446 protein-coding genes, 1 tRNA gene, 1 pseudogene and 1 riboswitch (2 of these 449 running past the window's edge) are annotated in these 454552 nt (G+C 71.9%); of the genes and pseudogenes, 163 read left to right on the forward strand and 285 right to left on the reverse strand.

What is annotated here, in order from left to right:
- Positions 1-201 carry the 3' portion of a hypothetical protein gene (locus ABD875_RS03930; RefSeq protein WP_345171413.1) on the forward strand. The gene continues 867 nt to the left of window position 1, outside the view, so the window shows 201 of its 1068 coding nt (coding positions 868-1068); the start codon falls outside the window, past its left edge; the stop codon is at positions 199-201.
- Between the two features lie 50 nt (positions 202-251).
- Entirely contained in the window at positions 252-932 is a 681-nt protein-coding gene (locus tag ABD875_RS03935; RefSeq protein ID WP_345171415.1) for a TetR/AcrR family transcriptional regulator, read from the forward strand.
- 1 nt (position 933) lies between these two features.
- Here ABD875_RS03935 and gdhA read toward each other — a convergent pair whose 3' ends face one another.
- Both gdhA and ABD875_RS03945 read right to left on the reverse strand, forming a co-directional pair.
- Positions 934-2280 carry an NADP-specific glutamate dehydrogenase gene (gene gdhA, locus ABD875_RS03940; RefSeq protein WP_345171417.1) on the reverse strand — a complete coding sequence of 449 codons (1347 nt, stop codon included), beginning with the start codon at positions 2278-2280 and terminating at the stop codon, positions 934-936.
- 4 nt (positions 2281-2284) lie between these two features.
- A complete protein-coding gene (locus tag ABD875_RS03945; RefSeq protein WP_345171419.1) occupies positions 2285-3565 on the reverse strand; it encodes an acetyl-CoA C-acetyltransferase in 1281 nt (426 codons plus the stop codon).
- 97 nt (positions 3566-3662) lie between these two features.
- On the opposite strand from ABD875_RS03945, the gene ABD875_RS03950 reads away from it, so the two are divergent.
- Entirely contained in the window at positions 3663-4997 is a 1335-nt protein-coding gene (locus ABD875_RS03950; RefSeq protein WP_345171421.1) for a 3-oxoacyl-ACP reductase, read from the forward strand.
- A complete protein-coding gene (locus ABD875_RS03955; protein ID WP_345171423.1) occupies positions 4997-5806 on the forward strand; it encodes a MaoC family dehydratase in 810 nt (269 codons plus the stop codon). The genes ABD875_RS03950 and ABD875_RS03955 overlap by 1 nt, the downstream gene beginning before the upstream one ends.
- Before the next feature lie 114 nt (positions 5807-5920).
- Here ABD875_RS03955 and ABD875_RS03960 read toward each other — a convergent pair whose 3' ends face one another.
- Genes ABD875_RS03960 through ABD875_RS03970 form a run of 3 tightly spaced genes read right to left on the reverse strand, consistent with a single transcriptional unit; the run spans position 5921 to position 8573 of the window.
- A complete protein-coding gene (locus tag ABD875_RS03960) occupies positions 5921-6799 on the reverse strand; it encodes an acyl-CoA thioesterase (RefSeq protein ID WP_345171425.1) in 879 nt (292 codons plus the stop codon).
- Complete coding sequence (locus ABD875_RS03965) at positions 6796-7626, reverse strand: acyl-CoA thioesterase (RefSeq protein WP_345171428.1); 831 nt, start codon at positions 7624-7626, stop codon at positions 6796-6798. The genes ABD875_RS03960 and ABD875_RS03965 overlap by 4 nt, the downstream gene beginning before the upstream one ends.
- Positions 7626-8573 (reverse strand): proteasome assembly chaperone family protein, encoded by a 948-nt coding sequence (locus tag ABD875_RS03970; protein WP_345171430.1) that lies wholly within the window; start codon positions 8571-8573, stop codon positions 7626-7628. The genes ABD875_RS03965 and ABD875_RS03970 overlap by 1 nt, the downstream gene beginning before the upstream one ends.
- 113 nt (positions 8574-8686) lie before the next feature.
- On the opposite strand from ABD875_RS03970, the gene ABD875_RS03975 reads away from it, so the two are divergent.
- The 3 genes from ABD875_RS03975 to ABD875_RS03985 all read left to right on the forward strand — a co-directional run bounded on the left by ABD875_RS03975 (position 8687) and on the right by ABD875_RS03985 (position 12353).
- Positions 8687-9883 (forward strand): thiolase family protein, encoded by a 1197-nt coding sequence (locus ABD875_RS03975; protein WP_345171432.1) that lies wholly within the window; start codon positions 8687-8689, stop codon positions 9881-9883.
- Positions 9883-11949, forward strand: a complete 2067-nt coding sequence (locus ABD875_RS03980; RefSeq protein ID WP_345171434.1) for a 3-hydroxyacyl-CoA dehydrogenase NAD-binding domain-containing protein — start codon at positions 9883-9885, stop codon at positions 11947-11949. Before ABD875_RS03975 ends, ABD875_RS03980 begins: the two co-directional genes overlap by 1 nt.
- A 143-nt stretch (positions 11950-12092) precedes the next feature.
- On the forward strand, positions 12093-12353 hold the full coding sequence (locus ABD875_RS03985; protein WP_345171436.1) for a hypothetical protein: 261 nt from the start codon (positions 12093-12095) through the stop codon (positions 12351-12353).
- 11 nt (positions 12354-12364) lie between these two features.
- On the opposite strand, the gene ABD875_RS03990 is transcribed toward ABD875_RS03985, so the two are convergent.
- On the reverse strand, positions 12365-12781 hold the full coding sequence (locus tag ABD875_RS03990) for a BLUF domain-containing protein (RefSeq protein WP_345171438.1): 417 nt from the start codon (positions 12779-12781) through the stop codon (positions 12365-12367).
- 82 nt (positions 12782-12863) lie between these two features.
- Here ABD875_RS03990 and ABD875_RS03995 point away from each other — a divergent pair, with 82 nt between their 5' ends.
- Complete coding sequence (locus ABD875_RS03995; RefSeq protein WP_345171440.1) at positions 12864-13547, forward strand: L,D-transpeptidase family protein; 684 nt, start codon at positions 12864-12866, stop codon at positions 13545-13547.
- Positions 13548-13664: 117 nt separating this feature from the next.
- Here the strand turns inward: ABD875_RS03995 and ABD875_RS04000 are convergent, their stop codons facing one another.
- From ABD875_RS04000 to ABD875_RS04015, 4 genes are all read right to left on the reverse strand, one after another.
- Positions 13665-13880, reverse strand: coding sequence for an amphi-Trp domain-containing protein (locus ABD875_RS04000; protein WP_243057395.1), 216 nt, complete (start codon positions 13878-13880; stop codon positions 13665-13667).
- 9 nt (positions 13881-13889) lie between these two features.
- Positions 13890-14798: a homocysteine S-methyltransferase family protein gene (locus ABD875_RS04005; protein WP_345171445.1), complete on the reverse strand. Its 909-nt coding sequence runs from the start codon at positions 14796-14798 to the stop codon at positions 13890-13892.
- Between the two features lie 117 nt (positions 14799-14915).
- Positions 14916-15566, reverse strand: coding sequence for a response regulator (locus ABD875_RS04010; RefSeq protein ID WP_345171447.1), 651 nt, complete (start codon positions 15564-15566; stop codon positions 14916-14918).
- A complete protein-coding gene (locus tag ABD875_RS04015; RefSeq protein WP_345171449.1) occupies positions 15566-17617 on the reverse strand; it encodes a sensor histidine kinase in 2052 nt (683 codons plus the stop codon). The genes ABD875_RS04010 and ABD875_RS04015 overlap by 1 nt, the downstream gene beginning before the upstream one ends.
- 170 nt (positions 17618-17787) lie before the next feature.
- On the opposite strand from ABD875_RS04015, the gene ABD875_RS04020 reads away from it, so the two are divergent.
- A complete protein-coding gene (locus ABD875_RS04020; protein ID WP_345171451.1) occupies positions 17788-18411 on the forward strand; it encodes a hypothetical protein in 624 nt (207 codons plus the stop codon).
- Between the two features lie 28 nt (positions 18412-18439).
- On the opposite strand, the gene ABD875_RS04025 is transcribed toward ABD875_RS04020, so the two are convergent.
- Genes ABD875_RS04025 through ABD875_RS04045 form a run of 5 tightly spaced genes read right to left on the reverse strand, consistent with a single transcriptional unit; the run spans position 18440 to position 24432 of the window.
- Positions 18440-19930 carry an amino acid permease gene (locus ABD875_RS04025; RefSeq protein ID WP_345171453.1) on the reverse strand — a complete coding sequence of 497 codons (1491 nt, stop codon included), beginning with the start codon at positions 19928-19930 and terminating at the stop codon, positions 18440-18442.
- A gap of 40 nt (positions 19931-19970) precedes the next feature.
- On the reverse strand, positions 19971-21179 hold the full coding sequence (locus ABD875_RS04030; protein ID WP_345171455.1) for a hypothetical protein: 1209 nt from the start codon (positions 21177-21179) through the stop codon (positions 19971-19973).
- Positions 21160-23082: a 1-deoxy-D-xylulose-5-phosphate synthase gene (gene dxs, locus ABD875_RS04035; RefSeq protein WP_345171457.1), complete on the reverse strand. Its 1923-nt coding sequence runs from the start codon at positions 23080-23082 to the stop codon at positions 21160-21162. The genes ABD875_RS04030 and dxs overlap by 20 nt, the downstream gene beginning before the upstream one ends.
- A 19-nt stretch (positions 23083-23101) precedes the next feature.
- The gene (locus ABD875_RS04040; protein ID WP_345171459.1) at positions 23102-24016 is read right to left on the reverse strand and encodes an SMP-30/gluconolactonase/LRE family protein; all 915 of its coding nucleotides are present in this window, start codon (positions 24014-24016) and stop codon (positions 23102-23104) included.
- A gap of 8 nt (positions 24017-24024) precedes the next feature.
- A complete protein-coding gene (locus ABD875_RS04045; RefSeq protein ID WP_345171461.1) occupies positions 24025-24432 on the reverse strand; it encodes an NUDIX domain-containing protein in 408 nt (135 codons plus the stop codon).
- An 18-nt stretch (positions 24433-24450) separates the two neighbouring features.
- On the opposite strand from ABD875_RS04045, the gene ABD875_RS04050 reads away from it, so the two are divergent.
- Positions 24451-25431, forward strand: coding sequence for a glycosyl hydrolase family 18 protein (locus ABD875_RS04050; protein WP_345171463.1), 981 nt, complete (start codon positions 24451-24453; stop codon positions 25429-25431).
- 19 nt (positions 25432-25450) lie between these two features.
- Positions 25451-28840 (forward strand): ATP-binding protein, encoded by a 3390-nt coding sequence (locus ABD875_RS04055; protein WP_345171465.1) that lies wholly within the window; start codon positions 25451-25453, stop codon positions 28838-28840.
- On the opposite strand, the gene ABD875_RS04060 is transcribed toward ABD875_RS04055, so the two are convergent.
- Positions 28837-29550, reverse strand: a complete 714-nt coding sequence (locus tag ABD875_RS04060) for a hemerythrin domain-containing protein (protein WP_345171467.1) — start codon at positions 29548-29550, stop codon at positions 28837-28839. The two genes, ABD875_RS04055 and ABD875_RS04060, sit on opposite strands and share 4 nt — an antisense overlap.
- Positions 29547-31697 carry an MMPL family transporter gene (locus tag ABD875_RS04065; RefSeq protein ID WP_345171469.1) on the reverse strand — a complete coding sequence of 717 codons (2151 nt, stop codon included), beginning with the start codon at positions 31695-31697 and terminating at the stop codon, positions 29547-29549. Before ABD875_RS04065 ends, ABD875_RS04060 begins: the two co-directional genes overlap by 4 nt.
- A 129-nt stretch (positions 31698-31826) precedes the next feature.
- Here ABD875_RS04065 and ABD875_RS04070 point away from each other — a divergent pair, with 129 nt between their 5' ends.
- Positions 31827-32843, forward strand: a complete 1017-nt coding sequence (locus ABD875_RS04070; protein WP_345171471.1) for an LLM class flavin-dependent oxidoreductase — start codon at positions 31827-31829, stop codon at positions 32841-32843.
- 26 nt (positions 32844-32869) lie between these two features.
- On the opposite strand, the gene ABD875_RS22590 is transcribed toward ABD875_RS04070, so the two are convergent.
- Genes ABD875_RS22590 through ABD875_RS04080 form a run of 3 tightly spaced genes read right to left on the reverse strand, consistent with a single transcriptional unit; the run spans position 32870 to position 33632 of the window.
- On the reverse strand, positions 32870-33043 hold the full coding sequence (locus tag ABD875_RS22590; protein ID WP_379187445.1) for a DUF5956 family protein: 174 nt from the start codon (positions 33041-33043) through the stop codon (positions 32870-32872).
- Positions 33006-33440 (reverse strand): hypothetical protein, encoded by a 435-nt coding sequence (locus ABD875_RS04075; protein ID WP_345171473.1) that lies wholly within the window; start codon positions 33438-33440, stop codon positions 33006-33008. The genes ABD875_RS22590 and ABD875_RS04075 overlap by 38 nt, the downstream gene beginning before the upstream one ends.
- Positions 33441-33500: 60 nt before the next feature.
- Positions 33501-33632, reverse strand: a complete 132-nt coding sequence (locus tag ABD875_RS04080) for a hypothetical protein (RefSeq protein WP_345171475.1) — start codon at positions 33630-33632, stop codon at positions 33501-33503.
- 164 nt (positions 33633-33796) lie between these two features.
- On the opposite strand from ABD875_RS04080, the gene ABD875_RS04085 reads away from it, so the two are divergent.
- On the forward strand, positions 33797-34447 hold the full coding sequence (locus ABD875_RS04085; protein WP_345171477.1) for a DUF2238 domain-containing protein: 651 nt from the start codon (positions 33797-33799) through the stop codon (positions 34445-34447).
- A gap of 31 nt (positions 34448-34478) precedes the next feature.
- Positions 34479-36833 carry an ATP-binding cassette domain-containing protein gene (locus ABD875_RS04090; RefSeq protein WP_345171479.1) on the forward strand — a complete coding sequence of 785 codons (2355 nt, stop codon included), beginning with the start codon at positions 34479-34481 and terminating at the stop codon, positions 36831-36833.
- 62 nt (positions 36834-36895) lie between these two features.
- Here ABD875_RS04090 and ABD875_RS04095 read toward each other — a convergent pair whose 3' ends face one another.
- Positions 36896-37273 carry a hypothetical protein gene (locus ABD875_RS04095; protein WP_345171481.1) on the reverse strand — a complete coding sequence of 126 codons (378 nt, stop codon included), beginning with the start codon at positions 37271-37273 and terminating at the stop codon, positions 36896-36898.
- A gap of 218 nt (positions 37274-37491) precedes the next feature.
- Between ABD875_RS04095 and ABD875_RS04100 the strand changes: the two genes are divergently transcribed.
- Both ABD875_RS04100 and ABD875_RS04105 read left to right on the forward strand, forming a co-directional pair.
- Positions 37492-38826, forward strand: coding sequence for a hypothetical protein (locus ABD875_RS04100; protein WP_345171483.1), 1335 nt, complete (start codon positions 37492-37494; stop codon positions 38824-38826).
- Complete coding sequence (locus ABD875_RS04105) at positions 38823-39566, forward strand: response regulator (RefSeq protein ID WP_345171485.1); 744 nt, start codon at positions 38823-38825, stop codon at positions 39564-39566. The genes ABD875_RS04100 and ABD875_RS04105 overlap by 4 nt, the downstream gene beginning before the upstream one ends.
- 3 nt (positions 39567-39569) lie before the next feature.
- On the opposite strand, the gene ABD875_RS04110 is transcribed toward ABD875_RS04105, so the two are convergent.
- Genes ABD875_RS04110 through ABD875_RS04125 form a run of 4 tightly spaced genes read right to left on the reverse strand, consistent with a single transcriptional unit; the run spans position 39570 to position 44703 of the window.
- The gene (locus ABD875_RS04110) at positions 39570-40043 is read right to left on the reverse strand and encodes a DUF427 domain-containing protein (protein ID WP_345171487.1); all 474 of its coding nucleotides are present in this window, start codon (positions 40041-40043) and stop codon (positions 39570-39572) included.
- A 13-nt stretch (positions 40044-40056) separates the two neighbouring features.
- On the reverse strand, positions 40057-40716 hold the full coding sequence (locus ABD875_RS04115; protein WP_345171489.1) for an ABC transporter ATP-binding protein: 660 nt from the start codon (positions 40714-40716) through the stop codon (positions 40057-40059).
- Positions 40709-41599 carry an ABC transporter ATP-binding protein gene (locus tag ABD875_RS04120; RefSeq protein WP_345171491.1) on the reverse strand — a complete coding sequence of 297 codons (891 nt, stop codon included), beginning with the start codon at positions 41597-41599 and terminating at the stop codon, positions 40709-40711. Before ABD875_RS04120 ends, ABD875_RS04115 begins: the two co-directional genes overlap by 8 nt.
- Positions 41596-44703 (reverse strand): FtsX-like permease family protein, encoded by a 3108-nt coding sequence (locus ABD875_RS04125; protein WP_345171493.1) that lies wholly within the window; start codon positions 44701-44703, stop codon positions 41596-41598. Before ABD875_RS04125 ends, ABD875_RS04120 begins: the two co-directional genes overlap by 4 nt.
- Before the next feature lie 81 nt (positions 44704-44784).
- Here ABD875_RS04125 and ABD875_RS04130 point away from each other — a divergent pair, with 81 nt between their 5' ends.
- Positions 44785-45537, forward strand: a complete 753-nt coding sequence (locus ABD875_RS04130; protein WP_345171495.1) for an alpha/beta hydrolase family protein — start codon at positions 44785-44787, stop codon at positions 45535-45537.
- Entirely contained in the window at positions 45534-46025 is a 492-nt protein-coding gene (locus ABD875_RS04135) for a cupin domain-containing protein (RefSeq protein ID WP_345171497.1), read from the forward strand. The genes ABD875_RS04130 and ABD875_RS04135 overlap by 4 nt, the downstream gene beginning before the upstream one ends.
- A gap of 13 nt (positions 46026-46038) precedes the next feature.
- Here ABD875_RS04135 and ABD875_RS04140 read toward each other — a convergent pair whose 3' ends face one another.
- The 11 genes from ABD875_RS04140 to ABD875_RS04190 form a co-directional block, all read right to left on the reverse strand.
- Positions 46039-46611: a GNAT family N-acetyltransferase gene (locus ABD875_RS04140; protein WP_345171500.1), complete on the reverse strand. Its 573-nt coding sequence runs from the start codon at positions 46609-46611 to the stop codon at positions 46039-46041.
- A gap of 9 nt (positions 46612-46620) precedes the next feature.
- Positions 46621-47286, reverse strand: coding sequence for an organomercurial lyase (gene merB / locus ABD875_RS04145; protein WP_345171502.1), 666 nt, complete (start codon positions 47284-47286; stop codon positions 46621-46623).
- Positions 47287-47347: 61 nt separating this feature from the next.
- Positions 47348-48085 carry an inositol monophosphatase family protein gene (locus ABD875_RS04150; RefSeq protein ID WP_345171504.1) on the reverse strand — a complete coding sequence of 246 codons (738 nt, stop codon included), beginning with the start codon at positions 48083-48085 and terminating at the stop codon, positions 47348-47350.
- A complete protein-coding gene (locus tag ABD875_RS04155; protein ID WP_345171506.1) occupies positions 48082-48489 on the reverse strand; it encodes a YjbQ family protein in 408 nt (135 codons plus the stop codon). Before ABD875_RS04155 ends, ABD875_RS04150 begins: the two co-directional genes overlap by 4 nt.
- A 91-nt stretch (positions 48490-48580) precedes the next feature.
- The gene (locus ABD875_RS04160; RefSeq protein WP_345171508.1) at positions 48581-49261 is read right to left on the reverse strand and encodes a thioredoxin-like domain-containing protein; all 681 of its coding nucleotides are present in this window, start codon (positions 49259-49261) and stop codon (positions 48581-48583) included.
- Positions 49261-49560 carry an MTH1187 family thiamine-binding protein gene (locus tag ABD875_RS04165; RefSeq protein ID WP_345171510.1) on the reverse strand — a complete coding sequence of 100 codons (300 nt, stop codon included), beginning with the start codon at positions 49558-49560 and terminating at the stop codon, positions 49261-49263. Before ABD875_RS04165 ends, ABD875_RS04160 begins: the two co-directional genes overlap by 1 nt.
- Entirely contained in the window at positions 49557-50033 is a 477-nt protein-coding gene (locus ABD875_RS04170; protein WP_345171512.1) for a SigE family RNA polymerase sigma factor, read from the reverse strand. Before ABD875_RS04170 ends, ABD875_RS04165 begins: the two co-directional genes overlap by 4 nt.
- A complete protein-coding gene (locus tag ABD875_RS04175; RefSeq protein WP_345171514.1) occupies positions 50020-51312 on the reverse strand; it encodes a WD40 repeat domain-containing protein in 1293 nt (430 codons plus the stop codon). The genes ABD875_RS04170 and ABD875_RS04175 overlap by 14 nt, the downstream gene beginning before the upstream one ends.
- A 101-nt stretch (positions 51313-51413) precedes the next feature.
- Positions 51414-54236: an aconitate hydratase gene (locus ABD875_RS04180; RefSeq protein WP_345171516.1), complete on the reverse strand. Its 2823-nt coding sequence runs from the start codon at positions 54234-54236 to the stop codon at positions 51414-51416.
- A gap of 134 nt (positions 54237-54370) precedes the next feature.
- Positions 54371-55471 carry a class I SAM-dependent RNA methyltransferase gene (locus ABD875_RS04185; RefSeq protein WP_345171518.1) on the reverse strand — a complete coding sequence of 367 codons (1101 nt, stop codon included), beginning with the start codon at positions 55469-55471 and terminating at the stop codon, positions 54371-54373.
- Positions 55468-57522: an APC family permease gene (locus tag ABD875_RS04190; protein WP_345171520.1), complete on the reverse strand. Its 2055-nt coding sequence runs from the start codon at positions 57520-57522 to the stop codon at positions 55468-55470. Before ABD875_RS04190 ends, ABD875_RS04185 begins: the two co-directional genes overlap by 4 nt.
- A 47-nt stretch (positions 57523-57569) precedes the next feature.
- Between ABD875_RS04190 and ABD875_RS04195 the strand changes: the two genes are divergently transcribed.
- Both ABD875_RS04195 and ABD875_RS04200 read left to right on the forward strand, forming a co-directional pair.
- Entirely contained in the window at positions 57570-58232 is a 663-nt protein-coding gene (locus tag ABD875_RS04195; RefSeq protein WP_345171522.1) for a potassium channel family protein, read from the forward strand.
- Positions 58233-58240: 8 nt separating this feature from the next.
- Positions 58241-58912 (forward strand): potassium channel family protein, encoded by a 672-nt coding sequence (locus ABD875_RS04200; protein WP_243060931.1) that lies wholly within the window; start codon positions 58241-58243, stop codon positions 58910-58912.
- Here ABD875_RS04200 and ABD875_RS04205 read toward each other — a convergent pair.
- The 4 genes from ABD875_RS04205 to dut are packed head-to-tail and all read right to left on the reverse strand — an operon-like array spanning position 58909 to position 61128.
- The gene (locus ABD875_RS04205; RefSeq protein WP_345171526.1) at positions 58909-59619 is read right to left on the reverse strand and encodes a DUF3159 domain-containing protein; all 711 of its coding nucleotides are present in this window, start codon (positions 59617-59619) and stop codon (positions 58909-58911) included. The two genes, ABD875_RS04200 and ABD875_RS04205, sit on opposite strands and share 4 nt — an antisense overlap.
- Entirely contained in the window at positions 59616-59978 is a 363-nt protein-coding gene (locus ABD875_RS04210; protein ID WP_345171528.1) for an OB-fold nucleic acid binding domain-containing protein, read from the reverse strand. Before ABD875_RS04210 ends, ABD875_RS04205 begins: the two co-directional genes overlap by 4 nt.
- Positions 59979-59983: 5 nt before the next feature.
- The gene (locus ABD875_RS04215) at positions 59984-60613 is read right to left on the reverse strand and encodes a DUF3710 domain-containing protein (protein WP_345171530.1); all 630 of its coding nucleotides are present in this window, start codon (positions 60611-60613) and stop codon (positions 59984-59986) included.
- Positions 60614-60666: 53 nt separating this feature from the next.
- Positions 60667-61128 (reverse strand): dUTP diphosphatase, encoded by a 462-nt coding sequence (gene dut / locus ABD875_RS04220; RefSeq protein ID WP_425576186.1) that lies wholly within the window; start codon positions 61126-61128, stop codon positions 60667-60669.
- Positions 61129-61194: 66 nt separating this feature from the next.
- On the opposite strand from dut, the gene ABD875_RS04225 reads away from it, so the two are divergent.
- Positions 61195-61656 (forward strand): DUF3093 domain-containing protein, encoded by a 462-nt coding sequence (locus ABD875_RS04225; protein ID WP_345171534.1) that lies wholly within the window; start codon positions 61195-61197, stop codon positions 61654-61656.
- 22 nt (positions 61657-61678) lie between these two features.
- Positions 61679-61966 carry a DUF4235 domain-containing protein gene (locus ABD875_RS04230; RefSeq protein WP_345171536.1) on the forward strand — a complete coding sequence of 96 codons (288 nt, stop codon included), beginning with the start codon at positions 61679-61681 and terminating at the stop codon, positions 61964-61966.
- Positions 61967-62029: 63 nt separating this feature from the next.
- Here the strand turns inward: ABD875_RS04230 and ABD875_RS04235 are convergent, their stop codons facing one another.
- From ABD875_RS04235 to ABD875_RS04245, 3 genes are all read right to left on the reverse strand, one after another.
- Positions 62030-62320, reverse strand: a complete 291-nt coding sequence (locus ABD875_RS04235; protein WP_011756350.1) for a DUF4193 domain-containing protein — start codon at positions 62318-62320, stop codon at positions 62030-62032.
- Between the two features lie 126 nt (positions 62321-62446).
- On the reverse strand, positions 62447-63262 hold the full coding sequence (locus ABD875_RS04240; protein ID WP_345171543.1) for an inositol monophosphatase family protein: 816 nt from the start codon (positions 63260-63262) through the stop codon (positions 62447-62449).
- A complete protein-coding gene (locus ABD875_RS04245) occupies positions 63259-64347 on the reverse strand; it encodes a ferrochelatase (RefSeq protein ID WP_345171545.1) in 1089 nt (362 codons plus the stop codon). The genes ABD875_RS04240 and ABD875_RS04245 overlap by 4 nt, the downstream gene beginning before the upstream one ends.
- A gap of 68 nt (positions 64348-64415) precedes the next feature.
- Between ABD875_RS04245 and ABD875_RS04250 the strand changes: the two genes are divergently transcribed.
- A complete protein-coding gene (locus ABD875_RS04250) occupies positions 64416-65633 on the forward strand; it encodes an MFS transporter (protein ID WP_345171547.1) in 1218 nt (405 codons plus the stop codon).
- Positions 65630-66934 (forward strand): D-arabinono-1,4-lactone oxidase, encoded by a 1305-nt coding sequence (locus ABD875_RS04255; RefSeq protein ID WP_345171549.1) that lies wholly within the window; start codon positions 65630-65632, stop codon positions 66932-66934. The genes ABD875_RS04250 and ABD875_RS04255 overlap by 4 nt, the downstream gene beginning before the upstream one ends.
- 1 nt (position 66935) lies before the next feature.
- On the opposite strand, the gene ABD875_RS04260 is transcribed toward ABD875_RS04255, so the two are convergent.
- The 3 genes from ABD875_RS04260 to ABD875_RS04270 form a co-directional block, all read right to left on the reverse strand.
- Positions 66936-67781: an ABC transporter permease gene (locus ABD875_RS04260; RefSeq protein WP_345171551.1), complete on the reverse strand. Its 846-nt coding sequence runs from the start codon at positions 67779-67781 to the stop codon at positions 66936-66938.
- Entirely contained in the window at positions 67778-68746 is a 969-nt protein-coding gene (locus tag ABD875_RS04265; protein WP_345171553.1) for an ATP-binding cassette domain-containing protein, read from the reverse strand. Before ABD875_RS04265 ends, ABD875_RS04260 begins: the two co-directional genes overlap by 4 nt.
- A 105-nt stretch (positions 68747-68851) precedes the next feature.
- Positions 68852-69487: a trimeric intracellular cation channel family protein gene (locus ABD875_RS04270; RefSeq protein WP_345171555.1), complete on the reverse strand. Its 636-nt coding sequence runs from the start codon at positions 69485-69487 to the stop codon at positions 68852-68854.
- 111 nt (positions 69488-69598) lie between these two features.
- On the opposite strand from ABD875_RS04270, the gene sepH reads away from it, so the two are divergent.
- The 5 genes from sepH to ABD875_RS04295 all read left to right on the forward strand — a co-directional run bounded on the left by sepH (position 69599) and on the right by ABD875_RS04295 (position 74036).
- Positions 69599-70501 (forward strand): septation protein SepH, encoded by a 903-nt coding sequence (gene sepH, locus ABD875_RS04275; protein WP_345171557.1) that lies wholly within the window; start codon positions 69599-69601, stop codon positions 70499-70501.
- Positions 70502-70584: 83 nt separating this feature from the next.
- Positions 70585-71277, forward strand: coding sequence for a response regulator transcription factor (locus ABD875_RS04280; protein ID WP_425576183.1), 693 nt, complete (start codon positions 70585-70587; stop codon positions 71275-71277).
- A complete protein-coding gene (locus ABD875_RS04285) occupies positions 71270-72613 on the forward strand; it encodes a sensor histidine kinase (protein ID WP_345171559.1) in 1344 nt (447 codons plus the stop codon). The genes ABD875_RS04280 and ABD875_RS04285 overlap by 8 nt, the downstream gene beginning before the upstream one ends.
- A gap of 87 nt (positions 72614-72700) precedes the next feature.
- Positions 72701-73246: a PepSY domain-containing protein gene (locus tag ABD875_RS04290; protein WP_345171561.1), complete on the forward strand. Its 546-nt coding sequence runs from the start codon at positions 72701-72703 to the stop codon at positions 73244-73246.
- Positions 73247-73295: 49 nt separating this feature from the next.
- The gene (locus tag ABD875_RS04295) at positions 73296-74036 is read left to right on the forward strand and encodes a DinB family protein (protein ID WP_345171563.1); all 741 of its coding nucleotides are present in this window, start codon (positions 73296-73298) and stop codon (positions 74034-74036) included.
- Here ABD875_RS04295 and ABD875_RS04300 read toward each other — a convergent pair.
- The gene (locus ABD875_RS04300; protein WP_345171565.1) at positions 74033-74842 is read right to left on the reverse strand and encodes a sulfurtransferase; all 810 of its coding nucleotides are present in this window, start codon (positions 74840-74842) and stop codon (positions 74033-74035) included. The genes ABD875_RS04295 and ABD875_RS04300 overlap by 4 nt on opposite strands.
- Before the next feature lie 16 nt (positions 74843-74858).
- On the opposite strand from ABD875_RS04300, the gene ABD875_RS04305 reads away from it, so the two are divergent.
- On the forward strand, positions 74859-75512 hold the full coding sequence (locus tag ABD875_RS04305; protein ID WP_345171567.1) for a thymidine kinase: 654 nt from the start codon (positions 74859-74861) through the stop codon (positions 75510-75512).
- A 46-nt stretch (positions 75513-75558) separates the two neighbouring features.
- Entirely contained in the window at positions 75559-76770 is a 1212-nt protein-coding gene (locus tag ABD875_RS04310; RefSeq protein ID WP_345171569.1) for an SGNH/GDSL hydrolase family protein, read from the forward strand.
- Between the two features lie 195 nt (positions 76771-76965).
- Here the strand turns inward: ABD875_RS04310 and ABD875_RS04315 are convergent, their stop codons facing one another.
- From ABD875_RS04315 to ABD875_RS04325, 3 genes are read right to left on the reverse strand one after another with little or no spacing between them, the layout of a single operon-like run.
- The gene (locus ABD875_RS04315; RefSeq protein ID WP_345171571.1) at positions 76966-78084 is read right to left on the reverse strand and encodes an alkaline phosphatase family protein; all 1119 of its coding nucleotides are present in this window, start codon (positions 78082-78084) and stop codon (positions 76966-76968) included.
- Between the two features lie 7 nt (positions 78085-78091).
- Entirely contained in the window at positions 78092-78679 is a 588-nt protein-coding gene (locus ABD875_RS04320; RefSeq protein WP_345171573.1) for a DUF5998 family protein, read from the reverse strand.
- 43 nt (positions 78680-78722) lie between these two features.
- Positions 78723-81431, reverse strand: a complete 2709-nt coding sequence (locus tag ABD875_RS04325) for a bifunctional acetate--CoA ligase family protein/GNAT family N-acetyltransferase (protein ID WP_345171575.1) — start codon at positions 81429-81431, stop codon at positions 78723-78725.
- Between the two features lie 78 nt (positions 81432-81509).
- On the opposite strand from ABD875_RS04325, the gene ABD875_RS04330 reads away from it, so the two are divergent.
- The 6 genes from ABD875_RS04330 to ABD875_RS04355 all read left to right on the forward strand — a co-directional run bounded on the left by ABD875_RS04330 (position 81510) and on the right by ABD875_RS04355 (position 88172).
- Complete coding sequence (locus tag ABD875_RS04330; RefSeq protein WP_345171577.1) at positions 81510-83996, forward strand: DNA gyrase/topoisomerase IV subunit A; 2487 nt, start codon at positions 81510-81512, stop codon at positions 83994-83996.
- Between the two features lie 5 nt (positions 83997-84001).
- The gene (locus ABD875_RS04335) at positions 84002-84697 is read left to right on the forward strand and encodes an LppX_LprAFG lipoprotein (protein WP_345171579.1); all 696 of its coding nucleotides are present in this window, start codon (positions 84002-84004) and stop codon (positions 84695-84697) included.
- Complete coding sequence (locus ABD875_RS04340) at positions 84694-86442, forward strand: MFS transporter (protein WP_345171581.1); 1749 nt, start codon at positions 84694-84696, stop codon at positions 86440-86442. Before ABD875_RS04335 ends, ABD875_RS04340 begins: the two co-directional genes overlap by 4 nt.
- Positions 86443-86462: 20 nt before the next feature.
- Entirely contained in the window at positions 86463-86957 is a 495-nt protein-coding gene (locus ABD875_RS04345; protein WP_345171583.1) for a beta-class carbonic anhydrase, read from the forward strand.
- Positions 86958-86978: 21 nt separating this feature from the next.
- Entirely contained in the window at positions 86979-87842 is an 864-nt protein-coding gene (locus ABD875_RS04350) for a sulfotransferase (protein ID WP_345171585.1), read from the forward strand.
- Positions 87843-87941: 99 nt separating this feature from the next.
- Entirely contained in the window at positions 87942-88172 is a 231-nt protein-coding gene (locus ABD875_RS04355; RefSeq protein ID WP_345171587.1) for a hypothetical protein, read from the forward strand.
- A 2-nt stretch (positions 88173-88174) separates the two neighbouring features.
- On the opposite strand, the gene ABD875_RS04360 is transcribed toward ABD875_RS04355, so the two are convergent.
- Positions 88175-88363: a DUF6019 family protein gene (locus tag ABD875_RS04360; RefSeq protein WP_345171589.1), complete on the reverse strand. Its 189-nt coding sequence runs from the start codon at positions 88361-88363 to the stop codon at positions 88175-88177.
- Positions 88364-88382: 19 nt separating this feature from the next.
- Complete coding sequence (locus tag ABD875_RS04365; RefSeq protein WP_345172674.1) at positions 88383-90443, reverse strand: DNA gyrase/topoisomerase IV subunit B; 2061 nt, start codon at positions 90441-90443, stop codon at positions 88383-88385.
- A gap of 409 nt (positions 90444-90852) precedes the next feature.
- Between ABD875_RS04365 and ABD875_RS04370 the strand changes: the two genes are divergently transcribed.
- The 6 genes from ABD875_RS04370 to ABD875_RS04395 all read left to right on the forward strand — a co-directional run bounded on the left by ABD875_RS04370 (position 90853) and on the right by ABD875_RS04395 (position 96917).
- Positions 90853-91086 (forward strand): DUF7455 domain-containing protein, encoded by a 234-nt coding sequence (locus ABD875_RS04370; protein ID WP_345171591.1) that lies wholly within the window; start codon positions 90853-90855, stop codon positions 91084-91086.
- A gap of 65 nt (positions 91087-91151) precedes the next feature.
- The gene (locus ABD875_RS04375) at positions 91152-91628 is read left to right on the forward strand and encodes a DUF456 domain-containing protein (RefSeq protein ID WP_345171592.1); all 477 of its coding nucleotides are present in this window, start codon (positions 91152-91154) and stop codon (positions 91626-91628) included.
- 52 nt (positions 91629-91680) lie between these two features.
- Positions 91681-92514, forward strand: a complete 834-nt coding sequence (locus tag ABD875_RS04380) for an EamA family transporter (protein ID WP_345171594.1) — start codon at positions 91681-91683, stop codon at positions 92512-92514.
- 22 nt (positions 92515-92536) lie between these two features.
- A complete protein-coding gene (locus ABD875_RS04385) occupies positions 92537-93727 on the forward strand; it encodes a PucR family transcriptional regulator (RefSeq protein ID WP_345171596.1) in 1191 nt (396 codons plus the stop codon).
- An 89-nt stretch (positions 93728-93816) separates the two neighbouring features.
- Positions 93817-95520 (forward strand): DUF3556 domain-containing protein, encoded by a 1704-nt coding sequence (locus ABD875_RS04390; protein ID WP_345171598.1) that lies wholly within the window; start codon positions 93817-93819, stop codon positions 95518-95520.
- A complete protein-coding gene (locus tag ABD875_RS04395; RefSeq protein WP_345171600.1) occupies positions 95517-96917 on the forward strand; it encodes a phytoene desaturase family protein in 1401 nt (466 codons plus the stop codon). Before ABD875_RS04390 ends, ABD875_RS04395 begins: the two co-directional genes overlap by 4 nt.
- On the opposite strand, the gene ABD875_RS04400 is transcribed toward ABD875_RS04395, so the two are convergent.
- The 3 genes from ABD875_RS04400 to ABD875_RS04410 form a co-directional block, all read right to left on the reverse strand.
- Positions 96905-98371 carry an RNA polymerase sigma factor gene (locus ABD875_RS04400; protein ID WP_379187466.1) on the reverse strand — a complete coding sequence of 489 codons (1467 nt, stop codon included), beginning with the start codon at positions 98369-98371 and terminating at the stop codon, positions 96905-96907. The genes ABD875_RS04395 and ABD875_RS04400 overlap by 13 nt on opposite strands.
- A 418-nt stretch (positions 98372-98789) precedes the next feature.
- On the reverse strand, positions 98790-99362 hold the full coding sequence (locus ABD875_RS04405) for an HhH-GPD-type base excision DNA repair protein (protein ID WP_345171604.1): 573 nt from the start codon (positions 99360-99362) through the stop codon (positions 98790-98792).
- A 112-nt stretch (positions 99363-99474) separates the two neighbouring features.
- Positions 99475-99876 carry a universal stress protein gene (locus ABD875_RS04410; protein WP_345171606.1) on the reverse strand — a complete coding sequence of 134 codons (402 nt, stop codon included), beginning with the start codon at positions 99874-99876 and terminating at the stop codon, positions 99475-99477.
- A 63-nt stretch (positions 99877-99939) separates the two neighbouring features.
- Between ABD875_RS04410 and ABD875_RS04415 the strand changes: the two genes are divergently transcribed.
- Positions 99940-100362: a hypothetical protein gene (locus tag ABD875_RS04415; protein ID WP_345171608.1), complete on the forward strand. Its 423-nt coding sequence runs from the start codon at positions 99940-99942 to the stop codon at positions 100360-100362.
- On the opposite strand, the gene ABD875_RS04420 is transcribed toward ABD875_RS04415, so the two are convergent.
- From ABD875_RS04420 to ABD875_RS04430, 3 genes are read right to left on the reverse strand one after another with little or no spacing between them, the layout of a single operon-like run.
- Positions 100359-101822, reverse strand: a complete 1464-nt coding sequence (locus ABD875_RS04420; protein WP_345171609.1) for a glutamate-cysteine ligase family protein — start codon at positions 101820-101822, stop codon at positions 100359-100361. The genes ABD875_RS04415 and ABD875_RS04420 overlap by 4 nt on opposite strands.
- Positions 101815-103029 carry a carboxylate-amine ligase gene (locus tag ABD875_RS04425; RefSeq protein WP_345171611.1) on the reverse strand — a complete coding sequence of 405 codons (1215 nt, stop codon included), beginning with the start codon at positions 103027-103029 and terminating at the stop codon, positions 101815-101817. Before ABD875_RS04425 ends, ABD875_RS04420 begins: the two co-directional genes overlap by 8 nt.
- 45 nt (positions 103030-103074) lie before the next feature.
- Positions 103075-103995, reverse strand: coding sequence for a DUF4192 domain-containing protein (locus tag ABD875_RS04430; protein WP_345171613.1), 921 nt, complete (start codon positions 103993-103995; stop codon positions 103075-103077).
- Between the two features lie 126 nt (positions 103996-104121).
- Here ABD875_RS04430 and ABD875_RS04435 point away from each other — a divergent pair, with 126 nt between their 5' ends.
- Positions 104122-105459 carry a DNA polymerase IV gene (locus ABD875_RS04435; protein ID WP_345171615.1) on the forward strand — a complete coding sequence of 446 codons (1338 nt, stop codon included), beginning with the start codon at positions 104122-104124 and terminating at the stop codon, positions 105457-105459.
- Here the strand turns inward: ABD875_RS04435 and ABD875_RS04440 are convergent.
- The 4 genes from ABD875_RS04440 to ABD875_RS04455 form a co-directional block, all read right to left on the reverse strand.
- Positions 105401-106216, reverse strand: coding sequence for a 5-oxoprolinase subunit C family protein (locus ABD875_RS04440; protein WP_345171617.1), 816 nt, complete (start codon positions 106214-106216; stop codon positions 105401-105403). The two genes, ABD875_RS04435 and ABD875_RS04440, sit on opposite strands and share 59 nt — an antisense overlap.
- On the reverse strand, positions 106213-106791 hold the full coding sequence (locus ABD875_RS04445) for a 5-oxoprolinase subunit B family protein (protein WP_345171620.1): 579 nt from the start codon (positions 106789-106791) through the stop codon (positions 106213-106215). Before ABD875_RS04445 ends, ABD875_RS04440 begins: the two co-directional genes overlap by 4 nt.
- Positions 106792-107148: 357 nt before the next feature.
- The gene (locus tag ABD875_RS04450) at positions 107149-107673 is read right to left on the reverse strand and encodes a DUF4333 domain-containing protein (RefSeq protein WP_345171622.1); all 525 of its coding nucleotides are present in this window, start codon (positions 107671-107673) and stop codon (positions 107149-107151) included.
- Positions 107674-107720: 47 nt separating this feature from the next.
- Positions 107721-108404 (reverse strand): LamB/YcsF family protein, encoded by a 684-nt coding sequence (locus ABD875_RS04455; protein WP_345171624.1) that lies wholly within the window; start codon positions 108402-108404, stop codon positions 107721-107723.
- Between the two features lie 18 nt (positions 108405-108422).
- Here ABD875_RS04455 and ABD875_RS04460 point away from each other — a divergent pair, with 18 nt between their 5' ends.
- A complete protein-coding gene (locus ABD875_RS04460) occupies positions 108423-110567 on the forward strand; it encodes a S9 family peptidase (RefSeq protein WP_345171626.1) in 2145 nt (714 codons plus the stop codon).
- Positions 110568-110733: 166 nt separating this feature from the next.
- Positions 110734-111687, forward strand: coding sequence for a sigma-70 family RNA polymerase sigma factor (locus ABD875_RS04465; protein ID WP_345171628.1), 954 nt, complete (start codon positions 110734-110736; stop codon positions 111685-111687).
- 3 nt (positions 111688-111690) lie between these two features.
- Here ABD875_RS04465 and coaE read toward each other — a convergent pair whose 3' ends face one another.
- Positions 111691-112275, reverse strand: a complete 585-nt coding sequence (gene coaE / locus ABD875_RS04470; RefSeq protein WP_345171630.1) for a dephospho-CoA kinase — start codon at positions 112273-112275, stop codon at positions 111691-111693.
- A gap of 36 nt (positions 112276-112311) precedes the next feature.
- Between coaE and ABD875_RS04475 the strand changes: the two genes are divergently transcribed.
- From ABD875_RS04475 to ABD875_RS04485, 3 genes are all read left to right on the forward strand, one after another.
- On the forward strand, positions 112312-113136 hold the full coding sequence (locus ABD875_RS04475; RefSeq protein ID WP_345171632.1) for a methyltransferase domain-containing protein: 825 nt from the start codon (positions 112312-112314) through the stop codon (positions 113134-113136).
- Positions 113137-113199: 63 nt separating this feature from the next.
- Positions 113200-113868, forward strand: coding sequence for a Type 1 glutamine amidotransferase-like domain-containing protein (locus ABD875_RS04480; protein ID WP_345171634.1), 669 nt, complete (start codon positions 113200-113202; stop codon positions 113866-113868).
- A 91-nt stretch (positions 113869-113959) separates the two neighbouring features.
- Entirely contained in the window at positions 113960-114790 is an 831-nt protein-coding gene (locus ABD875_RS04485) for a DMT family transporter (protein WP_345171636.1), read from the forward strand.
- Between the two features lie 309 nt (positions 114791-115099).
- On the opposite strand, the gene ABD875_RS04490 is transcribed toward ABD875_RS04485, so the two are convergent.
- Together ABD875_RS04490 and ABD875_RS04495 are read right to left on the reverse strand one after the other, a co-directional pair.
- Positions 115100-115321: a DUF2188 domain-containing protein gene (locus ABD875_RS04490; RefSeq protein WP_345171638.1), complete on the reverse strand. Its 222-nt coding sequence runs from the start codon at positions 115319-115321 to the stop codon at positions 115100-115102.
- 124 nt (positions 115322-115445) lie between these two features.
- Positions 115446-116399, reverse strand: coding sequence for an NAD-dependent epimerase/dehydratase family protein (locus ABD875_RS04495; RefSeq protein WP_345171640.1), 954 nt, complete (start codon positions 116397-116399; stop codon positions 115446-115448).
- Between the two features lie 110 nt (positions 116400-116509).
- Between ABD875_RS04495 and ABD875_RS04500 the strand changes: the two genes are divergently transcribed.
- Positions 116510-117190, forward strand: a complete 681-nt coding sequence (locus ABD875_RS04500) for a TetR/AcrR family transcriptional regulator (RefSeq protein WP_345171642.1) — start codon at positions 116510-116512, stop codon at positions 117188-117190.
- Here ABD875_RS04500 and ABD875_RS04505 read toward each other — a convergent pair.
- From ABD875_RS04505 to ABD875_RS04515, 3 genes are read right to left on the reverse strand one after another with little or no spacing between them, the layout of a single operon-like run.
- Complete coding sequence (locus tag ABD875_RS04505; protein ID WP_345171644.1) at positions 117187-117978, reverse strand: hypothetical protein; 792 nt, start codon at positions 117976-117978, stop codon at positions 117187-117189. The genes ABD875_RS04500 and ABD875_RS04505 overlap by 4 nt on opposite strands.
- Entirely contained in the window at positions 117971-118528 is a 558-nt protein-coding gene (locus tag ABD875_RS04510) for an RNA polymerase sigma factor (RefSeq protein WP_345171646.1), read from the reverse strand. Before ABD875_RS04510 ends, ABD875_RS04505 begins: the two co-directional genes overlap by 8 nt.
- A gap of 54 nt (positions 118529-118582) precedes the next feature.
- On the reverse strand, positions 118583-119527 hold the full coding sequence (locus ABD875_RS04515; protein ID WP_345171648.1) for a GlxA family transcriptional regulator: 945 nt from the start codon (positions 119525-119527) through the stop codon (positions 118583-118585).
- Between the two features lie 93 nt (positions 119528-119620).
- Between ABD875_RS04515 and ABD875_RS04520 the strand changes: the two genes are divergently transcribed.
- Positions 119621-119767 (forward strand): hypothetical protein, encoded by a 147-nt coding sequence (locus ABD875_RS04520; protein WP_345171649.1) that lies wholly within the window; start codon positions 119621-119623, stop codon positions 119765-119767.
- A 29-nt stretch (positions 119768-119796) separates the two neighbouring features.
- Here the strand turns inward: ABD875_RS04520 and ABD875_RS04525 are convergent, their stop codons facing one another.
- Together ABD875_RS04525 and rpsA are read right to left on the reverse strand one after the other, a co-directional pair.
- The gene (locus ABD875_RS04525; RefSeq protein WP_345171651.1) at positions 119797-121428 is read right to left on the reverse strand and encodes a sulfatase family protein; all 1632 of its coding nucleotides are present in this window, start codon (positions 121426-121428) and stop codon (positions 119797-119799) included.
- Positions 121429-121521: 93 nt separating this feature from the next.
- The gene (rpsA, locus tag ABD875_RS04530) at positions 121522-122997 is read right to left on the reverse strand and encodes a 30S ribosomal protein S1 (protein ID WP_345171653.1); all 1476 of its coding nucleotides are present in this window, start codon (positions 122995-122997) and stop codon (positions 121522-121524) included.
- Positions 122998-123369: 372 nt separating this feature from the next.
- Here rpsA and ABD875_RS04535 point away from each other — a divergent pair, with 372 nt between their 5' ends.
- Together ABD875_RS04535 and ABD875_RS04540 are read left to right on the forward strand one after the other, a co-directional pair.
- A complete protein-coding gene (locus tag ABD875_RS04535; protein WP_345171655.1) occupies positions 123370-125367 on the forward strand; it encodes a hypothetical protein in 1998 nt (665 codons plus the stop codon).
- A 21-nt stretch (positions 125368-125388) separates the two neighbouring features.
- Positions 125389-126213: a class I SAM-dependent methyltransferase gene (locus tag ABD875_RS04540; protein ID WP_345171657.1), complete on the forward strand. Its 825-nt coding sequence runs from the start codon at positions 125389-125391 to the stop codon at positions 126211-126213.
- Here the strand turns inward: ABD875_RS04540 and ABD875_RS04545 are convergent.
- The 3 genes from ABD875_RS04545 to ABD875_RS04555 are packed head-to-tail and all read right to left on the reverse strand — an operon-like array spanning position 126210 to position 129215.
- On the reverse strand, positions 126210-127250 hold the full coding sequence (locus ABD875_RS04545; protein ID WP_345171659.1) for an NAD-dependent epimerase/dehydratase family protein: 1041 nt from the start codon (positions 127248-127250) through the stop codon (positions 126210-126212). The two genes, ABD875_RS04540 and ABD875_RS04545, sit on opposite strands and share 4 nt — an antisense overlap.
- Positions 127243-128019 (reverse strand): glycosyltransferase family 2 protein, encoded by a 777-nt coding sequence (locus tag ABD875_RS04550; RefSeq protein ID WP_345171662.1) that lies wholly within the window; start codon positions 128017-128019, stop codon positions 127243-127245. The genes ABD875_RS04545 and ABD875_RS04550 overlap by 8 nt, the downstream gene beginning before the upstream one ends.
- Positions 128016-129215, reverse strand: a complete 1200-nt coding sequence (locus ABD875_RS04555; protein ID WP_345171664.1) for a nucleotide sugar dehydrogenase — start codon at positions 129213-129215, stop codon at positions 128016-128018. Before ABD875_RS04555 ends, ABD875_RS04550 begins: the two co-directional genes overlap by 4 nt.
- 89 nt (positions 129216-129304) lie before the next feature.
- Between ABD875_RS04555 and ABD875_RS04560 the strand changes: the two genes are divergently transcribed.
- Both ABD875_RS04560 and ABD875_RS04565 read left to right on the forward strand, forming a co-directional pair.
- Positions 129305-131140: a hypothetical protein gene (locus ABD875_RS04560; RefSeq protein WP_345171666.1), complete on the forward strand. Its 1836-nt coding sequence runs from the start codon at positions 129305-129307 to the stop codon at positions 131138-131140.
- Positions 131137-132369, forward strand: coding sequence for an acyltransferase family protein (locus tag ABD875_RS04565; RefSeq protein ID WP_345171668.1), 1233 nt, complete (start codon positions 131137-131139; stop codon positions 132367-132369). The genes ABD875_RS04560 and ABD875_RS04565 overlap by 4 nt, the downstream gene beginning before the upstream one ends.
- Here ABD875_RS04565 and ABD875_RS04570 read toward each other — a convergent pair.
- Positions 132252-136376: an alpha-(1->3)-arabinofuranosyltransferase domain-containing protein gene (locus ABD875_RS04570; RefSeq protein WP_345171670.1), complete on the reverse strand. Its 4125-nt coding sequence runs from the start codon at positions 136374-136376 to the stop codon at positions 132252-132254. The genes ABD875_RS04565 and ABD875_RS04570 overlap by 118 nt on opposite strands.
- Positions 136373-137119 carry a class I SAM-dependent methyltransferase gene (locus tag ABD875_RS04575; protein ID WP_345171672.1) on the reverse strand — a complete coding sequence of 249 codons (747 nt, stop codon included), beginning with the start codon at positions 137117-137119 and terminating at the stop codon, positions 136373-136375. The genes ABD875_RS04570 and ABD875_RS04575 overlap by 4 nt, the downstream gene beginning before the upstream one ends.
- Positions 137120-137160: 41 nt before the next feature.
- Here ABD875_RS04575 and ABD875_RS04580 point away from each other — a divergent pair, with 41 nt between their 5' ends.
- On the forward strand, positions 137161-138348 hold the full coding sequence (locus tag ABD875_RS04580; protein ID WP_345171674.1) for a glycosyltransferase family 4 protein: 1188 nt from the start codon (positions 137161-137163) through the stop codon (positions 138346-138348).
- A gap of 3 nt (positions 138349-138351) precedes the next feature.
- On the opposite strand, the gene ABD875_RS04585 is transcribed toward ABD875_RS04580, so the two are convergent.
- Both ABD875_RS04585 and ABD875_RS04590 read right to left on the reverse strand, forming a co-directional pair.
- Positions 138352-138510 carry a hypothetical protein gene (locus ABD875_RS04585; RefSeq protein WP_345171676.1) on the reverse strand — a complete coding sequence of 53 codons (159 nt, stop codon included), beginning with the start codon at positions 138508-138510 and terminating at the stop codon, positions 138352-138354.
- Positions 138511-138573: 63 nt separating this feature from the next.
- The gene (locus ABD875_RS04590; RefSeq protein WP_345171678.1) at positions 138574-140298 is read right to left on the reverse strand and encodes an MmpA family trehalose lipid delivery protein; all 1725 of its coding nucleotides are present in this window, start codon (positions 140296-140298) and stop codon (positions 138574-138576) included.
- Positions 140299-140340: 42 nt separating this feature from the next.
- On the opposite strand from ABD875_RS04590, the gene ABD875_RS04595 reads away from it, so the two are divergent.
- Positions 140341-141597: a lipopolysaccharide biosynthesis protein gene (locus ABD875_RS04595; protein ID WP_345171680.1), complete on the forward strand. Its 1257-nt coding sequence runs from the start codon at positions 140341-140343 to the stop codon at positions 141595-141597.
- On the opposite strand, the gene polA is transcribed toward ABD875_RS04595, so the two are convergent.
- A complete protein-coding gene (gene polA, locus ABD875_RS04600) occupies positions 141556-144225 on the reverse strand; it encodes a DNA polymerase I (RefSeq protein ID WP_345171682.1) in 2670 nt (889 codons plus the stop codon). The genes ABD875_RS04595 and polA overlap by 42 nt on opposite strands.
- A gap of 42 nt (positions 144226-144267) precedes the next feature.
- Between polA and ABD875_RS04605 the strand changes: the two genes are divergently transcribed.
- Positions 144268-144699, forward strand: coding sequence for a PaaI family thioesterase (locus ABD875_RS04605; RefSeq protein ID WP_345171684.1), 432 nt, complete (start codon positions 144268-144270; stop codon positions 144697-144699).
- A 131-nt stretch (positions 144700-144830) separates the two neighbouring features.
- Here the strand turns inward: ABD875_RS04605 and ABD875_RS04610 are convergent, their stop codons facing one another.
- The gene (locus ABD875_RS04610) at positions 144831-145394 is read right to left on the reverse strand and encodes a GNAT family N-acetyltransferase (RefSeq protein WP_345171685.1); all 564 of its coding nucleotides are present in this window, start codon (positions 145392-145394) and stop codon (positions 144831-144833) included.
- Positions 145395-145519: 125 nt separating this feature from the next.
- On the opposite strand from ABD875_RS04610, the gene ABD875_RS04615 reads away from it, so the two are divergent.
- Positions 145520-146266 carry a DUF554 domain-containing protein gene (locus ABD875_RS04615; protein WP_345171687.1) on the forward strand — a complete coding sequence of 249 codons (747 nt, stop codon included), beginning with the start codon at positions 145520-145522 and terminating at the stop codon, positions 146264-146266.
- Between the two features lie 133 nt (positions 146267-146399).
- Positions 146400-147758, forward strand: coding sequence for an ABC transporter substrate-binding protein (locus ABD875_RS04620; RefSeq protein ID WP_345171689.1), 1359 nt, complete (start codon positions 146400-146402; stop codon positions 147756-147758).
- A 155-nt stretch (positions 147759-147913) separates the two neighbouring features.
- On the opposite strand, the gene ABD875_RS04625 is transcribed toward ABD875_RS04620, so the two are convergent.
- From ABD875_RS04625 to ABD875_RS04650, 6 genes are all read right to left on the reverse strand, one after another.
- Entirely contained in the window at positions 147914-148702 is a 789-nt protein-coding gene (locus ABD875_RS04625; protein ID WP_345171691.1) for an ABC transporter ATP-binding protein, read from the reverse strand.
- Complete coding sequence (locus ABD875_RS04630; protein WP_345171693.1) at positions 148699-149685, reverse strand: ABC transporter ATP-binding protein; 987 nt, start codon at positions 149683-149685, stop codon at positions 148699-148701. Before ABD875_RS04630 ends, ABD875_RS04625 begins: the two co-directional genes overlap by 4 nt.
- Complete coding sequence (locus tag ABD875_RS04635) at positions 149678-150853, reverse strand: branched-chain amino acid ABC transporter permease (protein ID WP_345171695.1); 1176 nt, start codon at positions 150851-150853, stop codon at positions 149678-149680. The genes ABD875_RS04630 and ABD875_RS04635 overlap by 8 nt, the downstream gene beginning before the upstream one ends.
- Positions 150854-150867: 14 nt before the next feature.
- A complete protein-coding gene (locus tag ABD875_RS04640) occupies positions 150868-152142 on the reverse strand; it encodes an ABC transporter permease subunit (RefSeq protein ID WP_345171697.1) in 1275 nt (424 codons plus the stop codon).
- Positions 152143-152376: 234 nt separating this feature from the next.
- Positions 152377-152976 (reverse strand): ANTAR domain-containing response regulator, encoded by a 600-nt coding sequence (locus ABD875_RS04645; protein ID WP_345171699.1) that lies wholly within the window; start codon positions 152974-152976, stop codon positions 152377-152379.
- Between the two features lie 46 nt (positions 152977-153022).
- Positions 153023-153199 (reverse strand): hypothetical protein, encoded by a 177-nt coding sequence (locus ABD875_RS04650; RefSeq protein ID WP_345171701.1) that lies wholly within the window; start codon positions 153197-153199, stop codon positions 153023-153025.
- A 108-nt stretch (positions 153200-153307) separates the two neighbouring features.
- On the opposite strand from ABD875_RS04650, the gene ABD875_RS04655 reads away from it, so the two are divergent.
- The 4 genes from ABD875_RS04655 (at position 153308) to ABD875_RS04670 (ending at position 154755) form a co-directional block, all read left to right on the forward strand.
- Positions 153308-153383: transfer RNA gene (locus ABD875_RS04655), tRNA-Leu, on the forward strand.
- Positions 153384-153471: 88 nt separating this feature from the next.
- The gene (locus ABD875_RS04660) at positions 153472-153954 is read left to right on the forward strand and encodes an SRPBCC domain-containing protein (RefSeq protein WP_345171703.1); all 483 of its coding nucleotides are present in this window, start codon (positions 153472-153474) and stop codon (positions 153952-153954) included.
- On the forward strand, positions 153951-154319 hold the full coding sequence (locus ABD875_RS04665) for an ArsR/SmtB family transcription factor (RefSeq protein ID WP_345171705.1): 369 nt from the start codon (positions 153951-153953) through the stop codon (positions 154317-154319). The genes ABD875_RS04660 and ABD875_RS04665 overlap by 4 nt, the downstream gene beginning before the upstream one ends.
- Positions 154312-154755, forward strand: coding sequence for an SRPBCC family protein (locus ABD875_RS04670; RefSeq protein ID WP_345171707.1), 444 nt, complete (start codon positions 154312-154314; stop codon positions 154753-154755). The genes ABD875_RS04665 and ABD875_RS04670 overlap by 8 nt, the downstream gene beginning before the upstream one ends.
- Before the next feature lie 3 nt (positions 154756-154758).
- Here ABD875_RS04670 and pyk read toward each other — a convergent pair whose 3' ends face one another.
- The 8 genes from pyk to trpC all read right to left on the reverse strand — a co-directional run bounded on the left by pyk (position 154759) and on the right by trpC (position 166732).
- Positions 154759-156219, reverse strand: coding sequence for a pyruvate kinase (pyk, locus tag ABD875_RS04675; RefSeq protein ID WP_345171709.1), 1461 nt, complete (start codon positions 156217-156219; stop codon positions 154759-154761).
- A 62-nt stretch (positions 156220-156281) separates the two neighbouring features.
- On the reverse strand, positions 156282-157748 hold the full coding sequence (locus tag ABD875_RS04680; RefSeq protein ID WP_345171711.1) for a glutamate synthase subunit beta: 1467 nt from the start codon (positions 157746-157748) through the stop codon (positions 156282-156284).
- A complete protein-coding gene (gene gltB / locus ABD875_RS04685) occupies positions 157741-162300 on the reverse strand; it encodes a glutamate synthase large subunit (RefSeq protein ID WP_345171713.1) in 4560 nt (1519 codons plus the stop codon). The genes ABD875_RS04680 and gltB overlap by 8 nt, the downstream gene beginning before the upstream one ends.
- 133 nt (positions 162301-162433) lie before the next feature.
- Positions 162434-163336, reverse strand: a complete 903-nt coding sequence (gene lgt, locus ABD875_RS04690; RefSeq protein ID WP_345172677.1) for a prolipoprotein diacylglyceryl transferase — start codon at positions 163334-163336, stop codon at positions 162434-162436.
- A gap of 19 nt (positions 163337-163355) precedes the next feature.
- On the reverse strand, positions 163356-163964 hold the full coding sequence (locus ABD875_RS04695) for an SCO family protein (RefSeq protein ID WP_345171715.1): 609 nt from the start codon (positions 163962-163964) through the stop codon (positions 163356-163358).
- Positions 163948-164727, reverse strand: coding sequence for a tryptophan synthase subunit alpha (trpA, locus tag ABD875_RS04700; RefSeq protein WP_345171717.1), 780 nt, complete (start codon positions 164725-164727; stop codon positions 163948-163950). The genes ABD875_RS04695 and trpA overlap by 17 nt, the downstream gene beginning before the upstream one ends.
- On the reverse strand, positions 164724-165953 hold the full coding sequence (gene trpB / locus ABD875_RS04705; protein WP_345171719.1) for a tryptophan synthase subunit beta: 1230 nt from the start codon (positions 165951-165953) through the stop codon (positions 164724-164726). Before trpB ends, trpA begins: the two co-directional genes overlap by 4 nt.
- Positions 165950-166732, reverse strand: a complete 783-nt coding sequence (trpC, locus tag ABD875_RS04710; protein ID WP_345171721.1) for an indole-3-glycerol phosphate synthase TrpC — start codon at positions 166730-166732, stop codon at positions 165950-165952. The genes trpB and trpC overlap by 4 nt, the downstream gene beginning before the upstream one ends.
- Positions 166733-166805: 73 nt before the next feature.
- Here trpC and ABD875_RS04715 point away from each other — a divergent pair, with 73 nt between their 5' ends.
- The gene (locus ABD875_RS04715) at positions 166806-167114 is read left to right on the forward strand and encodes a DUF4190 domain-containing protein (RefSeq protein ID WP_345171723.1); all 309 of its coding nucleotides are present in this window, start codon (positions 166806-166808) and stop codon (positions 167112-167114) included.
- An 18-nt stretch (positions 167115-167132) separates the two neighbouring features.
- On the opposite strand, the gene ABD875_RS04720 is transcribed toward ABD875_RS04715, so the two are convergent.
- Genes ABD875_RS04720 through ABD875_RS04750 form a run of 7 tightly spaced genes read right to left on the reverse strand, consistent with a single transcriptional unit; the run spans position 167133 to position 172853 of the window.
- Positions 167133-167579: a DUF2752 domain-containing protein gene (locus ABD875_RS04720; RefSeq protein ID WP_345171725.1), complete on the reverse strand. Its 447-nt coding sequence runs from the start codon at positions 167577-167579 to the stop codon at positions 167133-167135.
- 10 nt (positions 167580-167589) lie between these two features.
- Complete coding sequence (locus ABD875_RS04725; RefSeq protein ID WP_345171727.1) at positions 167590-167793, reverse strand: HGxxPAAW family protein; 204 nt, start codon at positions 167791-167793, stop codon at positions 167590-167592.
- 45 nt (positions 167794-167838) lie between these two features.
- Entirely contained in the window at positions 167839-168420 is a 582-nt protein-coding gene (locus ABD875_RS04730; protein WP_345171729.1) for a Trp biosynthesis-associated membrane protein, read from the reverse strand.
- Entirely contained in the window at positions 168413-168760 is a 348-nt protein-coding gene (hisI, locus tag ABD875_RS04735) for a phosphoribosyl-AMP cyclohydrolase (RefSeq protein WP_345171731.1), read from the reverse strand. Before hisI ends, ABD875_RS04730 begins: the two co-directional genes overlap by 8 nt.
- A 30-nt stretch (positions 168761-168790) precedes the next feature.
- Positions 168791-169261: a GAF domain-containing protein gene (locus ABD875_RS04740; protein WP_345171733.1), complete on the reverse strand. Its 471-nt coding sequence runs from the start codon at positions 169259-169261 to the stop codon at positions 168791-168793.
- A gap of 38 nt (positions 169262-169299) precedes the next feature.
- Positions 169300-171093 carry an ABC transporter ATP-binding protein gene (locus tag ABD875_RS04745; protein ID WP_345171735.1) on the reverse strand — a complete coding sequence of 598 codons (1794 nt, stop codon included), beginning with the start codon at positions 171091-171093 and terminating at the stop codon, positions 169300-169302.
- Complete coding sequence (locus ABD875_RS04750) at positions 171090-172853, reverse strand: ABC transporter ATP-binding protein (RefSeq protein WP_417614417.1); 1764 nt, start codon at positions 172851-172853, stop codon at positions 171090-171092. The genes ABD875_RS04745 and ABD875_RS04750 overlap by 4 nt, the downstream gene beginning before the upstream one ends.
- 107 nt (positions 172854-172960) lie before the next feature.
- Between ABD875_RS04750 and ABD875_RS04755 the strand changes: the two genes are divergently transcribed.
- Both ABD875_RS04755 and ABD875_RS04760 read left to right on the forward strand, forming a co-directional pair.
- Positions 172961-173605 (forward strand): TIGR03085 family metal-binding protein, encoded by a 645-nt coding sequence (locus ABD875_RS04755; protein ID WP_345171737.1) that lies wholly within the window; start codon positions 172961-172963, stop codon positions 173603-173605.
- A 40-nt stretch (positions 173606-173645) separates the two neighbouring features.
- Positions 173646-174575, forward strand: coding sequence for a Vgb family protein (locus tag ABD875_RS04760; RefSeq protein ID WP_345171739.1), 930 nt, complete (start codon positions 173646-173648; stop codon positions 174573-174575).
- Positions 174576-174600: 25 nt separating this feature from the next.
- On the opposite strand, the gene hisF is transcribed toward ABD875_RS04760, so the two are convergent.
- The 7 genes from hisF to hisD are packed head-to-tail and all read right to left on the reverse strand — an operon-like array spanning position 174601 to position 180041.
- A complete protein-coding gene (hisF, locus tag ABD875_RS04765; RefSeq protein ID WP_345171741.1) occupies positions 174601-175362 on the reverse strand; it encodes an imidazole glycerol phosphate synthase subunit HisF in 762 nt (253 codons plus the stop codon).
- A complete protein-coding gene (gene priA / locus ABD875_RS04770; protein WP_345171743.1) occupies positions 175359-176093 on the reverse strand; it encodes a bifunctional 1-(5-phosphoribosyl)-5-((5-phosphoribosylamino)methylideneamino)imidazole-4-carboxamide isomerase/phosphoribosylanthranilate isomerase PriA in 735 nt (244 codons plus the stop codon). The genes hisF and priA overlap by 4 nt, the downstream gene beginning before the upstream one ends.
- Before the next feature lie 10 nt (positions 176094-176103).
- Complete coding sequence (locus ABD875_RS04775) at positions 176104-176430, reverse strand: hypothetical protein (RefSeq protein ID WP_345171745.1); 327 nt, start codon at positions 176428-176430, stop codon at positions 176104-176106.
- A complete protein-coding gene (gene hisH / locus ABD875_RS04780) occupies positions 176427-177062 on the reverse strand; it encodes an imidazole glycerol phosphate synthase subunit HisH (protein WP_345171747.1) in 636 nt (211 codons plus the stop codon). Before hisH ends, ABD875_RS04775 begins: the two co-directional genes overlap by 4 nt.
- Positions 177059-177658, reverse strand: coding sequence for an imidazoleglycerol-phosphate dehydratase HisB (gene hisB, locus ABD875_RS04785; protein ID WP_345171749.1), 600 nt, complete (start codon positions 177656-177658; stop codon positions 177059-177061). Before hisB ends, hisH begins: the two co-directional genes overlap by 4 nt.
- The gene (locus ABD875_RS04790; protein ID WP_345171751.1) at positions 177655-178743 is read right to left on the reverse strand and encodes a histidinol-phosphate transaminase; all 1089 of its coding nucleotides are present in this window, start codon (positions 178741-178743) and stop codon (positions 177655-177657) included. The genes hisB and ABD875_RS04790 overlap by 4 nt, the downstream gene beginning before the upstream one ends.
- Positions 178740-180041: a histidinol dehydrogenase gene (gene hisD / locus ABD875_RS04795; RefSeq protein WP_345171753.1), complete on the reverse strand. Its 1302-nt coding sequence runs from the start codon at positions 180039-180041 to the stop codon at positions 178740-178742. The genes ABD875_RS04790 and hisD overlap by 4 nt, the downstream gene beginning before the upstream one ends.
- 67 nt (positions 180042-180108) lie before the next feature.
- Here hisD and ABD875_RS04800 point away from each other — a divergent pair, with 67 nt between their 5' ends.
- Together ABD875_RS04800 and ybaK are read left to right on the forward strand one after the other, a co-directional pair.
- A complete protein-coding gene (locus ABD875_RS04800) occupies positions 180109-180774 on the forward strand; it encodes an LON peptidase substrate-binding domain-containing protein (protein WP_345171755.1) in 666 nt (221 codons plus the stop codon).
- Positions 180759-181265, forward strand: coding sequence for a Cys-tRNA(Pro) deacylase (gene ybaK / locus ABD875_RS04805; RefSeq protein ID WP_345171756.1), 507 nt, complete (start codon positions 180759-180761; stop codon positions 181263-181265). The genes ABD875_RS04800 and ybaK overlap by 16 nt, the downstream gene beginning before the upstream one ends.
- Here the strand turns inward: ybaK and ABD875_RS04810 are convergent, their stop codons facing one another.
- The 25 genes from ABD875_RS04810 to mraZ all read right to left on the reverse strand — a co-directional run bounded on the left by ABD875_RS04810 (position 181266) and on the right by mraZ (position 207726).
- A complete protein-coding gene (locus tag ABD875_RS04810) occupies positions 181266-182837 on the reverse strand; it encodes a DUF3352 domain-containing protein (RefSeq protein ID WP_345171758.1) in 1572 nt (523 codons plus the stop codon).
- A 9-nt stretch (positions 182838-182846) separates the two neighbouring features.
- Positions 182847-183332: a hypothetical protein gene (locus ABD875_RS04815; protein ID WP_345171759.1), complete on the reverse strand. Its 486-nt coding sequence runs from the start codon at positions 183330-183332 to the stop codon at positions 182847-182849.
- A 56-nt stretch (positions 183333-183388) separates the two neighbouring features.
- A complete protein-coding gene (gene dnaE / locus ABD875_RS04820) occupies positions 183389-186937 on the reverse strand; it encodes a DNA polymerase III subunit alpha (protein ID WP_345171761.1) in 3549 nt (1182 codons plus the stop codon).
- Between the two features lie 172 nt (positions 186938-187109).
- Positions 187110-187808 (reverse strand): GNAT family N-acetyltransferase, encoded by a 699-nt coding sequence (locus ABD875_RS04825; RefSeq protein ID WP_345171762.1) that lies wholly within the window; start codon positions 187806-187808, stop codon positions 187110-187112.
- Positions 187798-188733: an RluA family pseudouridine synthase gene (locus ABD875_RS04830; protein WP_345171764.1), complete on the reverse strand. Its 936-nt coding sequence runs from the start codon at positions 188731-188733 to the stop codon at positions 187798-187800. Before ABD875_RS04830 ends, ABD875_RS04825 begins: the two co-directional genes overlap by 11 nt.
- Positions 188730-189305, reverse strand: coding sequence for a signal peptidase II (lspA, locus tag ABD875_RS04835; protein ID WP_345171766.1), 576 nt, complete (start codon positions 189303-189305; stop codon positions 188730-188732). Before lspA ends, ABD875_RS04830 begins: the two co-directional genes overlap by 4 nt.
- Positions 189278-190246, reverse strand: a complete 969-nt coding sequence (locus ABD875_RS04840; protein ID WP_345171767.1) for a TraR/DksA family transcriptional regulator — start codon at positions 190244-190246, stop codon at positions 189278-189280. Before ABD875_RS04840 ends, lspA begins: the two co-directional genes overlap by 28 nt.
- 162 nt (positions 190247-190408) lie before the next feature.
- Entirely contained in the window at positions 190409-191173 is a 765-nt protein-coding gene (locus tag ABD875_RS04845; protein ID WP_345171769.1) for a DivIVA domain-containing protein, read from the reverse strand.
- A 119-nt stretch (positions 191174-191292) separates the two neighbouring features.
- Positions 191293-191586, reverse strand: coding sequence for a YggT family protein (locus tag ABD875_RS04850; RefSeq protein WP_345171771.1), 294 nt, complete (start codon positions 191584-191586; stop codon positions 191293-191295).
- Positions 191587-191599: 13 nt separating this feature from the next.
- Positions 191600-192100, reverse strand: a complete 501-nt coding sequence (locus ABD875_RS04855) for a cell division protein SepF (protein WP_345171772.1) — start codon at positions 192098-192100, stop codon at positions 191600-191602.
- A 37-nt stretch (positions 192101-192137) separates the two neighbouring features.
- On the reverse strand, positions 192138-192824 hold the full coding sequence (locus ABD875_RS04860) for a YggS family pyridoxal phosphate-dependent enzyme (RefSeq protein WP_345171774.1): 687 nt from the start codon (positions 192822-192824) through the stop codon (positions 192138-192140).
- Positions 192821-193504 carry a purine nucleoside phosphorylase YfiH/LACC1 family protein gene (locus tag ABD875_RS04865; RefSeq protein WP_345171775.1) on the reverse strand — a complete coding sequence of 228 codons (684 nt, stop codon included), beginning with the start codon at positions 193502-193504 and terminating at the stop codon, positions 192821-192823. Before ABD875_RS04865 ends, ABD875_RS04860 begins: the two co-directional genes overlap by 4 nt.
- Positions 193501-194670, reverse strand: a complete 1170-nt coding sequence (ftsZ, locus tag ABD875_RS04870) for a cell division protein FtsZ (protein ID WP_345171777.1) — start codon at positions 194668-194670, stop codon at positions 193501-193503. Before ftsZ ends, ABD875_RS04865 begins: the two co-directional genes overlap by 4 nt.
- 365 nt (positions 194671-195035) lie before the next feature.
- Entirely contained in the window at positions 195036-195782 is a 747-nt protein-coding gene (locus tag ABD875_RS04875; RefSeq protein ID WP_345171778.1) for a cell division protein FtsQ/DivIB, read from the reverse strand.
- Positions 195779-197116, reverse strand: coding sequence for a UDP-N-acetylmuramate--L-alanine ligase (locus ABD875_RS04880; protein WP_345171780.1), 1338 nt, complete (start codon positions 197114-197116; stop codon positions 195779-195781). The genes ABD875_RS04875 and ABD875_RS04880 overlap by 4 nt, the downstream gene beginning before the upstream one ends.
- Complete coding sequence (gene murG, locus ABD875_RS04885; protein ID WP_345171781.1) at positions 197113-198183, reverse strand: undecaprenyldiphospho-muramoylpentapeptide beta-N-acetylglucosaminyltransferase; 1071 nt, start codon at positions 198181-198183, stop codon at positions 197113-197115. Before murG ends, ABD875_RS04880 begins: the two co-directional genes overlap by 4 nt.
- An 11-nt stretch (positions 198184-198194) precedes the next feature.
- A complete protein-coding gene (gene ftsW, locus ABD875_RS04890) occupies positions 198195-199439 on the reverse strand; it encodes a putative lipid II flippase FtsW (protein ID WP_345171783.1) in 1245 nt (414 codons plus the stop codon).
- A 19-nt stretch (positions 199440-199458) separates the two neighbouring features.
- On the reverse strand, positions 199459-200925 hold the full coding sequence (gene murD, locus ABD875_RS04895) for a UDP-N-acetylmuramoyl-L-alanine--D-glutamate ligase (protein WP_345171784.1): 1467 nt from the start codon (positions 200923-200925) through the stop codon (positions 199459-199461).
- Positions 200907-201977: a phospho-N-acetylmuramoyl-pentapeptide-transferase gene (gene mraY, locus ABD875_RS04900; RefSeq protein WP_345171786.1), complete on the reverse strand. Its 1071-nt coding sequence runs from the start codon at positions 201975-201977 to the stop codon at positions 200907-200909. The genes murD and mraY overlap by 19 nt, the downstream gene beginning before the upstream one ends.
- Positions 201978-202080: 103 nt before the next feature.
- Complete coding sequence (locus ABD875_RS04905; protein WP_465263181.1) at positions 202081-203580, reverse strand: UDP-N-acetylmuramoyl-L-alanyl-D-glutamate--2,6-diaminopimelate ligase; 1500 nt, start codon at positions 203578-203580, stop codon at positions 202081-202083.
- A 26-nt stretch (positions 203581-203606) separates the two neighbouring features.
- The gene (locus ABD875_RS04910; RefSeq protein ID WP_345171788.1) at positions 203607-205367 is read right to left on the reverse strand and encodes a peptidoglycan D,D-transpeptidase FtsI family protein; all 1761 of its coding nucleotides are present in this window, start codon (positions 205365-205367) and stop codon (positions 203607-203609) included.
- Positions 205368-205383: 16 nt separating this feature from the next.
- A complete protein-coding gene (ftsL, locus tag ABD875_RS04915; protein ID WP_345171789.1) occupies positions 205384-205983 on the reverse strand; it encodes a cell division protein FtsL in 600 nt (199 codons plus the stop codon).
- Positions 205980-206933, reverse strand: a complete 954-nt coding sequence (rsmH, locus tag ABD875_RS04920; protein WP_345171791.1) for a 16S rRNA (cytosine(1402)-N(4))-methyltransferase RsmH — start codon at positions 206931-206933, stop codon at positions 205980-205982. The genes ftsL and rsmH overlap by 4 nt, the downstream gene beginning before the upstream one ends.
- Positions 206934-206937: 4 nt before the next feature.
- The gene (locus tag ABD875_RS04925; protein WP_345171793.1) at positions 206938-207105 is read right to left on the reverse strand and encodes a hypothetical protein; all 168 of its coding nucleotides are present in this window, start codon (positions 207103-207105) and stop codon (positions 206938-206940) included.
- 183 nt (positions 207106-207288) lie between these two features.
- Positions 207289-207726: a division/cell wall cluster transcriptional repressor MraZ gene (gene mraZ, locus ABD875_RS04930; protein ID WP_345171795.1), complete on the reverse strand. Its 438-nt coding sequence runs from the start codon at positions 207724-207726 to the stop codon at positions 207289-207291.
- 410 nt (positions 207727-208136) lie between these two features.
- Between mraZ and ABD875_RS04935 the strand changes: the two genes are divergently transcribed.
- From ABD875_RS04935 to ABD875_RS04945, 3 genes are read left to right on the forward strand one after another with little or no spacing between them, the layout of a single operon-like run.
- Positions 208137-209111: an AAA family ATPase gene (locus tag ABD875_RS04935; RefSeq protein WP_345171797.1), complete on the forward strand. Its 975-nt coding sequence runs from the start codon at positions 208137-208139 to the stop codon at positions 209109-209111.
- 12 nt (positions 209112-209123) lie between these two features.
- Complete coding sequence (locus tag ABD875_RS04940) at positions 209124-210392, forward strand: DUF58 domain-containing protein (protein WP_345171799.1); 1269 nt, start codon at positions 209124-209126, stop codon at positions 210390-210392.
- Positions 210389-212773 carry a transglutaminase TgpA family protein gene (locus tag ABD875_RS04945; RefSeq protein WP_345171801.1) on the forward strand — a complete coding sequence of 795 codons (2385 nt, stop codon included), beginning with the start codon at positions 210389-210391 and terminating at the stop codon, positions 212771-212773. Before ABD875_RS04940 ends, ABD875_RS04945 begins: the two co-directional genes overlap by 4 nt.
- Before the next feature lie 93 nt (positions 212774-212866).
- On the opposite strand, the gene ABD875_RS04950 is transcribed toward ABD875_RS04945, so the two are convergent.
- From ABD875_RS04950 to ABD875_RS04965, 4 genes are all read right to left on the reverse strand, one after another.
- On the reverse strand, positions 212867-213313 hold the full coding sequence (locus ABD875_RS04950; protein WP_345171803.1) for a DUF3040 domain-containing protein: 447 nt from the start codon (positions 213311-213313) through the stop codon (positions 212867-212869).
- Between the two features lie 115 nt (positions 213314-213428).
- A complete protein-coding gene (locus tag ABD875_RS04955; protein ID WP_345171805.1) occupies positions 213429-214139 on the reverse strand; it encodes a methyltransferase domain-containing protein in 711 nt (236 codons plus the stop codon).
- A gap of 28 nt (positions 214140-214167) precedes the next feature.
- A complete protein-coding gene (locus tag ABD875_RS04960; protein ID WP_345171807.1) occupies positions 214168-214599 on the reverse strand; it encodes an SAV_6107 family HEPN domain-containing protein in 432 nt (143 codons plus the stop codon).
- A 143-nt stretch (positions 214600-214742) separates the two neighbouring features.
- Positions 214743-215180: a hypothetical protein gene (locus tag ABD875_RS04965; RefSeq protein WP_345171809.1), complete on the reverse strand. Its 438-nt coding sequence runs from the start codon at positions 215178-215180 to the stop codon at positions 214743-214745.
- Positions 215181-215234: 54 nt separating this feature from the next.
- Between ABD875_RS04965 and ABD875_RS04970 the strand changes: the two genes are divergently transcribed.
- Both ABD875_RS04970 and ABD875_RS04975 read left to right on the forward strand, forming a co-directional pair.
- Entirely contained in the window at positions 215235-215708 is a 474-nt protein-coding gene (locus tag ABD875_RS04970) for a YbaK/EbsC family protein (protein ID WP_345171811.1), read from the forward strand.
- A 14-nt stretch (positions 215709-215722) separates the two neighbouring features.
- Positions 215723-216994, forward strand: coding sequence for a phytoene desaturase family protein (locus ABD875_RS04975; protein ID WP_345171813.1), 1272 nt, complete (start codon positions 215723-215725; stop codon positions 216992-216994).
- Here ABD875_RS04975 and metF read toward each other — a convergent pair.
- Entirely contained in the window at positions 216991-217881 is an 891-nt protein-coding gene (gene metF, locus ABD875_RS04980) for a methylenetetrahydrofolate reductase [NAD(P)H] (RefSeq protein ID WP_345171815.1), read from the reverse strand. The genes ABD875_RS04975 and metF overlap by 4 nt on opposite strands.
- Positions 217882-217945: 64 nt before the next feature.
- Between metF and ABD875_RS04985 the strand changes: the two genes are divergently transcribed.
- Positions 217946-219013, forward strand: a complete 1068-nt coding sequence (locus ABD875_RS04985) for a polyprenyl synthetase family protein (protein ID WP_345171817.1) — start codon at positions 217946-217948, stop codon at positions 219011-219013.
- Positions 219014-219021: 8 nt separating this feature from the next.
- Here ABD875_RS04985 and ABD875_RS04990 read toward each other — a convergent pair whose 3' ends face one another.
- On the reverse strand, positions 219022-219393 hold the full coding sequence (locus ABD875_RS04990) for an Rv2175c family DNA-binding protein (RefSeq protein WP_345171818.1): 372 nt from the start codon (positions 219391-219393) through the stop codon (positions 219022-219024).
- A gap of 192 nt (positions 219394-219585) precedes the next feature.
- Here ABD875_RS04990 and pknB point away from each other — a divergent pair.
- The 6 genes and pseudogenes from pknB to ABD875_RS05015 form a co-directional block, all read left to right on the forward strand.
- Positions 219586-221289 (forward strand): annotated as a pseudogene (gene pknB, locus ABD875_RS04995) (Stk1 family PASTA domain-containing Ser/Thr kinase); the annotation flags it as partial.
- Positions 221290-221319: 30 nt separating this feature from the next.
- On the forward strand, positions 221320-221499 hold the full coding sequence (locus ABD875_RS22595; RefSeq protein ID WP_417614420.1) for a PASTA domain-containing protein: 180 nt from the start codon (positions 221320-221322) through the stop codon (positions 221497-221499).
- Between the two features lie 26 nt (positions 221500-221525).
- Entirely contained in the window at positions 221526-222380 is an 855-nt protein-coding gene (locus ABD875_RS05000; RefSeq protein ID WP_345171821.1) for a deoxyribonuclease IV, read from the forward strand.
- Positions 222373-223263, forward strand: a complete 891-nt coding sequence (locus ABD875_RS05005) for a DMT family transporter (RefSeq protein ID WP_345171823.1) — start codon at positions 222373-222375, stop codon at positions 223261-223263. The genes ABD875_RS05000 and ABD875_RS05005 overlap by 8 nt, the downstream gene beginning before the upstream one ends.
- A gap of 230 nt (positions 223264-223493) precedes the next feature.
- Complete coding sequence (locus ABD875_RS05010; protein WP_345171824.1) at positions 223494-224339, forward strand: NADase-type glycan-binding domain-containing protein; 846 nt, start codon at positions 223494-223496, stop codon at positions 224337-224339.
- Positions 224339-225007, forward strand: coding sequence for an esterase/lipase family protein (locus ABD875_RS05015; protein WP_345171826.1), 669 nt, complete (start codon positions 224339-224341; stop codon positions 225005-225007). Before ABD875_RS05010 ends, ABD875_RS05015 begins: the two co-directional genes overlap by 1 nt.
- Here ABD875_RS05015 and ABD875_RS05020 read toward each other — a convergent pair.
- The 10 genes from ABD875_RS05020 to ABD875_RS05065 form a co-directional block, all read right to left on the reverse strand.
- Positions 225004-225996 (reverse strand): threonine aldolase family protein, encoded by a 993-nt coding sequence (locus tag ABD875_RS05020; RefSeq protein WP_345171828.1) that lies wholly within the window; start codon positions 225994-225996, stop codon positions 225004-225006. The two genes, ABD875_RS05015 and ABD875_RS05020, sit on opposite strands and share 4 nt — an antisense overlap.
- Before the next feature lie 79 nt (positions 225997-226075).
- Positions 226076-227416: a class II 3-deoxy-7-phosphoheptulonate synthase gene (locus ABD875_RS05025; protein WP_345171830.1), complete on the reverse strand. Its 1341-nt coding sequence runs from the start codon at positions 227414-227416 to the stop codon at positions 226076-226078.
- 73 nt (positions 227417-227489) lie between these two features.
- Positions 227490-228941, reverse strand: a complete 1452-nt coding sequence (locus tag ABD875_RS05030) for an APC family permease (protein ID WP_345171832.1) — start codon at positions 228939-228941, stop codon at positions 227490-227492.
- 40 nt (positions 228942-228981) lie between these two features.
- Positions 228982-230043 carry a DNA glycosylase AlkZ-like family protein gene (locus ABD875_RS05035; protein WP_345171834.1) on the reverse strand — a complete coding sequence of 354 codons (1062 nt, stop codon included), beginning with the start codon at positions 230041-230043 and terminating at the stop codon, positions 228982-228984.
- Positions 230044-230053: 10 nt separating this feature from the next.
- Positions 230054-230380 (reverse strand): hypothetical protein, encoded by a 327-nt coding sequence (locus ABD875_RS05040; RefSeq protein ID WP_345171836.1) that lies wholly within the window; start codon positions 230378-230380, stop codon positions 230054-230056.
- Between the two features lie 9 nt (positions 230381-230389).
- Positions 230390-230860, reverse strand: a complete 471-nt coding sequence (locus tag ABD875_RS05045) for a tRNA (cytidine(34)-2'-O)-methyltransferase (RefSeq protein WP_345171838.1) — start codon at positions 230858-230860, stop codon at positions 230390-230392.
- 32 nt (positions 230861-230892) lie between these two features.
- Complete coding sequence (locus ABD875_RS05050) at positions 230893-232449, reverse strand: phospholipase D-like domain-containing protein (RefSeq protein WP_345171839.1); 1557 nt, start codon at positions 232447-232449, stop codon at positions 230893-230895.
- Positions 232450-232454: 5 nt separating this feature from the next.
- A complete protein-coding gene (locus ABD875_RS05055) occupies positions 232455-233483 on the reverse strand; it encodes a 6-phosphofructokinase (protein ID WP_345171840.1) in 1029 nt (342 codons plus the stop codon).
- A 17-nt stretch (positions 233484-233500) separates the two neighbouring features.
- Positions 233501-234727, reverse strand: a complete 1227-nt coding sequence (locus ABD875_RS05060; RefSeq protein WP_345171841.1) for a pyrophosphate--fructose-6-phosphate 1-phosphotransferase — start codon at positions 234725-234727, stop codon at positions 233501-233503.
- A gap of 62 nt (positions 234728-234789) precedes the next feature.
- Positions 234790-236040, reverse strand: a complete 1251-nt coding sequence (locus ABD875_RS05065) for an MFS transporter (RefSeq protein ID WP_345171842.1) — start codon at positions 236038-236040, stop codon at positions 234790-234792.
- A gap of 60 nt (positions 236041-236100) precedes the next feature.
- Here ABD875_RS05065 and ABD875_RS05070 point away from each other — a divergent pair, with 60 nt between their 5' ends.
- Together ABD875_RS05070 and glpK are read left to right on the forward strand one after the other, a co-directional pair.
- Complete coding sequence (locus tag ABD875_RS05070; protein ID WP_345171843.1) at positions 236101-236922, forward strand: DUF1028 domain-containing protein; 822 nt, start codon at positions 236101-236103, stop codon at positions 236920-236922.
- Positions 236919-238385 carry a glycerol kinase GlpK gene (gene glpK / locus ABD875_RS05075; protein WP_345171844.1) on the forward strand — a complete coding sequence of 489 codons (1467 nt, stop codon included), beginning with the start codon at positions 236919-236921 and terminating at the stop codon, positions 238383-238385. The genes ABD875_RS05070 and glpK overlap by 4 nt, the downstream gene beginning before the upstream one ends.
- 60 nt (positions 238386-238445) lie before the next feature.
- Here the strand turns inward: glpK and ABD875_RS05080 are convergent, their stop codons facing one another.
- The 5 genes from ABD875_RS05080 to ABD875_RS05100 form a co-directional block, all read right to left on the reverse strand.
- Positions 238446-239615: an HNH endonuclease signature motif containing protein gene (locus tag ABD875_RS05080; protein ID WP_345171846.1), complete on the reverse strand. Its 1170-nt coding sequence runs from the start codon at positions 239613-239615 to the stop codon at positions 238446-238448.
- A gap of 811 nt (positions 239616-240426) precedes the next feature.
- Entirely contained in the window at positions 240427-241314 is an 888-nt protein-coding gene (locus tag ABD875_RS05085; protein WP_345171848.1) for a hypothetical protein, read from the reverse strand.
- Positions 241307-242155: an arylamine N-acetyltransferase family protein gene (locus tag ABD875_RS05090; RefSeq protein ID WP_345171852.1), complete on the reverse strand. Its 849-nt coding sequence runs from the start codon at positions 242153-242155 to the stop codon at positions 241307-241309. The genes ABD875_RS05085 and ABD875_RS05090 overlap by 8 nt, the downstream gene beginning before the upstream one ends.
- Positions 242152-242643, reverse strand: coding sequence for a flavin reductase family protein (locus ABD875_RS05095; RefSeq protein ID WP_345171854.1), 492 nt, complete (start codon positions 242641-242643; stop codon positions 242152-242154). The genes ABD875_RS05090 and ABD875_RS05095 overlap by 4 nt, the downstream gene beginning before the upstream one ends.
- Positions 242640-243365 carry a lysophospholipid acyltransferase family protein gene (locus ABD875_RS05100; protein WP_345171856.1) on the reverse strand — a complete coding sequence of 242 codons (726 nt, stop codon included), beginning with the start codon at positions 243363-243365 and terminating at the stop codon, positions 242640-242642. Before ABD875_RS05100 ends, ABD875_RS05095 begins: the two co-directional genes overlap by 4 nt.
- A 35-nt stretch (positions 243366-243400) precedes the next feature.
- Between ABD875_RS05100 and ABD875_RS05105 the strand changes: the two genes are divergently transcribed.
- Genes ABD875_RS05105 through ABD875_RS05115 form a run of 3 tightly spaced genes read left to right on the forward strand, consistent with a single transcriptional unit; the run spans position 243401 to position 245940 of the window.
- Entirely contained in the window at positions 243401-244174 is a 774-nt protein-coding gene (locus ABD875_RS05105; protein ID WP_345171858.1) for an alpha/beta hydrolase, read from the forward strand.
- Positions 244175-244208: 34 nt separating this feature from the next.
- On the forward strand, positions 244209-244682 hold the full coding sequence (locus ABD875_RS05110; RefSeq protein ID WP_345171860.1) for a hypothetical protein: 474 nt from the start codon (positions 244209-244211) through the stop codon (positions 244680-244682).
- A gap of 13 nt (positions 244683-244695) precedes the next feature.
- The gene (locus ABD875_RS05115) at positions 244696-245940 is read left to right on the forward strand and encodes an ornithine cyclodeaminase, nickel-pincer nucleotide-dependent (RefSeq protein ID WP_345171862.1); all 1245 of its coding nucleotides are present in this window, start codon (positions 244696-244698) and stop codon (positions 245938-245940) included.
- Here the strand turns inward: ABD875_RS05115 and ABD875_RS05120 are convergent.
- Genes ABD875_RS05120 through ABD875_RS05140 form a run of 5 tightly spaced genes read right to left on the reverse strand, consistent with a single transcriptional unit; the run spans position 245873 to position 249796 of the window.
- A complete protein-coding gene (locus ABD875_RS05120) occupies positions 245873-246841 on the reverse strand; it encodes an ROK family protein (protein WP_345171864.1) in 969 nt (322 codons plus the stop codon). The two genes, ABD875_RS05115 and ABD875_RS05120, sit on opposite strands and share 68 nt — an antisense overlap.
- A gap of 7 nt (positions 246842-246848) precedes the next feature.
- Positions 246849-247790: an ROK family glucokinase gene (locus ABD875_RS05125; protein WP_345171866.1), complete on the reverse strand. Its 942-nt coding sequence runs from the start codon at positions 247788-247790 to the stop codon at positions 246849-246851.
- Positions 247787-248125 (reverse strand): hypothetical protein, encoded by a 339-nt coding sequence (locus ABD875_RS05130; protein WP_345171868.1) that lies wholly within the window; start codon positions 248123-248125, stop codon positions 247787-247789. The genes ABD875_RS05125 and ABD875_RS05130 overlap by 4 nt, the downstream gene beginning before the upstream one ends.
- Before the next feature lie 43 nt (positions 248126-248168).
- Positions 248169-249362 (reverse strand): ArsA family ATPase, encoded by a 1194-nt coding sequence (locus tag ABD875_RS05135; RefSeq protein ID WP_345172681.1) that lies wholly within the window; start codon positions 249360-249362, stop codon positions 248169-248171.
- Positions 249359-249796: an SRPBCC family protein gene (locus ABD875_RS05140; RefSeq protein ID WP_345171871.1), complete on the reverse strand. Its 438-nt coding sequence runs from the start codon at positions 249794-249796 to the stop codon at positions 249359-249361. The genes ABD875_RS05135 and ABD875_RS05140 overlap by 4 nt, the downstream gene beginning before the upstream one ends.
- 95 nt (positions 249797-249891) lie before the next feature.
- On the opposite strand from ABD875_RS05140, the gene ABD875_RS05145 reads away from it, so the two are divergent.
- Positions 249892-251682: an AMP-dependent synthetase/ligase gene (locus ABD875_RS05145; RefSeq protein ID WP_345171874.1), complete on the forward strand. Its 1791-nt coding sequence runs from the start codon at positions 249892-249894 to the stop codon at positions 251680-251682.
- A 12-nt stretch (positions 251683-251694) separates the two neighbouring features.
- On the opposite strand, the gene ABD875_RS05150 is transcribed toward ABD875_RS05145, so the two are convergent.
- The 6 genes from ABD875_RS05150 to ABD875_RS05175 form a co-directional block, all read right to left on the reverse strand.
- Positions 251695-252933, reverse strand: a complete 1239-nt coding sequence (locus tag ABD875_RS05150; protein ID WP_345171876.1) for a M48 family metallopeptidase — start codon at positions 252931-252933, stop codon at positions 251695-251697.
- A complete protein-coding gene (locus ABD875_RS05155) occupies positions 252930-254132 on the reverse strand; it encodes a hypothetical protein (RefSeq protein ID WP_345171878.1) in 1203 nt (400 codons plus the stop codon). The genes ABD875_RS05150 and ABD875_RS05155 overlap by 4 nt, the downstream gene beginning before the upstream one ends.
- A gap of 47 nt (positions 254133-254179) precedes the next feature.
- A complete protein-coding gene (locus ABD875_RS05160; protein WP_345171880.1) occupies positions 254180-255115 on the reverse strand; it encodes a C40 family peptidase in 936 nt (311 codons plus the stop codon).
- Between the two features lie 60 nt (positions 255116-255175).
- A riboswitch (cyclic di-AMP (ydaO/yuaA leader) is annotated at positions 255176-255342 on the reverse strand.
- 176 nt (positions 255343-255518) lie between these two features.
- Entirely contained in the window at positions 255519-255725 is a 207-nt protein-coding gene (locus ABD875_RS05165) for a hypothetical protein (protein ID WP_345171882.1), read from the reverse strand.
- A gap of 61 nt (positions 255726-255786) precedes the next feature.
- On the reverse strand, positions 255787-257025 hold the full coding sequence (locus ABD875_RS05170) for an NYN domain-containing protein (RefSeq protein WP_345171884.1): 1239 nt from the start codon (positions 257023-257025) through the stop codon (positions 255787-255789).
- Entirely contained in the window at positions 257022-257273 is a 252-nt protein-coding gene (locus ABD875_RS05175; RefSeq protein ID WP_345171886.1) for a hypothetical protein, read from the reverse strand. The genes ABD875_RS05170 and ABD875_RS05175 overlap by 4 nt, the downstream gene beginning before the upstream one ends.
- 105 nt (positions 257274-257378) lie before the next feature.
- Here ABD875_RS05175 and ABD875_RS05180 point away from each other — a divergent pair, with 105 nt between their 5' ends.
- The 3 genes from ABD875_RS05180 to ABD875_RS05190 are packed head-to-tail and all read left to right on the forward strand — an operon-like array spanning position 257379 to position 260088.
- A complete protein-coding gene (locus ABD875_RS05180) occupies positions 257379-259175 on the forward strand; it encodes a DEDD exonuclease domain-containing protein (RefSeq protein ID WP_345171888.1) in 1797 nt (598 codons plus the stop codon).
- Between the two features lie 10 nt (positions 259176-259185).
- Positions 259186-259464, forward strand: coding sequence for an Lrp/AsnC family transcriptional regulator (locus ABD875_RS05185; RefSeq protein ID WP_345171890.1), 279 nt, complete (start codon positions 259186-259188; stop codon positions 259462-259464).
- Between the two features lie 9 nt (positions 259465-259473).
- Entirely contained in the window at positions 259474-260088 is a 615-nt protein-coding gene (locus tag ABD875_RS05190) for a hypothetical protein (RefSeq protein WP_345171892.1), read from the forward strand.
- Here the strand turns inward: ABD875_RS05190 and trpD are convergent.
- The 3 genes from trpD to ABD875_RS05205 are packed head-to-tail and all read right to left on the reverse strand — an operon-like array spanning position 260085 to position 262466.
- Positions 260085-261110, reverse strand: coding sequence for an anthranilate phosphoribosyltransferase (trpD, locus tag ABD875_RS05195; RefSeq protein ID WP_345171894.1), 1026 nt, complete (start codon positions 261108-261110; stop codon positions 260085-260087). The genes ABD875_RS05190 and trpD overlap by 4 nt on opposite strands.
- Entirely contained in the window at positions 261107-261526 is a 420-nt protein-coding gene (locus tag ABD875_RS05200) for an Rv3143 family two-component system response regulator (protein WP_345171897.1), read from the reverse strand. The genes trpD and ABD875_RS05200 overlap by 4 nt, the downstream gene beginning before the upstream one ends.
- 10 nt (positions 261527-261536) lie before the next feature.
- Entirely contained in the window at positions 261537-262466 is a 930-nt protein-coding gene (locus ABD875_RS05205) for a cytochrome c oxidase assembly protein (protein ID WP_345171899.1), read from the reverse strand.
- An 80-nt stretch (positions 262467-262546) separates the two neighbouring features.
- On the opposite strand from ABD875_RS05205, the gene ctaE reads away from it, so the two are divergent.
- Genes ctaE through qcrB form a run of 4 tightly spaced genes read left to right on the forward strand, consistent with a single transcriptional unit; the run spans position 262547 to position 266963 of the window.
- Positions 262547-263194 (forward strand): aa3-type cytochrome oxidase subunit III, encoded by a 648-nt coding sequence (ctaE, locus tag ABD875_RS05210; RefSeq protein ID WP_345171901.1) that lies wholly within the window; start codon positions 262547-262549, stop codon positions 263192-263194.
- 33 nt (positions 263195-263227) lie between these two features.
- Positions 263228-264100, forward strand: a complete 873-nt coding sequence (gene qcrC / locus ABD875_RS05215) for a cytochrome bc1 complex diheme cytochrome c subunit (protein ID WP_379187521.1) — start codon at positions 263228-263230, stop codon at positions 264098-264100.
- A gap of 44 nt (positions 264101-264144) precedes the next feature.
- A complete protein-coding gene (gene qcrA / locus ABD875_RS05220; protein ID WP_379187652.1) occupies positions 264145-265209 on the forward strand; it encodes a cytochrome bc1 complex Rieske iron-sulfur subunit in 1065 nt (354 codons plus the stop codon).
- Positions 265209-266963: a cytochrome bc1 complex cytochrome b subunit gene (gene qcrB / locus ABD875_RS05225; protein ID WP_417614422.1), complete on the forward strand. Its 1755-nt coding sequence runs from the start codon at positions 265209-265211 to the stop codon at positions 266961-266963. The genes qcrA and qcrB overlap by 1 nt, the downstream gene beginning before the upstream one ends.
- Before the next feature lie 102 nt (positions 266964-267065).
- Here the strand turns inward: qcrB and ABD875_RS05230 are convergent, their stop codons facing one another.
- The 4 genes from ABD875_RS05230 to ctaC all read right to left on the reverse strand — a co-directional run bounded on the left by ABD875_RS05230 (position 267066) and on the right by ctaC (position 271429).
- Entirely contained in the window at positions 267066-268262 is a 1197-nt protein-coding gene (locus ABD875_RS05230; RefSeq protein WP_345171907.1) for a L,D-transpeptidase, read from the reverse strand.
- 100 nt (positions 268263-268362) lie between these two features.
- The gene (locus ABD875_RS05235) at positions 268363-268761 is read right to left on the reverse strand and encodes a cytochrome c oxidase subunit 4 (protein WP_345171909.1); all 399 of its coding nucleotides are present in this window, start codon (positions 268759-268761) and stop codon (positions 268363-268365) included.
- Positions 268761-270512: an aa3-type cytochrome oxidase subunit I gene (ctaD, locus tag ABD875_RS05240; protein WP_345171911.1), complete on the reverse strand. Its 1752-nt coding sequence runs from the start codon at positions 270510-270512 to the stop codon at positions 268761-268763. Before ctaD ends, ABD875_RS05235 begins: the two co-directional genes overlap by 1 nt.
- The gene (ctaC, locus tag ABD875_RS05245) at positions 270509-271429 is read right to left on the reverse strand and encodes an aa3-type cytochrome oxidase subunit II (RefSeq protein WP_345171913.1); all 921 of its coding nucleotides are present in this window, start codon (positions 271427-271429) and stop codon (positions 270509-270511) included. The genes ctaD and ctaC overlap by 4 nt, the downstream gene beginning before the upstream one ends.
- A gap of 94 nt (positions 271430-271523) precedes the next feature.
- On the opposite strand from ctaC, the gene ABD875_RS05250 reads away from it, so the two are divergent.
- Together ABD875_RS05250 and ABD875_RS05255 are read left to right on the forward strand one after the other, a co-directional pair.
- Positions 271524-272603 carry a cysteine desulfurase family protein gene (locus ABD875_RS05250; protein WP_345171915.1) on the forward strand — a complete coding sequence of 360 codons (1080 nt, stop codon included), beginning with the start codon at positions 271524-271526 and terminating at the stop codon, positions 272601-272603.
- A complete protein-coding gene (locus ABD875_RS05255) occupies positions 272603-272812 on the forward strand; it encodes a sulfurtransferase TusA family protein (RefSeq protein ID WP_345171917.1) in 210 nt (69 codons plus the stop codon). Before ABD875_RS05250 ends, ABD875_RS05255 begins: the two co-directional genes overlap by 1 nt.
- On the opposite strand, the gene ABD875_RS05260 is transcribed toward ABD875_RS05255, so the two are convergent.
- The gene (locus tag ABD875_RS05260) at positions 272805-273788 is read right to left on the reverse strand and encodes a carbohydrate kinase family protein (RefSeq protein ID WP_345171920.1); all 984 of its coding nucleotides are present in this window, start codon (positions 273786-273788) and stop codon (positions 272805-272807) included. The genes ABD875_RS05255 and ABD875_RS05260 overlap by 8 nt on opposite strands.
- 63 nt (positions 273789-273851) lie before the next feature.
- On the opposite strand from ABD875_RS05260, the gene ABD875_RS05265 reads away from it, so the two are divergent.
- Positions 273852-274058 (forward strand): hypothetical protein, encoded by a 207-nt coding sequence (locus ABD875_RS05265; RefSeq protein WP_345171922.1) that lies wholly within the window; start codon positions 273852-273854, stop codon positions 274056-274058.
- A gap of 61 nt (positions 274059-274119) precedes the next feature.
- Here the strand turns inward: ABD875_RS05265 and ABD875_RS05270 are convergent, their stop codons facing one another.
- Together ABD875_RS05270 and ABD875_RS05275 are read right to left on the reverse strand one after the other, a co-directional pair.
- On the reverse strand, positions 274120-274482 hold the full coding sequence (locus tag ABD875_RS05270) for a HesB/IscA family protein (protein WP_345171924.1): 363 nt from the start codon (positions 274480-274482) through the stop codon (positions 274120-274122).
- A gap of 64 nt (positions 274483-274546) precedes the next feature.
- Positions 274547-275620, reverse strand: a complete 1074-nt coding sequence (locus ABD875_RS05275) for a glycerate kinase family protein (protein ID WP_345171926.1) — start codon at positions 275618-275620, stop codon at positions 274547-274549.
- A 17-nt stretch (positions 275621-275637) separates the two neighbouring features.
- Here ABD875_RS05275 and ABD875_RS05280 point away from each other — a divergent pair, with 17 nt between their 5' ends.
- Together ABD875_RS05280 and nadA are read left to right on the forward strand one after the other, a co-directional pair.
- Positions 275638-276513, forward strand: coding sequence for a GNAT family N-acetyltransferase (locus ABD875_RS05280; protein ID WP_345171928.1), 876 nt, complete (start codon positions 275638-275640; stop codon positions 276511-276513).
- 29 nt (positions 276514-276542) lie between these two features.
- Positions 276543-277727, forward strand: a complete 1185-nt coding sequence (gene nadA / locus ABD875_RS05285; RefSeq protein ID WP_345171930.1) for a quinolinate synthase NadA — start codon at positions 276543-276545, stop codon at positions 277725-277727.
- 6 nt (positions 277728-277733) lie between these two features.
- On the opposite strand, the gene ABD875_RS05290 is transcribed toward nadA, so the two are convergent.
- The 9 genes from ABD875_RS05290 to ABD875_RS05330 form a co-directional block, all read right to left on the reverse strand.
- On the reverse strand, positions 277734-278894 hold the full coding sequence (locus tag ABD875_RS05290) for a sensor histidine kinase (RefSeq protein ID WP_345171932.1): 1161 nt from the start codon (positions 278892-278894) through the stop codon (positions 277734-277736).
- 15 nt (positions 278895-278909) lie between these two features.
- A complete protein-coding gene (locus tag ABD875_RS05295; RefSeq protein WP_345171934.1) occupies positions 278910-280388 on the reverse strand; it encodes a permuted SH3 domain-containing protein in 1479 nt (492 codons plus the stop codon).
- Positions 280385-281071 carry a hypothetical protein gene (locus ABD875_RS05300; RefSeq protein WP_345171936.1) on the reverse strand — a complete coding sequence of 229 codons (687 nt, stop codon included), beginning with the start codon at positions 281069-281071 and terminating at the stop codon, positions 280385-280387. Before ABD875_RS05300 ends, ABD875_RS05295 begins: the two co-directional genes overlap by 4 nt.
- A gap of 35 nt (positions 281072-281106) precedes the next feature.
- Entirely contained in the window at positions 281107-282333 is a 1227-nt protein-coding gene (locus ABD875_RS05305) for an ABC transporter permease (RefSeq protein ID WP_345171939.1), read from the reverse strand.
- Positions 282330-282947, reverse strand: a complete 618-nt coding sequence (locus ABD875_RS05310) for an ABC transporter ATP-binding protein (RefSeq protein WP_345172687.1) — start codon at positions 282945-282947, stop codon at positions 282330-282332. The genes ABD875_RS05305 and ABD875_RS05310 overlap by 4 nt, the downstream gene beginning before the upstream one ends.
- Before the next feature lie 44 nt (positions 282948-282991).
- Complete coding sequence (locus ABD875_RS05315; protein ID WP_345171941.1) at positions 282992-284152, reverse strand: efflux RND transporter periplasmic adaptor subunit; 1161 nt, start codon at positions 284150-284152, stop codon at positions 282992-282994.
- Positions 284153-284213: 61 nt separating this feature from the next.
- Positions 284214-284792, reverse strand: coding sequence for a PspA-associated protein PspAB (gene pspAB / locus ABD875_RS05320; RefSeq protein ID WP_345171943.1), 579 nt, complete (start codon positions 284790-284792; stop codon positions 284214-284216).
- A complete protein-coding gene (htpX, locus tag ABD875_RS05325) occupies positions 284792-285700 on the reverse strand; it encodes a zinc metalloprotease HtpX (RefSeq protein ID WP_345171945.1) in 909 nt (302 codons plus the stop codon). The genes pspAB and htpX overlap by 1 nt, the downstream gene beginning before the upstream one ends.
- A gap of 27 nt (positions 285701-285727) precedes the next feature.
- The gene (locus ABD875_RS05330; protein ID WP_345171947.1) at positions 285728-286474 is read right to left on the reverse strand and encodes a PspA/IM30 family protein; all 747 of its coding nucleotides are present in this window, start codon (positions 286472-286474) and stop codon (positions 285728-285730) included.
- 89 nt (positions 286475-286563) lie between these two features.
- Here ABD875_RS05330 and ABD875_RS05335 point away from each other — a divergent pair, with 89 nt between their 5' ends.
- Positions 286564-287145: a DUF3043 domain-containing protein gene (locus ABD875_RS05335; RefSeq protein WP_345171949.1), complete on the forward strand. Its 582-nt coding sequence runs from the start codon at positions 286564-286566 to the stop codon at positions 287143-287145.
- Positions 287146-287148: 3 nt separating this feature from the next.
- Here the strand turns inward: ABD875_RS05335 and ABD875_RS05340 are convergent, their stop codons facing one another.
- Positions 287149-288159 (reverse strand): aldo/keto reductase family protein, encoded by a 1011-nt coding sequence (locus ABD875_RS05340; protein WP_345171951.1) that lies wholly within the window; start codon positions 288157-288159, stop codon positions 287149-287151.
- A gap of 244 nt (positions 288160-288403) precedes the next feature.
- On the opposite strand from ABD875_RS05340, the gene ABD875_RS05345 reads away from it, so the two are divergent.
- The gene (locus ABD875_RS05345) at positions 288404-288946 is read left to right on the forward strand and encodes a GrpB family protein (RefSeq protein WP_345171953.1); all 543 of its coding nucleotides are present in this window, start codon (positions 288404-288406) and stop codon (positions 288944-288946) included.
- A gap of 278 nt (positions 288947-289224) precedes the next feature.
- Here ABD875_RS05345 and paaE read toward each other — a convergent pair whose 3' ends face one another.
- Genes paaE through paaA form a run of 5 tightly spaced genes read right to left on the reverse strand, consistent with a single transcriptional unit; the run spans position 289225 to position 292643 of the window.
- Positions 289225-290286 (reverse strand): 1,2-phenylacetyl-CoA epoxidase subunit PaaE, encoded by a 1062-nt coding sequence (gene paaE, locus ABD875_RS05350; RefSeq protein WP_345171955.1) that lies wholly within the window; start codon positions 290284-290286, stop codon positions 289225-289227.
- Between the two features lie 2 nt (positions 290287-290288).
- Positions 290289-290744 (reverse strand): 1,2-phenylacetyl-CoA epoxidase subunit PaaD, encoded by a 456-nt coding sequence (paaD, locus tag ABD875_RS05355; RefSeq protein WP_345171957.1) that lies wholly within the window; start codon positions 290742-290744, stop codon positions 290289-290291.
- Positions 290741-291436 carry a 1,2-phenylacetyl-CoA epoxidase subunit PaaC gene (gene paaC, locus ABD875_RS05360; RefSeq protein ID WP_345171959.1) on the reverse strand — a complete coding sequence of 232 codons (696 nt, stop codon included), beginning with the start codon at positions 291434-291436 and terminating at the stop codon, positions 290741-290743. Before paaC ends, paaD begins: the two co-directional genes overlap by 4 nt.
- A complete protein-coding gene (paaB, locus tag ABD875_RS05365) occupies positions 291433-291714 on the reverse strand; it encodes a 1,2-phenylacetyl-CoA epoxidase subunit PaaB (RefSeq protein ID WP_345171961.1) in 282 nt (93 codons plus the stop codon). Before paaB ends, paaC begins: the two co-directional genes overlap by 4 nt.
- On the reverse strand, positions 291711-292643 hold the full coding sequence (paaA, locus tag ABD875_RS05370; protein WP_345171963.1) for a 1,2-phenylacetyl-CoA epoxidase subunit PaaA: 933 nt from the start codon (positions 292641-292643) through the stop codon (positions 291711-291713). Before paaA ends, paaB begins: the two co-directional genes overlap by 4 nt.
- Positions 292644-292719: 76 nt before the next feature.
- On the opposite strand from paaA, the gene ABD875_RS05375 reads away from it, so the two are divergent.
- The 4 genes from ABD875_RS05375 to ABD875_RS05390 are packed head-to-tail and all read left to right on the forward strand — an operon-like array spanning position 292720 to position 294527.
- Positions 292720-293265 (forward strand): GNAT family N-acetyltransferase, encoded by a 546-nt coding sequence (locus tag ABD875_RS05375; RefSeq protein WP_345171965.1) that lies wholly within the window; start codon positions 292720-292722, stop codon positions 293263-293265.
- A gap of 45 nt (positions 293266-293310) precedes the next feature.
- Positions 293311-293529, forward strand: coding sequence for a hypothetical protein (locus ABD875_RS05380; protein ID WP_345171968.1), 219 nt, complete (start codon positions 293311-293313; stop codon positions 293527-293529).
- A 9-nt stretch (positions 293530-293538) separates the two neighbouring features.
- On the forward strand, positions 293539-294228 hold the full coding sequence (locus ABD875_RS05385; protein WP_345171971.1) for an AzlC family ABC transporter permease: 690 nt from the start codon (positions 293539-293541) through the stop codon (positions 294226-294228).
- A complete protein-coding gene (locus tag ABD875_RS05390; RefSeq protein ID WP_345171973.1) occupies positions 294225-294527 on the forward strand; it encodes an AzlD domain-containing protein in 303 nt (100 codons plus the stop codon). Before ABD875_RS05385 ends, ABD875_RS05390 begins: the two co-directional genes overlap by 4 nt.
- On the opposite strand, the gene ABD875_RS05395 is transcribed toward ABD875_RS05390, so the two are convergent.
- Both ABD875_RS05395 and dapB read right to left on the reverse strand, forming a co-directional pair.
- Positions 294524-296041, reverse strand: coding sequence for a M4 family metallopeptidase (locus ABD875_RS05395; RefSeq protein ID WP_345171975.1), 1518 nt, complete (start codon positions 296039-296041; stop codon positions 294524-294526). The genes ABD875_RS05390 and ABD875_RS05395 overlap by 4 nt on opposite strands.
- 134 nt (positions 296042-296175) lie before the next feature.
- Positions 296176-296919: a 4-hydroxy-tetrahydrodipicolinate reductase gene (dapB, locus tag ABD875_RS05400; protein ID WP_345172689.1), complete on the reverse strand. Its 744-nt coding sequence runs from the start codon at positions 296917-296919 to the stop codon at positions 296176-296178.
- Positions 296920-296958: 39 nt separating this feature from the next.
- On the opposite strand from dapB, the gene ABD875_RS05405 reads away from it, so the two are divergent.
- The 4 genes from ABD875_RS05405 to ABD875_RS05420 all read left to right on the forward strand — a co-directional run bounded on the left by ABD875_RS05405 (position 296959) and on the right by ABD875_RS05420 (position 300020).
- Positions 296959-297474 (forward strand): class I SAM-dependent methyltransferase, encoded by a 516-nt coding sequence (locus ABD875_RS05405; RefSeq protein WP_345171978.1) that lies wholly within the window; start codon positions 296959-296961, stop codon positions 297472-297474.
- Positions 297475-297541: 67 nt separating this feature from the next.
- Positions 297542-298150, forward strand: a complete 609-nt coding sequence (locus ABD875_RS05410) for a transposase (RefSeq protein WP_345171981.1) — start codon at positions 297542-297544, stop codon at positions 298148-298150.
- Entirely contained in the window at positions 298147-298680 is a 534-nt protein-coding gene (locus tag ABD875_RS05415) for a hypothetical protein (RefSeq protein ID WP_345171983.1), read from the forward strand. The genes ABD875_RS05410 and ABD875_RS05415 overlap by 4 nt, the downstream gene beginning before the upstream one ends.
- Positions 298680-300020 (forward strand): hypothetical protein, encoded by a 1341-nt coding sequence (locus ABD875_RS05420; protein WP_345171985.1) that lies wholly within the window; start codon positions 298680-298682, stop codon positions 300018-300020. Before ABD875_RS05415 ends, ABD875_RS05420 begins: the two co-directional genes overlap by 1 nt.
- Here ABD875_RS05420 and ABD875_RS05425 read toward each other — a convergent pair.
- Positions 299986-300372 carry a hypothetical protein gene (locus ABD875_RS05425; RefSeq protein WP_345171987.1) on the reverse strand — a complete coding sequence of 129 codons (387 nt, stop codon included), beginning with the start codon at positions 300370-300372 and terminating at the stop codon, positions 299986-299988. The two genes, ABD875_RS05420 and ABD875_RS05425, sit on opposite strands and share 35 nt — an antisense overlap.
- A 90-nt stretch (positions 300373-300462) precedes the next feature.
- Between ABD875_RS05425 and ABD875_RS05430 the strand changes: the two genes are divergently transcribed.
- Genes ABD875_RS05430 through ABD875_RS05440 form a run of 3 tightly spaced genes read left to right on the forward strand, consistent with a single transcriptional unit; the run spans position 300463 to position 301748 of the window.
- A complete protein-coding gene (locus ABD875_RS05430; protein WP_345171989.1) occupies positions 300463-300807 on the forward strand; it encodes an HNH endonuclease in 345 nt (114 codons plus the stop codon).
- Positions 300808-300811: 4 nt separating this feature from the next.
- The gene (locus ABD875_RS05435) at positions 300812-301165 is read left to right on the forward strand and encodes an MmcQ/YjbR family DNA-binding protein (RefSeq protein WP_345171991.1); all 354 of its coding nucleotides are present in this window, start codon (positions 300812-300814) and stop codon (positions 301163-301165) included.
- 46 nt (positions 301166-301211) lie between these two features.
- A complete protein-coding gene (locus ABD875_RS05440; RefSeq protein WP_345171993.1) occupies positions 301212-301748 on the forward strand; it encodes a hypothetical protein in 537 nt (178 codons plus the stop codon).
- Positions 301749-301755: 7 nt separating this feature from the next.
- Here ABD875_RS05440 and ABD875_RS05445 read toward each other — a convergent pair whose 3' ends face one another.
- From ABD875_RS05445 to rpsO, 3 genes are all read right to left on the reverse strand, one after another.
- Positions 301756-303030 (reverse strand): M16 family metallopeptidase, encoded by a 1275-nt coding sequence (locus ABD875_RS05445; RefSeq protein WP_345171995.1) that lies wholly within the window; start codon positions 303028-303030, stop codon positions 301756-301758.
- A 74-nt stretch (positions 303031-303104) separates the two neighbouring features.
- Positions 303105-305330 carry a polyribonucleotide nucleotidyltransferase gene (locus ABD875_RS05450; protein ID WP_345171997.1) on the reverse strand — a complete coding sequence of 742 codons (2226 nt, stop codon included), beginning with the start codon at positions 305328-305330 and terminating at the stop codon, positions 303105-303107.
- 259 nt (positions 305331-305589) lie between these two features.
- Complete coding sequence (gene rpsO / locus ABD875_RS05455; protein WP_345171999.1) at positions 305590-305865, reverse strand: 30S ribosomal protein S15; 276 nt, start codon at positions 305863-305865, stop codon at positions 305590-305592.
- Between the two features lie 173 nt (positions 305866-306038).
- On the opposite strand from rpsO, the gene ABD875_RS05460 reads away from it, so the two are divergent.
- Positions 306039-306728: a L,D-transpeptidase family protein gene (locus tag ABD875_RS05460; RefSeq protein WP_345172002.1), complete on the forward strand. Its 690-nt coding sequence runs from the start codon at positions 306039-306041 to the stop codon at positions 306726-306728.
- 24 nt (positions 306729-306752) lie between these two features.
- On the opposite strand, the gene ABD875_RS05465 is transcribed toward ABD875_RS05460, so the two are convergent.
- A complete protein-coding gene (locus ABD875_RS05465; RefSeq protein ID WP_345172005.1) occupies positions 306753-307940 on the reverse strand; it encodes a sulfite oxidase in 1188 nt (395 codons plus the stop codon).
- 69 nt (positions 307941-308009) lie between these two features.
- Between ABD875_RS05465 and ABD875_RS05470 the strand changes: the two genes are divergently transcribed.
- Positions 308010-310148, forward strand: a complete 2139-nt coding sequence (locus tag ABD875_RS05470; protein ID WP_345172007.1) for a molybdopterin-dependent oxidoreductase — start codon at positions 308010-308012, stop codon at positions 310146-310148.
- On the opposite strand, the gene ABD875_RS05475 is transcribed toward ABD875_RS05470, so the two are convergent.
- Positions 310111-312252, reverse strand: coding sequence for an MMPL family transporter (locus tag ABD875_RS05475; RefSeq protein WP_345172009.1), 2142 nt, complete (start codon positions 312250-312252; stop codon positions 310111-310113). The genes ABD875_RS05470 and ABD875_RS05475 overlap by 38 nt on opposite strands.
- Positions 312253-312418: 166 nt before the next feature.
- Here ABD875_RS05475 and ABD875_RS05480 point away from each other — a divergent pair, with 166 nt between their 5' ends.
- Entirely contained in the window at positions 312419-313594 is a 1176-nt protein-coding gene (locus ABD875_RS05480) for a sensor histidine kinase (protein WP_345172011.1), read from the forward strand.
- Positions 313534-314187, forward strand: a complete 654-nt coding sequence (locus tag ABD875_RS05485) for a LuxR C-terminal-related transcriptional regulator (protein WP_345172013.1) — start codon at positions 313534-313536, stop codon at positions 314185-314187. Before ABD875_RS05480 ends, ABD875_RS05485 begins: the two co-directional genes overlap by 61 nt.
- Positions 314188-314203: 16 nt before the next feature.
- Here the strand turns inward: ABD875_RS05485 and ABD875_RS05490 are convergent, their stop codons facing one another.
- Complete coding sequence (locus ABD875_RS05490) at positions 314204-314764, reverse strand: ATP-binding protein (RefSeq protein ID WP_345172691.1); 561 nt, start codon at positions 314762-314764, stop codon at positions 314204-314206.
- A gap of 298 nt (positions 314765-315062) precedes the next feature.
- Between ABD875_RS05490 and ABD875_RS05495 the strand changes: the two genes are divergently transcribed.
- From ABD875_RS05495 to ABD875_RS05530, 8 genes are read left to right on the forward strand one after another with little or no spacing between them, the layout of a single operon-like run.
- Positions 315063-316343 (forward strand): hypothetical protein, encoded by a 1281-nt coding sequence (locus ABD875_RS05495; RefSeq protein ID WP_345172015.1) that lies wholly within the window; start codon positions 315063-315065, stop codon positions 316341-316343.
- A 26-nt stretch (positions 316344-316369) separates the two neighbouring features.
- Positions 316370-317314, forward strand: coding sequence for a hypothetical protein (locus tag ABD875_RS05500; RefSeq protein ID WP_345172017.1), 945 nt, complete (start codon positions 316370-316372; stop codon positions 317312-317314).
- Positions 317298-318653, forward strand: coding sequence for a hypothetical protein (locus ABD875_RS05505; protein ID WP_345172019.1), 1356 nt, complete (start codon positions 317298-317300; stop codon positions 318651-318653). Before ABD875_RS05500 ends, ABD875_RS05505 begins: the two co-directional genes overlap by 17 nt.
- 3 nt (positions 318654-318656) lie before the next feature.
- Positions 318657-319205, forward strand: coding sequence for a hypothetical protein (locus ABD875_RS05510; RefSeq protein WP_345172021.1), 549 nt, complete (start codon positions 318657-318659; stop codon positions 319203-319205).
- Positions 319202-321439 carry a hypothetical protein gene (locus tag ABD875_RS05515; protein ID WP_345172023.1) on the forward strand — a complete coding sequence of 746 codons (2238 nt, stop codon included), beginning with the start codon at positions 319202-319204 and terminating at the stop codon, positions 321437-321439. Before ABD875_RS05510 ends, ABD875_RS05515 begins: the two co-directional genes overlap by 4 nt.
- A 1-nt stretch (position 321440) precedes the next feature.
- Complete coding sequence (locus tag ABD875_RS05520; RefSeq protein ID WP_345172025.1) at positions 321441-322682, forward strand: hypothetical protein; 1242 nt, start codon at positions 321441-321443, stop codon at positions 322680-322682.
- Between the two features lie 14 nt (positions 322683-322696).
- On the forward strand, positions 322697-324082 hold the full coding sequence (locus ABD875_RS05525; protein ID WP_345172027.1) for a M20/M25/M40 family metallo-hydrolase: 1386 nt from the start codon (positions 322697-322699) through the stop codon (positions 324080-324082).
- Positions 324079-324504 (forward strand): helix-turn-helix domain-containing protein, encoded by a 426-nt coding sequence (locus ABD875_RS05530; RefSeq protein WP_345172029.1) that lies wholly within the window; start codon positions 324079-324081, stop codon positions 324502-324504. Before ABD875_RS05525 ends, ABD875_RS05530 begins: the two co-directional genes overlap by 4 nt.
- Here ABD875_RS05530 and ptsP read toward each other — a convergent pair.
- Positions 324501-326180 carry a phosphoenolpyruvate--protein phosphotransferase gene (ptsP, locus tag ABD875_RS05535; protein ID WP_345172031.1) on the reverse strand — a complete coding sequence of 560 codons (1680 nt, stop codon included), beginning with the start codon at positions 326178-326180 and terminating at the stop codon, positions 324501-324503. The genes ABD875_RS05530 and ptsP overlap by 4 nt on opposite strands.
- A gap of 97 nt (positions 326181-326277) precedes the next feature.
- On the opposite strand from ptsP, the gene ABD875_RS05540 reads away from it, so the two are divergent.
- The 4 genes from ABD875_RS05540 to ABD875_RS05555 are packed head-to-tail and all read left to right on the forward strand — an operon-like array spanning position 326278 to position 330386.
- Entirely contained in the window at positions 326278-327045 is a 768-nt protein-coding gene (locus ABD875_RS05540) for a DeoR/GlpR family DNA-binding transcription regulator (protein ID WP_345172033.1), read from the forward strand.
- The gene (locus tag ABD875_RS05545) at positions 327042-328007 is read left to right on the forward strand and encodes a 1-phosphofructokinase family hexose kinase (protein WP_345172035.1); all 966 of its coding nucleotides are present in this window, start codon (positions 327042-327044) and stop codon (positions 328005-328007) included. The genes ABD875_RS05540 and ABD875_RS05545 overlap by 4 nt, the downstream gene beginning before the upstream one ends.
- A 1-nt stretch (position 328008) precedes the next feature.
- Positions 328009-330114, forward strand: a complete 2106-nt coding sequence (locus ABD875_RS05550) for a PTS fructose transporter subunit IIABC (RefSeq protein WP_345172037.1) — start codon at positions 328009-328011, stop codon at positions 330112-330114.
- Between the two features lie 14 nt (positions 330115-330128).
- Entirely contained in the window at positions 330129-330386 is a 258-nt protein-coding gene (locus tag ABD875_RS05555) for an HPr family phosphocarrier protein (protein ID WP_345172039.1), read from the forward strand.
- Here ABD875_RS05555 and ABD875_RS05560 read toward each other — a convergent pair.
- The 6 genes from ABD875_RS05560 to ABD875_RS05585 all read right to left on the reverse strand — a co-directional run bounded on the left by ABD875_RS05560 (position 330383) and on the right by ABD875_RS05585 (position 336956).
- Positions 330383-331345, reverse strand: coding sequence for a hypothetical protein (locus ABD875_RS05560; RefSeq protein WP_345172041.1), 963 nt, complete (start codon positions 331343-331345; stop codon positions 330383-330385). The two genes, ABD875_RS05555 and ABD875_RS05560, sit on opposite strands and share 4 nt — an antisense overlap.
- Entirely contained in the window at positions 331342-332274 is a 933-nt protein-coding gene (locus tag ABD875_RS05565; RefSeq protein ID WP_345172043.1) for a bifunctional riboflavin kinase/FAD synthetase, read from the reverse strand. The genes ABD875_RS05560 and ABD875_RS05565 overlap by 4 nt, the downstream gene beginning before the upstream one ends.
- A gap of 20 nt (positions 332275-332294) precedes the next feature.
- Complete coding sequence (gene truB, locus ABD875_RS05570) at positions 332295-333146, reverse strand: tRNA pseudouridine(55) synthase TruB (RefSeq protein WP_345172045.1); 852 nt, start codon at positions 333144-333146, stop codon at positions 332295-332297.
- On the reverse strand, positions 333143-333601 hold the full coding sequence (gene rbfA, locus ABD875_RS05575) for a 30S ribosome-binding factor RbfA (protein WP_345172047.1): 459 nt from the start codon (positions 333599-333601) through the stop codon (positions 333143-333145). Before rbfA ends, truB begins: the two co-directional genes overlap by 4 nt.
- 72 nt (positions 333602-333673) lie before the next feature.
- The gene (infB, locus tag ABD875_RS05580; RefSeq protein WP_345172049.1) at positions 333674-336478 is read right to left on the reverse strand and encodes a translation initiation factor IF-2; all 2805 of its coding nucleotides are present in this window, start codon (positions 336476-336478) and stop codon (positions 333674-333676) included.
- A 136-nt stretch (positions 336479-336614) separates the two neighbouring features.
- Complete coding sequence (locus ABD875_RS05585; protein ID WP_345172051.1) at positions 336615-336956, reverse strand: YlxR family protein; 342 nt, start codon at positions 336954-336956, stop codon at positions 336615-336617.
- 34 nt (positions 336957-336990) lie between these two features.
- Between ABD875_RS05585 and ABD875_RS05590 the strand changes: the two genes are divergently transcribed.
- Entirely contained in the window at positions 336991-337731 is a 741-nt protein-coding gene (locus tag ABD875_RS05590; protein WP_345172053.1) for a glycoside hydrolase family 16 protein, read from the forward strand.
- 34 nt (positions 337732-337765) lie between these two features.
- Here ABD875_RS05590 and nusA read toward each other — a convergent pair whose 3' ends face one another.
- Together nusA and rimP are read right to left on the reverse strand one after the other, a co-directional pair.
- Entirely contained in the window at positions 337766-338743 is a 978-nt protein-coding gene (gene nusA / locus ABD875_RS05595) for a transcription termination factor NusA (RefSeq protein WP_345172055.1), read from the reverse strand.
- Entirely contained in the window at positions 338743-339258 is a 516-nt protein-coding gene (gene rimP / locus ABD875_RS05600; protein WP_345172057.1) for a ribosome maturation factor RimP, read from the reverse strand. Before rimP ends, nusA begins: the two co-directional genes overlap by 1 nt.
- 63 nt (positions 339259-339321) lie before the next feature.
- Between rimP and ABD875_RS05605 the strand changes: the two genes are divergently transcribed.
- Together ABD875_RS05605 and ABD875_RS05610 are read left to right on the forward strand one after the other, a co-directional pair.
- Positions 339322-339744, forward strand: coding sequence for a hypothetical protein (locus ABD875_RS05605; RefSeq protein ID WP_345172059.1), 423 nt, complete (start codon positions 339322-339324; stop codon positions 339742-339744).
- Complete coding sequence (locus tag ABD875_RS05610; protein WP_345172061.1) at positions 339741-340172, forward strand: DUF4439 domain-containing protein; 432 nt, start codon at positions 339741-339743, stop codon at positions 340170-340172. The genes ABD875_RS05605 and ABD875_RS05610 overlap by 4 nt, the downstream gene beginning before the upstream one ends.
- A gap of 155 nt (positions 340173-340327) precedes the next feature.
- Here ABD875_RS05610 and ABD875_RS05615 read toward each other — a convergent pair whose 3' ends face one another.
- Positions 340328-341038 carry an HAD family hydrolase gene (locus ABD875_RS05615; protein ID WP_345172063.1) on the reverse strand — a complete coding sequence of 237 codons (711 nt, stop codon included), beginning with the start codon at positions 341036-341038 and terminating at the stop codon, positions 340328-340330.
- Positions 341031-342797: a proline--tRNA ligase gene (locus tag ABD875_RS05620; protein WP_345172065.1), complete on the reverse strand. Its 1767-nt coding sequence runs from the start codon at positions 342795-342797 to the stop codon at positions 341031-341033. Before ABD875_RS05620 ends, ABD875_RS05615 begins: the two co-directional genes overlap by 8 nt.
- Positions 342798-342857: 60 nt before the next feature.
- Between ABD875_RS05620 and ABD875_RS05625 the strand changes: the two genes are divergently transcribed.
- Together ABD875_RS05625 and ABD875_RS05630 are read left to right on the forward strand one after the other, a co-directional pair.
- On the forward strand, positions 342858-343769 hold the full coding sequence (locus ABD875_RS05625; protein WP_345172067.1) for a hypothetical protein: 912 nt from the start codon (positions 342858-342860) through the stop codon (positions 343767-343769).
- Positions 343770-344652: 883 nt separating this feature from the next.
- A complete protein-coding gene (locus ABD875_RS05630) occupies positions 344653-345822 on the forward strand; it encodes an HNH endonuclease signature motif containing protein (protein WP_345172069.1) in 1170 nt (389 codons plus the stop codon).
- 42 nt (positions 345823-345864) lie between these two features.
- Here the strand turns inward: ABD875_RS05630 and ABD875_RS05635 are convergent, their stop codons facing one another.
- Genes ABD875_RS05635 through dxr form a run of 7 tightly spaced genes read right to left on the reverse strand, consistent with a single transcriptional unit; the run spans position 345865 to position 352043 of the window.
- A complete protein-coding gene (locus ABD875_RS05635) occupies positions 345865-346599 on the reverse strand; it encodes a hypothetical protein (protein ID WP_345172071.1) in 735 nt (244 codons plus the stop codon).
- Positions 346596-347132, reverse strand: coding sequence for a DUF6318 family protein (locus ABD875_RS05640; protein ID WP_345172073.1), 537 nt, complete (start codon positions 347130-347132; stop codon positions 346596-346598). The genes ABD875_RS05635 and ABD875_RS05640 overlap by 4 nt, the downstream gene beginning before the upstream one ends.
- A 51-nt stretch (positions 347133-347183) precedes the next feature.
- Positions 347184-347540 carry a DoxX family protein gene (locus ABD875_RS05645; RefSeq protein WP_345172075.1) on the reverse strand — a complete coding sequence of 119 codons (357 nt, stop codon included), beginning with the start codon at positions 347538-347540 and terminating at the stop codon, positions 347184-347186.
- Positions 347540-348385 (reverse strand): GNAT family N-acetyltransferase, encoded by an 846-nt coding sequence (locus ABD875_RS05650; protein WP_345172077.1) that lies wholly within the window; start codon positions 348383-348385, stop codon positions 347540-347542. The genes ABD875_RS05645 and ABD875_RS05650 overlap by 1 nt, the downstream gene beginning before the upstream one ends.
- 19 nt (positions 348386-348404) lie before the next feature.
- Positions 348405-349556: a flavodoxin-dependent (E)-4-hydroxy-3-methylbut-2-enyl-diphosphate synthase gene (gene ispG / locus ABD875_RS05655; protein ID WP_345172079.1), complete on the reverse strand. Its 1152-nt coding sequence runs from the start codon at positions 349554-349556 to the stop codon at positions 348405-348407.
- Between the two features lie 10 nt (positions 349557-349566).
- On the reverse strand, positions 349567-350928 hold the full coding sequence (locus ABD875_RS05660; protein ID WP_345172081.1) for a M50 family metallopeptidase: 1362 nt from the start codon (positions 350926-350928) through the stop codon (positions 349567-349569).
- Positions 350925-352043 (reverse strand): 1-deoxy-D-xylulose-5-phosphate reductoisomerase, encoded by a 1119-nt coding sequence (dxr, locus tag ABD875_RS05665; protein WP_345172083.1) that lies wholly within the window; start codon positions 352041-352043, stop codon positions 350925-350927. The genes ABD875_RS05660 and dxr overlap by 4 nt, the downstream gene beginning before the upstream one ends.
- Before the next feature lie 31 nt (positions 352044-352074).
- On the opposite strand from dxr, the gene gabT reads away from it, so the two are divergent.
- The 4 genes from gabT to ABD875_RS05685 all read left to right on the forward strand — a co-directional run bounded on the left by gabT (position 352075) and on the right by ABD875_RS05685 (position 356845).
- Positions 352075-353397 carry a 4-aminobutyrate--2-oxoglutarate transaminase gene (gabT, locus tag ABD875_RS05670; RefSeq protein WP_345172085.1) on the forward strand — a complete coding sequence of 441 codons (1323 nt, stop codon included), beginning with the start codon at positions 352075-352077 and terminating at the stop codon, positions 353395-353397.
- A gap of 63 nt (positions 353398-353460) precedes the next feature.
- On the forward strand, positions 353461-355233 hold the full coding sequence (locus ABD875_RS05675) for an N-acyl-D-amino-acid deacylase family protein (RefSeq protein WP_345172087.1): 1773 nt from the start codon (positions 353461-353463) through the stop codon (positions 355231-355233).
- Entirely contained in the window at positions 355230-355682 is a 453-nt protein-coding gene (locus tag ABD875_RS05680) for a nuclear transport factor 2 family protein (RefSeq protein WP_345172090.1), read from the forward strand. Before ABD875_RS05675 ends, ABD875_RS05680 begins: the two co-directional genes overlap by 4 nt.
- Positions 355683-355702: 20 nt before the next feature.
- Complete coding sequence (locus tag ABD875_RS05685; protein ID WP_345172092.1) at positions 355703-356845, forward strand: heparan-alpha-glucosaminide N-acetyltransferase domain-containing protein; 1143 nt, start codon at positions 355703-355705, stop codon at positions 356843-356845.
- On the opposite strand, the gene ABD875_RS05690 is transcribed toward ABD875_RS05685, so the two are convergent.
- On the reverse strand, positions 356793-360302 hold the full coding sequence (locus ABD875_RS05690; protein ID WP_345172094.1) for an ATP-binding cassette domain-containing protein: 3510 nt from the start codon (positions 360300-360302) through the stop codon (positions 356793-356795). The genes ABD875_RS05685 and ABD875_RS05690 overlap by 53 nt on opposite strands.
- 101 nt (positions 360303-360403) lie before the next feature.
- Here ABD875_RS05690 and ABD875_RS05695 point away from each other — a divergent pair, with 101 nt between their 5' ends.
- Positions 360404-361666, forward strand: a complete 1263-nt coding sequence (locus ABD875_RS05695; protein WP_345172096.1) for a polysaccharide deacetylase family protein — start codon at positions 360404-360406, stop codon at positions 361664-361666.
- Here the strand turns inward: ABD875_RS05695 and ABD875_RS05700 are convergent.
- The 5 genes from ABD875_RS05700 to speB form a co-directional block, all read right to left on the reverse strand.
- Positions 361629-363380 carry an ATP-binding protein gene (locus ABD875_RS05700; protein WP_345172099.1) on the reverse strand — a complete coding sequence of 584 codons (1752 nt, stop codon included), beginning with the start codon at positions 363378-363380 and terminating at the stop codon, positions 361629-361631. The genes ABD875_RS05695 and ABD875_RS05700 overlap by 38 nt on opposite strands.
- A gap of 35 nt (positions 363381-363415) precedes the next feature.
- Entirely contained in the window at positions 363416-364624 is a 1209-nt protein-coding gene (locus tag ABD875_RS05705; RefSeq protein WP_345172101.1) for a saccharopine dehydrogenase family protein, read from the reverse strand.
- Positions 364625-364751: 127 nt separating this feature from the next.
- Positions 364752-366185, reverse strand: coding sequence for a gamma-aminobutyraldehyde dehydrogenase (locus ABD875_RS05710; protein ID WP_345172103.1), 1434 nt, complete (start codon positions 366183-366185; stop codon positions 364752-364754).
- Positions 366186-366255: 70 nt separating this feature from the next.
- On the reverse strand, positions 366256-367818 hold the full coding sequence (locus ABD875_RS05715) for an amidohydrolase (RefSeq protein WP_345172105.1): 1563 nt from the start codon (positions 367816-367818) through the stop codon (positions 366256-366258).
- Positions 367815-368816 (reverse strand): agmatinase, encoded by a 1002-nt coding sequence (gene speB, locus ABD875_RS05720; RefSeq protein ID WP_345172107.1) that lies wholly within the window; start codon positions 368814-368816, stop codon positions 367815-367817. Before speB ends, ABD875_RS05715 begins: the two co-directional genes overlap by 4 nt.
- A 105-nt stretch (positions 368817-368921) precedes the next feature.
- Here speB and ABD875_RS05725 point away from each other — a divergent pair, with 105 nt between their 5' ends.
- Positions 368922-370292, forward strand: coding sequence for an aspartate aminotransferase family protein (locus ABD875_RS05725; RefSeq protein WP_345172109.1), 1371 nt, complete (start codon positions 368922-368924; stop codon positions 370290-370292).
- Between the two features lie 97 nt (positions 370293-370389).
- Here ABD875_RS05725 and ABD875_RS05730 read toward each other — a convergent pair whose 3' ends face one another.
- Genes ABD875_RS05730 through ABD875_RS05745 form a run of 4 tightly spaced genes read right to left on the reverse strand, consistent with a single transcriptional unit; the run spans position 370390 to position 374384 of the window.
- On the reverse strand, positions 370390-371187 hold the full coding sequence (locus tag ABD875_RS05730; protein ID WP_345172111.1) for an ABC transporter permease: 798 nt from the start codon (positions 371185-371187) through the stop codon (positions 370390-370392).
- Positions 371187-372038, reverse strand: a complete 852-nt coding sequence (locus ABD875_RS05735) for an ABC transporter permease (RefSeq protein ID WP_345172113.1) — start codon at positions 372036-372038, stop codon at positions 371187-371189. The genes ABD875_RS05730 and ABD875_RS05735 overlap by 1 nt, the downstream gene beginning before the upstream one ends.
- Positions 372035-373207, reverse strand: a complete 1173-nt coding sequence (locus ABD875_RS05740) for an ABC transporter ATP-binding protein (protein ID WP_345172116.1) — start codon at positions 373205-373207, stop codon at positions 372035-372037. The genes ABD875_RS05735 and ABD875_RS05740 overlap by 4 nt, the downstream gene beginning before the upstream one ends.
- Complete coding sequence (locus ABD875_RS05745) at positions 373191-374384, reverse strand: ABC transporter substrate-binding protein (RefSeq protein ID WP_345172118.1); 1194 nt, start codon at positions 374382-374384, stop codon at positions 373191-373193. The genes ABD875_RS05740 and ABD875_RS05745 overlap by 17 nt, the downstream gene beginning before the upstream one ends.
- Before the next feature lie 123 nt (positions 374385-374507).
- Here ABD875_RS05745 and ABD875_RS05750 point away from each other — a divergent pair, with 123 nt between their 5' ends.
- Together ABD875_RS05750 and ABD875_RS05755 are read left to right on the forward strand one after the other, a co-directional pair.
- The gene (locus ABD875_RS05750; protein ID WP_345172120.1) at positions 374508-374981 is read left to right on the forward strand and encodes an Lrp/AsnC family transcriptional regulator; all 474 of its coding nucleotides are present in this window, start codon (positions 374508-374510) and stop codon (positions 374979-374981) included.
- On the forward strand, positions 374966-376366 hold the full coding sequence (locus ABD875_RS05755) for an NAD(P)/FAD-dependent oxidoreductase (RefSeq protein ID WP_345172122.1): 1401 nt from the start codon (positions 374966-374968) through the stop codon (positions 376364-376366). Before ABD875_RS05750 ends, ABD875_RS05755 begins: the two co-directional genes overlap by 16 nt.
- A gap of 2 nt (positions 376367-376368) precedes the next feature.
- Here the strand turns inward: ABD875_RS05755 and ABD875_RS05760 are convergent, their stop codons facing one another.
- Positions 376369-376929, reverse strand: a complete 561-nt coding sequence (locus ABD875_RS05760; RefSeq protein ID WP_345172125.1) for a hypothetical protein — start codon at positions 376927-376929, stop codon at positions 376369-376371.
- A 98-nt stretch (positions 376930-377027) separates the two neighbouring features.
- Positions 377028-378455: a M1 family metallopeptidase gene (locus ABD875_RS05765; RefSeq protein ID WP_345172127.1), complete on the reverse strand. Its 1428-nt coding sequence runs from the start codon at positions 378453-378455 to the stop codon at positions 377028-377030.
- Between the two features lie 80 nt (positions 378456-378535).
- On the opposite strand from ABD875_RS05765, the gene ABD875_RS05770 reads away from it, so the two are divergent.
- The 7 genes from ABD875_RS05770 to ABD875_RS05800 all read left to right on the forward strand — a co-directional run bounded on the left by ABD875_RS05770 (position 378536) and on the right by ABD875_RS05800 (position 388211).
- Positions 378536-379921 (forward strand): rhodanese-like domain-containing protein, encoded by a 1386-nt coding sequence (locus ABD875_RS05770; protein ID WP_345172129.1) that lies wholly within the window; start codon positions 378536-378538, stop codon positions 379919-379921.
- Between the two features lie 90 nt (positions 379922-380011).
- Positions 380012-381964, forward strand: coding sequence for a hypothetical protein (locus ABD875_RS05775; RefSeq protein WP_345172131.1), 1953 nt, complete (start codon positions 380012-380014; stop codon positions 381962-381964).
- Between the two features lie 10 nt (positions 381965-381974).
- On the forward strand, positions 381975-383135 hold the full coding sequence (locus ABD875_RS05780) for a type 1 periplasmic-binding domain-containing protein (RefSeq protein ID WP_345172133.1): 1161 nt from the start codon (positions 381975-381977) through the stop codon (positions 383133-383135).
- Between the two features lie 18 nt (positions 383136-383153).
- Entirely contained in the window at positions 383154-384395 is a 1242-nt protein-coding gene (locus tag ABD875_RS05785) for a YeeE/YedE family protein (protein WP_345172135.1), read from the forward strand.
- A gap of 210 nt (positions 384396-384605) precedes the next feature.
- Complete coding sequence (locus ABD875_RS05790; RefSeq protein ID WP_345172137.1) at positions 384606-385484, forward strand: serine protein kinase RIO; 879 nt, start codon at positions 384606-384608, stop codon at positions 385482-385484.
- Positions 385485-385511: 27 nt separating this feature from the next.
- Positions 385512-386594, forward strand: coding sequence for an LOG family protein (locus tag ABD875_RS05795; RefSeq protein WP_345172139.1), 1083 nt, complete (start codon positions 385512-385514; stop codon positions 386592-386594).
- Positions 386595-386621: 27 nt separating this feature from the next.
- On the forward strand, positions 386622-388211 hold the full coding sequence (locus ABD875_RS05800; protein ID WP_345172141.1) for a TIGR03767 family metallophosphoesterase: 1590 nt from the start codon (positions 386622-386624) through the stop codon (positions 388209-388211).
- A gap of 10 nt (positions 388212-388221) precedes the next feature.
- Here the strand turns inward: ABD875_RS05800 and ABD875_RS05805 are convergent, their stop codons facing one another.
- The 8 genes from ABD875_RS05805 to rpsB form a co-directional block, all read right to left on the reverse strand.
- Entirely contained in the window at positions 388222-389355 is a 1134-nt protein-coding gene (locus ABD875_RS05805; protein WP_345172143.1) for a glycosyltransferase family 4 protein, read from the reverse strand.
- A 70-nt stretch (positions 389356-389425) separates the two neighbouring features.
- Positions 389426-390553 (reverse strand): dual-specificity RNA methyltransferase RlmN, encoded by a 1128-nt coding sequence (rlmN, locus tag ABD875_RS05810; protein ID WP_345172145.1) that lies wholly within the window; start codon positions 390551-390553, stop codon positions 389426-389428.
- A 36-nt stretch (positions 390554-390589) separates the two neighbouring features.
- Entirely contained in the window at positions 390590-390955 is a 366-nt protein-coding gene (locus tag ABD875_RS05815; RefSeq protein ID WP_345172147.1) for a hypothetical protein, read from the reverse strand.
- 45 nt (positions 390956-391000) lie between these two features.
- On the reverse strand, positions 391001-391882 hold the full coding sequence (locus tag ABD875_RS05820) for a phosphatidate cytidylyltransferase (protein WP_345172149.1): 882 nt from the start codon (positions 391880-391882) through the stop codon (positions 391001-391003).
- Between the two features lie 15 nt (positions 391883-391897).
- A complete protein-coding gene (gene frr, locus ABD875_RS05825; protein ID WP_345172693.1) occupies positions 391898-392452 on the reverse strand; it encodes a ribosome recycling factor in 555 nt (184 codons plus the stop codon).
- A gap of 45 nt (positions 392453-392497) precedes the next feature.
- Positions 392498-393211, reverse strand: a complete 714-nt coding sequence (gene pyrH, locus ABD875_RS05830) for a UMP kinase (protein ID WP_345172152.1) — start codon at positions 393209-393211, stop codon at positions 392498-392500.
- A gap of 130 nt (positions 393212-393341) precedes the next feature.
- Positions 393342-394151, reverse strand: coding sequence for a translation elongation factor Ts (gene tsf, locus ABD875_RS05835; RefSeq protein WP_345172154.1), 810 nt, complete (start codon positions 394149-394151; stop codon positions 393342-393344).
- Positions 394152-394189: 38 nt separating this feature from the next.
- Positions 394190-395098 carry a 30S ribosomal protein S2 gene (rpsB, locus tag ABD875_RS05840; protein ID WP_345172156.1) on the reverse strand — a complete coding sequence of 303 codons (909 nt, stop codon included), beginning with the start codon at positions 395096-395098 and terminating at the stop codon, positions 394190-394192.
- Between the two features lie 376 nt (positions 395099-395474).
- On the opposite strand from rpsB, the gene ABD875_RS05845 reads away from it, so the two are divergent.
- Positions 395475-396167 carry a M23 family metallopeptidase gene (locus ABD875_RS05845; protein ID WP_345172158.1) on the forward strand — a complete coding sequence of 231 codons (693 nt, stop codon included), beginning with the start codon at positions 395475-395477 and terminating at the stop codon, positions 396165-396167.
- Here the strand turns inward: ABD875_RS05845 and ABD875_RS05850 are convergent.
- The 14 genes from ABD875_RS05850 to rpsP form a co-directional block, all read right to left on the reverse strand.
- A complete protein-coding gene (locus ABD875_RS05850; protein WP_345172160.1) occupies positions 396051-396485 on the reverse strand; it encodes a GNAT family N-acetyltransferase in 435 nt (144 codons plus the stop codon). The two genes, ABD875_RS05845 and ABD875_RS05850, sit on opposite strands and share 117 nt — an antisense overlap.
- The gene (locus ABD875_RS05855) at positions 396478-397377 is read right to left on the reverse strand and encodes a tyrosine recombinase XerC (RefSeq protein WP_345172695.1); all 900 of its coding nucleotides are present in this window, start codon (positions 397375-397377) and stop codon (positions 396478-396480) included. Before ABD875_RS05855 ends, ABD875_RS05850 begins: the two co-directional genes overlap by 8 nt.
- Before the next feature lie 58 nt (positions 397378-397435).
- Positions 397436-398575 carry a DNA-processing protein DprA gene (gene dprA / locus ABD875_RS05860; protein ID WP_345172162.1) on the reverse strand — a complete coding sequence of 380 codons (1140 nt, stop codon included), beginning with the start codon at positions 398573-398575 and terminating at the stop codon, positions 397436-397438.
- Positions 398572-400158 carry a YifB family Mg chelatase-like AAA ATPase gene (locus tag ABD875_RS05865; RefSeq protein WP_345172164.1) on the reverse strand — a complete coding sequence of 529 codons (1587 nt, stop codon included), beginning with the start codon at positions 400156-400158 and terminating at the stop codon, positions 398572-398574. The genes dprA and ABD875_RS05865 overlap by 4 nt, the downstream gene beginning before the upstream one ends.
- A complete protein-coding gene (locus tag ABD875_RS05870; RefSeq protein WP_345172166.1) occupies positions 400158-400532 on the reverse strand; it encodes a YraN family protein in 375 nt (124 codons plus the stop codon). Before ABD875_RS05870 ends, ABD875_RS05865 begins: the two co-directional genes overlap by 1 nt.
- A 98-nt stretch (positions 400533-400630) precedes the next feature.
- On the reverse strand, positions 400631-400939 hold the full coding sequence (locus ABD875_RS05875; protein ID WP_243057278.1) for a DUF2469 domain-containing protein: 309 nt from the start codon (positions 400937-400939) through the stop codon (positions 400631-400633).
- 23 nt (positions 400940-400962) lie between these two features.
- Positions 400963-401688 carry a signal peptidase I gene (gene lepB / locus ABD875_RS05880; protein WP_345172169.1) on the reverse strand — a complete coding sequence of 242 codons (726 nt, stop codon included), beginning with the start codon at positions 401686-401688 and terminating at the stop codon, positions 400963-400965.
- A gap of 9 nt (positions 401689-401697) precedes the next feature.
- Positions 401698-402390 carry a ribonuclease HII gene (locus ABD875_RS05885; protein ID WP_345172171.1) on the reverse strand — a complete coding sequence of 231 codons (693 nt, stop codon included), beginning with the start codon at positions 402388-402390 and terminating at the stop codon, positions 401698-401700.
- Positions 402391-402398: 8 nt separating this feature from the next.
- A complete protein-coding gene (gene lepB, locus ABD875_RS05890; RefSeq protein WP_345172173.1) occupies positions 402399-403220 on the reverse strand; it encodes a signal peptidase I in 822 nt (273 codons plus the stop codon).
- 36 nt (positions 403221-403256) lie between these two features.
- On the reverse strand, positions 403257-403607 hold the full coding sequence (gene rplS, locus ABD875_RS05895) for a 50S ribosomal protein L19 (RefSeq protein ID WP_345172175.1): 351 nt from the start codon (positions 403605-403607) through the stop codon (positions 403257-403259).
- Positions 403608-403798: 191 nt separating this feature from the next.
- The gene (gene trmD, locus ABD875_RS05900; protein ID WP_345172177.1) at positions 403799-404947 is read right to left on the reverse strand and encodes a tRNA (guanosine(37)-N1)-methyltransferase TrmD; all 1149 of its coding nucleotides are present in this window, start codon (positions 404945-404947) and stop codon (positions 403799-403801) included.
- A 2-nt stretch (positions 404948-404949) separates the two neighbouring features.
- Positions 404950-405495, reverse strand: a complete 546-nt coding sequence (gene rimM / locus ABD875_RS05905) for a ribosome maturation factor RimM (protein ID WP_345172179.1) — start codon at positions 405493-405495, stop codon at positions 404950-404952.
- A gap of 70 nt (positions 405496-405565) precedes the next feature.
- Entirely contained in the window at positions 405566-405808 is a 243-nt protein-coding gene (locus tag ABD875_RS05910; RefSeq protein ID WP_243057271.1) for an RNA-binding protein, read from the reverse strand.
- 5 nt (positions 405809-405813) lie between these two features.
- Entirely contained in the window at positions 405814-406368 is a 555-nt protein-coding gene (gene rpsP / locus ABD875_RS05915) for a 30S ribosomal protein S16 (protein WP_345172182.1), read from the reverse strand.
- A 184-nt stretch (positions 406369-406552) separates the two neighbouring features.
- Between rpsP and ABD875_RS05920 the strand changes: the two genes are divergently transcribed.
- Both ABD875_RS05920 and ABD875_RS05925 read left to right on the forward strand, forming a co-directional pair.
- On the forward strand, positions 406553-407155 hold the full coding sequence (locus ABD875_RS05920; RefSeq protein WP_345172184.1) for a hypothetical protein: 603 nt from the start codon (positions 406553-406555) through the stop codon (positions 407153-407155).
- A 62-nt stretch (positions 407156-407217) separates the two neighbouring features.
- Positions 407218-408114, forward strand: coding sequence for a response regulator transcription factor (locus tag ABD875_RS05925; protein WP_345172186.1), 897 nt, complete (start codon positions 407218-407220; stop codon positions 408112-408114).
- Here the strand turns inward: ABD875_RS05925 and ABD875_RS05930 are convergent, their stop codons facing one another.
- Positions 408115-409188: an amidohydrolase family protein gene (locus ABD875_RS05930; RefSeq protein ID WP_345172188.1), complete on the reverse strand. Its 1074-nt coding sequence runs from the start codon at positions 409186-409188 to the stop codon at positions 408115-408117.
- 11 nt (positions 409189-409199) lie between these two features.
- Positions 409200-411149: a glycoside hydrolase family 3 protein gene (locus tag ABD875_RS05935; RefSeq protein WP_345172190.1), complete on the reverse strand. Its 1950-nt coding sequence runs from the start codon at positions 411147-411149 to the stop codon at positions 409200-409202.
- Between the two features lie 133 nt (positions 411150-411282).
- Between ABD875_RS05935 and ABD875_RS05940 the strand changes: the two genes are divergently transcribed.
- On the forward strand, positions 411283-412437 hold the full coding sequence (locus ABD875_RS05940; protein WP_345172192.1) for an ROK family transcriptional regulator: 1155 nt from the start codon (positions 411283-411285) through the stop codon (positions 412435-412437).
- Here ABD875_RS05940 and ABD875_RS05945 read toward each other — a convergent pair whose 3' ends face one another.
- The 21 genes from ABD875_RS05945 to ABD875_RS06045 all read right to left on the reverse strand — a co-directional run bounded on the left by ABD875_RS05945 (position 412438) and on the right by ABD875_RS06045 (position 435094).
- Complete coding sequence (locus ABD875_RS05945; RefSeq protein ID WP_345172194.1) at positions 412438-413664, reverse strand: MFS transporter; 1227 nt, start codon at positions 413662-413664, stop codon at positions 412438-412440. It abuts the gene before it with no gap.
- A gap of 193 nt (positions 413665-413857) precedes the next feature.
- Positions 413858-414220: an NYN domain-containing protein gene (locus tag ABD875_RS05950; RefSeq protein ID WP_345172196.1), complete on the reverse strand. Its 363-nt coding sequence runs from the start codon at positions 414218-414220 to the stop codon at positions 413858-413860.
- 105 nt (positions 414221-414325) lie between these two features.
- Complete coding sequence (ffh, locus tag ABD875_RS05955) at positions 414326-415900, reverse strand: signal recognition particle protein (RefSeq protein ID WP_345172198.1); 1575 nt, start codon at positions 415898-415900, stop codon at positions 414326-414328.
- A 61-nt stretch (positions 415901-415961) separates the two neighbouring features.
- Positions 415962-418187, reverse strand: coding sequence for a [protein-PII] uridylyltransferase (locus tag ABD875_RS05960; protein ID WP_345172200.1), 2226 nt, complete (start codon positions 418185-418187; stop codon positions 415962-415964).
- 78 nt (positions 418188-418265) lie between these two features.
- Positions 418266-418604, reverse strand: a complete 339-nt coding sequence (locus tag ABD875_RS05965; RefSeq protein ID WP_345172202.1) for a P-II family nitrogen regulator — start codon at positions 418602-418604, stop codon at positions 418266-418268.
- On the reverse strand, positions 418601-419917 hold the full coding sequence (locus ABD875_RS05970) for an ammonium transporter (protein ID WP_345172204.1): 1317 nt from the start codon (positions 419915-419917) through the stop codon (positions 418601-418603). Before ABD875_RS05970 ends, ABD875_RS05965 begins: the two co-directional genes overlap by 4 nt.
- A 187-nt stretch (positions 419918-420104) precedes the next feature.
- Positions 420105-420479 (reverse strand): nuclear transport factor 2 family protein, encoded by a 375-nt coding sequence (locus ABD875_RS05975; RefSeq protein WP_345172206.1) that lies wholly within the window; start codon positions 420477-420479, stop codon positions 420105-420107.
- A 15-nt stretch (positions 420480-420494) separates the two neighbouring features.
- A complete protein-coding gene (gene ftsY / locus ABD875_RS05980; RefSeq protein WP_345172208.1) occupies positions 420495-421619 on the reverse strand; it encodes a signal recognition particle-docking protein FtsY in 1125 nt (374 codons plus the stop codon).
- Between the two features lie 25 nt (positions 421620-421644).
- Entirely contained in the window at positions 421645-421833 is a 189-nt protein-coding gene (locus ABD875_RS05985) for a hypothetical protein (RefSeq protein ID WP_345172209.1), read from the reverse strand.
- A 79-nt stretch (positions 421834-421912) separates the two neighbouring features.
- Positions 421913-422350, reverse strand: a complete 438-nt coding sequence (locus ABD875_RS05990) for an acyl-CoA thioesterase (protein WP_345172212.1) — start codon at positions 422348-422350, stop codon at positions 421913-421915.
- The gene (smc, locus tag ABD875_RS05995; protein ID WP_345172214.1) at positions 422350-425904 is read right to left on the reverse strand and encodes a chromosome segregation protein SMC; all 3555 of its coding nucleotides are present in this window, start codon (positions 425902-425904) and stop codon (positions 422350-422352) included. Before smc ends, ABD875_RS05990 begins: the two co-directional genes overlap by 1 nt.
- A gap of 115 nt (positions 425905-426019) precedes the next feature.
- Positions 426020-427267, reverse strand: coding sequence for an MFS transporter (locus ABD875_RS06000; RefSeq protein WP_345172218.1), 1248 nt, complete (start codon positions 427265-427267; stop codon positions 426020-426022).
- A gap of 51 nt (positions 427268-427318) precedes the next feature.
- Entirely contained in the window at positions 427319-427522 is a 204-nt protein-coding gene (locus ABD875_RS06005; protein ID WP_345172220.1) for a hypothetical protein, read from the reverse strand.
- Positions 427523-427605: 83 nt separating this feature from the next.
- Entirely contained in the window at positions 427606-428496 is an 891-nt protein-coding gene (gene mutM, locus ABD875_RS06010) for a bifunctional DNA-formamidopyrimidine glycosylase/DNA-(apurinic or apyrimidinic site) lyase (protein WP_345172222.1), read from the reverse strand.
- Positions 428496-429305 carry a ribonuclease III gene (rnc, locus tag ABD875_RS06015; protein ID WP_425576184.1) on the reverse strand — a complete coding sequence of 270 codons (810 nt, stop codon included), beginning with the start codon at positions 429303-429305 and terminating at the stop codon, positions 428496-428498. Before rnc ends, mutM begins: the two co-directional genes overlap by 1 nt.
- Positions 429247-429432, reverse strand: coding sequence for a 50S ribosomal protein L32 (gene rpmF, locus ABD875_RS06020; protein ID WP_243057252.1), 186 nt, complete (start codon positions 429430-429432; stop codon positions 429247-429249). The genes rnc and rpmF overlap by 59 nt, the downstream gene beginning before the upstream one ends.
- A gap of 45 nt (positions 429433-429477) precedes the next feature.
- Positions 429478-430011, reverse strand: a complete 534-nt coding sequence (locus tag ABD875_RS06025) for a YceD family protein (protein WP_345172224.1) — start codon at positions 430009-430011, stop codon at positions 429478-429480.
- 107 nt (positions 430012-430118) lie between these two features.
- Positions 430119-430601, reverse strand: coding sequence for a pantetheine-phosphate adenylyltransferase (gene coaD / locus ABD875_RS06030; RefSeq protein WP_345172226.1), 483 nt, complete (start codon positions 430599-430601; stop codon positions 430119-430121).
- A 2-nt stretch (positions 430602-430603) separates the two neighbouring features.
- The gene (rsmD, locus tag ABD875_RS06035; RefSeq protein ID WP_345172228.1) at positions 430604-431191 is read right to left on the reverse strand and encodes a 16S rRNA (guanine(966)-N(2))-methyltransferase RsmD; all 588 of its coding nucleotides are present in this window, start codon (positions 431189-431191) and stop codon (positions 430604-430606) included.
- Positions 431192-431193: 2 nt separating this feature from the next.
- Positions 431194-433428 carry an ATP-dependent DNA helicase RecG gene (locus ABD875_RS06040; protein WP_345172230.1) on the reverse strand — a complete coding sequence of 745 codons (2235 nt, stop codon included), beginning with the start codon at positions 433426-433428 and terminating at the stop codon, positions 431194-431196.
- A 10-nt stretch (positions 433429-433438) separates the two neighbouring features.
- On the reverse strand, positions 433439-435094 hold the full coding sequence (locus ABD875_RS06045) for a DAK2 domain-containing protein (RefSeq protein ID WP_345172232.1): 1656 nt from the start codon (positions 435092-435094) through the stop codon (positions 433439-433441).
- Positions 435095-435278: 184 nt separating this feature from the next.
- Here ABD875_RS06045 and rpmB point away from each other — a divergent pair, with 184 nt between their 5' ends.
- Positions 435279-435464 carry a 50S ribosomal protein L28 gene (rpmB, locus tag ABD875_RS06050; RefSeq protein ID WP_181644901.1) on the forward strand — a complete coding sequence of 62 codons (186 nt, stop codon included), beginning with the start codon at positions 435279-435281 and terminating at the stop codon, positions 435462-435464.
- 84 nt (positions 435465-435548) lie between these two features.
- Here rpmB and ABD875_RS06055 read toward each other — a convergent pair whose 3' ends face one another.
- Complete coding sequence (locus ABD875_RS06055) at positions 435549-436499, reverse strand: thiamine-phosphate kinase (RefSeq protein WP_345172236.1); 951 nt, start codon at positions 436497-436499, stop codon at positions 435549-435551.
- An 89-nt stretch (positions 436500-436588) separates the two neighbouring features.
- On the opposite strand from ABD875_RS06055, the gene ABD875_RS06060 reads away from it, so the two are divergent.
- Together ABD875_RS06060 and ABD875_RS06065 are read left to right on the forward strand one after the other, a co-directional pair.
- Entirely contained in the window at positions 436589-436825 is a 237-nt protein-coding gene (locus tag ABD875_RS06060; protein ID WP_345172238.1) for an Lrp/AsnC family transcriptional regulator, read from the forward strand.
- 32 nt (positions 436826-436857) lie between these two features.
- Positions 436858-437355, forward strand: coding sequence for a DUF3515 domain-containing protein (locus tag ABD875_RS06065; RefSeq protein WP_345172240.1), 498 nt, complete (start codon positions 436858-436860; stop codon positions 437353-437355).
- 4 nt (positions 437356-437359) lie between these two features.
- On the opposite strand, the gene ABD875_RS06070 is transcribed toward ABD875_RS06065, so the two are convergent.
- Together ABD875_RS06070 and ABD875_RS06075 are read right to left on the reverse strand one after the other, a co-directional pair.
- Positions 437360-438427, reverse strand: a complete 1068-nt coding sequence (locus tag ABD875_RS06070) for a D-alanine--D-alanine ligase family protein (RefSeq protein ID WP_345172242.1) — start codon at positions 438425-438427, stop codon at positions 437360-437362.
- An 11-nt stretch (positions 438428-438438) separates the two neighbouring features.
- Positions 438439-439782: a UDP-N-acetylmuramoyl-tripeptide--D-alanyl-D-alanine ligase gene (locus ABD875_RS06075; protein WP_345172700.1), complete on the reverse strand. Its 1344-nt coding sequence runs from the start codon at positions 439780-439782 to the stop codon at positions 438439-438441.
- Positions 439783-439814: 32 nt separating this feature from the next.
- Here ABD875_RS06075 and ABD875_RS06080 point away from each other — a divergent pair, with 32 nt between their 5' ends.
- Complete coding sequence (locus ABD875_RS06080) at positions 439815-440876, forward strand: trans-sulfuration enzyme family protein (RefSeq protein ID WP_345172244.1); 1062 nt, start codon at positions 439815-439817, stop codon at positions 440874-440876.
- Here the strand turns inward: ABD875_RS06080 and ABD875_RS06085 are convergent.
- Genes ABD875_RS06085 through ABD875_RS06095 form a run of 3 tightly spaced genes read right to left on the reverse strand, consistent with a single transcriptional unit; the run spans position 440873 to position 443363 of the window.
- Positions 440873-441595 carry a dienelactone hydrolase family protein gene (locus ABD875_RS06085; protein ID WP_345172246.1) on the reverse strand — a complete coding sequence of 241 codons (723 nt, stop codon included), beginning with the start codon at positions 441593-441595 and terminating at the stop codon, positions 440873-440875. The genes ABD875_RS06080 and ABD875_RS06085 overlap by 4 nt on opposite strands.
- The gene (locus tag ABD875_RS06090) at positions 441592-442593 is read right to left on the reverse strand and encodes an NAD(P)H-dependent glycerol-3-phosphate dehydrogenase (protein ID WP_345172248.1); all 1002 of its coding nucleotides are present in this window, start codon (positions 442591-442593) and stop codon (positions 441592-441594) included. Before ABD875_RS06090 ends, ABD875_RS06085 begins: the two co-directional genes overlap by 4 nt.
- Complete coding sequence (locus tag ABD875_RS06095; protein WP_345172250.1) at positions 442590-443363, reverse strand: lysophospholipid acyltransferase family protein; 774 nt, start codon at positions 443361-443363, stop codon at positions 442590-442592. The genes ABD875_RS06090 and ABD875_RS06095 overlap by 4 nt, the downstream gene beginning before the upstream one ends.
- Positions 443364-443423: 60 nt before the next feature.
- Between ABD875_RS06095 and cofC the strand changes: the two genes are divergently transcribed.
- Entirely contained in the window at positions 443424-444050 is a 627-nt protein-coding gene (gene cofC / locus ABD875_RS06100) for a 2-phospho-L-lactate guanylyltransferase (protein ID WP_345172251.1), read from the forward strand.
- A gap of 55 nt (positions 444051-444105) precedes the next feature.
- Here cofC and ABD875_RS06105 read toward each other — a convergent pair whose 3' ends face one another.
- The 3 genes from ABD875_RS06105 to leuC all read right to left on the reverse strand — a co-directional run bounded on the left by ABD875_RS06105 (position 444106) and on the right by leuC (position 446989).
- Complete coding sequence (locus ABD875_RS06105) at positions 444106-444744, reverse strand: HU family DNA-binding protein (protein ID WP_345172253.1); 639 nt, start codon at positions 444742-444744, stop codon at positions 444106-444108.
- A gap of 222 nt (positions 444745-444966) precedes the next feature.
- The gene (gene leuD / locus ABD875_RS06110; RefSeq protein WP_345172255.1) at positions 444967-445572 is read right to left on the reverse strand and encodes a 3-isopropylmalate dehydratase small subunit; all 606 of its coding nucleotides are present in this window, start codon (positions 445570-445572) and stop codon (positions 444967-444969) included.
- 1 nt (position 445573) lies between these two features.
- Entirely contained in the window at positions 445574-446989 is a 1416-nt protein-coding gene (gene leuC, locus ABD875_RS06115) for a 3-isopropylmalate dehydratase large subunit (RefSeq protein WP_345172257.1), read from the reverse strand.
- 92 nt (positions 446990-447081) lie between these two features.
- On the opposite strand from leuC, the gene ABD875_RS06120 reads away from it, so the two are divergent.
- Positions 447082-447804: an IclR family transcriptional regulator gene (locus ABD875_RS06120; protein ID WP_345172259.1), complete on the forward strand. Its 723-nt coding sequence runs from the start codon at positions 447082-447084 to the stop codon at positions 447802-447804.
- A gap of 59 nt (positions 447805-447863) precedes the next feature.
- Here the strand turns inward: ABD875_RS06120 and ABD875_RS06125 are convergent, their stop codons facing one another.
- From ABD875_RS06125 to ABD875_RS06135, 3 genes are read right to left on the reverse strand one after another with little or no spacing between them, the layout of a single operon-like run.
- The gene (locus tag ABD875_RS06125; RefSeq protein ID WP_345172261.1) at positions 447864-448388 is read right to left on the reverse strand and encodes a hypothetical protein; all 525 of its coding nucleotides are present in this window, start codon (positions 448386-448388) and stop codon (positions 447864-447866) included.
- A gap of 6 nt (positions 448389-448394) precedes the next feature.
- Entirely contained in the window at positions 448395-448874 is a 480-nt protein-coding gene (locus ABD875_RS06130) for a methylated-DNA--[protein]-cysteine S-methyltransferase (protein ID WP_345172263.1), read from the reverse strand.
- Position 448875: 1 nt separating this feature from the next.
- On the reverse strand, positions 448876-450357 hold the full coding sequence (locus ABD875_RS06135; protein WP_345172265.1) for a DNA-3-methyladenine glycosylase 2 family protein: 1482 nt from the start codon (positions 450355-450357) through the stop codon (positions 448876-448878).
- A gap of 178 nt (positions 450358-450535) precedes the next feature.
- Between ABD875_RS06135 and ABD875_RS06140 the strand changes: the two genes are divergently transcribed.
- From ABD875_RS06140 to ABD875_RS06155, 4 genes are all read left to right on the forward strand, one after another.
- The gene (locus tag ABD875_RS06140) at positions 450536-451567 is read left to right on the forward strand and encodes an LCP family protein (protein WP_345172268.1); all 1032 of its coding nucleotides are present in this window, start codon (positions 450536-450538) and stop codon (positions 451565-451567) included.
- 125 nt (positions 451568-451692) lie between these two features.
- Positions 451693-452250: a TetR/AcrR family transcriptional regulator gene (locus ABD875_RS06145; protein WP_345172270.1), complete on the forward strand. Its 558-nt coding sequence runs from the start codon at positions 451693-451695 to the stop codon at positions 452248-452250.
- Positions 452247-453392 (forward strand): hypothetical protein, encoded by a 1146-nt coding sequence (locus ABD875_RS06150; protein WP_345172272.1) that lies wholly within the window; start codon positions 452247-452249, stop codon positions 453390-453392. The genes ABD875_RS06145 and ABD875_RS06150 overlap by 4 nt, the downstream gene beginning before the upstream one ends.
- 44 nt (positions 453393-453436) lie before the next feature.
- Positions 453437-454552, forward strand: partial view of an amidohydrolase family protein gene (locus ABD875_RS06155; protein WP_345172274.1) — the 5' portion only. Its footprint extends 363 nt past the window's final position; the window shows 1116 of its 1479 coding nt (coding positions 1-1116); it begins with the start codon at positions 453437-453439; its stop codon lies beyond the right edge, outside the window.

The raw sequence follows: 454552 nt of genomic DNA on the forward strand, positions 1-454552 counted from the left end.
GACCCCTACGCCTCGAACACGCCGGAGGCCCCCTGGCCCGACGCGGTCCTGCGGCTCGTCGACCCGCGCACCGGCGAGGTGACGCGCACCCTCGGCCAGGTGCGGTCGGGCACCCTCGTGGGCTTCGCCGGCGACATCGCGATCTTCGAGCACGCCGGCGCCACGGGTCTCAGCGCGGCCGGCTACCGCGTCACCGTCTGACATTCGTCACACCTGTGCAACTGCGTGTTGCGCCTCTCTACGATGACGCCATGACCGCCACACCCCAGACCGACGGCAGGCGCACCGCGGCCGCCGCCCGGCGCCGGGCCCGCGAGCAGGAGATCCTCGACGCCACCCGGGCGCTGTTCGACCAGCGCGGGGTGCGCGACGCGCAGATCGAGGACATCGCGAAGGCGGTCGGCATCAACCGGGCGATCGTCTACCGGCACTTCACCGGCAAGGAGGAGCTCTTCGCGCTCACCCTCGTCGGCTACCTCGACGAGCTCCGCGAGGCGCTGACCGACGCGGCCGGCACGAAGCGGAAGCCGCAGGACCGGCTCACTGCGCTGGTCGGCGCGTTCGTCGAGTACGGCGTGGCGCACCCGGCGTTCGTCGACTGCGCGCAGACCCTGATGCGGCGTACCGGCCCCGAGCTGCTCGACGAGATGTCCGAGGGCGCGGTCTTCCGGCTCGGCCGGGCGATCTCGTCCTGCCTCGCGGTGCTGGTCGAGGTGCTCGAGGACGGGATCGAGCAGGGTGCGTTCTCGGTCGACGACCCGGTGCTGCTGGCGAACACGCTCTACGCCAGCGGCCTGGGCGCGCTCCAGCTCGCCCGGGTCGGCATCCTGGTCAAGGAGGCGGCGCCGGGCATCCCGACCGTCGGCAGCATCTCCGCCGAGCAGGTGCGCGACTACCTCGTCGCGTCCGCGCTGGCGCTCGCGGCCCGCTGAGTCAGATCACACCCAGCGCGATCATCGCGTCGGCCACCTTGATGAAGCCCGCGATGTTGGCGCCCGCGACGTAGTTGCCCGGCACGTCGTAGTCGTCGGCGGTGGTCAGGCAGCGGTGGTGGATGCCGCGCATGATCTCGGCCAGCCGCTCCTCGGTGTGCTCGAAGCTCCACGCGTCGCGTGAGGCGTTCTGCTGCATCTCCAGCGCGCTGGTCGCGACACCACCCGCGTTGGCCGCCTTGCCCGGCGCGAAGACCACGCCGGCGTCGGCGAACGTGCGCACCGCGACCGGCGTGCACGGCATGTTCGCGCCCTCGGCGACGATCTTCGCGCCACCCTTCACCAGCGCGATCGCCTCGGGCTCGTCGATCTCGTTCTGGGTCGCGCACGGGAGCGCGATGTCGCACGGCACGTCCCACACGCTGCCGCCCTCGACGTACCGCGCGCCCGGCCGAGCGTCGGCGTACTCGGAGATCCGCGCGCGGCGCACCTCCTTCACGTCCTTCAGCAGCTCGAGGTCGATGCCGTCCTCGTCGACGACGTAGCCGGCCGAGTCGGAGCACGCGACCACGGCGCCGCCGAGCTGGTGCACCTTCTCGACCGCGTAGATCGCGACGTTGCCGGAGCCCGAGACGACGACCTTCTTGCCGTCGAAGGAGTCGCCCGAGGTCTTGAGGATCTCGTCGACGAAGAAGACCGTGCCGTAGCCCGTGGCCTCGGTGCGCACCAGCGACCCACCCCAGCTCAGGCCCTTGCCAGTCAGTACGCCGGACTCGTAGCGGTTGGTGATCCGCTTGTACTGCCCGAACAGGTAGCCGATCTCGCGGCCGCCCACGCCGATGTCGCCGGCCGGCACGTCGGTGTACTCGCCGATGTGGCGGTGCAGCTCGGTCATGAACGACTGGCAGAACCGCATCACCTCGGCGTCGGAGCGGCCCTTCGGGTCGAAGTCCGAGCCGCCCTTGCCGCCACCGATGGGCATGCCGGTCAGGGAGTTCTTGAAGACCTGCTCGAAGCCGAGGAACTTCACGATGCCGAGGTAGACCGACGGGTGGAACCGCAGTCCGCCCTTGTACGGGCCGAGCGCGGAGTTGAACTCCACCCGGAATCCCCGGTTCAGCTGCACCGCGCCGGCGTCGTCGGTCCACGGCACCCGGAAGATGATCTGCCGCTCCGGCTCGCAGATCCGGCGGATGACCGCGGCGTCGACGTACTCCGGGTGCTTGCTGACGACCGGCCCGAGACTCTCGAGCACCTCGCGCACGGCCTGGTGGAACTCCTGCTCGCCGGCGTTGCGGCCGAGCACCTCGTCGTAGACGTCCTGGAGCTTGCTGTCGAGTGTGGTCACCTCGTCATCGTTCCAGCATGGCCACCACGCCCTGACCACCGGCCGCGCACACCGAGATCAGCGCCCGCCCGGAGCCCTTCTCGGCGAGCAGCTTCGCGGCGACGTTCAGGATCCGCCCGCCGGTGGCGGCGAAGGGGTGGCCCGCCGCCAGCGACGACCCGTTGACGTTGAGCTTCGCGCGGTCGATCGCGCCGAGCGGAGCGTCCAGGCCGAGCCGCTCCTTGCAGAAGATCGGGTCCTCCCAGGCCTTCAGCGTCGCGAGCACCTGCGAGGCGAACGCCTCGTGGATCTCGTAGAAGTCGAAGTCCTGGAGCGTGAGCCCCTGGCGGGCGAGCATCCGGGGCACGGCGTACGCCGGCGCCATGAGCAGGCCCTCGCCGCCGTGGACGTAGTCGACCGCCGCGGTCTCGCTGTCCACGAGGTAGGCCAACGGCTCCAGCCCGTGCTCGTCGGCCCACTCCTCCGACGACAGCAGCACGACGGACGCCCCGTCGGTCAGCGGCGTCGAGTTGCCGGCGGTCATCGTCGCCGCCTCGCCGCGGCCGAACACCGGCTTGAGCTTGGCGAGCTTCTCCACCGTCGAGTCGGCGCGCAGGTTCTGGTCGCGCTCCACGCCGCGGAACGGCGTGATCTGGTCGTCGAGGAAGCCGCGCTCGTACGCCGCCGCGAGGTGCTGGTGCGAGGCGGCGGCCAGTGCGTCCTGCTCCTCGCGGCCGATCTGCCACTCCAGCGCGGTGAGCGCGGCGTGCTCGCCCATCGACAGCCGGGTCCGCGGCTCGCTGTTGCGCGGGATCTCCAGCCCGATGTCGCCCGGGCGGATCGCGCCGAGCGCCTTGACCTTTCCAGCCGTGTCGCGTGCGGCGTTGACCTTCATCAGCTTCTTGCGCAGCTTGTCGCTGATCGCGACCGGCGCGTCCGACGTGGTGTCGGTGCCGCCCGCGATGCCGGCGTCGTAGGCACCGAGCGCGATCTTGTTGCCGACCTCGATCGCGGCCTGGAGCCCCGTGCCGCACGCCTGCTGGATGTCGATGGCCGGCGTCTCCGGCGCGAGCTTCGAGCCCAGCACCGCCTCGCGGGCGAGGTTGAAGTCACGGGCGTGCTTGAGGACCGCGCCGGCAACCACCTCGCCGAGGCGCTCGCCCTGCAGCCCGAAGCGGTCCGCCAGCCCGTCGATCGCGGCGGTGAGCATCTCCTGGTTGGACGCGTCGGCATAGACGGTGTTCGAGCGGGCAAAAGGAATGCGGTTGCCGCCGATCACGGCGACGCGGCGGGTAGTCGTCTCCATGGCGCCATCCTTGCCCGAGCAGGCCGCCGGAGAAACGCTATGAGGGCCACATCACGAAATGTGGACACTCAGTTACACGAGGAGTTACAACATCGCCATGAACGACCTCTACCAGGGCTTCACGTCCTCCGCGCTCGGCAAGCAGGTCGCCTCGATGCTCGGCCTCCCCCAGCCCGCCCGGCTCGAGCGGTACACCGAGGGCGCGCCACTCGTCGACGGCACCGTCGCGGTCGGTGGGCGCGGCCGGCTCGCCGACTCGCTGGTCGGCGTCCTCGGCACGCTCGGCATCGCCGCGGTCGCGTCCACCGATGCGGATGCGACGTACAAGGGGCTGGTGTTCGACGCCACCGGGCTGACGTCGTCGGACCAGCTCGTCGAGCTGCGCGACTTCTTCACGCCGCTGCTGCGCAGCCTGGACCGCTGCCCGCGCGTCGTGGTCCTCGGCACCCCGCCCGAGCAGGTCGCCGGTGGTGAGCGGGTCGCGCAGCGCGCGCTCGAGGGCTTCACCCGCAGCCTCGGCAAGGAGATCGGCCGCGGCGGCACCGTCCAGCTCATGTACGTCGCCGAGGGGTCGGAGGGCTCGGTCGCGAGCACGCTGGCGTTCCTGCTCTCCCCCAAGTCGGCGTACGTCTCCGGCCAGGTCGTGCGGATCGGCGCGCACGGCGCCGCGAAGCCGGGCAAGGTCGCGGACTGGACGCGGCCCCTGGAGGGCAAGGTCGCGCTGGTCACCGGCGCGAGCCGCGGCATCGGCGAGCAGATCGCCCGGGTGCTGCACCGCGACGGCGCCACGGTCGTGGGCGTCGACGTCGCCCAGGCGGCGAGCGAGCTGCAGGCCGTCATGCGTGAGCTCGAGGGCGACCATCTCGTCCTCGACATCACCGCCAAGGACGCGCCGCAGCGCGTCGCGCACCACCTGAAGACCAACCACGGCGGCGTGGACGTCGTCGTGCACAACGCCGGCATCACGCGCGACAAGCGGCTGATGAACATGGCCGAGGACCGCTGGGACTCGGTCATCGCCGTGAACCTCACCGCCCCCGAGCGGATCACCCGCGAGCTCCTCGACCAGGGCGTGGTCAACCAGGGCGGCTCGATCATCGGCGTCGCCTCGATCGCGGGCATCGCCGGCAACGTCGGCCAGACCAACTACGCCGCCTCGAAGGCAGGTGTCATCGGCCTGGTCGACTCGCTCGCCGACGAGCTGACGGACGGCATCACGATCAACGCGGTCGCACCCGGCTTCATCATCACGCAGATGACCGCGGCGGTGCCGTTCGCGACCCGCGAGGTCGGCCAGCGGCTCAACGCCATGGCGCAGGGCGGGCTGCCCGTCGACGTCGCGGAGGCGATCGCGTGGTTCGCCAGCCCGGGCTCGACCGCGGTGAACGGCAACGTGGTCCGGGTCTGCGGCCAGATGATGCTGGGGGCCTGATGATCCCGCTGCTCGTCAAGGCCGCGCTCCCGAAGCTCAACGCGGGCTCGGAGCTGCCCGACGTCTCGAAGGTGCGCCACGACGCACCGATCGACCCACGGCACGTGGCGTCGTACGCCGCGCTGTGCGGGTTCCCCCGCAAGGACGTGCTGCCGCTGCCGTACCCGCATCTGCTGGCGTTCGGGCTGCACCTCGAGATCATGGCCGACGGGTCGTTCCCGTTCCCCGCGATCGGCACGGTGCACCTGGAGAACTCCATCACCCAGTACCGGCCGATCGGCCTCGACGAGCGGCTGCAGGTCACCGCGCGCCCGGCTGACCTGCGCCCCCACGCGAAGGGGCAGGTCTTCGACATGGTCACGACCGTGCACTCGCGCGCCGAGCTGGTCTGGGAGGAGACGTCGACGTTCCTGCGCCGCGGGTCCGGCGACGGTCCGGGCACCGGCACGTCGTTCCCCGATGCGCCCGACCACGGGATCGACTGGAAGCTGCCCGGCGACCTCGGCCGCCGGTACGCCGGTGTCTCCGGCGACCGCAACCCGATCCATCTCTACCCGCTGACCGCGAAGGCCTTCGGCTTCCCCCGCCAGATCGCGCACGGCATGTGGTCGCTGGCCCGCTGCGTCGGCGCGATCGAGAACAGGCTGCCCGACGCCGCCACGGTCGCGGTCGCATTCAAGAAGCCGATCCTGCTCCCCGGCACCGTCTCCTTCGGCACCACCCGGACCGACGACGGCTGGGCGTTCGCGCTCACCAACCCCAAGTCCGGCGCCCCCCACCTCGCCGGCGCGACCTCGACCCCACGTTGAATCGGGACTTTCGGTCGCTTCAATCGGGAGTTTCGGTCACCGCACCGCGACCGCCCGAGCCCTCGTTGACCGAAAGTCCCGATTCAACGGACCGGAACTCCCGATTCAACGTCGCTACTCCTGGACGCCGGGGCCCTCGGTGCCGTCGTTGCGCTGGCGGATGAGGCCCTCCTGGGCGACGGTGGCGACGAGGGTGCCGTCCTGGGTGAAGATCCGGCCGAAGGCGAGGCCGCGGGCGCCCTGGGCCGACGGTGACCACTGGTCGTAGAGCCACCACTCGTCGGCACGGAACGGCTTGTGGAACCAGATCGTGTGGTCGAGCGACGCCATCTGGGTCTTGGCCGGGTTGCCGCCGTGCACGGCGAGCGTGGAGCCCAGCAGGCTCACGTCGGAGGCGTAGGTGAACGCCGCGGTGTGCAGCAGCGGGTCGTCGCCGAGCCCCTCGCGCAGCCGCACCCACATCCGCGCCTGCGAGACGTGGCCCTCGTCGGGCTCGAGGCCGTACTTGGTGTTGCCGAGCCAGCGTACGTCGAGCGCGCCCCACTCCTTGCCGAGCGCGTCGGCCTCGGCGTTGCCGCCCCTGCGCATCACCTCGACCAGGTCGAAGCCGGACTCGGGCGCACCGACGGCCGGCATCACGTCCTGGTGCTCCCAGCCCTCCTCGGCCGTCTGGAAGTTCAGCGTCTGGTAGTAGATCGGCCGGCCGTGCTGGCGAGCGACCACGCGCCGGGTCACGAACGACCGGCCGTCGCGCGGGCGCTCGACGTCGTACACGATCGGGACGCTGTAGTCGCCGCCACGCAGGAAGTACGAGTGCAGCGAGTGCAGCGAGAACTCCTCCGGCACGGTGCGTACGGCGGCGACCAGCGCCTGCGCGGCGACCTGGCCGCCGTAGACGCGAGCCCGCGCGCTCTCGGGCTGGCGCCCGCGGAAGAGGTCCTTGTCGAGCTCTTCGAGGTCGAGCAGGCCGACGAGCTCCTCGGTCGGGTTCACGAGCGGACCTTTCGCATCACGGCCTCCTGCGCCACCGACGCCACCAGCTCACCGGAGCGGCTGAACACGCGCGCGAGCACCAGCCCGCGGCCACCCGAGGCGGCCGGCGAGTGCTGGTCGTAGAGCCACCAGTCGTCGGCCTTGAACGGGCGGTGGAACCACACGGTGTGGTCGAGCGAGGCGAGGAAGACCTCGCCGGACGCGAAGCTCTGGTCGTGGGCCGAGAGGGCCGCACCCATCAGCGTCATGTCCGAGAGGTAGGTGAACGCGGCGGTGTGCCAGAACGGGTCGTCCGGCAGCGCCGAGGAGACCCGCAGCCAGACCCGCTGCCGGGCGGGGTGCGCCGGGTCGTCCTCCAGCGTGTCGATCGCCCGGATCTCGGCGACGTCCCACTGGTCGGCGTGCTCCTCGTCGATCGAGCCGCGGTTGACCGGGCGCGCGTCCTCCGGAGCCGGTACGTCGGGCATCGACTCCTGGTGCTCGAGGCCGGTCTCGTGGACGTGGAAGTTCAGCGTCTGCGCGTAGATCGGCCGACCGTGCTGCTGCGCGATCACGCGGCGCGTGAGGAACGACCGGCCGTCGCGCAGGTTCTCGACGTCGTAGATCGTCGGCACCGTCGGGTCGCCGGGCTGCAGGAAGTACGAGTGCAGGGAGTGTACGGCGAACTCCGCCGGCACGGTGCGCGACGCGGCCACCAGCGCCTGCGCCGCGACCTGCCCACCGAACACGATCGGCCGGGTCGTGGGCATCTGCTGGCCGCGGAACAGGTCGTCGTCGATGGTCTCCAGGTCCAGCAGGGCGACCAGCTCGTCGGCGTCGCGGGGCATCAGGCGTCCCCCTCGTTCGGGTCGGTCGGGCCGTCCAGGCCGGCGAGGAACTGCTCGAACTGCTGCCCGATCTCCTCGCCGGTGGGCAGCGGCTGGTCGGCGGCCAGGAGGCTGGAGCCCTCCTCCTCGGCGCGCTCGAAGGCGTCGTACTGCCGCTCCAGCGCGGCCACCACGTCGGCGACCTCCTCGTTCGAGGCGAGGTAGCGGGTGATCTCGGCCTCGCGGTCCTCGGCCTCGGCGCGCAGCCCCGAGAGGTCGACCATCAGGCGGCCGGCGATCTCGACCTGCTCGAGCAGGGCGGCCGACGCCTTCGGGTAGTCCATCTGCGCGAGGTAGTGCGGGATGTGGGCGACGAACCCCATCGCCGGGTGGCCCCACTCGCCGAGCCGCACCTCCAGCAGCGCCTGCGCGCTGCTGGGCACCCGCAGCTCGCCGCGCCACGGGCTCTCGCCGGTCAGCAGGTCGGCGCGGTTGGCGTGGTGGGTGATCGCGATCGGCCGGGTGTGCGGCACCGCCATCGGCACGGCGCCCATCCCGACGACCCGCGTGACGCCGAACCGCTCGACGACCTCCAGCACCGCCCGGCAGAACGCCTCCCACCGGTTGTCGGGCTCGGGGCCCAGGAGCAGCAGGTACGGCGTGTCCGCGGCGTCGCGCAGCAGCCGGACCACCAGCCGCGGGGCGTCGTACGCCTCGTAGTGGTCGCGCACGAACGACATCGGTGGCCGCCGGGCGCGGTAGTCGTGGAACTGGTCGACGTCGAACGTCGCCACCACGGAGCCGTCGGAGGCGTCCACGAGGTGCTGGGCGGCGCGGGCCGCGGCGTTGCCGGCGTCCAGGAAGCCGTCGAGGACCACGACCATGGTGAGCTCGTCACCGGCCTCCCGCACGGCGTCGAGCTCGGGGACGTCGTCGACGATGTGGACCAGCCGGGGCTCAGATGTCACGGGCACACGATAGAGGTCGGGCCCGCGTGACCGGGCGCACACCCGGTGGCGTCGCCGCTTTTGTTACTGCGGGGTAACCTTGGCCCGACCATCACCACCCGCTAGGAGACCCCGTGCCCCGACAGTCGCGAGAAGTCGTCTTCGTCGACGGCGTGCGCACCCCCTTCGGCAAGGCCAAGGGACAGTACGCCGAGACCCGCGCCGACGACCTCGTCATCAAGTGCATCCGCGAGCTGATGCGACGCAACCCGTCGCTGCCGCCCGAGCGGGTCGACGAGGTGGCCGTCGCCGCCACCACCCAGATCGGCGACCAGGGCCTCACCATCGGCCGCACCGCGGCCCTGCTCTCGGGCCTGCCCCAGAGCGTCCCCGGCTACGCGATCGACCGGATGTGCGCCGGCGCCATGACCGCCGTCACCACGACCGCCTCCGGCATCGCCTTCGGCGCCTACGACGTCGCCATCGCCGGCGGCGTCGAGCACATGGGCCGGCACCCGATGGGCGAGGGCGTCGACCCGAACCCGCGCATCCTGTCCGAGCGGCTCGTCGACCCCGACGCGCTCGTGATGGGCAAGACCGCCGAGAACCTGCACGACCGCTACCCGACGATCACCAAGGAGCGCGTCGACGCGTACGCCGTGCGCTCCCAGGAGAAGACCGCCGCGGCGTACGACGCCGGCAAGATCCAGCCCGACCTGGTCCCCGTCGCCACCCGCTCCGCCGAGGAGGGCTGGGGACTCGCGACCACCGACGAGCCGATGCGCCCGGGCACGACCCTGGAGTCGCTGGCCGCGCTGAAGACGCCGTTCCGCGCACACGGCAAGGTGACCGCGGGCAACGCCGCCGGCATCAACGACGGCGCGACCGCGGCGCTGCTCGCCGACGAGGAGACCGCCCGCGAGCTCGGCCTGCCGATCAAGATGCGGCTGGTGTCGTACTCCTTCGTCGGCGTCGAGCCCGAGGTGATGGGCGCCGGCCCGATCCCGGCGACCGAGAAGGCGCTCAAGCAGGCCGGCCTGACCATCGACGACATCGGCGCGTTCGAGGTCAACGAGGCGTTCGCCGTCCAGGTGCTGGCCTTCCTCGAGCACTTCGGCATCGCCGACGACGACGCCCGGGTGAACCCGTACGGCGGCGCCATCGCGATGGGCCACCCGCTGGCCAGCTCCGGCGTGCGGCTGATGACGCAGCTCGCGCGCGCGTTCGAGGAGCACCCGGAGGTCCGCTACGGCCTGACCACCATGTGCATCGGCATCGGCATGGGCGGCACCGTGATCTGGGAGAACCCGAACTGGAAGGCGGCCGCCTGATGAGCGACCTGACGACCCTGCTGACCCGCGCGCAGGAGATCTCCTCCGACGCCGAGCGCGTCACCCAAGCCCACCTGCGCAAGGTCACCCTGCCGGGCGGCGCCGGCGTGATGGGCCTGATCACCCTCGACAACGGCGAGGACCACACCAAGCCGAACACGTTCGGACCGCGCTCGCTGCTGGCTCTCAACGAGGCGATCGACACCGCGCTCGCCGACGACGAGATCGGCTCGATCGGCGTGACCGGCAAGCCGTTCATCCTCGCGGCCGGCGCCGACCTGACGTCGATCTCCGGCGGTGGCCCGGACGCCGTGCGCGTGGTGGCCGAGCTCGGGCACGCGGTCTTCCGCAAGCTCGGCGAGGGCAAGCCGTCGTTCGGCTTCGTCAACGGCCTCGCCCTCGGCGGCGGCCTCGAGGTCGCGCTGCACTGCAGCTACCGCACGGTCATGGACAGCGCGCCCGCGCTCGGCCTGCCCGAGGTCATGCTCGGCCTGGTCCCCGGCTGGGGCGGCGCCTATCTGGTGCCGAACCTGCTCGGCGCCGACAAGGCCGTGACGGTGATCCTCGAGAACCCGCTCAACAACGGCAAGACGCTGAACGGCGCCGCGGCGTACGAGCTCGGCCTCGCCGACGCGGTCTTCTCCGGCGCCGACTACCTCGAGCAGTCGCTGCTGTGGGCGTCCGCGGTGCTGCGGGGCGAGATCGTCGTCGAGCGGCCGCAGGTCGACCGGGGCGAGGCGTGGGACGCGGCGATCGCCCGGGCCGAGGCGCTGGTGCAGGCCAAGACCGGCACCGCGAGCCCGGCGGCCCGCAAGGCCGTCGAGCTGATCGCGCTGGCGAAGACCGCCACCCGCGACGAGGGCTTCGCCGCCGAGGACGACGCGCTCGACGCGATGTCCCGCACGCCGGAGCTGATCGCCTCGCTGTACGCCTTCGACCTGGTGCAGAAGCGTGCCAAGCGTCCCGCCGGTGCGCCCGACCGGTCGCTGGCCCGCCCGGTGACCAAGGTGGGCATCGTCGGCGCCGGCTTGATGGCCTCGCAGATGGCGCTGCTGTTCGTGCGCCGCCTCGAGGTGCCGGTCGTCCTCACCGACCTCGACCAGGAGCGCGTCGACAAGGGCGTGGCCTACGTGCACGCCGAGATCGACAAGCTGCTCGCGAAGGGCCGGATCAGCAACGACAAGGCCAACCGTCACAAGGCCCTGGTGAGCGGCGCCGTCGACAAGGCCGAGGGCTTCGCCGGTGCGGACTTCGTGATCGAGGCCGTGTTCGAGGAGATGTCGGTCAAGAAGTCGGTGTTCGCCGACGTCGAGAAGGCCGTCTCGCCCGAGTGCGTCCTCGCGACGAACACCTCCTCGCTGTCGATCACCGAGATGGCTGCCGACCTCGAGCACCCCGAGCGGGTCGTCGGCTTCCACTTCTTCAACCCGGTCGCGGTGATGCCGCTGCTGGAGATCGTGAAGGGCGAGCAGACCGACGACGCCACGCTGGCCACGGCGTTCGCGACCGGCAAGGCGCTGAAGAAGACCACGATCCTGGTCAAGGACAGCCCGTCGTTCATCGTGAACCGGCTGCTCGGCCGGTTCATGGGCGAGGTCGGCAGGATCGTCGACGAGGGCACTCCGGTGACCGTGGTCGACGGCGCCTTCGCCGGTGTCGCCCCGATGCCGCCGTTCGTGCTGCTCTCGCTCGTCGGGCCGGCGATCGCGCTGCACAACAACGAGACCCTGCACCGTGCGTTCCCCGACCGCTTCTACGTCTCCCCCGCGCTGGAGCGCGTGGTGGCGGCGCGGAAGGCGTCGTACTACGGCCCCGACGGCTCGCTCGACCCCGAGGTCGTGGCCATGCTGGAGCAGCCGGAGAACCCCGTCGTCCTCGAGCCCGCCGAGGTGCGCACCCGCGTGCTCACGGGCCTGGCCGACGAGGCGCGCCGGATGCTCGACGAGGGTGTCGTGGTGGCGGCGGAGGACCTCGACCTGGCGATGATCACCGGCGCCGGGTTCTCGTTCTGGAACGGCGGTCTCACGATGCTGCTCGAGCGCGAGGGCCTCGGCTCGTTCCACTGACCCACCGCCACTGCCGAGCCTGACGAGGCGGGCCACCGTTCGCCGGTGGCCCGCTCGTTGCTCGTGGCGAGTAGGATGGGTGTCGCCCAGCCAAGGTTCCGCGCACCCTGCGTCGACCTGGCGAGAGCAGGTCGGAGAGCGCGATGCTCGAACAACGGCTCCACTCAGGCCCCGTCGAACGCGAACAGGTCGTCTTCTGCCTGCGCGAGCTCCGCGCCGCCCGGGCCCACGTCCAGAAGGCGCGCTACGACACCAGCCTGCGCTGGAAGCGGGACTCCCTGCGCGCCGAGCTGCTCACGGCCCTGGAGGGGTACGCCGCGGCCATCAACCAGCTCGGTGCACCGGTGCCGCACCGGCTGCGGATGGAGATCGACCTCTACCGCGGGCTGCAGAAGCGCGCCTGAGCGACCGTCGCTCAGCGCATCGAGTCGCCGAACGTCCGCAGCAGCTGGTACGCCGCCGGCCCCTGCTCGGCCAGCCCTTCGGCGGCAGGGGCGTGCAGGAAGTCGTTGTAGCCCTCGATGGCCGCCGGGTCGAGGTCGCCCAGGTCGCGGAAGCCCATCGACCAGTCGGGGAACGCCCGCTCCTCGATCGGCTCGCGCAACAGCACGAGGAGCCCGCGGTGGCGCGGGTCCCGCTCGATCTCGGCGAACGTCGACTCGACCGCGTCGGCCGGCCCCTCCAAGACCTGGATGATGTTGCCGCGGCTGTAGAGCAGCAGGCCGGTCAGGTCACGCTCCTCGTTGCGCGGACGCACCTGCACGAGCAGGTCGGCGAGCTGCTTCGGCTCGAGGAGGTCGGTGGCGGAGCTGACGTAGGTCAGGGACAGCATGCGGACATTCTTCACGACGACCGTCGTCCCCGTGACCTCGCGGCCCGCGTCAGTGACGTGCGGAGATGGCATGCTGGGCCGGGTGAGACGCCTCCTCGTGCTCCTCGCCGCCCTCGCCCTGACGCTGACCGTCGCGCCACCCGCCGACGCCGCGGTGTGGGTCACCAAGGCGCAGAAGCGCCTCAACCACCTGGGCTGCAACGCCGGGCCGGCCGACGGCGACCTCGGGCAGTGGACCCGCTCAGCGGTCGTCCGGTTCCAGTCCCGTGAGGGCATCGAGCAGAACGGTCGCCTCGACCAGCCCACCCGCAAGCGCCTGTACGCCGCGGACGCCCCGCGCTGCAACGTGCGCCCGGTCCCGGCCGGCTCCGGGAAGGGCCGGCGGATCGTGATCTCCCAGCGGCAGAACTGGGTCTGGCTCGTGGGCCGCAACGGCAAGGTCGTGTCCCAGGCCGGCATGGTCGACAACACCGGTGTGCTCGGGCGCGGGTCGTACCACGTCGGGTCGTACTGCGGCCGCACCGCGCGGATCAAGGCGAACAGGTCATCCGGCGGGCTGCTGCTGGACAACTTCGTGCGGTTCGCGCCGTGCGGAATCGGGTTCCACCGGATCCCGCGCTACCCGGACAGTGGCAACCAGATCCACGCGGACTGGATCCTGGGCACGAACATGTCGCAGTCGCACGGCTGCATCCGGCTCTCGGCCCGGATGTCACAACGCGTCTGGGACTTCACCGCACGCTCCACACCGGTCCGCGTGGTCTGAACCGGCCAGGCGGACGTCCTGACCACAGCGGCCGTCACTCCCCCATGGAAGCGACGGCCGCCAGGCATGGCTGTTCCGTCGTTCCCATCGGCAGGGACGGGCAGATCGTGAACCGAGCTACCAGCTGATCTCGATCTCCAGCTCGTTGTCCTCGCCCACCTCGAGCTCCACGCTGAGCTCGACCTCGTCGGGCACGGCGACCGTGATCCGGCGGCCGTTCTTCTCCAGCTCGATCTGGTTGTTGCGGGCCAGGACGTCGGCGATCTCGTGCAGCCGCTTGGCGGCGTCCTCGCGCGACATCTTCTGCTCGGACTCGGTCTCGAAGAGCTCCATGAGGTGAGGCTAGACCCTCCAGAGCGCGGCGACGTGCCGCGCGTCGGTGCCGCAGCAGCCGCCGACGATCGACAGGTGCGGGAGCTGGGGCCGCAGCGCGTCGTACGACGAGGCGAGCAGGCCGAGGTCGCCCGCGTCCAGGTCCTCCGCGGCGTCGAGCTCGGCGTGGCTCAGCGTCGAGGCGTTGGGGTTGACCTGGACGATCCGCGACAGCCAGTCCCCGCCGTCGAGCGCCGGCGCGATGTGGGTCGGGTGCGCGCAGTTGACGATGAAGCCGTCCGGCGGGTCCGTGGCGTCGACCCGCTCGACGGCGCCCCGCAGCGAGGTGCCGTCGGGCAGCCGCCCGTCGGTCTCGACGGTGAACCCGATCAGCACCGGGACGCCCGCGCCGCGTGCCGCCCGCACGATGCCGATGCCCTCCTCCGGCCCGGTCAGCGTGTACGCCGCCACCGCGTCCGCGCCCGCCGCGGCGAACGCCTCGACCTGCGCGCGGTGGTAGTCGGCGGCCTCGGCCGGGTCGGCCCGCTCCCCCGCGACGTACCCGTCGCCGCGCGGGCCGACCGCCCCGAGGAGCCGCACGTCGACGAGGTCGGAGTACGCGTCGCGCAGGGACGCCAGGAACTCGATCGCGTCGCGGTTCACCCGGGCGAGCGCGGGAGCGTCGTACCCGACCCGCGCGCCCCAGTCCGGGTTGGCCCGCCACGTGGGCGACTCCAGCGTCAGCCCGACCCCCGCGCGGCGGGCGACGTCGGCGTACCCGTCGAAGTAGCGGCGCAGCAGGTCGCGCCCGCCGTCGTCCTCGACCAGCGGGAACGACGCGAACTCCGGGAGGTCGACGCCGTGGTTGAAGATCAGGTCGGTCTCGAGGCCGCCGTCGCTGACGTACCCGGCGGCGGGGAGGAAGCTGAGGGCACCCATCCCGCCAGTCGACCAGACCCAGGGCACCGCTGGCGACGGGTTTTGGCCCGATTCAGGTGACGCCCCGCCGGGGTGCGGTTGCTGGACCGGACCATGGCGCGTGGCCGGCGTCGACCACTAGCCACCTCCGAGGCCCGCGTCGCGGGCCCGGATGATCACCTCGGCGCGGTCCGTGGCGTGGAGCTTGGCGAGGATGTTCGAGACGTTGTTGCGCACGGTCTTCGGCGCGAGGAACAGCGCCTGCGCGATCTGCGCGTTGTTCTTGCCGGCCGCAATCAGGTCGAGGATCTCCACCTCCCGCTCGGTCAGCTCGGGGAAGGCCGACCGGTCCGGCGCCACCGACCCCGAGAGCAGCTCCGCGATCCGCAGCGCCAGCGAGGCGCCGAACACCAGCCCACCGGCGTGCACGGTCGAGATCGCCCGGGTGACCTCGTCCTGGCTGGCGCCCTTGACGAGGTAGCCCCGGGCGCCGGCCCGCATCGCGGCCAGCACCGTGCCGTCCTCCTCACCCATCGTGAACACCAGCACGCGGGCGTCGGGCAGCTCCTCGACGATCCGCCGGGTCGCGTCGATGCCGTTCAGCACCGGCATCTGGAGGTCCATCACCACCACGTCGGGCCGGAACTCGGTGGCCAGCCCGACCGCCTCGGCGCCGTCGCCGGCGGTCGCCACCACGACGATGTCCGGCTGGGTCTCGAGCAGCGACGCGAGCCCGTCGCGGAAGATCGGGTGATCGTCGGCGATCAGGACCCGTACGGGTTGGGTCATCAGCTCTCCTCTGCGATGGTGGACATCGGCAGCCAGGCCCGCACCCGGGTGCCTCCGGCGGGCGGGCAGACGATCTCGGTGCGGCCGCCGAGCTCCTCGGCGCGCTCCCGGATCGACCGTAGCCCCACCCCGGCCACGACGTCGGGAGCGATGCCGGCGCCGTCGTCGGACACCTCGACGAGCAGGGCGTGCGCGCCACCGTGCAGGCGTACGGCGGCGGTGCTCGCCGCGGCGTGCCGGGCGGTGTTGGTGAGCGCCTCCGACGCGATCCGGTACGCCGCCACCTCGACCGCAGCCGGCAGGGCCGGCACGTCCTCGGCCGCCACGGTCACCGCGAGATCCGACGAGCTCATCCGCTCGGCCTGCTGATCGAGCGCGGCAAGCAGACCGAGGTCGTCGAGCGCGGGCGGACGCAGCCCGTGCACGAGCCGACGCACGTCGGCCAGGGCGTCGGTGATGTCCTGCCGCGACTGGGCGACCAGCCGGCGGGTGGTCTCGGGGTCGCGGTCCAAGGCATTCCCGGCCGCGTCGAGGCGCATCGCCACGCCGCCCAGCACCGGGCCGAGCCCGTCGTGCAGGTCGCGGCGGATCCGGCGGCGGTCGTCCTCGCGGGCCAGCACCAGCTGCTCGCGCGACTGCTGGAGGTCGGCGGCCAGGCGCGCGCTGCGCACCGCCATCGCGGCCTGGCGGACCACGTCGAACAGCAGCGCCTGGTCGCGCTTGGACAGCATCGACCGGACCCCGCGGGCGGGCAGCTCCAGCAGGCCGATCTCCTCGTCGCCGTACCGGATCGGGACCTCGCGGACCTCCGCCGGCCGGTCGCCGTGGGTCGCCGCGACCGTCCCCCCGGCGTGGCCGAGCACCTCGACCCGCACGTAGTCGAGCTTGAACGCGGTGGCCACCTCGACGGCCAGCGCGGGCAGCTGGTCGCGGACGTCGGTGGCCTCCTCGAGCCGGGCGGCCAGGTCGGCGACGACGGCGTACCGGTCGCCCCGCCGGCCGACCAGCGCCCGGCGTACGAGCGCGGAGATCCAGCTGCGCACCGGCGCGTAGATCGTCACCGCGACCAGCAGCAGGATCAGCGTGACGTCGCGCTCGCTGAGGGTGTCGCCGAGCACGGCGTCGAGGAGGGCGACGAGCGCGACGTCGAGCGCGATGACCGCGCCCGCCACGACCGCCCAGACGACGGTGCCGCCCATCAGCGCGTCCACGTCCCCGAGCTCGGGATCCAGGATGCCGATCGCGATCGAGACGCCCGTGACCGCGAGCGCGAGCACCAGCGCGACCGAGACGACCACGCCGTTCTGGAGCACGACGCCGAGGCCGGCCATCACTACGCAGACCACGGCCGCCCAGAGCAGCCACCGGATCTGCAGCCGCTCCCGGCCGGTCGCGCGCCGCTGCCGGGCGAACAGCACGGCCACCGCGAGCGGCAGGGCGAGCAGCGTGACGACGCGCGCGACGCCGAGCAGCCCGAAGAACATGTCCTCCGACAGCGGGATCTCCGGCATGCCGGTGTCCATCGGCAGCGGCTCCTCGTCGCCGACGATCGACATCGGCGCGAACAGCAGCAGCGCGGGCAGCGCGCACGCCATCACGATGGCCGCGACCCCGACCTTCCCCCAGCGGCCCGGCATTGGGCGCCCGGTCGGGTACAGCACCAGCACGGTCGGGAGCCCGACCAGGAGGAACGCGCCCAGCTGCGCAACGACCCACAGGGCGAACCCGGTCAGCGGGAGGTACGGCGTGTGCGCCATCCCGAACGCCGTGTACGACTCGCACAGCCCGTCGAACGACCACAGCAGCCCGGTGGCCGCGAGCACCCAGGCGACGGGGTGGCGCGGGTAGCGCCACAGGACCGAGGCCGCCGTGACGACGGTGAGCAGGCCGACGAAGCCGGAGAGCGTGCCCCAGCCCATCGACGCCCGGGCCCGGTCTGCCGGGTCGTTGACGACGTCGAGCCAGAGGCAGCCGAGGAGCATGGCGATCGCCAGGGCCGAGACGGCGATCGCGGGCCCGCGCCCTGGAGCCCCCTGGTCGGCTGAGTTCACCCGAGAAGTATCGGTGCGCCGACGTCCCGTCGTCCCGGGATCGGCGTCCCGCGCGGCCGGGACGCTCTCGGGGGACGGAGCGCGGGACGCCGACCCCTGCTGCCCGGGCCGCGTCCCGCACGAGGGTTCTCGGCATCGAACCTCGATCCGACCACCCGAAGGAATCCACCATGTCCGTCCAGCACACCCCCGCACCCGCCCGCTCCGACGTACGCCGCCCGGCCGGCGTCGGCCGCTCCGCCCCGGCCCGGCCGTTCTTCAAGCGCGGCATGCTGCTCACCGTGGGCGCCGTCGCGTGGGGCGTCGACTCCCTGATCTTCGGCACCGACCCCGACGGTCAGCTCGAGGAGGCGCTCTCCTCGATCACGGGAGGCATGTTCCAGATCGGCCTCATGGGCCTGCTCACCGTGCTGTACGCGACCAAGGCTCTCGGCGAGGGCGGGCTCGCCCGCTTCTTCCTGCGTCTCGAAGGCGTCATCCTGGTCTTCGCCATGGGCTCCACGCTCGCGGACGGGATCGGGGTCTCCGACTTCGACAAGCTCGGGTGGGTCCTGCTGGACATCTGCTGGCCGCTGTCGATGCTCGGCATGTTCTTCATCGGCATCCGAGTCGCGATCGCCGGTCGCTGGACCGGCAAGGACCGCTACTGGCCGCTGATCGCCGAGTCGTGGGGCCCGATCTGCGTGCCGACGTTCGCGATCTTCGGCAGCACGGTCGCCGGCGTCGTCTCGTTCGTCCACCTCTGCGTCGGCTACGGCGTGCTCGGTCAGCTGGTGGCGCGCAAGCAGCGCTGACCCACCCGGTCGGGGCCTGAGCCGTGGCTCAGGCCTCGACCTGCTTCTCCGGCTGGTTCTGGAGCCGGCTGTGCCGGCGGCCGTAGACGAAGTAGACCACCAGGCCGAGGGCCATCCAGATGACGAACCGCTCCCAGGTCTCCCCGGTCAGGTTGAGCATCAGGTAGACGCACATGATCACGGCGAGCGTGGAGACCACGGGCAGGAACGGCGTGCGGAAGGCGCGCGGCAGGTCGGGGCGACGGCGCCGCAGGACGACCACCCCGACGCTGACCAGGATGAACGCGAACAGGGTGCCGATGTTGACCAGGCTCACCAGCGTGGACAGGTCGACGAGTCCGGCCAGGGCGGCGACCACCACGCCGGTGATGGCCGTGATCCGGTACGGCGTGCCGTACGTCGGGTGCACCTTGGCGATCCAGCGCGGGAAGAGCCCGTCGCGACCCATCGCGAACCCCACCCGCGTCTGGCCGAGCATCAGGATCATCACGACCACCACGAGCCCGATGCAGGCCCCGACCGAGATCAGGTCTCCCATCCACTCGACGCCGGCGTAGTCGAACGCGGTCGCGAGCGGGGCGGCGTCCTCGGGATCGATCTCCGAGTAGGGCTGGATGCCGGTGACGACCAGGCTCACGCCGGCGTACAGGACCGTCACGATCAGCAGCGAGCCGAGGATGCCGATCGGGACGTCCCGGCGCGGGTTCTTCGCCTCCTCGGCGGTGGTGGCGACGATGTCGAAGCCGATGAACGCGAAGAACACGATCGCCGCACCGGAGACCACGCCGGCCAGCCCGTAGACGGCCGGGTCGATGCCGAACAGCGACGTGATCAGGGGCAGCTCGGAGAACCCGCCCTCGCCCTCGGGCACCGGCTGCGACTCGGGGATGAACGGCACCCAGTTCGACGGGTCGACGTACACGATGCCGACAACGATCACGGTCGCGACGACGGCGAGCTTGATCGCGACCACGACCTGGTTGACCCGGCTCGAGAACTTCGTGCCCCGGATCAGCATCGCCATGACCACCAGCGCGATCACGATGGCGGGCAGGTCGACGACGCCGTCGGAAGCCGAGGAGATCGAGGTCGGCACCTCGAGCGCGGTGCCGTCGAGCAGCGACTGGAGATAGCCGGAGAAGCCGACCGCCAGCGCGGCCGACCCGATGGTGAACTCCAGGATCAGGTCCCAGCCGATGATCCAGGCGACCAGCTCGCCGAGCGTGGCGTAGCTGAAGGTGTACGCGCTGCCGGCGACCGGCACGGTCGACGCGAACTCGGCGTAGCACAGGCCGGCCAGGGCACAGGCGATGCCGGCGATCAGGAAGCTGAGGGCCAGCGCGGGCCCGGAGTTGGACGCCGCCACCGTGCCGGTGAGGACGAAGATGCCCGCTCCGATGATGACGCCGACGCCGAAGACGACGAGGTCCGTCGCGGAGAGGTCCTTGCGCAGCTTGGTGTCGGGGTCGTCGGTGTCGGCGATGGACTGTTCGATCGACTTCATCCGGAACAGGCTCATGAAGACACAGTCTCCACGGGTCGATCGCGGGAAACCACCGTCAGGGCATGCCCGCCGACGGGTCGTAGAGCGCGAGGATCATGCGGTCAGCCTGGTCGGCGAGCTCAGCGGCGGTCAGGCCGAGCTGCTCGCGCAGCACGACGTCGGGGTCGGCACCCGGCACGGCCATCGCGTCGAGCAGCTGCCACGGGGCGCTCTCGCCGAAGGCGTCGGCGACGTACTCGACGGCCCACCAGGAGAGCCCGTAGTGCACCTCGGAGTCGTCGCCGTTGAAGGAGTCGTTGTCGGGGAGGTCGGTGACGCCCTCCTCGGCGGCCCGCAGCGCGACCTCGGGGATCCGGCGGTCCTCGGGCGCCAGCGGCCGTACCGCGACGTACTCGGCGAGGCCCTCGGACAGCCAGACGGGCGCCGCGTCGTCATGGACGCCGACGGCGACGTGGGTGAGCTCGTGGCGGACCAGGCGGTCCCGCTCGCGGCCGGCCTGGCCGAGCATCCGCGGGTTGAGCGCGACGCGGGTGCTGTCCCCCACCGGGAACGCGACCGCGTCGAGGTCGCCCGGGTCGTCACCGGGGACGTCGTCGAGCCCGAGCAGGAACTCCGGGTCGCTCAGCGCGTAGACGACGACCGACCCGCTCCAGTCGTACGGCACGGTCGCGGTCACGCTGGCGATCCCCGACTCCACCGAGTCGAGCAGTGCCGGCGAGGCGTCGACGCTGCCGGCGTCGAAGACCCCGAGCACCCCGGCGCCCTCCCGCACCTCGACCGGCCCCAGGTCCCAGGGCTGCGGGCTGGCCGGGAGGATCGACGTCAGCAGGAAGCGGGCGGGCTGCTTCGGCGCCGGGCGGAACCGGAGCCGGGTCGGGGTGACGACGGGAGCGGGGTCGTACCCCTCGAGCTGGAGGACGAGGTCGGCGGTCACCGAGTAGGCGTCGCCGTCGCGGACCAGGCTCCCCCGGTCGAGCTCGTAGCGGAGCCGCCGGACCGGGAGCTGCGTGACGTTCGTGAACCAGGTCTCCTGGGCGTCTCGGAACCGCCCGCCGCCGCCGACGAGGCGCGCGAACGCCTCCGGGTCGGCCTGTCGGACCGCCTGGGCCCGGGCGTCGAGCGCGCGGGTGATCGCCCGGACGGCGTCGGGAGGTGCCGGGGTCGGCGTGGCCCCGGGGTCGTCGCCGCCGGAGCAGCCGGCCAGCGCCGCCGCCAGCAGGACCAGGGCGGCGGCCGCGCGCGGGCTACGGCGTGTGGTCGACATCAACAGGAGAACGACCGTCCGCGAGCGCGGTCATGTCCTCCACGATGCCCATCTCCTCGACGATGGACAGGGCGATGGCCTGTGGGGTCAGCCCGATCCGCTCGAGGATCGCCGGTCGCTTGGCGTGGTCGAGGAAGTCCTGCGGGATCCCGTGCAGGCGGAACGGCGTGTGCACGCCGGCCTTGTTCAGCGTCTGCAGCAGCACGGCGCCGCAGCCACCGGTCTCGCCGTTGTCCTCGATGCTGACCACGAGCCGGTGCTCGCGCGCGAGCTCGACGATCGCGGGGTCGACCGGCTTGACCCAGCGCGGGTCGACGACGGTGACGCCGATGCCCTGCGCGACCAGGCGCTCGGCCACGCCGACGCCGACCTCGGCCATCGAGCCGACGGCGACCACCAGGACGTCCTTGGTGCCGTTGCGGACCAGCACGTCGGCGCCGCCGGCCTTGCCGACCGCGTCGATGTCCGCCGGCGGCGGACCCTTCGGGAAGCGCACGACGGTCGGGGCGTCGTCGACCTCGACTGCCTCGTTGACGAGCTCGTGCAGCCGCGTCGCGTCGCGGGGTGCGGCGAGCCGGAGCCCGGGCACCACCTGGAGGATCGACATGTCCCACATGCCGTTGTGGCTGGCGCCGTCGTCGCCGGTGACGCCGGAGCGGTCGAGCACGAACGTGACGCCGCACTTGTGCAGCGCGACGTCCATCAGCACCTGGTCGAAGGCCCGGTTCAGGAACGTGGCGTAGACCGCGAACACCGGGTGCAGCCCGCCGAGGGCGAGGCCGGCGGCCGAGGTGGTGGCGTGCTGCTCGGCGATGCCCACGTCGAAGGTGCGGTCCGGGAACCGCGCCTGGAACGCGTCGAGTCCCACCGGGTGCATCATCGCCGCGGTGATCGCGACGACGTCCTGCCGGCGCTGGCCGAGGTCGACCATCGTCTCGGAGAAGTAGTCGGTCCAGATCTTGCCCTTGGGCTTCTCCGCGCCGGTCTGCACGTCGAACGGCCCGGGCGCGTGGAACTGGTCGGCCTCGTGCCGCTCGGCCGGGTCGTAGCCGTAGCCCTTGCGGGTGATCGCGTGGACGATCACGGGGCCGTTGAACTTCTTCGCCTGCACGAGGAGCTGCTCGACGGCCGCGCGGTCGTGGCCGTCGACGGGGCCGACGTACTTCAGCCCGAGGTCCTCGAAGAGGCCCTGGGGGGCGAGCGCGTCCTTCACACCCTTCTTCATGGCGTGCAGCGCGTCGTACGCCGCCGGGCCGACGCCCGGCACGGCGTTGAGGCGCCGCTTGACCATGTCGAGGACGTTCTCGTAGCGCGGGTTCGTGCGCAGGCGGGTCAGCGCGGTCGCCAGGCCGCCGATGGTCGGGGTGTAGGAGCGGCCGTTGTCGTTGACGACGATGACGAGCTTGCTGCGGTCCGCGATCGCGATGTTGTTGAGCGCCTCCCAGGCCATGCCGCCGGTCAGCGCGCCGTCGCCGATGACCGCCACGACGTGCCGGTCCTCCCCCCGGATGGTGTACGCCTTGGCGAGACCGTCTGCGTAGCTCAGCGCGGTCGAGGCGTGGGAGTTCTCGACGATGTCGTGGTCCGACTCGGCCTGGCTCGGGTAGCCGCTGAGGCCGCCCTCGCGGCGCAGCGTGCCGAACGTCGCGGCGCGGCCCGTGACGAGCTTGTGCACGTACGACTGGTGACCGGTGTCGAAGACGACCCGGTCACGCGGGGAGTCGAAGACGCGGTGGATCGCCAGCGTCAGCTCGACGACGCCGAGGTTCGGCCCGAGGTGGCCGGTGTTGGTCGCCACCGTGCGGATCAGCAGGTCGCGGATCTCGGCCCCGAGGGTCTCCAGCTGGGCGTCGTTGAGGTCGCGCAGGTCCCGCGGGGACGTGATCGAGTCGAGGAGGCCCATGACCGGCGAGTCTACGTGTTCAGAGGTCGACGACCGCGATCGCGGGCTCGTGCAGGCTGCCCAACCAGAGCCGGCCGTCGTGCTCCCGGACCCCCGTGACCATGTGGTACGTCGCATCGGGCAGGTCGACGTCGTGGACGAGCGTGCCGGCGTCGTCGTACGCCTGCGCGCGGATGGTGCGCTTCGGCTTGGGCTGCAGCCGCTCCGGGATCTTCGTCACGCTGCGGCGCAGCGGCCCGGGCGACTTCTGCAGCAGCTCGACGACCGGGTCCTTGGGGCTGGCGATCGAGATCCAGATGAGGCCGTCGCTCCCCCGCGCGATGTTGTCGGGATAGCCGGGCAGGTCGGTGACCAGGAAGTCACGGGTGCCGGCCTTCGGCCCGGTGAGCCACCAGCGCACGACCGTCCGGGCGCCGGTCTCGGCGACCGCGACGTACGACTCGTCCGCGGCCAGCGCGACGCCGTTGGCGAAGGCCAGGCCGTCGATGACGACCTCCGGGACCAGGTCCGAGCCGAGCCGGGCGAGCCGGCCGGTGCGGGTGTTCTGGACGAAGTCGTCCTTCCACTGCTCGATGCCGAACTTCGTGGAGGAGTCGGAGAACCACACCGTCCCGTCAGACCCGATCGCGGCGTTGTTGCAGAACCGCATGGTCGCGCCGTCGAGCGAGTCGACGACCTCCTCGACCCCGCCGGTGCGCGGATCGACGCGCAGCAGGCCGCGGTGCGCGTCGCAGACCAGGAGCCGCCCGTCCAGGTCCACCTCGAGCCCGAGCGGCCGACCGCCGGTCTGAGCGACGCGCTCGACGTCGCGACCGTCGTGGGAGACCCGGAACACCGAGCCGTCCTCGGTGCCGGTGTAGACGGTGCCGTCAGCGGCGACGACGACGTCCTCCGCCCCGGGACCGGGGACCGCGATGACCTCGAGGGTGCTCATGGGGGCCATCAGAGCAGATCGCGGTACCGCGCGGAACCGAGGAGGTCCGTGAGCTGCGGGCGCACGACGTCGGCCAGGTCGAGGTCGAACACGACATCGGGGTCGACGAACACGATCTGCCGGCCCTCACCGAGGACGACGTCGGCGTCGGTGAGGTCGACGCGCGCGGTCCAGATCCAGTACGTCCCGCGGTCGAGCCGGTCCTCGCGCCACAGGGTCAGCGCGCCGGGCGGCAGCGCGATCCCGGTCTCCTCCTCGAGCTCGCGGTAGGCCGCGGACTCGGGGTCCTCCCCGTCCTCGACGTGACCACCGACCAGCGCCCACTTCTCCGGGTCGTAGACGGGGTGCTCGTCGCGCTCCTGCAGCAGCAGCCAGCCCCGGCTGTCGACGAGGACGATGCAGGCGAAGCGGGGCATGGATGTCACGCTAGCGACATGCGTCTCGTGGCCCTGCTGCTGTCCCTCGCCGTGCTCGCTCCCACCGCTCCGGCGGCGGCCCAGGAGCCCGACGGGCTCGAGGTCACCGGGTGGATCCTGCAGAGCGCGCCGGACCGGACCGTCACGCGCAACGCGGACGGGATCAGCACCCTCAGCGTCGCCGGCGTGAGCATCGGTCCGGGCGGCGACCGGGTCGCCGCGCCGACCGACGACGCCCGCCGGCTGCTCCGGACCGCGCACCGCAACGGCCTGGACGCCGAGCTCCTGGTCAGCAACTACAGCAACCGGCTCGAGGCGTTCGACCCCCGCGCGGCGCACCGGCTGCTCGACAGCGACCGGAACGTCGCGGCCGTGGCCGAGCGGCTCGGCCGGTTCGCCCGCCAGGGCTGGGACGGCATCAACGTCGACCTCGAGGTGGTCCGCCGCAGCGACGCGGACGGGCTGGTCGCCTTCGTCCGGGCGATCCAGGACGCGATGCCCGCGGCCAAGACCGTGACGATCGACGTCAGCGCCACCGGCTCCCTCGACGGCTACCGGGACCGCGGGTACCGGATGCGCGCGCTCGGCGAGGCCGCCGACACCATCAAGCTGATGACGTACGACGAGCACGGGCCGACCTGGACGGGCCCGGGGCCGGTGGGCTCGCTCGACTGGCAGCGCCGCTCGCTCGAGGCCGCGCTGGACGCCGTACCCCCGGCGAAGCTGGACCTCGGCGTGGCCGGCTACGGCTACAGCTGGCCGAAGCACCGCACCGGCCGCAGCTACACGATCCCGACGATCCGCCGGATGGTCGAGCGCGACGGCGCCCGCCCGCGGTGGAGCGCCGAGGACGGCGAGTGGACGACCACCCTGTCGAACGGCACCGTGCTGTGGTGGTCGGACGCGCGGTCGTACGCCCGCCGGGTCGACCTGGCCCAGGAGCACGGCTTGCACGGTCTGGCGCTCTGGCGTCTGGGATCGGCGGACACCCTGCGCTGAGCGCCCCTATCCTGCCGCCATGCGTATCGGCGTCCTGGGCACGACGAGTGCCTCCGACGACGCCGGACCCGTCAACCTGGGCGGGCTGAAGCAGCGCGCGCTGCTCGCGGTGCTCGCCCTGCACCGCGGCCGCGCGGTTCCCGCCGACACGATCGCGGACCTGATCTGGGACGGCAGTCCCCCGCCGGGCGTCTCCGGGACGCTGCAGGGGTACGTCGCCGGCCTGCGCCGGGCCCTCGAGCCCGACCGCAAGACCCGGGGCGGCGGGAACCTGCTGGTGACCGAGTCGCCCGGGTACGCGCTGCGCCTGGCCGACCAGGACCTCGACACCGCGGCGTTCGAGTCGGCCGTGTCGAACGCCCACACCCAGGTGGTGCCGCTCGCCGACGCGCTGTGCCGGGGCCGCGCGCTGCCGGCGGGGTCGCCCGACGCCACGGGGCTCACCGCGCTGCACCAGACGATCGACGAGGCGCTGGCGCTGTGGCGCGGCGTGCCGTTCGCGGACCTCGGCGATGCTCCGGCGGCGGAGGCGGAGCGGGCCCGGCTCGAGGAGCTGCGGGTGCTGGCCGTCGAGGACCGCGCCGCGCTCGGCATCCTGCTCGGGCTGCACGCGACCGTCGCCGCCGAGCTCGACGCGCTCACCCGGCAGCACCCGCTGCGGGAGCGGGCCTGGTCGCTGCGCGCGCTGGCGCTGGCCCGCTCCGGCCGGCAGGCCGACGCGCTCGCCGTGCTCCGGCAGGTGCGCGACGTGCTCGACGAGGAGCTCGGCCTCGAGCCCGGGCCGGAGCTGCGCGCGGTGCAGGCCGCCGTCCTCCGCCAGGAGACGGCCGCCACCGCCGAGCCGGCTCCGGCTCCCCCGGCGGCGCCCGGACGTGCGCCGGCCGACCCCGACGAGCACGCGCCCCTGCCGTTCCCGACGCTGTGGGGCTGGTCGCTGGCCGGACGCGACGACGAGCTCGCCGCACTGAGGGGCCTGGTGGACAGCGTCGTGGCCACGGGCGGGTCTCCCGCGTTCGCCGCGCTGACCGGCGATCCCGGCATCGGCAAGAGCCGGCTGACCATCGAGACCGCGGCGTACGCCGCCGAGCAGGGCATGACGATCGCGTGGGGCCGGTGCTCCCAGGACGACGGCGCCCCGGCGCTCTGGCCGTGGGCGACCGTCCTCGAGCGGCTCGGCTCCGAGCTCCCGAGCAGCGGGGACAGCGACGACAGCGGCGCGGCCTTCCGGGCCTGGGAGATCGTCGTCCAGCGCGTCCTCGCCGCGGCGACCGAGCAGCCGCTGATGCTGGTGATCGACGACCTGCACTGGGCCGACACCTCCAGCCTGCGGGTGCTGCGGCTGCTCACCGAGGCCGCGGTCTCCGAGGGCGGCGTCCGGCTGCTCGTGGTGACCACCTGGCGCGAGCACCCGCCGCCGCAGGGAGCGCTGGCCGAGGTCGCGGAGGCGCTGGGCCGCAAGCACGCCCTGCGGCTGCAGCTGCGCGGGATCTCCGCCGACGCGACCGCCCAGGTGTTCCAGCAGGTCTCCGAGACCGCGCCGACCGAGGCCGAGATCGAGGCGCTGCGCCGGCGTACCGAGGGCAACCCGTTCTTCCTCGTCGAGTACGCCCGGCTGGCCCGCGAGCGCGGCGACCTCGCCGCGCTGATGGCCGAGGCGCAGCCGCCCGCCGCCGTCCACGAGGTGCTGTCGCGGCGCCTCGCGCAGCTCGGGGACGACACCCGCGACGTGCTGCGCTCCGCGAGCGTGATCGGCCGGATCTTCGAGCTCGGCACCCTCGCCGGGACGGTCGGCTCCGACGAGGACGCTGTGCTCGACGCGCTCGACCCCGCGCTCGCCGCCGGCCTCGTCGACGAGGACGGCGTCGACCGGTTCCGCTTCACCCACGCGCTGGTGCGCGACACCGTGCTGAACTCGCTGCCGGAGTCCCGCCGCGCCCGCGTGCACGCCCGCGCCGCCACCGCGCTGACCGACCGGTCGGGACACGAGGCCGAGATCGCCCGGCACTGGCTGGCCGCCGGGCCACGCCACGCCCGCGACGCCTGGCGCGCCGCGCAGGCCGCGGCGCAGTCCGCGACCGCGGTCTACGCCTACGTCGAGGCGCTCGAGATGCTCGAGCACGCGCTGCGGACCCAGGAGGAGGACCTCATCTCCACCGAGCACGAGCGCTTCGAGATCCTCGCCGACCTCGCCGACGTGCTCCGCCGGGCCGGGCGGTGGATCGAGCTGCGCGGCGTCACCCACGAGGCGATCGAGGTCGCCGACGAGGCCGGTGACGTCGACCTGCTGGTCCGCGCCGGCGAGATGACCAGCATCGGCTCGCTGTGGACCCCGGCCGGCGGGGAGGTCGACGACCTCGTCGTCGATGCCCTGCGCCGCGCGCTCGACGGCCTGCCCGAGGGCGACGACCCGCGCCGGTGCCGGGTGATGCTCGCCCTGGCCGGCGAGATCTACTACGGCGCGACCGCCCAGGAGCGCGAGGCCCTGGCCGAGGAGGCCGTGGCGATGGCCCGGCGGCTCGGCGACAAGGAGCTCCTCATCGACGCGGCGCTCAAGGCGTCCATCGCGATCTGGAACCCGCACACCGCCGACCTGCGGCTGGAGCTGGCGGGCGAGGCGGCCACGCTCGCGCGCGAGCTCGGCGACCACGTGTGGCTGACGTCGGCGCTGACGCTGCAGGCGGTGGCCGCCGGCGAGCTCGGCGACATCGCCGTGCTGGACGAGTGCCTCGCGGCCGGTCGCGCGGAGGCCGACCGGGTCCGGCACGTCTACGCGCACCTGCTCCTCGACTCGATCGAGACCGCGTGGGCGGCGATGCGCGGGCAGTTCGACGAGGCCGCCAAGCACATCGAGCACCTGGCGGGGCTGGGCGAGCTGGTCTCGATCGTCGGGTACGACGAGTCGGTCGCGGGCGCCCTCCTGATGCAGGCCCTGTGGTCCGGCGAGCTGGAGGCCGTCGCCGACGGCGTCATCGCGCTGACCGAGAACGGCACGTTCCTGCCGCTCGCGACCTCCCGGCTGACCATGCTCTGCCGGGTCGGACGGATCGACGAGGCGCGCGCCTGGTACGCCGAGCACCGTGCCGAGGTCGAGAGCACCATCGACATCAACACCTGGTTCCTCACCATGGCGCTGTCGATGGGCGCGGAGGCCGCCTGCTACCTCGAGGACCGAGAGCTCGCGGCGACGACGTACGAGCGCCTGTCCGGCCTGGCCGGACGGCCGGCGTGCGCCGGGTCGGGGACCGTCGTCGGCCCGGTCGACATCTTCCTGGCGATGGCGGCGCACGCGACCGGCGAGGCCGAGCTGGCCGCCCGGCACGCCGACCGCGCGGTCGAGCTGTGCGAGACGTGGGACGTCCCGCTCGCGACCGACTGGGTCCGCCGCGAGCGGGAGCGGTGGGGGTTCTAGGCGTACCGGAACGCGCGGGCCTCGCGGCGGGCGAAGCGCCGGCGGGTCAGCAGCCAGATCATCCGGAAGCCCGTGTCGAGGTCCTCGAAGACCCGGTCGAGGACCTCCCGCGGGATGCAGTGCGCCACCCACGGGACCGCGCGAGCCGCGAACCGCAGCGAGGTGTCCTTGCCGATCTCACGCTCGATCTCGGCCCACTCCTCCGGGGTCACCAGGCGCTGGAGGATCGCGATCGCCGAGGTCTCCTCGTGCGCCAGGTGGCGGCGCAGCAGCTCGCGCGCCGCCGCGATGCGTACGGCGAGGGCCGCGCGGGCGTCCTCGTCGGCCTTGCGGGCGAGCCGCTGGAAGCCGGCCGCGCAGGCGGCGAGCCGCGGGTCGATCTCCTCGTGCTCGGCCTCCATGGCCTCCAGCACCACCACGTCCTCGGACGAGCCACGGCTCATCAGCGCCGGCCAGATCTGGTCGTCCTCCGCCGTGTGGTGCTTGTGCAGCACCTCGGTGAAGAGCTCCCAGCGCTGGGCCAGCAGGCGCCAGGTCCTGCGGTCGTCGACCGGCGTGTTGCGCACGGCCTCGGCGAACGCGTCGAGGTCGCGGCGGAACGCGTGGTGCATGAGGTACATCGTCTGCATGTCGAGCGGTCCCTCGGGGGCCGCCGCCTGGCCGGGCAGCCGGAGCTGCCGCGGCCAGGTGACGTCGTGACGCGTGCTCATCGAGAACCCGCCTCGACGGACTCGGTGCTGTCGAACTCGTCCCACACCCGGTCCGACTCGGTGTCGTGCTTCTCGGCCTCGATGGTGGGCAGGACCCGGTCGAGCCAGGCCGGAACCCACCAGTTCCACTTGCCGAGCAGCGTCATGGTGGCGGGGACCAGCACCATCCGGACGACGGTCGCGTCGAGGACGATCGCGACGGCCATGCCGAAGCCGAGCTGCTTGACCACGGTGTCGGCCTCCGTCGAGAAGCCGAGGAACACCACGACCATGATCGCGGCCGCCGACGAGATCACCCGGCCGGTCGCGGCCAGGCCGCGCTCGACGCTGGCGGTGGAGTCACCGGTCTTCAGCCAGAACTCCCGGATCCGGGAGAGGAGGAAGACCTCGTAGTCCATCGACAGGCCGAACAGGATCGCGAACATCAGGATCGGCAGCCAGCTCGACACCGGCACCGCGTGGTCGACACCCAGGAGGCTGCCGCCCCACCCGTTCTGGAAGACCAGCACGAGCACGCCGTACGCCGCGGTGATCGACAGCAGGTTCATCACCGCCGCCTTGATCGGCACGACGACCGAGCGGAACATCATCGCCAGCAGGATCACCGAGACGCCCACCACGAAGGTGACGACGACCCAGAGCCGGGCGTCGAGCAGGTCGACGATGTCGGAGAAGAACGGCGTCTGGCCGGTGACCTCGACCCCGTCGGGCACGGCGGCGCGGACGTCGGCCACCAGGCCGGGGATCTGCTCGTCCGCGGGGCCGTACGCCGGCTCGGCGGTGAACACGGCGAGCTCACCGTCGGGAGTGGTGACGGGCTCGGTGACCCGGACGATGCCCCGCACGTCGGCGACGGTCTCGGCCGCCGCGGCCGGGTCGGCCACCGAGGTCTCGACGACGACGGTGAACGGTCCGTTCGCGCCGGCGCCGAACTCGGCGTCGATCAGGTCGTAGGCCTGGCGCTGGGAGGTCGCCTCGCCGGCGCTGCTGCCGTCCTGCGGCCAGGTGCGCATGCCGAGGACGGGCGCGGCGAGCGCCAGCAGGAACAGCAGCGCGGCGAGTCCGAAGGCGACCGGTCGCTTGACCACACGCGAGGCCCAGCGGGCGGTGAGCGGGGTCTTCTCGATGCGGGTGGTCTTGTTCTTGCGGACCTTGCGCGGCTTCAGCTTGTTGCCGGCCAGGCCGCACAGGGCCGGGACGAGGGTGAGCGCCGCGGCGAGCACCGAGACGACGGCGATCGCGGTGGCGTAGCCGAACGTCGCGTAGACCGGGAGACCGCCGAGGTTGAGGCCCATCAGCGAGATCAGCACGGTGACCGAGGCGTACACGACCGAGCGGCCGGCGGTGGCCAGCGCCCGGCCGGCGGCCTCGTGCTTGTGCAGGCCCTGGCCGAGGAACTCGACGTGCCGGTTCACCAGCAGCAGGGCGTAGTCGATGCCGACCCCGAGGCCGACCATGGTGGCGATGGTCGGGGCGATCGTGCTCACGTCGGTGATGCCGGCGAGGAGGGTGACGCCCGCGGAGCCGACGGCGAGGCCGAGCAGGGCGACGGCGACGGGGAGGCCCGCCGCGACGACCGAGCCGAACGCGATCACCAGGATCACCAGTGCCGCGATCACGCCGGCCAGCTCGCCGGTGCCCTTCATGGTGGACTCGGTCTGGCTCGGCAGCTCGCCGCCGAGCTCGGCCTGGAGGCCGGCGTCGCGCAGCGGCTCGATGGCCGCCTCCATGGGGTCGTAGCCGTCCGCGCCGACGAGGTCCTCGTCGGTGGACGGGACGTCGTACTCCCATTCCACGAGGGCGGTGTCGCCGTCCTCGGAGATCCGGGGCACGCTCACGTAGGAGACGTGGTCGATGCGGGCGATGCGCTCGGTGAGCGCGGTCAGGTCGGCGGCGTCGAGCGCGGCGCCGCTCTCGTCGTGGACGACGGCCTGCGCAGTGGCGCCACCGCCGCCCGGGACGTGGGCGCGGAGCTGCTCGATGCCGGTCTGGGCACGCGCGCCGTCGACGTTGTAGTCGTCGTGGAAGGTGCCGCCGAGCGCCCCCGCCGCGACGAACGCGACGACGACCGCGGCGATCCAGGCGGAGATCGTCCGCCACGGGTGCGCCGCGGTGCTGCGACCGAGGCGGTAGAGGATGCGGTTCACGGTTGTGCTCCCTGTGAGGTCAGTTCGGGTCTGTGGGAGCAGACTGGCCGGGGGTACTTGAGCCCGACTGGGAAGCGACTTGGAGGCCGGATCCGGGAAGATTGAGCGTTCAATCGTCGTTGACCGGGCATGAAGAAGATCGGGTTCCTCTCGTTCGGGCACTGGACGCCGTCCCCGCAGTCGCAGACGCGGACCGCGGCGGACGCGCTGCTGCAGTCCATCGACCTGGCCGTCGCCGCCGAGGAGCTCGGCGTGGACGGCGCGTACTTCCGCGTGCACCACTTCGCGCGGCAGCTCGCCTCGCCGTTCCCGCTCCTCGCCGCGGTGGGCGCCCGCACCAGCCGGATCGAGATCGGCACCGGCGTGATCGACATGCGCTACGAGAACCCGCTGTACATGGCCGAGGACGCCGGCGCGGCCGACCTCATCTCCGGCGGGCGGCTCCAGCTCGGCGTGAGCCGCGGGTCACCGGAGCAGGTGATCGACGGCTTCCGGTACTTCGGCTACCAGCCCGCCGAGGGCACCGACCACGCCGACATGGCGCGCGAGCACACGCGCGTCTTCCTCGAGGTCACCCAGGGCAAGGGGTTCGCCGAGCCGAACCCGCGCCCGATGTTCCCCAACCCGCCGGGCCTGCTGCCGCTCGAGCCGCACTCCCCCGGTCTGCGCGACCGGATCTGGTGGGGCGCCGGCAGCCGCGCCACCGCCGAGTGGACCGCGGAGCAGGGCATGAACCTGATGAGCTCGACGCTGCTCACCGAGGACACCGGCGTCCCGTTCCACCAGCTCCAAGCCGAGCAGATCCAGCGGTTCCGTGATGCGTGGAAGGCGGCCGGCCACGAGCGGGAGCCGCGCGTCTCGGTCAGCCGCAGCATCTTCCCGGTCGTCAGCGACATGGATCGCGCCTACTTCGGCCACGAGTCGCGCAGCCAGGACCAGGTCGGCCACATCGACGGCGGCATCGCCCGCTTCGGCAAGACCTACGCCGGCGAGCCCGACCAGCTCGTGCAGGAGCTCGCCGAGGACGAGGCGATCGCCGCCGCCGACACCCTGCTGCTCACCGTCCCGAACCAGCTGGGCGTCGACTACAACGCCCACGTGCTGGAGAACGTGCTGAAGGTGGCCGTCGAGCTCGGCTGGCGCTAGCCGTAGCGCCTCTCCGCAACGGCTACCTAAACGAGGTCGCGGCGCGGTGTTGGCACGCCGGCCTCCGCCAGGAGCTCATCGGTCGTGTCATCGATGTAGGTCTGGTCTTCGTGAGTTAGCGCCGTGGTGAGCCTCAGGGTCCTGCCCGCGACGTGTTGAGCTCTACGCCCACGGCGGCTGGTGCCGACGCACGTAGTCACGTGCTCGCTGCATGGGGTCGCGCCAATAGTCGTGCGGCATGCGGTGGTGATGCTGGTCGCAGAAGTCGTCGAGAGTGACCGCTATTGCAACGCGTTCGAGTGGGTGGCCCTCGAACTCGGTATTGACCGTGAGCAGCTGTGGCTCTGGATTCCAGCCCGAGTGGTCGAAGGTCCAACCGTCCCAGGTCGCAAAGGTGTGGAAGACGTGCTGTTCGCCCTCGAAACGCACCGCTTCGATGCCGATGGACCGGGCGGGGTAGGTGTCGCGGCATGCCCACGCGAGCAGGTGGCAGGCTCCGGCAGCAAAGAACGCTTGGTCCGAGCGTTCCCATGCGACGCGTTGATCGGTTCGCTCGATCTCCGTCCTCCGGAACACTCCCGCGGCTTGAGCAGTCACGAGCAGGACGCTAGCCGGTGAGTCAGACAGGTCGGCATCAGCCGCAATCCGTGCGTACGGTCAACCGATGTGCGGCTGGGGTCGCAGTCCTTGAAGGAGTGCCTGCAACGCGATCGTCAGTCCGACCAATGCGAAGAACCCGAGCAGTAGGACGCCGGTGAACGACAGCGCACGCTCCAGATCCTTGCTCATTCACATGCGCGCGACTCTTCCGCGCTCGACGTCCTATCTCGGCGCACGCTGGTGAGGTCGAGGATCTGGTCCTCCGACATCTCCGGCGTCGTGATCTCAGGCATGTGACCAGGCGAACAGGCAGGACCGACCTCGAGGTCCGGTCCCCGGCATAGGGTCGGCAAGTGACAGAAGCAGTGGCGACCAGGGGTGATGCGCCCGGGTTCGCGCGCCCGCTCGACATCCTCGCGAAGGCCGGGCTGGTGCTGCTGCTCTGGGTCGCGATCGCCTACCCGGAGCTCGGCCACCTGCGCGGCAAGGGCGCGATGGCGCGCGCGATCGGCTACCCGGTCGTCGCCTTCCTCCTCCCCCTCACCTGGTGGCTGTTCTGGCGCGGCCGCGCCCCCTTCCCGTGGGTCGCGGACCTGCTGATCACCTCGACCTGCTTCAGCGACGTGCTCGGCAACCGGATGGACCTCTACGACACCGTCCGTTCGTTCGACGACTGGATGCACCTGATCAACCCGGGCCTGCTGACCGCTGCCGTCTTGATGATCAGCCTGCCGCGCAGCGCCACTCTGGGCGCCACGATCGAGCGGGCGCTCGCGTTCGGGATGACTGCGGCGGTTGCCTGGGAGCTCGCGGAGTACGTCGCGTTCCTCCGGATCTCCGGCGCCCGCCTGGACGCCTACGCCGACACCCTCGGCGACCTCGCTCTCGGTGGGGTCGGGGCGCTGATCTCCGCGGTGGTGGTCTGGCAGCTCAGCCGCACCGGCCGGCTCGTCGAACCACCTCTCCCCAGGGTCGACCGAGCGGGTCATCGTCTCGCCGCGTGAGCCGCATCCCTCCGCGGGTACCGGGGTGACCGTGACCACCACCCAGATCGACCACTTCGTCCGCGTTCGCGGGGCCAGCGAGCACAACCTCCGCCACGTCGACGTCGACATCCCCCGCGACGCGATGGTCGTGTTCACCGGGGTGTCGGGGTCGGGCAAGTCCTCGCTCGCCTTCGGCACGCTGTACGCCGAGGCGCAGCGCCGGTATTTCGAGTCGGTCGCGCCCTACGCCCGCCGGCTGCTGCAGCAGGTCGGCGCTCCGCACGTGCAGGAGATCACCGGCCTGCCGCCGGCGGTCGCGCTGCAGCAGCGCCGGGGCGCGCCGACGGCCCGGTCGTCCGTCGGCACCATCACGACGCTGTCCAACCTGCTGCGGATGCTCTACTCGCGCGCCGGCGAGTACCCGGAGGGCGCCGAGCGCCTGGCGGCCGAGGCGTTCTCCCCCAACACCGTGGCCGGCGCCTGCCCGCGCTGCCACGGCCTCGGGGTGGTGCACGACGTCACCGAGGAGCTGCTGGTCCCGGACCGTTCGCTCAGCATCCGCGAGGGCGCGATCGCGGCGTGGCCGGGCGCCTGGCAGGGCGCCAACCTGCGCAGCATCGTCATGGGCCTCGGCATCGACATCGACAAGCCGTGGAGCCGGCTGCGCAAGAAGGACCGCGACTGGCTGCTGTTCACCGACGAGCAGCCGTCGGTGCTCATCGAGCCTGAGCGCGACCGCGTCGATCACGGCTACTACGGGAAGTTCTGGAGCGCTCGCAAGCACGTCATGCACGTGCTCGCCGACTCCAAGAGCGAGCGGATGCGCGAGCGCGCGCTGCGGTTCGTCGTGGACGCCCCCTGCCCCGACTGCCACGGCAGCGGGCTGCGGCCCGAGGCTCTCGCGGTGACGTATGCCGGCCTCTCGATCGCCGACGTCAACGCGCTGCCCCTCACCGAGGTCGCCGACGTGTTGCGGAAGCCCGACGAGGACGACGAGGTCGCGGTCCGCATCTCAGCCGACCTCGTCGCCCGCATCGAGGTGCTGCTCGACCTCGGCCTCGGCTACCTCAGCCTCGGCCGGCCGTCGACGACGCTCTCCCCGGGTGAGGCGCAGCGGCTTCGGATCGCCACCCAGCTGCGCTCCGGGCTGTTCGGCGTCGTCTACGTCCTGGACGAGCCGTCCGCCGGCCTGCATCCCGCCGACGCCGAGCCCCTGCTCGACGTGCTCGACCACCTGAAGGCGTCCGGCAACTCCCTGTTCGTCGTCGAGCACGACCTGTCCGTCGTACGCCGCGCCGACTGGGTGGTCGACATCGGCCCGGGCGCGGGCGCAGCCGGTGGCCGGGTTCTCTACAGCGGCCCCGTCGCGGGCCTCGAGGACGTCGCCGAGTCGGCCACCGGCGCCCACCTGTTCGGCCGCGCCGAGCGGCTCGAGCACGACGTGCGCGACCCGCAGGGATGGCTGCGGCTGTCCGGCGTCACCCGCCACAACCTGCAGGACCTGTCGGTCGACATCCCGCTCTGCGTGCTGACCGCGGTCACCGGCGTCTCCGGGTCGGGCAAGTCCACGTTGGTCAGCCAGGTGCTCGCCGAGGACCCGACCGCGCTCGACTCCTTCGACCGTCTCGTCGTGGTCGACCAGCGGCCGATCGGCCGCACGCCGCGGTCGAACCTCGCGACGTACACCGGCATGTTCGACGCCGTACGCCGCCTCTACGCCGGCACCGACGAGGCGCAGGCCCGCGGGTACGACGCGGGCCGCTTCTCGTTCAACGTCGCCGGCGGGCGCTGCGAGACCTGCCAGGGCGAGGGGTTCGTCGCGGTGGAGCTGCTGTTCCTCCCGGGCACCTACGCGCCGTGCCCGACGTGTCACGGGGCGCGGTACAACGACGAGACGCTCGAGATCACCTACCGGGACGCGACGATCGCCGAGGTGCTCGCACTGTCCGTGGACGACGCGGCGGTGTTCCTGTCCGACGTACCGGCCGCCGCCCGGAGCCTCGAGACCCTGCGCGACGTCGGGCTCGGCTACCTCCACCTCGGTCACCCGGCCACCGAGCTGAGCGGTGGCGAGGCACAGCGCATCAAGCTGGCCACCGAGCTCCAGCGCGCGCGTCGCGGCCATGCGTTGTACCTGCTCGACGAGCCCACGTCCGGGCTGCACCCCGCGGACACCGCCCTGCTGCTGCGCCAGCTCCACCGGCTCGTCGACGCCGGCAACACCGTCGTCCTGGTCGAGCACGACCTGGACGCGATCGCCACCGCCGACTGGGTGGTCGACCTCGGCCCCGGCGGCGGGGACGCGGGTGGCCGGGTCGTCGCGACCGGTACGCCGGCCGAGATCGCGCGGGCCGACGGGAGCGCCACCGCGCCGTACCTGGCTCGCCGGCTGGCGGGCGCGTGACCGGACGCGAACATCCCCGGGGCCGACGGTCGTCCCCGGGGATGCTGCTCGACAGAGCGCGCCTACCAGGCGCCCCTGCAGATGCTGTTCGCCGCCCAGCCCTGGCCCAGCCGCTTCAGCTCCTTGCAGATCGCGGTCTTCTGGGTCAACCACGCGCGGTAGAACATGCCGCCGACCGCGATCACTCGCGGCCCCCACGTGATGATGGCGACCGCGACGACGGCGACGACCGCCGGCCAGGCCTTGAGCTTGACGTCGCCGTCGGCGACCGACGACTCCACGGCGCCCTGGAGACTGACCGACTCCACAGCTGCGACGTCCACCGCCTCCTGGGACATCGCCCTGCCTCCCACACCCACGACGACGACCAACGCCATCGCGAGCGCCAGGAGCTTGGTGGTCCGCACGACCAGCTGGGCCGTGCCTGCGTACTTCGACATGACTTCTCCTCTCCCCGATCGTGCGGCCGGAGGTCCGGACCGGCCGACTGACTCATCCCTCGTCTTGATCGTGGAGGCCCCGGCCGGCGAACGACGTCCCAAATGGGACGCGCTTGCGCGGCGGCCTGTGTTGCGGTTGGCGGGTGAACAACCCGCGCCCAGCAGGCGATGAGGCAGTACGCCGGACAGGTCGCGCAGCAACGGCCACAATGCTGCGCGTGCTCGAGTCCTCAGTGGGGTCCCAGCGAAGCGAGTTCGCCTACAACACGGCGATCGAGCGCGTCGGCGACCTGGGGCTGCGAGCCGCGCTGTTCCGGCACACCCTCCTCATCGTGATCGCCGCCTGCCTCGTCGTCGCCGCCGACGGGGGCAGCGGGCCGCTCCCCTGGCTGCCGTGGGTGTTCGTCGCGATCGCGGCGCTGGGTGCCTACGTCTCGATGACCACCAACTGGTTCCAGATGACCGAGGTCGAGCCGACGAACCGGGTGGCGCGGCTCGCGCTCGAGGTCACCCGCAGCGGACGCGGGGAGATGCTTCCCGCGGACATCGCCGGCTGGATCGAGTTCGCCTCCTACTGGACCCTCGCCGTGATCGGCCCGTACCTGCTCGTCGACGCAGCTCCGGCGGTCCGGCTCGTCGTCCTCGGCAGCGCCATGGCGTACGTCGCCAGCTGCCTGGTCGCCATCCTGACCGACCCCGCGTTCTACAACCCTCACTCCGGCTGGAGCTCACCGGCAGCACATCGCGCGGTCGTGCTGGCCGACTCCGGCCGCGCGATCGGTGGACCGGTCGCCGCGCTGATCGCCTACCTGGTCTGCGTCCCGTTCGCGTCCTGGCCGGGTGACACAGAGCTGATCGCCACCGTGCTGTGCGCCGGGTTGGCCGGCATCCAGCTCCGGATCCGCGAGGTGGACCGCATCTACTCCTTCGGCTCCGTCGCCGCACGCTTCGCCGCGCTCGACTCCCGCAAGGAGTACGGCGGCGCTGCCCATCGCCTGATCGGTGACCCCGTCCGAGAGCTCGAGGTCGCGCTCAAGAACGCCGGCGACGGCGTGCCCGACGAGGTCCACGAGTCGTTCGCGTACCTCTCCGGAGGCTTCTCCGACTACATGGCGCTCGAGTCGCGCCCCGACAAGGACTTCGCGTGGCCCGGCCTCCTCGAGGCATACCTGGAGAGGCTGGCCGGTCGGACCAAGTTCCATCCCGAGCTGGTGCTGAACACCGAGCTGTCCGCGGTCGACCAACGCATCGCGCACGACGTCCTGCACAACCTCGCGTCGAACGCCGTGGCGAGCGGACCCACCACCGGCACCATGACCGTCGAGCGCGACGGCGCCTTCGTCGTGGTGACGAGCACCGACGACGGTGCGCCCGTCCACGAACGTTCGTGGATGCGGGCCGACGGTGGCCTGCAGCGTCTCGACCGGACGCTCCGCCGGACCCTCCCGAGACGGAACACCCCGTGCGGCGTCCGGGTCGTCGGTACCGGTGAGCACGGTCCGAAGGTCATCGAGGCACGCTGGCGCGCCACCGAGCAGCAGGGCACGTCATGATCGCGGGCCCACGTGTGCTCGTGGTCGAGGACCACGCCCGCCTCCGGCACGGCTTCCAGCACGCCTTCGCGGACTCGTGTGACTTCGTCACGAGCTACGGCGCGCTCGTCAATGCCGACCCACCGGAGGGCGGCTGGGACTACGCGTTCGTCGACTTCAACCTCGGCCCCGGCAGCCGCTTCAGCGGGCTGTCGGTGCTGCGTCACCTGCAGCTCGCCTCCCCGAGGACCCGCACCATCGTGTACACGCAGATGGAGGAACCGGGGCGCGAGATGTTCGCAGTCGCCGCCCGCCTCTGGTTCGACGCGTGGGGGATCGTCGCCAAGGGTGACGACAGCGACGAGGTCCTCGCCAGGATCAAGATCGGCGAGAACCCCACCCCTGCGCTCTGGATCGAGGCGTGGAAGACCGGTGCCCGAACGCTCGACCCGCTGTTCCCCGACGCCACGTGGACCGCGTACTGGCAGGCCGCCTGCGAGTACCACGGGCAAGCCGCGATGATGGCGGACCGGCTCGGCCTGAGGTACAAGCGCGACCTGGACCGGACCTACACGGCGCGGGCGAAGATCGTCGGCAACGACTTCGCGAGCCAGTTCCAGGCCCGTCGCAACCCCTTCGACTTCGACAACCGCAGCAACGCCGTCCAGATCGGCGCCTTCGCCCACCTGAACGCGCCGTTCTTCCTGGCCCCCGACCTCCCCGACATCGTGGCCCACGTCATGCCGTGGAGACGCGGCTGACTCCTACCAGCCGCGGGTGCCTGGAGCTCCCTTGAACGGCCCGGTCACCCTGCTGGTGATCCAGCCGCCGTAGAAGCCGCCCTCCTGAGCGACGACCGTCTCGCCGTCGACCGAGCACCGCTCCATCCGGTCGGGGTAGAACGCGACGTGGCCGACGAGCGCCTCGAAGCCCGCCGCGGGTCGCGGGTAGTGCCATGCCGAGCGCGGGAGCAGCCGGCCGCCCGGACCGACCACGTCGAAGTACGACGCGGTGCCCTTGAACTCGCACCACGTCGTGCCCGGGACGGCCCGGAGCAGTCCGGCCGCGACGGCGTCCTGGGGGACGTAGTACACCGGCGGGTGGCTGGTCTCCAGCACGCGGAGCGAGCGCCGGGTGTCCACCACGACCTCCCCGTCGAGCTCGATGACCACGTGCTCCTCCGACGGGACCACGACCGGCGGCCGGGGGTAGTCCCACACGGACTCGGTGTCGCTCATGGGTCCAGTGTGGTCACCCGGTCAACGGCCGGCGCCACTGCGCGACACCGGCGTCGAGGTGCAGCTCGGCGTCGGTCTGCTCGGCGGCCTCGGGGTCGTGGGTCGCCATCACCACGATCGCGCCGCGGATCGCCTCGACGCGCAGCGCGGCCACCGCCTTCTCGCGGTTGGCCGCGTCGAGGTCGCTGGTCGGCTCGTCGGCGAGCAGGACGTCGGCCCGCGCGGCCAGCGCCCGCGCGATCGCGACCCGCTGCTGCTGACCGCCGGAGAGCTCCTCGATCAGGTGGTTGCCGGACTCCTCGAGCCCGACCGCGGCCAACGCCTCCTCGGTGCGCCGGTGCGCCTCCTCGGCGTCGACACCCTGGCTGAGCAGTGGCACGACGATGTTCTCGGCCGCGGTGAGCGAGGACGCCAGCCCGTTGCCCTGCGGCACCACGACCACCCCGAGGCCGGCCGCCTGCTCCCGGTCGACGAGCGCGGTGCCACCGAGGTGGACCGAGCCGCCGGTCGGACGCAGAGCACCGGCGAGCGCCCAGAGCAGCGTGGACTTCCCGGCACCGGACGGGCCGGTGACCGAGACCAGCTGACCGGGCCGGACGGTGAGGTCCAGCGGCTGCAGCGCGACCAGGTCGTCGTACGTCACCGCCAGCGCCTCGGCGCGGAGGTCATTCATCGACGTTCTCCTCGGCTATCAGGACGTAGCTGCCCTCGGCGTCGTCCTCGGTGCGGTGGAAGCGGACCAGCGTGCCGGGCAGCAGGTCCTCGCGCACGTGCAGCGGCAGTGGCAGGAACCCGTCGGGGGTGACCACGGCGTACTCCTCGCCGCTGCGGCCCTCTCCCCCGACCCGGCCGTCGCGGATCGTCACGGTGCGCGGCAGGAAGGCCGCCACGTCGGGGTCGTGGGTCACGATGACGACGGTGGTGCCGAGCTCGCGGTTGGCGTCGGCGATCGACGCGAGCACGCGGTCGCGCGCGGCGTGGTCGAGCTGGCTGGTGGGCTCGTCGGCGAGCAGCAGACCAGGCCGCGACGCCATCGCGACCGCGAGCGCGGCGAGCTGGCGGTGACCGGGCGTCAGCGTCGCCAGCGGCGTGTGCGCGTCTACGTCGAGACCGACGCCGGCGAGCACCTCCTCGGGCTCGGGCAGGTCCTTGCCGGCCTTGCGCGCGGCGCCCTGGGCGAAGCGAACGTTCTCGTACGGCGTGTAGTACGGCAGCAGGTTGCGGCTCGCGCCCTGCAGCATCAGCGCGACGTCCTTCGCGCGCATCTCGTCGAGCTGGCGCGGCGTGGCTGCCGACAGCTCGATCCCGCCGACGTGCACCTTGCCGGCGCTGGGCTTGAACACGCCCGCGAGCAGGCTGAGCAGCGTCGACTTGCCGGCTCCGGAGGGACCGAGCAGGCCGATCATCTCGCCCGGCGCGACGTCGAGGTCGACGCCGGAGAGCGCCGCGACCTCGTGGCCCTCGGAGCGGTAGATGTGCACCAGCCGGCGGGTGCTGACGCGGGTGCCGTGCGTGCTCGCCTGCCTGCTCGCCTGCCTGCTCGCCTGCGTGGTCATAGCGTCTCCCGGAGCCGTCGGATGTCGGAGCGTCTGGCGAGCGCGCGGCCGATCAGCACGCTGCCGAGGCCGAGCACGACGAGCGCGCCGACCGTGGCGACGACGACGCCCACCCACGCGGTGCCGAGGTCGAGCGTCGACACCTCGGGAGCCTCGGCGAACAGCGGCACGATCGGCAGCGCGAGGTGGGCGCCGACCAGGCCGGCGACCGCTCCGGCGACCACGCCGACCACCACCGCCGGCAGCTGCGCGGCGACCGCCATCGCCCCGATCGACCGGGACGGGACGCCGCTCATCCGCAGTGCCGCCAGGTCGCGGGTGCGGAACCGCCAGCTGCTGGCCGCACTGACCACCAGCACCAGCAGCGCGATCACGAGCGCGGCGGCGCCGATCAGGGCGGCGAGCTGCAGGCTCCACGCGGCCGTCGACTCGTCGTACTCCTGACGCACGCCGGCCAGCGTCGTGGTCCCGGAGACGTCGACGCCCTGTCGGTCGAGCGCCTCGGTGACCTCGGCGAGCAGTGCCTCGTCGTCCTCGGCGAACCACAGCTCGATCACCGCCGACGAGGTGATCGCGCTGCCCCGCTCGACCAGGTCGAGGTTCACGACCGCGGTGTCGGGTGGCGAGGCCGGCACCCGCTCGAGCGTCGCGACCCGGGCCGCGTCGCTCACCTCGCCGTCGATGTTGACGAGCGAGAACCCGTTGTCGTCGCTGCCCGGCGGCAGCTCGCCCGCGACCAGCGCGGGCACGGTGCCGGGCAGCCACACCTGCGACATCGTCAGCTGGGAGGCGCCCTCGCCGTGCACCTCGATCGTCAGCTGCTCGGGGTCCTCCGACGACGGGCTCACGGTGCCGTCGACCGGGTCGTCCAGCCCCGCCCAGAGGTACGCCGGCCCGAGCGCGACCGGCTCGGTCCCGGTGTCGGACAGACCCACGAGGTTGCGGAACGTCGCACTGCCGTCGATGGTCGCGCCGGGCAGCGTGCGCAGCCAGACGCCGGTGACGTAGCAGCCCTCGCGGCACCCGACCGGGACCTCGACGTGGGTGTGGTCGGCCGGACCGTCGAGCTCGCCGAGCAGCACCTGCAGCGTCTCCCCACGCTCGTTGACCACCTCGAGGCCGAGCTGCACGGGATGCGGCTCGCCGTCGAGGCGCTCGGAGCGCAAGGTCGCGTCGTCGATGTCGACGGCGAGGCTGCTGCCGGTGAGCTCGATCGGCTGGGCGTCAGGGACCGCGATCCGCTCCCACAGGGCCGGGTCCGGCGCCCCGCCGGGGAACAGCGCAACGTGCTGGAACTGGCTCGGGACGACCGCCAGCGTGCCGGACGCGTCCTTGCCGGGCGGGACCAGGCGGACCACCGGGGTGACCCGCTCACCGTCGGGGTCGACCTCGGTGAGCGCGGTACGCACGGCGGCGAGGTCCGGACCGACCACGTCGACGACCAGCGCGGCGCCCGCGCCCTGCTCGGAGGCGGAGGCGCGGTTGCGGTCACCGACCAGCAGCGCGTCCGCGGAGAACACCGCGAGCGCCGAGGCCAGCGTGACGATCGCGACGATCCGCCGGGTGGCCGGGCTGCGGGCGGCGTCCAGGAAGCTCACGCCCGCACGGACCTTCCCGTTGCGGAGCATCCGCCGGCCCGCGATCGCCGCTGTCGGGGTCGTCAGGTGCGCCAGCACCATGCCCACCACGATCGCGAGCAGCCCGGGCGCGGCCAGCGCGATCGGACCGTCCAGACCGCCGGTCGCGAACAGCACCACGACCGAGCCGGCGCCGGCGATGACCAGCGCCTCGGCGACCCCGAGGGCGAAGCCGGCCGGGCGCGGCGGCACCCGCCGCAGCAGCGTCTCGACCGGCTCGCGGGAGACCCGCAGCACGGCCAGCACCGTGACCGCGGTGAGCACCGCGGCCGCGAGCCCGACCGCGGCGAGGAGCGGGACGCCGAGCTCGAACGGCGCCTCGCCCGGCAGCACCGACGTACGGGCCAGGGCGACGCCGCCGACGGCGAGCAGCACACCGGGCACGACACCGGCGAGCGTGACGGGCAGCAGCTCGCCGAGCAGCAATCGGCGTGCGCCCTGTCGCCCGCGGCCGCGCAGGCGGGCCAGGGCGACCTCGGGGCGCCGCTGCTCGGTGACCGCGAGCAGCACCAGCCAGAGCACGACCACGGCGAGCAGGCCGAGCTGGGCCATCAGCAGCGGCACGGTGACCCGGGACTGCTCGGTCTGCTCGCGGATCTCGTCGGCGATGTCGGGCAGGCCGGAGTAGACCTCGACCGAGACGCCGTTGGCGGGGTCGCGCCGGGCGTCGTCCTTGAGGTGCTCGATCTCGGAACCGAGGGCGAGCACGTCGTCGACACCGACCGCGGCGGGGTCCAGGGGGTAGCCGACCGTGGACGCCTGGCTCGGCAGGGGCGGCACCTCGGAGGAGTCGAACGTGCCGCGCTCGGTGAGCCAGATGTCGTGCTGGACGTGCGGCGGCGGCGTCGAGTCGACCGCACCGGACAGGCCGGTCAGGTTGAGGCCGAACCAGTAGTCGTCGCGCTGCTGCTCGTAGATCCCGGTGACCACCAGCGGCACGCTCGGCACCACGGTCCGCCGGGCCAGGTCGCGCGGGATGCCGGCGACGCGGACCGTGTCGCCCACGCCCAGCCCGAAGTTCTCGACGTCGGCCTCGCTGATCGCGATCTCGCCGGTCGCGTCGGGACACGAGCCCTCGACCATCGTGACGTGCTCGCACTGGCCCGCACGCCAGATCAGCTGGCCGCGCGGGTCGGAGGACCGGCCGGGTTCGGAGATCACGAGCGCGGAGTAGCCGAGGACCGGATCGGCGTACGCGTCGCGCAGGTCCTCGGGGAGCTTGGCGGCGACGACCTCGGGAGTGGGCGGGTCGGTGTCGTTGTGGGTGGCGAAGGTGAAGCCGCCCAGCTGCGTCGTACCCGTCATCTGCAGGCCGGCGACGGACGCCGGCGTCCGGGCGATCGAGATGTCGGTCAGCGCCTGGCGCATGGCCCGGTCGTACAAGGGTGCGAACGCCGCGCACGCGGTGATCAGCGCCGCCAGCGTGGCGATCGCCACGGCCTGGAACGGCCGGTACCTCAGCCTCATCCCACCCTCTCCCGGTCACACAACCGCGCCACTCTCTCATCCGTACGCTGTGACCCCGCCGTTGGTTGCAGGATCGTGACCGTGAGTGATCCGGAGAGGAACCAGATGCCGCAGACCGTCGTGGTCGAGGAGGCCACGCTCGACGACCAACCACCCGCCCTGCTGGTCCGCCCCGCGGCGCCGGGAGAGGGTCCTGTGCCGGCCGTGCTGTGGCTGCACTGGCTCGGCCACAACCGCAGCGACCGCACCCAGTTCCTCCCCGAGGCGCACCGGCTGGCCCAGCAGGGCGTGGTGTCGCTGCTGCCGCAGGGCGTCTTCCCGTGGCTCGAGGACCCGGCCGGCGACGGGACCGACCGCGACGCGGTCGCGCGACAGGCCCGGCGTACGCGTGCGGCGTACGACCACCTGGCCGGGCTGCCCGGGGTCGACCGGATCGCCGTGGCCGCCCACGACTACGGCGCGATGTTCGGGCTCACGCTGCGTGACGTGCCCGTCCACGCGATGGTCGTCGCCGCGCCGGACGCGACGTGGGACCACTGGTTCCGGAAGTACTGGCACGGCGACGCGGATCTCGGCGCGGCCTACGCCGAGCAGTTCGCGGAGTTCGACCCGCTGGCGGGCGCGGCCCTGCGGCAGGACGTGCTGCTGCTGCAGTGGGCCGAGAAGGACGAGTACGTCGAGCCGAGCGTGCGCGACCTCTACGCGGCCGCGGCACCGCGGGCGGCGTCGACCGTGCACGAGCGCTACGACCACCAGCTCGGCGACCGCGTCATCGCCGAGCGGCTCGCGTTCCTCGAGCGAGCGCTGCTCGGTCCGGGTACGGTGACGGCGTGAGCTATCCCCCGCCGACGTACCACGCCGACGGCGGCGAGCCGACCGCGTGGCTGCGGCGATCGGACCACCCCGCCGAGCTCGACCTCCGGCACGGTGGCGCCGCCCACTTCCTCGCGACCGGCGCGTCCACGAGCGGGCGTTTCGGGCTCTACCGCTGGGACATGGGCCCGCGCGCCGGCGGACCCGACCCGCACTTCCACCGCACCATGAGCGAGTCGTTCTTCATCCTGTCCGGCACCGTCATGCTCCACGACGGGACCGACTGGAGAGCCACCGGCGCGGGCGACTTCGCGCACGTCCCGGAGGGCGGGATCCACGGGTTCCGCAACGAGTCCGACGAGCCCGCGTCGATGCTGATCCTGTTCGCGCCCGGCGCGCCCCGCGAGGCCTACTTCACCGGCCTGGTCGAGCTCGGCGAGGGCCGCTGGAAGCCGACCGAGCAGGAGCTCGCGGACTTCTTCGTCGAGCACGACAACCACTTCATCTGAGCTCGGCTGCGGGTCAGCCGCCGAGCTGGGCGAGCAGTGGGTCGCGCAGGCCCACGCAGTCGAGGGACCAGAACGGCTCGCAGTAGACCAGCGCCCCGGTCATCCACTCCTCGTGGCCGGGGAGCAGCACCACCTGGAACGCCGGCGCCGGGATCCGCGCCGACGGAGCGGTGAAGCCCAGCCCTCCGGCCGCGGACCACCCGCGGGCGCTGTAGAACCCGGGGCCGCCCTCGAGGAACACCGCCGGAGCGCCGAGCCGCGCTGCCTCGTCGACCGCGGCCCGGAGCAGCGCGCTGCCGATCCCCCGGCCGTGGTGGGCGGGCGCGACCGACAGCGGGCTGAGGACCAGCACCTCGACGAGCGCCCGGCGGGCGTCGACCCACGACCGGCTCAGCTGGACGTGGCCGACGACCTCGCCGCCGGCCTCGGCGACCAGGCTGGCCCGGGTGCTCCCGGTCTCGTCCAGCACGGAGACGAGCCGGGCCACCGTCGGCCCCTCGTCCGGCCCGAACGCGTCGGCCACCAGGCGCTGGACGGCGGCGGAGTCGGCGGGCTCGGCAGGTCGGATGCTCGGGTTCGCGTTCACGCCGCGACTCTAGAGCCCCCAGAACTCCCCGCTCAGGCCCTTCGCCGCGAAGTACTTCGTGGCCAGGACCGGGTCACGCCTCCTGTACGGCGTGTCCAGCCGCCCGTCGTACCAGTGCTCGGCGAGGCGCCAGAGCGTGGCGATGTCGGTGGTGGCGCCGAGCTCGTGGCCGGTCCGCGCGAGCCAGTCGTCGAGGCACCGGTCCGAGCAGAAGATCCGCTGGTTCTCGCAGGTGAAGATGACGTCGTCCCAGAGCTTCGCCATCGGCACCAGGAAGTGCACGACCTGGTCGCCGGCCGGGGGCCCGGTGCGGTCGACCAGCCAGGAGTGCGCGGCACCGCACGCCGGACAGGTCGTCGCGACCACGGCCCACGGCTCCTTGTCCACGATGTGCGGGATCGAGAAGGAGTCGATCGCGCAGCTGCCCCACCACAGCGTGCGCTCGCCCATGACCGAGAAGCCGAAGCTGCGGGTCGCGAACGGGAACGCCAGCACGATCGTGCCGTTGGCGTCGATCACCAGGTGGCGATCGGCGGCGAGGTTGTCGAGGCCGTCCCACACCCACTCCTCGGGCACCCCCAGCGTGTCCGCGGCGTCCGCGACCGACGGCAGCCGACCGGTGTTCGCGATCTCGCGGTAGAAGAACAGCCGGATCCCCTCGTACAGCTCAACCATGGCCGATCCGCCTTTCCCCACCCAGGTCGTCCCACCCGACTTCTACCCTGTGTGGAAGCGGTCACACAACCGGTCGAAGGTCACCAATCAGCCCCAGCAGCACCCGGTGGGTCACGGCGTCGCCTGCCGCGAGCACGCCGCGGCCGGCGCCCACGTCCGTGCCGTCCAGGGCGCTGACGTGACATCCCGCGGCGCGGCACAGCGCGATGCCGGCGCTGAAGTGCTCGTTGTCGCGCATGTCGCCATCGGCGACGTACGCCGCGCGGCGGCCGACCGCGACCCAGGCGAGGGCGAGCGACGTCGACGTCACCCGCGCACCGAACCGGGCGCGGAAGTCCGGGCTGCTGAGCAGCGGGCCGAAGTCGCGGTGGTCGAGGTCCACGTCGACCAGGCCGGACGCCGTGCTCGGCGCGAGGACGTCGTCGGTCGCGAACACCTCGCCGGCGACGGGGTCGGCGACCGCGGCAGCGACGATCCCGTCGGGCGTCCGCAGCGCGACGTTGACGGCCATCAGCGGCGTCGCCGCCGCGAAGTTCTTCGTGCCGCAGAGCGGGTCGACCAGCCACGCACGACCGGTGTCCACGCCGGTCAGGCCGGTCTCCTCGCCGAGAACGGCGTCCTCGGGTCGAGCCGAGCGGAGTACGTCGAGGATCGCCCGCTCCGCGTCGAGGTCGGCCCGCGTTGCGAAGTCCGTCGTCGACTTCGCGAACCGCTCGACGGGCCGGCCGTACAGCTCGCGGATCACGGCGGCGCCCGCCTCGGCGGCCGCCCGCGCCACCGCGACGTCGGAGGCACTCATGCGCCGCGCAGGAACGAGAACCGCACGTCGCGGTCGTGGTTGTCGACGTTCAGGTCGACCAGGCACACGCTCTGCCAGGTCCCGAGCGCGAGCCGTCCACCGAGCACGGGCACGGTCGCGTAGGGCGGGATCAGCGCCGGCATCACGTGCGAGCGGCCGTGGCCGCGGCTGCCGTGGGCGTGCCGCCACCGGTCGTCGGCGGGGAGCAGGTCCGCGAGCGCGGCGAGCAGGTCGTCGTCACTGCCCGCACCGGTCTCGAGGATGGCGATGCCTGCGGTCGCATGGGGCACGAAGAGGTGCAGCAGCCCGTCCCCGAACCCGGAGACGTACTCCCGGCAGTCGTCGGTCAGGTCGAGCACGACCTCGCGGTCGCCGGTGCGATAGTGCCGGATCTCGGAGTCCACGGGCCGATCGTGCCACGGCCCCATGGACTCCCGCCCTCAGCCCGCGGTGGTGACCTGCGGCCGACGAAGCTCTTGCGGCCGCCCGTTCGGGTTAGACGTTGCTGCCCGGCTGCTCGCCGGCGGGGTCCCGTACCCCACCCGCACAGGACGCGAACGGCTCCGGAGCCGTGACCCCGTCGCCGAACTCCTCGATGAACAGGCCGAGCCGCGGGTCGTCGGCCCCGGTCAGCTCGAGCTGCCGGCCCCAGACCGTGACCACGACAGGGGCCGGCAGGCCGTCGTACGGCGAGAGGATGCCGTTCTGCGGCAGCGCGGCGGCCAGCTCGTCGACCTCGTCGTCACCGAGGTCCGGGTCGTAGGTGATCCAGACCGTGCCGTGCTCGAGGTCGTGCACCGCGTTCTCGTCGCGGACCGGCTCGTCGTACACCCCACAGTCCAGCCACGCGGGCGCGTGCGGTCCGCCGACCGGCGGGGTCTGCGGGTACTCGATGTCGTCCTCGCTGTGCTGGTTGCCGAGGTCGGCGTAGGACACCACCGCGCTCAGGTCGCGGCTGACCGGCTCCTCGGTCGCGAGCATCGTCGCCGCGGTCACCACGCCGGCGATGATCAGCACCCCGATCACCGCGAGCGCGACCACCAGGCCGCGCGACTGCGGCGGCGGGCTCGCGACGAGCTCCTCGGGCGGCGGGGGCGGCGGGTACGACGGCGGCGGGTACGACGGCGGCGGGTACGACGGCGGCGGGTACGACGGCGGCGGGGGGATCTCGCTCATCAGTCGGCCAGCAGCCGCTCGACGCGCTCGACCTTCGCGGTGAGCTGGCCGTCGAAGCCCGGGCGGATGTCCGCCTTCAGCACGAGCCCGACCCGCGGCGACACCTCGGCGACGACGTCGACGGCCTTCTTCACGACCGCCATCACCTCGTCCCACTCCCCCTCGACGTTGGTGAACATCGAGTTCAGCTCGTACGGGAGACCCGACTCCTTCACGACCCGGACGGCGGCCGCGACCGCCTCGGAGACGCTGCCGGTCTCGTCACCGGTGGTCGGGGAGATGCTGAACGCCACGATCATGGAGAAACCGTAGCGAGTCCGTCCGTACGCAACCGGGCCAGGGCGTCGCGGGCCTGCGACTTCACGGTGCCGACCGAGATGCCGAGCGCGCGGGCGGTCTCCACCTCGGTGAGGTCCTCGTAGTAGCGCAGCACGATCACCGCGCGCTGCCGCGGGGGCAGCGCGGCCAGCGCCTGCCGCAGCGCGAGCCGGTCGTCGGCCGGCTCCTCCACCGGCGTCTCCGGCACCCGGTCGGTGTGCACCTCGCGCCACCGCCGGGTCCGCCAGCGGCTGACCGCCTCGCGGGTCAGGATCTTGCGGACGTACGGCTCGGGATGGTCGGCGATCCGCTTCCAGTGGGGCACCGCCTTCACCAGCGCCACCTGCACCAGGTCCTCGGCGTCCTGGTGCGAGCCGGTGAGGAGGTACGCCGTGCGCAGCAGGGCACCCCGGCGCGCTGCGACGTACTGCTCGAACGCGTCACGCTCGGACACGGCGCCTCCACCAGACCAGCGCGCCCGCGACCACGAGGACACCGGCTCCCAGCGCGACGCCCCAGGGGTTGAACCGCGGGTCGTGGGCGTCCGGGGGCTCGACCCCGTCGACGAGCTCGTTGGCCCACAGGTCCGCGGCGTACACCGGCGTCAGGAACACCCGCTCCCCGTTCTCGGGCAGCTCGAGTCGCTCCGATGCCGTCACCTCCCCGGTCGTGACGTCGACGAAGCGCACCTCCCGGTACGGCAGCTGTGCCACCACGACGGTCGACTCGTCGCGCCAGCCCAACAGGTCGTCGGCCTGGATGCCGGCGTCGAGCACGCGTCCGTCCCCGGCACGCAGCTGCCACGGGTCCCGGTCACGGTCGCCGAACGAGATGTAGGCCGAGGACCGGAGCATGGGCCCGTCGCTCCACTCCACGACGCGCTGGGGAACCTCCACGCTCGACCGCGTCATGTCGGCCGGGTGGAAGGTGAACGTGCGACCGCCACGGGACCAGACGACGCCCTGCGGCCCTGAGCCGAGGTTCGGCAGCCAGTAGTAGCCGGTGCCCTCCGCCGGGATCTGCGCGCCCGTCTCGACGTCCCACACCACCAGCCGGTCGTCGCGCGAGCCGTCCGACCCGGTCGGCGAGAAGTTCGTCTGCAGGTAGCGGGAGTCGCCGCTGAAGGCGATCTCGAAGGCGTCGACACCGCGGAGCACCTGCTGTCGCTCGTCACGGAGCCTGAGCGTCTCCCCCGTCGTGGTGTCGTACACGTTCCATCCCGACAGGCGTCGGCCGTCGTAGACGCTGTAGCCCACCTTGGTGCCGTCGGGCGACAGGGTGAGCGTGCCGAGACCGAGCATGTCGGGCTCGACATCGGGCAGGTCGAGCCACACCGCCGAGCCGTCGACCGCGGACACCCCGAAGGGCTCGGTGCCCTGCCGGACCCCGGTCCACCCGTCGGGGCTGCTGCGGGTCGCGAGGGAGACGACCGCGAGCCGGCCCGGAGCGCCGAGCTCGTCGGTCCCGTCGGCCCACTCGCTCGGCGCCCACACCGAGCGCGGCAGGTGCAGCTGCTCGAACGGCACATCCGCCGGCGGCACCGAACGCTCGGCGCCGCCCGGCAGGCCGAGCACCACCCCGACCGTGATCGCCACCAGGGCCGCGGCCGCGCCGACCAGGATCGCCCGGCGGCGGCGGTGCCGTCGGACGCCGGTCGACCACAGCTCCGGCAGCGGACCGCCAGGTGGCGCCTCGTCCGCCAGCTCAGCGAGTCGGTCGTGCAGCGTGGTCATGGGTCCTCCCGAAGTGGTGTCACCTCTACCCACGAGACGACCGCACCAAAAAGAGGGGTGGCCCGCCCGAGAATCTCGGACGGGCCACCCTCGAGCGCGGATCAGGCCGACTTGGCCCGCAGGTTGCGCAGCACGTACTGCATGATGCCGCCGTTGCGGTAGTAGTTGGCCTCGCCGGGGGTGTCGATGCGGACGACCGCGTCGAACTCCTTGTCCCCCGCCTTGACCTTGACGGTCTTCGGCGTGCGGCCCTCGTTGAGCTCGGCGATGCCGGTGATGGAGAACTCCTCCTCACCGGTCAGCCCCAGCGACTCGGCGTTCTCGCCGGCCGGGAACTGCAGCGGAATGACGCCCATGCCGATGAGGTTCGAGCGGTGGATGCGCTCGTAGGACTCGGCGATGACGGCCTTGACGCCCAGCAGCGAGGTGCCCTTGGCCGCCCAGTCGCGCGACGAGCCCGAGCCGTACTCCTTGCCCGCGAGGACGACCAGCGGGATGCCGGCCTCCTGGTAGTTCACCGAGGCGTCGTAGACGGTGGACACCGGCGCGTCGGACTGGGTGAAGTCACGCGTGAAACCACCCTCGGTGCCGGGAGCGATCTGGTTGCGCAGCCGGATGTTCGCGAACGTGCCGCGGATCATCACCTCGTGGTTGCCGCGGCGCGAGCCGTAGGAGTTGAAGTCGCGCTGCTCGACGCCGTGCTCGGCGAGGTACTTGCCCGCGGGCGAGTCCTTCTTGATCGCACCGGCCGGGCTGATGTGGTCGGTCGTGACCGAGTCACCCAGCTTGAGCAGCACCCGCGCACCGTCGATGTCGGTGACCGGGGTCGGCTCGTCGGGCATGCCGTCGAAGTACGGAGGCCGACGCACGTAGGTCGACTCCGGGTCCCACTCGAACGTCTTGCCCTCCGGGGTCGGGAGCGAGCGCCACTGCTCGTCGCCGGCGAAGACGTCCTGGTAGCTCTCACCGAACATCTCGGAGTTGATCGCCTGCGCGATGGTCTCCTCGACCTCGGTCGGCGACGGCCACACGTCCTTGAGGAAGACGTCGTTGCCGTCCTGGTCCTGGCCGAGCGGGTCGGTGAACAGGTCGACGTCCATCGAGCCGGCCAGCGCGTAGGCGACGACCAGCGGCGGGGACGCGAGGTAGTTCATCTTCACGTCGGGGTTGATCCGGCCCTCGAAGTTGCGGTTGCCCGAGAGCACGGAGACGACCGAGAGGTCCTTCTCGTTGACCGCGGCCGAGACCTCGGGGATCAGCGGGCCGGAGTTGCCGATGCAGGTCGTGCAGCCGTAGCCGACGAGGTTGAAGCCGAGCTTGTCGAGGTACGGCGTGAGGCCGGAGCGCTCGTAGTAGTCCGAGACCACCTTCGAGCCGGGAGCCAGGGTCGTCTTCACCCACGGCTTGCGGGTCAGGCCCTTCTCGACCGCCTTCTTCGCCAGCAGGGCGGCACCGATCATCACCGAGGGGTTCGAGGTGTTGGTGCACGAGGTGATCGCGGCGATCGTGACGGCGCCGTGGTCGAGGGTGAACTTCGTGCCGTCCTCGAGGGTGACCTCGACCGGGCTGCTCGGGCGACCGCCGTCGCGCGGAGCCGCCGACAGGTGGTCGCTCGGCGGCGCCGACTCGCCGTGGCCGTTGGAGGTCGCCGGGTCGGAGGCCGGGAAGGTCTCGGCGACCGACTCGTCGTAGCCGTTCTCCTCCTCGCCCGCGACGTAGTCCTTGAGCGAGCTGCGGAACGACGCCTTGGCGTCGGTGACCTGGATCCGGTCCTGGGGGCGCTTCGGGCCGGCGATCGACGGGACGACGGTCGCGAGGTCGAGCTCGAGCTTCTCGCTGTAGCGCGGCTCGGCGGCCGGGTCGTGCCAGAGGCCCTGCTCCTTGGCGTAGGCCTCGACGAGCGCGAGCTGCTCGGCCGGGCGGCCGGTGAGCTCGAGGTACTTCACGGTCTCCTCGTCGATCGGGAAGACCGCGATGGTCGACCCGAACTCCGGGCTCATGTTGCCGATCGTGGCACGGTTGGCCAGCGGCAGCGCCGAGACGCCGGGGCCGTAGAACTCGACGAACTTGCCGACGACGCCGTCTTTGCGCAGCATCTCGGTGATCGTGAGCACCAGGTCGGTGGCGGTCGAGCCCTCGGGCAGGTCGCCCGACAGCTTGAAGCCGACGACGCGCGGGATCAGCATCGAGACCGGCTGGCCGAGCATTGCAGCCTCGGCCTCGATACCACCGACGCCCCAGCCGACCACGCCGATGCCGTTGACCATCGTGGTGTGGGAGTCGGTGCCGACGCAGGTGTCGGGGTAGGCCAGCAGCTCGCCGTCGACCTCGCGGGTGAAGACCGTGCGGGCCAGGTGCTCGATGTTGACCTGGTGGACGATGCCGGTGCCCGGCGGGACGACCTTGAAGTCGTCGAAGGCGCCCTGGCCCCAGCGCAGGAACTGGTAGCGCTCGCGGTTGCGCTCGTACTCGATCTCGACGTTGCGCTCGAAGGCCTCGGGCGTGCCGAAGACGTCGGCGATCACGGAGTGGTCGATGACCATCTCGGCGGGCGCGAGCGGGTTGATCTTGGAGGGGTCGCCGCCGAGGTCGGCCATCGCCTCGCGCATGGTGGCGAGGTCGACGACGCACGGGACGCCGGTGAAGTCCTGCATGATCACGCGCGCCGGCGTGAACTGGATCTCCTTGTCGGGCTCGGCGTTCGCGTCCCAGCCGGCGAGCGCCTTGATGTCGTCGGCGGTGATGTCCGCGCCGTCCTCGGTGCGGAGCAGGTTCTCCAGCAGCACCTTGAGGCTGAACGGCAGCGACGCGACGTCGAGGCCCTCACCGGTGACCGCGTCGAGGCGGAAGATCTCGTAGGACTTGCCGTCCACGTCCAGGGTGCTCTTGGCACCGAAGCTGTCCTGACTGGCCACAGCGGTCATCTCCTGAAGTCTCGTCGTCTCGACTGCCCTCCCCATCCTGCCGCCGCGCCGGAGGCGAGCAAAAGGAAGGCTGCCCTAACTCGTGCATCTGACTATCTCTTGATATCAAGATACATGATGTCGAGCAGAAATGCTCACCGGGTCAGCAGCGCCACGCACTCCACGTGGTGGGTCATCGGGAACAGGTCGAACGCCCGGATCTCGGCCACCCGGTACCCACTCTCGGCGAAGATCGCGACGTCGCGCGCCAGGGCCGCCGGGTCGCACGCGACGTAGGCGACCGCCCGCGGCGCGCGGTCGACGACCTGCTCGACGACGGCACGCTTGGCTCCCTCGCGCGGCGGGTCGAGGACGACGAGGTCGAACGGCTCGTCGAAGGCGGAGGCGAGGACCTTGCCGACGTCGCCGGCCTGCACGACGACGCCCGGTGCGTTGCGGGCCGAGAGCCTCGACGCCGCCGCGTCGCCCTCGACGGCGACCACCCGGCCGGACTCCCCCACCGCCTCGCGGAGGAAGGCGGCGAACAGCCCGACCCCGGCGTACAGGTCCAGGCAGCGCTCGCCCGGCTGCGGCCGGAGCATCTCCAGCACCGTGGTCACCAGCACGTCGGGAGCGCCGGGGTGCACCTGCCAGAAGCCGTCGGCCGCGACCTCGAACCGCCGGCCGAGGGCCTGGTGGTCCGACGGCTCGGGCGACTCGATCAGGCAGTCGTCGATCGCGACGAGGTCGTTGGACCGGTGCTTGCGCATCGCCCGGCCACCACCGGAGAGCGTGACGTAGCGCTGCCGGGTCCGCCAGCGCAGCCCGTCCTGGTCACCGGGCACCGGCTCGACCTCGACGTCGCTGTCGATCCTGGCCAGCCGGGAGAGCTGCTCGCGCACGACCGCGGTCTTCAGCTCCCGCTGGCGTGGCAGCGCGACGTGCTGGAAGTCGCAGCCCCCGCACTTCCCGGGGCCGGCGTACGGGCACGGCGCCTCGACCCGGTCGGGCGAGGCCTCGAGCACCTCGACGGCGTCCCCGCGCCAGAAGCGGTCACCCTCGGTGCCCTCGGTGATCTCGAGGACCACCCGCTCCCCCGGGATCGCGTGCCGGACGAAGACCACGCGCGCCTCGGGCGGCTCGAGCCGGACCACGCAGTGGCCGCCGTGCGCCACGGGGCCGACGACCGCCTCGAACCGCTCACCGACCCGCGAGGCCCCCCGGGCCTGGCGCTGGCGGGTGGGCCGTCTGGTCATTCGTTGTCTCGCGAGATCTGCCGGTCGGGCGTGCGCTCGTCCACGTTGCCCATCCGCAGCCCGGGGCGCACCCAGGCGCCCTCGCGCTCCTCCCGCTCGCGCACGATCTGCGACGAGCGGAGCTGGTACGGCACCGAGGTGACCATCACGCCGGGGGCGAACAGCAGCCGCCCCTTGAGCCGCAGCGCGGTCTGGTTGTGCAGCAGCTGCTCCCACCAGCGGCCGACGACGTACTCAGGGATGTAGACCGCGACGACGCCGCGCGGGTTCGCCTTCTTGATCTCCATCGCGTAGTCGACGATCGGGCGGACCAGCTCGCGGTACGGCGAGTGCAGCACCTTGAGCGGCACGCCCAGGTTGCGGTCGTCCCACTCCTCCAGCAGCCGGTTGGTCGCGGCGTCGTCGACGGAGACATAGACGGCCTCGAGGACGTTCGGCCGGGTGGCCTTGGCGAACGCCAGCGCCCGCAGCGTGGGCTTGTGCAGCTTGCCGACCAGCACGATGGCGTGGACCCGGGTCGGGAGGATCTTGTCCTCCTCGTCCGCGGCCAGCTCGGCGTTGACGTTGTCGTAGTGGCGGCGGATGCCGATCATGATCAGGAAGAACACGATCATCGCGAGGATCGTGATCCACGCGCCCGCCAGGAACTTCGTGACGAGCACGATCACCAGCACGATCGCGGTGAGGCACAGGCCGAAGGTGTTGATCGCCCGGGACCGCTGCATCCGTCGCCGCTCGCCCGGGTCCCGCTCGGTGGCCAGGTGCCGGGTCCAGTGCCGGATCATGCCGAGCTGGCTGACGTTGAACGACACGAAGACGCCCACGATGTAGAGCTGGATCAGCTTCGTCGTCTCCGCGTCGAACGCGATGATCAGCGCGATCGCCATCACCGCGAGGAAGAGGATGCCGTTGCTGTAGGCGAGCCGGTCGCCGCGCGAGCCCAGCGCCCGCGGCGCGAAGCCGTCCTGGGCGAGGATCGACCCGAGCACCGGGAAGCCGTTGAACGCCGTGTTGGCCGCCAGCACCAGGATGATGCCGGTGACCGTGATCACGAAGTAGAACCCGGGCGGGAACTGGTCGAAGACGCCGGCGGCGATCTGCGAGATGACCGGGTGCTGCTCGTAGTCGCCGACGACCGACTCGCCTGCGGCGTTGCGCAGCCGGTCGAGGTCGTGCGGATCGACCATCCGGACGCTCATCTGCTGGGCGAGCACGATGACGCTCATCATCATGGTGATCGCGATGAGCCCGAGCATCAGCAGCGTGGTGGCAGCGTTCTTGCTCTTCGGCCGGCGGAACGCCGGCACGCCGTTCGAGATGGCCTCCACGCCGGTGAGCGCGGCACAGCCGGAGGAGAACGCCCGCGCGAGCAGGAAGACCATCGCGACCTGCGTCAGCGGGGCCTCCCACCCCTCGTCCGGGGCGATCGTGAGGTCGGCGCTCTCGGCCTCCGGGAGGCTGCCGGAGATCAGCTGGAGCAGGCCGAAGGCGCACATGCCGAGGATCGCGACCATGAAGAGGTACGTCGGGACTGCGAAGAACGTGCCGGACTCGCGCACGCCGCGCAGGTTGATCGCCGCCAGCAGGATCACGGCGGCGCTGGCGACGGTCACCTCGTGGCCGATCAGCGACGGCACGGCGCTGGCGGCGTACTGCGCGGCGTTCGAGATCGACACCGCGACCGTGAGCACGTAGTCGACCAGCAGCGCGCTGGCCACGGTGACGCCCGCGTTGCGCCCCAGGTTGACGGTGGCGACCTCGTAGTCACCGCCACCGCTCGGGTAGGCGTGGACGGTCTGGCGGTACGACGCGACGACCGTGAGCATCACGAGGGCGACGGCGAGCCCGATCTTCCAGGACCAGGTGTACGCGGACACGCCGGCGATGCCGAGCATGATGAAGATCTCGTCCGGGGCGTACGCCACCGAGGAGAGCGCGTCGCTGGCGAAGACCGGCAGCGCCACCCGCTTCGGGAGCAGGGTCTCTCCCAACTGGGAGCTGCGCAGCTTGCGCCCCAGCAGGATCCGTTTGGATACGTCGCCGACTCCCACGTCGGGAAAGGCTAGACCCTCGGTGCCGCTGTTGTAGCGTTCGACCCGTGCACGTCGTGATCATGGGTTGCGGACGCGTCGGCTCGACGCTGGCGCGCAGTCTCGAGGACCGCAACCACACCGTGTCGGTGATCGACAGCGAGCCCGACGCGTTCCGGAGGCTCGGCCCGGGCTTCAACGGGGACAAGATCACCGGGTACGGCTTCGACCAGGGCGTGCTGGAGAAGGCCGGCATCCGTCGCGCCGACGCGTTCGCCGCGGTGTCCAGCGGCGACAACTCCAACATCATCGCCGCCCGCGTGGCTCGCGAGACGTTCGGCATCCAGCAGGTCGTCGCCCGCATCTACGACCCCGGCCGCGCCGAGGTCTACCAGCGGCTCGGCATCACGACGGTCGCCACCGTCAAGTGGACCGCCGACCAGGTGCTGCGTCGGCTGCTGCCGGCCGGCGCCGAGCCGGACTTCCGCGACCCCTCCGGAACGATCCGGTTGGACCAGGTCCCGGTGAGCGAGCCGTGGATCGGGCGTCGCACCGTGGACTTCCAGATGCAGTCGAAGAGCCGGATCGCCTGGATCGACCGGCTCGGCGAGGGCATGCTGCCCACGCGCGACACCGTGATCCAGGAGGGCGACCTGCTGCACCTGGTGATGCGCGAGGAGAACGCCGCGCACGCCTACAAGGTCATCGACGCAGGCCCGGACGAGAGCTAGGAACAGTCATGCGCGTCGCCATCGCCGGAGCTGGAGCCGTCGGCCGCTCGATCGCCCGGGAGCTGATCGGGAACGGCCACCAGGTCCTGCTCATCGACAAGAACCCCGGCTCGATCAAGCCCGAGCGGGTCCCCGACGCCGAGTGGCTGCTCGCGGACTCCTGCGAAATGTCCTCGCTCGAGGAGGCCCGGCTCGACCGGTGCGACGTGGTGATCGCCGCGACCGGTGACGACAAGGCCAACCTGGTGACGTCGCTGCTCGCGAAGACCGAGTTCGGCGTCCCCCGGACCGTCGGCCGGGTCAACCACCCCAACAACGAGTGGCTGTTCACCGAGGCCTGGGGCGTCGACGTCAACGTCTCCACCCCGCGGATCATGTCCGCGCTGGTGGAGGAGGCGGTCACCGTCGGCGACCTGGTGCGGCTGTTCACGTTCCGTCAGGGCAACGCCAACCTCGTCGAGATGACGCTGCCGGCGGACTCGCCGTACGTCGGGAAGCCCGCGGGGCTGATCCCGTTCCCGGAGAACTGCGCGCTGGTCACGATCCTGCGCGACGGCCAGGTCTACGTGCCCGACGCCGAGCAGCCGATCGAGGCGGGCGACGAGCTGCTGTTCGTGGTGCCGGCCGACATCGAGGACAACCTCGAGCGGCTGCTGGCGCCGTCAGCCCACGGCGGCTAGGCCGGCGACGGGTCCACGGGCGTCTTGTTGCGCCCGAGGATCCACACCATCGCGCCGAGGGCGGCCAGCTGCAGCGGCCAGCCCATCGCGATCTTGAGCACGCCGAGCAGCGCGACCGCGCGGTCGGCGTCCATCGCGTCGGAGTGCGCCGCGAGCCAGATCGGCGCCTGCACGACCACCCGGATCAGGCAGGGTACGGCGAGCAGCCAGGTCAGCGTCGTGCACAGCTTCACGATCTGCTTGTCCTGGTGCCACGCCGTCGCGTCGCCGGTGACGCTGCCGACCATGAAGCCGACCAACGGCCAGCCGATCAGGCAGGTCAGGGCGAGCACCACGGTGTACCCGGTGTTGTAGATGATCCCGGGCAGGAAGTAGGCCAGCGCCTGGTCGTCCTCGCTGCCGCCCTGGCGCGCGGAGATCGTGACGAACAGCCAGCCGATGCCGATGCCGACCAGCGCGTTGACGACGAACTGCACCGTCGAGCGCTGCACCAGCCGGAGCACGAGCAGCACCAGCGCGATCGCGATGCTCGCGGTCAGCGCGTAGCGCAGCTCCTTGGTCGTCAGCCAGATGACGGTGAAGACGATCGTCGGGACCGCGGCCTCGATCATCCCGCGCCGGCCGCCCAGCGCCCGCGAGATCTGGGCGCGCACGACCGCCTCGACCGTGTCGACGGTGGCGGTGGCGGCAGGGTGCTGCTCGCTCACGGCATCAGCTCGTAGCGCGGGTTGTACATGATGCGCTGGCCGTCGTGCTGGCCGATCCGGCCCTGGATCTCCAGCGACCGGCCCGGCGCGATGCCGGAGATCCGGCGGCGACCGAGCCACACGACGGTGATGGCACCGGTGCCGTCGTCGAGCTCGGCCTCGAGGGCCGGGACGCCGCCGCGCGGGCGCAGGGTGACGGTCCGCAGCGTGCCCCGCAGCCGGACCCGCTCCCGGTCGGGCGCCTCGCCGATCCGGTTCAACCCGTCGTCGGCGTAGGTCTTGCGCAGGTCACGGGCGTGCTGGTCGGTGCTGCTCGCCCAGCGGCTGATGCTGCGCCGCAGCCGGTTCCTCTCGGTCAACGCGCTCAGCCGTTGCTCGGGACCCGCAGCGGCAGCTCGCTGCCGGGAGGCATCGGCTGGTCGCCGCGGCGTACGACGACCTGCTCGACGATCTGCGCCCAGTCGGCCGCAGCGGCGTCGTCGACGGCGGGCCGGCCGAGCAGGGTGACCCGCAGCATCCAGCGGTCGCCGTTGACGCCGACGATGCGCGAGGCCTGGGTGCCGGTCCGGCCGTCCTCGGTCTGGACGGTCAGCTGCCCGACCAGCTCGGTGCCGAAGTGGCCCTCGCGCTCGGTGGCGGTGCCGCCGCGCTGGGCGAAGTCGGCCGCGATCCGCGGGCGCACCTCGGACCACAGGTCGCCGTTGCGGGCGGCCGCGAACGCGCGCAGCTCGATCGCCCCGTCCTCCTTGGTCAGCAGCGCCGAGCGGACCTCCTCGGTCTGCTCGTCGATCTGGAGGCGGAGCTCGAAGCCCTCCGCGCCCGGGATCAGCAGCGAGCCGATGTCGAGCCGCGGGACGTCGTCGGCGGGGACCTCGCTGATGTCGTAGGGACCGCCGGCACGGGACTCGGTCTGGGTCTCGTCATCGGCCGCGGTCTCTGCCGACGACTGAGCGTCCGACTCGACGGGGTCGGCGGCCTTGCGGCGGAACTTCACGAAAACTCCTCGGTCGAACGCGGAACGGAAGGCGTGCAGGACGGTCAGGACGGTCAGGACGGACCGAAGCCTCCAGTAGAACCGTAGCCCCCGTCACCACGGACCGACTCGGGGAGTTCCCCCACCTCGCTGAACACGGCCCGCTCGACGCGCTGGACGACCAGCTGGGCGATCCGGTCGCCACGGCGCAGCTCGATCGGCTCACGCGGGTCGAGGTTGATCAGCATCACCTTGATCTCGCCGCGGTAGCCGGCATCGACGGTGCCCGGGGTGTTCACGATCGACAGACCGTGCTTGGCCGCGAGGCCCGACCGCGGGTGCACCAGGGCGACGTACCCCTCCGGCAGCGCGATCGCGAGCCCGGTCGGGACCATCGCCCGCTCCCCCGGTGCCAGGCTGACGTCGACGGTGGTCAGCAGGTCGGCCCCGGCGTCGCCGGGGTGCGCGTACGACGGCAGCGGCAGGTCCGCGTCCAGCCGGCGCACCAGGATCTCGACGTCGGGAGTGGGCGACACGTGGGGGGACACGTCGCCGGACCCTACCGGCAGCCGCAGGGAGGGCCAATGGAAGGATTGCCGCCCGTGAGCCTCACTCCTGCCTACACCGAGCGACTCGGCGTCCCGCTGCGCTGGTGGGTGCAGGGCACGATGCTGGTGGCCGCGCTCTGGCTGGCGGTCGCGGTCGCGACGCCCACCCCCGTCGCCTGGCTGGTGACCGCGGTCGCGCTGGCCCTGCTGGTCTTCTGCCTGTGGGCGTTCGGCAACGCCCGGATCGTCGTGGCCGACGCAGAGCTGCGCGCCGGCCGCGCGCACATCGAGGCCCGCCACCTCGGTACGGCGACCGCGCTGGACGAGGAGCAGGCGCGACGCGCCGCCGGGGTCGACGCGGACGCGCGCGCCTACCTGCTGCTGCGGCCCTACCTCAAGCGCGCGGTGAAGGTCGAGATCACCGACCCCGCGGACCCCGCGCCGTACTGGCTGCTGAGCACGCGGCGTCCCGAGGAGCTGGCCCGGGCGCTGAACGCCCTGGACGTTCCTGGCTGACGTGGCTGGGTAGGGTTCCCCCATGGCATCTGACTCGAAGGCGTGGAGCGCGTTCTCGATCGTGGCCACGCTGGCCGCCGTGGCGGCGGCCAAGAAGGTGACCGACGTCGCCTGGCGGGCCGCGACCGGGAAGAACCCACCGATCAACCCGGCGGATCCTGACGTCGACACGACCGAGGCCGTCCTGTGGGCCGCCTTCAGCGGCACCGCCGTGGGCCTGGTGCGGATGACCGTGCAGCGCAAGGCCGCGCTGTACTACCAGCGCTCGACCGGCCACCTGCCCGGCCAGCTGCAGGCCGACGGCAAGTAGCCCCACGAACGAGAGAAGGGCCGCGACCCCGGTGGGGTCGCGGCCCTTCTCGCTGTTCGTCTCTCACGCGCAGTCGCGGCAGATCATCTTCTTCGGGTCCGCCAGCTGGCTGCGGTGGTGCACCAGGAAGCAGCTCATGCAGGTGAACTCGTCATCCTGCTTCGGCTTCACCTCAACCGCGAGCTCCTCGTGCGAGAGGTCCGCGCCCGGCAGCTCGAACGACTCAGCGGCCTCGGCCTCGTCCTCGTCGACCTTGCCCGAGTTCTTGTCGTGGCGGCGGGCCTTCAGCTCCTCGATGCTCTCCTCGGACTGCTCGTCCTCGTTCTTCCGCGGTGCGTCGTAGTCAGTCGCCATCCTTGTTTCCAACTCCCTGAAGCCATCACTGTGTTGCGCCGTTCGAGCGCCAGATCATGCACCATCCAGCACGGTTTTCGCACTTCGCATCCACGGCGCGGAGCGTGAACATCGGGTGAACGCGGACTATTCCCCCATTTCGGGTGAGAACCCCGCATTTCGGACGGCCGTGAGCAGTTCCTCGAAGCCGTCCTCCGGTCCGCAGACGACCAGGTCTGTACCCCCGATCCCGCGAATCATCTCCAGGCGCGCTCCGGCCAGCCGCGCGATCAGGCCGCCAGCCGCGTGGTCCCAGATGTTCACGCCCTCCTCGAAGTACCCGTCCACCGCGCCCTCGGCGACGTGGCAGAGGTCCAGGGCGCACGAGCCGAGCCGGCGCACGTCGCGGACCTTGCCGATCAGCCGGGCGAGGGCCGCGGCCTGGAGCTCGCGGATCGAGGTGTCGTAGTTGAAGCCCGTCACGAGCAGCCGCAGCGACAGCGGCACCGTCTCGCGGACCGCGATCGGCACGCCGTCGCGCGTCACGGACGCCGCGCCGTGCTCGTCGGCCAGGTGGCCGACGTACTCGGCGCCCGAGGCGACGTTGAGCACGACACCGGCGACCACGACGCCGTCCCGCTCGGCCGCGATCGAGACGGCGTACTGGGGCAGGCCGTAGAGGAAGTTCACGGTCCCGTCGATCGGGTCGACCAGCCAGCGCACGCCCGAGCGGCCGATGAGGTCGTCGCCCTCCTCGCCGAGGATGCCGTCGTCGGGGCGCGCGGCGGTGATCAGGTCACGGATCAGCACCTCGCTGGCGCGGTCGGCCTCGGTGACGATGTCGACGGCGCTGGACTTGGTCGCCGCGACCGTGACCTCGCCGGCGCGGCGCTCGCGCACCAGGTCGGCGGCACGGCGAGCGACGTCGAGGGCGAGGGCCGCCAGGTCGGCGTTCGAGGTCACGAGTCGGCACCCGCGAGCGCCGGGCGCTCGGCGCGCGGGTTGGGGCAGCAGCCGACCGGGCAGCGGTCCCAGCACGGCCCCCAGGAGCCGACGGCCGCGCGGGCGACCTCCTCGCCGCGCTCGACGGCCGCGCGCTCCAGCAGCAGGTCGCGCACCGTGGCGACGAAGCGCGGGTCCAGCCCCGCGGTTGCGGCACGAGTCACCGGCAGCCCGAGCTCCTTCGCGGTCGCCAGCGCCTCGGTGTCGAGGTCGTAGATGACCTCCATGTGGTCGGAGACGAAGCCGATCGGCACCATCACGACCCCGGTGGCGCCGGCCCCGTGCAGCTCCTCGAGGTGGTCGTTGATGTCGGGCTCCAGCCACGGCGTCTGCGGCGAGCCGGACCGCGAGCAGAACACCAGCCGGTGGTCGTGGCGGCGCCCGGTCTCCTGGCGCACCCGGTCGACCACGGCCTCGGCGACGCTCAGGTGCTGCTCGACGTACGCGTTGCCCTCGGGGCCGCTGCCGTCGTTCATCGAGTCCGGGATCGAGTGCGTGACGAACGCGAGGTGCGCGGTGTCGCGGACCTCGGCGGGCAGCTCGGCCAGCGCGGCCAGCGTCGCGTCCACCATCGGCTCCACGAAGCCGGGGTGGTTGAAGTAGTTGCGGAGCTTGTCGAGCACCGGGGCGTTCTCGACGCCGGCGACGGCGTCGAACAGGTTCTCGCGGTACTGCCGGCACGACGAGTACGACGAGTACGCGCTGGTGACGAAGCACGCGGCCCGGCGTACGCCGTCGGCGGCCATCTGCGCGATCGTGTCGGTGAGGTACGGGTCCCAGTTCCGGTTGCCCCAGTAGACCGGCAGGTCGAGGCCGGCGCCGGCCAGGTCCTCGCGGAGGGCGGCGAGGAACGCGCGGTTCTGGTCGTTGATGGGCGAGCGGCCACCGAAGAGGAAGTAGTGCTCGCCGACCTCCTCCAGGCGCTCGCGCGGGATGCCGCGCCCTCGGGTGACGTTCTCCAGGAACGGCACGACGTCATCGGGCTTCTCCGGGCCGCCGAACGACACGAGCAGGACGGCGTCGTACGGCGCGGGATCGGGGGTCATACCAGCCATCCTAGGAACGGGTGGTTATCGATTCGCCGCCGGTCGGCGGCCACCGATAGCGTCGGCAGGTGTTCACGTCGTACCGCCGGATCCTGACCTACCCCGGCACCCTGCGTTTCTCGATGATCGGACTGGTCGCGCGGCTGCCGATCTCGATGGTCGGCCTCGGCATCGTGCTGCTGGTCTCGGCCGCGCGGGACTCCTACGGCGTGGCCGGCGCCGTGTCCGCGGCCTTCATGGTCGCCAACGCCGGCTTCGCGATCCTGCAGGGCCGGCTGCTCGACCGGCTCGGCCAGGCGACGGTGCTCGCGGCCGCGAGCGTCGGCTTCGGGATCGGGACCTCGCTGCTGGTCGCGTCGGTCCAGGCCGACTGGCCGATCGCGACGTCGTACGTCTTCGCCGCGGTGTCCGGCGCGTTCCTCCCCCAGATCGGGTCGAGCGTCCGGGCCCGCTGGTCGCACGTCCTCGACCAGCCCTCCGAGCTCCAGACCGCCTTCGCCCTCGAGGCCGTCCTCGACGAGGCCGTGTTCATCGTCGGGCCGATCGTGGTGACGCTGCTGGCCACCACCTGGCACCCGGTCGCCGGGCTGGCCGTCGCGATCGTGGCCTGCGTGAGCGGCACGCTCGCGTTCTCCGCACAGCGCTCGACCGAGCCGCCCGCCCACGCGCGCAGCAGTACGTCGGGTCCGCGCCCGGCGATGCCGTGGGCCACGGTCGTCCCGCTCGCCGTCGTCTCCGCGGCCCTGGGCGTGCTGTTCGGCGCCGCCGAGGTCACCACGGTCGCGTTCGCCGACGAGCAGGGGCACAAGGCGTGGTCCGGCGGCCTCCTGGCGCTGTGGGCGCTCGGCAGCCTGACCGCCGGCGTCATCACCGGCGCGGTGCACTGGCGCCGTGGCCCCGCGACCCGGGTGCGCTGGGGCGCGGTGGCGATGGCGTGCGCGATGTCCCCCCTGTACTTCGTCGACTCCCTGCCGCTGATGGGCTGCACATTGTTCGTCGCCGGCTTCGCGATCGCGCCCACGATGATCGCGACGATGTCGCTGACCGAGGAGGCCGTGCCGTCCGGCCGGCTCACCGAGGGCATGGCGATCATGCAGACCGGACTGGTCGCGGGCGTCGCCCCGGGGGCCACGCTCAGCGGCCTGGTCGTCGACCACCAGGGCGCGTCGGCGGCGTACCTCGTCTCGGTCGGCGCGGGCCTCGTGGCCGCGCTCGCCGCACAGCTCTTGCCGCGCTCCGGCCCCGGTGTGAGCCAGGTTACTGACGGGTCTACTATCGCCGCGTGAACGAGTGGGTGAACTGGTCCAAGCTGGAGACGGCGCGTCCCACGCGCGTGGAGGAGCCGACGGACACCGCCGCGATCGTGGCCGCCGTCGAGCGGGCCCGCACCGAGCGCACCACGCTGAAGATGGTGGGCACCGGGCACAGCTTCACCGCGATCTCCGCCCCCGAGCACACCATGCTCCGCCCGACCAGGCTCGGCGGCATCCTCGACGTCGACCGGGACGCGCTGACCGTGACCGCGCTCGCCGGCACCCAGCTCAAGGTGCTGAACGCCGAGCTCGAGGCGCTCGGGCTGAGCCTGCACAACATGGGCGACATCGCCGAGCAGACGCTGGCCGGCGCCACCTCCACCGGCACCCACGGCACCGGCGGCATCGCCGCCTCGCTGGCCGCGCAGATCTGCGGGCTGCAGCTGGTCACCGGCACCGGCGAGGTCGTCACCGCGACCGAGACGGAGAACCCGGAGGTTCTCGAGTTCGCCCGCGTCGGCCTCGGAGCGCTCGGCGTGCTGACCACGCTGACGTTCCGCGTCGAGCCGCTGTTCGTGCTCGAGGCCAACGAGACCCCGATGAGCTGGGACGAGGCGCTCGACGGCTTCGACGAGCGGGCGGCGAACCACCACCACGTCGACAGCTACTGGTTCCCGCACACCGACCGGATGCTGACCAAGACCAACGACCGTCTCGACATCGAGGTCTCCGAGGCCGAGCCGCTGTCGCGGTGGCGCTACTGGTGGGACGACGAGTTCCTGTCGAACACGCTCTTCGGCGGCCTCAACAAGGTCACCAACCGCTTCCCGGGCACGATCCGCAGGTTCAACCAGGTCTCCAGCCGGATGCTGTCGTCACGCTCCTACAGTGACGCCGCGCACAAGGTGTTCACCGCCCCGCGGAACGTGCGCTTCCGAGAGATGGAGTACGCGCTGCCCCGTGAGGCCGGCCTCACCGCGCTCCGCGAGGCGCGCGCCGCGATCGAGGCCTCGGACCTGAACATCACGTTCCCGGTCGAGATCCGCACCACCCCGGCCGACGACATCCCGCTCTCGACCTCGACCGGGCGCGACTCGCTCTACCTGGCGTTCCACACCCACGTCGACGCCGACCACCTCGCGTACTTCGCGCTGCTCGAGCCGATCATGCGCGCGCACGACGGCCGCCCGCACTGGGGCAAGGTGCACACCCGCACGGCCGCAGACCTCGCGCCGGCGTACCCGCGCTTCGGCGAGTTCCTCGCGATGCGCGACAAGCTCGACCCCGAGCGGGTCTTCGCCAACCCCTACCTGCGGCGCGTGCTCGGCGACTGACCTACGACTTGCGGTTGTAGAGCCGCAGCGCGATCGGGGCGAAGACCGCGGTCACGACCGCCGACAGCACCAGCACGATCGTGATGTCGCCGCCGTCGGGTGTGCCGTCCATCAGCCCGCGCGCGGCCTCGCAGAGCAGCGTGACCGGGTTGATGTCGACGAACTTCTGCAGCCAGCTCGGCATCGTCTCCGGCGGCGCGAAGACCGAGCTGATGAACGTGAGCGGGAACAGCACCATCATCGACACGCCCATGACCGCGTTGGGGGTGCGCGCCTTGAGGCCGACGATCAGCCACAGCCAGCTCAGCGAGAAGCAGAAGACGAGCAGCAGGAGCACGGCCAGCAGCACGCCGCTGACGCCACCGGGAGCGCGGTAGCCGATCAGGACGCCGACCGTCAGCACCATGATCGAGGCCAGGCAGTAGCGCAGGGTGTCGCCGAGCAGGGCCCCGACCAGCAGCGACGCCCGCCAGACGGGCAGCGACCGGAAGCGGTCGAAGACGCCCTTCTCGATGTCGGTGTTGATGGTCAGGCCGGTGTACATCGTGATGAACACGACCGTCTGGGTGAGGATGCCGGGCAGGGCGTACTGGAGGTAGTCCTGCGTCGAGCCCGCGATCGCTCCGCCGAAGACGTAGGTGAACATCAGGGTGAAGAGGATCGGGAACATCGTCACGTCGAAGAGCTGCTCGGGGACGTGCTTGATCTTCAGCAGGGCCCGCCAGCCGAACGTCAGCGACGACCGCACGGCGTTCGCGGGCGCTGGTCGCTCGCCGGCGCCGAGTGCGGCGATCACGCTGGCGTCGAGCGCCGGGGCGTCCTGGGGTCGGGTCGCCTGGGTCGTCATGCTGCGTCCTCCTCGTCGGTGCCGTCGGACTCGGCTGGCCGGCCGGTCAGGGCGAGGAACACCTCGTCGAGACTGGGCTGGCCGAGGCTGTACTCGGTGATGGCCAGGCCGCGTTCGCCGACCCGGTAGAGCGCGGCCGCGACGCCGGAGGGGTCGTCGACGCGCATGCTGATGGCCGCGCGGTCGGACTCGAGCACCGGCTCGGCCCCGAGCGACTCGGACAGCAGCCGGGCCACCTCGTCGCGCGTGGCGGGGTCGGCCACCCGGACGTGGACCGCACCCGACCCGACCGACGCCTTGAGCTCGCCGGTCGTGCCCTCGGCGATCACCCTGCCGTGGTCGATGACCGCGATCCGGTCGGCGAGCTGGTCGGCCTCCTCGAGGTACTGGGTGGTCAGGAGCACCGTGGTGCCGGCGCCGACCAGGCCGCGGACGATCTCCCAGACCTGGTTGCGGCTGCGCGGGTCGAGCCCGGTGGTGGGCTCGTCGAGGAACATCAGGTCGGGCCGGACCACGATCGACCCGGCGATGTCGATGCGGCGCCGCATGCCGCCGGAGTAGGCCTTCACCTGCTTCTTGACGGCGTCGCCCAACCCGAACGCCTCGAGCAGCTCCATCGCCCGCGCCTTCGCCGCCGGCCGCGAGTAGCCGTAGAGCCGGGCCAGCAGGACGAGGTTCTCCAGGCCCGTGAGGTCCTCGTCGAGGGAGGCGAACTGGCCGGTCATCGCCACCCGGGCCCGGACCTTCGCCGGCTCCCGCGCGACGTCGTGCCCGAGAACCGTGGCCGTGCCCCCGTCGGGCACCAGCAACGTGGCGAGCATCTTGATGGTCGTGGTCTTGCCGGCGCCGTTGGGGCCGAGCACGCCGTACACGCCGCCGGCGGGGATCGCCAGGTCGACGCCGTCGACGGCGCGCTGCTCGCCGAACACCTTCACCAGGTCGTGGGTCTCGATCGCCAGGTCCATGCCCCTCATCGTGGCACCGCCCACCGACAAGTGACTTCTCCGTGGTTGCTCATGCCGGTCTCGACCCGTCGGCGGGCCGGAATTCATCGGTGCCCGACGAGAACGTCACACGCTGGCCGGGCCGGTCGGCACCGGCGCCTGCCAGTGCCGCCAGATGGCCAGCAGCCGCCACACGATGCACAGCCCGCCGCCGGTGAATGCGACGATCGCGAACGGCAGGTCGGTGTAGCTGCCGACCACCACCACGATCGCGCCGGCCAGCGCCGGGGTCGCGTACAGCTCGCCGCGGAACACGGCCGGGACACGTCCGGCGAGCACGTCGCGCATGATGCCGCCGCCGATGCCGGTCACCATGCCGAGCAGCGCGGCCGGCGCCGGGCCGAGACCGGCGTCGAGCGCCTTCTGGGCGCCGGTGACGCAGAACAGGCCGAGGCCGAACGCGTCGAGCACGTTGATCGACGGCTCCATCTTCCCGAGGGCGGGGTGGTAGACGAACGCGAGCAGTCCGGCGACCAGCGGCACCGCCAGGTAGCGCCAGTCGACCAGTGCCGCCGGCGGGGTCCGGTCGATCAGCACGTCGCGCAGCACGCCGCCGCCGAGACCGGTGATCCCGGCCAGCACGAGCACCCCGAACACGTCGAGCTCCTTGCGCACCGCGACGAGCGCGCCCGCGATCGCGAACACGAAGATCCCCAGCAGGTCGAGGACGACCAGCGGGGTGGAAGGCTCGGTGGATAGCACACCGGGAAGCGTAGGGCGCGCGGGACACGCTCCCCGCCACCACGCCTCGGCTGGCGTAGGCTCGGCGCACCGAAGACTCGGACGAACGATGGGACAGGAGCACGACCACCGATGGCGCACCTCACGCTCGCCGGAGTGAGCGACGACGGGTCGCGCCTGCTCCTGGTCGACGACGAGGGTGCCGAGTACTCCGTCGAGATCGACCAGCGTCTCCGCGCCGCCCTGGGCGGCGACTCCCGCCGATTGGAGAACAAGATGGACAGTGCCCTCCGTCCCCGTGACATCCAGACCCGGATCCGGGCCGGCGAGACGCCGGAGGCGGTGGCGCAGGCAGCAGCCACGTCCGTCGACAAGATCATGGCGTTCGCGGCGCCCGTGCTCGCCGAGCGGCAGCACGTCGCGCAGCGCGCCCAGCGCTCGTCGGTACGCCGGCCCGAGGGCACCGGCGGCGCCCGCGCGCTCGGCGACGCCGTCGGCGCCCACCTGCGCGCGCTCAACGTGGACCCCGACTCCGTCGAGTGGGACGCCTGGCGCCGCGAGGACGGCCGCTGGCCGCTGACCGCGACGTACACGCTCGAGGGCCGCAGCGGTCGCGCCGAGTTCCTCTTCGACGCTCCCGGCAACTACGTGACGATCGAGAACGACGACGCCCGCTGGCTGGTGGGCGAGGCGGTCGCCGAGGCCGAGCCGGTCGCGGACGACCTGCGCCAGGCCCGGCAGCGCCGGCTGAGCGCGGTCGGCGAGCTCGACGACCAGCTGCCGCTCGGCGACGACGCGATCGACCTGGTCAGCGAGCAGCCGGTGGAGGCGTTCCTCGACACCGAGGAGCCGACCGACCCCGGGGTCGCCGCCGAGGAGGCCGAGCTCCGCGAGGAGGCCGCCGACGCCGCGGCCGAGGACGAGCACCACGAGGCCCCGCCCCGCCGCGAGGTGAAGAAGACCCGCGGCCGGGCGTCGGTCCCGAGCTGGGACGAGATCATGTTCGGAGGTCCGGGCGGGTCGGACCGCGCGTAGCGCGGGCGCGACGGTGTGAAGTCCGAGGAGCCGCTCCCGAGCAGCACCGGGGCCGCCGTTCAGCGGAGGTTCAGGGTCGATGCGTGAGACTGGCGTCCATGCGCGTGCTCGTGGTCGACGACGAGGTCCGGCTCGCGCGCTCGCTGCAGGTGGGGCTCGAGGCCGAGGGCTTCGCGGTCGACGTGGCGCACGACGGCACCGACGGGCTGTGGCTCGCGCGCGAGAACACCTACGACGCGATCGTGCTCGACCTGATGCTGCCCGGGATCAACGGCTACCGGGTCTGTGCTGCGCTGCGTGAGGAGAAGGACTGGACGCCGATCCTGATGCTCACGGCCAAGGACGGTGAGTGGGACCAGGTCGAGGGGCTCGACACCGGCGCCGACGACTACCTGACCAAGCCATTCTCGTTCCCGGTGCTCGTGGCTCGCCTGCGCGCGATCGCCCGCCGCGGCGCCCGGGAGCGCCCGACCCTGCTGGAGCTGGGCGACCTCCGGGTGGACCCCGCCGCCCGCCGGGTGTGGCGGGGCGACACCGAGGTCGAGCTGACCGCCCGGGAGTTCTCGCTGCTGGCCTTCCTCGCCCGCCACCCGGGCGACGTCCTGTCGAAGCGACAGATCCTCGACGCCGTCTGGGACGTCGACTTCGACGGCGACCCCAACATCGTCGAGGTCTACGTCCGCCACCTGCGCAACAAGATCGACCGGCCGTTCGAGCGTGCCGCGATCCAGACGCTCCGCGGCGCCGGCTACCGGTTGGCGAGCGACGGTGGCTGAGCGGCGCTGGAGCCGCGCGTCGGTGCGGGTGCGGACGACGGCCGCGGCCGTGCTGGTCGTGACCGTCGCGCTGCTCCTCGGCGGCGCCGCCCTCGTGGTGCTGGTCCGCGACTCGATGCGCGACGGCCTCGAGAGCACCGCCGAGCAGCAGGCCACGGACCTCGCCGCGCAGATCGAGTCATCGGGACTTCCGGCCCCGGCTCCGCTCGACGACGACGACGCGGACGAGCCCGAGGAGCTGGTCTGGCAGGTCACCGACGCCGCCGGCGAGGTGGTGCGCGCTTCACAGCCGCTCGCCCGGCCGCTGCCCACCGAGGACGCCGACCGGCTGGAGGTGGCCGGCGCCGACCACGCCTACCTCGTGGTCACCGAGGACGCCACCAGCGGCGGACAGCCGTACGTCGTGTCCGTCGCGGTGTCGCTCGAGGACGTGGACGAGTCGACGACCGCCCTGCTGCTTCCGCTGGCCGTCGGGCTCCCCGTGCTGGTCCTGCTCGTCGGTGCCACGACCTGGGTCGCGACCACGCGGGCCCTGGCACCTGTCGAGCGCATCCGGCGGGAGGCCGAGCAGATCACCGGCGACCGGCTCGACCGACGGGTCTCCGAACCCCCGGCGCGCGACGAGATCCACCGCCTGGCGCGCACCGTGAACCAGATGCTCGGCCGGCTCCAGGACTCGCGCGACCGGCAGCGCCAGTTCGTGAGCGACGCCTCGCACGAGCTGCGGTCACCCCTGGCGAGCATCCGGCAGACGGCCGAGGTGGCCCGGGCGCACCCCGGGGCACTGCCCGAGGACGAGCTCGCCGACGCCGTGCTGGAGGAGTCCGTGCGGATGCAGCGGCTCGTCGAGCAGCTGCTGCTGCTCGCGCGAGCCGACGAGGGCGCGGTCGCCCGCACCGACCAGGACGTGGACCTCGACGACCTGGCGCTGACGGTGGCCCGGGCAGCTCGCCGGCCGGACCTGCGCGTCGACTCCTCGGCGATCGGGCCGGGCCGCGTCCGCGGCGACCGGGTGAGCCTGGCCCAGCTGGTGCAGAACCTCGTCGACAACGCCGTCCGGCACGCGGACGAGGTGGTCGCCGTGACCGTCCGTCAGGACGGCGGCACCGTGGAGCTGGTCGTGGAGGACGACGGTCCCGGCATCGCGGCGGAGGATCGTGGGCGGGTCTTCGACCGCTTCGTCCGGCTCGACGAGGCCCGGGCCCGGGACGCGGGTGGCAGCGGCCTCGGGCTGGCGATCGTGCGAGAGGTCGTCACCGCCCACGGCGGGACGGTCGACGTCGCCACCAGCCCGCTCGGCGGCGCACGGTTCGTCGTTCGCCTGCCGGCGACCTGAACGTCCTTTCAGACGCGTTCAGGTGAGGTTCAGCGACGTCCGTGCACGCTGACGGCGACCACTGAACCAGCCACGAAAGGCATCGCCGTGAACCTCCGCACCCTCCGCAGGAAGAGCATCCTCATCCCGACCGTCGCCACCCTGGCCGTGATCGGCGCCGGCGCGACCGTGTGGTCGGCCACGGCCGACGACAGCGTCGGTGGCAGCGAGCGCGAGCGGGTCGCGGCTGCCGCGGTCGAGGTCGCCGGTGGCGGCACCGCCGAGGAGGTCGAGACCAGCGACGACCCGGGCGTGGCCTACGAGGTCGAGGTCCGCGCGGACGACGGCACCGAGGTCGACGTCGCGCTGGACGACGACCTCAACGAGGTCAGCGCCGCGTCCGACGACGACTCCGACGACGACTCCGACGGGGCCGAGGAGACCGACGACCGGGCGCTCAGCCCCGAGGAGCGGACCGCGGCCGAGCAGGCGGCGCTCGAGGCGGTCGGCAGCGGCAGCACCGTCCTCCAGGTCGAGGCCAGCGACGACCCGGGCGTGGCCTACGAGGTCGAGGTCCGCGCGGAGGACGGCACCGGCTGGGACGTCACCCTCGACGCCGACCACGCGGTCGTGAGCAAGACCGCCGACGACTGAGCCGACCGGGCCGGGAGCGGCTGTCCCCCGTTGCGGCCATGATGGGGCCATGACGACCTACTCCGGCACCGACGAGTTCGAGGGCGGCAGCTTCCTCCGGGCGAGCTTCAAGGGCGCGACGTTCCGCTACTCCGACCTCAGCGGCGTGACGATGCGCAGCGTCGACGTGGGCGGGCTCGACATCGACAGCCACGACCTGGCGTTCGGCACCCTCCTCGTGAACGGCGTCGACGTCGTGCCGCTCGTGGAGGCCGAGCTCAACCGGCAGTTCCCGGGGCGTGAGCTGCAGAACGCGGAGACGCCCGACGGCCTGCGCGAGGGCTGGCTCGCGGTGCAGGCGGCGTGGCAGACCACGGTGGCCGGCACGCCCCCGGAGCTGGTCGACGCGCACGTCGAGGACGAGTGGTCGCTCGCGCAGACCCTGCGGCACCTGGTGCTGGCGACCGACGCCTGGCTGCGTGGGGCGATCCAGGGCGTCGAGCAGCCGTTCCACGAGATCGGCCAGATCTTCACCGGCGCGGAGCGGATGGGCTTCGACATGTCGATCTTCCGCACCGACGAGCCGACGTACGACGAGATCCTCGCGGTGCGCGCCGAGCGCCAGCAGCTGGTGACCGACTTCCTGGCCGCGGCCACGCCCGAGCTGCTCGCCGAGGAGCGCGGCAACCCGTGGGGTGGTCCCGACGACGACTGGCACCCGACGGTCGGCGACTGCGTCCGGGTGATCCTGGAGGAGGAGTGGGCACACCTGCGCTACATCCGGCGCGACCTCGCCCTGCTGCGTTCCTAACCGGTCGCGACCGGACGGCTCGGATCGGTGATCCAGCCCGACCAGCTGCCCGGGTAGAGCGCGGCCGGGATCCCGGCGACCTCGAGCGCGAGGATGTCGTGGACCGCGGTGACGCCGGAGCCGCAGTAGACCGCGACGTCCTCCTCACCGGTGACACCGGCCGCGGCGTACAGCGCGCGCAGCTGGGCGGCGGGGCGGAACCGCCCGTCCGGGCCGAGGTTCGTCGTCGTCGGCACGTTGACCGCGCCGGGGATGCGCCCGGCCACCGGGTCGATCGGCTCGGTCTCCCCGCGGAACCGCTCGGGTGCGCGGGCGTCGACGAGGACGGCGACACCGAGCACGTCGTCGGCCTCGACCACGGGCAGCGCCCCGGGGCGCGCGGTGAAGTCCCCCGGCTCCGGGGCGACCGCGACGGCCTGCACGGCTCCCCCGGCCTCGCGCCAGGCCGGCCACGCCCCGTCGAGCACCCGCACGTCCGGGTGTCCGTGGTAGCGCAGCAGCCACCAGGCCCGGCCGGCGGCCAGGCCGGACCAGTCGTCGTACACGACCACCGGACGGTCGTTGCGGACCCCGGCGGCGCGCATCGCCGCCTCGAAGACCGCGACGTCCGGCAGCGGGTGGCGGCCCCCGTCACCCGGCGCGGCCGCGAGCGCGGTGTCCAGGTCGACGTACACCGCTCCCGGCACGTGGCCGGCGTCGAACTCGGCCGGACCAGCGGCGCCACCGGTGCGGTAGCGGACGTCGAGGACGGTCACGTCCCCCAGCGATTCGCGCAGGTCGGTGGCGGAGATCAGCGGCGAGCCCATGAGAGGATTCTGCCCCGTGGCTGAACTGCACTTCTTCACCGGCACCATGGACTCCGGCAAGAGCACCCTGGCGCTCCAGACGAACCACAACCACGCCGCGCGTGGGCGGATCGGCCGCATCTTCACCACCCGCGACCGCGCCGGCGCGTCGATCCTCTCCAGCCGTCTCGGGCTGACCCACGACGCCATCGAGGTCGGCGAGGACTTCGACTTCTGGCGCTACGTCGTCGACTCGCTCACCCAGGGCGGCCGGATCGACTACCTGATCTGCGACGAGGCCCAGTTCTACCGGACCGCGCAGATCGACCAGCTCGCGAAGATCGTCGACGAGCTCCAGATCGACGTGTTCGCGTTCGGGATCCTAACCGACTTCCGCACCCAGCTCTTCGAGGGCAGCAGCCGGCTCGTCGAGCTCGCCGACCGGATGAACGTCCTCCAGGTCGAGGCGCTGTGCTGGTGCGGCAAGCGCGCCACCCACAACGCCCGCACCGAGAACGGCGTGATGGTCGTCGAGGGCGAGGTCATCGTGGTCGGCGACGTCGACCAGGTCGACGAGGCCCCCGCCGACGTCGCCTACGAGGTCCTCTGCCGCCAGCACCACCGCCGCCGCCTCACCGCCGCCCGCGCCAAGGCGGTCTCGCTGGCCCCGGAGCCGCTGCCGTTCGGCTAGGGATTTCCCTCTTCCCGGCCCGGCCCCGGACCCCTAGGTTGTGACGGTGATCACGCCTCGGGTTGCCGCCGTCCTGACCACCATCGCCGCCGCCGTCGCGCTGCTGACGACGACCGCGCCACCGGCCCAGGCCGACGGGCCAGGCGTGGGGACGCCGTGGGTGGTGACGCTGGGCGACTCCTACATCTCCGGCGAGGCCGGCCGCTGGGCCGGCAGCAGCAACGCCTCATCGGCGCGCGCCGACGCACTCGGGCCCTCGGCGTACTACGACAACGCGAGCGGCACCGGCGAGACCATCAACCGCTGCCACCGCAGCAAGTCGTCGGAGGCGTACATCGGCGGCGGCGTGAACGGGCTCAACCTGGCCTGCTCCGGGGCGAGGACCACCACCAGCAACGGCGACAACTTCAAGCCCGGGCTGGACTTCGCAGACTTCGGCGCCGGCAAGCAGGGCCAGGCGAAGATGCTCCAGGGCTTCGCCACCACCCACCGGGTCGGCATGGTCGTGGTCAGCATCGGCGGCAACGACTTCAACTTCGCCGACGTCGTGCAGCAGTGCGTGATCGACTTCCTCGCCTCCCCCAGCTGGTGGAAGGACTACTGCTACGACGACAGCTCGGTGAAGGCGAACTTCACCGCGGCGAACGTCGCCGCCGTCCGGGCGCGCATCCGGACCGCGCTGCTGAACGTCGCGACGGCGATGCGCAACGCCGGGTACGCCGACTCGCAGTGGACGCTGCTCGTGCAGAACTACCCGAGCCCGATCGCCCGCGGCTCCGGGTTCCGCTACTCCGAGAGCGGCTACACGCGGCAGAGCACCGGCGGCTGCGGCTTCTGGAACAGGGACGCCGACTGGGCCAACGACTCGGCGCTGCCCACGATCAACGGCGCGGTGTTCGGCGCGGTCGCCGACACCGGCCTGACCAACGCCCGCACGCTGGACCTGTCCTCGGCGTTCAACGGGCGCCGGCTGTGCGAGAACACCGTCGGGCTCTACGAGGAGCGCGGGATCGCGAGCTGGACGAGTCCCGGCGCCGTCGACCAGACCGAGTGGATCAACCAGATCCGGACCGTCTCGACGTGCTGCTCGAGCAGCCCGTACTACATCCAGGAGTCGCTGCACCCGAACTACTGGGCCCAGCTCGCCACGCGGTCCTGCGTCCGGCAGGCCTGGAACGCCGGCGCCCCGCGCAGCGGGAAGTGCACGATCGCGGGCACCGGCCTGGTGAACGGTGAGCCGCGGATGGCGCTCAACTGAGAGCGGAGCGCCATCCGCCGGCGGTCAGATGCCTCGGCCCCCGCGAACCCGCCCGAGGATGAAGAGCACCAGGGCGACGATGGCGAGAATGATGAGAATGGTCCACAGCATGTTTTGAGCATCCCTCCAGAGAAACGGCGGCCGGTGGGCCGCACCCCTAGAGCGTGTCCATTCGGACCTCGCGACAAACCGTTCTCAGCTGACCAGCAGCGGGATCAACATCTCATCGGGCGTGAGCGAGCCGTGCAGGCCGACCAGCGAGGCTTCGTACGGGAAGTCCGCGGTCGACAGGATCGCGGTGTCCCCGTGGCACGCGACGACGACGTCGCCCAGCCGGGGCAGCACCGACGGCGTGACCGCGCCGAACCAGCCGCGGCCGACCGCCTCCTCGCGCGTGAGCACGTCCGCGCGCGGCCCGAGCAGCTCGCGCCAGGTCGCGACGACGTCGGCGACCGCGCCGCCCTGGCAGTACAGGTGGCGGAACCGCGCCTCGCCGCCGAGCAGGGCGACCCCCGCCCGCAGGTCGAGGTGCTCGTCGACGTCGACCCGGCTCTCGGCCGGCGAGTCGACCATGCCGTGGTCGGCCACCACCAGGAGCCGCACCTGCGGGGGCAGCGCCTCACGCAGCTGCTCGGCCTCGGCGTCGACCATCGACAGCTGCTGGAGCCACTGGCTCGACGCGACGCCGTACCGGTGGCCGGTCCAGTCGAGGTCGCCGTCGTAGAGGTAGGTCAGCGACTGCCGCTCGGCCGACGTCGTCAGCGCGGCCGCGATCCGCTCGCCGACCTTGTCCGCGCCGACGTACTCCGCGCCCCGGTGCGCGGCGACCGTGAGGCCGCTGCCGCGGAACTCGCGCTTGTTGACGACGGTCGCGGTGCCGCCCAGGTCGTGCAGGCGGGTGAACGCGGTGGGGTTGGGCTGCCACTCCAGCGGGTCGACGTCCTTGTCCCAGAGCAGCGCGTTGAGCAGCTTGCCGGTGCCCGGCACGCGAGACGTGAACCCGACCAGTCCGTGCGCGCCCGGCGGCAGGCCGGTGCCCAGCGAAGTCAGGCTGGTCGCGGTGGTGGACGGTACGCCGGCCGTCCCGGGCTGCTGGTCGGCCATGAGCGAGGCCAGGAAGGGCGCGGCGTGCGCGTAGCGCTCGAGCAGCCGCGCGCCGAGACCGTCGACGAGGAACACGACGTACGCCGGCGCGTCCGGCAGCAGGAGGTCGGTGGGCCGGCCGGCGACGTCGAGGCCGAGCGCCGCGGCGACCGCCGGCACGACATCACCCAGTGACCGGTCGCCATAGGCCGGCTGCAGGAACGCGCCCACCCCGGCCTCAGTCGCTGTGGGTCCGCGCGGACAGGGACTCCGCGAACGCGAGCAGGCCGGCGACCGCGTCGGCCCCGTCGGCCGCGGCGGACACCCGCAGCGAGAAGTCGTCGGAGGCGAGGACGCCGGTGTAGCCGTGGTCGGCGTCGCAGTTCGGGTCGTTGCAGCCGGCGGGCTCGAGGTCCACCCGGCTCACCCCGCCCCACCCGATCGTCATCACGGCCTCGGCCGGCTGGCTCGGGCCGGAGGTCGGGTTCGCGATCATCCGGGTGACGACGACGGACTTCACGGCGTTGAGGCGGATCGCCTCGGTCGAGGTCGAGGTGTACGGCTCGGGCAGCAGGTCGTCGCCCTCGTGCTCGTCGGTGTGGGCGAGGATCAGCCGGGTCGGCGTGAGCACCACGACGGACAGGTGGCGGCGCACCTCGTCGCGGTCGAACGTCGGCTCGTGGTGCACGAAGAACCCGACGACCCGCTCACCGGCGACCGCGCCGGCGACACCGTCGGCCACGACCTCCGGGTAGTAGCCCGTGCGGTCGATGGCCTCTCGGAGCTCGACGCCCCGGTCGTGGTCCTCGCTGATCCTGCTGCGCATGCGTGCAGTCTGACACGCACCGCCGACCGGACCCGGTGCGGGCTCAGTTCGGGAGGGTGTCGCCGATCGGCGTCGGCATCCGGCGCACGAACCAGTCCGAGCGCGGGTCGGCGACCGGGTCGACGCGCGCGGCGGCCGTCAGGACCGTGGCGCCCTCGGCCCCGGCGAGGACGAGCCCCAGCTCCAGCGAGCTGATCTGCGGCAGGTCGTTCTGCAGCTGGGCGACGCGGTTGATCAGCCGCTCGATCTCGGCGACGTCGACCACCTCGCTCCCGCGGTAGCCGAACAGCATGGGCGACGACTTGATCTCGCGGACCATCGCGGCGGCGTCGCGCTCCCCCAGCGGCGGGATCCGGTAGGCCCGGTCGGCGAGCAGCTCGGTCAGCGGACCGGCGATCCCGAAGGACACCACCGGCCCGAAGAGCGGGTCCTCGATGCTCCGGATCGCGATCGGAACGCCCGGCCGGGCGTTCTTCTGCACGACGAACCCGGCACGCTCCGGCTCGGAGATCACGCCGTTGAGCGAGGTCCAGGCCTGGCGCAGGTCCGCCGCGGAGTACAGGTTGCGGCGCACGTGGGCGAGGTCGGGCCGCTCGCGCAGGTGCTCGGCGGTCGCCTTGAGCACGACGTCCCAGCCCAGCGCCTCGCCGGCCTCGATCGCCTCCTCGACGGTGCCGACCTTCCTGGTCTGCCACAGCTCGATCTCGTACGCCGCGAGCAGCGCGGTGAGCGACTCCAGGTCGACCTCGGCGCCGTCGGGGTTCTTCTTCAGCAGCTCGTTGACGATGCGCTTCGCGCCCGCGGCGTCGGCCTGGGCGGGGTTCGCGGGGCTGCCGCCGGGCGTGCGCAGCCACACGGCGTACTCCACGACGCGGGCGAGCGCGCGGACCGCCGCCTCCACACCGGGGTACGACGGCACCGAGCCGCGGCCGGCCGTGGCGCCCGCGACGTCGGGCACACGGAGCAGCTCGGGCACACCCTCGGCGCCCAGGAACGAGGAGACCAGCGGCTTGTCGGACTGCTCCCCGACGGCGGCCAGGACGTTCGCGACGTCCTCGCCGGAAACGTTGATCGGCGGCACGTACACCGCGACCACCGAGTCGATCTCCGGGTCGTCGATCGCGGCGTCGAGCGCGTCCTCGAAGTCGTCGGCGCTGGCGTCCGCGCCGAGTGCGATCGCCTTGTTCACGACCAGGCCGACGGCCGCTGCGGCGTCGGCCGCGAGCAGCCCGAGCGCGTCGGAGTTGCCCACGATCGCGACCCGGCGCCCGCGCGGCAGCGGCTGGTGGGCCAGCAGCTGGGCGACGTCGAACATCTCGTCGAGGGTGTCGACCTGGATCACGCCCGCCTGGCGGAACATCGCGTCGACCGCCGCCGGGGGCGCCACGATCTTGCGCACGGCGTGGCCCATCGGCACGCCCTGGGTGGTGCGGCCGGAGCGGACCGCGATGATCGGCTTGCGCTGGGAGACCCGGCGCGCGATCCGGGAGAACTTGCGGGGGTTACCGATCGACTCGAGGTAGAGCAGCACGACCTCGGTGGAGTCGTCCTCCTCCCAGTACTGCAGCAGGTCGTTGCCGGAGACGTCGGCGCGGTTGCCGGCGCTGACGAACGTCGAGAGGCCGAGCCCGCGGTTGTAGACCTTCTCCAGGATCGCGGTACCCAGCGCACCCGACTGGCAGAAGAACCCGGCGCGGCCGCGCGGCGGCATCAGCGGCGACAACGACGCGTTCAGCGAGACGGGACCGGCGGTGTTGATGATGCCCAGCGCGTTCGGCCCGATCAGCCGCAGTCCGTACGACCGCGACAGCCCGACGAGCTTGCGCTGCCGGACCCGGCCCTCCTCACCGGTCTCCGCGAAGCCCGAGGAGATCACGACCAGGCCGTGCACGCCCTTCGCGGCGCAGTCGAGCACGACGTCCTGCACGGCGTCCGCCGGCACGGCCACGATCGCGACGTCGACGTCGTCGGGGATGTCCGCGACGGTCTTGTACGTCGGCAGCCCGGACACCGCATGTGAGGTCGGGTTGACGGCGTACACCCGGCCGGTGAAGTCGCCGGTCACCAGGTTGCGCACGAGCGCCTGGCCGATGGTCTCCTGGCGGCGGCTCGCGCCGATGACCGCGACCGAGCGCGGGTTGAAGAACTTCTCGATCGAGGCGGCCTCCGCCTTGTGCTCGCGGTTCATCATCACGCCGATCGCGGTGTCGGTCGGGTCGATGGAGAACTCGAGCTGGAGCACCCCCTCCTCGTACTCGCTCACCACGCGGTAGCCGGCGTCGCGGAACGTCTGGATCATCCGGGAGTTGTCGGGCAGGACCTCGGCGACGAAGCGCTCCACGCCGCGCTCGCGGCCGGCCTGCGCGAGGTGCTCGAGCAGCAGCTGCCCGATGCCGCGGCCCTGGTGCTGGTCCTCGACGAGGAACGCGACCTCGGCCTCGCCGGGCCGGACCACGTCGTACCGCCCGACCGCGATGATCCGCTGCTGCAGCGTGAGCACGAACGCGACCCGCTCGACGTGGTCGACGTTGAGGAACCGGGCGAGGTCCCGCTCCGACAGCCGCGGCATCGGCGAGAAGAAGCGGTAGTACTTCGACTGGTCGGACACCCGGGCGTAGAACTCGACGAACACGTCGTGGTCGTCGGGGCGGATCGGCCGGATGTGGGCCGTGCGGCCGTCGCGGAGCAGGACGTCGGCCTCCCAGTGCTGCGGGGGTGCCTGCACCGTCGGCGCGTCCTGGGGGTCGGTCACCGGGGAAATCTATCGCGCTTCGGTCGCAGCGGCGTGGCCGCGGGCAAACCGTCGGAGGCGGTTGAGAGAATCCTCGGCATGGCACGCGGCAAGACGAAGCAGGACCTCCCCGACGACTTCGAGGAGCACATCCTCGACACCGACATCAAGCAGGAGATGGAGTCGTCGTTCCTCGAGTACGCCTACTCCGTCATCTACTCCCGCGCGCTGCCGGACGCCCGGGACGGGCTGAAGCCGGTGCAGCGCCGGATCCTCTACACGATGAACGACATGCGGCTGTTCCCCGACCGCGGCCACGTCAAGAGCGCCCGCGTCGTCGGTGAGGTCATGGGCCGGCTGCACCCCCACGGCGACGGCGCGATCTACGACGCGATGGTCCGGATGGCGCAGCCGTGGTCGATGCGGCTGCCGTTCATCGACGGCCACGGCAACTTCGGCTCGCCCGACGACTCCCCCGCCGCGATGCGGTACACCGAGGCCCGGATGGCCCCGGCCGCGGTCGCGATGACCGCCTCGATCGACGAGGACACCGTCGACTTCAAGCCCAACTACGACAGCCGCGAGCTCGAGCCGTCGGTGCTGCCCGCCGCGATCCCCAACCTCGTCGTCAACGGCACCACCGGCATCGCGGTCGGCATGGCGACCAACTGCGCCCCGCACAACCTGGTCGAGGTCGTCCAGGCGCTGCGGCACCTGATCACGCACCCGAAGGCCGGCCTCGACGACCTGATGCGGTTCATCCCCGGCCCGGACCTCCCGACCGGCGGCAAGATCGTCGGGCTCGAGGGCATCCGCGACGCCTACGAGACCGGCCGCGGCACGTTCCGGATGCGCGCGACCGCCCGGGTCGAGAGCATCAACAACCGCCGCAAGGGCATCGTCGTCACCGAGCTGCCGTACGGCGTCGGCACCGAGAAGGTCATCGAGCGGATCAAGACCCTGGTCCAGGGCAAGAAGCTCCAGGGCATCTCCGACATCAAGGACCTCACCGACCGCGAGAACGGTCTCCGCCTGGTGATCGAGGTCAAGAACGGCTTCGTCCCCGAGGCGCTCCTCGAGCAGCTCTACAAGCTGACCCCGATGGAGGACACGTTCGGCATCAACGCGGTCGCGCTGGTCGACGGCCAGCCGCGCACGCTCAGCCTCAAGGAGATGCTCGAGGTCTTCCTCGGCCACCGCTTCGACGTCGTACGCCGCCGCTCGGTCCATCGCCGCACCAAGGCCGCCGACCGGCTGCACCTCGTCGACGGCCTCCTCATCGCGATCCTCGACATCGACGAGGTCATCCAGGTGATCCGGTCGAGCGACAACGCCGCGGCCGCCAAGGAGCGCCTGACCGAGATCTTCGAGCTCACCGAGATCCAGGCCGAGTACATCCTCGACATGGCCCTGCGCCGGCTCACGAAGTTCTCCCGGATCGAGCTCGAGAAGGAGAAGACCGAGCTCGAGCGGATCATCGAGGAGCTCGACGCGATCCTGTCCGACGAGAAGCTGCTCCGGAAGGTCGTCTCCGACGAGCTCGCCGAGGTCGCCAAGACGTTCGGCACGCCCCGTCGCACGGTGCTGCTCGAGTCCGCGGGCACCGCGGTCACCTCGGCCGCCGTACCCCTCGAGGTCGCCGACGACCCGTGCTACGCCTACCTCTCCTCCAGCGGCCTGCTGGCCCGCACGGCCACCGCCGAGCGTCCGGGGCAGGGCGGGGGCCGCGCCAACCACGACGTCGTCGTGTCCGCGGTGCGCGCCACCGCGCGCGGCGAGGTCGGCGGGCTCACCAGCACCGGCCGGCTGGTCAAGATCGGCGTGCTGGAGCTCCCGCAGCTGCCCGACACCGCCAACGACCCGCACCTCGCGGGCGGGCTCCCGGTCAGCGAGATCCTCGCGCTCGAGCCGGGCGAGCGGCTGCTCGCGCTCTGCACGCTGGCCACCGACGGTCCCGGCCTCGCGCTCGGCACCCGCCAGGGCACGGTCAAGCGGGTCAACCCGGAGGTCCTGGGCAGGGACGAGTGGGAGGTGATCCGGCTCGCGGACGGCGACGAGGTGGTCGGCGCCATCGAGCTCACCACCGGCTCCGAGAGCCTGTGCTTCCTCACCTCCGACGCCCAGCTGCTCCATTTCGGCGCCGACGCCGTCCGCCCCCAGGGACGTTCGGGCGGCGGCATCGCGGGCATCCGCGTCGCCGCCGGCGAGCGGGTCGTGTGGTTCGGCGCGATCGACCCGGCCGCGCCCGAGGGCTCGGTCGTGGTCACCGCGTCCGGCTCGTCGACCGCGCTGCCCGGCACCGAACCGGGGGCCGTGAAGGTGACGCCGTTCTCGGAGTACCCCGCCAAGGGCCGCGCGACCGGCGGGGTCCGCTGCCACCGGTTCCTCAAGGGCGAGGACGCCCTGGTCTTCGCCTGGGCCGGCACCGCGCCCGCCCGGGCCGCCGCGGCCAGCGGCGCCCCGGTCGAGCTGCCCGAGGCGAACGGCCGGCGCGACGGCTCCGGCGTGCCCGGGAGCCAGCCGATCGCGGCCTGCGCCGGCCCGGTCGCGCTGCGCCTGGGCCTGGGCACCGGTGTGGAAGGCTGACGCCCGTGCGCACTCGGAACGCCCTCGCGGCGGCGGCCCTCGTCGTCCTGCCCCTGACCGCCTGCAGCGACGACTCCGCAGGCGCGGGCGGTGACCAGGACCCGACCGCCGTGCTCGCCGAGGCCAAGCAGAACCTCGACGACACCAGCGGCGTCCACCTCACCCTCTCGACCGACGACCTGCCCGACGGCGTGACCGGCGTGACCGGCGCGGACGGCATCGGCACCCACGCCCCGGCGTTCGACGGCACGATCACGGTCGCGCTCTCGGGCCAGCCGTTCGACGTGCCGGTGATCGCGGTCGACGGCACGGTCTATGCCCAGCTCCCGCTGACGACCGGCTGGCAGGACATCGACCCGGCGGAGTACGGCGCTCCCGACCCGGCCTGCCTGATGAGCCCCGACGCCGGCTTCTCGACGCTGCTGTCGGAGACGACCGACGTCGAGGCTGGCGAGAGCGTCCGCGGCGGCGAGAACAACGCCGAGGTGCTGACCGAGTACACCGGCACCGTCGCCGGCGACGTGGTCGCGAACATCATCCCCACGGCGTCCGGCGACTTCGACGCGTCGTACACGATCACCGACGACGGCGAGCTGCGCGAGGTGGACCTGACCGGCGTCTTCTACGAGGACTCCGAGTCGATGACGTACACCGTGACGTTCGACGACTACGGCACCGAGAAGGACATCACCGCGCCATGAGTGCGTCGCCGCGGGTGCTGCTGGGTCTCGCGGCAGTCGCCGTGGCGTTCGCGGCGGCGGACACCTACGTCGTCGTGCTGGCGCTGCCGGACATGATGGCCAGCTCCGGCATCCCCGTCGACCAGCTCCAGCGCGCCGCTCCCATCGTCTCCGGCTTCCTGCTCGGGTACGTCGCGATGCTGCCGCTGATCGGGCGGATCGCGGACCTGCGCGGCCGCGTGCCGGTCCTGGTCGCGGCGCTGGTCGTGTTCGCGATCGGGTCGCTGGTGACGGCGCTGGCCTACGACATGACCACGATGGTGGTCGGCCGGTTCCTCCAGGGCGTCGGCGGCGGCGGGCTGGTGCCGGCGACGCTCGCCCTGGTGGCCGACCTCTACCCCGCCCAGCGCCGCGGCGTCCCGCTCGGCGTCGTCTCGGCCGTCCAGGAGATCGGCAGCGTCCTCGGCCCGCTGTTCGGCGCGCTCGTGCTGTCGGTCGCGGACTGGCGGGTGATCTTCCTGGTCAATCTCGTGGTCGGCATCGTCCTCGCCCTCGCTCTGAATCGGCTGTCGGTGGTTGAGGTGCGAGCGAAGCGAGCCTCGAAACCACCATGGGACTGGATCGGGCTTGCGCTTGCCTTGGTCACCTTCGTCGCCTACGCCGTGGTCTGCATCGAGCCGAGCGGGATGATGCGCGACCTCACCTGGGGCCGGCTGTTCATCCCGGTCACCGGTGACAGCCGCTGGCTGACCCCGCTGGGCCTCACCGCGATCGGCGCGGCCGCGCTGCTCGTGGTCCGCTGCTGCACCGCGCAGCGGCCGCTGCTCGACGTCCGGGCCTGGATCGGGACGCTGCGCGAGGCCGACGTGCTCGGCGCGCTGCTGCTCGCCCTGGCGCTGTCCGGCGTGATCTTGGCGTTCGCGACCGCGGACCCCAAGGTGCAGGTGTTCTCCGACCAGGGGCTCTGGTACCTCCTCGGCGGGGCGCTGGCGGCCGTCGCGTTCGCGCTGCACCTGCGCCGGTCCCCCGCGCCGCTCGTCCCGGCCGGCGCGCTGCGCCGTACGCCCGCCTGGGGCGCCATGCTGGTGAGCTTCTTCATCGGGGCCGCGCTGATCGCGGCGCTGATCGACATCCCGCTGTTCGCCCGCACCACCGTCTACCCCGGCTCGCAGCTGATGGCGGCGCTGGTGCTGGTGCGCTTCCTGGTCGCGCTGCCGGTCGGCGCGGTGCTCGGCGGCTACCTCACCCGCACGCTGCCGGCCGGCGTCGTCACGGCCATCGGGATGGCGGCCGCGGCCGTCGGGTTCCTCTGGATGGCGACCTGGGGCCTGGAGTCCCTCGAGAGCCCCGTGGCGACGCTGCCGCTGGTGCTCTGCGGCTTCGGCTTCGGCCTGGCGCTGGCCCCGGTCAACGCGGCGGTGCTCGCCACCACCGGCGACGACGTGCACGGCCTGGCCAGTGCCTTCGTGGTCGTGTCCCGGATGGTGGGGATGCTGGTCGGGATCTCCGCGCTCACCACGATCGGGCTGCGCCGCTACTACGCCGAGCAGGCCGACCTGCCCCCGGCCCGCGAGGTCTGCGGCGGCGAGTCGCGCTGCGCGGAGTTCACCGAGCTGCTCAAGGTCGCCGGCATCGCCCAGGAGCACACCGTGTTCACCGGGGCGGCGGTCTGCGCGGTGGTCGCCGGCGTGCTCGCCCTGGTCCTGTTCCGAGGCGCCGGAACGCGCGCCGTGTCGACGGGTGAACTGCTGCGAATGGGCGGGTGAGGGCTGGGTAACCTCGGCTCGTGGCTGACTTCGACGACCTGCTGAAGGCGAACCACGAGTTCGCCGCGTCCTTCGACCTCTCCGGATTCGACGGCGTCGCGCACGCCGGCGTCGCGATCGTGACGTGCATGGACTCCCGGATCGACCCGCTCGGCATGCTCGGGCTCAAGCCCGGGGACGCCAAGATCTTCCGCAACCCCGGTGGCCGGGTCACCCCGCAGGCGCTCGAGGCGCTGGTGCTGGGTGCGCACCTGCTGAACGTCGACCGCATCCTCGTGGTCCCGCACACCCGCTGCGCGGTGGCCTCCAACACCGAGGCCGAGCTGCGGGAGCGGGTCGCCGCCTCGGCCGGCCGGGACGCCTCGTGGCAGCCGTTCCACGTGGTCGCCGACCAGGCCGCCGCCCTGACCGAGGACGTCCAGAAGGTCCGCTCGCACCCGCTGATCCCCGACACCGTGCTGGTCGGCGGCTTCATCTACGACGTCGACACCGGCCTGCTCGAGCAGATCGTCTGACCCAGGGCTACCCTTCGGCTCGTGCGGAAGACGTTCCTGCTCGGTGCCGGGTGCCAGAAGGGCGGCACGACCTGGCTGTACCAGTACCTCGCGGGATCGCCCCAGTTCGCCCACGGGTACCGCAAGGAGTACCACGTCCTCGACTCCCTGGACCTGCCCTCCGAGGAGCCCGCTCGGCGCCGCCTGGTCGCCGCCGCCGCGGAGCACGCCGCCGCCGACCCGCAGCCCGGGGACCGCAAGGCCGCCACGGCCGCGCACCGGCTCAGCATGTTCTTGGACCAGCAGTTCTACTTCGACTACTTCACGGGGCTGCTGCACCGCACGCCGGACACCCGGCTCGTCGCCGACGTGACGCCGGCGTACGGCATGCTCCCCGCGGCGCGCTTCGCCGCGGTACGCGACGGCTTCGCCGCACGGGGCATCAGCACGCTGCCGGTGTTCCTCATGCGTGACCCCGTCGAGCGGATCTGGTCGCAGGTGCGGATGCACGCCCGCCTCTACCAGCACCACGCGGCCGCGAAGGCCGAGTCGGCCGACTTCGTCCGCGGCCAGTTCGCGCGACCGGCGTACGCCGCGCGCACGGCGTACGACGAGACGATCCGGACGCTCGACAGCGTCTTCGGCACCGACGGCGTCTACTACAGCTTCTACGAGCAGCTGTTCAGCGAGGCGGAGGTCGGCCGGCTGTGCGAGATGGCCGGGATCGACTACGTCGTGCCCGGCTTCGACCAGCGGGTGCACTTCTCGCCGAAGACCTCCGACCTCCCGGAGAGCACCGTGCGCACCGTCGCCGAGCACTACCGCGGCGTGTACGTCGCGGTGGCCGAGCGGTTCCCCGAGGTCCCCCTGGCCGAGATCTGGCCGAGCAGCCGCTTCGTGCTCTGATTTCGATTCAGGTCCGGTTCAGGTCCGGCTCAGGTCGGGCGACGGCCTGCCGATGGTGCCCTCGGAACTCTCTGGCCCCGGCAGGAAGAGCAGGAACGAATGGCCGACTACAACGTGCTGACCCACTCCGACATGGTCAGCGCCGGGCGCGCGGTCTACCGCGGTCACTCGGGGCGTCCGCTGGAGCACCACCTCATCGAGGCCACGATGATCGACCTCACCACGAACCAGAGCTACGACTTCGCCGGCATCGTCCCGGCCTGGGGCGACCGCGAGCCGCTCTACATCTTCACCTCGAACCTGGTGCTGCGGAACAAGGACCGCGACTGAGCTCAGGGGCGCGAGTTCGGGCTCCGCTCACGCCCCAGCCTGAGGTCGGCGCGGACCCGGTCGGCGTCGATCTTGTTCTGCGCGTCGATCGTGCCGTCGCGCACCGCGAACCTGATCACGTAGTAGACGACAGTGAGCGCCACCACGGTCATGACCATGCCGACGAGGACCCCGAGAACCGTGAACGTCATGCGGTGAGGCTAACCCCGCTCAGGCGTCGAGCGCCTCGACGTCGACCTCGTACGCGCCCTGGACGATGAACTCCTTGCGCGGCGCGACGTCGGAGCCCATGAGGAGCTCGAAGACGTTGGCCGCGGCGTCGGCGTCGTCGACGGTGATCCGGCGCAGCGTGCGGTGGCGCGGGTCCATCGTGGTCTCGGCCAGCTGGTCGGCGTCCATCTCACCGAGTCCCTTGTAGCGCTGGACCGGGTCCTTCCAGCGCACGTTCTTCTTCTTGAGCTCGGCGAGCTTGCGCTGGAGCTCGTCGTCGGAGTACGTGTAGACGTACTTCTCCTGGCCCTTCTTCGGGTTGGAGATCTCGATGCGGTGCAGCGGGGGCACGGCGGAGTAGACCCGGCCCTCCTGCAGCAGCTCGGGCATGTACTTGTAGAACAACGTCGCGAGCAGGCAGCGGATGTGCGCGCCGTCGGAGTCGGCGTCGGCCATGAAGATGATCCGGCCGTAGCGGCGGGCCTCGAGGTCGAACGTCCGCCCGGAGCCGGCGCCCACGACCTGGATGATCGAGGCGCACTCGGCGTTCTTCAGCATGTCGCCGACCGACGCCTTCTGGACGTTGAGGATCTTGCCGCGGATCGGCAGCAGCGCCTGGAACTCGGAGTTGCGGGCGAGCTTGGCCGTGCCGAGCGCCGAGTCACCCTCGACGATGAACAGCTCGGTGCGCTCGTTGTCGTTGGCGCGGCAGTCGGCGAGCTTCGACGGCAGCGCCGAGGACTCCAGCGCGTTCTTGCGCCGCTGGGTCTCCTTGTGGGTCCGCGCCGCGATCCGGGTCTTGGCCGCTCCCGCGACCTTCTCCATGACCAGCTTGGCCTGCGCCTTCTCGGTGCGCTTGGTCGAGGTCAGGAACTTCTTCAGCTCCGCCGACACCACCTTGCGCACGACGGTGCGCGCGGCCGGCGTCCCGAGGATCTCCTTGGTCTGGCCCTCGAACTGCGGCTCCGCGAGCCGGACGGTGACCACCCCGGTGAGGCCCTCGAGCACGTCGTCCTTGATGACGTCGTCGTCGTTGACCTTGAGCACCTTCGCGGCCTTCATGGCGTCGTTGAAGGTGCGGGTCATCGCCTGCTCGAAGCCGCTGACGTGGGTGCCGCCCTTGGGGGTGGCGATCACGTTCACGAACGAGCGGGTCGTGGTGTCGTACCCGGTGCCCCAGCGCACGGCCACGTCGACGAACAGCTCGCGCACGACCTCCTGGGGGGTCATGTGCCCCTTGTCGTCGAGCAGCGGCACGGTCTCGGTGAACGTGTCGCTGCCCTGCAGCCGGAGGATGTCGGTGACCGCCTCGTCGGGCGCCAGGAAGTCGGTGAACTCGGCGATGCCGCCGTCGTGGCGGAACTTCTCCTCGACCGGGACGTCGCCGCGCAGGTCGCGGATCACCAGCTCCAGGCCGGGGACGATGAACGACGTCTGCCGGGCGCGGCCGATCAGCCCGTCGAACTCGAACTGCGCGTCCTTGGTGAAGATCCGCCGGTCCGGCCAGAACCGGACGCGGGTCCCCGACTTCCCCTTGGCGACGCGGCCGCCCTTGCGGGTGAGGCCGGACCTCGGCTCGAACGACGCGTCCGGGCCCTCGCCGTCGAAGACGCCGGGGGTGCCGTGGCGGAACGAGATGCCCTGCCGGGCCGGGGAGCGCTCGACGTCGATGTCCATCCGGGCCGAGAGCGCGTTCACGACCGACAGGCCGACGCCGTGCAGACCGCCGGTGGCGACGTACGAGCCGCCGCCGAACTTGCCGCCGGCGTGCAGCTTGGTCGCCACCACCTCGACGCCCGGGAGCCCGGTCTTGGGCTCCTTGTCGGTCGGGATGCCGCGACCGTCGTCGTGCACCTCGGCGGAGCCGTCGGCGTGCAGCGTGACCTCGACCCGGTGCGCCGACCCGGCCAGCGCCTCGTCGACGCCGTTGTCGATGATCTCCCACAGGCAGTGCATGAGCCCGCGCGTGTCCGTGGACCCGATGTACATCCCGGGACGCTTGCGCACCGCCTCCAGTCCCTCGAGGACGAGGAGGTGCGCTGCGTTGTACGTGTTGTCGATCGTGGGGCTCCTGCATCAAATCCGTCGGGGGTCTCGGTGACGAATCTACCTGCGACACGCCGGAGGCCCATGAAGGCACGCCTGCCGGGAGCGGGGCTACCGTGGTCAGCACTTCCCCGAGCAGCACCCGCGCAGCGCCAAGTACGAGCACCTTGGGTGGCACGTCACGATGTGGACACGATCGTTCCTCGGGTCGACGGATTCGCAACGCGACTCACCACCACCGCGTCACACTCATCAGGGACCGTGTTTCTCCACACAGCAGCTCTTGAAAAGCATGGATACCTGCCGATGAGGGAATGCAGTACATGATTGGATGACGTGGTCCGGACCACGTGACGTCGGGAATCTTGGAGCCCCTCGCTACGTTGAGCCAGACACCGAACGCTGAAGAAGAATTGAGGCCGATGTGACCACTGCAGTTGCCCCCAGCACCGCCGCGCTGAGCGCCGCGGACCGCTGCGACCGTTGCGGAGCCCAGGCCTACCTTCGCGTGGAGCTCCAGTCCGGTGGTGAGCTGCTCTTCTGCGCCCACCACGCCCGGGAGCACGGCGACAAGCTCAAGGAGATCGCCGCCCACGTGATCGACGAGACCCACAAGCTCTCCAACACGCCCGCCACCGCTCCCGACACGGAGCAGTGACCCGAGACCACCCCAGAACGGCCCCGGACACCTGTCCGGGGCCGTTCTGCATCTAGGGTGCGTCCGTGACCGCCACGGAAGTCCTCGTCGCCCTGGTGATCGCGGTCGGGCTGGTCGGCATCCTGGTCCCGGTCCTCCCCGGCTCGATCCTCGTGGTCGCGGGCGTCCTGGTCTGGTCCATCTCCATCGGCGGCCCCACCGCCTGGACCGTGTTCGCCGTGGCGACCGTGCTGGTCGCCGGCGGCGCGGTCGTCAAGTACGTCGTTCCCGGCCGCCGCCTGCAGGTCGCCGGGATCCCCGCCACCACCCAGGGCCTCGGGGTGCTGCTCGGGGTGGTCGGCTTCTTCGTCGTCCCGGTGATCGGGCTGCCGATCGGCTTCGTGCTCGGCATCTACCTCGCCGAGCTGGCCCGCGTCGGGTCGAGGGACGCCTGGCCCTCGACGGTGCACTCCCTGAAGGCCGTCGGGCTGTCCATCGTGATCGAGCTGGTGGCCGCGATCGCGGCCACCTGGGTCTGGATCTACGGGGTGCTCGCCACGTGATCACCCCACCGAGCCGCTCGCTGCGCTCGCGCCTGCAGGAGGACCCCGAAGGATGACCCTGCTGCTCTCACTCCTCGCGGCGGCGTCGTACGGGCTGGGTGACTTCAACGGCGGCATCTTCTCCCGGCGCGGGGGCGCCTGGGCGGTCTCCCTGGTCGCCCAGCTCGGGGGCACCGTGCTGGTGCTGCTGGTCGCGCTCGTCGACGGAGGCTCCCCCACGGCGGTCGACTTCGGCTGGGCGGTCGTCGCCGGGGTCGGGAACGGCTTCGGTACGGCGTTCCTCTACCGCGGGCTCTCGTCGGGGCGGATGGGCGTGGTCGCGCCGGTGTCCGGTGTCGGCGCCGTGGTGGTGCCGGTCCTGGTCGGCCTGGGTGCCGGCGAGCGGCCCAGCGCGCTGGTCTGGGTCGGGGTGGTCCTGGCCCTGCCCGCGATCTGGCTGGTGTCGCGGGAGCCGGTCGACACCCCGGCCGCGGGCTCCGGCTCCGGGCTGACCGACGGCGTCCTCGCCGGGCTCGGGTTCGGCACGCTGTTCGCGGCGCTGGCCCAGATCGACGAGAGCGCCGGGTTCCTCCCTCTCGCACTCAACCAGGCGATCGCCGGGGTGGCGATCATCGCGGTCGCGATGACGCTGCGCGAGAGCTGGGTGCCGCGCAACCGCTACGCCCTCGGCGGGCTGGTCAGTGGTGCGCTCGGCGCGCTGGCGACCGGGTTGTTCCAGGTCGCGACCCAGCACGGCTACCTGTCGGTCGCGGCGGTGGTCACGTCGCTGTACCCGGCGTTCACGGTGCTGCTCGCCGCCCTCGTGCTGCGCGAGCACGTGCACCGCACCCAGGCGTACGGGCTGGCGCTGTGCGCCGGCGCGGTCGTTCTGGTCGCTGCCGGCTGATCGCGGCAGTAGGGTCCGGCGCGTGGACGACCTCGTCTCGCGGACCGCGGCGGCCCTGACCGGGGAGCTGACCGGTCTCACCGACCACCTGGTCGAGCGGATGCTGCACGAGATCCCCGAGCTCGACGGCGACCCGGAGCTGGCCGACCTCCTCCGGGTCAGCGTGGCGGAGAACCTCCGCCTCGGGATGGCACGCTTCTCCGCCGGCGAGCGACGTGGGGAGCCGCCCGAGGCGGCGCTCGACTACGCCCGCCGGCTCGCCCAGCGCGGCATCCCGGTCAGCCACCTGCTGCGCGCCTACCGCCTCGGCCAGGCCGAGTGCCAGCAGCTGATGATCGAGGCGTTCGCCCGCGGCACCGACGACCCGGCGGCGATCGTCGCGGCCACCGTCGAGTTCTCGGCCGCGACGTTCGCCTACATCGACGGGCTGTCCGAGCAGGTCGTCCAGGCGCACGCCGAGGAGCGCCGGCGGTGGCTCCAGAGCCGCGCCGCCGCCCGGGCGGCCGAGGTCGCCACGGTGCTGGCCGGCGACGCGCTGGAGGTCGGCCAGGCAGAGCGGATGCTCGGCTACGAGCTCGGGCGTGCGCACCTGGGCCTGGTGGGCTGGGGCGACCCGGAGGTGCTCGAGCGGGAGGTACGCCGGATCGCCACCGACCTCGGTTGCGTGCGCGAGCCGCTCGTGGTGCCCTCCGACGCGGGCGGCGTCTGGGCCTGGCTCCCGCTGCCTCGCGACGGCGCCGACCCGCGGTCTGTCAGAACCTCGGCGGCGGGGATCCGGCTCGCGGTGGGGAGCCCCGGCGTCGGGCTCGCCGGCTTCCGCGCGACCCACCGCCAGGCGCTGGCCGCCCGAGCCGTGGCGTTCGCGGCCGACGACGACGCCCGCACCCAGGTCACGACGTACGCCGACGCGGGGCTGGTCGCGCTGCTCCGCACCGACCTCGGCGAGCTGGCCGGCTGGGTCCGCGAGGTGCTCGGCGACCTCGCCCTCGACGACGAGCCCCACGAGCGGCTCCGGGAGAGCGTGCGGGTGCTGCTCGCCCACGGCGGCAGCCACACGGCGGCGGCCGCCGAGCTGTTGGTGCACCGCAACACGGTGCTCTACCGGGTGCGCCGGGCCGAGGAGGCCCGCGGGCGCCCGCTCGAGGACGGCCGGCTCGACGTGGAGGTCGCACTCCTCGCCTGCCACCTGCTCGGCCGCCGGGTGCTCGGCTGACCTCCTTGTGCTGCCAGCACAACGGCCCCTCCGAACCTCGTGCTGCCCGCCGGATGCCGGGTGACCGTCGCCACTCCTAGCGTGCCGACATGGGATTCCTGCAGCCGAACCTCCCCGACCTCGACCTCGAGGCCTGGCGCACCGGCACCCGCGCCGAGCGGATGCGGCCGATGGCGCGGCACGTCGCCGAGGTCGGGTTCGGCACGCCCGACGTCGTCTTCCTGATGTACGTCCTCAAGATCGGGCTGTACGCCGGCGGCGGGCTGCTGTTCGCGCTGTCGACGTCCGGGGTCGACGGCATCACCGACATCGGGGCGTTCCAGAAGGTCGTGCTCTGGACCCTGCTGTTCGAGGTCCTCGGCCTGGGGTGCGGCTTCGGCCCGCTGAACCTGCGGATGACCCCTCCGCTCGGCTCGTTCCTCTACTGGCTGCGTCCGAACACCGTCCGGCTCCCCCCGTGGCCGGGCCGGGTCCCGTTGACGCGCGGCACCCGCCGGACGCCGGTGGACGTGCTGCTCTACGCGGCGCTGCTGCTCACCACCCTCTGGGCGCTGCTCTCCCCCGGGCCCGTCGTCGAGCGCGAGCGGGTCGCCGCGATGCTCGTCGCCCTGGCGCTGGTCGGGCTGCGGGACAAGACGATCTTCCTCGCCGCCCGGGCCGAGGTGTACGGCACCCTGTCCGTGACCTTCCTGCTCACCGGCGCGGACGTCGTCGTCGCCGCGCAGCTGGTGATGCTCGCGATCTGGTGGGGCGCCGCCACGTCGAAGCTCAACCGGCACTTCCCGTACGTCGTGCAGGTGATGATGAGCAACAGCCCGGTCCTGCGCTCGCGCCGGATCAAGCGGGGGTGGCACCGCTCGTTTCCCGACGACCTGCGGCCCTCCTGGCGCGCGTACACCCTCGCCCACCTCGGCACGGCGGTGGAGTACGCCGTTCCGCTCGTGCTGTTCCTGTCGCACGGCGGCTGGGTCACGACCGTGGCCGCGGTCGTGATGATCGCGTTCCACCTGCAGATCCTCACCAGCTTCCCGATGGGCGTCCCGCTGGAGTGGAACGTCTTCATGATCTACGGGATCCTCGCGCTCTTCGTCGAGCACGCGGACTACGGGCTCGGCGACGTCACCACCTGGTGGCCGATCGCGCTCCTGATGGGCGTCGTCGTGGGCACCGTCGTCGTCGGCAACCTCTCCCCGGCGCGGGTGTCGTTCCTCCCGGGCATGCGCTACTACGCCGGCAACTGGGACACGTCGTACTGGTGCTTCACCGAGGACGCCCTCGCGAAGCTCGACGCTGGCACCGTGAAGTCGTCGCTGCTCCCCCACCAGCAGCTCGAGAAGATCTACGGACCCGAGCAGGCCGAGCTCCCGCAGTACATCGGCTACGCGTTCCGCTCCATGCACAGCCACGGGCGGGCGCTGTTCACGCTGATCCCGCGGGTGCTGAGCGACCGGGACGAGGACGACTACCGCGTGATCGAGGGCGAGCTGGTGGCCGGGGCGGTCCTCGGCTGGAACTTCGGCGACGGGCACTTCCACAACGAGCAGCTGATCGCGGCCCTGCAGGAGCGGTGCGGCTTCGAGGAGGGCGAGGTGCGCGTCGTGCTCCTGGAGGCGCAGCCGATCCACCGGCAGACGCAGCGGTACCGGCTGGTCGACGCAGCCGAAGGCGAGCTCGAGCGCGGGTACGTCGCGGTCGCGGACATGTGCGCACGCCAGCCGTGCGACACGGACGTGCCCGTGACGGTCACCGGCGACCGCCGTACGCGCCCCCATAGGGCAGAGTCGGGCACATGACAGCCGACGCGGTGGTGGTGGGCTCCGGGCCGAACGGGCTCGCGGCCGCGATCACCCTCGCCCAGCGCGGCCTGCGGGTCGCGGTGCTCGAGAGGCACGACGAGATCGGGGGCGGCACCCGCACCGCGGAGCTCACCGTGCCCGGAGTCCTCCACGACGTGTGCTCGGCGATCCACCCGTTCGGGATCGGCTCGCCGTTCCTGCGCTCCCTGCCGCTGGCCGACCACGGGCTGGTGTGGAAGTTCCCCGAGGTCGACCTGGCGCACCCCCTCGACGACGGCACGGCCGGCGTCCTGGTGCGCGACCTGGACGCCACCGCTGCCGGGCTCGGCGCGGACGGCGAGCGCTGGCGGTCGATCTTCGGCCCCGTCGCGGCGCGGTACGACGACCTGGCGCCGGAGGTGCTCGGCCCGGTCCTGCACCTCCCCCGGCACCCGCTGCTGATGGCGCGCTTCGGCCTGACGGCCGGCCTGCCCGCCAGCCTGCTCGCGCGCCGGTTCCGCACCGAGGCCGCGCGGGCGCTGTTCGGCGGGATCGCCGCACACATCTGCCGGCCGCTGAACCGGCCCGCGAGCGCGGGCATCGGGGTGTTCATGGGCGCGGCCGGGCACCGGCACGGCTGGCCGGTCGCCGCGGGCGGCTCCCGGGCGATCACCGACGCGATGGCGAGCCTGCTGCGCTCGCTGGGCGGCGAGATCCGGACCGGCGCCGACGTACGCTCCCTGGCCGACCTGCCCGACGCGCGGATCCGGCTCTTCGACACGACCCCCACCGCGTTCGCCGAGATCGCCGGCCGCCGCCGGCCGCGCTGGCGGTACGGCATGGGCGCCTACAAGCTCGACCTCGCGGTCCGCGGCGGCGTCCCGTGGACCGCCGAGGCGTGCCGTCGCGCCGGCACCGTGCACGTCGGCGGCTCGTTCGCGGACATCGCCGACGCCGAGGCCCGCACCGCGCGCGGTGAGCTGGCGCCGCGCCCGTTCGTGCTGGTCGGGCAGCAGTACCTCGCCGACCCGTCCCGCTCGGCCGGTGACGTGCACCCCGTCTGGGCCTACGCGCACGTGCCGCTCGGGTACGCCGGCGACGCGACCGACGTGGTGCTCGACCAGATCGAGCGGTTCGCGCCCGGGCTGCGCGAGCGCATCGTCGGGATGCACGTGACCACGCCGGCTGAGTTCGAGGCGTACAACCCGAACTACGTCGGCGGTGACATCGCCGCCGGCATGGTCTCGGTGCCGCAGCTGGTCAGGCGGGCGCCGTACCGCACCGGCGTCGCCGGGACCTACCTGTGCTCGTCCGCGACCGCGCCCGGTCCGGGCGTGCACGGCATGTGCGGCCACCTGGCCGCGCGTCAGGCCCTGGCCGACGTCGTCGACCGGGGCCGCGCTCAGTCGAGGTAGTCGCGCAGGACCTGCGAGCGCGACGGGTGCCGCAGCTTCGACATCGTCTTCGACTCGATCTGGCGGATCCGCTCGCGGGTCACGCCGTACACCTTGCCGATCTCGTCCAGGGTCTTCGGCTGACCGTCGGTCAGGCCGAAGCGCATGCTGACGACGCCCGCCTCGCGCTCGGAGAGCGTGTCGAGGACGGCGTGCAGCTGCTCCTGGAGGAGGGTGAACGACACGGCGTCGGCCGGGACGATCGCCTCGGAGTCCTCGATGAGGTCACCGAACTCGGAGTCGCCGTCCTCGCCGAGCGGGGTGTGCAGCGAGATCGGCTCGCGACCGTACTTCTGGACCTCGATGACCTTCTCCGGGGTCATGTCGAGCTCCTTGGCCAGCTCCTCCGGGGTGGGCTCGCGGCCCAGGTCCTGGAGCATCTGGCGCTGCACGCGGGCGAGCTTGTTGATGACCTCGACCATGTGCACCGGGATGCGGATGGTGCGGGCCTGGTCGGCCATCGCGCGGGTGATCGCCTGACGGATCCACCAGGTGGCGTACGTCGAGAACTTGTAGCCCTTGGTGTAGTCGAACTTCTCGACCGCGCGGATCAGACCGAGGTTGCCCTCCTGGATCAGGTCCAGGAACAGCATGCCGCGGCCGGTGTAGCGCTTGGCCAGCGAGACGACGAGACGCAGGTTGGCCTCGAGCAGGTGGTTCTTCGCCCGGCGGCCGTCCTCGGCGATCCACTCGAGCTCCTCGACGATCTTCGGCGAGAGCTTGCCGCCCTTGGCGAGCTTCTCCTCGGAGAACAGGCCGGCCTCGATGCGCTTGGCGAGCTCGACTTCCATCTCGGCGTTGAGGAGCGGGACCTTGCCGATCTGCTTGAGGTAGTCCTTGACCGGGTCGGCGGTCGCGCCGGCGACCATGACCTGCTGCTCGGGCTCGTCGGTGTCGTCGGCGGCCGAGACGACGAACGAGGCCGACTTCTCGTCCTCCTCGATGGAGGGATCGGCGACGACGTCCTTCTCGAACTGCTCGTCGGAGATGTCCGGGAGGACCTTCTTGCCGTCGGGACCGATCACGACCTCGACCTCGGTCGCCTCGGCGGCGCCCTCGGCGGACGCGGCCTTCTTGGCGGCGGCGGTCTTCGCCGGCGCGGCCTTCTTGGCCGGCGCGGCGGCCTTCTTCGCGGGCGCCTTCTTCGCGGTCGCCGCGGTGGTGGTCTTGCGGGCCGACGTCGCGGCCACGGCCCGGGTCGTGGCCGGGATCTGCACCGAGATGCCCAGGGCGCTCAGGTGCGCCAGCAGGGCCTTGAGGTGGCGCGGCTCGACGGCAGCGTCCTCACTGGCCTGGCGGACCTCCTCGGGGGTGATGCTGCCCGTAGGCGTGCCCCGATCGATCAGGGCCACGACGGCAGGGTGCGTGAGCACATCGGCAGGGAGCATCTTGCGCGCGTTCGAGGACACGAACACCTCTCGTGAAACGACAGTCGAACCAGATCTAGGGCGCGGCCCGTCCCGGTGTCGTCAAGAGCCGCGGTTGTCATTCTGCCATGCGCACCCTGAGATCTCGCCAGTCCCCCCTCGAACGGGCGGACAAGCTGAAAGACCCCGTCGACGAAGGCCGACGGGGCTCAGCAGTTTCGCCCGAGCGACTGGTCCTTGGGAGGGGAACACGACGCGCTCCGGGGCCCACCGCGCACGACGCTAGTCGGCAACGGCTTGTGACCGGTGAGTAGGCCACGATGCGGTCCGGACTGGTCTGGCCCACTTCGTGACGGGCACGTGAACTGCGCCCGGTTCCGGGAGCCGGAAATGGAACAACCCCGCCGGAGTCTCGGGTCACCAGCGGGGTTGTTGCCACCAGCATGGCAGGTGTTTGACCGTTCAGTCAGCCGTTCTGCAGCTTTGCTGCCGCCTTTTTCTCCTTCTTGAAGTCGCGCACCTTCTGCAGGGAGGCGGCGTCGACCACGTCGGCGACCGAGCGGTAGCCGTCCAGGGCGTAGTCCCCGACCGCCTTCTCCCAGCCGGCGGGCCGCACGTCGAGCTGCTTGGCCACCAGCGCCACGAAGATCTGGGCCTTCTGCTTGCCGAAGCCCGGGAGCGCCTGCATCCGCTTCATCAGGTCGCGGCCGTCGGCGGCCTCGGTCCAGATCCGCTCGGCGTGGCCGTCGTACTCGTCCTCCACGATGCGGGCCAGCTCCTGCAGACGGGCGGCCATCGACCCCGGGAACCGGTGGATCGCCGGCGGGGTCGAGCAGAGCGCGGCGAACTCCTCGGGGTCCGCGGCCGCGATCCGGGCCGGCTCGAGGGTGCCGAAGCGCTCCAGCACCTTCGCGGGTCCACGGAACGCGTGCTCCATCGGGTACTGCTGGTCGAGCATCATCCCGACCAGCAGGGCGAACGGGTCGTCGGTCAGGACCTGGTCGGCGTGCTCGTCACCGGTGATGTGGATCGTGGCCATGGGTGGATCCTCTCAGGAGCCGGCGCACGGGAATGCCCGCGCACCAAGGAGACCGGCGAGCACCTCGTGAGTCATCGGGCGCCGGCAGTCAGACCACCGGGTCTTCGGTCGGTCAGTCGGCCTTGACGGCGAGGACCGGGCAGTGGGCGTCGAGCAGCACCCGCTGGGCGTTGCTGCCGAGGATGAGCTTGCCGACCGGCGAGCGGCGGCGCAGGCCGATGACGACCAGCTCGGCGGCGCTGGCCTCGGCGATGCTCAGCAGGTCCTCGGCGGGCTCGAAGCCGCGCACCAGCTGCCGGATGTCGAAGTCCACGCCGGCGCTCTCGAGGGTCTTGCGCACCGCGTTCATGTCGCGCTCGGCCTGGGTCGAGGCGTCGGCGTCGAAGTCGGTGCCGCCGCGGTGGGAGTTCACGACCACCAGCTTCGCCCGGCGCAGCTTCGCCTCGTCGATGGCCTTCTGCAAGGCCGCTTCGCCTTCCGGCTTGGGCACGTATCCCACGACGACGGTTCCCATGACCGGCACGTTACCTGTGGAGGACGAATTCACGCACCGGCCGGGCCGGGAAGGCTCCGGGTCGTGGAAGGGATCGCGGAGCCCGTCGACCCCGCGCTGGCCGCCGTGCTGCGGCGCGCGGTGCTGGAGCACGCCCGCACCGAGCGGCGGCGGGCGTTCCCGGCCCTCGTGCACGTCGGAGCGCCCGGCGGGCGCGAGGAGGTCTTCGCCGTCGTACCGGGCGAGCCACTGGACCACGGGCTGCGCGCCGACGTGGTCGCGGCGCTGCTGCAGCGGTCTCGACGCGGCCAGGCGGTGCCGCTGGTGTGGTTGACCCGGCCCGGCCCGCTGGTGCTGGAGGACCTCGACGCGCAGTGGCTGAGCGCCGCCCGCTCGGCCGCGGCGGAGGCGGGGGTGGTGCTCACGCTCGTGGTGGTGACGCGCAGCGGGTGGTTCGACCCGCGCAGTGGCGCGCGACGGGTCTGGAAGCGGGTCCGGGACCGCTAGAGCCAGGTGTGCACGGGCTCGTTGCTGTGCATCCCGGCGGTGTACTCCAGCAGCGTGCTGCGCAGCGCGTCGTACCGGTCGCCGTCGGCATGGCCGTGCATCTGGTTGGCGAACCACTCCGCGCCGTTGCTGGCGAGCAGGCAGCGCTGCTCGATGATCCCGAGCAGCCGGTCGATCTCCTCCGACGAAGCGCCCCAGGCGTCCAGACCCTGGTGCGCCAGCGGCAGGAGCCGGCGCAGCACCAGCTCGGTCGCGCGGATCTGGCCGATCCCCGGCCAGTAGATGTGCGCGTCGATCCCCTGCCGGGCCGCGACGTGGAAGTTCTCCTCGGCCGCGCTGAACGACATCTGCGACCACAGCGGCCGCTCGCTCTCGGCCAGCGCGCGGACCAGCCCGAAGTAGAACGCGGCGTTGGCGACGGTGTCGGCGACCGTCGGCCCGGCGGCGAGCAGGCGGTTCTCGACCCGGAGGTGAGGGACGCCGTCCGCGACGTCGTAGATCGGCCGGTTCCAGCGGTAGATCGTGCCGTTGTGCAGGCGCAGCTCGGCCAGCTTGGGGGCCTCGCCGCTCTCGAGGGTCTCGAGCGGGTCCTCGTCGTCGGTGATCGGGAGCAGCGCCGGGAAGTAGCGCACGTTCTCCTCGAACAGGTCGAACACCGAGGTGATCCAGCGCTCCCCGAACCACACCCGCGGCCGCACTCCCTGCGCCTTGAGCTCCTCGCTGCGGGTGTCGGTGGCCTGCTCGAACAGCGGGATCCGGGTCTCGCGCCACAGCTCCTTGCCGAGGAGGTACGGCGAGTTCGCGGCGACCGCGACCTGGACCGCGGCGATCGCCTGGGAGGCGTTCCAGTACGCCGCGAACTGGTCCGGCGAGGTCTGCACGTGGAACTGGGTGCTCGTGCACGCCGCCTCGGGGACGATCGAGTCCGCGGTCGTGCGCAGTCGCTCCCGGCCGTCGATCGCGATCGTGATGTCCTCGCCGCGGGCGTTGAGGATCTGCTCGCTGAGCAGCTTGTAGCGCGGGTTGGCGCTGAGGCTGTCGACGCTGAAGTGGCCCTCGGCCAGCGTCGGGAGGATCCCGATCATCACCATGTGCGCGCCGACCTCGGCCGACTTCTGCTCCGCGGAGTTGAGGCTGCGGCGCAGGCTGTCCTCGAACGTGGTCAGCCCGCCCTCGCGCAGCTTGGCCGGCGGCACGTTGATCTCGATGTTGAACTGGCCCAGCTCGGTCTGGAAGTCGGGGTCCTCGATCGCGGCGAGGGCGGTGGCGTTCTTCAGCGCCGGGTCGCCGTTCTCGTCGACGAGGTTGAGCTCGACCTCCATCCCCGTCATCGGGTCGTCGGTGTCGAAGCGCGCCTCGCGCAGCATCCGGGCGAACACGTCGAGATTGCGGCGCACCTTCTCGCGGTGCCGCGTGCGATCGGCCCGGGAGAAGTCCTGAGCCTCGACCTCCTCACCCATGCGTCGACCCTAGGCCCTCGTCGGGCGCCGTGTCGTGGCCCGTGTCGTGCCCCGTGTCGTGGCCCGGCGGGGCCGACTGCCAGGACTGCTCGGTCCGCTCGATCAGGTCGTCGACGACCGCCACGACACCTCCTCCTCGTTCCCAGGCCGAGCGCTGCCGCACGGCCCCGTTCTGACTGACCGACTGCGCGAGCATGGTCTCGGCGAGGTCGGTGTCCCCGGCGTCACGCAGCGCGGGCTCGATGGTCTCGATCAGGGCGCCGAGCACCTCGCGCGCCGGGCGCAGCTGACGCTCCACCGGGTGGACCAGCGAGTCCGACATCGCGAACCGCGCCGCCCGCCACTGCGCGGCGCGCAGCGCCTCGGCCCGCCAGCGCGGGACCGGTCGGCCCTCGCGCCAGCTCCGGGCCGCGGTCTCCACGAGCCCGCGGGCCAGGGCGGCGATGCCCACCGCAAGCTGCGGGTCGGTGCAGACGTCGCAGACGCGGACCTCGAGGGTGGGCAGGGCGACGGAGAGCCGGGCGTCGAAGTAGAGCATCCCGGTGTCGCGGGCGGCACCGGAGTCGAGCAGGATCTGGCACACCTCGCGGTAGCCCTCGACCGAGCCGAACGCCTCGGTCGGCCCAGCGCTCGGCCACCGGCTCCAGACCTGGGCCCGCCACGAGGCGTAACCGGAGTCGCGTCCGTCGACGAACGGGGAGTTGGCGCTCACGGCGAGCAGCACCGGCAACCAGGGTGCGATCCGGTCGAGGACGGCGACGCCCTCCTCCTCGGACTCGATGTCGACGTGCACGTGCATGCCGCAGGTGCCGCCGGTGCGGGCCACCTCGCCGAAGCGGTCCACCATGTCGCGGTAGCGGTCGTTGGGCGTGACCACCGACTTCTCGCTGGGCAGCGGCACGATCCCGCACGCGCCCGCGGCCAGGCCGGCGGCACGCGCCGCCTCGCCGGCGGTACGGCGCGCCGCGATCAGCTGGTCGAGTGCGTCGCCGGCGTCCCGGGTGGGGTCGGTCCGGGTCTCCAGCTGGTGGCGGAACAGCTCCTGGTCGAGCTCGTCGGTGGCCGCGCGGGCGCGGCGGCGGCCGTGCCCGTGCTCGCGGAACTCCTTGAGCACCCGCTGGGCCGCCGGTGCGACGGCGCGGGTCTCGGGGTCGAAGAGCAGCAGCTCCTCCTCGATCCCGATCTTGCGCACCGGCGTCCCCGTCATGGAGCACGCGTACCCGAAGCCGGGGGCACGCACGCGCGACGACCCTCACACCTGCTCCCACGCGTCCGGCGGGACCGCCCGCTGGAGCGCCTCGGCGACCAGCCGGGCGAGCGGGTAGTCCTCGTCGGCCTCGGCGCACCGGTCGAGCGCGCACCACGCGAGCGCACCGTGCCCGGCCTGCCAGGCGGCGAACGCCAGCAGGGCGGCCGGTGCCGCGAGCAGCGGCGTCGGCCCGCGGCGCACCACGTCGGACCAGAACCGCACGTGGTCGTGCGCGCTCTCCCGGGTGATCGCGCCCCAGGCGGCGTCGCGCACCGAGGTGTCGAGCACGGCGCGCAGCAGCCGGGCGACCTCGTCGGCGCCGGGCGAGGTGGCGTCGTGGACGTGGTGCTCGACGAGCTCCCGGACCCAGAGCGCGTCCACAGGAGACCCGTGGACGTCGGCCAGCGCTCCGACCACCCGTGCGACCGCGTCGGGGTCGGCGGCGAGCGTCGCCCGCAGGTCCTCGCGCGAGGAGTAGGTGACCCGACCGTCGACGACGGCACGGGCGAGGAACGGGTGTGCCGAGACGTCGTAGGCAACACCCCACGGTGGGACGCCGGGGCGGGTGCCGACGGCGGGGTACCACCGCTCGCCGTCGGCGCGCAGCGCGTCGACCACGTCGATCCCGGCGCCGGTGAACGCACGCACCAGGGCCGTGGCGGTCCGTCGGCACAGCCGCGCGTCCGCGCCGTACAGCACGAGCAGGACCCGGCGCACCCGGTGGGAGCGCGCCGGGTCGAGCAGCGAGGTGACGACCTCCGGGATCTCTCCGGCGCGAGCCGGCAGGTCGACCCGGGCGTGGAACGCCTGGGCGGCGCCGAAGGTCAGCATCGCGACCGATTCGGTCGGCACGAAGCCGAGGACGACGGGGACCATCGCGAGGACATCCTCGGGCGTGCGGGCGGTGAAGGTGGTGGCAGTCATGGTGAGGACGCTCCCCGGCGGCGCGGACAGTTCCGGCCGGGCCGGACGCGGGCTGGGGAGAGCACTGCGACAGGGCGCGTTGTGGAGGGAACGTGGGCTGTCGGGGGCGCTGGGTAGGGTGCGCCTGTGCGAGGGGAAGCGTCGGTGCTCCACCTCGATCTCGACGCGTTCTTCGCCGCGGTCGAGCAGCGCGACAAGCCGTCGCTGCGCGGCAAGCCGGTGGTCGTGGGCGGGGTCGGCGGCCGGGGCGTGGTGTCGACGGCGTCGTACGAGGCCCGGGTGTACGGCGTCCGCTCGGCGATGTCGACGCGCGAGGCGCGCGCCCGCTGCCCGCACGCGGCGTTCCTCAGCGGCCGCTTCCACGCCTACCGCGACACCAGCGAGAGGGTGATGCGGCTGCTGCGCGACGTGTCACCGCTGGTGGAGCCGCTCTCGCTGGACGAGGCGTTCGTGGACCTGGCGCGCTCCGACCTCGACGACCTGTCGGTGCCGAGCGTGACGGCCTTCGCCGAGCGGCTGCGGGAGCGCGTGGTCGAGGCGACCGGCGGGCTGACCGCGTCGGTCGGCGTCGGCACCTCCAAGTTCATCGCGAAGGTCGCCAGCGACCTCGACAAGCCCGACGGCCTGGTCGTCGTGGCGCCAGGCACCGAGCAGGACCTGCTGCGGCCGATGCCTGTGCGGGTCATCCCCGGCGTGGGGCCCGCGACCGCCGAGCGGCTGCGCCGCGTCGGCGTCCACACCGTCGCCGACCTCGAGCAGATCAGCGAGGAGGAGATGGTGCGGCTCCTCGGCAAGGCCAGCGGGCACTGGCTCTACAGCCTCGCGCGCGCCCGGGACGACCGGCCGGTGGTCGCCGAGCGGGAGGCCAAGTCCGTGAGCGTCGAGGGCACCTACGACACCGACCTCACCGACCGGAGGCTGATGGAGAGCCTGCTGACCCGCCAGGCCGGCGAGGTGTCCGGCCGGCTGCGCAAGCACGGCCTGTCCGGGCGGACCGTCACGATCAAGGTCCGGCTGCACGACTTCACCACGCTCAACCGCTCGACCACGCTCGGCTCCCCCACCGACAGCCCCGCGACCATCGCCCGGCTGGCGCGCTCCCTGCTCGCCGACCTGGACACGTCCGGCGGGGTGCGGCTGCTGGGCGTCGGCGTCTCCGGGCTGGCCGACTGGGTGCAGGAGGACCTGTTCGGCGAGACCGCCGAGGAGGAGGTGGAGGAGCTCCCCGAGGTCGAGGTCCCCCACCACTCGCGGCGTACCTGGGCTCCCGGCATGGACGTCGTGCACACCGAGATGGGCCGCGGCTGGGTGTGGGGCTCGGGACGCGGGGTGGTGACGGTGCGGTTCGAGACCGCCGAGACGCCGGCCGGCCCGGTGCGCAGCTACGCGATGGACGACCCGGAGCTCAGCCCCTGGCGGCCTCCGGAGTCGACCGACGAAACCGGATCTCCTCCCCCGGCCTGACCTGCGCGCACTGCCAGAGGTCGTCGGGGTGCACGACGCCGATCACCGGGTAGCCGCCGGTCGGCGGGTGGTCGGCGAGGAACACCACGGGCCGCCCGGACGGCGGCACCTGCACCGCCCCGAGCACCATGCCCTCGCTGGGCAGCTCACCCTCGCGGCGCCGCGGGAGAGCCGGCCCGTCGAGGCGCAACCCGACGCGGTTGGAGTCGGCCTCGACGACATACGGCGAGCCGCACAGCACCTCGAACGCGTCGTGGGTGAACCAGTCGTCGCGCGGACCGGGCACGACGCGCAGCGGTCCCGGACGCGGCGGCCGCGGGACGTCGAACGCCGGCGGCTCACGGCGCGGCTCCCCCACCGGCAGCCGGGTGCCGGGCTCGACGCGGGGCGGGCCGACCCACGCGAGGGTGTCGGTGGACCGGGACCCGAGCACCGGCTCCACGGCGATGCCGCCGGCGACCGCGACGTACGACCGCAGCCCGGCCGCCGGCGGCTCGACCCGCAGCCGCTCGCCGGCGGGCAGCCAGACCGCCCGGCCGTCCACGGCGAGCCAGCGGGCCACCGTGCTGCGCAGCACCAGCCCGCCGAGCAGCACCTCCAGGACGGCGTCGTCCGGGTCGTTGCCGACGACGCGGTTGGCCAGCGCGGCCGCGGGCGCGTCGAGCGCCCCGGCGCGCGGGACGCCGAGGTGGGCGAACCCGACGCGGCCCCGGTCCTGGACCGTCACCAATGGACCCGTCTCGAGCACCTCGATCATCGCGCCACGAACCTCACGCGCGTGCCCGGCGGCAGCAGCGCCGGCTCGGCGCGCGCCTGGTCCCACAGCACGGCGTCGGTGCGGCCCAGCAGCCGCCACCCGCCGGGAGACGCGGTCGGGTACACCCCGCACCACGTCCCCGCGAGCCCCACCGACCCGGGCGGTACGGCGGGCCGCGGCGACTCCAGCCGGGGTACGGCGAGGTCGCCCGGCAGCCCGGCCAGGTAGGAGAAGCCCGGAGCGAACCCGCAGAACTCGGCGACGTACTCCACCGCGGTGTGACGCTCCACGACACCGGCGACGTCGGTGCCCCACTGCTCGGCGACGAAGTCCAGGTCCGGACCGTCGTACACGACCGGCACCTCGACCAGCTCACCCGCCGGCGCGTCCGCGCCCGGCGACCAGTCCGCCAGCGCCGCCAGGTCCGTGACGCCGTCGAAGAGCACGGTCGTCGCGGCCGGGACGATCTCGTCGGCGTGGACGCGCGGGCGCGCCCAGGTGGCGAGCGCGAGCGCGGCAGCGGCGTCCTCGACCTCGACGAGCACCGCTCGCGGACCGACCGGGCGCAGCTGCATGGGTCCAGTCTGGCGGAAATGGGTGAAGGGCCCCCGGCGGTATGAGCGCCAGGGGCCCTTCGGCTCGACCGGTTGCGTGACGCCCGGTCCACCGAACCGGATCTCCGACCCCGCCGCCCCCGTCACCGGGCCGACGCCGCGAGTTGCCTCGTGGTGTGGATCGTTGCTCCTGTCCGATCTCCAGCTCGCCTTGCGGTGAGCTGGTAGGGAGAGTTCTACGAGACCCAGGTCACACGACGCAAGACGTCCGGAGAACTCACAGGCCGCTCCACAGGTTCGGGCAGGTCATCCACAACAGGAGTGCACACTCCACAGGCAGTGGTCCAGACCTGTGCAGAGAGGCCCCGCAAGAGAGGCTCAGTACTCGATGCTGACGTTGCCGTCGGCGTCGTCGATCGTCACGGTCCCCTCGACGGTCGCGCCGTCGGCGGTCAGGTCGCAGGTGAAGGTCGAGCCGACCTCCTGCACGACGACGCCGGCCTCGCCGCAGTCGACCTCGACGCCGGAGAAGCCCTGCTCCTCGATGCTGGTCTGGAACGTCTCGACCACCGTGGCCACCAGCACGATCGGCAGCACCGGCTCGACCTCGAAGTTCACGCCGTCGTCGGTCACCTCGGTGAAGGTCACCGTGTACGCCGCCTCGACGCCGTCGATCTCGACCGTGCACTCGGTCGTGTCGCCCTCCTCGGGCTCGGACTCGTCCGGGCAGCTCGCGTCGGTCACGTCCAGGTCGGGCGTGACGTCCTCCTGGGCCTCCTGCACCTGCTTCGCGACGTCGTCGGGGTCGTAGCCACCCGTCGACACGCTGGCGCTGCAGGCGCCGAGGACGGTGAGGGCGGGGACGAGAAGGGCAGCGGCGAGGACACGCTGTGCGGTGGTCACCAGCGGAGCATGGCGGCTCGGGCGCCGCACCGTGGCTGAACAGCCGATCAGAAGCTGTGAACTAGGTAACCAGCCGCCTCCAGCGCCCGCCGCACCGCGACCGCGTGCCGGACCGCGCCGGGGCTGTCGCCGTGCAGGCACACCGAGTCGACCCGGGAGGCCAGCTCGAGCGCCTGGGCGACGATCGCGTCCTCGTCCTCGACCAGCGCGCCGGTCTCGGACCGGGGCAGCAGCCGGCCGTCGGCGCCGTCCCCGCGGTCCGGGAAGCCCTCGTGGAACACCGCACGGCCGACCGCGCGGGCCTGGGCCAGCAAGGCGCCCTCCATCCCGAGCACCGGCAGCGAGCCGGACCCGGACAGCACGGCCGCCGCCTGCCGCTCGTCGTCGATCACCCGGTGGTAGAGCGCGCCGTGCGGCTTCAGGTAGCGCACCGACGTCCCCGCCGCCGCGGCGATCTCCGACAGGACCCCGACCTGGTCCGCGACCTGCTCACGCAGCACGTCGTGGTCGACGTCGCGCGCGACCCGGCCGAAGTTCTCCCGGTCGGCGTACGACACCTGGGCGCCGATCGCGACGCCGCGGCGCACCGCCTCCTCGCAGACCGCGCGCATGATCGCCGGCGTCCCGGCGTGGTAGCCGCACGCGACGTTCGCGCTGGTGACCACCGCGAGCAGCGCCGCGTCGTCGGTCACCTCCTCGCCGAGGTCCGCGTTCAGGTCGATGTTCACCACGGCGCTATCGTCGCGCGCATGCAGCCCCCCGCAGCCGAACGGCGCGCCACCACCCGCGAGATCCACGGCACCACCCGCACGGACGACTACGAGTGGCTGCGGGCCAAGGAGTCGCCCGAGGTGACGGCGTACCTCGAGGCGGAGAACGCCTACACCCAGGAGCGCACCGCCCACCTCGCCGACCTGCGCCAGTCGATCTTCGACGAGATCAAGGCCCGCACCCGCGAGACCGACCTCTCGGTCCCGACCCGCAACCGCGGCTACTGGTACTACGGGCGCTCGTTCGAGGGCAAGGAGTACGGCGCCAGCTGCCGCGTGCCGGTCGCCGACCCCGACGACTGGACGCCCCCGAAGCCCGCCGAGGACACCGCACCCGACCAGCCGGCGCTGCCCGGCGAGCAGGTGCTGCTCGACCTGGACGCGCTCGCCGAGGGCCACGAGTTCTTCTCGCTGGGCGGCTCGGCCGTCTCCCCCGCCGGCAACCTGCTGGCGTACTCCACCGACGTGGTGGGCGACGAGCGCTACACGGTGCGGGTGAAGGACCTCGACACCGGGGAGCTGCTGCCCGACGAGATCACCGGCGCACTCGGCGGCGCCACCTGGGACCGCGACGGGCAGGCGTTCTACTACACGACCGTCGACGAGAGCTGGCGCGCCGACAAGGTCTGGCGGCACCGGCTCGGCACCGCGCAGTCCGCCGACGAGCTGGTCCACCACGAGACCGACGGCCGCTTCTGGGTCGGCGTCGGCCGCACCCGCAGCGACCGGTTCATCGTGGTCGCGAGCGGCTCCAAGATCACCTCGGAGTACCGGTTCTTCGACGCCGACGCCCCCGAGCTCGGCTTCCGCACGTTCGCCGAGCGCCGGGAGGGGCTGGAGTACTCCCTCGACCACGCGGTGCTCGCCGGCGCGGACACGTTCCTCGTCATGCACAACCACACCGGCGCCGACTTCGAGCTCGCGACCGCGCCGATCGCCCCCACGCCCGCCGAGGACTGGGTGCCCCTGGTGCCGCACGACCCCGCCGTGCGCCTCGAGGACGTCGACGCCTTCGCCGGCCACCTCGTCGTCCACCAGCGCAGCGACGGGCTCACCCAGCTGCGGATCCTCGAGCTCGGCGACTCCGGCGTCACCGACGACTACCTCGTCGAGTTCGACCACGAGGTCTACACGGTCGGCTCGTCCGGCAACCCCGGCTTCCACCAGCCGGTGGTCCGGCTCGGCTACACGACGATGGCGGTGCCGTCGTCGGTCTACGACTACGACGTCCGCACCCGCGAGCTCACGCTGCTGCGCCGCGCTCCCGTGCTCGGCGGCTACGACCCCGACGACTACGAGGAGCACCGGCTCTGGGCCACCGCCGAGGACGGCGAGCGGGTGCCGATCTCGATCGTGGCCAAGCGCGGCGCCCGCGAGGGCGTCGGCGGCGGCACCGGCCCCGTGCCGACGCTGCTCTACGGGTACGGCGCCTACGAGGCGTCGATGGACCCGTACTTCTCCATCGCGCGCCTCTCGCTGCTCGACCGCGGCGCCGCGTTCGCGATCGCGCACGTGCGCGGCGGCGGCGAGATGGGCCGGCGCTGGTACGACGGCGGGAAGCTGTTCCACAAGCAGAACTCGTTCTCGGACTTCATCGCCTGCGCGCGCCACCTGGTCGACACCGGGTGGACCACGCCCGACGTGCTGGTCGCCGAGGGCGCCAGCGCCGGCGGGCTGCTGATGGGCGCGGTGGTCAACCAGGCACCCGAGCTGTTCGCGGGCGTCGTCGCGGGCGTGCCGTTCGTCGACGCGCTGACCACGATGCTCGACTCGACGCTGCCGCTGACCGTGACCGAGTACGACGAGTGGGGCAACCCGGAGGCCGATCCGGAGGTGTACGAGTACATGGCGTCGTACGCGCCGTACGACAACGTCGCCGCCGTCGACTACCCGCCGATCCTCGCCGAGACCTCGCTCAACGACACCCGGGTGCTGTACGTCGAGCCCGCGAAGTGGATCGCCCGGCTGCGGGCGACCGCCACCGGTCGCCGCGACTTCCTGCTGCGCACCGAGATGGCCGCCGGGCACGGCGGCGTCTCGGGCCGGTACAAGTCCTGGCACGACCGCGCGTTCGCCCTCGCGTGGATGCTCGACCGCTTCGGTCTCGCGGAGACGAAACCCTGAGAAGTCCCTGAGAGTACGTCCCGGACGCAACTCCGGACGCCCCTCGCACGTCATTGCAGACAACAGGTTCAACGTTTGACCAGGGAATCCTTCGGACACCGTGGACGTTGAACAGCACGTGTGGGGGGCGCAAGGGCGCCAGCCACCGACGAGAGGAGGGCGTCCCATGGCAACACGTACTGCAACCGGCACGCGCGAGATCGAGGGCCGCGACAGCGTCGGCCTGTACCTCGACGAGATCGCCCGCAATCCGCTTCTCGACGCCGCCTCCGAAGTCGAGCTGTCCAAGACCATCGAAGCCGGCCTGATGGCCGAGCACCTGCTCGCCGAGGGCCGGGTCGGCCGCAAGAAGGGCGGCGCCCCGATGTCGGCCACCCAGGAAGAGCTGGAGTGGCTGGCCGAGGAGGGCCGCAAGGCCACCACGACGTTCATCAACGCCAACCTGCGCCTGGTCGTCTCGATCGCGCGCAAGTACGGCCGCGCCCAGATGCCGATGCTCGACCTGATCCAGGAGGGCAACACCGGCCTGATCCGGGCGGTCGAGAAGTTCGACTACACCAAGGGCTACAAGTTCTCGACGTACGCGACCTGGTGGGTCCGGCAGGCCATCACCCGCGGGATCGCCCAGCAGGCGCGCGTCGTCCGCCTGCCCGTGCACGTGGTCGAGGAGCTCAACCAGGTCGGCGGCGCGCGCCGCACGCTCGAGCGCCAGCTCGGCCGTGAGCCCGACGCCGCGGAGATCGCCGCCGAGCTCGGGATGGACCTCGACCGGGTCCTCGACCTGATGGCGTGGGGCCGCGAGCACGTCTCGCTGGACTCCCCCGTCGACGAGGACGGCGGCACCTCGCTGGGCGACCTGATGGCCCAGGAGACCGCTCCGGGACCTGATCTCACCGTGCTCGACGTGGAGTCGCGCGACCGGCTCAACGACCTGGTCGGGCAGCTGGACGAGCGGGCCGCGGACATCATCCGCTCCCGCTACGGGCTCGTCGACGGCCGGCAGCACAAGCTCGCCGACATCGGCGCCAAGCACGGCATCTCCGCCGAGCGGGTCCGCCAGCTCGAGCGCGAGGCGCTGCAGAAGCTGCGTCGTCTGGGTGACCCGGACCTCGCCGCGTAGCCGCTACGCAGTCAACCGCTCGAAGACCTCCGTCACACGCTGACGGAGGTCTTCGCGCGTTCCGGTGTTGTCGATGACGTACGTCGCGATCGCGCGCCGCTGCTCGCGCGTCGCCTGCGCCGCGATCCGCGCCTCGGCGTCCTCGCGCGACATGCCCCGGTCGCGGGCGAGCCGCTCGACCTGAACCTCGGCGGGCACGTCGACGACCACCACGGCGTCGAACGTGTCGGCGCGGCCGGACTCCGCCAGCAGCGGGATGTCGTGGATGACCACGCCGTCCTTCGGGGCGCTCGCCTCGAGCTCGGCGTACCGCTCGAACACCAGCGGGTGCACGATCCCCTCGAGCACCTTCCGCCTCGCCTCGTCGTTGAAGACGATCTCCCCGACCTTGGCGCGGTCCATGTCGCCCTCGGGCGTGAGGATCTCGGGCCCGAACGCCGCGACGACCTGCTCCAGCCCCGGGGTGCCCTTCGCGACCACCTCGCGCGCCAGCCGGTCGGCGTCGATCACGACCGCGCCGAGCTCGGCGAGGATCGCCGCCACCGTGCTCTTGCCCGACCCGATGCCGCCCGTCAGCCCCACTCGCATGGCGGACATCCTGCCGGATGCGGTATCAAACGGCGTGTGACGACCTACTCCCTCGGCTCCGACGACGCCGAGCTCACCCGGCTCGAGCAGCAGTCCGCACGGATCGCGGAACCGACGCGCATCCTGTTCCGCGCCGCCGGGATCGGCCCGGGCATGCGGGTGCTCGACCTCGGCACCGGGATCGGCGACTCCGCCGTCATCCTCGCCGAGCTGGTCGGCCCGTCCGGCGAGGTGGTCGGCCTCGACAACGACCCGCGGATGGTCGAGACGGCGCGGGCGCGGTGCGACGGGCTGGCCAACGTCTCCTTCGTGGAGGGCGACGTCACCCGGGCGCCCGGCGACGGCGAGTACGACGCGGTCGTGAGCCGGCTGCTGGTGCTGCACCTCGCCGACCCGGCGGCCGTGCTGCGCCACTACCTCGGGTCCGTGCGGCCCGGCGGCCTGGTGGTCACGCTCGACTACGACACCCGCGCGGCCGGCGCCGAGCCCGCCGTACCCCTGGTGTCGGAGATGTTCGGGCTCGTGGCGGCGACGCTGCGCTCGGCCGGCGCGGATCCGACGATCGGGTCGCGGCTCCAGGCGATCCACGCCGACGTCGGCCTGGAGGACATCGGCGCGCTCGCGATCACGCAGTACCTCCCGCCCGACTCGCCGGTCGGGCCCGGACTGCTCGCCGGCGTCGTCCGGTCGCTGGCGACGCGGATGGTCTCGCTCGGGCTCGTCACCGCTGACCAGCTCGACGTCGACACCCTCCACGACCGGCTCGCTGCCGCGCTGCGGGAGGCGGGCGCGTTCTTCGTGCCGCCGACGCTCGCGGCGTCGTGGGGGCGGCGTCCCGGACCCGTGCCGCACGAGCGATGATTTCGGCGCCGGCCACCGGTCAGCACGCCACACCCTGAGACCGCACCCGACCCGGAGGCACTGTTGAAGCTCCTTCTCACGTCCGGAGGTGTCACGAACGCCAGCATCCGGCAGGCGCTGGTCGACCTGCTGGGCAAGCCGATCGCCGAGGCCACCGCCCTGTGCATCCCCACGGCGGCGTACGGCCACCCCTGGGTCGGGCCCGGCGTCCGGGCCTGGCAGTTCATCAGCGGGACGTCGGAGAACCCGATGGTCGGGCTGGGGTGGAAGTCCGTCGGGGTGCTCGAGCTGACCGCGCTGCCGAGCCTCGACGAGGAGCGGTGGGTGCCCTTGGTGAAGGAGACCGACGTCCTGCTGGCCGGCGGCGGCGACGTGCTCTACCTGAGCCACTGGATGCGGGAGTCCGGGCTGGCGGCGCTGCTGCCGACGCTGTCCGAGACGGTCTGGGTGGGCCTGAGCGCAGGCAGCATGGTGCTGACCCCGGAGGTCGGGGAGGACTTCATCCAGTGGCGCCCACCGTCCGGTGACGACAGCACCCTGGGCCTGGTCGACTTCTCGATCTGCCCGCACCTGGCCCCCGACGGCATGCCGGGCAACTCGATGGCCGAGGCGGAGCAGTGGGCGGCCGGCATCGCAGGACCCGGCTACGCGATCGACGACCAGACGGCCATCCAGGTCGTCGACGGCGCCGTCGAGGTCATCTCCGAAGGGCAGTGGAAGCTCGTGTCCTGACCCTGGTCGGCAGCGGCACGGACCGCATGACCTACGGTGGGACCGCCGGTCTGCATCCGGCCTCCCACCCGCCGGACCAGGAGGGGCTCGCGTGAGCTGGCTGGCAGGAGCGGTCGCGCTCGCCTCGGCGGTGGCCGCGGGCTGGTCCACGGCCCTGATGCACTACGGAGCGTCCGGCGCCGGCCAGGGCGCACGCGCCAGCGAGCTGGCACGGCACGTCCTGTCGGAGTGGCGGTGGTACCTCGGGGTGGTCGCCTCGCTGGTCGGTCTCGCCCTGCACGCCACCGCACTGCACCTGGGCACCCTGACCCTCGTCCAGCCCCTGGCCGTCACGGCGCTGTTCTTCTCGATGGTGTTCCGCGACCTCCTCGAGCGCCACGCGCCACCGCGTCGCACCGTCATCTGGGGCGCGGTCACCGCCGTCGGTCTCGGCCTGTTCCTGGTCGGCGCAGGGCCGACCGGCGGGACCGACCTGCCGGACGGGCGAGCCGCCGCCGTGCTGATCGGCGTCGGGGCGGTGGGGGTGCTGCTGGCGCTGCGCGCCTCGCTGCGGTTCCTGGCGCATCGGGGCCTGCTGCTCGGGACGGCCGGGGGCATCGTGTTCGGCCTGATGGCGGGCGCGATCAAGTCCACCACCAGTGTCTGGAGCGATGGCGCGCTGCTCACGTCCTGGCCGGTCTACACGATGGTCACCGTCGGCCTCACCGGGTTCCTGCTGAACCAGCACATCTACAACCGCACCCGGCTGCCCGAGTCGTTGCCGATGCTGAACCTGGTGAATCCGCTGACGGCCCTGACCTTCGGCATCGTGGTCTTCGCCGAGCGTCCGAGCGGCTCGCCGGCGGCCATGGTTCTGGAGGTCGTGGGGCTCGGCATCGTGCTGGCCGGCATCTTCGTGCTCGGCCGCACCCGTCAGGAGTAGCGGTGGCTCTTCGCCGCGTGGCCGTGCTCCCGGGTGCACGTGCGACCGTTCATCGAGCGGTGTCCACACAGAGCGTCGGTGGGAGCCGCTGGAGACACCGGGCCGGTCTCCTGGGTCCTGGCCGGTCTCGTAGCCCGTCTCGGGGCCGGAGTCGCGGCGGGCGCTGACCTGGTCGAGCTCTCGAGGTAGCGGGCCTCCCGCATCGCCCGCACCGCTGCTTCCTTGCTCATCGTGGCTTCACGAGACGAACTCTAGGCGTGCGCACCGACAGACCCCGTCAGGCGCGACGGCGGCCGTGGAGCGCAACGGTCAGCCCGGCAGCTCCTCGGACCGGCGAGGGTAGCGGCGGCGTTCGACGGCCTTGCCCTCGAGGTCGCGGACGATGTGCAGCACCCCGCGCACCCGCGCCTCGTCCCGGCCCGCCTCCAAGGCCGCCTCCCTGGTCCCGAACTCACCGGTCACCGGCCCGTGGAGCCCGACCGAGTTCCGCCACCGGCCTTCTTCGCAGTACGTCTCGATGGGTTCTCCCACCACGTCATCCCTCCCCAGGTTGATCGGGCCGAGTTCGTGCGCCAGCTCCCACTGGCCCTGCCCGACGTCGACGGCGGAACTCTTCCTGCCGTCGACACCTACCTGTGTCCGCGAGCCGGGTTCGTTACACGGAGGCCGCCGGAGACGTCGTCCGAGCGAGCGCGGCCTCGGCGGTCGCGCGGCACACCTCCTCCCACGGCGTCGGCTCCAGGCCGAGCTCCCGCTCGATCCCGCTCGAGTCGACGACGTACGGCGCGAGGAACTGGTACTCGGTCTCACGCATCTCTCTCAGCAGCGGCACCACGGCACCGCCGAGGCCGAGCAGCGCCTTCGGCCACGCCCTGACCGGCACCGGCTCGCGGCCCGCGGCGCGGCAGACGTCGGCGACCGCCTGGGTCTGGGTCACCGCCGGGTTGGTCGGCGCGTGCCACACCCGCCCCCACGTGCCGGGCGCCTGCGCGACGGCGGCCAGCGCCCGGCCCATGTCGCGCACGTCGGTGAACGCGTGCGGCTGGTCGGCACGACCGAAGACGCGCACGCCCTTGCCCTTCAGCGCGCGCGGGGCCACCTGCGGGATGTGGGCGTTGGTGCTGAGCGGGCCCATGTAGTCGGAGCCGCGCACCTCGACCGCGCGGATCCGGCCGGCGTCGTGGCGCTGCTTCGCCTCGGCCCACATCGCGGCCCGCAGCCGACCCTTGGCGCCGGTCGCGGCATCCGGCAGGTCCTCGGTCATCGGGCCCGCGACGGCGCCGTACGCGTAGAGCGGCGCTGCGGTCACCAGCACGGCCCCGGTCCGCTCGGCGGCCTCGAGGAACGCCGCGGCCACCGGCGGCCAGTAGGCCTGCCACACGTCGTACGACGGCGGGTTGATGCAGTTGTAGAGCGCGACCGCGCCGGCGGCGAGCTCGGTGAGCCGGTCCGGGTCCGCGGCGTCGGCGGCCACCCGCCGCGCGCCGGCGACCTCGGCGCCGGTCCCCGAGCGGCTGACCAGCAGCACCTCGTGGCCCTGGGCGGTCGGCTCGGTGGCGGTTGCGAGCCCGACGGGCCCGGCTCCGACGACGACGTGCAGATCGGTCATGACTTCCTCCTGAGGTCCATATCGAGAGCACTGCTCTCGGTTTGGCAACAGTGACACACCCGGACCCCGAAAACAAGAGCAGTGCTCTCGAAATGTGCCAGGATGCCTGCATGGCCCCGAAGTCCCGCGTCGAGAACCGCGCCGAGCAGACCCGCGCGATCCAGGAGACCGCCCGCCGCCACCTCGCCGAGGTCGGCCCCGCGGCCCTGTCGCTGCGCGCGATCGCCCGCGAGGTCGGCCTGGTCTCGTCGGCGGTCTACCGCTACTTTCCGAGTCGCGACGACCTGCTCACCGAGCTCATCGTCGAGGCGTACGACGAGCTCGGCGACGCGGTCGAGCGCGCCCAGGACGCGGCCGGCGACGACCTCGGTGCGCGGTTCCGCGCGCTGTGCCGGGCGATCCACGACTGGGCTCGCGCGAACCCACACGAGTACGCGCTCGTCTACGGCTCCCCCGTCCCCGGGTACGCCGCTCCGGACACCACCGTGACCCCCGCGGGACGGGTCACCGGCGCGTTCCTGGCGCTGGCCCTGGCCTCCGAGCGAGCCGGGCACACCCTCGCCGCGACGGCTCCCCTGTCACCCGCCGAGAGCGCCGCGCTGGCACCGGTGTTCGACGCGGTCGGCGCGCCGATCGGCGAGGAGCGGCTGGTGCGCTGGCTGATGGCGTGGAAGACCGTGTTCGGCCACGTCTCGCTGGAGCTGTTCGGCCACATGCACCGCGGCGTGCTCGACTACGACGCGCACTTCGAGCAGGTGACCGCGCAGCTGGCCGCCGACCTCGGCCTCTAGCAGCCGTGGTTGACCTGGGCACAGGTGTCGGTCGCCCAGTCGAGCACGTAGCGCTCCTGCACCCCTGAGTACGACACGGTCACCTCGATCGGCGGCTGCTTCATCTCGTTCCCGGAGCTCTCGTAGCTGTGCACCACCCGCCACCACGTGCGGCCGCCGCCCTCGGTGGTCTCCGCCCGCACGGTCTGCCCGTCGGGGAAGGTGTACGCGACGTCGTACGCCAGGGCGCCGTCGGGGACCACGCCTCCGGCGACGCGGGTGACCTTCCCCGAGTCCGTGAAGATCGTGCTGACGGCGTAGGTGCCGATCTCCTCGACCGGTGCCAGCGGCCGCGGTCCGTGGACGGTCGTGCGGTCCCGGATGTCGCACAGGGCGAACCGGTCCCCCTTCACCCAGAGGCTGGTGTGCTCGTCGAACGCCGCCGCCTGCTCCGCGCCGGGGAACGGGTTGCGCAGCTCCTGGGCGCACGGCCCGTGGCCGGCCCAGTGGTCGCCGGGGTCGTCGGGGTCGGACGGCCCGGTCGCGGTCGGGTCCGGAGGGGTCGGCTCGGGCACGGGCGCGGAGGTGGTCGGCGCGACCGCCGGGGCGCCGGACTCGTCGTCCGGCCCCAGCTGCACCGCCCAGGCGGTCAGCGCGGAGACCAGGACGACGGCGGCGGCGACGACCGCCGGGACCAGCCAGCGGCGTCCCCGAGGCGGCTGCTGCGCCGCCTCGAGCAGCTCGGCGCGGATCCGGGCGCGAGACTGGTCGGGCAGCGGCTCGTCGGGCGGCGGGGTCAGGTCACGCATCGCGGTCTCCTCCAGAGGTCAGGTCGGTGAGTCGGGACCGGGCCCGGGAGAGCCGGGACCGCACGGTGCCGACGGGCACGTCGAGCGCGGCGGCGGCCTGCTCGTAGGAGAGGCCGGACCAGGCGACCAGGCCGAGCACCTCGCGCTCGTGGGCCGGCAGCGCCTCGACGGCATCCAGCACGGCCTGCATCCGCGCGGTCGACCCGAGCCGGTCGGTCACCCGGTCGGCGTGGTCCGGCTCGGCGGCCGGCCGCGGGAGCGCCGCCACGGCCCGCAGCCGCCGCCGCCGGGAGCGGGTCAGGTTGCGGCAGACGTTGGTGGCGACGCCGTACAGCCATGGCAGCACGCTGTCGTCGTGCAGTAGCACCCGGCGCCGGTGCCGCCACACCTCGAGGAAGACCGTGGAGGTCGCGTCCTCGGCCTCGGCCCAGTCGCCGGTGGCGCGGAAGCAGTGGTTGTAGATCCGGTCGCCGTAGCTGTCGAAGAGCGCGGCGAGGGCGTCCGGGTCACCGTCGCGCAGCCGCTCCACGAGATCGTGCTCGGCGGCCACCGCTCCTCCTCGCTGCATACCCGGACATGTCCGCAGCCGGGCCAGGGTTCCCGGCTAGCCGGCGAAGCGGCGGCGGTACTGCTGCGGGCTCAGCCCGCGCACCCGGCCGAAGTGGTGGCGCAGGGTCGCGGCGTTGCCGAACCCGACCTCGTCGGCGATCCAGTCGATCGAGTGGTCGGTGCGCTCGAGCAGCTCCTCGGCGGCCTGCACCCGCTGCTTGGTCACCCACGAGTGCGGCGTCGTCCCGGTCTCGGCGCGGAAGCGGCGCGCGAACGTGCGCGCCGACATGTGGCTGCGGCGGGCCAGCGTCTCGACGCCGAGGTCCTCGGACAGGTTCTGCACGATCCACTCGAGCAGCGGACCGAGGGTCTCGGCCTCGCAGTCGGGCACGGCGTTGGCGATGAACTGCGCCTGTCCGCCGTCGCGGTGCGGGGGCACGACGATGCGGCGGGCGGTCGCGGTCGCGACCTTGGCGCCGAACTGCTCGCGCATCAGGTGCAGCGAGGCGTCGATGCCCGCAGCCGAGCCGGCGCCGGTGAGCACGTTGCCGTCGCGGCAGTAGAGGACGTCGGGGCACACCTTCGCCTCGGGGTACATCCGCGCGAGCAGGTCGCCGTAGCGCCAGTGCGTCGTGCAGTCGCGCCCGTCCAGCAGCCCGGCCGCACCGAGCTCGAAGACGCCGGAGCAGTGCGCGTAGATGATCGCCCCGCGGTCGTACGCCGCCCGCACGACCTCGAGCACCGCCGGGTCGTGCTCGAGGAACCCGTGCTTGGGACTCAGGCAGACCAGGTCGGCGTCGAGCGTGGCGTCGAGCCCGCGCTCGACGAAGAGGTCGTAGTCGGAGCGGCCCCGGACCCGGCCAGGACGCGGCGTGCACACCTGGAAGTCAAAGACCGGCGTGCCGTCCTCGGGGTGCTCCGGCTCGCCCCACACCTCGACGAGCGAGCCCAGCCCGAACGGCTCGGCGCCGTCCTGCACGATCACGGCCACCTTCTGCATGGGGACAGCCTGCCTCAGGAGTGGCAGGAAATCAACGAGAAGTGACTTTTCTGCCACTCGTGGCAGGAAAGCATCAGGCGCAGGATTACTGCCATGACCTTCCTGATGATCCTCCTCGTCATCGCAGCCGCCATGGCCGCTGCGTCCATCCGCTCCATCGCCCGCGACGGCCGCGGCCCGCTGCGTCCGCCCTCCTCGCACGCCGAGGACCCGCGTTTCCGTGCCCCGCTGGCCCACTGACGGCCCACCGACGCCGGCCACACCGCCTGTCAGTGCAGCGGCAGCGGCCTCAGGGTGGTGCGCTCGATCTGGTCGAGCCGCCGCTTGAGCCGCTTGAACTGAGCCCGCTGCTCCCGCGTCATCTTGCGCGGGTCGTGGGCGAGGTTGCGGCGCTCGAGCGGGTCCCGCTTGAGGTCGTACATCTCCCACTCGGTGGGCTCGACGTCGTTCGGGTCGAAGTACTTCGCGAGCTTCCACCGCTTCTCGCGGATCGACCGGATGTGGTTCGGCTGCCGCACGTACGGCCCGGTCTTCTGCCCGGCCTGGAAGTCGTCGTAGGTGAACACGACCCGGTCCTGCGTCTCGCCGGACGCCGTGCCGAGCACGTGGCCGGAGTAGTCGACGCCGCGCCACTGCGGGTTGCGGGCCTCGTCCGGCGCCTCCACCAGCGACGCGAGCGTCGGCAGGATGTCGACGTGCGAAACCAGCTGGCGTGAGGTCCGCGCCGTGGGGAACAGCTCCGGGTTCGAGTAGATGAGCGGGACCTTCAGCGTCTCCTCGTAGAAGTTGAAGTTCTTCTGCTGCATCTGGTGCGCCAGGCCCTGCTCGCCGTGGTCGGACGTCCGCATCACGATCGTGTCCGCCAGCTGGCCGTTGGTCTCCAGCAGGTCCAGGATCTCGACCAGGTAGCCGTCGACGAGCTTCATCAGGTTGCCGTAGAAGTTCAGGTAGTTCTGCTTCTCCTCGACCGTCCGCGGCCGGCCGAACGCGTTCAGCAGCCGGACGTAGCTCTGCTGGGCCGAGGGCTTGGTCGACAGGTCCTCGTCGTGCGTGAGCGGGATGCCGATGTCGCCCTCGTACCAGGACGGGTCGCCGTACCCGGCCTGCACCCACTTCGGCGGGTCCATGTTCGGCGGCCCGGGGTAGAACAGCACGTCGTGCGGGTTGATCAGCGACACGATCAGGCACCACGGCTGCTCGGCGCCGACCCGGGCGTTGAGGAACGCGTGGACGCCCTCCTTGCCCTCCTCGTTGGGACCGTCCTCCGAGAGGTAGCGCCAGTCGTTGTCGGCGACCCCGCCGCCGCCCTCGATGATGTCCTGGTTGCCGCCCGCGTCCGGCGGGTTCCAGCGGGTGAAGCCGTAGCGCTCGAGGTCGGCCTGGGTCCAGTTGCCCGCGAAGCTGCCGTCCTCGCGCTCCACCACCCCGTCCAGCGGCTTGGTCAGGTGGAACTTGCCCTTGAAGACGACCTCGTAGCCGGCCGCCGACATCACCGACGCGATGTTCGTCAGGTCGGGTGACAGCTCGGTCTGCGGGAAGTACTCGGCCGGCATGTCCAGCTCGAGCGTGTTCTTCACGCCGTGCTGGGCCGGGTAGAGCCCGGTGAACAGCGTGGCCCGCGACGGGCTGCACATGCATGCGTTGCAGAAGGCGTTCTCGAACGACACGCCGTTCGCCTTCAGCCGGGTCAGGCCGGGCAGGTTCTCCTGCTCCCAGCCGGCCGGGAAGTGCTGGATGTTGCGCTCCTGGTCGGTGATGAAGATCAGGATGTTCTTCCCCGCGGCGGCGGAGTCGGCGGCGACCGAGGGGTCGGCGTACGCCGCTGCCTCGGCGGCGGTGAGGGCGATGGCCGGCGGCGCCGCGGCGGCCGACGTGAGCAGGCTACGACGGGAGATCGACATGGACCGACACTAGGGCGGAGCCAGCTCGTCCCGGGCGAAAATGCCCGAAGGCCCGCCCTGGTGGTCCAGGGCGGGCCTTCGTGGTCTAGCGGATCAGTTGCCTCCGCCGGTGAGCTTCTCGCGGAGAGCCTGCAGGGCCTCGTCCGAGGCGAGCGAGCCGCCCTCGGTCTCGGCGGCCTCGTCGCTGCCGCCGCTGGAGTACGACGTCGCCTCGCCGGCCTCGGCCTCGGCGACCTTGGCCTCGGCCTGCTGCTTGACGTGGGCCTCCCAGCGAGCGTGCGCCTTGGCGTACTGCTCCTCCCAGACGGCACGCTGCTCGTCGAAGCCCTCGAGCCACTCGCCGGTCTCCGGGTCGAAGCCCTCGGGGTAGACGTAGTTGCCCTGCTCGTCGTACGTCGCGGCCATGCCGTACAGCGTCGGGTCGAACTCCTCGACGTCCGCCGCGGTCGCGGTCTCGTTGGCCTGCTTGAGCGACAGCGAGATCCGGCGACGCTCGAGGTCGATGTCGATGATCTTGACCATGACGTCGTCGTTGACCTGGACGACCTGCTCCGGGATCTCGACGTGGCGCTCGGCCAGCTCGGAGATGTGGACCAGGCCCTCGATGCCCTCCTCGACGCGGACGAACGCGCCGAAGGGGACGAGCTTGGTGACCTTGCCCGGGACGATCTGACCGATCTGGTGGGTCCGGGCGAAGTGCTGCCACGGGTCCTCCTGGGTCGCCTTCAGCGACAGGGAGACGCGCTCGCGGTCCATGTCCACGTCGAGGACCTCGACGGTGACCTCGTCGCCCACGGCGACGACCTCGGACGGGTGGTCGATGTGCTTCCACGACAGCTCGGAGACGTGGACGAGACCGTCGACGCCGCCGAGGTCCACGAACGCACCGAAGTTGACGATCGAGGAGACGACACCCTTGCGGATCTGGCCCTTCTGGAGCTGGGTCAGGAAGCCGTGGCGAACCTCGGACTGGGTCTGCTCGAGCCAGGCGCGGCGCGACAGGACCACGTTGTTGCGGTTCTTGTCGAGCTCGATGATCTTCGCCTCGAGCGTCTGACCGACGTAGGGCTGGAGGTCGCGGACGCGACGCATCTCGACGAGCGAGGCGGGCAGGAAGCCGCGCAGGCCGATGTCCAGGATGAGACCACCCTTGACGACCTCGATGACGGTGCCCTCGACGACGCCGTCCTCCTCCTTGACCTGCTCGATGGTGCCCCAGGCGCGCTCGTACTGGGCGCGCTTCTTGGACAGGATCAGGCGGCCTTCCTTGTCCTCCTTCTGGAGGACAAGGGCCTCGACCTTGTCGCCGACCTGGACGACCTCGTTGGGGTCCACGTCGTGCTTGATCGACAGCTCGCGCGAGGGGATGACGCCCTCGGTCTTGTAGCCGATGTCGAGCAGGACCTCGTCCCGGTCGACCTTGACGATGGTGCCATCCACGATGTCACCGTCGTTGAAGTACTTGATGGTCGCGTCGATCGCGGCGAGGAAGTCCTCTTCAGAACCGATGTCGTTGACCGCAACCTGCGGCGCGTCGTAATCGGGAAGAGTGGAGATGGTGCTCGTCATAAGGGAGGTAGTTCCTTGGATGGATGGAGTCGTGCGGGCACGTCGATAGGGCTTTTCGTCGGCTCGAGGTGAGCCGCCGAGCGAGAATCCACTCCGTCTGGGACCAGGCAGACCTTCGGCGCACCCTCAAGACTACGCGGGGGGCGTGACGTACGTCCAACCGCGGGGCGGCCGCGGGCCGACCGGCACCACCCCTCGGGGTGACATGCCACCGACGGGCGTGGGTACGAGCGGGGCGAGTGGCGCTCGCCCTCGCGGCCGGGTGCCACGCCGGAGTTTCTCGGACTCCGTCGAGTGCCCGTGCTCCGGGCGCGATCGAGGCGATGTTCTGAGGCATGGGACTCCGGTCCGCTCTCGGTCCTTGGAGGCCCGATGAGAACTCGTCCCACCCTCGCCATCGGCGCAGGGCTCAGCACGATCGCGCTCTACTCGCTCACGGCCGTCGGCGCCCCGTCGTCCGCGGCCGGCGCGGCTCCACCGACGGACGTGCGAGCCGCGACCTCGGCCGAGATCCTGCACCTGACCGGACTCGACGTTCCCGGAGCCGCCACGCTCGCCGACGCCGGGGTGGCGGTCGCCACCGGCAGCGTCGACGGGGACGGCAGCCCGCAGTCGAACGCCGCCGCCACCAACCTGTCCGCCGCCCTCGCCGACCAGGCGCTGCCGGACCTGCTCACGAGCGTGGAGCAGCACGCGCTGCCCGACCACCTCCGACCGGACACCGGCCAGACCGCGGGCGGCACCGTGCCAGGCCTGCTCGAGCTGGGCGTGTCGACCGCGAGCGCCCAGGCCCGCTGGGCCGGCGACGCCCGCTGCCCCGCGCCGGGCGTACCCCTCACCCGGTCCTCGGTGTCGACGGCCGACGTCGGCACCGAGAGCCTGCCCGGCGCGGGCGAGCTGCTCAGCCTGGACGGCACCGCGTCGGTCCGCCAGGCGACCACCCTCGCGGGGAGCGGGACCCGCTCCGTCGTCTCGACCGCCCGCGGCAGCGCCGCCGACGTGCGGCTGCTGGGCGGCCAGGTGCGGGTCGCGGTGACGGACCCACCGGTGCTCACGTCGACCGCCACCGGTGACGCCGACGGCGCCGAGGTCCGCTGGAGCGCACCGGCGGTGACCGTCGAGCTCGGCGGCCAGGAGCGCACGCTGCCGGCCGACGGGAGCCCGGTCGACGTCACATCGCCCGACAACCCGCTCCTGAAGGTCGAGCTGAGCGTCGGCCAGCCGACGAACGTCGTCGAGAGCGACGACGGCACCCGCGCGTCCGCGAGCGCCTCGGTCCTGCACGTGAAGATCGGGCTCAGCGAGGCGACCGTGCTCGAGGCCGACCTGTTCCCGCTGCGCGCGGTCGCGGCGGCGCCGGCGGGCGGCGTGACCTGCAGCGTCGGCTCCGCGGACGCCGACGGCGACGGGCTCACCGATGACGAGGAGACGTCCGGCTCGGCCAACGAGGGCTTCGGCCGCGAGCCGACCGACCCGGGCGACGCCGACTCCGACGACGACGGGATCGACGACGGCGCCGAGGTCGCCGCCGGCACCGACCCCAACGACGCGGGCGACCCCGGCGAGGGCGACTCCGGGTCCGAGGGCCCGGGCACCCCGACGCCCGACGACCTCGACGGTGACGGCCTGGGCAACGACGCCGAGACCGACGCCGGCACCAACCCGGTCGTCGCGGACTCCGACGGGGACGGCCTGACCGACGGTGCCGAGGTCAAGGAGACCAGCACCGACCCGACCGACCCCGACACCGACGCCGACGGCCTGACCGACGGCCGCGAGGTCGACGACACCGCGACCGACCCCGGCGACCGGGACAGCGACGACGACGGCCTGGCCGACGGCCGCGAGGTCGACGACACGCAGACCGACCCCAATGACCCCGACACGGACGGCGACAGCCTCCGCGACGGCCGTGAGGTCGCCGTGACGAGCACCGACCCGACCGTCCGGGACACCGATGGGGACGGGCTGTCCGACGGTCGCGAGGTCCGCAAGACCGGCACGCGTCCGACGCGGCCCGACACCGACCGCGACGGGCTGAGCGACGGCCGGGAGGTCATCCGGACGCACACGCGGCCGCTGCGCAAGGACACCGACCGCGACGGCCTGAGCGACGGTCGCGAGGTGAAGCGGCACGCGCCCGGTTACCGCAGCTGCTTCTCGAACCCGAGGCGTGCGGACACCGACCGCGACCGGCTCGGCGACGGCCGGGAGGTGCGCCGCATCCACACCAACCCGTGCGACTGGGACACCGACAACGGCGGCAAGAGCGACGGCGAGGAGGTACGCCGGGGCAGCGACCCGCTGGACATCCGCAGCAGCCCGAGCAACCCGCGCGTGGCCCACACCAGCACGACCACGTGGTGGTGATCGCCGGTTACGCTCCGCACCGTGGAGAACCATCCCCCGGTGCGGGTCGAGCGCCGCGCGGTGTCGGAGGACGAGTCCCGGCGGGCCAACGGCCCCGACTGGGACCGCTACGCCGACGAGTACCAGGCCACGCACGGCGAGTTCCTCGGTGACTCCGGCTTCGTGTGGGGCCCGGAGGGCCTGACCGAGGCCGAGGCCCACGTCCTCGGGGACGTCGCGGACCGCGACGTCCTCGAGGTCGGCTCGGGCGCGGGGCAGTGCTCACGGTGGGTGCGCTCGCGCGGCGGCCGCTCCTACGGCCTCGACCTGAGCATGCGCCAGCTGCAGCACTCCCGGCGGATCGACCAGGAGACCGGCGTACCGGTGCCGTCGGTGCTCGGCACCGCCACCGCGCTGCCCTTCGCCGACGACTCCTTCGACATCGTGTTCTCGTCGTTCGGGGCGCTGCAGTTCGTCAGCGACATCGACGTCGCGGTGGCCGAGACCGCGCGGGTCCTGCGTCCGGGCGGGCGCTACGCGTTCTCGATCACGCACCCGACCCGCTGGATGTTCCCCGACGACCCCGGCGAGGAGGGGTTGGTCGCGAGCCAGTCCTACTGGGACCGGACGCCGTACGTCGAGGTCGACGACGCGACCGGCCGGGTGTCGTACGTCGAGCACCACCGCACGCTCGGCGACTGGGTCGCGCTGCTGGCCGGCGCCGGTTTCGTCATCACCGACCTGCGGGAGCCGGAGTGGCCGCCGGACCACGACCGGGTCTGGGGCGGCTGGTCGGGCGTCCGCGGTCAGTTCACGCCGGGCACCGCGATCTTCGGCGCCCGGCTCGGGAGCGACCGCAGCGCCTAGATCAGCCCCTCGGCCATCGCCTGGGTGACCCACGGGATCACGACGTCCAGCATCTCGTCGAGGCTGGTCGTCGCGGTGAACCCGAGGACCTCGGCGGCCTTGGCGACGTCCGGGACCCGGCGCTGCACGTCGTGCTCGAAGGGGTCGTCGCTGGTCACCGCGAACGGCTTGTCCGGTCCGTGCACCTTGCGCCAGATCAGCTCGGCCAGCTCGAGCACCGTGGTCGACTGGGCGGTCGACAGGTTGAAGTCGTCGTTGAGCGCCTGCTCCGACTCCATCGCCTCGACGATGCCGCGGGCCAGGTCGACGCCGTAGGTGTAGTGCCGCACCTGGGAGCCGTCGCCGAGGATGTGGACGGGGTCCTGGCCCTTGACGATCTTCTGGATCAGGTCCGGCACGACGTGGCTCATGGCGAGCTTGATGTTGCCGCTGGGGATCTCGACGTCACCGAGGGCCCGGCCCTCGCCGACGCCGACGCAGTTGAAGGGGCGCACGATCGTGTACGGCACGTGGTACTGGTCCCAGGCCGCCCGGGCGAAGTACTCGACGGCGAGCTTCTGGAACCCGTACGACGACAGCGGCGGCGGGATCCGGCGCTCGTCGCCCTCCTTCGAGGGCCAGTGGTCGGTGGACTCGAACACCATCGACGAGCTGACGTAGGTGACCTTCCTCAACCGGCCCGCGGGGAGCACCCGGATCGCGGCGTCGCACGTCGAGGCGATGATCCGCTCGTTGGTCGCGAGCAGGTCGTAGGGGTAGGTGTGGAAGTACGAGATGCCGCCGATCAGCGCGGCGCCGGCGATCATGTGGTCGCAGTCCGCGAGCAGCCCGGTCATCAGGTCGAGGTCGCGGACGTCGCCCTCGACGAAGGTGTAGGCCGGGTGGTCGTCGTACGACTTGGTCACCGGCCCGTACTTCGAGTAGTTGTCGATGCCGGTCACGGCGTAGCCGCGGCTCAGCAGCTCCTCGACGACGTAGCCGCCGATGAAGCCCGCCGAGCCGGTCACCAGCACTCGCTGGCCCACTCCCTCAGACACGTCCGCCGCCCTTTCCCTCGTTGCGCGCCGCAATCCTCGCACCCTCGGCCCGGACCTGCTCGACGGTGAGCTCGGGACCGAACGCGAAGAAGTACCAGCGCAGGTACTTCGGCACCCACCCCTTCAGGTCGAAGTGGGACTCCCCCAGCGTGCGGTCCAGCCAGATCGTGGGGAGCTCGGCCACCGGACGTCGCAGCCGGCGGGCCTTGGCCGTGAGCTCGAGGCCGATCTCGAAACCGCTGCGGCTGTCGATGCCGACCTCGCGGACGAACTCCGTGGAGTACGCCTTGAAGCTGTTGGTCGCATCGTCGGTGCCGACCCGGCCGAACGTCCCCAGGGTGCGGCCGGCGGTGCGCGAGAGCAGCCCCTTGAACGCCGGTCCCCCGACCTGCTGGCCGCCCGGGGAGTAGCGCGACGCGGCCGCGACCACCACGCCCCGCTCGACCAGGCGCGCGAGCGGGTCGATCATCCGCGGGTCGTCGCTCCCGTCCGCCATCGTGACGACCACGACCGGGTGCCGGGCGGCGTCGATGCCGTAGCGGATCGCGTTCGCCGGGCCGCGGCCGTAGGTGTTGACCAGCGTCCGCACCCGCGGCTCGTCGGGCACGTGCTCGTGCACCGCGGCGACCGTCGGGTCGTCCGGGTCGTCGACCACGATGACGATCTCGAACTCCAGCGAGATGCCGTCGATGAGCCGGTCCAGCACCCGGCCGATGCCCTCGGCCTCGTGGTAGGCCGGGACGATCACCGACACCGCTGTGGGCGTCACAGCAGCGACCCCTCTCCGAGCAGGTTCCACACGTCCACCACCGGTACGTCGACCACGAGGTCACGGTAGGCGGCGTGCGGAGCGCCGACGACGAGGAGGTCGGCCTCGGCGAGCACCTGCTCGAGCGGCAGGAGCTCCGGGTCGTCCGCGACATAGGGGTCGGTCGTGAGCACGCGGCCGGCGCGGAACGCGAGCACCCGCTTCAGCCGGTACGACAGGCTCGAGCGGCGGTCGTCACTCTCGGCCTTGAAGGCCATGCCGAGGATGCCCACGGTCAGCGAGGGCAGGTCGTGCTCCTGCTCCATCCGGCGCACCAGGTAGTCGGGCAGGCCCTCGTTGACGAGCATCGCGGAGTGACCGAGGGCGAACGAGCCGCCGGTGACCGACGCGAGCTGCATGGTGTCCTTGAAGAGGCACGGCCCGGCGGCGAAGCCGGCGCCCGGCAGGTCGGCCGAGCGCGGGTAGTCGCGCGTCATCGCGTCGCGGATCCGGGCGAAGTCCAGGCCCAGGTCGTTCGCGATCATGTAGTACTGGTTCGCGGCGGCGAACTTGATGTAGCGCCAGGAGTTCGTGAACAGCTTGGCGAGCTCGGCCTCCTCGGGCTCGAGCTCGATGACCACGTCCGTGAGCCTCGCGAACAGCGCCCCGGCCCGCTTCCGGGCCTGCTCGGAGCGGGCCGCCACCAGCTGGGGCAGCGTGAACAGCTCCGTCATCGCACGGCCCTCGGCGATCCGCTCCGGGCAGAAGGCCAGGTCGACGTCGGGGTGGTCCGGCGCCAGCAGCTTCTCGACCCTCCTGGTCACCCCGGGGAACACGGTGCTGCGCAGCACCACGAGCTGTCCCGGCACGAGCAGGTCGCTCAGCTCGCCGACCACCCGGGGCACCGCCTCCGGGTCGGGGCTGAGGTACTGGTCGACCGGGGTGCCGACCACGATCACGACGTTCTCGGACACGCTGACCTGCGCCCGGTCCGTGGTGGCCACCAGCCGGCCCGACGCGAGCGCGTCCTGCAGCGGCTCCGCGACGCCCGGCTCGAGGAACGGCGCCCGGCCGAGGTTGATGGTCTCCACGACGGCCGCGTTGATGTCGTAGATGCACACCCGCAGCCCGCGCGAGGCGAAGGCCACCGCCAGCGGGAATCCGACGTGCCCGCCACCACCGACGACACAGATGTCAAAGTCGAACTGCCGAGCCACGCGCCTGTCCGTCCCATCGCTTGAGGTCGTCGACAACCTACCGTTGGGACCGGTGGTTCTGTGGCATAGTCCCCGCCTGAGGAGGGCCGGTGCGAGAAGTGAGACCCGGGCTGTCGCGCCGCGCGGCGCTCAGCGCGCTCCTCACCGACCGTGAGCACGACCTCACCCTCGGCGCGGCGGCGACGTTGGTCCTCGCCCAGGTCGGCCTGACCGCGTGGGCCCTGTTCACGAACTGGTTCTACTACGACGACCTCAGCCTCCTGCTGGACGCGCAGGAGGCGGGGTTCGGCGCCGACTACCTGCTCGAGCCGTGGAACGTGCACCTGATGCCGTTCGGCCGGGCGCTCGTCTGGGTGGTGGCCGCGACCGGGCCGCTGAACTGGACGGCCGCGGCGTCGGCGACGCTGGTCGTCCAGCTGCTCGCGAACCTCGCCGCGGTCTGGATGCTGGTCACGCTCTTCGGCCGGCGCTGGGGCATCCTCGTCCCCCTCACGCTCTACCTGAGCACGTCGATGACCGTGCCGGCGCTGATGTGGTGGACCGCGAGCCTCAACCAGCTCACCATGCAGCTCGGGTTCTTCGCGGCCGTGGCCGCCGCGGTCCGCTACTTCCGTGGCGACGGCCTGCGCTGGGCGGTCGCGGCGTACGCCGGGGTCGCCGTCGGGCTCGTCTCCGACGTCAAGGCCCTGCTGATCGTCCCGGTCGTCGCGTTCCTCGCGGTCGCGTACTTCAGCTCGGGAGGGATCGTCCGCCGCCTGGTCGGGACGGTCCGGCGCTACTGGCCCGCCGTCGTGATGGGCGCCGTCCCGGGCCTGGGCTACGCCGCCTACTACGCCAGCCACACCAGTGGGCAGACCGAGCTTCCCTCGGTCGTCGACGCGCTGGAGGCCGTCGACAACATGCTCGGCACCGCGTTCCCCGCGGCGGTCGCCGGCGGCCCGTGGCGCTGGACGCAGAAGGTGGGTGTCGCCGCTCCCCCGGACTGGGCGGTCCACCTGTCGTGGATCCTCATCGTCCTGGTGATCGTCTACAGCGTGCTGCGCCGCCGGCGGGCCGGCCGGGCCTGGGCACTGCTGGCGGGCTACCTCGCGGTCCTGGCGGGGCTCGTGGTCACGAACCGGGTGGCGGCGTTCGGCGCCGACATCGGTCTCGAGTACCGCTACCTCACCGACGCGGCGTGCGTGGTCGCGCTGACGCTCGGCCTGGCGTTCCTGCCCGTCGAGGGCGCTCTGGAGAGCAGCGAGCCACGCGACCCGCCGCTCCTCACCCGCGCCGTCCCGGCCACGGCCGTCGTGGTGGTCACGGCCCTGGTCGCCGTCTCGGGCACGGTCAGCACGGTCCGCTACGTCAACTGGTGGCGCGACCACAACGTCGGCGCGTCCTTCATGGAGACGCTGGCGTCCGAGCTGGAGCACCACGGCGTCGTCGACGCCGCCGACACCCCGGTCCCCGACCCGGTGATGTCGGGGCTGCTGGATCCCGACAACCGGGTCTCGCGGCTCTCCCGGCTCCTGCCCGGAGAGCTGTCGTTCCCGGAGTGGTCCCCCGCGCTGGCCGTCGTCGCCGAGGACGGGACCCTGCGCGAGGTCGAGATCGACGGCGGCACCGCGGCCGCGCCCGGACCGATCGAGGGCTGCGGCTGGCAGGTCGACGAGGACGGGCTCACGATCCCGCTCACCAACCAGACGCTCGACTGGACCTGGTGGGTGCGGATCGGCTACCTGGCCAACGCGGACTCGCCGGTCACCGTCGAGGCCGGGACCAGCACCGTCGACGCGGAGGTCATGGCCGGGCTGCACGACCTGTATGTGAAGATCAGCGGGAGCTTCGACAGCCTGCGGATCGACGGCCTGGACCCCGGCGTCGTGATGTGCGTGGACGCCGTCGAGGTGGGTGACCCGAAGCCCGGAGGAGAGCTGCCGTGAGCACCGACACGACCTCGTCGCGGCTGGAGGTCAACCCCCAGTTCGCGGTCCTCGACTCACTGCGCGCCATCGGGGCCCTGGCGGTCCTCACCACGCACGTCGCGTTCCAGTCCGGCGCCTACGTGCGCGACGGGACGTGGGGCGCGATCCTGTCTCGCCTCGACGTCGGTGTCGCGATCTTCTTCGTGCTGTCCGGCTTCCTGCTCAGCCGGCCGTACTTCGCCCGCCGCGCGGCGACCCTGCCCCACCCCGGGACCGGCCGCTACTACTGGAAGCGGCTGCTGCGGATCTACCCGGTGTACATCGTGACCGTCGTGCTGGCGCTCACGCTCATCCCGGAGAACGACGGCCTCAGCGTGACCGCGTGGGTGCACACGCTGACGATGACCAACATCTACTCGACCACCCTGCTCCCCCAGGGCCTGACCCAGATGTGGAGCCTCGCGGTCGAGGTCTCGTTCTACGCGGTGCTGCCGCTGCTGATGTTCCTCGCCCTCGGCCGCCGGGGCGCACTGCGGCCCGTGCGGGTCACGGTGCTGCTCGCGGCGATGGTCGCGCTCAGCTGCTGGTGGCACCTCGGCCTCGCCGCCACCGTGGACCAGCACACCGACGGCACCCCCGCGCAGTGGCTGCCGGCGTACCTGAGCTGGTTCGCGGTCGGGATCGGCCTGGCGCTGGCGCACGTGCTCGACCAGACCCGCGAGCGGCCGCCGGCGGTCTGCCGCACGCTCGACCACCTGGCCGGCTCGCCGGGCGTCTGTTGGACCGCCGTGGCCGGCCTGATGCTCGTGGCGTCGACCCCGCTGGCGGGGCCGACGCTGCTGTACGCCGCGACCGACGCCGAGTCGCTCACCAAGCACGCGCTGTACGCCGTCATCGGTGGGCTGGTCGTGCTGACCGGGATCCGGGCCGTGCCCGACTCCCGGTACGCGCACCTGATGTCGGCGCCGCTGCCGCGCCACATCGGGCACATCTCCTACAGCGTGTTCTGCATCCACCTGCCGATCCTCTACCTGGTGATGCAGGTGACCGACTACCCGCTCTTCGGCGGCCACACCTGGCAGATCTGGTGCCTCACCGTCGTGCTCAGCCTGGCGGCGTCCGAGGTGCTCTACCGGGTGGTCGAGCTGCCGGCGATGCGCCTCAAGAACCTGCGGCTGCGGCGTTCGCCGAGGACCCCGCCGACCACCCCGCCGACCACCAAGCACAGGGCGACCAACACCGCGTAGTGCGGCCAGGCGAGGTCGCCCGCCCAGCCGTTCGTGGATCCCCACGGCCGCGCCAGGTAGGCGGCGGCCGCCGGGACCAGCGTCACGACCACGAGCGCCGCGAGGACCGTCGGTGCCCGCGACGCGGCCACGGCGCCGACGACGACCGCGACGACGGCCAGCGCGAACCCGGTCCATCCGGCCAGCAGTCCTGCCCCCAGCACGCCGAGCACGGCGAGCACCGGCGCGGGACAGCGGGCCGGGCGCAGCTGCGGTGCAGCGGTGTCGCGCCACGGGCGCCAGCGCACGAGGGTGAGGACCAGGAGTGCGAGCACCGCCACGGCGCCCCCGAGGAGACCGGCGCGGTAGGCCCGGTCCGGCGTGAACTCGGCGCGCACCGGCGTTCCGTCCTGCAGCTCCCAGCCCTGCTGCCACCCGTCGACGAGGACGGGCTCGAGCTCCTGTCCGTCCTGGGTCGCGGTCCAGCCGTCGTTGGCGTTCTGTCGCAGGGCCAGCAGCTGTCCCGCCGGGGCCGGCTCGACCGTCAGGTCCGCCGCCGAGCCCGGGTCCACCGCGGTCGAGGTCGCACCCGCGGACCAGGTGGTGTCGTCGGCCAGCACGAGCGACACCGGCGTGAACAGCCGCGACGTGCTGACGTCGACGACGCTGGTGCCGGCCGGCACCTCGACCTGCGGGTCGCCGCAGATCGTGGCCTTCACCGTGGCGCCGACGAACAGCTGGCGCTCGGTGGCCTCCACCGCGGTCGGGAACGTCTGGTCCGCGATCGACACCGCAGGGCCCGAACCGCACGGCGTCTCGACCACGGTGTCGCCGACCGCGCGCGGGATCGCGGGCACCCCGAGCACGCGCAGCTCCGTGATGCCCACGGGGACGTCCGACGGGGTCCTGTCGAAGTCGATGGTGACCGCCGGGTCCGCCTCCTCGACGGCCAGCGTCAGCGTGTCGGTCCGGATCGCCGGCAGCTCCACGTTGCCCCGGGAGTCGACGTCGACGGTCCGGCTGCCGCCGGGCCACGTCACGACGAGCCGGTTCGGCAGCCGCGCGTCCGCCTCGGCCAGCAGCCGCAGCTGCAGGCCGGTCACCCGCCGCGGCCCGAACCACGTCAGCCGCAGCTCGGGGTGCACGTCGGAGAGGGACGCGGTCCAGGTGGTCCCCGGGTCGCCGTCGATCGCGGCCAGCGCCGAGGAGCGCAGGTCCGGGTTGCTGCGCGAGGTCGCCGTCGCCGTGGCGAACTTGTCGCGATCGAGCAGCGCCTCGAGGTCCGCGCCGACGCGTCCGCGCACGCGCAGCTCGATGTCGTCGTACTGCCCGGCCTCCGGCAGCGTCACGAGCCGGCGGAAGCCCAGCGGCTCCTCGGGCGCGACCTCACGCCCCGGCACGCAGCGCACGCTGGTGGCCACCTCGACGCACCCGGTGCGGGCGTCGGAGACCGCGCGCAGCACGATCCGGGCCGGCGCTCCCCACTCCTCGGGGACCGGCGGGAGGACCAGCGACCGGGTGGCGGTGAGACCTGGGATGCGCACCTCGGCGAGGGCCATCTGCCGCCCGGCGCGGCCGGACGCGTCCTCGACGCGCACCGAGTCGACGGCTGCACCGTCGAGCCGGATGGACCGCGTCGAGCCGGCCGAGATCGTGACCGGCTCCGACACCCGGTCGCCGGCGCGGACCCGGACGATCTCCTGCTCGTGGGGACCGGCGGTCACCTGGATTTCCGCGACCGGCGTCGGCGCCTCGAGCTGCACCTCCCACCAGCCGTCGGCGGTGAACTGGGAGGCCTGCCAGTAGGTCTGCGGGGACCGGTCGAGGGCGGCGAACGGGAGCTGACCGCGCTGGACGACGCCGAGGCTGTTGGCGTCGGAGCGGGACGACGAGGCGGTGACCCCGGCGATGCCGTCGTAGCGCGCCCAGGTCACCCACGGGTCGGCACCCTCCGGCAGGTAGTCACGCGTGGGGTTGGCGAGCCGGCGGGGGTCGCTCGGCGCGAGCGTCGCCGACTGTCCGTTGTGGAGCCTGCCGAAGTGCCGCTCGACGGCCCGCAGCCCGTCGGTCAGGATGACCGGGGCTCCCGGAGCCTCGTCCGTGGGCACGTCGACGGCCAGCCGTGTCGGCTCGACGCCGAGGACGCCGGACTCCGAGAGCGGCAGGAGGTCCTCCGAGCCGCCGACGACGACCGGCGCGACCTCGCTGGTCACGGCGCGCTCGCGGTCGCCGACGGCGTACACCTCGATCGCGGGGACCTCGGACTGCCAGCCGCCGTTGATGATGATCCGTGAGCCGTCCTCGGACTCCAGCGACGCGTCGCCGCCGATCTCGGGACCGAACGTCGCGACCCGGACGATCCCGGGCGACTGGTTGAGCGCCTGGTGCACCAGGACCGGGTCGGGGATGTCGGAGGAGCGGGTGACGTCGTTGCGCACCACGAGGTGGGTGACGCCGGCCCGGTGCAGGTACGTCGCGAGCGCGGCCGAGCCGTCGCCCTGGGTCAGCCGCTCCTCGATCGCGTCGAGCATGCGGATGTTCCCGGGCGGGGTGAGCGGGACCGCGTTGCGCACCGCCCACGGGCTCTGGCCGAGGGGCTGGATCGGCTCGTCCTGCGGGAAGCCCCAGATGTAGTCGCCGAACGACGACCCCGGCAGGATCAGCGCGGTCGCGTCGCGGTCGTGCAGCCAGTCGCTGGTCTCGGACCAGTAGTCGGGGATCGCGCCGAACCCTCCGGTCGGCGTGATCCGACCGGTCGCGGCCGGGATCGCGGCACCGGCGACGGCGAGGACGGCCGTGGCCAGGACCGCGGTCGTGGTGACCCGCTGCAGGGCGGCGTTCAGCCGGTCGGTGCTCCCCTGCCGGTCGCGGCGCAGGTGGGAGACCAGCCGGTCGACGGTCCACGCGAGGCCGAGCACCATCGGGAGCCGGATCACCGGGTCGAACTTGTGGACGTTGCGCAGTGGCGCGAGCACGCCGTCGAGCGCCGTGTTCATCTCGTCGGCGAACCAGCCCTGGACCGAGCCGGTGTGGCCCATGGTGACCATCAGCATCCCGAGCAGGAGGCTGAGGAGGAGGAACAGCCGCTCGGGGTTGCGGCGGTGCACGACGCCGAGCAGCCCGAGCACCATCACGACCGCGCTGTTGAGGATCAGCACGGGCTCGCGGAGCAGGTCGTTGCCGGCCCGCGAGGTGTCACCGAGGTAGACCACCCAGTTGGAGGTGCCGCGCAACGAGTCGTAGAGCGTGGTCGGGAACGTCGTGTTCGCCGCTGACTCGATGAAGTCGAGGAACGGCGGGCTGTAGGTCCCGAGCAGGAACAGCGGCACCAGCCACCAGGCCGTGGCGACCAGCGTGAAGACCGGCCACCACAGCATCATCGACGTACGCCGCCGGCCGTGGCTGCGCGTCAGCAGCCACACCACGCCCATCGGGATCACGGCGAACGTCGCCGCCGCGTTCACACCGCCGACCATGGCGACCGCCAGGGCCGACCACGCCGCCGCGCGACGCGGGGACCCGCGGGTCGAGCCGATCACGAGCGGCAGCAGGACCCACGGCGCCAGGGCGCTCGGCCACGCCTCGATGGAGATCTGGCCCATCGTGCTGAGCATCCGCGGCGAGAGCGCGTAGGCGAACCCGGCCACGATGCAGGCCAGGTCGGAGCGGACCCCGAGCTCGCGCGCCAGCCGCGCCGTGCCGACCAGCGCCACGGAGAGCACGAGCGCGAGCCACAGCCGCTGCACCACCCACTCCGGAAGCCCGGCCTCGGTGCCCCCGAGGAAGAACGGGCCCATCGGCCACAGGTAGCCGTAGGCCTGGTTCTGCAGCTGGCCGAAGGCGCCGAGCGGGTCCCACAGGTGCGCGGCGCGCAGCAGGAACCGCCCCGGCGCGATCGGCAGGTCGAGCTTGGTGTCGGCGACGAGCAGCCCGGGTGACTGGATCAGCGCGATGCCGACCAGCAGCGCGCAGGCCGAAGCCAGTCGGAGCCGAAACCGCGACACCGGGCCCGGCAGCTCGACGGTCACCTCTTCCTGAGTACCAGCACGAGGTTCCACGTCACCACCTCTCGCAGCAGCGGCACCCGGACCAGCCAGTGGCTCCACCAGGGGTTGTAGCGCGGGATCACCGCGACCACGTCGCCCGCGGTCTGGGCGCGGGCCCAGCGCAGTCCGTCACGGACGGTGACGCTGAACAGCGACTCGCCGTACTTGTTCTTCGGTTCGTGTCCGTGCCGGGCCGCGTAGCGGCGCCGGGCGCGGGCCCCGCCCAGGAAGTGCCAGGGCGCCGTCTCGTGCCCGCCCCACGGGCCGTACCAGACCGTGTAGCTGATGAAGACCGTTCCGCCCGGGCGGGTCACCCGGAGCATCTCGTCGGCCATCTGCCACGGAGCGGGCACGTGCTCCAGCACGTTCGAGGAGTAGCAGACGTCCACGGCGCCGTCGCGGAACGGCAGCTGCATGCCACTGCCGATCACCGTGCCCGACTCGATGCCGCCGAGGCCCGAGAGCTCGCCGACGTCGGAGTCGAGCGCGTAGTACGTCGCGCCCGCGGCCTGGAACGCGGTCCGGAAGTAGCCCGGTCCCCCGCCGACGTCGAGCAGCACCGCGCCGTCGAGGTCGACGTACGAGTCGAGCTGGGCGGCGGAGTCCTCGGCGAGCGCGGTGTAGAAGCGGGCCGGGTCGGGCTGCTCGTACCGGAACTCGCGCAGCAGCCGGACCGAGCGGCGCAGGGTGGCCCGGAATCGGTCGCGGGTCATCGTTCTCGGCACGCGCGCGACCCTACCGACCGGCTGCCGGTAGTGTTCGGCCGGTGGCAGACGGGTACGACCTGAAGGGCACGCGGGTCGCCTTTCTGAGCTGGCGGGACACGCAGAACCCGGAGGGCGGTGGCGCCGAGCGCTACCTGGAGAAGGTCGCGCTCGGGCTCGTCGAACGCGGCTGCGAGGTGACGGTCTTCTGCGCCGCGTACGCCGGCGCGCCGCCCGACGAGGTCGTCGACGGTGTCCGCTACGTCCGGCGCGGCGGCAAGCTGAGCGTGTACGCCCAGGGCATGCGGGCGTTGCGGCGCGGCGACCTGGGGCCGGTCGACGTCGTGGTCGACGTGCAGAACGGGCTGCCGTTCTTCAGCCGGCTGGTCACGCGCCGGCCGGTGATCGTGCTCGTGCACCACGTGCACCGCGAGCAGTGGCCGGTCGTCTACCCGGGTCTCTCCGGCCGCATCGGCTGGTGGATCGAGCGGCGGTTCGCGCCGTTCCTCTACCGCCGGTCGCAGTACGTCGCGGTCTCCCGGGCGACCCGCACCGAGCTCGCCGCCCTCGGCGTGGCGGGCAGGCGGGTGGCCGTCGTTCACAACGGGACCGACCGGATCGTGCCGGTCACGCCCGGCAAGGCCGCCACGCCCACGCTGGCCGTGGTGGGCAGGCTCGTGCCGCACAAGCAGGTCGAGCACGCCATCGACGCGGCGCTCGTGCTGCGTGAGGAGCACCCCGACCTGCGCCTCGACGTCGTCGGCAGCGGCTGGTGGGAGGCCAACCTCCACGAGTACGCCGCCGCGCGCGGCGCCGGCGACACGGTCGTGTTCCACGGGCACGTCAGCGAGGAGAAGAAGCACGAGATCTACGAACGGGCCTGGGTGCTGGTGCTGCCGTCGCTGAAGGAGGGCTGGGGCCTGGTGGTCGGCGAGGCGGGGATGCACGGCACGCCCACCGTGGCGTACAGCACCGCCGGTGGCACGGTCGAGTCCGTCGCTGCCGGCATGTCCGGCCTTCTCGTCGACGGACCGCAGGAGCTGACCGAGGCCGTGCGGACCCTGCTCACCGATACCGACCTGAGGGCGCGACTCGGCGACGGGGCCCGGGCGATGAGCCATGCCTACACGTGGGGTCATGCTCAGGAGTCGTTCGCGCTCGTCGTGCACGCGGCCCTGCGCGGTCGACTGATCGACAGCCTGGACCCCGAGGAGCCGGTGGACCGCGCCGGACGCCGCGGTCGTGAGTGAGACCTAGTCGGTGGAGCCGTAGGGGATCTCGCCCTGCTCGGAGCTGACGCTCGAGGGCGAGTCGCTGGGAGAGCTCACACTGTTCACAGCACTGACGATGGTGAACGTGCCGATGGCGCCGCCCAGAACGAGCGCGCCGATCGCTCCGATGATCGTAGTCAAGAGACAACCCCTCCCTAGAGTTCGCTCGAACCATAGCAGCCGATCGGGCCAGGTCCAGCTTTCTCAGGAACTTGTTGCAGAACCGGTGTGGCGTCGGCGGCGGGCCGCGACGACGCAGGCGGCCGACCCGACCACCACGCTCGCGACGTAGGCGCTCCACGCGAGCGCGAGGGCGACCACCCGGCCGGTCGGCGTCGTGCGCTCGGTGACGTCGCCCAGGGCCGTGACCCGGACGTCCGGCTCGTCGAGCAGCACCTCCCCCGCGACCTCGGGCGCCGGCCCGAAGGCGTCGGGCTCGAGCACGACGTACCCGATCCCGAGCGCGGCGAGCGCCTCGGCGCGCGACTCCGGGCTGGGCAGGGCGAGCGCCCGCCGGACGTCGCGCACCCGGGCGTCCTCGCCGGAGACGCGCACCCCGGAGACCACGAGGTCGTCGGCCGCGACGTAGTCCGGCGTCAGGTAGCGGCCCATCGGGTCGAGGATCTTGCCGCCGTCGAGCCACGCCGGTGCCCGGTAGCTGGTGAGCGGCAGGAGCAGCACGTCGCCGGGGCGGCTCGCGTGCGCGTCCTCGACGACGTCGCGAGCCGTGGCCCACGAGGCGGGGTAGTCGACGGGCACGAGCCGGCCGGCGACCCCCCAGGCCGCGTCGGGCAGCACCGAGACCGGGAGCACGACCAGGGTCGCGCCGACCACGGCCCGCAGCACGGGCGGCTCGGTGACCCGGCACCAGATCCGGCGGGCCCCCTCGGCGGCGACCAGCACGAGCAGCGGCGCGCAGAGGGCCAGGGTGCGCGAGCCGTCGCGGAACAGGCCGGCGCCGGGCACCTCCTGGACGAGCCAGCCGACCGCGTCGGGGACCGCCCAGGTCAGCAGCGCGACGGTCATGCCGGCGCCCCAGCAGCCGACGAACGCCAGGGCGTCACGGCGCTCCTCGTGCCGCCACCAGGAGCGGGCGCCCAGGGCGACGAGCGCGACGAGGAGCACGAGGGCGACCCAGGCCTGGAACCCGGTGCGCGACGACGGCACGGCCTCGCCGTTCCAGATCCCGCCCAGCGACAGGGCGGTGAGCGGCGCGGGCAGGGAACCCTCACCGGACAGTCCGAACACACCGGCGCCCGACGCGTCGGTCACCGCACTCCCCGCGTGCAGCAGCCCGGCCACGACCCAGGGTGCGTTCGCCGCGGCGACCAGTCCGAGCGGTCCCAGCCAGCGTCGCGCGCCGCCGGTCAGCGCGAAGGCCAGCACCACGACCGCGGTCACCACGCCGGCGCTGGCGCTCAGGCTGCCCAGCGGGGCGAGCACCCAGATCTGCGGCGGCGGCCGGCCCTCGACCCGCCACGTCCGCGCCGCGGCGACCAGCCACGGGAGGACGCCGTACCCCACGAGCACCGGCCAGTGCCCGATCACCAGCCGCTCGACCACGAACGGGTTCCAGACGACCAGCGTGACCGCGACCAGCCGGGCGAGCGTCGCGCCGGGCCCCGGCCGCACCAGGCGCGCCGTACCGACGCCGGCCGCCACGAGGAACCCGGCGAGCATCAGCTTCTGGAGGAGCTGGCTCGGGACCACCTCGTCGAGCACCGACACGACCGCGTCCGACGGCACCGCGCGGGGCAGCCCCGTCGAGAGGCCGAGGAAGTCGCCCCGGAACGCCAGGTCCGGCACCCAGACCAGGTCGTAGCTCAGCACGTAGCCGGGCCCGAGCGCGGGACCGAGCAGCAGGCCCGCGAGGGCCAGCGACCAGATGCCCGGCCACATCATCGGCGGGCGGCGAGTCCAGACGTGCACGCGCCGATCAAACCATTCAGGTGTGCGGATACCCTCCGTGCCGTGGCTCCTGATACGCGTCGGCTGACCGCCGTGCTCGGCGGTGGCGGATCGATCGCCGTGGCGATGGGCATCATGAACGTCGCGACGTACGGCTTCACGATGGTCGCTGCGCGGATGCTCGGGCCGGGCTCGTACGGCGCCTTCGCCAGCCTGATGGCCACCCTGCTGGTGGTGACGGTGCTGCAGCTGGGGCTGCAGGCGACCGCGGCGCGCCGGATCGCCGCGGAGCCGGAGCACGTCGCGCAGATCGAGAAGACGATCCTCGGGGTCACCTACCGGGCGGCGATCGCCCTCGGCGTGCTGCTCCTGGTGCTCGCGCCGCTGCTGAACGTGGTGCTGCGGCTCGACAGCCTGCTCACCGCCGCGGTCCTCGCGGTCGTGTCCGTGCCGTTCACGATCATGGGCGGGCAGGCGGGCATCCTGCAGGGCGAGCGGCGCTGGGGAGCGCTGTCGATCCTGTACATCCTCAGCGGCGTGCCGCGCGTGGTGATCGGCACCGCGCTGCTGCTCTGGCAGCCGAGCGAGCTCACCGCGCTGATCGGCACCGGGCTGGGCGCCTGCGCCCCGGTGGTCGCCGGGTGGTGGTTCCTGCGTGGCCGGATCGACTCCGGGGTGCACAGCGAGGACCACGGCTTCCGGCGGGTCATCCGCGAGTCCGTCCTCAACTCGCAGGTGCTGCTCGCGTTCTTCGCCCTGTCGAACGCCGACATCGTCATCGCCCGCAACGTGCTCAGCGAGCACGACGCCGGCCTCTACGCGGGCGGCCTGATCCTCACCAAGGCGGTGCTGTTCCTGCCTCAGTTCGTCGTCGTCATCGCGTTCCCGTCGATGTCGACGATCGCCGAGCGCCGCCGGGCGCTGACCGGCAGCCTCGGCCTGATCGCGGTGGTCGGCGCGCTGGCCACCGCCGGGGCGGCCGTGCTCCCCCAGCTGGCGCTGGTCTTCGTCGGCGGGCACCGGTACGACGAGATCGCCGACCACCTCTGGATCTTCGCGATCCTCGGCACCGTCCTGGCGATGCTCCAGCTGCTGGTGTACTCGGTGCTCGCGCGGCAGGGGAAGCGCTCGGTGTTCCTGGTGTGGGCGGCGTTCCTGACGCTCGTCGCCCTCGGCCTCAGCGCCGACAGCCTGCGGGGCCTGCTGTCGGTGGTGCTGACCGTCGACGCGCTGCTGCTGGCGGCGCTGCTCGCGATCAGCCTGTACGTGACCCGCCCGTCAGTGGGCGGCCTCGTGCCAGCTGCGACCGAAGCCGACTGACACGTCGAGCGGCACCGCGAGGTCCGCGGCCGCACCCATGTGTTGGCGGACCAGCACCTCGAGCGCCTCCTGCTCCCCCGGCGCGACCTCGAACACGAGCTCGTCGTGGACCTGGAGCAGCATCCGGGACTTGAGCCCGGCGTCGAGGATCGCCCGGTCGACGTTCAGCATCGCGATCTTGATCAGGTCCGCAGCCGACCCCTGGATCGGCGCGTTGAGGGCCATCCGCTCGGCCATCTCGCGGCGCTGGCGGTTGTCGCTGGTGAGGTCGGGCAGGTAGCGGCGCCGGCCCTTGATCGTCTCGGTGAAGCCGGTCTTGCGGGCCTCTTCGACCACGCCGCCGAGGTAGTCGCGGATGCCGCCGAAGGTCTCGAAGTACTCGTCCATCAGGCCGCGGGCCTCGCCGGGCTCGATGCCGAGCTGCTGGCTGAGGCCGAACGCGGACAGGCCGTAGGCGAGGCCGTAGTTCATCGCCTTGATCTTCGCCCGCTCCTCGGTGCCGACCTGGTCGGCCGGCACGTCGAAGACCCGCGCGGCGGTGATCGAGTGGAAGTCCTGCCCGGACTTGAACGCCTCGATGAGCAGGGCGTCCTCGGACAGGTGCGCCATGATCCGCATCTCGATCTGGCTGTAGTCCGCGGTCATCAGGGACTCGTAGCCGGCGCCCACCACGAAGCCCTCGCGGATCCGGCGGCCCTCCTCGGTGCGGACCGGGATGTTCTGGAGGTTGGGGTCGGTGCTCGAGAGCCGCCCCGTCGCCGCGATCAGCTGGTTGAACGTGGTGTGGATCCGACCGTCGCCCGCGACGGTCTTGAGGAGCCCCTCGATGGTCTGCCGCAGCCGGGCCACGTCGCGGTGGCGCAGCAGGTGCAGCAGGAACGGGTGCTCGGTCTTGACGTACAGCGCCTGCAGCGCGTCGGCGTCGGTGGTGTAGCCGGTCTTGGTGCGCTTGGTCTTCGGCATGTCGAGCTCGTCGAAGAGCACGACCTGCAGCTGCTTGGGCGAGCCGAGGTTGATCTCCTTGCCGATGACGGCGTACGCCTCCTCGGCGGCGCCTCGGACCTCGGCCGCGAAGTGGCCCTCCAGCGCCTCGAGGTGCTCGGTGTCGACGGCGATGCCGGTCTGCTCCATCTTCGCCAGCAGGTCGACCAGCGGCAGCTCGATGTCGTTGAGCAGCCGGGTGCCGCCGCGCTCCTCGAGCTCCTCGTCGAGCGCCGCGGCGAGGTCGAGCACCGCGCGGGCGTGCAGCATCTCGATCTCGCCGACGGACTCGTCCTCGAGGCCCAGGCTGAGCTGGCCGTCGTCGGCGGCCCCGCCCTGCTTGAGCTCGCGCTTGAGGTAGCGCACCGTGAGGTCGGCGAGGTCGTAGGAGCGCTGGTCGGGTCGGGCGAGGTACGCCGACAGCGCGGTGTCCCGGTCGAGCCCGGACAGCGGCATCCCCCACGCGGCGAGGGCGAGCATCGGGCCCTTGGCGTCGTGCAGCACCTTGGGCTGCTTCGGGTCGGCCAGCCAGGTCGCGAGGACCTCCTGGTCGGCGGCGTCCAGGTCCTCCGCGACGACGTACGCCGCGGTCCCGTCGGTGGTCGCGAGCGCGAGGCCGGTGACGTCGCCGGTGCCGGCGCCCCAGCGGCCCACGACGTGCACGCCGACCCGCTCGTCGGCGGAGGTGTGCTCGGCGAGCCACGGCCCGAGCTCCCCGGCGCCGAGGAGCTTTGTCGACATGTCGAACCCGGTGCCCTCGAGCTCCTCCTCGGAGGTCAGGGTCTCGAAGAGCCGGTCGCGCAGCACCCGGAACTCGAGACCGTCGAAGAGCGTGTGCACCTCCTGGCGGTCCCACGGCCGCAGCGCGAGGTCGGCCGGGCCGAGCTCGAGGTCCAGGTCGCGCACGAGGGCGTTGAGCTGGCGGTTGCGGATCACGTCGCCGAGGTGCGCGCGCAGCGCCTCGCCCTTCTTGCCGGTGATCTGGTCGGCGTGGGTGATCACGCCGTCGAGGCCGTCGTACTGGTTGATCCACTTCGCGGCGAAGCCCTGGCCGACCCCGGGCACACCCGGCAGGTTGTCGGACGTCTCGCCCACGATCGCGGCGAGCTCGGGGTAGCGGTGCGGCGGGACGCCGTACTTCTCCTCGACCGCCTGCGGGGTCATCCGGGCCAGGTCGGACACCCCGCGCATCGGGTAGAGCACCGTCGAGCGGTCGGTGACCAGCTGGATCGAGTCGCGGTCGCCGGTGAGGATCAGCACCTCCATGTCGTCCTCGGCGAGCGCCTGGGTGACGAGCGTGGCGATGATGTCGTCGGCCTCGAAGCCGTCCTTCTTCAGGAACGGGATGCGCAGCGCGTTCAGCACCTCCTCGATCAGCGGCAGCTGGCTGCTGAACTCCGAGGGCGTCTTGTTCCGCTTGGCCTTGTACTCGGAGTACTGCTCGAGGCGGAACGTCTGGCGCGAGACGTCGAAGGCGACCCCGACGTGGGTGGGCTGCTCGTCGCGCAGCACGTTGATCAGCATCGAGGTGAAGCCGTAGACGGCGTTGGTGTGCTGGCCCGTCGTCGTCGAGAAGTTCTCGACGGGCAGCGCGAAGAACGCGCGGTAGGCGAGCGAGTGACCGTCGAGCAGCAGCAGGCGTGGCACCCTGCGACTCTATCGGCGCCCGCCGACATGCAGGATGGGGCCATGAGCGACGACCTGGACATCGACGAATTCCTCGCGCAGATGCCCCACGGCATGGGCGGGCTCAACGAGAAGATGGGCATCGAGCTCGTCGAGATCTCGGCCGAGCGCGTGGTCGCCACGATGCCCGTCGAGGGCAACACCCAGCCCTACGGCCTCCTCCACGGCGGCGCCTCGGTCGTGCTCGCCGAGACCCTGGGGTCGATCGGCTCGGCCCTCCACGCCCACCCCGACCGGCTCTCGGTCGGCATCGACATCAACGCCACCCACCACCGCTCGGCCACGTCCGGCGTGGTCACCGGCACCGCCACCGCCATCCACCTCGGCCGCACCAGCGCGTCGTACGACGTCGTCATCACCGACGAGCGCGGCAAGCGGGTCTGCACCTCGCGCATCACCTGCGCGCTGCTGCCCAAGGACCGCTTCGTCGGCTGATCGGTTCGCCATCGTCCGGCCATCGCAAGGACGCCGACCTGCGGTCGGGACCTGGGGTTTGCCCGGGTCCCTGGCGTCGCAGCCAGGTGATGTCGGAGCGCCGGGAGGCCGCCGAACCCACCTAAGACGCCCTAGCTCTCCGCGCCCGCGCGCGAGCGCCGCAGGGAGCGCCGGGCGGCGAGCACCTGGGTGAGTTGACGGCCGCCCGCGGAGGACCGCGCCGGCCGGCGCTGGGCGCCGAGGCGGGATCGCACGGCGTGCGTCGTCGCGACGCGCAGGACGGCGTACGGTCCGAGCCCGATGCGCGCCATGAAGCGGTTGGCGTCGCGGGAGCCCGCGACGGCGGCCGTGGCGACGTGGCCGATGCCGAGCTCCTCGGCCCAGGTGACCCCGGCGTCCATCAGTGCGCTGCCGATGCCGTGGCGCTGGAAGCGCGGCAGCACGTGCGGCGAGAGCGCGCGGACGACGGGCTCGAGGTTCAGGGCGGACATGGTGGTCGCCTGGAGGTGCACGGCGCCGGCGAACTCGCCGTCGTACTCCGCGACCACGATGCGTTCGTCGGTCGACTCCGAGAGCCTCGCGAGCACCGCCTCCATGTCGATCACCTGGTCCTCGGGACCGGTCCGACGCAGCACGTCGGTCCACAGTCCGGCGAGGTCTGCTGCGTCCCCCGGCACGGCTGGACGCAGGCTCACCGACGAGCGGCTCATCGAGTCATGACCTTTTCGACCTCCGCCTGTACGCCGTGTCTCCTGTCCCCCGAACACGGCACCACTGCACGAGACTACGCTCAGGGCCGCTGTCCTGTCAGAGGAGTCCTGTGATCCCCGGTATCGGCACCGCCGTGAACGTCGTCACCGTCCTGCTCGGCGCCTCCCTCGGGGTGCTGCTCGGCAACCGTCTCCCGACCCGCACGCGTGACGTCGTCACCGACGGGCTGGGCCTGCTGACCCTGCTGATCGCGGGCACGTCGGCGATGGCGGTGCTCAGCGACGACCTCACCGACGAGGTCGGGACCGGGGCGCCGATGCTGATCGTTCTGGGTGCGCTGCTGCTCGGCGGGATCGTCGGGTCGCTGCTGCGCCTGGAGTCCCGGGTGGAGGGCCTCGGCGGCTGGCTGCAGTCCCGGCTGAGCGGCGACACCGGCTCCGTGGAGCGGCACCGCTTCATCGAGGGCTTCGTCGTGACCTCGCTGCTGTTCTGCACCGGCCCGCTGACCATCCTCGGCTCGCTCAACGACGGGCTCGGCAACGGCGCGGAGCAGCTCTACCTGAAGGCCGCGCTGGACGGGTTCGCGGCGATCGCGTTCGCCGCCTCGTTCGGCTGGGGGGTCGCCGCCAGCGCGCTCACGGTGCTCGTCGTGCAGGGCTCGCTGACGCTGCTGGGGCTCGGCCTGGGCGACGTGCTGCCCGATGCGCACCTCGCCGCACTGGAGGCCACGGGCGGCCTGCTCCTCGTCGGCGTCGCCTTGCGGCTCTTGCGGGTACGGGAGATCCCGGTGGCCGATCTCCTGCCCGCCCTGCTTTTCGCGCCAATTCTTTGCGAACTGGCGGTCGCGCTTCATTGACGTAACGGTTCGCTAACGACAGGGTGGCGGCCATCCCTTTGCCAGAGTGCCGGTCCTACGGTGGCAGGGCTATGCCCAACCTTTCGGGGGGCGGGCGCGGTGAAGGCAACAACGCGACAGAAAGGTTCACCCCGTGAATCGAACGACAACCGCCTCGTGGGTGCGGCTGATGGCGGGCACTGCCGTCCTCGGTCTCGCCCTGACGGCATGTGGCAGCGACTCCTCCGACGGAGACGACGCCGCAGCCAGCGACACCCCCTCGGCTACCGCCTCGGAGGAAGCACCGCCGACCGACACGTTCACCGACGACAAGTGCTCGGCAGCCCAGACGAGCGCGGACAGCTTCCGCGTCGGCGGCATCCTGCCGCTCACCGGAAGCCTCGCCTTCCTCGGCCCGCCGGAGATCTCCGGTGTCGGCCTGGCCGTCTCCGACATCAACGCCGCCGGTGGTGTCGGCGGCGCCAAGGCGTGCCACGACATCCAGGACTCCGGTGACTCCAGCGACATGTCGGTCTCGACCGCGTCCGCCGGCACGCTGGTGGCCACCAAGCCGTCGGTCGTCATCGGCGCCGCGTCGTCCAGCGTCTCGCTGAACGTCGTCGACACGTTCGCCGACAACAAGATCGTCGAGATCTCGCCCGCCAACACCGCGGTCGACCTCTCCGGCTACTCGCCGTGGTACTTCCGCACCGCTCCGCCGGACGGGGTCCAGGGCAACGCCCTCGGCACCCTGATCACCAACGACGGCTACTCGAAGGTCGGCTTCCTGGTGTTCAACGACACCTACGGCACCGGCCTGCGCAACGCCATCGAGGACACGGTGACGGCTGCCGGTGGCTCCTGCACCTACGGCTGCAAGGGCAAGGGCCAGGAGTTCCCGCCGGCCCAGACGACGTTCTCGTCCGAGGTCAGCGGCGTTCTCGCCACGAAGCCGGACGCCATCGTCATCCTGGCGTTCGACGAGACCAAGTCGATCGTGCCGGAGCTGAAGTCGCAGGGCTGGGACATGTCCAAGACCTACTTCTCCGACGGCAACACGGCCGACTACAGCGAGGACTTCGCCAAGGGCACCCTCGAGGGCGCTCAGGGCACGATCCCCGGTGCCGACCCGGACCAGACCTTCAAGGACCGCGTCAGCGGTTGGGCCGAGGTCGGTCTCGGTGAGCCGCTCAGCGACTACTCCTACGCCGCTGAGTCCTACGACGCCACCATCCTCGCCGCGCTCGCCGCGGTGAAGGGCGGCGCGACCGACTCGCAGACGATCCAGGAGAACCTGGCCGCCGTCTCGGGTGCCACGGACGGCGAGGAGTGCACCACCTACGCCGACTGCGTCGCTCTCCTCGAGGGCGGCAGCGAGATCCGGTACACCGGTCCCTCGGGCATCGGTCCGATCGACGACGAGAACGACCCGTCGTCGGCGTTCGTCGGCATCTACACGTTCAACGCCGACAACAAGAACGAGCTGACCTCCGCCGTCGAGGGCAGCAAGTGATCCCAGGCTGATCTCCTGATCAGTCAGTAGCAAGCGAAGGGCCCCGGACCTCGGTCCGGGGCCCTTCGTCATGCCGAGCCCCTTCGCGGGGCGCGCCCTGGCACGCAGAAGGCCCCGGACCGAGGTCCGGGGCCTTCTGCGTGGAACGGGTGGAGCTACTGCTCGCGCGCCTCGTCGACGTCCTTGGCGAGGGTCCCGAGGTAGAGCTCGATGACCTTCGGGTCGTTGGCGAGCTCACGACCGCCGCCGGTGTAGGCGTCCCGGCCCTGGTCGAGCACGTAGCCGCGGTCGCAGATCTGCAGGCACCGCCGGGCGTTCTGCTCGACCATCACGACACTCACGCCGGTCTTGTTGATCCGGCGGGCACGGAGGAACGTCTCGTCCTGGCGCACCGGCGACAGGCCGGCGGACGGCTCGTCGAGCAGCAGCACCGACGGCTCCATCATCAGCGCGCGGGCCATCGCCAGCGACTGCCGCTCGCCGCCGGAGAGCGCACCCGCGCTCTGGCTGCGGCGGTCGTGGAGCACCGGGAACAGGTCCCACATCGCGGCGAGCCGCTCCTGGACCTTCTTGGGCCGCAGGTACAGGCCCATCCGGAGGTTCTCCTCGATGCTCAGCGACGGGAAGACGTTGTTGGTCTGCGGCACGAAGCCGACACCCATCTCCACGAGCTTGTTGGTGCGCAGGTTCGTGATGTCCCGGTCCCCCAGCATCACCGAGCCGGAGTGGATCTTGACCAGGCCGAACATCGCCTTGAGCAGCGTCGACTTGCCGGCGCCGTTCGGGCCGATGATGCCGATCATCTCGCCCGGGTAGGCCACCAGGCTGCACCCGTTGAGGATGTTGACGCCCGGCAGGTAGCCGGCGACGACGTCCTTGGCCTCGATGACCGCCTTCTGGGTGGACGTCGCGGTGCCCGCGCCGCCCTGCTGGTGCTCGGTCATCGCAGACCCTCCGCTTCTTCCTCGGCCTCGCGTTCGGCCTCCTCGGCCGCGACCTCCTCGGCCAGCTCCTGCATGTGCTCCTCGCTGAGCAGCGCGTCGTCACCGAGGTCGGTGTCGTGGTGCGCGCCGAGGTAGGCGTCGATCACCGCGGGGTTCGACATCACGGTGTCGGCGGAGCCCTCGGCGACCAGGCGACCCTCGGCCATGACCGCGACCCAGTCGGAGATGTGGCGCACCACGTGCATGTCGTGCTCGACGAACAGCACCGTCATGCCCTCGTCGCGCAGCGACTGGATGTGCCCGAGCAGCGACTGCGTCAGCGCCGGGTTCACGCCGGCCATCGGCTCGTCGAGCATGATCATCTTCGGGTCGCTCATCAGGGCCCGGGCCATCTCGAGCAGCTTGCGCTGCCCGCCGGACAGGCTGCCCGCGTAGTCGTGCTTCTTCTCGTAGAGCTTGAAGCGGGCGAGCAGGTCGTCGGCCTTGGCCTCGATCTCGCGCTCCTGGCTGCGCCAGGTCGGGCGGAACATCGACTTGAAGAGGTTCTCGCCGGCCTGGCCCTGGGCGCCGAGCATCATGTTGTCGATGACCGTCATCCGGCTCAGCGCCTTGGTGAGCTGGAACGTGCGGACCATCCCGGCCCGCGCGACGCTGGAGGCGCTGGTCTTGTCGAGCGTGCGCCCGTCGAAGGACCAGTGGGCGCCCTTGCCCGCGGTGGTGGGCCGGTCGAAGCCGGTGATCAGGTTGAAGAACGTCGTCTTGCCGGCGCCGTTCGGCCCGATCAGTGCGGTGATGAGCCCGCGCTGGACCTCGAGGTGCTGGACGTCGACGGCGGTCATGCCGCCGAACTGACGCACGATGTTGTCGACCACGAGGATCGGGTCCGGCTTGGCGGCTCCCGGCGCGTCCTCGAATCCGCCGGTGAGGGCCGCGCGTGCGGCCGGGTCGGCGAGACTCGACACGGTGTTGGTGTGCTCAGACATCGAAGCGCAGCTCCCTCTTGTCGCCCAGGACGCCTTGCGGCCTGAAGATCACCAGCAGCATCAGCGCGATACCCACGACGATGTACGAGAACCAGGCGGCCTCTTGGGTGTTCATGATGCTGTCGGGCACGTAGACCTGCGCACCCTGCTGGATGAAGACGCGGCCGACGTAGAACATGATCGTCCCGAGCACGGGCCCGAAGATGGTGGCGGCCCCGCCGAGCAGCAGCGCGGTGTAGCAGAAGAACGTCAGCGAGCGCCCCATCGAGTCCGGCTGCACGCTGCTCGCGAGCACGTAGACCATGCCACCGAGCGCACCGAACAGGCCGCCGATGATCAGCGCCTGCATCTTGATCGCGAAGACGTTCTTGCCGAGCGAGCGGATCGCGTCCTCGTCCTCGCGGATGCCGCGCAGGAGCCGGCCCCAGGGGCTGCGGACCAGCAGGTAGACCACGAAGCAGCACACCGCGACGAGCGACCAGGCCACGAACCGGACCCACCAGCCGCTGACGCCGGTCCACTGGTAGTTGAGCGGGAACAGGAACAGGACCAGCAGGACGGTGAACACGGTCAGCAGGACGACCAGGCCGTTGCGAGCGACGCCGCTGAACCGGTCGCCGCTGCGCAGCAGGTAGACCAGGGCCGCGACGGCCCCGATGGTGATCGCCCAGCCCAGCAGCCGCACCCAGACCGCGCCGTCGGCGACGTCGTGGTAGTTGAACGGCAGCAGGGTCAACGACCCCGACGGGAAGAAGGACAGGTCCCGGAACGGACCGGTGTACTGGCTGCCCGGGATGCCCTGGGCCGAGCCGGTGAAGTCGGTCAGCAACGACGATCTGCCGACGTATCTGATGATCTCCGCTGCGGAGATCGTCACGATCGCGAGGTAGTCACCGCGTAGCTTCAGTGTCGGTACGCCGAGCACCAGCGCGAAGACCAGTGCGGCGCCGAAGCCGAACAGGATGCCGAGAGCGAACGGCAGCCCCTGCCACACCGTGATGCCCATGCCATAGGCGCCGAGCAGCATGAAGCCCGCCTGGCCCATGTTGAGCAGCCCGGTGAAGCCGAAGTGGATGTTCAGGCCGATGACCGCGATCGCGACGGCCGCCGTCTGCGGCGACACCGCCTCGCGCACCATCGCGTTGAGAATCAGCTGGAGGTTGTCCATGATCCGTTCCTTCCTCAGCCGACCCGCTGCGGCTTGCCGAGCAGGCCCTGGGGCCTCACCAGCAGGAGCAGGATCAGGATCAACAGCGCGGTGGCGTACTTGAAGTCACCGGGCATTCCGAAGACCGGGGAGAGCTCGACGACGAGTCCGATGATCAGCGCACCGACGAGGGCGCCGAAGGCGGTGCCGAGGCCTCCGAGCGTGACGGCGGCGAACAGCAGCAGCAGGATCTGGAGACCGGAGTCCCACTTGATGCCGTTCACCACGAGCGCGTACAGGAGGCCGGACAGACCGGCCAGGCCCATCGCGACCGTCCAGACCAGGCGGATCACCTTGTCGGTGTCGATGCCGGACGCCGCCGCGAGAGCCGGGTTGTCGGAGACGGCGCGAGTCGCGCGCCCGACGCGGGTGCGCAGCAGCGCGTAGCCGACCGCCGCGAGCACGACCACGGAGATCGCCATCGCCACGATCGACTGGTGGGTGATCGTCACCGGCCCGAACGTCGAGACCTCGGGGTTGTCCTGCACGACGCGGACGGTGCGGGCGCCGACGAGGTACTGGTAGGTGTACTGCAGCGCCAGGGAGAGGCCGATGGTCACGATCATCATCTGGGTCAGGCCCAGGCCACGGCGCCGTAGCGGCTGCCAGAGCACCCGGTCCTGGCCCCAGCCGGTGAAGGCACAGAAGAGCACGACGAGCAGGCCGCCGACCCAGAGGTTGAGCCCCCACTGGTTGACGAAGAGGTAGCCCATCATGCCGCCGAGCGTGACCTGCTCGGCGTGCGCGAAGTTCGAGAGCCCGGTGGTGCCGTAGATCAGCGACAGGCCGACCGAGGCGAGCGCGAGCAGCAGGCCCAGCCGGAGGCCGTTGACCGTGCTCTGGATGATCTCGTCGGTCTTGCTGGTCTCCGCGCTGTAGTCCTCGGACCGGAGCTGCAGGATGGCGCCGAACGAGCCGCCGAGCTTGTCGACCTTCACGTCGACGGTCTCGTTCTCGAGCTCGAAGCCGTCCGGCAGCGTCTTCGGGTCCGCGGAGACGGTGTAGTCGCCGGTCTCGGTGACCTCGAAGCTCCACTTGCCGTCGTCACCGGTGGTGACGGTCTGCTCGCTGCCGTCCGGGGCGGTCAGGATGACGTCGACGCCGGCGATCGGCTCGGCCCGGCTGCCCATGGTGCTGGCGATGCAGGCCGTCTCGTCCGCCTTCGGCAGGCACAAGACGGTCACGGCGCTCGCCGATCCCGATCCCGAGGTCATCAGCACGAGGAACGGGGCGAGCAACAGTGCGAGCACGAGCCCCGCTGTCGTCCTGCCCACGGTCCGCCCGCGGACTGCGTGTGGTGACGTCAAGTCAGTCCTCCCATCCAAGAGCCCGGTCCGGGCTCGGGGGGCAGTCTAGGGGGCACAGACGTGCGCGGCGCCACATCGGGCCCTGCTGACGCGCGCGTCAGCACAGGCCTTTACCCAAGCGTGACCATGCGGTGATCTGAGAGGGCGTATCAGCGACCGGGGTCGAGACGCACGGGCTCAGCCGGCCAGGCCCGGACCGTGCTCGATCACGCCGTCGGCGACCTGTCGCATCGAGAGCCTGAGGTCCATCGCGGTCTTCTGGATCCAGCGGAACGCCTCGGGCTCGGAGAGCTGCAGCTGCTTCTGCAGCACGGACTTCGCCCGCTCCACCGCCTTGCGGGTCTCGAGGCGCTCGGTGAGGTCGGCGACCTCGGCCTCGAGCAGGGTCAGCTCGGTGAACCGGCTGACCGCCATCTCGATGGCGGGCACCAGGTCGGACTTCGAGAACGGCTTCACGAGGTAGGCCATGGCGCCTGCGTCGCGAGCCCGCTCGACGAGGTCGCGCTGCGAGAACGCGGTGAGCATCACGACCGGCGCGATCCGCTGCCCGGCGATCTGCTCGGCGGCCGCGATCCCGTCCAGGACGGGCATCTTCACGTCCAGGATCACCAGGTCGGGGCGCAGCTCCTCGGCCAACTGGACGGCGGCCGCGCCGTCACCGGCCTGGCCGACGACGTCGTACCCCTCCTCGCCGAGCATCTCGGCGAGGTCCATGCGGATCAGCACCTCGTCCTCGGCGATGACGACGCGACGGGACGGCTCGGTCGGGTGGCTCACGGGGAGCAGATTATCCGGCCGCTCCCCCGTCGTACGCCGGAAGGCGTCAGGCGGGACGGCGTGCCGGGCGCGGCGCGGCGATGGTGGGCTCGCGGCGCTGGGCGAGGAACAGCTCGACGTCCACGCGTTCGACCCGGCGTCGGTGGAGCTCGGTGGCCGACGCCCGGGCGTTGCAGATCGCCCGGTCGTTGCTGCTCCGGGCCCACGTCCACGGCTTCCACATGTCGATCCTCCACGGTCCGAGCACCCCTGATCCGATAACTGTAGTTGTTTAGTCGACTTTGGCAAGGGGGCAGCCGCCGTGGGTTCGGCTAGGGTTTTCGCGCCGCAGGCCCCGGTAGCCCAACGGCAGAGGCGATGGTCTCAAACACCATTCAGTGTGGGTTCGAATCCCACCCGGGGCACCACCTCCTCCTGAATGCGCAACTGATGGTTGCGTATCAGCCGGCGTCGTCGTAGAGTCCTGCGCAACCAAAGGTTGCGAAAGGTGAGGACATGACGCAGAGCAGGACGGAGAGCCGGGAGCACGGTCCGATCGTGCGGGACATCCAGGTCGACGCCTCCCCCGAGGTGGTGTTCGAGGTGGTGAGCAAGCCCGAGCACGTGCGGGAGTGGTGGCCCGACGACGCCGGCTTCGAGTCGGTCGCGGGAGCGCTGGGCGAGCTGGTCTGGCGCAACACCGAGACCGGGGAGACGACCACGGTGCTGATGAGCGTGGTCGAGGTCGACGCGCCGCGCCGGTTCTCGTTCCGCTGGTGCTTCCAGGGCGAGGACCGCGACCGCGACTCGCTGCTGGTGACGTTCGACCTCACGCCGAGCGCCGGCGGCACCCTGCTCCGGATGACCGAGACCGGGTGGCGGGAGATGGGTTGGGAGGTCGCGGTCCTGGAGGAGCACTACCAGGACCACGTCGACGGCTGGAACCACTACATCCCGAGGCTCGGCGAGTACGTCGCCCGCCTGGTGGCGACGCCGTGAGCAGCACCATGACCGGCTCGGCCGTCGACGACGACCTGTGGTCGGCGATCGGCGACCCCACGCGGCGCTCGATGATCGACCTGCTGCTCGTCGAGGGCAGCGGCACCGCCACCTCGCTGAGCGAGCGGCTCCCGGTCACCCGGCAGGCCGTGTCCAAGCACCTCGCCGTTCTCGACCGGGCCGGGCTGGTGCACGCCTCCCCCGCCGGCCGGGAGCGGCACTTCCACGTCGACGCGGCCCAGCTGGCTCGCGCCGCGGCCCAGCTGGCCGCCGTGGGCGACGCATGGGACGCCCGACTGAGCCGGATCAAGCGGCTCGCCGAACAGATCGAACGCACCCGAGACGAAGGAGAATCCGATGGTTGACATCCTGCACCGCGTCGGCGTCGTCGCGCCGCTCGACGAGGTCTACCGCGCGGTCACGACCCGCGACGCCCTGGCCGACTGGTGGACGACGGACACGAAGGGCACCGGCGACGTCGGCGACACGCTGGCGTTCCGCTTCGGCGAGGCCGGCGGTTTCGACATGGAGGTCCTCGAGCTCGACCCGTCGGGCCGGGTCCGCTGGAAGGTCGCCGACGGCCCCGAGGAGTGGATCGGGACCGAGATCGACTGGCGCCTCGACCAGCGCGGCGACTACACGATCATCCAGTTCGGCCACCACGGGTGGCGCGAGCCGGTGGAGTTCATGCACCACTGCAGCACCCGCTGGGCGACGTACCTGCTGAGCCTCAAGGAGCTCGTCGAGACCGGGCGCGGACGCCCGCACCCGGAGGAGGTCGCGATCAGCGACTGGACCTGACAGTCACTCTTGGTGGTACGCGGGGGCGAGCTCATTGATCGCATCGCCCATCCGGTGGATGCGCAGCGCGTTGGTGGAGCCGGGGATGCCCGGGGGCGACCCGGCGATGATCACGACGAGGTCGCCCTCGCGCACCCGACCGATCTGGAGCAGCTGCTCGTCGACCTGACGGACCATCTGGTCGGTGTGCTCGACGAACTGGGTCAGGAACGTCTCGACGCCCCACGTCATCGCGAGCTGGGAGCGCACGGCCGGGACCGGGGTGAACGCGAGGACCGGCACCGGGCCGCGCAGCCGCGACATCCGGCGCGCGGAGTCACCGCTGGTGGTGAACGCGACGACGTACTTCGCGCCGACCCGCTCGGCGACCTCCTCGGCGGCCTTGGCGATCACGCCACCGCGGGTGTGCGGGTCCCAGTCGATGACCTTCACCTCACCGAGGCCGTCGCGGTCGAGCGCGTGCTTCTCGGTGGCGGCGATGATCCGGGCCATCGTCTCGACGGTGTGCACGGGAAACTCCCCCACGCTGGTCTCGCCGGACAGCATCACGGCGTCCGCGCCGTCGAGGACGGCGTTCGCGACGTCGGAGGCCTCGGCGCGCGTGGGCGCCGGGTTGCTGATCATCGACTCGAGCATCTGAGTGGCGACGATGACGGGCTTGGCGTTCAGGCGCGCCTTCTCGACGATCGTCTTCTGCAGGAACGGCACGTCCTCGAGGGGGCACTCCACGCCGAGGTCGCCGCGAGCGACCATGAAGCCGTCGAACGCCGCGATGATCTCGTCGAGGTTGTCGATCGCCTGGGGCTTCTCGATCTTGGCGATGATCGGGACGCGCACGCCCTCCTCGTCCATGATCCGGCGGACGTCGTCGGCGTCCTTCGCGTCGCGCACGAAGCTGAGCGCGACGAAGTCGACGCACAGCGACAGCGCGAAGCGCAGGTCCTCGATGTCCTTCTCGGACAGGGCCGGCACCGAGACCGCGACGCCGGGGAGGTTGATGCCCTTGTTGTTGCTGACCTTGCCGCCGACCAGGACCTCGGTGCGCACGTCGGTGTCGGTGACCTCGGTGACCCGGAGCCGGACCTTGCCGTCGTCGATGAGGATCGGGTCGCCGACGTTCACGTCGCCGGGCAGGCCCTTGTACGTCGTGCCGCAGATCTCCTTGTCGCCCGGGACGTCACGCGTGGTGATCGTCCAGGCCTGGCCGCGGACCAGCTGGACCGGGCCGTCGGCGAAGGTCTCGAGGCGGATCTTCGGGCCCTGGAGGTCGGCCAGGATGGCGACACCGTGCCCACTGGCGTCCGAAGCCTCCCGCACCAGGCGGTAACGCTCGGCGTGGTCGGCATGGTCACCGTGACTCATGTTCAACCGGGCGACGTCCATCCCGGCGTACACGAGTTCACGGATCCTCCGGGGGGTGTCCACCGCCGGGCCGAGGGTGCAGACGATCTTGGCTCTACGCACGGGCTCTACCCTAGCGCGACTTTGATCGTTCAAAGACCTATCTCGGCCCGGCGTCTCGGGACTCAGACCACCAACGGGCGCTCGGTCGGCGGAATCGGCGCCGGGAGCGTGGTGGAACCGGTGAGGAACTCGTCCACGGCGGCCGCCGCGGCCCGCCCCTCCGCGATCGCCCAGACGATCAGCGACTGGCCGCGACCGGCGTCGCCGGCGACGAAGACACCGTCGATCGACGACTGGTACTTGGCGTCGCGCTTCACGTTGCCGCGCTCGTCGAGGTCCACGCCCAGCTGCTCGACGAGGCCGGGCTTCTCGGGGCCGAGGAAGCCCATCGCGAACAGCACCAGGTCGGCCGGGATCTCGCGCTCGGTGCCCTCGATCTCGGTGAGCTTGCCGCCCTCGAAGACCACGTCCACCAGGCGCAGCGCCCGCACGTTGCCGTGCTCGTCGCCGAGGAACTCCTGGGTGGAGACGCCGTAGACGCGCTCCCCCGCCTCCTCGTGCGCCGAGGAGACCCGGAAGATCATCGGGTACGTCGGCCACGGCTGGCCGGCCGGTCGGGTCGTGGGCGGCTCGGCCATGATCTCGAGCTGGGTGATCGAGGCCGCGCCCTGGCGGGTGGACGTGCCGAGGCAGTCCGCGCCGGTGTCGCCGCCGCCGATGATCACGACGTGCTTGCCGGTCGCGAGGATCTGGTCCTCGACCGTCTCGCCGACCGCGACCCGGTTGGCCTGGGGCAGGAACTCCATGGCCTGGTGGATGCCGGCCAGCTCGCGTCCGGGCACCGGCAGGTCACGCGGCTCGGTCGCGCCCATCGCGAGCACGACGGCGTCGTACCGGTCCTTGAGCTGGTCGCCGGTGAGGTCGGCGCCGACGTCGACGCCGGCACGGAACACCGTGCCCTCGCGGCGCATCTGCTCGAGGCGCTTGTCGAGGTGCTGCTTCTCCATCTTGAACTCGGGGATGCCGTAGCGCAGCAGCCCGCCGATCTTGTCGGCGCGCTCGTAGACCGCGACCGTGTGACCGGCACGGGTGAGCTGCTGGGCGGCCGCGAGGCCCGCCGGGCCGGAGCCGATCACCGCGACGGTGCGGCCCGAGAGCCACTCCGGCGGCTGGGGCCGGACCAGGCCGGACTCCCACGCCTTGTCGATGATCGAGACCTCGACGTTCTTGATCGTCACCGGGTCCTGGTTGATGCCCAGGACGCAGGCGGTCTCGCAGGGCGCCGGGCACAGGCGACCAGTGAACTCCGGGAAGTTGTTGGTCGCGTGCAGGCGCTCGATCGCGCCCTCCCAGTCGTCGCGCCAGACCAGGTCGTTCCACTCCGGGATGATGTTCCCGAGCGGGCAGCCCTGGTGGCAGAACGGGATGCCGCAGTCCATGCAGCGCCCGGCCTGGGTCGTGATGATCGGGAGGAGGGCGCGCCCGGCGCTGCCGGGGTAGACCTCCTTCCAGTCCTGGACCCGCTCGTCGACGGGACGACGGGTCGCGACCTCACGGCCGTTCTTCAAGAATCCGCGCGGGTCAGCCATGGAGCGCCTCCATCATCGCGTGGGCAGTCTCGTTCTCGTCGAGGCCGTCGGCTTCCGCCTTGGCCTTCGCCTCGAGCGACTTGCGGTAGTCGGTGGGCATGACCTCGGTGAACCGCGTCAGTGCGGTCTCCCAGTCGGCGAGCAGCTCCTCGGCGACCGTGGACCCGGTCTCCTCGAAGTGCGCGCGCACGAGCTCCTCGAGCTCCTCCGCCGCGGCACCGCTCACCGGGCCGAGCTCGACGAGCTCGGGGTTGACCCGACCGGGGTTCAGGTCGAGCACCCAGGCGATGCCGCCGGACATGCCGGCCGCGAAGTTGCGGCCGGTCGGGCCGAGCACGACCACACGACCGCCGGTCATGTACTCGCAGCCGTGGTCGCCGACGCCCTCGTTGACCAGCCGCGCGCCGGAGTTGCGGACGGCGAAGCGCTCGCCGACCCCGCCGCGCAGGAAGATCTCGCCGCTGGTCGCGCCGTAGGCGATGGTGTTGCCCGCGATGATCTGCTCGTTGCTCCGGAACGTCGCCGCCCGGTCGGGCCGGACGACGATCCGGCCGCCCGACAGGCCCTTGCCGACGTAGTCGTTGGCGTCACCCTCGAGGCGCAGCGTGATGCCGCGCGGCACGAACGCGCCGAACGACTGGCCCGCCGAGCCAGTGAAGGTGATGTCGATCGTGCCGTCGGGCAGGCCCGCGCCGCCGTACCTCTTGGTGACCTCGTGGCCGAGGATCGTGCCGACGGTGCGGTTGACGTTGCGGATCACGACCTGCGCGCGCACCGGCTCGCCGGACTCGAGCGCCGGCTGGGCCAGCGGCACGAGCTCGGTGACGTCGAGCGCCTTGTCGAGACCGTGGTCCTGCTTCGCGGTGTTGCGCAACGACGCGCGCTGACCGTCCGGACCGAGGGGCAGCTCGGGCTTGTGCAGGATCGGCGACAGGTCGAGGCCGGCCGCCTTCCAGTGCCCGACCGCCTGCTGCACGTCGAGCGCGTCGACCTGGCCGATCGCCTCGTCGAGGCTGCGGAAGCCGAGCTCGGCGAGCAGCTCGCGGACCTCCTCGGCGATGTACTCGAAGAAGTTCACGACGTACTCGGCCTTGCCGGAGTAGCGCTCGCGGAGCACCGGGTTCTGCGTCGCGACACCCACGGGGCAGGTGTCGAGGTGGCAGACCCGCATCATGATGCAGCCCGAGACCACCAGCGGAGCCGAGGCGAAGCCGTACTCCTCCGCGCCGAGCAGCGCGGCGACCACGACGTCGCGGCCGGTCTTCAGCTGGCCGTCGGTCTGCACGACGATCCGGTCGCGCAGGCCGTTGAGCAGCAGCGTCTGCTGGGTCTCGGCGAGACCGAGCTCCCAGGGACCGCCCGCGTGCTTGAGCGACGTGAGCGGAGCCGCGCCGGTGCCGCCGTCGTGGCCGGAGACCAGCACCACGTCGGCGTGCGCCTTCGAGACCCCCGCGGCCACGGTGCCGACGCCGACCTCGGAGACCAGCTTCACGTGGATGCGGGCCTGCGGGTTGGCGTTCTTCAGGTCGTGGATCAGCTGCGCGAGGTCCTCGATCGAGTAGATGTCGTGGTGCGGCGGCGGGCTGATCAGGCCCACGCCCGGCGTGGAGTGCCGGGTCTTGGCCACCCACGGATACACCTTGTTGCCGGGCAGCTGGCCGCCCTCGCCGGGCTTCGCGCCCTGCGCCATCTTGATCTGGATGTCGTCGGAGTTCGTGAGGTACTCCGACGTCACGCCGAAGCGCCCAGACGCGACCTGCTTGATCGAGCTGCGCCGCTCCGGGTCGTACAGCCGCTCCGGGTCCTCGCCGCCCTCACCGGTGTTGGACTTCGCGCCCAGCCGGTTCATCGCGATCGCGAGGGTCTCGTGCGCCTCCTTGGAGATGGAGCCGTACGACATCGCGCCGGTCGAGAACCGCTTGACGATCGCCGAGACCGGCTCGACCTCGTCGATCGGCACCGGCTGACGACCCAGGTCCTCGGCGCCCCTGAGGCGGAACAGGCCGCGCAGCGTCATCAGCCGCTCGGACTGCTCGTTGACGCGCTCGGTGTACTGCTTGAAGACGTCGTAGCGACCGTTGCGCGTCGAGTGCTGGAGGCGGAACACCGTCTCCGGGTCGAACAGGTGCGGCTCGCCCTCGCGGCGCCACTGGTACTCGCCGCCGATCTCGAGCTCGCGGTGCGCCGGCGAGATGCCGCCGCGGGGGTACGCCGTGGCGTGCCGGCGCGCGACCTCCTCCGCGATGGTGTCGAGCTCGACGCCGCCCAGCTTGGAGGTCGTGCCGGTGAAGTACTTGTCGACCAGCGACTGCGAGAGCCCGATCGCCTCGAAGATCTGCGCGCCGGTGTAGGACGCCACCGTGGAGACGCCCATCTTCGACATGACCTTGAGGACGCCCTTGCCGAGCGCCTTGACCAGGTTGGCGACCGCCTTCTCCGGGTCGGAGGTGACGTAGTAGCCCTCGCGCGCGAGGTCCTCGACGGACTCCATCGCGAGGTACGGGTTGACCGCGGCCGCGCCGTAGCCGACGAGCAGCGCGACGTGGTGGACCTCGCGGACGTCGCCGGCCTCGACGAGCAGGCCGACCTGGGTGCGGGTCTTCTCGCGCACCAGGTGGTGGTGGACCGCGCCGGTGAGCAGCAGCGACGGGATGGGGGCGAGCTCGGCGGTCGAGTGCCGGTCGGACAGCACGATGACGCGGGCGCCGTCGGCGATCGCCGCGGACACCTCCTGGCAGATCTCGTCGATCCGCTCGGCCATCGCCGCGCCGCCGCCCTCGACGGAGTACAGACCCCGGGCGACGTGCGTGATGAAGCCCGGCATGTCCCCGTCACGGTTGATGTGGCGGATCTTGGCCAGGTCGTCGTTGGAGATGACCGGGAACGGCAGCACGACCATCCGGCACGAGGCCGGGGCCGGCTCCAGGAGGTTCGCCTCGGGGCCGATGGTGCCGGCCAGCGAGGTGACCAGCTCCTCGCGGATCGCGTCGAGCGGCGGGTTCGTCACCTGGGCGAACAGCTGGCTGAAGTAGTCGAACAGCAGCCGCGGCTTCTGGCTCAGCGCCGCGATCGGGGTGTCGGTGCCCATCGAGCCGAGCGGCTCGCCGCCGCTGTTGGCCATCGGCGTGAGGATGACGCGCAGGTCCTCCTCGGTGTAGCCGAAGACCTGCTGACGGCGGGTGACCGACGCGTGCGTGTGCACGATGTGCTCGCGGTCCGGGATGTCGTCGAGGTGGATCAGACCGGCGTGCAGCCACTCGTCGTACGGGTGCTCGTTCGCGAGCTCGGACTTGATCTCGTCGTCCTCGATGATCCGGTGCTCGTCGGTGTCGACGAGGAACATCCGGCCCGGCTGCAGCCGGCCCTTGCGGACGATCGAGGCGGGGTCGAGGTCGAGCACGCCGACCTCGGAGGCCAGCACGACCAGGCCGTCGTCGGTGACCCAGTAGCGCGAGGGACGCAGGCCGTTGCGGTCGAGGACCGCGCCGATCTGCGAGCCGTCGGTGAACACCACGCAGGCCGGCCCGTCCCACGGCTCCATCATCGCGGAGTGGAACTCGTAGAACGCGCGCCGCTTGGCGTCCATCTCGGCGTGGTTCTCCCACGCCTCGGGGATCATCATCAGCACGGCGTGCGGCAGCGAGCGGCCACCCATGTGCAGCAGCTCGAGGACCTCGTCGAACGACGCCGAGTCGGACGCGCCGGGCGTGCAGATCGGGTAGAGCCGCTCGAGGTCGCCGGGGATCACGTCGGAGTCGAGCAGGGCCTCGCGGGCCCGCATCCAGTTGCGGTTGCCCATGACGGTGTTGATCTCGCCGTTGTGGGCGATGAACCGGAACGGGTGCGCCAGCGGCCAGCTCGGGAACGTGTTCGTCGAGAACCGCGAGTGCACGACGGCCAGGGCCGAGGCGACCCGCGGGTCGACGAGGTCCGGGAAGAAGTAGTCGAGCTGCTCGGTGGTGAGCATGCCCTTGTAGGCGAGGGTGCGCGAGGACAGCGACGGGAAGTAGACGTCGGTCTCGCTCTCGGCCCGCTTGCGCAGGCAGAACGCCAGCCGCTCCAGAGCCATGCCGGTCACCCGCGAGCCGGCGCCCGCGACGAACAGCTGGCTGAACGTCGGCATCACGCCGAGCGCGGTCGCGCCGAGCGTGTCGGGCTGGATCGGGACCTCGCGCCAGCCGAGGACCGAGAGACCCTCCTCGACCGCGATCTCCTCGATCCGCCGGCGGGTCTTGGCGACCTGCTCGTCGTCACCGGGGAGGAACGCCGTGCCGACGGCGTAGGAGTGCTGCGCCGGCAGCTCGAAGTCCACGACCTCGCGCAGGAACGCGTCCGGCACCTGCATGAGGATGCCGGCGCCGTCGCCGGAGTTCGGCTCGGCGCCCGCGGCGCCACGGTGCTCGAGGTTCTTCAGGGCCGTGAGGGCCTTCACCACGATGTCGTTGCTGGCAACGCCGGTCAGGGTCGCCACGAAGGCCACGCCACAGGCGTCCTTCTCGTGGCGGGGGTCGTACAGCCCTTGGGGCGGCGGGAATGCGTGCGAGTAGGGCACCGGGCATTCTCCCGTCGTCTCTGGCGCCGCGCGGCCCCACGACGTTGTCGAGGCCGGCGCTGGCGGTGCGGTGATGTCGATCGCTGCTGGGGGACGACATTGGCCCTAGCGGAAGGGTCAGACTAGCACCCGGTCACCCGGGAAGCTGACCAGTATCAGTCTGCTCGTCGGTCGTCTCCGAGCGTACGTCGTCGTCGCGGCGCCCGTCGACGTAGATCGCCTCCTCGCGCCCGGGATGGCGCCGGGCGCTGACCACGAAGTAGGCCAGCGCCAGCACGAAGAGGACGATCGAGGTCCAGACGTTGAAGCGCAGCCCGAGCACGTTGTCGAGCTCCACGCTGTCGATGCGGAGCATCTCGATGAAGCCGCGTCCGGCCGTGTAGACCATGACGTACAGCGCGACCACCCGGCCGTGGCCGAGCCGGAAGCGCTTGTCGGCCCACACCACCAGCGCGAAGCCCAGCAGGCACCACAGCGACTCGTACAGGAACGTCGGGTGGAACAGCAGGTCCGGGTCGGCGTACCCCGCCGGGCGGTGCGCGGAGTCGATCTCCAGGCCCCAGGGCAGGTCGGTGGGCTTGCCGAAGAGCTCCTGGTTGAACCAGTTGCCCCAGCGGCCGATCGCCTGGGCGACCAGCACGCCGGGCGCCATCGCGTCGAGCACCGGGAGCAGCTTGATGCCGGCGCGCCGGGCGCCGATCACCACGCCGAACGCGCCGAGCGCGATCGCACCCCACACGCCCAGGCCGCCGCGCCACACGTAGAGCGCCTCGATCGCATTGCCGCCGGAGCCGAAGTAGAGCTCGCTGTCGGTGAGCACGTGGTAGATCCGCCCACCGACGAGGCCGAACGGGACCGCCCAGATCGCCAGGTCCTGGATCTCGCCGGCGCGGCCGCCCCGGGCGACCCACCGGCGCTCGCCGATCCAGACGGCGGCGACGATGCCGAGGATGATCGCCAGCGCGTAGCCGCGGATCGGCACGGGGCCGAGGTCCCACACCCCGTCGGAGGGGCTCGGGATCGAGAGCGCGGTCACAGCGGTCAGCATCGGCACCTCAGTCGTTGAGCAGCGTGTGGATGTCGGCGGCGAAGTCCGCGGACGACGTGTTGCCGTCCCAGTAGACCGTGCCCTCGTCGTCGGCGTCGATGCCGGTGATCGTGGTCCCGTGGGTGACGTCGTACCCGCCGGACGGCAGCTTCTCGCCCTGGGTGATCCCGACGCCCAGAGGCTTGGCGACCTCGACGATCGTGTCGAGCTCGCCGGTGAGGCCGACGAAGTCCGGGTCGAACTGGGGCAGGTACTCGGCGATCGCCTCCTGCGTGTCCCGGGCCGGGTCGGTGGTGACGTAGACGACGTCGACGCGCTCGCGGTCGGCGTCGTCGAGCCGGGTCATCGCCGACGACAGGTTCGACATCACGACCTGGCAGATGTCCGGGCAGTTGATGTAGCCGAAGAACACCAGCGTGAGCTCGCGGTCGGTGTCCTCGGTCAGCGAGAACGGCTGGCCCTCGGTGTCGGTCAGTGGCGTCGAGGACACCTCGAACGGCGGGTCCAGCTCCGTGCCGTGGAACTCCTCGGCGCTCTCGTCCGACCCGCCACCGCACCCGGTCAGCGTGAGGAGCAGGACGGCGGCGGCAGTGGCGGCCCTACGCACGTCGGACACCGCGGGCGAGCTCCTCGGTCAGCGCCGCCAGCGCGGGCAGGCCCTCGGCGAGCGTGCGCACGAACGCCGTCCCGACGATCACGCCGTCGGCGTACGCCGACAGCTCGGCGGCCTGCGCGCGAGTGCTGACGCCGACGCCGACGCCGACCGGGAGGTCGGTGGTGGCCTTGGTGCGGGCGATCAGTGGCGCCACGCCGGCCGCCGTGGCCTGGGTCGTGCCGGTCACGCCCATGATGCCGGTGGCGTAGACGAAGCCACGGCAGCTGCTCGTGGTCATCGCGATCCGCTCGTCGGTGCTCGACGGGGCGACCAGGAAGACCTTGTCGAGGTCGCGGGCGTCGGCCGCGGCGATCCAGTCCGCCGCGACGTCGGGCGTGATGTCGGGGGTGATCAGCCCTGCGCCGCCGGCGTCGTGCAGCTGCTGCGCGAAGCGCTCGACCCCGCGCTTCTCGACGGGGTTCCAGCTCGTCATCACCAACGTGGGCGTCCCGGTCGCCGCCACGGCCTCCACGACCCGGAACAGGTCGTCGATGCGGAAGCCGGCGTCGAGGGCCTGCTGGACCGCGGCCTGGATGACCGGGCCGTCCATGATCGGGTCGCTGTAGGGCAGCCCGACCTCGATGATGTCGCACCCGGCGTCGACCATCGCGGTCAGCGCCCGGATCGATCCCTCGACGTCGGGGAATCCGGCGGGGAGGTAGCCGACCAGCGCGGCGCGGCCCTCCTCCTTCGCCGCGGCGAAGGCGGTGCTGGTGGTGCTCACGAACCGGTCTCCTCGTCGGGGCTGCCGAGCTTGAAGTACTCCAGCGCCGTGCCCATGTCCTTGTCGCCGCGACCACTGAGGTTGACCAGGATGGTCTGGCCGGGCCGCTCCTCGGCGAGCCGCAGCGCGCCGGCGAGGGCGTGCGCGGACTCGATCGCCGGGATGATCCCCTCGGTGCGCGCCAGCAGCGCCATCGCGTCCATGGCCTCCGCGTCGGTGACGGGGAGGTAGGTCGCGCGCTTCACGTCGGCGAGGTACGCGTGCTGCGGGCCGACGCCGGGGTAGTCGAGACCGGCCGAGATCGAGTGCGACTCGATCGTCTGGCCGTCGTCGTCCTGCAGCACGAACGTGCGTGCGCCGTGCAGCACTCCGCGGTCGCCCGCGTGGATCGTGGCGGCGTGCCGCCCGGTCTCGTAGCCGTCTCCCCCGGCCTCGAAGCCGTAGATGTCCACCGACTCGTCGTCGAGGAACGCCGTGAAGAGGCCGATGGCGTTGGAGCCGCCTCCGACGCAGGCCGCGATGGCGTCCGGCAGCACGCCGTACTGCTCCAGGCACTGGGCGCGCGCCTCGTCGCCGATGCCACGGCAGAACTCGCGGACCATGCTCGGGAACGGGTGCGGGCCGGCGGCGGTGCCGAAGAGGTACGCCGTGTGGTCGACGCTGGCGACCCAGTCGCGCAGCGCCTCGTTGATCGCGTCCTTGAGCGTCGCGCTGCCGGAGTCGACCGCGACGACCTTCGCGCCGAGCAGGTTCATCCGCGCGACGTTGAGCGCCTGGCGCTTGGTGTCGACCGAGCCCATGTAGACGGTGCAGTCGAGGCCGAAGTACGCCGCGGCGGTCGCGCTGGCGACGCCGTGCTGGCCGGCGCCGGTCTCGGCGATCACGCGGGTCTTGCCCATCCGCTTGGTGAGCAGCGCCTGGCCGAGGACGTTGCGGATCTTGTGCGCGCCGGTGTGGTTGAGGTCCTCCCGCTTGAGCAGGATCCGGGCGCCGACCTTGTCGCTCAGCCGCTCGGCGAGGTAGAGCGGGCTCGGCACGCCGGCGTACTCACGCAGGATCTGCTCGAACTCGGCCACGAACGTCGGGTCGGCCATCGCCTCGTGCCACGCCGCCGTGAGCTCGTCCAGCGCGGCGACCAGGGCCTCGGGCATGAACCGCCCCCCGAAGCCGGACTCAGGGTCGCCGAACCACCCCCGCTCATCGGCGTCGAAGCTGGAGACCGTCATGGCGTCACTCCTGTCATTGCGGAGACGGCGGCCTCGGGGTCGCCGTCCTTGACCAGTGCCTCCCCGACGAGCACCGCACGGGCACCCTCGGAGACGAATCGCTGCACGTCGGCCGGGCTGAAGATCCCGCTCTCGGCGACCAGGACCCGGTCGTCGGGGATCTGGGGCGCGAGCTTGCCGAACATGTCGTCGTGGATCTCGAGCGTCTTGAGGTTGCGGGCGTTCACGCCGACCAGCTCCGCGCCGAGTGCGACCGCGCGCTCGGTCTCGGCCTCGTCGTGCACCTCGACCAGGACGGTCAGTCCGAGCTCGCGGGCCTCGTCGTAGAGGCGGCGCAGCGTGTCGTCGTCGAGGGCGGCGACGATCAGCAGCGCCAGGTCGGCACCGGCCGCGCGCGCCTCGACGAGCTGGTAGCTCGTGACGATGAAGTCCTTGCGCAGGATCGGGGTGTCGACGGCCGCGCGGACCGCGCGGAGGTCGTCGAGGCTGCCGCCGAAGCGGCGCTGCTCGGTGAGCACGCTGATCGCCGCGGCGCCGCCGGCGGCGTACTTCTGCGCGAGCTCGGCCGGGTCGGGGATGTCGGCGAGGTCGCCCTTGCTGGGGCTGCGCCGCTTGACCTCCGCGATCACGCTCGAGCCGGGGCCGCGGAAGTGCGGCATCGGGTCGCGGGGCGCGTCGACGTCCGCGAGCGCAGCGCGCAGGTCGGCGAGCGTCGTCGCCGCCTCGCGCTCGGCGAGGTCGATCCGCACGCCGGCCACGATCTCGTCGAGCACGGACATGTCACGAGTGTTTCACGCGGGGCACGCGTGCCGGACGACGGCTCCGGGGTCCGGACACGAGTAGGGTCCGCGCATGAGCTATTCAGAACCTCCTCCCCCGCCGCCGCAGTACGGCGCCCCGCAGCCGCCGATGGGTGGCGGCCCGCAGAACCACCCGCGCGGGACGCTGATCCTGATCCTCGGCATCTTGTCGATCCCCTGCTGTGGCCTGTTCACCGGCATCCCGGCGATCATCCTGGGCCGGTCGACGCTGGCCGAGATCGACGCCAACCCGGCGGCGTACGGCAACCGCGGCATGGTCAACGCCGGCTACATCTGCGGCATCATCGGCACCGTGCTGTCGGTGATCGGCATCATCGCCAACATCCTCCTCAGGATGTAGTCGCGACCGGCCGGGTCCTCAGGGCGCCAGCCAGGCGCCGACCGCGAGGTTGCGCAGCACGGTGAACACCACCGCCGCCACGCCGAGCGAGATCAGGAACACCTGCATCCTGCGGGTGTTCGGCTGCCGGACCCGGCCGGTCCACCGCTCGAACGCCCAGCGTCCGAGCAGGAACACCAGCAGCGGCAGCAGGACGACGAACAGCAGGTTGCTCGAGGCCGCCGCACCGACCTGGCCGTCGGTCAGGTCGTTGACCGCGCGCAGGCCACCACAGCCCGGGCAGTAGATGCCGAGGGCCGCACTCGGGCAGTAGCCCCAGGACCCGCTCTCGTGCGGGTCGCGCACGTGCAGCGCGAGCGTGGCGAGCGCGAGCCCGCCGATCGTCACCGCGGGTCCGGCGACCCGCTGCCACCGGCTCGGCTCGACGGCCGCGGGAGCGGCCGGCTGCGAGGCGGTGGCGGTCATGGCCGGACCGTCAGTGGCCGGACTCGTGGAAGCCCAGCTTCGCCATCACGGCGAAGACCACCAGCGAGGCGACACCCAGGCCGACGCCGACCCAGAAGATCGTCATGCTCACCGGGTCGAGGAGCAGGCCGACCGCGCCGACCACGAAGCCGAGCATGGCGACCGTGACGGCCGACCAGGCTGCGGGAGTGTTGCCGTGGCTGCTGTCAGACATGCGGGGCTCCTCGAAACAGATCGTGCGGGACTGGCGTCAGTCTATTCAGCCCTCGTCGGTTCTCGGCGCCGTGGGGTCGCGTCCCTCGTCCAGGGCCTTCCACAGGTCGAGGCTGCTCTGCTCCTCCGGCGGCACCTCGCTGACGGGCGCGGCCGCGGTCGGGGCGTCGTACCGGCGTCCCATCTCGGGCCAGGCCCGGCACCACAGCGTCGCGAGGACTCCCGCGACCAGGGCCAGCACGGTGCCGAGGACCGCGGCCCAGTACCACCCCGTCGGCCCGACCTCGCCGTCGTCGATGCCGAGCTGGCCGAGCTGCTCGCGCAGGTCGTCCGACACCTGGGGGTACGCCGCGATCGCGGCCACGAGCGCCCCCGCTGCCGCGAGCGTGCCGAGCACGGCCATCGCCCGCCGGACGCGGCCCCGGGTCACCAGCAGCACGCCCCAGGCGGCCAGCGCGACCAGCGCGAGCGCGGTCACCAGCGGCATGCTGGCGTCGAAGGTCATCTGCAGGCTCGCCGAGCTCGCCTCGCCGCTCACGACCTGCTGGTTGCCGCCGACCGCGGCGAGGGTGCCGCCGGCCAGCCCCAGCAGGACGACGGGGCCGAAGGTGCGGCGCCGGTCAGCCATCGGCGAGCAGCAGGTCGGCGTCGAAGCACGTGCGGTCACCGGTGTGGCACGCGGCGCCCACCTGGTCCACCTTCACCAGGAGCGTGTCGCCGTCACAGTCCAGGCGCACCTCCTTGACCCACTGCAGGTGGCCGGAGGTGTCGCCCTTGACCCAGTACTCCTGGCGCGAGCGGCTCCAGTACGTCGCCCGCCCGGTCGTGAGCGTGCGTGCCAGCGCCTCGTCGTCCATCCAGCCGAGCATCAGCACCTCGCCGGTGTCGTGCTGCTGGACCACGGCCGGCACCAGTCCGTCGTCGGTGCGCTTCAGCCGGTCCGCGATCGCGGGGTCGAGGGTCGTCACGCAGCCAGTATCCCGCGCGACCGAGGGCGGCTACGGGGCGGTGTCCAGCCCGATCCGGACGAGCACCTCGGCGGCGGCGTCCGCCAGCGCCAGCAACCGCTCCTGCTCGGGCTCGGTGGGCACGTGCGCGCGCGCCCAGTAGGCGCCGATCGCGGCGACCGGGCGCTGGGCGCCCACGGGCACCATGTACAGGCTGCGCACGAACGTCGGCCGGTACGCCTCCAGCGGGATCCGCTCGTCGACGTCGATGTCGGGCACGGCCACCGGGGTGGCGTGGAGCATCGCCCAGCCCGAGATGCAGGACGTGATCGGGAACCGCTGGCCCTTCCACAGGGGCGAGATCGCGTCCTCGTCCACGTAGTAGCAGAGGTCGTCCTCCCGCAGCACGAACGTGGCGCCGTGGGCGCGGGCGGCGATCCGGGCGTAGGTGCGCACGACGTCAGCGAGCTCGGTCACGGTCGTGACCTGCTCGAGCTGCTGCGTCTGGCCCTGGACCCGCATGTGACGAGTGTCCCACAGCAGCGGGGCCGAGGAGGGGGTTACGCGGACTGTTGCGCGAGCCAGCTCGCGTGCAGTCCGGCGTACACCGAGCCCTCCTGACGCACGAGCTCGGCGTGCGGTCCGCGCTGGGCGATCCGGCCCCGGTCGACCACGACGACCTCGTCGGCGGTCTCGGCGGTGCTGAGCCGGTGCGCGATGGTGACCGAGGTGCGCCCGATCATGAGTCGCTCCAGGGCCCGGCCGATGCGCATCTCGAGGGCCGGGTCGACCGCGCTGGTGGCCTCGTCGAGGACCAGCAGGTCGGGGTCGGCGAGCTGCGCGCGCCAGAGCGCGACCAGCTGCCGCTCCCCCGCCGACATCGACTCGCCCCGCTGGCCGACCTCGGTGTGGATGCCCGCGGGCAGGCCCGCGAGCCAGTCGCCGAGCCCGAGGTCGTCGGCCGCGGCCACGATCTCCTCGTCGGTCGCGTCGAGGCGGCCGTAGCGCACGTTGGCGGCGATCGTGTCGTGGAAGAGGAAGCCCTCCTGGGGCACCAGCACGACGCTGCGCCGCAACGAGTGCTGGGCGATCCGGCGCAGGTCGATGCCGTCGAGCAGCACCGCCCCGTCGGTGGGGTCCATCAGCCGCGTCAGGAGCTTGGCGATCGTGGACTTGCCCGACCCGGTCTCGCCGACGACGGCCAGCCGGGTGCCCGCGGCGATCTCGAGGTCGATGTCGCGCAGCACCGGCGGGCCGCCCGGGTAGGCGAACGACACCGCCTCGAAGCGGACGTCGACCGGCCCCCGCGGCAGGGTCGCGCCGTCCGGGCCGGGGTCGACCAGGTCGGCCGGGGTCTCGAGGATGCCGAGGACGCGGCGCCAGCTGACGACGGCGTTCTGCGCGTCGGTGAGGATCTGGGTGCCCATCTGCACCGGGCCGACGAACAGCGTCACGAGGAACGCGAACGCCAGCACGGTGCCGGCGGTGATGTCGCCGGCGAAGCCGAGCCAGACGCCGATCACGATCACGCCGGCGTTGGCCAGCCCGGCCGAGATCCCCCCGAGCGAGAACGAGAGGACCGTGAACCCCTGGGCGCGGGTGCTGGCGGTCTTGTACTCGTCGATCGCGGCGTCGATGCGGTCCTGGGTGCGCTCCTCGACGGCGTACGACCGGACCACCGCGGCCCCGACGACCGGCTCGGAGATCGCCGACAGCATCACCGCGACCTGGGCGCGCACGACGCCGTACGCCTCGGAGAGCTTGCGCTGGAAGTAGCGGATCGACAGGAACAGCGGCGCGAAGCAGACCCACACCACGAGCGCGAGCTGCCAGCTGTAGAACAGCATCACGATCGTCGCGACCAGCACCTGCCCGACGCTGACGACGAACAGCAGCCCGCCGAACACGAGGAACTGGCTGACCTGGTCGACGTCGCTGGTGACCCGGGAGACGAGGGCGCCGCGACGCTCGGTGTTCTGCGTCAGCAGCGGGAGGTCGTGGACATGGCGGAACGCCTTGATCCGCAGCGTTGCCAGGCCGCGCTCGGACGTCGTGAACAGCCGGGCGGTCATGGCGTACGACGCCCACGCTGCGACGAGGATCGCGACCATCGCGCCCAGGCCCATCTGGACGACGTAGGACACGTCCGGCCCGCCCGGCCCGTTGAGCCCGTCGTCGATGGTCTTCTGCACCGCGACCGGTACGACGACCTGGCCGATCGAGGCGATGAACGCGAGGACCAGGGTCCAGCCCACGCCCTCCTTGAGCTCGGGCGAGTAGCGCACGCCACGGCGGATCGTCTCGATCGCGCCGATGTTCTCGCCGGTGTCCATGCTCGTCTCGGAGTCGCTCATTCCGTCACCTCGACCTCGAGCTCGGCGGCGACCTCGTAGGCGTTGACGAGGTTGGCGTACGCCGGGCTCCGCTCGAGCAGCTCGGCGTGCGTGCCCCGGTCGGCCACCCGGCCGTCCTCGAGGTGGACGACCTCGTCGGCGAGCGCGATCGTGGCCTTGCGGTAGGCGACCACGACCAGCGTGGTGTCGTGCGTGCCGCTGCGCAGCGCCTCGAGGATGCGCGCCTCGACCTCGGGGTCGACGGCGGAGGTCGCGTCGTCGAGGATCAGCAGCCGCGGCTCGCGGACCAGCGCCCGGGCCAGCGAGATCCGCTGACGCTGCCCCCCGGACAGCGACGTGCCGCGCTCACCCAGGCGGGTGTCGAGGCCGTGCGGGAGCGCGGCGACGAAGCCGTCGGCCTGCGCCGCACGCAACGCCGCCCACACGTCCTCGTCGGAGACGTCGGCACCGAGGGTGACGTTGCCGCGCACGGTGTCGTCGAACAGGAACGCGGTCTGCTGCACGATCGCGGCGACCCGAGCGAGCTCGCCGCGGGCGAGGTCGCGCAGGTCGGTGCCGTCGAGCAGCACCCGGCCCTCGTCGGGGTCGACCAGCCGGGTCATCAGGTTCGTGAGGGTGCTCTTGCCGGAGGCGGTCGCGCCGACCAGCGCGACCGTGCGCCCCGGCTCGACGGTGAACGTCACGTCGTCCAGGAGCCGCTGGTCGGGGTCGTAGCGGTAGCCGAGGTGCTCGATCTCGAGCCGCGAGCCGGACTCGCCGGTGGTCGCGGTGCGCTCGCCGAACGGCATCTCGCCGGTCGCGCGCAGCACGGTGCGCACCCGCTGGTAGCCGACCACGCTGCGGGGGAACTCACCGAGCAGCCACCCGATCGAGCGGATCGGGAACGACACGATCGTCAGCAGGAACGCGACGGTGACGACGTCGCCGGCGTCGGTCTGGCCGTTGAGGACCCGCGCGACGCCGACGGCCAGCACCACGAGCACTCCGAGGTTGGGCAGGGCGGCGAGCGTCGGGTCGAACGCGGCCCGGACGCGGCCGGCGCGGATGTTGATGTCGCGCAGCTGGTGGGCCATGTCCGCGAACCGCTCGGTCTCCTCGGCCTCGCGGCCGAGGGTCTTGACGACCATCGCGCCGTCGAAGGACTCGTGGGCGACCTCGCTGAGCTCGGCGCGCAGCTGCTGCGCCTTGGTCATCAGCGGCGAGGCGCGGCGCTGGTAGGCGATGTTGGCCAGCACGACGGCCGGGAACACCAGCGCGCCGACCAGCGCGAGCACCACGTCGGTCAAGAACATCTGGACGACCGCGATCACCATCATCACGACCGTGCCGAGCGCCATCGGCAGCGGCGCGATGGGCCCCCACGCCGCCTCGACGTCGGAGTTGGCGTTGGAGAGCAGCTGACCGGTCGGGTGGCGCTGGTGCCACGACATCGGGAGCGCGAGGTACTGCCGGGTGACCGCGCGGCGGGTGTGCGCCTGCATCCGGTATTGCATGATCCCGGCGCCGAGCCGGCGGGCCACGATGCCGACCGCGCGCAGCAGCGCGACGCCGAGGAACAGCGCGACGACCGCCACCAGCATGTCGGTGCCGATCTCGCCGTTCTCGAACGCGGGCAGCACGACGTGGTCGGTCGCCCAGCCGAGCACCCAGGCGTCGGCGACGGTGAGCGCACCGAAGATCACGCTGCCGGCGGTGGAGACCGCGAACACCCACGGCTCCCGACGGATGGCGATCCAGAGTACGGCGGCGCCGGCACCCATCGTGCCCCGCCGCGTCCGCTCGTCTGTCACCCTCACACCTCTCCGCCCGCGACAACCTCGCGAGACGGCCACCCTATTCCGAGCATCCGACAGTAACCTTCCGGTTCATGACCGCCCCGACCCAGGAGAGCCTCGCCAAGCGCGAGCGCCGCGAGCTCTGCGACCTGGCCCTGGCCCTCGGCCCGGACGCCCCCACGCTGTGCGAGGGCTGGACCGCCTCCGACCTGATGGCGCACCTCGTGGTCCGCGAGCGCAAGCCGGTCGCGTCGATCGGCAACGTCGTCGAGCGGTTCTCCGGCCTCAACCAGCGCGCGATGGCCAAGCAGCAGGCGCGCGGCTTCGAGGTGCTCGTCGAGCGCTACCGCACCCCGGCGCTGTTCCTCCGCGCGGTGCCCCCGGTCGACGAGGCGATGAACGGCTTCGAGCTGCTCGTGCACCACGAGGACCTGCGCCGCGGCGCGGCGTCGTGGGAGCCGCGCGACCTCGACCCCGCCGAGCTCGACCTGCTCTGGTCGCGGCTCTCCAAGGGCATGAAGTTCTTCGGGCGCCGGATCCCGGTCCCGACGGTGCTGCGGCGGTCCGACACCGGCGCGACGACGGTCGCCAAGCCCGGCGACGACCCCGTGACCGTCAGCGGTCCGGTCGTCGAGCTGGTCCTGCTCCTGTTCGGCCGCTCCGCGCTCCGCGACGTCACGTTCGAGGGACCGGAGGACAAGGTCGAGGAGCTCCGCTCGGCCGAGCTGGGGGTCTGAACCGCTCCCCAGGACGGGTGGCGCGTCGTACCGTCGGGCCATGAGAGCCCCCCTCGCCGCGCTGGCCGCGGCCGCGATCCTCGCCTCCGGCTGCTCCGGCGACGAGTCCGAGAGCGAGCCGGCCCCGGACCCGCGCGCCCCCGAGGTCACCGAGCTGGAGTCCGGGCCGGTCGGCGTCGCGGAGGTGAACGGCGAGGCCTGGACGACCCTGGTGCGCGAGAACGCCGTGCGGCCGGGCGACGGCGAGCTCATCGAGGTCGGCGAGTTCCCGCTGCGCCTGGTCGACACCCCGACCGGCGTGTGGGTGAGCGTGATCGGGGACGGCACGATCGTGCAGATCGACGCCGACACCGGCGAGGTGCTGAGCACGGTGCCGATCGAGCCGAAGGGCAGCGAGCCGGAGGGCATCGCCTGGGACGGCGAGAGCCTGTGGGTGGTCGACCAGGACGCCGGCCGGGTCCTCCAGCTGGACTCCGACGGCTCCGAGACCGCGTCGTACCCCACCGACGACGCGCCACGCTTGGTCGCGGTCGGCGAGTCGGGCATCTGGGTGGCGAACTACGGCGGGTCGTCGGTCTCGCGGGTGCACGACGGGCGGGTGAAGACCGTGCCGGTGCCCGGCTGCACCGGCCCGCAGGACCTCGCCGAGGTGGCCGGCAAGGTCTGGGTCTCGTGCACGCTCAGCGGCAAGGTCATCGTCCTCGACGCCGGCACCATGAAGCAGGTCGGCGAGATCCCCGACGTGCCCGACGCCGACGCGGTCGTCGCGGGTGACGGCAGCGTGTACGTCGTCGGCCAGTCGGGTCCGACCGTGTACGTCGTCGACCCGGAGACCTCGACGGTCGCCGAGAAGCTCGTGCTCGACGACGCACCGCCGACCGGGGAGAACGTCGGCGCCGCCGTCGTGGGCGCTGATCTGGTCGTGACGCACCCCGAGGTGCGGAAGATCTACTCGCTGCCGCTGCCGTAGCGGGCCGCGCGGATCCCGTGAGAAGTCAGCGCACCGGGTGGCCGGCGGCGGCCAGCGAGTCCTTCACGTCCGAGATCCGCAGGGTGCCGAAGTGGAACACGGTCGCGGCGAGGACGGCGTCCGCGCCGGCGTCGACCGCGGGCGGGAAGTGGTCGGTCGCGCCGGCACCGCCGGACGCGATCACCGGCACGGTCACCTCGCGGCGTACGGCGCGGATCAGCTCGAGGTCGAAGCCGTCCTGGGTGCCGTCCGCGTCCATGGCGTTCAGCAGGATCTCGCCGGCGCCGAGCTCGGCCGCGCGCACCGCCCACTCGATCGCGTCCAGACCGGCGGACTTCCGGCCGCCGTGCGTGGTGACCTCGAAGCCGGACGCCGTGCCGGAGGCGCGGCGCGCGTCGACCGAGAGCACCAGCACCTGGTTGCCGAAGCGGTCCGCGATCTCCGCGACCAGCTCCGGCCGGTGGATCGCGGCGGTGTTCACCGCGACCTTGTCAGCACCCGCGCGCAGCAACCGGTCGACGTCGTCGACCGAGGACACTCCCCCGCCGACGGTCAGCGGGATGAAGACCTCCTCGGCGGTGCGCGACACGATCTCCATCGTGGTCGCGCGACCCTCGTGCGAGGCGGAGATGTCGAGGAAGGTCAGCTCGTCGGCGCCCTCGGCGTCGTAGATCCGGGCCAGCTCGACCGGGTCACCGGCGTCGCGCAGCTCCTTGAAGTTGATGCCCTTCACCACGCGCCCGGCATCGACGTCCAGGCACGGGATCACCCGGACGGCGAGCGTCATCGGGTGCCCTTGGTGAGGGCGAGGGCGTCCTCCAGGGTGAACTTCCCCTCGTACAGCGCGGTCCCGGCGATCGCACCCTCGACGCCCTCAGGGACGAGGTCCATGAGCGCCCGGATGTCGTCGAGCGTGGTCACGCCGCCGGAGGCGACGATCGGCGCGGAGGTCACCGCCGCGACGTCACGCAGCAGCTGGAGGTTCGGCCCGGCGAGCATGCCGTCCTTGTTGACGTCGGTCACGACGTAGCGCGCGCAGCCCTCGGAGTCGAGGCGGGCGAGCGTCTCGTAGAGGTCACCGCCGTCCTTGGTCCAGCCGCGGGCGGCCAGGGTGCGACCGCGTACGTCGAGGCCGATGGCGACGCGGTCGCCGTGCTCGGCGATGACCTTCGCGCACCACTCGGGCTGCTCGAGCGCGGCGGTGCCGATGTTGACCCGCCGGCAGCCGGTGGCCAGCGCCGCGGCGAGCGACTCGTCGTCGCGGATGCCGCCGCTCATCTCGACCTGGATGTCGAGCGCGCCGACGATCTCGGCCTGCAGCTCGCGGTTGGAGCCGCGCCCGAACGCCGCGTCGAGGTCGACGAGGTGGATCCACTCCGCGCCGGCGTCCTGCCAGCGCATCGCGGCGGCCACCGGGTCGCCGTACACGCGCTCGGAGCCGGCGACGCCCTGGGCGAGCTGGACGGCCCGGCCCTCGGTGATGTCGACGGCGGGGAGGAGCTCGAGGTAGTCAGACATGCTCAGGGACTCAATTCTTGGTCATCAGGATCTGGACGACGGGCACGAGGAGCAGGCTCAGCAGCAGCGCGAAGGCGCGGACCGCCCAGTCGCCGGAGGCGAGCCACACCAGCACGTTGAGCACCACCACCGCGACGATCAGCAGCCGGGTCTGGCGCCGGTGCCGCTCCGCGATCACGCCCGACGGGCCGCGGCGGGACTTCGGGACCCAGCGGGTCAACGCCCGCTTGCGCGCCTCACGGCGCTCCTTCTTCTCGGCCTCGGCCGCGCGTGCGGCGGCGACGATCGCGGCCTCGCGCTCGCGCTCGGCCCGGCGCTGGGCCCGCTCCTTGCTCACAACGAACCCACCCAGTTGCGAAACAGCGCGGCGCCGGCGTCACCGGACTTCTCCGGGTGGAACTGGGTCGCGGTCAGCGGCCCGTTCTCGACCGCGGCCACGAACCGGTCGCCCCCGTGCTCGCTCCAGTGCACCAGCGGGGCGCGGGTCCGGTCGTTGGTCACGAGCGTCCAGTCGCGGATGCCGTAGGAGTGCACGAAGTAGAACCGCTCGTCCTCGATGCCGTCGAACAGCGTCGTGCCGGTCTCGACCTCGACGGTGTTCCAGCCCATGTGCGGTACGACGGGCGCCTGCAGCCGCTCGACCACTCCCGGCCACTCGTCGCAGCCCTCGGTCTCCACGCCGTGCTCGACCCCGCGCTCGAACAGGATCTGCATGCCCACGCAGATCCCGAGCACCGGCCGACCGCCGGAGAGCCGCCGCCCGATGATCCGCTCGCCCCTGATCTCGCGCAGCCCGGCCATGCAGGCGGCGTACGCGCCGACCCCGGGGACCAGCAGGCCGTCGGCGTTCAGCGCCGTGTCGAAGTCGCTGGTGAGCGTGACGTCGGCCCCGGCGCGCTCGACCGCGCGGACGGCCGAGCGGAGGTTGCCCGAGCCGTAGTCGAGGACGACGACGGACCTCGACGTCACAGACTGCCCTTGGTGGAGGGCACACCCGTCTCGCGCGGGTCGATCGCGATGGCGTCGCGGAACGCCCGGGCGAACGCCTTGAACTGGGTCTCCACGATGTGGTGCGGCTCGCGGCCGGCCAGCACCCGCACGTGCAGCGCGAGGTGCGCGTGGAACGCGATGGTCTCGAAGACGTGCTGGGTCAGCGAGCCGAGGTAGTCCCCGCCGAGCACGACGTACTGCTGGCCCTCCGGCTCGCCGGTGTGCACGCAGTACGGACGGCCCGACACGTCGACGACGGCCTGCACCAGCGCCTCGTCGAGCGGGACCGTCGCGTCGCCGAAGCGGCGCACGCCGGTCTTGTCTCCGAGCGCCTCGCGCAGCGCCTGGCCGAGCACGATCGCGGTGTCCTCGACGGTGTGGTGGGCGTCGATGTGGGTGTCGCCCTCGGTCTGGACGGTGAGGTCGAGCAGCGCGTGCCGGCCGAACGCGTCGAGCATGTGGTCGTAGAAGCCGACCCCGGTGGAGATGTCGGTGCGGCCGCTGCCGTCGAGGTCGACCTCGACGAGGACCTTCGACTCCTTGGTCTGCCGCTCGATGCGTGCAGTCCTGCTCATAGCTCCTCCATGACCTGGGTCAGTGCTTCCTTGAACGCCATCATCTCGTCTGCGGTGCCGATCGAGACACGCAGCCACCCGTCGGGACCGGTCTCGCGGATCAGCACCCCCCGGTCGAGCAGCCCCTGCCAGACAGCATGGCGGTCGGCGAACGTGCCGAACAACGCGAAATTCGCGTCCGAGTCCGCGACCTGCAGCCCCTGCGCCCGCAGCCAGTCGACGGTGGCGTCGCGCTCCACGCGCAGCTCGTCGACCTTGCCGAGCAGCTCGGGGGCGTGCCGCAGGGCGGCCAGCGCGGTCGCCTGGGTGACCGCGGAGAGGTGGTACGGCAGCCGCACCACCCGGATCGCGTCGCAGATCGCGGGGTCCGCGGCGAGGTAGCCCAGCCGCAGCCCGGCGGCCGCGAACGCCTTGCTCATCGTCCGGGTGACGACCAGGTTGCGGTGCTCGGGCAGCAGCTCGACCGCGCTGCGCACGCCCGCGCGCCGGAACTCGCCGTACGCCTCGTCGATCACCACGATCCCGTCGCCCGCCGCCTCGCAGAGCGTGGCGATCGCGTCGAACGGCAGCGCGGTGCCGGTCGGGTTGTTCGGGCTCGGCAGCAGCACCACGCTCGGCTGCGTCTCCTTGACCAGGTCCCGCGCGTGGTCGAGGTCGAGGGAGAAGTCGCTCTCGCGGCGCCCGGCGACCCACTCGGTCAGCGAGTCACGGGCGTACTCCGGGTACATCGAGTACGTCGGAGCGAAGCTCAGCGCCACCCGTCCCGGGCCGCCGAACGCCTGCAGCAGCTGCAGCATGACCTCGTTGGAGCCGTTGGCCGCCCACACCTGCTCGGGGGTGACGCCGTGGACCGTGTCGTGGGAGAGGTACGCCGCCAGCGCGGCCCGGAGCTCGACGAACTCGCGGTCCGGGTAGCGGTTCAGCGTCGTCGCGGCCTCCGCGACGGCGCTCGCGATGTCCGCGACGCACTCCGGGGAGGGGCCGTAGGGGTTCTCGTTGACGTTGAGCTGCACCGGGACGTCCAACTGAGGAGCGCCGTACGGCTCGATGCCGCGCAGCTCCTCGCGCAGAGGAGGCCAGCTCATCGCCCGAACCGCACCGAGACCGCGGCGCCGTGACCCGGAAGGTCTTCGGCGTTCGCGAGCGTGACGACGTGCCCGGCGACCGCCTCGAGGGCGTCTCGGGAGTAGTCGACGACGTGCACGGACTTCGTGAACGCGCGCACGGACAGGCCGCTGCTGTGGCAGGCGCAGCCGGCGGTCGGGAGCACGTGGTTGGAGCCGGCGCAGTAGTCGCCGAGGCTGACCGGGGCGTACTGCCCCACGAAGATCGCGCCCGCGTTGCGCACCCGCGCGGCCCACGCCGAGGCGTCCTCGGTGTGGATCTCGAGGTGCTCGGCGGCGTAGGCGTTGACGACGTCGAGCCCCTGCTCGAGGTCGTCGACCAGCACGATCCCCGACTGCGGACCGGTGAGGCTGGTGCGGATCCGCTCGACGTGCTTGGTCACCCAGACCTGCTTCTCCAGCTCCGCCTCGACGTCGCTCGCGAGCCGCTCGCTCGGCGTGACCAGCACGGACGCCGCCAGCGGGTCGTGCTCGGCCTGGCTGATCAGGTCGGCGGCGACGTACGCCGCGTCCGCGGTGTCGTCGGCCAGGATCGCGATCTCGGTCGGCCCGGCCTCGGAGTCGATGCCGACCTGGCCCTTGAGCAGCCGCTTCGCGGTGACCGTGTAGATGTTGCCCGGTCCGGTCACCAGGTCGACCTTGGCGCAGGGGCCGACGCCGTAGGCGAACATCGCGATCGCCTGGGCACCGCCGACGGAGTACACCTCGTCGACGCCGAGCAGCGCGCACGCGGCCAGGATCGTCGGGTGCACCGAGCCGCCGAACTCCTTCTGCGGCGGGCTGGACAGCGCGATCGAGCCGACGCCCGCGGTCTGGGCCGGGACGACGTTCATCAGCACGCTGGAGACGAGCGGCGCGATGCCGCCCGGGACGTAGAGGCCGACGCGGTCGACCGGCACCTTGCGGTGGGTGACCCGGGCGCCGGGACCGAGGTCGGTGACGGCGTCCTGCTCCAGCTCGTTGGCGCAGGTGGCGCGCAGCCGGCGGATCGACTCCTCGAGCCCGGCGCGGATCGACGGGTCGAGGTCGTCCAGCGCCGCCGCGATCTGGCCTGCCGGCACGCGGATGTCGTCGACGGTGACCCCGTCGAAACGCTCGCCGTACTCACGGATCGCGTCGAGCCCGCGGCTGCGCACCGCCTCGCAGATCGCATGCACCGCGGGGACCGCCGCCTCGACGTCGAAGTCCGCGCGGGGCACGGCGGCGCGATAGTCGACGCCTCCGCGGTCGGCGCCTCGCAGGTCGATGCGCTGGATCATGGCTCGATTCTACGAGCCGGAGCCGGTTCTCCCCGATCGGCGACAGTGGCTGGACTACGTTGGGCGTGTGACGGACACGCTGCCGATGTTCCCGCTCAACGCGGTGCTCTTCCCCGGCGTGAGTGTGCCGCTCACCGTCTTCGAGGACCGCTACCGCGCGCTGGTGCACCACCTGCTGCGGGTCCCGGACCCGGCGCAGCGGGTCTTCGGCTCGGTCGGCATCCGTGAGGGCTACGAGGTCGGCGACCACGGGTCGCAGTCGCTGTACCGCGTCGGCTGCAAGATGCAGCTGACCGAGATCGAGGAGAATCCGGACGGCACGTTCGAGGTGGTCGCGGTCGGCCTGGAGCGGATCCAGCTCGACAGCCTGGAGACCTCGGGCCTCTTCCCGGTGGGCCACATCACCGAGCGACCCGACCCCGAGTCCGTCGTCCCCGAGGCCGTGCTCGAGCAGGCCCGGATCGCGTTCACGGCCTACCGCGCAGCGCTCGCCGACATCCGCAGCGACCCGTACGCGGGCTCGCTCCCCCGTGACCCGACGTACCTCTCCTGGACGCTCGCGGCACTGGCGCCGCTGCCGATGCCCGAGCGGCAGTCGCTCCTCGAGGCCGACGACGCCGCGGAGCGGCTGATCCTCGTGACCGACCTGCTGCGCGCCGAGCTGCGCGCGATGAACGTGATCCCGTCCCTCCCGGCCACCGAGGTGGCCCGCACCCGATGGTCTCCCAACTGACGATGGCGAAGAAGAAGTCGGCCGGCGGTACGCCGGCCACGGTGGCGCTGACTGCGGCCGGCATCGCGTTCGAGCTGCACGAGTACACCCACGACCCGCGGGCGGCGTCGTTCGGACTGGAGGCCGCCGAGGCGCTCGGCCTCGAGCCCGCCCAGGTGTTCAAGACCCTGATGGCGAGCGTGGACGGCCGGCTGACCGTCGGGATCGTGCCGGTGTCCGGCCAGCTCGACCTCAAGGCGCTGGCGCGCGCCGTCGGCGGCAGCAAGGCCGCGATGGCCGAGGTCGCGGCGGCGGAGCGCGCGACGGGGTACGTCGCCGGCGGCATCTCGCCGGTCGGCCAGAAGCGCGCGCATCCGACCGTGCTCGACGAGTCCGCGCTCGGCTACGACACGGTCTACGTCTCCGGCGGCCGCCGCGGGCTCGACCTCGGGATCGCGCCGGGCGACCTGGTGAAGGTGACCGGCGCGACGGTGGCAGCGATCAGCCGGTGATCAATCGGTCGTGATCTTGAGGACGCCGTGCACGGCGCCTTCGTCGACCCAGGTGCTCAGGCCCGCCGCGTCGAGCGGATCGAGGTTGTCCTGGAGCTCCTGGTCGTCGCCGAACAGGTTCGAGAGCCAGGTCGCGTCCAGGTCGACGTAGACGATCGCCGAGGCGTCATCGGCCTCCTCGACCACGTCGCGGTAGGAGTCGTCGTCGCCGAGACCGCCGTCCTCGAGGAGCTGCTCGCGGTAGTCGGCGTCCGGGCCGACCACGACGACACCCTCGCCGTCGTCGCTGGCGAACAGCTCGGCGTCCGGGCCGGCCAGGTCACGCAGCTTGTCCAGCACGCCGTCGATCTCATCGGCGTCGCCGGAGACCTTCGCGCCGACCTGGAAGCTGCCGCCGTCGCCCTCCTCGGGCGCCCAGAACAGGCCGTCGGAGTCGAAGTCGGGCCCGACCGCGAGCGCCATCGAGTCACCGAGCAGGGTGCGTACGTCGTCGGGCAGGTCCAGCCCGGTCTCCTCGCTCAGCTGCTCCATCAGCTCGGCGGCCGTGCTGCCCTCGGCGGTGGCGAGCTGCTCGACCAGGTCGGTGAACCAGTCCTCCCCGAAGGACAGGCCGATCGCCACCGCGGTGTCGGCCGGGAGGGTGCCGATCGTCTCGCCGGCCCGGTCGCCGGAGGTGATGGCGTCGCCGTACTCCCCGGCGTCACCCGCCACCTCGAGCTCGACCCCGCCGTCGTCGAAGCGCACCGTCGCGGCGGCGCCCTCGAAGTCCTCGAGCGCCTCCGTCATCTCGTCGGGAGCGCCGGCCATGTCCTCGCTCAGGAAGCCGTCCAGGTCGGCGAGGTAGCCGAGCTCCTCGGCGATGAGCGCGCCGGCCTCGGGCGCGGCGTACATCGAGACGATGCCGGAGTCGCCGGCCGCGTCGGTCCAGCGCGTGAAGTCGTCGTCCTCGGACAGCGGCGCGTCCGCGGCGTCGTCGGAGACCTGGTCCACGATCTCCTGGGTCTCGCCGACCAGCGCCCAGCCGTCCGCGACCACCCAGGCGCCCTCGCCGTCGGCGCAGTCGCTGAGCTTGCCCAGTCCCTCCTCGGCGGCGTCCTCGTCGCCCACCTGGACCACGAAGACCGGGTCCGGAGACTCATGGCCGGCGTCGACCGCGGCGACCGCGAACCGGTCGCCGAGCCAGGGCTCGATGTCGTCGGCGTAGTCGAGCTCGGCGCACCCGCCGGACTCCTGGACCTTCTCGAAGATCCACTGCCGGACGTCGTCGTCGGTGTCGAGGCCGATCTCGTCCTCGAACGCCGGGAACTTCTTCAGCGTGCGCAGCGCCTCGATCTTCTGACCCCCGCTGGGGTCCAGGTCGATGCTGGCGTAGGCGATCGTCGAGTCGGGCAGCGCCTCGGCCGGCTGGGGGCCGGTGGCGAAGAACGTCCACGCCGCCCAGGCACCGGCGCCGAGCAGCGCGACGCCGCCGACGATGCCGGCGGCGAGCAGCGCGGTCCGGCGTCCGGACCCGGCCTGCGCCGGCGGGAGCGGCCCTCCGGACCCGATGTCGAGGTACTCGCTGCTGGTCACGAGAAGACCTTACCCAGCGGGCAGGTCCTCGGACTGCGCGTGCCGCCGGGGGCCGAGCCCGATGAAGACCAGGGCCAGCGCGACCAGCGCGCCGGCGGGGAGCGCGATCCACGGGCTCCACTCCGAGACCGTGAGGGCGGCGGGCAGGCGAGTGCCGTCGGTCGCGTTCGCGGCCAGGTCCTGGGGGTCGGCCGGCCCGAGAGCCAGCCCGATCCGGACCATCAGGAACGTCGCGAGCGCCGAGCCCACGACCACGGCGGCCAGGGTGACCAGCGGTGCGCGGTCGAGGAACAGCGCCACGAGCGCTCCGACGAGCAGTCCGGTCGCGCTGGCGACGACGACGTACCAGCCGGTGCCGGAGAACTGTCCCTGCAGCGCCGCCTCGTCCTCCGCGACCCACTGGTGGTCGTAGACCAGGCCGTACGGCGCGGTCCAGACCCACTCCCACACCAGGGCGCCGACCACCCCCGCGAGCGCGAACAGGGTGACGATCACGACGAAGTCGACCCAGGCGGGCCGCTGCCCCGTCGGTCGGCCCGTCGGTCGGCCCGTCACCCGGTCAGGCATCCGGGGCCCAGCAGGTGCTTGAGGTCGGCGTACAAGGCCGGGCTGGGCGTGACGCGGTGGCGCTCGAGGTTCAGCACGATCGTCTTGTCGCGCATCCGCAGCCGCAGGTGCACCTCGTTGGTGCCGGCGTGCGTGGCGAGGACGTCCTTGAGGTGCCCGACGACGGCGTCGTTGACCCGGGTCTGCGGCAGGTTGATCACCACCGGACCGCTCGGGCCGGCGCTGGTGTCGACCAGGCTGACCTCCTGGCCCATGATCTCGGGCTGCTCCTTGCTGCGCGAGAGCCGGCCCTTGACGGTGATGATCGCGTCGTCGGCCACCAGGTGGCCGCACAGCTGCCAGGCGCTCGGGAACAGCAGCACGTCGATGGCGCCGTCGAGGTCCTCGACCGTGACCAGCGCCCACGCGTCGCCACGCTTGGTGATCTTGCGCTGCACCGAGGTGACCAGGCCGGACACCGTGATCGGGCTGCCGTCCTGCCGGTTCTCGTCCATCATCAGCTGGCCGATGGTGCAGTCGGTGCCGTTGGCGAGCAGGTGCTCGAGACCGAGCAACGGGTGGTCGGAGACGTAGAGGCCGAGCATCCCGCGCTCGAAGCCGAGCAGCGTCATCTTGTCCCACTCGTCGATCTCGGGGATCGCGACACTGACGTCGAAGCCGACCTCCTCGGCGGTGTCGAGACCGCCGAACAGGGAGTCCTGGCCCTCGTCCTCGCGCTTGAGGCCGGCGTACCGGTCGGTCGCCTCCTCGTGGATCAGGTGCAGCGCGCGGCGCTTGTGCTTCATGTCGTCGAAGGCGCCGGCGTAGATGAGCGACTCGATGACCCGCTTGTTGCAGACGTTGGCCGGCACCTTCGAGAGGAAGTCGTTGAAGTGCTCGTAGCGGCTGTCCTCGCGCGCGGACACGATGCCGTCGACGACGTTCGCGCCGACGTTGCGGATCGCGGTGAGGCCGAAGCGGATGTCGTTGCCGACCGGCGTGAAGTCGTGGGCGGACTCGTTGACGTCCGGCGGAAGCACCTGGATCTTCATCCGGCGGCACTCGTTGAGGTAGATCGCGAGCTTGTCCTTGTCGTCCTTGGCGGACGTCAGCAGCGCGGCCATGTACTCGGCCGGGTAGTTGGCCTTGAGGTAGGCGGTCCAGTACGTGATGACGCCGTACGCCGCGGAGTGCGACTTGTTGAACGCGTAGTCGGCGAAGGGGACCAGGATCTCCCAGAGCGTCTTGACGGCGTCCTGGGGATAGCCCCGCTCGAGCATGCCGGCCTCGAAGCCGGCGTACTGCTTGTCGAGCTCCTCCTTCTTCTTCTTGCCCATCGCGCGGCGCATGTTGTCCGCGGCGCCCAGCGAGAAGCCCGCGAGCACCTGCGCGATCGCCATGACCTGCTCCTGGTACACGATCAGGCCGTAGGTCTCTCCCAGCACCGGCTCGAGCGCCTCGGCGAGCGCGGGGTGGATCGGCTCGATCGGCTGGCGGCCGTTCTTGCGGTGGGCGTACTTGTTGTGGGAGTCCGCGCCCATCGGACCGGGGCGGTAGAGCGCGCTGACCGCGGTGATGTCGGCGAACTGGTCGGGCTGCATCGAGCGCAGCAGCGCGCGCATGCCACCACCATCGAGCTGGAACACGCCGAGCGTGTCGCCGCGGCCCATCAGCTCGTAGGTGGGCCGGTCGTCGAAGGGCAGCTCCTCGAGGACGACCTTCTCACCGCGGTTGGCCTCGATGTTCGCGACGGCGTCGTCGAGGATGTGCAGGTTGCTCAGGCCGAGGAAGTCCATCTTGACCAGCCCGAGCGCCTCGCACATCGGGTAGTCGAACTGGGTGATGACCGCGCCGTCCTGCGGGCGGGCCATCAGCGGCACGATGTCGATCAGCGGCTCGCTGGACATGATCACGCCTGCTGCGTGCACGCCCCAGTTGCGGATCTGGCCCTCGAGGCCGACCGCGGTGTTGTAGATCGTGCGGACGTCGGGGTCCTGGTCGTGCAGCGCGCGGAACTCGCCGCCCTCGCCGTACCGCTTGTGGTTGGGGTCGAAGATGTCCTTGAGCGCGACGCCCTTGCCCATGACGTCCGCCGGCAGCGCCTTGGTGATCCGGTCCGAGATCGCGAAGCCGTGGTCGAGCACGCGCGCGGCGTCCTTGATCGCGGCCTTGGCCTTGAGCCGGCCGAACGTCGCGATCTGGGCGACGCGGTCCGCGCCGTACTTCTGCGTGACGTACTGGATGACCTCGCCGCGGCGGTGGTCGTCGAAGTCGATGTCGAAGTCGGGCATCGACGGGCGCTCGGGGTTGAGGAAGCGCTCGAAGAACAGACCGTGCTCGAGCGGGCACAGGTCGGTGATGCTCAGGGCGTACGCCGCGATCGAGCCCGCGCCCGAGCCGCGGCCGGGGCCGACGCGGATGCCGTTGCGCTTGGACCACTGGATGAAGTCGGCGACCACGAGGTAGTACCCGCAGTAGCCCTTCTGCGAGATGATCGCGAGCTCCATCTCGACGCGGTCCTTGACCTCCTGGGTCAGCCGGTCGCCGGGGTAGCGGGCCTCGATGCCGCGCCACACCTCCTTGCGGAACCAGGTCTCCTCGGTCTCGCCCTCCGGCACGTCGGCGCGGGCCATGTAGCCGCCGGTGGACTCGACGAACTCGACCTCGCAGCGCTCGGCGATCGCGAGGGTGTTGTCGCACGCCTCGGCCAGGTCGAACCCGGTCCAGAGCTCGCGCATCTCGGCTGCGGACTTGATGTAGTAGCCGCCGCCGTCGAACTTGAGGCGGTTGGTGTCCGAGAGCCGCTTGCCGGACGCGACGCAGATCAGGGCGTCGTGGGCGTCGGCGTCCTCGGGGTTGTTGTAGTGCGAGTCGTTGGTGGCCAGCGGCGGGATGCCGAGCTCACGGCCGAGCTTGAGCAGGTCGTCGCGGACCCGCTTCTCGATCGAGATGCCGTGGTCCATCAGCTCGAGGAAGACGTTGTCGCGCCCGAAGATGTCCTGCAGCTCGCCCGCCTCGCGGACCGCCTCGTCCCACTGGCCCAGGCGCAGGCGGGTCTGGATCGCGCCGCTGGGGCAGCCGGTGCTGACGATCAGCCCCTTGCTGTGCTCCTGGAGGATCTCCTTGTCCATCCGGGGCTTGTAGAAGAAGCCCTCGAGGCTGGAGCGGGAGGACAGCCGGAACAGGTTGTGCATGCCCTCGGTGTTCTCGGCCCACATCGTCATGTGGGTGTAGGCACCGGCGCCGGCGACGTCGTTGCCGCCCTCCTCCGCGGCGTCACCGCTGCCCCAGCGGACCCGCTTGCGCTCGCCGCGCGGGGTGCCGGGCGTGATGTAGGCCTCGATGCCGATGATCGGCTTGACGCCGTACTTGCGGGCCTTGGAGTAGAAGTCGAACGCGCCGTGCAGGTTGCCGTGGTCGGTCATCGCGATGGCGGGCATGCCCTGGTCCACCACCCGCGTGAAGAGGCCGTCGAGCAGCGAGGCACCGTCGAGCATGGAGTACTCGGTGTGGACGTGCAGGTGGACGAAGGAGTCCTGGGAGCCGTTCGCCATCGTCGCGGGCCACTCCTCGGCTGTCGGTCTCGGTTCTGCGGGCATGACGGACCAGAGCCACGAAGCGGTCCTGGCGCCGGTTGGGGGAAGGTCCCCACCCTAACGCCACGGCCGCACTCGATCCGGCATTAGGGAGAGTGTCACGACCCACCGACAGCGGGTCGCCGCGGCCCTACAGCTCGGTGGCCGCGTCGATGCTCTCGGTGATGATCGCCTGCAGGATCCGCGACAGCCGGTCGTGGCCGAGCGCGGGCGCGCGCCGGGCCAGCGCAGCGGCGATCTCGTGCTCGCGCTCGGGGTCCCGCGTCGGCTCGCCCTTGTGGGCCTGGACGGCCTGGGTGAGCGCGGCGCGGCGGGCCAGCAGGTCGCCGAGCTGCTCGTCGACCTCGTCGATCAGGCGGCGGTAGAACGCGAGCGGGTCGGCCCCCGGCCAGGCCATCCGGATGTCCGGGGCCTTCTCCTCGTTCCCGGAGCCGTCGGTGCGCTCCAGCTCGACCAGGCCGTGCCGGGCGTAGAAGCCGCGGGCGGGGGTGTTCATCTCGAAGACCCAGAGGCAGAAGCCGTCGGGCTGCTGCGCCTTCACGACGTCGAGCAGCGCGGAGCCGACGCCCTGGCCGGCGCGCTCCGGCACGACGTACAGGTCGTCGAGCCAGCCGGCCGTGATCCGGGCGTAGCCGACGACCACACCGTCGGACTCCGCGACCCACACGTCGTCGGTCGCCAGCCTGGCGGTCAACCACGCGGTGACCTCGTGCGCCGGATGGATCCCGGGCGGCATCGCCGCGGCCTCCCGCGACGCGATCTGCACCGCGACGATCGCTGCCAGGTCCGCGTCGGTCGCGGGCCTCAGCAGCAGGTCGTCAGTGGGCATCGCGGATCACGTCCAGGGCGTGGGCGAGGTCGTCGGGGTACGACGACTCGTACTCGACCTGCTCCCCCGTCTCCGGGTGCTCGAAGCCGAGCCGCATCGCGTGCAGCCACTGCCGCTCGAGCCCGACCCGCTTCGCGAGCGTCGGGTCGGCGCCGTAGGTCAGGTCGCCGACGCAGGGATGCTTCAGCGCCGCCATGTGCACCCGGATCTGGTGCGTGCGCCCGGTCTCGAGGTGCACCTCGAGCAGGCTCGCGAACCGGTGCGCCTCGAGCGTCTCGTAGTGGGTGACGCTGTGCCGGCCGTCGGCCATCACCGCGAACTTCCAGTCCGACTTCGGGTGCCGCCCGATCGGGGCGTCGATGGTGCCCTCGAGCGGGTCGGGATGACCCTGCACGAGCGCGTGGTAGACCTTGTCGACTGTGCGGTGGCGGAAGGCGTTCTTCAGCACGGAGTAGGCGTGCTCGGACTTGCAGATCACCATCACGCCGGACGTCCCCACGTCGAGGCGCTGCACGATGCCCTGCCGCTCGGACGCGCCGCTGGTGGAGATCCGGAAGCCGGCGCCGGCGAGGTGACCGACCACGGTCGGGCCGGACCAGCCCGGGGACGGGTGCACGGCGACGCCGACCGGCTTGTCGATCACGACGATCGCGTCGTCGTCGTGGATGATCTTGATCCCCTCGACGACCTCGGGCACGACCGCGAGCGGGTCGGCCTCGATCGGGATCGTCACGTCGAGGGTCGAGCCGGGCAGCACCCGGTCGCTCTTGCCGACGGCGGCGCCGTCCAGCAGCACGTGGCCCTGCGCGATCAGGTCCGCCGAGCGGGTGCGAGACAGGCCGAACAGGCGCGCCATCGCCGCGTCGACGCGCTCACCAGCGAGACCCTCGGGCACGGTGAGCACCCGGTGGTCGGCGCCGCTCACCTCTCGTCCTTCGGCACGCGGCTGCCGTCGATGCGGACACCGCGGTACACCTGGATGAGGATCAGCACGGCGGCCGCGTTGATGCAGATGTCCGCGACGTTGAAGACCGGCCAGTTCGGCAGCATGAACATGTCGATGACGTGGCCGCGCAGCGGGCCCGGCTCCCGCAGCAGCCGGTCGGTGAGGTTGCCCGACACGCCGGCGAGCAACAGGCCGAGGGCCACCGCCCAGCCGGCGCTGCCGATCCGGCGTACCAGGTAGAGGACCACCAGCACGGCGACGATCGCCAGGCAGCTGAACACGGCGGTGTAGCCGGTGCCGGTGCTGAACGCGGCGCCCGGGTTGCGCACGAGGTGCAGGACGAAGAAGTCGCCGACCAGCTCGACGTCCGGGCGGTCCGACAGGTGCTCGACGGCAAGGACCTTCGAGACCACGTCGACGGTGTACGCCACCAGGGCGACCGCCGCGAAGAGGGCGAGGTGCCGAAGCCGCAAGCCGCGGGGTCGGTTCGCCTGGATGTCGTCCGGTTCGTTCGCGTCGCCGGTCAGCGACGCTCCTCGCGCTGCTTGCATGTCATGCACAGTGTGGCACGCGGGAACGCCATGAGCCGCATCTTCCCGATCGGGTTGCCGCAGGACTCGCACACGCCGTACGTGCCGTCGTCGATGCGCGCCAGGGCCCGGTCGATCTGGGCGAGCTTGTCGCGCTCGCTGTTGAGCACCGTGAGCTCGTGGTCCCGCTCGAAGCTGGTCGCGCCGACGTCGGCCTGGTCCTGCCCGGCGCCGTCGCCGGAGTCGCGCATCAGGCCGTTGAGCTCGGTGTCGAGGCTCTCGACGATCTCGTTGCTGTGCTCGCGCTGCTCGTGCAGCTCGTCGAGCACCTCCTTGAGCTCGGCCTTGGTCCACGCGGCCTCGCCGGCCTGGACGACCAGCGCACTGACCGGAGCCTTGCGGGCCGGTGCCTTCTTGACTGGTGCCTTCTTGACCGGTGCGGCCTTCTTCGCGGGTGCCGCCTTCGCGGCGGGGGCCTTGGATGCTGCCACCTTCGCCGGTGCCGCCTTCTTCGCCGGAGCGGCCTTCTTCGCCGGAGCGGCCTTCTTCGCCGGAGCGGCCTTCTTCGCCGGTGCGGCCTTCTTCGCCGGTGCGGCCTTCTTCGCCGGGGCCGCCTTCTTCGCCGGGGCCGCCTTCTTCGCCGGGGCCGCCTTCTTCGCCGGGGCCGCCTTCTTCGCCGGGGCCGCCTTCTTCGCCGGGGCCGCCTTCTTCGCCGGGGCCGCCTTCTTCGCCGGAGCCGCCTTCTTCGCCGGAGCCGCCTTCTTCGCCGGAGCCGCCTTCTTCGCCGGAGCCGCCTTGGCCGCCACGGTCTTGCGGGTCGGTGTCGTCTTGGCCGCCGTGCCGTTGGCCTTGGCCGCCTTCGTGGCGGCGGGAGCCTTCTTGGCAGGGGCCTTCTTCGCGATCACCTTGCGGGCCGCGGAGGCCGCTTGTCCGGCGAGCGACTTCCTCGTGCTGCGAGCCATGGGACGGTCTCCTCCGGGCATCGGCGGCTGTGGGCTGTGCCACAGGTGTGCGTGGAGGGTAGCCGGTGACCCCAGGCGCCTCAAATCAGGCGCACCGGGGAACGTCGAAACGACCGGCCCCCAGGTGGGGACCGGTCGCGTCGAGCTGAGGTGCGTGGAGCCTTAGGACTCGTCCTCGCCGAGGATCGAGCGGAGCCGCTTCGGGGCCGGCTGGTCGTCGCTGGAGCCGGTCGGCTCGGCACCGACGCCCAGGGCCTCGAGCTGCTGGGTGAAGTAGCTCTTCAGGCGGGAGCGGTACTCGCGCTCGAACGAGCGGAGGTTCTCCACGTCCAGGTTGAGCTTGTCCCGCTCCTTCTCGAGGTCACCGAACATCTGACGGCGACGCTCGGCAGTCTCGGAGTCGAGCATCTGCGCACGGGTGCGGGCGTCGGACTCGAGGCGGTCGGCCTTGACCTTGGACTCCGACTCCAGGCGCTCGGCCTTGGTGCGGGCCTCGCCGACGATCTTGTCGGCCTCGTTCTTCGCGTCCTCGACCAGCTCGTCGGCGTTGCGGGTCGCGATCTCGAGCAGCCGGGCCGCGGCGTTGGACGCCTCGGGGACGGTCTCGACGCGGATCGTCTCGACCGGGCTCGCGGCGACGACCGGGGTGGGAGCCGCGACCGGAGCGGGCTCCGGCTCGGGCGCCTTCTCCTGGACGACGGGCTGCGGTGCGGTCTCGGTGACCCCGCCGCCGACCCCGCCACCACTCTGCGCGGACGACAGCTTGGCCCGGAGGTCGTCGTTCTCCTTGGTGAGTCGAGCGAGCTCGGCCTCCACCTCGTCGAGGAACTGGTCGACCTCACCCATGTCGTAGCCCTCACGGAGCCGGACTGGAGTAAAGCGCTTGTTGCTCACGTCCTCAGGCGTCAGCGGCATGACCTCACCCATTCATCAATCGTCAGCGGAATCGTCTACGTACTGGTCAAGCAACTATCGGTCGAACAATAGCGTCTGTGCCGGCAGTCACGGACCACCAGCACCAGTGTGCACCCAGATCACACCAGCGATCACGCCAGGAAGATCTCCCGGTTGACCCGGAGCAGCACATAAGCGGCGATCATCACGATCAGGAAGCTCAGGTCCAGGGACACGCTCCCGATCCGCAGCGGCGGGATCACCCGGCGCAGGGCCTTGATCGGCGGGTCGGTGGTCGAGTACACGCCCTCGAGCGCGACCAGGAGCACGCCGTGCGGCGACCACGACCGGGCGAAGACCTGGACCCAGTCCACGACGAACCGGATCCACAGCAGTGCGATGAAGGTCCACAGGACGACCTCCAGCACGATTCCAACAGCTTCCACGTGACAGCGCGTCCTAGCTCTGGTTGAAGAACCCGCCCTCGACGATGCGCTGCTTGTCCTCGGCAGCGACCGAGACGTTAGGCGGAGAGAGCAGGAACACCTTGTTGGTGATGCGCTCGATGGTGCCACGAGTGGCAAACACGAGCCCAGCCGCGAAGTCGACGAGACGCTTGGCGTCGGCGTCGTCCATCTCGGAGAGGTTCATGATCACCGGCGTGCCCTCGCGGAAGTTCTCGCCGACGGAGCGCGCCTCGTTGTAGGTGCGCGGGTGCAGGGTCGTGATGCGGGACAGCTCGGCCACCACTCCAGTAGGTCCGGTCGCCGGACGGCGGCGCTCGGAGAGGTCGGACACGGGTGCGGGCGCAGGCGTACGGCTCGGCTTGGCCGGGCGGACGGCGACCGGAGCGGTCTCCTGGGTCTCGAACTCGTCGTACTCGTGGTACTCGTCGTCGTATCGTCCGGTGTCCTCGAGCAGGCCGAGGTACTCGCCGATCCTGCGCATCGCGCCGCTCATGCCTGTGTCCTCCGGTGATGGTGTGGTGATTGGGACATTACTGGACCGACGGCCTCGAACCGAGGACCGCCGAGCCGATCCGTACGTGTGTCGCGCCATGTCGTACGGCGTGCTCGAGGTCGCCGCTCATGCCCGCCGAGAGCCAGGTGGCTCCGGGGTGGTCGGCGAGCAGGTCGCGGTGCACGGCCGCGAGACGCGCGAAGGCGGGGTCCGGGTCCTCGCCGAGGGGTGCGACCGCCATCAGCCCGCGCAGCCGGAGCGGCTCGGTCTCGGCGACCCGCGCCGCGAGCGCGGCGAGGTCGGCGGGGTCCGCACCGGCGCGGCCCTCGCGTCCGGGCGGGTCCAGGCTGACCTGGAGCAGTACGTCGACGGCACGCCCGGGACGCGCCAGCGGCGCGACCAGCTTCACCCGGTCGACCGACTCGACGACGTCGGCGTACGCCGCGACCGCCGCAGCCTTGTTGCTCTGCAGCCCGCCGATGAAGTGCCAGGTGAGGCCGAGGTCGGCGCACTCGGCGGCCTTCGCCTCGGCCTCCTGGTGCCGGTTCTCCCCCACGTCGGTGACGCCGAGCTCGGCGAGCAGGCGCACGTCGCTCGCGGGGAAGTACTTCGTCACCACGACCAGCCGCACCTCGCCGGGGTCGCGCCCCGCCTCGCCGCAGGCGGCCGCGATCCGGCCTCGGACCGTCTCGAGGTTGGCGGCGAGCTCGTCGCGCCGGCTCACGGGGTCCTCCAGACGACACCGGCCAGCCGGCCGGCGGCCGCGCCGTCGCGCCGGTAGGAGTGCAGGGTGAGGTCCTCGCGGGTGCAGCCCCCGGCCTCGACGACCGGAATCCCGGACCCGGCGAGCTGGGCGAGGACGCCCGCACCGAGGTCGAGCGACGGGGTGCCCCAGGTGGTCGTGGCGCGGGTGGCCGGCACCGCCGCCGCGATGTCCTCGCGCAGCTCCTCCGGCACCTCGTAGCAGCCGCCGCAGATGTGCGGGCCGACCCAGGCGCGCAGGCCGCGAGCCCCGAGCGCCTGGAGACGCTCGACGGTCGCGGTGACCACCCCGCGGCGTACGCCCTCCCGGCCGGCGTGCGCGGCACCGATCTCGCCGGTCTCGGCGGCCAGCAGCACGGGCACGCAGTCGGCGGCGCGGGTCAGCAGCGCGACCCCGGTGGCGCGGGTGACCAGGCCGTCGGCGTCGGGGAAGCCCTCGGCGTCGGTGACCTCGCGCACGGTCGCGCCGTGGACCTGGTGCATCAGGTACGGCGTCGCGCCCGTCACCGACGCGATCTCGGCGAGCCCGGCGGCCCGGACGTCCTCCGGCGCGAGGTCGCCGAGGTCGAGGGAGGCGTCCGTGAACGCGACCGACACCGTGCCGGTCGTGACCGGCACGGTGTCGATGAACGAGAACGTCACTTGAGGAAGTCGGGGATGTCCAGGTCGTCGTCGTCGAACTGGACCTGCGTCGGCACCGGCTTGGGGGCCGACGGGCTGGTCGCCTGGGCGCCGGCCGCGACCTTCTCCTTCTCCTTGGCCTCCTCGGACGCCTCCGGGGCGGCCGCGGGCTTGGCGGCGGGGGCGGTGGCCTGCCGCGGCTCGCGACGCAGCACCGTGCCCTCGTCGCGGCGCTTGGGCATCCCGCCGTCGAAGCCGGCGGCGATCACCGTGACCCGGACCTCGTCGCCGAGGGCGTCGTCGATGGTCGCTCCGAAGATGATGTTCGCTTCGGGGTGCACGGCCTCGGCGACCAGCGCGGCGGCCTCGTTGATCTCGAACAGGCCGAGGTCGGAGCCACCGGCGATCGAGAGCAGCACGCCGTGCGCGCCGTCGATGCTGGCCTCGAGCAGCGGGCTGGACACGGCCATCTCCGCCGCGGCGACCGAGCGGTCCTCGCCGCGCGCGGAGCCGATGCCCATGAGCGCGGAGCCGGCGTTCGACATCACCGACTTCACATCGGCGAAGTCGAGGTTGATCAGGCCGGGGGTGGTGATGAGGTCGGTGATGCCGGAGACACCCTGCAGCAGCACCTGGTCGGCCTGCTTGAACGCGTCGAGGACCGAGACGTTGCGGTCGCTGATCGACAGCAGCCGGTCGTTCGGGATCACGATCAGGGTGTCGACCTCCTCGCGGAGCTGCTCGATGCCCTCGTCGGCGGAGTTCGCCCGGCGGCGGCCCTCGAACGCGAACGGCCGGGTCACGACGCCGATGGTCAGCGCGCCGAGGCTGCGGGCGATCCGGGCCACGACGGGTGCGCCGCCGGTGCCGGTGCCGCCACCCTCGCCGGCGGTCACGAAGACCATGTCGGCGCCCTTCATGACCTCTTCGATCTCGTCGGCGTGGTCCTCGGCGGCGCGCGCGCCGACATCGGGGTTCGCGCCGGCGCCGAGGCCGCGGGTGAGCTCGCGGCCGATGTCGAGCTTCACGTCGGCGTCGCTCATCAGCAGCGCCTGCGCGTCGGTGTTGATCGCGATGAACTCGACGCCCTTGAGGCCGACCTCGATCATCCGGTTGACGGCGTTGACACCACCACCACCGATGCCCACGACCTTGATGATGGCCAGGTAGTTCTGTGCTGCTGCCACGGCTTTCGCCCTTCGCTCGTCGAGTGCTGTGTCCTACGGAGTCCGGTCGGCGTGTCCCTCAACTCTGACCCTCAGGCTGAGGGTTATAGTTATGTCAACCTCGCCGTGGTCACGACAGTAGGCAGCCGCGTCGCCGGATCCGCGGCGACACGCCGCGGTCGGTCGAGTTCGCGGTGGTTGTGCGTGGCGTGGGCGGTGTCGTCGCGGCTGGTGTTGTCGTGGTGGTGTCGTCGCAGGTTCACCATGTGATCCAGGCGCAGCGTCACTTCCCATGGCATGCAGACCATGGGGAAGTGCAGGTTCGCCTACATACCGTGGTGAACCTGAGACATCAGCAACCCGCCCACCCCGCGCCGACGACGCGCTCAGTTGCTGGTGGTCGGCTGCCCGGGGACGCTGACGTCGTACCGCTGCGCCTGCTGGCCGAGCAGGCTCTCCAGCACGGTCGCCTTGAGATCGGACTGGTCCGCGCTCCCCCAGACCACCAAGCGGCCGTCGCGCAGGACGAGGGAGATCTCGTCGACGGTGTCGACCTCGACGTGGTCGACCATCTCGGCGAGGTCGGTGGGCAGCGCGGCGATCACGAGGGCGCCCTCGCGCAGCGCCTCGCTCCCGGTGTCGGCGCCGGTCTGCACGCGCGGGAGGTCCGGAGCCTTGGCGTAGTCCTCGAAGACCACGCCGTCCTCGTCCATCCCGCGCAACCGGCCGGCGATCTCGACGACCGCGACCGCCTCGCGCTCCTCGACACGGATCAGGACCTGGTCCGGCCACTGCCGCGAGACGTCGGCGGAGCGGACGCCGGCCAGGGCCTCGACGCGGGTGCGGATCCGGTCGAGGTCGACGGTGGCGAGGGCCTCGCCCTCCGGTACGGCGGCGGCGGCGCGGATCTGGGCGTCGCTGAGGCTCCCCGTGCCCTCCACCTCGACGCCCTGCACGGACAGCAGGGACGAGAAGTACACGAGCCAGACCCCGCCGACCACGAGCAGCACGACGACCGCTGCGGCCACGACGTAGCGCCAGGTCAGCCACCGGCGGGCCCACTGCCGGCGGGCGAACCGCTTCCGGGTCCGCTCGTCGACCACGGGGTCGATGCCCGTGCCCGTGTCGGTCATCCCAACAGCTCCAGGACCCGCGGCCCGATCTCGGTCACGGTGCCGGCGCCGAGCGTCAGCACCAGGTCTCCCGGGCGTGCCCGCGCGGCGAGCTCGCCGGCGACGTCGTCGAACGACGCGACGTACGCGACCCGCTCGGCCGGCAGCGGAACCGCGGCCGCGACGAACGCGCCGGTCACCTCCGGGTCGGCCTCCTCACGGGCGAGGTAGACGTCGAGCACGACGACCTCGTCGGCGGCGCCGAGCGCCTCGCCCATCTGGGCGCCGAAGATGCGGGTGCGCGAGACCAGGTGCGGCTGGAACGCCACGACCACGCGCCCGGTCCCGGCGATCGCGCGGGCGGCCTGCAGGTCGCCCGCGATCTCGGTCGGGTGGTGGGCGTAGCTGTCGTAGACCCGCACTCCCCCGGCCTCGCCCTTGCGCTCCATCCGGCGCTTGGTGCCGGTGTACGACGCGATCCCGCGCACCAGCGCGTCGGTGTCGTAGCCGAGCTCCACGCCGGCGGCCAGCGCCGCGAGCGCGTCGGCGAGGTAGTGCTCACCGGGCGACCAGAGCGTCACCCCGGCCAGCGCGCCCGGCGCGCCGGCGGACACCTCGACCACCCGGCGGCCGGCGGCGCGCTGCCGCGCGGCCAGCGCGGCGGCACCGGGGTCGTCGACGCAGCAGACCAGGAAGCCGTCGGGGTGCAGGGTGTCGGCGAACTCGTCGAACGCGGCGCGGTAGGCCTCCTCGGTCCCCCAGTTGTCGAGGTGGTCGGCCTCGACGTTCGTGACGATCGCGGCGTACGGCGCGTAGTGCAGGAACGCGCCGTCGCTCTCGTCGGCCTCGGCGACGAACAGGTCGCCCGCGCCGTCGGCCGCGTTGAGGCCGGTCGCGGTGAGGTCGCCGCCGATCGCGTACGACGGGTCCGCGCCCGCGACCTGCAGCGCGGTCGTCAGCAGCGACGTGGTGGTCGTCTTGCCGTGCGTGCCGGCGACGGCGACCACCCGGCGGTCGGCCATCACGGCGGCGAGGGCCGCCGACCGCGGCAGGACGCGGAGGCCGCGGCGTACCGCCTCGAGGTACTCGGGGTTGTCCTCGCGGACCGCGGTCGAGACCACGAGCGTGTCCGCGTCACCGACCTGGGCCGCGGCGTGGCCGAGGTGGACCGTTGCGCCGAGCGCCCGCAGGGCGTCGAGGGTCGGGGAGTCGACGCCGTCGCTGCCGCTCACGGTGATGCCGCGGGCCAGCATGATCCGCGCGATGCCGGACAGCCCGGCGCCGCCGATGCCGACGAAGTGGACGCGGCCCAGCCGGTCGGCCGGGAGGATCTCGTCCGGGACCGGGACCTTCATCCGGCGACCTCGAGGATGATCCGCGCGAGCTTCTCGTCGGCGTCGCGCGGGATCACGGTCGCCGCGGCGGCGCCCATCGCGGAGAGCCGCGCGGTGTCGGCGGCGAGCGCGGGCACGTTGCCGGCGACCCACTCGGTCGTGAGGTCGGCGTCCGCGACGACCAGGGCACCGCCGGCGTCGACGACGGGCTGGGCGTTCTTCACCTGCTCGCCGTTGCCGATCGGCAGCGGCACGAACACGGCGGGCAGACCGACGGCCGCGGCCTCGGTGACGCTGTTCGCCCCCGAGCGGCACAGCACCAGGTCGGCGGCGGCGAAGGCCAGGTCCATGCGGTCGATGTACTCGACCACGACGTACGGCACGTCGGTCGCGGCGGGTTCCGCCCCGCCATGCTTGCCCTGGGCATGCAGCACCTGCACGCCCGCCGCGGCCAGCTGCGCCGCGGCGCCGGACACCGCTTGGTTGAGCCGACGCGCGCCCTGCGACCCCCCGGTCACCAGCAGGGTCTGCCGGTCCGGGTCGAGACCGAAGAACGCCCGCGCCTCCGCGCGCAGCGCCGCCCGGTCGAGCCCGGAGATCATCGGGCGGATCGGGAGGCCGACGTACTCCGCCCTCGTCAGCGGAGTGTCCGGGAAGCTCACCGCGACCCGCCGCGCGAACCGCGCGCCGGCCTTGTTCGCCAGCCCCGGTACGGCGTTCTGCTCGTGGATCACCAACGGGACCTGGCCCTTGCGGACCGCGAGGTAGAGCGGCATCGAGACGTAGCCGCCGTACCCGACGACGACGTCGGGGCGGACCCGATCGAGCACCGCGCGGGTCTCCTTGACCGCGGCGCGCAGCCGGGCCGGGACCTTGAAGAAGTCGGCGTTGGGCTTGCGCGGCAGCGGCACGGGCGGGATCAGCTCGAGCGGGTAGCCGGCCTCCGGGACGACCTTGTTCTCGAGGCCGCGCGGCGTGCCGAGGCAGGTGATCTCCACGTCGGGACGGATCCGGCGGAGTGCGTCGGCGGTGGCGAGCAGGGGCGAGGTGTGGCCGGCGGTGCCGCCGCCGGCGAGTAGAACGCGCATCGGACTCAACCCTAGGAGACGCGGCCCGCCGACAGACCGGCGGAGCGGGCCTTGCGGCGCTGGGCGAGGGCGCGGGCGGCCTCCGGCTCGCGTCGGGCGAAGCCGATCAGCAGCCCGAGCGCGACCAGCGACGGCAGCAGCGCCGAGCCGCCGTACGACACCAGCGGCAGCGGGATGCCGATGACCGGGAGCAGCGCGAGGACCATGCCGACGTTGATCATCATCTGGCCGAGCAGCCAGACGACGATGCCGAACGTCGCGTAGCGCACGAACGGGTCGTCGGTGTGGGTCGCGACGCGGATGCCGGCGAACGCGATCGTGAGGAACAGCCCGACCACGAGCAGCGAGCCGACCAGCCCGAGCTCCTCGCCAAGCACCGCGAAGATGAAGTCGGTGTGCGCCTCCGGGAGCGAGCCCCACTTCTGCTGGCTGGCCCCGATGCCCTGACCGAAGACGCCGCCGGTCGACAGCGCCCACAGGCCGTGCGCGGGCTGCCAGCCGGCGCCGGCGAAGTCCTTGAACGGGTCGGCGAAGTTCGTGATCCGCTCGAGGCGCTCGGCGCTGGTGGAGGCCAGGCCCAGCGCGGCGACCGCGACCACCGACAGCATGAAGGCGAAGAGCCGCCCCGGGGCCCCGACCACCCAGAGCATGCCGAGCAGGATCGCGAAGAGCACCAGCGCGGTGCCCAGGTCGTGGCCGGCCACGACGAGCGCGATCACCGCGAGCAGGCCGGGGACCACGGGTGTGACGACCTCGTGGAAGTTGTCGAGGCGCTTGTCCTTGAGCGCGTACACGTGCGCGGCCCACAGCACGATCGCCAGCTTGGCGATCTCGGCGGGCTGGATCACGAACGGCCCGACGCCGAGCCAGTTGGTGTTGCCGTTGACCTCGACGCCCAGGCCGGTCTGGGTGAGCGCGAGCAGCACGATCGAGACGATCAGGCCGAGCCAGGCGAACCGGCGCAGCACGCGGTGCGGCAGGCGGGAAGCGATCCAGGCGCACGGGACGCCGACCACCACCCACAGCAGCTGGCGCTTGACCACGGCGTACGAGTCGCCGCCGTTGTGCTCGTAGGAGTACACGCTGGACGCGCTGAGCACCATGATCAGGCCGATGGTGAGCAGCAGCGCCGACGACCCGAGCAGCAGGTAGTAGGCGGTGAGCGGCCGGTCCAGCGCGTGCCGGGCGGCGAGGAACCAGCCGTGCACGGGCGTACGGCGGCGTCCCGGGGCCTCGAGGGGATCCGCGGTGGTCATCGCGTCCCCTCCCTGTCTCCTACAACCAGCGTCGTACGGCGTCGGCGAACGCGTCCCCGCGCTCGGCGTAGTTCGCGAACATGTCCATGGAGGCACATCCGGGAGCCAGCAGGACCGTGTCGCCGGGTCGGGCCAGGTCGGCCGCGGCGCCCACGACGCGCTCCATGACGGATCCACGTTCGTGCCCACCAGTCTCGTCGCCGTCGACGACGATGACCGGCACATCCGGCGCGTGTCGCGAAAGCGCAGCCGCGATCACGTCGCGGTCCTGGCCGAGGAGGACCACGCCGCGCAGCCGGCCGCGCACGGTCTGCACGAGGTCGTCGAACCGGGCGCCCTTGGCCAAACCGCCGGCGACCCAGACGACCGGGTCGTAGGCCTGCAGCGAGGACTGGGCGGCGTGGGGGTTGGTGGCCTTGGAGTCGTCGACCCAGGTGACCCCGTCGCGCTCCCCCACGACCGCGATCCGGTGACCGTCGGGGCGGAACGCACGCAGGCCGTCGCGGACCGCGGCCTGGGAGACACCGTGCGCCCGGGCCAGCGCCGCCGCGGCCAGCGCGTTCGCGACGAAGTGCGGCGCCGGCGAGGCGAGGTCCTCGAGCGTGCAGAGCTCCGCGGCGCTGGTGTCGCGCTGCTCGATGAACGCCCGGTCGGCGAGCAGGTCCTCGACCACGCCGAGCATGCCGACCGACGGCATGCCGAGCGTGAACCCGATCGCGCGGGCGCCCTCCTCGACGTCGGCCTCACGCACCAGCCGCTCGGTCTCCGGGTCGGCGACGTTGTAGACGCACGCGCGCTGCACGCGCTCGTAGATGCGGCCCTTGTCGGCGGCGTAGTCCTCCATGGAGTCGTACCAGTCGAGGTGGTCCTCGGCGATGTTGAGCACCGCGGCCGACTCGGCACTCATGGAGTAGGTGTAGTGCAGCTGGAAGCTCGAGAGCTCGACGGCGAACACGTCGTATGGCTCGGGGTCCATGACCGCCTCGACGATCGGCAGCCCGACGTTGCCGACCGCGATGCTGCGCAGCCCGGCGGCGCGCAGGATCGAGTCGAGCATCTGCACGGTCGTGGTCTTGCCGTTGGTGCCGGTCACGCACAGCCACGGGGTGTGGTGGTTCGGGTCGCGCAGCCGCCAGGCGAGCTCGACCTCCCCCCACACGGGTACGCCGCGCTCGCGCGCCTGGACGAGCAGCGGCGCGCTGGGCTTCCAGCCGGGCGAGGTCACGACCAGGTCGACGTCGTCGGGCAGCGTGGCGGTCTCGCCGGGCCCGAGGCGTACGTCGGCGCCGAGCACCCGGAGCAGGTCCGCCTTCTCGGCGCGGTCGCCGGCGTCGGACTCGTCGAGCGCGATCACGTGCGCACCGAGGTGGTTGAGGTTGTCGGCCGCGGCGAACCCGGACACGCCGAAGCCCGCGACGACGGCCCGGACGCCCGACCAGGAGTCGTGGCGACCGAGGAGCTCGACGTTCACAGCCGGGCGACCCATTCCGCGTAGAAGATGCCGAGGCCGGCGGCCACGCAGAGGCCGGTGATGATCCAGAAGCGGATCACGATCGTGACCTGCTCCCAGCCGAGCATCTCGAAGTGGTGGTGCAGGGGCGCCATCCGGAAGATCCGCTTGCCGCCGGTGACCTTGAAGTAGCCGACCTGCAGCATCACCGAGAGCGTCTCGACCAGGAACAGCCCGCCGAGGATGATCAGCAGCAGCTCGGTGCGGGTCAGGATCGCGAGCCCGGCGAGGGCGGCGCCGAGCGACAGGGACCCGGTGTCGCCCATGAAGATCGCCGCGGGCGAGGCGTTCCACCACAGGAAGCCGAAGCAGGCCCCGGTGATGGCGGCCGCCACGACCGCGAGGTCGAGCGGATCTCGGACGTTGTAGCAGAGGTCGTTCACCTCGGCGCCGCACGACTGGTTGTTCTGCCAGATGTTCACGAGCATGTAGGCGCCGAACACCATCACGCAGGCGCCCGTCGCCAGCCCGTCGAGACCGTCGGTGAGGTTCACGCCGTTGCTGGTCGCGACGATGATGAACCAGATCAGCAGCACCGCGAGGACCATCGGCAGCGCGAGCCAGTCGATCTCGCGCAGGAACGAGATCTTCTCCGAGGCGGGCGTGTCGCCGTCCGCGTCCTTGGCCCAGTCCGAGAGCGCGAGCACGCCGAAGATCAGCGCGATCACGGTCTGCCCGATCATCTTGGCCTTGCTGCGCAGGCCCAGGCTGCGTTGCTTGACGATCTTGATGTAGTCGTCGAGGAAGCCGACAGCGCCCATCCCGACGAACAGGAACAGCAGCAGCAGCGCGGACTTCGACGGCTCGGTCTGCGTGATGAGGTTCGCGCCGAGGTAACCGATCAGCGTGGCCAGGATGATGACCACGCCGCCCATCGTGGGCGTGCCGCGCTTGGTGTGATGGCTGGTGGGTCCGTCGTCGCGGATCTCCTGGCCGTAGCCCAGTCGCGTGAACTGGGTGATCGCGATGCGGGTTCCGAGCAGGGAGACCAGCAGGGCCAGGCCACCTCCGAACAGGATGGCTCTCATGGCGTGCTTCCGTCTCCCTCCGCTGTCGTGGACACCGACGCAGCATTCTCGCGCACCCGGGCCACTGCCCCTACGCACCTCGCCGTGAGGATCACCTCACCGATCATTCACCCACCCGCTCCGCCAGGGCCGCGAGCACGACGTCGCGGTCGTTGAAGGGATGTACGACGCCGTCGACCTCCTGGCCGGTCTCGTGGCCCTTGCCGGCGACGAGCACGATGTCGCCGGGCGCGGCGCGGCGTACCGCCTCCCGGATCGCCGCACCCCGGTCGCCGATCTCCTCGGCGTCGTCGCCCGGCGCGACACCGGCGAGCATCGCGGCGCGGATCGCCGCCGGGGCCTCGGTGCGCGGGTTGTCGTCGGTCACGATCAGCAGGTCGCTGAGGCGCGCGGCGATCTCGGCCATGATCGGCCGCTTGCCCGGGTCCCGGTCGCCGCCGGCGCCGAGCACGACGACCAGGCGACCGTCGGTGAGCGGCCGCAGCGCCTGCAGCGCGGCCTCGACGGCGTCCGGCTTGTGGGCGTAGTCGATGACGACCGTGAAGTCCTGCCCGGCGTCCACGCGCTCCATCCGGCCCGGCACTCCGCCGGAGGCCGCGATGCCGGCGGCGACGCCCTCGCCCAGGCCGGCCTCCACGCACGCCGCGATCGCGGCCAGGGTGTTGACGACGTTGAACGCACCGGGCAGCGGGCAGCTCGCAGCAATCGTCCGGCCGCCGGGCCCGTGCACGGTGAACGACGAGCGGTCGGGCTGCAGGGTGACGTCGGTGGCGCGCCAGTCGGCCTCGCGGCCCTCCGCGGAGAACGTCCGGACCGGCACGGTGGCCTCGGCCACGAGGCGGCGGCCGTGCTCGTCGTCGACGTTCACCAGACCGAGGCGGGCGCGCTGCGGGGTGAACAGCGACGCCTTGGCCTGGAAGTACTCCTCGACGTCCGCGTGGAAGTCCAGGTGGTCGCGCCCGAGGTTGAGGAACACCGCGACGTCGAAGACGACGCCGTCGACGCGGCCCATCACCAGCGCGTGGCTGGAGACCTCCATCGCGCACGCCTCGACGCCGCGTTCCCGCATCATCGCGAACAGCCCGTGCAGGTCCGGGGCCTCCGGCGTCGTCAGCGCGGTCTTCACGTCCTCACCCGCGACGCGGGTCCCGACGGTCCCGATCACCGCGGACCGTACGCCGGCCCGCTCGAGCCCACCCTCGGCGAGCCGGGTCGTGGTGGTCTTGCCCTGGGTGCCGGTCACGCCGATCATCCGCATCGAGGCGGCCGGGTCGCCGTACACCGTCGCGGCGAGCCGACCCAGGACCGACCGTGGGTGCTCCACCACCAGCAGGGGTACGCCGACCGGTGCGCGCTCGACGCCGGCCGGGTCGGTGAGGATCGCGACGGCGCCCGCGTCCACGGCGGTCGCCGCGAAGTCGATGCCGTGCGCCCGGGCGCCCGGCAGCGCGGCGTACAGGTCACCGGGTCGGATCCGCTGCGAGGACAGGGAGATCCCGGTGACCTCGACCCCGGTGCCCCCGGTCAGGTCCGTGCCCAACCACGCCGCGAGGGTCGCGAGCGGCGTCCGCGGCGGGTCCGTCGGTCGGGTCGAGTCGCTCACCACGCGAACCTACCGCCGGTGGCTCGTCACCACTCGACCGGGAGCCGCGACGGGCGGGTGCCGGTCGGCGGGACGGCGTAGCGCTTCAGCGCGTAGGCCATGATCTTCGAGAACGCCGGGCCGGCGACCGAGCCGCCACCGCCGCCGTTGCGCGGGTTCTTCACCACGACGTAGACCGTGAACTTGGGGTCGTCGGCCGGCGCGAACCCGGCGAACGAGACCGTGAACGTGCCGTCGTAGCAGGCGCACTCCTCGCCGACCGCCTGCGCCGTGCCGGTCTTGCCGGCGACCCGGTAGCCGGGCACCGCGGCGCCCGGCGCGACGCCGGCCTCGGGGTCGACGACCCGCTCCATCATCAGCATCGTCTGGCGCGCCGCCTCCTCGCTGATCACCCGTCGCTCGGTCGTGGTGTCGGTCCCGACCACGTCACCCTCGTCGGTGGTGGCCGAGCCCATGATCAGGCTCGGCGAGACGCGGACGCCGCCGTTGGCGATGGTGTTGACTGCGGCGGCCATCTGCACGCCGTTGACCGACAGCGACTGGCCGAACGCGATCCGGTCCTGCATCTGGTGCGTCCACTCCCCGGGCGCGGGCAGCAGGCCGTCGGTCTCGCCGCGGACGCCGATGTCGGTGCGCTGGCCGAGACCGAAGCGGCTGAGGTACTCGTGCAGCTGGCCGGCCTTGAAGTGGTCGGCCGCGAGCACCGTGCCGATGTTGGACGACTTCGCCAGCACGCCGGCGAGCGTGAGGCGGATCGTGCCGTGGTCGAACCAGTCGCCGATCGGGCTGTCCTCGCGCTGCAGGGAGGGCGGTACGACGAGCTGCGTGCGCGGCGTCATCAGGCCGAGGTCGATCAGCGCGCTGAGCGTGAGCACCTTCTCGACCGAGCCGGGCTCGTAGACGTCCTGCAGGGCGCGCGAGCCGAGGTCGGCCTTGGGCGACTCCGTCGGGAAGTTCGCGTCGAACGTCGGGTGGTCCGCCTCGGCGAGGATCTCGCCGGTCCGGGTGTCCATCACGACCGCGAAGCCGGAGTCACCGCCCGCCGCCTGCACGGTCTGGCGCAGCACCCGCTGCGTGTACCACTGCAGGTCGAGGTCGATCGTGGTCTGCAGGTCCTGCCCGTCCACCGGGTCGGTCACGGTGTTCTCGCCGAGCGGGATCCGGTTGCCGGCGCCGACCTCGTAGCGGGCCGAGCCGTCGGTCCCGGACAGCTGGTCGTCGAACGTGCGCTCCAGGCCCGCGAGCGGCTCGTCGGTGCCGAGGAAGCCGACCAGGTTGGCCGCGACGTCGCCCACCGGGTAGTCCCGCAGCGGGTCGTGCTGCGTGTAGAGGCCCTTGTACTTGGCCTTCTCGGCGGCCGCGATCACCTGGTTCGCCTTCGTGGCGGGCACCCGCCGGGCGATGTACTCGTACCGGCTGCCCTCCTCGCGGAGGCGGTTCAGCGTGGTCGCGTAGTCGACGTCGAGCTCGCGGTAGAGGAAGCGCGCGATCTCGGGCGCCTTCTCCGCCGTCATCAGCGGGTCGGCGACGATCATCAGCCCGTCGACGGAGTCGGCCAGCGCCTTGCCGTTGCGGTCCAGGATGTCGCCGCGCTCGGCGGGCAGGTCGACCTCGACCAGGCCCTCGGCGGCCGCCATCGCGGCGTAGGAGTTGGGGTCGACGCCCTGCAGCTGCACCAGCCGCGCGCCGAACACCGAGAGCACCATCGCGATCACCACGAAGCCGGCGCGCAGGCGCACCTGCGGCGTGCCACGGCGGGAGCCGCGGGGCGGGCGGGTCTGGCGCAACGGGCTCTCCGGTCTACTAGCGCTGGTGGTTCTGCTGGGACTGCTGGTGCTGTTGGTTCTTCCTACCGTCTCGGGCGCCGTTCGCGGCGTCACCCGCGGCCGTGTCGGCGGAGTCGTCCCGCGTGACCACCGGGTCGGCGGTCACCTCGACGACGTTCGGGGCGGGGTTGAGCTCGGGGGGCAGCTTCGGCTCGGCCGGCCAGATCGGGAACGGGCTGGCGACGGCGGGACACGGCTCACCGACGACCTCGCCGCTGCCGAGCTTGATGAACGCGGGTGCGCAGGCCTGCACCATGCCGAGCCGCTGCGCGGCGCCGGCGATGCGCTGCGGGTCGCGCAGCCGGTCGAGCTCCATCTCCAGCATCTGCTGGCGGGCGGCCAGGGTCGTCGACTGGCCCTCCAGCGCGGTCGCCGCGAACGACGCCTGCTGCATGGAGGTGTTGAACAGCAGCAGCCCGACGACGCCACCGACGAGCACCATCGACACCAGGGCCACGAACGGCATCCGCGCCGCGCGGGTACGCCGGCGCGGGACGACGGTGAGCCGCGCCCGCTCGAACGCCTCCTCGGCGATCCGCGGGACCCTCGACCGGATCTGGGGCACTGGACTGCTCATGCTGCCTCCCTCACGCGTTCCACCGCGCGCAGCCGGACCGAGGCGGCGCGTGGGTTCTCCGAGATCTCGTCGGGGTCTGCCTTCTCCGCGCCGCGGGTCACGAGGCGGAGCGCCGGCTCGTGCCCCTCCGGCACGAACGGCAGGTCGTCGGGCACGTCGAGCCGGGTCGCGGCGACGAACGCCTGCTTGACCAGCCGGTCCTCGAGCGAGTGGTACGACTCGACCACCACGCGGCCGCCGACGCCGATCGCGTCGATCGCCGCGGGGATCGCCCGGCGCAGCACCGCGAGCTCGTCGTTGACCTCCATCCGCAGCGCCTGGAACGTGCGCTTCGCGGGGTGGCCGCCGGTGCGCCGGGCCGGCGCGGGGATCTCGGCGTACAGCAGCTCGACCAGGCGGCCGGAGCGCGTGAACGGCTCCTTCTCCCGCTCGCGGACGATCGCGGTGGCGATCTTGCGGGCGAACTTCTCCTCGCCGTACTCGCGCAGCACCCGGGTCAGCTCCCGGACGTCGTAGGTGTTGAGCACGTCGGCGGCGGTGCGACCGGTGCTGCCGTCCATCCGCATGTCCAGCGGGGCGTCCTCGGCGTAGGCGAAGCCGCGCTCGCGCACGTCGAGCTGCATCGAGGAGACGCCGAGGTCGAACAGCACGGCGCCGACCGACGTCAGCCCGAGGGTCTCGAGCACCTCCGGGATCTCGTCGTACACCGCGTGCACCCCGGTGAAGCGGTCGCCGTACGGCGCCAGCCGCTCGCGGGCCATCGCCAGCGCCTGCGGGTCGCGGTCGATGCCGACGACGCGCGCCGTGCCGATCCGCTCCAGGACCGCCTCGCTGTGGCCGCCGAGACCGAGCGTGCAGTCGACGAGCACGGCGCCGTCGGGCTCGAGCGCAGGCGCCAGGAGGGCGACGACCCGGTCGAGGAGCACCGGGACGTGGGAGGGGGTGGGCATCGGCTCAGGCCTGCCGTGCCAGCACGGCGAGGAGCAGGAAGCAGACGGCGACTCCGAGCGAGGTCGCGGCCGAGAACGCCATCAGCGCCGCGGCCTCGCGGGCCTGGTGGCGCACGCGTGGAGCCGTCGGCTCCTCCGCCAGGGTAGGCGGCGCTGCGGAGATGCTGCTCATGGTCTCGACCCTCGATGTCGTGCAGTACTGCCGTATGGGGGAAGCAGTCCCGCCCGACCAGGTCCCCGCCCGCTCCCTGGGGAAGTGCCATCTGGAACCGGGGAAGGTGCCCCAGATGGGCGACGGGAGCGGGCAAGAGCCTCGTCCTGCGGAACTGTGCAGTTGGTGGTGCTCGGGTGGTGCTCAGGTGGTGCTGGGTGGTGCGGGCTGCTCGTCGAGCTCGGCGAACTTCGCCTGGGCGCCGGCCGAGTACTCGCGCCAGCGGGCCGGGTCCCAGATCTCGATCCGGTCCATGACGCCGATCACGACCACGTCGCGCTCCAGCGCGGCGTACTCACGCAGCGGGGCCGGGATGCCGATCCGGCCCTGCTTGTCGAGCGAGCCCTCGTCGGCGCCGGCGAAGAGCACGCGGGCGTAGTCACGCGCCCCCCGCACCGTCATCGGCGTGGACTGGGCGCGCCGGGCCTCCTCCATGAAGACGTCCGTGGGCCACACGACCAGGCAGTTCTCCTGACCTTGGGTCACCACGAGCCCCTCCGCGAGTCGGTCCCTGAACTTCGCCGGGAGGAACAGGCGGCCCTTCTCGTCGAGCTTCGGGGTGTAGGTGCCCATGAAGAACATCGAGCACCTCCGCTCCCCTGACCCGGCTGCCCGGACCCTCTTCCTCCACTGCGCTCCACTTTACGCCACTTTGCACCACCGTCAACCACTTCGAGCGTGTTGCCGGCGCGGATTCCCGCCGGCTGGCCGGTACGTCGGCGCCCGGGACGGCCGCAGGGGTCCCCGGCTCGGCCGCGTTTGCGCAGGTCAGCGGCCTGCGGCGGGTCGGTGATGCGGGGGTGGGGCGCCGGGTGGGGAGCGGTGGGGGGAATGGTGGGGAGCGGCGGCCGGACCGGCCGTCGCAACCAAACCGTGACCCGGCGAGTCCGATCCGACGTCAGCCGCGGAACGTAGGTTTCTCCGACACGACTACGGTTGGATCAGACGTGGCGTGGGTCACCCCGCGCACTTGGGGCAGGGAAGGGACGGACGTGGGAACAGAACCGGGGGGCGCCGACCTCCAGACGCTGGCGCGGGTGGCCGGCCGGGTCCGCGCGAACATCGAGCAGGTCATCGAGGGCAAGCCCGACGTCGTGAACTCCGCGATCGTCGTGCTGCTCGCCGAGGGCCACCTCCTCATCGAGGACGTGCCCGGGGTCGGCAAGACCATGCTCAGCAAGTCGCTGGCGCGCAGCATCGACAGCACGGTCCGCCGGATCCAGTTCACGCCGGACCTGCTGCCCTCGGACGTGACCGGGGTGTCGGTGTTCAACCAGAACACCCGCGAGTTCGAGTTCCGCCCCGGCGGCGTCTTCGCGAACATCGTGGTCGGTGACGAGATCAACCGCGCCTCGCCCAAGACCCAGTCCGCGCTGCTCGAGTGCATGGAGGAGCGCCAGGTCACCGTCGACAACACGACGTACCAGCTCGAGTCGCCGTTCATGGTGATCGCGACCCAGAACCCGATCGAGATGGAGGGCACCTACGCCCTCCCCGAGGCGCAGCGCGACCGCTTCATGGCGCGGGTGTCGGTCGGCTACCCGGTCGAGGCCGCGGAGATCGCGATGCTCGACTCCCACACCGGCAAGAACCCGCTCGACGACCTCGAGCCGGTGACCGACGCGGCCGAGATCCGCAAGCTCATCGGCATCGTGGGACAGGTCTTCGTCTCCCCCGCCGTCCAGCGCTACGCGGTGGCGATCACCGGGGCCACGCGCCGCACCGAGGAGCTCACCCTGGGCGCCTCTCCGCGCGCGACGCTGCACCTGGTGCGCGCCGCCAAGGCGGCGGCGGCGCTCGACGGGCGTGACTACGTGCTGCCCGACGACGTGCTTCAGCTGGCCCGCTCCGTGCTCGCCCACCGGCTGCTGCCGAGCGTCGAGGCCGCGATGAGCGGTCGCTCGACGATGTCGATCCTCGACGCGCTGCTGAGCACCGTCCCGGTGCCCGACAGCGCTGCGCGCTGACGGGGGTACGTCGTGAGGGAGGCACTCGCCGGGCTCACCGTCCGCGGGCGCGCGTTCCTGGCGGCCGGGATCACCGCGGTCACCTGCGCGATCGTGCTCGACCAGCCCGAGCTCAGCCGCGTCGGCGTCCTGATCGTGGCGCTGCCGCTGCTCACCGCCTGGGTCGTGGGCCGCAACCGCTACCGGCTCGCGCTGGTGCGCACGGTCACCCCCCAGCTGGTCGCAGCCGGCCAGCCGGCCCGGGTGACGCTGGCGCTGAGCAACGAGGGCCGCACCCCGAACGGCGTGCTGCTGCTCGAGGACCACGTGCCCTACGTGCTGGGCACCCGGCCCAGGTTCGTCGTCGAGGGGATCGGCTCGGGCTGGCGCGAGAGCGTGAGCTACCAGGTGCGTTCCGACGTGCGCGGGCACTTCGAGATCGGTCCGATGTCGGTGCGCGTCACCGACCCCTTCGGGCTGGTCGAGCTGGGCCGCACGTTCCGCACCACGGTGCCGCTCACCGTCACCCCGCGCACCGTCACGCTCCCCCAGATCCCGCTCGGCGGGGCCTGGACCGGATCGGGCGACAACCGGCCGCGCGCGTTCGCCACCGGCAGCGCCGAGGACGTCACCGTCCGCGAGTACCGCCAGGGCGACGACCTGCGGCGGGTGCACTGGCGCAGCTCGGCACGCGTGGGCGAGCTGATGGTGCGGCGCGAGGAGCAGCCCTGGCAGTCGCGCGCGACGCTGTTCCTGGACAACCGGGCCGTCGCCCATCGCGGCCAGGGCATCGCCTCCTCGCTCGAGGCCGCGGTCTCGGCCGCGGCGTCGATCGCCGTGCACCTGAGCCACCGCGGGTTCGCCGTACGCCTGGTCACCGCGACCGGCGAGGACCCCTCCAGCTCCTGGCACCTGCGCGACACCGACCTCAACACCGGCCCGCTGCTCGAGGCCCTGGCCGTCGTGCAGGCCGCCCAGCAGCGCCAGCTCGACACCGCCTGGATGACCGAGGGCACCCACGGCGGTCTGACCGTCGCGGTCTTCGGTGCCGTCGCGCCGACCGACCTGCCGGTGCTGCGCCGGATGCAGCACCAGGCGGGTTCCGCGCTCGCCATCGCCCTCGACGTGGCGGCGTGGACCGGCGCTCCCGCGGGCGCCGGCGCGACCCAGCTCCTCGGCCAGGTGGGGTGGCGCACCGCCGCCCTCGGCCCTCGCGACCGGTTCGACCAGGTCTGGCAGGAGCTCGGGCACACCAGCGCCCACAGCTCGCGCGGCCTGCGCGCCCCGCAGGTGACCGGATGAGCCGGCACCGCGGCAGTCTCGCCGCCCACGCCCTGCTCGCCGGCACCGCCGCCGGCACCACCTGGATCGCCATGTACGCCTGGCGCGGCTTCGCCGAGACGCCGGGCGGCTTCCTCAACCCGCTGCTGCTGCTCGCGATGGTCGTCGCCGGCATCGGCGTGGCCACCCGCTGGTGGCGCTGGCCCGGGCCGGCGGTCTTCGCGACCCAGGTCGTCGGGTCCGCCCTGGTGGCCTGCCTGCTGATCACCGGCTCGCCGCTCCCGGTCGGCAGTGGCTGGACCGAGCTGCAGAACGCCGTCAGCCAGGCGATCGACTCCGCCCAGGGCTACCCCGCGCCGGTGCCCGACGAGGTGCCGCCGATCGACCCGGTCCTCATCCTCTGCGGCCTGGCCTGCCTGCTCCTGGTCGACCTGCTCGCGTGCACCCTGCGCCGGGTTCCGCTGGCCGGCCTGCCGCTGCTGACGATCTACAGCATCCCGGTCAGCCTGGTCGACGCGAGCATCACCTGGTGGGTCTTCGCGGTGACCGCGGCCGGCTTCCTGACGATGCTGTTCCTCCAGGAGAGCGACCAGGTCAGCCGGTGGGGCCGCCCCCTGGGCGTGGACCGCGAGACCGGCGACCCGATCGCGTTCGGCGCCGGCGCCCACGTCGTACGCGGCACCGCCGGGACCGTCGGCGGCGTCGCGACCGCACTGGCGGTGCTCGTGCCGGCGCTGATCCCGACCGTCGGCCTGCACGTGGTCGACTTCGGCCCCGGCAACGGCGGCGGCGACGAGATCACCATCAAGAACCCCACGACCGACCTGGTCCGCGACTTCAAGTCCGGCGAGGACCAGCCGCTGATCCGGTTCACCACGACCGACCCCGATCCGTCGTACCTGCGGATCCTGGCGCTGACCCGCTTCAGCGACGTGGAGTGGAGCCCCGGCGACCGCGACGTCCCCAGCGACAACGTGGCCAACGGCCTGATGCCGCCGCCCGAGGGCGTGGCCGCCGAGGTGAGCCGCGTCGAGGTGCCCTACGACGTGACCGTGCTGCCGGAGTTCGACTCGCTGTGGCTGCCGACGCAGTACCCCGCGAGCCGGGTCCAGGCCGACGGCGACTGGCGCTACGACTCCGAGACCATGGACTTCCTGGCCGTCCCCGACGACCTCACCACCTCCGGGCTGCACTACACGATGAGCGGGGTCGACCTCGAGATCACCGCGGAGCGGCTCGCGGACTCCGGCCCCGCCGCCGGCAAGGTCTCCGACACGTTCACGGAGGTGCCCGACGACGTCCCGCCGATCGTGCGCGAGCTCGCCGTCGAGGTCACCGCCGACGAGAAGTCCCAGTTCGACAAGGCGGTCGCGCTGCAGGACTGGTTCCGCGAGGACGGCGGGTTCGAGTACTCCCTCGACACCGCCGAAGGCAGCGGGTACGACGCGCTGGTCACCTTCCTCACCGACGGTCCGAACGGACGCACCGGCTACTGCGAGCAGTTCGCCTCGGCGATGGCCGTGATGGCGCGGCTGATCGGGATCCCCGCGCGGGTCGCGGTCGGCTTCTTGAACCCCACGCCCGCCGGGTCGAACACCTGGGTCTACAGCACCAACGACCTGCACGCCTGGCCGGAGCTCTACTTCGACGGCGCGGGCTGGGTGCGCTTCGAGCCGACCCCGGCCGGCCGCGCGGCCGACGTGCCCTCCTACACCCAGCAGGGGGCCGTGGCCGAGCCCGAGCCGGAGCCGAGCGCGCCGGCGAGCTCGTCCAACGTCGCCGTGCCGAGCAACCGCCCGACCGAGAGCCAGGACACCACGGCGAGCAGCTCGACCGACGACGAGTCGCTCGCGGCGTCGTACTGGCTGCCCGCCCTGGGCGTCGTGCTGGCCGTCGCGCTGGTCGTGCTCGCGCTGCTGCTCCCCCGCCTGCTGCGGGCCCGGCGCCGCGAGCGGCGGCTGCACGACGCCGACCCGGAGCAGGTGTGGGCCGAGCTGCGCGACACCGCGATCGACCTCGGCGTCGCCTGGCCGACGGGCCGCTCGCCGCGGGTGACCCGTGATGCCCTGGTCCACCACCTCGGCCTGCCGATCACCCCGACCACGCCCGACCGTCCGCCGCACGGTCCGGAGATCGCGCCGGAGGGCGTCGCCGCGCTCGACCGGATCGTGGGCGCCCTGGAGCGGCAGCGCTACTCGCGCCCGGGCAGCGAGCAGCGGATCGCGCTGCGCGCCGACGCCGAGACGTGCGTGGCGAGCCTGACCGGCGGCGCCACCCGAGCGGCCCGCCGGCGGGCGAGCTGGTGGCCGCGCTCGGTGGTCGCCGTCCGCGGCGGCTCCGCCCCGGTCACGCCGACCACCGTCGAGGCGCGGTACGGCGGGGTCGTCGACCAGATGAACTAGGTGGCCGGGGGTCGAGTGCCCAGGAACCCCGGCCGAAATGCGTACGACCCGCCTCCAGGGGCGGGTCGTACGGCGATGCGCGTGGGTTGAGGACTACCAGCCGCCCTCTTCGCGGCGTCGGCGCCAGCGGTCCTCCATGCGGTCCATGAAGGAGCCGTGGGAGGCGGTGCGACGCGGGCGACGGGTGCGGCCGGCGCGGCCACCGTCGATGACGGTGAAGGAACCATGGCTGGGGTGCCCGGAGGCGCGGGGGTCCGCAGCGGCCGAGCCGTGCGGTCCGCGCATCGCGGTGAGCGCGATCGTGGCCGAGGCCAGCATGATCACGAACCCGACGACACCGACCGCGGTGATGCTCGCGACCGCGCCGGTCATCAACACGACGACACCGAGCACGAAGCAGGCACCCGCGATGATCGCGCGACGGCGGGCGGCGCGCCGGAACGCGGTGCCACGCAGCGTCGAGGCGAGCTTGGGGTCTTCCTCGACGAGGGCTCGCTCCATCTGCTCGAGCAGTCGGAGCTCCTCTTCGGAGAGTGGCACCGTTCCTCCTCCAACAGGGTCAACGCCGGCGACTGGCGTCCGGCTCCTGCCAGTCTAGGCAGCGACCCGGCCTCACGGTAGGCGGGATCGGGAAATTCGTCCTGACTCGTGACCCTCAGCGCGCCAGCACGTGCAGCTGGGCCGCCAGCGGCCGGAACTCGGGACGCTCGGACACGGCCTCCTCCAGCTCGACCAGCGCCGCGGTCGCACCGGGCTCCAGGTCGAGCAGCGAGCCGGGCACGAGGTCGGCGAAGATCCGTACGCCGTGCACGGTCGTCACCTCGAAACCGGCCCCCGCGAGCAGCTCGGCGACCTCGACGTCGGTGAACCGGTGCCCGGGCCGGCCACCCCCGGCCGCGGGGTCGTCGAGCAGCGCGCGCGCCTGGGCGAAGTGCCCCGCCATCGCCCGCGCCACGACCGCGGCGTGCCGCTGCGCGACCAGCAGGCTGAGGGTCCCGCCCGGGCGCAGCACCGAGCGGATCGTGGCCAGGGCCGCGGCAGGGTCGTCGACGACCTCCAGGACACCGTGGCAGAGCACCACGTCGGCGCTGTCGGCACCCGAGACGTCGAGCAGCGTCGAGAGGTCACCCTGCTGCCCGGCGACCGCGACACCGGACTCCCGGGCCCGGCGGGCCAGCGCCGCGAGCGCGTCGGGGCTCGGGTCGACCACGGTCACCTGGTGGCCGAGCTCGGCGACGCGGACCGCGAAGCCGCCGGTGCCGCCACCGATGTCGAGCACGTCGCCGGCGCCGTCGAGGACCGGACGCAGGGCCTGCCAGACCACCGAGGTCCGCGCCGCGCTGCGCCGTTCGCTGGGTCGCTCCATGGACGCAACCCTAGTGGGAGCGCGCCGCTCAGCCCGCGCGGACGACCGGGATGCGCTCCTGGTGCGACGCATGCGGCACCAGGCCCAGGCTGCGCTCGACCACCGCGAGGAAGCGGTCCGCGTCGCGGACGAGGTCGTCGGCCTCCCGCTCGGTGACGGCACGGGTCGAGCCGGCCTCGGCGGCCGCGCGCTTGCTCGCCCCCGCCGCGAAGAACCGCGCCCACTCGTCCATCTCGGGCGCGACCTCCGCGAGCAGCACCCAGGCGTTGCGCTGGGAGCGCCGCCGGGCCGACTCCGGCCGGGCCCGCGCCGCGAGCAGCGCGGCGGCGGCGCGCAGCGCCGCGACGTGGGCACAGGCGTAGCGGGTCGGGACCTCGGTCGCGGAGATCGCCTCGCTCAGCGACTCCGCGGCCCGGGCGAGGTAGGCGTGGGTGGTGGCGGGAAGGGCGTACGGGTTCATGGGCAACCTCTCCGTCACGGGGCGAGACCCCGGCGGAGGCGAGGGTCGAGTCGCCCCGCCGGGGATTGTTCGAACATCTGTTCGAACAATCCCAAGGTACACCCCTCCACCGACCGGCCGTCAAGGCCTGCCGGGCACGTGGGTCAGACGGTGATCTCCTCGCGGCACCAGGTGCGCGTGTCCTTGTGCACCAGGCAGCCGACGGCGGCCAGGGTCGCCACGAGGGTCAGCCCGCAGAGCACGGAGAACAGGGTCGGCGGCTCGGTGCGCAGCACGGCCAGGATCCCCACCGCCATGAGGAGGAACAGCGCGACGATCGACCGGCGCGCCCAGTTGTGGCCCTCCCGGAAGAACATCAGCAGCACCCACATGAGCAGGGCCACGACGGCCCACATGACGAGGGCGACCGGCACGAACGCCGGCTGCTCGATCGAGCTCGAGTCGTCGCGCCCGGCCCGCCAGGCGGCCAGCACCTCGTCGCGGTAGGCGATGGTCAGCACCGCCGAGATCCCACTCAGCACCAGCACTGCGATGGTCAGCCAGATCGACGCCGTCGCCGCCGTCGGTCGCTGCGCGCTCATCCGCGCTCCTCTCCCTGTCCGGAGACCCCTCCGGAGAACATAGGGTCTCGCACTATGACTGCCGAGCATCCCTCGATCACCCGGTTTCGAGACGACCACCAGAGTCGCGGCGGCACCGGTCAGGTCGTGATCCTGCCCGACTCCGTGCACACCGCGGCACTCGCCGCGGAGGCGCTGGGCTGTGAGGTCGGGGCGATCGCCAACAGCCTGGTGTTCGACGCGGACGGTTCGCCGGTGCTCATTCTGACGTCAGGCGCCCACCGGGTCGACACCGCCAAGCTCGCCGCCGACCTCGGGGTGACGAACCTCAAGCGGGCCAAGCCCGAGTTCGTGCGCGAGCACACCGGGCAGGTGATCGGCGGCGTGTCCCCGATCGGGCACCCGGCGCCGGTGCCGACGTACCTGGACACCTGGCTGCGCCGGTACGACGTCGTGTGGGCGGCGGCCGGGCACCCGGCGGCGGTGTTCTCCACGACGTTCGACGAGCTCGCGCGGATGACGGGCGCACCCGAGATCGCGGTCGAGTGATGGGGATCGCGTAGATGGCCGGCGTCGTCGTCATCGGCGGCGGGTTCGGCGGCATGGCGGCTGCGGCCCGGCTGGCGAAGCTCGGCCACGACGTCACTCTCGTCGAGCGCACCGCGTCGCTCGGCGGCGCGCTGTCGACGGTGAGCGAGGACGGGTTCACCTGGGACGCGGGCCCGTCGTACACGCTGCTGCCGGCCGTGGTGCGCGACCTGTTCCGCAAGTCCGGCCGGCCGCTGGAGCGAGAGCTCGACCTGGTGCCGCTCGACCTGGTGCGCGAGCACCGGTTCGAGGACGGCACGTCCCTGCGGCTGCCGCACGGACGGGCCGCGCAGCTGGCGGCGTTCGACGAGCTCGGCGCCGGGCTCGGGCGCCGGTGGGTGGACCACGTGGCGTCGTACGCCGACGACTGGGAGGTGCTGCGCCGCGGCTACCTGGAGAACCCGTGGGACCCGGCCGCGGCGCCGGCGCTGCTCGACAGCCGGGAGACGCTGTTCAAGCGGCTGAAGCGCACGTTCAAGGACGAGCGGCTGCGGCTCGTGGCCGGCCACCCGCTGGTCGCCGGCGGCCACGACCTGCGCAACGTCCCGGCCTGGCTCGGGACCACGGCGTACGTCGAGCAGCGGTTCGGGGCGTGGACGGTCGAGGGCGGCCTCGCCCGGCTCGGCGAGGTCCTCGGGGCCCGGCTGGCGACGCGCAAGGTGACCGTGCTGACCGAGACCTCCGCGACGGACCTGGTCGTGCGCTCCGGCCGGGTCGCGGCGGTGTCGACGACCGCGGGCGAGCTGGCCGCCGACGTCGTGGTGTGCGCGGTCGACCCGCGTGGACTGCCGGCGCTGGCACCGTACGTCCACAAGACGATGCCCGCGATCCCGCCGGTGGTGGTGCACGTCGGGCTGTCCGGGGAGGCGCCAGACCTCCCCCACGAGCTCGTCCTGCACGGCGACCCGATGCTGGTCGTGCGCCGGCAGGGCAACGCGCTGACCGTGCACGGGCGCGGCAAGCTGTCCGAGGACATCCTGCGCGCGCTCGCGCGGCACAAGATCGACGTCCGCGCGCAGGTGGTGACACGCGTCGACCGCAGCCCGCGTGCGCAGGTCGAGCACTGGGGCAGCTCGCCGATGGGCGTGCTGTGGCAGGGCCGCGGCACCGTGCGCCAGCGGCTCGGGCCACGCACCCCGATCGCGGGCGTGTACGCCGCCGGCGCGCACGCGACGCCCGGGGCGGGGCTGCCGTTCGTCGGCCTGTCGGCCGCGCTGGTCGCCGCCGAGGTCGGTCCGGCCGGCTAGACCGCCATGTTGAGCGCCGCGAAGATCTCGCGCGTCGCCTTGGAGCGGTTCAGCGTGTAGAAGTGCAGGCCCGGCGCGCCGCCGGCGAGCAGCTCCTCGCAGAGCTCGGCGGCCAGCTCGATGCCGGCGGCCCGCATCGCGACCGGGTCGCCGTCGTGCGCGGAGATCCGCGCCACGACCTCGGCCGGCACGTCGGTGCCGATGAGCTCGCCCTGGCGACGGATGTTCGCGAGGTTCAGGATCGGCATGATGCCCGGCAGGATCGGCATGTCCACGCCGCGCGCTCGCACCCGGTCGACGAGCGCGAAGTAGTCCGCGGACCGGAAGAACATCTGCGTGACCGCGAACTCCGCGCCCGCGTGCGCCTTCGCGACCAGCACGTCCGCGTCGTGGTCGAGCGACTCCGCCGACGGGTGGCCCTCGGGGAAGGCGGCGACACCGATGCTGAAGTCACCACGCCCGCGGGCCAGCTCGACGAGCTCGACGGCGTGGGTGAGGCCGCCGTCGGTCGGCGTCCACTCCGCGCGCGGACCCTCGCTCGGGTCACCGCGCAGCACCATCACGTTGCCGATCCCGGCTGCGCCGTACGCGTCGAGGACGGTCTCGAGCTCCGCGCGGGTGTGGCCCACGCAGGTCAGGTGCGCCATCGCGGTCATCGAGGTCTCGGCGGCGATCCGGCTGGTGACGCGCACCGTCGTGTCGCGCGTGGAGCCGCCGGCGCCGTACGTCACGGAGACGAACGTCGGGCGGAACGGCTCGAGCTCGCGGATCGCCTGCCACAGCTGCTCCTCGCCGGCCGCGTCCTTCGGCGGGAAGAACTCGAACGAGAAGGAGCGCTCGCCCTGGCGGACGAGGTCCCCGATCCGCCGTGCGCTCTCGTTCCCCATGCGCCACAGTCTAGGTTCGGGCCCGGCCGTCGCCGGGATGTGTCCAGTGGCTAGTCTCGACGCCGTGACGAGCGGTTGGGACAGCGCCGCGTTCCGTGCCGGCGTCCAGGCCGCACTCGACGCGTTCATCGACGAGCAGGCCGCCACCCTGGCCCCGCTCGGCGGCGACGCGTCCCGGCTGGTGCGCGAGGCGCGTACGTCGGTCTCGGGTGGGAAGCGGTTCCGCGCCGCGTTCTGCTACTGGGGACACCGCGCCGTGCGCCCCTCACCCGCCGACGAGGCCGCCCTGGTGCGTGCGTGCGCGTCGCTCGAGCTGCTGCACGCCAGCGCGCTGGTCCACGACGACTACATGGACGCCTCCGACACCCGGCGCGGCCGCCCGGCCACGCACCGGCAGTTCGAGGGCGAGCACCGTGACGCCGGCTGGCGCGGCGACCCGGAGCAGTACGGCGCCGCCGCGGCGATCCTGCTGGGCGACCTGCTGCTGAGCTGGGCCGACGAGCTGCTGCGGCGCTGCGGACTGCCGTTCGCCGAGGTCGCTCCCGCGCTCGAGGTGTTCGACCGGTGCCGCTCCGAGGTGATCGCGGGGCAGTTCCTCGACGTGTCCGTCCAGGCCCGCGGCCGCGCCGACGTCGAGACCGCGATGACCGTGCTGCGCTACAAGTCCGCGAAGTACTCCATCGAGCGGCCGCTGCACATCGGTGCCGCGCTGGCCGGCGCCCCGGCCGAGACGATGGCGCAGCTGTCGTCGTTCGGGCTGCCGCTCGGCGAGGCGTTCCAGCTGCGCGACGACCTGCTCGGCGTGTTCGGCGACCCCGCGACCACCGGCAAGCCGGCCGGCGACGACCTCATCGAGGGCAAGCGCACCGTGCTGGTGGCGCTCGCCCTGGACACCGCCTCCCCCGCCGACGCCGCGCTCCTCGACCGCTCGCTCGGCACCGACCTGTCCGAGGAGCAGGTGGCGGTGCTGCGCGAGATCATCGACGCCTCCGGCGCCCACGCCCAGGTCGAGGCCGTGATCGGCGAGCTCGGCGACCACGCCCTCACCGCGCTCGACAAGGCCGACCTCGACGACGCGGCGCGCGGGGTGCTGCGCGAGCTCGCCTCGGCCGCGACCCAGCGGGTCGTCTGACCGACGGCCTAGAGCGACATCGCCTGGGCGCGGCGCTTGGCCTCGCTGCCCCGGTTCTCGCGCAGCGCGTCGATCGGGCGGCCAGGCAGGTCGTCGTCGGTGTAGAGCCAGGCGATGCACTCGCGGTCGTCGTACCGGCCGTCGTGCAGGATCGTGAGCAGGCCCGGCAGGCCCTTGACCACCAGGCCGTCCTGGATGAACAGCGCGGGGATCTGCTGCCCCGCGCCCGGGATCGGCACCGCGGCGGCGAGCTCGTGCTCGCGGATCATCGTGCGCACCTTCGCGACCGTCACGCCCAGCTGGCGGGCGGCCTCGGCCCAGTCGATCCACTCCGGGACCAGGGTGGCGAGGTCGGCGTCGGCGAGTCTGGGTTCGTTCATGGCACCAGTTTCGCACCGTCACCACGTGGTCCGCGCCACGCCGGGGACGCCTCAGCGCCGTACACGCTCCGGACGTCCGTACGATTGAGGCTCCGGATCCTTCCCCATCCGGTTCGCAGGAGGGTCGCAGTGCAGCCAGGTCGACAGTCGGACGGGCACGCCCAGGTGGGCACCGACGGCGCCGGCGACCCCATGGTCGGCCGACTCCTGGACGGTCGCTACCGGATCGGGGCCCGCATCGCGCGCGGCGGCATGGCCAGTGTGTACGAGGCCACCGACATGCGCCTGGACCGCACGGTCGCGGTCAAGGTCATGCACGCCGGCCTGGGCGACGACGACGAGTTCGCGGCCCGGTTCGTGCGCGAGGCGCGCGCAGCGGCGCGGCTCTCCCACCCCAACGTGGTCGCGGTCTTCGACCAGGGCACCGACGGCGACGCGGTCTTCCTCGCGATGGAGCTCGTCGACGGCCACACGCTGCGCGACGTGATCCGCAAGGAGGCGCCGATGCCGCCGGCGAAGGCGCTGGCGCTGCTCGAGCCGGTGCTCTCCGCGCTCGCCGCCGCACACCGGGCCGGCCTCATCCACCGCGACGTGAAGCCCGAGAACGTCCTCATCGCCACCGATCCGAGCTCCGGGACGAGCCGCATCAAGGTCGCCGACTTCGGCCTGGCCCGCGCGGTCAGCGCGGAGACCCAGCACACCGCCACCGGTGGCGTGCTGATCGGCACCGTCTCCTACCTCGCCCCCGAGCTCGTCGTCGACGGTCGCGCCGACGCGCGCGCGGACGTGTACGCCGCGGGCGTCGTGCTCTACGAGCTGCTCACCGGCGCCAAGCCGCACGAGGGCGAGTCGCCGATCCAGGTCGCGTACAAGCACGTCCACGAGGACGTGCCGCCGCCGTCGCTGCTGGTCCCCGGGATCCCGGCGTACGTCGACGCGCTGGTAGCCCGCGCGACCGCGCGCGACCGGTCCCAGCGCCCGGCCGACGCCGCCGTCCTCCTCCACCAGGTGCACCGGGTCAGCCAGGCGCTCGGCGAGGGCGTCGTGGACGACCCCGACCTGACGTCCGACCTGACCCCGCTGGTGACCCAGTTCCGCGACGACACGACCGAGGTGCCGGTGGAGGTCGTGGAGCCGACCACGTTCCTCCAGACCACGCCGCCTCCCCCGCCGGTGCCCGCGCAGAAGAGGACGACGCCCCCGCCGCGGCCGCGCCGTCGCCGGCGCGGGCTCCTCGCGACGATCCTCGCCGTGCTGCTCGTCGCCGGCCTGGGCGTGGGCGCCTGGTGGTTCCTCGACGGGCGCTACACCAGCACCCCAGGCGTCCTCGGCATGACCAAGGCGGCCGCCGAGGCCGAGCTCGCCGACGCCGGCCTCGAGGCCGAGTGGGGCGACCGGGCGTACTCCGAGACGGTCCCGGCGGGCCGCGTGATCAGCACCGACCCGGAGCCGGGCGCGCAGGTCGTGGACGGCGGCACGGTCACGGTCGTGCTGTCGCTGGGCAAGGAGCGCTACGACGTACCCCGCCTGCGCGGCATGACCGAGGACGAGGCCCAGGACGCGCTCGCCGACACCAACCTCGCGTTCGGCACGACCACCGAGAGCTGGTCGGACGTCGTGCCCAAGGGCGAGGTCATCACCAGCGACCCCAAGGCCGGCACGACGCTCAAGCCGGACACCGCGGTGGACCTGGTGATCAGCAAGGGTCCGAAGCCGGTGAAGCTCAAGGACTGGGTCGGCAAGCCGGTCGACAACGCGCTGGCGTGGCTCGAGGCGAAGGGCCTGACCGGGAAGGTGTCGGACGAGGAGTACTCCGACACCGTGCCGGAGGGCTCGGTCATCTCCATGGACCCGCCGGCCGGCACCACGCTCACCCGTGGCGACGAGGTGTCGTTCGTCGTCTCCCAGGGACCCGAGCTGATCGAGGTGCCGTCGGTGCGGGCGCAGGGCGTGGAGGCCGCGACCGAGACCCTCCAGGACCTGGGCTTCGAGGTCGTGACCGAGGAGGCCCCCGGCTACCTGGGCCTGGGCTTCGTGTTCTCCCAGTCGCCCGGCGGCGGCGAGCGGGTGCCGATCGGCTCGACGATCACCCTGAGCATCATCTGAGGTCAGCCGCTCGGTAGGTTGTCGCGGTGCGCAACCCGATCGGAACCCATGTCCTGGTCGGCAAGGGCCTCGTCGACGGTGCCGTCGCGAACGCCGACCTGGTCGGCTGCGAGACGTTCCAGGTCTTCGTCGGCAACCCGCGCGGCTGGGCGCTGTCCGAGGGCAAGCCGGACGAGGACGCGCGCTTCCGCGACCTCATGGCCGAGCGCGGCACCCGCACCTTCATCCACGCGCCGTACCTCGTGAACCTCGGCTCGCCGACGCCCGCGACGTACGAGAACTCGGTGGCGTCCGTCGCGCACAACCTCAAGCGGGCCGCGCAGATCGGTGCCGAGGGCGTCGTCGTCCACACCGGTTCGTACGTCGGCGCCGTGGACGACACGAAGGCGATGAAGCAGGTCCGCGAGGCGCTGCTGCCGCTGCTGGAGCTGGTCGAGGACGACGCCGCACCGTGGCTGCTGCTGGAGCCGACCGCCGGGCAGGGTCGGTCGCTGTGCGCGGGGGTCGAGGACCTCGAGCCCTACCTGGCCGCGCTCGACTTCCACCCGAAGGCCGGGATCTGCCTGGACACCTGCCACGTGTTCGCCGCCGGCGCACCGCTCGACGAGCCCGGTGGTGCGACAGCGACGGTCGACCGGGTCGTCGAGATCGGCGGACCCGGGCGGTTGCGGCTGATCCACGCCAACGACTCCATGGACGTCCGCGGCGCGTTCAAGGACCGGCACCAGCGCATCGGCGAGGGGCACATCGGCGAGGCGGCCTTCCGCGAGCTGTTCGCGCACCCGGCCACCGACGGCGTGCCGTTCATCCTCGAGACCCCGGACTCCCGCGACGCCGACACCCGCGACATCCCGCTGCTGAAGCGGCTGCGCGATGGGTGAGCGCCGTACCTCTCTGGTCGCCACGCTCGTCCTCATCGGCATCACCGCCTGCTGGGGCTCGACGTTCTTCCTCATCCACGACCTGCTCGACCGGATCCCCACGCTCGACTTCCTCGCGGTGCGCTTCACGATCGCCGGCCTGCTGCTCCTGGTCGTCGCACCGCGTGCCGTCCTCCGGCTCTCGGCGTCCGCACGCCGCCAGGCGGTCGTGCTCGGCGGGCTCTACGGCGTCGCGCAGATCCTGCAGACCGCCGGCCTGGCACACACCCCCGCCAGTGTCTCCGGCTTCATCACCGGGATGTACGTCGTCGCGACTCCGCTGTTCGCCGCGGTCCTGCTGCGCAACAAGATCACGGGCACGACCTGGGCCGCCGTGCTGCTCGCGTTCGCCGGCCTCGCCGTGCTCACCCTCGACGGCTTCTCGATCGGGTACGGCGAGGCGCTGACGTTCGTCGCCGCGATGCTCTACGCGCTGCACATCGTCGGGCTCGGCGCGTGGTCCAACGCGCGCGACGCGCTCGGCCTGGCGATCCTCCAGGTGGTGATGGTCGCCGTGATCTGCCTGGTCGCCAGCGCACCGGGCGGGATCGTGCTGCCGGACAACCGCCAGGACTGGCTGGCGGTCGTCTACATGGCAGTGTTCCCAGCGGCGCTGGCGCTGCTCGGGCAGACCTGGGCGCAGGCCCACCTCTCCGCCACGCGCACCGCGATCGTGATGAGCATGGAGCCGGTGTTCGCGGCGTTCTTCGCGGTGCTGCTCGGCGGGGAGTCGTTCACGTTGCGCATGGCCACGGGTGGCGCGATGGTGCTCGCCGCGATGTTGCTCGTCGAGGTCGGGCCGCGCCGCAAGATCGAGGGCGAGGTCCCCCACATCGCCGTCTGAGGGACGGTCCGAGCGACCCGTGCCCTTTGGTCCTAGTACCCACCGTTTCGGTCCGCCGGGCCGCTTCCTCGTCCTAGCGTGGGGTTGATCGATCACGACGGTCATGTCCCCCACGGCGTGAGCGATCGGGTGGGCTCGTCGCCCTCGTCCCCAGCGCAGCGGTGGACGATGGCGGCGAACCCCCCACGCTCTAGTCTTGGCTCCCGACGAGACGGTCGTGAGGGAGAGCGATGACGTACTGCACGAGCTGCGGGCACGAGCTCGGCGTCGGACGGTTCTGCACGAACTGCGGCCACCCGGTCGACTGGGGCGGCACCGACACCGCCGAGCGACCGTCGGTCGCCAACCCGCCGCCGGCCCGGTTCCCGCTGTACGCCGACGAGCCCGAGCCGACTCCCCCGTCGCGGCGTAGCGGCCCCTGGGTCGCGTGGCTCGTCGTCGGCGTCGTGCTGGTCCTGGTCGCCGGCGTCGGCTTCTGGCTGCTGACCCAGGGCGACGGTGACGACGACACGACCGCGAGCACCCCGACGGCCGCCGCGACCGAGGAGCCGGCGCCGAGTGCCGAGCAGTCCGAGACCGCGGCCCCCGTGACGCAGCCCGGCGAGCTGGCGCCGGACGCCGAGGTGGAGGTGCCGGCAACCGACCCGCCGGGCCAGGACGTCTCGGGCAACCCGGTCACGTTCGCCGCTACGAACATGCTCGACGGCGCCTTCGAGACGTGCTGGCGGATGCCCGGCGACGGCACCGGCGAGGAGATCGTCGTGACGCTGCCCGGGGCGACCCGCCTGCGCAGCGTCGGGATGGTCAACGGCTACGCGAAGACCGCGCAGGACGCGCGGGGCCGCGAGCTGGACTGGTACCACGGCAACCGACGGGTCCTCAGCGCCGAGTGGGTCTTCGACGACGGCTCCAGCCTGGTGCAGGACTTCGACGACACCACCGAGATGCAGAGCGTCGACGTCGACGTGACCACGACGACGATCACCATCCGGCTGCTCGAGGTGTCGCCGCCGGGCACCGGTCCGGCCGGCCGCGACTACACGGCGATCAGCGAGCTCTCGCTCGTCGGACGCTGATGACCCGCCTCCTCGCCCTCCTCACCGTCGCCGTGCTGGCGCTGGCGGGGTGCGGCGCGGACGAGCCGGAGCAGCAGCGCCCGGTGCTGCTGCTGCCCGGGTACGGCGGCAGCACGGCCGACCTGATGGACCTGGCCGACGCGCTCGAGGCTGAGGGTCGTACGGCGGTGCTCGTGCCGCTCGCGTCGGCCGGGACCGACGACCTGCGCGACCAGGTCGAGCTCGTGGCGGCCGCCGCTGACGGCGAGTCCGTGGACGTCGTCGGCTTCTCGGCCGGTGGTCTCGTCGCGCGACTCTGGGTGGCCGACGGCGGCGACGCGCACCGGGTCGTCACGCTCGCCACGCCCCACCACGGAACCGACCTCGTGCTCGGGGTCGAGAACTGCCCGCCGGCCTGCCAGCAGCTCGGCCCGGACAGCGACGTGATCACCGAGCTCAACGCCGGCGACGAGACGCCGGACGGCACCGAGTGGACGACGATCTGGTCCGAGCTCGACGACGCCGTGCAGCCTCCCGAGTCTGCCCAGCTCGAGGGCGCGCAGGACGTCCTGGTCCAAGACGTCTGCCCCGGTCTGGCGATCACCCACGCGGACACCCCGGGCGACCCGGCCGTGATCGCGATGGTCCTCGACGTGCTCGCCGGGGACGAGCCCGACGTCGACTGCTAGAGGCGACCGAGGACCGCGGCGGCCTTCTCGGCGTCGTCGCGGGTCACGTCGAGGTGGGTGACCATGCGGACCGCGGTCGGACCGACGGTCGCGACCGCAACGCCCTCCGCGTGTGCCGCGGCCACGAACTCGGCCGCGTCGGAGCGGTCCACGACCACGATGTTCGTGTCGACGCTCGCGGGGTCGACGCCGCAGGCCTCGGCCAGCAGCCGCGCGTGCGCGTGGTCGTCGGCGAGTCGCTCGACGTGGTGGTCGAGCGCGTGCAGCCCGGCGGCTGCGAGGATCCCGACCTGCCGCATGCCGCCGCCCATCCGCTTGCGCCACACGCGCGCCTCGGCAACCGCGTCACTGCTGCCCACCAGCACCGAGCCGATCGGCGCGCCGAGTCCCTTCGACAGGCAGACCGACAGCACGTCCGCGACCGCGCCGTACTCCTCGAACGGCGTGCCGGTGGCGACGTGCGCGTTCCAGATCCGGGCGCCGTCGAGGTGGATGCCGGCGCCGACGCCGGTCGCGAACTCGCGGAGGTCGCGCAGGTCCTGGAGCGGCAGCACCGCGCCGCCGGCGAAGTTGTGGGTGTTCTCGACCGAGATCGCCGCGGTCGGGACGAAGAACGGCCCCATGTCCGGCGCGAACAGGCTGCGGATCGTGGGCAGGTCGACCTGGCCGCGCGGGTCGATCCAGGTGCGCATCGTGATCCCGCTGTACGCGCCGTGCGCGCCCAGCTCGGCGCGGGCGATGTGCGCCCGGGACTCACACAGCACCTCCTGGCCGGGCGCGACCAGCGAGCGCACGGCGAGCACGTTGCCCATCGACCCGGTCGGCACGAACAGCGCCGCCTCGTGGCCGAACATCGCGGCGACCCGCTCCTCGAGCCGGGCGGCGGTCGGGTCCTCGCCGTACACGTCGTCGCCGACCTCGGCGCTCGCCATCGCGGCACGCATCGCCTCGGTCGGCCGGGTCAGGGTGTCACTGCGCAGGTCGATCACGCGGCCATCCTCTCAGGGCACAATCACGGCATGACCGGGGACGCCCTGCCCGTCCTGGCCGAGCGACTGCGCGAGGTCCTCAGGCCTGGCGCAGCATCTCCGCGACGAGGAACGCCAGCTCCAGGGACTGCACCCGGTTGAGGCGCGGGTCGACGACCGACTCGTAGCGGTGCGCGAGCCCTTCCTCGTCGATCTCCTCGCCGCCGCCGATGCACTCGGTGACGTCGTCCCCGGTCATCTCGACCAGGACGCCGCCCGGCCAGGTGCCGAGCGCGCGGTGCACGTCGAAGAAGCCCTGGACCTCCTCGATGACGTCGTCGAAGCGGCGGGTCTTGTAACCGGTGCTCGACTCGAACGTGTTGCCGTGCATCGGGTCGCACACCCACGCGACCTTGACGCCCGCGGCGGTGACCTTCTCGACGAGGTGCGGCAGGCCGTCGCGGATCTTGCCCGCACCGAACCGGGTGATGAAGGTGAGCCGCCCCTCCTCGTTCTCGGGGTTGAGCCGCTCGGCGAGAGCGATCGCGTCGTCGGCGGTGGCGGTGGGGCCGAGCTTGCAGCCGATCGGGTTCGCGATGTGGCGGAAGTACTCCACGTGGGCGCCGTCGAGCTGGCGGGTGCGCTCACCGATCCACACGAAGTGGCCGGAGACGTTGTAGGCCTTGTCGGTGCGCGAGTCGATGCGGGTCATCGCGTGCTCGTACTCCAGCAGCAGCGCCTCGTGGCTCGAGTGGAAGTCGACCCGCTTGAGCTCCTCGGCGTCGACGCCGATCGCACCCATGAAGCCGAGCGCCTTGTCGATCTCGGCCGCGAGCGCCTCGTAGCGCTGGCCGGCGACGGAGGTCTTCACGAAGTCGGTGTTCCAGGTGTGCACCTGGCGCAGGTCGGCATACCCACCCGTGACGAACGCGCGCACCAGGTTGAGCGTCGCGGCGGACGCGTTGTAGACGTCCAGCAGCCGCGTGGGGTCCGGGATCCGCGACTCGGGGGTGAACTCGAAGCCGTTGACGGCGTCGCCGCGGTACGCCGGCAGCGTGACGCCGTCGCGGGTCTCCATGTCCGAGGAGCGCGGCTTGGCGTACTGGCCGGCGAGACGGCCGAGCTTCACGACCGGCACCGAGCTCGCGTAGGTCAGCACCACGGCCATCTGCAGCAGCACGCGGAGCTTGTTGCGCACGTTGTCCGCGGTGACCTCCTCGAACGTCTCCGCGCAGTCGCCACCCTGGAGCAGGAACGACTCGCCGCGCGAGACGGCGGCCATCTTGGCCTTGAGGTCGTCGCACTCACCCGCGAAGACCAGCGGCGGCATCCGGCGCAGCCGCGCGACGTTGGCGGCCACGGCCGCCGCGTCGGGGTACGTCGGCTGCTGCGCGGCTCCGAGGGCGTGCAGTGCTGCCAGGTCAGGGATGGTGGTGCTCACCCGTCAAGGGTACGGCGGGGGCGCGACCTGGATTGATTCGGCGGAATTCGGCGAGACGGCCGGACCGCCCGGGTCAGCCGTCCAGGTGGTCGATGTCACGGAAGCCGGTCTTCTTCGCCCGGATGCCGCGGTTGGTCAGCCAGGTGATCGCCCACAGCACGATGCCGATCGCGAGCAGCCCGGCGGCGATCTCGTAGACGATCGCGTCACGGTCGACCCAGGGGCCGATCAGGAACGCACACAGCACCGCGGCGATGGCCGGGGTGATCCCCGGCGAGCGGAACCTGCTCGGCCGGCCGTCGCGGCGCAGGACCAGACAGGCGATGTTCACGACCGTGAAGACGGCCAGCAGCAGCAGCGAGGTGGTGCTCGCGAGGTTGAGGACGATGTCGCTCTCCGACTCGTTCGCGACGTAGGCGATCAGGCCGAGCGCCAGGATCGTGGAGAAGATGACACCGACGTACGGCGAGCGGCGGTTCTTCGACACCCGCCCGAGGCTGCGCGGCAGGACGTCCTGGTTGGCCATGCCGTAGAGCAGCCGGCTGGCCATCAGCATGTTGATCAGCGCGGTGTTCGCGACCGCGAAGCAGGTGAGGAACGGGAAGATCCGGTCCATCGGGAAGTCCGGCGCGCCCTGGCTCACGACCGCGAGCAGGGCCGGCGAGCCATCCTCGTTGAGCTGGGTGATCTCGTCCGAGGTCAGCACGGCCACGACCGAGATGGCCACCAGCATGTAGATGATCACCGCGATGCCGAGGCCGGTCAGCATGACGCGCGGGAAGATCCGCTCGGGGTCCTTGGTCTCCTCGACCATGTTCACCGAGTCCTCGAAGCCGACCATCGCGAAGAACGCGATCGACGTCGCGGCGGTGACCGCGAGGAACATCCCCTTCTCCTCGGGAGACTGGAACACGGTGATCCGGCCGAGGTCGCCGTCGCCGGTGGTCATGGCGTAGAAGCCGATGCCGATCACGATCGCGAGCGCGCTGATCTCCACGAGGGTCAGGACCACGTTGAACTTGACGCTCTCCCCGACCCCGCGGAGGTTGATCAGCGCCAGGAGCACCATGAAGCCCATCGCGACGGCCGTCGTCACGCCCAGGCCGGGTACCTCGTCGATCCAGCCGTTGACCTCCATGCCGGCGAGCAGGTTCGTCGCGAGGACGTTCGAGGAGGTCGAGGCGCTGGTGATGCCGGAGCAGATCACCGCGAACGCCACCAGGAACGTGAAGAAGTGGAGGCCGAACGCCTTGTGGGTGTAGAGGGCGGCGCCGGCGGCCTGCGGGTACTTCGTGACCAGCTCCAGGTACGACAGCGCGGTCAGGGTCGCGACCGCGAAGGCGCACAGGAACGGCAGCCAGACGATGCCGCCCACGATCCCCGCCATCTGCCCGGTGACGGCGTACACGCCCGCGCCGAGGATGTCGCCGACGATGAACAGCAGCAGGAGCTTGGGCCCCATCACCCGCTTGAGGTCGGGCTCGGGTCCGTTGACGTCGATGACTTCAGCAGCGGAGGTCGTCATACCGGCAACCTTCCCAGCGAACGGCGAAGGTAACCAGGGCCTACGACGACAGCCGCGCCGCCTCGGCCGCGATCGCGTCGTCGGGTCGCGGCGAGTCGTCGAGCCAGGTGACGGTGAGGTCGCCCTTCCTGCGCGTCCACGTCCCGCAGACAACGCCGCCACGCACGACGAGGTTCGCCTTGCGGGTGACCAGGTCCCGCAGTGCAGGCGGCGTGACGTGCTCGTCCTTGGTTCCCGGCCCCATCACCCACTGGTCGTGGCCGGGCAGCAGGCGGACGGCGTCGGAGGGGGCGGCCTCGGCGAGGGAGTCGGCGTCCTCGGCCAGGACGTACGCCGTGGTCCCCCCGACGTCGACCTCCGCGAGCCGGTCACCCATGGCCGCCCACCAGGCGACCAGCCGCTTGCGGCCGGCGCTCAGGCCCTGCCCGAGCCAGTACTCCACGTGGTCGAACGTCGCCGGCCCGTAGGTGCGGAGGTACGCCGCGATCGCGCGCGGGCCGGCGTCGTCGAGGTCCGGGATGCCCCGCCAGTGCGGGTTCCGGTCGAGCCGCTGGAACGTCGCCTTGCCGTCGCGGGACGGGGCGAAGCTCATGTCGCCCTGCCACGTCAGCGGCTTGAGCAGGGTCCACGGATCACCGGCGAACACCGGCTCGAGGTGGCGGTAGGCCCGCCGGCCGGTCAGCGCGGCGCCGAGCTCGTCGACGGTCAGCGGGCCGTCGGACAACGACTCGCGCACCGCCGCCCGGAAGCCGACCCAGTCCTCGGCGGTGAGCCCGTAGTGCTCCACCCAGCTCGGCAGCTCCCACTGCCGGCCCGCCGCCCGCAGTGCCAGGTAGACGCCTCCGTCCTCCGGCGACAGGTAGTGCATCGAGCCGCGGAACGCGAAGGCCTTGATCACCGACCCGTCCGCGAAGGCCGCGGCGAGCTCGCCGGCCTCCGAGTCCGTACGCCGGGCCCGCACCGCCAGCTCGGCGAGGGACTCGTCCATCGCGAGGACCGCGCCGAGCCTCCCGACGACCTCGCCCACGGACACCGACCCGACCGGGTCGAGGAGGTGCCGGTCGAGTCGCCAGGCCAGCGCCTGCGCCCAGGTGACGGTCACCCCTCGGGACCTAGCGCTTGCGGCCGAACATGCGTCCGAGCCGGCCGCGTCCGGGCTTGATGTCGATGATGGTCGACCGCTCGGGCTCCGGGAGCCCGGCCGCCTGCTCGGCGGTGAGCGTCGTCGCGACGTGCGTCGTGTAGATCGTGCCGATCTCGTCGGCGTCCACGAACCGCGGCCCGGCGGCGGTCTGGACGACGATGCCGTCGAACACCGCGACCTTCTCGTCGACCAGCACCGCCTGGACCGTGGCGAACTGCTGCCCGTCGCTGGTCTGCACGGCCGTGCCCGGCTGGAGCGCGGTGTACGCGATCGGGTGGCCCTCGGCTTCCGACATGCGGCCAGCCTACTGAGCGCCGGGGAACCCCTGCTGGCGCCAGGCCTCGTACGTCACCACCGCGGCGGAGTTCGACAGGTTCAGCGAACGGCGGCCCGGCACCATCGGGATCCGGAGCCGGTCGGTGACCCGTTCGTGGTCCAGCACCTCGTCAGGGAGCCCCGTCGGCTCCGGGCCGAAGAGCAGCACGTCCCCGGGCTGGAACTCGACGTCGGTGAACCAGCGCGTCGCGTGCGCGGTGAAGGCGAACACCCGCGAGTCGGCCAGAGCCTCCCCGGCGAGCGCGGTGTCGAGGTCCGGGTGGACCTCGACCGACGCCAGGTCGTGGTAGTCGAGACCCGCGCGCTTGAGCTTGGACTCCGACAGGTCGAACCCGAGCGGCTCCACCAGGTGGAGCCTGGTCCCGGTCACCGCCGACATCCGGATCGCACTGCCGGTGTTGCCGGGGATCCGGGGCTCGAAGAACATCACGTGGAGCACGCGCGCCAGTATCGCTTCCCCGGAAACGGTGATCAGTAGCGGTCCGTCCCGCGCAGCTCGCGCGGCCGGCCGTCCGGGTCGTGGATGAGGTCCAGCGGCAGCGCGGCGACCCGGCGCTGACGGCGGTCGAGGTGCGGGAGCGGGAGGCGGCGCAGCCGGCCGGGAGGGCGCTCGCCCTGGCGGCCGCCGGCGTACCACGCCTCGAGCCGGTCGGCGTACGCCGCGTAGGTGGCGAACATGTCCGCGGGCTCGACGCAGTCGTCCATCGCTCCCCCGTCGAGCCGGTCGAGGTGCTCGGCGGCGAGCGTCAGGCGCAGGTCGCGGGCGTAGTCCTCGTCGAGCACCACCGCGGTGAGCTCGGAGTCGTGGGTCCACGACCGCCGGCTGAAGTTGTCCGACCCGGTGCTCGCCCAGGTGTCGTCGATGATGCAGACCTTGGCGTGGACGTACACCGGCACGCCGGCGTGGTTCTCCAGGCCGTACGCCGCCACCCGTCCGGGCGCGACCGCGAGCAGCTGGTCGAACGCGCGCCGGCGTCCCAGCAGCTGCGCGGTCCGGTTCAGCCCGTTCAGGTCCGGCACCAGCGGCAGCACCACGACCAGCCGCAGCTCGGGCTCCGCCTCCAGCCGGGACGCGAAGAGGTGGGCGACGTCGTGTCCCCAGAAGAACTGGTCCTCGACGTACACGAGGCGCTCGGCCCGGTTCACCGCCTTGGTGTAGCCGTTGGCGACGCTGCGCTCGCCGCCCACGGCGAACGGGTAGTCCCGCCCAAGCGTGAGGTCCGGATAGGTCCGGAGCAGCTGGACGGTGTGGCTCCCGGCCGGCGGCGGAGGCGGCAGCTGCTCGGGCAGCGGGTCCGGGGACGTGTCGAGGCGGCGGAGCAGGTCGGCCGCGCGCCGCCAGGGCGCCCGGGACAGCGGCGCCGGGTCGCACCAGCGCTCGCGGAACACGGTCTCCACGTCATGCACCGCGGGCCCGTGGATCGCCACCTGCACGTCGTGCCACGGCGGGCGCTCGCCGTACTCCTCGGTGAGCGGCTGCGGCTGCGGGTCGCCGTGATGTTCGGCGTCGTCGCGGCGGCTGTGGGCGAGGTCGATGCCGCCGACGTAGGCGACGTCGCGCGTCGGGTCGTCCGGGTGCCGGATCACGACGAACTTCTGGTGGTGCGACCCGCCCGCGCGGACCCGCATGTCGAGCAGCACCTCGGCTCCGCGTTCCTGCATCTGCTCCCCGAGGTGCCGGTTCTCGGTGGCGAAGAACCCGGTCTGGTCGAGGTGCGAGCGCCACACCAGCCCGCGCACGTCGACCCCTCGCTCGTCGGCGCGGCACATCACCTCGAGCACCTCGCTGCCGGGCTCGTCGGTGAGCCGCTCGTCGGCGTCGCCCTGCCAGTCGGTGAACAGGACCAGGTCGCCGGGACCGGTCGCCTCGATCGCGTCGTACAGGTCGCGGAAGTACGTCGCCCCGTGGATCAGCGGCCGGACGAGGTTGCCCTCCGACCAGGCCCGGTCACCGTCGTGCTGGTCGTCGATGCTGGTGTCGGGGTTCGCGCGCTCGGCGCGCGTCAGCAACCACTCCGCTGGGTCCACGTCGCTCAGCCGAAGAACACCTGGGCCTCGGCGTACTCCGATGGGCTGACGAGCTTGAGCTCGGCGGTGCCCTCGGAGAGCGGCACCCGGACGATCGAGGTGCCGCGCAGCGCCATCATCTTCCCGAAGTCGCCGTCGGCGACCGCGTCGATGGCCTGCAGGCCGAAGCGGGTCGCCAGCCACCGGTCGAAGGCCGTGGGCGTGCCGCCGCGCTGGATGTGGCCGAGCACGACCGCGCGCGCCTCGGCGCCGGTCCGCTGCTCGATCTCCTTGGCGATCCGGTCGCCGATGCCACCGAGCCGGACGTGGCCGAACGCGTCGAGCTCCCCGGAGACCAGCGTCATGTCGCCGCCCTCCTTCGGGACCGCACCCTCGGAGACCACCAGGATCGGGGCGTAGCGGGACTCGAACCGCTTCTGCACCTGGGCGCAGACCTCTTCGATGTCGAACGGCTGCTCGGGGATCAGCACCATGCTGGCGCCGCCGGCGATCCCGGAGTGCAGCGCGATCCAGCCGGCGTGGCGCCCCATGACCTCGACGACGAGCACCCGGTGGTGGGACTCGGCGGTGGTGTGGAGCCGGTCGATCGCCTCGGTCGCGATGTTCACCGCGGTGTCGAAGCCGAACGTGAAGTCGGTGCCGGACAGGTCGTTGTCGATCGTCTTCGGCACGCCGACGACGTGGACGCCGAGGTCGGCGAGCTTGGTCGCGACGCCGAGGGTGTCTTCACCGCCGATGGCGACCAGTGCGTCGACGCCCTCCTTGGCGAGGTTGTCCTTGATCCGCTCGACGCCGCCCTCGATCTTGAACGGGTTCGTGCGTGACGAGCCGAGGATCGTGCCGCCACGAGGCAGGATGCCGCGGCACTGGTCGATGCCGAGCTCCATGGTCAGGCCCTCGAGCGGGCCCTTCCAGCCGTCGCGGAAACCGACGAACTCGAAGCCGTGCTGGGTCACCCCCTTGCGGACCACTGCTCGGATGACTGCGTTCAGTCCGGGGCAGTCCCCGCCTCCCGTGAGTACTCCGACGCGCATGACGTCGACTCTAGGGGTCAGTGCGTGGAGGGCACCAGGGTGCCGAGCGGCTGCCCGATCTCCTCGAGCAGGCCGGTGAACCACCCGACGGTCGGGTCGAACGCCTTGCCGCCCTTGATCCGCGGGAACTCCACGACCCGCAGCACGTCGCCGGCCTCCTCGTCCTGGCCGACCACGCCGCTCTCGCCGCGCAGCGCGGCGTCGACCGCGAGGTTCGCGCAGGAGCGGATCAGGGCCAGGTCCTCGTCGTTCGCGGCCGCCGAGCGGGCGAAGTAGCCGCTCTTCTGCACCATCGTCTTCTCGGCGCCGACCATCCCGGCGAACTGCTTGGCGAACCACGACCCGGGGTTGATGGTGTCGATCTTGACGTGGCCGAAGGCGTCCCGCTTGGGCTCCTCGCCGCGGGCGAGCATCTCCTCCACGATCGTCGAGACGCCAGCGCCCTCCGAGAGGAACACGTTCACGCAGCCGGTCTCGTCCATGACCGCCTTGAGGCGCTCGGCCTCGGCCGCGATGTCGAACTCGAGCTCGGGCACGTACACGCCGTGCAGCTCCCACGACTCCCGCGCGTTGTCACCGAAGCCGGAGAACTCCTGGGTGTCGAGCCACTCGCGGTACTTCACCGCGGTGGCGGCGGTCAGCCAGCCGCAGTGCCGGCCCATCACCTCGTGGACGATGAGCATCCGCGGGTTCGACGAGTGCTCGGCGATCACGTTGCGCGCGAACAGCGCGCCCTGCTCGGCAGCGGTCCACGCGCCCAGCGACTGCTTGATCGGCACGACGTCGTTGTCGATGGTCTTGGGCAGGCCCACGACGGTCAGCTCGTAGCCGTTCTCGTGCAGGTACGCCGCGAGGTCGGCCGCGGTGGTGTTCGTGTCGTCGCCGCCGATCGTGTGGAGCACGTCGACGCCGTCCTTGGTCAGCTGCTCGGCGGCGACGTGCAGCGGGTCCTGGCCCTCGGCGACGAGGCCGCGCTTGACGCAGTCCTTGACGTTGGTGAGCTTCACCCGGCTGTTGCCGATCGGGCTGCCGCCGAAGGCGTGCAGCAGGTGCGCCTTCTCCCGGACCTCCGGCGTGACCGTGATGTGCTCGCCGCCCAGCAGGCCGGCGTACCCGTCGCGGTAGGCGATGATCTCGATCCCCGGCTCGAGCTCGGTGTAGCGCTCGATCAGGGCGCCGACGGCGGAGGACAGGCAGGGGGCGAGACCCCCGGCGGTGAGGAGGGCGACGCGGCGCACGGTCATGAGAATCTCTTCGGCTCTCGACTGGGATATCTAAGGTCCCTAAAAGACTAAAGGTCGGGAGGTCAAACCGCGAGGTCCTCGGCTGCCTTGTTCGTCACTCTCTGCGCCGCCTCCGGCATCACCCGCCCGAGCTGGACGGCGAGCAGGATCCCGGCCAGGTTCACCGCGCCGAGCGCCACCCACAGCGACCACGCGCCGTGGTCGAGCATCCACGCGAAGGCGACCGGCGCGATCGCACCGGTGATGGTCCACGCCAGCTGCATCAGCGAGAGGTAGCGACCGCGCAGGTGCTCGGGCGCGGCCTCCGCGCCGAGCGCGCTGAGCACCGGACCGCCGAGCATCTCGCCGACCGTGTAGACGACCGTGCCGACCAGCACCAGCGCCGCGGCCAGCACGAGGGAGAACGCGCTCGCGCCCAGCAGCACGACGAACGAGACGACGAAGACCACGTTGGCGAGGACCAGCACCCGCCAGCGCCGGTGCCCGGTCAGCCCGTGGACCACCAGGCCCTGCCCGAGACCGCACATCACCGTGTTCAGCGTGAACGCCGCGCCCACCACCCAGCCCGGGAGGTCGAGCACGGTGACGGCGTAGATGGGGATCGCGATGTTGAGCACCATCATCGCGCTCGAGTACGCGAACTGGCCCAGCCAGAGCACCCAGTACGGCCCGTCCCGCAGCACGGTCGCCCACGCGCCCTCCGGCGAGCGGTGCTCGCTCGGGGCGGTCGCGGGCACCGCGAGCAGCAGGACGAAGGCGACGGCGTACGACGCGGCGTTGGCGAGCACCACTGCGTAGTACGCCGACGGCGTGCCGATCGTGATCGCGAGGCCGGACACGAGGCCGCCGACGGCGAAGCCGACGTTGCGCATCGCGCCGAGGAAGCCGAACCACTTCTCGCGCTCCCCCGGCCGGGAGATCGCGGCGACGATGTTGCCGTAGGACCCCCAGAAGGCGGTCCGGCCGACGGAGACGACGACGGTCCAGAACGTCAGCCCGGCGAACGAGTCGGTGACGAAGTAGGCGACGAAGCCGGCGAACTGCATCAGGTTGCCCAGGAGCAGGATCTGCTTTGCGCCGATCCGGTCGACCAGGCCGCCGAGCAGCGGTCCCGCCGGGATGGCGATCGCCGAGGCGATCGAGATCGCCGCACCGACCTGCACCAGCGTCAGGTCGGTCGTGGCCAGGAAGTAGAGCATCGAGACCGGCAGGAACACCCCGCTGCCGATGGCGTCGATCGCGATCGCCCCGACGAAGCGCCGGTGCTGGTCGAGGGAGGGGAACCCGAGCTTGTCGGTGATGCGGTCGAGCACCGCCCCATCCTCCGGCTTCGAGCCCACTGGAAGGCAAATCGTTATCGGTAGGGTCCGGACATGACCTTCTCCATCGTGGCCCGCTCCGCCGACGGCGAGTCCTGGGGCGTTGCCGTCGCCTCGAAGTTCCTGGCGGTCGGATCCGCCGTGCCCGCCGCCGTCGCCGGGGTCGGCGCCATCGCCACCCAGGCCGACGCCAACGTCGCCTACAAGGGCCAGGCGCTCGCGCACCTCGACGACGGCGCGACCGCCTCGGTCGCGCTGCAGCGCCTGCTTGAGGAGGACGAGGGCCGCGACCACCGCCAGGTCGGCATCGTCGACGTCGACGGCGGCGCCGCCAGCCACACCGGTCCGTCCTGCCTCGACTGGGCAGGGAGCCGCACCGGCGAGGGCTACGCCATCCAGGGCAACATCCTCACCGGCGAGGAGGTGGTCGAGGCGATGGAGGCGGCCTGGCTCGCCTCGCCGGCCGACGCCCCGCTCGCGCGACGCCTGCTCGAGGCGCTGGCCGCGGGCGACGCGGCCGGGGGCGACTCCCGCGGCCGGCAGTCCGCCGCGCTGCTGGTGGTGAAGGAGGACGCCGGGTACGGCGGTCTCGACGACATCGCCGTCGACCTGCGCGTCGACGACCATGCAGAGCCCATCGGCGAGCTCGCCCGCCTGCTCGACCTCAACGACCTCTACCTCACCGCCTCGACCGAGGAGGAGAAGGTGCCGGTCACCCCGGAACTCGAGGCCGAGCTCGAGCGGCTGGCGCAGGCCGCCGGCGCCCGGGACTTCGCGGCCTGGGTCGGCACCGAGAACTACGAGATGCGGGTCGCGCCCGACGGGTCCTGGATCGACCAGAAGGTCCTCGACATCATCCGCGGGACCGCGTCGTGAGCGTGCTCGCGATCGACGCGGGCACCACCGGGGTGACCGCGCTGGTCGTCGAGCACGACGGCACCATCGCGGCCAAGGGCTACCAGGAGTTCGCGCAGCACTTCCCCAAGCCGGGCTGGGTCGAGCACGCGCCGGAGGAGATCTGGCAGGCCACGCTCGAGGCGACCCGCCAGGTGCTCGCGTCGTACGACGCCAAGCAGCTCAAGGCGGTCGGCATCACCAACCAGCGCGAGACCGTGCTGCTCTGGGACCGCGAGACGCTCGGGTCGCCGCGGCGCGCGATCGTGTGGCAGGACCGGCGTACCGCCGACCTCTGCGTGCGACTCCGCGACGAGGGGCACGAGGACCGGGTGCGCGAGCTGACCGGGCTGCGGCTCGACCCGTACTTCTCCGGCACCAAGCTGATGTGGCTCAAGGAGAACGAGCCGCACACGTGGGCGCTGGTGGAGTCGGGCCGGTACGCCGTCGGCACCGTCGACTCGTACCTCATCGCGCGGATGACCCGCGGCACCTGGCACGCCACCGACGTCTCGAACGCCAGCCGGACGCTGCTGTTCGACCTCGAGGCCGGCGACTGGTCCGACGAGCTGTGCGAGCTGTTCGGCGTCCCGCGGGACGCGCTGCCGGAGCTGGTCCCGAGCTGGGGCGAGATCGCGCGCACCGACGCGCGGTCGTTCCTCGACCTGTCGATCCCGATCGCCGGGATCGCCGGCGACCAGCAGTCGGCGCTGTTCGGCCAGACCTGCTTCGACGAGGGCGACTCGAAGTGCACCTACGGCACCGGGTCGTTCATCCTCACCAACACCGGCACGTCGATCCTGCGCTCCGACGAGCTGCTCGCGACGGCGGCCTGGCGCTCGCCGGACGGCGAGATGACGTACGCCAGCGAGGGCTCGATCTTCGTCACCGGCGCCGCCGTCCAGTGGCTGCGCGACGGCCTGCAGATCGTCGGCTCCGCGGCCGAGACGCAGGCGATCGCGAAGACCGTCGACGACACCGAGGGCGTCGTGTTCGTCCCCGCGCTGACCGGCCTCGGTGCTCCCCACTGGGACCCGCACGCCCGCGGCATGATCATCGGCCTGACCCGCGGCACCACCCGCGCCCACATCGTCCGCGCGACCCTCGAGGCGATCGCGTTCGAGGTCCGCGACGTCCTCGAGGTGATGCCGGGGCTGTCCTCGCTCCGCGTCGACGGCGGTGCCGCCGCCAACGACCTGCTCTGCCAGATCCAGGCCGACCAGGTCGGCGTACCCGTCGAGCGACCGCGCGCCGTCGAGACCACCGGCCTCGGCGCCGCGTTCCTCGCCGGCCTCGGCACCGGCTTCTGGTCCTCGACCGACGACCTGCGCGAGACCTGGACCCTGGACCGGAAGTTCGAGCCCTCCGTCGACCGCGCCGAGGCCGACGCCGCTCACGCCCGCTGGCGCGACGCGGTCGAACGTGCCAAGGGGTGGGCGGAGTAGGTCGCCAGGCTTCACACGACGCGACTGATGCCCCGCCGGCCGTGGTCGGCGGGGTGTGGGTCAGTGGGTATGTCGGTCGGTGTCGACGAGGTAGGTGTGGCCGTGGGGGCTGGTCCACACGAAGGTGGTGGGGCCGATGCGGTGGTAGGTCCAGGCGGTGTGGGTCTTGAGTCGGTGATGCCCACGACACAACGGTGCGAGGTTGCGGGTCTCGGTGCGACCGGTCGGGTACGCGGTGATGTGGTCGGTGTCGGTGGTGCGTGAGGGGCGGCTGCAGCTGGGGAACACGCACGTCGGGAACGTCAGCGTGACTTGTTCCTGCTGCCGCACGGTGGGCGTGTAGGAGTCGGTGGACAGGTTGTCGTTCAGGTCGAGCACCGGCCGGACAGTCACGGTGGTGCCGGCCTGTTGGCACCAGTGCTTGATCTGGTCGGGGGTGACGACGGTGCGGGTGTGCTCGACCTCGACCATCGACTGCTCCGGGCGGGTGTGGGTGTAGATCACGACCTCACGCCGAGGGTCGCCGGCGAGCATCCCGGCCGCGATCGAGCGGCGCACGTCCAACGGCAGCGCCGGGTCCTGGACGGCGGCCTTCGCCGTGATCGCCTCGTCCAGGGCCACCGCGTCGGCCAGGTCCAGCACACCGGCGACGGGGACCTGCCCGTCGACCACGTTGCGCCAGTGGAACGTCAGGTGCCGCTGCTCGGCCGCCGCGACCCGCCGTTCCTCCGCAGCGGTCGGGTCGTACTCGGCGCGGGCGGCCTCCACGGTCCGCTCGATCTGCGCGAACGAACAGGTGTGCAGCACCGGAGCCAGGGCCCGGTCCACGAACCCGGCGGCGTCGGCCGGCAGGGACCGGGTCTGCTGGGCGACCTTGCGGGCCTTCCACACCAGCACCTCACCGGCCAGCACGCGGGCCCAGGTGGACGGGAGCCGGTGCGCCAGCTCGACCGCGTCCCCGATGAACACCCGACCCGCATCGGAGGATAGTCCGAGTGCGAGGGCGAACTCCGCGATGCAGAACTCCGCCACCGTCGGTGCGCCGTCGCCGGCGACCTCCAGGTCCCGCTCACCCCACGACCGGGTCTCGTCGACGACGTCGCCGGGGTGCAGGTCAGCCCACTCCAGCGCGAGGAGCAGCCGCTCGATCTCCAGCTGGGTGGCGGCGTCCAGGTTGTTGCGGGCAGCCGCGAGCACCAGCTCGGTGCGGGTGGTCGTGGTGGCTGCCATGGATCAAGCCAACCAGGGACCACCGACAGTCAGGGCCCGAAAACCCTTGTTTCGACCGGGATGTGGACACATTCGCGAGAAAGTTCTGAGAACTTTTGGTGGTGGTTTCGAGGCTCGCTAGCGCTCGCACCTCAACCACCGGAGGAGCGGCCGGTGAGCCGGGAAGCAGCGCTAGCCCGAACCCACCCCACCCGCGTAAAAGCCCTAACGGCGGCCAACCACGGCGGACCCGCAGCCAACCGACGGTCGGGTGGTTTCGAGGCTCGCTAGCGCTCGCACCTCAACCACCGCAGAAGTGGCCGGTGAGCCGGGAAGCAGCGCCAGCCCGAGCCCACCGCGCCCGCGTCAAAGCCCTGTCGGCGAGCAACCACGGCGGACCCGCAGCCAACCGACGGTCGGGTGGTTTCGAGGCTCGCTAGCGCTCGCACCTCAACCACCGGAGGAGCGGCCGGTGAGCCGGGAAGCAGCGCCAGCCCGAACCCACCCCACCCGCGTAAAAGCCGTAACGGCGAGCAACCACGGCGGACCCGCAGCCAACCGACGGTCGGGTGGTTTCGAGGCTCGCTAGCGCTCGCACCTCAACCACCGCAGAAGCGGCCGGTGAGCCGGGAAGCAGCGCCAGCCCGAACCCACCCCGCCCGCGTAAGAGCCCTGTCGGCGAGCAACCACGGCGGACCCGCAGCCAACCGACGGTCGGGTGGTTTCGAGGCTCGCTAGCGCTCGCACCTCAACCACCGTGCCAGCTCGCTAGCGCTCGCACCTCAACCACCGTGCCAGCTCGCTGGCGCTCGCACCTCAACCACCGTGCGGCTCAGTCGCCGGCGAGCTTGTCCAGCGCCGCCTGCGCCGCGTCCCGCGCCTCGCGCGCCGCGGCGACGACGTCCTCCGCCTCGCCCCGGGCGTCCTCGGCGTCGGAGAGCTCGTCGTCGACCTGCTCGGCGGTGGTCTCGAGCTCGGCGATCCTGCCGCGCAGCTCGTCGATCTCGGCCTGGATCTGGAGGCTGCGGGCCTCGAGCTCGTCGTACGACGCCTGCACCTCGGCGTGGGCGCTCGTCGCCTCGGCGAGCTCGGCCTCGGCGGCCTCGAGCTTGGTCTGGGCGGCCTCGATCGCCTTGCGGTCCGCCTCGGGGTCGGGGACGACGTGCAGGTCGGGGCGCGGGGGCGGCTCCGCGGCCCGCGCGGGTGCGCTGAACCCGAGCGCGTCCGGCAGCGCGACCGCGGCGGCGACGTCGGCGGGGTCGAGTCCCGTGCTCGACAAGGAGGCGACCAGCAGCCCGCTGCGCACCGCGAGGCCGCACTGCTCGTCGACTATCGCAGCGGTCAGCGTCGCCTCGACCTGGTCGGCGACGGCGTCGGTCACCCGCGTCCCCTCCTCCTTCGCGACCCGCCGCGCCTGCGTCGTCACGGCGGCGGTCAGCTGGCGACGCTGGCGGGTGAGCTCGCGCAGCGAGTCCCCGGACATCGCCGCCTGCGCCTCGCGCAGGGCGGCGCCGACGGCCAGCACCTGCTCGACCTGCTCGGTCTCGCGGCGGACGAGGAGGTTCACCACCCAGGCCGCGGTCGACGGCTTCTTGAGCGCCTTCACCTGCGCCGCGAGCGGGGTGCCCTTGAGCTCCTTGGCCCGCGCGTCCCGGGCGGGGGTGAAGTCGGGCAACGGCAGGCCGTAGAGCTCGTCCGCGACGTCCAGCAGCTCAGGCACGTGCCTCAGCCTTCCAGACCAGGTGGGCGTCCCACATCCGAGCGTGCAGTGCGCGCAGCTCGTCGTCCTCGACGTCGTCGAGCGGCAGGTGGAGGTCGCCCAGCGCCGCGCGCCAGGCCTCCCAGTCCTCCAGCTCGGTCCGCGTCTTCCCGTACGCATCGACCTGCGTCAGCACGCACCCGCGCAGCGTGCTGCACCCGCCCGCGTGCCGGCGCTGCACCACGAGGACCTTCGCGAAGACCCCGGTCCCCGGCACGCAGAGCTCCGCGTGGGACGCGAGCACGTCGGCCGGCTCGGTCGGCCGCGTTGTCACCTCGACGCCGGTGAAGCTGCCCGTCGCGTCGTGGCGGAACGACCAGCCGTCGGGGCGCACCTCGTCGACGACGTACGTGAACGGACCCTGGCGGTACTCCCCCGCCACCAGCGGCACCGGGTCGCGGAACGCATCGCCCAGCCCGACGTCGACCCACCACTCGCCGCCCGGGTTCTCGGTCGTCGGCAGCCCGGCCACGTGCAGCACGAGGTGGTTGAGGAAGGAGCCGTCACGGTCCCACTCGTCCGTCCACACGTGCCCGTGCCGTCGGGTCACCTCGAAGCCGAGATCGCGCAGCACCAGCTCGAGCGCGCCGTTCTGGTGGAAGCAGTAGCCGGCCCGGCCGAGCTCGCCGATCCGCTCCAGCGAGGCGACCGCGTCCACCGACGGCGGCCGGCCGAGCATGATCGCGAGGTTCTCGTACGGCACCCGCTCGAGGTGCCGCTGGTGCAGCAGGACCAGCGTCTCGAGCGTCGGCGGCGGGGGTACGTCGATGCCGAGCCGGGCCAGGTACGCCGCGGTCGTCATGGCTTCACGTACCGGCCGCGCCGGTGCACCAGCGGGTCCGCGTCGTCGCCGACCACGACCTCCTCGACCACGCAGGTGAGCAGCAGCGACCAGCCGACCTCGACGGCCGACTCCACCCGCACGCCGGCCCAGCTGTGCGCATCGGCCAGCCGCGGCCCCCAGGTCGTGTCCTCGAACGCCGCCATCCGGAACGGGCCGCCGGGGGCGGGAGCCGTGCCGGCGAACGCCTCCGCGAGGTCGCGGTGCGACCAGGACAGCAGCTGGACGACGGCGCGGCCGGTGCGCTCCACGGCGTCGGCGAGGTCGCTGTCCGGGTCGACCAGCGCGAGCACGCGGGCCGGTTCACCGTTCGCGACCATCAGCGAGCTCACGGTGAGCCCGGCGCGGTCCGAGGTCAGCAGCGCGACCGTGCCCGTGAGCCGGCCGCGGAACCGGCGTACCGGGTCGGGGTCGGGATCCGCGAACGGGTGCGTGTCGTGAATGGTCACGAGGCGAGCTTCTCGGGCCCCTCGTCCTTGTCGGAGCCCGGCTCCTTCTTCGACAGCTCCTTGGCGCGGGTGGCGTACATGTCGACGTACTCCTGCCCGGAGAGCCGCATGATCTCGTACATGATCTCGTCGGTGATCGACCGCAGGATGTAGCGGTCGTTCTCCATGCCCTCGTAGCGCGAGAAGTCCAGCGGCTTGCCGAAGCGGACCACGGGGCGGGTGAACTTCCCGAACGTCTTGCCCGGGGGCGCGACCACGTCGGTGCCGACCACCGCGACCGGGATTACCGGTGCCTTGGTCTCCAGCGCGAGCCGGGCGACGCCGACCTTGCCGCGGTAGAGCTTGCCGTCGTGCGAGCGGGTGCCCTCGGGGTAGATGCCGAACAGCTCGCCCTCGGCGAGCAGCCGCTTCGCGGAGATGATCGCGCCCTCGGCGGCGTTGCCGCCCGAGCGGTCGATCGGCACCTGGCCGGACCCGGCGAAGAACGTCTTCTGCAGCCAGCCCTTGAGACCCGTGCCGGTGAAGTACTCGGCCTTGGCGACGAACGTGACGCGCCGCGGCAGCGTGAGCGGCATGAACAACCAGTCGGCGTACGACAGGTGGTTGCTGGCGAGGATCGCCGGGCCCTCGTCGGGGACGTTCTCGGCCCCGGAGACGCGCGGGCGGAACACCAGCCGCAGCCAGGGGCCGAGGGCGATCCACTTCAGGAACCAATAGAACACGGACGCAGCCTAGACCGGTGGTGCAGAATCCGCGCATGACGATCCATCCGCTCGCGGAGCCGCTGTCCGTCCCTGCTCGCCCCGAGCTGACCGGCGGCCGCCGGATCGGGGTCCTGCTGAGCCACGGGTTCACCGGTCAGCCCGCGTCGATGAAGCCGTGGGGCGAGTCGCTCGCCGCGCGCGGGTACGCCGTCGAGCTGCCCCGGCTGCCCGGCCACGGCACCACCTGGCAGGAGATGAACACGACGACCTGGGCTGACTGGTACGGCGAGCTCACCCGGGCGTTCGAGAAGCTCTGCGCCGAGAACGACGCGGTGGTGGTCGGCGGGCTCTCGATGGGCGGGGCGCTGGCGCTGCGGATCGCCGAGGACCACGCGGACCGGATCGCCGGCGTCATGGTGGTGAATCCCGCGATCGCGACCAAGCGTCTCGACGTCAAGCTGCTGCCGATCCTCAAGCACCTGGTGCCGTCGTTCCCGGGCATCGCCAACGACATCAAGAAGCCCGGCGTCGAGGAGCACGGCTACACCAAGACCCCGCTCAAGGCCGCGCACTCGATGATGCAGGCCTGGCCGACGGTCGCCGCCGACCTGCCGAGGATCACCGCGCCGCTCATCTACTTCCGCTCGACCGAGGACCACGTCGTCGACGAGAAGACGCAGCCGATCATCACCGGCCGGATCTCGTCGACCGACGTCACCGTCGTGCCCCTCGAGAACAGCTTCCACGTCGCGACCCTGGACAACGACGCGGAGAAGATCTTCGAGGACAGCGCGGCGTTCATCGCCCGGGTCACCCAGACTGGTTGAGACCAGGTTGCGCTCCACCGCCTAGGCTGGAGGCGTGCAGTCGAACCCGGAAGGTCCGCGCGACCCCGACGAGACGCCGCCGACCGACCCGTCCGAGGCCCAGGAGCGGGCCTGGCAGGCGATCGTCGAGAACTACGGCGAGCGCGCGGACCTCACCACCGAGGAGCCGGAGCCGGAGGCCCCGGTCTCGTCCGCGCCGTTCGGCGGCCGGTTCGGCAACCTCACCGAGAACCTCGGCGACGACGAGGTGTTCACGGCCGAGGAGGACGACACCTACGTGCCGCCGCCCCCGCCGCCGGTCCCCCGCACCTCGCCGGACCGGATGGCCGCGTGGCTCGGCGTCTTCGGCGCGCCGACCATCCTGCTGACCGCGGTGATCCTTGGCATCACCCTTCCGACACTGATCGGCTACGCCCTGGTGGCGGCGTTCGTGGGCGGGTTCGGCTACCTCGTGTTCCGGATGCCGCGCGGCCCGCGTGACCCCTGGGACGACGGCGCACAGGTCTGAGTACTGTTCGCGTGTGAGTGCCAACGAGACCGTCGAGATCACCGGCCACCTGATGGACCACGGGATCCTCTCCCGGGTCCTCGACGACATCCGCGAGTACGGCGGCGACTACAGCATCGACCGCTTCGACGTGGGCCGCGAGACCGATGACCCCTCGCACGCGGTGATCACCGTGACCGCCGAGGACGCGGAGGCGCTGCAGCGCCTGCTGATGCGGCTGCAGACCCGCGGGGTGAACCAGGTCGACCCGGGCGAGGCGGAGTACGCCGAGGCCGACCGGGACGGCGTGTTCCCGGACCAGTTCTACTCGACCACCAACCTCGAGACCCGGGTCCGCGTCGACGGCTCCTGGCTCACGGTCGGCAACCCCGAGATGGACTGCGGCCTCATCCTCGAGAAGGCCACCGACGGCACCCCGGCGCGGGTCTACACGCTGCCGATGTCCGACGTGAAGGCCGGCATGCTCGTCATCACCGGCGCGTCCGGGGTCAAGGTCACCGTGCCGGCGCCGGACCGCGAGGCGGAGGCGTTCGGCTTCATGGAGTCCGAGGTGTCCTCGGAGAAGCCGCAGGCGGTGCTGGTGCGCCAGGTCGCCGACGGCATGCGCGAGGCCAAGGCGTCCGGCAAGAAGGTCCTCTGGGTCGGCGGCCCCGGCGTCGTGCACACCGGCGCCGCGCCGGCCATGGTCGCGATGGTGAACGCCGGCTTCGTCGACGTGCTGTTCGCCGGCAACGCCCTGGCCACCCACGACATCGAGTCCGCGCTGTACGGCACCAGCCTCGGGGTCGACCTGGCGATGGGCCGCGGCGTCGAGCACGGCCACGAGCACCACATCCGCGCGATCAACGCGATCCGCAAGGAGGGCTCGATCGCCGCCGCCGTCGAGAGCGGCGTCCTGACCGGCGGCATCATGCACGCGCTGGTCAAGCACGGGAAGGACTTCGTGCTGGTCGGCTCGGTCCGCGACGACGGCCCGCTGCCGGACGTCTACACCGACGTGATCGAGGGCCAGCGCGCGATGCGCGCCGAGCTGCAGAACGTCGGCTTCTGCCTGATGGTCGCGACGATGCTGCACTCGGTCGCGACCGGCAACATCCTGCCTGCCTCGGTCCCGCTGGTGTGCGTGGACATCAACCCGGCGACGGTCACCAAGCTCGCCGACCGCGGGTCCTCGCAGGCCCGCGGCATCGTCACGGACGTCGGTCTGTTCCTCGAGCAGCTTGCCGTCGAGCTCGTGCCCGAGTACCGGCGCTCCTGAACCGCTCCCGGGCGAGGTACGCCGCTCCGATCGCGCCGGCCTCGGGACCGAGGCTGGCGCGCACCAGCGGCGGCACCGCGCGGTGCTCCGCGCCCACGAGCGTCGCGCGCAGGGCGACCCGCGCGGGCGCCAGCAGCAGCTCGTCGGCGGCGGACACGCCACCACCGATCACGACGATCTCCGGGTCGAACGCCTCGACGAGGTTCGACACCCCGACGCCGAGCCACTCGCCGACCTCGGCGAACGCCGCGAGCGCGACCGGGTCCCCGGCCCGCGCGGCCTCGGTGATCTCCGGGCCCGTGATGTCCTGGCGACCGCCGTTCGCCTGCACGAAGCGCACCAGCGCGTTGCCCGAGCAGTAGCGCTCCCAGCAGCCGATGCCGCCGCACTCGCAGGCCTGCCCGTTCGGCACGACCTGCATGTGCCCGAACTCCCCCGCCATCCCGTTGTGGCCGCGGTGCACGGCACCGTCGATCACGACGGCGCCGCCGATGCCGGTGCCCAGCGTGACGACCAGCGCGTACTGCGAGTGCCCGACGGCGCCGTACGCGATCTCGGCGCGAGCCGCGCAGTTCGCGTCGTTGTCGAGCACCACCGGGGCGTTCCACCGCTCGGCCAGCCGGGCGCGCACGCCCTCGTCACGCCAGGGCAGGTGCGGCGCGAACCGCACCCGCTCCCCCTGCACGTCGACGAAGCCGGCGGCCGCGATCCCGATCGCGGACGGCCGGCGGGTGGTCGAGAGCTCCTCGACCGCCTCGGTCAGCGCGTCCTCGATCAGGCTGGCCTCGACGCGCCGACCCGGGGTCGTGCGGTGGGCGGTGCGCAGCACGCGCCCGGTCGTCGACACCGCGGCCGCGAGGACCTTGGTGCCGCCGATGTCGACCCCGATGAAGAGCGCCACGAGGCCGCTACCGCCGCGACAGGTCTGCCGCGCCGATCAGCCCGGCGCGGTTGCCGAGCCGGGCCTTGCGGATCTCCGGGATCGGGCGGAACCCGCGACCCACGAGCTGCCCCGCGAACGCCGTGCGGGTCGGCTCGAGCAGCAGCTCGTCGGCCTCGCTGACGCCGCCGCCGATCACGACCACGCCCGGGTCGAGGATCTCGGTCAGCGACGCGATCCCCTCGCCGAGCCACCGGCCGAGCTCGGACAGCTGCTGGCGCGCGCCCTGGTCGCCGTGCTGGGCCGCCTCGGTGATCAGCGGGCCGGTGATCTTCTGCAGGTCGCCACCGGCGCGCTGCAGCATGCCCTGGGCGATCTGGGCGCCGCTCATCGCGAGCGACCGCGCCTCACGCACCAGCGCGGAGCCGCTGGCGTACTGCTCGAAGCAGCCGTGCTTGCCGCAGCCGCACAGGATGCCGTTCGGTACGACGCGCATGTGGCCGATCTCCGCGCCGACGCCGTTCGCGCCGCGGTAGACCTCGCCGTCGAGCACCAGGCCGCCCCCGACACCGGTGCCCACCGTGACCAGCAGCAGGTCGTCGGCGTCGTGGCCGGCGCCGTACACGAACTCGCCCCACGCGGCGGCGTTGGCGTCGTTCTCGATCACGACCGGGAGCTCGATCCGCTTCTCGAGCTCGCCCTTGAGGTCCTCGTTGCGCCAGGCGACGTTCGGAGCGAACAGCACGACCGCGCGCTCCTTGTTCACGTAGCCCGCGGCACCCACGCCGACGGTCTCGATGGCGTGCCGCGAGCGCAGCTCGGTCACCAGGCCGGCGATCGCCTCCTCGATGGCCTCGGCGTCGGTCGCGGGCGACTCGACGCGCAGCTCCTCGAGGATCGTGCCGTTCTCGTCGACCACGCCGCCGGCGATCTTGGTGCCGCCGACGTCGATCCCGCACGCCAGGCTCATCGGTCTCCCTCCCCGGAGTCCTCGGAATCAGTGTCCTCGGGCCAGTCTGCCGAGTCGTCGTCCAGGTCGTCGTCGAGGTCGATGTTCTGCACGCCGGCGCCGCGCTCGCCGGGCACCGGCGTGGCCATCAGCCCGGCCGCCGCCTGGAGCAGCGCCGACGCGGCGGTCGCGAGCTGGGTGCGCACCTCGGGGCTCGCCTGCCGCAGCACGTGCACGGTCTTGCAGATCGGGCAGTAGGTGCACTCGGGCGCACCGGTGTCGATGTGGCCGTCCCCCACGTGGTCCTTCGCCCACCCGGAGAGGGCACCGAGCAGCTTCGCCGCCTCTTCCCCCACCGTTCCCACGTCGTCCGAGGAATCCCGTTCGTCCTGGCTCATGTCACCTTCCAGCCTCGTCATCGGGGTCCTCGATGAACCGCACGCGCAGTTCCCCCTGCTCCACCCGGGCGCCGGCGATGCGATGTCTCGCCAGGCCCGATGGGAGCGTGAGCAGCCGACGATACGATCCCACGGTCACGACCAGATCGTCGCCATTGCGCGCCAGGTTGACCTCGGCGCGTGAGACGAGCGGCAGCGAGAGCCGCAGCACGGCGCCGGTGTCGGTGCGCGTGATCCGGAACGGCCCCTTGCCGGGCGTGGTCGCCAGCGGGTCGTCCGCGCCGTACACCTCGCGCGCCAGGGCGCTGAGCGTCTCGACGCCGACCGGCTCGCGCGGGCGGTACGGCGAACGCCAGATCGGCAGCCCGGCGAACGACTCGTCGACGCGCTCGAGCACCTCGTCCTGGGCGAGCACCCAGCCAGCGCGCCAGTCGTCGGCACCCTCTGCCGGGAAGACCCGGTTCGCGACGACGCCGTCGACGCGGTAGCCGAACAGCGAGAGCGACGTGTAGGAGCGGCGGGCCTCGGCGAGCACGACGTTCTCGGGCGTGAGCACCAGGCGCACGCTCGCGTCCGGGCCGCTCAGCAGCTCGCGGACCTCCTCGAGCTCGGCGTGCAGCCGCTCGACCGCGTCGAAGACGGAGTCGCCCGGCATCGGCACGCCCGCGGCGCGGCTCAGAACCGGCCGCAGTGCCTTCACCACGCGGCGCTCCATCGGGAAGACCCGGTGCATGTACCAGCCCAGCGCCTCGGGCAGCGCGAGGAGCCGCAGCGTCTCCGCGGTCGGCGCGCAGTCGACGACGATGACGTCCCACCCACCGGTGAGCGCCTGGACGCGCAGCTCCAGCAGCGCCAGCACCTCCTCGGCGCCCGGGATCACCGTGAGCTCCTCGGCCGCGACCGGGTCGACGCCGGCGACGTCGAGCACCGAGAGCAGGTAGCGCTGGATGTCGGCCCACGACTGCTCGAAGCGCAGCTGGGCGTCGACCTGCTGGACGAACAGGCCGTCGGCCACCTCGGCCGGCTCGGCCCCGATCGTGCCCGGCGCGCAGCCGTACGCGTCCGCGAGGGAGTGCGCGGCGTCGGTCGACAGCACCAGGGTGCGGCGTCCCTCCGCGGCGGCCAGCGCAGCGGTGCCGGCCGCGATCGTGGACTTGCCGACCCCTCCCTTGCCGGTGAAGAGCAGCAGCCTCAGAGCGACTCGACCCGCTTCTTCAGGCCCTTGAGCGCGGTGTCGATCAGGATCTTCTCGCCCTTGCGCTTGAGCATGCCGATCAACGGGATCGAGACGTCGAGCGCGAGCCGGTAGGTCACCTCGGTCGAGCCGTTGCCGAGGTCCTTCAGCACGTAGGCGCCGTCGAGCGCGCGCAGCATCTTGCCCTCGACCAGCGTCCAGGTGACCTCGTCGTACCCGTCCCACTCGTAGGCGAGCGTGTACTCGTCCTTGATCGGGCTCACGTCGAGCGCGAAGAAGACCTGCTCGGCCCAACCGCCCTCGCCGTCCTTGACGACCTCGGCGGTGATGACTCCCTTGGCCCACTCGGGGTACGCCGGGAAGTCGCCGATGACGCCCATGATGTCCGCCGGAGCGGCGTCGATGACGATCGAGGAAGTGGTCTGCTCGGCCATCGGGTCCCCTTGTTGGTGGATCTGCTGGGCTGCGAGCGTACCGGATCGGCCGGGGCCCGACGCCACGCCGTGTAACCACGCGGTAACGTCTGCGCGTGCGTGAGTTCTCGACCCCGATGACGACCGAGATCCCCTCGACCGGCAACCTCACCGACGACGTGGTGACCAACGCCCGGGAGCGAGCGACCTCGGTGCAGTTCAGCCGGCGCGACGCCAGCGGTGCGTGGGAGGACGTCACCATGGCGGGCTTCCTCGCCGAGGTGAGCGCCGTCGCCAAGGGCCTGATCGCGGCCGGCATCGAGCCGGGCGACCGCGTCGCCCTGATCTCCAAGACCCGCTACGAGTGGACCCTCCTCGACTACGCGATCTGGTTCGCGGGCGCGGTCACCGTGCCGATCTACGAGACCTCCTCGGCCGAGCAGATCCGCTGGATCCTCTCCGACTCCGGCACCCGCGCGGTGGTCGCCGAGACCGCCGACCACCTCGCGCGCGTCAGCGAGGTGCGCGGCGCCCTCGACGAGCTCAACCACGTCTGGTCGATCACCGACAACGCGATCGACACGCTGACCCGCCTCGGCGGCGACATCACCGACGACCAGCTCGAGGCGCGCCGTACGGCGGCGCAGCCCTCGGACGTCGCGACGCTGATCTACACGTCGGGCACCACCGGCCAGCCGAAGGGCTGCGTGCTCACCCACGGCAACTTCATGTTCGAGCTGGGCGTGGCCGTCGACGAGCTCGAGCGGCTCTTCCACGACGACAACGGGTCGACGCTGCTGTTCCTGCCGCTCGCCCACGTGTTCGCGCGGATCATCCAGGTCGGGTGCGTGAAGTCGCGCACCCGGATGGGCCACACCGCCGACATCAAGCAGCTGCTCCCGGACCTCGCGGAGTTCAAGCCGACATTCATCCTCGCGGTCCCCCGCGTCTTCGAGAAGGTCTTCAACACCGCCTCGCAGCGCGCGACCGCCGACGGCCGCGGCAAGATCTTCGACGCCGCCGCCGACACCGCGATCGCCTACTCGCGCGGCATCGAGAAGGGCAAGATCCCGCTCGCCGTCCGCGCCAAGCACGCCGTCTTCGACAAGCTCGTGTACGGCAAGCTGCGCGCCGCGCTCGGCGGCAGCTGCCTGTACGCCGTCTCCGGTGGCGCGCCGCTCGGCGAGCGGCTCGGCCACTTCTACCGCGGCATCGGCTTGGTCGTGCTCGAGGGCTACGGCCTCACCGAGACGACCGCGGCGCTGTCGGCGAACCTCCCCGACGCCACCAAGATCGGCACCGTCGGCCGGCCGCTCCCCGGCACGGCCGTGCGGGTCGCCGACGACGGCGAGCTGCTGTTCAAGGGCGGCCAGGTGATGGCCGGCTACTGGCGCAACGAGCAGGCGACCGCCGAGGTGCTGGAGGACGGCTGGTTCCACACCGGCGACATCGGCGAGGTCGACGACGAGGGCTTCATCCGGATCACCGGGCGCAAGAAGGAGATCATCGTGACCGCGGGCGGCAAGAACGTCGCCCCCGCCGTCCTCGAGGACCGCCTGCGCGCCCACCTGCTCGTCGACCAGTGCATCGTCGTCGGCGACGGACAGCCGTTCATCGGGGCGCTCGTCACGCTGGACCGCGAGTCGGTGCCGACGTGGGCCGAGACGCACGGCAAGTCGACCAACGTCCGCGACCTGGTCGACGACCCCGACCTCCGCGCCGAGATCGAGGCGGCGGTCGAGGACGCCAACAAGGCGGTCTCGCGGGCCGAGTCGATCCGGAAGTTCACGATCCTCTCGGACGAGTGGACCGAGGAGGGCGGCCAGCTCACGCCCAGCCTCAAGCTCAAGCGCAACGTGGTGCTGCGCGAGTTCAAGGACGACGTCGCCGCGCTGTACTACTCGTGAGCTACTCCTGAGCTACTCCTGAGCCTGGAGCTGCCTGGCGATCGCGATCCGCTGCATCCCGGTGGGGTGCGAGCCGAACCAGAAGTGCGCCCAGCCGGGCGGCGTCGGGTCGGCCAGCGAGCGCACCATCAGCTGGCGCTGGACGGCCATGAACGCGGCCGCGTCGCCGGTCACCTCGATTGCGTCCACGTCCGCGCGGGCCTCGATCTGGCGGCTGATCCCGTTCTGGACCGGGCTCGAGAGCAGCGTCCCGACCGCGAGCAGCGCCAGCACCAGCGGGACCACCGCCGGGTCGCGCATCGACAGCCCGCGGCGCGGGCCCAGGGCGCCGACGACGAGGCCGAGCAGGCCGACGCCGAACACCGCCCCGGCCACGCCGAGCAGGGACCCGGTCAGCACGTCGTCGTGCTGGGCGTGCGCCAGCTCGTGCGCGACCACCGACAGCACCTGGTCCTGCGGCACGTCCTCGACGAGGTTGTCGTAGAGCACCACCCGGCGGGTGCTGCCGAAGCCCGAGACGTAGGCGTTGAGGGTCGTCGTACGGCGTGACGCGTCGGCGACCAGGACGTCGTCGATCGGCACGCCCTCGCGCTCGGCGATCTCGAACACCTGGCTGCGCAGGTCGCCGTCCTCCAGGGAGCTGAACGAGTTGAACAGCGGCTCCACGAGCACCGGGTAGACGAACGACCCGGCCAGCACCAGCGCGCCCAGGATGCCGGCGGCCACCGCCGGCCAGGCCCGCTCCCAGCGCCGGGCGCAGCCGATCAGCACGATCAGCACGGCGGAGACGGCGACGACGTTCACGCCCTGGTTGAGCGCCAGGTCGCGCGCGAAGCCCGACCACGCCTGGTCGGTGAGGCCGTGGTCGATCGCGCGGCGGCGCGCCAGGACCGCGAACGGCAGCGTCACCAGCCGCCCGATCACCTCGACCAGCGCGACCGCGAGCAGCACCCGGACCCACCACCAGCCCGGCAGCCGGGCGACGAGCCGGCGACCCCAGGACGTGAAGCCGAGCAGGCAGGCGACGGCCAGCGACACCAGGGTCGAGCTCCAGCCGAGGACGCGCGTCCACCGGGCGTAGTCCTCGGCCCGGTCGATCTCCTCGGGTGTCAGCACCGACGCCGGGTGGGCCGGCGAGGGCATCCCTCCGGGGACGGGGTGCCACGGCACCAGGAGGGCGGCGACCACCACGAACGCGAGGCCGCCGACCAGCGTCACCGCGAGGGCGACACGCCGGTCCGGGCTCCTCACGAGGCCAAGTCTGACAGGAGGGTCCGCCACCGCTGCGTGAACTCCGCCTCGGTGAGCCCGATCTCGGCACGCAGCGCCTGCTCGACCGGCGTGCCCGCGTCGACGGCGCGGTAGAACCGCACGAGCGCGTCCTCGCCGCCGATCTGGGCGAGCAGCCGTGAGGCGAGCCAGGCGCTCTCGTACGTCGCGCCGAGGCCGGTCGCGCGGGTGCCGAACTCCGCGGGGCCCGGGAGCGCCCGGGGCGGCCCGTCCTCCTCCACCTCGGCGATGATCTGCGCGGCCGAGCGGGACAGGGGCAGGTCGACGTCGCGGAGCGCGACGTAGTCGGCGAAGCCCTCGAGCAGCCACAGCGGCATCGTGCTCGCCCACGCGTCGGCGGCCACGTGCGTCGCCTCGTGGCTCATCACCACCTGGGCGCCGGCGGGCTTCAGCCGGCCGTACAGGTCGGGGTTCACGAACACGTGCACCGGCGCCGCGGGCGCCAGCGAGCCGTCGGCGGAGGTCGTCACCGCCGCGATCTGGTCGTAGGTGCCGGGGTCGGAGCTGAGCACGGCGTCGAGGTCGTCGACCGAGGCCGGGACCTCCACGACCAGGCCCCGCCGCCACTGCGGCAGCACCGCGCGCACGACCGGGACCGCCGCCTCCGCGCGTGCCGCGAACTCGTCGGCCTCGGCGGCCGGTCCGTCGACGAGCACCAGGGTGTCGTCGGTGCGGCGCACCTCCAGCGGCCCCGACAGCCACAGCGGGGAGATCCGGTCATCGCCGCCGAACCCGGTGATCGCGACCCGGTCCCCGTCGGGCTGGATGCCCACGCGCACCTCCGCGTGCGCGGAGCCCCGGTCGAAGCCCCCGAACCGCCAGGTCGCGTCGGCGTACGCCGCGTCGCCCGCGGAGTCGGTGGCAGCGTCGACGAAGCGCAGCGTGAAGTCGCGGACGTCGGCGGCCTCGGCGTTCGCCACGATCCCGGCGAGCCGGTCACCCGCTTCGGCGTCGCCGGTGGGCGCCAGCGCCCGGGCCGCCTCCTCGTCGCCGGCCCGCACCGCCGCCTCGAGCTCCTCGATCGCCGCGGTGGCGCCCGCGGAGGACGGCGCGCCCGACGAGGACGGCGCCGGTGCCGGGGCGACGTACGGCTCGTCGTCGACCAGCGTCCAGGCGAGCAGCCCGGACGCGACGAGCAGGACGAGCGAGAGGCCGGCCACCCACCAGCGTGGGCGACCGGCCTCGCGTTCAGGCGCTTCGGTCAAGCTCAGCCGGGTCGGACCGCGCCGACGTACGGCATGGAGTACAGGCCGGACACGACCACACCGGTGCCGGGGTTGGCGGCGTGCACGATCAGGCCGTTGCCGATGTACATGCCGACGTGGCTGATCGGGCTGTAGTAGAAGACCAGGTCGCCGGGCTGCAGGTCGCTCGCGGCGACGTGCGGGCCGGAGGAGTACTGGGCGCTCGAGGAGTGCGGGAGGCCGACGCCGGCGGCGCCCCAGGCCATCATCGTGAGACCCGAGCAGTCGAAGGCGGACGGTCCGGCGGCACCGTAGACGTACGCGTCGCCGACCTGGGCCATCGCGTAGGCGACCGCGGCGGCCGCGCTGCCCGAGGCGGGGACGTCAGACGGCATCCGGACGGTGCCGCGCGACAGGATGTCCTCGCGCTCCTCGGCCTTGAGGTCGGCCAGCAGGGCCTCCGCCTCGGCGAGCTTCTCCTCCGCGGTCTTCTTCTCGGCGGCGAGCTTCTCCTCGAGGGCGGCGATGTCCTCGGCGCGACGCTCGGTCGCGTCGGCGCGGATGTCGAGCGACTTCAGCTCGGTGGCGTACTCGTCGAACAGCTGCGACTGCATGTCGTTGAACGCCGACATGGTCGAGAGCTGGGCGAGGAAGTCCTGGGAGTCCTCGGAGACCACGACCTGGCCGACGGCGGCGAGGCTCTGTCCCTCGTACTGGCGCACGATGGCGTCCTGGACCTGCTCACGCACGACGCCGAGGCGGTCGTCCTGGCGGTCCTGGTCGGCCTGCAGCGAGTCGAGGTCGGCTTCGAGGTCCTTGAGCTCGAGGCGCGCGTCGTTGTAGCGCTCCGAGGCCTGTTCGGCCTCGTGGTACAGCCGGTCGACCTTGGCCTGTACGTCGTCGATGTCGGGCTTCGCCTGCGCCGACCCCGAGGGCACGAGGCCCAGGGTGGCGATCAAGGCGGCACCGGACAGGAGGGTGATCAGTCGCTTCCGGCCGTTCTGCACGAGCGGGCGCTCTCCTTGTACGTCGGACGCCTACCGGGTGAGCTGACGGATTCGGACGCGACGCTTGTCCTACCTCCGCAGTGCGGAGGATTCACCCCACGTGGCCAGCCTGCGACCACAGTTGGTTCCCCGGCTCCCGGAACGGTCGAGACCGGTCCGAGACTCAGCGCGGTGACCGCGCGGATCCGAGTGATCCACTTCCACGGCCACCTGAGCGACACACACTAGAGGGGCCCGCCGGGCCTCACCAAACTTTCAACCGGTGTCTCGGGTCTTTTTCGGCGCTGGGCCGGAAATTTGACGCGGGAGAGTCACACAGATCACACCAGTCACACGAGTCACGGCCCGGGCGGGCTCACGCGGACTCCATGTGCGGTCCGTCGACCGGCTGGACGAGGCGCAGCGGCGGGACCAGGCCGCTCTGGGCGAGGACGTCGAGCGCGTCCCGCGCGTCGTCGTCGAAGGTGAGCTCGGGCGGTGGGCCGAGCAGGACGGTCACCACGCAGTCGTGGCAGTGCAGACCCCGCACCGTGCAGGTGTCACAGTCGATTCGCGTGTTCATGTCAGGAACGGTCGCAGGGACCACCGACAACGGCCCTCGAGACCGCGAGGCGGCGGCGTGTCTACGAACGGGTCACGAGGTCGAGAAGCGCCTCGGGGGGTACGACACGGGCACCGCCGCGGGTCACGTCGCGCGCGACCGCCTGGTCGGCGGTGACCACGACGACGACGCGCCCCTCGGGCTCGGCCGCGACCAGGTCGCGGATCACGTCGTCGGCGATCACCCCGCGCGGGCTGAACAGCACGCGCACGCCGCGTGGCGCGTTCACCGGCGGTCGGTGGTCGGTGTCGGCGGCGTCGAAGACGACGGTCGTCTCCGCGCCGGTGCGCGCGACCAGCGGCGCCAGCGCCTGCATCAGCCGGATCCGCTGCGCCTCCAGCGGCGAGGTCGGCCACGCCGCCTTGCTGACGTTGTAGCCGTCGACGACCAGCCGGGCGCGCGGCATCGCGAGGTACTGCTCGAGCGCCGCCTGGCTCGGCACCCGCTGCCCCGACTCGGCGATGTCGGCCTGCACACGGTCGCCGGGCGAGCCGCTGACCTGCGGGAGCGCGAGCTCGCGCTGCAGGCCGTTCGCGGCGTCGATGACGGTCTCCAGCAGCACCCGCGCGCGCAGCGTCGCCTCGTCCCGCTCGGAGCGGGCGTCGCGGCGGCCCTGCGCGACCTCGGACTCGACCCGCTCGAGCTGGGCCCGCAGTCGCCGGTTCTCCTTCTCCAGCGCCGCGCACCGCTCGTCCGCGGCGCTCTCCGCCTTCGCCTGAGCGGCAGCCGCCTCCTCCGCGGCGGCGCGCGCCTCGCGCTCGGAGACCCGGGTGTCGCCGAGCTTGCGGCGCAGGGTGGTGTTCTCACCCTTCATCTCGTCGAGCTGGGCGCGGTGGGCCGCCTTGAGCTCGCGCACCGACTGCTCGGCGTCGGCGAGACGCTGCCGCAGCCGCTCGACCTCGCGCTCGGCGCGGTCGCCGGCCGGGTCCGGCTGGGCCGCGACCCGGCGTACCGCCTCGGCGACGGCGTCCTCCCAGCCCTCGGGCCGGGTCAGCCAGGCCTGCGCCGCCTCGCCGGCAGGATCCGTGGCGGCGCCGGCGCGGGCCGCGACCTGGGTGCCGACGTGGCTGCGGAAGTCGTCGTCGGCCAGGGCCTCGGCGATCGCGGTGCCGCCGAGCTTGGCGCGACGGGCGGGCGCGAACGTCGCCACCCGGCGCACGGGCGCCGGGGGCTTGGGGACGTCGGGCAGCACGTCGGCGGTCAGCGCGACGACGCGCGCGCGGACCGGCTCGGGCAGGTCCGCGAGTGCTGGCCGGCTCATGGCGCCGGCTGGTGGCGTGGGACGAGCTCGATCGCGTCGGAGCGCCCGCACCAGCGGCAGGTGACGGACTCCAGCGCCTCGGCGCGCACCTCGGTGTCCTCGACGCGGTGCTCGCCACCGAGGTCGAAGTGCCAGAACTCGGTCGTCCGCCGGGTCCGGGTCACGTCGAAGCGGGTGAGGTTGCCGCAGCCCGAGCAGCGCCAGCGCTGGCCGTCGTCGGGAATGCCCGTGCGTGACGATGCGGTCATCGGCGCCTCCTCTCGTGCTGTTCCTCCCTGCTGGGCACCCACAGCCTACGGGGGTCCCGCGCGTTCTCCCGGGGATTGTCGGTGCCCCGATCTAGCGTCGTTTCCATGTCCAGCGCCGTTCAGGGTGCGACGTCCCGGTGGGAGTCGCAACGCAGTTTCGACGAGCTGGGCCGCCCGCTGCGCGACATCACGTTCTGCGTCGTCGACCTCGAGACCACCGGCGGCTCGGCCGAGGGTGGCGCGATGGTCACCGAGATCGGCGCGGTGAAGGTGCGCGGCGGCGAGGTGCTCGGCGAGTTCCAGACGCTGGTCAACCCGCACACCGAGATCCCGGCGTTCATCGCCGTGCTCACCGGCATCACCAACTCCATGGTCGCCGACGCCCCGCCGATCGAGTCCGCGCTGCCGTCGTTCCTGGAGTTCGCCGCGGGCTGCGTGCTGGTCGCCCACAACGCGCCGTTCGACGTCGGGTTCCTCAAGTACTTCGCCGAGCAGCAGGGCCGCGCGTGGCCGCGGTTCGAGGTGCTCGACACCGCCCGGCTCGCGCGCCGCGTGATCACCCGCGACGACGCCCCCAACTGCAAGCTCTCCTCGCTCGCGAAGGCGTTCGGCTCCCCGGTGACGCCCAACCACCGCGCGCTGGAGGACGCCCGCGCCACCGTGCACGTGCTGCACGGGATGATGGAGCGCCTCGGCGGCCTCGGGGTGCAGACGCTCGAGGAGCTGCAGACGTTCTCCTCGCGGGTCACCACCGCGCAGCGCAAGAAGCGGCACCTCGCCGAGTCGCTCCCCCACGCCCCGGGCGTCTACCTGTTCCGCGACGACCGCGCCCGGGTGCTGTACGTCGGCACCTCCCGCGACCTGCGCAGCCGGGTGCGGTCCTACTTCACCGCCTCCGAGACCCGCTCCCGGATGGGCGAGATGGTCGGCATCGCCAGCCGCGTCGACGGCATCGAGTGCGCGACCGCGCTCGAGGCCGAGGTGCGCGAGCTGCGGCTGATCGCCGAGCACAAGCCGCGCTACAACCGGCGCTCGCGCTTCCCCGAGAAGGTGCACTTCATCAAGCTCACCCGCGAGCCGTGGCCGCGGCTGTCGCTGGTGCGCCGGGTGCTCGATGACGACGCCGACTACCTCGGCCCGTTCTCGTCGCGGAAGACGGCCGAGAAGTGCCTGGCGGCGCTCCACGACACGTTCCCGGTCCGGCAGTGCTCCGACCGGCTCGCCAAGGCCGCCAGCCGGGCCCCGTGCGTGCTCGCCGAGATGGGCCGGTGCCTGTCCCCCTGCGACGGCAGCGTGGACGAGTCGACGTACGCCGCGGTCGTGCGCCAGCTGCGCGACTCGCTGCTGCGCCGTCCCGACGAGGTGGTCGACGCGATCAACGCGCGGATGGCCGTCCTGGCCGCCGACGAGCGGTTCGAGGAGGCCGGCGTGCACCGCGACCGGCTCGCCGCGTTCGTGCGCGCCGCGGCCCGCACCCAGCGGCTCACCGCGCTCACGCGCTGCCCGGAGGTCGTGGCCGCGCGCCGCGAGACCCTGTCGACCGGAGGGGGCGGCCGCTGGGAGGTCCACGTGGTCCGCTACGGCCGGCTGGCCGCCGCCGGCGTGATCCCGTCCGGTGCCGACGCGCACGACTACGTCGCCACCTTGCGGCTGTCGGCCGAGACCGTCACCCCCGCGCCCGGCCCGACCCCGGCGGCGACCGCCGAGGAGACCGAGAAGGTGCTGCGCTGGCTGGAGTCCCCGGGCATCCGCCTGGTCGACGTCGACGGCGAGTGGACCTGCCCGGTCGCGGGCGCCACGCGGCACCTCGCGGTCCACGACGCGGTCAACCAGTCGCGGCTCTCGCTGGTGCCGTTCGCCGAGCGCCGCGGGCTGTCCACGGTGCACCAACCGGTCCGTTAGTGTCCGTCGCATGATCACCGCCATCGTGTTCGTGAAGGCCGACGTCGCCCGGATCCCCGAGGTCGCCGAGGCGATCGCCGCGCTCGACGGTGTCAGCGAGGTCTACTCCGTGACCGGCCAGATCGACCTGATCGCGCTGGTGCGCGTGAAGGCCCACGAGGACGTCGCCACCGTGGTCGCCGACAAGCTCAACAAGGTGCCGGGCGTCAACGCGACCGAGACCCACATCGCGTTCCGCACCTACTCGCGTCACGACCTCGAGACGGCGTTCTCCCTCGGTCTGGACTAGGCGCCGGTCGTGCCCTGGCTCGAGGTCCTCGGGTGGTCCGGCAGCGCGCTGCTGATCTTCTCGCTGCTGCAGACCCGGGTGCTGCGGTTCCGGGCGCTCAACCTGGTCGCCTGCTGCGTGCTGGGCTTCTTCAACGCGGCGATCGGCGTGTGGTCGATGGCTGCGCAGAACGTCGTGCTCGCGGGCATCAACGTCTTCTTCCTCGCCCGCCTGCTGCGGGAGCGGCACGACGAGGCCGCGTTCGAGGTGCTCGAGGTCGACCCGTACGACGAGTACCTGCGCCACGTGCTGCGCGTGCACGGCGACGACATCTTGAGGTACCAGCCCGACTTCCTCTGGGACCCCGACCAGGACACCGACCACGCCTTCCTCGTCACCAAGGGCGACGAGACCGTCGGCGTCGTGATCGTGACCTGCGAGGGCGACACCGCCCGGATCCGCCTCGACTACGTCACGCCGCGCTACCGCGACTTCAGCCCGGGCGAGTTCGTGTGGCGCCGCAGCGGGATCTTCACCGACCTCGGCGTGCGCCGCGTCACGACGCCGCCGAACATGGTCAACGCCTACTACGACCGGGTCGGCTTCCGCAGCAGCGGCGACTCCTACGTCCTCGACCTGACCTAGCGGGAGCTCGCGGCCACCCACCGCTCGAGGGTGGCCTTCGCGGCTCCGGAGTCGACCGCCTCGCGGGCCTGCTCGATGCCGGCGGCCAGCGCCTCGGCGGGAGGCGTCCCGGGGTGGGCGTACACCGCGAGGGCGGCGCCGGCGTTGAGCACGACGGCGTCGCGCACCGCGCCGGCCTCGCCGTCGAGCAGCCGGCGTACGACGTCGGCGTTGTGGGCGGCGTCGCCGCCGCGCAGGGCCTCGGTGGTGCCGCGCTCGATGCCGAAGTCGGCGGGGTCGATCGTGCTCTCCCGCACCTCCCCCTCGTGCACCCACCACACCCGCGAGGAGGTCGTGGTGGTGAGCTCGTCGAGCCCGTCGTCACCGCGGAAGACCCACGCGTCGGCCCCCCGGCGGGCGAACACGCCGGCCATGACCGGCGCCAGCCGCGGGTCGGCGCAGCCGATCGCCTGCGCGCCGGCGCGGGCGGGGTTGGTCAGCGGGCCGAGCAGGTTGAACGTGGTGCCGATGCCCAGCTCCCGGCGGGCGACGGCGGCGTGCCGCATCGCCGGGTGGAACGTCGCGGCGAAGCAGAACGTGATGCCGGCCTCCTCGGCGACCGCGGCCACGCGGTCCGGCGCGAGGTCGAGCCGGATGCCGAGCTGCTCGAGCACGTCGGCGGAGCCGGACTGCGAGGACGCCGACCGGTTGCCGTGCTTGACGACGCGGGCGCCGGCGCCGGCCGCCACGATCGCCGACATCGTCGAGATGTTGACCGACATCGAGCGGTCACCGCCGGTGCCGACGACGTCGAGCAGCCGACCGGGGACGCTCAGCGGGGTCGCCGCGCCGTACATGGAGTCGACCAGGCCCAGGACCTCGTCGATGGTCTCGCCCTTGGCGCGCAGCGCGACCGCGAACCCGGCGACCTGCACGGGCGTGGCCTCACCGGAGAGGATCTCGCCCATGGCCCAGGCGGTCTGCTCCGCACGGAGGTCCGTGCCGGCGACGAGCGCGCCCAGGACCTCGGGCCAGGTGGTCACCTGCCCGCAGGCACGCGGGAGCGGAGCAGGGAGATCACGGTCTCGGCCAGCTGGATCGGGTCCAGCGGGTGCGGCACCGCGGCCTCCGCGCGCGACCAGGTCGCCAGCCAGGCGTCCTGGGGCCGGCCGGTCAGCACGACGACCGGCGGGCACTGGTAGATCTCGTCCTTGAGCTGCTTGGCGATGCCCATGCCACCGGCCGGGACGGCCTCGCCGTCGAGGATCGCCAGGTCGATCGCGCCGGCGTCCATGTTCTGGATCACGACCGGCTCGGTCGCCACCTCGACGTACTCGACCTCGGGCAGGTCGGGGTGCGGTCGTCGGCCGAGGGCCAAGATGACCTGCTGGCGGGTGTTCACGTCGTCGCTGTAGACGAGCACCCGCAGGGGCTCGGTCCGGGTGGTCGAGTCGCTCACGGCGGCGATGCTACCCGTCGGCGTCGGCGTCGTGGCGCGCAGCCGCGCGTTCTCGCGCCTCGATCAGGTCGAGGCGGCGGTCCTCCCGGGCGGCCTCCTTCATCGACGACCGCACCCACTGGGTGAACAGCACGCCGAACAGCACCAGGGCGACCAGGTCCCCCGAGCCCCACAGCAGCCCCCCGGCCAGGTGCTGGTCGTCGTACGGGTCGGGCAGCCAGGTGCCCATCGGTCCGTCGTGCAGGTTCGGGTACCAGTCGCCGCCGAGCAGCGTGTCCTGGCCCATGATCGTGACGCCCAGGAACGCGTGGAACGGCAGCGTCAGCACCACCAGCAGCATCCGGAACGGGTAGCTCACCCGCCCGGGGACGGGGTCGACGCCGATGATCGGCCAGAAGAACAGCGACCCGACGAGCACGAGGTGCACGTGCATCATCTCGTGCAGGTACGCCGAGTGCAGCGTCGCCTCGTACCAGCCGGAGAAGTAGAGCGCCCACGGCGAGATCACGTAGAGCAGGAACGTCAGCGGCGGGAAGGACAGCACCTTCGCGACCCGCGAGTGCAGCACCGCCAGCAGCCCGCGGCGCAGGCCGGGCGGCAGGGTCCGCAGCGCGAGGGTCACCGGGGCACCCAGCGCGAGCGCCATCGGCACCAGCATCGACAGCACCATGTGCTGGACCATGTGCACGCTGACCAGCGTCGTGTCGTACGCCGCCAGCCCGGACGACGTCGCGAACAGGAACAGACCCATCCCGACGACCACGAACGACAGCGTCCGGCCCCACGGCCAGCGGTCCCCGCGCCGCTGGAGCGTGCGCACCCCGACGAGGTAGAAACCGACCGCCCAGACCGTGATCACGAAGGGGACCGGCGCCAGCTCCCACTGTCCGAAAATCGAACCCGCGGAGAACCTCGGCAGGCTCGTCTCGAGGACTGTCACGGTCGCAATCGGCACTCTGTGAACTTTAGGACCCCGAAACACGGCACCCCGGGGTGCCCTCGTCCTCAGGTCACGACATAATGACGCCCGTGGCGACTGCAACAGCGATTCCGGCCTCCCGACTGCACGGGCACCACGACCGACCGAGCATGGTCAGCGTCGGGACGATCATCTGGCTCTCCAGCGAGCTGATGTTCTTCGCGGCCCTGTTCGCGTCGTACTTCACGATCCGGGCGGTCAGCCCAGAGCTGTGGGAGATGAACACCGAGCTCCTGAACATCCCGTTCGCCACGGCCAACACCACGATCCTGGTGCTCTCCTCGGTCACCTGCCAGCTCGGCGTCTTCGCCGCCGAGCGGGGCCAGGTCGGCCGCACCGGCTCGGTCCTCAACGTCAAGGGCTGGGGCCTGCGTGAGTGGTTCATCCTCACCTACGTCATGGGCGCGGTCTTCATCGCCGGCCAGGCCACCGAGTACGCCGCGCTCATCGCGGAGGGCGTGACGATCCAGGACTCGGCGTACGGGACGATGTTCTACCTCACCACCGGCTTCCACGGTCTCCACGTGACCGGCGGCCTCATCGCCTTCCTCTTCGTGCTCGGGCGCACCTACGTCGCGCGCAAGTTCACCCACGAGCAGGCGGTCAGCGCGATCGTCGTGTCGTACTACTGGCACTTCGTCGACGTGGTGTGGATCGGCCTCTTCGCGACCATCTACCTCGTCAAGTAGCCCCAGCAGACCGAACTACCGCAAGGACACAACGTGCGTCTCCTGAACCGTTCCGCCGGCCGGCTCTCCCGGCACCGTCGCGGTCCGCTCGCCGGCCTGGCCGTCGTGCTGCTCGGCCTGCTGCTCACCGGTGGCCTGTACACCGCGTTCTCGCCGGCCCAGGCGGGCTCGGCGAAGAGCTCCGCCGAGCAGATCGAGCAGGGCCGCCAGCTGTTCATCGTGGGCTGCTCCTTCTGCCACGGCCAGAACGGCGAGGGCGTGCTGGCCGAGGACGGCGAGAGCCAGCTCGGCCCGTCGCTGGTCGGCGTCGGCGCCGCCGCGGTCGACTTCCAGGTCGGCACCGGCCGGATGCCGATGGCGCAGCCCGGCGCGCAGGTGCCCCAGAAGAAGGAGACGTACTCCGAGGAGGAGATCGCCGCGCTCGCCGCGTTCGTCGCCTCGCTGGGGCCCGGTCCGGCGATCCCGGACGAGTCGGACTACACCCTGGAGGGTCTCTCCGAGGAGGAGCGCCAGCAGGCGATCGTCAACGGTGGCCAGATCTTCCTCACCAACTGCACGGCGTGCCACAACTTCGAGGGCTCCGGCGGCGCCATGCCGCGCGGCGGCTACGCCCCGCGCATCCGTGGCGTCGAGCCCCGCTACATCTACGAGGCGCTGCTGACCGGCCCGCAGAACATGCCGAACTTCAGCAACGGCAACCTCCCGCCCGAGAGCAAGCGCAACGTCATCGCCTACCTCGAGTCCCTCGAGGAGCAGCCGAACTACGGCGGCTTCGGCCTCGGTGGCTTCGGCCCCGTCCCGGAGGGCATGGCGGCCTGGCTCCTGGGCATCGGTGCCTGCGTCGGCGCGGCAGTCTGGATCGCCGCCCACACCACCCGTTCGAACAAGAAGAAGGCGGACGCGTGAGCGACCACGAGAAGGACGTGCCCGAGGACGAGCCCGGTCACGAGCTGTCCAACGTGCCGGACCCGGCCGTGACCGACGACCTCTACCCCAACCCGGGGCTGCCCGAGCACCACTGGCGGCCGACCGACGTCGACCCCAAGGCCGAGCGGCGCGCCGAGCGCCAGGTCGCGACCCTGTTCGGTCTGTCGGCGATCTGCACCGTGCTGTTCGTGGTCTCCTACTTCACCTTCGACGTGGGCGAGGACTGGGACACCATCGGTGGCTTCGGCGCGTCCAACCTGACGCTCGGCCTCGCGCTGGCCGGTGCGCTGCTGTTCATCGGCATCGGCATCATCCAGCTGGCCCGCAAGCTGATGGCCGACCAGGAGATCGTGGAGTACCGCCACCCCGCCGGGTCGTCCGAGGCCGACCGCGAGATGGCGCTGACCGCGCTGAACACCGGCATCGAGGAGTCCGGCATCGGCCGACGCCCGCTGGTGCGCAACTCGCTGCTCAGCGCCGTGGGCCTGGTCGGCGTCACCGCGCTCATCCCGCTGTGGGACCTCGGCCCCAAGCCGAACCAGGTCGGGCCGGACAAGAAGTACGACTACCCGGGCGCCGGCATCGAGAACACCATCTGGGTCGAGGGCATGCGCGTCGTGCGCGACGTCACCGGCACGCCCATCCGCCCGGGTGACCTCGAGATCGGCGACCTGATCAACGGCGAGCCGGAGGGCATCTTCAACGGCGGCGAGGACGGCGAGCCGCTCGAGGGCGTCGTGCTCCAGATCAACAAGTCCAAGGGCGCCGTGGTCGTCGTCCGGATGGAGCCGGACGAGATCATCCACGGCGAGGGCCGGGAGAACTGGGCGGTCGACGGCATCGTCTGCTACTCGAAGATCTGCACCCACGTCGGGTGCCCGATCTCGCTGTACGAGCGCACGACCCACCACCTGCTGTGCCCCTGCCACCAGTCGACGTTCGACCTCGCCGACTCCGCCAAGGTCGTGTTCGGCCCGGCGGCTCGTGCGCTGCCCCAGCTGCCGCTGGGCGTCGACGAGGAGGGGTACCTCATCGCGACGGCACCGTTCGACGAACCTGTCGGCCCTAGCTACTGGGAGCGTGGCTGATCATGGACACCACCAAGGTTGCCACCAGCAACACCACCACGGCCGCCACGGCGAAGAAGCCGAACCGCGTCGGCGCCGTCGCGGGCTGGGCCGACGACCGGCTCGGCCTCGCCGCGCTGGGCAAGAAGCAGCTGCGCAAGGTCTTCCCGGACCACTGGTCCTTCATGCTCGGCGAGATCGCGCTGTGGAGCTTCGTCGTCCTGCTCATGACCGGCGTGTTCCTCACGCTGTGGTTCACCCCGAGCATGGGCGAGGTCACCTACAACGGCTCCTACGACCAGCTGCGCGGCATCGAGATGTCCGAGGCATACGCCTCGAGCCTGCACATCTCGTTCGACGTCCGCGGCGGTCTGCTGATGCGCCAGATGCACCACTGGGCCGCGATGCTGTTCGTCGCGTCGATGATGGTGCACCTGCTCCGCGTGTTCTTCACCGGCGCGTTCCGCAAGCCGCGTGAGCTGAACTGGGTCATCGGCTGCCTGCTGCTGATCCTCGGCACGCTCGAGGGCTTCACCGGCTACTCGCTGCCCGACGACCTGCTGTCCGGCACCGGCGTCCGCGCCGCCGACGGCTTCATCAAGGCGTCCCCGGTGGTCGGCACGTACATGTCGTTCCTGCTCTTCGGCGGCGAGTTCCCGGGCGAGGCGATCATCCCGCGCCTGTTCACCGTCCACGTGCTGCTGATCCCGGGCCTGCTGCTGGCCCTGATCGCCGCCCACATGCTGCTGCTCGTCTACCACAAGCACACGCAGTGGCCTGGCCCCGGCCGCACCGAGCAGAACGTCGTCGGCTACCCGATGCTGCCGGTGTACGCCGCCAAGGCCGGCGGGTTCTTCTTCATCGTCTTCGGCATCACCGCGATGATGGGCGCCCTGCTCACCATCAACCCGGTGTGGAAGTACGGGCCGTACGACCCGTCCAAGGTCACCGCGGGCTCCCAGCCCGACTGGTACATGGGCTGGCCCGACGGCGCGCTGCGCATCATGCCCGGACTCGAGACCGAGATCTGGGGCGTCACGATCAGCTGGAACGTGATGCTGCCGATCCTGGTGCTGCCGATCGTGATGTTCCTGATCCTGCTGCTGCTGCCGTTCATCGACGCGTGGATCACCGGCGACAAGCGCGAGCACCACCTGCTCGAGCGGCCGCGCAACGCGCCGACCCGCACCGCGCTGATGGTGGCGCTGATGACGATGTACGGCCTCTTCTGGGCGGCCGGTGGCAACGACATCATCGCGATCACGCTGAACGCGTCGATCAACCAGATCACGTACTTCATGCGTGCCGCGGTGATCATCGGCCCGATCATCGCCTTCGTCATCACCCGGCGCTGGTGCATCTCGCTGCAGCGCAAGGACAACGAGACGCTGCTGCACGGGTACGAGACCGGCATCATCATGCGCTCCGCCGAGGGCGGCTACTCCGAGAGGCACCTCCCGCTGCCCGAGTCGACGGCGTACACGCTCACGGCTCGCGACCGCGACCCGGTGCCGAACGGCCTGCCGTCGGGTGGCACCGACGACAACGGCATCCCCGCCCCCGGTGGCGGCCGGCTCGCCGGTCTGCGTCACCGCCTCCGCACGCTGTACTACGCGGACAACGCGCAGAAGCCGACTCCGGAGGAGCTCGCCGAGGGCCACCACCACGCCGAGCACGAGCACGAGCTCCAGGCGGGCGTGGACGGCCACGCGGCCGACGGCCACCAGTTCGACGGCCACCACCTGGTCGAGGACGAGCACCTGCGCGGGCACTGACCGCACTACGAAGGCCGCCCACTCCCCCACGGGAGTCGGGCGGCCTTTGTGTTGCGCCGGAGCGGCCCGCCTGGCCGTCGGCTCAGGTCAGAGCGCCTCAGGTCAGAGTGCGGAGCCCTGCCGGTACTTCGCGTACGACGCGTTCCAGTCGCCGTAGCCGTTGTCGAGGGTCATCGGCTTGTCGCTGCCGGTGTACTGGACGACGTCGCCGCGCCGCGACATGGCGTAGAGCCAGCCGGCGTTCTCGGTGCTCATGCCCGTGCAGCCGTGGGAGACGTTGGCGTAGCCCTGGGAACCGACCGACCACGGGGCGGCGTGGATGAACTCGCCGGAGTACGTCAGGCGCATCGCCCACTGGACGTTGTCGATGTTGTAGGCGTCCGCACCGGTGATGCCGACGGTCTCGGAGTTCATCGTCTTGGAGTCGAACTTCTCGATGATCACCTTGGTGCCCGTGCGGGTGGTGAACGCCGGCTGCTCCCCGGTGGTGATCGGGATGGTGCGCAGCAGCTTGCCGTTGCTGAAGACCTTCATCTGGTGGGTCTTCATGTCGACCTTGTAGATGTGCGCGTCACCGACGTGGAAGTCGAGCTCGCGGTTCTCCTGGCCGTAGATGCCGTTGCCGGCGTCGACGCTGTTCACGTCGATGTCGACGTGCACGTCGGTGTCCGGCTTCCAGAACGTCTTCGGGCGCCAGTGCGCCTCGGTGCTGCTCAGCCAGTGCCAGGAGCCCTCCTGCTGCGGCGTGGAGGTGACGTGCATGTTCTTCTCGAACGCCGCCTTGTCCTCCACCGGCAGGTCGAAGGTGACGATCACCGGCATCCCGACACCCACGGTCTCGTCGGCCAGCGGCGCGACGGACGGGTAGGTCTGCTCGTCGAGGGTGAGGTCCTGGGTCGTGAACGACGCGGTGCGGGTGACCCGCTCGCCGTCCGCGCGAGCGGCCACCGTCCTCATCCGGTACGTCGTCCCGGGCTCGAGCCGGTCGGTCGCGGTCCAGCTGGCGCCGTCGGTCGACAGCTCACCGGCGAGCTCGCCCAGCGAGGACGTCACGGCGACGGACTCGATCGTGCCGCCCGTGGCGGACACGGAGACCTCCCGGTCGACCGGGACGCCGGAGGCGCCCTTCCTGACGCTGGAGACCAGCTTCAGGGGCGCGAGCGGGGTCTCGGAGGTGCTGGCCGACGGCTCGTCGGCCTCGCCACCGGGGAGGCTGTCCTTGGCCTGGCAGGCCGTCAGGGCGAGCGACGCGGTCGCGAGGAGCGCGATCGAGCACAGGCGAAGACGACGGTCGGACATGCTGAAGGCTCCCCGGGATCTACTGCGTGGTCGTGAGACCAGCGTAACCGGGGAGCCCCAGCGTGCCGATTCGGCGCGGCGTGAGAGTCGTCTCGGACGCTCAGTGAGCGTGCACGCCGCGGTAGTACTCGAAGATCCAGCCGATCAGGGCCAGCGTGCCGAGCATCATCCCGATGATGAACAGCCACCACGCGCCCATGGCGATGCCGTACACGCACACGCTCAGCGTGAGCGCGCACCACAGCGGCCACCAGGAGTACGGCGGGAAGAAGCCCAGCTCGCCCGCGCCGTCGGCGATCTCGCCGTCCTTGCGGTCCTCGGGTCGCGGGTCCATGTTCTTGGCGTGGAAGCCGAGGTACCCGGTCACCATGGCGGAGAGCAGGGTGGTCATCACCAGGGCGGACGTGCCCGTCCAGTCGCCGGTGATGAACCAGTACGCCGGGCTGACCAGCACGAAGAAGATCGTGCAGATCGCGAAGATCCAGGCTTCGGACTTCATCAGGCGTTGCCCTCCGGGGTGTCGTCGGTGCGCTCGTGGAGCATCTCCTCGCGGCCCTCCATGTCAGGAGCGTCCGCCGGCTTGCCCTCGCGGGCGGCCTCGTTGTCCTCGAGCTCGATCGCGGCCACCTCCGGGTGGTGCAGGTCGAAGGCCGGGGACTCCGACCGGATCCGCGGGATCGTCACGAAGTTGTGGCGCGGCGGCGGGCAGCTGGTGGCCCACTCGAGCGAGCGGCCCCAGCCCCACGGGTCGTCGGTGTTGACCAGCGGCGCCTTGCGGGAGACGTAGACGTTGTAGAGGAACGGCAGCGTCGAGGCACCGAGCAGGAACGCACCGACGGTGGAGACCTGGTTCAGCGTGGTGAAGCCGTCGCCGGGCAGGTAGTCGGCGTAGCGACGCGGCATGCCCTCGACACCGACCCAGTGCTGGACGAGGAACGTCAGGTGGAAGCCGATGAACAGCAGCCAGAAGTGCAGCTTGCCGAGGCGCTCGTCGAGCATCCGCCCGGTCATCTTCGGCCACCAGAAGTAGAAGCCCGCGAACATCGCGAACACGACGGTGCCGAACACGACGTAGTGGAAGTGCGCGACCACGAAGTACGAGTCGGACACGTGGAAGTCCAGGGGCGGGCTGGCCAGGATGATGCCGGTCAGACCACCGAAGAGGAAGGTCGTGAGGAAGCCGATCGACCAGAGCATGGGCGTGTCGAACGAGATGGACCCGCCCCACATCGTCCCGATCCAGTTGAAGAACTTCACACCTGTCGGTACGGCGATCAGGAACGTCATGCCGGAGAAGAACGGCAGGTCCACGGCGCCGGTGACGAACATGTGGTGCGCCCACACGGCGACGGACAGGATCGCGATGCCGAGGGTCGCGCCGACCAGGCCGATGTAGCCGAAGATCGGCTTGCGGCTGAAGACCGGCAGGATCTCGGTCACGATGCCGAAGAACGGCAGCGCGATGATGTACACCTCGGGGTGACCGAAGAACCAGAACAGGTGCTGCCACAAGATCGCGCCGCCGTGGGCGGTGTCGAAGACGTGGGCTCCGAGCTGGCGGTCGGCCTCGAGCGAGAGCAGCGCGCCGGCGAGCACCGGGAACGCGATCAGCACGAGCAGGCTGGTGACCAGCGTGTTCCAGACGAAGATCGGCATCCGGAACATCGTCATGCCGGGCGCGCGCATGCAGATGATCGTGGTGATGAAGTTGACGGCGCCGAGGATGGTGCCGAGACCGGCCATCCACAGGCCCATGATCCAGAGGTCACCGCCGACACCCGGCGAGCGGACGGCGTCCGACAGCGGGGTGTAGGCGAACCAGCCGAAGTCGGCCGCGCCCTGCGGGGTGAGGAAGCCGGACGCGGCGATCAGGCCGCCGAACAGGAACAGCCAGTAGCTGAACATGTTCAGGCGCGGGAAGGCGACGTCGGGCGAGCCGATCTGCAGCGGCATGATCACGTTCGCGAAGCCGAAGAACAGCGGGGTCGCGAACAGCAGCAGCATGATCGTGCCGTGCATCGTGAAGAGCTGGTTGTAGAGCTCGTCGTTCACGACCTGCATGCCCGGGTAGGCGAGCTCCGAACGGATCAGCATGGCCATCAGGCCGCCGACCATGAACCAGGCGAACGACGTGCCGAGGTACAGCTTGCCGATCAGCTTGTGGTCCGTGGTCGTGAGGATCCGCGCGACCTGCTCCCCCAGCCTGGGACGGCTGGAGACGCTGGTCGGGTGTGCTGCTGTGGCGGTCACTCCGCCCCCTCCTCGGACTCGTCGCCGGACTCGAGCCCGGCCTGGGTGCTGGCCGTCTCGCCGCCGAGAACCGGAGCGCCGGGGGTCTTGCCCTCGGCCTCGAACTCGTCGGCCAGCCCGGCGACGTACGCGTCGTACTCCTCCTGGCTGACGACCTTGACTTCGAAGAGCATCCGCGAGTGGTAGACGCCGCAGAGCTCGTAGCACTTGCCGGCGTAGGTGCCCTCGGCGGTCGGCGTGATCGCGTAGTGGTTCACCCGGCCCGGGATGACGTCCATCTTCATGAGGAACGCCGGGACGCCGAAGTCGTGGATCACGTCGGGCGAGTGCAGGTTGAAGCGCGTGGTCACGTTGACCGGCAGCACCAGGGTCGGGATGTTCGCGCCGGTGCCGGCCGTGTAGACGTACGACTCGTACGGGAACACGTCGTCGTCGAGGTCGTCGTCGGCGGAGCGGTCCATCTCACCGAGGCCGTAGTTGAACGTCCACGACCACTGCTGACCGGTGACCTCGATGGTGTTCTCCACCGGCGAGACGCGGTCCTCGTCCAGGACGTAGTTCTGCGTCTCCACGGTGTGCGCGAAGAACACGATCACCATGATGATCGGGGCGATCGTGTAGAAGATCTCGAGCGGCAGGTTGTAGCGCGTCTGCACGGGGATCTCGTCGTCGCTGCGGCGGCGGAACTTGAAGATCGCCCAGAAGATCAGCGCCCAGACGATGACGCCGGTCACCAGCGCGGCGATCCAGGCGCCCTGCCACAGGTTCAGGATCTGGTCACCCTGAGCGGAGGCGGGGTCCGGCATGGCGAACCGCTCCCACTCGCCCTGGGTCTCGGACGAGCAGCCACCCAGTGCCAGCGCACTGATGCCCAAGACGGCTCCAGCGGCCGCACGCTTGGGGAGTTGCAGACTCAAGGTCTGAGCCTCTCTCTCAACGATCACGGATAGCCCGAACACTATCGGAATCCAACCCCGAGTTGACCGGTGGGGCACCCGATAGGTTCGGCGTGTGACAAATGCAGCGGGCTACCTCGACTCCGCTTCCTCGGAGCCGCTGCACCCCGCCGCGCGCGAGACGCTGCTCGCGGCGCTGGAGCGCGGGTACGCCGATCCGCGCCGCGTCCACGGGCGCGGCCGGGACGCACGGCTGCTGCTCGACAACGCGCGCGCGGTGGTGGCGGAGTGTCTGGAGGTGCGACCGGACGAGGTGACTTTCACCCCTTCGGGTACCGACGCGGTGCACCGCGGGCTGCTCGGCATCCGCCGGGGCGACGGACCGGTCGCGTACGGCGCGGTCGAGCACTCCGCTGTCGTGCACGCGGCCCGCTGGGCCGGCCAGGAGCCGGTCGTGCTGCCCGTGGACCGTCTCGGACGGGTATCCGTGGCCGACGTGCCGCCGGTGAGCGTGGTCGCGGTCCAGAGCGCCAACCACGAGGTCGGGACCGTCCAGCACGTACCCGACGTGGACGTACCCCTGTTCGTCGACGCCTGCGCCTCGATGGGCCGCCTCCCCCTGCCCGAGCGCTGGGACGCCCTGGCCGGCTCCGCACACAAGTGGGGCGGACCGGCCGGCGTCGGCGTGCTGGTGCTCCGCAAGGGCACCCGGTGGCTCAACCCGTTCCCCGGCGACGACCGCATCGACGAGCGGTCCACCGGCTTCGAGAACGTCCCCGCCGCGCTGGCCGCGGCGGCCGCGCTGCAGGCGGTCGTCGCGGGCCGCACCGAGGTGAACGCGCGCCAACACGCGCTGGTCGACCGGATCCGCGCCGCGGCCGCGGCGATCCCGGACGTCGAGGTGGTCGGAGACCCCGTCGACCGGCTCCCCCACCTCGTGACGTTCTCCTGCCTGTACGTCGACGGCGAGGCGATCGTGACCGAGCTCGACAAGCGCGGGTTCGGCGTGGCGAGCGGGTCGGCGTGCACCGCGTCGACGCTGACCCCGAGCCACGTGCTCGAGGCGATGGGGGTGCTCACCCACGGCAACGTCCGCGTGTCCCTGACCCGCGACACCACCGACGCGGAGGTCGACGGCTTCCTCGCGGTGCTCCCGGACGTGGTTCGCGACCTGCGCGCCCAGGTGGGCCTGTGATGGAGCTGGACTGCCGCGGGATGCTCTGCCCGCTGCCGGTGATCGAGCTGGCCAAGCGGTACGCCGAGGTCGCGGTCGGCGAGCTCGTCGTGGTGCTCGCCGACGACGTGGCCGCGCGCACCGACATCCCGGCCTGGTGCCGGATGCGGGGGCAGGAGTTCGTCGGCGAGGACGGCCCGGGCCGCTACGTGGTGCGCAGGCTCAGCTGAGCCGCTTGAGGTGCGGCTGGATGTCCGCGGCCGCGTCGGCGCCGTACGACATCTCGACCCGCGCGAGGAACTGCGCCGGGGTGAACGTGTACTCCTGGGTGCCGACCGTCTCGACGACGTACGCCGCGAGCACGCACCCGACCTGAGCGGCCCGCTCCAGGCCGAGGTCCCACGCCAGCGCGGCGAGGAAACCGGCGCGGAACGCGTCGCCGACGCCGGTGGGCTCGACGGCGACCACGTCGCGCGCGGCCGGGAGCACGATCGGCTCCTCGCCGCGGCGGGTGATCCGGACGCCGTCCTTGCCGAGCGTCTTGACCTGGATCCCGACCCGGGCGAGCACCTCGTCCTCGGACCAGCCGGTCTTCTGCTCGATCATGTGCGACTCGTACTCGTTCGAGAACAGGATCGCCGCGCCGTCGATCAGCTTGCGGATCAGGTCGCCGTCGCTGAACGCGAGCTGCTGGCTCGGGTCGGCGATGAACGGGTAGCCGCGCTGGCGGCACTCGTCCGTGTGGCGGAGCATCCCGTCGGGGTCGTCCGCACCGATCACGACGTACTCCGGCGCGCCCACGCTCGCCACGATCGGGGCCAGCTCGATCAGCCGCGCCTCGCTCATCGCGCCCGGGTAGAACGACGCGATCTGCGCGCCGGTCGGGTCGGTGGTGCAGACGAAGCGCGCGGTGTGGCGGGTGTCGGAGATCCGCACGTGCGCGGTGTTCACGCCGTGCCGCTCCAGCCAGGAGCGGTAGTCGGCGAAGTCCTCGCCGGCGGCGCCGACCAGGACCGGCTGCAGGCCGAGCTGGCCCAGGCCGAAGGTCATGTTGGCCGCCACGCCGCCGCGGCGGATCTCCAGGTCCTCGACCAGGAAGGACAGCGAGATCTTGTCCAGCTGCTCGACGACGAGCGAGTCGGCGAACTTGCCCTGGAACGACATCAGGTGGTCGGTCGCGATCGATCCGGCGATGAGGAGGGGCACGTCGCGAAAGACTACCGATCGGTACTGCTACGAGTACTAATCGGTAGCGCTTACCGTCGAAGCATGAGCACCCAGCGCCTCGCCTACGACGACCTGTCGACCCCGGCCGAGATGGCAGCCGACGGCCTCGCCGTCCAGGCCTCGCTGACTCGTCCCCTGACCGTCGCCGCGCGCGACCTCGCGCGCGAGCAGCCCAAGCGCGGCATCGAGATCTCCGAGGCCGCGGCCCGGCTCGCCGGCGCGATGAACCTCCAGGTCGACGGCGACTGACCCGTCCCTCTGACATGCGAAAGCCCCGCCCGGCTGACCGGGCGGGGCTTTCGCGTGTGGATCAGTGGAAGCTGTCGCCGCAGGCGCAGGAGCCGGTGGCGTTCGGGTTGTCGATCGTGAAGCCCTGCTTCTCGATCGAGTCCACGAAGTCGATCATCGCGCCGTTGAGGTACGGGACGCTCATCCGGTCGACGACGACGGACACGCCGTCGAAGTCGGTGACGACGTCGCCGTCGAGGCTGCGCTCGTCGAAGAAGAGCTGGTAGCGCAGACCGGAGCAACCACCCGGCTGCACCGAGATCCGCAGCGCGAGGTCGTCACGACCCTCCTGCGCGAGAAGGCTCTGCACCTTGGCGGCGGCGACCGGGCTCAGGTTGATGGAGTCGGTACGACGGTCGGTGCTGGTCTCGACCTGCTCGGTCATGTGCGGTTCTCCCAAGTCGGTAGAGGAGGTCTGGTACTCCCCTCAATGGTCGCACACGGGGCAACTATTCCCGACTCCACGTGCGCGCCACCCGGGCGGCCAGGTCGGCCAGCGACCCGGCCGGGTCCGCGAAGGCCCGCTGCTCCCCCACCAGGTCGACCAGCGAGTACGCCGACTCGACGCCCAGCGCTCGCATCTCGCGCGAGCCCACGAGCACCTGCCCGGCCAGCGCGACGCACGGCCGGACCGCCTCGGCGGCGATCTCGGCCACGCCGTACGGGACCTTGCCGGAGCGGCTCGAGAAGTCGAAGGCGCCCTCGCCGGTGATCACCAGGTCCGCGCGCCGCGCCCGGCCGGCGAGTCCGACGGCGTCGGCCACCAGGCCGATCCCCGGCTCCCGGGTGGCGCCGAGCAGGAGCAGCGCGTAGCCGAGTCCCCCGGCGGCGCCGGCGCCCTTCTCGAGGGAGACCCGCCGGTCCGCGGCGGCCGCGAAGCCCTCCAGCCACCCGTCGAGCACCGGGAGCCGCTCCTCGGAGACCCCCTTCTGAGGACCGAAGACCTTGGTCGCGCCGAACAGCCCGGTCAGCGGGTTGTCGACGTCGCTCGCGGCGACCAGCTCCAGGTCGTACGCCGGCAGCTCGACGTGCGTGATGCCCTCCAGGCCCGCTGCGCCCCCGTCGAGCGGCCGGTCGGCGGTGGCGCCGAGCGCGGCCAGCAGGCCGGCGCCGCCGTCGTTCGTGCCGCTGCCGCCGAGACCGACGACGATCCGGGTCGCGCCGGCGTCGGCCGCGGCGAGCACGAGCTCGCCGACGCCGTAGGTCGTCGCGGTCTCCGGGCGGTCCGTCCCGCTCAGGTGCAGCCCGCACGCCTGCGCGGCCTCGACGTACGCCGTGGACCCGTCGAGCAGGAACGTCGCGGGCGTCGGGTCGCCGTGCGGACCCCGGACGGTCACCGCCAGCAGCTCGCCGCCCAGCGCCGCGTGCAGGACGTCGACGAATCCCGGGCCGCCGTCGGCCATCGGCGCGAGGTCCATCTCGTCGTCCGGCGCGTGCCGCCGCCAGCCCGCGGCGATCGCCTCGGCGGCCTCCACGGCCGTCAGCGTGCCGGCGAACTTGTCGGGGGCAACCAGGACTCGCATGGCCCTAGTGTGTCGGAGTGCTGATCCGCCCGATGACCCTGGAGGACGTCCCTCACGCCGAGCGGGTGAGCGACGAGAGCTTCTTCGCGCTCGACACGGCGTCCCGCCGTCCCGGTGAGCCCGAGGCACAGCGCCGCACGGAGCCGCACCGCGCGGCCTGGATCGAGCGGACCCGGCACTTCGTGCGCAACGACCCGGGCGGCTGCTGGGTGGCGGAGGACGAGACCGGCATCGTGGGGATCGCGACGTCGTTCCGCCGCGAGGTGCTGTGGTGCCTGGCGACGTACGCCGTCCTGCCCGGCCGGCAGGGCCAGGGCATCGGCAAGCCGCTGATGGCGGCGGCGATGAACCACGGCAGCGGCTGCACCCGCTCGATGCTGTCGGCGTCCGGTGACACCAAGGCGGTGCGGATCTACCGGCAGGCCGGGTTCGACCTGCACCCGCAGATGTACCTGACCGGCACCGTCGACCGGTCCGCGATCCCCGTCGTCGAGAAGGTGCGTGAGGGGTCCGCGGCCGACATCGACCTGATGGACTCGCTCGACCGCGCGGCGCGGGGCGCGGGGCGCGGGGCGGACCACGAGCTGATGCTGGGCTACTCCTGGCCGCTGCTGGTCTCCGACACCTCGACCGGCTCCGGCTACGCCTACCTCAACGAGCGCGGCCAGGTGGCCCTTCTGGCCGCGTCCAACCGGCGTACGGCGACGCGGCTGCTGTGGGCCGCGCTGGCCGAGGGACCGCCGGACGTGACGGTCCACCACCTCACCGGTGCGAACCAGTGGGCGCTCGACGTGGGGTTCGCGGCGCGCCTCGAGCTGCACCAGGAGGGATATCTCGCGCTGCGCGGGATGAAGCAGCCCGCGCCGTACGTTCACAACGGTGCCCTGCTCTGACTCCTGAGCCGCGAGAATAGGATCAAGCCATGACCACCGTGGACCTCCCGCTGCTGCCGCTCGGCCGCGGCGTCGACCTCAACAGCGAGCGGGGCGTGGAGTGCCCGGGCGACCTGCCCGCCGCCTCCGACCCGGACCTGGTGGCGCGCGCGCTGGCCGCCAAGGAGGCGCTCGGCGACAGGGTCTTCGTGCTCGGCCACCACTACCAGCGCGACGAGGTCATCCAGTTCGCCGACGTCACCGGCGACTCCTTCAAGCTCGCGCGCGACGCGGCCGCCCGCCCGGAGGCGGAGTACATCGTCTTCTGCGGCGTGCACTTCATGGCCGAGTCCGCCGACATCCTGACCAAGCCCGACCAGCAGGTGATCCTCCCCGACCTGGCCGCAGGCTGCTCGATGGCCGACATGGCCCGGCTCACCCAGGTCGAGATGGCGTGGGAGGCGATGGCCGCGGCGGGCGTCGCGGACTCCGTCGTCCCTGTCACGTACATGAACTCCTCGGCCGACATCAAGGCGTTCTGCGGCCGCAACGGCGGCGTGGTGTGCACGTCCAGCAACGCCGAGGTCGCGCTGGAGTGGGCCTTCGAGCAGAAGGCCGAGATCGAGGGGGGCGCGAAGGTGCTGTTCCTCCCCGACCAGCACCTCGGCCGCAACACCGCCGTGCTGAAGATGGGCCTCACCCTCGAGGACTGCGTGGTCTGGGACCCGCACCGCCCCAACGGCGGCCTCACGCCCGAGCAGCTGCGCGACGCGAAGATGATCCTCTGGAAGGGCCACTGCTCCGTGCACGGCCGCTTCTCCGAGGACGTCGTCGACGAGCTGCGCGCGACGATCCCCGGCATCCAGATCCTGGTGCACCCCGAGTGCAAGCACGAGGTCGTGCTGAAGGCGGACCTGGTGGGCTCCACGGAGTTCATCATCAAGACCATCGAGGCCGCTCCCGCCGGTTCGAGCTGGGCGATCGGCACCGAGCTCAACCTGGTGAAGCGGCTGGCCGCCGCCCACCCGGACAAGCGCATCACGTTCCTCGACAAGACCGTCTGCTACTGCTCGACGATGAACCGGATCGACCTCCCCCACTTCGTGTGGGCGATGGAGTCGCTCGTCGCGGGCACGGTCGTCAACCGGATCGAGGTCGACCCGGAGACCGAGAAGTACGCGCTGGTCGCGCTCGAGCGGATGCTGGCCCTGCCCGGCAAGACCGCGCGGGACTGACCCGGGCTAGGCCGGGAGCTCGAACCAGGCGCAGGTGCCGCCACCGGGCGCCTCGCTGAGGCCGATCCGGCCGCCGTGCGCCTCGACGATGCGTCGGCAGGTGGTCAGCCCGATGCCGGAGCCGTCGATCGACTCGTCGACCCGGGCGAGCGGCAGGAAGACCCGTTCGCGCTGGTCCGCGGGCACACCCGGCCCACAGTCGCGGACCTCGACGCGCCAGCGGTCACCGAGGTCCTCCGCCGCGACCTCGATGTGGGCGGGCTCGCCGGGACGCGTGAACTTCGCGGCGTTGGCGACCAGGTTCTGCAGCACCGCGCGCAGCTGGACCGGGTCTCCGGTGACCGTCGGCAGGTCCCCGGCGACGAGCGTGGCCCCGACCAGCGCGGTCGCGAGGTCCGTGCGCACGTCCTCGAGCACCGCGTCGAAGTCGACGGGCAGCCGCCGCAGCTCACCGCCTACCCGGGCGAACGAGAGCAGGTCGCGGATCAGCAGCTCCATCCGATCGGCACCGCCGATCGCGCGGCGGATCAGGAACGCGAGGTCGTCGTCGCGCTCGGGCCCGGCCTCGATGTCGTCGTCGATGGTCTTGAGCGCCATCGAGACCGCGGTCAGGGGGTTGCGCAGGTCGTGGCTGACCTGTCCCGCGAACGCCGCGAGCTGCTCGTTGGAGCGCTTCAGCTCCCGGGTCCGCAGCTCCAGCTCCAGCAGATCGACGACCCGGTCGGCGAGACCGACGAGTGCGTGCTCCTGCGCGTCGGTCAGCTCGCGCACCACGTTGTCGAACACGCAGAGCGTCCCGATCACGACGCCGTTGGGCGTCGTGAGCTGGTGGGTCGCGTAGAACTTGATCTCGTCGATCACCCCGTTGACGAACGGGTTGTCCATGAACCGCACGTCCAGGCTGGCGTCGGCCAGCACGATCGGCTCGGGCTCGCCGAGCGCGACCACGCACATCGAGTCGTCGCACGGGCTGACGCCGCCGGTGAAGCCGTACGTCGCGACCTGGTGCTGCTCGGTGTCCGTGATCAGGTTGATCGTGGACTTCGGGGTCTGCGCCAGTCCGGCCGCGATCTCGGCGATCGCCATCAGGTCGGCGCGGGGCGGTTCGGCGAGGACGCCGTACCTCTCGATCTCGGCGGCGCGGGCTGCGGGGCTCGACGTCGTCACGGATCGCACAGTAGCTCAGGCACCCCCGCGCTGGACGATGACCGGCACACCGCCGAACCCGCCGCTCTCGTCGGTGGTGGGCAGGTCCTCGTCCAGGTCTGCGAGGACGACCTCGTCGCCGGCCTCGACGCCGTCGATGACCTCGACCGTGGTCGCCCCGACGATCCCGGTCGTCACCGGCGTCCGTGCCGCCGCGCCGCCCTCCCCCACGACCAGCACGGTGCCGTCGCTGACTGCCGAGGCGGGGACGGTCACGACGTCCTCGGCGGCACCGACCACGACCGAGACCGAGGCGGTCAGCCCCGTAGCGAGGTCGAGCCGCTTCCTCGCCAGCGTGATCGTGACCGGGTACGTCGCGTCCTCGTCCGGGACCGTGCTGATCTGGGTGACCGTGCCGGCGAGCCCGGCCTCGGACCCGACCGGGGTGGCGACCGCTCGCTGGCCGACCGCCAGCTGCTGCACCTGGTCGCTGGTCGCGGCCACCTGGACGGTCGTGGTGCCCGGCGCGACGAGGACGAACACCGCCGTGCCCGACGACACCGAGTCGCCCTCGGCCGCGTCGACCGACACGACCGTGCCGGCGAACGGCGCGGTCACGGTCGCGGTGCGCAGCGCCTGCTCGGCGGCGACCACGTCGGACCGGGCGGCGTCGATCGCGGCCTGGTCCTGGGCGAGCGTGGCGGCGCTGACGGACGCCGAGCTCGACGGCTGGGAGGTCTGCGTCGTCTGCTGCTGCTGGACCTCGGGCTGTTGTGGTTGTTGTGGCTGCTGCACCTCGGGCTCCTGCTGCTGGGCCGCGGTGAGCGCGTTCGCGAGGTCGTCGAGCGCGACCTGCAGCGCGTCCTGGTCGGTCGAGACCTGCTCCTGGGCGGCCTGCACGACCACGAGCGCGTCGGCGCAGGCCTGGGCCGCGGGGTCCTCGGTGCAGGCCGTCTGCTGGGCCGCCAGCGCCGCCTCGGCGGCGGCGAGCGAGGCGCTCACCGCGCTCTGCGCGTCGGTCACCGCCTCCTGCAGCGCGACGAGGTCCGCGACCGCCGGGTCCGCGGCGGGGTCGGGGCTGGTGTCCGGCTTCGCCGCCGCCTGGGTCGGTGCCGCGGTGGTGCTCGTGGTGGTCGTGGTGGTCGTGGTCGTGACGGCCTCGACCTGGGCGCTCTCGTCGGCCTCGAGCTGCGCCCGCGCCGTGGCAAGGGCGGCGCGGGCCTGCTGGAGCGTCGTGCGCAGACCGGTGTCGTCGACGGCGCCGAGCACCGCCCCGGCGCGGACCGTGTCGCCGGCCTCCACCCCGATCGACGCGACGGTCCCCGACGTCGCGAACGCGAGGTCCGCACGCCCGGCGGGCTCCACCGAGCCGGTGACCTCCAGCGTCTGCTCGACGTCGCCGACGACCGCGGCGGCCGTGCGGTACGACGGCTCCTCCGCGCTGGCGGCGTACGTCGCATAGCCGACGCCGACGACCGCGATCGCGAGGCCGCCGGCGATCACGCGGCGCTTCACGACGGAGCCCCGGGCATCCGCCCACCGCACTCGCCGTCGACGGCCCTGGTGACGCTGATCGAGGTCGCGGTGAGCGCGCCGGTGTCGTCGGTGTCCCCCTGGGCGCTCACGCAGACGCCCGTCCGCACGGCATCGGCGGTCGCGTCGCCGGTGGTCGTGTACGTCGTGCCCGCACCGACCGTCACCGCGACCTCCCCATCGTTCGAGGAGACCGTGAAGCCGTCCGCGCTGACCGCGGCGACCTCGCCGAGGATGCCGAAGCCACCGGGCGGGCCGTCACCCTCGGGCAGGTCGCTGGGCAGGTCACTGGGCAGGTCCTCGGGCATGCCCTCCGGCCGCTGGGCGGCGCCGTCCGGCATGATCCGCACGGTGGCCGCGGTGCCGTCGTCGGCACTGGTCACCATCACGACGTCACCGACGGTGACGTCCTCGAGGCTCGCGTCGACCTCCTGGGTGAAGGTCGTGTCCGACGTCCACGACACCGCGACCTGGCCGGACTGGTCGCTCTGCACCTGCGCGGTCCGGCCGTCGACGTCCGCGACCAGGCCGGAGGCACCCGGAGGCAGCTGCCGCTGCGTCTGCGCGGTGGGCTCGTCGGTCGCCTCTGCCGCGTCGTCCGACGCGCCGCCGCATCCGGCGAGCGCCGAGATCAGCAGCACCGACGAGGCGGTGGCGAGGGTCATCCGGGTGAGTCTCATGGTGGTCCTTCCGAGGTTCGTCACTCGCTGCGGAGTGCGTCGATGGGGGTCAGTCGGGCCGCGCGGCTGGCGGGGTACACGCCGAAGCCGAGGCCGAGCGCGAGCGACGTGGCCAGCGCAGCCCCGGTCGCGAGCGCCGAGAGGGTGACGGGCTGGTCGATGAGCTCGGGGAGCACCCAGGAGCCGGCGACACCGATGAGCACACCGGCGACGCCGCCTGCGAGCCCGAGCATCGAGGCCTCGACCAGGAACTGCCGCCCGATCACGCGCGGGGTCGCACCGAGGGCCTTGCGCAGGCCGATCTCGCGGATCCGCTCGGTGACCGACACCAGCATGATGTTCATGACGCCGACCCCGCCGACCAGCAGCGAGATCGCCGCGACGCCGGTGAGGAGCACGGTGAGCGTCTCGTTGGTGGCGTTCGCGGTCTCGACCAGCGAGTCCTGGGTCGAGATGCTGAAGTCCGCCTCGGCTGTGGTCACGCCGTGCCGCGTGAGCAGCAGGCTCTGCACCTCCTGGTACGCCGCGGACAGCGTCTCGGCCGAGGTCGCCTCGACGTAGATCGTCGACACGGCCCCGTTCGTGGAGCCGCTCAGCGACTTCGCGGTGCTGATCGGCAGCACCGCCTGGTCGTCCTCCGACGTGCCGGTCGCGGACGCGCCGCTGGAGTCGAGCACGCCGATGACGGTGAGCTGGCGCCCACTGATCGAGACCGTCTGACCGACCGGGTTGCCGACCGCGAACAGCTCGCTGGCGGTGTCCGGCCCGAGCACGACCACATCGGCGCCCTCGGCCAGCTCGGCCCGGGTGAAGAAGCGCCCGGAGTCGAGCTCGCGGGTGCGCACGTCGAGCCAGCTCGGCGTCGTACCGACCACGGACGTCGTCCAGTTGGTGGTGCCCGCGGTGACCGCGGCCGACGTCGACGTGGTCGCGGCGACCGCCGCGGCGTCGGGGACGACGCTCTCGTCCCCGATCGCGGCGGCGTCGTCCAGGGTCAGCGTCGTCGCGGAGCCGAAGCCGCCGCGCATGCCGCCCGCGTCGGTGCTGCTGCCCGGCGAGACGATGAGCAGGTTGCTTCCCAGCGCGTCGATCTCGTCCTGGACCTCCTGCTGCGCCCCTTGCCCGAAGCCGACGGTGAGGATGACCGACGCGATGCCGATCACGATCCCGAGCATGGTGAGGATCGAGCGCATCCGGTGCGCCCGCACGGCCTCCAGGCCGGCGCGCACGGTCTCGAGCCAGTTCACGCGCTCACCTGGCCGTCACGGATGGTGAGGCGGCGCCCGGCCCGGGCGGCAACGTCGTGCTCGTGGGTGATCAGCACGATCGTGCGGCCGGTGGCGTGCAGCTCGTCGAGGAGGCCGAGGACGTCGGCGGTCGAGCGCGAGTCCAGGTTGCCGGTCGGCTCGTCGGCCAGGATGAGCGCCGGCTCGGTGACCAGGGCCCGGGCGACGGCGACCCGCTGCTGCTGCCCGCCGGACAGCTCGCCGGGCCGGTTGTCGACGCGGTCGCCGAGGCCGACGCGCTCCAGCGCCCGGAGCGCGCGGTCGCGGCGCTCGGAGCGCGGTACGCCGGCGTAGACCAGCGGAAGCTCGACGTTGCGCCAGGCCGGGAGGCTGGCCAGCAGGTTGAACTGCTGGAACACGAAGCCGATCCGGCGGTTGCGCACCTCGGCGAGCTGAGCCTCCGTCATCGCCGAGACGTCCTCGCCGGCGAGGTGGTAGCTGCCCTCGGTCGGGTTGTCGAGGCAGCCGAGGATGTTCATCAGCGTGGACTTGCCGGAGCCGGAGGGCCCCACGACGGCGACGAACTCGCCCTCGTCGATGCCGACGTCGATCCCGCAGAGCGCCTCGAACTCCATGCTGCCGCTGCGGTAGGTCTTGCGGATACCTGCGAGCTCGATGATCACTGGGGCGGTCCCATCTCGCTGAGGCCCGGGGGCAGCTGCCCACCGCCCGGGAAGACCAGGTCTTGGGGAGCCTCACCGCCGTCGTCGCCGCCGGTCGGCCGGGTGAAGCCCGGGACGACGACCTCGTCGCCCTCCTCGAGGCCCGCGGTGACCTCGGTGGACATGCCGTACGCGTCGCCGATCTCGACCTCGGTCCGCACCTCGTCGCCGTCGACGACCTTCGTGACGTACGTCGTCCCGTCCTCCGTGGTGAGCGCGCGGCTCGGAACGGTGAGGACGTCGGGGACCTGCTTGACGATGATCGACGCGGTCGCGGCGACCCCGGCGTACAGGTCCCGCTTCGTGCCGGTCACCTCGATCGTCACCGGGAAGACCGCCGCGCCGCTGTCGTTGGTCTGGGCGACCAGGCCGACCTCGGAGACCGTTCCGAAGACGGTCTCGTCCACGCCGGTCGCGGTGATCTCGGCCTGGAGCCCCTCCTTCAGCCGGTCGACGTCCTCGGCCGCGACGGTCGCGTCCACCACGAACGAGCGGGTCGAGACGATCGTGATGCTGCTGGTCGTGGTGGTGGTCGTGGTGGTCGTCGTGGTGCTCGTGTCGGTGGTCGGCGCGCTCGAGCTGGAGCCGACGCTGTCGCCCCTGCTGATCCCCACGCTGGTGACCGTGCCGGCCACGCTCGCCCGCAGGGTCGCGTCCTCGACCGCCTGCCGGGCCTCGGCGAGCGTGGCGCGCGCCGAGACCACGGTGGCCTGGTCGGCCGCGAGCTGCACGTCGCTCGCGCCGCTGTCCTCGTCGTCGTCGAGCTGGGTGAGCGCGGCGTCCAGCGAGCTCGCGGCGGCGGCGCGGGCGGCGACCAGCGCGTCGCTGTCGACGACCGCGAGGACGGCACCCCTCGCGACCCGGTCACCCTCCTCGACCGCGACCCGGGTCACGGTGCCGGAGACCGCGAAGGTCTCGTCGGCGGTCCGTCGCGCCGCGATGGTGCCGTCGGCGGAGACGGTCTGCTGGATGGTCTGGCTGCCGACGGTCTCGGTCGTGCTGGTGGTCGTGTCGGAGCTGTCCCGTGCCATGAGCCACACGCCGCACCCGGCGGCGACCACGAGGACGAGTGGGAGGGCGAGCCAGGCGCGTCGCCGGCCGCGGAGTCGTTTCAACACGCATCGGACTGTGGTCGTCCGGGCTGTGCGCCCCGTGGGGCGGACCTGTGCGCCTCCTGTGTCAGAGGCCGGGAGCGCCCCAGACCGCAAGCCAGCGGCCCAGGTCCTGCTCGATCGGGAGCTCGCCGGTCAACGCGTCGCGCACCTGGATCTCGAGCATGTTGTCCCGCACCCGGTCGGCGCCGGGGCGCGGCGCGAAGGGATAGAACGTCGCCTGCTTGTAGAGGTAGACCAGCCCCACGCGGCGCCCCGTGTCGTCCACGAACGGCACCAGCGAGCAGAGCAGCCCGGGGCCGAAGCCCTGCGACTCCAGCGCCGTGTTCACCGCGTGCAGGTCCGTGCAGAGGCCGGAGACGTCGGCAGGGTCGTGCTGGTTCAGCAGCCAGGTGAAGCCGAACTCGTCCCGGGTCACCTGCACCGGCGGGGCGCCCGGGTCGGCGTCGAGGAGCGCGACCACCTCGTCCTGGGTCTGCTGGAACGCAGCGCCCGCGGCGGCGCGGTAGCAGACCGAGCCGGAGCCCGTCGGGCGCAGGCCGAGGGTGGTCTCCAGCGTGATCGCGGCGGTCGGGACCGCGAACAGCATGTCCAGCTTCGCCGGCTTCGGCCGGCTGCGCCCGGTGATGACGTCCCAGAGACCCATCAGGTGGGTCGGCCCAGCTCGGCCTGGATCCGTGCGAGCTGCTCGAGGCGCTGCTCCAGGGTGGGGTGCGTCGAGGTGAGCGTGCGGAGGGACACACCCCGGACGGCGGGCGCGATGAAGAACGCGTTCATCGCCTGGCTGGCGCGCAGGTCGCGGTCGGGGATCTGGTTCATCTCGCCGGTGATCTTCTGCAGCGCGGACGCGAGCGCGTGCGGCTTCATCGTGAGGTAGGCGCCGGCCCGGTCCGCGGACAGCTCGCGGTAGCGCGAGAGGAGCTTGAGCAGCAGGAAGCTGACGACGTACGTCACCAGGCTGATCACGAGCACCACGACCCAGGTCGGGGCGCCGTTGCTCTCGCGGCGCCCGCCGCCGAAGATCGCGCCCCACTGGGCGCCGCGGCTGAGCATCGCGGCGATGATGCCGGCGGACGAGGCGACGGTCATCACGAGCACGTCGCGGTGCGCGACGTGCGACAGCTCGTGGGCGAGGACTCCCTCGAGCTCCTCGGCGTCCAGGCGCCTGAGGATGCCGGTGGTGACGACCACGACGGAGCGGTTCGGCGAGCGACCGGTCGCGAAGGCGTTCGGCAGGTCGGTGTCGGCGATCCCGACCCTCGGCTTCGGCATGTCCGCGAGCGCGCAGAGCCGCTCGATCATGTCGTGCAGCTCGGGCGCCTGCTCCCGGCTCACCTCGCGGGCGCCCATCGCCTTCATCGCGACGGTGTCCGACTGGTACCACTGGAACCACACCAGGCCCAGGCCGATCACGCCGATGAACGGCGCCCAGGTGGGCGGCAGGATCGCGATCAGGATCGCGATCAGCCCGACGAACAGACCTCCGAGCAGGAACATCACCAGCGTCATGCGGGCGGTGAGTCCCTTGTCGCCGACGAATCGAGAACGTGCCATGTCCCGATTCTTGCCGAGGCCTGGTTATCAGGCCTGGTTGGGCTCTTCCTTCTCGGCGCCCTCGATGGCCTGCGGCGCCTGGTTGGCCTTGAGCGCCGCGAGCTGGGCCTCGACGTCGGCCTGGGAGCTCATCGCCTCGAGCTCGCGGGCGATGTCGTCACCGGGGCCGGTGCCGCTGAGGTCGTCGAGCGCACCGGAGGCCAGGAGCTCGTCGATGGCACCGGCGCGCGCCTGCATCTGAGCGGTCTTGTCCTCGGCGCGCTGGATCGCCGCCCCGACGTCGCCCATCTCGTCGCCGATGCCGGTCATCGCCTCGTTGATGCGGGTCTGCGCCTCGGCAGCCGTGTAGGTCGCCTTGATGGTCTCCTTGCGGGTCCGGAAGGCCTCGACCTTCGCCTGCAGCCGCTGCTGGGCGAGGGTGAGCTTCTCCTCCTCGGCCTGGAGCTGGGCGTGCTGCGTCTGGAGGTCGGAGATCTGGGTGGTCAGTCCGGACTTGCGGGTGAGGGCCTCGCGGGCGAGGTCCTCCCGCTCCATCGTGAGCGCCTTCTGCGCCTGGTCGGTGAGCTTCGCCGACTGCTGCTCGAGCTGGGCGATCTGGAGCTCCACCCGCTTGCGGCTGGTCGCGACGTCGGCGACGCCCTTGCGGACCTTCGTCAGCAGCTCGAGCTGGCGCTGGTAGCTGTAGTCCAGCGTCTCGCGGGGGTCTTCCGCCTTGTCGAGGACCTTGTTCGCCTTCGACTTGAAGATCATGGTGGTGCGCTGCCAGATTCCCATGTGCCCCAGCCTAGGCTCAAAAGCAAGCCGGGGCGATGAGCGCCGGTACTCTGGTGGGGACCGTCGTACTACTCGTGTGAGGCCCCAGGTTGTTCCGTCGTACCAAGTCCGAGCCCGCTCCCGTCGAGACCCCGGTGAAGGTGGGTGGCAAGGGTCGCCCGACGCCCACCCGTCGTGAGGCCGAGGCGGCCGCGCGGGCGCGTGCCAAGACGCCGCGCACCCGCAAGGAGATGGCCGCGGCGCAGCGGGCCGCCCGCACCCAGTCGAGCCAGAGCGTCCGTCAGGCGATGAAGACCGGTGACGAGAGGAACTACCCGGCACGCGACCGGGGCCCGGAGCGCCGGTTCATCCGCGACTACGTCGACGCGCGGTTCTCGCTGATCGAGCTGGTGATCCCGCTGCTGCTGGTGACCATGGTGCTCGGCTACTCCGGCAACGAGGGTCTGCGCAACATCGGCAACACCGTCCTGCTGGTGACCGTGCTGCTCGTCATCGTCGACATGGTGATGCTCCGCTTCCGGATCCGCCGCGAGCTGGCCCGCCGGTTCCCGGAGTCCTCGACCAAGGGCCAGACCTACTACGCGATCACCCGGGCGATGCAGATGAAGTTCATGCGGCTGCCCAAGGCGCAGGTCAAGATCGGGCAGCGACTGCCCGACAGCTACAAGTAGCGGCTACTTCATCAGGTCGCGCCGGCGTACCTGCTGGGTCTTCTCCGGGTCGCGCACCACGATCGGCTCGACCACCTCGTCGATCGCCTTCATCGTCGCCTCGTCGAGCCGGACGCCGGCGGCCCGCGCGTTGTCGGTGACCTGCTCGGGGCGGCTCGCGCCCACGATCGCGGCCGAGACGTTGGGGTTCTGCAGCACCCACGCGACCGCGAGCTGGGCCATGGTCAGGCCGGCCCCGTCGGCGATAGGCCGGAGCAGCTGGACCCGCTCGAGCACGTCGTCCTTCATCCAGCGGTCGATCATCCCGGCGCCGCCCTTGTCGTCGGTGGCGCGCGAGCCCTCCGGCAGCGGCTGACCCGGGACGTACTTGCCGGTCAGCACACCCTGGGCGATCGGCGAGAACACCACCTGGCCGATGCCGAGCTCCTCGGAGGCGGGCACGACCTCGGGCTCGATCACGCGCCAGAGGAGGTTGTACTGCGGCTGGTTCGACACGAACGGGATGCGCAGCTCGCGGGCCAGCCGGTGCCCCTCGCGGATCTGGTCGGCCCGCCACTCCGAGACGCCGATGTAGAGCGCCTTGCCCTGGCGGACCACGTCGGCGAACGCCTCCATCGTCTCCTCGAGCGGCGTCTCGTCGTCGTACCGGTGCGCCTGGTACAGGTCGACGTAGTCGGTCCCGAGCCGCTGCAGCGACCCGTCGATCGACTCCATGATGTGCTTGCGCGACAGGCCGTGGTCGTTGTGCGCGCCCGGACCGGTCGGCCAGTAGACCTTCGTGAAGATCTCCAGCCCCGCGCGCCGCTCCCCCTTCAGCGCCGTCCCGAGCACCGACTCCGCGCGCGTGTTCGCGTACACGTCGGCCGTGTCGAACGTCGTGATCCCCTCGTCCAGCGCCTGCCGCACGCACGCGACCGCCGCGTCCTCCTCGACCTGGGACCCGTGGGTCAACCAGTTGCCGTACGCGATCGCCGAGACCTTGAGGCCGCTGTTTCCGAGGTTGCGAATCTCCATGTCTGCGAGCCTAGTCAGCCCTGGGCAACGACGAACGTCCGCAGGCCGTCCGCGCAGCCGTCCGGGATCGACGCATCCTCCGGCGGACTGTCAGGTGCTCCGCCCCCCCGAGGGAGATCCAGTCGCCGTCGTCGTACGTCTCGTCGTGGTACGTCAGCGGCTCACCGGGCCGAGCAGCGACGTCGCGAGGATCGCCGCCGTCCACCTGCGTCGCGTGGCCATATCCCGACGATACGGTCGTGACGTGCCCGTCGCCGTCGTCGCCTACTCCACCGCGTGGCCCCTCCAGTTCGAGGAGATCGCACGCGACTTGCAGGCGGCGCTCGCCGGCGTGCCGTCGGCCGTTGTCGAGCACGTGGGCTCGACCGCCGTACCCGGCCTCGCCGCGAAGCCGATCCTCGACATCGACGTCATCGTCGACGACGTGCGTGGCGCGGTCGCTGCGCTCACATCTGTTGGCTACACGCATCGAGGAGACCTGGGCGTGGCCGACCGCGAGGCGTTCTTCGCACCCGACGACGACCCGCGACGGAACGTGTACGTCTGTCGCCGGGGCACGCTGCATGTCCGCAACCACCTCGCTGTCCGCGACGTGCTGCGCGCTCGCGACGACCTGCGCGACGAGTACGCCGCCGCGAAGCTCGCCCTGGCCGCCGACCCCGAGATGGACATCGACACCTACATCGCCGGGAAGTCCGCGGTGCTGCAGAAGGTGCTCGCGGTCGCCGACCTCACCCAGGACGAACGGCTGAAGATCCTGCGCCTGAACGATCCGCTCGGCGGCTGAGGTGACGTGCCTCTGGGGGAATCCCTGACGTTCTAGGCCAAAGTTTCGCCCCAGAACGTCAGGTTTCCCCGGCCCACCGGGGAAACCTGCGCCTGAACGATCCGCTCGACGGCTGAGAAGACGTGCCTCTAGGGGAATCCCTGACGTTCTAGGCCAAAGTTTCGCCCCAGAACGTCAGGTTTCCCCGGCCCACCGGGGAAACCTGCGCCCGAACGATCCCCTCGGCGGCTGAGGAGACGTGCCACCGGGGAATCCTGCGCCGGGCCGCGTCCGATGACTCACCCGTCGAAGTCGAGCACGACCTTCTCGGAGGTCGGGTGGGACTGGCAGGTGAGGACGTAGCCGCGCTCGATCTCGTCGGGCTCGAGGGCCCAGTTGGCGTCCATCGCAACCGTGCCCTCGACGAGACGCGCGCGGCAGGTGCCGCAGACGCCGCCCTTGCAGGCGAAGGGCAGGTCCGAGCGGACCGACATCGCGGCGTCGAGGACCGGGGCGCCGTCGGGGCGCAGGTCGAACGACGAGGAGCGTCCGTCGAGGCGGACGGTGACGCGCGCGGCGCCGTCGGCGGCGTCGGCGAGCGCGGCGACCGGAGCCCGCGGGACGGGGTCGGCGTGGAAGAGCTCGGTGTGCACGCGGTCGGCGGGGACGCCGGCGCCGAGCAACGTCGAGCGCAGCTCCACCACCAGCTGCTGGGGCCCGCAGAGGAACCACTGGTCCACCTCGGAGGGCGGGACCAGCGTGGCGAGGATCCGCGACAGCCGAGGGCCGTCCAGCCGGCCTGACAGCAGCTCGACCTCCTGCTCCTCGCGGGACAGCACGTGGACGATCTGGAACCGCGCCGGGTAGCGGTCCTTGAGGTCGTGCACCTCGTCGAGGAACATCACCGAGCGGTGCGTGCGGTTCGCGTAGATCAGCGTGACCGAGGAGCCCGGCTCGCCCTCGAGCACCGCGGCGAGGATCGACAGCACCGGCGTGATGCCGGAGCCGGCCGCGATCGCGACGTACGAACGGCGGGCGGTGGGGTCGAGGTCGACCGTGAACCGACCGGCCGGCGTCATCACGTCCAACGCGTCGCCGACGACCAGCCGCGAGACGACGCCCTCGCTGAACGCGCCTCCGGGCAGCCGCTTCACGCCGATGCGCAGCACGCCGGAGGACGGGGACGTGCACAGCGAGTACGACCGGCGCACGTCATCCCCGCCGCGGATCGACAGGTGCTGGCCGGGCAGGAACTCGAACTCCGAGGCGAGCGACGGCGGGACCTCGAAGGTCAGCGCGACCGCGTCGTCGGTGAGCTCGTCGATCGCTGCGACGCGCAGCGAGTGGAACGTCGCGGACATCCTCAGATGGCCTTGAAGTGGTCGAACGGCTCGCGGCACTCGCGGCACACCCACAGCGACTTGCACGCCGTCGAGCCGAAGCGGCTCGACTCGCGGGTGTCGAGCGACCCGCACTGCGGGCACTTCACCGACAGCGCGAGTGACACCGGCCCGGGCGGCGCTACGCCGTACGCCGCGAGCTTGGCCTTCGCCTCCGCGGTCATCCAGTCGGTCGTCCACGCGGGCGACAGCACGAACTCGACGTCGACGCGCTGGTAGCCCGCCTGGGTCAGCGCCTCGACGAGGTCCTCGCTGATCGTCTCCATCGCCGGGCAGCCGGAGTACGTCGGGGTGATCTGGACGTGCACGCGTCCCTGGTCGTCCTCGGTGACCTCGCGCAGGATCCCGAGGTCGGCGATGGTCACGACCGGGAGCTCCGGGTCGGGGATGTCGGCGGCGATCTTCCACGCGGTGGTCACCAGGTCGCCCCCGGGTGTGACCGGTGCAGGTGCTGCATCTCCGCGAGCAGGTAGCCGAGGTGCTCCGTGTGCAGCCCGCGCCGGCCGCCCCCGACGACAGGCGCGACCTCGGGTACGGCGAGCGTCGCCTCGGCCACCACCTGCTCGATCCGGGCCAGCACGTCCGCCCGCAGCTCCGGGGCTCCCTCGAACAGCTCGTCGAGGTAGGGCCACTCGGCATCGAGCGCCGCCTGCATCCGCGCGTGCGACTCGTCGGTGCCGTCGCCGAGCCGGATCACCCACTGCGAGGCGTGGTCGAGGTGGTACGACACCTCCTTGACCGCCTTGCCGGCGATCCCGGCCAGCGTCGGGTCCGACGACACCGCCAGCGCGGCGTACAGCTCGGACTGCCAGGCGGAGAACAGGAGCAGCCGCGCCATCGTCACGCCGAAGTCGGTCTGCGGCCGCTCCACCAGCCACACGTTGCGGAACTCACGGTCGTCGCGCAGGTAGGCGAGGTCGTCCTCGGTGCGGTCGAGGAACGTCCCGGCGTACGACAGCAGGGAGCGCGCCTGGCCGAGCTGGTCGAGCCCGATGTTGGCGAGCGCGAGGTCCTCCTCGAGCTGCGGCGCCCGGCTGATCCACCAGCCCATCCGCTGGGCGGAGACCAGGGCGTCGTCGGCGAGGCCGAGGACGTAGTCGACGGAGGTCATAGATGGTCCACCCCGTCCGGGACGTCGTAGAACGTCGGGTGCCGATACACCTTGTCGGCGGCCGGCTCGAAGAACGCGTCACGGTCCCCCGGGTCCGACGCCACGATCTCGGCCGACGGCAGCACCCAGATCGACACGCCCTCCTGGCGCCGGGTGTAGACGTCGCGCGCGTTGCGCAGCGCCATCTCCGCGTCCGGCGCGTGCAGGGAGCCGACGTGCACGTGCGACAGCCCCCGGCGCGAGCGCACGAAGACCTCCCAGAGCGGCCAGTCCCTCATGCCACGGCCTCTGCCGAGCGCTTCGCGGCGCTCTGCTTGGCCGCATAGGCCGACGCGGCCTCGCGGACCCACGCGCCGTCCTCGTGCGCCTGCACCCGGTGCGCCATCCGCTCGGCGTTGCAGGGCCCGTTGCCCTTGATGACCTCGAACAGCTCGGTGAAGTCGACGGCGCCGAAGTCGTAGTGACCGCGCTCCTCGTTCCACCGGATCTCCGGGTCGGGCAGCGTCAGGCCGAGCACCTCGGCCTGCGGAACCGTCATGTCGACGAAACGCTGCCGCAGGTCGTCGTTCGAGAACCGCTTGATCCCCCACGCCATCGACTGCGCGGAGTTCGGCGAGTCGTCGTCGGGCGGGCCGAACATCATCAGCGACGGCCACCAGTACCGGTCGACGGCGTCCTGCGCCATCGCCTTCTGCGCGGGCGTGCCGTGCGACAGCGTGTGCAGGATCTCGAAGCCCTGCCGCTGGTGGAACGACTCCTCCTTGCAGACCCGCACCATCGCGCGGGCGTACGGCCCGTACGAGCAGCGGCACAGCGGCACCTGGTTGACGATCGCGGCGCCGTCGACCAGCCACCCGATCGCGCCGACGTCGGCCCAGGTCAGCGTCGGGTAGTTGAAGATCGAGGAGTACTTCTGCCGGCCGGTGTGCAGCTGGTCGAGCAGGTCCTCGCGGTCGACTCCGAGCGTCTCGGCGGCGGCGTACAGGTAGAGCCCGTGCCCGGCCTCGTCCTGCACCTTCGCCATGAGGATCGCCTTGCGGCGCAGGCTGGGCGCCCGGCTGATCCAGTTCCCCTCCGGCTGCATCCCGATGATCTCGGAGTGCGCGTGCTGGGCGATCTGGCGCACGAGCGTGCGGCGGTACGCGTCGGGCATCTCGTCGCGGGGCTCGACGCGGCCGTCCTCGGCCAGCAGTTCCTCGAAGGGCACGCTCGCACGCTACCACTGGTTGTTACAGTCCGACGCGCCGTGCGCTGAGATTTGTAACAGTGCGAGGATGCGTCTCATGAGTGGACCGAGCGCCGACGTCTCCGTGCGCGTGGCCTGGGCCGACGACGCCCCCGCGATCGCCGACCTCCAGCTCCGCGCCTGGCGGGAGATGTACGCCGGCGTCGTACCGGCGGACGCCCTGCCCACCGACGTCGCGGCGGCCACCGAGGCGTGGCGCGCGTCGTTCCAGGCACCCAAGGACGCGCGCAACCGGGTGCTCGTCGCGCTCGAGCGCAACCGCGTGGTGGGCTTCGCGATGACGACCCCGGCCTCGGACCCCGACTGCGACCCGGTCGCCGACGCCGAGCTCATGGAGCTCACCGTCGACCCGGCCGAGCGCGGCCGCGGTCACGGCTCGCGGCTGCTCCAGGCGGCGGCGGAGACCATGCAGTCGGACCGGTTCTCCCGCGCCGTGCTGTGGGCGATGGCGAGCGACGACGCGCTGCGGGAGTTCCTCACCGGCGCCGGCTGGGCGCCGGACACCGCGCACCGCGAGCTGGACCTCGACGGCGAGGGCACGACGCTCGTCAAGCAGATCCGCCTCCACACAGCGCTCTCCTAGGCGGCACCTCTTGAAATCACGGGAATTGGGGGGACAGTTGATCTCGTGATCGGACCACTGCCGAGGCTGCACCGACTGCTCGTCGTCGCTGTCGCGCTCATCGTCGCCATCGCGTCGGGTGCCTGGGTCGCCCACTTCAGCCCCCTCCCCGTCGCCGCAGCCGCCGGCGCCATGTGGGGCTTCCTCGCCGGCGTCGTCCTGGCGTACGTCCTCGTCCACGACTTCCACTCCCACGCGGACGCCGTCCGGGTCCGCCGGCACTAATCTCGGGGCGTGACCGCCGCTCCGCTGCCCGACCAGGAGCGGCGCGGGATCGTCCGCGACAGCCTCGGCGTGGGCGTGGCCACCGGGGCGTACGGCGTCAGTTTCGGCGCGGTGTCGGTGGCCGCCGGCCTGTCCGTCTGGCAGACCTGCGCCCTGTCGCTGCTCGTGTTCACGGGCGCGAGCCAGTTCGCTCTGGTCGGCGTCGTCGCCGCCGGCGGCGCGCCGCTGTCCGGCGCCCTGACCGCGTTGCTGCTCGGCACCCGGAACACGCTCTACGGGCTGCGTCTGGCGCCGCTGCTCGACTGGCACGGCGCCCGCCGGGCCGCGGCCGCGCACGTGCTGATCGACGAGTCGACCGCGATGTCGGTGACCCGGGAGTCCCGTGCTGCGGCCCGTCTCGGGTTCCTCGTCACGGGGGTCTCGATCTTCGTGCTGTGGAACCTCGCAACCCTGGCCGGCGCCCTGGCCGGGAACGCGCTCGGCGACCCGCGCCAGTACGGCCTGGACGCCGCCGTCGGCGCCGCCTTCCTCGCGCTGCTGTGGCCGCGGCTGCACAAGCGCAGCAACCAGCTCGTGGCGGTCGCGGCCGCCGCGGTCGCGCTCGGCGTCGTACCGATCGTGCCGGCCGGGGTGCCCGTGCTCGCCGCGGCCGGCGTCGCGCTGCTCGCCGGGGTGCTCATGAAGGAGCCCGTCCGATGATGTGGACGGCGGTGATCGTGAGCGCGGTCGGCTGCTACCTGCTCAAGCTGGCGGGCCTGTCGGTGCCGCCGCGGATCCTCGAGCGCCCCCTCGTCGAACGGGTGGCCGACCTGATCCCGGTCGCGCTGTTGTCCGCACTGGTGGCCGTGCAGGTGTTCTCCAGCGGCCACGAGCTGGTGCTCGACGCGCGCGCCCTGGGACTGGGCGTCGCCGTCGTGCTGCTGCTCCTCCGAGCACCGTTCCTGGTGGTCGTCTTCGGAGCGGCGCTCGTGGCCGCGGGAGCCCGCTACTTCCTCTAGTTGACGCTCACCGCGCTCCACGCGGCGGCCACGGTGCTCTGCTGGGCACTGCCCGCGCCGTACAGGTCACGAGCGGCGTTCAGCGTCGCGGTGCGCGCGCCGGCGTAGTTCGTGCTCGACGTCATGTAGACCGTGAGCGCGCGGTACCAGATCGCGGCCGCTGCGGTGCGGCCGATGCCCGTGACCGCCGAGCCGTTGCAGGTCGGGCTGTTGTGCGCGACGCCGCCGATGGTCTTCGCGCCGGAGCCCTCGGCGAGCAGGTAGAAGAAGTGGTTGCCGATCCCCGAGGAGTAGTGGACGTCGGCGTTGCCGGCGCCGGAGGTCCAGCAGTTCAGCGAGCTGCCGTCCGAGGCGGGGTTGTCCATGCGCCGCAGGCCGGTGTGGTTCTTGAGGTCGAACTCCTCGCCGATCAGGTAGTCACCCGCGTCGTTGGTGTTGTTCGCGTAGAACTCGACCATCGTGCCGAAGATGTCGGAGGTCGCCTCGTTGAGGCCGCCGGACTCACCGGAGTAGGTGAGGTTCGCGGTGTTCTCCGTGACGCCGTGCGACATCTCGTGGCCGGCCACGTCGAGCGAGACCAGCGGGCCGTAGTTGACGCCGTCGCCGTCGCCGTACGTCATCTTGGTGCCGTCCCAGAACGCGTTGACGTAGTTCTTGCCGTAGTGCACGCGGTTGTAGGAGCCGGTGCCGTTGCCGAAGATGCCGTTCCGGCCGAACGTGGACTTGTAGTAGTCCCACGTGACGTTCGTGCCGTACTGCGCGTCGACCGCCGCCGATTCGCGGCTGCTGGTGGCGCCGTTGCCGAACGACGTGTCGGGGCTCGTGAACAGCGTGCCGGTCTTGCAGTTGAAGCCGAACAGCTGGCAGCCGAGCGAGTCCGTCGCGTTGTTGAGGTCGGTCGTGTACGTGTTGCCGCGGGTCGGGTCCTTGAGCTGGTACGTCGACCCCGACTGGGTCAGCTGCAACGGCACGGTGCCGGAGTAGAGCGACTGGCCGGAGCCGTCGACGTTCTGGATCTGCTGCTCGCGTCGGATGACCTTGCCGGTGACGGCGTCGACGTACGTCGCGAGGCGGCTCGGGGTGCCGTCGGCCTGCTTGCCGCCGGTCACGACCTCCCACGCGAGGCGGGCGGTGCCGGAGGTGGCGTCGACGACCAGCCGCGTGGACCTCGCCGCGCGGACGACCTTCTCGCTGGCCGCAGCCTTGCTCACGACCGGCGACGTGGAGACCCGGATCGCCTCGTCGAGGGTCTCGCTGACGCTCTTGAGCGCGCCCTGGGCGTTCTCGTGCGCGACGAGGTCGCCACCGAGGACGGGGAGGCCGCGGTAGAGGCGCTCCATCCGCACGTGGGTGGCGCCGTTCGGGTCGGTGATCGTGTCGGTGACCCGGTAGGTCGTGGCGGCGCTGTCGCCGTAGGGGTTGGTGGACGGTGCGGCACCGCTGCCGGAAGGGGTCATGCCGACGACGGTGAGAGCGAGAACCGCCGCCGTGGCGACGCCCGAGATTCTGCGCATGTGCTGGTCCTTCGTGATGGGTGGGAGGCTCCGAGGCAACGGAGCCATGCCCACCTCAACGACGGGGACCGATTCCGGCTACCCCCGCATTCCTGCAATGCAGGAACGTGAAGGACCGGAGATCGTGCGGCCGATCAGTCCAGATCGAGGAAGTGCTCCAGGCCGACGGTCAGACCCGGGTGGTCGGCGATCGCCCGCAGCCCGGCCAGCACCCCGGGCGTGAACGACGCGCGGTCGAGCGAGTCGTGCCGGATCGTGAGCGTCTCCCCCACACCGCCGAGGATGACCTCCTGGTGGGCCACCAGGCCGCGCACCCGCAGGCCGTGCACGTGGATGCCGTCGACCACAGCGCCGCGAGCGCCGTCGAGGCCCGTGGACGTCGCGTCCGGGACCGGCCCGACGCCGGCCTCGCGGCGGGCGGCGGCGATCAGCTCCGCCGTACGGCGCGCGGTGCCGGAGGGCGCGTCGGCCTTGGTCGGGTGGTGCAGCTCGACCACCTCGACCGACTCGTAGAACGGCGCCGCCGCGGCGGCGAAGCGCATCATCAAGATCGCGCCGATCGAGAAGTTCGGCGCGATCAGCACGCCGGTGCTCGGTGCGCCGGCGAGCCAGCCGCGCAGCGTGTCGAGCCGGGCATCGTCGAACCCGGTCGTGCCGACGACCGCGTGGATGCCGTGGTCGATGCAGAACTCGAGGTTGTCCATGACGACGTCGGGGTGGGTGAAGTCCACGACCGCCTGGGCTCCGGCGCTCACGAGGGCGTCGATGTCGTCGTCGGCGTCGACCGCCGCGACCAGCTCGAAGCCGTCCGCTTCCTCCACCGCCCGGCAGACCTCGGACCCGACCTTGCCCCGCGCCCCGAGGACGCCGACTCGCATGTCACTCACGACGGTCAACCTATCTGGCAGTCTTGCCCCATGGCGCTGCAGACCATTCCGCCGAGAATCCGCTGGGCGGTGGACGTGATGGACGTTCAACCCAACGATCACGTGCTGGAGATCGGCTGCGGACCGGGTGCCGGTGCCGAGCTGATCTGCCAGAAGCTCGAGTCGGGGAAGCTGTTCGCGATCGACCGCTCCGAGTCGGGCGTCGACCGGACCAAGCGACGCTGTGCGCAGTACGTCGAGTCCGGCCGGCTGACCGTGCGCCAGATCGACCTGGCCACCCTGCGGGTGCCGGTCAAGCGGCTGAACAAGGTGTTCGCGTTCAACGTGAACCTGTTCTGGGTGCGCGACTGCGCCGAGGAGGTCGCGCTGCTGCACGAGCGGGTCGTGCCCGGGGGCGCGGTGTACCTCTTCTACGACGCCCACCAGCGCGAGCTGGTCCCGAACATCGTGAAGAAGGGCTCGGCCGCGCTGCAGGGCGGGGGCTTCCGGGTCTCGGTCATCGAGCAGAAGGCGCCGGCCGTCGTCGGACTGATCGGCCGACGTTAGATTATTTCCTTAACTCTTCTTGCATTAGGCTATTCCCTAATCTAGTCTGGATGCAGGAAGGAGCCTGATGGACGCCCCCACCCGGATCGTGCTCACCGTCGACCAGCGCGGCAGCCGCCGCGCCGCCGACCGCATCCCGGACGCGCTCACGGCCCTGGCCGACGTGCCCCTGCTCCTGGCGTTCGAGCGCACCGTCGGCGACGAGTTCCAGGGCGTCCTCGACGACCCGGAGGCGCTCACCCGCGTCGTCGAGACGCTGCTGCGCGACGGCGACTGGAACATCGGCATCGGCGTCGGGACCATCGACGCCCCCCTGCCCGACCACGCTCGCGCCGGCCGCGGGACTGCGTACCTGCAGGCGCGCGACGCGGTCACCGCGGCCAAGAACAGCCCGTGGCGGCTCCGCGTCTTCGGCGAGCACCCCGCCGCCCGCGCCCTCGAGACCACGCTGTGGCTGTGGGCCGCGGTGCTCGCGCGACGTACCCCTGGAGGGTGGGAGGTCGCCGACCTCGTCGAGCGCGAGGGCCTGGCCTACGTCGAGGTCGCGCAGCGGCTCGGGATCGGGCAGTCTGCGGTCAGCCAGCGCGCACAGGCGGCGGGGATCGTCGAGGGGCGACGCGCCCGCGAGCTGGCCACCGACCTGACTCGCTGCCTGCTGGGGAGGGAAGCATCGTGACCGCAGAGAACTGGGGCGCGCTGACGCTCGTGCTGCTCGGTTTCGGCATCGCCGCCGGGCTGGTCGCGTGGACCTCCTCCACCGCGCGCCGGGTGTTCGCGCCCGCCGCGCTGCTGATGCTGGTCGCCGCGGCGGTCGTCGCCGCCGCGCCCCCGTCGGTGGTGGTCGACGACGACGCGGTCGTCGCGCTGGTGGCGCTCGCCGGCGTGCTCGCGGTCGCCGGCGGCGGCCCGATCGCCGCCCTCGTCTTCGACCTCGTCGACCGGCGCGAGCCGGACGGGGAGACGATGCGCGAGGCCGCCCACGTGCTGCGCGGCGGCGCCTGGATCGGCGGGCTCGAGCGGATCGCGGTGTACGCCGCGATCGTCGCCGGGTGGCCCGAGGGCCTGGCGATCGTGCTCGGTGTGAAGAGCCTGGCGCGCTACCCCGAGCTGCGCACGCCCGGCACCGCCGAGCGGTTCATCATCGGCACGTTCGTCAGCGTGCTGTGGGCCGCTGGCTGCGCCGGCGTCGTGCTGCTGGTGCGCTAGTGGCGCGGCCGCGGCGGCACCTCGTCACCACGTGCCTGCTCGGGCTCGTGATCCTCGGGCTCGTCGGCGTGCTCGCCGTGAACGTGCTGCTCGGGTCGGTGCTGCGCCAGCTCAGCAACGGGCGCCTGGAGGGCGCCGACTACTGGACCAGCGAGCCCGAGATCCTGTCCGCCGGGATGGGCTTCGACAACATCATCGGGCTGCCCGCGACCGACGAGGAGGCGGTCCGCGAGGCCGGCGGCGCCTGGAGCCCCGAGTGCGAGACGACGTCCGCGGCCTCGGTCACGACCGTCGAGCGGGCCTACGTCGGCTCCGGCGTCGACCACGACGACGGGCTGCCCGTCGTGTTCAGCTGGCCGGTCGCGACCGAGACCGTCGACCCCGCCGACTTCCGGTTCACGCTGAACACCGGCGACACCGTCGTCGCCCACGCCGCCGGGATGAACCCGAACTGGGAGAACGGCGAGCGCAACACCGTCGTGCTGTTCGGCGACTTCGGCAACCGGCTCCCGAGCAGCGACCCCGACGCGGTCTTCCCGGTGCGGCTCGAGATCGTCGAGGACGACACTCCCCTGCTGCTGGTCGGCCCCGAGGGCGAGGTGGACGCTGTCGGGCTGACCTGGACCACGCAGACCTCGCCGTACGACGCAGGCCCGGTGCTGGTCGGCGCCAAGCTCAACCGGGTCGGGGACGAGGCGGTCGGCGAGGGCGGTGTGACGCTGCTGGAGCGCTCCGGCGTCCTGCCGAACGACGAGCTCGCCCTGTACGACGAGCACGACTTCCGGCTGCGGGTCCTCACGTCCGGCGGGTTCTCGCCCGACGGGGTGACCGGGCTGCAGCCCGACATGTTCGAGGACTTCTTCCGCATCCGCGCCGGCGACGTCGTCCTGGACGAGGTCGGGGTCGACTACCAGGTGGCCGGCGGCACGCTGCGCGTCGTCGGGCTCTCCGACCTCGGTCAGCGTCAGGACTCCTACGACGCCTGCTACCTCGAGGACCGCGACAACTACATCGACATCGTCCTGGCCGGCGACGAGGCCGCCGCCCGCAGCATCACCGCGGTCGAGATCCCGGCGCTCGAGGGCGGCTACTCCGCGTTCTACAACCCGGGCGGCCCCGGACCCGCGCCGTTCGACGGCGTCACCTACACCGCGCCCGGTCCCCCGGACCTGGAGCCGGTGACGATCGCACTCGACGACCCGATGCGGGTGAGCCGGGACGCCACGGCGAACGGCATGCTACTGCCGATCGCGACGGTCGTCGCGGCGGCCGTCGGCGGGCTGGCGCTGGTGTGGCTGTTCTGGATCAGGCCTCGCGGCGGACGCGGATCGTCGGGCTGACGTCGGACCGGCAGCCGGGCTTGCCGGCGACCTTGGCGAAGAAGCGGCCCTCGGTGCCGGTGTTGCCGGTCGACCAGACGTACCGCCCGCCCTGGAGGTCGGTGGTGTCGCTCGCCCAGAGGTGGGGCTCGCCGTCGACGAGCTTGTAGACCTTCACGGTCCGGTCCGCCGCGCACCGCGCGGGGCGGGTGCTCTTGACGACGCCGGACATGTCGGTGCCCTCGGCGGTGATCGTCACGGTGACGTCGGCCTTGGGCACCGCGGCGTCCGCGACGGACATCCCCGGCGCCGTGGCGAGCCCCGAGGAGGCGAGCGCGACGGCGAGCGGCTTGGACAGCGACCTGACGTGCATGGTGTTCCTTCCCGAGACGTACCTCGTCCCTCGACACCACAGGAGCGCCACCTCCCCCACTGGATACGTCGGCGTCGATACGCTGCCCCGGTGCCGCCGACCACGACCCGCCGCGCACGCATCGCCCGCCGCCGCAAGCGTCGGCTCGACAGCGTGGTCAACGACCTCACCGACGCGCAGTGGGCCGCGATCCAGGCCGCCTGGGGCGGCTGCGCCTACTGCGGGCGGACCGACCAGGCGCTCCAGCGCGACTGCGTGCTCGCGATCTCGCGCGGCGGGCGCTACACGCTCGAGAACGTCGTACCGGCCTGCCGGTCGTGCAACACCAGCAAGTGCAACGACGAGGTCACCGCGTGGATGCGGCGCAGGCGCCTCGACGAGCGGGCGTTCCTCGAGCGGTACGTCGAGGTACGTCGGCGGCTCCTGCCAGGCTGACCCCGTGGGTGGATGCACGATCGCGGACTTCTTCGAGCTGGTCGACCAGCTGCCCGACGTCGCCCGGACCGACCACGAGCGGTACTGGCGGGTGGCGGTCGGGACGCGGACGTTCGGCTACCTGTGGGAGCCGACCCGGACCGTCGGGCTGAAGCAGACGATCGCCGAGCAGCTCGCGCTGGTGGCCGAGCGGCCCGAGACGTTCGAGGTCCAGTTCACCACCGGCGGGTTCGGCTGGGTCGTGGTGCGGCTCGAGGGCGTCGAGCGCGACGAGCTCGCCGAGCTCACCTTCGAGGCGTGGCGGCTGACCGCGCCTGCCATGCTGGTCACCGAGCGTGGCGAGCGTCTCCCCGGCTAGGAGTATCTGAATGCAACCTTCTCGGTCCTGGATGCGTATGACCAGCATGCGAAAGACCACTGCAGCCGCCGTCGCCCTGTCGACCGCCGCCCTCACCTTCGGAATCTCCGGCACGGCGCACGCCGAGCAGTACGGGATCGACGACCCCGACGACACCACCCACGGCGTCGACGTCTTGTCGATGACGGTCCGCAACGGGAAGTCCAACGTCAACGTCATCACGACCCACGACGACCTGCGTCGTGCCCCGTCGTCCGCCGCCGGCGGCTCGATCTTCATCGACACCGTCAAGGGCGACAAGGGACCGGAGTACGTCTTCGTCGGCGGGTTCTTCGAGGGCACCGACTACACCCTGCTCGAGACCGAGGGCTTCTCGCAGGAGAGCTACGGCGAGCCCGTCGAGAACGGCGACTACGTCATGCGGATCGACTACCGCAACGACGAGGTCCGGGTCCGGATGTCGCGCGCCGCCCTCGGCAACCCGGGTGCCGTCCGCGTGGTCATGCGCGCCGCCGGACCGTCGGGCGCCGTCGACTGGGTGAGCGAGAAGCGCGAGTTCTCGCCCTGGATCAGCCGGGGCTGAGCCCGGGCTAGGCGGGGCCGACCACCGCGAGGATCTCGGGCCGCGAGAACACCAGGGCCGCGACGTCGCGGACCTCCTCGACGGTCACGGCGTCGATACGGCGGATGACCTCGTCGATGCTGAGCAGCTCGTCGTGCACCAGCTCGGCCTTGCCGAGCCTCGACATCCGCGACCCGGAGTCCTCGAGACCGAGCACCAGGCCGCCGCGGAGCATGCCCTTGCCCCGGGCGAGCTCCTCGGCGGTGATGCCGGACTGCGCGACCTTGGCCAGCTCCTCACGCACCACGGCGAGGACGTCGTCGAGCTTCGACGGCAGGCAGCCGACCGAGACGCCGACCAGGCCGGAGTCGGCGTGGTGGGAGGCGAAGGAGAACACCGAGTACGCCAGGCCGCGGTGCTCGCGCACCTCCTGGAACAGCCGGCTCGACGTACCCCCGCCGAGCGCGGTGTTCAGGACGCCGAGGGCGAAACGACGCTCGTCGTCGCGGACCAGGCCCTCCATGCCGAGCACCAGGTTCACCTGCTCGAACGGGCGGGTCGCGGTGACGAGCCCGGATGCGACCCGCTTGCGCGGACCGCGCCGCGGCGGGATCGGGGTGGCCTCGCCGGCCAACCAGTCGTTGCGGGCGAACGCCTTCTTGACCTGTCGGACGAGCGTGGCGTGGTCGATGTTGCCGGCGGCGGCGATCACCAGGTTCGCCGGTCGGTAGTGGCGCCGGTAGAACCGCAGGATCTGGGCGCGGGTGAGCGCCCCGATGGACGCATGCGTGCCGGCGATCGGGCGACCGAGCGGCGTGTCACCCCAGGCCTGCTCCGCGAACAGGTTGTGCACGACGTCGTCCGGGTCGTCGTCGTGCATCGCGATCTCGTCGAGGATCACGTCACGCTCGGCCTCGACGTCCTCGGCGTGGATCGTCGACGCGGTGATCATGTCGCCGAGGACGTCCACCGCGAGCGGCAGGTCCTCGTCGAGGACCCGCGCGTGGAAGCAGGTGTACTCCTTGGCCGTGAAGGCGTTGAACTCACCGCCGACCGCGTCCAGCGCGATCGAGATGTCCAGCGCCGAGCGCTCGGTGGTGCCCTTGAACAGCAGGTGCTCGAGGAAGTGCGACGCGCCGTGCAGCGCCGGGGACTCGTCGCGCGAGCCCACGCCCACCCAGACCCCGATGCTGGCCGAGCGGACGCCGGCGAGCTGCTCGGTGATGATGCGCAGCCCGGAGGGCAGGACGGTACGCCGCACCCGCGAGGTCACCTGGCCGTCGGCGTCCTTGGTGGTCTGCACGGTGCGCGTCCCCGGAGAAGGCGATGACCCGCCCGACCTGGTGGCCGGGCGGGTCATCGCAGGTGAAGCGTTGGTCACTCGGAGTCGTCCGCACCCTCGGCGTCGGAGCCACCCTCGGCGTCCTCGACCACCGGGACGAGCGACAGCTTGCCGCGGTCGTCGATCTCGGCGATCTGGACCTGGACCTTCTGGCCCACGGCCAGGACGTCCTCGACGGCGTCGACGCGCTTGCCGCCGGCCAGGGAGCGCAGCTTGCTGATGTGCAGCAGGCCGTCCTTGCCGGGCATGAGCGAGACGAACGCACCGAAGTTGGTCGTCTTCACGACCGTGCCGAGGTAGCGCTCGCCGACCTCGGGCATCGTCGGGTTCGCGATCGCGTTGACGGCGTCCTTGGCCGCCTGGGCCGCCTCGCCGTTCGTGGCACCGATGTAGATGGTGCCGTCGTCCTCGATCGAGATCGACGCGTCGGTGTCGTCCTGGATCTGGTTGATGATCTTGCCCTTCGGACCGATCACCTCGCCGATCTTGTCGACCGGGATCTTGATGGTGATGATCCGCGGAGCGTGGATCGACATCTCCTCGGGCTCGTCGATGGCCTCGGCCATGACGTCGAGGATCGCCAGCCGGGCGTCCTTGGCCTGGGTCAGCGCCGCGGCGAGGACCTCGGCCGGGATGCCGTCGAGCTTCGTGTCGAGCTGCAGCGCCGTGACGAACTCGCGGGTGCCGGCGACCTTGAAGTCCATGTCACCGAACGCGTCCTCGGCGCCGAGGATGTCGGTCAGCGCGACGTACTGCGTCTCGCCGTCGATCTCGCCGGAGACGAGTCCCATCGCGATGCCCGCGACCGACGCCTTCAGCGGGACGCCAGCCTGCAGCAGCGACAGCGTCGAGGCGCAGACCGAGCCCATCGAGGTCGAGCCGTTGGAGCCCATCGCCTCGGACAGCTGGCGGATGGCGTAGGGGAACTGCTCACGGTCCGGGAGCACCGGCAGGAGCGCGCGACGGGCGAGCGCACCGTGGCCGACCTCGCGGCGCTTCGGCGAGCCGACGCGACCGGTCTCGCCGGTCGAGAACGGCGGGAAGATGTACTTGTGCATGTAGCGCCGGTGGGTCTCCGGCGACAGCGTGTCGAGCTGCTGCTCCATCTTCAGCATGTCCAGCGTGGTGACACCCAGGATCTGGGTCTCGCCGCGCTCGAACAGCGCGGAGCCGTGGACGCGCGGAAGGACGCCGACCTCGGCGTGCAGCGGCCGGATGTCGGCCAGGCCGCGGCCGTCGATGCGGACCTTGTCGCGCAGGATGCTCTCGCGCACGACCGCCTTGTTGACCGAGCGGAACGCCGCGCCGATCTCCTTCTCGCGACCCTCGAACTGCGCACCGAGCTTCTCCAGGACCTCGGCCTTGAGCTCGTCGGTGCGGTCGTTGCGCTCGGTCTTGTCGGCGATCTTCATCGCGGCGGCGAGCTCGGCCTTGACGGCGGACTCGACGGCGGAGAAGACGTCGTCCTCGTAATCGAGGAAGACCGGGAAGTCCTGCACCGGCTTGGCAGCGACGTTGGCCAGCTCCTGCTGGGCCTGGCACAGCTGCTTGATGAACGGCTTGGCCGCGTCGAGGCCGCCGGCGACGATCTCCTCGGTCGGGGCCTGCGCGCCGTTCTGGACCTTCGTGAACGACGTCTCGGTGGCCTCGGCCTCGACCATCATGATCGCGACGTCACCGGTCTCGGTGACGCGACCCGCGACCACCATGTCGAAGACGGCGTCCTCGAGCTGGGAGTGGGTCGGGAACGCGACCCACTGGTTGTCGATCAGGGCGACGCGGACACCGCCGACCGGGCCGGAGAACGGCAGGCCGGAGAGCTGGGTCGAGAGCGACGCGGCGTTGATCGCGAGCACGTCGTAGGGGTGGTCGGGGTTGAGCGCCATCACGGTGATGACGACCTGGACCTCGTTGCGCAGGCCCTTCTTGAACGTCGGGCGCAGCGGGCGGTCGATCAGGCGGCAGGCCAGGATCGCGTCCTCGCCCGGGCGACCCTCGGAGCGGAAGAACGAGCCGGGGATCTTGCCCGCGGCGTACATCCGCTCCTCGACGTCGATCGTCAGCGGGAAGAAGTCGAAGTGGTCCTTGGGCTGCTTGCCGGCCGTGGTGGCCGACAGGAGCATGGTGTCGTCGTCGAGGTAGGCGGTCACCGCACCGGCGGCCTGGCGGGCGAGGAGCCCGGTCTCGAACTTGACGGTACGGGTGCCGAACTTGCCGTTGTCGAGAACGGCCTCCACGGCGGAGATGACGGGTTCAGTCAAGGGTTGTCCCTGTTCTGCTCGCGGAGCGATCCCCCTGTGTGTCCCGCGTGCCGCGAGGGCCGGTCTTCGATCGAGGCCCGCAGATCTGAACGTCCCACCGAGTGGGTCGGGATGCTGAGGGCCACTACCGAGGACCGAGCCAGAACGGGCGGGTCGCTCCTGTGGTGGTTTTCAGTTGTCGAATCTAGCGCTGTCGTGCTGCCCAGAGAAAGGCGGCACGGATAAACAGGAAGGGCCCACCGAAGTGGGCCCTTCCGTTTCAGCGGCGGAGGCCGAGACGCTCGACGATCGAGCGGTAGCGCTCGATCTCGGTCTTCTGCAGGTAGTTGAGAAGACGGCGGCGCTGGCCGACGAGCAGCAGCAGGCCACGACGGCTGTGGTGGTCGTGCTTGTGCTGCTTGAGGTGCTCGGTGAGGTGGCTGATGCGGTGGCTCAGCAGCGCGATCTGCACCTCGGGCGAACCGGTGTCGCCCTCGGACGTGCCGTACTCAGCGATGATCTTCTTCTTGGTCTCCGCGTCGGTACCGATCGACATGCGGGCTCCTTCCGGCCCTCTCGGGCACACTCGTTGCGCGGCGCGCCGGGGCCTGTTCACCCGGGCACTCTGGTTCCGCGGCCGTTGGACGGCAGTCGTCGCCCCTGGAGGCAACCTGAGAACTCTAGCGCGCGGCCTCACCAGCCACCGAATCCCCGTGTGATGATCGGGCGGTGGTACGACGTCTCGGGTTCCTCGTCATCATGCTCGCACTCTGCGGCGGCATCGCCCTGACACCCGTCGGGGCGGCGCAGGCGGCGGAGCGACCCTGGGCGCGCCTGGTGCCGGACCGGACCACCCAGGTGGTGCGCACGATCTCCAGCCGCGAGTACTGCCGGCAGGTGTGGTGCACGGTGACCCAGGCCTGGGAGAAGAACGCCGAGGGCCGCTGGCAGAAGCGTCGCGAGTTCCGGTCGACCATCGGCAGCAACGGATGGGGCAAGCAGCGCGAGGGCGACCGACGCTCCCCGAACGGCGTCTACGCGATCAAGACGACGTTCACCACCACGTCGGACAACCCGGGCCGGATGAGGTGGAAGCAGCGGCGCCCCACCTCCATCGTGTCGAGCAGCGCCGGCTCGAACTACAACACGTGGCTCGAGGTTCGCGGGGTCACCAGCGGCGACCGGCCGTCGATGCGCTCGGGCTGGGTCCTGGACTTCAACAACGTGCGGCTGCGTCCCGGCGCCGGGCCGGCTCCGGTCCAGGGCGCCGGGAGCGGGATCTTCTACCACACCTCGAAGCCCGGGCACTCGTGGTCGCCGACCGCCGGGTGCACCCAGGTCGGCAACGCCCGGCAGATGCGCTGGCTGCTCACGTGGCTGGACCCGTCCGCCAGTCCGCGCGTCGTCCAGAACCGCTAGCCGGCACCAGGACTCCGCTGGGCGTCACGCGACGGTGACCGGGTGCCTCACCACGGCGTCGAAGAAGTAGCCGTTGTCGTTGAAGGGCGTCTCCAGTGGCTGGGTGCGGCCCTTCGCGTCGGTCGCCCGGGCCATCAGCACGTACTGACCAGCGCTCGGCCGGGTCCACGAGTACGACCACTGCGTCCACCCCTGCTGCCGGGGCCGGCGCTCGATCCGGGCGCGGGTCCAGGTCGCGCCACCGTCGACGCTCACGTCGACCTTGACCACCGGACCCGCGCCGCTCCACGAGCGCCCGGTGAGCACGTGGTCGCGGCCCACGTCGAGCCCGGCGCCCCACGGCAGCTCCCAGGCCGAACGGACCGGGTTCACCGTCAGGGGCGGCGAGTCAGCCGGGTAGGACGGACCGGTCATCCGGTACCACTTCGTGTTCCACGGCGAGGTCAGCTCGGTGAGCGACACCTCCAGCGAGCCGAGCCACTTGATGCTCGCGATGCCGACCCAGCCGGGCAGCACGAGCCGCAGCGGGTAGCCGTGGTCGGGGAGCAGCGCGGCGCCGTTCGCCGACCAGGCGAGCAGCGCGTCGTCGAGCGCCTTGCTGACCGGGAACGGCCGGCGTACCGGGCCGTAGTCCACTCCCCCGGTCGAGTACGGCGCGTCGAGCCCGGTCGCCTGGATGGAGACCGCCGCCGGGTTGATCCCGATCTTCTCGATGACCTCGCGCAGCCGGACGCCCTCCCACTCCACGGTCCCGACCGCGCCGAGCGTCCAGGCGGTGCCCGAGGCCGGGGTGCCCTGCTGGGTGCTGAAGAAGCTGCGCCCGTTGCCGGTGCACTCGTGGGTGGTGACGAGCTTCGTGCGCGGCAGCTTCTTGAGGTCCTTGAGCGTCAGGACGACCGGGGCGTCGGCCGTGCGCGCCGTGCTCAGCCCGTCGCCGTACACCTTCAGCGCGTACGACGACGCGTCGATCGTCGGCGTCGCGGTGTGGTTGCGCACGAACAGGCGGGACTGCCGGGTCAGGTAGTCGCCGGGGCGCACCGACTCCCACTGCATCTCGGCGTTGGTGCCGTAGTCGACGAACCAGGACGCCGGCAGCGCCTTGAGGATCGCCGGGGCGCCGGCGATGGCACGCCCGAGGGGCGCCAGTCCGGTGGCGGCGATCCCACCGAGGACGGCGGCGGTGCGGAGGAGGGTGCGGCGGCTGGTGTCCATGTCGCGCACATTAACTCTAGTGACTTTCTCGAGTAAAGGATGTCGGCCCGGCGTGCCACGATGAGACGCATGCCTGCGACCCATCAGTCAGTCGAGAAGAAGCTGGGCGTGTGCAATCTCTGCGAGGCCATCTGCGGTCTCGAGCTCACGCTGACCGACGGTACGGTCACCGGCATCCGCGGCAATCCGGACGACCCGCTCTCGCGCGGGCACATCTGCCCGAAGGGCACCGCGCTCGCCGACATCCACGCCGACCCCGACCGGCTGCGGCGGCCGGTGCGCCGCGTCGGCGACCAGTGGCTCGAGATCACGTGGGACGAGGCCCTCGACCGCGTCGCCGACGGGTTGGCCCGGACGATCACCGACCACGGCCGCGACGCGATGGGGATCTACCTCGGCAATCCCAACGCGCACAGCCTCGGCTCGATGACGCACGGGACCGCGCTGGTGAAGTCGTTCCGCACCCGCAACAAGTTCAGCGCCACGTCGGTCGACCAGCTCCCCCACCAGCTGGTCGCGCACCTGATGTACGGCCACCAGCTGTTCCTGCCGATCCCCGACATCGACCGGACGTCGTACTTCCTCGTCATCGGCGGCAACCCGATGGCGTCCAACGGCTCGCTGATGACCGTGCCGGACTTCCCCAACCGGGTGCGGGCCCTCGAGGCACGCGGCGGCCGGATGGTCGTGATCGACCCGCGCCGCACCGAGACCGCGAAGGCCGCGACCGAGCACCACTTCGTGCGACCGGGCACCGACGCGCACCTGCTGCTGGCGATGCTGCACGTGCTGTACGACGAGGGGCTGACCCGGCCGGCTGGGTACGTCGACGGTCTCGACCGGGTCCAGGCCGCGGTCGCGCCGTTCACGCCGGAGCTGGCGGAGTCGGTCACCGGGGTCCCGGCGGCCGAGATCCGGCGGATCACCCGCGACTTCGCGGCCGCGGACGGGGCCGCGGCGTACGGCCGGGTCGGCGTGTCCATGCACCCGTTCGGCACCGTCTGCCAGTGGGCGGTGCAGCTGCTGAACCTGCTGACCGGGAACCTCGACCGCGAGGGTGGGGTGCTGGTCACCACCCCCGCCATCGACGCGGTCGGCACCGGCCTGATCGGGCGCGGCCATCACGACCGGTGGCGCAGCCGGGTGCGCGACCTCCCGGAGTTCTCCGGCGAGATCCCGTCGTCGGCGCTGCGCGAGGAGATCGAGACCCCCGGCGAGGGCCAGGTGCGCGCGCTGCTCACCCTCGCCGGCAACCCGGTGTCGTCGACGCCGGACGGCGCCGCGCTCGACCGCGCGCTCGGTGGCCTGGACTTCATGGCGTCGGTGGACATCTACGTCAACGAGACCACGCGGCACGCCGACGTGATCCTGCCGCCGACGACCGCGCTCGAGCGCGACCACTACGACCTGGTCTTCCACCTGCTCGCGGTGCGCAACACCGCGCGGTTCACGCCGGCGGTGCTGCCCGCCGAGGACGGCGCGATGCACGACTGGCAGATCTACCGCGAGATCGTGCTGCGCACGCACCGTCGCCTCGGCTCGAAGGTCCCGTTGAGCAAGCGGGTCCGGCTCTCCACCAGCCCGACGCGGCTGATCGCGCTGCTGCTGCGCCAGGGCGGCCGGACCACCATGCGCCAGCTGCGGGCGAACCCCGCGGGCGTCGACCTCGGTCCGCTGCGTGCCGGCCAGCTGCCGAAGCGGCTCCCGAAGCACCGCTTCGACGCCGCACCGGAGCTGGTGCTCGCGGACCTCGACCGGCTCACCGCGACACCGCCTCCGGGGCCCGACGAGCTGCTGCTGATCGGGCGGCGCCACCAGCGCGACTGCAACTCCTGGATGCACAACAGCCCTCGGCTGACCAAGGGCAAGCCGCGCCACCAGCTGCTCATGCACCCCGACGACCTGACGGCGCGCGGCCTCACGGACGGTGCCCTCGTCACGGTGTCGTCGCGGGTCGGCGAGGTCGAGGTGGAGGTCGCCGCGACCGACGACATGATGCCGGGCGTGGTCAGCCTCCCGCACGGCTACGGACACCGCCGGGAGGGCGTCCGCCTGGTCCAGGCGATCGACCTCCCGGGGGTGTCCGTGAACGACCTCACCGACCCCGAGCTGCTCGACGTGTCGGGGAACGCCGCGCTGAACGGCGTACCGGTGCAGGTCACCGCGTCGGTCAGCGGCTCAGTGCGTACTCCGGCTCCGGCTCGCTGACGACCTCGCCGCGAGGGCGGCGCGGAGGCCAGGGCCACCAGACCCGCTCGCCGAGCAGCACCATGATCGCCGGGAGCATGACGAGCCGGATCAGCGTGGCGTCGAGCAGGATCGCGGCCGAGAGCCCGACGCCCATCATCTTCATCTCCATCATGCTGAGCGTCGCGAAGATCGCGAACACCGAGACCATGACGGCGGCGGCGCTGGTGACGACACCGGCCGTGTCCTTCACGCCCTGCTCGACGGCCAGCTTCGTCGGCAGGCCGCGGCCGACGTGCTCACGCACCCGGCTCAGCACGAACACGTGGTAGTCCATCGACAGCCCGACCAGCACCACCAGCACGAACAGCGGCAGCCAGTTGATCACGAAGCCAGGTGTGGTGAAGTCGAGCTGTCCGCTCCCCCAGCCGTGCTGGAAGACCAGCGTCATCACGCCGAACGCCGCACCCACCGACAGCAGGTTGAGCACCGTCGAGACCCCGGCGAGCACGACGCTGCGGAATGTGATCACCATGATCAGCATCGTCAGCAGCAGCACGAACCCGATCACCAGGCCGAGCCGGCCCTGCTGCTTGGCCATGTAGTCGACCTCGTCGGCGGCGCCGCCACCGACGGCGTGCTCACCGAGTCCTGACAGGTTCGCGGGCACCAGCTCGTCGCGCAGCTCGTGCACGCCGTCGCTGACCCGCGGATCGGTCTCCTGGTACGGCATCCCCAGCACGAGCATCGACGTACGCCCGTCCTCGGACGTCTGCACGCCCTCGCCCGAGGCGACGAACCGCCCGGTGGCGACGGCGTCCTCGCTGAGCTGCTCGAGCGCCGCCGAGACCTCCCCCGCCGCGTCGGCGTCGGACTTCACGACCACGACCGCCGAGGCTCCCGCGTCGGCCGGGAACTGCTTGCTGATGTCGCGGTAGGTCTGCACCTCGGGGATCGAGGCGGGGAGCGTCTCGAGGGTCCCGGAGTGCGTCTTCATGCCGAGCGCCGGGATCGACAGGCCGACGATGACCGCACCCGCGAGGAGCAGCGCGACCAGCGGGCGGCGTACGACGGGACGCAGGATCCGGCCGCTGATGCCGCCGCGGCCGATGCGCCGGTTGAGCCGCCACACGAACGGGACGCGGGGCCGGTCGACCCAGCGTCCGAGCTTGACCAGCAGCGCCGGCAGCACGGTGATCGAGCCGAGCACGGCGACCGCCACCACGACGATCGAGCCGACCGCCAGCGAGCTGAACGTGACGTCCTGGACGAGGAACAGCCCGGCCATCGACGCGATCACCGCGCCGCCCGACACGAGGATCGAGTGCCCGGACGTCTGCGCCGCGATCTCGACCGCGTCCAGCGTGCTGCGGCCCTTCGCCCGCTCCTCGCGCTCGCGCTTGAGGTAGAAGAGCGAGTAGTCCACGCCGACCGCCATGCCGATCAGCACGATCATGCTGGCGACCGAGTCGTCGGCCGGGAACAGGTGCGACAGTGGTGCCAGCAGGCCGATCGTCGCGGCGACGCTGGTCGCCGCGAGCAGCACCGGGATGCCGGCCGCGATCAACGCGCCGAACGCCAGCAGCATCAGCAGGAGCGTCACCGGGAGGCTGATCAGCTCGGCCGAGCCGAGGTCGTCGGCCACCCGCTCGCCGATCGCCGCGTCGATGCTCAGGTCGCCGGCGGAGCGGACGTCGAGGTCGGGGTGGTCGGCCTGCACGGTCGCGACGGCCGCGGTGACGTCGGCGGCGTCCTCGGCGTCCGGGTCCATCTCGACCGAGACGAGCAGGGCGCTGCGGTCGGCGTTCCACTGCGCGTCGCCGACCGACACGACCTCGGGGACGAACTCGACCGCGCTGGTGACGTCGCGGGCGACCTGCTCGGCGGCCCCGGCGTCCAGCGGGCCGTCGGCCGCGCTGATCAGGACCAGCTCGGTGTCCGGGCTGTCGAGGCCGGCGGCCTCCACCATCGTGTCCGCGCGGCCGGACTCGCCGACCCGGTAGTCGGCGTCGGTGGTCTCCTGCGTCGGAACGGCGACGGCGAGTCCCACCGCCACCGCGACGAACGCGATCCACGCCAGGATCGCTCTCCAGGGATGCATCGCGCTCCAGCGCGCTGCTCGCATCGGTACTGCTGTCAGTGGGTTGCCCATGGCCGTCTCTTCCTCGGGTTCCGGATCGGTCCCCTCAACCCTCGGGGCGCGCGGCCGTCCGGTCAGGGGCGCCAGGTCCCGAACCGAAGTGGTGCTAGCACCACTGTTCGGAGCCGCCGGTCGCGGCAGGATGGGCGCAGTGAGCACCACCCCTGAGAACCCCAAGCCTCCCGGCCCCTTCCTGCTGACCGGGTACGCCGTCGCCCAGCTGGGCATGTCGATCGCCCTGCTCCTGCTGGTCGTGCTCTCGGTGCTCGGCGGCGTCCTCGCCGTGCTGTGGATCGGCCTGGTGCTGCTGGTCGCGGTGATCCCCGCGACCCGCGCGATCGCGAACGTGCACCGGAGGATGGCCGAGCGGGTGTTCGGGAGCCCGGTGCCGGATCCGTACCGACCGGTGCCCGGCGGCTTCTTCGGCCGGCTGCGCTCCTATGCCACCGACCCGATGACCTGGCGCGACCTGGCCTGGATGCCGGTCGCGTTCGTCGCGTCGTTCACGATCAACCTGGTCGTGCTCATCCTGGCGCTGGGCGTCGTCACCTGGTTCATCTGGTGGTTCGCGACCCCGTGGCTGATGCGAGCCCGGGCCGCGGTCGACCGGTGGTTCCTCGCCTACAGCCGCACCGAGCGGCTCGAGCAACGGGTGCAGGTCCTGACCGAGACCCGGGCCGACGCCGTCGACCACTCCGCAGCCGAGCTGCGCCGTCTCGAGCGTGACCTCCACGACGGGGCGCAGGCCCGGCTCGTCGCGCTGTCGATGAGCCTGGGCATGGCGGACGCCGCGTTCGACGCGGACCCCGAGCAGGCGCGCCGGCTCATCCAGGACGCCCGCGCGACCACCTCGTCCGCGATCGGCGACCTGCGGTCGGTGGTGCGCGGCATCCATCCCCCGGTGCTGGCCGACCGCGGCCTCGGCGGCGCCGTGCAGGCGATCGCACTCGACATGGCGATTCCGGTCTCGGTCAACGCCCAGCTCGACGGGCGGCCCCCGGCGCCGGTGGAGGCGTGTGTGTACTTCGCCGTCGCCGAGTGCCTGGCCAACGTCGTCAAGCACTCCGGCGCCGAGCACGCGTGGATCACGCTGGAGCACCGTGACGGGGTCCTGCACGCCCTCGTCGGCGACGACGGCGCGGGCGGCGCCGATCCGCAGGCCGGTACCGGCATGCTGGGCGTGATGCGGCGGCTGGCGGCGTTCGACGGCACCATGTCGGTGTCGAGCCCGACCGGCGGCCCGACCCTGATCACCCTGGAGGTGCCGTGCCCGCTGGACTCAGACTCGTCCTCGCGGAGGACCACGCCCTCCTCCGGGCCGGACTGATCCAGCTCCTCGAGGGCAACGGCTTCACGATCCTGCACGCGGTCGACAACGCCCCGGCGCTCGCGCACGCACTCCTCGACCCCGACGCGGACGCCGCGGTCCTCGACGTGCGGCTGCCCCCGACGCAGACCGACGAGGGCCTGCGCGCGGCGATCGCGGTGCGCGAGGCGCGGCCCGGCTTCCCGGTGATGGTGCTCTCGCAGTACGTCGAGCAGCTCTACGCCCGCGAGCTGCTGGCGTCCGGCACCGGCGCCGTCGGCTACCTGCTCAAGGACCGCGTGTCCGACGTCGCGGAGTTCGTCGACGGCGTACGCCGCGTCGCGGCCGGCGGCACCGTCCTCGACCCCGAGGTCGTCGCCACCGTGATGGCGCGCCGCCACGACGAGCCGCTGGACCGGCTCTCGCCGCGCGAGCGCGAGGTGCTCGGCCTGATGGCCGAGGGCCGCTCGAACGCCGCGATCGCGGCGCACCTGCACGTCACCGAGAAGGCCGTCGCCAAGCACATCAACGGCATCTTCACCAAGCTCGACCTGCCCCTCGACGAGGACGACCACCGCCGCGTGCGGGCCGTGCTCGCCTGGCTGCGGGTCTAGCGAGTGGGACGCGCAGTCAGGCCACGTCCAGCTCGAACCAGACGGTCTTCCCCGGAGCTCCGTCCCGGTGCGGGTGCCAACCCCACCGGTCGGCGAGCTCGTCGACCAGGAACAGACCGCGACCGGACTCTCCCTCGTCGCGGGAGCCGGTCATGGCATCGGCCGCTCGCTGCGCCCCACTTCGCGGCGCCGGCTGATCGTCGGAGGTGTCGGAGACCGCTACGCGCAAGGTCCGGTCTGCGACCACCGCATCGAGCACTGCGGCCTTGCCGGAGTGGATGACAGCGTTCGCGACCAGCTCGGTCGTCAGGAGCGCTGCAACGTCGGCGCGGTCTTCGCTGATCGGCGGAGGTGGGACGTTCGCACACAGGTCACGAACGGCGTGACGGGCGGTGCGTGCTGACTGGGGTTCAGCCTCCAGTCGCAGGGTCGTCTCGACCCGCCTCGTCACGGGCCGGCTGCCACGGGCATCCGTGCGGACGTCCGTGCGGGCGTCGTGCGTAGCGGCATCAGGGTTCGGACGTTCCACAAGGTCGCGGTCCACAAGCGTCTCCCGTCGAATCCGGTGTGTTGTCATCCTTGCCGCGCTCACCGCAGCGAAACGTAGGCCACCTCACACCTCGCCCCATCCGCATCCCGCAGCACTGCCGACAGCAGAACATGGCGTGTCCATAGTCCGCCCGGAGTCGCTCGTCCGTGCTTCCCCGCCTGCGCGAGACACCGATGGGCGAGACAGGTCGGCGCGACCTCGGCCCGGCGACCCTGCCCGCGTGACCCTGCGCGCGTGACGCCCGCTCGTGGGACTACTCGCGCCCTCTCGCACCGCCGTTCACTGGTCCGCACCACACGGCCCCCGGCATGAGAGGACAGGTGCGATGACCCAGTCGTCAACCGAGTTCGAGGACGAGCTCGAGATGGAGCACGAGTACGAGGACGAGGCGTTCCTCGGCGGTCTCGCCAAGATCGCCGGCGGCCTCCTCGGCGAGGAGGAGTACGAGTTCGAGGACGAGTACGAAGGCGAGCTCGAGGACGAGTACGAGATGGAGCTCGAGTCCGAGTACGAGTTCGAGGACGAGTACGAAGGCGAGTTCGAGGACGAGTTCGAGATGGAGCTCGAGTCCGAGTTCGAGTCGGAGGGCGAGTACGAGGCCGAGGACGAGTACGAAGGCGAGTACGAGCTCGAGGACGAGTACGAAGGCGAGTACGAGGACGAGCTCGAGTCGGAGGAGGAGTTCTTCTTCAAGAAGATCGGCCGGGCGATGCGCAAGGTCCCGTTCCGCAAGATCCTCAAGGTCGCCGGCCCCCTGGTCGCGACCGCGGTCGGCGGACCGGCGGCCGGCATGCTGGCCAAGGCCGTTGCCTCCCAGCTCGAGGGCGAGTTCGAGGACGAGCTCGAGTCGGAGCTGGAGGAGATGGCCACCGCGCCGGTGACCAGTTCCCAGGCGGAGGCCGAGTACCTCGCCGCCCGCGCCGCCACCACCGAGTCCGAGTCGGAGGCCGAGAGCTTCGTCGGCTCGGCCGTCGCGATGACGATCAGCCCGCGCGACCGCGCCGAGCTCGAGCGGCTGCTGCCGAACCTGCTCCGGGGCGCGTCGGTGCTCACCAAGATCCTGCACCGCAACCCCGCCACCCGGCCGGGCGTGCGGATGGTCCCCGGGATCGTCGGCTCGACCGCCAGCACGCTCGCCCAGATGCAGGCGTCCGGCCGCCGGATCACCCCGGCCGAGGTCGGCGCCGTCATGGCCGGCAGCACCCAGCGGGTGCTCGGCGACCCGCGCTGGCAGCGCGCCGTCACCCGGCGCCACGCCCGCGGCCTGGCCCACGTGCACCGGCGCCGTCACCACGGCGGCCGCCGCCCGCGCGGCTACCGCCCGGGTCCCCGGCGTACCGGACGGCCGGCGTACCGCCGCACCACGACCGTGCGCCGCGGTCCCGTCACCGTGCGCAGGCGTCCCACCCAGGTCCGGACCGTGCGGTCGCGCGCGAAGGTCGGGCGTCCCCGTCCCGGCGTCGTCCGCGTGGTGACCCCGGTGCGCATCCCCGCCAAGGGCGGCCGGCCGGCACGGACCGTGAAGGTCGTCAGCGACGTCAAGGTCCCCCGCGGGGCTGTCCCGTCCGGACGCCCGATCCCGGTGACCGCGAAGAAGCGGCGCTGAACCCCCACACCGACACAGGAGTCGACATGACCACGTTGAACCACCGCTATCCCGCGATCCAGGGCGAGTACGAGGACGAGTTCGAGGACGAGTACGAGCTCGAGGGCGAGTTCGAGGACGAGGCGTTCCTCGGCGGCCTGGCCAAGATCGCCGGCTCCCTCCTCGGCGAAGGCGAGTACGAGGACGAGTACGAAGCCGAGTTCGAGGACGAGTACGAGGAGGAGGCCTTCTTCGGGGGGCTGGCCAAGATCGCCGGCTCGCTGCTCGGCGAGGGCGAGTACGAGGGCGAGTACGAGCTCGAGGAGGAGGGCGAGTACGAGTTCGAGTTCGAGGCGGAGGCCGAGGCCGAGATGGAGTCCGAGTTCGAGCTCGAGGACGAGTTCGAGGAGGAGGCCGAGGAGGAGGCCGAGGGCTTCGTGAACCCGGTACGCCGCATCTACCGCGACGCCGAGTCGATGGCCAACCTCGCGGTCCGCGCCGAGCGCGCGCAGAGCGAGGCGGAGGCCGAGGCGTTCGTCGGGGCCCTGGTGCCGCTGGCGTCGAAGCTCATCCCCCGCGCCGCGAAGCTGATCGCGAAGAACGCGCCGACCCTGGTCAAGGGCGCGAGCCGGATCGCCCGGCAGCTGCGCCGCAACCCGCAGACCCGCAGGCTCGTGCGCGGCCTCCCGGTCGTGCTCCAGCGGACCGCCCAGAGCCTCGCCGACCAGGCCGCGAACGGCAAGGAGATCGACGCGACCACGGTGGTCCGCACGCTCGGCACGATGACCGGCCGGGTCCTCGGTCCGCGGCGTCGCCGGCGCGCGATCCGCGCGGTCAACACGTTCGACCGTCGCTACCGGCGCCGCGCCCAGTGGGCACGCCGCCAGCGCCCGGTCCGCATCCACGGTCGCGGCGTACGCCGTCCGGGCGTCCGCGCCCCGATGCGTCGTCCGGTGAACCGGCGGGTGAACCGCCGTGTCCGCCGTCGCTGAGCGGGTCGGCCCGCGTCAGCCCGTGCCCGTCGCCCGGGTGCGGAGGGCCGACTCCGCACCCGGACGCGCCGCGGTGGTGGCACGACACACCCCGCTGGTGTCGTTCTCGACCGGGCAGGGCGTCAACGTCCGCCGGCACTTCGAGGCGCTGCGGGACTTCCGCCGCAACGAGTTCGGCACGTCGATCGCCCGGCCGTCCGAGGGTCACGTGCAGGCCGTCAACGAGCTGCTCGGCCGGTTGCGCCGGCCGCTGGAGCGCGCGGTGTCCGACGTCGAGCGCGCCGGTCGCCAGGCCGCCCGCAACCCGGGCGCCTCCGACCTCGCCGAGCTGCTCCGGCTCAAGAGCAAGGCCCACGACTGGGTCCGCGCGACCGAGCGGGTGTGGGACTTCTACTACGAGCTGTTCGGCCAGCGGCAGGGCTCGTTCGGGCCGTGGCTCTACGCGTGCGACCGGATCGCGCTGGACTGCTACCAGCACATCTACATGCACCTCGGCCAGGCCCGGTCGATCCCGAGCCCGGCCCCGTTCGCCTACATGCGCACCGGCTTCTCCCCCGCGACGTACCGGCGCAACATCCCGCTGCGCAAGCTCGGGCGGCAGCTCAACCCGTTCCCGCTCGTGCAGCTGCCGTACCACCGGATGGTGAACCCCTGGACGATGGGCGCGATCCTGCACGAGGTCTGCCACAACCTGCAGAACGAGCTCGGGCTCGAGAACGAGATCCCGCGCGTCGTCTACCGCCGGCTGCGTGCCGCCGGGATGTCGGCCGGGGTCGCGCGCACCTACGCCCGGTGGAACCGGGAGATCTTCGCGGACCTGGTCGGGTGCATGCTCGGCGGCGAGGCGTTCGTCGCGTCGTTGATGGACGTGATCGGCCGGACCCCCGAGCAGGCGCTGGCGTTCTCGCCGCACGGCGTGCACCCCACGCCGTACCTGCGCACGTTCATCTCCACGCACCTGCTGCGCCGGATGGGCTTCGACGAGACCGCCACGCAGTACGAGCGGATCTGGACGCGGCTCTACCCGACGACGGCCGGTACGACGATCCCGCGGGCGGTGCTGGCCAGCCGCAAGGAGGCGGCCGCGATCGTGGTGGACGCGATGTGCTGGACCAAGTTCCCCTCGCTCGGCAACAAGTCCGTGCGTGAGGTCATCACGTTCGCGCCGCAGCAGCAGGCGATGATCGACGAGGCCGCCGGCCGGCTCGCCAAGGGCATCGATCCCGGTGTCGTGCCCGAGCGGTTCCTCATCGGCGCCGTCCGGGTCGCGGTGGACCGCGGCCTGGCGACGCCCGAGACCGCGATGCGCAACTTCTACGCCGCGCTCTCGGAGGGCTGACCGATGACCATCGCGCACGCGCTCCAGGACCTGCGGGCCTCGACCAGCCGGCTGTCCGAGGCGGTCACCGAGCTGGTGATGATCGCCCACGAGGACCGGCCGGACGGCAGCGAGACCGCCGCGGTCGACCACTTCGCCGAGCAGGTCTCCGAGCTCCAGAGCTCGGTCGTGATCGCCCACCACGAGCTCTCCCGCATCGACGGCCCGAAGCGGCTCGCCGACCGGATGGGGCTCGTGGACGAGGCGATCGCCGCGGCCGCGCTGCTCTACTGGCGCGACCTCCGCTCGTACGACGCCACCTCGGCCATGCGCCAGGCCGCCCGCCGCGGTGGCCAGGACTGGCGGTCGTGGCAGGTGAGCATCGAGCAGTCCCAGCACCGGTGCGAGCAGCCCCTGCTCGACGCCACGACCGCCGCCCGCGCCGTCTGGGTCGAGCTCGCCGAGCTGGTCTCGCTCTGGCTGGCGCACCCGCCACCGGTCCCCGTCCCCGACCCGTCCCCGACCACCGACGCCGGCGTACCGGCAGCAGAGAACACCAGGAGGAGCACATGAGCTCACAGTCATGCGGCCACATCCCCGTCGTCGACGTCGACCAGGCCTTCCCGGCGCTGGTGGGCACGTCGGCCGGCTCCACGGCCGGCGCCACGCACGACCTGGGCCCCACGGTCCGCGCGGCGATCCGCGACGTCCTCGGCGTGCGCAGCCGCGAGGAGGACGCCAAGGCGTTCACCGACGCGCTCACCGCGGCGTTCCGGCTCACCTGGGTCGAGGGCCACGTCGAGTCGCAGTTCGTGCCCCGCGGCTACGCGATCCAGGCCGACCTCGGCGCCGTCACCGGCGGCCAGGCCTCGCTGTACCGGCGCGCGATGGTGTCCCGCACCGAGATCCTCCGGATCCTCGACGGCCTCACCGCGCTGCGCAACGACGGCGACGACGAGGACATGGACGCCTACCGCACCATCGTCCGCAACGCCGTGCAGAGCCTGGTCGACGAGATCGGCGCCGCCGGCGGACCGCGGGTCGGGATGGTGGACGCCTACTTCACCGGCCTGACCGGCGGCGACCACGGACAGTCCCCCGACACGATCGGCGGCCAGCTCGGCGCCCTGCGCGACCGGTTCGGCCTGATCGACGACAACGTCAACACGATCGAGGAGGAGGGACTGCGGACGGCGTTCTGGACGCTGGTCGACATGGTCCGCGACCTCAAGGAGGCGTGGGACTCCCAGTCCCTGCACTTCGGCGGCGGCGACGGCGCCGGCTTCCTCGGCACCGAGCTGATCCTGCTCTCGCGGCTGATGGAGGCGGCGGCCGACCAGACCGAGGAGCTCGAGAACATCTTGGACTCCGTGCTGATCCCCCAGTCGGAGCGGCAGACCATCCGGCTGCACGACCGGTCGAACCTCACGCTCGACGGGCTGATCTCCTGGCTGCGCGCCTTCCTGTCCGACGAGGGCCGCCGGCTGGCGCAGGACGCCGGGCGCGACGGCATCGTGTCGGCCCTGACGCCGACCGTGCTCGCGCTGGCGCAGACGTTCAAGCGGTTCCTGGCCGACCCGATCATCCCGCGCGAGCCGCGGGCCGGACGGGTGCCGATCCAGTACCTCCCCGTCGGCTGCTGCCAGCAGTGGCCGGCCGGCATGTACTCCGCGCGCGTGCAGATCGCCGTGTCCAGCCTGTGCCGGCTGCTGATGGACCTGGCCCGGACCGCGCAGCGGATCGGGCGCTGGGCCGGGGTCGTCGTCATCGACGTCACCGTCTCGGAGGTCACCGGTCGCGTCGACGACGGCAGGCAGTCGCGCGCGGCGAACGTCGAGTTCCGCGGCCTGAACATGCGGCCGTCGTACATCCCGGCGTTCGTGAAGGAGGAGGTCCGCGCCAAGGGCGAAGGTCGCTGCACGGCCGAGCAGCTCACGCTCGACGACCTGGTCCTGCCGATGGACCTGTCCGCGACCTCGGACGGCGAGAGCGTCTCCGCGCTGTTCCGCATCGCGCCCGTGCAACGCGTCCTCGGCGAGGCCGGCGTCGAGTTCGACCGGGCCGGGGTGCTGCTGCCCGCCGCCGACGTGCCGATCGCGATCCTCGACCTGGAGACCGGTGCCGTCGTGCACGCGCCGTGGCCGACGACGTGGCCACGGCTCACGCGGGCCGACCGGCCGCGTGACGTCGGCAAGGGCCGGCACGTCCCGGACCCCGACGACGATGACCCGGACTGGAAGGTCGCCGACTACCGGCTGCACACCCGGCCGCGCTTCGACGACGACACGATCGACGGCGACGGCTTCCCACTCAGCGCCCGCAGCCTCGACTTCGATCTCGACGACGACCCCGACGAGGTCCAGGCCGCCGCCGAGGGGATGGCGAGCCTCGGCGCCGCGCTGCACGGCCAGTCCGTGTTCGCCCAGGCGAGGTACGACGCCCTGCTCGAGAACGCTCGGCTGCACCGCGACGCGGTCGCGCGGGCCGAGGGCCGACGCGGCGTGCTGGCCGCGCAGATCGAGGCCCAGGACGGCAAGCGGAACGCCGCGGGCGTCCGCAAGGACCAGCGCGACAAGATCGCGTCCGAGATCAGACGGCTCCGACGGCAGATGCGCGACGTCGACGGCGAGCTGACCGACTGCAACGACAAGCTCGCGCAGACCGAGGCCGAGCTGGCCGTGGCCGAGAAGCAGGTGGAGGCGCTTCGCGAGGCGCTGCAGAAGACCGACGGCGTCAAGCGGTACGTCGAACGTCGCCAGTCGAAGGTCGCCGCCATGAACGGCCGGACCACGGGTGAGGAGCACTGAGATGCTGACCGAGAAGGAATACCAGGAGCGGATCGACCGGATCCACGCGCTGCGCGAGCAGGTCGCCGACCGGCTCTCGGGGAGCCTGGTGTCGAACCCGGCCCTCGCCGAGGAGCTCAACGGCCAGATCGACGACCTCGTCGCCGCCGCCGTGCGCGCCGACGAGGCCGCCGGCAGGCCGCCGGACCTCGGCCTCGCGTCGCTGGTCGGCCTCGGCCCCGAGGCGGCCCAGCACTTCGGCGAGACGCTGACCTCGCAGGGCGTCACGCCGTACGACGACAACGTCAACTCCGAGCGCATCGTCGCCGTCGGCGACCTGTACTACCTGTACCAGCACGAGGCGATCGGCGTGTTCAAGGTCGTGCAGAAGCTCAAGGAGCTGTTCGAGTCCGGCGCGGTCCGGCTGTCGAGCGGGCCGGGCGCCTACCGGCTCTACCAGTTCGACCGGCGCGACGTGCTGCGCTACACGCGCAAGGACCGGTGGGACGCCTACCGGCGGGTGCTCGGCTACGGCAAGGGCCTCGGGTCCGCGCAGAGCCGCCCGAACACCGACTTCCACCTGCTGTTCGGGCACTTCGTCAACCAGGTCACGCTGTTCTGGCGCGACAAGCGCATCTCGGACGTGATCCGCGAGCGCGCGCTCGACCCGAGCTTCGGCTCGATCGCGGTGGTCCGGCGCTCCGGGCTCGACCTGCGCAACAACCTCAAGTTCACGTCGTTCGGTCACCTGAACGTGCTGCGCGTCGAGGTCATGCAGGTGCTCGAGGAGTGCTTCCGCATCCTCGGCTCGGAGGACGTCAAGGACCTGTTCGGCGCCGACAACGCGTGGGACGTCGTGGACGAGGTCCTGATCCGGTACTTCGACGAGCGGCTCCAGAGCTCGCCGCGGCAGCGGATGGCCGTCACCGGCCGGGAGGTGCTGCGCTGGCTCGCCGGTCCGCACATCCTGGAGACCGGGCGCGGCGAGTTCGAGACGCTGCTGATGGACATCGCCGAACCCGCCGAGGAGTGGCTGACGTCGGCCCAGGCCATGAGCCTGGCCCGGCGCACCGGCACCGACCGGGTGCTCCCCTGGGAGCAGCTCGGCCAGTCCGGGGTCGCGGCCCCGGTCGCCCACCGCAGCCCGCTCACGGTGCCGCCGCTCGTGCAGCCGCGCCGTGCGGCGCCGCCGGTGTACCCGCGACGTAGCGGTCGCGGCACCTACCGCGGCAGCCGTGGTGGCGTGCGCCCGAGTCGTCGGTAGCCGGGCTCCGCGTGATGGACGCCCGGCTCGGGGAGGCCCGACGTGCTGCTGCGCGGGCCGCCCCGGCCGCGCTGGACGACCTCGAGGCGTGGCTGCGGATCCCGTCCGTGAGCCGCACCCGCGAGGTCGGCCGCGCCGCCGACTGGGTGACGGCGTACCTGCGCCGATGTGGGTCGCAGGTACGCCGGCTGCCCGGGCCGGTCGTCGTCGCGCGGACCCGTGGCCGGGGCGGCGCCACGTGCGTCGTCTACGGCCACCTCGACGTGAAGCCGCCCGGTCCGGGCTGGACGACGCAGCCCTTCCGCCCGGTGCGGCTCGGGCACCGGCTGCAGGCCCGCGGTGCCAGTGACGACAAGGGCCAGCTGATGGCGCACCTGGTGGCGCTGCGCGCGTGGTCGCGGTACGGCGGCCCGCCCGGGGACGTCGTCACGATCGTGGACGGCGCCGAGGAGGTCGGCAGCCCCGGCCTCGGCGCGGCGCTGTCCGGCCTGCGTGAGCCGGTCGCGGGCGTGGTCGTGGTCGACACCCGAGCGGCGGGTCCCCGGCGGCCGACGGTGACGCTGAGCCAGCGCGGCGCCGTGCCGGTGCGCCTGGTGGTCGACGTCGGCGGGCAGCCGGTCCACGCGGGCCGGCTCGGCGGGGCGGTGGTCGACCCGGCGCTGGTCCTGGCCGACCTGCTCGGCCGCGCCTCCCGCGAGCTCGACCGGCTCCCCCGGCCACCCAGCCCGTGGCCGGCGCACCCGACGGCGGCCGCGATCCGCTCCGCCGCCGGCCGCCGGGCGGTGCACGCCGACGACCTGCCCGGGCGCGCCACGCGCCGCGGCACGCTGACGGTGAACCGGGTGCACGCCGCGGCCGCGGCCGGCGCCGTGCCGACCCGCGCCGCAGCATCGGTCGACGTACGCCTGCCGCCGGGGTCGCGGCCGGCCGCCGTGCTGGCCCGGCTCGAGCGGACGCTGCGACGCGCGCTGCCGCCCGGGGTGCGGCTCACGCTGCGCACCGGGACCGGGGACGGCGGGTCGCTGCTCGACCCGCCGTCCGCGGCCCGCGCGGCCGTCGACGCGGCGTGCCGCGCGGGCTACGGGCGGCGTACGACGACCGCCGCGTCGGGCGGTTCCATCCGCGCGGTCGACGTGCTGCGCCGCGTCTACGGCACGGCGCCGGTGCTGCTCGGGCTCGGGCCTGCGGACGACGGGGCGCACGGGCCGGACGAGTACCTCGACCTGCGCGAGTGGCCTGCCCAGGTGGACACCCACGTCGTCCTGCTGGAACGGATGGCCGCCGTCCGAACCACCCAGATGGACCACGGCAGGTGTCCGCCCGACGGTGCTACGTTCGCAAAGCCGGACGTTCGCATGGGGCCGAGGACGCCGGCACCGGACGCTCGGGAGCCCAGATGATCACGCACTCCAGTGACCAGGCCAGTGACCAGCACAGGGACCAGGCCAGTCGCCATCTCGCGGAGCCGGAACGTCTCGACGCGCTGCTCCAGCAGGTGTGCGAGATAGTCCAGGGCGGCCGGTACGACACCGACGAGCGCGAGGGCGTGCTGCTCGACGTGACCGTGGGACAGGTGCGCTGCCTGCTGGTGCACCAGGAGCCGTCGCGTGTCACCCTGTCGCCGCGCGAGCGGCAGATCGCGTTGATGGTCGCGCACGGGCGCACCAACCAGGCGATCGCGACGTCGCTCGACATCAGCGTGTGGACGGTGTCGACGCACCTGCGCCGGATCTTCGCCAAGCTCGCGGTGTCCAGCCGCGCCGAGATGGTCGCGCGTCTGCTCGCGGACCATGACTACTCGCCCATGGTCCTTCGGGACTAGGCGAGGACCGACCGCACCGCGTCTCGCGCCGACAGCGGGTCGGCGGCGGCAAGCGCGGCCTCGGCGGCGTCCTCGCAGTCGTCGACGGTCGCCCGAGCGAGCTGCGCGCCGACCGGGCGGACGGCGGCCGCGGCCATGGACAACGACGTGATCCCCATGCCGACGAGCACGCACGCGAGCAGCGGGTCCGCAGCGGCCTCGCCGCAGACGCCGACCGGCTTGCCGGCCCGGCGTCCCGCCTCGGCAGTGATCGCGATCAGCTGGAGCACGGCGGGCTGCCACGGGTCGGTGAGGTGCGCGAGGTCGGTGGCCATCCGGTCGGCCGCCATCGTGTACTGGGTCAGGTCGTTGGTGCCGATCGAGAGGAAGTCGACGACCTCGAGCATCCGGTGCGCGAGCAGTGCCGCGCTGGGCACCTCGACCATCACGCCGGCCTTCAGCCCGCGGGCGCGCACCTTGGCGGCGAACTCCGCGGCCTCGGCGACGGTCGCCACCATCGGTGCCATCACCCAGGCCTCGGTGCCGGTCGACGCGGCCGCGCGCTGGATGGCGTCGAGCTGGCGGTCGAGGAGCCCCGGGTTCTCGAAGGACAGCCGCAGCCCGCGAACGCCGAGGGCGGGGTTCTCCTCGCCCTCGAGGGTCGCGTAGGCGACCGGCTTGTCCGAGCCGGCGTCGAGGGTGCGTACGACGACGTACCGGTCGTCGCCGAACGCCTCCAGCACCTCGGCGTAGATGTCGGCCTGCTCCTCGACGGACGGCTCGTCCGTGCGGTTGAGGAAGCTCAGCTCGGTGCGGAACAGGCCGACGCCCTGCACGGGCGCGCTCGCGGCCGACCGGGCGGACTCGCCGTCGGCGACGTTCGCGAGGATCTTCACCGGCTCGCCGTCCGCCGTACGCCCCGGCCCGCTCCAGGACGCGAGCGCGGCGCGGGCGGCGACGTCCGCGACGACCCGCGTCTGAGCGGCCTCCGCGTCGGGTGCGGTCTCGACGGTGCCGGCGGTGCCGTCGACGAGCACCGCGGTGCCGGTGGCGACCGTCATCGCTCCCGCCACACCGACGACACACGGGATGGCGAGCTGCCGGGCGATGATCGCGGTGTGGCTGGTCGGGCCACCTCTCTCGGTGACCAGCGCGACGACCAGGGCCGGGTCGAGGCCGGCGGTGTCCGCGGGAGCGAGGTCCTCGGCGACCAGGACGCACGGCGCGGCTGGGACGCCGACACCGGGCTCCGGCTCGCCGACCAGGTGCGCGACGATCCGCAGCTCGATGTCGCGCAGGTCCGTCACCCGCTCGGCCATCAGGCCGCCCATCCCGGTGAACACGGTGACGAACTGCTCGACGCCCGCGTGCACCGCGGCCAGCAGGTCCTCCCCCGCGCGCAGGTGCTTGCGGACCGCGCCCCGCAGGCCCTTGTCACGGGCCAGGCCGGCGCCCGCCGTCAACACGTTGGCGGCGTCACCGGACGCGGCCGCGGCCTTGCGTACGAACCCGTCGGACACGGCCTGGGCGGCGTCGTCGTACGCCGCGAGCGCCGCGTCCGCGTCGGCGTAGGCCGCAGCGTCGAAGCGTGCGATCGCCTCCGGCGAGACCTCGGCCCGCACGACCAGCGCGGGAGCGAAGGCCACGCCCGGAACCACGGGCGTGCCCCGGAGAGCGGGTTCTGAGCTGGTGACCATGACCACAGTCAACACCGCCCCAGGGTTGACAGTCAACACGTTCGGGCGTAAAACAACATATACACAGATTCACCCGACCCGGAGGAGCGCGACCAGCATGTACGCCGAGGAGCGCCAGCAGGCGATCGCGCAGCTCGTCATCGAGCGCGGCCGGGTGTCGGTCAACGAGATCGCGGCGCAGTTCGACGTCACCACCGAGACCGTGCGCCGCGACCTCTCCGCCGTGGAGCGGATCGGACTGGTCCGCCGGGTGCACGGTGGCGCGGTGCCGGCCTCGGCGCTCGCGGCGATCGAGGCCGGGCTCCTCGAGCGCGACCAGGCGAACACCGACGCGAAAGACCGGATCGCCGAAGCCGCGCTCGACCTGCTTCCGCCCGCGGACGGGACCGTGCTGCTCGACGCCGGCTCGACGACCGGCCGGCTGGCCCGCCAGCTCCCCCGCGACCTCCGGCTCACCGTCGTCACGCACGCCGTCCCGGTCGCGGCGCGGCTCGCTGGGGGGCCGAACGTCGACCTGCACCTGTTGCCCGGCCGGGTCCGGTCCACCACCCAGGCCGCGGTCGGCGCCGACACCGTGATCGCGCTCGAGCGGATCCGTGCCGACGTCGCGTTCGTCGGCACCAACGGGCTCAGCGTCGGGCACGGGCTGTCCACGCCCGACCGTGACGAGGCCTCGACCAAGCGCGCCATGGTCGCCGCCGCGCGCCGCGTGGTCTGCCTGGCCGACTCCAGCAAGGTCGGCACCGAGTCGCCGATCCGGTTCGCCGAGCTCGCCGAGGTCGACGTCGTGGTCACCGACGCCGGGATCGCCGCCGCCGACCGGCGCGACCTCGAGCGCGCCGGCGTCCAGGTCGTGGTCGCATGATCCTCACGCTGACCCCGAACCCCAGCCACGACCGCACCGTCGCGCTCGGCGGGAGGCTCGAGCGGGGCGCCGTGATCCGCGTCGAGTCGGTGACCTCGCAGGCCGGCGGCAAGGGCGTGAACATCTCCCGCGCGTCGGTCTCGGCGGGCATCCCCTCCATCGCCGTCCTGCCGGCCGACCCCGACGACCCGTTCGTGCACGAGCTGCTGAGCGCCGGCATCGACTGCCGACCGGTCCCGACGTCGGGCACGCTGCGGGTCAACCTCACGATCAGCGAGCCCGACGGCACCACCACCAAGCTCAACAGCCCCGGCCCGACGGTCGACCGCGAGGTGCTCACCGCGCTGACCGACTCGTTGCGCCGCCGCGCCAAAGACGCCGACTGGGTGGTGCTGGCCGGCTCGCTGCCACCGGGTGCGCCCGTCGAGTGGTACGCCGAGCTGGTGGCCGCGCTGCGAGGCCAGACCGCCCGGATCGCGGTCGACACCAGCGACGCCCCGCTCCGCGCCCTGGTCGACGGCCTCGACCTGGGAGCGCCACACCTGATGAAGCCGAACGGCGCGGAGCTCGCCTCACTGACAGGCACCCCCGCCGCCGGCGACGCGCTCGAGGCCGACCCGCCCGCCGCCGCGCGCGCCGCCCGCACGCTGGTGGACCGCGGCGTCGAGGCCGTGCTCGCCACGCTCGGCCCGCACGGCGCCGTCCTGGTGACCGCCGACGGGGCCTGGCACGCGACCCCGCCGCCGGTCGACGTGGTCAGCACCGTCGGCGCCGGTGACTCCAGCCTCTTCGGCTACCTCCTCGGGGACCTGCGCCAGCAGGCACCCGCCGACCGACTCGCTCTGGCAGTCGCCTACGGCAGCGCCGCCGCAGGCCTCCCCGGCACGACCATCCCCCACCCCCGCCAGGTGCACCCCGAGCAGGTCTCGGTGCGCGCCCTCGACCTCACCCCGGGAGGGTGACATGACCGATCTCATCAACGCAGGACTGGTGCGTCTCGACGCCGACCTCGGCTCCGAGAAGCACGAGGTGATCCGTGCCCTCGCGCGGATCGTCGGCGACGCCGATCGCGCCGCGGACGTGGACCAGCTCATCGAGGACGCGTTCGCCCGCGAGGCGACGTCGGCGACGGGACTGCCCGGCGGCATCGCGATCCCGCACTGCCGCACCGAGGGCGTGACCGAGCCGGTGCTGGCGTTCGCCCGGCTCGAGCCGAAGGTCGACTTCGGCGCCAAGGACGGCCCGGCCGACCTCGTGTTCCTGATCTGCGCCCCGGCCGGCGGCGGCAACACCCACCTCCAGCTGCTCACCAAGCTGGCGCGGGCACTGGTGAAGCCCGCGTTCACCGACTCGTTGCGCGACGCCGAGACCCCCGAGCAGGTGGCCGAGCTGGTCAGCGACGTGGTCGGCACCGCTCCCCCGGCCGCTCCCGCTCCAGCCGCGTCCGCCCCGGCAGCCGCGGCGCCGGCGAAGCGCCGCAGCCTGGTCGCGGTCACCGCCTGCCCGACCGGCATCGCGCACACCTACATGGCCGCCGAGGCCCTCGAGGCCGCGGCCGAGCGGGCTGGAGTCGACCTCGCCGTCGAGACCCAGGGCTCGGCGGGCGCCAAGCCGCTCGCCCCTGCCACCATCGCCGCGGCGGAGGCCGTGATCTTCGCGGTCGACGTCGGGGTCCGCGACCGGCACCGGTTCGCCGGCAAGCCGCTGGTGTCCTCGGGAGTGAAGCGCCCCTTCGACCAGGCCGACGAGATGATCGCCGAGGCGCTGCGCTACGCCGACGACCCGAACGCCCCGCGCGTCGAGGGTTCCGGCGGCAGCGGCGGTGGCAGCGCCGGTGACGGCTCGGGGGCCGCCACCGGCGGCGCGGGCGAGTCCTGGGGTGGTCGCACCCGCCGGGTGCTGATGACCGGGGTGTCGTACATGATCCCGTTCGTCGCCGCGGGCGGCCTGCTGATCGCCCTGTCGTTCCTGCTCGGCGGCTACGAGATCGTCGGCCCGTACGGCGACATCGCCGTCAACAACTCGATCTTCGACCTTCCCGACCCGGAGGCCCTCGGCCTCGAGCACGCGCTGTTCGGCTCCGGGCTCGCGGCCTACATCGGCGCGTTGTTCTTCATCATCGGCAAGACGGCGTTCATGCTGTTCATCCCGGCGCTGGCCGGCTACATCGCCTACGCGATCGCGGACCGGCCGGGCATCGCCCCCGGCTTCGTCATGGGTGGCCTTGCGGGGAACATCTTCAACGTCCAGACGTCCGCCGACCCGGCGGTCTCGATGCCCGTGACCGGGTTCATCGGCGCGATCATCGGTGGCGTGCTCGCCGGCGTCGTCGCGCACTGGATCGGCGGCTGGAAGGTGCCGACCTGGGCCCGCGGCCTGATGCCGGTGATGGTGATCCCGCTCTTCACCTCGGTCATCGTCGGGCTGCTGATGATCATCGTGTTCGGCAAGCCGATCGCCTGGCTGATGGAGCAGCTCACCGAAGGGTTGAACAGCCTCAGCGGCGGCTCGGCGATCATCCTCGGCGTCATCTTGGGCCTGATGATGGCCTTCGACATGGGCGGCCCGCTCAACAAGGTGGCCTACAGCTTCGCCGCCGCAGGCGTCGGCGCGGCCGGCGCGGCCAGCGACTCCCCCGAGCTGAAGATCATGGCGGCCGTCATGCTCGCGGGCATGGTCCCGCCGATCGCGCTCGCGCTGGCCACCGTGCTCCGTCCTCGGCTGTTCACCTCCGCCGAGGACGAGAACGGCAAGGCGGGCTGGGCGCTCGGGCTGTCGTTCATCACCGAGGGCGCCATCCCGTTCGCCGCGGCCGACCCGTTCCGCGTGATCCCGGCGATCATGCTCGGCAGCGCGGTCACCGGCGGACTGTCCATGGCCATGGACGTCGCGGTCCGGGCCCCGCACGGCGGCATCTTCGTGCTGTTCGCCGTGCACAACATCCTCGGCTACTTCATCGCGCTGATCGCCGGCACGGTGGTCGGGGCGGTTGCCGTGATCGTGCTCAAGTCCATCGGGCGAAGCCCGGCCCACGAGTCCGCGGACGACCGCGAGCTCGCCACCACCTGACCTAGGAGATTTCCATGCCCAGCAAGACCGTCACCGTCGGCTCCTCCGTCGGCCTGCACGCCCGGCCCGCGCAGATCATCTCCGAGGCCGTCGAGGAGCTCGACGTCGAGGTGCTGATCGGCATCCCCGGCGACGAGCCGGTCGACGCCAGCTCCTCACTCCTGATCATGACCCTCGGCGCCGGCCCCGGCGACCAGGTCGAGGTCAGCAGCGACGACCAGGCCGCACTCGACGCGATCGTCGCCCTGGTCGAGAAGGACCTCGACGCCTAACGGTTCCGGTAGGCCAGGTAGACCGCTCGCATGCCCACGGCCCGCTCGAGCTCGCGGGTGACGCTGCCGAAGAACTGGGCGCGGTAGGCCTCGTCGGTCACGGTCGAGACCGTCAGGTAGAGGCCCGAGAACGACGCGAGGAACGCCGAGACCTGCACGAGCGCGCGCGACGGGTTGAACGGGTCCGGTGTCTGCCAGCCCTCCATCACGGTCTCGCTCATGATCAGCGTGCCGAACAGCAGCAGGAACGCGAACACCATCAGCGCCAGCAGCAGCACCTGGACGAACTGCACGATCACCAGCACCAGGATCAGGTTCCACCGCTCGTAGCCGGTGACCTCGGCGTACGCCGCCGGGTCGGCGTCGGGATCGTCCACGAGCTCGCGGGCGGCGTCGGCCAGCGGCGTCGCCGCGGTGGTGCGGAGCAGGAACGCGTCGTCGACCTCGTCGTCGGCGCGGTCGACCTCCTCCGGGAGGCGCACCAGCAGGAACCCGACGGCCAGGCTCGCGAAGAGCACGATCACCAGCCAGAGGGTGCCGATCGTGAGGTTGCCGCCGACCTGCCACATCTCGGTGTTGATGAAGAGGAACGTGATCGCGAGCAGCAGCAGCGGCAGCGCCCGCGTGGTCATCGGCAACAGGAAGCGCAGGCTGCCGAGCGTGCGGTGCAGGGCCCACCCGACGATCTGGCGGGCGTGCAGCGCGGTCAGGGCGTACCAGAGCGCCGCCAGCGCCCCGATGGCGACCAGCAGGGCCGGCGCAGCGCTGAACTCGTCGGTCAGCAGCGCGATCCCGACCCCGGCGCCGGCCGCGACCAGCGCGACCACGAGCACGAGCGGCACGGTCCGCCTCAGCCGCAGCGCGTTGCGGACGTCGGCGCGCTTCTCCGGGACGAAGTAGGAGAGCCCGTGCTCCAGGAACCACGCGTCGGTGGCCGCCAGGGTCTCCTCGCGGGTCACGTCAGGAGCTCGCGGGCGCGGTCCACGTCGGCGTTCATCTGCTCGACGAGCGCCTCGACCGACTCGAACGCCACCATCCCGCGGAGCCGGTCGACGAAGCTGACCTCCACCTCGACGCCGTACAGCTCGAGGTCGGTGCGGTCGAGCACGTAGCTCTCCACGCGGCGGTAGCGGTCGCCGTCGAACGTCGGGTTGGTGCCGACGCTGATCGCGGCCGGGAACGTCTCGTTCGTGTCGACGCGGCGCAGCCATCCGGCGTACACGCCGTCCGGCGGCGCGGCGGTGAGCACGTCAGTGGGGACGTTGGCGGTCGGGAAGCCGAGCTCGCGGCCGCGCTGGTCGCCCTTCACGACGACGCCTCGCACGGAGTACGGCCGGCCCAGCGCCTCCGCGGCGCCGGCGACGTCGCCGGCGGCCAGGCTCATCCGGACGTACGTCGAGGACCACACCTGGGGGCCGCCGTCGAGCGGGATGCCCTCGGCCGAGAAGCCGTGCTGCTGCCCCAGCTCGCGCAGCGTGGCGACGTCACCGGCGGCGCGGTTGCCGAAGCGGAAGTTGGCACCGACGACCACGGCGCTCGCCGTGAGCCCGTGCACGAGGACCCGCTCGACGAACTGCTCGGGCGTCCACGCCGCGACGTCGCGGTCGAACGGCACCGCGAGCACGGCGTCGGCGCCGGCGTCCGCGAGGAGCTCGGCGCGGACCTCGAGCGAGGTGAGCGTCGTCGGGGCGTGCTCGGGCCGCAGCACCGCCATCGGGTGCGGGTCGAACGTGACCGCCACGACGGTCAGCCCGCGCTCCGCCGCGATCTCCCGCGCCCGGGCGACGACGTGCCGGTGGCCCAGGTGCACGCCGTCGAAGTTGCCGATGACGACGGCGGTCGGGCCGAGGTCGGCCGGGACCTCGTCGAGGGATCGCCAGATGCGCACGGCGAGAACACTATCGGGGGTCACCCCGTGAACACGGCCACGGGGCGCGCCCGTCCATCCTTCGGTTCGTACAGGGCGAGGAACGAGCCGTCGGGAGCGAACACCCCGGTGAGCGCCGAGAGCTCGAGGTCGAGGGGGCGTCCGACCCGCACGTCACCGGCCTGGCGGTCGTCCAGGTCGACCGCGGGGAACGCCGCGCGCGCCGCGTCGGCGATCGGGAGCAGCCTGAACTCGTCGCTCAGGTCCTCCAGGGTGTGGGCGACCGACAGGTCGTACGGGCCGACGGCGGTACGCCGCAGCGCGGTCAGGTGGCCGCCCACGCCGAGCCGGGCGCCCAGGTCGCGCGCGATCGCGCGGATGTAGGTGCCGCTGGTGCAGCGCACCGAGACGTCCAGCTCGTCCCCGCGCACGTCGGTCACGGTCAGCTCGTGGACGGTGACCGGCCGGGCCTTGAGCTCGACCTCCTCACCGTCGCGGACCCGCTGGTAGGCGCGCTTGCCGTCGACCTTGATCGCCGACACGGCGGTCGGGACCTGCATCAGGTCGCCGACGAACTCCGCCGCCGCGGACCGGATCGTGGCCTCGTCCAACCCCTCGGTCGAGGCGGTCGCGACGACTTCGCCCTCGGCGTCGTCGGTCGTGGTGGCCACACCGAGCTTGATGGTCGCGTCGTACCCCTTGTCGGTCAGCATCAGGTGGCCGAGCAGGCGGGTCGCGCGGTTCACGCCGAGCACCAGCACGCCGGTCGCCATCGGGTCCAGCGTGCCGGCATGACCGACCTTGCGGGTGCCGGCCAGCCGGCGTACCCGGGACACGACGTCGTGCGAGGTCATCCCTCCGGGCTTGTCGACGACGACGAGCCCGTCGGTCACTCGTCCTCGTCCTCGAGGTCGTCCTCGACCTCGCGGGGCTTCTTGTAGGGGTCCTCATCGCCGGCGTACGACTCCACGCGTCGGGCCGCGACCTCCTCGTCGAGCGCCTTCGCGCGCGCCAGCACCTCGTCGAGGTGCCGGGCGCTCTCCGGGAGCGCGTCGGCGATGAACGTCAGCGACGGCGCGGTGCGCATGCCGAGCTGCTTGGCGACCTCGGAGCGGATCAGGCCCTTGGCGGACTCCAGCGCCGCGGCGGTGTTGGCCAGCGCGGTCTCGTCGTCCCCGGTGGCGTCGAGGACCGTGTAGAAGACCGTCGCCTGCTGCGAGTCGCCGGTGAGGCGTACGTCGGTGACGGTCACGAAGCCGAGGCGCGGATCCTTGATCCGGCGCTCGAGCATCTCCGCGACGATGACCTGGATGCGGTCCGCGATCTTGCGGACCCGTGGGCTGCTCATGGTTCCTTCATACTCCCTGAATGCAACGTCGGCGCAGTCCTGCGAGAGGACTGCGCCGACGTCAACTGTTGATCAGCTGCGCGCGATCTCGCGCATCTCGAACGCCTCGATGATGTCGCCTTCCTTGATGTCCTGGAAGTTGCGCAGGACGAGACCGCACTCGAAGCCCTCGCGGACCTCGGACGCGTCGTCCTTCTCGCGCTTGAGCGACGCGAGGTCGAGGTTGTCGGCCACGACGCTGCCGTCGCGGATCACCCGGACCTTGGCGTTGCGGCGGATCAGGCCGCTGGTGACCATGCAGCCGGCGATGTTGCCGATCTTGGACGAGCGGAAGATCGCACGGATCTCCGCCTGACCCAGGGTCGACTCCTCGTACACCGGCTTGAGCATGCCCTTGAGCGCGGCCTCGATCTCCTCGATGGCCTGGTAGATGACGGTGTAGTACCGGATCTCCACGCCCTCGCGGTCGGCCAGCTCCGTCGCCTTGCCCTGCGGGCGGACGTTGAAGCCGATGATGATCGCGTCGGAAGCAGCAGCCAGGTCGACGTTGGTCTCGGTGATCGCGCCGACACCGCGGTCGATGACCCGGATGCCGACCTCGTCGCCGACGTCGATCTTGGCCAGCGCGTCCTCGAGCGCCTCGACCGAACCGGACACGTCGCCCTTGAGGATGAGGTTGAGCTCCTGGCTCTCGCCCTTCTCCATGGAGGCCATGAAGTCCTCGAGGGTACGGCGCACGCGACGCTTGGCCTGCATGGCCGCACGCTCACGCGCCTCGCGCTTCTCGGCGATCTGACGAGCCATCCGGTCGTCGTCGACGACGATGAAGTTCTGGCCCGCGCCGGGGACGGCGGACAGACCGAGCACCATCGCCGGACGCGACGGACCGGCCTCCTCCAGCTCGTTGCCGAACTCGTCGAGCATCGCGCGGACGCGGCCGTGGGCCGGTCCGGCGACGATCGAGTCGCCGACCTTGAGCGTGCCGCGCTGGACGAGGATCGTGGCGACCGGACCGCGACCGCGGTCGAGGTGCGCCTCGATGACCAGACCCTGAGCCTCACGCTCGGCGTTCGCCCGCAGGTCGAGCGACGCGTCGGCGGTCAGCACGATCGCCTCGAGCAGCTTGTCGAGGTTGAGCGCGGACTTGGCCGAGACGTCGACGAACATCGCGTCGCCGCCGTACTCCTCGGGCACGAGGCCGTACTCGGTGAGCTGGCCACGGACCTTGGTCGGGTCCGCCTCCGGCTTGTCGATCTTGTTGACCGCGACCACGATCGGGACGCCGGCCGCCTTGGCGTGGTTGAGCGCCTCGACGGTCTGCGGCATCACGCCGTCGTCGGCCGCGACCACGAGGACCGCGATGTCCGAGGACTGCGAACCACGCGCACGCATGGCGGTGAACGCCTCGTGACCCGGGGTGTCGATGAACGTGATGCGGCGGTCCTCGCCGTCGACCTCGGTGTGCACCTGGTACGCACCGATGTGCTGGGTGATGCCACCGGCCTCGCCCGCGACGACGTTGGCGTTGCGCAGCGCGTCGAGGAGCCTGGTCTTTCCGTGGTCGACGTGACCCATGACGGTGACGACCGGCGGGCGCGCCTCGGCGTACTCGTCGTCGCCCTCGCCCTCGCCGAACTCGATGTCGAACGACTCGAGCAGCTCGCGGTCCTCGTCCTCCGGGGACACGACCTGCACGACGTAGTTGAGCTCCTCACCGAGCAGCTCGAGCGTCTCGTCGTTCACCGACTCGGTCGCGGTGACCATCTCGCCGAGGCTGAACAGCATCTGCACCAGCGAGGCGGCGTCGACGTTGATCTTCTCGGCGAAGTCGGTCAGGGACGCGCCACGCGGCAGGCGGACGGTCTCGCCGTTGCCCTTGCGGACGCGCACGCCGCCGATCGTCGGGGCCTCCATGGCCTCGAACTCCTGGCGACGCGCCCGCTTCGACTTGCGACCGCGGCGCGACGGGCCGCCGGGGCGACCGAAGGCACCCTGGGTCTGGCCGCGCTGACCGGGACGGCCACCGCCGCCGGGACGGCCACCGCCGCTGGGGCCGAAGCCGCCGCCACCGGGACGACCGGGGGCACCGGCACCGGCCGGAGCGCCACGACCGGGCGCGCCGGGACGACCCGGGGCACCGCGACCGGGAGCACCCGGGCGACCGGGGCCAGGACGGCCACCGGGGCCACCGCCGAAGGCGGCCGGGGACTTGGGCATCATGGCCGGGTTCGGGCGCGGCATGCCCGGGCGACCCGGCGCGCCGCCCTCACGGGCGGCCGGGGGACGCGGCGGGCGGTTGTCGCCGGCAGCAGGGGCGGCGGCGTCGGTGCGCTCCGGGGCTGCGGGCTTGCGGCCCATGCCCTGGCTGGACGCGAACGGGTTGTTGCCCGGGCGCGGGGCGCCGGGCTTGCCGACCGGCTTGGGCGCCGGGGTCGGCGCCTTCGGGGTGGCCGGGGCAGCCGCGGCCGGAGCCTCGGGCTGGGCCTTCTCCTCCTCGGCCGGCGGAGCCGGGGGCTCCTCGGCGGCCGGGGCCGGGGCCTTCGGGCCGGGCTTGGGGGCAGCCTTCTTGGCCGGGGCCGGGGCGGCCTCGACCTCGGTGGCGGCGGCCGGGGCCTCCTCCGCCGGGGCGGCGGCGGCCTTCTTGGCGGGCGCCTTCTTGGCCGGAGCCGGCTTCTCGGCGGCCTTCTCGGCCGGCTTGTCGGCCGTCTCGGCCTTCAACTGGGGGCCGTACTCCTTGCGGAAACGCATCTCCGCGGGGAGCTCGACAGTGGAGCTCGCCGACTTGACGAACTCCCCCATCTCCTTGAACTTCTCGAGAACGAACTTGCTCTCGACTCCGAACTCCTTGGCGAGTTCGTGAACTCGGGTCTTAGCCACGCTTCTCCTTCTGGCCTGAGACCCGGGTCCAGTTCTTCGGCTGGGGGGTGATTCAGACCGTTAGTGGGGTGTGCACGCTCATCGCGAAGTACTCATCGAGTGCTCATGAGCTGCTGCTCCAGTCTCTGTCGGGCGGTCATGGTTGGTGGTGCTGGTCGAGCCGGGAGTCGAGGTACTCACCCACCGGTGCGCTGGAGAGCCCGGTCGCGACCCGTAGGGCGCGGCCGAAGGCCTTCCGGCGTACCGCGAGCTCGTAGCACTCGGCTGTGGGGTGCAGGTGCGCTCCACGTCCGGGTGCGGTGGCTGTCGGATCGGGTACGACGGCCGGCTGGCCGTGCGCGTCCGAGCCGGCGGTCACCCGCAACAACTCGCTCTTCGCGGCACGAGTGCGGCATCCAACGCAGGTCCGAACGGGGTCCGGGCATGCAGAAGGGATGTGTTCACGCGCCACTGTCGTAGAGCCTACCGCTATCGGCACGGGGATTTCGAACCGGCAGGGCTACCGTCGGACGATGCCCGGCTTTTCGGACGACTTCTCCGGCCCCGACCTCGATCGGTCGACCTGGCTGGCGTCGTACCTGCCGGTCTGGAGCTCGACGTCGGACGCGGCGGCGACCTACACCGTGGACAACTCCCTGCTCCGGCTGACCATTCCCGTGGACCAGGGACTGTGGTGCGCGGGCGACCACGACCCGCCACTGCGGGTCTCGGGCATCCAGTCCGGGTCGTGGTCCGGGCCGGTCGGCAGCACCCGCGGCCAGCAGCGCTACCGCGAGGGGCTGGTCGTGCGGGAGGAGCAGCAGCGGTTCGAGGGGTGGCTCCCCGCCTCGGGGCGGGTCGCGATCCGGTGCGCGATGACACTGTCGCCGCGCTCGATGGGCGCGATGTGGCTCAGCGGCTTCGAGGACGACCCCGCCCAGGAGCAGTGCGGCGAGCTCTGCGTGGTCGAGGTCTTCGGCAAGGACCCCACCGCGGTCGGGGTCGGTATCAAGGCGTTCCGCGACCCGGCGCTGACCCAGGACTTCGCCGCGCCCCGGCTGCCGATCGACGTCGCCGACTTCCACACCTACGCGGTCGACTGGGACGCCGCCGAGGCGGTCTTCACCGTCGACGACGAGGTCGTACGGCGTTGTCCGCGGCCGCCGACGTACCCGATGCAGGTGATGATCGCGGTCTTCGACTTCCCGGAGTGGTCGGACGGCAGCGACGACCAGCTGGTGCCGGAGCTGGTCGTCGACTGGGTCAGGGATTGATCCACCCGAGCAGGTACGGCCACCACGAGGTGCATCACTCGTCGGCGGGCGCCTCGTCGCTGCGGATGTCGATCCGCCAGCCGGTCAGGCGCGCGGCCAGGCGGGCGTTCTGCCCCTCCTTGCCGATCGCCAGCGACAGCTGGAAGTCGGGGACGACCACCCGCGCGGCGCGGGCCTCGGCGTCGATCACCTCGACCGACGTGACCCGCGCGGGCGACAGCGCGTGCGCCACCAGCTCGGCCGGGTCGTCGGACCAGTCGACGATGTCGATCTTCTCGCCGTGCAGCTCCGACATCACGTTGCGCACCCGCGAGCCCATCGGGCCGATGCACGCGCCCTTGGCGTTGACCCCCGACGCGGTCGAGCGGACCGCGATCTTGGTGCGGTGGCCGGCCTCGCGGGCCAGCGCGGCGATCTCGACCGTGCCGTCGGCGATCTCGGGCACCTCGAGCGCGAACAGCTTCTTCACGAGGTTGGGGTGCGAGCGCGACAGCGTGACCTGCGGGCCGCGCATGCCCTTGCGCACCGAGACCACCAGGCACTTGATGCGCGTGCCGTGGTCGTACCGCTCACCGGGGACCCGCTCGCCCGGCGGCAGCAGCGCCTCGAGCTTGCCGAGGTCCACGAGCACGTCGTCGGGGTTGCGACCCTGCTGGATGATCCCCGAGATGATGTCGCCCTCCTTGCCGGAGAACTCACCGAACCGGATGTCGTCCTCGGCGTCGCGCAGACGCTGCAGCATGATCTGCTTCGCCGTGGTCGCGGCGATCCGGCCGAAGCCCTCGGGGGTGTCCTCGTACTCGCCGACCGGGTTGCCGTCGTCGTCCACCTCGGTGGCGAGCACGGTGACGTGACCGGTCTTGCGGTCCAGCTCGACGCGGGCCTTCTCCTGGGCCCCGGGCGTCTTGTGGTACGCCGTGAGCAGGGCCTGCTCGATCGCCTCCACCAGCACGTCGAACGAGATCTCCTTCTCCCGCTCGAGCATGCGCAGGATGCTCATGTCGATGTCCATCAGGCCTCCCCTGCCTCGTCGAGCTCGTCGTCCGCCTCGTCCTGGCCCTTGCGGTTGAACTCCACCTGCACGAGGGCCTTCTTCACCTCGGCGTACGCGATCTCCCGCCGCGTGCCGTCGACCTCGATCGTCACGCTCGTCTCGTCGGACTCCTTGATCCGCCCGGTGACGTCCTGGCCGTCGGCGAGGGTGACCTTCACCAGCCGGCTGGCGTTGCGCCGCCAGTGCCGCGGCAGGGTCAGCGGTCGGTCCACGCCGCGCGAGGTGACCTCGAGCGTGTAGGGCTGCTCGCCCATCACGTCGGACGCCTCGAGCGCGGTGTCGATCGTGCGCGTCGCCTCCGCGACGTCGTCCAGGGTCACGCCGCCGTCCTTGTCGACGGCGATGCGCAGCACCCGGCGGTTGCCCGCGGGGCTGATCTCGACGGCCTCGATGTCGAGGTCGAGGGCACTCAGGGGGTCGACGAGCTCAGTCTCGATCCGGTCCCGGATGACGTCCTGCTTGGAACTTGTCACGGGTACGCGACCTCCTTGTGCTGTTGTTGATCGACCACCATAGCGGCTGGATAGGGTCACCGCGTGCCCGCCGCTCCCCACCTCCTCGCCCGTCGCACGGCGCTCACGCTCGGCGCCGTGGCGATCGTGGCGACCGGCTGTGACGATGGCGACAGCTCCGACCCCGCAGGCGCCCCGCCGGCCACGCCGACGTCCGACCCGGACACCGTGCTGGTCGACGCGGTGCTCGCCGACCTGGCGCGCGCGGAGACGCTCGCGCTGGGCGCGGGGTTCGTGGACCTGGCCGCGCTGCACCGGGCGCACATCGAGGCCCTGGAGGGCCCGGAGGCCGAGCCCGGCACCGGCGGCGCGTCGAAGGCGGCGGTACGCCGCGCCGAGCAGCGCCTGCAGCGGCAGCTGGTGCAGGCGTCCCTCGAGGCCGAGAGCGGGGCGCTGGCCCGGCTGCTCGCCTCGATGAGCGCCGCCGTCGCCCAGAGGCTCGCATGAGCGAGCTCGACGCCCTGCAGACCGCGCTCGCCGGTGAGCACGCCGCCGTCCACGTGTACGGCGCCCTGGGCGGCCGCACGTCCGCGTCGGCGACGCCGGCCCTGTTCGAGGCGGTGAGCGCGGCCTACACCGCGCACCGCGCCCGCCGTGACCTGCTGACCGCCGCGGTCATCGACGCCGAGGGCGAGCCCGTGGCCGCTGCGCCGGCGTACGAGGTGCCGCGGCTGGAGTCGCCGCGCGACGTGGAGCGGGCGGCCCGGGAGCTCGAGCGGTCCTGCGCCGCGACGTACGCCTACCTCGTGGCGAGCACGGCCGGCGCGCCGCGGCGGCTGGCCATCGGTGCCCTGAACGACGCAGCGGTCCGTGAACTCGCCTTCCGGGGAACTCCCGAGACGTTCCCCGGGCTGGACGAGTACACGGACCGCTGAGGCCTCCGAGAGGCCGAGTGGAGCGGCCCCCGCCGGGATGTGGGGGGACTGGCGGGGAGGCCGCTCGTGCAAAAGCATGCAACAGACCGGCGCGGTTCCGGCGCAGATCGAGTGCTCACCTTTGTGCATTGCACAAAGGTGCAGTGAAACAGGTTTCAGAACCAGGCGTGAACGAGGTCCGCGACGTCCGCGAGCCGGTGCGCCACGGCGTCCGGTTCGCCCTCGGTGTGGCCCAGCTGCTGGGGCGGGATCGCGCTGAGCGGGATGTGGATCGCCCGCATCCCGGCGTTCTGCGCTCCCCAGACGTCGTCGAACAGCCGGTCGCCGACGTACACGCACCGCGCCGGGTCGGTGGCGCCGACGGCGTCCATGGCCGCCCGGAAGGCCAGCGGCGACGGCTTCGTCCACGGGATCTCGCTCGTGTAGACATCGCCGTCGATGAGGTGGTCCACCCCGTCGCGGCGGAAGAAGCCCTCGTGCCACGCGCGCGGCCAGATCGTGTTCGACAGCACGCCGATCTTGATCCCCTCGGCGCGCAGCGTCTCGAACAGCGGCACGACGTCGGGGTCGGTGAGCGTGTGCGGCTCCCAGAACTCGTAGTACGCCGTCAGCAGCTCGGGGTCGTGCTCGAGCCCGGCGGCGGTGAACAGGTCCGCGACCGTGGCGCTCTGCTGGTGGTCGCGTGAGCGGCCCCAGATCGTGTCGCCGGCCTGGTGCAGCAGGGTCCGCGAGACCTCGATGTCGTGGTCGGCGTTCACCACCGCCTGGGCGAGCGCGAGCGACTCCGCGTGGAAGTCGATGTCGTGCCAGGCGGTGAGGGTGCCGCCCCAGTCGAAGATGACCGCGTCGATGCTCCGCTCAGGCACGGACCACCCGCACGACGTGGTCGACGAGGTGGTCCGCGGGCACCTGCTCGCGCTCGCCGGTACGGCGGTCCTTGACCTCGATGGTCCCCTCGGCGAGGCCCTTGCCCACCACGACGATCGTCGGGACGCCGATGAGCTCGGCGTCCTTGAACTTCACTCCGGGGCTGATCTTGCCCGTGCGGTCGTCGTACAGGACCGTGATGCCCTGCTTGTCGAGCTCGTGCGCGATCCGCTCGGCGGCGGCGAAGATCGACTCCTCCTTGCCGGCGGCCACGAGGTGGACGTCGGCCGGCGCGACCTCGCGCGGCCACGCCAGGCCGAGCTCGTCGTGGGTGTTCTCCGCGATGGCGGCGACGGCGCGGGAGGCGCCGATGCCGTAGGAGCCCATGGTGACGGTGACGAGCTTGCCGTTCTCGTCGAGCACCTTGAGGTCCAGGGCGTCGGCGAACTTGCGTCCGAGCGCGAAGATGTGGCCCATCTCGATGCCGCGCGCGGTGTGCAGGGTCCCGTCGCCGTTGGGGCACGGGTCACCCTCGCGGACCTCCGCCGCCTCGATGGTGCCGTCGGGCGTGAAGTCGCGGCCGGCCACCAGGTCGAGCACGTGGCTGCCGGAGACGTTCGCACCGGTGACCCACCGGGTGCCCTGGGCAACGCGCGGGTCGACGAGGTAGCGGATGCCGGACTCGTTCTTCTCCCCCAGCACGCCGGGGCCGATGTAGCCCTTGGCGAGGCTCGGGTGCTTCTTGAACTCGGCGTCGTCGAACGCCTCGATCTCGGCCGGGTAGACCTGCGCGTCCAGGCGCTTGAGGTCGACCTCGCGATCGCCGGGGACGCCGATCGCCAGCGGTTCGCGGGTGCCGTCGGGGTGGTGCAGCAAGACGATGACGTTCTTGAGCGTGTCCGCGGCCGTCCACGGCCGGTCGTCGCGCGCGAACCTCTCGTTGAGGTGGTCGACGAGCGTCTCGATCGTCGGGGTGTCCGGCGTCTGCTCCGCGTGCGCGGCGGGCGTGTCGTCGTACGCCACCGGCGCGGGAGCGGGCACCCGGACGGCCTCGACGTTCGCGGCGTAGTCGCAGGTCGAGCACCGGACGTAGGTGTCCTCGCCGTTGTCGGCGCGGGCGAGGAACTCCTCCGACATCGAGCCCCCCATCGCGCCGGACATCGCGGAGACGATGACGTACTCGAAGCCGAGCCGGTCGAAGATCCGGATGTAGGCGTCGCGGTGGGCCTGGTAGCTCGCCTCGAGACCGGCGTCGTCGACGTCGAAGGAGTAGCTGTCCTTCATGACGAACTCGCGCCCGCGCAGCAGACCCGCCCGGGGACGTGCCTCGTCGCGGTACTTCGTCTGGATCTGGTAGATCGACAGCGGCAGGTCCTTATACGAGCTGTAGAGGTCCTTGACGACGAGGGTGAACATCTCCTCGTGGGTCGGGCCGAGCAGGTAGTCGCCGCCCCTGCGGTCCTGGAGGCGGAAGATGTTGTCGCCGTACTCCGTCCACCGGCCCGTCGCCTCGTAGGGCTCGCGGGGCAGCAGCGCCGGGAAGCTGAGCTCCTGGGCGCCGATCCCGTCCATCTCCTCGCGGATGATGTTCTCGATCCGACGGAGCACCTTGAGCCCCAGCGGCAGCCAGGAGTAGATGCCGGGCGCGGCGCGGCGGATGTAGCCCGCGCGGACGAGGAGCCGGTGCGACGGCACCTCGGCGTCCGCCGGGTCCTCGCGCAGGGTCCGTACGAACAAGCTCGACATCCGCAAGATCATGCGGAGAAGGCTACTTGCTGAGTACTGCAACCTTCGCCCGGGTTATCGCGTCCTCCAGTCATGATCACCGCACTCGTCTCGGCCCTCCTCGTCACCCTCTCCCCCGCCGCGCTCCCGGCCGGTCCGCACCCGGCCGGTCCGCACGTCGACGGCCGGGTGCTCCACGACGACGCGGTGCGGATCTCCCTCGACGCCGACCGGGTAGGCCTCCTCGGCACGGCAGGCGACCGGTACGTCGTCCGGCTCTCCTCCTCCGACGGCTCGGACGCCCGGATCGTGTCGGTGCGTCCCGACGGGCGCGAGCGCCTGCTCACGGCGAACCGCGACGCGTCCGCGTCTCCCCTGCTGAGCGACGACGGCCGCCACCTGATCTCGACGCCGCACGCCTCCAGCTCCTCGACGACGGTCCGGGTGCGCAGCGCGAGGACCGGCCGGGTCCTGGTGACCCGCACGTTCCCGGGCTCGGTGTCGGTCCTCGACGCCTCCTCCGGTCGCGCGGTGCTCGGTGGCTGGGCGCCGAACCGCACGTTCTGGTGGACCTACGCGGGCACCGACGACACGACGCCCATCAACCGTCGCACCGGCTACTTCGCCTCGATCGAGGCCGGCCGCGTTGCGTCGTACACCCGTGATCCCTACCAGGGCGGCTGCTCGGTCCTCACCTCGCTGGCGGGCAACCGGCTCTCGCGCTCCTGCACCGAGCGGGTCGCGGCGGTCTCCCCCGACGGCCGGCGGGTGGCCGCGATCGGGATCCTCTCCGACGGCATCGGGCCGTCGCGGGTCACCGTCCGCCGCGCCACCGGTGACCGCCTCGACCGCTACGACGCGCCGTACTTCTTCGGCTCGATCCGCTGGGAGTCCGACACCGCGCTGCTCATGGACACCTACGACCAGCGCCGCTGGGCCACCGTCCGCTGCGACCTGTCCGACTGTGAGCGGGCCTCGAAGCTGCGGCGAACGCCGCGGTACTGAGCTGGTTGGTCCTTGGGTCGCGGGTCGCTTGTGGTTGCTCGCCGTTAGGGCTTTTGCGCTGGTGGGGTGGGTTCGGGCTGGCGCTGCTTCCCGGCTCACCGGCCGCTCCTCCGGTGGTTGAGGTGCGAGCGCTAGCGAGCTGGCACGGTGGTTGAGGTGCGAGCGCTAGCGAGCCTCGAAACCACCCGACCGTCGGTTGGCTGCGGGTCCGCCGTGGTTGGCCGCCGCTAGGGCTTTTACGCGGGCGCGGTGGGTTCGGGCTGGCGCTGCTTCCCGGCTCACCGGCCGCTCCTGCGGTGGTTGAGGTGCGAGCGCTAGCGAGCCTCGAAACCACCCGACCGTCGGTTGGCTGCGGGTCCGCCGTGGTTGCTCGCCGTGAGGGCTTCTACGCGGGTGGGGTGGGTTCGGGCTGGCGCTGCTTCCCGGCTCACCGGCCGCTTCTGCGGTGGTTGAGGTGCGAGCGCTAGCGAGCCTCGAAACCACCCGACCGTCGGTTGGCTGCGGGTCCGCCCTGGTTGCTCGCCGTCAGGGCTTTTACGCGGATGGGGTGGGTTCGGGCTGGCGCTGCTTCCCGGCTCACCGGCCGCTTCTGCGGTGGTTGAGGTGCGAGCGCTAGCGAGCCTCGAAACCACCCGACCGTCGGTTGGCTGCGGGTCCGCCGTGGTTGCTCGCCGACAGGGCTTCTACGCGGGCGCGGTGGGTTCGGGCTGGCGCTGCTTCCCGGCTCACCGGCCGCTCCTTCGGTGGTTGAGGTGCGAGCGCTAGCGAGCCTCGAAACCACCACCGAAAAGTTCTCAGAACTTTCTCGCGAATGTGTCCACATCCCGGTCGAAACAAGGGTTTTCGGGCCTCGATTGTCGGTGGTCCCTGGTTGAGTTGATCCATGGCAGCCACCACGATCACCCGCACCGAGATGGTGCTCGCGGCTGCCCGCAACAACGTGGACGCCGCCACCCAGCTGGAGGTCGAGCGGCTGCTCCTCGCGCTGGAGTGGGCTGACCTGCACCCGGGCGACGAGGTCGACGAGACGCGGTCGTGGGGTGAGCGGGAACTGGAGGTCGCCGGCGACGGCGCACCGACGGTGGCGGAGTTCTGCATCGCGGAGTTCGCCCTGGCCGTGGGTCTGTCGTCTGATGCGGGTCGGGTGTTCATCGGGGACGCGGTCGAGCTGTGCCACCGGCTCCCGTCCACCTGGACCCGCGTGCTCGCCGGGGAGGTGCTGGCGTGGAAGGCCCGCAAGGTCGCCCAGCAGACCCGGTCCCTGCCGGCCGACGCCGCCGGGTTCGTGGACCGCGCGCTCGCGCCGGTGCTGCACCGGTGTTCGTTCGCGCAGATCGAGCGGACCGTGGAGGCCGCCCACGCCGAGTACGACCCGACCGCCGCGGAGGAACGCCGACAGGCGGCGGCCGAGCAGCGGCACCTGACGTTCTACTGGCGCAACGTGGTCGACGGGCAGGTCCCCGTCGCCGGAGTGCTGGACCTGGCCGACGCGGTCGCCCTCGACGAGGCGATCACCGCGAAGGCCGCCGCCCAGGACCCAGCGCTGCCGTTGGACGTGCGCCGCTCGATCGCCGCCGGGATGCTCGCCGCCGACGGCCACCGCGAGGTCGTGATCTACACCCACACCCGCCCCGACCAACAGATGGTCGAGGTCGAGAAAACCCGCACCGTCGTCACCCCCGACCAGATCAAGCACTGGTGCCAACAGGCCGGCACCCGGGTGACCGTCCGGCCGGTGCTCGACCTCAACGACAACCTGTCGACCGACTCCTACACACCCACTCCACGGCAGCAGGAACAAGTCACGCTGACGTTCCCGACGTGCGTGTTCCCCAGCTGCAGCCGCCCCTCACGCACCGCCGACACCGACCACATCACCGCCTACCCGACCGGTCGCACCGAGACAGTGAATCTCGCGCCCCTGTGCCGCGGACACCACCGCCTCAAGACCCACACCGCCTGGACCTACCACCGCATCGGCCCCACCACCTTCGTGTGGACCAGCCCCCACGGCCACACCTACCTCGTCGACACCGACCGACATACCCACTGACCCACACCCCGCCGACCACGGCCGGCGGGGCCACAACCGTGCTCAGGACCCCCCGACCAGCACTGGCCGGGCCTCCACGACCCGCAGGCTCTGTGGAGCACCGGGGATCGTGACCGTCCCCGACACGTCGCGCCACGGACCATTGCCGACGCGGAACTGAGCCGCGTACGTCGTCGCCACGCTCGGGGCCACCCGCCCCTTCGACAGGTAGCGGTGCGTGACCTCGAGGTTGGGGTACGCATCCCCCGGCGAGGTCGTCCAGCGCTCGTGGCCGTCACCGAACCGCCACCCGAACCGCTCGGGCCAGATCCGCAGCTCGACCTCGCGCCCGAGCAGCCGCACGGTCCGCGTGAACTCGCCCTGCTCGGTGTAGAAGTTCGTCTCGAAGTTCACCAGGGTCCGGCCGTTGGGTGGTTGAACGACCAGCTCAGCAGGAGGCAGAGGCAGCCGCTGGAAGGCGGTGGCGACCATCCCGACGGTCAGTTCGGGCTCTGGAGCCTCCGATTGCTCAGGGCAGTAAGCAAATGGATCAACACCATTAGAAATGGCCGCATTGACACAGAGTGCGTCAAGGCCAGAATCGCGAGCTGGCATGTCGGCTGCCGGAGTCAGGCCCGCTTCTCCGTTGCCGCCGCCGCTGCAATTGACCTGGGTGTTCACTTGAGCGGCACCTTGAACCAACTGCACCTGAGCAGACCGATCGCACGCGCCGTGAGCAGCTGGGGCCACCCACACCAGGCCAGCGACGACGAGGGCCAGACCGATCAGACACTTCACGACAGATACCCAATGAACTGGACGAGCCACACCCCGTCTTCCTTGATCAGGTCGACGATGATGATGTGGTGCTCGACGGCGTAGGTGACTGGCTCAGCGCCCGCCTTGACCACTGTCTTACCGGCCGCGTAATCGATTGCTGCAGTGAGGGAGGCCTTTGAGGCCTTCTCCGACTTCAAGCGAGACGACACCAACACCCAACCATCAGTGTCGAAGTGTCCGCCGTCCCCGTACACCTGCTTGATAGGGGCGATCGAGTCACGGCAGGTCTTGCAGGACTCGGCGCTCAGCGCTTCGACCGCAGACACGTCGCCGTCTTGAAGTGCCTGGTTCCGTGCGTCAATCCATGCGGCGAGCGTCTCCTCCGGGCCGAGCGCCCCCGCGACCGGAGACGTAGTCGGATCACTCGGCTCCGACGCGCTCGGCGTGGGCGCGACGATGGGCTCCGGGTCGTCGCTTGAGCAGGCGCTGACTCCGAGGATGAGGACTGTGGCGGCGATGACCGCCCGAGCACCGGTCACGGTGCCGATCATTCCCCCGGCCGCGCGGAAGCGAAACCGCGAGCGAGGGGCCTGTGGAGAACCTCAGCCGCGGGCGGCGCGGAGGGCGGCGCGGATCATCGGCAGCTGGAGCGGGAGCCGAGCGAAGGCGGCGACCTTGAACCGGGTGTTGCGAGTGCCGGCGGCGTCGACGGCCATCTTGACGTTGCCCGGGAAGACGCCGACGAGCAGCAGCGCCGAGGCCAGCCCGGCGAACCGCCGGGTGGCGGGTACGGCGAGGCCGGCGGCGCAGGCGAGCTCGGCCACGCCACTGCCGATGATGACCTCGCGGTGGGCCGGGACCCACGACGGCATCAGCGGCTCGTAGACCTCGGGCCGCACCAGGTGGACGACACCGGAGACCCCGAAGATCGCCACGAGGAAGCGCGTCGACCGCGTCATCAGAACATCACCGTCGCGAAGCGCGCAGTCTCGCGGAAGCCGACCTTCTCGTACGCCGCACGCGCTGGGGTGTTCCAGTCGTTGACGTACAGCGACACGACGGGCGCGATCTCGCGCCGCACGAGCTCGACCACTGCCGCCATCCCTGCGGTCGCGACGCCCTGGCCCCGGCACTCCGGCGGCACGTACACGCCCTGGATCTGGGCGGCGTACGGCGTCGCGCACGCCACCTCGGCCTTGAAGATCAGCCGGTCACCGTCGAAGCGCGCGAACGACCAGCCACGGCTGATCAGCTGCAGGACCCGCGCGCGGTACAGCTCGGCTCCCCCGCCGTACTCCGGCGAGACGCCGACCTCCTCGGTGTACATCGCCACACAGGCCGGATAGACCTCGTCCAGGTCCTCCTTGGTCGTACGCCGCACCAGCGGATCCGGATCGATGTGGGGCGACTCGGCGATCTCGAGGTGCGGTTGCTCCCAGCGCGCCTCGCGGGGTCGCCCCCAGCTGCCGGCGACGCCGTTCCAGAACACCCGGACCGCCTCCTGCGGACCGACGATCGTGGAGACCGTGCGCCCCCGCGCGAGCGCGCGCTCGGCGAACACCGCGGCGTCGTCGGCGGTGGCCTGCACCGGGACCAGGTTCGCCCCGACGTGGCACGCGGCCGCGAGGGTGCCGCCCACGAACCGGCCCCACATCTCACCGCCGAGCCAGCGCGGCTCGAGGTTGGTGGTGCTGGCCCGGTAGTCGGCGAAGACGTTCACGACCGGGTCCCGGCGCGCGAGCGCGAGGAACGCGTCGAGGTCGGCGGCGCCGAGCGGGCGGACGCCGTGCCGGGTCGTGAGCACGGCCGAAGCCTACGTCGTGTCAGGACACCGTGACCGACGCCGACGCGCCGTCGACAGACTCCATGCCCTCGGCGATCCGCATCGCCTCTTCGATGAGGGTCTCGACGATCTGCGACTCCGGCACAGTCTTGATGACCTCGCCCTTGACGAAGATCTGGCCCTTGCCGTTGCCGGACGCGACGCCGAGGTCGGCCTCGCGGGCCTCGCCGGGCCCGTTGACGACGCAGCCCATGACCGCGACGCGCAGCGGCACCTCCATGCCCTCGAGGCCGGCGGTCACCTGCTCGGCGAGCGTGTACACGTCGACCTGGGCGCGGCCGCAGGACGGGCACGAGACGATCTCGAGCTTGCGCGGGCGCAGGTTCAGCGACTGCAGGATCTGGATGCCGACCTTGACCTCCTCGACCGGCGGGGCCGAGAGGGAGACGCGGATCGTGTCACCGATGCCCTTGGACAGCAGCGCGCCGAACGCGGTCGCGGACTTGATCGTGCCCTGGAACGCCGGGCCGGCCTCGGTCACGCCGAGGTGCAGCGGCCAGTCGCCGGCCTCGGCCAGCAGCTCGTAGGCACGGACCATCACGACCGGGTCGTTGTGCTTCACCGAGATCTTGAAGTCGTGGAAGTCGTGCTCCTCGAAGAGGCTCGCCTCCCACACCGCCGACTCGACCAGCGCCTCGGGCGTGGCCTTGCCGTACTTCTCCAGCAGCCGCTTGTCGAGCGAGCCGGCGTTCACGCCGATCCGGATCGAGGTGCCGCGGTCCTTGGCGGCGCGCGCGATCTCCTTGACCTGGTCGTCGAACTGCCGGATGTTGCCCGGGTTCACGCGGACGGCGGCGCAGCCGGCGTCGATCGCGGCGAAGACGTACTTCGGCTGGAAGTGGATGTCGGCGATGACCGGGATCTGCGAGTGCTGCGCGATCTCCGGGAGCGCGTCGGCGTCGTCCTGGCTCGGGCACGCGACGCGGACGATGTCACAGCCGGTCGCGGTGAGCTCGGCGATCTGCTGGAGCGTGGAGTTCACGTCCGAGGTCAGCGTGGTCGTCATCGACTGCACCGACACCGGCGAGTCGCTGCCGACGCCGACCTTGCCCACCTTGATCTGGCGGGTCTTGCGACGGGGAGCGAGCACCGGAGGGGGCGCCTCGGGCATGCCCAGGCTGATGGCGGTCATGTGGTGAATCCTAGGACTCGAGGTGGAGGGGTACGACGAGGTCCCCGACGATCAGCACCACGCCCATGACCAGCAGGCTGGCCGCGACGCAGTACGCGATCGGCAGCAGCTTGGCGACGTCGACGTACCCGGGGTCGGGACGGCCCCACAACCGGGCCCAGCCACGCCGCATCGCCTCCCACAGCGCGCCCGCGATGTGGCCGCCGTCCAGCGGGAGCAGCGGGATGAAGTTGAACATCCCGATGAAGAAGTTGAAGCCCGCGATCATCATCAGGAGGAAGACGGCCTTCTCCTTGACCGGGAAGGTCTCGTGGGAGACGGTCTCGCCGGCCAGCCGGCCGCCGCCGACGATGCTCACGGGGCTGTCGATCTGGCGCTCCTCGGCGCCGACGATCGCCTCGGCGACGCCCCAGACCTTGACCGGCAGCGTGGCGAGCGCCTGGACCGTGTCGACGGCCATCGTGCCCATCTGGTCGACGGTGTAGACCGGGCCACCGGTCTCGATCTTCATGTACGACGTCGGCGTCACGCCCAGGAAGCCGACCTGGCGCAGCGTCAGGTCGGTGCCCGACGTGGGCCGCGCCTCGACCGTGGTGCTGGTGGTGCCGGTCAGCTGCTGGCCGTCGCGCTCGTAGCCGATCACGGCCTGGCCGTCGTCGTTGCCGCGGATCATCGACCGCAGGTCCTCCCAGTCGTCGACCGGGGTGCCGTTGAAGCTCGTGATCACGTCACCGGGGCGCAGCCCGGCCTCCACGGCGGGGCTGGCGGGGTCCGTGGCGGCGCACGCCCGGCCCTCCTCGGAGAACGGGATGATGCACTCGGAGACGGTGTCGATCACCGGCTGGCCGGGCTCGGGCTCCATGGTGCGCTGGCCGTACGTCGCGAACACGCCCCAGAAGATGAGGAACGCGATCAGCAGGTTCACCGTGGGCCCGCCGGCCATCACGATGACCTTCTTCCACCAGGCCATCTTGTAGAAGAGGCGCTCGTCGTCCTCCGGCCCGATCAGCTCCCACTCCGCCGCGCGGGCGTCGGAGATGAGCTGGGTGAACATGCCGGTGTTGGACTTGCGCACCTTGAGGACCTGGTTTCCCTGCGCGTCGTACGACACCTCGTCGGCGAGGTCCGCGGCGCCGGGCGGCAGCATCCCGACGATCTTCACGTAGCCGCCGAGCGGGATCGCCTTGACGCCGTACTCGGTCTCGCCGACCTGCTTGCTCCACACGGTCGGGCCGAACCCGATGAAGTACTGGGTGACCTTCCCGCCGAACTTCTTCGCCGGGATCATGTGGCCGAGCTCGTGCAGGCCGATCGAGGCCAGGATGGCGACCACGAAGATCAGCACACCCAGCAGGTAGAACAGCCCGCTCATCGCAACCCTTCGATCTGGGCGAGGGCGGTGTCCCGAGCCCACGCGTCAGCGGCGAGGACGTCCTCCACGGTCATCGCCTGCCCGTACGAGGGTACGTCGTCGCGCCTGAGAGTGGCCTGAATCGTGGGCACGATGTCGGTGAAGCGGAGCAGCCCGCGGCGGAACGCGTCCACGCACACCTCGTTGGCCGCGTTGTAGATCGCCGGCGCGGTGCCGCCGCGCTCCCCCGCCTCGCGCGCCAGCGCGACCGCGGGGAAGGCGTCGTCGTCGAGGGGGAAGAACTCCCAGGTCTCCGGCTTCGTCCAGTCCACCGGGGGCGCGGTGTCCGGGACCCGCTCCGGCCAGGCGAGACCGAGTGCGATCGGGATCAGCATCGTCGGCGGGCTCGCCTGGACCAGGGTCGAGCCGTCCACGAACTCCACCATCGAGTGCACGATCGAGGTCGGGTGGACGACGACCTCGATCCGGTCGAACGGGATGCCGAAGAGCAGGTGCGCCTCGATGACCTCGAGGCCCTTGTTCACCAGGGTGGCCGAGTTGATCGTGATGACCGGGCCCATGTCCCAGGTCGGGTGCGCCATCGCCTGCTCCGGGGTGACCCCGGCGAGCTCCTCGCGGGTGCGGCCGCGGAACGGGCCGCCGCTCGCGGTGAGCACGAGCCGGCGCACCTCCTCCGCGGTGCCGCCACGCAGGCACTGGGCGAGGGCGCTGTGCTCGGAGTCGACCGGCACGAGCTGTCCGGGCTTCGCGCGGTCCAGCACCAGGGGGCCGCCCATGATCAGCGACTCCTTGTTGGCCAGCGCGAGCACGTTGCCCGCGTCCAGCGCGGCGAGCGTGGGGCGCAGGCCGACGGCGCCGGTGATGCCGTTGAGGACGACGTCGCACTCCCGTGACGCGGCCTCGACCGAGGCGTCCTCGCCCAGGCCCCAGAACAGGTCGGAGCACGCCGGCGCGAACTCCGCGACCTGCGCCTCGAACAGCTCCCGGTTGGAGCCGCCGGCGGTCAGCCCGACCACCCGGAACCGATCGGGGTTGGCCCGCACGATCTCGAGGGCCTGGGTGCCGATGGAGCCGGTGCTGCCGAGGATGACGATGTCCCTAGGAAGGCCTCTCACGCTCCCCAGTCTCCCGCACTACGCTCCGAACATGAGCATCGCGCAGGAACGTCGACTGGTCACCGAGATCCCCGGCCCCGGCTCGCTCGAGCGGCTCGACCGGAAGAAGGCCCACGTCGCCGACGGCGTCGGCACCACCCTGCCCGTGTTCATCGTCGAGGCCGGCGGCGGCGTGCTCGTCGACGTCGACGGCAACCACCTGATCGACCTCGGCTCCGGCATCGCGGTGACCACCGTCGGCAACGCGGCGCCGAGCGTCGTGCGCAACGTGCAGGAGCAGGTCGCGAAGTTCACCCACACCTGCTTCATGGTCACGCCGTACGACGGCTACGTGGACGTGTGCGCCGCGCTGGCCGAGCTGACGCCGGGAGACCACGCCAAGAAGTCGGCGCTGTTCAACTCCGGGGCCGAGGCCGTCGAGAACGCCGTGAAGATCGCCCGCGTCGCGACCGGACGGGACGCGGTCGGCGTGTTCGACCACGCCTACCACGGGCGCACCAACCTCACGATGGCGATGACGGCCAAGAACATGCCGTACAAGAACGGGTTCGGCCCGTTCGCCGGCGAGGTCTACCGGGCGCCGATGTCGTACCCGCTGCGCGACGGGCTGACCGGCGAGCAGGCCGCGGCGCGCGCGATCGACGTCCTGGACAAACAGGTCGGCGCCGCGAACCTCGCCTGCCTCGTGATCGAGCCGATCCAGGGCGAGGGCGGGTTCGTCGTGCCGGCCCCGGGCTTCCTGCCGGCGCTCGCGGCCTGGGCCGAGGAGAACGGCATCGTGTTCATCGCCGACGAGATCCAGACCGGCTTCTGCCGCACCGGCGACTGGTTCGCCTGCGACCACGAGGAGGTCGTGCCCGACCTCGTCACGACCGCGAAGGGCATGGCCGGCGGCCTGCCGCTCGCGGCGGTCACCGGCCGGGCCGAGCTGATGGACAGCGTCCACGTCGGCGGCCTCGGCGGGACGTACGGCGGCAACCCGGTCGCGTGCGCGGCCGCCCTGGGCGCGATCGAGGAGATGCGCACCGAGGTCCTCGACGCGCGGGCCCGCGAGCTCGGCGCGATCATGGCGACCCGGCTCGGCGAGCTGGCGGCGCAGCACGAGGTGATCGCCGAGGTGCGCGGTCGCGGCGCGATGATGGCGATCGAGCTGTGCGCGCCGGGCACGACCGAGCCCGACCCGGTCCGCACCGCCGCGGTGTCGGCGTACTGCCACCAGAACGGCGTCGTCACGCTCACCTGCGGCACCTGGGGCAACGTCTTCCGCTTCCTGCCGCCACTGGCGATCAGCGACACGCTGCTCGAGGAGGCGTTCGACGTCGTCGCGGAGGCATTCGCCGCGACGGGTGGTTGAGGTGCGAGCGAAGCGAGCCTCGACCCCTTGACGCGCGTCAACTAGAACCTGTTCCATGCCCTTGTGACCTACGACACCATCATCAAGGGCGGGCGCTGGTTCGACGGGACGGGCGCGGCCTCCGCGGTCCGGAACCTCGGCATCAAGGACGGCCGCGTGGCCGTGGTCTCCGTCGAGGACCTCGACGAGACCGGATGCCCGGAAGTCGTCGACGCGGCCGGGCAGTGGGTGCTGCCCGGGTTCGTGGACATCCACACGCACTACGACATCGAGGTGCTCGACGGCCCGGGGCTGCCGGAGTCGCTGCGGCACGGCGTCACCACGCTGCTCCTCGGCTCCTGCTCCCTCTCGACGGTGCACGTCGGCGGGGTCGACGCGGGCGACCTGTTCGGCCGGGTCGAGGCGATCCCGCGCCAGCACGTGATCCGCGCGGTCGACGAGCACAAGACGTGGGACAACGCCCAGCAGTACGTCGAGATGCTCGAGTCGCTGCCGCTCGGCCCGAACCTCGCGGCGTTCGTGGGTCACTCCGACATGCGCACCGCGACGATGGGCCTGGACCGCGCGACGCGCAAGGAGGTCAAGCCCTCGCGCAGCGAGCAGGCGCGGATGGAGCGGATGCTGAACGAGGCGCTGGACGCCGGGTTCGTCGGCATGTCCGCCCAGCAGCTGCTCTTCGACAAGGTCGACGGCGACCTCTGCCGGTCCCGCACGCTGCCGTCGACGTACGCCAAGGGCAAGGAGATGCGCGGCCTGCGCAAGATCCTGCGCCGGCGCCGCCGGGCGCTGCAGGCCGGACCGGACGCCAGCCACCCGCACACGATCGGCGTGCAGGCGCTCGGCTCGATCGGGTGGTTCGGCAAGCCCGCGCTGCGCACCAGCCTGCTGTCGGCGGCCGACATCAAGGCGATCCCGTTCGTGATCCACCTGATGCGGCCGATCGCGAACCTCGTCAACAAGATGGGCGCCGACTTCCGCTGGCAGCACCTGCCGGTGCCGTTCGAGGTGTACGCCGACGGCATCGACCTGGTGATCTTCGAGGAGTTCGGCTCCGGCGCGATGGCGCTGCACATCCAGGAGAAGCTGGCGCGTGACGAGCTGATGCGCGACCCGGAGTACCGCAAGAAGTTCCGCAAGGACTACGAGAGCAAGTACGGCCCGCGGGTCTGGCACCGCGACTTCTACGACGCCGAGATCGTCGCCTGCCCCGACCCGTCGGTCGTCGGCAAGTCGTTCGGCCAGGTCGGCGACGAGCGCGGCGGCAAGCACCCGGTCGACGCGTTCCTCGACCTGGTGCTCGAGCACGGCACGGACATCCGCTGGCGCACGACGATCAGCAACCACCGCCCCGAGGTGCTCAAGAAGCTGGCCGCCGACCCCGGCATCCAGGTCGGGTTCTCCGACGCCGGCGCGCACTTGCGGAACATGGCGTTCTACAACTTCGCGCTGCGGCTGCTCAAGCACGTGCGGGACGCCGAGATCCAGGGCAAGCCGTTCATGACGACCGAGCAGGCCGTGCACCGGCTGACCGGCGAGCTCGGCGAGTGGTACCGCATCGACGCCGGCTTCCTCCGCGAGGGCGACCGCGCCGACATCGTGGTGATCGACCCGGAGCGGCTCGACGCCACCCTCGAGGAGTACCACGAGAGCCCGGTCGAGCAGTACGGCAACCTGTCGCGGATGGTGAACCGCAACGACGCCGCCGTACCGGCCGTGTTCATCGCGGGCCGCCGCGTCGTCGAGGCCGGTGAGCCCACCGAGCTCGTCGGCCGCGAGCGCACCGGTCAGTTCCTGCGCGCGGAGCAGCCCTCCCGCGCCGTGGTCGCCGCCTCGTGACCCGCACCCCCGAGGAGGCCGTGCGCGGCCTCTGGCGGACCCTGTCCGCGCGCGACTACGACGGCATCGCCGACTGGGTCACCGACGACTGCATCTACCTCGACATGCCGGTCGGCCCGGCGCTGGCGGCCCGGGGACCGGCGGACATCGCCAAGCGGCTGCAGGTCGGCTGGGGTGGGCTCTCGGCGTACGAGAACCACGACGGGCTGCTGCTGTCCGACGCCGACGGCAACGTGATGTACGAGCACACCGAGACGTGGTCGTTCCCGACCGGTGAGGTCTTCACGCTCGCGTTCGTCACGGTCCACCGGGTCCGCGACGGCAGGGTCTGCCTCTGGAAGGACTACTGGGACTACGGCGCGATCATGAACAACGCGCCCGCCTCCTGGGTCGAGGGACTGGCGACGGCCGACACCTCCTGGGTGTACGACGCGACCGACGAGGTGTAGCCCCGGCCTACCGTGGCCCCATGACAGAGCGGGCGGGCGAGCGGCTGGTCGGGCTCGACGTCGCGCGCTGCCTGGCGCTGCTCGGCATGGTCGCCACGCACATGCTCGACGAGCGGACGCCCGCAGGCGACCTGACGTTCGGGCAGTGGCTGGCCGGTGGCCGGGCATCGGCGCTGTTCGCGGTGCTGGCCGGGGTGAGCCTCGCGATGATGACCCGCGAGCCGGTGCGCGGACGGGCCGCGAGCCTGCGCGCGGCCGGGATCGTGGTGCGCGCGCTGCTGATCGCCGCGCTCGGACTGCTGCTCGGTGGCTTGGAGAGCGGACTGGCGATCATCCTGACGTACTACGGGGTCCTGTTCGTGCTGGGACTGCCGTTCACGGTCCTGGGCGGTCGCGCGCTGACGGTGCTCGCCGTCGTGTGGGTCGTCCTCGGGCCGGTCCTGTCCCACCTCGTGCGGCCGGACCTGCCCCCGCGCGGCTACGCCAGCCCGACGTTCGGACAGCTGGCGGACCCGTGGCAGCTGGCGAGCGAGCTGCTGTTCACCGGCTACTACCCCGTCGTCCCGTGGCTCGCCTACCTGCTGGCCGGGCTCGCGCTCGGCCGGGCGGACCTGCGCGACCGCCACCTGCTGGTCGGCCTCACCCTCGGCGGTCTCGGCGTCGCGGTCCTCGCCACCCAGGTCTCCCGGTCGCTGACCGATCCCACCGTGGCGGACGAGCACGCCACCGGGATGTACGGCACCACGCCGCCGGACGGCGACTGGGGCTGGCTGCTCCTCGTCGCACCGCACTCGGCCACGCCGTTCGACCTGGCCCAGACGATCGGGAGCGCCGTCTTCGTCATCGGGGCGTGCCTGCTGGTCGAGCGGGCGCTGGCCGCACGGGCGACGGCGCTGCTGGCGGTCGCGTTCGGGGCCGGCGCCATGACCCTGACGCTGTACTCCCTGCACGTCGTCCTGCGCACGCCGGACTTCTGGCCGCCGGAGGTGTCGCACGCGCACCTGAGGCACGTGGCCGTGCTGCTCGCGATCGGCGCGGCGTTCGCCGCGTTCCGCCTGCGTGGTCCGCTCGAGATCGCGGTCGGGCTCCCCGTCCGGCTCGCGCGCCGGCTCAGCCCGCCAGGTGCCCCCACGACCCGGCCAGCTCCGACCACGGACCGGTAGCCGCGACCCGGCCCTCGACCAGGACGACGACCCGGTCGGCCTGGACGAGCGCGGCCCGCTTCGACGTCGCGCCGATCACGGTGGCGCCGCGCTCGCGCAGCGCGGTCCACAGCTCGACCTCCGTGGCGGCATCCAGCGCCGAGGAGACGTCGTCGGCCAGCAGCAGCTCGGCGTCGCAGGCGAGACCGCGGGCGAGCGCCAGGCGCTGCACCTGGCCGCCGGACAGCCGCACACCCCGGTGCCCGACGAGCGCGTCCGGTCCGCCCGCGGCCTCGACGTCCCGGGTGAGCCGAGCGGTCTCGACCGCCGGCATCACCTGGCGGTCGGGGTGGTCGAGGCTGACGTTGTCGGCGAACGTGCCGGACAGCACTCGTGGGACCTGCGCGACGTGGGCGACCCGGCCCGGGCGCAGGAAGACCTGCCGGTCACCGACCGGCTGGCCGTTCCAGGAGATCTCGCCGGTGCTGGAGACCAGCCCGGCCAGCGCGGACAGCAGGCTGGACTTGCCCGAGCCGACCTGGCCGAGCAGCAGCACGAGCTCGCGGGAGCCGACGGTCAGGTCGACGTCGCTGACGCCGATCGTGCCGTCGTCGTGCACCGCGGTCAGGCCGCGCAGCTCGAGGGTCCGCAGCGGGTCGCGGACGCCCGGCTCCGGCGCAGGTGATGAGCCGGCCACCAGGTCGACCCCGGCGGGCAGGTCCATCAGGTCGCCCCCACCGGCCAGCCCGCTCGTCGTCCGCATCCAGGCGCGCACGCCGGGGGCCTCGGTGACGACCGCGCCGGCGACGCGACCGAACCAGTCGAAGCCGCTGACCGCGGTCGAGACCAGCAGCGCGGTGGCCAGGCCCCAGCCGCCGGCGACCATCACGGCCCAGGCCGCGACGACACCGCACTGGACCATCACGATCGGGACGCCGTCGAGCATCGCCTGCACCCGGTGCTCGCGCACCGCGGCGTCGACCCGGCCACCGTCGACCTCCTTCAGGTGCGCGTGCACGCTCGGGGTCGACGCGGCGAGCTTGACGGTGCGCACGGAGTCGAGCGCGGACACCAACGACCGGCCGAACCCGGCCCGCGCCGTCGCGGACGCGGCCGCCGAGCGACCCGCGATCGTGCGGCCCAGCGAGGACGCGAGCGCCGAGGCGAACATCACGGTCAGCAGGACGCCACCGGCCAGGAAGCTCTGCGCCACGAGGGCGGTCACGCCGGCGATGATGAAGCCGTTGACGAAGTCGATCCAGCGGTCGGAGTAGCGCGCGAGCCGGTCGGCGTCCATGGTGCGCGCGACCACCTCACCCGGCGGCGTCCGCTCCAGGCGGTGCTGGGAGGTCTGGCCGGCGAGCACGGATGTCCGGACCCGCAGCATCACCGAGATCCACCAGCGCGGGTAGCGCCGGATCGCCTCGGCGAGCAGCAGCGGGGACAGCACCAGCGACAGCACCAGCGCTGCCGTCAGCGCGGTCGGGCTCTCCCCTGCCTGCAACGTCGCGACCAGGTGTCCCCAGATCCAGCCGCTGATCGCGCCGAGCGCGCCGGTCAGCGCGGAGAACAGGAACAGCGCGACGCTGACCAGGCCCCACTTCGGCTCGACGGTCATCGCGGAGAAGGTGGCCCGCGTGAGGCTCGGCGTCGGGAGGAGCTCCGGCGGCGCCGGGGGTGCGCCGGTACGCCGGGCGGTGCCGACCTGGCCGCGGACGGCGTCGTCGGGCGGGGGCGCGAGGTCCTCCTCGGCCGACGCCTGGAGCAAGGTGCGGAACGGGCCGTCCTCGGCGGCGAGCCGCGCGCGCGGACCGCGCTGGACGACCCGGCCGCCCTCGAGCACCGCGACCTGCTCGGCTCGCTCGGTGGTCGAGAGCCGGTGCGCGACCAGGATGCCGGTGCGCCCCGCGAGCAGCCGCTCGGAGGCGCGGACCACGTGGCCCTCGGTGACCGGGTCCATCCGGGCGGTCGCCTCGTCGAGGACGACGACGCGGACGTGCCGCACGAGCAGCCGGGCGAATGCGACCAGCTGCTCCTCCCCCGACGACAGCGTGGTGCCGCCCGGGCCGAGCAGCGTGTCGAGCCCGGCGGGCAGCCCGGCGACCCAGGCGTCGAGACCGAGCTCGGTCACGGCGGCCTCGACCTCGGACCGCGGGACGGGCTGGAAGAGCGTGATGTTCTCGGCGAGGGTGCCGGCGAGGATCTCGGTGCGCTGGGTGACCACGCCGACCGAGGAGCGCAGCTGCTGGAGGTCCAGGTCGAGCACGTCGACCCCGCCGAGGAACACCGATCCCGGCTCCGGCTCCACGGCGCGCGACAGCAGCGACGCCAGCGTCGACTTGCCGGAGCCGGTGCGCCCGACCAGCGCGCAGGTGGTGCCGGCCGGCACGTGCAGGTCGACGTGCTGGAGCGCGAAGGTGCCCTCGACGTAGGCGAAGTGCAGGTCGCGCAGCTGCACGTCGAGCTGGCCCTCCGGGAGGTCGGCGCCACCCACGGGCTCGGGCTCGGAGCCGAGCAGGTCGCGCAGGCGGAGCACCGCGCCGAAGCCGGCCTGCAGGTCCGGCAGGTGGCGCGCGAGCATGTCGACCTGGCCGACGAACATCGTGGTGACGAGGTAGAGCGTCACCAGCGAGGCGGTGTCGAGGCGGCCGTCCACGACCAGCACCACGCCGATCAGCGCGGTGGCGGCGAGCACGCCGTGCAGCAGCGTGCCGGTGCGTCGCCCGATCCGCGCTTCGAGGCCGAGGACCACCGCGAACCGCCGGTGCACCAGCGACGCGAGCTCGACGCAGCGGCGCAGCACGTGCGCCTGTCCGAGGCTGGCGCGCAGGTCGTCGCGGCCGGCGATGCCCTCCTCCAGGGCGGCGGCGTGGTCGGTCCAGGCGGCCTCCTCCTCGACCTTGCGCGCGGCGACCTGCGGGAGCAGTCGCCACGCGACCGCGACCGCGCCGACCCCGGCGAGCGGGAACAGCAGGAACGCCGGCCACCAGGTGACGCCCGCGATGATCCACAGCGGCCCCGCGGCGAGCGTCGTACGGATCGCCTGCCATCCGCTCTGCCGCAGCAGGCTGCCGACCTCGTGGGTGTCGTCGTCGACCCGGTCGAGCACCTCGCCGACGGCCTGCTCGGTGAGCACGGAGAGCGGCTGGTGCATGGCGGCGTCGAGGAGGTCCGCACGGAGGCGGCCCTCGGCCCGGTCGACCACCCCGGCCCACAGCGTGCGGGCCGCGGTGTCGAGCACCGCCGCGCCGACCACGAGCAGCGCCAGCAGCTCGACGAGCTCGGCGGTGGCCGACTCGGCCAGGCGTCCCGCGACCAGCGAGCCCAGCGACGTGCTGATCGCGGCGATCGCGGCGGCGACCAGCGACCAGACGGCGACCGGACCGCGCAGCCGGCGCCAGGTGACGGTGCGCTCGGGCGGCAGGGGCGGGCGGGGCGCGGAGTGGACCGGGCGATCGGTTCCGAGAGTGGCAGTCATGGCTGGGGACGACGGTATGACGAGACGCCGACAGTCGTCGCATCGTTTTCGCTCGTCGGGGCGGACAACATCGCCCTGGGGTCGCGCGTCACACTCGGGTGATGCTTCGCGCCCTGCTCGTCGCACTGGCGGCCACCCTGCTCGTGCCGACTCCTGCCGATGCGAAGCCGCGCACCCCGGTCGAGCCGTGCTCGCGCGGGCTGGTCGCGCTGACGTTCGACGACGGCCCGCTCGCCAGCGTGACGCCGCAGATGGTGCGGCTGCTGACCAGGCTGGAGGTCCCGGCCACGTTCTTCATGGTGGGCAACCGCGTCGCGGCGGACCCGGAGCTGGTGCGGCTCGTCGACCGGGCCGGCTTCGCGATCGGCAACCACACCTGGGAGCACGCCGACCTCACGTCCCAGACCAGGGCCGAGGCACGGCAGGCGCTGGCCGACACGCAGCAGGCGCTCCTCGACGCCGGCGTGCAGCCGACCGACCTGGCGCGACCGCCGTACGGCGCCGTGGACGACCGGGTCCGGCGGGCGATGGCGTCGGAGGGCCTGGTGCCGGTGCTCTGGACGGTCGACTCGCGTGACTGGACCGGGCTCACGCCGAAGCAGATCGAGAGGAGCGTGGTCGCGGCGGTGCGCCCGCACCGGACGAACGTGGTGCTCCAGCACGACGGCGTCACCAACTCCCCCGCCACGCTGAAGGCGCTGCCGGGCGAGATCGCGACGCTGCGCGAGCGCGGCTACTGCTTCGCGGACCTGGACGCCGCCGGCAACCCGACGCCGCCGGTGCCGCGCACGAGCGTGCGGGCCGACCACCAGCGGATCGCCGAGGGAGACCGGGTGCGCCTGACCGTCCGGCTCGACCGGCCGACGACCCGTGCGACGCGGGTGCCGACGCCCGCCGGCATCGTCCGGGTCCCGGCCGGCGAGCTGGTCGGCCGGACGTGGTTCCGGGCGCCGCAGGACCCCGTCGACGAGGCGGTCGAGCGGATCGCGCTCGGCCCGCGCGCCGTGCTCCGCGTGCTCGACGACGACCCGGCGCCGGTCGTGACCGTCGAGGACACGACGGTCACCGCGTCGCCGCTGCTGCCGACCACCGCGACCATCACCGTGCGCCTCGACCGGCCGCGCGACCGCGACCTGCCGGTCGTCGTACGGACTCCGCTCGGCGCGGTCGACGTCGTCGTGCCGGCGCGCGAGCGGGTGGGCACGGGGACGCTGACGGCGCCGGTGGGCACGACCCGGCTCCGGGCGGGCGAGACGACCGCGACCCTGACCGTCAGGCCCCCCGAACAGACCTGGCTGGAGGCCGCGCGCGCCGCGGTCGCCGAGGTCAGATGGCCACTGATTCGGCTTCCACGGACGTTCTAGCAGGACGCCGGGGCAGCCGGACCGTGAACGTGGTCCCGCGGTCGGCGCCGGAGTCGACGTCGACGGAGCCCCCGTGCAGCGCGACGATCGCCTGCACGATCGTCAGGCCCAGGCCCGTGCCCTGGACCGCCTGCTCCGTCGCGATCGACGAGCGGAAGAAGCGGCTGAAGAGCTGGTCCTGCTCCGACTCCGGGATGCCCACGCCGGTGTCGGAGACGACGAGGGTCGCCCCGAGGTCGTCGGCGTCGAGGCGCACCTCGACCCGGCCGCCGTCGGGGGTGAACTTCACGGCGTTGGTGAGCAGGTTGGCGAGCATCCGCTCCATCTCGTCGGGGTCCACCTCCAGCTCGACCGCGTCGTCCGGCACCTCGACGACCACGTCGAGCGCGCGGCTCTCGAGCAGCCACCCGATGGAGTCGTGCGCGGCCGCGACGACCTCGCGCAGGTCGGTGCGCTCGCGTTCGATCTGGAGCCTCGACGACTCGATCTGGGAGAGCTTGAGCAGGTCCTCGACCAGGCGCAGCAGCCGGTGGCTGTTGCGGTCGATCCGGCCCACGATGCTGCGCTGGGCGTCGTCGAGCTCACCGGCCATGCCGTCCTCGAGCACCTCGAGGTAGCCGATGATGCTGGTGATCGGCGTCCGCAGCTCGTGGCTGACCGTCGACACGAAGTCGGACTTGACCCGCTCGAGCTCACGCAGCCGCTCCACCGCGTCCTGCTCGACGGCGAGAGCGTCGGCCAGCGCCTGCTCGGTCCGGTGCCGCTCGGTGACGTCGCGGAACACCACGACCACGTCGCGGTCGGCGTCGCCGACGGAGGTCTCCAACGGCGTGGCCACGAAGTTGAGCACCCGCCCGTCGGGCACGCCGGGGTTGCGTACGACGAGGTCGAGGTCCTGCACCCGGTTCTCGGCGAGCGCCCGCACGTGCAGGAGGTCGTCCTGGGCGATCGGCGCACCGTCGGTGTGGAACAGCCCGAACTGCTCGGAGCCGCCGACCTCGTGCACGTCGTCGTGCAGGCCGCCCATCAGCTGCATGCCCGACGGGTTGCGCAGCAGGATCTTGCCCTGCGAGTCGATCACGACCAGGCCGTCGCGCAAGGAGTCGACGATCGTGCTGAGCAGCTGCATCTGTGACTGCGAGGCCTCCCGCGCCCGCTCGTGCAGCCACCAGTTCACGATGCAGGCGGCGCTGGCGAACGCGAAGAACGCGGCGTGCACGCCGGCGAACACCCACGGCTGCTCCCGCGCGGCCGGGTGGTTGTAGACCGCGTGCGGGTCCAGGGTGCCCATGATCCCGTGGTGGACCAGCACGTACGACACCGCGAGCGTGAACGGCGCCCACGCCTCGTACATCGCGATCACCGGGATCATCACGAAGAAGTGGAAGTGCGCCTCGATCATGCCGCCCGACAGGTGCACGATCACTCCGGAGCAGACCATGAGCCCGGCGGCCGCGACCGAGGACGACACCGCACGCCCCAGCCGCATGAAGCCGGCGACCAGGGCGGCCATCAGGACAGGGGCCATCTCCACCCACGCGTGCCCGACCGAGTTGCCCCGGTAGACCGCGTACACCGGGATCGCGACCACGTGCACCCAGAGCAGCGCCATCACCGCGCGATGCCGCGTCCGCCACGCCGGTTCGGGCAGCGAGCCACCGCGCGGCAGCCACGTCGGCCACCGCGGGAGCTGCGTCGGCAGAGGAATGGGCACCTCTGCCCATCGGCAGGCGGGGGTGCGACCTGAGGTCAGAGCTCCTTGATCCCCCAGGGGCTGCCGTACTCGGTCAGCAGGTCGAGGAACGGCACCGCGTCGAACGCCTCCGGGCCGAGCACGCCCGCGCCCTGCCAGGTGCCGCGCGACAGCAGCTCGAGCGCGACGACCGGGTTGATCGCGGTCTGCCACACCACGCACTGGTGGCCGTACTCCTGCATGGTCCACTCGTTGTCGACCACGTGGTAGAGGTACGTCGACCGCGCCGCGCCGTCCTTGCCCTTGCCGGTCACCCACAGGCCCGCGCAGGTCTTGCCCTTCATCCGCGGGCCCACCGTGGCGGGGTCGGGGAGCACCGCGGCGACCACGTCGCGCGGGCTGACCTCGACGCCCTTGACCCGCACCTTCTCGGTGGAGTCGAGGCCGAGGGTGTGCAGCACCTTGAGGATGTTGATGAACTCGTCGCCGAGGCCGTACTTGAACGTCGCGCGCTTGCAGTCCACCCAGCGCGGCATGAGGAGGACCTCCTCGTGCTCGACGTTCACGCACTCGACCGGCCCGATGCCCTCCGGGAAGTCGAAGACCTCCGGCTCGGAGAACGGCGGCGTCGTGTGCCAGTCGCCGTCCTGCCAGATCACCGGCGGGTTCAGGCACTCCTCGATGGTGGTCCACATCGAGAACGACGGCGCGAAGATCTCGTTGCCCTCGTCGTCGGTGACCACCAGGTTCGCGCCGTCGCGGGTGCCGAGCTCGTCGATCTCGCTGAACAGGTGGTCGGCGGCGTACCGCGCGAAGACGTCGCTCAGCCCGGGCTCGACGCCGATGCCGACCAGCGCCAGCCGGCCCGACGACTCCCAGTCCCCCGCCACTGCGAACTGCTCGTCGCCGAGCTTCACGCCGGTCTTCTCGTACGGCGCCTCGGGGTGCGGCTTCGACAGCGACATCGCCATGTCGAGGTAGTCCGCGCCGGCCGCGAACGCGCCGTTGAAGATCGGCATGTTGAACACCGGGTCGACGGCGTTCATCACGTGCGTGATGCCGTGCTCACGGCAGAGTGCGGCGACGGCGTCCTCGGACGACGCGTCGATCCGGGCGGCGACGTACCGGCTGTCGGTGGCCGCCGCCTTCTCCGCGCGCTCGAGCGAGTAGTCGGCGACCACGATGGTCTCGAAGAAGTCGCGGCGGGCCGCGATGGCGGCGAAGGCCGAGCCGACGCCACCGGCGCCGACGAGCAGGATCCTCATCCTTGAACCCTCCTAGGGACGGCGAGACGGTCACTCACGCTCGAACCGTCCTCGGAGCTCGGACGTCGAGCCGAGGAGATGCGCATGAGAGGAGCGAAGCGACGAGTGCGAACACACCTCCGTGCATTCACTCTCCGATGTAGGACATCACGTGCTTGATGCGCGTGTAGTCCTCGAGGCCGTACATGGAGAGGTCCTTGCCGTAGCCGGAGTGCTTGAAGCCTCCGTGCGGCATCTCGGAGACGAACGGGATGTGGGTGTTGATCCAGACGACACCGAAGTCGAGGTGCTTGGACATCCGCATCGCGCGGCCGTGGTCCTTGGTCCAGACGCTCGACGACAGGCCGTACTGCACGCCGTTGGCCCAGCGCAGCGCCTCGGCCTCGTCGGTGAACTTCTGCACGGTCATGACGGGGCCGAAGATCTCGTTCTGGATCTGCTCGTCGTCCTGCTTGAGGCCGGAGACCACGGTGGGCTCGTAGAAGTAGCCCCGGTCGCCCTGGCGCGCGCCGCCGGTCTGCAGGTTCGCGTGGTCGGGCAGCCGGTCGACCATGCCGGCAACGCGGTCGAACTGGCCCTGGTTGTTCAGCGGGCCGTAGTAGGTGTCCTCGTTGGCCGGGTCGCCGGTCGGCATTCCCTTCGCGGCCTCGGTCAGCGCGGCGACGAACTCGTCGTGGATGCCGGGGCCGGCGAGGACGCGCGTCGCGGCGGTGCAGTCCTGGCCGGCGTTGAACAGGCCGGCGCCAGCGATGCCCTCGGCCGCCTTCTCGATGTCGGCGTCGTCGAAGACGATGCACGGCGCCTTGCCGCCCAGCTCGAGGTGCACGCGCTTCAGGTCGGCGGACGCCGCCTCCGCGACCTCCATGCCCGCGCGCACCGAGCCGGTGATCGCGACCATCTGCGGGGTCTTGTGCGAGACCAGCAGGCGGCCGGTGTCCCGGTCCCCGGTGACGACGTTCAGCACGCCCGGCGGCAGGAACTCCTGGGCCAGCTCGGCGAGCAGCGTCGAGGAGGCCGGGGTGGTGTCGCTCGGCTTGAGCACGACGGTGTTGCCGCCGGCCAGCGCGGGCGCGATCTTCCAGATCATCATCAGCAGCGGGTAGTTCCACGGCGTGACCTGGCCGACGACGCCGATCGGCTCCCGGCGGATCCACGAGGTGTGGTCGGCCATGTACTCGCCCGCGGAGCGGCCCTCGAGCACGCGCGCGGCGCCGGCGAAGAAGCGGAAGTGGTCCGAGGCGTACGGCATCTCCTCGGACATCGTCAGGCCGAGCGGCTTGCCGGTGTCCTTGCACTCGACGGCGTTGATCTCCTCGGCGCGGGCCTCGATCGCCTCGGCGATCTTCAGCAGCGCGTTCGCGCGGTCCTGCGGTGTGGTCTGCCCCCACGACTCGAACGCGGCGTCTGCCGCGGCGTACGCCCGGTCGATGTCCTCGGCCCCGGACTTGGGCGCCTGCGCGTACACCTCGCCGGTGGTCGGGTCGATGATGTCGTAGCTCTCGCCCGACGCGCTGTCGACGAGCTCACCGTTGATGACGTTCTTGAAGGTCTGATCGGCCATGGGACGACCCTAGAGGTAGCACAACGGAATCTGTAGGGCTGACCGGCGTTTTCGTTCGGATTTCGTTGATTCAGGCCTCGAAGACGGGGCTTCCGTCGATCCAGGTGGTGAGCACGCGCGCATCGGCGATCTGCTCGGGCGGCCCCGCGAACGGGTCGCGGTCGAGCGCCACGAGGTCCGCGACCGCGCCGGGAGCCAGGACCCCGGCGTCGTCTCGGCCGTTCGCCCAGGCCGACCCGGAGGTGTACGCCGACCACGCGGTGTCGAGGTCGAGCGCCTGCTCGGGCAGCAGCGGCTCGCCGCCCGGCTCGCGCCGCGTGACACCGACCTGGATGGCGGCCAGCGGGTCCGGCGTGCTGACCGGCCAGTCGCTGCCGGCGACCAGCCGCGCCCCGGTGCGGTGGAGGTCGCCGAACGGGTACTGCCAGCGGCTGCGCTCCTGGCCCAGGAACGGGATGGTCAGCTCGACCATCTGGTCGTCCAGGCAGGCCCACAGCATCTGCATGTTCGCGGCGACGCCGAGCTCGGCGAACCGGCGCACGTCGTCGGGGTGGATCAGCTGCAGGTGCGCGACGTGGTGGCGCAGAGCGGGGTCGGTGCCCTCGAACGCGTCGAGCGCCTCGCGCGTGCCGCGGTCGCCGATGCAGTGCACGTGCACCTGGAACCGCGCGGCGTCGAGCGCTCGGATCGCGTCGCGGATCGCCTCGGCGGTCAGGAACGAGTGGCCGGTGTTGTCGGTCGGGTGGCCGCACCTGTCGAGGTACGGCAGCAGCATCGAGGCCGTGCCGTTCTCGGCGACGCCGTCCTGCATGATCTTCACGCTGGTGGCCTGGAACCGCCCGCCGCTCATGGTCTCGCGACGGCCGACCAGGTCCGCGACCTGCTCGACGCCGAGCCGGCGCTCCCACCACAGCGCGCCGACGACGTACGACGTCAGGTCGCCGTTGGCCGCAGCCGTCGTGTACGTCGACGCCGGGTCGTCCATGCCGGAGTAGGCGCCGACGATCGCGTCCTGCCACGAGGTGACGCCGACCGAGTGGAGGAAGGACTGCCCTTCGAGCAGCGCGGCGTAGTACTCCTCGCCGCTGGTGCGCGGGACGTGCCGGGAGACCAGCGCCGTCGCGCCCTCGTGCAGGGTGCCGCTCGGGCGCCCGTCCGCGTCGCGCTCTATCCGGCCGTCGGGCGGGTCCGGGGTGTGCTCGTCGATGCCGGCGATGGCCAGCGCCTTGCTGTTCACCCACGCGCCGTGGTGGTCGCGGTTCGGCAGGAACGCCGGCCGGCCACCGGTCACGGCGTCGAGGTCGGCTGCCGTCGGGGTGCCGCCCGGGAACGCCGGCATCGCCCAGCCGCCGCCGAGGATCCACTCGCGGTCGGGGTGCGCGTCGGCGTACTCCTTGATGCGGGCGAGGTAGTCCTCGCGGGTCTCGTCCTCGGACAGGTCGCAGCGCAGCCGCTCCAGCCCGCCCTGGATCGGGTGGACGTGCGCATCGGTGAAGCCGGGCGACAGGAACGCGACGTCGGCGGGACCGCTCGACGGGCGGACCGCCGTGATCCGGCCGTCCGCGACCTCGATCTCGGTCGGGCCGAGGTGGCGGTGGCCGTCGAACGCCGCCGCCGCGCGCAGCCTGGTCATCGGCCCTCCAGCAGCGGGCCGGCCGGGTCGTGCGTGATCCCGTGCTTGCGGACCGCCAGCCCGGACAGCGCCTCCAGGCACACGCGGTTGGCGAGGAACGCGGTGATCTCGGCGTGGTCGTACGGCGGCGACACCTCGACCACGTCGATGCCCGCGACGGGGAGCTCCATGCAGATGCGGCGCACGGCGTCGAGGAGCTCGCGCGCGGAGAGGCCGCCGGGCTCCGGGGTGCCCGTGCCGGGTGCGTGGCCCGGGTCGCACACGTCGATGTCGACCGAGAGGAACACCGCGTCGCACTCGTCGAGCGCGATCTCGAACGCCTCGTCGAGGCAGGCCGAGAGCCCGCGCCGGCCGATCTCGGTCATCTCGAAGGAGCGCATGTTCTGCTCCGCCATCCAGCCGAGGGTCTCGGGTCCGGGCCAGTAGCCGCGCAGCCCCAGCTGGAGGAACCGGTCGCCGCGCAGCGCGCCGGACTCGATCAGCCGGCGCATCGGCTGGCCGTGGCCCCAGAGCGAGCCGAACTCGATGTCGCCGGTGTCGGCGTGCGCGTCGAAGTGGATCATCGAGACCTTGCCGAACCCGACGTGGCGAGCCAGCCCCTTCGCGTCGGCGAACGCGATCGAGTGGTCGCCGCCGAGGACCAGCGGCACGGCGCCCGCGCTGGCGACGGCGTAGACCGCCTCCTCGAGGTTGCCCAGCGACCGCTCGATCTCGCCGGGCGGCATCTCGACGTCGCCGGCGTCGAGCACGGTGAGGTCCTGCAGGGCGTCGACGCGCAGCGCGAGGTGGGGGCGTGAGCCGTCGTGGGGGAGGTAGTCGGTCTGCCGGATCGCCATCGGGCCGAACCGGGTGCCCGGGCGGTGCGACGTACCCCCGTCGAACGGCGCGCCCACGACCACGACGTCCGCGGCGGCGAGCGCGGCCGCGTCGTCGAGGTCGACCCGGTCGACGCCGAGGAACGTGATGTCGGGTCCGAACTGGGGGCCGTAGCGGGTCATGGGCAATGTCTATCACGGCAGATTCCTTCGGAATCCGCGCAAATCACGCGCTCAGACGACTGATTCACTTGCTTCGGAGGCGGTCGACCGCGCACCATGGGTGCCATGTACCCGGACTACGAGCACCTCCAGCGCGCCGCGAAGGACCACCTGTGGATGCACTTCACGCGGCACTCCTCCTACGACGAGGCGGACGTCCCGATCATCGTGCGCGGTGAGGGCGCCTACATCTACGACGCCCAGGGCAAGCGCTACCTGGACGGGCTCGCCGGGCTGTTCGTCTCCCAGCTCGGCCACGGGCGCACCGAGCTCGCCGACGCGGCCGCGGCCCAGGCCAAGGAGCTCGCGTTCCACCCGCTGTGGTCCTACGCCCACCCGGCCGCGATCCAGCTCGCCGAGAAGGTCGCGTCGTACGCGCCCGGCGACCTGAACCGGGTCTTCTTCTCCAGCGGCGGCGGCGAGTCGGTCGAGACGGCGTGGAAGCTCGCGAAGAACTACTTCAAGCTCACCGGCCGGCCGATGAAGCACAAGGTCATCAGCCGCCAGATCGCCTACCACGGCACCACGCAGGGCGCGCTGTCGATCACCGGCCTGCCGCCGCTCAAGCAGCAGTTCGAGCCGCTGGTGCCCTCGACGTTCCGGGCCGCGAACACCAACATCTACCGCGCGCCCATCCACGGCGACGACCCGGAGGCGTTCGGCCGCTGGGCGGCCGACCAGATCGCGGTCGCGATCGAGAACGAGGGGCCCGACACCGTGGCCGCGGTGTTCCTCGAGCCCGTCCAGAACGCCGGCGGCTGCTTCCCGCCGCCGCCCGGGTACTTCCAGCGGGTCCGCGAGATCTGCGACGAGTACGACGTCCTGATGGTCTCCGACGAGGTCATCTGCGCCTTCGGCCGGCTCGGCCACATGTTCGGCGCGGAGCGCTACGGCTACCAGCCCGACATGATCACCTGCGCCAAGGGCATCACCTCCGGCTACGCCCCGCTCGGCGCGATGATCGCCTCGGACAAGCTGATGGAGCCGTTCCTCGAGGACGGCGCGATGTTCGCCCACGGCTACACGTTCGGCGGCCACCCGGTCTCCACCGCGGTCGCGCTGAAGAACCTCGAGATCTTCGAGGAGGAGAAGGTCCTCGAGAACGTCCGCTCCAACGAGGGCGCGTTCCGCGCGACCCTCGAGCGGCTGCTGGACCTCCCGATCGTGGGCGACGTCCGCGGCGACGGGTACTTCTACGGGATCGAGCTGGTCAAGGACACGACCACCCGCGAGACGTTCAGCGAGGAGGAGTGCGAGCGGATCCTGTTCGGCTTCGTCTCCAAGCAGCTGTACGCCGAGGGCCTCTACTGCCGCGCCGACGACCGCGGCGACCCGGTCATCCAGCTCTCTCCCCCGCTGATCTGCGACCAGCAGCACTTCGACGAGATGGAGCAGATCCTGCGCAGCGTCCTGGAGAAGGCCGGCCAGATGCTCTGAGCCTCGTGGGCCCGGCTGCGCCGGGACCGTCGAGAGACGCGAAACGGCCCCGCACGTTCGGCGTGTCGGGGCCGTTTCGCGTCTCTCGACGGTCGAGTCAGGCCAGCTTGGCGTTGCGGCGCCGCGAGGTGACCTCGCCACCGACGACGATCAGGATCGAGATCATGAACATCACGGTGCCGATGACGTTGACCTGCATCGGGACGCCGCGCTGGGAGACGCCCCAGACGTACATGGGGAACGTCGTGGTGTTGCCGGCGTTGAGGTTGGTGATGATGAAGTCGTCGAAGGACAGCGAGAAGCTGAGCAGTGCGGCGCCGAGGATGCCGGGGAACACCAGCGGGAAGGTGACCCGCCAGAACGTCTGTCTCGGTGTGGCGTAGAGGTCCATCGCCGCTTGCTCGAGGTTGTCGTCGAGGCCCGCGAGTCGGGCTCGGACGGTGACGACGACGAACGACAGGCAGAACATGATGTGGGCGATCAGGATCGTCCAGAAGCCCAGCTGGCCGGCGAAGCCGGCGGCCACGAACAGCGCCAGCAGCGACGAGCCGAGCACGATCTCGGGCGCGGCCATCGGCATGAAGATCAGCAGGTTCGACGACGACCGGCCCTGGAAGTCGTGGCGGACCAGGGCGAACGCCGCCAGGGTGCCGAGGATCGTCGCGAACAGCGTCGACAGGAAGCCGATCTGGATGCTGGTCCACAGCGAGCCGCACATGCCGTCGGGCTCGCAGGGGTTCAGCCAGTTCTGCAGCGTGAACCCGTCGAAGCTGTAGACCAGCCGGTTGTCCGGGTCGTTGAAGCTCATCAGGATCACGATCGCGATCGGGATGAAGGTGTAGATCAGCACGGCGATGCCGAGCAGCAGCACGAGGTTGTTGCGGAACCAGCGCATCAGAGGAGCTCCTCCGTCCCGGCCCGGCGCACGTAGACGAGCACCATCGCGATGATCCCGACCATCATGATCACCGACAGCGCGGCCGCCGACGGATAGTCGTTGGCGTCGGTGAACAGGCTCTGGATCACACCACCGACCATCCGCTGGTTCGGCCCGCCGAGCAGCTGCGCGTTGATGTAGTCCCCGGCGGCCGGGATGAACGTGAGCAGCGTCCCCGAGATCACGCCGGGCAGCGACAGCGGCCAGGTGACCTTGAAGAACCCGACGACCGGGTTCGCGTACAGGTCCCCGGCGGCCTCGATCAGCCGGTGGTCGATCTTGTCGATGCTCGCGTAGAGCGGCAGCACCATGAACGGCAGGAAGTTGTACGTCAGGCCGAGGACCACCGCCACCGGCGTGACCAGCAGCCGACCGTCCGCACCGAGGATGTGCAGGGTCTGGAGGAAGTCCACGATCCAGCCGTCGTCGGCCAGGATCAGCTTCCACGACAGCGTGCGCACGAGGAAGCTGGTGAAGAACGGCGCGATGACCAGCACCAGCATCAGGTTCTTCCACCGGCCAGCCTTGAACGCGATCGCGTAGGCGAGGACGTAGCCCAGGATCAGGCAGAAGAACGTCGCGAGCGCGCCGTACCAGAGCGACCGGAGCATCGGCTCCCAGTACTCCTCCACGACGTCGACGTAGTTCTGCCAGTGGTACGTCATCTCGTAGCCGCGGAAGTCCGAGCCGGACGGGTCGAACAGGCTGGTGGCGACGAGCGAGTAGAACGGGATGACGAAGAACAGCACCAGCCACAACGCGGCCGGGGCGAGCAGGAGGTAGCCGAGGCTGCCCTTGCGCCGGGTCACTCGTCGTCCTTCTGGGCGCCGGCCCGGGCGTCCTGCGCGTGGTCGAGGAGGAACGCGTACTCGGGTCGCCAGGACAGCTCGACCGGCTCGCCCTGGCTGAACAGCCGGCTGCGGCCGGTGTTCTGCGCGAACACCTGGAGCTCCTGGCCCCACGGCATCCGCACGAGGTACTGCGTGCTGACGCCGACGAAGCTGACGTCGCTGATCACACCACCGGGGATGGTGTTGCCCGGAGCGTCGAGCGCCTCGCCGGGCTCGCCGATCAGCACCTTCTCGGGGCGGATCCCGATCCAGCCCATGTCGCCGTCGGTGTGCGAGCGGTCGACGGGGACCGAGACGTTGATGCCGTGCATGTCGACGCTGACGAGGTCGGCGGCGCGGCTCAGCACGCGGCCCTCGATGAGGTTCGACTGGCCGAGGAAGTTCGCGACGAACGTGCTGCGGGGGTTCTCGTAGAGCTCGGCCGGACTGCCCATCTGCTCGATCACGCCCGCGTTCATCACCGCGACCGTGTCGGCCATCGTCATGGCCTCCTCCTGGTCGTGGGTGACGTGGATGAACGTCAGCCCGACCTCGGTCTGGATCCGCTTGAGCTCGATCTGCATCGACCGACGCAGCTTCAGGTCGAGCGCGCCGAGCGGCTCGTCGAGCAGCAGCACCTCGGGCTTGTTGATCAGCGCCCGCGCCAGCGCGACCCGCTGCTGCTGGCCGCCGGAGAGCTGTGCCGGCCGCTTGCGCGCCTGCGCCTCGAGCTCGACCAGGTCGAGCATCTCCTGGACCTGCGCGTCGACGTCCTTGGCCTTGCGCCGCTTGAGGCCGAAGGCGACGTTCTCGTGGATGTCGAGGTGCGGGAACAGCGCGTAGCTCTGGAACACCGTGTTAACGGGACGCTTGTACGGCTTGGCATAGGTGATGTCCTGCCCGGCCAGGGTGATCGACCCGGACGTCGGCGTCTCGAGCCCGGCCACCATCCGCAGCGTCGTGGTCTTGCCGCAGCCGGACGGCCCGAGGAGCGCGAAGAACGAACCGCGCGGTACGTCGAGGTCGAGGTCGTCGACGGCCGTGAACGCCGCGAACGACTTGGTCAGGCCGCGCAGCCGCAGCCCGTCGTACGTCGCATCCGGGGCGGGCGCGGCATCGGCGCCCTTGGTCTCAGCCACCTGTGACATCGGACCAGTCTCCTTCGTACTTGACTTGCTGCTGGTCGGTCAGCGGCATGAAGTCGAACGTGTTCGCGAGCAGCTCGTCCGAGGGGAAGATCAGCTCGTTGTCGACCAGTGAGGGGTCGATCTTCTCCATCTCCTCGCGGGCGCCCTTGACCGGACAGATGTAGTTCACCCACGAGGCGAGCTTCGCCGCGACCGCCGGTTCGTAGTAGTAGTCGATCCACTTCTCGGCGTTCGCCCGGTGGGCCGCGAGGTTCGGGACGATCATGTTGTCGCTCCAGAGCGACAGGCCCTCTTCCGGCGCCACGAACTTGATGTTCGGGTCGTCGAGCTGCAGCTGGATCACGTCGCCCGACCACGCCTCGCAGGCGAGGATGTTGCCGGCCGCCAGGTCCTGCATGTACTCGTTGCCGGTGAACTGGCGGACGTGCTCGTCGTCGACCGCCTTCCGGAGCCGGTCGATCGCGTTCTCCCACTCGGCGTCGGTGAAGCTCTTCGGGTCCGCCCCGACGACCCGGAGCATGAAGCCCATCGTGTCGCGCATCTCCGAGAGCAGCGTGATCCGACCCTTGAGGTCCGCGCGGCTGAGCAGCTCCTCGAAGCTCTTCACCTCCCCGGTCTTCGCGGCGTTGTAGGCGATGCCGGTCAGGCCGCTCTGCCACGGGGCGTGGAACTCCAGGTCGGGGTCCCACTGCTTGTCGCGCAGCGGGTCGATCAGGTTCGCGTGCAGGTTCGGGACCTTGGCCTTGTCGATCGGCTGGATCCACCCGAGCCCGATCATCCGCGCCGCCATCCAGTCGGTCAGCATCATCATGTCGCGGTTGATCGGCTCGCAGGCGCCGAGCTGGTTGCGGACCTTGGCGTAGAACTCGGCGTTGTCGTTGACGTCGTCGGTGTAGGCGACGGAGATCCCGGTCTGGCTCTGGAACGTCTGGAAGGTGCCGTTCGGGTTCTTGCGCGGGTCGATGTAGCCCGGCCAGTTGGAGATGATCAGCTCCATCTCCTCGGCCGAGACGTCCGGCGCCGTGCAGAGGCTCGGATCCTGCTGGGCCCCCTGGACCTCGAAGAACGGCAGCTGGAGCGCGGCCAGGCTCAGCCCGCCGAAGGCGACGACGCCGCCTCCCTTCAGCAGGCTCCGGCGCGACAGGCCACCACGGCGACCCGGTGACTCCGGCGGCATGCGACTCCCTTCGGCAACATTCGGCTCGATGGCTCGGATCGTGCCATGCATGCCCGCGCTGAACAAGCGATCCCGTCGATATGAAACGTTCTCGCAACGAAATCGCTTGTATACGATGCCTGCATGGCAAGGAACCCGGGACGCAGCGCCGTCCAGCTCGACGACGTGTCCAAGGCGATCATCGAGCAGCTGCAGCAAGACGGCCGCCGCTCGTACGCCGCGATCGGCAAGGTCGTCGGGCTCTCGGAGGCGGCCGTCCGCCAGCGTGTGCAACGACTGATCGAAGGCGGCGTGATGCAGGTCGTCGCGGTCACCGACCCGCTCGAGCTGGGCTTCGCCCGGCAGGCGATGGTCGGCGTCCGCGTCAGCGGCCCGCTGGAGCCCGTCGCCGACGCGATCGCCGAGCTCGAGGAGGTCGACTACGTCGTGGTCACCGCCGGCTCCTACGACCTGCTCGTCGAGGTCGTGTGCGAGAGCGACGAGCACCTGCTCGAGCTGATCTCCGGCCACATCCGCACGATCCCGACGGTCGTCTCGACCGAGACGTTCATGTACCTCCGGCTGCGCAAGCAGACCTACTCGTGGGGAGTCCGCTGATCTCGATGGTCGACCCACACTGGGAGCGACTCTCCCTCTGGCACGACACCGTCGAGACCGACTGGACGCCGCGCCCGGCGCTGGCCGGCGATGTCGACGCCGACGTCGCGATCGTCGGTGCGGGATTCACCGGGCTCTGGACGGCGTACTACCTCGCCGAGGCCGACCCCTCCCTGCGGATCGTGGTGCTCGAGGCCGAGACCGCCGGGTACGGCGCGTCCGGGCGCAACGGCGGCTGGTGCTCGGCGCTGTTCCCCGCCTCCGCCGGGACACTCGCGCAGATGGCGGACCGCGACGGCGCTATCGCCCAGCACCGGGCGATGCGCGCGACCGTCGACGAGGTCGTCCGCGTCGCCGCCGCCGAGGGCATCGACGCCGACATCGCCCGGGGCGGGACGATCGCCCTCGCGCGGAGCAGGGCGCAGCTGCGCCGGGCCCGCGCGGAGGTCCAGCACGCGCGCGAGTGGGACCGCGGCGAGGACGACCTCCGGTTGCTCGGCCGCGACGAGGCGACCGCGATCCTGCGCGGCAGCCGCACCATCGGCGCGACGTACACCCCTGACTGCGCGGCGATCCACCCGGCCCGGCTGGTCCGCGGCCTCGCCGACGTCGTCGAGCGGCGCGGTGTCACGATCCACGAGCGCAGCCCGGTCCGGGCGATCCAGCCCGGCCGCGCGCACACCGCGAACGGCGACGTGCGTGCGGCCACCGTGATCCGGGCGACGGAGGGCTACACGCCCTCGCTGCGCGGGGAGGAGCGCACCGTCGTCCCGGTCTACTCGCTGATCATCGCCACCGAGCCGCTGCCCGCCTCGACGTGGGACGAGATCGGGCTCGCCCGACGCGAGACCTTCACCGACCACCGGCACCTCATCGTCTACGGACAGCGCACCGCCGACGACCGCCTGGTGTTCGGCGGCCGTGGGGCGCCGTACCACTTCGGATCCCGGATCCGGCCGGAGTTCGACCGCGACGAGAAGGTGTTCGCCCGGCTCTACGCGACGCTCACCGACCTGTTCCCGGTGCTCGAGGGCACCCGGGTCACGCACGCGTGGGGCGGCGCGCTCGGCATCCCGCGCGACTGGTGCGCCTCCGTCGGCCTGGACCGTGAGACCGGACTCGGCTGGGCCGGCGGGTACGTCGGGGACGGGGTGAGCACGACGAACCTCGCCGGCCGCACGCTGCGCGACCTCGTGCTCGGCCACGACTCCGAGCTCACCGCGCTGCCGTGGGTCGGCCACCGCTCCCCCGCGTGGGAACGGGAGCCGTTGCGGTGGCTGGGCATCAACGCCGGGCTGCACGCGATGACGCTCGCCGACGCGGAGGAGTCCCTGACCCGGCTGCCCAGCCTGGCCGCGAAGCTCGTCAGTCCCCTGCTCGGCTGAGGTCAGCCGCGCCGGATGACCTTGAACTTCCAGGCGTTCATCACCGGCCACTTCTGCACGTCGGTGCCCACCACAACCCACTCCTGCTGACTCGGCTTCCAGCACAGGTGGACGGCCTTGGCCGTGACCGTGTAGATGCCCCTGGTCCAGCTGCTGAACGTGTCGGCGGGAAAGGTCCGCTGCGAGCTCGTCGTCACGGACACGCTGACGGCCCGTTCCGTGCTGCGCTCGCGGCTGAACGTGGAGTCGACCTTGGCCTCGGCGATCCCCTTCAGCCCGGCCGAGACCGAGGTGGCCACCTGGCCGGACTTCTTCTTGCTGTGCGTGACCGTCCGGGTCTTGCTGACGGTCCACGTCTCGACCTGCGCCTGGGGGTTGCCGCGGTTGTCGATGGCGAGGGTGAACGCCGCGGGACCGGGCTCGAACTTGGTCGAGGCGGACTTCTTGTACTTCGAGCCCCACCCGCAGAGCCGGGGGCCGTCTGCGGAGGCCTGCCCGGCCGGCACGGTCGTCACGACCGTCATGGACAACACGAGCGTCAGGATCGCGAACCCATGTCGCATCAGATCCTCCAACGGGCCAGAGGGATCGGCCCAACAGGGGTTCGGCCGTGGCCGGACCCTTCCCTGGCCAGCGCCGCTCGAAACGGCCCCGAGATCGCTCAGCCGAGACCGTTCGCGGCGGTGTCGGCCGGCTTCGACATGTCGTGCAGCCAGGCCTGGAAGAACGCGTCCAGGTCCTCACCGCTGACCTCCTCGGCGAGCGCCTCGAACTGCGACGTCGTGCCGTTGCCGCCCTCGCGGTCGGTGACCCAGCGGTGCAGCACCTCGAAGAAGTCGTCGTCCCCGATCACGTTGCGCAGCGCCTGGAGCGCCATGCCGCCGCGGTTGTAGACCCACCACGCGAAGATGCTGCTGACGCAGTTCTCGTACGTCGGGCACGGGTCCGCGACCTCGTGGTCCCAGAAGTCGTTGTTCGCCCCGATGCCGTCGTACTGGTCGCGCAGCCACTGGTCGCCGGTGAGGTCGCCGTGCTCCTCGGCGTAGTAGACCTCGAAGAACGTCGCGAAGCCCTCGTTGAGCCAGATGTCCTTCCAGCCCTCGACGGCGACCGAGTCGCCGAACCACTGGTGGGCGAGCTCGTGGATCACGGTCGCGGTGTTCAGGCTGCCCGGCGAGTACGTCGGCCGGGTCTGGTTCTCCAGCGCGAACCCGGGCTCGAGGCTGGTCGCGACGCCGCCGGTGGTGGAGAACGGGTAGTCCGCGCCGAGCACGTCCTCGATCCACGCGGTGTGCGCCGCGGACTTCTTCAGCAGCGACATGCCCCGGGCACGCAGGTCCTGGGGCAGCCGCTTGGACACCGCGACCACCCAGGGGTGGCCGTGGTCCTTGCCCTGCGCGACGGCGAACTCGCCCGCGGCGAAGAACGCGAGGTAGGGCACCATCGGCTCGTCCGGTCGCCAGGTCGTGGTGGCCAGTCGGCCCTGCACCGTGCGACCGACCCGCTTGCCGTTGGCGATGACCTGCTTGTCCCGGGGCGCGGTGATCGCGATCGTGATGTCCGCGCGGTCGAGGGGGTGGTCGTTGGACGGGAACCACCACGGCGCCATGTGCGGCTGGTTCATCGCGACGACCTCGTGCCGGTCGGCCAGCCAGTTGCTCTCGCCGGCGTACGAGTAGTGGCCGGGGTGGCCGGCGTACCTCACGACGACGTCGAGGAGCTCGCCCTCCGACACGGCGTGGTCGACGACCAGCTCGTGCCCGTCGTGCTCGAACGCGACGTCGGCGCCGTCGATCCGGACCGACTGCACGGGCAGCAGCAGGTCGAGGTTGAAGCCGGAGAGGTCGGCCGTCGCCCGCAGCGTGACCCGGGTCCAGCCGGACAGCCGGCGGTCGCCGAACCGGTAGCGGTCGTGGATGTCGTAGGACTCCACGTCGATGCCGCCGTTGCCGTCGAGGGGGAAGTACGGGTCGCCGATGCCCGCGGAGCCGGGCGGGTCCTCGGCCCGACCGGAGGCCGGCTGGGAGGACACGAGCGGCGTCACGAGGAGCCCGGTGACGACGGCGAGGGCCAGGGAGCGACGGATCACGCGAGCAACCTAGCCGAGTTCGAGGATCGTGATATAACCGTAGTAGTTCACTCGACTTAGACAACAAACAGGAGCGGCAGATGCACGTGGTCCCCCTCGAGATCCCCGAGCTCGGCAACCGGTGCCACCTCGTGCACGACGGCCGGCAGGCTCTCGTGGTCGACCCGCCGAGGGACACCGGGCCGGTCGAGGCCGCTGCCGAGGCGGCCGGTGTCGAGATCACCGCGGTCGCGGACACGCACATCCACAACGACTACGTGTCCGGCGCCCTCGGGCTGGCCCGGCGCCGAGGCGCCGACTACCTGGTGTCGGCCGACGAGCCGGTCTCGTTCGAGCGCGTCGGGGTGCGCGACGGGGACGTCGTGCCGGTCGGCCGGCTCGAGGTCACCGTGCTCGCGACTCCCGGCCACACCCGGCACCACCAGTCGTTCCTGGTGCGCCACCTCGACCAGCCCGCGACGCCGGCGGCGGTGCTCAGCGGCGGCAGCCTCCTGCACGGCACGGTGGGTCGCACCGACCTGGTGGACGAGCAACTCACCGAGGCGCTGGCCCGCCAGCAGTGGGCCAGCGCCCGGCTGCTCGGCGACCTCGCCCCGGGCACGCTCCTGCTCCCGACCCACGGCTTCGGCAGCTTCTGCGCCGGCGCGTCGACGACGCCGTCCTACGGCCCGGTCACGGTCGGCGAGCAACGCACGACGAACCCGGCGCTGACCGTCCCGCTCGAGCGGTTCGTCGCCGACCTGGTCGCGGGCTACGGACCCGTGCCGTCGTACTACGACCACATGGCCCCGCTCAACCGGGCCGGCGCGGGCCGCGCCCTCCCCCGGCCGGCACGTCCGGTCACGGCCGACGAGGTGACCGACGCGGTGCTCGCGGGGCGGTGGGTCGTCGACCTGCGCGACCGCGCGTCGTTCGCCGCCGGGCACCTGCCGGGCACCGTGAGCGTGGAGTACGGCCAGCAGTTCGCGACGTACGTCGGCTGGCTGGTGCCGTGGGACGACGACCTGGTGCTCCTGTGCGACCGTCCCGACGACATCCAGTCCGCGCTGCACGACCTCGCCGCGATCGGCATCGACGGTCCGGGCACGCACCTGCTGGCGCCCTCCACCCCACTGACCGCGACGTACCGCCGCGCGACCTGGCAGGAGTTCCTCGACGCAGCCGGACCGAAGGTCGTCGTCGACGTGCGCCAGCGCGACGAGTACGACGCCGGCCACCTGCCCGGCGCCCTGCACCTGCCCGTGCAGGACGCCGACGCCCGCGGCCTCGAGCTGCCCTCCGGCGAGCTCTGGGTCCACTGCCGCTCCGGCTACCGGGCTGGCGTCGCCGCCAGCGTGCTCCACCGGATGGGCCGCAGCGTCGTCCACGTCGACGACGCCTGGGAGCGGGTCGCCGAGCTGGCGATCCCCACCACGACGGAAGAGCAGGCGAGCCTGCGAGCCAGCCACTGGGGAGGTGCCGCCTGAACCACCCGCACTGACTCGCTTGTCAGGAAGGCCACATGGGGCCTCTATCTCGGAGGAAAGACCTTGCACAAGCATTCCCTCATCCGGCGCGTGCTCGCTGCCACGGCAGCCGCCGGACTCGTCATCATGCTGGGCGGCACCGCCGTCTCGGCCCAGGAGCCGAAGCCTGCCCAGGATCCCGCCAGCGATCCCGGCCAGCCGGTGGACATCGCCGCCTCGGCGATCGCCGCGCTCAACGCCGCGCTCCAGGGCATCTTCAACAGCGGCGTCGTCAACGAGCTCACCAACACGGTGCTCGGCGGCGACGGCGAGACCTACTGGCTCACCAACAACCTGCGCACCGACCTGGTGCCGACCACCGTCCTGCAGGACCTCGGGCTCGGCGACGTCATCCCGAAGCTCCCGGTGCTCGGCGGCGGTGACAGCGGCGGCACCGTGCCCGACGACGGGCTGCGCCGCGAGTACCTCGTCGTGTGGGCCGGCGACAACAACGTCCTGGACCGCAGCGGCAAGCAGCTCACGTCGCTACCCGACGTGATCACGCCCGACCTGCTCGGCAAGGGCGACCAGATCGGGCCGGACTTCTTCGCGGTCGTCGACGCGACCAAGGGCTCCTCGACGTACGGCAAGGTCGTGAACACCGCGACCGTCGGGCCGCTGGTCGAGAACGAGCCGCACCACATGCAGTACATCTGGCACAAGGGCAACAACATCTTCGCCGGCGGGCTGTTCACCGACGTCACCTACGTCATCGACACCAGCAAGCTGCCCGCGCTCGAGCTGAAGCACGTCAACCTGCCGACCGACACGCTCTGCGGCTCGGTCCCCGACGCCTACTGGGTCACCAAGGACGGCGGCGCGTTCGGCACCTACATGGGCGGCCCGGACGTCCCCGGTCCCTGCACGTACTCCGACGGCACCACGCGCATCGGCAACGGCTTCGCCGGCTCCCCCGGCGAGCTGGTCCGGCTGGACGAGAACGGCAAGACCGTGTTCGAGGCCCCGGCCACCCCCAAGACCGCCGAGAACGAGCAGCGCTGCGACAACATCCCGCAGCTCGCTGCCGCCACGTGCGCGAACCCGCACGGCATCCAGGCGCGCGAGGACCTCGACGTGCTGATCACCAGTGACTACAACGAACCGCGCAACATCATCCTCAACCCGGTGCAGGCGCCGTCGTCGTACCTGCGGCGGCCGACGGTGCGCACGTGGGACATCTCCGACCTGGACCACCCGAAGCTGAAGGCGGTGTCCTTCCTGCCGGACGGCCCGCGCGTCGGGCGGGTCCCGCACCAGGAGGAGCCGCGCGCGGCGATGGAGACCACGGTCACCAACCTGCCCGAGCACAAGGGGGCGTTCGCCAGCACGATGCAGGGCGGCGCGATCTACTACTCGCCGGACATCACCGCCGAGCAGCCGGAGTGGCGTGAGGTGTTCGACCTCACCGCGTCGAACAAGGCCGAGGACCCGTCCCGCAACCCGTACGGCGGCGGCTCCAACGCGGGCTGGACGCAGACCAGCCTCGACGACAAGTACCTGTACGTCGCGGTCGCCGGGCGCACGCCCGCCGGCACCGACGCGGGCAGCCCGTCGTACATCCTCAAGCTGGACATCCAGGACCTGCTGGCGTCCGGCACCGACGTGGCGTGCAACATCGACACGATCGAGGAGACCGTCGCGGGCGGCGCCGAGAGCGACTGCCCCGCGATCGTCGACACGCTCTCCGCGCCCGGTGGCCCGCACTGGGGCACGCTCGACAACCTCGAGCTCGGCGACGACGGGTACTACCACGAGACCTCGGACGTGCGCCGGATCGCGTACTCCAACTACTTCGTGGCCCGCACCGGCCTCAACGGCGACCACCGGGTCTGCGTGGCGGACGTCAACGACGACGCGACGCTCTCGCTCGACGAGGAGTTCGTCGACGAGACCAGCGGGGAGTCGTGCATCGACTTCGACCGGGAGTCCTGGCCGCACGGCGACTGGGGTCCGGCGAAGCCGCACTCGATGTTGTTCGTCACCGCCGATGACGACATCAGGTAACGCCGCTCGCGTGGGGGCCGCCGTCATCGCCGGCGGCCTCCTCGTGGGGGCGGCGTCGTACGCCGTCGCCGCGGGCTCGGACGAGCACCGCTCCGGCAACGCCCTGGAGCAGCAGTGGTCGGGGCAGGCCCAGGGCCAGCAGGTCCTCGGCGGCGCACGGACCCCCGGCGTGCCGAGCGTCCAGCGGCTGCGGCACGACGACGTGACGTTCACGGTCACCGTCGCGCCGGCACGGCCCGGGCCGAACCTGGTCCGGGTCGACAGCGCCCACGACCACGGGCGCTCCGGTCCGCCGGTGCTGGTCGGCACCGGCGAGGACGACCTGGTCCGCGCCGTGCCGCGACCCGGCGCGGACGGGCTGTGGGCCGTCGTCGACCTGCCGCCCGGCTCCGGCACCGTCGTCGTCACCCACGGCCGCGAGCACCGGCTGCCGTTCACGGTGGAGACCGGGACCGACCGTCCCGAGACCGCGACCTGGACCGGGGCCGAGGGGCCGGAGTGCCTCACCGCCGCGAGCGCCGCGGTGCTCGCGGGTGGGCCGCCTCCGGCCGAGTGCCCGGGCGACGGGCTGCACGCCGGCGACGCCGAGGCGTTGCGCTCGATGGTGCGGATGCTCGTGGACCGGGGCGTCGAGGAGCTCGCCGTCGAGTACGACGACTCCGCGCGCAGCCGGTCCGCGCTGGGCCTGGTGCGCGAGGCGGCGACCGAGGCCGGCGTGGCCGTCGTGTCCCCGGACGACCCACCGGGCGCCCGGAACGCCCTGGTCGTCGTCAGCGGCTGGGGCACGGCGGCCCGCCACCTCGGCGCGGTGAGCGCCCGCCCGTTGCGGGAGCAGCCGATCCGTTCCGACGGCACCTGGCTGGCGCCGTGGTTGCTCACGCCGGGCGTCGTCGACGCGACGGCCGGGGCCGTGCTGGCGCTGGACTTCGACATCCGCGGCACCGCCGCCCGGGAGTTCAGCCAGACCCTGGCGGAGTACTTCCCCGGGCAGGCGCCCACCGGGTCGGCGTACCTCGCGTGGCGCGCCGCGCGCGGTGGCGAGCCGGAGCCGCTGACCCTCTACGCCGCGTCCCGCGCGGCCTACATGCCCGCGAGCAGCGGGCACCACGAGACCACCGTCGCCTGGTTCCCCGGCGGCACGGTCACCCCCGTCGGCGCGCTCACGCACTGACTCTCGGAAAGGAACGTCATGTCCTCCACCGTCCGCTCCACCCGCAGACCGGCACCGCTCGCCGCCACCGAGCCACCCGCGCAAGCCGGCGTCGTCATCGCCGGGCTGGTCGCCGCGCTCGTCCTCGGCGGCTTCATCTTCACCAGGTCCGGCCAGGTCCCTGCCCTGCTGTTCGGCCTCGGGCTCGCGCTCGGCTTCGTGCTGTTCCACAGCCGCTTCGGCTTCACGTCGGCATGGCGGCAGCTGGTCGCCGTGCGCCAGGGCAAGGCGCTGCGCGCGCACATGCTGATGCTCGCGGTCGCCTGCACGCTGTTCGCGCCGATCCTGGCCAACGGCGTCGGCTTCCAGGACGTCGCGACGCTGCCGACCCTGGCGCCGATCGGGTACGGGCTGTTCGTCGGCTCGTTCCTGTTCGGGGTCGGGATGCAGCTCGGCGGCTCGTGCGCGTCGGGCACCCTGTTCGCGATCGGCAGCGGCCACACCGCGATCCTGCTGACGCTCGCCGGCTTCGTCGGCGGCGCGACGCTCGGCGCCTACCACTTCCCCTGGTGGATGGAGCTCCCGAGCCAGGAGCCGGTGTCGCTGACCGACTGGTTCGGCGGGTACGCCGGCGCCTGGGTCGCCTCGCTCGTGCTGATGGCCGCGATCGTCGGGGCGACGTACCTCCTCGCCCGCAACCGCTCGGTCCCCGACCTCGAGCCGGCCCCGGTCGCGCACGGCGCGGCCCGCGCCGTCCGCGGCTCCTGGCCGCTGTGGGTCGGCGCGCTCCTGCTGGCCGGCCTCAACGCCGCGACGCTGTGGATCTCCGGCGGCGCGTGGGGCGTGACGTTCGCGTTCGCGCTGTGGGGATCGAAGATCCTCGACGCCGTCGGCGTGGACGTGATGTCGTGGGGCTTCTGGCAGGACCCGGCGAACCTCGCCAAGTACGACGCGGGCATCTGGGCCGAGAAGACCTCGGTCATGGACTTCGGCATCATCATCGGCGCCCTGATCGCCTCGGCCGCGGCCGGCGCGTTCGTCCTGCACCGGCGGGTCCCGCTGCGGCTCGGGGCCGGCGCGGTGGTCGGCGGGCTGCTGATGGGCTACGGCGCGCGCATCGCGTTCGGCTGCAACATCGGCGCCTACTTCAGCGGCATCGCGTCGTTCAGCCTGCACGGCTGGCTGTGGGGCGTGATGGCGATCGTGGGCACCTACGTCGGCCTGGCCTTCCGGCCGCTGCTGGGGCTGCGGAACCCGCAGCCGTCGGACTCCGTCTGCTAGCGCCGCCCCTGACGGACGGCCCGCCCGGGTGCACCCCCTGGGCGGGCCGTTCTCTTATTCGGTTGCGGCGGTTCCGCGCGACCCTCCACACTTGCCCACAGTCGTCCGGTGAGTGCCGGGTGCCCGACCGAGAGGAGCGTGACATGTCCATGACTGTCGTTGGCCTGTCCGCAGACCACACCCCTCTCACCTCATGGAGCACCTCCACCGATGTCTCACGACTTCACCTCGCACGACTTCTCTGATCACGACGCTGCCGAGCTCGACCCCGCCTTCGTCTTCGACTTCCAGGCGTACGACGACCTCGGCGACGGCCAGCGCTGGAGCACCTGGCTCGACGTCGAGCCGCTCAGCCGCGGCCCGGAGCCCCGCCCCGACTGGGTGGTGACCTCCCAGGCGGCGGTCGACACCGAGCTCGGCATCCTCAAGACCGGCAAGGAGGCCGACGCGTTCCTGCTCGAGCGCGCCGTCCCGGACAGCGACGCACGGGGCGAGTCCGTCGTCATGGTCGCCAAGCGCTACCGCAGGGCCGAGCACCGCACGTTCCACCGCGCCGCGTCGTACACCGAGGGCCGCAGCGTCAAGCGGTCCCGCGACGAGCGCGCCCTCAAGGCCAAGAGCACCTGGGGCAAGATCGTGGCCACCAGCGAGTGGGCGATCTCGGAGTGGACCGCGCTCAACCGCTGCTGGCAGCTGGGCCTCCCGGTCCCCTACCCCGTGCAGGTCGACGGGACGGAGATCCTCATGGAGTGGATCACCGACGACGAGGGCGAGAGCGCGCCGCGCCTGGCCCAGACCCGTCCCGACCCGGCGCTGCTCGCGTCGTACTTCGACCAGCTCCGCGAGTCGCTGGCCACGATGGTGGGCGCGGGGATCATCCACGGCGACCTGTCGGCGTACAACCTGCTCGCTGCCGGCGAGCGGCTGGTGATCATCGACCTGCCGCAGATCGTGGACCTGGCCGGGAACATGAACGCGCTGGACTTCCTGATGCGGGACTGCACGAACGTGTGCACCTGGTTCAGGGCGCGCGGCCTCGACGTCGACGAGCACGACCTGTTCGGCGATCTCATGGCGCACGCCTTCTGAGGTCCGGGTGACCTCTAGGCTCGGCGCGTGAAGCGCTCCCGTGGCCGTGTCGTCCAGGTCGAGTCCCTCGAGGAGCTCGACGGGCGGCTGGCCGCGGGGGCCAGCACGCTCCGGGGGTGGCGCGTCCGCGGCGTCGACCTGACCGAGCGCCACGACGCGCTCGCCCGGGTCTCGGTCGCCGGGGCGACGTTCCTCGGCTGCCGGTTCGCCGCCGGCGACGCCGACCGCATCCAGGCGGCCGGGGCGCTGGTGCTGGAGGTGCCGCCCGACCTCCCGATCGAGCCCCGTGCCGCGCTCTACGCGCCCGAGGAGCTGTACGACACCCCGCGGTACGCCGACTCGGCCGACGCGCTGGCCTACGCCTGGTCCCAGCGCCCGGGCGGCCGCGGCGCCGCGCTCGCCCGCGCACTGCACGACCACACCGTCGACCTCGCCCTCGAGTCGTGGGTCGCCGGGCGCAGCCTGGTGGGGGTGATGGGAGGGCACCGCCTCGACCGCGGGCACCCGGCCTACCTCGACACCGCCCTGCTCGGCGCCACCCTCGGCGCCCACCTCACCGTCGCCACCGGAGGCGGGCCGGGCGCGATGGAGGCGGCGAACCTCGGCGCCTGGATGGCGCAGCGCCCCGGCGACCTGCCCGAGGCGGTCTCGATGCTCGCCGCGGTGCCGACGTTCCGCCCGTCCATCGACGCGTGGGTGCGGACGGCGCTCGCCGTGCGCGAGCGCTTCCCCGGTGGCGCCGACTCGCTCGGCATCCCGACCTGGCACTACGGCCACGAGCCGCCGAACCCGTTCGCCACCGCGATCGCGAAGTACTTCCGCAACTCGACCCGCGAGGCGATCCTGCTGCAGGTCTGCGACGCCGGGATCGTCTTCCTCCCGGGCCACGGCGGGACGGTCCAGGAGATCTTCCAGGACGCGTGCGAGAACTACTACGCCGACGAGTCGTCGATCGCGCCGATGGTGCTGGTCGGCGCGTCGTACTGGACCGAGGAGCTGCCCGCGTGGCCGCTGCTGCAGCGGCTGGCGCGGGGCACGGCGATGGAGCAGCACGTGCATCTGGTCGACTCCGTAAAGGAAGCCGCGACACTCGTCATTTCGGGGACGTAAACGGCTGGCGAGACGTACGTTGACGCGGTGCAGATCTCGCGTCGTGACCTCATCCGCTCCTCCGCCGCTGTCGGCGCCGTCGCCGCACTCGGCAGCCTGGGCAACGGGCTGTCCGCCCAGGCCGTCACCGGCCATGCGGGCCGCGCCATCACCACGGCCCGCGTCCTGGGCAAGGGCGAGCCCGGTCCCGGTGGCTACCGGCCGATCGTCGAGCTGCCCGGCGAGAAGCACGTCGTCCGCACCGGCCTGGGCGCCGGGGCGAAGCGGGGGCGGGCCGACCGCCGCAAGCCGCTGCTCGCGTTCGTCCAGCTGAGCGACGTCCACATGATCGACGTCCAGTCGCCGATGCGCTTCGAGCACGGCGACGCGGTCAGCAGCAGCGCCTGGCGTCCGCAGGAGATCTTCTGCGGTCACGTCGCGGACGCGATGGTGCGGGAGATCAACGCGATCGGCACCGGCCCGGTGACGGGCGCGCCCCTGGCGTTCGCCGTGCAGACCGGCGACAACTCCGACACCACGCAGCTCAACGAGATCCGCTGGAACATCGACGTCCTCGACGGCGGCACGGTCCGCATCGACTCGGGCGACCTCACGAAGTACGAGGGCGTCATGGACCAGGACCCGGCGACGTACCACGCGATGTACTGGCACCCGGACGGTACGCCCGACGGCAAGGAGATCGACCAGGCCCGCGGCACCTATGGCTTCCCGGAGGTCCCCGGGCTGCTCGACGCGGTCCGCCAGCCGTTCGAGGCCGAGGGGCTCTCGATGCCGTGGTACGCCGTGATGGGCAACCACGACGGGCTCATCCAGGGCAACTGGCCGGTCACCGGGGCCTACCAGGCGCAGGCGACCGGCAGCGTCAAGAAGTTCAAGGCCGGCAACATCATCGTGGACCGCACCGTGACCGCCGACCCCGACCGCCGGCTCCTGGAGCGCGACGAGTGGATCGCCGAGCACTTCACGACCACCGGCGCCCCGGTCGGCCACGGCTTCACCGCGGAGAACCAGGCCAAGAAGACCGCGTACTACTCCTTCGACCGCGGAAAGGTCCGGTTCGTGGTCCTCGACACCGTCGCGGAGTTCGGCGACAAGGGCTACCTGTCGAAGATGCAGTTCACCTGGCTCAAGAAGCTGCTGGAGAAGAGCCGCAACAAGCTGGTCGTGCTGGCCAGCCACCACCCGCTCGCGTCGTGGGAGGACACCGCGATGCGGTCCCAGCTGACCACGCTGCTGGTCGGCTCCCCGAACGTCATCGCGTGGGTCAACGGCCACACCCACCGCAACCAGATCTGGGCGCACCCCCGCAAGAAGAGCGGCAAGGTCGTCGGTGGGTTCTGGGAGATCAACACCGCGTCGCACATCGACTGGCCGCAGCAGTCCCGCCTGCTCGAGATCACCGACAACAAGGACGGCACGCTCTCGATCTTCACCACGATGGTCGACCACGGCGGCTCGCTCACGTTCAACGGCGACCTCACCGACCCGCTCCAGCTCGCCGGCCTGTCCCGCGAGATCGGGGCGAACGACTGGCAGGAGCGCGAGGACGGCCGCGAGGGCCCGCGGAACGCCCGGAACGTCGAGCTGCTGCTCAAGGCGCCCGCGTTCCTGCGCTGAGCCGCCGGGCTCAGGCGGCGTCTCGCCGCCAGCCGTGGCGCGCACCGATGACGTCGCGGTAGTGGTCGACGAGCCGCGCGTTGACGCCCGCCCACGAGCGGTCCGCGACGCTGCGCCGGGCGGCGAGCCCCATCCGGCGCCGGTACAGGTGGTCGGTGGCGAGCCGGTCGACGTACGCCGCCAGCTGCTCGCGGCTGCCCGGTTCGTACAGCAACCCGGCGGTGCCGTCCGCGACCACGTCGACCGGGCCACCGGAGCGGGGCGCGACCACCGGCACGCCGGACGCGAGCGCCTCCTGGGCTGACTGGCAGTAGGTCTCGTGCCGGCCGGTGTGGACGAACACGTCGAGCGAGGCGTAGGCGCGGCCGAGCTCCTCGCCGTGCAGCACCCCGAGGAACGCCGCGCCGGGGAGCAGCGCACGCAGCCGCTTCTCCTCCGGGCCCCCGCCGACGACCACCAGCGCGTAGCGGCGGTCGTCGGCGAGGCAGGTGAGCAGCTCGAGCTCCTTCTCGGGGGCGAGCCGGCCGACGTACCCGACCAGCAGCCTCCCGTCCGGGGCGAGCTGCCGGCGCAGGTCGGTGCAGCGGCGCACCGGGTGGAACTGCTGGAGGTCCACGCCGCGCGGCCACAGGGCCGTGCCCGGGACGCCGAGCTCCTCGAGCTGGCGCAGGCTCGCCGACGACGGCGCGAGGGTGCGGTCCACGCCGACGTGGATGCGTCGGGTCAGCGCCGACATCGCGCGCACTCCCCCGGCGATGCCGTAGCGCTCGGCGAACCCGATCAGGTCGGTCTGGTAGATCGCGACGGTGGGGATGCCGAGGTCGGCAGCCGCGTGCGCCGCCTGGTAGCCGAGCGTGGCCGGCGAGGCGACGTGCACGACGTCAGGCCGGAAGCGGAGCATCACCGCGCGCAGCCGGGCCCGGGTCTCGAGCCCGATCCGGAAGTCCCGGTAGAACGGCAGCGCCGCGCCCCGGGCGCGGGTGACGGGGAACCCGGCGTACGTCGGCGGTCCCGTCGGCGCCACGAGCTCGGCGTCGTGGCCGGTGGCGGCGAGGTGGTCGAGGACCCGGCGCACGGAGTTGGTGACGCCGTTGACCTGCGGCAGGAAGGACTCGGAGACGATCAGCACCCGGAGCTTGTCCACGACCTCCACGGTCGACAGCCGGTCCGAACAGGCGTCGATCGCGACGTGGCGCGGCGGTGAACGTCTCCTGCTACTCCGCAGCGGCCAGCTGCCCGCAGGCGCCGTCGATCTCCCGGCCACGGGTGTCGCGGACCGTGGTCGGGATGCCCTTGGCCTCGAGCCGGCGCACGAACTCACGCTCGTCGGCCGGGTCGGACGCGGTCCACTTCGAGCCCGGCGTCGGGTTGAGCGGGATCAGGTTGGCGTGCACCCAGCCCCAGTCGCCGTACGACTGCAGCACGTCACCGAGCAGGTCGGCACGCCAGGCCTGGTCGTTGATGCCGCGCATCATGGCGTACTCGATCGAGACCCGGCGCTTGGTCTTCTGCGCGTAGTTCCACGCCGCGGCCACGGTCTCCTCGACCGAGAAGCGGGTGTTGATCGGCACCAGCTCGTTGCGCAGCTCGTCGTCCGGCGCGTGCAGGCTGAGCGCGAGGGTGACGGGGATCCCCTCCTCGGCGAGCTGCAGCATCCGCGGCACGAGTCCGACCGTGGAGACCGTGACGCCGCGCGCACTCATGCCGAGGCCGTCCGGAGCAGGGTCGGTCAGGCGGCGTACGGCGCCGATCACGGCCCTGTAGTTGGCCAGCGGCTCGCCCATACCCATGAACACGACGTTCGAGACGCGGGCCGGGCCACCGGGCACCTCGCCGCGGGCCAGCGCCCGGGCGCCGGCGACGACCTGCTCCACGATCTCCGCCGTCGACATGTTGCGCTGGAGCCCGCCCTGACCGGTCGCGCAGAACGGGCAGGCCATGCCGCAGCCGGCCTGGCTCGAGACGCACATCGTGGCGCGGTCGGGGTAGCGCATCAGCACGGACTCGACCAGGGCGCCGTCGAAGAGCTTCCACAGCGTCTTGCGGGTGGTGCCGCGGTCGGCCTCCATCACCCGCAGCGGCGCCATCAGGTCCGGCAGCAGCGCGGCCACGAGCTCGTCGCGCTGGCCGGCCGGCAGGTCGGTCATCTCCGCCGGGTCGTCGACCAACCGGGCGAAGTAGTGGTTCGAGAGCTGCTTGGCGCGGAAGCCGGGGAGCCCCAGCTCCTTCAGCCGCTCGACGCGCGCGTCGAGGTCGAGGTCGGCGAGGTGCGGCGGCGGCTTCTTGCGGCCGCGCGGCTCGTCGAAGACCAGGGGGAGGTTGGTGCGCTCAGACTCGGACATCAGACGACGATCATCCCATCCGCAGGCGCGGTAGCCCTAACTCTGGTAGGTGACCATGTACCAGAGCACGAGCCCGGCCACGCCGAGCACCACCAGCGCCGTCGTGAACAGCCCGATCAGCATGTAGAGGCCGAACCGCCGCGTCCTCGGCACGATCACCAGCCCGATCGGCACCGCGAGGGTGAGCAGCACCAGCGGGAACAGCTCCTCGGCGCGGTCGTACTCGAAGATCCAGCCCAGGGTCGCGGCGAACAGGCCCGGGACGACGATCACGAACGCCAGCCCCGTGAAGAAGCCGGTGAGCGCCGTGAACGTCGGGTGGTCGCGGTGCCACCAGTCCGGCTGGCGCTCGGCGTCCTCCGCGGGCGCCTCGCCCTCGTGGTGGTGCTGATCGGTCGACATCGACTCGATGCTACGACGCGGGCGGCGTGGGCCCGGGCAGGCGCGTCAGCTGAAGACCAGGTAGTGCAGCACGAGCCAGATCGGGGCGACCGTCGCGAGCAGCGAGTCGAGGCGGTCCATCAGGCCGCCGTGGCCGGGGATCACGTTGCTCATGTCCTTGATGCCGAGGTCCCGCTTGATCACGGACTCACACAGGTCGCCCAGGGTCGCCATGACGACCGCGATCGCGCCGAGCAGGAGCCCGACCCACCAGTCCCCGTCGAGCAGGAACACGACCAGCGCCCAGCCGGCGACGAGGCAGAACACCGCGGACCCCGCGAAGCCCTCCCAGGACTTCTTGGGCGAGATCACCGGCGCCATCGGGTGCTTGCCGAACAGCACACCGGCGACGTACCCACCGGTGTCCGACGCCACCGTGATGGCGATGAACGTGATGATCCCCTGCACGCCGGGGTCGTTGAGACCGCCGCCGTTCGGCCCCTCGCCTTCGGCCAGCAGGAGCGCGACGAACGACCCGAGGAACGGGACGTAGATGAGGCTGAACACCGCGGCCGTCGAGTTCTGGACGTACCCGTCGACGCCGCGCCGCAGCAGCCAGAGCATGGTGATCAGCGCCGTGACCGCGGTGGCGGTGACCAGCGCTGGCGCCCCCCAGAAGTAGGCGACCACGACCATGACGACGCCGCCGAGCATGAGGGGCTGCTCGGGGATGTCGATGTCCTTGGCGAGCAGGCCGCGGTGCAGCTCCCAGATCGCGACCACCACGGCGATCGCGACGATCACCATGAAGGCGGTCTTCCAGAACAGCAGGGAGAGCACGATCGCGGCGACCAGCACGACGGCCGAGCCGATCGCGGCAGGCAGGTCACGACCGGCGCGGCCGTGGTCCTTCAGCGGCGGGACCGCGGGCGCAGGGGATGCGTTCATCGGGGATTCCGGTGCTCAGACCTCGAGCAGCTCGGACTCCTTGTGCTTCAGCATCTCGTCGATCGTGTCGGTGTGCTTCTTGGTGAGGCCGTCGAGGCGCTTCTCGGCACCGGTGACGTCGTCCTTGCCGACCTCGCCGTCCTTCTCGAGCTTCTCGAGGTGCTGCTTGGCCGTACGGCGCACGTTGCGCACCGCGACGCGGCCGTCCTCCGCCTTGGCCTTGGCGACCTTGATGTACTCCTTGCGGCGCTCCTCGGTGAGCTCGGGGAACACGCAGCGCAGCGACTTGCCGTCGTTGGACGGGTTCACGCCGAGGTCGGAGTCGCGGATGGCGCGCTCGATGTTGCCGATCGCGCTGATGTCGAACGGCGCGATGATGATGATGCGCGGCTCGGGCGAGGTGAACGACGCGAGCTGCTGCAGCGGGGTCGGCGTGCCGTAGTACTCGACGACGATCTTGTTGAACATGCTCGGCTGGGCCCGACCGGCACGGATCGCCGCGAACTCCTCGCGAGTCGCCTCGACCGACTTGTCCATCTTGCCGTCGGCCTCGTTGAGGATGTCGTTGATCACGGGTGCTCCTTGGTGCGTTGCTGGTGGGGGCTCGTGCGCCGGTCAGCCGGCGCTGACGAGCGTGCCAATCTTCTCACCCTGCACGACCCGCAGGATGTTGCCCTCCGGCTCCATGCCGAAGACGACCATGGGCAGCTTGTTCTCGCCGCACAGCGCGAACGCCGTCTGGTCCATGATCCGCAGGCCGCGCGAGATCGCCTCGTCGTAGGTGAGCTCGTCGAACTTCGTCGCGGTCGGGTCGAGGTGCGGGTCGGCGGTGTAGACGCCGTCGACGCCGCTCTTGGCCACCAGGACCACGTCGCACTTGCTCTCCAGCGCCCGCTGGACGGCGACGGTGTCGGTGGAGAAGAACGGCATGCCCATGCCGGCGCCGAAGATCACGACTCGGCCCTTCTCCATGTGTCGGATGGCGCGCCGCGGGATGTACGGCTCGGCGACCTGGCCCATCGTGATCGCGGTCTGCACCCGCGTCTCGACGCCCAGCTTCTCGAGGAAGTCCTGGAGCGCCAGGCAGTTCATGACGATGCCCAGCATGCCCATGTAGTCGGCGCGCACGCGGTCCATGCCGCGCTGCTGCAGCTCGGCGCCGCGGAAGAAGTTGCCACCGCCGGTCACGACCGCGATCTGCACACCCGCCCGGGACACCGCCGCGATCTCGCGCGCCACGGTCTGGACGACGTCGGGGTCGACTCCGACCTTGCCGCCGCCGAACACCTCTCCGGAGAGCTTGAGCAGAACTCGCTTGTAACCGGTCACGGGCGGCTCCTTCGTACGTCGTGGAACTGGGCGTCCGCCCGGAGGCGGAGATGCGAGAAGGCCGGTCCGATGATCAGGTCTGCTGTCATCGAACCGGCCTCCTCGTGTGGTCTGGCTAGAACCTATCTGGTCAGGCGCCGACCTCGAAGCGGGCGAAGCGCGTCACCGAGGTGTTCGCGGCGTCGAGCACCTGCTTGACCGACTTCTTGGCCTCGAAGACCGACTCCTGGTCGAGCAGGACGATCTCCTTGAAGAAGGCGTTGATGCGACCCTCGACGATCTTGGCGACCGCAGCCTCGGGCTTGCCCTCCTCGAGCGTCTTCTTGGTCAGCACGTCCTTCTCGGCCTCGACGACGTCGGCCGGGACCTGGTCGCTGGTGAGGAACTGCGCCTTGAGCGCGGCGGCCTGCTGGGCGGCCTGCTTCGCGGCGGCCTCGTCACCCTCGAACTCGACGAGCACGCCGAGGGTCGGGGGCAGGTCGGACGCCTTCTTGTGGAGGTACACCGTGGTGTTGCCCTCGAAGTAGGCGACCTCGCCGAGCTCGATCTTCTCGCCGATGGTGCGGGCGAGCTCGTCGACGGTCTCGCCGACGGTCTTGTCGCCCAGCGAGACGGCCTTGAGGGCCTCGGCGTCGCCGGCCTTGTTGGCGTCGGCGGCGTCCGCGATCTGCTGCGCGGCCGCGATGAACGCCTCGTTCTTGGCGACGAAGTCGGTCTCGGCCTTGAGGCTGATCAGGGCGTTGCCGGAGGCAGCGACCAGACCGGCCGAGGCCTCGCGCTCCGCGGCCCGGGCGGCGGCCTTGGCCGCACCCTTCACGCGGAGCAGCTCGACTGCCTTGTCGAAGTCGCCGTCGGTCTCGTCGAGCGCCTTCTTGCAGTCCATCATGCCGGCCTGGGTCAGCTCACGGAGCTTCTTGACGTCGGCTGCGGTGTAAGCCATGTGGGTTCCTTCTCAGGTACGTCGGTGTGCGGAGTCGGTCAGGCCTGCGGCTCGGCGGCCTCGACCGCCTCAGCGGCCTCGGCGGCCTCGGTGGAAGCGCCGGTCGCCTCGGCGGCCGGGGCCTCCTCCGCGGCGACGTCGCCACCGGTCGCCTCGACGGCGGCCTTCTCAGCGTCGCCACCCAGGAGCTCGCGCTCCCACTCGGGCAGCGGCTCCTCGGCGCCCACGGCCTCGGTGCCCTCGGACGGCTTCGCGCCCGAGCGGGCGATGAGGCCCTCGGCGACGGCGTCGGCGACCACGCGGGTCAGCAGGCCGACCGCGCGGATCGCGTCGTCGTTGCCCGGGATCGGGAAGTCGACGAGGTCCGGGTCGCAGTTGGAGTCCAGGATGCCGATGATCGGGATGCGCAGCTTGCGCGCCTCCTCGACGGCGAGGTGCTCCTTGTTCGTGTCGACGATCCAGACCGCGGACGGCGTCCGGGTCATCTCGCGGATACCGCCGAGCGACTTGTTCAGCTTGTCCCGCTCGCGGCGCATCTGCAGCAGCTCCTTCTTGGTGCGGCTGCTGCCGGCGACGTCGTCGAAGTCGATCTCGTCGAGCTCCTTGAGGCGGTTGATCCGCTGGTGCACCGTCTGGAAGTTCGTGAGCATGCCACCGAGCCAGCGCTGGTTGACGTACGGCATGCCGACGCGGGTCGCCTGCTCGGCGATGGCCTCCTGGGCCTGCTTCTTCGTGCCGACGAACATGATCGTGCCGCCCTTGGCGACCGTCTCCTTGACGAAGGCGTACGAGCGGTCGATGTAGGCCAGCGACTGCTGCAGGTCGATGATGTAGATGCCGTTGCGCTCGGTCATGATGAAGCGCTTCATCTTCGGGTTCCAGCGACGGGTCTGGTGTCCGAAGTGCACGCCGCTCTCGAGAAGCTGGCGCATGGTGACGACTGCCATGTGAATCTCCTGTGTTCGAGCCCGCGCCCGTGCTGTCCTGCCTTGAACCAGGCCGGACCGGGTGGGACCCATCGGTGTTTACAGTTCTCGCTCCCGGCGGGTGCCGGTCGCCCTGACGTCTGCGCGCGGCCCGACCGGTTCCTGGATGCTGCTGGGAGCCGGACTGAGGGACGCGCCCGCGGGCGGTCGGGACCTCGGAGTTCCAGGGCCCGTCGCGGTCTGCGGACGTGCGAAGTCAACCCATGCGGGTTGCGGCGTCCAGAGTAGTCGACCGAGACGGCCCACGGCGAATCCACAGCCGCCGCTCCGACCCGGTCGTCCACAGGCTCGGACGGCTGCTCCCCCGATCGTCCTCGCTCGCGCGCAAGGTCGAGCCATGACCACCCGACTCGCCCTCCTCCTGAGCGTCCTCGTCGCGCTCCTCCTCCCGGCTGCGGCGCACGCCGCTGCGCCCGACCCGGTCGGCGTGTGGCCGCTGGCGCCCGAGCCGGAGGTCGTCACCGGCTTCGACCCGCCCGCGGACCCGTGGGGCGCCGGTCACCGCGGCGTCGACCTGCTCGGCTCCCCCGGCCAGCCAGTCCGCTCCGCGCTCCCCGGGACGATCAGCTGGGCCGGCGTGCTCGCCGGCCGCGGCGTCGTCGTGGTCGACCACGGCGACACCCGCACGACGTACGAACCGGTCGACGCCACCGTCACCCCCGGCACGTCGGTCGGCGCCGGCGACCGGATCGGGAGGTTGTCCACCGTCGGGTCCCACTGCCTGCCACGGTCGTGCCTGCACTGGGGCTGGATCGAGGGTGCGGAGACCTACCTCGACCCGCTCCGCCTGGTCGGCGCCGGGCCGGTGCGCCTGCTGCCGTTGTGGCGCGCGCAGCCGGTCACGGCGCGGGTGGCGCCGTCGTACCCCGGCTGGCAGCCCCTGGTGGCCGACCTGCGCGCTCGCAGCTGCGGCTCAGAGGTCCTTGCGCAGATGCACATCTGCGGCGTCCGGGGTCGGCACGCCCTCCCACCGCAGGATCTCCCGGTAGCCGTGCTTCTCGTAGAACCCCGGCGCCTGGAAGGTGAATGACGTGACGAACACGTGGGTGCAGCCGCGGGCTCGCGCCTCGCCCTCGAACGACGCGAGCAGCCGGGAGCCGAGCCCGGCGCGCCGGGCGTCCTCGCGCACCCAGGTCATGCCGATCCCGGCGGCGACACCCCACGTCCAGCCGCTGAGCCCGGCCGCGAGCTCCCCGGACTCGTCGAGCACCTGCACGGTGAGCTCGCGAGCCGGGGCCAGGCCGGGGGTGGCGGCGGCATTGACCCGGTCCAGCTCGTCGGAGAGGCGCTGGTCGAGCTCGGGCAGGCCGTCGGCGACGACGGTGCGGTACTCCCCCGGCTCAGGCACGCGGGTGCGCCTGCTGGTAGGCCCGCCGCAGGCGGTCGGTGGTGACGTGGGTGTAGAGCTGCGTGGTCGCGAGCGAGGCGTGACCGAGCAGCTCCTGGACCGAGCGGAGGTCGGCGCCACCCTCGAGCAGGTGCGTGGCCGCCGTGTGCCGCAGCCCGTGCGGTCCGATGTCGGGCGCGCCCGGGACCTCCGCGATCCGGCGGTGCACCATCTCGCGGACCGCCCGCTGGTCGATGCGCTTGCCGCGCGCGCCCAGGAACAGCGCGGGGCCGCTGCCCTCGACGACCAGGAGCGGGCGGGCGTGCTTGAGCCAGAAGTCGACCGCGCGGGCAGCCGGGCGGCCGAACGGCACGGTCCGCTCCTTGCGACCCTTGCCGAACACGCGCACCACGTTGCGCTCGCGGTCCAGGTCGTCGATGTCCAGGCCGGCCAGCTCGCCGACCCGGATGCCGGTGGCGTACAGCAGCTCGAGCATCGCCACGTCGCGCAGCCCGACCGGGCTGCCGTCGTCGGCGGCCTCGGTCGCCGCCCGGATCAGATCGCTGGCCTCGTCGGCCCGCAGCACCGGCGGGAGGGTCTTGTGCGCCTTCGGCGAGCCGAGGCTGGCACCGGCATCGGTCGGCGCACGGCCGGTCCGCGCGAGCCACGCGGTGAACACCCGCGCGGCGGTGGCCCGCCGGGCGATCGTGGTCCGGGACTTGCCGAGCGTCTGCTGCTTGGCCAGCCAGCTGCGCAGGGTCCGCAGGTCGAGCTCGGCGACGTCGCCGAGACCGAGCCGGGCGGCGTGGTCGAGCAGGCCGCAGACGTCCGCGACGTAGGCCCGGACGGTGTGGGCGGTGAGGTCGCGCTCGACGGCGAGGTGCCGCTCGTACTCCCCCAGCACCCGCGCCATCGGCTCGGGCAGCGCGTCGGCGTCGGTCACCCCTGGAGTCTAGGAACCATCGGCCTCCTCACTCCTGAGCCCGCGCGGCGAGCCGCCACCGCGTCTGGTCACCCTCGACCAGCCCGAGACCGGCCAGCCGCTCCAGCTCGTCGCGCACCAGGGCGACCCCGAGGCCGGCGGTGCGCGCGATCGAGGAGACGGTGGCCGCCGTGGCGACCGGGACGGCGTCGAGCACCTGCTGCTGGCGGGTGCTGAGGCGGTCGCGGGAGCGGGCCCGGCCGCGTGGCTCGGTCACCAGGTGCTCTCCCGCCGCCCCGACCGCCTCGAGCACGTCCGCGCCCGAGGTGACCAGCGTCGCCGCACCGGAGCGGATCAGCTGGTGCACCCCTTGCGATGGCGCGCTGGTGACCGGCCCGGGGACGCCGAGCAGCGGCCGGTTCAACCTGGTGGCCCAGTTGGCGGTGTTCAGCGCCCCGCTGCGCACGGCCGCCTCGACGACGACCGTGCCGGCGGTGAGCGCGGCGATCAGCCGGTTGCGGGCGAGGAAGCGCAGCCGGGTCGGGGCCCAGCCGGGCAGCGCCTCGGACACGACCGCGCCGTAGCCGCCGATGTGCTCGAGCAGCTGCCGGTGGGCCGCGGGATAGACCCGGTCCGCGCCGCACGCGAGCACCGCGACGGTCGCGCCTCCACCGGCCAGAGCTCCCCGGTGACCGGCCTGGTCGATGCCGAACGCGGCTCCCGAGACGACGGACCGGCCGGCCTCGGCGACCGTGGCGGCGATCTCGGCGGCGACGTCGGCGCCGTAGGTGGTCGCGGAGCGGGACCCGACCACCGCGACCGAGCCGGCGAGCTGGTCGAGGCGGACCGGCCCGCGCACCCACAGCCCGAGGGGGACGCCGCCGCGGCGCTGCAGGGGTGCGGCGACGGCCAGGTGGTCGAGCTGGGCCGGCCACTCCTCGTCGCCGGGCACCACGAACCGCATCCCGAGCCGCGCTGCGTCGGTCAGGGTGCGCTCGGGGTCGGTCGCGGAGCGCCGGGCCTCGGGGTCGGTCTGGAGGTCGGCGACGTCGTGGTCGCCGAGCAGCCGGTCGTGGACGGTGAGGGCGCCGAGCTGCGTCACCAGGTCCAGCAGCCGGGGGTCGCCGGGCTCCCCGATCGCCGAGAGCGCGACCCGCGCCAGCCGGTCGTCGTTGGCCGTGGTGCTCATCCCACGCGCTCCAGCATCGCGAGCAGCAGCGGGTCGCCGGTGCGCAGCCGCAGCGCGGTGTCCACCTCGTCGAGCCCGGGCCGGTCGAGGCGACGCAGGTCGGCGACCGTCCAGGCGAGCCGGTGCACGCGGGTCGCGCCGCGACGGCTCAGCCTGCCGTCGTAGAGCTGGTCGTCGACGGCCTGCTGCCCAGCCTTCGTCAGCGGCCACCGGTCCCGCAGCACCGGGCCAGGTGCGTGTCCGTTGAGCCGCCAGCTGTCCGCGGCGTACCGCTCGGCCTGGCGCGCCCGGGCCGCCTCGACGCGCCGGCGCACGACCGCCGACGACTCGGCGGGCTCGAGGTCGGCAGGCCCCGCGTGCTTCCGCAACGGCGGCAGGTGCCGGACGATGTCGACCCGGTCGGCGACCGGGCCGGCGACCTTGTTGCGGTAGTCGCGGCGCTGGACCTCCCGGCAGGTGCACCGGTTGACCCGGACGTCGCCGGAGTAGTCGCCGCACGGGCACGGGTTGGCGGCGAGCACGACCATCCCGCGCGCGGGCAGCGTCACCGACTCGTCGCGGCGGGCGATCGTGACGTCGCCGTTCTCGAGCGGCTGCCGCAGCGCCTCGATCACGTCGGAGCGGAACAGCGGGAACTCGTCGAGGAACAGCACCCCGGTGTGCGCCTTGCTGACCTCGCCCGGGCGCACGACGCCGGACCCGCCGCCGATCAGGCTGGCCTTGCTCGCGTCGTGGTGGGGTGCCGAGAACGGCGGCCGGGTCGGGAAGCCGGCCTCGGGGTCGAGCGTGCCGGCCAGCGAGTGGATCGCGCTCAGCTCGACCGACTCGTCGGGGCTGAGGTCGGGCAGGATCCCCTGGATCCGCTCGACCAGGCTGGTCTTCCCGCAGCCCTTGGGCCCGGACAGCATCAGGTGGTGCCCGCCGGCGGCCGCGACCTCGACGGCGTACCGCGCGTCGGAGATGCCGAGCAGGTCGGCGAGATCGAGCTCGTCGAGGCGCTCCTGACCGCGCCACGCCAGCAGCCGGGCACCGGACGCCGGCGCGACCGGCGGCGCGTCCGGGACCTCCTCGTCGCGCAGCACCGCGACCACCTGGCCGAGGGAACGCACGCCGATCACGCTCATGTCCGCGACCATCGCGGCCTCGGCGGCCTGGGGCTCGGGCACGAACACCGCCCGGACCCCGCGCTCGGCCGCGGCCAGCACCATGGGCAGCACCCCGGTGACCGAGCGCAGGTTGCCGTCGAGGGTGAGCTCGCCGATGAACGCGGTCGCGGCGAGCCGGCTCGCCGGCACGGTCCCCGCAGCGGCGAGCACCGAGACCGCCACAGCGAGATCGAAGTGGGTGCCGTGCTTGAGCAGGTCGGCCGGCGAGAGCAGGATCGTGATCCGCCGGGTGGCCGGCCAGTCGAGGTGGCTGTTGATGATCGCCATCCGGCACCGGTCGCGCGCCTCCTGGATGGTGGTGTCGGCGCGGCCGACCATCGTCACGCCGACCTGGCCGGGTGAGACGTCGGTCTGGACGTCGATGAGGTGGCCGACGGCGCCGTGCAGGGAGACGGTGTGGGCGGTGGCGAAGGGCATCAGCCGATCCCCCGCACGTGATCGAGGATCGAGGCCCCGCGCCGCGGCCGGACGATCCCGACCATGTCGATGCGGATGTCGCGCACGGCGACCCCGCGGGCCTCGAGCCAGCGCGTGGCCAGCCGTCGCAGGCGGGCGACCTTGATGTCGGTGACCGCCTCGTGGGGTGTGCCGTAGCGCAGGCTGCTGCGGGTCTTCACCTCGCAGACGACGAGCACGTCGCCGTCGCGGAGCACCAGGTCGATCTCGCCCGCGTCGCAGCGCCAGTTGCGGTCGAGCACGACCATCCCCTGCTCGACCAGGTGCCGCGCGGCGAGCACCTCGCCGTAGGCACCCAGCGCCTGCTTGATCGCCGCCGTTGTCGTCTTCGCCATGCGACGAGCCTCGCCGGAGACGGGGACACGCCGGGCCGTCGCGTGGGTGCCGTGTGGAGAGCGGCGCCGGAAGGGGCGATGTGGACGGGAAGTGGCTGCTAGCCCTTGGGCAGGTCGATCTCCGCCGGGCTGAGCTCCTCGACGTTCACGTCCTTGAACGTCAGCACCTTCACGTTCTTCGCGAACCGGGCGGGGCGGTACATGTCCCAGACCCACGCATCGCTCATCGACACCTCGAAGAACACGTCGCCGGCCTCGGTGCGCGCCTTCACGTCGACCTGGTTGCACAGGTAGAACCGCCGGTCGGTCTCGACGACGTACTTGAAGATGCCGACGACGTCGCGGTACTCGCGATAGAGCGTCAGCTCCATCTCGGTCTCGTACTTCTCGAGGTCCTCCGCGCTCACGGTGCCGACTCTATCGGGCGCCGTCAGGACGCGTCGGGCACGTCCTCGAACGTGTCGGGTCGGTGCAGGAAGCCGAACCGCTCCCGGGGCCAGAGCAGCACGAACACCTTGCCGACGACCCCGTCGACGTCGACGAAGGGGTCGTCGGTGCAGTCGGTCTGGCCCTCGCACAGGTGGAAGCTCGAGTCGGCGGAGTGGTCGCGGTTGTCGCCCATCACGAAGAGGTGGCCGGCGGGGACGGGGCCGGCGGTCCAGTCGCACTCGCCGCCCTCGGGCATCGGCCCGAAGCAGCCGTTCTCGTCCGGCCGGGCGTACTCCTCCTCGTCCAGGGGCACGCCGTTCACCTCGATGCGGCCGTCGTCGTCGCAGCAGACGATCGTGTCCCCGGCGACGCCGATGACCCGCTTCACCAGGTGGCCACCCGAGGGATACAGGCCGACCTTCGTCAGCAGCCCGTACAAGCCGCCGGTCGTGCCGTCCTCCGCGGGCAGCCAGCCGCCCGGGTCCTCGAACACGACCACGTCGCCGCGCTCGGGACCGCCGAACCAGTACGACGGCTTCTGCACAAGGATCTTGTCGTCCTCGACCAGCCCCGGCTCCATCGACTCGGACGGGATGTAGAACGCCTGCACGAACAGCGCCTTGATGACGATCGCCAGCACCACCGCGATCACCAGCAGCAGCAGCGTCTCCTGCCAGAGCGGCAGGTGCTTCTTCGAGGCATCAGCCGCCGGCTCGTCCGTGCTCACGCGGTGAGCCTACGAGGCGACCGGGTCCACGGGCTCATCCGGGAGCGGCTCGAGCCCGGCGGCGCGTCGTACGTTCACGAACCGCATCCGGTGCACCGGCGACGGCCCGTGCTCGGTGAGCGCCGCGGCGTGCACGTCGGTGATGTAGCCCTTGTGCGTCTTGAAGTCGTACGCCGGCCACTGGGCGTCGAGGTCGTGCATGATCCGGTCCCGGGTGACCTTGGCGAGCACGGACGCGGCGGAGATGCACGCCGCGACCCGGTCACCCTTCCAGACCGCCAGCCCCGGGACGCCGAGGCCGTCGACCGGGAACCCGTCGGTCAGCACGTACGCCGGAGACAGGTCGAGCAGGGCCACGGCGCGGCGCAGTGCCTCGACGTTCGCCACGTGCATCCCGAGGCGGTCGCACTCCTCGTGCGAGACGACCACGACCGACCAGGCGAGTGCGCGCCTGACGATCTGGTCGTAGCAACGCTCGCGGGCCTTCTCGGTGAGCAGCTTCGAGTCGGCGAGCCCGGGGACGATGCCGGCCTTGCCCGCCGGCAGGATCGCGGCGCCCGCGACGAGGGGGCCGGCGCAGGCACCGCGGCCGGCCTCGTCGACGCCGGCGATCGGCTCGATCCCGTGCCGACGCAGGGCGCGCTCGTAGCCGTAGAGCCCGGCATCCTTCCGGACCGTCGCACCGCGGGGCAGTTCGCTCACGAGAGGGCCTACGACGCGTCGGAGACGTCCGCGAAGGTGTCGGGACGGTGGAGGAACGTGAACCGGTCGCTCGGCCAGAGCAGCACGAACACCTTGCCGACGACGTTGTCGGCGTCGACGAACGGGCTGTCGTTGCACGTGTCGGCGCCGTCGCACAGGTGCGCGCTCGAGTCGGCGGAGTTGTTGCGGTTGTCGCCCATGACGAACACGTGCCCCTCGGGCACCGGACCGGCGCTCCAGTCGCACTTGCCGCCCTCGGGCATCGGGCCATAGCAGCCCTTGCGGTCGGGGCGTGCGTAGTCCTCCTCGTTCAGAGGTACGCCGTTCACCTCGATGCGGCCCTGCTCGTCGCAGCACACGATGGTGTCGCCCTCGACGCCGATGACGCGCTTCACGAGGTGGCCGCCGGACGGGTAGAGCCCGATCTTCGACAGCAGGGAGGCGACCCCGCCCTCCGGGCCGGCCGACTCCGCGGCGTTGAGCCAGCCGCCCGGGTCCTTGAACACCACGACGTCGCCGCGCTCGGGGCTGCCGCCGAGCCAGTACGACACCTTCTGCACCAGGATCCGGTCGTTCTTGACCAGCCCGGGCTCCATCGACTGCGACGGGATGTAGAACGCCTGCACGAACAGCGCCTTGATGACGATCGCCAGCACCAGCGCGATCCCCAGCAGCAGGATCGTCTCCTGCCAGACCGGCAGGTGCTTCTTCTTCGCGGGCTTGCCCTCGGGCGCGTCCTGGGGAGTCGTCTGCCCCTCGACAGACGAAGACCGCGACACCGGCTCGTCGGGTTCAGCGACGGAAGTCGGGTCGCGGTCTTCGGAAGTCACGCGCAGAGATTAGCCTCGAAGGCTGAGAATTCCTTCTCAGAGCTCGCGGCGCTCCTTGATCTTCGCCTTCTTGCCGCGCAGGTTGCGCAGGTAGTAGAGCTTCGCGCGGCGGACGTCACCGCGGGTCACGACCTCGATCTGCTCGAAGATCGGGGAGTTGAGGGGGAAGGTCCGCTCGACACCGACGCCGAAGGAGATCTTCCGGACGGTGAAGCTACGACCGATGCCCGAGCCCTGGACGCGGATGACAACGCCCTGGAAGACCTGGACACGGGAGCGGTTGCCCTCGACGACCTTGACGTGGACCTTGACGGTGTCACCGGCGCGGAAGTCCGGGACGTCGTCGCGCTTGATGGCGTTGCCGAGCTCGGCAATGACGTTGCTCATTGTCTCTCCTCGCGAGTGCCACAGGTCAGCCGCGGTACGGGGAACTGGTTCAGTTGGATGGTCGAGCCTGGATGGCCGGCGGCGCCGGGCTCCCCCTGTGGCAGGAACCGGTGCGGACCCTTCGCGAACACGTCCCCGAAGCGATCCTTGTTTGGCCGGCTGGACCGAGGGTCAAGTCTGCCACAGCGGGATCAGGGGCGAGAAATCGTCTTGGTCATGCGCACGACGCCCGGCGCGATCTCTCCGCGGAGCCGGTAGCCGGCCTTCTTGTACATCCGCTGGTTGCGGGCGCTGCCCGCCCCGGTGAACAGCGCGTACGTCGACGCCTCGGTCGGCGCGAGCGCCTCGATCCGCTCGAGCAGGGCGCGGCCGAGCCCGCGGCCGGCGAGGTCCGGGGCGACCATCAGCCGGCCCACCTCCCAGGACTCGGCATCCAGCGAGGCGCGCACCGCGCCGACCAGCCGGCCGGCCGAGCGCGCGACCAGGACGGTGTCGTGCGCGATCCAGGCGCGCAGGTCGTCGAGGGTCTCGTGCAGCGCCGGGATCCGGACGCCCGGGTTGTCGTGCGCCTCCTGCACCCAGCAGGCGCGCTGCAGCACGAACAGCTCGCCCGCGTCGCCCGGCTGGACGGGCCGGATCTCGACGCCCTCGAGCGGCACCGACGGGTGCACGAGGTCGGGCCGGCGCTGGGCGGTACGGCGTACCGCCTGCTCACGCCGCCAGGCAGCGATCGCGCCGTGGTCGCCGGAGAGCAGCACCGGCGGCACGTCGTGGCCGCGCCAGGCGGCGGGCTTGGTGTAGACGGGGTACTCCAGCAGCCCGTCCTCGTGGGACTCCTCGACCAGCGACTCGGCGTTGCCCATGAAGCCGGGCACGAGCCGCACGACGGCCTCGGTGATCGCCAGCGCGGCGACCTCTCCCCCGTTGAGCACGTAGTCGCCGAGCGAGATCTCGCGGACCTCGGCGCGCGTGGCCGCCTCGTCGAGCACCCGCTGGTCGATGCCCTCGTAGCGCCCGCAGGCGAACACGATCCGCTCCCGCGAGGCGAGGTCGCGGGCGACCGCCTGGGTGAACGGCTGCCCGGACGGCGTCGTGAACACGACCGTCGCGCCCTCGATCCCGAGCTCGTCGAACGCCTCGCCCCACGGCTCCGGCTTCATGACCATGCCCGCGCCGCCGCCGTACGGCGTGTCGTCGACGGTGCGGTGCTTGTCGTGGGCCCACTGCCGCAGGTCGTGGACGCGGACGTCGATCAGGCCCTTCTCCCGGGCCTTGCCCGCGAGCGAGAGCTCGAGCGGGGCGAGGTACTCGGGGAAGATCGTGAGGACGTCGATGCGCATCGTCAGCCGTCCTCGGGCAGCGGGGTCACCAGACCGGGACGGTCGGCGACCACGACCCTGCCGCCGGCCACGTCGACCTCGGGGACGAGCGCCTTCACGAACGGCACCAGCGTGGCGCGGCCGTCGTTCGCCCGGATCGCCAGCAGGTCCTGCGCGCCGTGCACGAGGCCGGTGACCTCGCCGATGGCGGTGCCGTCGAGGTCGTACGCCGTCAGCCCCACCAGCTGGTGGTCGTAGAACTCGTCGGGGTCCTCGGGGGACTCGTCGGCCGGCACCGTGGCGTACAGCAGGATCCCGCGCGCGCCCTCGGCCGCGGTGCGGTCGGGGAGCTCCTCGAAGCGGGCGAGCAGAACGCCCGAGTGCCACCGCGTGCTCGCCACGGTGAGGGTCCGCAGCTTGGTCGCCGAGCCCTGGGGCGCCTCCACGACCAGCGTGGCGCCGGGCGCGAACCGGCGGTCCGGCTCGTCGGTGCGGACGTTGATCGTCACGTCACCGCGCAGCCCGTGGGCCTTGCCGATCCGGCCGACCAGGACGTCGATGGTCTCCACTAGTACCCCTCGTGAATGCAGAACGGGTGCCGCCCCCGGAGGGGCGACACCCATTCAAGCGGTTGCTGGCTCAGTTCCGCCGGTCGACGTCGACGAAGTCGATCCGCGCACCACCGCGCCCCGCGAGCGCGGAGATCACGGTGCGGAACGCAGTCGCCGTACGACCGTTGCGGCCGATGACCTTGCCGAGGTCGTCGGGGTGCACCCGGACCTCGAGGATCGAGCCGCGGCGCAGCTGCTTGTCGCGCACCCGGACGTCGTCCGGGTGGTCGACGACGCCACGCACGAGGTGCTCGAGCGCGTCGGCGAGCATCTCGCTCAGGCCTCGGTCTTCTCGGCGTCGGCGGCAGCCTCGGCCTCAGCCGGAGCCTCCTCGGCGGCGGGCGCCTCGGCGGGGGTCTCCTCGGCCTTGGTCTCCTCGGCGGGGGTCTCCTCGGCCTTGGTCTCCTCGGCCGGGGTCTCCTCGGCCTTGGGCTCCTCGGTCTTCTTCTTCGCGGACTTCTTGGTCACCGCGTCGCCCTTGGGCTCGCTCGCGGCCTCCTTGAGGGCCTCGTTGAAGATCTCGAGCTTGTCGCGCTTGGGCTCCTTCACCTTGAGGGTGCCCTCCTGGCCCGACGTGCCCTTGAACTTCTGCAGGTCGCCGGTGATCTTCAGGAGCTTGGCGACGGCCTCGGTCGGCTGCGCGCCGACACCCAGCCAGTACTGCGCCCGCTCGGAGACGACGTCGATGTACGACGGGTCCTCCTTGGGGTGGTACTTGCCGATCTCCTCGATGACCCGACCATCGCGCTTCTTGCGCGAGTCGACGACGACGATGCGGTACTGCGGGACCCGGACCTTGCCCAGGCGCTTCAAACGGATCTTGACGGCCACGTTTGTGGTGTCTCCTCAGGAATATGTGGATGGTGAGGATCCCGCCGCCAGGTGGGGAAAGCACCGGCTCGGCATCCTCGATGGGCTCTGCGGCGTCCGAGATAGAGGGTCGCGGGCGCGCAGGACTCAGCGGCCAAGTCTGCCAGACGTCGTCCGCACGAGGAAAATCGGGCAGAGTCGCGCCATGACCCAGGCGCCGCCGCCGTACGGCACACCGTCAGGCTACCCGCCCGGCCACGGTCCCCTGCCGCCGCCGAAGAAGCGCCCGAGCGGGTGGTGGTTCGTGCTCGGGGGCGCCCTGGTCGTCGCCGCCGTGGCGGTCGGCGTCGCGATGTTCGTCTGGGTCCTCTCCTCGTTCCTGGAGACCGACGCGAAGGTGCCGGCCGACGGACAACCGCACGTCGTGACGGTCGAGACGGACGGGGACCGCACCCTGTGGCTGCAGGACGGCACCGGGCAGTCGTGCGACGTCGTGGACACCAGGACCGGCGAAGCGGTCGCCCAGGACCCCCTGATCGGCTCTTACCAGCGGTCCGACTCCGACGGCGAGTGGCACGCGACGGGCAGCTTCGACCCCGGGTCGGGCACGCTCGAGGTCACCTGCACCGGAGGCGGGACCGCGCTCGTGGCGCCCGCCCCGCAGATCGGCAGCTTCGCCATCGGCATCCTGCTGACCATCCTGGTGCCGCTCGGGCTCGGCCTCGCCGGCCTCGTCGTCCTGCTCGTCACCGGCATCCTCTGGGCGGTGCGCCCGGCACGTTCGCCCGCCGCGACGACGCCGCGGTGAGGTACGCCCCGACACGCGCGAAGACCTGACAGGACCCCTCGGGTCCTGTGATACTTCGCCGCGTGTCTGAAGCCTCGGTGAGCGCCAAGCCTGTCGCCCTCGTCATCGACGACGACCAGGACACCGTGGACCTGCTGGAGATCGTGCTGACCCAGGCCGGCTTCGCGGTGATCTCGGCCTCCAACGGTCCTGACGGCATCGCGCTGGCCATCCAGCACCGCCCAGCGTTGGCGACCATCGACGTGACCATGCCCGACATGAACGGGCTCGAGGTCACCCGCCGGATCCGCGAGGCCACCGGCCCGACGATGTACGTCGTCATCATCAGCAGCCGTTCGCAGGAGCACGACATCCTCGCCGGCTTCGACGCCGGCGCCGACGACTACGTCCCGAAGCCGATCCGCCCCCGCGAGCTCCAGGCCCGCCTCGCCGCCGTGGCCCGCCGCCCGGTCGCCTCGATCGGCGCCGCCACCGGCGTCGCCTGGGCGCCCGCGGCCGAGGACGCCGCGCGGTCGGCGTACCTGCGCCAGGTCGTCGCCGGTGAGTCCGTCGGCTTCGAGGAGATCGTCGAGGAGGAGGACGGCAAGGAGGGCCGCGACGGCATGCTCGAGCTGGGCATGCGCTTCGTCGGCAGCTGGATCGAGTTCGCCGGCCTGCGCATCAACCCCGCCCGCGACCTGCTGGTCATCGACGACCGGATCGTCGACGTGGACCCCGACACGATCAAGCTCATCGAGACGATGCTGTACGCCGGCACGCTCACGCTGACCTCGCGCCAGCTGGCGCTGCGCTTCCGCGGCGAGAACGAGGAGAAGCCGACCACGGCGCCCGACCAGGACCGCAAGTGGTTCGACGCGACGATGCCGAAGCTCCTCAAGACCGTCGGCGACAGCACGGTCTCGCCGCGCTGGTTCGCGGTCAGCGAGGGCCGGCTCAAGCTGGTCCGCCAGGACGGCTGACTAGGCGACGACCCGCCCGCGCAGCACCACGCACGCCGGGCGCAGCAGCACGGACAGGTCCTCGAGCGGGTTCGCGTCGTAGACGACGAAGTCCGCGGGTGCGCCCTCGTCGAGGGTCGCGTTCCAGCCCAGCCAGTCGCGCGCCCGCCACGACGCCGCCCCGAGCGCGTACTCCGCCGGGAGCCCGAGCGCGACCATCGCGATCACCTCGCCGGCCAGGTTGCCGTGCCGGCTGATCCCGCCACCGTCGGAGCCGGCGTACAGCGCGACCCCGGCGTCGTACGCCGCCATGATCGTGTCGCGGCGGCGGACGTAGAGGTCGGTCATCGTCGACGTGTAGTCCGGGAACTTCTCGCGCCCGGCGGCCGCGTAGCCCGGGAACTTGTCGAGCTGCATCACCGTCGGCACGAGCGCGACGTCGCGCGCCGCCATCGCCTCGATCTGGTCGACGTGCAGGCCGGTGCCGTGCTCGATGCAGTCGATCCCCGCCTCGATCAGGCCGCTCAGCACCTCGTGCCCGAAGCAGTGGGCGGTGACCTTCGCGCCGTTCTCGTGGGCGACCCGGATCGCCTCGGCGAACGCCTCGGGCGGGAACGACGGCCGCAGGTCGCCGTCCTCCCGGGAGATCCAGTCGCCCACCAGCTTCACCCAGCCGTCGCCGCGCTGCGCCTCCTGGGCGACGTACGTCGCCAGCTCGGCCGGCTCGACCTCGTGGGCGTAGTTGCGGATGTAGCGCTTGGTGCGCGCGATGTGCCGGCCGGCGCGGATCAGGCGGGGCAGGTCCTCGCGGTCGTGGACCCACGCGGTGTCGGCGGCCGAGCCGCAGTCGCGGATCAGCAGCGCGCCCGCGTCGCGGTCGGCGACGGCCTGCTCCTCGGTGGCCTGGTCGGAGATCGCGCCGTCGTCGTCGAGCCCGAGGTGGCAGTGCGCGTCGACCAGCCCGGGGACGATCCAGCCGTCCACCGCGCGCTCGGCGCCGGCGACGGGCTCGTGGGTCACGAGCCCGTCGACGACGTACAGGGTGCGCGGCTCGCCATCGGGCAGGACCGGGCCGGAGAAGGACAGCGCGGGCATGCCCCCGGACGCTACCGGGTGCGCAGCCCGAAGCCGTACGGGTACAGCGGGTCGTAGTCGGCGTCACCGACGTTGATCGGCTCCTGGTCGACGGTCCGCGGCCAGGTCACCGGCAGCTTCCCGGTGAACGGACGCCGCCCGTAGAGCACGTCGGCCACACCGGCACCCTCGCTGCCGGGCAGCCACGACGCCACCAGCGCGTCGGTCTGCCGCAGCAGCGCCGGCGGGATCACCATCGGCCGGCCGGACACGACGAGCACCGTGCACGAGACCGTGCGGGCGCAGACCTTCTCGACCGCCTTGGTGTCCGCGTCGGAGAGCTCCATCGTCTGCTCGGGGCGCGGGACGCCGTTGTCGCCGGGGTCGTAGGCCCACTGCGGCCCGCCGACGTCGCCGAAGCCCTCGGCGTACGGCGTCTCGCCGACGACCACCACCCCGACGGACTTCCGCGGCACCTGCTTGGTCGCCTTCTCGCTGAAGACGACGTCGCCGTTCGCGGCCTTCTCGATCCCGTCGAGGATCGTGGTCCCCGGGATGACGTTGGTCGAGCCGCCCTGCCAGGTGAGCGTCCAGCCACCGGCCTGGTTGCCGATGTTGTCGGCGTTGCTGCCCGCGACGTACACGTCCTGCTTCGCCTTCAGCGGCAGCGTGCCCTGCTTGTTGCGCAGCAGCACCTGGCTCTGCGCGGCGGCCCGGCGCGCCACCTGGTGGTGGGCCTTGCTGCCGACCTTGCCGAGGTGGGTGCGGTCGGTCATCGGGTTCTCGAAGAGGCCGAGCTCGAACTTCGCGGTGAGGATGCGCGAGACGGCGTCGTCGATGCGCGCCATCGAGACGTCGCCGTCCTCCACGAGCTGGGTCAGGGTCGGGATGAACTCGTCCCAGCCGGTCGGGTTGTTCGGCGCCTGGATCGGCTCCATGAACATGTCGACGCCGGCGTTCACCGACGCCTCGACCTTCTCGGCGTACGTGCCCGGGATCTGCCGGATCGCGCGCCAGTCGGAGATCACGAAGCCCTCGAACTCCTGCTCACCCTTGAGCCAGCCGGTGATCAGCTCCTCGCTGGCGTGCATCTTCACGGGGTTGCCCAGCCCGTCCTCGGTCCAGTCCACGCTCGAGAACGACGGCATGATCGACCCGACGTGGTGCTCCTTCACCGCCGGGACGTACGGCGAGAGCGCGAGCTTCTCGAACTCCTCGCGGCTGACCTGGCTGATGCCCTGGTCGACCGTGTAGTCGCCCTCGCCGGTGTCCCACGCCGTGAGGCCGTCACCGGCGAAGTGCTTGGCGCTGGCCAGGACCCGGTCTGGCCGGTCGAGCTGGCCCGGCTTGCCCTGCAGGCCGTCGATCGCGGTCTCCATCGAGATCACCAGCCGCGGCGTCTCGCCGAAGCTCTCGTAGGTGCGCCCCCACCGGTCGTCGCGGGCCACGCACACGCACGGCGCGAACGCCCACTGCGGCCCGGTCGCCCGGGTCTCCATCGCGGTGATGTGCGCGATCTCCTCCACCAGCGCCGGGTCGCGGGTCGCGCCGAGGCCGATGTTGTGCGGGAAGACGGTCGCACCCAGCAGGTTGGAGTGCCCGTGCACCGAGTCGACGCCGTAGAGCAGCGGGATGCCGAGCGGCGTGGCGAGCGCGGCCTCCTGATAGCGGTCGACCATGTCGGCCCACCCCTCCGGCGTGTTGTCGGCCGGCACCGAGCCGCCGCCGGACAGCACGCTGCCGAGCCGGTTCTCCGTGATGAGCGAGGGGTCGGCGTCGATGTCGACGCGCTCCGCCTGGGTCATCTGGCCGATCTTCTCGGCCAGCGTCATCCGGCCGAGCAGGTCGGCGACGCGGACGTCGGTGGGTTGGGTGGGGTCCTGGTACGGCAGTGGCTCGTCGCCCGCGGCCGGTGACGTCGGCTGGAGCAGGGTGACGGCGAGAGCGCTACCCGCGAGGGTGGCGAGGACAGCACGGATCATGGGTTTCTCCTTGCCCGATCAAGAAGTGATGGCCGTCACGCTAGGAACCGGGTTCGTCCGGGTCAATGCGTAATGAAGCCGGATCGGCCAGTTATTAGTGCGCTTCCCGGACGAACCGACGTACCGTCGCGACATGGCCTCGCTCGAACGGCTTCGCGAGAACAACCGTCGCGCCATCACCACGCTGCTCGCCAGCGAGGGGCCGATGAGCCGCGCCGACCTGGCGCGCGCCACCGGCCTGTCCCGGACCACGGTCTCGAGCCTGGTCAGCGAGCTGATCGCCCACGACCACGTCGTCGAGACCGCGGACCGCGGCCGACCACACAAGGGCGGGAGCGGGCGGCCGCCCCTGCTTGTCACGCTGAGCACGCCCGGGGGCGGCGTCGCCGGGGTGGACATCGGGCACCGGCACGTGCGGGTCGCGGTCGCCGACCGGAGCGGGGCCGTCCTGGCCGAGGACACCGCGGCCGTCGACGTCGACGAGGACGGCGGCGCGGCCCTGGACCGCGCCGCCCGGATGGTGCGTCAGTCGCTCCGCGTGGCCGGGCTGGCTCGCGCGAACCTGCACGCGGTCGGCATGTGCGTGCCGGCCCCGCTGGACCGCCGGTCGGCGAGCATCCGCACCGGGATCCTGCCGGGCTGGCGGCAGCTGTCTCCCGCCGAGGAGCTGCACCGCCGGCTGGACGTCCCGGTGTTCGCCGACAACGACGCCAACCTCGGCGCCCTCGCCGAGCTCACACGCGGGGTCGCCCGCGGCGTCGCCGACGTCGTGTACGTCAAGGTCGCGAGCGGGCTCGGCGCCGGGATCGTGCTGGGCGGCCGGCTGCACCGCGGGGCGACCGGCATCGCCGGCGAGCTCGGCCACGTCCAGATCGGCGAGGACGGCCAGGTCTGCCGGTGCGGGAACCGCGGCTGCCTGGAGACGCTCGTCGCGGCGCCCCGGCTGGTGGAGCTGCTGCAGCCGGCGTACGACGAGGAGCTGTCGGTCGAGCGGATCCTCGAGCTGGACGGGGACGACGACGCCGGGGTGCGCCGGGTGCTCAGCGACGCCGGCCGGGTGATCGGACGCGCGCTCGCCGACCTGTGCAACAGCCTGAACCCCGAGCTGGTCGTCGTCGGAGGCTCACTCGGCAGGTCCGCGTCACTCGGTGACGGGATCCGGTCCTCGGTCGGTCGCTACGCCCAGCCGGACACGGCGGCTGCGCTGCGGGTCGTCTCCGGGGAGCTCGGCGACCGGGCCGAGGTGGTCGGTGCCGTCTCGCTGGCAATCGCCCGGATCTCGGCCTGACTACGCCGCGGCGACCAGCTCCGGCGCGGGCTTGGCGGCGGCGAGGGCGTTGCGCAGCAGTCGCTGCGAGCACGCGACCAGGGTCACCGCGACCGCCATCGCCGACACCGTGACCGCGAACGCCGCGGTGTAGCCGTGCGCATCAGCGAGCCGGCCGGCGACGCCGGAGCCGAGCGCGTAGCCGAGACCGGTGGCGCTGGCGAGCACCGTCATCGTGGTCGCCACCCGGCTCGGGTGCACGACCCGCTCCCCCAGCGTGAAGTTGCCGATCATGAACGGCGCCACCGCGAAGCCGAGGATGCCGACCACCAGGACCAGCGCCGGCAGCCCGTCGACCAGCAGCAGCGGCATGGAGAACACCAGGAGCGCGGCCGCAGCGACGAGGATCCGGCGCTCGGGCCCGATCCGGTCGGGGATGAACGCGGTCGCGATGCCGGCGAGCGCGCTGCCGACGCCGAGGGTGGCGTGGACCAGGCCGGCGAGGCCCGGCTGGCCGACCTCGGTGGCCAGCACGGTGGTGCCGGTCTGGGTGGCGCCGAACAGCACACCGATCAGCAGCTGAGCGGTGATCAGCACGACCAGGGCGGCGGAGAACAGCCGACCGGTCGGGAGCTGCGGGCCCTCGCCGCGCGTGGTCCGGGCGGTGGGGTGCAGCGCGAACGCCGTACCGAAGATCGCGAGCATGGCCGCGGCGAGCAGCAGCGCGCCGCTCGGGGAGAACGCGACGACGCCGAGACCGACCAACGCCGGGCCGATGGCGAACGACGCCTCGTCGGCTGCGCCCTCGTAGGAGAACGCGACGTCCACGAGACGCCGGTGGCCGCCCGTGATCGGGCGCCAGCGTGCCCGGGCGAGCGGCCCGACCTGCGGCATCGTGAGGCCTGCGAGGGCTGCGACCGCCACGACGGCGGCGTCGCTCGCGTCGCCGTGGACCAGCGCGACCAGCAGCGTCAGCGCGGCGGCGCCGGCGAGCGACTGGACGAGCACGACCTGGCGCTGGCCGATCCGGTCGGCCAGGGAGCCCGCGAACGGTGCGCCGACCGCGTTCGCGACGGCCAGGGCGCCGGCGGCCAGCCCGCCGAGGCCGTAGCTGCCGGTGGCGCCGGAGACGAGGAGGAGGGTGCCGAGCTGGGCCATGGCCAGCGGGAGCCGAGCGACGAACGCGACGGCGACGTACGCCGGTCCGGCGAGCTCGAAGAGTCGGCGGTAGGAGGCGAGGGGTGACACGGGGCGGGCCTTTCGGGTGCGTCGATACGACGCGCCGAACCCACCTCCAAGACGCGTGAAACCCTGAACCTGTTGAGCTGTCATCCATCGTAGCGGTGCTCGGCTGGCGCCGAGAATCGTCGAGAGACGCGAATCGGCCCTCAAAGCCTGTCGGACGGGGCCGTTTTGCGTCTCTCGACGGGAAGACAGCAGCTCAGAGCTGGTCCAGCAGCCAGGACGGGCTGAGCGCCTGGGCGCCCACTCCCCCGACCCGGGCCTGGAGCATCCGGTCGGCGGTGACCACGACCGTGCGGCCCTTCGCGGCGGCGGCACGCGCCTGCTCGACGATGGTCTCGTCACCGGCGCCCTTGGCGTGCACGGTGCGGACGTGGCCGTCGCGGCCGGCCTTGGTGCCGCCCTTGGCCGCGCCCTCGAGCACGACCACGACCTCGTCGTACGGCAGGTCCGCGACGAGCAGCTGCTCGTGCAGTCGGCGCGCGGCGCCGGCGCGGTCCTTCCACCAGCCGTCCGGCCGGCTGCCGACGACGTTCGCGGCGTCGACGATGAGCGTGGTCACGTGAGGCCGGACCTCTCGGGCAAACCCTGACCTTCTGGGCCGAAGTTTCTGGGCAGAACGTCAGGTTTCCCCGGCCCACCGGGAAACCTGCAGGGGCTGCCGTGCTCACTTGAGGAACTTGGAGAAGTCCTTGGGCAGGTCGAGCGCGGCGGCGGCCTTCTCGTAGTCGACCGGCTCGGCGCCGTTCGGGTTGCCGAACGGGTTGCTGCCGGCGGCGGCCGCCTTCTCCTTCTGGGCCGCGGCCTGCTGGGCGGCCTTGGCCGGGTTGCCGGAGACGCGCTTGCCCTTGCCCTTCTTCGGCGCCTGCTTGGCCTTCGCGCGCTTGCCGCCCATGCCCGGCATCCCGGGCATGCCCGGCATGCCGGGGAGCCCGCCGCCCTTGGCGAAGGTCTGCATCATCTTGCGGGCCTCGAAGAACCGGTCGACGAGCTGGTTGACGTCGGAGACCTGGCGGCCCGAGCCGCGCGCGATGCGGGCGCGGCGGGAGCCGTCGATGATCTTCGGGTTGGCCCGCTCGGCCGGTGTCATCGACTGGATGATCGCCTGGATCCGGTCGATCTCGCGCTCGTCGAAGTTCTCGAGCTGGTCGCGGAACTGCCCCATCCCGGGGAGCATCCCCATGATCTTCGACATCGAGCCGAGCTTGCGGACCTGCTGCATCTGCTCGAGGAAGTCGTCGAGGGTGAACTCCCCGCCCTCACCGGTGAGCTTCGCCGCCGCCTTCGCCGCCTGCTCGGCGTCGAAGGTCTTCTCGGCCTGCTCGATCAGGGTCATCACGTCACCCATGTCGAGGATGCGCGAGGCCATGCGGTCGGGGTGGAACAGGTCGAAGTCGGTCATCTTCTCGCCGTTGGAGGCGAACATGACCGGCTTGCCGGTGATCGAGGCGATCGAGAGCGCGGCACCACCGCGGGCGTCACCGTCGAGCTTGGTGAGTACGACGCCGTCGTACCCGACCCCGTCGAGGAACGCCTGGGCGGTGACGACGGCGTCCTGGCCGATCATCGCGTCGACGACGAACAGCACCTCGTCGGGCTGCACGGCGTCGCGGATGTCCGCGGCCTGCTGCATCATCTCGGCGTCCACGCCGAGGCGGCCGGCGGTGTCGACGATGACGGTGTCGTGGAGGGTGCGCTTGGCCTCCTCGATGGCGGCCCGCGAGACCGCGACCGGGTCCCCGACGCCGTTGCCCGGCTCGGGCGCGAAGACCGTGACGCCGACGCGCTCGCCGTTGACCTGGAGCTGGTTGACGGCGTTGGGGCGCTGGAGGTCCGCGGCGACGAGCATCGGCGAGCGGCCCTGCTCCTTGAGCCACAGCGCGAGCTTGGCGGCCAGCGTCGTCTTGCCGGCGCCCTGGAGGCCGGCGAGCATGATGACGGTCGGGCCGCTCTTGGCGTAGCGCAGCCGGCGGGTCTCGCCGCCGAGGATGTTGACGAGCTCCTCGTTGACGATCTTCACGACCTGCTGGGCCGGGTTCAGCGCCTGGCTGACCTCCTCGCCGCGCGCCCGCTCCTTGACCGCGGCGACGAACTCCTTGACCACGGGGAGGGCGACGTCGGCCTCCAGCAGCGCGATCCGGATCTCACGCGCGGTGGCGTCGATGTCGGCCTCGGAGAGCCGACCCTTGCCCCGGAGGTTCTTGAAGGTGTCGGCGAGCCGGTCGGAGAGTGTGGCGAACAAGTCGTGGTCCTGTTGCAGCAGAGGTCAGAGACGGGGCAATCCTAGTCGCCCGGGCCCGCGCTCAGGATTCGGCGGTGCTCGTCAGGGCGTCCCGCACGGCGTGCGCGGCCTCCGCCGCGCGCCGGTCCGACAGCACGCCCGCGGACGCCTCCTGCAGGTAGAACACGTCGACCGCCTGCGGCCCGAGCGTGTCCACGTGCGCGGAGCGCACCGCGACGTCGAGGCCGGCCAGCGCCGCGCAGACCTGGTACAGCACCCCCGGCCGGTCCGCGGCCCGGACCTCGAGCACCGTGGCGTGGTCGCTGGCCTCGGGCCGCACCACCACGCTGGGATCCAGCGCGGATGACGGGACGGTGAGCCGGCGCGCGACGTCGACGCGCCTGTCGACGACCGCTTCGAACCGCTGCCGCAGCACCGCCGGGTCGAGGTCGGGCTCGCCGACCTCCCACACGGACACGCCGTACTGCTCCTGCGCCCAGGCGCGTGCCGCCCGGACGGGGACCCGCTGCATGGCGAACATCGCGGCGACGTCGGCGAGCAGGCCGACGCGGTCCGGCGCGATCACCGTGACCCGAGTGCCGTCCCCGGCACCCTCGGTCTCGATCGAGACGTTCCCGCGACGGCGCACCTCGCGCGGGACGGAGACCTCGTCGGTGACGATCGGCGGGAGGGTGGTGCCCGAGTCCAGCGAGGTGCGCGTACGTCGGGCCAGGTCGCGGATCAGGCCCGCCCGCCACGACGACCAGGCCTTCGGCGCGGTCGCCTTGGCGTCGGCCTCGGTGAGCGCGAGCAGCAGCGAGAGCGCCTCGGCGTCGCCGACCCGGGAGGCGACCTGCTCGACGGTCGCCGGGTCGTCCGGGTCGCGGGTGGTCGCGGTCTCGGCCAGCAGCAGGTGCCAGCGGACCAACCGCGCGATCAGCTCCACCGCGTCCGGGGTGAAGCCCATCCGCGCGGCGATCTCGCGGGCGATCGGCTCGCCCGCCACGCTGTGCGAGGTCAGGCCGCCCTTGCCGATGTCGTGCAGCAGGGCCGCGACCATCAGCACGTCCGGGCGGGCCACGTCGCGGATCAGCGCGGACGCCTCCACGCAGGTCTCGACGACGTGCCGGTCGACGGTGAACCGGTGGATCGCGGACGCGTGCGGCAGCAGCCGCACCCGCTCCCACTCGGGCAGGAAGCTGTCGAGGGCACCGGTCTCCTCGAGCGTCTCCCAGACACCGAGCAGCCCGCGTCCCGACGCGAGCAGCCGCACGAGCAGCTGCCGCGCCTCGTCGGGCCACGGGACCGGCAGCGGGGCGCACTCGCGGACCAGCCGGGCCGCGGTCGCGGGCGCGAGCACGACGTCGCGCTCGGCTGCCATCGCGGCAGCGCGCAGCAGCAGCGCGGGGTCGTCGCCCGGGCGCGCCTTCGCGTCCAGGACGACCTCGCCGCTGGCCAGCGCCACGCCCGGCGCGAGCGGCGTGAGCCCGGGCTTGCGGGCCGACTCGTACGCCGCGGGCCGGGCCAGCGCGGCATCGACCCGGCGCCAGGTCAGGTGCGACAGGTGCGCCATCCGGCGGCCGAGCTCCCGGACCTGCACCTGGGCGGCCCGGGCGTCGCCGGCCCCGAGCCGCTCGGCCAGCGCCTCCCACATCTCCGGCGCGATCCGGTCGGTCGCGCGCCCGGCGCAGTCCTGCACCTGGTCGCGCAGGTCGAGCAGGGCCACGCGGGTGCGCTCCAGCTCGACGTGGGGCACGTCCACGAGCCAGGTGGCGACCAGCGCCTTGAGCACGGTCGCGTCCCGCAGACCGCCTTCGGCCTCCTTGAGGTCGGGCACCGAGAGGTGCGCGAGCTCGCCGACCAGCTCGTGCCGGTTGCGCACGAGGTCGTGCAGCGCGGGCAGCCGGTCGCGGGCGCTGCGCCGCCACTGCCCGAGCATCGTCGTCCGCAGCTGCAGGGTCAGCGCCGGGTCGCCGGCGAGGTGCCGGACGTCGAGCAGTCCGAGCGCGACCTTCAGGTCCGCCTCGGCGGCCGCGATCATCTCCGGGAGCGTGCGCACCGAGTGGTCGAGCTTCGCCCCGGAGTCCCAGAGCGGGTACCAGACCTGCCCGGCCACCTCCCGGACGTCGACCCCCTCGGCCGACACCAGCACGACGTCGAGGTCGGAGTACGGCGCGAGCTCCGCGCGGCCGTAGCCACCGACCGCGACGAGGGCCGCACCGGAGTCCGGTCCCCCGCTCTGCTCGTAGGCCTTGGCGCACAGCGCGTCGGCGTCGGCGGCGCGCTGCGCCCGGTCCGCGGCGGTCATGACGAGATTCTCCCGGAAACGCCGGGGCCCGGCTCCTGCGTGAGGAGCCGGGCCACGGTGTGCGTCACAGAGACGACCTCACAGGGCCGCTTCGTCCTTGTCGCCGGTCCGCACCCGGACCACGGTGTCGATCGGGCTGACCCAGACCTTGCCGTCGCCGATCCGGCCGGTGCCCGCGGTCTTCACCACGATGCCGACGATGTCGTCGGCGTCGTCGTCGCTGACCACGATCTCGATCCGGATCTTCGGGACCAGGGCGATGTCGTACTCCGCGCCCCGGTAGACCTCGGTGTGGCCCTTCTGGCGGCCGTAGCCGCTGACCTCGCTGACCGTCATCCCGGTCACGCCGAAGGTCTCGAGGGCCTCGCGGACGTCCTCCCACTTGTGCGGCTTGATGACCGCGGTCACGAGCTTCATGCGTTGGCTCCTTCCGAAGCAGGGGCGGTGGTGGAGGCAGCCAGCACGCCGGACTTGCCACCGCCGCCGAGGCTGCTGGTGTGCAGGTCGTACGCCGTCTCACCGTGGGCGGCCAGGTCGATGCCCTCGACCTCGGCGTCCTCGGAGATCCGGAGACCGACGGTGTACTTCACGGCCACGGCGATCACGGTGGTCACGATGCCAGAGAACAGGACCGCCACCACGACGCCGAGAGCCTGGTCGCCGAGCGACGAGAAGCCGCCGCCGTACAGGAGACCGTCGACGCCGCCGGCGCCGGCCGAGGTGGAGAAGACACCGATCAGGATGGTGCCGACGACGCCGCCGACGAGGTGGACGCCCACGACGTCGAGCGAGTCGTCGTACCCGAGCTTGAACTTCAGGCCGACGGCCCAGGCGCAGACCGCACCGGCGATGGCGCCGATCGCGACCGCACCCTCGATGTCGACCGCACCGGCGGCCGGGGTGATCGCGACGAGACCCGCGACGATGCCCGAGGCCGCGCCGAGCGAGGTCGCCTTCTTGTGCAGCAGCCGCTCGATGACCAGCCAGCCGAGGATCGCGGCCATCGTGGCGAGGGTGGTGTTGGCGAAGGTGCGACCGGTCTCCGACATGAAGCGCGCGGTGAAGGCGTCGCCCTCCTCGCCGGCGAAGACGATCGAGCCGACGTTGAAGCCGTACCAGCCGAGCCACAGCATGCCCGCGCCGAGCATGGTGAGGGTCAGGTTGTGCGGACGCATCTTGTCCTTCGGCCAGCCGAGGCGCTTGCCGAGCAGCAGGACGAGCACCAGGGCCGCGACACCGGCGTTGATGTGGACGGCGGTACCGCCCGCGTAGTCCTGGGCGCCGATGCGGCCGCAGATCAGCGAGTCCTCGGTGCAGCTGAAGACCATGTGGGCCATCGGGAAGTAGCAGAGCAGCGCCCACAGCGGGACGAACACGACCCAGGCCGCGAACTTCATCCGGTCGGCGACCGCGCCGCTGATCAGGGCGACGGTGATGATCGCGAACGTCATCTGGAACATCACGTAGATGTAGTTGTCGGTCGTGACGCCGTCGAGCCAGAACAGCTCGAACGGGTTGGCGAAGAAGGTGCCCTCGCCGCCGAAGCCCATCGACCAGCCGACCGCGACGTACAGGATGCCGACGATCGCTGCCGCGATGAACGACATCATGATCATGTTGAGCACGGACTTCGACCGAGACATGCCGCCGTAGAACAGCGCGAGCGCCGGCACGGTCATCATCAGGACCAACGCCGTCGCGATCAGCATGAAGGCGTAGTAGCCGTCCACAGAACCTCCAGGGGTGCAGATCAAGGAGGGCAGGTCGCGGCGACCGCTCTGTCGCACCCGGGGTCCGCCCCATTGGGGAAGACCTTCGGCCGTGGAGGTTTCAAGCCCGGTGGCCACATGTTGCGGTCGTGCAACGAGTTCCCGGCCCGTGTTACTTCGGTGTTACACCGAACTCAAGGACGCACGGCTACGGCCGGCGCGGACCGGCGTGCCCGGCCAGGCAGGCCCAGGCCCCCGCGACGCGGACCCAGACCTGGGTCACCGGCATCCGGAAGGTCTCGGCGGAGCCCTCGGACGACGCCACCTCGTCGGTCACCTCGGCCCGCAGGACGGCGGTGTCCCCCACGACCGCCACCTCGACGGCGTCCAGCCGCTGGGCGAGCCAGACAGTGTGGCCCTCGGTGTTCCGGCGGACGTACTCCGTGCGGTCGAGGACCTCGCCGACGTGGCTCGTCCAGGTGAACCGCTCGTGGAGGAGCTGCCGGAGCCGGGCGGCGTCGCCGGCCGCAAGCGCTCGCGCGCGCTCCTCCGCCGCCGCGATCACCTCCTCCGCGGCCGTCATGCGCGCCGGCCGGCCCTACCCGAGCAGCGCGTCGACGAACGCGCCGGCGTCGAACGGTGCCAGGTCGTCGGCGCCCTCGCCGAGGCCGACCAGCTTGACCGGGACGCCGAGCTCACGCTGCACCTGGACGACGATGCCGCCCTTGGCGGAGCCGTCCAGCTTGGTGAGCACGATGCCGGTGACGTCGACGACCTCGCTGAACACGCGGGCCTGGATGAGGCCGTTCTGGCCGGTGGTGGCGTCGAGGACGAGCAGCACCTCGGTGACCGGCGCCTGCTTCTCGATCACCCGCTTGACCTTGCCGAGCTCGTCCATGAGGCCGGCCTTGTTCTGCAGCCGGCCAGCGGTGTCCACGATGACGGTGTCGGCGCCGGTGTCGACGCCCTCCTTGACCGCCTCGAACGCGACGCTTGCCGGGTCGGTCCCCTCGGGTCCGCGCACGACGTCGACGCCGACCCGCTCGCCCCAGGTCGCCAGCTGCTCGACGGCCGCCGCACGGAACGTGTCGGCCGCGCCGAGGACGACCTTGCGGTCGTCGGCGACGAGGATCCGGGAGATCTTGCCGACGGTGGTGGTCTTGCCGGCGCCGTTCACGCCGACCACGAGCACGACGCCGGGCCGGCCGTCGGCGCCGCTGACCCGCAGCGCGCGGTCCATGTCCGGGCCGACCAGGTTCAGCAGCTCCTCGCGCAGCACCCCGCGGGCGTCCTCGGGCGCACCCTCGACCCGGAGCCGGGTGCGCAGCTTCTCGACGAGCTCCTGCGTCGGCGCCACGCCGACGTCCGCGGTGAGCAGGGTGTCCTCGATCGACTCCCAGGTGTCCTCGTCCAACCGGTCGCGCGAGAGCAGCGCGAGCAGGCCACGGCCCAGGCCGCCCTGCGACCCGGCCAGCCGCTGGCGCAGCCGCACCAGGCGGGACTCGCGGCCCTCGGGCCGCTCGAGCGTCGGCGCGGTGGGCGCCTCGGCCACCGGGGCCTCGGCCTCCGGCGCCTCGACGGGTGGGGTGGTGTCGACCGGCGGCGCCTCGACGACCGGCGGGGTCGACTTGCCCCGGGAGGAGATCACCAGCCCCACGCCGATGCCGATGACGGCGACCGCGAGGAGCGCGATGATCAGGATGAGCAGAAGCGAGGACTCCATGCCCTCAATCCAACCAGAGGAAGCGTCAGTGCTTGCGCTCGGAGTCGTGGTACTCCGGCTCGATCACCGGTGCCGCGTCGGCGGCCCGCTCCATCGCCTCACCGATCCACGGTGCGACCGGCATCTCCTCGCCGCGATGCGGATAGGCGACGTACGCCGTGACCGCGCCGGCGAGCAGCAGGATCAGGACCATCACGATGACGACTGCGAGCACGAACTACCTCCCGAGAGATGCGGACACCCGGACGGGTACCCGCGCCCCCACCGTGCCACACCGGCGGCGAGGTCACGGTTCAGCCACGCAGCAACGGCGTGACTGCGGCCCGGATCACGTCCGGCATCGGGGTGACCGGACGCGCCGGGTCGGTGTTGTCGACGTACACGTGGACGAAGCGACCCTCCGCGCAGGCCTGGTCGCCGCCCTGGAAGAGCCCGACGCGGTAGACCACCGAGGAGGTGCCGACCTTGTCGGCGACGACCCCGACGTCGACCGGCTCGGGGTAGCCGATCTCCGCGAAGTAGCGGCAGCCCACCTCCGCGACCACGCCGATCGCGTCGAGCGCGCGGATGTCGACGCCGGTCGAGACGGCCAACTGGTTGTTGACGACGGTGTCGATGAGCTCGAAGTAGCGGGCGTTGTTCATGTGCCCGTAGACGTCGATGTCGGCCCAGCGGGTGGTGACCTGCTCCCAGTAGACGTACTGGTCGCGGGTCGGCCGCTCGGCGGGCACTAGGCGGACTCGGCTTCGCGCAGGCGCTGGCTGATCACCGCGGAGACGCCGTCGCCGCGCATGGTCACGCCGTACAGCGCATCGCCGACCTCCATGGTCCGCTTCTGGTGCGTGATCACGAGCAGCTGGGAGTTCTCCCGCAGCTCCTCGTAGATCTCCAGCAGCCGGCCGAGGTTCGTGTCGTCGAGCGCCGCCTCGACCTCGTCGAGGATGTAGAACGGCGACGGCCGGGCCTTGAACAGCGAGACCAGGAAGGCCACCGCGACCAGCGACCGCTCGCCACCGGACAGCAGCGACAGCCGCTTGACCTTCTTGCCGGCCGGACGGGCCTCGACCTCGATGCCGGTGTTGAGCATGTCGTTCGGGTCGGTGAGCACCAGGCGGCCCTCACCGCCCGGGAACAGCCGCGCGAACGTCGCGTCGAAGGCCGTGCACACGTCGGCGTACGCCTCGGTGAAGACCTGCTCGACGCGCTGGTCGACCTCGCGAACGATGTCGAGGAGGTCCTTGCGGGTCTTCTTGAGGTCCTCGAGCTGCTCGGTCAGGAACTTGTGCCGCTCCTCCATCGCCGAGAACTCCTCGAGCGCGAGCGGGTTGACCCGCCCGAGCTCGCGCAGCGCGCGCTCGGCGGACTTGAGCCGCTTCTGCTGCTCCTCGCGCACGTACGGCGTCGGCGCGGGCGGCTCCTGGCCCTCCTCGAGCTCGCCGGAGAACGGCACCGGCTGGTCGGGGCCGTACTCCGCCATCAGCGCGGCGGCGTCCATGCCGAGCTCCTCGAGCACCTTCTCCTCGAGCTGCTCCAAGCGCATCCGCTGCTGGGTGCGGGCCATCTCGTCACGGTGCACGGAGTTGACCAGCTCGTCGTGCTCCTTGCCGAGCTCGCGCAGTGTGGTGCGTACGGAGAGCAGCTCCTGCTCGCGGCCGGCGCGGGCCTGCTCCACCGCCAGGCGAGCCTCGGTCGCGCGGTGCACGGAGACCTCGAGCCGGCCGAGCACGTACGCGACGGCCTGGCCGACCGCCTCGGCGGCCCGGCCCTCGCGGATCAGCCGCTCGCGCCGCTCGGCGGCCTTGGCGCGCGCCTCGCGCTCGGCGCGCGCGGCGCGGAGCAGCGAGTCGGCGCGGCCGTGCAGGGCGCGAGCGCGCTCCTCCGACGTCCGCAGCGCGAGGCGTGCGTCCATCTCGCCCTGGCGAGCGGCGCGGGCCTGCTCGACCAGCTGCTCGCGGACCGACGTGTCGGGCTCCTCCTCGGGAGCGTCCTCGGCCGAGGCGAGGCGGGTCTCGAGCTCGGTGAGCCCGGCCACGGCCTGGACCCGGGCCTCCTCGGCCTTCGCGATCGCCTGGGTCAGCCGCTCGGCCTCGCCGCGGGCGGCGCGGGCCTGGGAGCCGTACTGGCCGAGCTCCTCGGCGACCGCCGCGAGCGTGGCGTCGGACTCGTGCAGCTTCGCGAGCGCCACGTCGACGCGCTTCTGGGCCTCGAGCCGCTCGCTCTCGGCGCGCGAGATCTCGAAGCCGAGACGCTCGGAGGCGGCGACCGCCTCGGCGAGCTGCTCGACGGCCTCGTCGACCGCGGCCTGGACCTCGATCAGGCTCGGCTGGCTCGACGAGCCGCCGGCCGCGAAGTGGGTGCCGAGGACGTCACCGTCGCGGGTCACCGCGGTGACGTCGGGGAGGTCGGCGACCAGCGCGCGGGCGGCGTCGAGGTCGTCAACGACGGCGACCTTGAACAACAGCCGCTCCAGCGAGGAGCGCAGCGTGTCGGGGCACTCCACCGCGTCGACGGCGTACGTCGCGTGCGCGGGCAGCGGGGGCCAGTCGCGCTGGGTGTCGGGCGCACCGCCGAGCAGCAGCCCGGCGCGGCCGAGGTCGTCGCCCTTGAGCAGGCCGATCGCGTGGACGGCGGAGTCGGCGTCGGTCACCGCGACCGCGTCGGCGGCGGACCCGAGCGCGTTCGCGACCGCGGTCTCGAAGCCGGAGCGCACGCCGAGCAGCGCCGCGACCGAGCCCATCAGCCCCGAGACCGAGTCGGAGGCCGCGAGCAGCGCGCCGGCGCCGTCCTTGCGGTTGAGGCCCATCTCGAGCGCGTCCTTGCGCGCTGCGAGCGCGGTCCGGTCGCGGTCGGCCTGCAGCGCCTCGTCACGGATCTTGGCGAGCTTCTCCTCGATGGAGTCGAGGGCGAGCACCGCCGCCTCGTGCTCGGCGTCGAGCCCTTCCTCACCGGCGTCGAGGCCGGCGACCTTGGTCTCGAGCGCGGTGAAGTCGCGCTGGGCGCGGTCGGCGCGGGCGACGGCCTCCTCGCGGGCGAGCGTGAGCCGGCCGACCTCGTCGTCGGCGGCTGCGGCCCGCGACTTCAGCGCGTTGACCTGGCCGTGCAGCCGGGCGAGGCCCTCGCGGCGGTCGGCGGCCGCGCGCTGCAGCCCCGCGACGCGGCGGTCCTCCTCGGCGGCGGCGTCCTCGGCGGCGCGGCGAGCGGTGACGGCCTCCTCGAGCGCGGTCCGGTTGGCGTCAACCTCGGCGGCGATCCGCTGCTCCTGCTCGCGGACCTGCTCGGCCTCGGCCTCGAGCTGCTCCGGGTCGCGCCCGGAGCGGACCTCCTCGACCTCGGTGGTGCCGGCGGCGTTCCTGATCCGCTCGTGGGCCAGCGACTGGGTGCCGCGCAGCCGCTCGCGCAGGCCGGACAGCGCGAACCAGGTGTCCTGCGCCTGCGCCAGCGCGGGCAGGTCCTCCCGCAGCGCCGCCTCGAGGCGCGCCTCGGCCTCGCGGGCCTTGGCGATGTCGGCCTCGACCTGCTCGCGGCGCGCGACCAGGATCGACTCGTCGGCCATCTCCTGCTCGAGCGCGGTGTGGGCGGTGACCATGTCGTCGGCCAGCAGCCGGGCGCGGGCGTCGCGGACGTCGGCCTGGACGGTCGCGGCGCGGCGCGCCACCTCGGCCTGACGACCCAGCGGCTTGAGCTGGCGCCGGATCTCGGTCAGCAGGTCGTTGAGGCGGTTGAGGTTGCCCTCGGTGGAGTCGAGCTTGCGGAGCGCCTTCTCCTTGCGCTTGCGGTGCTTGAGGACGCCTGCGGCCTCCTCGATGAAGCCGCGGCGGTCCTCCGGGGTCGCGTGCAGGATCTGGTCGAGCTGGCCCTGCCCGACGATCACGTGCATCTCGCGGCCGATGCCGGAGTCGCTCAGCAGCTCCTGCACGTCGAGCAGCCGGCACGAGTTGCCGTTGATGGCGTACTCGGACCCGCCGGAGCGGAACATCGTCCGGCTGATCGTGACCTCGGCGTACTCGATCGGCAGCGCGCCGTCGGAGTTGTCGATGGTCAGCAGCACCTCGGCGCGGCCGAGCGGTGGGCGGCCGGACGTGCCGGCGAAGATGACGTCGTCCATCTTGCCGCCGCGCAGCGACTTGGCGCTGGCCTCACCCATCACCCACGCGAGCGCGTCGACGACGTTGGACTTGCCGGAGCCGTTCGGCCCGACGATGCAGGTGATGCCCGGCTCGAGCTGGAGCGTCGTCGAGGAGGCGAAGGACTTGAACCCCTTCAGGGTCAGGCTCTTCAGGTACAACGTGCGGCTCCCAGCTCATCGATCCGAGGTACTGAAACGTCGCAGCATCATCGCAGCCGGGCGCGGGGGAAGCTCAGCGAGCCCGACGATACCCGCCCGCACCCCTCCGCGCTGACTAGGCGGGCGCGGGCGCGTCCGCCTCGTCGGCGTGCGCGATGTGGCTGAGCTGGCTCCAGATCAGCACGACGAAGACCGCCGAGCCGACGAACGCGAACCAGAACGGCGCGGTCACGCCCCACTCCCGCGCGATCAGCCCGCCGATCCCGGAGCCGATCACCAGCCCGCCGAAGACGCCGACGAGGTTCACGCTGCCGACCCGGCCCTGGAGCTCGGTGGGCACGGCGCGCTGGCGGATCGTGAGCGACGTCGTGCCCCAGATGAACGCGTGCGCCCCGAACACGAAGAAGATGCACATCGCGACCCAGGCGTGGGTGGTGATCGCCAGGGCGAGCATCGTGAACGTCTCGAAGACCAGGCCGATCCGCATCAGGTCGCCGAGGCTCACGTGCCGGGTGATCCACGGGTACGCCAGCGTCCCGAGCAGCCCGCCGACCGCGGAGACCGTCGTCAGCAGGCCGAAGCCGATCGGCCCCATGTCGAGGCGCTGGGTGGCGTAGAGGACCAGCACCGACCAGGCCGCGCCGAACGTGATGTTGAAGACGAAGATCGTCATCACCAGCGTCCGCACCGCCGCGTTGTGCAGCACCCACCGGAACGCCTCGGCGACGTCGTGGCGCAGGTGCGTCTCCGGCGCGACCTCGCGACGGTGCGGCGCGAGCACCAGCCGGGAGATCAGCACGGCGCCGAGTGCGACCAGGACCGCCTGGGCGGCGAACGGCACGGCGTGGCCGGCCGCGAAGAGCGCCGCCCCGATCGGCGGCCCGGCGAGCTGGTTGACGGTGATGAAGCCGGTCGTGAGCCGCGCGTTCGCGACCGCGAGGTCGTCGCGGTCCACGAGCATCGGCATCAGGGTCCCGGCGGTGTTGTCCGCGAACACCTCCGCCGTGCCGAGCAGGAACATCGCGAGCAGCACGATCCAGATCTGGGCCAGGTCGGCCGCGACCACGGCGGTCAGCAGCACGAGCACGACCGCGCGCAGCAGGTCGACGGTGACGATGATCAGCCGCCGGTCGAGCCGGTCGGCCAGAGCGCCCGCGAGCAGCCCGAACACCAGCGGCGGCAGCCACTGCAGCAGCGCGGCGCTCGCGACCAGCACGGGGTCGTGCGTCATGGACGCGACCAGCAGCGGCCCGGCGGCGAGCGCGATCCCGTCGCCGAGGTTCGAGACCCACGACGACGACAGGAGCCAGCGGAAGCCGGTCCCGAACCGTCGGGGCGCGACGATCTCGACCAGGCTGCTCACAAGGCAGCGAGGCTAGCCGTCCGGGACGGCGTCGTGCGAATCAGGTTCGCGTCAGGCGGGCTGCATCTCCTGCAGGGAGGCCTCGTCGAGAAGGACGGCGGCCTGCGCGGCCGTCAGGTTGTCGTTCTCCTCGCTGAGGCGCAGCACCAGCGCCTCGAGCTCGCCCACGCGCGCACGCAGCCGAGCGTTCTCGGCTACGAGGTTCGCGGGGGTCCGCAGGTCGCTGTTCATGTATCCGATCAGCGCCTTGGCCATGTACGTGCCTTCCAGGGGTCGTGATGGGTCACCGGGGGTGGTGACGGGGCCGTCTTCAAGAGTCCCACCGGGGCTCGCGTTGGTCAATCCGGGACGGGCAAAGCCTGCTTCCCAGGAGTACGCCGCCTCCGCGGCGCGGGCTGGCACACGGGGCAGAAGTACGACGAACGGTTCATGAACGCGACCCGCCGCATCGGCGTACCGCAGCGCTCGCAGGGCTCGCCGTCGCGGCCGTAGGCGTGCAGGGAGCGGTCGAAGTAGCCCGACTCGCCGTTGACGTTCACGTAGAGCGCGTCGAACGACGTGCCGCCCTCCCCCAGCGCCGCGACCATCACGTCGCGGGCGTGGCCGAGCAGCTCGCGCACCTGGGCCGCGGTCAGCCGGTCGCCGGGTCGCTCGCCGTGGATGCGCGCGCGCCAGAGCGCCTCGTCGGCGTAGATGTTGCCGACCCCGGAGATGAGGTTCTGGTCGAGGAGCTGCCGCTTGATCCCCGACGTCCGCTTGCGGACCTTGCGCACGAAGAGGTCGTCGTCGAACTCGGGGTCCAGCGGGTCGCGCGCGATGTGGGCGATCTCCGGCGGCAGGTCGGCTCCCCCGGGCGAGACCGAGAGGCCGCCGAACATCCGCTGGTCGACGAAGCGCATCTCGCGGCCCTCGTCGGCGCCCTCGAGCGAGAACCGGACCCGCAGGTGCCGCTCGTCGGGAGCCTCGGGCGGCTGCACCAGGATCTGGCCGCTCATGCCGAGGTGGCCGAGCAGGGCGTCACCGTTGTCGAGCGGGAGCCAGAGGTACTTGCCGCGCCGGCGGGCCGCCTCGATCCGGCGGCCGGTCAGCGCCGCGGCGAAGCCGGCCGGGCCACCTGGGTCCCGGCGCACCGGACGCGGGTGCAGGACGTCGACGTGGCTGATGGTCGCGCCCAGGACGTGCCGCTCGATCCCGGCCCGGACGACCTCGACCTCCGGGAGCTCCGGCATCAGTTCTTGCGGGAGACGATCTGCGCTGCGATGTCGACGGAGTCGTCGACGCCGAGGCTGGTGGCGATCTCGCCGTACGCCGTCTCCGCGGCGGCCTGCTCGGCCTCCTTCTTGGAGCGGCCCACGCCGTTGCCGTAGAGGCCCTCGCCGACGCGCACCTGGGCGGTGAACGTCTTCATGTGGTCCGGGCCGTCGTCCTCGATGACGTACTCCGGCACGCCGAGGCCGTGCTCGGCGGAGAGCTCCTGGAGCGAGGTCTTCCAGTCGAGGCCGGCACCGAGCGCCGACGCCGCCTCGATGAGCGGGTCGAAGAGCCGGTGCACGACGACGGCGGACGTCTCGAAGCCGCCGCTGAGGTGCACCGCGCCGATCACCGCCTCGACGGTGTCGGACAGGATCGACGCCTTGCCGCGGCCGCCGGTGGACTCCTCGCCACGACCGAGCTTCACGTGGTCGCCGACGCCGATGCCGCGACCGACCTCGGCCAGCGCGCGGGCGTTGACGACCGCGGCGCGCAGCTTGGCCAGCCGGCCCTCGGAGAGGTCCGGGTGGGTCCGGTACAGCGTCTCGGTCACGACGACGCCGAGCACCGAGTCACCCAGGAACTCCAGGCGCTCGTTGGTCGGCAGCCCGCCGTTCTCGTAGGCGTACGACCGGTGCGTGAGCGCGCGCTCGAGCAGCTCGGGGTCCAGCTCCGGATCCCCGAGCGCGGCGCGCAGCTCGGCGTAGTTGGTCAGCGTTCTGACCGGGTCAGAGGACCTGACGACGGTCAGCGCGCGCGCCGTACTGGCCGCACTCGCCGCACGCACGGTGCGGCAGGTGCTTGGCGCCGCAGGCGGGGTTCGCGCACGTCACGAGGCTCGGCGCGACGGCCTTCCAGGCCGAACGACGGTGCCGGGTGTTGCTGCGCGACATCTTCCGCTTCGGGACAGCCACTGTTTTCTCCTCTACCAGGACCGGGATCTCCGGCCGTACGGGGTGCTACTCGGTTGCTTCGGGGTCCTGCTGGTCCTGCGTCAGGGCGGCCAGGCCGGCCCAGCGCGGGTCGATCGGTGCAACGTGGGTGTGGTCCGGGTCGTCCGCCAGGCGAGCACCGCACTCGGTGCACAGTCCTGGGCAGTCGTCCTGACACAGCGGCTGGAACGGTAGTGCGAGCACCACCGCGTCCCGCAACAGGGGTTCGAGATCGACCAGGTCGCCCTCAAGCCTGCTGACCTCGTCGTCCTCGTCGTGAGCGGTCTGGTGCTCGACGTAGACGAACAGCTCCTGGAACCGCGCTTCGATCTCGTCGGAGATCGGCTCCAGGCACCGTGCGCACTCGCCGTCGAGCACGGCGTGCGCCGTGCCCGTCACCAGCACGCCCTCCATGACCGCTTCCAGCAGCAGGTCGAGCTCGACCTGCGAACCTTCCGGGACACCGAGGACTTCGATGCCTAGATCTGCCGGTGCCGGAACCGTCCGCTTCACCTGACGCTGGGACCCCGGGCGGCGGCCGAGCTCGCGGGTGTCGAGCACGAGCGGCGCTCTCGGGTCCAGGCTGCTCAGGGTTCTACTTCCGGTTTCAGGCACAAACAGATCAGCGAGAAGCGTACCGGCCCGGGGTCCCGACCGGCAAAATACGGTCAGGAGCGCTCGGCAAGCCTCGCCGTGAGACGTCCGAGGACCGGCTCGGGCACCAGCCCGGCGACGTCGCCGCCGAGCGACGCGACCTCCTTGACCAGGCTCGACGAGACGTAGCCCAGCGCCGCGGTCGTCGGCACGAAGACGGTCTCGACGCCGGTCAGGTGGGCGTTCATCTGGGCCATCGGCAGCTCGTACTCGTAGTCGTTGCCGCCGCGCAGGCCCTTCACGATCGCCTGGGCGTCGATCTCGCGGCAGAAGTCCACGATCAGGCCGCTGAAGCTCCGCACGCTCACGTGCGGCAGGTCCGCGCACACCTCGCGCAGCATCTCGATCCGCTCGTCGGCCGTGAACAGCCGGTTCTTCGAGGCGTTCACGCCGACCGCGACCACGACCTCGTCGAAGAGCTTCGCGGCACGGCCGACGATGTCGATGTGTCCGTTGGTGACCGGGTCGAACGAACCCGGACAGACCGCTCGGCGCACGGCTACTCCTTGCTGTCGTCGGGGCTCTCGGGGCCGGCGTGACCGTACCAAAGCACGGTCTCGCCGTACCGCTTCTCCCGGCTGGGCACGATGCCGTCGGGCCATCGCGGCTCGGGGCTGCGCACGGAACGCTCGACGACGACGAGGGCGCCCGGCACGAGCCAGCCCTCGGCGGTCAGCGCCAACAGGTCCGCGGCCAGGGCGTCCTCGGAGAGGGGGTACGGCGGGTCGAGGAACGCGATGTCGTACGGCGCACTCGGCGGGCGGCGCAGCGTGCTCGCCACCGGGCCGGCCACGACGTTGGCACGCGCGAACCCGATGGAGCGAGCGTTGTCGGTGATCAGCGCGGCGGTCCTGCGGTCCTGCTCGACCAGCGTGACGACGCCGGCGCCGCGCGACCACGCCTCGAGCCCGATCGCCCCGGAGCCGGCGTACAGGTCGAGGAACCGCAGCCCGTGCAGCGAGCCGCACCAGGACTCGACGGCGGAGAACAGTGCCTCCCGCACCCGGTCGCTCGTGGGACGCGTCGCCGCACCCCGCGGAGTCGCGATCCGCCGGCCACCGGCAACGCCACCGATGATCCGCGTCATCCCTAGGACTTCTCCATGAAGTCAGACTGCACCGACTCCTCGAGCCGGCTCACGGCGGCCCCGAGGTCGCCCGCGCGGGCCAGGTCGGGGTCGGCGTCCAGCAGGGCGACCGCGGCCGCCCGGGCCTCCACGATCGTCTTCTCGTCACGCAGCACCCGCAGAGTCTGCAGGCCCGAGCGGTATCCCGACTGCGATTTCCCCAGAACGTCACCTTCGCGACGCTGCTCGAGGTCGACCCGGCTGAGCTCGAAGCCGTCGGTCGTCTGGGCGACCGCGTCGAGCCGGTCGCGGGCTGGCGAGCCGGGCTCGGCGCGGGAGACCAGCAGGCACAGGCCCGGCAGGCCGCCACGGCCCACGCGGCCGCGCAGCTGGTGGAGCTGGGAGACACCGAACCGGTCGGCGTCGAGCAGCACCATCGCGGTCGCGTTCGCGACGTCCACGCCGACCTCTATCACGGTGGTCGCGACGAGGACGTCGACGTCACCGGCCGCGAAGGCGCGCATCACGGCGTCCTTGTCGTCGGGCGGCATCTTCCCGTGCAGCTTCTCCACCCGCAGGCCGTGAAGCGGGCCCTCGACGAGCTCGGCGGCGACCTCCTCGACCGCGCTGAGTCCGGCGGTCGGCGCGGCCGCGGTGACGGCATTGCCGTCCTCGTCGACGTCGACCTGGTCGGTCTCGCCCTGCTCGTGCTCGTCGCCGGTGATGCGCGGGCAGACGACGTACACCTGGTGGCCCTTCTCGACCTCCTCGCGCACCCGCTCCCAGACCCGGGCGATCCACTGCGGGTGCTCGGCCAGCGGGACCAGGTTGGTCTGGATCGGCGCGCGGCCGGCGGGCAGCTCGGTGAGCGTGGAGGTCTCCAGGTCGCCGAAGACGGTCATCGCGACGGTGCGCGGGATCGGGGTGGCGGTCATGACGAGGACGTGCGGCGGCGTGCCGGCCTTGTCGGTGAGCGCGGCGCGCTGTTCGACGCCGAAGCGGTGCTGCTCGTCGACGACCACGAGGCCGAGGTCGGCGAAGATCACCTTCTCCTCGAGCAGCGCGTGGGTGCCGATCACGATGCCGGCCTCACCGGTCGCGATGCGTGACATCGGCGCGGTGCGCTGGGCCTTGGTCATCGAGCCGGTGAGCAGCTCGACGTTCGTCGCCTCGGCGGCGCCCCCGAGCATCCCCCCGGCCGCGAGGTCGCCGAGCATGGCGGTGATCGAGCGGTGGTGCTGCTGGGCGAGCACCTCGGTCGGCGCGAGCAGCGCCGCCTGCCCGCCGGAGTCGACCACCCGCAGCATGGCGCGCAGTGCGACGAGGGTCTTGCCGGAGCCGACCTCACCCTGGAGCAGCCGGTTCATCGGGTGCGACTGGGCCAGGTCCTCCTCGATCTGGGCGCCGATCTCGCGCTGGCCGGCGGTCAGCTCGAACGGCAGCCGGGAGTCGAACTCCGCCAGCAGCCCGCCACCGCCGGTGCGCGCCCGGGCGCCGAGCTCGCGGACCGTGCGACGCCGCCGGGCCAGCGCCAGCTGCGTGACCAGCGCCTCCTCGAACCGGAAGCGGCGTTGGGCGCTGGAGATCTCGCCGTAGTCGTGGGGGTTGTGGATGCGCTCGAGCGCCGTGTGGACGTCGAGGAGGCCGTACTCGTCGCGCACCGCCTCGGGGATCAGGTCAGGCACGTCGTCGACGACGGTCAGCGCGAACGCGACCGCGCGCTGGATGTCCCACGAGTCGACGCCCTTGGTGAGTGGGTAGATCGGGTAGAACTCGCCGATCTTGTCGAGCGAGAGCTGCGCGGCGTCCTCGTCGGGGTCGCCGAACAGCACCAGCTGCGGGTTCGTGAGCTGCCAGTCGCCGCGGAAGCTCCCGACCTTGCCGAGGAAGATCCCGCGGCGCCCGACGGGCAGGCGGTTCTGGTGCCACTCGCCGATGTGCTTGCTCTTGGCGAAGAACGACATCCGGAACGACGGCCCGTCGGTACGGACGCTCACGTCGAGGCGGTACGCCGGTCGGCCGGTACGCCGGTCGGTGTAGCTGTTGAGCTTGCTGTGCGCGATCTGGCCGACGACGGTGAGCATCTGCCCGTCCTCGAGGTCGTCGACACGGGTCAGCTCGCCCGTCTTGACGTACCTGCGCGGGAAGTGGTGGAGCAGGTCGCCGACCGTGCGCAGGCCGAGACGCTCCTCGATCCCCTCCCGCTTCTTCTTGTGGTCGCCGAGGACCGCGATCACCGGTGAGTCGAGACTGATCAACCGGGCTCCTCTACTCGACGGACACGAGGAGCGGGTACCGCTCCTGGCCACCGTCGTACACCACGACGTCGACAGCGGGGTGGTGCTCCTCGACGTACCCAGCACACCGGGTCGCCAGCGCGCCCTCGGCGTCCTCGGCTCCGGCGACGATCGTCACCAGCTCCCCGCCACCGCCCAGGAGGCGGTCGAGCACGTCGGTGGCGACGTCGTACAGGTCCTCGCCGACGACCGCGAAGTCGCCCGCGACCACGCCGAGCACGTCGCCCGGCTCGCAGGGACCCGCCATCGTCATCGCCTGCCGCGACGCGACGGTCACCGCGCCCTGGCGCGCGTGCCGTGCGGTCGCGGTCATCTCGAGCACGTCCTGGTCGAACGCGCGGCCGGGCTCGTGCACCGCGATCGCGGCGAGGCCGGACACCTGGGCGTGGGTCGGGATCACCGCGACGCGGATCACGCCCTCGAGGTCGGCCTCGGCAGTGCTCGCGGCGATCTGGGCGACCCGGACGGAGTCGGCGTCGTTGGGCAGCACGATCACCTCGGACGCGCCGCACGTCGTGATCGCCTCCAGCAGCTGGCCGGTGGAGGGGCGCTTCCCGGGCCCACCCGGTACGACGATCGCGCCGGCCTCCTCGAACAGCGCGGCCAGCCCCGGGCCGGCCGCGACCGCCACGACCCGGCGGCCCTGCCGGTCGGTGGCCCGTTGCCGGACCTCGGCGATCTGCTCGGCGAAGTGGGTGACGCGGATCCGGTGCGGACGGCCGGCGGCGATCCCCGCCTCGACCGCGGCGCCGACGTCATCGACGTGCACGTGCACGTTCCACAGCCCCTCGCCGCCGACGACCACGAGCGAGTCGCCCAGCGGCGCGAGCGCGCTGCGCAGCGTGGGGATCGCGGCGTCCTCGGCGTCGAGCAGGTACATCACCTCGTACGACGGCCCCTCCGCGGTGAGGTCACCGCTCGGGGTCGTCGGGATCGGGATGCTCCGGCTCCCGAGCGGCGACGTGACCGGGACGGGGCGCCGGCCGGTGAGCACGGTCTCGGCCGCGTCGAGGATCACGCTGATGCCGCGGCCGCCGGCGTCGACGACACCTGCGTCGCGCAGCACCTGGAGCTGCTCCGGCGTCCGCGCGAGCGCCGTACGCGCGCCCTGGGCGGCGGCGGTGAACACGTCGCTCGAGCGCGCGGTCGGAGCCTGCGCGGCCTCGGCGCCCGCCTCCGCGGCTCCGCGGATGACGGTGAGCATGGTGCCCTCGACCGGCTCGCCGACGGCGGCGTAGCTCGCCTCGGTGGCCTGCCGCAGCGCCTCGGCCATCACGTGGGCGCGGCGCTCGTCGGGCGTCGCGTGGACGATCCGCCGGGCGAGCGCGCCGATCATCTCGCTCAGGATCACCCCGGAGTTGCCGCGTGCCCCCAGCAGGGCACCCCGGCTGAACGCCGCCAGCGCCGGCGCGAGGTCGGCCTCGGGGTCACCGCCGGTGGCGTCCCGCACGGCGTCGCGCGCGGCCGACATCGTGAGGTACATGTTCGTGCCGGTGTCGCCGTCGGGCACCGGGTAGACGTTGAGCGCGTCGATCTCCTCGCGCGCCTGCGCGAGCGCGTCCACGGCGATGTCGACGAACCGCAGCACCGCGCCGAGCGTGATGCTCGCGCTGCCCGGAGTGTCCATGCCGTCCTCGATGGTGGAGACTGTGCACCGCGCACCTGCTCGGTGAGTCGAGTGCCACAGGCTAGTGCGTTCGGCTCGATTTTCGAGTGCGCCCGGGCATCGGATACTCTTGTGCGGTTGCCCGCCCGCCGGGCCCCCAGCTTTTCAGTTCAGTTCACATCATCGATTCGTTCAGGAGTACACGGTGGCTGCCGTCTGCGACATCTGCGCCAAGAAGCCCGGCTTCGGCAACAACCGGCCGTGGTCCCGCAAGATCACGAAGCGTCGCTTCGACCCCAACATCCAGCGCGTGCGTGCCAAGGTCAACGGCACCCCCAAGCGCCTCAACGTGTGCACCGGCTGCCTCAAGGCCGGCAAGGTCACCCGTTGATCTGAGCTCTCCCAGCGAGCCCCGACCGTCCTGGTCGGGGCTCGCTGCATTTGAGGCGCTCGCGTCAGCGCCCCTCCGTCGCGGTCAGAAGTGGGTCCAGCCGGTCGGGCCGTCGTACTCGGCACCGTCCACGGTGACGCCCGAGCCCTCCGAGACCGTCCCGATCCGCAGCCACCCGGGAGGTACGGCGAGGGCGTCGGGGAACGTCGCGAGCAGCGGGTGGTCCTCTCCCCCGCCGAGGATGAACTGCATCGGGTCGGCGCCGAGGGCGGCGCCGACGGCCTGGAGCGGCTCGGCGACGTCGAACGCCGCCGCGTGCACGTCGATCGCGACACCGGAGGCGGAGGCGATGTGGCCGGCGTCGGCGAGCAGCCCGTCGGAGACGTCGATCATCGCGGTCGCGCCGGCCTCGGCGGCAGTCCGCCCGGCGTCGTACGGCGGCTCCGGGCGCTTGTAGGCGTCGACGAGGACCTTCGGGGACCGGAAGCCACGGCCGAGAACGGCGAGCCCGCCCGCGGCCCAGCCCTGGCGGCCGCACAGGGCGAGCGTGTCGCCAGGCCGGGCGCCCGAGCGCAGCACCGGCGCCTCGGTGACGCTGCCGAGCACCGTGACCGCGATGACGACCTTGTCGGAGCGGGTCAGGTCACCGCCGACCACGCTCGCCCCGACCAACGAGCACTCCGCGGCGAACCCGCGGGCGAAGTCGAGCGCCCACCGCGCCGGAAGGTCGGCCGGCGCCGCGAGCCCGATGGTCAGCGAGCTCGCGCGACCGCCCATGGCGTTGATGTCGGAGAGGTTCTGCGCGGCGGCCCGGTGGCCGATGTCCTCGGCCGAGGACCAGTCGAGCCGGAAGTGGTTGCCCTCGACCAGCAGGTCGGTCGAGACGACCACGTGACCGTGCCGGACCCGGAGGACCGCGGCGTCGTCGCCAGGCCCGACCAGCACCTGCTCACCCTGCGGGAACAGCGCGACCAGCTCGGCGATCAGACCGAACTCGCCCGCGTCGCCCAGCGTCGCGTCCTGTGGGAACCCCATGGGGACCATCCCACCAGATGCGCACCGGTGGGCCGCACGATAGGTTGGCCGCGACACGAACCCGTGATCCAGACACCAGGGAGAGCTCGATGGTCGTCCAGGCGTACATCCTGATCCAGACCGACGTCGGCAAGGCCGCCGAGGTCGCCACCGCGATTGCTCAGGTCAAGGGTGTCACCCTCGCCGAGGACGTCACCGGTCCGTACGACGTGATCGTGCGCGCCGAGGCGCGCAACGTCGACGAGCTCGGCAAGCTGGTGGTGTCGAAGGTCCAGAACCTCGAGGGCATCACCCGCACGCTGACCTGCCCGGTCGTGCACATCTGAGGGTGTCGCACCCCCGTCGCTCGCGACGCCCCGTGTCCTGGTGGACGCGGGGCGTCGTCGCGTTCGCCGCGGTCACCGTCCTCGCCGGCTGCAGCGGTGGCCCGCCCGAGATCCACGCCGCTGACATGTCGGAGGAGGACGCCGCGGCCTGCCGCGACTTCGTCGCCGCCCTGCCCGACACCCTCGCCGGGCAGGAGTCGGTCGAGGTCGACGGCGACACCGAGTACGGCGCGGCCTGGGGCGATCCCGCCATCGTCCTCACGTGCGGCGTCGAGGAGCCGCGGGAGTTCAGCGACACCTCGACGTGCATCGCGGTGAAGAAGACAGGCTGGTTCGTCCCGGACGACGTGTTCGAGGACATGTTCGAGGGTGACGACACCACCGACGTGCCGATGACCGAGATGAACTACCGCCCGCGCATCCACGTCGAGCTGCCGGGCGAGTACCGGCCCGACGGGTTCCCCAACACCGCGGGCGCGCTGGCCGACCTGATCGAGGCGGACCTCGAGAAGGTCGGCACCTGCCTCTAGGGCGTCAGCGCAGCCCGGTGTCGCGCTCGAGGGCGAGCTGGATCAGCTCGTCGACGAGGTCGGTGTAGGACAGGCCGCTGGCCTCCCACATCTGGGAGTACATCGAGATCGGGGTGAACCCCGGCATCGTGTTGATCTCGTTGAGGACGACCTCGCCCTGCGGCGTCACGAACGTGTCGACGCGCGCCAGCCCCTCGGCGCCGATCGCGTCGAACGCCTGCGCGGCCAGGTCGCGCACCCGCTTGGTGATCTCGTCGGGCAGGTCGGCCGGCGCCTCGGTGCGTGCCTCGGTGTCGCTGAGGTACTTCGCCTCGAAGTCGTAGAAGTCCGCCTGGTCGTGGTCGACGATGATCTCGCCCGGCACCGAGGTGCGCGGCTCGCCGCCCTGGCGCCCGCCCAGCACGGCGCACTCGATCTCCCGGCCCTCGATGCCCTGCTCGACGAGCACCTTCGGGTCGTGGAAGCGGGCCTCCTCGATGGCCTCGACGAGGTCGGACGGTACGTCGACGCGGCGCACGCCCAGCGAGGAGCCGGCGCGCGCGGGCTTCACGAACACGGGGAACGTCAGCCGCTCCTGGATCTCGGCCAGCACGGCGTCCTGCCGGCGCTCCCAGTCCCGCGGCGTGATCGCGACGTACGGCCCGACCGGCAGGCCGTGGCCGGCGAAGACGATCTTCATGTAGTGCTTGTCCATGCCGACGGCGGAGGCGAGCACGCCGGAGCCGACGTAGCGGACGTCCGCGAGCTCGAGCAGGCCCTGGATGGTGCCGTCCTCACCGAACGGGCCGTGCATCAGCGGGAACACCACGTCGACGTCACCGAGCTCGGCCAGCGTGGCGATGGAGGTGCCCGCGTCGGTCGTCACCTCGGGCAGCTTGCTCGAGGTCAGCTCCCAGCGGTCCGCGTCACCGCCGGTGAGCACCCACTGGCCCTCGCGGGTGATGCCGACCGGCAGCACGTCGTACTTGTCGCGGCTGATCGCCTTCATCACGCCCGCCGCGGTCGCCGCGGAGATCGCGTGCTCGCCGGAGCGGCCTCCGAACAGCAGGGCGACGCGGACCTTGTCAGACATGGAACACGAGCCTACGCAAGCGTGGCCGCGACCTCGAAAAGGCGCGCCCCGTTGGATGCCTTGAAGAGAACTGCGTCACCCGGCCGGACGTTCTCCGACAGCCAGGCGACCGCGGCCGCGTTGTCGGCGACGAAGGTGCCGCCGATCTGGCGCGCCGGCTCGCCCACGGTGACGATCTCGTCGATCCCCTGCGCGACGGCGTACTCCCCGACGGCGCGATGCTCGGCCTCCGACGTCTCGCCGAGCTCGCGCATCTCGCCGAGGACCGCGACCGTACGGCGGACCCCGGGATCGGCGCCGATCGTGGCCAGTGCGTCGATCGCGGCCCGCATCGAGTCGGGGTTGGCGTTGTAGGCGTCGTTGAGCACGATCACGCCGGTGTCGAGCTCGTGCAGCTCCATCCGCCATTGGGAGAGCTCCGTGACCTCGGAGAGGGCCGCCGCGACCTGGGGCAGGGTGAGCCCGACCGCGAGCGCGGCGGCGGCCGCGGCGGCCGCGTTGAGCGCCTGGTGCGCGCCGACGAGCCGCAGCGTCACCGGCGCCTGCTGGCCCGAGGCCACGAGCACGAACGAGGGCCGTCCGAGGCGGTCGAGGGTGAGGTCCTCGACGCGGACGTCGGCGTCCCGCTCGGCGCCGAACGTCCGCACCGTGCCGGACGTCCGGGAGGACATCGCCGCGACCCGGTCGTCGTCCGCGTTCAGGACCGCCGTACCGGCGGGGGTCAACGCCTCGACGAGCTCGCCCTTGGCCTGCGCGATCGCGTCGCGGGAGCCGAACTCGCCGAGGTGCGCGACCCCGACGTTCAGCACCATCGCCACGTCGGGAGCGACCAGAGCAGCGAGCTCGGCGATGTGTCCTCGGCCGCGGGCGCCCATCTCCAGCAGGAGGTAGCGGGTCCTCGCGTCGCTGCGCAGCGCCGTCAGCGGCATCCCGATCTCGTTGTTGTAGGAGCCGCGGGTCGCGACGGTCGGTGCGGCGCCCGCGAGCACGGCTGCGAGCAGGTCCTTGGTCGACGTCTTGCCCTGGGACCCGGTCACTGCGACCACCGTCAGGTCGTGGGTGCGCCGCAGCTGGGCGACCACGTGCGCCGCCAGCCGCTGCAGGGCGAGCTGGACGTCCTCGACGACGACGGTCGGCAGCGGCGTCGGCCGGCTGCCCAGCACGGCGACCGCGCCGTTCTCCCCCGCCTGGGCGGCGTGGTCGTGGCCGTCGGAGCGCTCGCCGACGAACGCGACGAACAGCCCGCCCGGCGCCGGCTCGCGACCGTCGATGACGACCGGGCCGTCGACGACCACCGGCTCCTGCGCGCCGACGACCTCGCCGCCCACGACCTCCGAGACCTCGGCCAGCGTCATCGCGATCACGCCATGACCCTAATCTGTGGTCCATGCCCGACAGCAGGAAGCCCGCCACCGTCGCCGTCCACGCCGGACGTCCCGAGCGCAGCCCCGACCAGCCGCTGAACGTGCCGATCAGCATGGCCTCGACGTACGGCGCCGGCGGTGACCTGGAGTACGGCCGCTACGGCAACCCGACCTGGTCGGCGTTCGAGGACGCGCTCGGCGCGCTCGAGGGCGGCCGCTGCCTGAGCTTCGGCTCCGGCATGGGCGCGGTCACGACGGTGCTCGACCTGGTCGGGCAGGACGGGCTGGTCGTCGCGCCGAAGCACTCCTACACCGGCACCCTCCTGCAGCTCGCCGACCTCGAGATGCGCGGCCGGATCCGCACCAAGCTCGTCGACATCACCGAGACCGCGGCCGTGGCGGCCGCGTGCGACGACGCTGCCCTGGTCTGGTTCGAGTCGCCGACGAACCCCGCCCTGGAGGTCGCCGACGTCGCCGCGATCATCGCGGCCGCGCACGAGGCGGGCGCCCGGGTGGTCGTCGACAACACGTTCGCGACCCCGGTGCTCCAGCGCCCGCTCGAGCAGGGCGCCGACATCGTGCTGCACTCGGCGACCAAGTACATCGCCGGGCACAGCGACGCGCTGATGGGCGCGATCGTCACCGCCGACGACGACCTGTACGCCGTCCTCAAGGGCCGCCGCGACCTGCTGGGCACCACGCCCGGCACGCTCGAGGCCTACCTCGCGCTGCGCGGGCTCCGCACGCTCCACCTGCGCGTCGAGCGTGCCCAGGCCAACGCCACCGAGCTGGTCCGACGGCTGGAGGGACACCCGGCGCTCAGCGAGGTCCGCTACCCGGGCTTCGGCGGCATCGTCTCGATCGTGTTGGCCGGCGGCGCGCACCCAGCCGACCTGCTCCCCCAGCACCTGCGGACCTGGCTCCACGCGACCTCGCTCGGCGGCGTCGAGTCGACGTACGAGCGCCGGCGCCGCTGGAACGCCGAGCCGGACACCATCCCCGCCGGCCTGGTCCGGTTGTCGGTCGGCATCGAGGACGTCGACGACCTCTGGGACGACCTCGTGCAGGCGCTCGACGCCGTCTAGCGCAGGACGCGGTCGAAGAGGGCACGCAGCTCGGCGAAGTGCCGCTCGGCGCCGGCCTCGTCGTACACCGACGTGTCGGCCATCGTGTAGCCGTGCCGCGCGCCGGGGTAGATCTCGTTGCGGTGCGAGTGGTCCTGGAGAGCCACCTCGAGGGCCGCGACGTCATCGGGCGTCATGCCGGGGTCGCGGTCGGCGTGCCCGAAGACGTACGCCGCGGTCGATGCGGCGATCGACAGGTGCGGACTGTCGGGGGCATCGGTGACGAGCCCACCGCCGTGGAAGCCGCCGACGGCGGCGACCTTGCCAGGGAACCAGCCCGCAGCGCGGACCGCGAGCCGGGCGCCCATGCAGTACCCGGTGACGCCGATCGGTCCCGGGGAGGCGTGCCGCTCGAGCTCGGCGACCCAGGCGCGGGCGTCCGGCTCCGCGAGGTCAGGGGTGAGCCCGTGCACGCGCTCCATCACGCCGGCGGCGAAGAACGCCTCGCGCGCGCCCGGGTCGCGCAGGTCGCCGGTCGGCGCGAGGTCCGCGGCGCGGCCGTCGCGGTAGAAGACGTTCGGCGCGAGGACGACGTACCCCCACGAGGCGACCCGGTCGGCCATCTCCTCGATCCGCGGCCGCAGCCCGATCGCGTCGACGTACAGCAGGACACCCGGCTTGCCGGGCTCACCGGTCAGGTAGGCCTCGGCGACGCCGGCCGGCGCCTGGATCTCGATCAATCCGTCTCGGCCTTGGTGTCGCGGGCGATGAACGCCTCCATCATGTCCTGCGCGGTCATCCGGCCGTCGACGACGGCGGTGACGGCCTGGGCGATCGGGGCGTCGACGCCGGTGCGGTCGGCGAGCGCGAGCAGCGACGAGCAGGACTTGGCGCCCTCGGCCACCTGGTTGGTCGAGGCGTAGATGTCCGCCGTGGTCATGCCCTGCCCGAGCTTCTCGCCGAACGTGCGGTTGCGCGACAGCGGCGACGAGCAGGTGGCGACGAGGTCGCCGAGGCCGGCCAGGCCCATCAGCGTCAGTGGGTTGGCCCCGAGCGCCATCGCGAGCCGCGCGGTCTCGGCGAGGCCGCGGGTGATCACCGACGCGGTGGTGTTGTCGCCGAAGCCGAGGCCGACGGCCATCCCGACGGCGAGACCGACGACGTTCTTGTAGGCGCCGCCGAGCTCGCAGCCGAGCACGTCGACCGACGTGTACGGACGGAACGCCGGCGAGTGGATCCGCTTCTGGATCATCTTCGCGACGTCCTCGTCCTCGCACGCGACGACGGAAGCGGCCGGCTCGCGGCGCGCGATCTCCGGCGAGAGGTTCGGGCCGCTGACGACCGCGATCCGGTCCGGGCCGGCGCCGGTGACCTCCGCGATGACCTGGCTCATCCGCTCGAGGGTGCCGAGCTCGACACCCTTCATCAGCGAGACGAACACCGCGTCCTTCTCGACGTACGGCGCCCACTGGGTGAGGTTCTCGCGCATCGTCTGCGAGGGCGTGGCGAGCACGACGAGGTCAGCGCCGCGCAGGGCCTTCTCGACGTCGTGGGTGCCGCTGATCGTCGCCGGCAGCTCGATGCCCGGCTGGTAGTCGGGGTTCTCGTGGCGGTCGTTGATCGCGGCGGCGAGCTCCTCGCGACGCGCCCAGAGCGTCACGTCGTTGCCCGCGTCTGCGAGCACGATCGAGAACGCAGTGCCCCAGGAGCCGGCACTGAAGACGGCGACCTTGCTCATGTGGGGTCCTCTCCCGGGATGTTCTTGCGGTGGGGGTTGCCGATCTCGTTCACGCCAGCCTTCTTCGGGTCGAACAGCTCGGCCGGGGCCGGCTCTCCCCGGACGTCCTCGACGAGGCCCTTGATCGCCGTCATGATCCGGTCGGTCGCCTGCGCGATCGTGGCGGCCGATCGCGGCTGCGCGGCGAGGTCGGACAGGTCGATCGGCGCCCCGACCGCCATCCGGATCGGCTTGGGCGGGAACAGGTCGGGCTTCTTGGCGTACGGCGCGAGCAGTGCCTGGGCGCCCCACTGGCCCACCGGGACCACCGGGCAGCCCGTCTCCAGCGCGATCCGCGCGGCCCCGGACTTCCCCACCATGGGCCAGCCCGCCGGGTCGCGGGTGATGGTGCCCTCGGGATAGACCACGACGCACTCGCCGGCGCGGACCGCGGCGACGGCGGCGTCGTACGCACCGGCGGCGTTCTTGCTGAGCCGCTCCACCGGGATCTGGCCCGCGGAGCGCAGGAAGAACCCGAGCAGCTTGTTCTTGAACAGGCCGGACTTGGCCAGGTAGCGCGGCATCCGGCCGTGGTCGTAGACGATGTGCGCGGCCATGAACGGGTCGAGGTGCGAGATGTGGTTCAGCACCAGGATGAAGCCGCCGGTCGCGGGGATGTTCTCGCCCCCGCGCCAGTCCCGACGGGTCGTCAGCAGCAGCAGTGGCTTCACGATGGCGACGCCGAGGGCGAATGCCCACCCGCGCTTCTGCTGGAGCTTGCGTACCGTCACGGACGCAGGTTACTCGGACACCGTGCCGCGTCCGTGGATCGGCCTGACAGGATCAAGCCGATGTCCGCTCCGCACTTCGTGGTCCTCGTACCGGTCAAGCCGCCCGCCGTCGGCAAGTCGCGCCTGCTCGGCCTCGACACCGACGTACGCCGCGCGCTGGCGGAGGCGTTCGCCCAGGACACCGTCGCCGCCTGCCTCGCCGCGACGTCGGTCGCGCAGGTGCTGGCGGTGACCGACGACGCGCGGTTCTCGGCGATCCTCGGCGCGCTCGGTGCGGCCTCCATCCCCGACGGCGTCACCGACGACCTCAACGGCGCTCTCCGGCTGGCCGCGGCCGAGGCGCACCGGCGCTGGCCCGACCTCACGCCGGTGGCGCTGTGCGCCGACCTGCCGTCACTCCGTGCTGCCGATCTCGATGCTGCGCTCGCGCTCGCCGCTCTGCCGCACCCGTGTTTCGTCCCAGACGCCGCGGGCACCGGGACCACGTTGTACGTCGCGGGCCACGACGAGTTCGACCCGCGCTTCGGCCCCGGCTCCCGGGACGCCCATCTCGACGCGGGTGCCCACGAGCTGTCCGACGTCCCGGCGTCCGTGCGGCGCGACGTCGACGACCTCGACGACCTCAGGTCCGCGGTGGCGCTGGGGATCGGCCCACGCACGGCAGCGGTAGCCCCCGGGAACGAGTGACGGGCCGCCACCCCGGTGTGGGGTGACGGCCCGTCGTGGTTCGGACCAGCGAGGGTCAGGCCTTCTTGGCGGCCTTCTTGGCCGGAGCCTTCTTCGCGGGCGCCTTCTTGGCCGGAGCCTTCTTCGCCACGGTCTTCTTGGCCGGAGCCGCCTTCTTGGCGGCCACGGTCTTCTTGGCCGGGGCCTTCTTGGCGGGAGCCGCCTTCTTCGCCGGAGCCGCCTTCTTGGCCGGAGCCTTCTTCGCGGCAGCCTTCTTCGCCGGAGCCGCCTTCTTGGCCGGAGCGGCCTTCTTGGCGGGAGCGGCCTTCTTGGCCGGAGCCGCCTTCTTGGTCGCAGCGGCGGCGGCCTTCTTCGCCGGCGCCGCGGCCTTCTTCGCGGCAGCCGGAGCGGCCGTGATCGTCAGCTTCGGGAGCTTCTTGGCCCCGGAGACGACGTTCTTCAGGTCCGCACCGGCGGTGAACTTCGGAACCGCGGTCTTCTTCGCCTTGATCCGGGCGCCGGTCTGCGGGTTGCGGACCCAACGGGCCTCGCGGACCCGCTTCTCGAACGACCCGAAACCGGTGATGGCGACCTTCTCGCCCTTGGCGACCTCGCGCGTGATCGTGTCCAGCACGGACTCGAGAGCGTGAGCCGCGGCCTTGCGGTTCCCCTCGTAACGCGCGGCCAGCGCGTCGATGAACTCAGACTTGTTCACTGTCTTCCCTTCCAATGAACGACAGGTGGTCGAGCCCGTGCTCGACTTTCTTCAATGCACGCTAGGTAATCGCTGTGCTCGCCACAATCACCACGCCGCGTTTCCCGTGATGTTTTTCCGTTTTCTCAGGACGGGTATTCGCCTCTGTTGAGCGGGTTTCACAACGCACTGAGGGCGAATCCCCAAGCCTGCTTGGGAATTCGCCCTCAGAGAGATGGTTTGTCAGCCGCGGATGGTCACGGCCTTCCACCTGGGCCGATTCGCCTCGTACGACGCGATGTCGGCCTCGTGTCCGAGCGTGATCCCGATGTCGTCGAGCCCTTCGAGCAGCCGCCAGCGGGTGTAGTCGTCGATGTCGAAGGAGTCCTCGATGGCGTCCGGACCCTCGCCGGCGCGCACCGTGCGGGACTCGAGGTCGACGCTGACGGTCGCGCCCGGGTTCTCGTCGAGGTAGTCCCACAGCCGCTGGACGACCTTCTCGTCGACGCGCCCGGTCAGCAGGCCGGCCTTGCCGGAGTTGCCGCGGAAGATGTCGCCGAAGCGCGGCGACAGCACGGCCTTGAAGCCGTAGTTCTGCAGCGCCCACACCGCGTGCTCGCGCGACGAGCCGGTGCCGAAGTTCGGGCCGGCGACCAGCACCGAGCCCGCGGCGTACGCCGGGTTGTTGAGCACGAACGTCGGGTCGTTGCGCCACGCGGCGAACAGGCCGTCCTCGAAGCCGGTGCGCGTCACGCGCTTGAGGTACTCCGCCGGGATGATCTGGTCGGTGTCGACGTCGCTGCGGCGCAGCGGGACCCCGACGCCGGTGTGCGTCGTGAACTTCTCCATGTCAGTTGCTCCCAACAGAGACGAGGTCGGCGGGCGAGGACAGGGTGCCGCGGACGGCGGTCGCCGCGGCGACCGGGACCGACACCAGGTGGGTGCGTCCGCCCTTGCCCTGACGGCCCTCGAAGTTGCGGTTGGACGTCGACGCGCTGCGCTCGCCCGGCGACAGCGTGTCGGGGTTCATCCCCAGGCACATCGAGCAGCCCGCGCCGCGCCACTCGGCGCCGGCCTCCTTGAAGACCTGGTCGAGCCCCTCGGCCTCGGCCTCGAGCCGGACCCGCGCCGAGCCGGGGACGACGAGCATCCGCGTGCCGTCGGCGACCTTGTGACCCTTGATCACGGCGGCCGCGGCGCGCAGGTCCTCGAGACGGCCGTTGGTGCAGGAGCCCACGAACACGGTGTCGATCTTGACCTCGCGCAGCGGGGTGCCGGCCTCGAGGTCCATGTAGGTCAGCGCGTTCTTCGCCGCGACCTGGTCGCTCGCGTCCTCGAAGTCCGCCGGCGACGGGATCGTGCCACCCAGGGGTGCGCCCTGGCCGGGGTTGGTGCCCCACGTGACCCACGGCGTGATGTCGGCCGCGTCGATGACGATCTCCTTGTCGAAGACGGCGTCGTCGTCGGTGACCAGCGTCTTCCAGTGCGCGACGGCGGCGTCCCAGTCGGCGCCCTTGGGCGCCTCGGGCTTGTCCTCGAGGTAGGCGAACGTGACCTCGTCGGGCGCGATCATGCCCGCCTTGGCGCCCCACTCGATGCTCATGTTGCAGACGGTCATCCGGGCCTCCATCGAGAGCTCGCGGATCGCCTGTCCGCGGTACTCGACGATGTAGCCCTGGCCGCCGCCGGTCCCCTCCTGGGTGATCAGGTAGAGGATCAAATCCTTGGCGGTGACGCCCTCCGGGAGCGAGCCGTTCACCGTGACGGCCATGGTCTTGGGCCGCGCCTGCGGCAGCGTCTGGGTCGCGAGCACGTGCTCGACCTCCGACGTACCGATGCCGTGGGCGATCGAGCCGAACGCGCCGTGCGTGGACGTGTGCGAGTCACCGCACACGATCGTCATGCCCGGCTGGGTCAGCCCGAGCTGCGGTCCGACGACGTGCACGATGCCCTGCTCGATGTCACCGAGCGGGTGCAGGCGGACGCCGAACTCCTCGCAGTTCCTGCGCAGCGTCTCGACCTGCGTGCGGGAGACGGGGTCGGCGATCGGCTTGTCCCAGTCGAGGGTCGGGACGTTGTGGTCCTCGGTGGCGAGCGTCAGGTCCGGGCGGCGCACCTGGCGGCCGGCGAGGCGGAGGCCGTCGAAGGCCTGCGGCGAGGTCACCTCGTGAATCAGGTGGAGGTCGATGAAGAGGAGGTCCGGCTCCCCCTCGACCGAGCGGACGACGTGCTCGTCCCACACCTTCTCTGACAGGGTCTTGCCCATCGTTTACCTCTCCCTCACGCCTTCGTGATCGAGTTTCGATCTCACATACCGTACCACTTGCATCCCAGGTTGTGAGACGGCAGTATTGCCATATGGACAACTCCAGTGGCGTCGGCGTACTCGACAAGGCCGCTCTCGTGCTCACCGCCCTCGAGTCCGGACCGGCCACGCTTGCCGGCCTGGTCGCCGGCACCGGCCTGGCCCGGCCGACCGCCCACCGGCTCGCGGTCGCCCTCGAGCACCACCGTCTCGTCGCGCGCGACATGCAGGGCCGCTTCGTCCTCGGGCCGCGGCTCTCCGAGCTCTCGGCCGCGGCCGGCGAGGACCGGCTCCTCGCCACCGCCGGCCCGGTGCTCGCACGGCTGCGCGACATCACCGGGGAGTCCGCCCAGCTCTGGCGCCGCCAGGGCGACCACCGCGTGTGCGTCGCCGCCGCCGAGCGCCCCTCCGGCCTGCGCGACACGATCCCGGTCGGCTCCCAGCTCACGATGCGTGCCGGCTCGGCCGCCCAGGTGCTGCTCGCGTGGGAGGACCCGGAGCGCATGCACCGCGGCCTGCAGAACGCCGCGTTCTCGGCCGCCGCTCTCTCCGGCATCCGCCGCCGCGGCTGGGCCCAGTCGATCGGCGAGCGCGAGCAGGGCGTCGCGTCGGTGTCCGCCCCGGTCCGCTCCCCCGGCGGCAAGGTGATCGCCGCGGTCTCGGTCTCCGGCCCGCTCGAACGACTGTCTCGTCAGCCCGGCCGGATGCACGCCCCCGCCGTGCTCGCCGCCGCGGAGCGGCTCTCGGAGTCGCTGCGGCGCGCTGCAGCTGAGTGATGTTGCCGTCGAGTGACGTGAAGTGGCCGTGAAGTCGGCCTTCCGGCAGCCATTTCACGTCACTCGACGGGCGACGGCCGCACGATCCTGACGCGCAGCGGCTCGGACTCGACGGTCTCGAGGACCGCGGGCCCTGGCGACAGGGTGCTCGGCACGACGAACGTCCACGTCACCTGGCCGAGCTCGTTGTCCTCGGCCGAGCCGGCGTCGGCCACGGCGAGCGAGATCTGCTCCGGTGTCTGCTTCCCCTGGAGCACGACGAGCTCGATGTCGGACATCGGCTCGGACTTCCCCTCTTCCCCGACGTCGTCACCCGAGCAGCTGGGAGTGACCGACTGTGACCCGGTGTCGTCGCACCCCGTGCTGAACCCGCGCCCGGTCACGGTGACCTCCTCGCCCGGCACCAGCGGGATCCGCCTTCCGTCGTCGTGCCCCTCGATCGCCAGCGTGGGACCAGCGCACGAGGCCGCCGCCGGGCTGCCGGGATAGGGCACCAGCGCCAGGCCGAGCAGGGCGGTGATCAGGACGAGGAACGGCGCGCGCATGCCCATCGGACGCGTCGGTGGCTGCTGTCGTTCCGTCACACCGGCTCAGAACAGGGCGTCCTGCTCCAGCTCGAGCAGCAGCTGCTTGCGCTCGAGTCCGCCCGCGTAGCCCGTCAGGGTCCCGTTGGCGCCGATGATGCGGTGGCACGGGATCACGATCGGGATCGGGTTGCGGCCGTTGGCGAGGCCGACCGCGCGGGACGCGGCGTTGGTGTGGCCGAGCCGGTGCGCGATCTCGCCGTACGACGCGGTCTCGCCCCACCCGACGCCGAGCAGCTGGGCCCAGACGCGCTGCTGGAAGTCGCTGCCCTGGGGCGCGAGCGGGAGGTCGAACTCCTTGAGGTCGCGGTCGAAGTAGGCGCGGAGCTGCCGGGCGGCCTCGACGAGCAGCGGGTTGTCGTCGGCGCGGTCGCCGCGCACCCGGCCGTCGTTGTCACGGAACGGCGAGAACTCGATCGCGGTGATCGCGCCGCCCTGCTCGACGAGCCGCAGCTCGCCGATCGGTGAGTCGATGACGGTCCACATCTCAATGCTCCTTGGTGGTCGGCGTGAGGGTATGCCAGAGGTGCAGCTGCGCGTAGGAGCGCCAGGGCGCCCATGCCTCGGCGAGGTGCGCGGCGGTCGACGGGTCGCGGCCGAGGCCGGCGAGCGCGTCGCGGATGCCGATGTCGGTCGGCAGGAAGACGTCGGGGTGGCCGAGCGCGCGGAGCGCGATGTAGTCGGCGGTCCACGGGCCGATGCCGGGGATCTCCAGCAGCGCCTCGCGGACGGCGCCGCGGTCCGGGCCGCGGTCGAGCGCGATCTCGCCCGAGGCCAGCGCCGAGCACAGCGCGACCAGCGCGCGCCCCCGCGAGCGGGGCATCGGCAGGTCCTCGGGGGACAGTGCGGCCAACGTCGCCGCGGACGGGAACAGGTGGGTCAGCCCCTCGCCCGGGTGTGCGACCGGCCGGCCGTGCTCGGCGACCAACCGCGCCGCGACGGTGCGCGCGCCCGCAACACTGACCTGCTGCCCGAGCACGGCGCGGACGGCGATCTCGTGGCCGTCGACGTGGCCCGGCACGCGCAGCCCCGGCGTCGCCCGCACCAGCGGGCCGATCACCGGGTCGCCGGCGAACGCGTCGGAGACCGCGACCGGGTCGCAGTCCGCGTCGAGCATGCGGCGTACCCGCTCGGTCGCGGCCGCGGTGTCGCGGAGGTCCTCGAGCGCGAACGTCGCGGAGACGAACGCCGTCTGCCCGGTCTCGACGACGTCGGGGATCTCGAGCCGGACCGTGCCCGACCCGTGCGGGAGCGAGAGCGTCCGGGCGTACCACCCGGCACCGGCGGTCTCCACCCCCGGGATCGCGCGGACCGCGAGGAAGTCGAGCAGCGCCCGGCCCGCGAACGGCGTGCGCACCGCGAGCCGCATGGTCACCGCACCGGTCGTCGCCCCACCGCCGCGGCGGCCGCGCAGGTCGGTCGGCGAGGACGCGTAGACCTCGCGGATCGTGTCGTTGAACTGCCGGACGCTGGAGAACCCGGACGCGAACGCGATGTCGGCGTACGTGAGCTCGGTGGTCTCGATCAGCACCCGCGCGGTCTGCGCGCGCCGGGCCCGCGCGAGGGCGAGCGGACCGGCGCCCAGCTCGGCGGCGAGGATCCGGGCCAGGTGGCGCGGCGTGTAGCCGACGCGGCTCGCGAGGCCGTCCACCCCCTCCCGGTCGACGACTCCGTCGGCGATCAGGCGCATCGCGCGGCCGGCCGCGGTCGCGGCGACGTCCCAGTCGGGGCTGCCGGGCGTCGCGTCGGGCAGACAGCGCTTGCAGGCGCGGTACCCGGCGGCCTGGGCGGACGCGGCACTTGGGTGGAACGTGACGTTCTGGAACGCCGGGGTGCGGGCCGGGCACGACGGGCGGCAGTAGATGCCGGTCGTGCGGACCGCGGTGTAGAAGACTCCGTCGAAGCGCCGGTCGCGCGACTTCACCGCGCGGTAGCACGACTCCGGGTCGAGCCTCTCGGTGCTGGTCATGTCTCCCATCCTGACCGACGCCGCCGACACCTTCTGGCGGAAATCGGACACCGCCATCAGCGTAGTAACGCCGGGTTAACAGGCCGCGTCTAGGCTGATCCCGGATCTCGGGGATCCTTGGGGAGGGAACACCACCGTGCCGGATGCTCGACGCCGACGCACAGTCCTGCGCGTCATCGTGGTCGCCGAGCTCGTCGTCGCGCTGATCACCGCCGCCACCGTGGTCTTCGCCTACCACCGGGTCGACTCCGAGATCGACGAGGGCGGCGACATCGAGCACGTGGCCCAGCGTCCGGAGCCGAAGCTGCCGTCCGGCACGTACAACCTGCTGGTGCTCGGCACCGACACCCGGGACTGCGACGACTGCGGGATCGACGGCGAGGGCGGCAAGGGCGGCTCGGACCTGACCCTGCTGATCCACGTCGCGGACGGACGCCGGTCGGCCTACGGGATCTCGATCCCCCGCGACACCCTCGTCGACCGCCCCGAGTGCACCCTCGAGGACGGCACGACGATCCCCGCGGCCACCGACGTGATGTGGAACGACGCGCTCGCAGCCGGTGGTCCTGCGTGCACGGTCGCCCAGGTCGAGGCCGTGACCGGGGTCTACGTCGACGACTACATCGTCGTGGACTTCGGCGGCTTTAAGGACATGGTGGACGCCCTCGGCGGCGTCGAGGTCTGCATCCCTGCCGAGATCGACGACCCGGAGCACAACATCCACCTCGACGCCGGGACCCAGACGCTGGACGGCGACGCCTCGCTCGCGTACGTGCGCCAGCGCACCTCGACCCCGAACGCCGACCTCGGCCGGATGAAGCGGCAGCAGGCATTCATCGCCTCCATGCTCAACAAGATCACGTCCGCCCAGATCCTCACGAACCCGACCAGCGTCTACCGGTTCGCCAAGGCGGTCGCCGGGTCGATCACGGCCAGCCCGGACATCGCGAGCGTCGGCAAGCTCGGCAAGCTCGGGCTCTCGCTGCAGGACGCCAACCTCGACAAGATCAAGTTCGTCACGGCGCCCACGGCCGAGTTCCCGGAGGTCGACCCGAACTGGGGCCGCCTGCAGCTCACCACCGAGGCCGACCGGCTCTGGGAGAAGGTCGCGAACGACGAGCCGCTCGGCAGCTTCGGCAAGGGCGCGATCAGCGGCAACAACCAGAACGGCGACAAGGACGTCGCCGCCGCGAACGGGCTCTGCGCCTAGAGGAACCTCGCGACGTACGGCGCGAGAACCGCTCGCGCAGCTCGTCCTCGTCGAGCCCAAGTCGGCCGCACGGTGGTCGACGGTCCAGGTGCATCGCGCGCAGTTACGTTACGGTCAGTTCCGTAATGACGACAGCACCTGGTAGACCACGTGACCGGCGCATCGACCACGCCGTCCTCGCCGCGACCGCCGAGCTCCTCGTGGAGGTCGGGTACGCCGACCTCACGATGGACGCCGTCGCCGAGCGCGCCGGGACGACGAAGCCCGCGATCTACCGGCGCTGGCGCAGCAAGGCGCACCTGGTCCACGAGGCGGCGTTCCCCACCGACGCGGAGCGGGTGCAGGTGCCCACGACCGGCTCGCTGGCGACCGACCTGCGTGCCATGGTGCGCGCCTGCGTCGACGTGTTCGCCCATCCGGTCGCGCGCGCCGCGGTCCCCGGCCTGATCGCGGAGCTCGCCGCCGATCCCACGCTGCACGCGACGCTCGTCGGGCGTCTCGCTGACGGACCGCTGGGTGCGGCACGGGACCGGCTCTCCCGCCCCGGCCTCGATCCCGAGGCCGTGATCGAGGCGATGGCCGGGACGACCCTGCTCGCCCTGCTCTTCCGCGGCGGCGACGGCCTCGACGACGCCTGGATCGACCGCACGACCGACCTCCTCCTGAAAGGCATCGCCGCATGACGTACGAATCCACCGCCGCGTGGCACGAGCTCCTCGACGGCCTGCGTGACCTCGAGGGCAGCTTCCTCACCGGTGACCGGGCGGTCTCCGGCGAGCAGGCCGTCGCCGACGGCTACCGGATGCTCGCGACCGTGCTCGGCGTCGGCCTGGACACGTACCTGTTCTCCGACCCCGGCCGCCCGGTGTTCTCCGACATCGTCACGCCGTTCCGCCGCGACCGGCGCTGGGGCGGCGACAACACCGACGCCTACTACTCGTTCATCGTCATCGATCCGCAGCGGCGCTACCGGATCAGCGGGCAGCGCGGCGACAGCGCCTACTTCTCGGCGACGGTCTACAACGAGCCCGCCCCCGGCGCCTGGTCCGACAAGGTGATCGGCGTCGTGAAGGACGAGGACCTCGCGTTCGACGCCGCCGGCCGGTTCTCCTTCGAGCTCGGGCCGTCCCGGCCGGAGGGGTACGACGGCGTCTTCGTCGAGCTCGCGCCCGACGCGGCCGCCGTCCTGACCCGCGACTACCAGGTCGACCCGCTCACGGGCCGGCGCGTGCAGTGGGAGGTCGAGGCGCTCGACGAGCCCGGTCCGCTCGACCGCGGCGACGCCGGGACCGCGCAGGCGCTGCGCTCCACGCTCACCTGGCTGCGCACGATGTTCGCGATCGTGCCGCTCGCCGTCGGGGTGCGCAACGACGACGAGCGGCACGACCTCGGGCACGAGATCTCCCAGGTCGCCAACGACTTCGCCGACCCCTACCAGGTGCCCGACTTCAACTTCGGCTGGTCGGCCACCGACGCGTGCTACTCGTTCGGCAGCTTCGACCTCGCCGAGGACGAGGCGCTCGTGGTCACCCACCGGCCGCCGGAGTGCCGGTTCTGGAGCCTGATCGTGTGGAACCAGTACATGGCCGGGCGCAACGTCACCGACGGCCGGATCTCGGTCAACGGCGGCGCCGCCGTACCGAACGCGGACGGCACCGTGACGACCGTGATCGCCCGCCGGCAGCTCGACCACCCCAACGCGATCACCACGCTCGGCCTGCCGCGCGGCAACCTCGCGTTCCGGTGGTTCCTGGTCGACCGGGTCCCCGACAGGCCGGTGGTCTCACTCGTGAAGATCGACGAGGCACCCACCGCGGTGTTGTAGCCCCCACCCAACCGCCACGACCGCGCGGACGTGAGAATCGAGGGATGACTACGACGATCCTGCGCGGTGGACGCGTCATCGACCCCGCGGCCGGGACGGAGACCGTCGCCGACGTCGTCGTCCGCGACGGCAGGGTCGCCGAGGTGTCGACGGTGCCGGTGCTCGACGCCGATGCGACCGTCGTGGACGTCACCGGCCTGGTGGTCGGGCCCGGGTTCGTGGACCTGCACAGCCACGTGCACTCGATCGCCGGGCAGCGACTCCAGGCGTTCGACGGCGTGACCACCAACCTCGACCTCGAGGCCGGCCTGATGCCGATCGGCAAGGCGTACGCCGACGCCGCGGCCGCCGGCCGGGTCCTCAACTACGGCTTCTCCGCGTCGTGGGCCGACGCCCGCGGCCAGGTGCTCTCCGGCATCACGCCGACCGCCCGCTTCGACTCGTCGACGAACCTGCTCGGCGACCCGGACTGGCAGCGCACCTCCTCCCCCGCCGAGCTCGCCGCGTGGCTCGAGCTGCTGGAGGGCGAGCTCGCGCAGGGCGCGCTCGGCATCGGGATCCTGATGGGCTACGCGCCGCGCTCGGACCCGAAGGAGTTCCTCGCGGTCGCCCAGCTCGCCGCGAACGCCGGCGCCCCGACGTTCACCCACGTGCGCGAGCTGGTCGAGGCCGACCCGACGACACCGATCGACGGCTCCAGGGAGATCGCGATCGCGGCCAAGGAGACCGGTGCCGCGATGCACCACTGCCACGTCAACAGCACCTCGCGCCGCCATGTCGACCGGGTGCTCGGCACCCTCGACGACGCCCGCACCGCCGGCTCGCGGGTGAGCGTCGAGGTCTACCCGTACGGCATGGGCAGCACCAGCATCGGCGCGTTCTTCCTCGCGCCCGAGCGGCTGGACGCGTGGGGCCTGACCGCCTCGAGCATCGTGATGCTCGCGAGCGGTGAGCGGATCTCCGACGTACGCCGTCTCGCGGAGCTGCGCGAGCTCGACCCGGGCGCCACCTGCGTCGTGGAGTTCCTCGACGAGCGCGACGAGGCGGACCGGGCGCTGCTGCGCCAGGCCCTGGCCTACCCGGACGCGATCGTCGCCAGCGACGCGATGCCGCTGGAGTGGCCCGACCGCCGTGAGGACTCCCGTGAGTGGCCGCTGCCG

It is taken from the genome of Nocardioides caricicola (assembly GCF_039541135.1).
In the GTDB taxonomy this organism is placed as follows: domain Bacteria; phylum Actinomycetota; class Actinomycetes; order Propionibacteriales; family Nocardioidaceae; genus Nocardioides; species Nocardioides caricicola.

Coding starts and splice junctions, on each gene's coding strand:
- ABD875_RS03935 (WP_345171415.1), top strand. CDS start 252: ATGACCGCCACACCCCAGACCGACGGCAGGCGCACCGCGGCCGCCGCC.
- ABD875_RS03945 (WP_345171419.1), bottom strand. CDS start 3,565: ATGGAGACGACTACCCGCCGCGTCGCCGTGATCGGCGGCAACCGCATT.
- ABD875_RS03950 (WP_345171421.1), top strand. CDS start 3,663: ATGAACGACCTCTACCAGGGCTTCACGTCCTCCGCGCTCGGCAAGCAG.
- ABD875_RS03955 (WP_345171423.1), top strand. CDS start 4,997: ATGATCCCGCTGCTCGTCAAGGCCGCGCTCCCGAAGCTCAACGCGGGC.
- ABD875_RS03965 (WP_345171428.1), bottom strand. CDS start 7,626: ATGCCCCGCGACGCCGACGAGCTGGTCGCCCTGCTGGACCTGGAGACC.
- ABD875_RS03980 (WP_345171434.1), top strand. CDS start 9,883: ATGAGCGACCTGACGACCCTGCTGACCCGCGCGCAGGAGATCTCCTCC.
- ABD875_RS03985 (WP_345171436.1), top strand. CDS start 12,093: ATGCTCGAACAACGGCTCCACTCAGGCCCCGTCGAACGCGAACAGGTC.
- ABD875_RS03990 (WP_345171438.1), bottom strand. CDS start 12,781: ATGCTGTCCCTGACCTACGTCAGCTCCGCCACCGACCTCCTCGAGCCG.
- ABD875_RS04000 (WP_243057395.1), bottom strand. CDS start 13,880: ATGGAGCTCTTCGAGACCGAGTCCGAGCAGAAGATGTCGCGCGAGGAC.
- ABD875_RS04005 (WP_345171445.1), bottom strand. CDS start 14,798: ATGGGTGCCCTCAGCTTCCTCCCCGCCGCCGGGTACGTCAGCGACGGC.
- ABD875_RS04010 (WP_345171447.1), bottom strand. CDS start 15,566: ATGACCCAACCCGTACGGGTCCTGATCGCCGACGATCACCCGATCTTC.
- ABD875_RS04020 (WP_345171451.1), top strand. CDS start 17,788: ATGTCCGTCCAGCACACCCCCGCACCCGCCCGCTCCGACGTACGCCGC.
- ABD875_RS04025 (WP_345171453.1), bottom strand. CDS start 19,930: ATGAGCCTGTTCCGGATGAAGTCGATCGAACAGTCCATCGCCGACACC.
- ABD875_RS04030 (WP_345171455.1), bottom strand. CDS start 21,179: ATGTCGACCACACGCCGTAGCCCGCGCGCGGCCGCCGCCCTGGTCCTG.
- dxs (WP_345171457.1), bottom strand. CDS start 23,082: ATGGGCCTCCTCGACTCGATCACGTCCCCGCGGGACCTGCGCGACCTC.
- ABD875_RS04040 (WP_345171459.1), bottom strand. CDS start 24,016: ATGAGCACCCTCGAGGTCATCGCGGTCCCCGGTCCCGGGGCGGAGGAC.
- ABD875_RS04045 (WP_345171461.1), bottom strand. CDS start 24,432: ATGCCCCGCTTCGCCTGCATCGTCCTCGTCGACAGCCGGGGCTGGCTG.
- ABD875_RS04050 (WP_345171463.1), top strand. CDS start 24,451: ATGCGTCTCGTGGCCCTGCTGCTGTCCCTCGCCGTGCTCGCTCCCACC.
- ABD875_RS04055 (WP_345171465.1), top strand. CDS start 25,451: ATGCGTATCGGCGTCCTGGGCACGACGAGTGCCTCCGACGACGCCGGA.
- ABD875_RS04060 (WP_345171467.1), bottom strand. CDS start 29,550: ATGAGCACGCGTCACGACGTCACCTGGCCGCGGCAGCTCCGGCTGCCC.
- ABD875_RS04070 (WP_345171471.1), top strand. CDS start 31,827: ATGAAGAAGATCGGGTTCCTCTCGTTCGGGCACTGGACGCCGTCCCCG.
- ABD875_RS04080 (WP_345171475.1), bottom strand. CDS start 33,632: ATGAGCAAGGATCTGGAGCGTGCGCTGTCGTTCACCGGCGTCCTACTG.
- ABD875_RS04095 (WP_345171481.1), bottom strand. CDS start 37,273: ATGTCGAAGTACGCAGGCACGGCCCAGCTGGTCGTGCGGACCACCAAG.
- ABD875_RS04105 (WP_345171485.1), top strand. CDS start 38,823: ATGATCGCGGGCCCACGTGTGCTCGTGGTCGAGGACCACGCCCGCCTC.
- ABD875_RS04110 (WP_345171487.1), bottom strand. CDS start 40,043: ATGAGCGACACCGAGTCCGTGTGGGACTACCCCCGGCCGCCGGTCGTG.
- ABD875_RS04115 (WP_345171489.1), bottom strand. CDS start 40,716: ATGAATGACCTCCGCGCCGAGGCGCTGGCGGTGACGTACGACGACCTG.
- ABD875_RS04120 (WP_345171491.1), bottom strand. CDS start 41,599: ATGACCACGCAGGCGAGCAGGCAGGCGAGCAGGCAGGCGAGCACGCAC.
- ABD875_RS04125 (WP_345171493.1), bottom strand. CDS start 44,703: ATGAGGCTGAGGTACCGGCCGTTCCAGGCCGTGGCGATCGCCACGCTG.
- merB (WP_345171502.1), bottom strand. CDS start 47,286: ATGGTTGAGCTGTACGAGGGGATCCGGCTGTTCTTCTACCGCGAGATC.
- ABD875_RS04150 (WP_345171504.1), bottom strand. CDS start 48,085: ATGAGTGCCTCCGACGTCGCGGTGGCGCGGGCGGCCGCCGAGGCGGGC.
- ABD875_RS04160 (WP_345171508.1), bottom strand. CDS start 49,261: ATGAGCGAGATCCCCCCGCCGCCGTCGTACCCGCCGCCGTCGTACCCG.
- ABD875_RS04165 (WP_345171510.1), bottom strand. CDS start 49,560: ATGATCGTGGCGTTCAGCATCTCCCCGACCACCGGTGACGAGACCGGC.
- ABD875_RS04175 (WP_345171514.1), bottom strand. CDS start 51,312: ATGACCACGCTGCACGACCGACTCGCTGAGCTGGCGGACGAGGCGCCA.
- ABD875_RS04180 (WP_345171516.1), bottom strand. CDS start 54,236: ATGACCGCTGTGGCCAGTCAGGACAGCTTCGGTGCCAAGAGCACCCTG.
- ABD875_RS04185 (WP_345171518.1), bottom strand. CDS start 55,471: ATGACCAGACGGCCCACCCGCCAGCGCCAGGCCCGGGGGGCCTCGCGG.
- ABD875_RS04200 (WP_243060931.1), top strand. CDS start 58,241: ATGCGCGTCGCCATCGCCGGAGCTGGAGCCGTCGGCCGCTCGATCGCC.
- ABD875_RS04230 (WP_345171536.1), top strand. CDS start 61,679: ATGGCATCTGACTCGAAGGCGTGGAGCGCGTTCTCGATCGTGGCCACG.
- ABD875_RS04235 (WP_011756350.1), bottom strand. CDS start 62,320: ATGGCGACTGACTACGACGCACCGCGGAAGAACGAGGACGAGCAGTCC.
- ABD875_RS04245 (WP_345171545.1), bottom strand. CDS start 64,347: ATGACCCCCGATCCCGCGCCGTACGACGCCGTCCTGCTCGTGTCGTTC.
- ABD875_RS04260 (WP_345171551.1), bottom strand. CDS start 67,781: ATGACGACCCAGGCGACCCGACCCCAGGACGCCCCGGCGCTCGACGCC.
- ABD875_RS04265 (WP_345171553.1), bottom strand. CDS start 68,746: ATGGACCTGGCGATCGAGACCCACGACCTGGTGAAGGTGTTCGGCGAG.
- sepH (WP_345171557.1), top strand. CDS start 69,599: ATGGCGCACCTCACGCTCGCCGGAGTGAGCGACGACGGGTCGCGCCTG.
- ABD875_RS04295 (WP_345171563.1), top strand. CDS start 73,296: ATGACGACCTACTCCGGCACCGACGAGTTCGAGGGCGGCAGCTTCCTC.
- ABD875_RS04300 (WP_345171565.1), bottom strand. CDS start 74,842: ATGGGCTCGCCGCTGATCTCCGCCACCGACCTGCGCGAATCGCTGGGG.
- ABD875_RS04320 (WP_345171573.1), bottom strand. CDS start 78,679: ATGCGCAGCAGGATCAGCGAGGACCACGACCGGGGCGTCGAGCTCCGA.
- ABD875_RS04330 (WP_345171577.1), top strand. CDS start 81,510: ATGGCACGCGGCAAGACGAAGCAGGACCTCCCCGACGACTTCGAGGAG.
- ABD875_RS04340 (WP_345171581.1), top strand. CDS start 84,694: ATGAGTGCGTCGCCGCGGGTGCTGCTGGGTCTCGCGGCAGTCGCCGTG.
- ABD875_RS04355 (WP_345171587.1), top strand. CDS start 87,942: ATGGCCGACTACAACGTGCTGACCCACTCCGACATGGTCAGCGCCGGG.
- ABD875_RS04360 (WP_345171589.1), bottom strand. CDS start 88,363: ATGACGTTCACGGTTCTCGGGGTCCTCGTCGGCATGGTCATGACCGTG.
- ABD875_RS04380 (WP_345171594.1), top strand. CDS start 91,681: ATGACCCTGCTGCTCTCACTCCTCGCGGCGGCGTCGTACGGGCTGGGT.
- ABD875_RS04390 (WP_345171598.1), top strand. CDS start 93,817: ATGGGATTCCTGCAGCCGAACCTCCCCGACCTCGACCTCGAGGCCTGG.
- ABD875_RS04395 (WP_345171600.1), top strand. CDS start 95,517: ATGACAGCCGACGCGGTGGTGGTGGGCTCCGGGCCGAACGGGCTCGCG.
- ABD875_RS04405 (WP_345171604.1), bottom strand. CDS start 99,362: ATGGCCACGATCCACATCACCGGTGACGAGCACGCCGACCAGGTCCTG.
- ABD875_RS04410 (WP_345171606.1), bottom strand. CDS start 99,876: ATGGGAACCGTCGTCGTGGGATACGTGCCCAAGCCGGAAGGCGAAGCG.
- ABD875_RS04420 (WP_345171609.1), bottom strand. CDS start 101,822: ATGGGTGAGGAGGTCGAGGCTCAGGACTTCTCCCGGGCCGATCGCACG.
- ABD875_RS04425 (WP_345171611.1), bottom strand. CDS start 103,029: ATGACGGGGACGCCGGTGCGCAAGATCGGGATCGAGGAGGAGCTGCTG.
- ABD875_RS04430 (WP_345171613.1), bottom strand. CDS start 103,995: ATGACTGCCACCACCTTCACCGCCCGCACGCCCGAGGATGTCCTCGCG.
- ABD875_RS04440 (WP_345171617.1), bottom strand. CDS start 106,216: ATGATCGAGGTGCTCGAGACGGGTCCATTGGTGACGGTCCAGGACCGG.
- ABD875_RS04445 (WP_345171620.1), bottom strand. CDS start 106,791: ATGCAGCTGCGCCCGGTCGGTCCGCGAGCGGTGCTCGTCGAGGTCGAG.
- ABD875_RS04460 (WP_345171626.1), top strand. CDS start 108,423: ATGCAGCCCCCCGCAGCCGAACGGCGCGCCACCACCCGCGAGATCCAC.
- ABD875_RS04465 (WP_345171628.1), top strand. CDS start 110,734: ATGGCAACACGTACTGCAACCGGCACGCGCGAGATCGAGGGCCGCGAC.
- coaE (WP_345171630.1), bottom strand. CDS start 112,275: ATGCGAGTGGGGCTGACGGGCGGCATCGGGTCGGGCAAGAGCACGGTG.
- ABD875_RS04495 (WP_345171640.1), bottom strand. CDS start 116,399: ATGACCGATCTGCACGTCGTCGTCGGAGCCGGGCCCGTCGGGCTCGCA.
- ABD875_RS04500 (WP_345171642.1), top strand. CDS start 116,510: ATGGCCCCGAAGTCCCGCGTCGAGAACCGCGCCGAGCAGACCCGCGCG.
- ABD875_RS04505 (WP_345171644.1), bottom strand. CDS start 117,978: ATGCGTGACCTGACCCCGCCGCCCGACGAGCCGCTGCCCGACCAGTCT.
- ABD875_RS04515 (WP_345171648.1), bottom strand. CDS start 119,527: ATGCAGAAGGTGGCCGTGATCGTGCAGGACGGCGCCGAGCCGTTCGGG.
- ABD875_RS04520 (WP_345171649.1), top strand. CDS start 119,621: ATGACCTTCCTGATGATCCTCCTCGTCATCGCAGCCGCCATGGCCGCT.
- ABD875_RS04525 (WP_345171651.1), bottom strand. CDS start 121,428: ATGTCGATCTCCCGTCGTAGCCTGCTCACGTCGGCCGCCGCGGCGCCG.
- rpsA (WP_345171653.1), bottom strand. CDS start 122,997: ATGACGAGCACCATCTCCACTCTTCCCGATTACGACGCGCCGCAGGTT.
- ABD875_RS04535 (WP_345171655.1), top strand. CDS start 123,370: ATGAGAACTCGTCCCACCCTCGCCATCGGCGCAGGGCTCAGCACGATC.
- ABD875_RS04605 (WP_345171684.1), top strand. CDS start 144,268: ATGAGCGACGACCTGGACATCGACGAATTCCTCGCGCAGATGCCCCAC.
- ABD875_RS04625 (WP_345171691.1), bottom strand. CDS start 148,702: ATGACCGAGCACCAGCAGGGCGGCGCGGGCACCGCGACGTCCACCCAG.
- ABD875_RS04630 (WP_345171693.1), bottom strand. CDS start 149,685: ATGTCTGAGCACACCAACACCGTGTCGAGTCTCGCCGACCCGGCCGCA.
- ABD875_RS04635 (WP_345171695.1), bottom strand. CDS start 150,853: ATGGACAACCTCCAGCTGATTCTCAACGCGATGGTGCGCGAGGCGGTG.
- ABD875_RS04650 (WP_345171701.1), bottom strand. CDS start 153,199: ATGTGGAAGCCGTGGACGTGGGCCCGGAGCAGCAACGACCGGGCGATC.
- ABD875_RS04660 (WP_345171703.1), top strand. CDS start 153,472: ATGACGCAGAGCAGGACGGAGAGCCGGGAGCACGGTCCGATCGTGCGG.
- ABD875_RS04670 (WP_345171707.1), top strand. CDS start 154,312: ATGGTTGACATCCTGCACCGCGTCGGCGTCGTCGCGCCGCTCGACGAG.
- ABD875_RS04680 (WP_345171711.1), bottom strand. CDS start 157,748: ATGGCTGACCCGCGCGGATTCTTGAAGAACGGCCGTGAGGTCGCGACC.
- trpB (WP_345171719.1), bottom strand. CDS start 165,953: ATGACGGTCTCCAGCTTCGACGCCGATGAGCGGGGGTGGTTCGGCGAC.
- trpC (WP_345171721.1), bottom strand. CDS start 166,732: ATGTCCGTGCTCGACGAGATCGTGGCCGGCGTGCGGATCGACCTCGCC.
- ABD875_RS04715 (WP_345171723.1), top strand. CDS start 166,806: ATGAGCTATTCAGAACCTCCTCCCCCGCCGCCGCAGTACGGCGCCCCG.
- ABD875_RS04720 (WP_345171725.1), bottom strand. CDS start 167,579: ATGACCGCCACCGCCTCGCAGCCGGCCGCTCCCGCGGCCGTCGAGCCG.
- ABD875_RS04725 (WP_345171727.1), bottom strand. CDS start 167,793: ATGTCTGACAGCAGCCACGGCAACACTCCCGCAGCCTGGTCGGCCGTC.
- ABD875_RS04730 (WP_345171729.1), bottom strand. CDS start 168,420: ATGGCTGACCGGCGCCGCACCTTCGGCCCCGTCGTCCTGCTGGGGCTG.
- ABD875_RS04740 (WP_345171733.1), bottom strand. CDS start 169,261: ATGCGGGTCCAGGGCCAGACGCAGCAGCTCGAGCAGGTCACGACCGTG.
- ABD875_RS04745 (WP_345171735.1), bottom strand. CDS start 171,093: ATGAGCGACTCCGAGACGAGCATGGACACCGGCGAGAACATCGGCGCG.
- ABD875_RS04750 (WP_417614417.1), bottom strand. CDS start 172,853: ATGGGTGCCGGCGCCGCCGTACTCTGGATCGCCATCCGTCGGGAGCCG.
- ABD875_RS04755 (WP_345171737.1), top strand. CDS start 172,961: ATGACCGCCCCGACCCAGGAGAGCCTCGCCAAGCGCGAGCGCCGCGAG.
- ABD875_RS04760 (WP_345171739.1), top strand. CDS start 173,646: ATGAGAGCCCCCCTCGCCGCGCTGGCCGCGGCCGCGATCCTCGCCTCC.
- hisF (WP_345171741.1), bottom strand. CDS start 175,362: ATGACGCTCGCCGTCCGGGTGATCCCGTGCCTGGACGTCGATGCCGGG.
- priA (WP_345171743.1), bottom strand. CDS start 176,093: ATGTCTGACTACCTCGAGCTCCTCCCCGCCGTCGACATCACCGAGGGC.
- hisB (WP_345171749.1), bottom strand. CDS start 177,658: ATGAGCAGGACTGCACGCATCGAGCGGCAGACCAAGGAGTCGAAGGTC.
- ABD875_RS04790 (WP_345171751.1), bottom strand. CDS start 178,743: ATGAGCTGGCCTCCTCTGCGCGAGGAGCTGCGCGGCATCGAGCCGTAC.
- hisD (WP_345171753.1), bottom strand. CDS start 180,041: ATGATCCAGCGCATCGACCTGCGAGGCGCCGACCGCGGAGGCGTCGAC.
- ybaK (WP_345171756.1), top strand. CDS start 180,759: ATGGTCTCCCAACTGACGATGGCGAAGAAGAAGTCGGCCGGCGGTACG.
- dnaE (WP_345171761.1), bottom strand. CDS start 186,937: ATGGCGAACGGCTCCCAGGACTCCTTCGTCCACCTGCACGTCCACACC.
- ABD875_RS04825 (WP_345171762.1), bottom strand. CDS start 187,808: ATGCCCACTGACGACCTGCTGCTGAGGCCCGCGACCGACGCGGACCTG.
- lspA (WP_345171766.1), bottom strand. CDS start 189,305: ATGCAAGCAGCGCGAGGAGCGTCGCTGACCGGCGACGCGAACGAACCG.
- ABD875_RS04840 (WP_345171767.1), bottom strand. CDS start 190,246: ATGGCTCGCAGCACGAGGAAGTCGCTCGCCGGACAAGCGGCCTCCGCG.
- ABD875_RS04845 (WP_345171769.1), bottom strand. CDS start 191,173: ATGGGTGAGGTCATGCCGCTGACGCCTGAGGACGTGAGCAACAAGCGC.
- ABD875_RS04855 (WP_345171772.1), bottom strand. CDS start 192,100: ATGAGCGGCGCGATGCGCAGGATCGGCGAGTACCTCGGCCTGCTCGAG.
- ABD875_RS04875 (WP_345171778.1), bottom strand. CDS start 195,782: ATGACCGACACGGGCACGGGCATCGACCCCGTGGTCGACGAGCGGACC.
- ABD875_RS04880 (WP_345171780.1), bottom strand. CDS start 197,116: ATGAAGGTCCCGGTCCCGGACGAGATCCTCCCGGCCGACCGGCTGGGC.
- murG (WP_345171781.1), bottom strand. CDS start 198,183: ATGCGCGTTCTACTCGCCGGCGGCGGCACCGCCGGCCACACCTCGCCC.
- ftsW (WP_345171783.1), bottom strand. CDS start 199,439: ATGACCACCGCGGATCCCCTCGAGGCCCCGGGACGCCGCCGTACGCCC.
- murD (WP_345171784.1), bottom strand. CDS start 200,925: ATGGGTCGCCCGGCTGTGAACGTCGAGCTCCTCGGTCGCCACGACTCC.
- mraY (WP_345171786.1), bottom strand. CDS start 201,977: ATGAGAGCCATCCTGTTCGGAGGTGGCCTGGCCCTGCTGGTCTCCCTG.
- ftsL (WP_345171789.1), bottom strand. CDS start 205,983: ATGAGCAGTCCAGTGCCCCAGATCCGGTCGAGGGTCCCGCGGATCGCC.
- rsmH (WP_345171791.1), bottom strand. CDS start 206,933: ATGCCCACCCCCTCCCACGTCCCGGTGCTCCTCGACCGGGTCGTCGCC.
- ABD875_RS04925 (WP_345171793.1), bottom strand. CDS start 207,105: ATGAGCAGCATCTCCGCAGCGCCGCCTACCCTGGCGGAGGAGCCGACG.
- mraZ (WP_345171795.1), bottom strand. CDS start 207,726: ATGTTCTTCATGGGCACCTACACCCCGAAGCTCGACGAGAAGGGCCGC.
- ABD875_RS04945 (WP_345171801.1), top strand. CDS start 210,389: ATGAGCCGGCACCGCGGCAGTCTCGCCGCCCACGCCCTGCTCGCCGGC.
- ABD875_RS04955 (WP_345171805.1), bottom strand. CDS start 214,139: ATGGAGCGACCCAGCGAACGGCGCAGCGCGGCGCGGACCTCGGTGGTC.
- ABD875_RS04960 (WP_345171807.1), bottom strand. CDS start 214,599: ATGAACCCGTACGCCCTTCCCGCCACCACCCACGCCTACCTCGCCCGG.
- ABD875_RS04965 (WP_345171809.1), bottom strand. CDS start 215,180: ATGAGCGCGCAGCGACCGACGGCGGCGACGGCGTCGATCTGGCTGACC.
- ABD875_RS04970 (WP_345171811.1), top strand. CDS start 215,235: ATGACTGCCGAGCATCCCTCGATCACCCGGTTTCGAGACGACCACCAG.
- ABD875_RS04975 (WP_345171813.1), top strand. CDS start 215,723: ATGGCCGGCGTCGTCGTCATCGGCGGCGGGTTCGGCGGCATGGCGGCT.
- metF (WP_345171815.1), bottom strand. CDS start 217,881: ATGGGGAACGAGAGCGCACGGCGGATCGGGGACCTCGTCCGCCAGGGC.
- ABD875_RS04990 (WP_345171818.1), bottom strand. CDS start 219,393: ATGAACGAACCCAGACTCGCCGACGCCGACCTCGCCACCCTGGTCCCG.
- ABD875_RS05005 (WP_345171823.1), top strand. CDS start 222,373: ATGGGTGAGCGCCGTACCTCTCTGGTCGCCACGCTCGTCCTCATCGGC.
- ABD875_RS05010 (WP_345171824.1), top strand. CDS start 223,494: ATGACGTACTGCACGAGCTGCGGGCACGAGCTCGGCGTCGGACGGTTC.
- ABD875_RS05015 (WP_345171826.1), top strand. CDS start 224,339: ATGACCCGCCTCCTCGCCCTCCTCACCGTCGCCGTGCTGGCGCTGGCG.
- ABD875_RS05030 (WP_345171832.1), bottom strand. CDS start 228,941: ATGACGACCTCCGCTGCTGAAGTCATCGACGTCAACGGACCCGAGCCC.
- ABD875_RS05040 (WP_345171836.1), bottom strand. CDS start 230,380: ATGTCGGAAGCCGAGGGCCACCCGATCGCGTACACCGCGCTCCAGCCG.
- ABD875_RS05055 (WP_345171840.1), bottom strand. CDS start 233,483: ATGCGCGTCGGAGTACTCACGGGAGGCGGGGACTGCCCCGGACTGAAC.
- ABD875_RS05060 (WP_345171841.1), bottom strand. CDS start 234,727: ATGACCGTGCGCCGCGTCGCCCTCCTCACCGCCGGGGGTCTCGCCCCC.
- ABD875_RS05070 (WP_345171843.1), top strand. CDS start 236,101: ATGACCTTCTCCATCGTGGCCCGCTCCGCCGACGGCGAGTCCTGGGGC.
- ABD875_RS05080 (WP_345171846.1), bottom strand. CDS start 239,615: ATGGCAGCCACCACGACCACCCGCACCGAGCTGGTGCTCGCGGCTGCC.
- ABD875_RS05090 (WP_345171852.1), bottom strand. CDS start 242,155: ATGACGACCGCGGCGTACCTGGCCCGGCTCGGCATCGACGTACCCCCG.
- ABD875_RS05105 (WP_345171858.1), top strand. CDS start 243,401: ATGACGATCCATCCGCTCGCGGAGCCGCTGTCCGTCCCTGCTCGCCCC.
- ABD875_RS05125 (WP_345171866.1), bottom strand. CDS start 247,790: ATGAGCCTGGCGTGCGGGATCGACGTCGGCGGCACCAAGATCGCCGGC.
- ABD875_RS05140 (WP_345171871.1), bottom strand. CDS start 249,796: ATGGCCGAGCAGACCACTTCCTCGATCGTCATCGACGCCGCTCCGGCG.
- ABD875_RS05165 (WP_345171882.1), bottom strand. CDS start 255,725: ATGAACACGCGAATCGACTGTGACACCTGCACGGTGCGGGGTCTGCAC.
- ABD875_RS05170 (WP_345171884.1), bottom strand. CDS start 257,025: ATGAGCCGGCCAGCACTCGCGGACCTGCCCGAGCCGGTCCGCGCGCGC.
- ABD875_RS05175 (WP_345171886.1), bottom strand. CDS start 257,273: ATGACCGCATCGTCACGCACGGGCATTCCCGACGACGGCCAGCGCTGG.
- ABD875_RS05180 (WP_345171888.1), top strand. CDS start 257,379: ATGTCCAGCGCCGTTCAGGGTGCGACGTCCCGGTGGGAGTCGCAACGC.
- ABD875_RS05185 (WP_345171890.1), top strand. CDS start 259,186: ATGATCACCGCCATCGTGTTCGTGAAGGCCGACGTCGCCCGGATCCCC.
- ctaE (WP_345171901.1), top strand. CDS start 262,547: ATGACGCCCGTGGCGACTGCAACAGCGATTCCGGCCTCCCGACTGCAC.
- ABD875_RS05230 (WP_345171907.1), bottom strand. CDS start 268,262: ATGTCCGACCGTCGTCTTCGCCTGTGCTCGATCGCGCTCCTCGCGACC.
- ABD875_RS05235 (WP_345171909.1), bottom strand. CDS start 268,761: ATGAAGTCCGAAGCCTGGATCTTCGCGATCTGCACGATCTTCTTCGTG.
- ABD875_RS05255 (WP_345171917.1), top strand. CDS start 272,603: ATGGAGCTGGACTGCCGCGGGATGCTCTGCCCGCTGCCGGTGATCGAG.
- ABD875_RS05265 (WP_345171922.1), top strand. CDS start 273,852: ATGAGCACCCAGCGCCTCGCCTACGACGACCTGTCGACCCCGGCCGAG.
- ABD875_RS05270 (WP_345171924.1), bottom strand. CDS start 274,482: ATGACCGAGCAGGTCGAGACCAGCACCGACCGTCGTACCGACTCCATC.
- ABD875_RS05275 (WP_345171926.1), bottom strand. CDS start 275,620: ATGCGAGTCCTGGTTGCCCCCGACAAGTTCGCCGGCACGCTGACGGCC.
- nadA (WP_345171930.1), top strand. CDS start 276,543: ATGACCACCGTGGACCTCCCGCTGCTGCCGCTCGGCCGCGGCGTCGAC.
- ABD875_RS05300 (WP_345171936.1), bottom strand. CDS start 281,071: ATGACCCTCGCCACCGCCTCGTCGGTGCTGCTGATCTCGGCGCTCGCC.
- ABD875_RS05310 (WP_345172687.1), bottom strand. CDS start 282,947: ATGGAGTTCGAGGCGCTCTGCGGGATCGACGTCGGCATCGACGAGGGC.
- pspAB (WP_345171943.1), bottom strand. CDS start 284,792: ATGGGTCTCTGGGACGTCATCACCGGGCGCAGCCGGCCGAAGCCGGCG.
- htpX (WP_345171945.1), bottom strand. CDS start 285,700: ATGGCACGTTCTCGATTCGTCGGCGACAAGGGACTCACCGCCCGCATG.
- ABD875_RS05330 (WP_345171947.1), bottom strand. CDS start 286,474: ATGGGAATCTGGCAGCGCACCACCATGATCTTCAAGTCGAAGGCGAAC.
- ABD875_RS05340 (WP_345171951.1), bottom strand. CDS start 288,159: ATGGAGATTCGCAACCTCGGAAACAGCGGCCTCAAGGTCTCGGCGATC.
- paaE (WP_345171955.1), bottom strand. CDS start 290,286: ATGTCCGCGACGTTCCACTCGCTGCGCGTCGCAGCGATCGACGAGCTC.
- paaC (WP_345171959.1), bottom strand. CDS start 291,436: ATGACCTCCGTCGACTACGTCCTCGGCCTCGCCGACGACGCCCTGGTC.
- paaB (WP_345171961.1), bottom strand. CDS start 291,714: ATGAGGGACTGGCCGCTCTGGGAGGTCTTCGTGCGCTCGCGCCGGGGG.
- ABD875_RS05375 (WP_345171965.1), top strand. CDS start 292,720: ATGAGTGGACCGAGCGCCGACGTCTCCGTGCGCGTGGCCTGGGCCGAC.
- ABD875_RS05390 (WP_345171973.1), top strand. CDS start 294,225: ATGATGTGGACGGCGGTGATCGTGAGCGCGGTCGGCTGCTACCTGCTC.
- ABD875_RS05395 (WP_345171975.1), bottom strand. CDS start 296,041: ATGCGCAGAATCTCGGGCGTCGCCACGGCGGCGGTTCTCGCTCTCACC.
- dapB (WP_345172689.1), bottom strand. CDS start 296,919: ATGCGAGTCGGCGTCCTCGGGGCGCGGGGCAAGGTCGGGTCCGAGGTC.
- ABD875_RS05405 (WP_345171978.1), top strand. CDS start 296,959: ATGGCGCTGCAGACCATTCCGCCGAGAATCCGCTGGGCGGTGGACGTG.
- ABD875_RS05410 (WP_345171981.1), top strand. CDS start 297,542: ATGGACGCCCCCACCCGGATCGTGCTCACCGTCGACCAGCGCGGCAGC.
- ABD875_RS05425 (WP_345171987.1), bottom strand. CDS start 300,372: ATGCACGTCAGGTCGCTGTCCAAGCCGCTCGCCGTCGCGCTCGCCTCC.
- ABD875_RS05440 (WP_345171993.1), top strand. CDS start 301,212: ATGCGAAAGACCACTGCAGCCGCCGTCGCCCTGTCGACCGCCGCCCTC.
- rpsO (WP_345171999.1), bottom strand. CDS start 305,865: ATGTCGATCGGTACCGACGCGGAGACCAAGAAGAAGATCATCGCTGAG.
- ABD875_RS05465 (WP_345172005.1), bottom strand. CDS start 307,940: ATGGACACCAGCCGCCGCACCCTCCTCCGCACCGCCGCCGTCCTCGGT.
- ABD875_RS05470 (WP_345172007.1), top strand. CDS start 308,010: ATGCCTGCGACCCATCAGTCAGTCGAGAAGAAGCTGGGCGTGTGCAAT.
- ABD875_RS05475 (WP_345172009.1), bottom strand. CDS start 312,252: ATGCGAGCAGCGCGCTGGAGCGCGATGCATCCCTGGAGAGCGATCCTG.
- ABD875_RS05490 (WP_345172691.1), bottom strand. CDS start 314,764: ATGACAACACACCGGATTCGACGGGAGACGCTTGTGGACCGCGACCTT.
- ABD875_RS05495 (WP_345172015.1), top strand. CDS start 315,063: ATGACCCAGTCGTCAACCGAGTTCGAGGACGAGCTCGAGATGGAGCAC.
- ABD875_RS05500 (WP_345172017.1), top strand. CDS start 316,370: ATGACCACGTTGAACCACCGCTATCCCGCGATCCAGGGCGAGTACGAG.
- ABD875_RS05510 (WP_345172021.1), top strand. CDS start 318,657: ATGACCATCGCGCACGCGCTCCAGGACCTGCGGGCCTCGACCAGCCGG.
- ABD875_RS05515 (WP_345172023.1), top strand. CDS start 319,202: ATGAGCTCACAGTCATGCGGCCACATCCCCGTCGTCGACGTCGACCAG.
- ABD875_RS05520 (WP_345172025.1), top strand. CDS start 321,441: ATGCTGACCGAGAAGGAATACCAGGAGCGGATCGACCGGATCCACGCG.
- ABD875_RS05525 (WP_345172027.1), top strand. CDS start 322,697: ATGGACGCCCGGCTCGGGGAGGCCCGACGTGCTGCTGCGCGGGCCGCC.
- ABD875_RS05530 (WP_345172029.1), top strand. CDS start 324,079: ATGATCACGCACTCCAGTGACCAGGCCAGTGACCAGCACAGGGACCAG.
- ptsP (WP_345172031.1), bottom strand. CDS start 326,180: ATGGTCACCAGCTCAGAACCCGCTCTCCGGGGCACGCCCGTGGTTCCG.
- ABD875_RS05540 (WP_345172033.1), top strand. CDS start 326,278: ATGTACGCCGAGGAGCGCCAGCAGGCGATCGCGCAGCTCGTCATCGAG.
- ABD875_RS05545 (WP_345172035.1), top strand. CDS start 327,042: ATGATCCTCACGCTGACCCCGAACCCCAGCCACGACCGCACCGTCGCG.
- ABD875_RS05550 (WP_345172037.1), top strand. CDS start 328,009: ATGACCGATCTCATCAACGCAGGACTGGTGCGTCTCGACGCCGACCTC.
- ABD875_RS05555 (WP_345172039.1), top strand. CDS start 330,129: ATGCCCAGCAAGACCGTCACCGTCGGCTCCTCCGTCGGCCTGCACGCC.
- rbfA (WP_345172047.1), bottom strand. CDS start 333,601: ATGAGCAGCCCACGGGTCCGCAAGATCGCGGACCGCATCCAGGTCATC.
- ABD875_RS05590 (WP_345172053.1), top strand. CDS start 336,991: ATGCCCGGCTTTTCGGACGACTTCTCCGGCCCCGACCTCGATCGGTCG.
- nusA (WP_345172055.1), bottom strand. CDS start 338,743: ATGGACATCGACATGAGCATCCTGCGCATGCTCGAGCGGGAGAAGGAG.
- ABD875_RS05610 (WP_345172061.1), top strand. CDS start 339,741: ATGAGCGAGCTCGACGCCCTGCAGACCGCGCTCGCCGGTGAGCACGCC.
- ABD875_RS05620 (WP_345172065.1), bottom strand. CDS start 342,797: ATGATCTTGCGGATGTCGAGCTTGTTCGTACGGACCCTGCGCGAGGAC.
- ABD875_RS05625 (WP_345172067.1), top strand. CDS start 342,858: ATGATCACCGCACTCGTCTCGGCCCTCCTCGTCACCCTCTCCCCCGCC.
- ABD875_RS05630 (WP_345172069.1), top strand. CDS start 344,653: ATGGCAGCCACCACGATCACCCGCACCGAGATGGTGCTCGCGGCTGCC.
- ABD875_RS05640 (WP_345172073.1), bottom strand. CDS start 347,132: ATGATCGGCACCGTGACCGGTGCTCGGGCGGTCATCGCCGCCACAGTC.
- ABD875_RS05645 (WP_345172075.1), bottom strand. CDS start 347,540: ATGACGCGGTCGACGCGCTTCCTCGTGGCGATCTTCGGGGTCTCCGGT.
- ispG (WP_345172079.1), bottom strand. CDS start 349,556: ATGACCGCCATCAGCCTGGGCATGCCCGAGGCGCCCCCTCCGGTGCTC.
- ABD875_RS05660 (WP_345172081.1), bottom strand. CDS start 350,928: ATGAGCGGGCTGTTCTACCTGCTGGGTGTGCTGATCTTCGTGGTCGCC.
- gabT (WP_345172085.1), top strand. CDS start 352,075: ATGAGCATCGCGCAGGAACGTCGACTGGTCACCGAGATCCCCGGCCCC.
- ABD875_RS05685 (WP_345172092.1), top strand. CDS start 355,703: ATGACAGAGCGGGCGGGCGAGCGGCTGGTCGGGCTCGACGTCGCGCGC.
- ABD875_RS05690 (WP_345172094.1), bottom strand. CDS start 360,302: ATGACTGCCACTCTCGGAACCGATCGCCCGGTCCACTCCGCGCCCCGC.
- ABD875_RS05695 (WP_345172096.1), top strand. CDS start 360,404: ATGCTTCGCGCCCTGCTCGTCGCACTGGCGGCCACCCTGCTCGTGCCG.
- ABD875_RS05705 (WP_345172101.1), bottom strand. CDS start 364,624: ATGAGGATCCTGCTCGTCGGCGCCGGTGGCGTCGGCTCGGCCTTCGCC.
- ABD875_RS05710 (WP_345172103.1), bottom strand. CDS start 366,185: ATGGCCGATCAGACCTTCAAGAACGTCATCAACGGTGAGCTCGTCGAC.
- ABD875_RS05715 (WP_345172105.1), bottom strand. CDS start 367,818: ATGACCAGGCTGCGCGCGGCGGCGGCGTTCGACGGCCACCGCCACCTC.
- speB (WP_345172107.1), bottom strand. CDS start 368,816: ATGACCCGCTACGGCCCCCAGTTCGGACCCGACATCACGTTCCTCGGC.
- ABD875_RS05725 (WP_345172109.1), top strand. CDS start 368,922: ATGTACCCGGACTACGAGCACCTCCAGCGCGCCGCGAAGGACCACCTG.
- ABD875_RS05730 (WP_345172111.1), bottom strand. CDS start 371,187: ATGCGCTGGTTCCGCAACAACCTCGTGCTGCTGCTCGGCATCGCCGTG.
- ABD875_RS05740 (WP_345172116.1), bottom strand. CDS start 373,207: ATGTCACAGGTGGCTGAGACCAAGGGCGCCGATGCCGCGCCCGCCCCG.
- ABD875_RS05745 (WP_345172118.1), bottom strand. CDS start 374,384: ATGCCGCCGGAGTCACCGGGTCGCCGTGGTGGCCTGTCGCGCCGGAGC.
- ABD875_RS05750 (WP_345172120.1), top strand. CDS start 374,508: ATGGCAAGGAACCCGGGACGCAGCGCCGTCCAGCTCGACGACGTGTCC.
- ABD875_RS05760 (WP_345172125.1), bottom strand. CDS start 376,929: ATGCGACATGGGTTCGCGATCCTGACGCTCGTGTTGTCCATGACGGTC.
- ABD875_RS05770 (WP_345172129.1), top strand. CDS start 378,536: ATGCACGTGGTCCCCCTCGAGATCCCCGAGCTCGGCAACCGGTGCCAC.
- ABD875_RS05785 (WP_345172135.1), top strand. CDS start 383,154: ATGTCCTCCACCGTCCGCTCCACCCGCAGACCGGCACCGCTCGCCGCC.
- ABD875_RS05790 (WP_345172137.1), top strand. CDS start 384,606: ATGTCTCACGACTTCACCTCGCACGACTTCTCTGATCACGACGCTGCC.
- rlmN (WP_345172145.1), bottom strand. CDS start 390,553: ATGTCCGAGTCTGAGCGCACCAACCTCCCCCTGGTCTTCGACGAGCCG.
- ABD875_RS05815 (WP_345172147.1), bottom strand. CDS start 390,955: ATGTCGACCGATCAGCACCACCACGAGGGCGAGGCGCCCGCGGAGGAC.
- ABD875_RS05820 (WP_345172149.1), bottom strand. CDS start 391,882: ATGAACGCATCCCCTGCGCCCGCGGTCCCGCCGCTGAAGGACCACGGC.
- tsf (WP_345172154.1), bottom strand. CDS start 394,151: ATGGCTTACACCGCAGCCGACGTCAAGAAGCTCCGTGAGCTGACCCAG.
- rpsB (WP_345172156.1), bottom strand. CDS start 395,098: ATGGCAGTCGTCACCATGCGCCAGCTTCTCGAGAGCGGCGTGCACTTC.
- ABD875_RS05845 (WP_345172158.1), top strand. CDS start 395,475: ATGACCACCCGACTCGCCCTCCTCCTGAGCGTCCTCGTCGCGCTCCTC.
- ABD875_RS05855 (WP_345172695.1), bottom strand. CDS start 397,377: ATGGCGCGGGTGCTGGGGGAGTACGAGCGGCACCTCGCCGTCGAGCGC.
- dprA (WP_345172162.1), bottom strand. CDS start 398,575: ATGAGCACCACGGCCAACGACGACCGGCTGGCGCGGGTCGCGCTCTCG.
- ABD875_RS05865 (WP_345172164.1), bottom strand. CDS start 400,158: ATGCCCTTCGCCACCGCCCACACCGTCTCCCTGCACGGCGCCGTCGGC.
- ABD875_RS05870 (WP_345172166.1), bottom strand. CDS start 400,532: ATGGCGAAGACGACAACGGCGGCGATCAAGCAGGCGCTGGGTGCCTAC.
- rplS (WP_345172175.1), bottom strand. CDS start 403,607: ATGAGCAACGTCATTGCCGAGCTCGGCAACGCCATCAAGCGCGACGAC.
- trmD (WP_345172177.1), bottom strand. CDS start 404,947: ATGCGCATCGACGTCCTCACGATCTTCCCCGAGTACCTCGCCCCGCTC.
- ABD875_RS05910 (WP_243057271.1), bottom strand. CDS start 405,808: ATGCTCGCCGACGCGCTCGAGCACCTCGTGCGTGGCGTCGTCGACCAC.
- ABD875_RS05920 (WP_345172184.1), top strand. CDS start 406,553: ATGACCCAGGCGCCGCCGCCGTACGGCACACCGTCAGGCTACCCGCCC.
- ABD875_RS05930 (WP_345172188.1), bottom strand. CDS start 409,188: ATGCCCGCGCTGTCCTTCTCCGGCCCGGTCCTGCCCGATGGCGAGCCG.
- ABD875_RS05935 (WP_345172190.1), bottom strand. CDS start 411,149: ATGATCCGTGCTGTCCTCGCCACCCTCGCGGGTAGCGCTCTCGCCGTC.
- ABD875_RS05940 (WP_345172192.1), top strand. CDS start 411,283: ATGGCCTCGCTCGAACGGCTTCGCGAGAACAACCGTCGCGCCATCACC.
- ABD875_RS05960 (WP_345172200.1), bottom strand. CDS start 418,187: ATGACCGCCGCGGACCGGGCGCAGCGCGCCGCCGACGCCGACGCGCTG.
- ABD875_RS05965 (WP_345172202.1), bottom strand. CDS start 418,604: ATGAAGCTCGTGACCGCGGTCATCAAGCCGCACAAGTGGGAGGACGTC.
- ABD875_RS05975 (WP_345172206.1), bottom strand. CDS start 420,479: ATGACGGCCGCGGAGGAGGTGATCGCGGCGGCGGAGGAGCGCGCGCGA.
- ftsY (WP_345172208.1), bottom strand. CDS start 421,619: ATGGAGTCCTCGCTTCTGCTCATCCTGATCATCGCGCTCCTCGCGGTC.
- ABD875_RS06005 (WP_345172220.1), bottom strand. CDS start 427,522: ATGGCCAAGGCGCTGATCGGATACATGAACAGCGACCTGCGGACCCCC.
- mutM (WP_345172222.1), bottom strand. CDS start 428,496: ATGCCGGAGCTCCCGGAGGTCGAGGTCGTCCGGGCCGGGATCGAGCGG.
- rsmD (WP_345172228.1), bottom strand. CDS start 431,191: ATGACGCGGATCATCGGTGGCGTTGCCGGTGGCCGGCGGATCGCGACT.
- ABD875_RS06045 (WP_345172232.1), bottom strand. CDS start 435,094: ATGGACACTCCGGGCAGCGCGAGCATCACGCTCGGCGCGGTGCTGCGG.
- ABD875_RS06055 (WP_345172236.1), bottom strand. CDS start 436,499: ATGGGGTTCCCACAGGACGCGACGCTGGGCGACGCGGGCGAGTTCGGT.
- ABD875_RS06060 (WP_345172238.1), top strand. CDS start 436,589: ATGGTCGTCCAGGCGTACATCCTGATCCAGACCGACGTCGGCAAGGCC.
- ABD875_RS06070 (WP_345172242.1), bottom strand. CDS start 438,427: ATGTCTGACAAGGTCCGCGTCGCCCTGCTGTTCGGAGGCCGCTCCGGC.
- ABD875_RS06075 (WP_345172700.1), bottom strand. CDS start 439,782: ATGACGCTGGCCGAGGTCTCGGAGGTCGTGGGCGGCGAGGTCGTCGGC.
- ABD875_RS06080 (WP_345172244.1), top strand. CDS start 439,815: ATGCCCGACAGCAGGAAGCCCGCCACCGTCGCCGTCCACGCCGGACGT.
- ABD875_RS06090 (WP_345172248.1), bottom strand. CDS start 442,593: ATGAGCAAGGTCGCCGTCTTCAGTGCCGGCTCCTGGGGCACTGCGTTC.
- cofC (WP_345172251.1), top strand. CDS start 443,424: ATGTCCGCTCCGCACTTCGTGGTCCTCGTACCGGTCAAGCCGCCCGCC.
- leuD (WP_345172255.1), bottom strand. CDS start 445,572: ATGGAGAAGTTCACGACGCACACCGGCGTCGGGGTCCCGCTGCGCCGC.
- leuC (WP_345172257.1), bottom strand. CDS start 446,989: ATGGGCAAGACCCTGTCAGAGAAGGTGTGGGACGAGCACGTCGTCCGC.
- ABD875_RS06120 (WP_345172259.1), top strand. CDS start 447,082: ATGGACAACTCCAGTGGCGTCGGCGTACTCGACAAGGCCGCTCTCGTG.
- ABD875_RS06130 (WP_345172263.1), bottom strand. CDS start 448,874: ATGTGGACCGTCATCGACTCACCGATCGGCGAGCTGCGGCTCGTCGAG.
- ABD875_RS06135 (WP_345172265.1), bottom strand. CDS start 450,357: ATGACCAGCACCGAGAGGCTCGACCCGGAGTCGTGCTACCGCGCGGTG.
- ABD875_RS06145 (WP_345172270.1), top strand. CDS start 451,693: ATGACGACAGCACCTGGTAGACCACGTGACCGGCGCATCGACCACGCC.
- ABD875_RS06150 (WP_345172272.1), top strand. CDS start 452,247: ATGACGTACGAATCCACCGCCGCGTGGCACGAGCTCCTCGACGGCCTG.